Below are 461,373 nucleotides of genomic sequence, written 5' to 3' on the forward strand. Positions count from 1 at the left end.
CGCTTGCGCCGAAGGTAGTGCCAGGGTCACTTGGTGTGAGACTAGGAAGATGCACCTTCTATATAAAAAGCCAGATCTTAGGATCTGGCTTTTTTTATTTGTGGCCATAAAATTCTTAATTCACTAATTCATGCTTAAATAAGGCTTTTCGGCCTTTTCTTTTGCCTTTACTATCATTTCATATACAATAGTAATATGAAGAAAAATATCCTTAAAACTCAACTAGTTACCCTGTTTATCTTAACATTATTTTCATTTGTTTCTTTTTACTTTGGAAATGATCTACCGGATAACTACTTTACGATTACATCTAATAATTCAGGAAATATTCTTAGCTATTATTTTTTCTCATTGGTTAAGTTTGGCTCTTACTTTAGTGGGCCTTGGATTTTGATTCCTTTCTTCGTTTTTGCTCTATGCCATACATTTATATATGACAGAAGAGAGTATATGGTGGATATCCTCAATTTTTTCCCATTACTTTTCTTTGCTGGAAGTATTTCATTTTTTCTATTTCAAGATGCTCTTGGAATTGGACTACAGTATATTTTCAAAAATTCATTTACTTCGCTTTGGTTAGGTATTTATAGCGGTGTCGCTTTTGGATTATTTCTTTTGGGTACTTTTAGAGGTGGATTTAAAGAGAGTATTATTAAAGTATTTAATTTTACTAAAGCCGCTCCTAAGAAAGTGGTTCAGGCCAAACAAGCTCTCATTGCTCCATTTGAGAAAAAGAAACCTGTTGCGCAAATTGAGCATGATAATAGTCTACGAAAAAGAATGGATAGCATTCTAAAAGACGATAATAAAGATAAGGATGAGACTAAGAAAGAGGGATCTTTATTTGCTTCTCTCAATAAAATTAAACCACAAAATATCTTAAAGTCTAAGACTGTTGTTGAAGAGAAAACTGACAATATTGAACAAGATGATGAGGATATTGAAGAAGCAGTAATTAAGCCACAAATTATGAGACCTTCATTTGATGAATCAAATACAGTCGTTCGTACAGCTCCTGATGTTGAAGAAGAAGATCCTAGTGAGGATGTTGATAGTAATACTCCTAGAGAGCCGCAAGTTAAGAAGATTCTTGTAACTGCTCCGCTTAATCGTATGGCAGATACTTCTAGTGATAACCAATATTTTAATATTGTTGATACTGCTACAGAGGCTACGATTGAGAAGGTTTCGAATGAGCCTGATAAGGCATATTTTGAGCAAATTATTACACTTCTTGAATCTAAGCTTACTGAGTTTAAGATTGAGGGTGAAATTGTTAACGTTTTAAAAGGTCCTGTTGTTGATACTTTTGAATTTAGACCAGGGGCCGGTGTTAAGGTTTCTAAGATTGCAGGATTAGCTGATGATTTATCCTTAGCACTCTATGGAGCACCTATTCGTGTTGTTCCTGCAATGATGGGGAAAGATACTGTCGGTGTTGAAGTCCCAAGAAATCCTCGTGATATCATATATTTAGATGAAGTTTTAAGTTCTAAAGAGTTCCAAAATGCTAAATATTCTCTGCCTATTGCGATGGGGAAGAATGCTTTTGGTGAATCTTTTGTTATCGATTTAGCTACTTGTCCACACATGCTTGTAGCAGGTGCTACAGGTGCAGGTAAGTCGGTATTTATTAATTCACTTCTTGTATCACTTCTAGTTAAGAAGTCTCCTAAGAAGATGAAATTAATTCTTATTGACCCTAAACAACTTGAAATGGCGCTATATGCTAAACTTCCACACTTATTAATGCCTGTTGTAACTGATGCAAAAACTGCTTCAATTGCACTTTTATGGGCATGTCAGGAAATGGATCGTCGTTACGGAATTCTTGCTGAATTTGGTGTTAGAAATATTTCTGGATTCAATGAAAAACTCAAGAGAGCAACTCCAGAAATGCTTGCTAAGATTCACCATCACTATGAAGATACAACAGCCGAAGATTACGAATTACCATATATCGTTATTATTGTAGACGAGTTTGCTGACCTGGTACTTACTAAGGCCGGTAAAGAAATTGAAAATAATATCGCACGTATTGCAGCTAAAGCACGTGCCGCAGGAATTCACTTAGTTCTAGCAACTCAAAGACCTTCTGTTGATGTTATTACTGGTGTTATCAAGTCTAACTTCCCAACTCGTGTTGCCTTTAGAGTATCTTCAAGAACTGACTCAAGTACTATTCTTGATAAAATTGGGGCTGAGAGACTTCTTGGGAAAGGGGATATGCTTTACAAACACGGTATTAATACTCAGCGTGTTCACTCTTCATATGTAGATGAAGTAGAAATCGAAGCCTTAACTCAAAAACTTGAAGCGCTTGAATCAGGATTCGATGAAAAAGCAATGGAATTTCTTGAGAATGGTGGTGAAGTTGAAACAGATGAATACTCTTATGGTTCACATATCACACCTGCATCTTCATCAAGTTCAGGTGATTCTCTTTATGATGAAGCTGTTAAAGTCGTAATGGAATCTCGCTCGGCGTCAGCTTCTATGCTGCAAAGAAGATTGAGAATTGGTTACAATAGAGCAGCAAATCTTATTGAAGAACTTGAAAAGCGCGGGGTAGTAGGACCTGCTCAGGGTGCTAAGCCGCGTCGCGTTCTTGTTGATGGAAGTTCACCAACTCTATAATTCAAAAGGCCCTTTCTTTCGGTAAGTTAGGGCCAATAATTCCTCTAAAAATATTACAAAAAAATATTGAATCCATAGTGTCATCGTGTTAAAAATGCACCATCGCAATATCGCGAAATAAACTACTGCTCGAAGGTTGGTCCGTTCGGTTCGAGTTAGTGTAATTAACCAACTTAGGAGTTCGTATGTCAGAATTAAACATTAATGATCTTTTAAAAGCAGGTGCACACTTTGGTCACCAGACTCACAAGTGGAACCCAAAAATGAAGCCATATGTATTTGGTGAGAGAAACGGTATCTACATTGTTGACCTTGCTAAAACAATTCCATTAGCAAAAAAAGCTTATGACTTCCTTAAGAAAACTTCTTCTGAAGGTAAGCCAATTCTTTTCGTAGCTACAAAAAGACAAGCTTCAGAAACTGTTAAGAATGCTGCTGCATCTTGTGGTGCATACTACGTAACTAACAGATGGCTAGGTGGGATGCTTACAAACTACAAAACAATCAACCTTTCAATCGATAAACTAAGAAAAGTTGAAAAGATGAAAGAAACAGGTGACTTCGAGTTACTAACTAAGAAAGAAAGAATCAAAGTTGGTAAAGAAGTTGAAAAGCTAGAGAAAAACCTTGGTGGTATCAAGGATATGAGAAAGCTTCCAGGTGCTCTTGTTGTTGTTGATCCAAACAATGAAAGAATTGCTGTAAAAGAAGCTAACAAGCTAGGTATTCCTGTTGTTGCAATCGTTGATACTAACTGTGATCCAGAAGGTGTTGACTACGTTGTTCCAGGTAACGACGATGCAATCAAATCGATCACTCTATTCTCTGATTACTTTGCAGGTGCAATTGCATCAAATGCTGGTAAATCTAAGTCTGCTGGTAACCAAGTTACTGATAAGGCACTAGAAGAAGAAATTCTTTCTAAGTATGAGAACGACATCGATTTAGCTGGTGAAGAAGAATAATTAATAAATAATTAGCGAGGTAAAAAATGGCTATTACGGCAAGTGCTGTTAAGGAATTAAGAGAAAAAACTGGTGCAGGAATGATGGACTGTAAAAAAGCTCTATCAGAGACTAACGGTGATGTGGAAGCGGCAATCGATTTCCTAAGAACTAAAGGTCTTGCAACTGCTGCTAAGAAAGCAAGCCGTGTTGCTGCTGAAGGTACTGTAGTATCTCTAGTAGAAGGGAACGCAGGTGTTATTCTTGAAGTTAACTGTGAAACTGACTTTGTTGCTAAAGGTGATGATTTCCAAGGTTTCGCTAATACAGTTGCTGCATGGACTCTTTCAAATAAGCCAGCTTCTATTGAAGAACTTAAAGAAGCTAAGAACTCTGAATCAACTGAACTTACTATGAAATGTGGTGAGAAAATCGACCTAAGAAGATTTGCTGCAGTTGAAACTACAGGTGTTCTTGGATCGTATAACCACGGTGGAAAAATCGGTGTTCTAGTTGATCTAGCTACTGATAAAGCTGATGCTCCAGAAGTTGCGGAACTTGCAAAAGATATCGCAATGCACGTTGCAGCTGCTGCACCTTCTTTCTTAACTGCTGATGATATCGATGAAGATTACAAAAAGCGTGAAGAAGAAGTTTACCGTGCTCAACTTAAAGAAGAAGGTAAACCTGAAAACATGATCGATCAGATCGTTAAAGGTAAACTTGGTAAGCTAGCAAAAGAAGTATGTCTTCTTGAGCAAGTTTTCATCAAGAACCCAGACTTTACTATCAAGAAGCTTGTTGCTGATGTAGCTGGTAAAGTTGGTGGTGACATTACTGTAACTGCTTTCCACAAAATCAATCTTGGAGAAGGGATTGAGAAGAAAGAAGACAACTTAGCGGAAGAAGTTGCTAAGATGACTCAACAGTAAAATTAATTACTAAATACGAGAAAGGGCTTTTTTAAGCCCTTTTTTTTTGCAATTACAGTGTAGTGTTATTGGGGATTTATGAAATATAAAAGAATTTTATTAAAACTTTCTGGTGAGGCCTTAGCTGGTGAAGCTGGTTATGGTGTAACTCACGATGTTCTTAACCAAATTTCAGAAGAGGTTAAAGAGCTAGTCGCAATGGGTGTTGAAGTTGCGATCGTTGTTGGTGGTGGTAATATTCACCGTGGTGTAGCAGGTGCTACAAGAGGTATGGACCGTACTTCTTCAGATCATATGGGTATGTTGGCGACTGTCATAAATGCGCTTGCTATGCAGGATTCTCTTGAGCAAAAAGGTGTATTTACGAGAGTAATGTCGGCTATTAATATGCAAGAAGTTTGTGAACCTTATATCAGACGTCGCGCAGAGAGACACCTTGAGAAGAAACGTGTTGTTATCTTTGCAGCAGGTACTGGTAATCCTTACTTCACAACAGATACAGCGGCAGCTTTAAGAGCAAATGAAATTGACGCACAGGTAATTTTTAAAGCAACAAAAGTTGACGGAATCTATGATAAAGATCCAATGAAATATGATGACGCAGTTAAGTTTGATCAATTAAAATATATCGACGTATTAAATAAAGGAATTAAAGTAATGGATTCTGCAGCTATCTCACTTTGTATGGATAATGAGATGGAAATTGTGGTATTTAATATGTTTGAAAAAGGTAATATTGCTAAGGCCGTAGCTGGTGAAAGCATTGGAACTAAAGTTATTAAATAATTTATAAGAGGTATATTATGATTAATGAAATTAAATCATCATTAGAAACTGGTATGTCAAAATCAATTGATTCTTTAAAGCATCAATTAACAAAAATCAGAACTGGTCGTGCATCAGCTTCTGTTTTAGATGGTATAACTGTTGATTACTATGGTTCTCCAACTCCTGTTAATCAAGTTGGACAAATTTCAACTCCAGAAGCAAGACTTCTTCAGATTCAACCATTTGATAAAACACTTATCAGTGAAATTGAAAAATCAATTATCAATGCTAACTTAGGTCTAAACCCATCAAACGATGGTAATCTAATTAGAATTGCTTTCCCTGCACTAACTGAGCAAACAAGAAAAGAGCAGGTAAAAGAAATTAAAAAAATTGGTGAAGATAGTAAGATTGCAATTCGTAACGTACGTCGTGATGGAAATGAACTTGTGAAAAAAGCTGAGAAAGCAAAAGAGATTTCTGAAGATGATTCTAAGAAATTTCAAACTGAAATTCAGACTGTAACTGATAAGTATACTAAACAAGTTGATGAAATCATTGCTGCTAAAGAGAAAGAGCTTCTTACTCTTTAATCTTTATTTGAATTAATGATGAACTTTCAAACTTCTAAATTAAAACATGTTGCAATTATAATGGATGGCAATGGGCGCTGGGCACAGAACCGCGCCCATCGTCGTGTATGGGGACATGTGCGTGGAAGTTCTGTTGTTAGTGATGTCGTAGAAAAAGCTGACGACATGGGGATTAAGGCCCTAACACTTTATGCATTCTCTACTGAGAATTGGGGCCGCCCACCTTCTGAAATTAGAACTCTTTTTCTTCTTTTAAAGAAGTTCCTTATTAAAGAAAGAACGAGAGTTTTAAAAAATAATATTAAATTTAATATTATTGGTGATATTTCAAAACTTCCTAAAGATACAATTGAAATTATTAATCGACTAAAAGAAGAGTCGAAAGATAATACAGGATTAAAATTAACTTTTGCTTTTGGCTATGGTGGACGTGCAGAAATTATAAGTGCGGTAAATAAGCTAATTGCTGAAGATATTGAAGTGACTGAGGAGAATATCTCTCAAGCTCTTCATGCCCCTGAGTTAGGTGATGTCGACCTAATGATTAGAACTGGGGGAGATCAAAGAATCTCAAACTTTCTATTATGGCAGATTGCATATGGTGAGCTGTATTTTACAGAAACAATGTGGCCAAATTTCACAAGTAAAGAATTTGAAAATATTATTTATGAAGTTGAAAAACGTGAAAGACGTTTTGGACAAGTTTCTGAGACTGAATCGCTTGCTGCTTCTAAAAATAAGATTAGAAAGAATATTAGATTAATAAATTAAACGGATTTAAAATGACAAATACTCAAAAAAGAGTCCTATCTGCCATTGTAATGATAGGTATCGTCGCATTAGCATATTCTATTGGAGTCATTGGTATTGAAGCATTACTTATCGTTGTAAGTGCTGCTTGCTTTTATGAATTTGCTAAAAACTTTCTGTCCCTTAAAGTTACAGGGATTTTCACACTGATTAATTTTGTTTTCTTACTTGGAATCCAATTCTGGGCGATGAACAATCCTCATGTTTTTGAAGGTTTTTTAATTCCTTCTATTGGCTGTCTTTTAAATCTTGTTCTAATTGGTTACTTGTTCGTTTCTCCAATGGAGTCGATGAATTTTGTTAATTTACTTAAACGAGTTACTATCTTGAGTATGGTGATGTTTTTGATCCCATTTCTTAATCTTCATTCACTTCTTAATCGAAGCAACTGGCAAGCTCTTGTTATTATTCTATTAGTTTTTAACTTTGGGATGGATACGGGCGCATGGTTCTTTGGTAAGAACTTCGGAAAAACGAAATTGTGGGCGGCCGTAAGCCCTAATAAAACTGTTGAGGGCCTAATTGGAGGTGCTGCAACATCAGGATTATTAGGAACTTTAGTTTGGTATTATTTAATAGGCGATTTTGCGGTAAAATATATACTGATCTTTTTTATTTTAGGTATTTTGAGTCAGGTCGGGGATTTGATTCAGTCTAAATTGAAAAGACAAATAGGTGTAAAGGATAGCTCGAATTTAATTCCTGGACACGGAGGAGTTTACGATCGAATCGATAGTCTTCTTTTTGTCATTCCGTTTTACACACTATTGTTGAGTTATAAAATTTTATAAGGGTTAGTATGTTAGAGAAAATAGTTATATTTATTTTATTTTTAGGGCCACTAGTATTTTTTCATGAATTAGGACACTTCTTATTTGCCAGACTTTTTGGAGTAAGAGTTGAAGTTTTTTCAATTGGCTTTGGTCCAAAATTATTTAGATGGAAAAAAGGTGATACAGAGTACGCAATCTCACTAATTCCACTTGGTGGTTACGTTAAGATGTTTGGGGATGACCCATTCAATAAAGATGGTATCTCTGAAGAAGAAAAGAAGTTCTCTTTTATTCATAAGAAGAAATGGCAAAGATTTTGGATCGTATTCGGTGGTCCACTTGCTAACTTCATCCTTGCTTTCTTTATTTTCTTTGCCCTTTTCCTGACAGGAGAAAAAGTTCCAGAAATTAAAATTGGAAATGTAGCGAAAGAAACTCGCTTTTATAAATTAGGTTTTAGAAGTGGTGATATTGTAAATAAAGTAAACGAGCATCTAGTTACTTCTCCTAGCGATATCGTTCTGGAGAGTGATGGGCATATTAGCTCACTAACAGTTGTTCGCCTTGGGAAGAAAGAAGTTGTGAAGGTTGATATGAAACCTGAGCAATTTTTTGAAGAGATGGTTAATTATCCACCTTTCTTACTTCTTCCAATTGTTAAATCAGCAGATGGAAATCTGTTTATTGTTTCAAAAGGGAAGGGGCCAAATATTGATTACAGCCTAGAGGAATTAGCAGTTGAGGGTGGTCACTTAGATATTTATCCGATTAAGTCTATTGATAATGAAACTAGTCAGCCAATTTTCGATAAAGATGCTAAACCTGTTACTCACTTAGATGTAACAAATGGTCTTAAGCATGCCCTATTTACTAATAACTATTTCCCAATGGACTTAGTTGTTAAAAGTGTTCAAATGAAGTCTCCTGCAGATAAGGCAGGTCTTTTGGCCGGTGATATTATCACTACGGTCAATGGAAAAGAGGTTAATTCATTTGATGAACTTAGAGGTGAGATTCAGGAAAACGAAGGTCAAGCTTCACTGAAAGTTATCAGAAAAGGTGAGATTAAAGAATTTAATATCACACCTGATGTTAGAACTGAAAATGGAGTGACTGTTAAGCTAATCGGTGTTTACAGCAACGGTATTTATGCTGCCGGGAAGTATGTTACAACTGAACCGATGAATTTCTTTAAGGCAATTCCAAGAAGCTTTTATCGTACTTGGGATGGAGTTGTTAAAACATTTGAAGGCTTTAAAAAGCTAATCACGGCAGAGGTTTCTCTAAAGAATATTGGTGGGCCACTTACAATTGGAAAAGTTGCTTCTGATTCTTTTAATACTTCAATCTCTTATTTTTTCCAGTTGATGGCGCTGATCTCTATCAACCTTGGTGTTATTAATCTTTTCCCAATTCCAGTATTAGATGGTGGGCATATTGTTTTTCTTATTTTAGAAGCGATTAACGGTGGACCACTTTCAAGAAGAAAGTTAGAAATTGCTCAGCAATTTGGACTCTCGATCTTATTACTATTAATGATTGGTGCATTATTTAACGATTTTACGCGATTCTTCTAATGATTTACTTATTTATAGATACATCACATCTTCTGCACTTTGGAATTCTTGATGAGAACTTCTCTTGGATAGAAGATGTTGTTGTTGAAACTAAGAAGACCTCTGAGGTTCTTCATGAAAATATTCACGCTCTACTTTCAAAGAACGGTTTTGATATAAGTCATATTAAAGGTCTTATCTCAATTGCTGGCCCAGGATCTTATACTGGAATGAGGGTCGGGGAAGGCCTTGCTCAAATTTTTGAGTTAGATGATATTGAAGTTTACTCTTTTTACAGTTCAGATATTCCAAGTATTCTTGGAGAGGATTCAACTCATTGGATGTTCCCTGCTTTTAAAAAAGAGTATTATATTCGTACAAATGACAATGAAAAGCTTCTTACACAAGAAGAATTTGAAGCGTTTTGCTCCGGTATTGTGGATAAGTCGCTTTTATATACTCATGGAGAAAATGAGCTTTCTGATCGCTGCGAAGGGGATACAAGAGAGGTTCTTCGTAAGAATCCTGCCTCAATCTTTGCTAAAGTTGTAAGTGAGAAAATGAGACAGAGGCCATACTATTTTCGACCTCTTCACGTCGAATTTAAAAAGTCTTAGTATGACATGTCAGTTGAATATTGATAAATTATTAAAGTGAAAATATTTTATCTATCAAAGTCCACAATCAACTTTATTATAGTAGTAGCATTTCTATTATTACTATTATTCGGCTTTTATTTATTCTTATTTTTCTTTGTTATTGTAGGATTATTTCTTTTCTTATTTAGAAGAAAATTGAGCTCATTCAAAGAAGACCAAGTTACAACTCGTGGCTCTATCTATGCGCCTGTAACAGGAAAGGTTATTGGTATTGATAAAATTTCTAATGAAGTTTCAGAGTTATCAATAAGAATGGGACTATTGAGTGGATATGGGATATATTTACCAATTTCAGCGAGAGTAAATAACGTGATCTTCAAAGATAAAGACTTTGGAACAAAAGTTACGTTAGAAGACTCTAATGAGAGAAAGATTAGATTGTATTTTATAAATTCATTTTTTAAACGTGACCCAGAGTTAATTGTACTACCGGGAGACCTAGGAAGAAGGCAAGTTGATATTGGCTTTTATCCATTTGGTGCTACCGTCAAGATGCAAGTTGAAAACTCTGAACTCCTCGTGGCCGTTAATGAAAAGGTTAGGGGTGGAGAAACGATAGTAGGTCGCTACTTAGAAGAATAAAAGGAATTCAAATGACTAGATATGACGGACAACCACATAAACTAACTTTTTTCTTACCTAATATATTTACTGCTTTAAATATGGGCTGCGGTTTCGCATCAATTATCATGGCCATGAAGGGAATGTTTTATCCTGCATGTATGATTCTACTATTAGGTGCAATTTTTGATAGTGTTGATGGGAGAGTTGCACGTTTGACTGGTACTCAGTCTCAATTTGGTGAACAATTTGATTCAATTAGTGATGTCATCTCTTTTGGGATGGCGCCGGCTTTAATTATCTATTTTAAGTTCTTTCAAAACTTAGGTCGTCCGGGAATGGTGATTTCATTCTTATATCTACTTTGTGGTGCTCTAAGACTTGCAAGATTTAATGCTAATATTAATAAGGTTCCATCTAATTATTTCCAAGGTCTTCCAATTCCAGGAGGAGCACTTGCGATTATTGGATTTATAATGGTAACGCTGGAGTTTAACTTTGGTGAGTATCAAAGTTATTACGCTGCTGCATATGTAATTTTCTATTCCCTACTAATGATCTCAAATATTCCGTTTAATTCGTTTAAAAACTCGGATTACGTAAGAAAAAATCGCCGCAAGGTCCTTGCATTAATTCTTCTCATTCTAGTATTAATCCTTATTTACGAGCAACTAATGATTTTTGTGCTGATTACTGCCTATGTTGTTGGATGTTTAGTGTATAATATTTTTAATAAGGATACTAAAGTTGAACTATTCGACTGGGAAGAAAAAGATGAAGAAAGCGAGTCTTAAAAAACTCTTAATTTGTACATTATTAATTGTTAGTGGGAAGAGTTTCTCTGTTGATTTTAATCAACCTCTACCTGGTGAGCTAGACTCATCAACTTCTCCTTATGAAAATGATAACGGTACAAGTGAAGAAGAAGATAAGAACTCATTTCCAAATATTTTTGGTTCAACACCTCAGCAGTATACTGAAGAAGAGCTAAAAAATGCAGTAATGAACTCGCAAGATAAAGAGTGGCTAAAAACAGCTACTGATGAAGGTTCAATTCTGATAGACCCAAGTCCGAATTCATATGTTGAGTATAAAACAGAAGACTTATTAAGAGATATGTATCAGAAAGCTGATACTCAAATTGGCTTTACGTATATCTACGATACTTTTGACTACGCTGATAGCACGGGAACTTTTGAGTCGACTTTCCAAAGTGATGACTCAGCGGCTGACTCTGTTCAAGCAGGTTACTTAACATTTAACTATAGAAAATATTTTCAACGAAATATTGTCTCTACTTTCTTTCAAGGAAATCTTGGAGTTTCATTCAACTCTGGAAAAGGAAAGTTTGGAGACGGCTCTCTTTCTCGTACAACGTTTAACCTATGGCTATTTCCAATTGATTTAAACCTTGGGGCAAAATTAAATTTTGGAAAGAAAGTATCAATAACAGCACAAGGTGGAGCTGTGGTTGCTCCAATATGGCAAAACAGAGATGACCGTGAGCAAGGCGATGATGATAAAGATATTCGCCAAGTAGGTTATGGTTATAATGCTTCTGCTTCAATTGATTTTTCAATTTATAATATCTTCCCAAACTTTGGAATGGATCTTAAAAAGTTCAGTGATGTTAGTGATATGAGCATTAGCCTCATGGCCAAAACCATGGATATTTCAGGATTTAAAAGAGAAGACTTTAGCGTAAGTGGAATGTCTTTTGGGATAGGTTTCAACTTTGAGTATCTATAAAGTTACTTTTTCATACGATGGAACTAATTACTTTGGTTGGCAAAAACAAATTGGCCAACAAAGTATTCAAGGTGAGATCGAAAGAGTTTTAAAGCAAATTTCAAAATCGGATGAGTTACAAGTTGTAGGTTGCGGAAGAACAGATACAGGTGTTCACGCTGTCTATCAAGTTACTCGTATAACTCTTGCTATTGATATTGATCCAAAAGCTTTAATGCGTGCATTAAATAGCCAGTTACCAGAGGAAATTAGAGTTATTGACTCCGAGTTTGCCCCTGAAGATTTTCAACCAGTATTCAATTCAAAGAGTAAGACATATCGCTATGTATTTTCTCTTAAAAGAGAATCAAATCCGTTTTTGAAAAACTATGTGACCTATCTAGGAAAGCAACTGAGCCTCGATAAGTTAAATGAAGCTTGCCAGCTTTTTATTGGTGAGCATAACTTCGAAGGCTTTTCCACAAAAGGTACTCCCGTAAAGTCGACAGTTAGAAGAGTGACTAGTTGCGCAATAAAAGAGAGTCAAATGAGCTATGGTCCAGGCTTACAAGAAGATGTCCTGATCTTAGAAATCACAGGTAATGGGTTTCTAAAGCAGATGGTTCGTCTGATCGTTTCAAGTATTTGGTCGTACGCTCAAGGCAAGATTTCAAAAGAAGTTATTGTGAAACAATTGACTGAGCCAAGTACTGAAAAGGTCGCTCCGACCGCACCTCCACAGGGCCTATTTTTGGTTAAGGTTGAGTATTAGGCCAATTGAAACCCCTTATATTCATTGACTTTTTGCCATATTCTAGCTAATTTCGGCTATTCATAATGTTAATATTGTCGCATAGCGAAGTGAGGATTTATTCATGACTTATAAAGTAGAACAAGTTAATGACTGCACAAAAAAATTATCTTTTTCATTCGAAAACTTAGATCTAACTGAACAAATTACTGTTGCTCTTAAAGAGAAACAAAAATCAGTTTCAATCAAAGGTTTCAGAAAAGGTAAAGCGCCAATCGCTATGGTTGAGAAACTATACCGTCCACAGGTTGAAGGTGATGCTCTAAATCGTTTCGTTCAAAAGGAATTATTTGAAGCAATTAATAAAGAAGATCTTAAAGTAGTTGGATACCCTAACTTTGAAAATATGGATTACAAAGATGGAAAGTCTGTATCATTTGATGCAGTAGTTGAAATCTTCCCAACTGTTGAGCTTAAAGATTACTCAAAGCTTTCTTTCACAAAAGATGCTGTTGAAGTAACTGAAGAAGATGTTGAAAAAGTACGTAAGAACTACCTAGCTCCAAGAGCAGAAATGGTAGAAGCTGCTGAAGGTACAGCACTAGCTAATGGACTATTCGCAGTTATGAACTTCGAAGGTGAAAAAGCTGATGGTGAAAAACCAGAAAATATGAAAGGTGAAGAGTACCTTCTAGAGATCGGTTCTGGACAATTTATTCCAGGTTTCGAAGATCAAATGGTTGGTATGAAAGCAGGTGAAAAGAAAACTTTAGAAGTTACTTTTCCATCTGAGTACCACGTAGAAGAGCTTAAAGAAGCAAATGTTAAGTTCCACGTTGAACTTCTAGAAATTAAAGAAAGAAAACTTCCAGATTTTACTGACGAAGTAGCTAAAGAATTAGGATTTGAATCAGTTGAAGATTTCAAAGTAAAAACAAAAGAAAACCTAACTAAGCAAAATGAAAGACAAGCAGCTGAAAAGTTAAACCAAGAAATTCTTGAAAAACTAATCTCTGAAAATAGCTTTGATGTTCCAACTACTATGGTTGCTCAACAAAAAGAACACCTAAAGAATGACCTTGCTAACAACCTTAAGCAACAAGGTTTCACTGAAGATATGCTAGGTGAGTACTTTGAGAAGTGGGCAGGTGACTTAGATGAAAAAGCTCTTTTCCAAGTTAAGTCTGGTCTAATCCTTGATCACCTTGCAAGCAAGTTCGAAGTTGAATCAACAGATGCTGACTTTGATGCAAAAATCGAAGAAAGTGCAAGCCTTTCAGGTCTAACTGCTGACCAAGTAAAAGAATTCTACACAAGAGATGAGCGTATGAAAGCAAACCTTATGTATGCTATCCGTGAAGAAAAAACTTTTGCAAAACTCCACTCAGAATTAAAAATTAAATAATACCTTTGGGCCCGCTTTTAGCGGGCTTTTTAGTTCCGTCTTCAAATTTTTATAAATTCTAATATAATTAATTATATTTATTATAGGAGAGTTTATGAAATATCTTAGTTTCTTATTTGTTTTATCTACCTTAGTAAGTTGTGCTCAACTTGATTACAATATTCCAACTTCTCGTATGGATGGACCTGAGACAACAGGTGGACTAGGACAATTTGATGTCGCAATAGGGGTCGCTAGTGGTTATGATGTTGATCTAGCAGAAGGCTATGATTTTATAATTAGCGGAACAACAACTGATGAGTCTGTAAGTGGACCTGAGCCATTACTTACCTTCAAAGGGAATGTTGGACTCTTGCCAAGACTAGATATTGGCCTACAAACTTATCCTGATACTTCTGACCTATTAAAAGTAAAATATCAATTTATTGGTGGAGATAGAAAGACAGTTGGTTTAAAGATGTCTGTGCAAGGAGAGTTTGGTTTTGGTTATCATGAAGATGGATCTTTAAATACTGATTCAACGGTATATACAACAGATCTAAAGGCCAAGTCTCTAGGAGCTTCGTTAAATATTGGTTACCGTGTGAATCCATCGATGCTATTTTACTTAAATACAGTATTTATGGAATATAAAGTTGATGGAGTTCTTAAAGATGGTGCGACGGTTTCTTATGATGGACAACAGTCTCCAGAAGTTATCTTAGTTCTCCCTGGAGTACGATTTGATTTCGATAGTGCGTATGTTCAAGTGGAGACAGGCTATTCATTTTTAAACTCTTCTTATGAAGATAGAAATTCTGATGATTTCACATATGGTCTAAGTTTAGGTTATACGTTTTAAATAAAGAAAAAGCCGCTGAGAGCGGCTTTTTTTATTCTTGAATTTCATTCATTTCATATATTACGTCGTATTTCTTACCAGTAAAATCTGTCTTCACAATATTTTCACCTTCACAGAAAAAATTTGATGCAGATGCCTTGTATCTTTTCTTTGTATTTGCATCCATTGCATTTAAAGCTAGGTCTACTTTACGACATTCCTTATTTCCTACAATTACTTTTGATACACTTTCAATGTCCATATAGCTTGAACAATAGTAATCAAGGTGAGGAGCGTCTTTTTCAGAAGTTGTGCTGTTAAATCTAATACTATCTAAGTTAGATACACCTCTCATAAGAGTGCGACCAAACTTACTAATATCTTCATTTTTATCGTGGAACTGTTTATAGTCACCTTCAATAACATTAGAATAGAATTTTCCAGTAGCATAACCAGCTTTAATAAACTTTTTACCACTTTTGATTTGCTCTTGTTTTGCAACTCTTAGCATTTCAAAACATTTGTTAAAACTATATCTTTCAGCTTCTTTTACAGAGCCACTTCCTCCACCGCTTAAGATAGACGCCAGTCCATTTCTTAAGTTATTTGACTGAGATGGTGATAGGTTTAAATTCGCAGTTAGGTTATCAAATAGATCTGCTTGGGCCGTAGCGCTTGTCAGTAAAATAGCTGTAAGTAGTAGTCGTTTCATAGGTATTCCTCTTCTCATTTAAAGTGTGATCACAGGAATATTAACGAAAAATGCTGCTCAAATGGTCAAATTTGGAAAATTTACTAGGGGTGTATAGATAATACTCAAGCCCCTAAGGGCTTGAAATTATTAATTATTTTTGGATTTGTGCCTTCATTAGGCGCTCGATTTGTACTCTGTGATCACAGACGATCCAGTCATTTCCAGCACCTCTGCCCATTGGAGCATACTTGTCTTGGTCTATACGGCCTTGATCTAGAAGTTCGTCTTCAACATGAACTCTAACGACTTCACCTGTTACAAATGTTCCAGTTCCTGGCACATCACCGTAGCTTAAAGTATCTCTGAGTTTACATTCAAAATGGATTGGAGATTCTTTCATTCTCTTTGGTGTAACAACTTCAGAATCTAGCTCTGTCAGCTTTGCGAAATCAAATTCAGATTCACCATGAGGTAGTTCAGTTGAACATAGATTTACTTTTTCATAATTATGTTGAGTTACAAAATTTACGACAAATTCTTTTTGACGAAGAATATTCTTAAGAGTGTCTTTTTGTTCACCATCACTTGAACGAATCATTGGAGTGAAGCCTATGATCATTGGATTTGCACTAACTACAGTAAAGAATGAGAAAGGTGCAATATTACTTGATCCATCTTCATTTACAGTTGAAACAACTGCAATCGGTCTTGGAACGACTGATCCTATTAGTAGTTTGTAGTTATCTTTAAAGTCTTGGTTTGTTGTATCAAAAATTGCCATAATTACATCCAGCTTTTCCAGTAGTCTTTGTTTTCATTCTCTTCAAACCATTTTGTTGGTTTTAAGGGATAGCGAGTATCAACCATAACAGCATACTCATCAGTATATAGTTTATCTTCACCAGCTTGAAAGGCCTTTGGGTGTGGCCCATGGTGAACACCTTGAGGGTGGAATGTTAAAGCACCTGCATCGATATTATCGCGAGAGAAGAAGTTTCCTTGGTGATAGAAAAGTACTTCGTCGAAATCAATATTTGAATGATAGAAAGGAACTTTTAAAACTTTATGTTTCTTATCTTCAAGAGGTCTTTCAACAAATGAGCAAACAACAAAGTTCTTTGCTACGAACGTTGTATGTCCCGATGGAGGAACATGGTAGCGATGACTCATAATAGGGCAGATATCATAAATAGAAATCTTCCATGGGTAGACAGATCCCTTCCATCCTTTTGCAGTAAGTGGGTTAAATGGATAGGTGATTGTTGTAATCTCTCCAAGCCTTTTTACTCTAACTTTATATTCCGGCCAATCTTGATCAGAGCCCAGAGCTGCTTCTGGAGTGAACTTTGCTGTTTGGTCATAGAGAGCGTTAGGGCCTAGAAGTCCACGAGATGGTTCTTCAAATTCAGATCGAGATTCAACTTGAAAGAACTTGGCAGCTTGGGAGATTTTAATTGTATATGTTGTACCACGAGGGATGACAATATAGTCACCTTTAACAAATGGAACATAACCATAGATTGTTTCAAAAGTACCGCTACCTTCGTGAACAAAGTAGAGCTCATCAAAGTCGGCATTTCTTAAGAAATAATCAAGTGACTTTGTTAAATGGCCAAGACTTAGTTCACAATCATTATTTGTTAGGATTGCACGAAAATCATCTTGTAGGTCTTTATGACTAAAAAGTGAAGGAAGATTTTTTGGTTTTAAATCACCCGAAATATCAGTCCAGTTAACTGGAGGTTGAGTATGATAGAGTTGACTTACACGACCAAAGAAACCATTACGTCCGTGTTCTTCTTCGTATAAACCTTCTGGAATATCAACATGAGCTTGCTTTGTGTATACACCACTTGCTTTAAAGCTTTCCATTTTATTATCCGTTGCCATTACTTAGTACCTCTTTTTGGTCCTATCTTATTAGTTAGCTTTCCAATTCCTTCAACTTCAAGAGTGATTTCATCTCCTGGTTTTAGCCAGCGATCGATCTCTAGACCACAACCAGTACCAACTGTTCCTGAACCGAAAAGATCCCCTGATAATACCCATTCATCTTGAGAGACGTGAGCTATCATTTGTGCCCAAGTATAGTGAGAATCACCAGAAAAACCTTCTGACCATTTTTCACCATTTACAGTTGCAGTCATTTTAAGATTTGGTTCTTTAAAATCAAACTCATCAAATGTTGTAATAACTGGTCCAATTACTGAACAGAAGTCTTTTCCTTTTGCAGGGCCTAGACGTACGGCCATTTCTTTCTTTTGAATATCACGAGCTGAAATATCATTTAGAATTGTGAATCCAAAAATGTGATCTTTTGCATCTTCTTCGCGAATATTGATACCATCTTTAGCAATGACCATTCCTAGCTCTAATTCGTAATCAAGAATGTTAGTGTAATGTGGCCATAAGACTTCTTGGTTGTGTCCAATAAATCCATGAGTCGGTCCTTTATAGTATGCAGGAATTTCATACCATGCTTCAGGAATTGCCTCGTTTCTTTTTTTGAATCCAGCCGCTACATGTTTTTCATGTGCATAGAAGTCGCGATAGTTAGGGATTTTATCTATTGGTGTTTTTAAATTAATTTCATCAGACTTAAATGCAATTGGAGTCCCATCTTTAAGAGTTAGATCTCCAACTTTTTCTAAGAATAAATATAGTCCGTAACATTCACCAAGAAAGTCGATAGGATCATCTTTTGTTTGAAGAATTTGTAAAAGGGAAGGAGGGCAAGTATGATTTGCTCTTTGCCAAAAGTTAAAATATCCTTCTCTTTCATAGTCACATGCCCAAACATTATTTGGATCGATGACTAGTCCATTATCTAATAAAATACCTAGTCTTGGTTCTGGACGATGAGTTCCATGATTTACATATTGGCAGATTTTCATGCTAAATCCTTTCTGAATCTTTTATTATATGCAGGAAGAATACGATCGAAAGCTTCATAGAAGTGATACATTTCATCCTTTGTTCCTATACTAATACGTACATATTCAGGCATTTCATTTGCAACTAGCTTTCTAATGATAACGCCTTCGTTTAAAAGTTCCTCAAACATGAAGTCACTGGCTTCACTACTTCCTGTTTTAAATGTAACAAAGTTTGTTACAGATTTAATTGGATTGAAGTCTCTATTAGTTAAGTATTCCATTAGTTCGTCATAACGCTTTCGATTATTTCTAAGCGTACGTTCAAGATGTGGACGATCTTCGAGAGCTCCAACGGCACCAAGTTGTCCGATAAGATTTGGCTCAAATGGAAGTTTTACTTTTGTTAAGTATCCAATAAGTTCCGGATGTCCAAAGCCATATCCAACTCGAATACCAGATAGGCCATAAGCTTTAGAAAAAGTTCTAAGAGTTAGAACATTATCATAGCGATAGTTCATAGAATCTGGATAATCATCTTGTTCTTGGGCAAATTCAAAATATGCTTCATCTAGAATAACAAGAACGTGAGAAGGAACGTACTTCATAAGGTAGTCGAACTCTTCTTTTGTAATATATGTACCTGTTGGATTATTTGGATTTGCAATATAGATAACTTTTGTCTTCTCAGTAATGTTATCTGCAAGAGCTTTTACATCAAAGCGATAATCTTTAGTAAGAGGAACTTTGTTAAGCTTTGCTCCAACACTTCGAGCTAGAATATAGAAACCAATGAACGTGTTGTCACAAGTTAAGACCTCATCTTCAGGCTTAAGAAATGCACGAGCAATATATGCCATGATTCCTTCAGATCCATTTCCTAAGATAATATTCTCAAGTTTAAGATCATACATTTCAGCTAGCTTAGACTTTAGTGCATAAGCATGCATATCTGGATAGCGATGTAGATCCCAAAGACCACGAGTCATTTCACGAATTGCAAAAGGTGATGGCCCTAGTGGGTTTTCATTCGAAGCTAGTTTTGAAACTTTTGTCAGTCCCTTTTCTCTAACAACTTCATCAATTGGTTTACCGGCCTGGTATACTTGTAGCTTTTTTAAGTACTCTGGTACGAGATCTTTATGATGCATCACTCTTCCTGTTTCATATTTTAGTTAAATTAAATTTGAGAAATTCTATCGTTTTTATGGCCGATTGAATAGTTTTGGTCGTTGCATCATGTATATAGGGCCGAGATGAATTAGACTTACTGTATTATGAGTAATTATCACTTTGGACAATTTACAACTGAACACCTCGAGCTTATTCAAGAGGGACTTAACTTATTTAATACTGGTCATTACTGGATGTGTCATGAGGTTGTCGAAGACCTGTGGATGGATGCAATGGGAGACAATGCGCGTTATGTGTATTGGGTTGTTATTCAACTGGCCACTGCACTATATCATCATGAGGATGACAATCTTAATGGAGCAAGTGGGATGGTCAATAAGGCCAAAGGTAAAATTGACTTCATTGAAAAAAATCATGTGGAGTCGGATATAATGGATAGATACTTAGACTGGCAAAATTTAAAAAGTATTGTGAAGGCCATTCCGCAAAAGCCTACTTTAAATGACTTTTCAAAGTTAAAAACTTTTAAATTTCCAGTTCAAAATTAAATGGAGTAGTAATGATTGGAAAGCTTCCATATTTCTTTTTTCGTTCAATGAATATCTTAAAGGCAGATAAGAAAATTATTTTAATTGCACTTTGTCCGGTTCTAATTGGTTTCATCCTTTATTACTCTTTGGGACATTATGCCTTTAGCGAAGTTTCCGCTTGGGGGCATGGATATATAAATGAAAAGTACCCTGAGCAGGGTTGGGTGAGCACTGTATTTTCAGGAGTTCTCATTATTCTTTTAGGAGTAATTATTAACTGGACGTTCTTTATCGTTGTCTCAGTCATTGCTTCACCTTTTAATGATATGCTCAGTTCAAGAGTTGAGATGATTTATAAGCTTCAAAAAGAGAGCACTGATACTTTTACGCAAACGATGAAACGACTACCAAGTATTCTTATGAATGAACTAAAGAAGATTGGTGTTATTGTCGTTTTATCAATTATCAATATTGGTATAGGCTTCTTTTTTCCTCCAATCACATTTGTATTAGGGGGATTAATTCTCGCTATTTCATTTATTGATTATTCATGGTCAAGAAATAACCTAACTTTTGCAGAATGTGTTGGTGATATTAAGTCAGGCTTTCTACCTTATTTACTAGGTGGAGTTGGTTTTATGATTCTTATATCAATACCTTTACTAAACTTATTCTTTCTTCCTTTAGCTGTTGTGTTCTTCACAGTTATCTATTGTGAACTAAGAGTTAAGGAGATAGCTTCAAGTGAAGAAGTTCCTACTAAGGGTTAAGGGAGATGAAGCAGAAATAGCTTCAATCCTGCCTGTTGTAAATGCCATTATTAATGAGCACGAGGACAATCAAGTTGCAATTGTTTACACAGATGCAACTCAAATTGATGACTTCTGGTTACCTGAAAGGTGTTGGGCCTACTCAATTTCAAAGAAAGAAACTGAATCAATGTTTGCAGCACATAAGTTTGCAGCAAATTTACATGAAGTTTTTAATACTGATTACTATATTGATTATGTGAATGATATGTACTCTGCTGTCCTTGGCCTGGCCTTTAGGGCCAATGTAAAGATTGGTTTACAAGGTGGACCAAAGAGCTTTTTTTATCAAGTATCACTACCTGAATATAGCGGTGAATATTTAGATGAAAAGAAAATGAGCGCATTAAAGGCGGTAGAAGGAAACTTTAAGAATGCTAATATCGACCACGCTTTCACACATCAGAGAATTTCAAATATATTTATCTGTTATCCACATAAGTATGATGTTGAATTTGTTGAAAGAATGAATTTTCTTGCTGAATGTTTACCAACTTTAAAGCTTCATGGTTATATTCCAAGTGAATCAGTGGAAGGTTATGATGGGGTTAAGGTAAGTAAAAGAATTAGTTTATTTAGTGAATCACCAAATATACTTCGTCGTCGAATTGATGAATTTGATGCAGTTATAACCAAATCACTAGCAACAGCGCAAATGAGTCGTAATCGAGGACAATTGGCCTTACTCGTTGGAGACGAAGAGCTTACAATACCTGAATGGAAGCACATGCCGGAGACAATTGGTCGCCTATGTTTTAGTGGTTCTACATTACTCTCTTATGGTATCAGTGAGTTAATTCAGCTTAAAACTTTTCCGGATTTAGAAGACTATATAGTTAATTATCAGTCACTTAGACTTGTTCCATAGACGTAAAAATGCCTTATTTGCGAGGCCGCTCGATTGTTGCTAAAATAAATCTATGGTGGCCGCAAAAGATCTTACATTTGCACCTTTTGAAATCGTTTCAGTAGAAGTGGAAGATATAAAGTCGTTGGCCCGAATCTATGTGGATTGTTTTTGGGAAAATTACAAAGGCATTCTGTCTAAAGACTATCTCTATTCATTAAAGTATTCTGATATACAACAAAATTGGGAAAGAAAAATTCCTCGTCGTCCAACAGAAGGGGGAACATTTGTTTTCCATGCTCCTGATGGAGATGTTGTTGGCTTTATTGATTACGGACCTGCTCGTGAGCATGAACATGGTATCCCTGGTGAAATCTATGATTTTTATATTTTAAAGAAATATCAAAAAGCAGGAATGGGGCAAAAGCTATTTGATGCTGTCTTAAAAGATTTTAAAAATCGTGGCTACGATTGTTTCTATTTGTGTACTTTTAAAAACAATCCCTCAAAAGGTTTCTTTATAAAAAATGGTGGCAAGGTTTTAAAGGAGTCTCCATTTGAGTTTAATGGAGAGATTTACCAAGAAGAATATTTTTACTTTGATCTATAAAAAAAGGCCCTCGTCGAGGGCCTTCTTATTATGCTTTGAATTGTTCGATTTGTTCTTTAAGTGAATTTAGCTTCTCTTCAAACTCACTTGCTTTTTGTCTTACCTCAACAACAACTTCTTCTGGTGCATTGGCCATGAATTTATCGTTATTAAGTTTCTTACCAATTTTTTCAAATTCTTTTTGAGTCTTATCAAAGTCTTTTTCAAGACGTTTGATTTGAGCATCAAGATCAATGACTCCATCAAGTTTTAAAAAGATATCAGTGTGAGTCGTTGCCTTCATAATGCACTTTTTAGGATTATCACTAGACTTAGCTGCTATTGTTACATCTTTTGCACGAGCAAGATCTTGCATTCCTGCCATATTGTCGGCAAAGTACGAAGATGCTTCTTCATCATCAGTTAAAAGTGCAACTTCAACTTCATCTTTAGGTTTGATATTGACTGATTGTCTTAGGAAGCGAATTCCTGAAACAACTTCAATAAACTTATTCATCTTAACTTGTTCACTAGGGTAGTTAAGAGCTGCATCGTATTCAGGATATTCAGCTGAGATTAGTAGATCTTCACTATCTTCTTTTAAATAACCCCAAAGCTCTTCTGTAATGAAAGGAGTAATTGGGTGTAGAAGAGCAGTAATTTTTCTAAAACAGTATTTAAGAACAGTCGCTCTTTGAACTTTGGCAGCTTCGTCTTCACCGTTAAGTGTGTTTTTTGAAAGTTCGATAAACCAAGAACAGAATTTGTCGTATACGAATGAGTACACTTCAGAACAAGCGTCATCGTAGCGGAAAGCATCGAGAGACTCATTAACAATTTTAGACGTATCGTTAAGCTCTGATAGAATCCATTTTTCTTGATCATCAAGATTTGTAGGAAGATCTTTTTCAGCAAGCTCTAAGAATGGTGAGATGAAACGGAAAGCATTCCAAATCTTATTAATGAAGTTTCTGTAACCAGCGATTCTTTCAGGGTCTAGGTTGATAGCACGGTTATAACCTGAACCAGCAGCTAGAGTAAAACGGAATGCGTCTGCGCCATATTGCTCTACCATCTCTAGAGGATCAATACCGTTACCAAGAGACTTACTCATCTTACGACCGAGCTTATCTCTTACGATTGCGTGAATATAAACCTTATCGAATGGAACTTGGTTAGAGAATTTAGTTCCCATCATCATCATTCTAGCAACCCAGAAGAAGATAATATCGAAACCTGTAATTAGAACAGAAGTCGGGTAGAACTTATCAAATCCTCTCTGCTCCATTCTTTCCTTATTTGGCCAACCTAGTGTCGACATTGGCCATAGTCCCGATGAGAACCAAGTATCAAGAACGTCAGGGTCTTGAGTGTATTCTTTTGCACTACACTTTGGACATGATTCTGGCTCTAGAGCTTCATCGGCCCATTGGTGCTCACAAGTTGTACAAGTAAATACTGGAATTCTGTGTCCCCATAGAAGTTGACGAGATACACACCAGTTCTTTGGTTCACGTAACCACGAGAAGTAAGTATTCTCCCATCCCTTCGGATAGAAACGAGTTGTATCATCTTCTACTTTTGCAACGGCTTCTGCCGCCATATCTGTAACGTTTACGAACCATTGTTTAGAGATCATTGGCTCAATAACAACACCAGATCTTTCACCGTGACCAACTTGGTGCACATGTTTTTCTTCTTTTACAAATAGTTCTAGTTCTTTTAATTTTTCAATAACACCCTTACGAGCTTTCTTACAAGGAAGTCCTTGCCACTCAAGACCGTGCTCATTAAGAGTACCGTCTAGGTTTAGGATATTAATGATTTCAAGATTGTGTCTCTTTCCAATTTCAAAGTCATTGAAGTCGTGCCCTGGAGTAACTTTAAGACAACCTGTTCCTTTTTCAATATCAACGTGCTCGTCACCAACGATTGGTACTTCACGGTTACATAGTGGAACGATTGCTTTCTTACCTATAAGGTGAGCAAATCTTTCATCATTTGGATTAACAGCAACGGCCGTATCTCCAAGTAGTGTTTCAGGTCTTGTTGTTGCAACTTCTAATTTAATATCACTATCTTTAACAGAGTAGAGGATGTGATAGAAGGCACCGTTAACTTCTTTGTGATCAACTTCTGCATCAGAAATAGCTGATTGAAGTTTTGGGTCCCAGTTAACAATATAGTCTGATTGATAAATTAGACCTTCATTATAAAGAGTTACGAAAGCGCGTCGTACGGCTTCGTTCGCTTCTGGATCCATTGTAAACATTGAGTAATCCCAGTCACAACTTGCACCCATAACTCTTTGTTGGTTAGCGATAACGCCACCGTATTGCTCTTTCCACTCCCAGATCTTCTTTAAGAAGTCTTCACGAGAGTAGTCGTGCTTAGTTTTCTTTTCTTCATTCCAAATTAGCTCCTCAACTTTTGATTGAGTTGCAATACCTGCGTGATCCATACCTGGAAGGAAAAGAGTCTCATAACCTTTCATTCTTTTAAAACGAATTAGGGCATCTTGAGTAGTGATATCAAGAGCGTGACCTGCGTGAAGAATTCCTGTGACGTTTGGAGGTGGCATGATGACGCAAAAAGACTCACCAGTCTTTCCTGCTTTAGGAGCAAAGTATTTCTCATTTTCCCATTTTTGGTACCACTTCTTCTCTACATCATTTGAGCTATATGTCTTAGGTAGCTCATCGAAATTTCTTGTCACAATTTCTTCCTTTTTTCGATTTAACTAATTGAAATTATATATCATAGGATACACGTTATTTCTTTTAAAAATAGATGGGTAAATAGTTGAAATCCCCAAAAAGTACACGTCAACTTTAAGCTTATTCCCAGTTTTCGACTGGCTCAGGAAGCTCTTACGGAGCCTTGTAATCCGGGTCTTTGTCGGGCGCGTTATTGAAGAGAAGTTGATCAACTTGTCTTCTGGCCTTAATGAGATCAATGTCATTTATTGAAATATAAGAGATATCATTTTCTTTCTTATGTGAAGAGGCAGTTATGCTTAAGTTACGATTTAGTGAGTTTAAGATTTCTAGGTTTGTGTCTAGTAAAGTTGCGTTACGAAGTGAGCTAGGTTTTCTTAAAGTATCTATCCAGTATTGAAGATAACTAATACGATTCATAAACTCTTTTAGTTCAGGAGAGATCTTTACATCACGATTTTTTATATAGTTGTTGTATTCTCTTAAATTTCTATTTGTTAATAACTCACCAATATCTTTTAAAATTTTATTTGAAATATATTTTGAAAATGGAAGTGTTGTTTCTATCGACTTTATATTTTGATCGATTTCGTTATAAAGTTTTTGAGAAATATTGATATGCTCATACTTCTTGCTAAGTCTCGTATTCAATATTGAATTTAAAATGATTAATTCGATAAAATCATTATCAATAGGTGAAGTAAGATTTTTACTAAATTCGACAATATATTCTTGATTGATTTTGCTATTGATATAAAGCTCTACTACTAAGTCTTTAAGTACTGGGCTTAGACTAGGTGAAAACTTAAGTTCTTGCTCAGTAGGAGCAGTGGCAAAAATAGTAAATGTGAACAAAAGGATGATTAGGTATTTCATAGTTTCGACTTTATCTCTTTATCAATACTAAATTTACCTTCCTTATTTCTTAGAAGATAAATTTTGTCTTTGTATGGGACGAGGATCGATTTATTATGTAGAACGATATTTGAAACATAATTCAAGTCTGTTCTTTGTCTTAATTTTTTATCTTCTAAATTGTAAGAAACGATTTCTCTTTGGTTAAAGAGATTCGAATTTTCGCTTTTTAAAGTTAGGATAAAGAATAACTCATTTTGCTGAATATTGAGATTGTATCCTGGTCCACTTTGAAGATTGATAAGGGGAGAGCGTTTCGTAAAATCAACTCGACCTTTTTCAATCTCAACGAGATCAATATATGGATTTTCGCCAAGAGATGATTCTAGAATGAAGACTTTCGAATCAGAGCTTTCTAAGCTTATAATTTTATCTGTTTTATCATATTGATGAAGGAGGTATTTCTTTTTAGAGCGATTATTGTAAATATTTATATTACTCTTAAGTTCTCGGTCCTTATCTGTGTAATAAATAAGACTATCATCAAAAATTTCTACTTCACTTAGGTGTAGAATATCCTTTGTCACTAGGGGGATCGAAAAACGATCAAGATTATTCTTTAGATTTACAATTTCTATAAAGAGACTTCCTTCATCCTCTCTAGTGTACGAAATATAATTACTCTTAGAGTGAAATTTAGGAAAGCTCCCTTTTCCAACAAAGTCGAGCTGATTCTTTTTAATATTATAAAAATAAATTTCGGCTTCTGTAATATAAGAGAAATCTTTAAAGTGGTTTTCTTTAACACTTATAATATAAAGTTCTTCGTTTGCTTTGATAACATCAAACTCGCTATCAGTTTTTTTCTCCAAAACGGTATTTGCGCGATTCTTTGCGGAGTATGCGATAGCATTCTTTCCCTTTAGATAGAATGTAATACCGTTCAAGTCATCATACTTTAAGTTATGAACATTTTGTCTTGTTGTTAGCTCTAGTAGAGCTGTTTTAGAAAGAACACTCGTTGCTAATAAAGAAGAAATTATAAGCTTATTTATTTTAGTAAAGGCCATATAACTCCCAATTCTTTAAAGGACTTAAAGTAGAGTAGCGTGATAGTGCGGTAAAAGCATTTGCCCATAAAACAGATCGTGGTGAGCTAATGTCATCGAGTGCACTTCTAAAGCTTAGGTAGGTATTGTTATTAATTTCTTTATAACCATCAATAATAAATGGCATAGGTGTACAAATACCAATTTTTCTAAGTTGGTAATGAGAAGGATAGATATCTTCAGCACACCCTTGGCCGTGGATAATTCCATTCTTCTTATTATCTAAAAAGAATTTTAATGACGTTAGTGAATTAATCTCTTGTTCTTTAATATTTAGAACAGAGAGAATTCGTGAATGAATGTCAGCATCAGAAGAGTTGTACTTCGTTTTAAAGTAATCGAATGAGAGTGATCCTTCACTCCATATCTCTAGTGCTTTACGGTTATCAATCATTACATTGTACTTACAACTCTGAGAACGGCATGCTAATTCTTGAGGAACAACCCAGCAACCAGCTTTATATTTTAAGCGAAGAGGATTAAATTGTTTTTTCGACACTTGCTCGCACTTTATTCTACTCGTGACAATTTTCGTTTGAAAAAGAGCATTGGCAACAACCATGTTTAAAGCATTGTAATTCTCTTTTGAATTACCTGGAATGAAAGGTAAGCATTTCTTCCCATCGTTAGAATTGTAACAAATACTAAGTGGCCACTTTTCTTCTTCTCCTGACTCTAGATAAAGTCCATAGATCTTTTCATAAGATGGGAAAACACAGTCTTTACTCTTTAGGTCGTTGGTCGCGAAATGTTTGATAACTCGCGCACCATTGATGATGGCGTAGTTTCCAATATTCCTTGGGCAATCATTGTAATTATTTTTTAGACGCGAAATTTTTAAAGTTTCAGAAATTTCGTTACAACTAGGCATAGGATAGAGAACTGTGCCTGTCGCTGGACCTTGAGTCATGCATCGGCTAGGTTCATTTCTTAAGAGCGAGATACACTTCAAATAATCTAGTTCTTCCATTTTATCTTCAGGTGTTGTTTTACCCAAAATATTTCGACATCGAACTTCAATATGATCTGGCGATTTTTGTTTATTAATAATTAAAGACCAAAAGTCTTGCTTGGAATAATTTTTACAAAATAGTTCTTCACGACTTAGATTACTGCAAAAGTTTTTGAAGTATAAAATATCACGATCATTAATTTCATCAGTATATGTCTTAGATTGACGCCTTAGAGAATTGATATAACTTCTCTCAGAAATACTCAGTGAATTATCTCTCAATCTTTCACCAAGTTTACCTGCTAGCTCTATGGTGTAAGGAGCACTACAGATATGATCAATATTAATATTACTCTTTAGGTCTTTGTATTGATCGAGGCATTGCGTTTGATTACGAGGAAATTTTGGAGTCAACTTTGTGAATGTATCTTTTAAGAGACCTTTTTCAAAGAGGCGAGACTGCTTGAATGATAGGCGACAATTACTCTTGTAGTAATGAGCAAGAAAGGCATCAATAGGAACTAGGGCCGTTGATGTCGAACTATCTGATGTTATACTCGCTTCAACATTAAGAAGTGGTTGGTTGTTAATTCTAATAAGACGATTTTTTAGGAGTGTATATATTGAACACTTATTAACATGAAATAATTCTTTATAGTCTTGTTCACTATAGAGAAGGATTGCATTTAACTGTCTCTTAGATAACTCGATTTTTTCTTCATCTTTGAAATTTTGTCTAAACGAAACTTTATCGCTTGGCGGATTTAGAATCTTCTCGTTAATTTCACTCTGAAAAGTTTTTAACTTTTCTTCAAATGTTTCTAATAAACTAGTTTGATTTTCTTGAGTGTTTTGGGCGAGTATTTGATTTTGAAAAAAGCTAGGCCCAGCTAGAACTGAGCCTAGTATAATTGATTTAATCGATAGTTTTTGCAAGGATTGAAGCAACGTCTTCAATCTCAAGGTTTTCAGTACCTGTTTTTTCGCTAATTCCACCCTTAAAGTTTATCATACAGAAAGAGCAGGCCGTAGCTAATTTATCAACTTTCTTTTCACCTACATGCTCAAGGCGTCCAGCAGCTAAATCAGTACCAGCTTCAACTTCGTACCACATATTACCACCACCCATTCCGCAGCATAGGGCAGTATCTTCTTTCTTATCCATTTCTTTGATCTCAACACCTGCTGCCTTTAGGATTTCTCTTGGAGCATTGTATTCACCGTGGTGGCGACCAAGGTAACATGGATCATGGAAAGTAAGATTTTCTTCAACTTTCTTTTCTGGTTTTAGTTTCCCAGAACGTAGTAGGTCAGCAAGAAGTTCAGTGTGGTGAACTGTAGTAAAGTCACCATCATCAAATTTAGCGTATTCCTTACCAATCGTATGTAGACAGTGTGGACAGTGAGTTACAACTTTATCAAAGTCGTATTGTCTCATATTTGCAATATTTTCAATCGCAATTTCAAAGAATGAGTACTCATCACCAAAGCGTCTGATTGGGTCACCATTACATTTTTCAGTTTTCCCCATAACAGCAAATGAAACACCTGCTTTCTTTAGAAGCTTAACTGTATCTTGAACAACCTTTTGGTTAGAAGCATCGTATGAACCAGCACAACCAACATAGTAAAGGTAATCAACTTTTTTACCAGCTTCGATTACTGGAACATCAAGACCGTCTGCCCATTTGAAACGATCATCTTGAGAGATTCCCCAAGGGTTTCCGTTGATTTGTACTTTTTGAACTGCCGTTGCAGCGTCAGCTGGAATCTCTCCAAGTGTAAGAGTTTTGTATCTCTTTGCACCCATGATGATATCCACGTGCTCAATATTTGCTGGACACTCTTCCATACAAGCACCACAAGTAGTACATGAGTCTAGTTCAATTGATGAGTATATTGAGTTTTCCCAGAAGTCAGCGTCAGTTTCACCTTTTGCTGCCGTTTCAAAAGCAAGATCACGTGCTTTTGTAATAATCTTTTTAGGATCCAGAGGTCTTTCTGCAAGGTTAGCAGGACATACTTGCGTACAACGTCCACACTCAACACAAGCTAGAAGGTCTAGTTTATTTTTAAGACTAAGTTCTGAAATTTTCCCAAGTCCGAAAGTCTCAGCAGTTTCATCTTCAAAGTTCATTGGCTCAAGTACGGCACCACGTCTTGGCGGAGTAACTAGGGCAGCAAATGGAAGTACAAAGATGTGAGAGAATTTAGTTGTTCCACATGCAGCTACAAATAGCATTGTATTTGCCATGTGAACCATCCACATTGCACGATATGAATATGCCCAAACCTGTTCTGAAAGAGGAATCTTAGTAAAGATTGAAGCTAGCGCCCAACCAACTGGTGACCACGTTGCTTCTCCAACAGGCATACCTGTACCCATGATTCTTACACCTTCAATTAGGTATCCAAGAACAACAAGGCAGATAAGCATAGCGTACATAAATAATTCTTGCTTTGGTCTCGTTGCTTGAAGGTAAGAAGGTCTATCAATATATCTTCTTTTGTAAGCAAGGCCAATACCTGCAAGAACCATTAATCCGGCCATGTCGGCCAGGAAAGAGATTACGATATAAACAGGTCCTTTGTAGATTTTAAAAGGAGTGTCAGCGTGAATTGCAACAAGGTCTGTAGCAATCCATAGAATAACAAATCCCCAAAAGATTAGACCGTGGAAAAGAGCTACGTTTCTAAAACGTGGTACTTTACCAGTAAGAAGCATTGTTTTGAAGAATGATCCCCAGTTTAACTTCTCTGGTAAAAGGTCCTTTAGGCCCTTGATAGCATCAATACCTTTTTTTCCAGTGATAAATTGAATTTTTTGATACAGACCTTTGAACATAACAAAGACTGCTGCAAAAAATAGAATGTACATGACAACCTTAAACGAGAATGGAATATTCCAAAAAATTTCTCGCGTGGCGGCATCAAGAGTTTGATTCATTTCTTCCCTCGCTTACTTTTTAAACGTGAATATTAATTTTAATAATTTCAATCCTATATATATGATAATATATCATAAGAATCCCTATTTAATGAGTCGGAAATTATGATGTACGATAAAAAAAACTTAATATTTTTATTACTTCTCGGAATATTTTTTTCATGTTCAAGAGTTAATACTATTAACTTAAAAAAACATTCGTTTAATAACTATCCTCAAAACCTAATTTTTATTCAGATACCTGGCCTAAGTGAAGAGCATATGGGCTATTTGCACTTTAAGAACTTAAATTATACAGCAAAGACTGAGCTCGAAAATTATGCGTGTTTCGGTAAAATGTGGTCGTATAATATGATGACGATTACTCCAAGTGTTGAGGATCAATTACTAGCACAGATTAACGGTTACGGTTTGGCTAACCAAACATGTGAAAAATATCAAAGAAAGTCTCTTTGGGATGTATTTGTAAACTCGGGCTATAGTAACTCTGTTATCTATCGCGGTGAATCTCCTAACTTAGCTGCTATTAATAAGTGTAATGCTAATTTTTACCAAAATACTCGATTATTTATCTCAGGTGGAAAGGCCGTAAAAGAAAGCAAGGCATTTCACTTTCAAAAGTCGAGTGATTATAAAGTTGGTGAAATTTATAGTGATCAATCATGTCGTGGACAAAAGTGTTTTTCGAATACGATGAATCTATTTGAGCATGTCTTTGATTCAATGAATGATTCTAATCGTAGGTTTGTTAATATCGTAGACTACGACCTTTATAAAATTTTGAAAAAGCAGGATGCAAAAGAATTTGCAAAGTATATGTCTTACCTTAATAATTTCCTGACCCAAGTAAGAAAGAAAGTAAGCTCGACAAACGATTACTTAATCGTTGTAAGTTCTGTTTCACCTAAGGCCATCGATTGGCGTAAAGTTAATAGTAAGTGGAAATCAATTTCAATAGCTTCTAATAAAGATTCTCAACTGATGGCCCCAGTTTGGGCAGATGGTGCACTTGCGGAAAATTTTTGTGGAATTTACTTAGAGTCTGATTTGAACAGCCGCTTCTTCTGGAGATCAGAAGAAACGACTCTGCCATTTTAGTGAAGGCTAAGAATACTTGAAACTTCTTCTTTTGTGATTAGATAGGCTGTTTTGCAGTAATCACATTTTGTTTCAATTGAAGCATCGTTGTGGAATACATCTGCAAATCCACTTGAGCGAACGACGCCTGCTACACCTGTAACCATGCGGTCGCGAGAGCAGTTACATTTGAATTTAATTTCTGTCGACTTTAAGAAATCAAAATCAAGTCCTTCAAATGCTTTTTGAATTTCGCTTTCTTCATTTAGAGCTTGTTTGAAAATATTATGAAAGCTTGTTTCATTTTGTTTGATATAGTCTTTCAGGCTCAACGACTCGACAATCTCTTCTTTATCTACATTGACTTCAGGAAGCTTCGTTACAAGCATTACCTGGTCACTATCATCGCTAATGATAATTTTTGATTTCATTTGATATGATTTATCAAAAAAGTCATTCATAATTTCTTTAATTGAGCGGTTCTCAACATTGATAATACTCGAATAAGGAGTCTTGCTATATGGAAATTGCTTTACTGTTCTAAGCTTTCCTGTAATTTTTTCTGGTATTGTTGGGAGCTCTTCTGGGAAGATTAGTGTTCTAAAAAAACCAGACTGATTCATTTCTAACTTGTAGCGAAAGTAAGGAGAGTCTGAATCAATAAAGATTCCCATATTTTCTTGAGGCTTTAGAAAATTAATTAGAGGTAGTATTGAAAGTGTGCAATCTCTAAAAAATCCAAAACCTTGATTATTGACACTGTGAATAAGTGCAAGATCATGAATAACTTTTTGACCTTCTAGAAAAGAAATTGCGAAGGTTTTCTCTTTATTAATGAAGTTGAATAGACGGCTTTCTTTAATCACAGTAAAATTCTCCTTGTAGGCGCTTTATATATCGTTTTTTGCATAAAGTGTCATTTAAAAAGGGTAATGTTGCGTGTTAAATCTTTATTTATATAAAAATCATTTTGATGAGTTATTTGAAGAAAATGAAAATATAAAAAACTGGCAGATAGTCTGTCCGTCTCCCCAGCGTTCAGATTTATATCGTGATTATATTATTCGCAAAGGCCATGCTAGAAATACTGAGACAATTACAGTTGCAAAGTTCTTATCTGATCACCTGAATTTAGATGATGAGCAAAAAAAGCTATCTAAGTCTGAACTTATGGTAGACCTTTGGACTTTTTGGAAGTCTTCGGTAAATGATGATTATGAAAAGTTTCATTTTTGTTTTGAGCTCTTTACTGAAGTACGTTCATTTGATCTAAGTGGTTCATTAATTGAAGAATTAAGTCAGCTGGCCACTCTTGAAAAAGACTGTATCGCTGGACTGATGAGATTTCACACTTATTTAGAAACATATAATATTGTTGATGAACAAAAGTCTTACCAATTAGTTAGTGAAAGTTTTAGACCACAAGAAGACGTTGGTTATATTTTTATTGGCTTTGATCACTTAAATGCAAATCAAATTGATATGCTCAAAGGGATGGGAGAGAAGGCCAGTGTTTATATTCCTTTTGAAAAATCTATTTTCAACCAATGTGATAATAAAATCTTTTGGCCTAACTGGGTAGAGTTAGAGCAGATAAAAGAAGCACATGAGATCGAAAGCATATCTTGTGATTATATTTCTATTCCTTCTGGAAGAAGTGCTGAGTATTTAAGTGATCTAATTTCTGGTGAAAAACAAATTTTAAGTTTTTCGAATGGACTTGACCTGACTCAAGTAAACTCGATTCTACTCGCACAAAAAAGGTTTAAGACAGACTTTGCACTATTCTTTACAAGTGTTGATCAGTTAATTTCTAAAGTACAAGAACAGTTAAACTTGAATAAAGGTCATTTAAGTGCAGATGATTTAATTTTATTCTTAGATAAGCTTGCTCTTACTAATATGAACGAGAAGAGCTTTATGCTTTTAAAAACTATTTTAGCATTTAAGAAAGAAGTTATAAGCTTTAGTGAGAAAGCTACGGTAAACGAAAATATTTATAATTCTGATTTAAAACTATTGAAAGAAGTCCTAGGTCTTAACCTCCCAAGAACATCAGTCGTTAACATTTCGATGAAAGATACTGGTGTGATTGGAACAAGAGATAACTTATTCACTAGTGAACGTGCAGATAATCAATATCTATATATTTCGAAGGACGATTTGGGAGCACTAAGCTCTTCTCAAAGGTTCTCAAATGATGTTCTCGTTATTTTTAGTGCATTTGGTCCATTACAAAGTAAAAACTTAGATATTATTATTTTAAGAAACCAACTTCGACGCTTTATTCTGGGAGGCGGAAACCTAATTTTAGAAGAAGGGCTAACGCATGGGAGCTCAATTGCTGAAAATCTTTTTGAAGGTGTTGAATTAAATCCAACCCATGCCCAAGCAAGTGAACGTAAAAGCTTTGGAACTATTTATAGTCAAAAAGCAGCTATACCTGAAAAATTATCACCATCATTTATTCAAACATATATTGATTGTCCGAAGAAGTGGCATTTAAAATACGCTCAAGGTGTCGACCTCGATGTTTCTTCTTCTGCCTTTATTGATCGACGTTATATTGGGACAATTAATCACAGTGTGATTGAATCTTACCTTGAGCTTCATAATCAGTATGATCGCGGAATTCTAAAAGAGCTTATTGCAAATACCTTTAAGCGATTTATCGATGAGAAGTCTCTACTACCTGAAAAGATCGATATTGAAAGCCTGAAACTTTCAGTAGAATCCTACTGTAGTGGCATTATTTATAAACTTCTTGAAATTAAGAATGAATCAAGTGTTGAATTCTTTTTCGAAAGAGATATTTCAAAAGTTAATGAAAAATATAAAGGGTCTATCGACTTAATTATCAAAGATGGTGATGATTATTATATTTACGATTTTAAAACATCTGGCGGGGCCGTTCCTACTAAAACTGATATAAATGATTTTCGAAAAATTCAACTTCTTGCTTATTATGAAGCATGGGGTGTCGAGCATAATCTAAAAGGTGGTGGCTACCTTTGCCTTGAAAACTTGAAAGATTCAATCTTTGTTGGTGAAGAAAAGTTTTTTAATGAATTTCACTCTAGAACAAATAAAATAGAAAGTTATAAAAAAGAAGAGTTTAATGAGTTTATGAATGAAACGATGGTTTCAATGAGAAGTGCACAGTCGTGGCCGGCAGCACCACTAAACTCAGGAATATGTACCTTCTGTGTTGCAAATCCAATTTGTGCAAAGGGTGGGGATAAGTAATGGCCATTCAACTTAATTCAGAACAAGAAAAAGCAGTAATGCATAATGGTGGAGTCCTACTAAATGCTGGAGCTGGTTCAGGTAAGACTAGAGTTATCATTGAGCACTTAGCTTACTTAATCGAAAAAAAGTACGATGCTCTTTTTGAGTCTGCACATCCTGATATTCTAGGGCAATTAAAGTCATATCTTTCTAAAATTGTAGTAATGACATTTACGAAGGAAGCTGCTGGAGAGTTACAATCTCGTATGTTTGATCGCTTTTCAAAAGTCGAAGATGTTACAAAGAAGAAAATTATTGATGAGGCCCTTGAATCACTTGGTATTTCTACGATTCACAGTTTTTGCCTTAAGTTGATTAAACGAGGTTATATTTTTGGTGCTCCAGCGAACCTCGATATTGTTGATCGTTTCAAAATTAATGTGAAAATTGAAGAGTTAACAAAGCAATGGTTCTCTCGAAATCTGAATAATCAGAAAATAGAAATATTTTTAAAGAATATTGACGCTCTAATTAGCTCGATGCAATTCGTGTTTGCAAGTCCTGAGCTTAGGTTTGAGTGGTCAAGTATTGATGTTAATGACGTCTCTTTTGATGAAGGCGAATACTTCGATAATATATTGAGCTTACTTGGCTGTAATGAAGTCTTTAATAATCATTACTCTAGTAATACTTACTCCGATGAACATAGTAAAAAAGCATGGTGGAAGCACTTAAGCGCATCAGAGTCTTTTTTCTTATCAAAGAATTATAGTTGGAATAATATAAAACGTTTTTGTGAGATTTATAAATCAAATAAACCGCGAAAGGCCAAAGGAATCCCTTTGGAAGTTGGAGAGCTAATTGATCAATGTAACTCTCTACTAAAGTTTTATGATAAAGAATCTGAAAACTATGATGCCTTTTTTGAGAATGAAGGGATATATCTAGAATGGTTAACTTTATACAAAGAACTGTTTAATTATATAGAAGAGTATTACTACAATTATCCAGGAATCGACTTCTCTGATATTGAATACCTAACTCTAAAGTCGTTAGAAGAAAGTGAAGAATCACGTAGGCTTTGTCAGGAGAATTTCGATTATATTATTGTCGATGAATATCAAGATACTTCTCCTGGGCAGTATCAAATTATTAAGCATGTTATCGGTGAGAATTTCAATCGATTAATGTGCGTAGGTGATCGCAAGCAAGCAATCTATGGATTTAGAGGTGGTGAAATTGCGGTATTTAATCAAACTGAAAAGGTAATTCCTCAAAACCTTTACATGTCCAATAATTATCGCTCAGAGGAAGCTGTTGTAAATTTTAACAACCAATTCTTTGAAACAATATTTGGATTAGGCGAAAAATATCAAGGGCACGATCAGTATAGTGTAAAAGTTGATTACCAAAACTTTCCAGATGTTAAAGAATCCGGTCTTGGTATCGTTAAAGGTCATAAAGTTAATCTCGAAATCGAGTTAGAGAAAAAATCTTCAACAACTTATGACAATATCGAAGCAGGTGCTATTTGTGATCTAATTAAAAAGAAGCAAGATACAAATCCCGATGAAGAGATTTGTATTCTTTATCGAACACTTGCACCTTCAAAGCAATTAATTTCAAACTTGATGGCAAGTTCTATTCCATTTGTTGCCCAAGTAAAGATTCCTTACGGGGAAGATCCTCTCGTTATTATATTTAAGGCCTTTGTTAACTTCTTAATTGAAGGAGTTAAGGAAGGGGCCGACGAAAAGAGACTTCATGCAATTGCTCGATACTACAACTTTATAATTGAAGGAGTATGTAGCCATTACTATGACTCATATCAAAGTGTTGATGTAACAAGTCTTATGAAAATGAAAGATACTTATATTAATAGTAATATTGAGTATGCCTTCTGGTCGTTTGTATTTGATTTAGGCTTATCAAGTTCTGCCTATAAGAATAATTCTGAAAAAATAAATGGAATTATTGGTGGTGCTAAAGGTGATATTGATCAAATTTATAAAATCCTAAAATCTTTAGAGAAGGACTCGTATAGTGCTAGCTTCTCTTATCTTTCACAACCAAAAGTTAGAATTATGACGACTCACGCTTCAAAGGGGCTTGAATTTGATACGATAATTCTTGGTGGTATTCATACTAACGGCCGTACAGTTGTGGATAAGTCTAAGTTTGGTGCGCTTCCAGGAGCTTTATCTTGGAGTGCAGATATAAATAGTAAAAAATTAAACTCATCTCCAAATCTAATTCTAGAGAAGCTAATAAAAAAACAAAAAGAATTCTCTGAGTCAAAGAGACTTTTCTATGTGGCCTGTACAAGGGCCGTGGAAAACATCGAATACTTTGATATAAGTATCAATGGCGAAGATGTAAAACATTCTGACAATAGCTGGATTGTGCCGCTTCGAAATTATCAAATGAAGTCAGTAGAGATTGAAAGTTTTGATCTTAAATACGAATTGGAAGAAGCAATACGTCCACCTATATATTTTCTCGATCCATTAGGAGTTAAGAATATTGATAACTCTGTAGACATTGGTCTCATCTCTGAACTTTCAGTTACAAAACTATCTGAGTTGGCTTTATGTTCAAGAAAATTCTATTTAAACCAAGTCTTAAAACTTGAGGATGATTTAAAAGAATTCTCAAAAGAAAAAGAAATCGCACTGCCTCACGTTCAAGGTGTTTCTGATGTTGATCGTGGTAACCGTCTTCACTTCTTAGTTGAAAATCTTATTAAAGGTAGAGATTTAAAATTTAATAATACAGAAGAGGTCGAAATTGTCGGATGGGTAGGGGATACAATTAAAAAGTCTTCACATGACAAAATTTTAAGTGAGCATCAAATAAAATTTTCTTTTTTTGGTCAAATGATTACAGGGATTATCGATGGATTGCTTTATCAAAATGGTCAGGTAGTAGAAATTTGGGACTTCAAGTCAGGACTCATTGATGATGATAAGCTGCGCTCATATTTCTTTCAATTAAAAACCTATGCTTATGGTCTACTATTAGTTGGCGAACAAGTTACTGAAAAAATTAAGTTAAAGGTTCTAGCTCTTGATCAAAAACGTGTCATTGAAGAAGAAATTTCAATGGCCGAGCTTGAAGCAAACCTATTTGAAACGTGGAGAACTCTTACTGATTTAGTCGGGAAAAGAATAACTCACTGTTCATCATGTACGTATGGAAATTTATGCCACCAATAAGCGACTTAAATTGTAGTTAACATCTTATGTTAAAATAATCTCTGTAAATCCAACTATTTGAAAGGCAGGACGCTAAAATGATTAGGATGATCTTTGTATTATTTTTAACTTTTATGACGATTAAGACTTTCGCCGCAGAAAGTGATCTCTACAATTTTTCATGGCTTGATAAAGATAAAGAAATTTATGTACTTCAAAACCGTAAGTTTAAAAAACAACAACGCTTCTATGTAAGTGGTGGCTTTGGTAAAACACTATCTGGTGCGTTTGTTGATTCAACTTCTATGCAGTTAAGAGGTGGTTACTTTTTTACTGAAGAACTTGGTGCTGAATTTATCTATGCTTCTAATTCAGGTGAAGAGAATGATACAGCAGCTTCTGTTAGAAACAGTAATGGTGGTGGAAGTGGTTCAATTCCATTTAGAAGAATTGTAAACGACTATATTGGTGTTATGGCAACATGGGCGCCTTTTTATTCAAAAATTAATACATTCAATTCAATTCTCTATGTTGACTGGATCTTTGGTCTAGGTTTAGCAAAACTTAATGAAACAAATAATGGCCCTGAAGTTAGAGCAGGTTCTCCAAACCCTGGTTTAACAATAGATGAGTCACACACTGGTCTTATGTGGGATGTTTCAACTAAATTTTATATTAATCAATCTTGGAGTATTAGAGCAGATATTAACGGAATTCTTTATCAAGCTGCACCAGCAAGAGAGTCTGGTTCTGAGAGTGATCAATTATATTCAAATATTGATCTAACTTTCTCTGTTCAGTTTGACTTATAAAGGAAGCTATTGTGTTTAAGAAAGCGCTTATAACATTTCTAATATTGAGTCAGGCATACGCACTTGAGTCAATTTGGACTGATTTAACAAAATCAAAAAATCGTATATCTCGCTATCCGAATATTATTAAAGAGCTTATAGATAAAGAGATGTACCATACGGCCGTTCCTTATGTGAAAGAGTATTTAGTTACGTATAAGGGAAGGACGAATAAGAATTTTGAATATCTATTTGAACAAGTTGTTTCAAAGGTAGGAGATAGACAATTTATTCTGTTGCCTGAGAATTATCTTCAAAATATTGATTCTCCAACTCTTAAATATTTACTCGCTAAAAAGCAGTTAAAGAGAAGAAAGTATAAAGAAGCTCTTCAAACCTTAAATGGAACTATTCCGGCATCACATCCTGTAAAGCCATTTGCACTTCACTTAGAAGGTGTTGCATTTACTATGCTTAGAAGTTTTAAGGCCGCAGTTGGATCATTTGAGAACTGTGTTGATCAGTCGACAAGTAGTAGTGACGAAGTACGTGCAAGACAATTACAAATTAATCAGGACTACTGTCTTGCTGGTATTGCAAGAGTGAAGTATGAACAAAAGAAATTAGATGAGTCTGAACTTGCTTTTATTGATGTAGATAAAAGATCTTATATTTGGCCTGAGCTACTAATCGAAGAGGCTTGGAATAGTTATTACAAAGGTGACTATAATAGAACACTTGGGAAACTTGTGACATATAAGGCACCGGTTCTAAATTATATAGTTAATCCAGAAGTTAATGTTCTAAAAGCACTTAGTTATTTTAAGCTATGCTTATATGATGATATGTCTAATATTATTGATGATCACTATAAAGAATTCGATAAATCAAAACAAGTAATCGATCAAATGCTTGCTAAGAAGCATTCTTTAGAATGGTATTTTAAATTCATTAATAGCTATGTTGATGGAAAAAAATACTATGATCCACTAACAAATAAGCTACTTGAGAATGTAAGAAAAGACCCAGCTTTTTTACAACTGTATCAAAGTTATAAAGATGGCCTTCGTGAAATTAAGACAATAAAAACAGTTAGAAATAGAAGATTAAGAAAGATTTTAGCTATTAATTTAAAAGACTCTTTATTTCTTCAACAAAAACTAATTGGATCTTATGTTAAGAAGGTTTTTAAGCTTAATTCTGCACAATTAGAAAAGTCATTTATTGGTTTAAGTTATTTAAGACTTGAAGCACTGAATGCAAGAAAAGCACGTTTATATAGTGGTATTACAGATACCGGAGCAAGAGGTGATATTAAGTACCTGAAAAGAAACTCGAAGCAATACTTTTGGTCATTCAATGGTGAGTTTTGGGCCGATGAGTTAGGTGACTATGTATTCGCTCTTCGATCGGAGTGTCAAAAATGATTAAGGTTTTATTATTTGCAACTCTTATAAGTTTTAACTCTTTTGGTATTAAGCTTAATACTAAAAGAGATCGTATTGTTTCAGTAATCGATATGGAGCTTAAAGAGCTTGTGCGTATGAAACGATACACAAAGAACGATACAATGCTTGATTTGCGTATGGCCGAGCTTAATTTAGAGAAAGGGCGAATCATTCGTGAACAAGAAAATGAAAATTTCTTTAACTTAGATATAAAAGACAAGAAGCGTATTGATCGAAAGAAGTTTTTTGCTGAATCTAGCGCATACTATGATAGAGCTCAAAAAATTGGATTGTCGATACTTAATAAGAAACCAAACGCTAAGGCACGCTCTCATATCTATTATATCCTTGCTTATAATGAATTAGAAAATGTTCAAATGGATAGAGCAAAGTCTCTTTTCGTAAAATCTGTAAAATCAGCGCCAAAAAATGATTTAATCGGAGTTAAGTCTCGTCTTGCACTAGGTGATATCTATTATCGAGAAGGTGACTTCAGTAAATCTAAGAGGTATTACGATACTGTAATTTTTAAGATTAAAGATGATAAGTGGTACACTAAGTATCTTTACAATCTTGCTTGGTCTAACTTTAGAGTTGGAAATAAGAATACTGCAATTAAGCAAATGAAGGAAGTTCATAGTCTGTCGAAAAGTCCTAAATATATCGACAAAAAGGATATGGCCGGACGTGATGTTGGTTACTTCTATGCTGATAAAGGCGATACTAAGAAGGCCCTACAATTCTACCAAAATGAAAAGGGAACACCTGAAAAGAATTTTTTCGATATGGGAATGTTTCTTCTTGATAAACAGAAATATTCTCAAGCTGCGGGAATGTTCAGATCTGCATTTAATGGAAAGAGCGAAGAGTACAAAGCTAAGGCACTTGTTCAACTATTACAAATCTATGATAAGTACAACAATAATAAGAATTTTCTTGTTTATGCGCGAACAATTACTAAAACAAAGCTTAATCCAGAGCAAAAGAAAGAGGCGCTGTTTTATGTAACAAAACGTGCTGCACATCTTCAAAAAGAATTAGGATTGTCTCATAATAAGAAGCGTCCAAAAATTATGAAGTTTAAAGGACGTATTGCTGCTGAATTATACTTTATTTCACAAGAAGTTGATCCTAGCTTAGGAGAGAGAGCTCTGTTCTATGCTGGTGAGTCTTACTATGCAGCTTCTGAATATGATCAAGCACTCTTTATGTACGATAAGGTTATCTCTTCTGATAAAACTGATAATGTATACTTTAAGAGATCATTAGCAGGTATGATTGTCGTACTAAATGACAAAAGAACTTCAGCTGGAATTAGAAAAAAATATTTTGAGAAAGTATTCTCAACGTATATCAAGCATGAAGATTCAAAGCCTAAGAAGAATAAAGCTGTTGAGAAGCTATTCTCTTACTATGTCGATGAAGAGAAAGATGCTAAAAAAGCACAAAATCTGTTTTTTGTTTATGCTAAAGAGAATCCAAGAGCAATTTCAAAAAATGAGGCAATGATTGGACGTATTGTCGATCTTCATAAATCACAAAAGAATAAGTCTGAGTTAATGAGTTTTGTTGGCGAACTTAAGTCTACTGGAATACCGCTAAGAAGAGGGTTTATCACTCATTTGAATAAAATTATTCTTGTCGCTCAATTTTCGGATATTCAAAAGGCAAATCAAAAAGGTGATAAGGTTACGGCCTTGAAGGGTTACCTGTTCATCTATAAAGATAAAGAAAGTACGCCTGAAGCTAAAAGGAATGCAGCATACAATATTGCTGTTCTTTTCTATGAGTCAGGTAATATTGATTTAATGACTAAGTGGCTTGATCGTGCAATTGAAGAAATGCTAATTTCTGAAATTACGAAATTTTATGAATCGTTCAATAGTATTATTAGTGAGTTGTTCCTAAGACAAAGAGTCGATCATGGAATGGCCCTTACTCAAAAGCTACTGTCAAAAACCTGTTCTTTAAATGATAAGAGTAAAGAAGGTTTATTAAAGAACTATATAGTAATGGGGCTTGCAACCAATAAAGATAGTGCTGCAGTGAGCTTTGTGGATTCACAATCTAAGTGTCGTTTTAAAAATACAACACTATTATCTTCTTACGAACAAATATTTGATTACTATATCGACACTAAACTGCTGGATAAGGCGGATGCCATTTATCGTCAACGTCTAAGTGCCTACACGACAAACCTATACAAAAAGTCTGAGTACGTAGGGAAGCTGTCAAAGTTATCAAGAACGCAAAAGAACACTTCACGTTATGCAGGTGAGTTATCTTATATTTATAATAAAGTTAAGAAGAAGAAAGATCTAGCAATCGAAACTATTGATGAAGTTGCTCTTATGGAAGTTGATAAGCTTGAGAATGACGTGAATAACTTCAATTCAATTGGACTAAGCTTTCCTGAAAATACATTTAATAATACGATGAAGCTCAAGTTTAATCGTCTAGATCGTATTCAGGGAAAAGTTGCTCGTATCGTAGCGATGGGCTCAGGAGAGGCAATGGTTAAGAGTTATTCACTTTTAGTTAATTCGTTTGATCGCTTCTCTACAGATGTCGGTTCATTCTCTCCTGAGGGCAAGTCTCCAGAATATATAAAGTCGTTTAAGGCGAGTATGGCCAATGTTTCGGCCAATCTTGCAACTAAATCAAGACAGCTTAAAAGAGAGCTAGATAATTTAATCAATAAGAATGACGTCTTAACAGTTAACTTTGGAACACTATCTAGACAAGGCTTAGGGCTACCTTCGATGTCTGGAGCCGTTCTAATGGATAAGAGGGGGAATCGTTAATGAAGTACTTAGCTATTCTTTCAATGCTATTTATGGTGTCTTGTGCATCTTCTAAAAAAGGTTCAACTCAACAGTTAGAAGATGGTGAGCAAATTGAAAATCTTACGAATGCAGACTTTAAACCAAAGAGTCAGATTCGTTATAATGCAGAAGCTGATTATCATCTCATTAATGATCTGGTTGATGACGTTCTAGAAGATGAGTCACTTGATAAGGTTGATTTAAATAAACTTGAAGAAATCGATTCAAAGAAGACTGGGCTTGTTGGCCTGTGCTACATGGGGAATACGAAGGAAGGTCTATCTCAGCTGGATGCAATGTACGAAAAGTATAAAGCCAATCCTTCATATTGGAATCAGCAGGGGATTTGCTCATACAAGTCTGGAAATAAGAGGCTTGCAAAAGTTTACTTTAACAAGGCCGTAGCACTTGATGATAAATATATACCAGCGATCAATAATATCGGCGTTGTCTATATTGATGAAGATAAAGATGCAAAGGCAATTGCGGCTTTTAAGCAAGTACTTATTCTGAAGAAGAATAATAAAACAGCAATGTTTAATCTTGCAAATATCTATATCAGATATGGCCTATACTCAAAATCAACTTCACTGTTGAAGCGACTTTATTCTGTTAATAAGAATGATCGTGATGTTATTAACTCATTAGTTTATTCATATCTTTTTGATGCTAAGCCAAAATATGCTTATACAATTCTTAAAGAAATGAATTCTGATTATATTGATATCCCAAGTCTAAAGATCGCTCTTTACTATTCTTTAAAACAACTAAAGAGTGATCACGCTGTGACAATACAAAGTGACTTAGACACTACCGATATGAATGCTAAAGACAAGGCCTTCTATCAGCAAGTTAGGAAGATGTAATGATGAAAGTTTTATTATCAACGATGTTACTTTTATTTACGACACAAACATTTGCACAAAAGTCTGTAAAAGAAAAAGTAGTTTATAAGTATAAGAAGTTTGAACAGTTTAATCTTGAAGAGATTAGCGTTGATGGTGAGCTTGGGGCACCAGGAGAGATTACGGTCTCAAATCGTTATCTGCGTCAGTTCAAAAATAAATTACCTTCAAAACCAAACTTTCATTTAGAAATGATGAAAGGTTTGGATCGTATACGCTAGGAGTAGAAGTGGATCAAGGAAGATCATTTTATTTAAAGGGTAAAAAAGATATTCGTCTACCTCAAAAGAATCGTATCATCTTAGGAGCAAGTGACTCTTGTGATGTTCGTATGAGAGGTGCCGGTATTGATGATATCCATTGTCTTATCGAATTTTCTGACAAAGTCTCGATCTATAGTATGTCTTCTTCTAAACCGGTATTAGTTAATGGCCAGGAAGTTGTTACGATGGAACTAAAGGGTGGTGAATCAATTACAATTGGTAATTACTCATTTACTTTTGATTCGTCATCAAAACTTCCTCCTCAACAACTAATTCACCCACAGGAAGTTGTTAAGAACTTACCAAAGCAACCTAAGTTTAATGATGAGCGCATACGTAAGGATGAAGAGTATCAGGTAAATTACCCTTTAAGTATTGATGATAACGTAAAGTTTTCAGAATATATCTTTGAAGAGCCAGATGAAATTTATCCAATCTTTAAATATAGTATTGATAAGGAAGCGGCCGAAGTTATTATCTTATTTAATGGGAAGATTGTTTCTCTTGATTATATTCCACATAAAGATGGAAAGTTTTATTTAGTTGGTGCTAACGCTCGTGGAAATGATATAGAGTTTCCATATCTAGGTAAGAAAGACAAGGTCGAACTTTTAGATATTAGAAAGAATGATGTCGCAGTTGGGAAGATTCCTGGTTTTGAACATCGTACTTTTCTAAATAATAAAAACGCGAAGAGCTCATTACGTCGTGATGATATTCACATTTTCGAAAAAGATAACTTAAAGGTTTTTATTAGGGGTACTGAAGCTCCTCCAATTGTAAAAACGGCACCTATATTTAGGCGTGATAAAGAACTAAGAAAATATCTCATCTTCTGTTTATTATTCTTTATTGTTTTTGCAGCAGGAATGATGAACTTTAAAGTCGATAAAGAAATTGAAAAAGAGAAAGTTCCAGAACGTATTGCCAAGATTCTTTACCGTCCAAAACAGCTTCGTGTAACAAAGAAGAAGAATGTTGTTAAGAATGAAGTAAAAAAAGAAGTTGAAAAGAAGGCGCCAATTAAGGAAGCGGTTTCAAACGTTGAAAAACCTCAAAAAGTAACGAAGAGTAAAGGTGATCCTAAGCAAAAGTCGACATCAACTCCAAAGAAAGGAACTCCTCGTAAAGGAAAACCAAATAATAAGGCAGTTGTAAGAGAGACTAAGAAGAAAGCTTCTAAACCAGCTCGTACAACGAATAAGCAAACAACTGTTAAAAAACTTGCTACAAATAGAAAGAGTCGTGGAAAAGTAGATGTATACAAGTCGACATCATTTACTTCTTCAATGAACTCCCTAATGGCCAAAGGTGGTGCGCTAAATTCATTTAAGGCCGGTACTGGTTCAAGTGAAAGTTTTGCAGATGATAATTCTGCACTATCAACTGGAGACTCTGCTCAAATTCAAAAAGCTGATGTAAAGGCCGAAGTTGGATCTTTAAGTAGTAAGACGAGTGGTAAACTTTCATCTTCATTTGGTACAGATGGACTTGTTCAAAAGAAACAAGTTTATATAGCAGGTGTTCCTTACCGTGAAGTTATTTTAGGATCAATGGATCGTAATGACATTATGAGAATTCTGATGGAGAACGTTCCTCAGTTTAGATACTGTTACCAAAAAGAGCTTGATGTTCAACAAAAAGGTATCTCAGGTGTACTTGGTATGGAGTTTGTCATCGGTGCATCAGGTAACGTAACAAAAGCAAGTGTCGCTAAAGCGGATAAAGGCGTTCCTATAAGTGTTAAGAATTGTGTTGTTAATCATTTGAAAACAATACAATTCCCACGCCCAAAAGGTGGGGCCGAAGTTGGTGTTCACGTACCACTTAATTTAAATTCAAGCGCTTACTAAATTCATCACAAATCACTAACGCCCCTTGTTGTAAAATAAGGGGCATAATTTCAATAATTTAATGAATCCATTGTCATTATCACCAGTAAATGTTCAATCATTGTGTTGTGAATGCTACTATCTGATGGGAAAACATACCGAAAAAACACGAGGTTTCTAATGAAGATTGTTAAACTTTTATTAATGTTATTAACACTTTCTGTATTTGCTAATGATAAAGGCCTAGAGATTGCCAAAAAAATGGATCAGGCAAACAAAGGCTATATTGGTGATACATCAACGATGGAGCTTGTTTTAGTTGATTCAAGTGGTGTTGAAATTGTCCGCGAAATGCTTGGTGCTTCTGGCGAATTCAATGGTGTTGATAAGAGCTTAATGGAATTTAAAAAACCATTAGACGTTAAAGGAACGAAACTACTTACTTGGACTTGGAAAGATGAAAGAGATGATGACCAATGGTTATACCTTCCATCTTTAAAAAGAGTTAAGAAGATTAACTCTCGATCTAAAGGTAGCTCTTTCATGGGTTCTGAATTCTCATTTGAAGATATCGGTGGTCAAACAATTGAAAAGTACAATTACAAGTATCTTAAAGACGAAAAAGTTGGTGGTCAAAAGGTATGGGTTGTTGAAAGAGTGGCAAAGGCCAAAAGTTCTTATTCAAAAGTCGTACTTTACGTCTCTCAAAAGTACCTAGCTCCTGTTAAGTCGGAATACTATAACAAAAGAAATGAACATATTAAGACTTCTTCTATGGAAGATTTTAAATCTTACACTGTTGGTAAGAGAAAGATGTGGCGTGCAAATAAAATTGTTATGTTAAATCTGAACAACAAAAAACAGTCGATATTCAAATGGAAGAATAGAGTTATTGGTAAGGCGGTTAATGAAGGTGATCTTACTAAGAGGAAGTTAAAGTAAATTGAAAACGCTAATATACGGATTAATTACAGGTGCACTAACTCTATCAAGCTTACACACATTAGCTGATGGAAGAGGTGAAGTTTCGTTAAACTTTAGAGGCTATGTCGAAGATGCTACAACTCTTTTAGGAGAAGACCAGCCTAATGAATTGGCTTTCGTTAAAGTTGCCCTTGAAGACAGGGGTGATTGGAGTGGCTGGGAATATAATCTATCTCTAATTGGCCGTGCAGACGAAAAGTATCAAGATAATAGCTACGTTGATTTTAATGAGTTTAATATTGGACGTAGTTTTGGAAACTGGCAGGCTTCTGTTGGGCAGCATATGTTTATGTGGTCGCGACTTGAGGCATACCATGTTGTTGATGTCATCAACTCTCGTATTAATGATGGAAATATTGAGCGTTTTGAAAAGTTAGGTGAAACTTCTGTTGTATTAAGTCATTATACTAGTATTGGAACAATGAAGTTTATCTATATGCCTTATTTTAAGGAAGCATTCTATCCAGATTCTAAAATGCGAATCTTTGACGGGCTTAGTCCGCAAAAGCAAAATATTGTAAAAGGTAATACGATTACAAATTCCGATGAAGATAATCAGTTTGATCAATTTGCTGTTTACTATGCTCATCAGTTTGGTGATTTAGATTTAACAGTATTCGCTATTGATCATATTGATCGTACAAGACCTATCTTTGCAGCAGCTTCTGTACCTGATCTTCTTGCTGGTAATATTAACGCTTACTATCTTGATGTCGTTGACTATGGTACTGCTGCTACTTACTTTTGGGGTGAGCAGACTTTTAAGTTTGAGTATCTCTACTCTGATTTTAACGTCGATGATTCGGTTTCTATTCTTGATTATACTGGTGGGCAAAGAGAAATCTTTAATTATCAATTAGCATCTATTGGCCATGAGTATACATATAATTACGATAACAATTGGAGTTCAGGTTTTTATACTGAATATCAACGTGTTCTAGGTGTAGGAAAAGATAAGAGAAGCCAAGCTCAAATTTTCCAGAATGATCTTTTCATTGGTCATCGTCTTGCTCTTAACGACGCATACTCTAATGAATTTATGTTGGGTCTTTATATTGATCTTGAAAGAGCAGGGGAGACACTTTACTACCTAAGCTATGAGCGCCGTCTAAATAATGCATGGAAGATGAAGTTGAACTTTCGTGGTGTAACTATTGGTGATGATGCAAAAGCTGACAATCGTGGACTCTATGTTCTTGATGGGGATGACGAGTTCGGAGTTACGTTAACAAGATTTTTCTAGTTTGAATAAAAAAAGGCTCCGAATGGAGCTTTTTTTATTCTACTCTTGTCCTAAAACAACGAATTTATACTGTTGAAACCCTGCCTCAGCAGCAGTGTGCATAAGCTTCTTAACATAATTATACTTAAGAGATTTATCGATTACTAAATTAACAATACCAGAGAATTTCTTAGCATTTGGAGTTGATTTAGCAATGTTTTCAATCTCTGTTCTTTTCGCAACTAGCTCGTTATATAGAGGGAGAATAAGTCGTCCGCCTTGTGAGTAGAGTTGCCCTTTATATGTCTCTGTATTATGAACTTCTTTGTCATCAACCCAAATGATTTTAGGAGATACCTGAACCACAACACCTTGCTCATTAATTGACTTCGATACCGAGTTCGGAATAGTAATATCTTTTGGGATATTTAAGATCACGCCAGTAGTGTCATAACTTCTAATTAAGAAAACTAGCAGGATAACAAGAATATCAAGAAGGGAAGTGATATCAATATCAAATGGTTCCTTCTTTCTTCTGATTCCTCTATTTCTAATTGAACGATTTCTCATAATAAACCTGATTCTTTATTTCTACGATTGTGTATCGCCAAAAATAATATTGTTAAATAGCTCAAGAACTTTTACATCCTGACCATCTCTCTTTGTCCAAACCTCTGGATCTGTTTTCTTGATATCACGAACAGCATCCATAATCTTAATGAGCTCTTCATAAGAGATATTTGCATTTGGAATAAAGATAACTTCTTTCTCATCCACATATTGCTTCTTAAGATCAATTAACTTTTCTCTTAACTTAAATAGGTCGTATTCACCATCAGCTGTTTTTCCTGCTGAGAATATTCTCCTCTCATTTGGTCCTGAGTGAAGGCTGATATTACTCGCATTGATTTTAAGCGTAAGATCAAGTCTTTCTTTTTGTTGTTTTGGTGGAGTAGAGTTTGAGATAATTGGAACATCAGATCCAATTTCATAAATTCTAACGAAGTTTGCTGACATTAAAAGAAAGAAGATAAAGATGAAGACCGAATCTAAAATTGGAATTAGATTCAGTCTCTCAACTTTCTTATTCTTATATTTTCGACTCGGTTTTCTATACATAACTACTTACTTTCTTCTGTATTTAAAATATCCATTAACTTAACTGAATACTCATCAATCTCATTGATGATCTTCTCTGACTTAGAACTTAAGAATGCATGAATGATCATAATCGTGATGGCCACAAGTAGACCTAGGAAAGTCGTGTTCATCGCTTGTGAAATACCTTTTGCAAGTAGTTCTGCTTTTTGAGTTGGATCAGCAGCAGCAACGGCAGCAAATGAAGCGATTAGACCTTGGATCGTACCTAGTAGACCAAATAGTGTTGAGATATTTGCAATTAGTTGTAGGTAGTTAAGTCTTAGTTCTACTTTTGGAATAATTTCAAGAGCAGTTGCATCGATTGCATTTTGAATTTGCTCTGGCTTAGCAGAAGCTCTTTCGAGACCACTTCTTAAAACCTTAGGTAGAGCAGCACTTGATCCAGAACATACACGTGAAGCACCTTCAACATCATTTGCCATAATATAGCGACGAAGTTCATTCATAAATGAAGCTCCATCAACATCAAATTTAAAGCTTAACTTAAAGAATCTTTCTAATCCAATAGCTAGACCTACTGCCCAGATAAAGAGAATGATCCACATGAAGATCCCACCGTTTTGAAAAAAAGCAGCGATCGTGTTTACCGATGATACAGCTGTGCCTTCCATTTATAGCTCCTTAAAATTATGTACTAACTTAAGAATATTTTAACTCATATTCGCGTCAAGCACTTGATTTTAAAGACTTGGAATAAACTGCCGATTCTTATTCGTAATTCTTTAGTAATTTTGAGGGAAAACTTGTCGCTCAATTCCCTCTATGAACGTATGAATAATTTTAATATGCATTTCTTGAATACGATCAGAAAGATCAGCTTCAATAACGATAGGGAAGTCCACAAGCTCCTTCATCTTTCCACCGCCTTTTCCAAGAAGACCGACTACTTTCATCCCTTTTTCATGAGCTGATTTTACGGCCTCAAGACAATTTGGTGAATTACCTGAAGTTGAGATGGCAAGAAGGACATCTCCTTTGTGTCCATGGGCCTCAACATATTTTGAAAAGATATATTCAAAACCGTAGTCATTGGCCACACATGTGATATGAGAAGAATCTGCGATAGCAATAGCTGGCATTGCTGGGCGGTCTTTACGAAAGCGACCTGTTAGTTCTTCTGCGAAGTGCATAGCATCGCACATTGAACCACCATTTCCACAGCTAATAACACGCCCTCCATTTTTTATGGCCACAACCATTTCATTGATCGCTTTCTCCATAGTGGTGAAGTTTTCTTCGTTCGCGATAAATTTCGTTAGAGTTTCTTGTGCGTGATTAAATGCGTGGGAAATATAATTAGACATAAATTCCTTCTCAAAAAAGAAAAGCCTCTATCGTAGAGGCTTTTATTACATAAGTTCTTCTAAAGACTTCTTAATTTCTTCTTTTGTTTGAACACCAACTAGAGTCTTAGTTGCTTGACCGTCTTTAAAGAAGATCATTGTTGGGATCCCTCTAATTCCGTATTGTTGAGCAAGCTCTCCGTTGTCATCAACGTTTACTTTTAAGATTGTTGCAGTTTCACCAATTTCTGATGCTACTTCGTCAAGTACTGGTCCAAGTGTTTTACAAGGTCCACACCATTCTGCCCAGAAATCAACTAGAACAGGCTTAGCGCTTTTTAGTACATCAGATTCAAAATTTGTTACGTCAGTTTTACCAACAGTACTCATATAATTATCCTCCAGAGCGTATGTGCTCTCTTTAGTCTCAGTATAAAGTTATATATTAAAATCCTATTTTTGGCTATTAATCAAAGTCTATTGACCGATAGACAAATTAACCATTTCTTTACTTAATATCCATTGTTTGGACTAGGTGCAAAAAATGCCTTGTTTTCTAATAAAATTCATAGGATAAGATAGTTGTATGGATAGAAAGTACCTCTTAAAATCGGCCATTAAAGTCGCTCGTTATTCACGCATCCTTGCTAAGGCAATTGACCTTTTTATTGTCGTCGTCTTATCACTATTTTTGTATCCGATTGGTATCCTTTTATCGATAGTCTATTTAACATTTGCTGATTCAATTCAAAATGGACAGTCAGTAGGGAAGAAATTTATTGGCTTTAGAGTTATCTCTTTAGTTGATGGAACGCCTTGCTCTCTAAAACAAAGTTTCATTAGAAATCTACCTTTTATTATTCCACTCGTTTTTGCCATCATTCCTGTGGCCGGTTGGTTTATGGCAGTTATCGTTGGTCTACCTATTGTTGGGATTGAATTATACCTTCTTTATAAGCTTGATTCTGGACATAGGCTAGGTGATGTTATGGCAGATACAACTGTCATGGCCAATGACGACACAATGCTTGCTATCAAAAAGCGCAAAACTAATTGGTTTGAAGATCAAGGCACGCAGGCTTAAGCAAAGACAGTATTGATAATTTCTTCTAAATTACTTTTATCAACTTCGTCAAAGCTTGCAAGTGAATCACTATCAACATCAAGAACTGCAATTAACTTTTCATTTTCGAAAACTGGTACAACTATTTCGGACTGACTCTTTGGGTCACAAGTAATGTGGTTTGCAATAGAGTGAACATCTTCAACAATTTGTGTTTCCAGTGTATGGGCGGCCGTTCCGCAAACACCTTTACCAAAAGGGATTCGAAGACAGCCAAGAGTTCCTTGATATGGACCGACAACAAGTTCTTTTTCTTTAACAGGGTCAACCATATAGAACCCGCACCAGTAATAATGAGGGAATGCTTGTTTTAAAACACAAGAAATGGTGGCCATTTTGGCAATAGTGCTGCTTTCTCCTTCACAAATAGCAAAGATATCTCTTTTTACTCTTTGATAAGTTTCGGTTTTTTGCGCATTGTCCATAACCAATTCTCCACATTAATCATTAACAGATTCAACATAATTGGCTAGATTTATAGCATAAATTGGAGATTATATGTCAAAGAAAAGATTAATCGTCGTCGACGTCAGTAACTTTATATTCCGTGCATTTTTTGCAATTCGCTCAATGAACGCCCCAGACGGTACACCTGTAAACGCAACATATGGTGTACTTTCAATGTTATTAAAAATTATGGCAAATTATAGGCCAACACATATGCTTCTTGCTCGTGATACATCGGGCGGATCTTTTAGAAATGAACTTTACGATCAGTACAAGGCCAATCGTTCAGAACCACCTGAAGAACTTGTTCCACAATTTGCTCTTATTAAAGAACTTATCGATAAGATGGGGCTTTTAAATGTTGCGAATGAAACATATGAAGCCGACGACATTATCGGCTCAACTGTTGTTCAATGGAAAAATGACTTTGATGAAATCTTAATTGCTTCAGGTGATAAGGACCTTATGCAATTTGTCGGCGACAATATCAAGATGCTCGATACGATGAAAGACGTTATCTACGATGAGAAGGGTGTCTTTGAAAAGATGGGCGTTCGTCCAGATCAAATCGTTGATTACTTATCAATGGTTGGAGATACATCGGATAATATTCCTGGAATGCGTGGGATTGGTGCAAAGGGAGCAGCAAAACTACTTGCAGAGCACGGAACACTTGAGAAGTGTTTTGAAGTGTCAGATACGTTTAAAGGTAAAAAATTAATTACAGCTTTTACTGAGCACGTTGAAGATGCAAAGCTTTCAAAAGAGTTAATTAAAATCGTTACTGATATAGATTTAGAATGTAAATCAGAAGATTCTGAAGTTAAATTTTATCCATCAGAAGAACTTCTAACTTTCCTAAAAGATCTTGGTATGAATTCAATGATCAAGAGAATGGAAGACCTTAAGTATCAACTTTCAATTGCTGATGGCGAGGAAGGGGAAGAAGAAATCGCATCTCCTTTCGAACATAAAGTGGTTACTCTTGATGAGTTAAAAGTACTTATAAAGGATCAAACTGCACTTGCTGTACAAACAGAATTTGATAGCGATGATATTCATGCACGAAACTTAATCGCAATAAGTGTTTCTTTCGATGATAACAACTCATATTTCTTAGAAGTAAATGAAGCTAATGAAAAAGAAGTTATCGAACTCATTTGGGGTGATGATAAAAGAGAAGTATATAGCGAACATTCAAAGAGAGATTATTCACATATTCTACGTCGCGGCCTAGTGTTTAAGGCCCACAACTTTGATATTACTCAGGCTCACTATAACGTAAGTCCTAGTATGAGACATAATATTGAAGTGATCGCTTCAAATGTAAACGTTAAAGTATCTGAGCTAGATAAGAAAACGCCATTTATTACTTCACTTGAAAATAATGAAGCTAAGGCTTCTTATACAGGACTTCGCTCAATTGCTATTTTTAGATTAGCTTCTCAGTTAAAAGAAGAGCTTAAAGAAAAAGAATTAGTAAGCGTTTACGAAGATATTGATAATAAACTTATCCCAATCTTAGCTGAAATGGAATTTGAGGGCGTGCACTTAAATAAAGAATATCTTTATGAAATGGCCGAAGAACTTCAAGTGTCTTTAGAGAAGATTCAAAAGAAAGTTGATTCTTATTCAATGAATGACACAATCAATTTAAATTCACCAAAACAAGTTGGAGAGTTTTTATTTAATGAATTATCGTTTCCTGTTGTTAAGAAAACAAAGACAGGATATTCAACAGACTCTTCAGTACTAGAAGAACTTGATGCTAAAAATATCAATGAAGTCCCTGGACTTATCCTTCAGTATCGTGAGCTAGGAAAAATTCTTTCTACATATGTGAAGGCACTTCCTGAAATTGTTAATAAGAAAACTGGAAAAGTTCACACTAGCTTTAACCAGCACGTTGCTCAAACGGGACGTCTTTCAAGCGTGAATCCAAACCTACAAAATATTCCAATTCGTTCAGAAACGGGACGTCTTGTTAGAAAGGCATTCATTGCTACACCTGGTAATTTACTTCTTGCAGCCGACTATTCTCAAGTAGAACTTAGAATTCTTGCTCACTATAGTGAAGATCCAACAATGATTAAGGCCTTTAACGAAGACAAGGATATTCACGCGCAAACAGCAAGTGAAATTAACGGCGTTGCACTTTCTGATGTAACAAGTGATGAACGCTCAAAAGCTAAGGCCGTTAACTTTGGTCTAATGTATGGGCAGTCTTCATTTGGTTTAGCGTCGGCCCTCAAGATTTCAAGAAAGGACGCAAAAGCATATATTGAAAAATATTTTGAAAGATTCTCAAAAATTAAAGGCTTCTTAGATGGCCTAAAAGAAGACGCAGAGAAAACTGGTTATTCAATCACAATGTATGGCAGAAAGAGATTCCTTCCTGATATTCATTCTAATAATCGTACGATAAAAGCAAATGCTGAGAGAATGGCGATTAACTCACCAATTCAAGGGACAGCTGCTGATATCATTAAATGTGCAATGATTAATATCGATGCGGAAATGAAAAAACGTGGCCTAAAGTCAAAGATGATTCTCCAGGTACACGATGAGCTTATTTTTGACGTACTTGAATCTGAGCTTGAAGAGATGAAGACACTCGTAAAAGAAGGAATGGAGAATGTTGTAGAACTTAAGGTTCCACTAAAAGTTGACCCGGCCTTTGGCGTAAACTGGTACGATCTAAAGTAAGTTAAAATAATTGCGCAGTATATATTTCCTCTCCACAGTAGATAAGCTCTGGGGAGGAAAATGTATCTGCATATCCTCTTTTGAAAAATATAATTGCATCATGCTTATTCGGACATAAATCTTTGTAAAGTAATTTTTTGATTTCAGTAGAACGACTTGAGACTAGATCGTAGGGAGAGTTGTAGTTGATAGTAATATATTCTTCTGTATAGAGATAAGTAATAAATTCATCGAGAGGTAATTTCTTATCTGCATGAAGATAAGTTGTTATATTGTTAAAAATAAATGTAGAATTCACGGAGTCTGAAAAACACTCATCGCAAATCTCTTCTCGAAGAATATCAGAGTTTTGGCCATCTAGACATCCGATAGAATCACATTCTAAGTGTAACTCCTTTATAAAATCCGAAGTCCATACAATGTTAATGTTTAAGGCATAAGTACTTATGCTTGAAACTAGAATTGATAATATTAATATTACTTTTCGCATGATGAAAATAACCTCGCAAAATTTTGCTCAACCCTAACGGTTAATTCATTTTTACATTCTCTAACTTTAAACTTGTAACCATTAACGACACGCTTTGAAGCAGTAATTGTGAAATTTTGGTCTAATACTTTTTCAACCGCCATTTTTTCATCCTGGTTACTTAAGCAATGATTACCATTTAGTAGACTTGATCGGCAGCTCTTAGGTATCTCACCAAAACGTTGATATGTAGTCTTTAGCTTATCTAAATCAAGCTCCCATCTACGAGGGATATTATCAAAGTCGGTCAGACCCTTGTATAAACTATATATTGCTCTTGCAACATAGAAGAAAGGGCCAAGCTTTGAATTAAAATAAGTCAGTGTATTTGATATCCCTTCAAAATTGATTCGACAAGCAGCACATGCAGCTCGACGACTAGGATCTTTTGAAGAAATATCTGAACCACTGTTGGCGATAATATCTCCGCCACTTCGATCAAAACAGGCGCCTACAGATATTCCTCTGAAATGATATAGGTTAGTAGGACTCTTTGTACTACCTGTAATTGATAGAGCACAAGGAACTCCGATAAGTGGGCCAAACTCAGTTATTAGTTCAACATTAACTTTTGTTTTTTCATAATCTTTATTAAATTCAATTTGCCCATCTTTAATCATCTTATTAAATGATGTTACATATCCTGGCGTTAAACTTACTCGCGTATACAGAACACCTGGAGTAAACCAACTCATAAGACCTTGGCCAATATCTGAAACAAATTGAGTCATAACTTGTTTCGTTTTAAAATATGGATCATATACCTTACACGAAACTCGATCAGCATAAGGGTTAAATAAATCTGCAGAAGCTTGAGAGAATTTTGCTTTCCAGAACAGATCTCCATAGTAACTAGCACGAGAAGTTTCAATAATATTGATAATTGATTTTCTTAAACAATGACTTATTGATCGACAGATAATATCGCCATTTTCATAAGTAATAAAATCTTGTGAAAGAGCATCACTTTCATAGTGCTTTTCAGGGAATGTCTCAAAAGTTTTTACTGCACGTGTCTTGTCGATATACCACTGGTGAAAACCTTCATATTCTATATCAAATTCATTATTCCAAATATTTTTTTGATCAAGACTTTTGCAAAAGGCACGTGTTTCATCCATAAGGGACTTGTAATAATCGATAACTTCATCATAAGGTTTTTTTGAAAAGATAAGATCGAGATTGTCGATAAGATCTGTACCTTTAAGGCCTTCAATATGCTTCTTTGTGAAACTAAAGACATCATCTGAAATGACTGAGGCTTCTGCGCATAAGTAGTAAAGATCATTCTTGATCGTATTTCCATCGAGGTTACGAAAGTAAAATGCAAGTTGGTCTTGAACTTCTTCGGCCCTTAAACGATTCCTTACTAATGTAAAGAAAGTTAATGAGTCAATTAGTTTGTTTTTTACATAGTTCTTAGTTTGAGCTTGATTTTTAAATATATGCTCGATCCATTTGTCAGCATCGTCATATGATCCAATATCGAGAATATCTTTATTAACGCTAGCAAAAGGATCTTTGAGAAGATCGTTTTGTACTCCCTCTGAAATCGGGGCGAGGATATCGAGTTCAAGTGCATCTTTTTCAAAATTCTTACGAGAAAATTCTCTAAATGAGTTTTCTGCGAGTCTCTTATTATTACAAGCGGGAATCATATCACTCTTACATCCACTCGGTGAGAAGAGAATATAGTCTTGTGTATTTGAATTTCTGATGATTTGTTCGTATTTAGAATTCTCAACTTTCAAGTTCTTCATTGCCCATGCAAAATAGAGCTTCATTGAATTCCAGTAGTCAAAGCCAATATCTTTTTCCCAATATTTTTCTTTGATTCCTTTTATATCAAATTGATAGCCAGATACTTGAAGATTATCAATTTGATCGATATCCTCAAGGCGACAATCAGTTACCCTTTCGTCTATGTCTAGCAGCTCTTGTGCGATTCGATTTAAGTCTTGAACCGAGGGTTTTTGACCAAAGAGATTGGCCTGTAGAGGACCGAATTTCTTTATTCTAATACACTTAAAAGTTTCATTATCATTGATATATTTTTTCTGAATATAGTTATTATCTTCAAAACTGTCATAGAGACGATGTTTTAACTTATGCGAGTTTGTCCATAGTACGTCCATATAATTATTAAGTTTCGGACACTCTAGTTTTCCATAGCACTCTTTCAATATTCGTTGATACTTAACTGGGATGTTATTTTCACTATCTAAGTAGGGGAGTAGAGGGAGTTCTTGATGAATAAGTTTTTGATGGATTTCATAGATAAGTCGAGTGACTTTATTTCGATAGTCTCTAATAAGCTCTTTTACAACTACCGTCTTATCCTGTCCCGTTCGATTTGCAAGTCGATAAGCAGCTTTTGCAGGAATAGTATTATTTAAAAAGATAAATATTGAAGTTGTTGGTTTTTTTGAATCAATTGCACAAGAGGCACGGTTGTTTAAGTCTATTGTTGTTAACGGTGTGATTAAATTATTTAATTCTTGATGTTGCCAATCATGCCATTTAATTTTTGCATGGGCCGTAAACGTAATTAAAAATAGAAATAAAAAACCTCTCATCATAGAGAGGTTTTATAATTTTGAATTAATCTTAACAATTAAAGAAAAGCTTAAGTTTTTTAGCTTCCGCTATTTCCATTACAGTTGCTTGATTTACCAATGATTGTTGTATAGAAAAGAATCATTGCTTCATCAGCAGGAGTGAAGCCACGGCGTGTATTACCATCTGTGTCAAGTAGGCCATACATATAACGGTTAATAGCAATATAAACAGACTTAGGTACTTTAATACGTTGAGTACACTTACCGTTGTAGTATCTAACATTAACTCCCCAGTATTCTCCGTTAATTTGTCCACCGTATCCTCCAGTGTAGATATTAACTCCACTTCCAGCTTGTTGATTCATGCCTTCGCCAATATTGAATCCAACTTCAAAACCAGCAAATTTGTTTTCAGTAGAAAAAAGAGTACATTCTCCTTTTCGACACGAAACTTTAATGTCTTGTTCTATTCTTAGTAGGATTTCTTCATTTGAAAATTTCTCAAATTCAAATTGGTCCTCTCCACTCCCAAACATATCGTCAACATCATTTGCGAAAGTCGTGCTTGTAAACATTAATAATAAAATCATCAGTAATTTTCTCATTGTTTCCCCTTTGCTAAATATAGCGACTAAAAATCAATATCCCCAAAATCATCATCACTGTCATCGTCCGTTGGGTCCTTCCCTGGAGGAGTACAAGTAAAATATGGTGCTTTGTATTCGTTTGTTGTCTTGTTATCTTGAACATTACTTATTTTTTGGTATTCAAGGACTTCTGAAAGCAGCTCTCCAGTCTTTTCATCTTTCGTTATCTTGAATTTTAATTTCAGTCTTAGCTTGTGATCTTTCATTAAGACACATGATCCCTCGATACAGTAGTCTGAAAAGTATGGTGGCCAAACTGGGTCATCGAATACACGGCTAATTGAATTAACAGTATTCATTACACCTAAGTGGCTATTCCCAGTAAATTTAATCGTATCAAATACTGGATAAGTCGGTAGTGTCTTTAAAACTTCAACTTTTGCAAATGGTGAAATTTCACCAATTGTTCGTCCTTCTCTATTAATAGAAGGTATTGTTGTCGGTCTCAAAGTTAGGCGTGATTTAATACGGCCCTTGAACATCATAAAATTATATTCTTGATCATCGAGGATTACTTCTAGTTCATAATTCTTTCCAATCTCAAAATAATTAGAAGTAATTTGCGTACCAATTCCGTTTATTAGGCCTGTCCAGTTTGCTGGTGCGATACCTCCATCAAACCAAGAAGTTACATAGTGTTTTTTACCATTGCCAGCTAGCTGAGTAAGAACAAATTCTGCGGCTACTGGTTGCGTATAATTACAAGGTGCCGTACATAGCTTCCCTGGTTCGCATTTTTTCTCACAAGTATTTCTTACAAATAACGGTACTCCGAAGTAGGCACTGTTTTTAGCATCTGCTGAAGTTGTTAAGTATAGTTGTCCCAGTTGAATATCGTTTACAGGCCACTTTGTTGGAAACTTTGGCTCTTCCGGTGTAACTGTTTTATTTACCGTTAATAATCCTTCTGGTGATTGATTTACTCTTAATTTAAAGTCATTAATATATTTTAGTTCAGTTGATCGTCCTGTTGCATCTCCTGAAACATAGACACCAATTGAAGCTAATATATCTTGAAGCTCAAATTCATTTTCTGTGTAAAAATCTTTTGTTAAACAAGCTTCGTTAATAATAGGTTTAATAATATAGGCAGAGTCAGTTTTTGGTTTGAAGAAACAGTAGTAACCTTGAAACCTAGCTGAGTTTTCATCAATTCTTGTTACTTTACAACCTGATTGTGATTTTGGGAAATCGATACCTGTTGCTGATACGTCATTCACTTCAAACTCTAAACAGCGATTCATAATTCGACGACGACCTAATAATCGTTGTTCTCTTTCATCTTTGGTTGTTCCATATGTATTTTCAAGATTTTCAATTCGGCAAAAATCTTTTGAACCATATGTAACACTATCGTTAATACTGTATGTTAGAAATTTATCTGTTAGAACGTAATTTTCTATACCAACTGTAATCATTGTATAGTGATTGTTTGTTGCCGCCGTCATACAGTTGGAAGCTAGTATGTTTGGCATATCATCTTTTTTTACCCCAGCCTCATCATAGATATACAGACCTTTACTGAGTGGAGAAATCGAAATGTTAATATTCTTTGGTGCCGATGCAATTAAGCAGGCAAGAGTATTAAATGTTAAAAATAATAGTATTAAGCCCCTGTAAATCATTTTTCCCCCGCACATCTCTTCACTTAGTAAAGGCAGGGTGGAAAACCACCCTGCAGTATTTAAAAATTGAGATTAGTATCCGTAGTCGTGATCGTGACCTTGGATGTTAGTGATAGCTGTATCAGTACAGATGTTTGCAGCTTGCATTTTCCATCTTCTGAATTTATCAACTGTTTTGTTTGCATATCTTGCATTCTCTTCGAATTCGTAACGAACAACACAACCTCTTAGGTCAGCTGCTGCATAACGCTTGAAGAATTCAACAACAGAGTTTGAAGATAGGTCGATTTGAGCAGAAGGGTTTCCTGATCCACCGTAAACTTGAACGAAGTCACCATCTTTGTCTTTACAGAAAATTCCTGATTTAACAGCAAGTTGAGCTGCTGATTGGTAACTTTCTTCTGACCAGATAACGTCATCTTCGTTTAGATCCCAGTCACCGTTAGTGTTAGAACCTGCGATGTCTGTTACTGTAACTTTTCTTTCGAATTTGTACAGTGGGTTGTCGATGCTACCAAATGACTCTGGCATACCTACTACATAGTCATCTCTGATTTCTTCAGGTACGATGAAATCAAATCTGTCTTCTGAAGACTCTGCTAGGTAGTCTGGTCTTTGACCGTAGTCAATTTGTGTTGCACGGAAACAGATATCAACAAAGTACTTCGCACCATACATTTCTGAACCTAGGTTGAATGATAGTTCTTTAAGTCTCTTGTTGAATTGCTCGTTGTAAGAAAGTAGGCTGTGGTAGTCATACTCACCAGCTGTTTTCTCAAGCGAGAAGCTGTGGTGAGAACGATCTCCGTGATCAGTCCATTTTGTGATTTTACCACGTACTGTATCTAGAGTATTTTCATTTCTTCCATCTAGATCACCAGCACATACGCAATCACAATTTGTTCCATCTGGTCCACAGTCTTGGCCACCGCCATTTGAGCCACCGTAACCGCCGTTACCACCTTCAGCGATAAGTCCTTCTAGGAAAGGATAACCACCATGGCCACCTCTTGATCCTGGATCACATGATCTTAAAGTTTTTGGGTTGTAGCAGAAAACACCTCTGTGCTTTTTGTGCTTTAAACCAGCGTTACATGGATAGATTGATGCTCCCGAAGAATAAACATCAAAGTCGAATTGAACTCTCGCCGCTTGCGTCGAGAAGGCTCCCATAAAAAGAGCCGAAGCTAGTAGTAATTTTTTCATTACCCTCTCCTTTTTAGTTAGGTTGTTAGACAAAAAATATTGATGACAAATTTGTAACAACCGATTTTTTGAAAGTCGAGAGGGGTCAAGGGTGGAAAGCCTGAATTTGTACTTAATTAACCGGCTTTTAAGAAAAGGTTAACTGATTTAATCATTTTCTTTCGATTCTGTGATTTGATAACCGAATTGTTTTACAATATCTTTCGGCGTAAGAATTCCAATGATTCTTTTTTCGTCAAGTCTCGAAACGACCGGTAGACGGGAGATTTGGAACCTTTTAAGTCTGTGAAGGGCAATGTATAAACTTTGATCTGGATATATTTTTATAATCTTTTTTTCGCAACAGTGTTCAATTTTTACATCACCGTTACCTTTAGCAAGTTGTACTTTAAGTTCTGAAGTCGACATCATTCCTAGAAGTCTTCCATTTTTTAAGACAGGAAAACCTTGAAGGTCTGGATTATATTTTTGAATATCTTTTAGTGTTTCACTTACTGTTAAAGTAGCACCGTATGTAACGATATCTTTTATCATTGCATCTTCTACATGTAACTGATCAAGCACTTCAAGGTCATCTCGTGTTGGTAAGTGTATACCATCTTGTGCTGAGATTTGTTCGTAGATAGATTCATTTTGTGTCGGTTTTGAAGAGAGCATATAGGCAATAATATTTGCAATCATTAGTGGCAAAATAATATTGTAGTCTCTTGTTAATTCAAACACGATTAAGATAGAAGTAAACGGAGCGCGAATAACTGTAACAAAGAAAGCTCCCATTCCTACTAGTGCATATGCACCCGTGTTCGTTGTAATCTCTGGAAAGAAAACACTTGCTAGTGAACCAATTAAACTTCCTAATGTTGCTCCCATTAAAAGTGTTGGCATGAAAAGACCACCTGAAATTCCTGCCGAATAACAAAGGGAAGTCGCAAGAAACTTCAAACAAAACATTAGAAATAAAACTTTTGGATCGAGTATTAGTGAAAGCAATGTATCTTCTAAAGTTCCATGTCCACTTCCAATGACACTTGAATGTACCTGAGTCATTAGTGCAATAATGAGAAAAACAATCATCATATAAGTAAGCTTATGACTCTTCATATGTTTTCGATTGAATTCTCTAAATGCTAAAACCGACTTCATCCAAAGAGGGCCAATAAAAGCACAGCTAATTCCAATTAATAAATAGAAAAGTAGTTCACGATGGTCGTGCATCTTATAGTAAAGCTGCTCAAACATATGATGTTGGCCAGTTAGCATCTGTCCAGTGATTGAGGCTACAACTGAAGAAATAACAATTGAACCAAGAACTTTTGCGTTGAGGTCACCAACAACTTCTTCTAATGTAAAAACCACTGCTGATATCGGAGTTGCAAATGCTGCTGCAATACCACCAGCTGCACCAACTGCAACAAGGGCCTTCACTCTCTTTTTAGAGATATGAAATGAGTAGCCAAGCCATGAGGCAACACCTGAGGCGATAGTAACTGTTGGACCTTCTCTTCCTAGAGAGACACCAGAGCCAAGAGCAAGCAGAGTTGTTACTGCTTTTGCAAATGTATCTTTTAAACTGATTCTTCCGTGATCAACGACTAAGGCCGCACGAACTTTTGGGATTCCCGAACCTTCAGAGAATGGAAATCTACGAGTCGTTAGCCAACCAGAAATAAAAAGGGCGATTCCACCAAGAATTACGGATTGCCATGTAAATGTAGTATCTGTTTTAAGGATATGTTGAATCCAGTGAACACCTTTTTGAAGACCAACGGCGATAAGAGCTGATGAAACACCTGTAATGAGCGTAAGGACAAAAAATGTTCTCTCTTCTGCAGTCTCATTTTGCAGGAATTTACCTAAAAGTTTTTCATTAAACTTTAGTTTCATATGCTGTTTATCGGAGCGACTCCTTATAAAGATAAGTTAACTGACTAATTTTTCGCAATATCTCACAATTTTAACCTTACGGAAAGAGAAATTCTGCCTTGCGCCAATATAAATGTGAAAAAATATGATTTTTTCTAGGTGGCAGACCTTGACATGTATCCGTTCACTCCCAATTTATGTATAAACAAACGTGAAATAAATAAAAAATGTATTTAACTGGAGGATTTATGCAAGTTAAACCATTACAAGATAGAGTTCTAATCAAAAGAATTGAAAACGAAACAAAGACAGCTGGTGGTATCTACATTCCAGATAACAACTCAGAAAAACCAAGTGAAGGTGAAGTTATTGCTGTTGGGCCAGGATACCGTCTAGACAATGGTTCTGTTGCAGAACTTGCTGTTAAAGAAGGTGATAAGGTTCTTTTTGGTAAATACGCTGGAAGTGAAGTAAAGCTTGATGGTGTTGAGTATCTAATCATGAAAGAATCAGATATTTTAGGAATTTTAGTTTAATCAAATTGATTAATATACAGGAGATAAAAAGATGGCAAAAGAATTAAAGTATTCAGAAGAAGCTAGAGGACTAATCCTTGAAGGTGTTAATCAACTTGCAAATGCAGTTAGAGTAACTCTTGGACCAAAGGGGAGAAACGTAGTAATCCAAAAATCATTTGGTGCTCCACACATCACAAAAGATGGTGTTTCTGTTGCAAAAGAAATCGAATTAGAAAATAACTTTCAAAATATGGGCGCTCAAATGGTTAAAGAAGTTGCTCAAAAGACTAACGAAGACGCAGGTGATGGTACAACTACTGCAACTGTTCTTGCTCAAGCAATCTATACGGAAGGTGCTAAGCTTGTAACTGCTGGTCACAATCCAATGGATCTTAAAAGAGGAATCGATACTGCTGTTGAGAAAATCGTTTCTGAATTAAGAGCTGTTGCAAAAGAAATCAAGACTAACGAAGAAATTGAACAAGTTGGTACAATCTCAGCTAACAATGACAATGAAATCGGAAAACTTCTAGCGGAAGCGATGGATAAAGTTGGTAAAGATGGTGTTATTACTATTGAAGAGTCAAAAACAGCTGAAACAACGTTAGATGTTGTAGAAGGTATGCAATTTGACCGCGGTTACCTATCTCCATACTTTGTAACTAACTCAGAGAAAATGGAAGTTTCTTTTGATAATGCAAATATCCTAATCACTGATAAGAAAGTTTCTAACATGAAGGAACTTCTTCCAATCCTTGAAAAAGCTGTTCAGACTTCAAGACCACTTTTAATCATCGCTGAAGATGTTGAAGGTGAGGCAATTACAACTCTTGTTGTTAATAAGCTAAGAGGAACTCTGAATGTTGCAGCTGTAAAAGCTCCAGGATTCGGTGATAGAAGAAAAGAAATGCTTAAAGATATCGCAGCACTTACTGGTGGTACTGTAATTTCTGAAGAACTAGGAATGAGCCTTGAGACAGCTGCTCTTGAGCACTTAGGTTCGGCTAAGAAAATTTCAATTGATAAAGAAAATACAACTATCGTAGATGGTGCTGGTGATGTAGCTGCTGTTGAAGCACGTGTTAACCAAATTAAAGCACAAATTGCAGAAACAACTTCTGACTATGACAGAGAGAAACTACAAGAAAGACTTGCTAAGCTTTCTGGTGGTGTTGCAGTTGTAAACGTTGGTGCTCCAACTGAAACTGAAATGAAAGAAAAGAAAGACCGTGTTGAAGATGCACTAAACGCAACAAGAGCTGCTGTTGAAGAAGGTATTGTTGTTGGTGGTGGTTCTGCTCTTGTTAAAGCTGCTCAAGTTCTTGCAGATCTTAAAGCAAATAGAGAAGAAGAAATGCACGGAATTAAAATCGTTCAAAGAGCTGTTGAAGCTCCTCTTAGACAAATTGCTACAAACGCAGGACTTGAAGGTTCTGTTGTTGTTAACGAAGTTAAGAAGAACGAAGATGCAAAATATGGTTTCAACGCTCGTGATGAGAGATATGAAGACCTAATCGCTGCTGGTATTATTGATCCAGTTAAGGTTACTCGCTCAGCACTTCAAAATGCTGCTTCAGTTGCAGGACTTATGCTTACAACTGAAACAATGATTGCTGATATTCCTAAGGAAGACGGTCCAGCGATGCCTCCAATGGGTGGAATGGGCGGAATGCCTGGTATGATGTAACCCGCAGCATCTTAGCGAAGCTAAGATTTGATGCGGGGTAGGCGCCCATCTTTTGGAATGCCTATCTCACCGATTTGCCCCAGCGCGAGGGGACTCACTTAAGTAAAAATAAGCCTGCTTTTATGCAGGCTTTTTTTATATTACTACTTGCTTCTTTGAGAGTGACTAGTTAAAAGCCAACTCTTCAAGGCGCCTATTTTCAAACCCATCCCATTTAAGGACTCTAGTTTTCAATGCTTTATACCGCTTATCTTAAGTAAATAAAGAATTTTCATTGGATTCCGATATAATATTTATTACGAAAGAGTTCACTTTAAGGGGAAAGTTCATGGAGTATTCAAGTATAAAAGCACTTGTTGTTGATGATCTCGATTATATTAGAAAATCAGTTAAAAGTATTTTGAATGATATTGGAGTAGAGAATATTAATGAAGCTGTTGATGGTATTTCGGCACTTCGAAAAGTAATCGAAGCCCATGAAAGTGGCTCTCCCTATCAAATAGTTTTTTGTGATGTGCATATGCCAAACTGTGATGGACTTGATTTTCTCTTTCAACTTAGAGCTGATGAAAGGATGGCCGACTTGCCTGTCGTTATGGTTAGTTCTGAAAATTCTATTGCAATCATTAGAAGAACAATTGAATTAGGTGCAAATAATTACTTACTCAAACCTTTTTCCGCAACAGTATTAGAAGATAAAATGAAATCTGTTTTAAATATAGAAGCGGCCGTTTAGGCCGCTATGATTTATTCTTACTGATCTTGTTTTCTTAATTCGTAACTGATGTCACTAAAGTTGCGATTCACACAACTTACGAAAGAGTAGCTAACGCCTCTTCCAATATTCATACAGTGGCTCAGAAACATTCCTAATTCACTTTCAATTCTTCTGAAATTATTGTTTACACAACTTTCAAATGAGAAGCTTAAGTCATCACCAAAGTTGCTGCAATATTGTAAGAATAGATTTGGTACTTCGAATTCTGCTCGTCTAAAGTTTGAATTAATACAACTTGTGAATGAATAGCTTACTTTGTCTCCAAAATTAGAACAGTGTGATGGAAAATATGCTTCTTGTTCACTTGATGCACTAACATTTAGAATAGTAAAAAATAAAAATACAATCGTAACTAAAGCTGATTTCATAATTCCTCCCTAAGTTATATGAATAATATTATTTTATGCAGCTTTTTAAAGGATGTGCAACCAAAGTGTCTAACGCAATTAGCCTTATACTTTTTAGGGACAACTCGTTATAATTTTTTAAGTTAATAAAGTGAGGAAATATGTTTAATAAAGCACAAGAAGTTGAGGAGCAGAAACCTGCTTTTCTTTCAGGTCAATGGTTTAAAGATGAAGCGCTATCATGGATTAAAATTATTTTAATCGTATTTGGTTTCAGATCTACTTTTGTTGACCACTACCACATTCCAACAGGATCACTACTTCCGACAAATGCTATCGGTGATTCAATTGTTGTTAATAAGATGTCTTACGGGTTTAAAGTTCCATTTACGGAGTTCTTTAATCCTATTTATATCGGTGGGCAATCGCTCCCTGAACGTGGTGATATTGTTGTTTTCGAATATCCAATTAATCCTTCTATCCTTTTTGTTAAAAGAACAATTGGCTTACCTGGGGATACGATTGAAGTATATGAAAATGAATTATTTATTAACGGTAAGAAAGTTGAAAAGACTGCGATCGAAGGTGAAAAAGATCAAGAGCTAAGAGGTCTTTACGATAAAGAGCCTTCTCTTAATCCTGAAGATATGAAGTTCTATTATCAACAAATTGGCGAGAAGAAGTTTACGGTTGGTGAAAACCCAACATTCTTTAGGCATCTAAATCAAGAAAAGGTTACTGTTCCAGATGGACACGTATTCGTCATGGGTGATAACAGAGATTATTCAAGTGACTCACGTGTTTGGGGATTTGTTCCTGTAAAGAATATTCGCGGTAAGGCATTCATGGTTTGGATGTCGCTAGTGTACCCTTGGTCAGATAAACCTTTCCACTTTAGACCAAGTCGAATCGGTACATCTCTTTAAATTTTCCTGACAATAAATTTGCTATGGGGCCACAAAGGAAAGTACTCTGGTACTAGTTCCTTTTTGGTCCTATGTTAAGTGCTTGTTTTTGTAGGACCATTGATTTCTCTATAGTGCGGCCTGTGGGGCATTTTGCACACTTCAATTGTAAAGTTTTTGTAAGTTATTGAATCTATTATTTGTCAATTTTGGCACGCTACCTGCTTATATATAAGTATCCAGAGGCCAGGGGGCCTCCCCAAGATTAGGACGATTTTGGGAATTAGCAATAGGACGTTGCTATGGAAACTGAGAGTTACACTTATGAATGTAAGGTCGCTTTCAGGAAAAATGGGCCTAGAGGAAAGGGCAACAGAATTGTAAAAAGCACGAAGCTTAATCAAACCACCTCTAGGCCCCTTTTAAAAGTTGTTGTTTATTTAGAGTGTCCACGGAAGGACACGAAGAAAACATGGAAGTTATAGATAAGCTTTGGAGACATCCCTCTCTCCCTATGATTTGACCCAAAGCTTATAGAGGCCGAGAGTAACGTGTGTGGTTTTAAGAAAGGAGTGCTCTCGGCCTTTCTACGTTTTAGGGCAATTTTTTCCACAATCTTATTCATCTTTAATTAACGTTTGCAATGAACCGATGGGCTCATTGTGAGAAAGTCAAACTATGTCATCTATTTACAATTTGAACGAGCCTTAGGAGAAGAGTTTCTTTATATGTCTCGTGTGTTTTCAGAATTTGGAATGAAACTAGTTCCAATGAAACTTGATGACTTTAAGTCGATTAGAATGAAGGAGCATCAATTTGTTATTTGTTGTATCCGAGATATTCGTGCACTTTTTAATTATAATAAATTATTAAAGAGATATATGAACTTCATGCTTAGACAGGGAAGTATCACACTATTTGAGTATAGTTCATTTGCTATAACTCATGATGATGCCATCTTAAAAACAAAAAAAGTTTTTCAAGAAAGACTACCTGTTAGTATGTTTCGTATGGCCGATCGTGCGGGACAAGAAATGTTCAGCAAACTTGTGACAAATTCTTCTCGCTGGCCAGGTGGAAGAAGAGCAAAGTTACCTGAGTATTAAAAGGGATTGAGAGAGAATGAGAGTTTCAAAGGAAGTAAGTCGCTTACTTATTATTCTTAGACAAGATGCTGCTAGACTTGCAGATAAAATCATTCACCGCGAAAGAGAGTATTTGCAAATCTTATCGATGAAGCGAACACGCGAACACTTCAATGCCATTTTTAGATCTAATTTTAAAACGATAACAGTTGCGCAGTTAATGCTTTTATCTGAAGAGCTGATTATCAATCTTGAAGATTTCTATAATACCGTGGATGACCTCCATTGGTACCTCGCGCATACAGAAGATATGCCCGCAACTATTGAAGATAAAGTCCATGCTATGGTAAAAATGGTGAAAAACAAGTATGAACAACTAAATCTTTATTTAAATGCGGAGCTTGAGACTCATGAAGAAAGCGCAATTGCTTAAATTCATTATTTTACTATCTTGTTTATTTCAAGACACCTTTGCACGCCAAAGCATATCTGGTTCTCGTTATGAGTTACTAACAGGTCAAAGAGTTCAAGATAAAGCCTCAAATATCTGGGATAAGAAGTTTGCTCAGCACGACTATATTTATGGGAAGTCTCCTGCAAATTTTTTAGCAAAAAATTATCAGCATATACCTCGAGGAGCTACTGTTCTAGATATTGGGATGGGTGAAGGAAGAAATGCGGTCTTTCTTGCTACAAAGGGATATAAAGTAACAGGTGTTGATATCAGCTCAGTGGCAATTGATAAATCACTAAGGCTTGCAAGACAAGCTGGTGTTCGTATCAAGACTATTCATAAATCTGTTGATGATTTAAAAATCGCCGCAGGATCTTTAGATGCGATAATTTGCTTCTATTATGTTGACCGTGAAGTATCTAATAAACTTAAAAAGTGGCTAAAGCCTGGTGGGGTAATTATTTATGAAGGGTATACAACTGCACATAAGAAGAAATATAAAGAGCAGAGTGTCGATTCATATTTCTTAAAACCTGCAGAACTATTAACGATGTTTAATGATTTTAAAATTCTAAAATATGAAGAGCCACAACAAAGCTCCGAGCTAACTCAATCAATAATTGCTAAAAAGCCTGAATAAAAGGCATCTCTTTCCCGCAACTATCTAAAATAATTAAATATGGCACAATGGAGAGAGTGAAGTACTTCATCTTAGTTGCCACATTCTTGAGTGGAATTGTTTGTTATGCAAATATTCTCGAATTCAATAAAGACCTAGGCTATTTTTCTGGGAGAGTCTCGCATATTGAACCAAGCGCAAGACTCGTACGCTTCAAAGTCGATTTTGATAATATCAAATATATTAATAAATTAGATGAACTCGATCTCTGGGGTCTTCATCAAGAATCCTCTAAGTGTAAGGCCATTGTGATGGGCCGAACTAGTCACTACTTGTTGGTACGAGTACCAAAATATGACGAGTGCAATCGTAACTCTGCCTTTTCGACGGGGCGTTATTATAATTTTTATTCACAGGATCTTGTTAATAATGTTGCGATGGGTAATGAGTTAATTGAAATTCTTGCGAAGAAAAAATTGGCCCTTGAGTCAAAAATTAGTCGCAATAAAAAAGACCTAATTACTTATACGCAAAGAGTCGAAACGATCAATGCTCGCTATGATTTATTGAGACAAAAACTTGAGAAAGAATGGCGTGATGAGCTGCGTCGACTCGAAGATGACCATCAACAGCTTGTTCGTAACACTGAAGGTATTCAAACACGATTGAATGAAGTCGATTATAAATTACAACAATATCGCATTGAGTCTAAAAATCTTAAAGAAGACCGCTGGTCTTTAGATCCGAGGAATTACATCACAAAATAATTATCTCTTTTGTAAATAATTTTAGCATCTAGACAGACGAACGCGTACATCCTAATGTGCATTCTAGCCATTTGGTGTAAAATTTTATATTGTGACTCGCTAAATATAAAAAGGATAAGTTTATGAAAAAAGGAATCTTTTTACTTCTTTTAAGTACACTTCTATTGTCAGTAGTAGGGTGTAATAAAAGTGGTGGAGCTAAAAAATCAAACAACACTTTTTACTACAATCTAAGTGGTACTCCTACAACACTGAACCCGTTATCATCAACTGATGCTTACTCGTCAAATGTTCAAGGTTATGTTTTAGAAGGTCTTCTTAACAAAAATATTGATACAAATGAGTGGGAACCAGGTCTTGCTGAATCATGGTCAATTGAAAATGATGGTTATGATTTTGTTTTCAAAATTAGAGAAGGTGTAAAGTGGCATGATGGAAAGCCATTTACTGTTGAAGATGTAAAATTCTCTTTTGATGCAGTAACTCATCCAGAAAACAAGTATAAGACAGCTCACATGAAGTCTTACTTTGCTAACTTTAAAGAAGCTGTAATTGAAGGTCCAAGAACAATTCGTTTTAAGGCCAACAAAAAGTACTTTGGTAACCTAATGTCTATTGCTAGTGGTGGATACCTTGCAATCGTTCCAAAGCATATTTATGAAAACCCAACTGAAGAAGAAGAAAAAGAACTTAATAAAACTCTTATTGGTACAGGTCCTTATATCTTCAAAGAGCTTAGAAGAGGTAAAGGTATCTCTCTAGTTCAAAATAAAGACTGGTGGGGATACAAGACAGATAATTATAAGAATGATTACTCATATGGTGAAATCTTCATGAGATTTATTAATGAGTCTTCTGTTGCTATTCAGAGACTTGAAAAAGGTGACTTAGACTTTAACTCACTTTCACCAGAAGAATACGAACAAAAAACTAATGGCCCAAGATGGGGTAAAGAAGTTTTAAAGGTAAAAACAGAAAACAAATCAGTTAAAGGTTACGGTTTTGTTGGTTGGAACTTTAAGAGCCCAATCTTTAAATCAAAAGAAGTTCGTAAAGCAATGAACTATCTTATGAACCGTGAAGAGATGAATAAGAAATTCCGTTTCGGATATTCTGTTCTTGCAACTGGTCCTCTATACGTTCAATCTGAATATGCAAACAAAGACGTTAAAGCGATTCCTTTTAATGTTGAAGAAGCAATTAAGATCCTAAAGAATGATGGATGGAAAGATTCAGACGGTGATGCTGTTCTTGATAAAACAATTGATGGTAAGAAGACTAAGCTTGCTTTTACAATCTTAAACCCATCTAAAACTTTCTCAAAATACTTAACTATGTATCAACAAGATGCAAAGAAAGCTGGTGTTGCGATTGAAGTAAAATACATTGAGTGGAACTCTTTCATTAAAGCTCTTGATGAGAGAAACTTTGATGCTGTAACTCTTGCGTGGTCTGGTGGATCACTAGATTGGGATCCAAAACAAATTTGGCACTCAGATTCAGCAGCTAACAATGGTTCTAACTTCATTTCTTACTCAAATAAAGAAGTTGATAAGCTAATTGATCAAGCTCAACTGACTCTTGATAAAGAAGCAAGAAAGACAATGCTTAAAAAAGTATACAAGCTAATTGCTGAAGACTACCCATATATCTTCCTATTTAACGACCGTTATACTTTCTACGGACATACTGAGCGTATGCAAAAAGAGAAAGATACTTATATTTACGGAGTTGGTTACGGAAGTAAGTGGTCGATTAAACCAGCTAAATAAGTAGGAGAGACGACTTGTTTAATTATATCCTTAGAAGATTAATGATTATGATCCCGACGTTGATCGGGGTCAGTATCCTTATGTTTGTGATGGTAAACCTTGCACCAGGTTCTCCAATCGAGCAGAAGCTTCAGCAAATGAGATTTGGTGGAGTTGGTCAAACGACAACTGATACTAGTTCAAATAATGGTGCTGTATCTCAAGAAGTTGTTGAGGCCCTTAAGAAACAATATGGTTTTGATAAGCCACTATACGTTCGTTATGGTATTTGGCTAAAGAATCTAGCTACTCTAGATTTTGGTGAGTCATTTACATACGAAGAGCCAGTAATGGACGTTGTAATGAGTAAGCTACCGGTTTCAATTCAGTTTGGATTGGTCTCATTCATACTATCGTATTTGGTGTGTATCCCGCTTGGAGTTCTAAAGGCAGTTAAAAGTGGATCTCGATTTGATGTCGTGTCTTCGTTTGTTTTATCTGGCCTTTATTCAATTCCATCTTTCATGCTAGGTATCTTACTTCTTGTTTACTTTGCAGGGGATACATTTGTTGACTGGTTCCCAATTGGAGACCTTGTTTCGGATTACTATGATGACTTAAGTATCTTTGGGCAAATCCAAGATAGAGTTTGGCACTTTGTACTTCCTCTTATCGCATATATGGTAGGACAGTTTACAGTACTAACTCTTCTTATGAGAAACTCGATGATTGATGTCATCTCACAAGATTATATCCGTACAGCAAGAGCGAAAGGTTTAGCGGATAGAAAAGTTTACTATAAGCACGCTTTAAGAAATGCTCTGATTCCAATTGTTACTGGATTCGGACACTTCCTATCTCTATTTTTTGCTGGATCTCTTCTTATTGAAAGAATCTTTAACCTAGATGGTATTGGTCTACTTGGTTACCAATCACTTCTAGAAAGAGATTATAACGTAATTATGGGACTGTTCTTTATTCAAACTGTCCTTATGTTCTTAGGTAACCTAATCAGTGACGTACTATACACTGTTGTTGATCCAAGGATTGATTTCTCATGATTGAAAAATTTATTGAAAATGAACTTACACTTAAAAGATGGAGACGTTTTAAGAAAAGAAAGTCTGCAGTAGTTTCTATTGTACTTCTTCTCTTCTCTGTACTTTTAACACTTTCGGCACCGTTGATTGCTAATAGTAAGCCAATCTATATGACGTACCAAGGAAAGTCTTACTTTCCTGTATTTAAAGACTATCATCCAAAGGAATTTGGAATTACGAACGTTTATGTTACGAATTACAGAACTTTAGATATGGATAGCGTTGTATGGCCGCTTGTACAGTGGGACCCATATGAATCAAATCGTGATGTATATGAATATCCAGCTGCACCTAGTGAGACAAATATCATGGGAACAGATGATAGAGGTCGTGATGTATTCACGCGTCTACTATACGGATACAAGTATTCAATTGCTTATGCTTTCTTAGTATGGCTTCTTTCAACTATCATGGGTGTTTTCTTTGGTGGTGTGATGGGCTACTTTGGTGGGAAAGTGGATTTCTTCGGTCAACGTGTTGTTGAAATCTTTAGTACGGTTCCAGTATTCTTATTACTACTTACGATGATTTCGATCTTTAAGCCTACACTAACGCTTCTAATTTTCATCTCATCAATCTTTGGATGGATGGGAGTAAGTTACTATGCTCGTGGTGAGTTCTTAAAGAATAGAAAGCAAGAATTCGTAGAAGCTGCACGTGGTATGGGAGCATCAACTTCTCGTATTATCGTTAAGCATATTCTTCCAAACTCTCTAGGTCCGATTATTACTTTCGCACCTTTCTCAATTGCTGCAGGTATCTCTGGTCTTGCTTCACTTGATTACCTGGGGTTTGGTCTTGCAATTCCTACACCTTCTTGGGGAGAGCTTCTTAACCAAGCTCACCAGAACTTTAGAATTGCATGGTGGCTAGCTGTTTACCCTTCAGCTGCACTATTTACTAGTTTATTCTTACTCGTACTTATTGGAGACGGAGTAAGAGACGCACTAGATCCAAAAATGAAATAATGAGGTTGGCGTGAGAATATTCATCTTAGTATTCTCCGCCATTCTTTTCTTTAATTCTCACGCACAAAATTTTCGAGTCCTTTCAACTCTTCCAAGCTTTACTGAGTCAATGTTTTATCTAGATGCTGGAAAACTGTTAGTTGGAGTCTCTGACTATTGTAATTTTCCAGAAGAAGCCAAGCGTTTGCCACGCTATGGGTCTTCATTTGAAATTAATCTTGAGAAGGTTGTAGAAGACAAAATCACGTCTGTTCTGCTTGCTGAAGTTCAAGGCGGACGAGTCAAAAATAATTTAGAAAAATTAGGCGTTGATGTCATCATTACACCATATAAGAAACTTGATGATGCGGTAGGGATGCTTAAAGTTTTTAACGAAAAGTTTAAGCTTAACAAAGATAAGAAAATCGAAGCGTTTTCTAATGAACTGAAATCTCTTTTAAAACCTATATCTAAAGGTAAGAGAGTTCTGATGATTATCGATGAAAAGTTTAAGGATGGTAAACTACATGAGGTTAGGGCCATCGGTATTGATAATTATTATCATGAGATATTAACAAAACTAGGTGCAAAAAATATTGTAGCGGAATCAGGTTACCCTTTAAGGAGTCTTGAGAGCTTACTGACTTCTAATTTCGATTTAATTCTAAGAATATCAGATCGTAAAATAAAGTCAGAACAAGATTGGAAGAATTCTTATTTTAAAGATAAAATTTATCTATACGAAAAAGATTATGCGGTTGTTTTGGGACCTAGGACATTATCGTTAGTTAAAGATTTAAGGGAGATTTTGAAGTGATTAATTGTGAAAAATTATCAATTCAAGATAGGCTATCAGTGAATAGCTTCTCATTTGAATCAGGCCATTGTGGAGTTATCGGCCCAAATGGTGCAGGGAAATCGAGCTTTCTAAAGGCAATTGCTAATCTTATTGATTTCAATGGAAAATGTCTTGTTGAGGGGGATGTTGCGTATTGTGGTGATAGTGCTTCAATCCAAACTGATATGGATGCGCAAGAAGTTATGTCTTATGCTAGGGGTAGCAAGGCGCAAGACTTAGCTTATCTTAAAAAATTAATTAAACACTTTAACTTTGAAAATCTTCTAACTAGAAGAGTGTCAACATTAAGCGGTGGAGAAAGGCAAAGACTTAATCTGATTTGTGCCTTTTATTATGACTGTAAGTTTACTTTACTAGATGAGCCCACAAATTACTTAGATCCAATTTACGTTGAAAGGCTGAGTTGTTTTCTTCAAGAGTATAAAAAAAGCTGCTTTGTTGTTTCCCATGACTTTAACTTCATTATAAATATTTGTGATCGTCTTGTGGCGTTTGAAGACTCTCAAATGAGTTTTGATTCGACTGTAGATGAAGCCGTGTCGACAAAGATTTTTGATAAGATATTTCATAAGAATTTTAACTATCACGTGATTGATAATAAGAGGTATATTCTGTGAAAAAAACAATCCTCTTATATATTGCGGTTATTTTAGCGGTAACACTTACTCCTTTCATAGGCCGAGAAGGAATTATTGACTTAAACGAGCAGGGACTTTATATCCTAGAGAACTTGAGATTCCCTAGGGTTTACTTAGCATTTTTAGTTGGTGGAATACTTTCTGTAATAGGGAGTACAACACAGGTAATTTTTAGAAACCCACTTGCTACTCCATATACTCTTGGCTTTTCGAGTGTGGCCGCCCTTGGGCTTGCTATTGCGGAGCTTGGATTTAATTCTTTTTCTTTAGGGGCTTATATTGCTCTTTCATCAATCTTTCTTCTAATCTTATTATTTCTCTATTTGAATAAGTTCTCGTCTCAAAGAGTATTATTATTTGGAGTTTGTCTTTCTATCTTTTCATCAAGTGCTATAGTCTTTGTTCAAAGTATACTTGGAAATGAAAGCATTGCTAGGCTAATCCGCTGGATGATGGGAAGTCTTTCAATTGTAGGGTTTGAGGGTCTTTTATATACAGCACCATTATATATTTTAGGTTTAATTTTCTTTGTTATTCATAAGAGAAGTTTAACTCTAATTTCTATTGGAGAAGATTTTGCACAAACGAGGGGAGTGCCAACTCGTAAGGTAAATGCAACACTAATACTTGTTTCAAATATACTAATTGCAGTTGTCGTATGGCAATGTGGCCCGATTGGTTTTGTTGGCTTGATTATTCCACATATTACAAGGCGACTTGTAAGTGCTAACTATGAAAGAAGCTTAATGCCTACTTTTATCTTAGGGGGGGGCTTCTTAGTACTATGTGATTTTATTTCAAGAATAGTTTTGGCAAATAGTATTATACCAATTGGTGCAATTACGGCGTGTGTTGGAGCACCTGTTCTGGCACTCCAACTATTTAAACGAAGCGAATCTTAATTTCTTTTTATTTCTTCAAGTTTTACGATAGCCTTTTTAAGTGCAGAACCTCTTCGGTAAAGAACTTCTACGTTATCGCCAACTTTATATTCATAAAGAGTATTAAAGATATCATCGAAATCATTTATTTCTTTTCCATCAATCTTTAAAATAACATCTCCTAGAATAATACTTCTTGTACGTGGATCTTGTTCTAGACCTCTTAATCCCGCTTTTGCAGATGGCCCATCTGGTCGAACACTTTGAATCGGAAGTCCCTTTTCAACATCAATACCGTAGAAGTATGAGAGCTCTCTTTTTTCTGCAATGGCTATACCAAGACCTGGCCTTTTCACAATTCCGTATTTAATTATTTGTGGCACTACTTTACTTACAATATTTATAGGAATAGCAAAACCAACACCTGCCGAAGAGCCAGAGTTTGAAAAGATCATTGTATTGACACCAATTACATTTCCTGAGGAATCAAATAGCGGTCCTCCTGAATTTCCAGGGTTAATTGAAGAATCTGTTTGTAACATTCCTCTAATTTCAACTCCACCAATGCCTTGAATTCCTCGATTTTTAGCCGAGATAATCCCTGTTGTTACCGTTGCATCAAGTCCAAACGGCGAACCAATAGCAATGGCCTTTTGACCAACCCTAACTTTATCAGAGTCACCTCGATTTAGTGGCTTAATATCTCTTGGGATTTCTAATAACTTTAAGACAGCAATATCTTTTGCTGGCTCTGTTCCGATGAGTTTTGCTTTATATTCTTTTTTATTGTTATTAAATCTTACTAAGAAGTTATCACCACCTTCGACTACGTGAAAGTTTGTAATGATGTGTCCTTTATCATCCCAAACCCATCCTGAACCTTCACCTTTAACGACTTGTTTATTTGTCATCGAAAAGAAGAAGCCACTTCTTGCTCTCATGCGACCTAGGGTCGAAATATTTACGACTGAATTCACTGAACGATCGAACACTGAAATAGTATTACGTTCACTTTCTAATATCGCCTTATTTTCATCAAACAAAGCCTTTGAATTTAGGGATGTTAGTAGAATAAGAATTAAAAAGAATGGCCTTAAATTGCTTTTCATAATATTCCTCATTATCTCTTTTTGACGCTCATCTCATTATACATATATAATCATAGTATAAAAAATTTTGTAACACAGAAATGTCAAATTTCTGTAAGAATTCTGAGGTCACTCGTGGATATTAATTATTTTAATCGTTATACAAATCAAATGGAAGTGGAGAAAGTTTACGGGGATACTGCTATTAATTTCCTCTATGGAAATCCTCTTGGAAAGCTAATCTCTGGTGCAATTACTTCATCAATTGTCTCGTGTATGTATGGCGAAATTCAAAATATGAACTTTACTAAGAATAAGGTTCCAAAATTTGTAAAAGATTATCAAATAAATATGGATGATTTCCTTCCAACTGAAGGACGTTCAAAAGATGACCCTTATGGCAGCTTCAATGAATTTTTTATTCGTAGGTTTAAAGAAGGAAAGAGGCCATTCTTAGATGAAGCTGATTCGATGTCTGCGTTTGCTGAAGCAAGATACTTTGGATATGAATCAATTAATAACCAAGTTAAGATACCGGTTAAGGGCAAATTTTTAAATTCAACGGAGTTATTACAGAATTCTAAGTGGGAAAGTGTTTTCGAAGATGGACCACTTCTTCTCGCTCGATTATGTCCTGTTGATTATCACCGTTTTCACTATCCTCTAGATGGTGAAGTTATTGATTACTACAAGATTGGTGGTGGATATCATTCAGTAAACCCACTTGCTCTACGTAAGAAAAATGATATTTTTTCTACAAATATCCGTGAAGTAACAGTTATGCAAACTAAAGAGTTTGGCAAAATTGCTTACGTTGAAGTTGGTGCAACGATGGTTGGTCGTATTGTACAATCAAGTGATTTAACAACATTTAAAAGAGGCGATGAGAAAGGTTATTTCTTATTCGGTGGCTCTACTGTCATTGTTATTGGTGAGAAAGGTAAGTGGTCACCAACATCAGATATCCTAAATAATACAAAGAACGGAATTGAAACTTATATTCATTTAGCAGATAAAGTTGCACAAACTGGAAAGTGATCTGATGGGTAAATCCCCTCAGAGCTTTCTTTATGAAGGTGAATTCCTTCGCACTTTAAAGTATCTTTTGAGTGAAGAATCCAGTCAATTCGAGAACCATCTTCACGAAATCCTTTGAAGCTATGATGACTCTCACACTCTTCATGCCCCAGGTCTAGCCATGGATCAGTAAGATTGAGGTCACTTTCATCTAGTACTTTCCTAACTTTTTCAAAAGGTGACTCATTAAAGTCTCCAGTTAAAATAATAGGATAGTCAGCTCTTACTTTTTCAATTTCACTAATTAGGACTTTGATTTGTTCCTTTCGTGTATCAGATTCAAGGTGATCTAAATGAGCATTCACAAAGAAGTAGTGTTTTCCATTTTCCTTGGCCTTAAGAATCGCCCATGTACAAAGTCTTGGAAATGCACTTCCAAATGATTTCGACGCAGCAATATAAGGTGTTTCAGAAAGCCAAATGTCTCCTGAATTTATTAATTCAAAGATATCCGGTCGATAATAAAGAGAAGGATACATTCTATCTTCAATCCACTCACGATTTGAATCAATGATCTCAAGTCCATCTAAGAGCTCTTGGAAATCTCTTAATTGGGGCTCCCAGCCTTCTTGGGTTCCAATAACATCTGGTCGATAGGCATTCAGTGCGTTTGCAAGGATAACACGTCTCCCATCCCATGAATGAACTCCATCGGCAGGGTTATTAAATCGAATATTTGAAGAAATTACAGTGAAATTAAACATATTCCATTAATGAAAACATATTTTTCATCAATAGAAAAATAGAAAACTCCGCAATCGACACAAGTAGTTAAAAACTGACTTTTTTATTAAAAATGGGCCAGTTAAGGAGGTCTTATGGTTCAACAAGAGCAATTAATTAAAGAAATTAAAAAACGTTATCCAAAGCATACATACAAGCAGTTGGGAGAGATGTTTCAGATGCAAACGACACGTCTATTTAGATTAATGAATGGCGCAGAAATGAGAACTAGTGAGTATTTTAAGATAAAGGAAAAGCTAGAGATTAATTCTTCGGAACTTAGTTCATTAATTCAATTCTTAGAAAAGCATTCATTCAGCTTAAGTCGTAACGATTGTAATGAAATTGTGAGTAACTTAGAAGAAAAGTTTTTTATTAGAAAGTTAACAGGGTTATAGGGAGAGAATATGTCACGTTTATTAATGGTAGAAAGAGCAATTTTAGAAGTTTGTGGTAAGTCTCAAAAAACAATATTTCAAATCTCTAATGAAACAGGAATGAGTTTATCTTTAGTGGGGAGCTTGTGTGTTCGCTTAAATAAGAAGGGCATACTAAAGAGGCAAGATAGTACATATTCGCTTAATAAAGATGCCCAAGGTTTAATGATTGCAAATGCAGTAGAGAATGTCAGAAAAGAAGTAAATGAAGTGGCCAGTTCAATTGTAGAAAATTATTTTAGTCAGAAAGAAAATCGATCATTAAAACTTCAAAAAGTTTATGTAAACAAAACAGAAGAGCTTATTCTTAATTCAATGCTTGATCAGTTAAATAGTTTTGTTGAGGAGCTTCAGCGTAATTACAAAAAAAGTTCAAATAATATTGTGAAAAAACAAAAGGTTTTACTTTGGGGACATGGTAATTATTCAGACATAATTAATAGCTCTTTAAACTTAGCGAAGTAATATTAATAATGTCTAAAATTAGCCAACGTAGCCAAAATCATTAAGCATTTTGGCCACAAGTTCTTTTAATTGATATTTTAAAATCTTATTTTCAGGAGACAGTGTAGAACATTCGATATAGCCAATCATTGTTTTAAAATCTGTCTCTCTTTCATTTTCCTTTAGCCATGAATCAAATGTGAGGATGGCCTCAATCCAAGCACGAACAGAGTATTGAGTTTTATCAATAAGACTAAATAAGAGTTCACCATTTTCTTTCTGACTTGGTGAAGATTTCAGATGCTTTTGTAGGTAACTAAAGATTATTTTTATCTCATCTTCAGAATGTATATTCTCTAACAGAAGATTAAGCCTTTCATCAGAAAGGAAGGCCACTGGATATTGTGCTCTGAGTCTTCTAAAATACTTTTCAATCATAGTGCCTAACATGGTGTGCAAACGAGTTATTTTGTTCTAAACTAGCAAAGTTAATTATATCTAATTTAGCAAGGGTTTTTCATGTTTGAAACTATTAAAAATATATGGCCACTAATCCATCGCCATCGCGCCAGAGTTATCGGAAGTATGATCTTCGGTATTGGTATGGCCTTAATTAAGGGTGGTCAAATGGCGCTAATTAATCCTCTTTTCACAAAGGGACTTTCGCCAGAATCGACACTTGAAGAGATTCTAGGAATTGTAGGATTAGCTTGTTTACTTGCACTTATTAATTTACCTGTTCGCTTCTTTCATTTCTATTGGATGCAATTTGCAATGAACGATGCTGTATGTGAAATCAGAACAAAGATTTATTCAAAGATTCAAGATATTCCAATTTCATTTTATACGACGACTAAGCAAGGTGACGTTATTTCAACAATCTTAAATGATACGATGATTTACTCGCAGGGGATAAGTGGTCTTCTTACATTATTAAGAGAGCCGATCACATTATTTGTTTTATTAGGATATGCCTTCTATCTTGATTGGCAACTAACACTTGTTACATTTGCACTTCTTCCTATTATGCTTTTAATTTTTGGTTTCTTTGGAAAGAGAGTAAAGGCACACCAATCAGATGTTCAGTCGAGACTTTCTGATATGACTCATGTCATTGGCGAAGGTGTTGGTGGACAAAAAATTATCAAGGCTTTTAATCTTCAAGACTATACGAGAGACTTCTTTAAAGGATATCAGAATAGCTTTTTTGAATTTCAAATGAAATCAGAAGTAATGAGACAAATTTCACACCCTTTAGTTGAATTTATGACAACTCTAATCCTTTCTTCAGTTATCGTTTTTGCTCAGGTGAAGATTACTGGAAATGCAATGACAACAGGTGAGTTCATTACTTTTATTGCAATTATGGCAATGATCCAAGATCCGATTAGAAAGACAAATGAAGCAAATTTAAAAATTAGCCAGGCGCAAGCTGCGGAAAAGCGTATTTTTAAATTTTTAAAAGTTGAAAATGAAAAAGATGACGGTAAAAATGAGCACTCTGAATTAAGTGATAAAATTTCTTTTGCAAATTTAGACTTCTCTTACGGTGATCATCAGGTCATTAATAATTTGAGCTTTGATATTAATAAAGGTGAAAAGGTTGCTTTAGTTGGGCTTTCAGGCTCTGGTAAGTCGACTCTTATTAATGTTCTTCTTGGACTTTATCCTGTTAAAAAAGGAAGTTATAAAATCGATGGTATTGATTCAAGTGATTTCAAATTAAAATCACTACGCCATTATTTCGGCTTAGTTTCGCAAGATATCTTTCTGTTTAATACAACGATAAGAGAAAATTTAACTCTAGGTAAGGAAGTCAATGAAGCTCAAATTCAAGAAGCATTAAAAGTGGCCCATGCGATAGAGTATATTAAAGAGCTTCCAGAAGGGCTAGAAACAGTTATCGGTGATCGTGGGGTAAGACTATCTGGTGGACAAGCACAACGTTTAACAATCGCTCGTGCTTATCTTCAGGATAATGATGTCTTCTTATTTGATGAAGCGACTTCTGCTCTTGATAATGAATCAGAGAAAGTAGTTCAACAGTCGTTAAATGAGCTTGCAAAAAATAAGACAGTTATTGCTGTTGCACACAGACTTTCAACTATTCAGAACTATGACAAAATCATTGTATTAAAAGATGGAAGAATGATTGAGCAAGGCCGTCATGATGAACTAATGAACCTTGATGGCGAATATAAAAAGTTATATGAACTGAGTATGAAGTCTTAACTTCATACTCAGTAGGTATTGATTAGAATGGTAGTCGTTTTCCGGCCCTAAATGGATAAATCCATTCTGGTTCTTCTTCATTTAAATGTTGTCCATTTAAAACAATCTTATACTTTTCAACAAAGTCCTTTGTGAACCTTTCAATTGAATAGTTTTCGATTACATGATTTCTAATAAAGTCTCGATCGAATTCTTCTGCACCATTTTTAAAGTATTGAATAATCTCTTCATGGCTATAAAAAGTTCTTCCAGTTCCTTTTACGATTAGATCAGGAAGTGAACCGAAGCTAGAACCAAATACAGGTATACCTTGAGTCATTGCTTCAATAATAGCAATTCCAAAAGGCTCATGCCATCTAACTGGAAATAGTAAGGCGTCGCATTTTTGCATGATCGACAACTTATTATCACCCCCAACCATACCATGGTTGTGGATAAGAGGATGGATTCCAAGTATTGAGTTTCCACCACAGATGTGTAGATGCTTATTTGTTTTTAGAGCTATTTTTAAGGATTGCTTTAAATTTTTTACTCGCCATGATGCTTTTGCAAGAAAGAGAAGGTGTTCTATTTCTGTTATCTTATTACTTGTGTAATTGATAGGGTATTCTCTCATGTCGACAGCGTTATTTACATAAGATGTACTATTATGATTTCTTGCATGTGACTTCGAGCAAAATACCGTATTACGATCATGCTTTTCACCAGGGAAGCCATTCCCTTGGACATTTAATACGTATGGTACATCGATTCTAATTTTCTCAGGAAATGAGACGTGTACAATATCGATATTATCGGGAACAAGTTTTTGCCAATCTTCGCCTTTGTTCCATACAATATGCTTGATTCCGTGCTTTGTTACTTCACTCTCTTTTGGTCCAATAAACGTTACTTGATGTCCTTGTCTAACTAGTTCAAGCATGTGCCAAAAAACGGCCCTTTCAATTCCACCATATTTCTTTACTGGAAGAACTTTATGGTGATGGATACATACATGCATTTCTGCTCCTTATAGTATTGGCCTAAGCCATTTTTTAGTTATTTCTAGGTCCTGAGCTTTTACTTTTGAGTAATGCTCAATTTGGTCCTGGGCAATGTTTAGAATATTAAAATATTTAGCACAAGGGTTAAAGAAGATGTAGCCAGAAACTGAACTAGCAGGATACATCGCAAAGTTCTCTGTTAAGTATGCGCCAGTATTTTCTTGTACATTCATAAAATCCCACAGCTTCGCTTTTTCTGTATGGTCAGGGCATGCAGGGTAGCCAGCTGCTGGTCGAATACCAATATATTTTTCTTTAATAAGTTCATCTAAAGAAAATTCACGCTCTTCTTCGATTCCACACATCTGACGTGCTCTTTCGTGAATTAACTCTGCATATGCTTCAGCAAGACGATCTCCTACGGCCTTAACCATAATTGAAGTATAATCATCACCACTTTCTTCAAAAGTTTTAGCATACTTCTCAACTTGATCTCCCATTGTGACAACAAATGATCCAATATAATCCTGCTTTTCACCCTTTGGTAGGATGTAGTCGGCCAGAGATAGATAAGGGCGATCTTTTTGTGTCTTTTCTTTTTGTTGCCTTAGGAAATTGAAAGTACCAAATTCATTCATATTTTCATCGAGTAGGATAACATCTTCATCTTTTGAATAAGCTGGCCAAAATCCTAGGACTGATTTTGGAGAAAAGCGATTGTTCTCAATAATATCGTCTAGGATATTTTGAGCTTCGTTATAGAGTTTTTTGGCTTCTTCTCCATAATCTTTATGCGATAAGATATGAGGATAGAGACCTTTTAGTTCCCATGTCCAAAAGAAAGGTGACCAGTCGATATATTTTGCAATTTCAGCAACACTAATATCATCAAACTTCTTAGCTCCAATGAATGGAGGTGTGAATTCGACAAATGTTTGTCTTGGGTCAACTCTTAAGTGATCACGGGCCGCTTCTAATGAAACCGTAGCTTGGCCACTATCTTTCTTATTTTCAAAATATTCTTTTGTTCTTTTTTGTGACTCTTTAAGATCTTTTAAAAAATCATCTCTTAGATTAGTACTTAAAAGGCTATTACAAATTCCAACTGTTTGAGAGGCATCCCCAACGTGAACGACAGGACTTGTACACTCAGGTGCAATTTTTACTGCAGTATGAGTTTTAGAAGTCGTGGCACCGCCTATTAAAACAGGTACTTCAAGACCTTGACGATTGAACTCTGCTACGTTGTGAATCATCTCATCAAGTGAAGGCGTGATAAGGCCACTTAGTCCAATGAATTTGGCTTCGTGTTCTTTGGCAGCTTTAATAATATCTTCACAGCTAACCATAACCCCAAGATCAACAACGTTATAGCCATTGCAAGCGAGAACAACACCAACAATATTCTTTCCGATATCGTGAACATCACCTTTAACTGTTGCAATAACAAATGTATTCTTTTTACTTTTTCCGTCAGCATCCTTTTCCATAAATGGCTCAAGGTATGCAACAGCCTGTTTCATAACACGTGCACTTTTAACAACCTGTGGAAGAAACATTTTACCTGCACCAAACAGATCACCTACAACTCTCATCCCATCCATTAGAGGGCCTTCGATGACATTTATGGGAGCACCTAGCTCTTGTCTTGCTTGTTCGACATCTTCTTCAATGAATTTACCGATACCTTTTACAAGTGCGTGGGTGATACGCTCTCCAAGATTTCCTTCACGCCAAGTTAAATCGTCTTCTTTTGCCTTTGATTTTACACCTTTAAATTTTTCAGCATATTCGATTAAGTCATCAGTTGCTCTTTCAGAACGGTTGAAAAGGACATCTTCAATTTTCTTCATTAGCTCAGGTTCAACGTTCTCGTAAACTTCGAGCATTCCCGCGTTTACAATTCCCATATCTAGGCCTGCTTTAATCGCATGGTAGAGGAATGAGCTATGCATAGCCTCGCGTACAATATTATTTCCACGGAATGAGAAAGATATATTTGAAATACCACCACTAGTTAAAGCGCCTGGACATTTTTCTTTTATTTCTCTTACCGCTTCGATGAAGTTTATCGCGTAGTCATTATGTTCTTCAATTCCTGTTCCAACTGTTAGTACATTTGGGTCAAAGATAATATCTGTGGCCGGGAATCCTACTTCTTCAGTTAGAATTTTAAAGGCGCGTTGGCATATCGAAACTTTTTCTTCTTTAGATGCAGCTTGTCCCTTTTCATCAAATGCCATGACAACAACGGCCGCTCCATATTGAAGGATCTTTTTCGCATGTTCTTTAAAAACTTCTTCACCTTCTTTTAATGAGATTGAGTTAACAATCCCTTTTCCTTGAATACACTTAAGCCCTTCTTCGATGACCTCCCACTTAGATGAGTCGATCATAATAGGAACCTTACAAATATCTGGCTCAGATGCAATTAGGTTTAAAAATTTAACTATACAAGCTTTAGAGTCGAGGAGACCTTCGTCAAAATTCACATCGATGATATTTGCTCCATTCTCAACCTGCTGTCGGGCAATATCTAAAGCTGCTTCAAAGTTTTCTTCACGGATAAGGCGTGCAAATCTTGGTGAGCCTGTCACGTTTGTACGTTCTCCAACCATGATGAATGGACGCTCTCCTGTATAATCAAGATTTAACGGTTCAAGCCCTGAAAGTCTTTGCGTTTTAGGGAGATCGTGTTTTTCGCGAGGATTGATATCTTTTAGATGATTGTAAATAGCGTTGATATGATCAGGAGTTGTTCCACAACAACCTCCAACAATATTAACGAGCCCCGATTCTGCAAACTCTTCAAGAAGAGCAGCTGTCTCATTTGGCTTTTCATCATAACCTGTATCACTTAACGGATTAGGAAGTCCTGCATTAGGGTAACAAGATATCAAGCAGTTTGAAACTCTTGATAACTCTTCAATATATGGGCGCATCTCTTGTGCTCCAAGTGCACAATTGATACCAACACTAAATGGCCTAGCATGTTCAACTGAGTTCCAAAAAGCTTCAACAGTTTGACCTGATAGAGTTCTTCCTGATGCATCTGTAATAGTTACAGAGAGCATAATTGGAGTATCAAGGTTGTTATCATCTAAATACTTTTTCATTGCAAAAATTGCAGCTTTTAAATTTAGTGTATCAAATGAAGTTTCAGCCAAAAGAAGATCGGCTCCGCCGTCAATTAGTCCTTTTGTTTGCTCATAGTAATTATCGACAAGTTCATCAAATGTAATACCTCTAAAAGCAGGATTATTCACATCAGGTGAAATCGAAGCTGTTTTATTTGTTGGACCTAGAGCACCTGCAACATAACATTTGCGCTCCGGATTTTCTTTCATGAATTCAAGACAAGCCGCTTTGGCAATCTTGGCCGCTTCCACATTTAGTTCATATGCAATTTCACTTAAGTGATAATCGTCTTGAGCTATTCTCGTTGCCGAGAAAGTATTTGTTTCAATAATATCTGAACCAGCAGCAAGGTATTTTGTATGAATCTCTTTAATAACTTCTGGTTTAGTAAGATTTAATAAGTCGTTATTTCCTTTCAAGTCTATCTTAGTATCTTGAAAGCGATTTCCTCGAAAATCTTCTTCTGTTAGATGGTATTGTTGGACCATTGTTCCCATAGCACCATCTAGAAAAAGAATTCTATTCTTTAGTGTTGATTCTAATTCACTACGAATATCTTTCATTAATATATACCTTTTAAAACTTCTGAAACATTTGCACTATCATTCATTACATAGAAGTGAACTGAAGGAACATTTGCATTTAGTAATTCTTCCGTTTGTTTTCTTGCCCATTTAATTCCGATTTCTTTAATATGTTCTGAATTTTCTGTCGCTTCATTTACGAACTCATCTGGGAAGTCTACATAGAAGTGCCTCGGTACATTTGAAAGCTGTCCCATGCTCTTAATGACTTTAATTCCTGGAACAATTGGACACGTGATTCCAGCTTCACGACATTTATCAACAAATTCAAAATACTTCGTATTATCAAAGAACATCTGTGTAACGATATAATCAGCACCAGCATCAACTTTCTCTTTTAGGTACTTTATGTCTGTCGCTAGATTTGGAGCCTCGAAGTGTTTTTCTGGATAGCCTGCAACACCAACAGAAAAGTCTAGAGGTAAGCTATTTGAAATATCATCAAGATAGATACCTTTTTTTACGTTATCAATTTGCTCAACAAGGTCTTTTGCATAGAAATTTCTTTGGCGAGAAAGATCGTATTTTTTATTATAGTTAAGGGCGTCTCCACGTAAGGCCAAAACATTATGAATACCGAGGTAGTTAAGTTCGATTAGAGCATCCTCAGTCTCCTCTTTGGTAAAACCTTGAGTTAAAAGGTGAGTAACTGTATCGATTTTAAATCGATTTTGAATAACTCCACAGATCCCAACTGTTCCCGGTCGTTTCTTGTAGATCTTTCTCTCAACTGAGCCATCATTTTTTTCGTTATAATATGCTCCTGCTGAGTGTGCTGTTACGTCAATCCATGACGGATTAAATGGCAAGAGCTCCTTAACGATATCCGTTACAGCTGAAATATTTTTTCCTCTTGGTGGAGGTACAATTTCAAAACTAAAAAGTGGGCTCGTCGCCTTGTCGATGTGCTCGATAACTTTCATTCGTGTATTTCCCTATGTGTAAATTAGACACCTTATTTTAATCATTTATGAGCAATAAGAAAAGGCGAGGGCCCCTTTTTCTGGGGCCTTAGGTTAATTCGAATGAATCAGGTAAATGGAATATTTAGATAACTTTAGAGGTTAAATGGGGGGAGCTAGAAAGCATCATGTTTGCTTCTAACTTGAAGGATTTTTAACCTATGGCCGAATATATTTGGACTTTTTTCACAAATGAAATGAGTGATCTATTCCACAATGAAATATATTGCCTAAATTCAGGTGCTTATGAGTTTCACGATGGGCCAAAAACTGTTATCATATTTATTAGAGGATGATTTGATGAATCAGGATCAGATTTACCATTTAGAAAGTGAGTTTATTAGAGTTTCAGTTACGAAGCAGGGAGCTGGGCTATTATCAATATTTGATCTTGAATCATATGTTGAATATCTATGGCAAGGTCATCCAACTCTAAACCCTTGGAAGCCACAAATAATTTTTCCAATTGTAGGAAAACTTAAGGATGACCAGTATTGGTTAGGTCGAAAATACTATCACATGCAAAAGGATGGCTTTCTTAAAGACCTTCAATTCGAAGTCAAAAATCATCGTAAAGATCGAATTACCTTCGTTCATACGAATAGCCCCGATACAGAGCTTATATTTCCATTTCGCTACAGTATTGAAGTTACTTATATGGTTTATGGGCCAAAACTTACAGTTTCTTTTGTTATTAAAAACCTTGATAAAAAAGAAATGTTCTTCTCTTTAGGCTTTGCTCCAACTTTCAATGTTCCTTTAGGACCAGAAGGGCATGATGATTGCTTTATTGAGTTTTCAACTCAAGAAGAGCGTGGAGCGTATTTTCTTGAAAATGATTTAGTTAACTTTCATGATGCGGATAATAAAAAAGTTGTTCAAGATTGTCGTGTTTTCTTCACTCAAGAAAATTTTAGAGGTGGAGAAATGGTATTTAAGGATATTAAGTCAAAGAGTATCGCTCTTAAGAATATTTTAAATGAGAAGTCGGTTAATATAGATCTAGGGAATATTCCATATTTATCAATTTGGACATATCCAGGTGCGAACTTTGTTAGGATTGCGCCAGCCTTTGGAGTTACTGATGCTCTAGATTCAAATAATGACTTTTATACGAAAGAGGGACTAATCGATTTAGAGCAAGAAAAGACCTTTAAGCACGAGTTCGTCTTTCACATAAGATAGTCATATCCACTAGGACCAATAATGTATCGAAATGAATTAGAAGAAATAAAGAGCAGTATTCATACTAAACTCGACACAATGGTGTGGGGTGATATGTCTATTGAAAGAAAGGCCGATAAGAGTATTGTAACTGAATTTGATATTTTTGTGTCTGATCAAGTGAAAAAGGTTTTTCATGAATCAAATTTTGATTTTAATTTCTTTTCAGAAGAGGACCAAGAGAGCTTTGAGTTTCCTGTCATTGTTCTAGACCCAATTGATGGTACTCGAGAATTTGCCAAGGGGTACGGTGAATGTGCTGTATCTTTAGCTATTTTATATTCTGCTGATATTCACGATGATCGAAACTTTGGTTGGATTTATAATCCTTTTACTGGATTTGAGATTACAAGTGATGTGAAATATCCACTTGGAAGTCGCCATGCTCATGCTGAGGCGGTAAATATTATGATCTCCCGTTCAGAGTGGGAGAAGGGTGCTAATAAATTAGATTTTAAGCATAACTTCAGGATAACTCCACTAGGTTCAATTGCATTTAAATTAGGTCTTCTCGCAGCAGGTGCAGCAGAATGTGTAATCTCATTTCGAGATAAGAATATTTGGGATATTGCTGCTGGAGTAATTATTTGTCACTCTAGAGGAATCTACTCAGATGAGATTGATGATCTTTCAACAAAGAAGTTAAAAGGACCATTCATCTTCTGTCGAGATGAGTTAAAAGAAGCTGTTCATAAAGAAGTGAATCGTTTAAAAAATTCTTAGTTAAATAACTCTTCAAAATCTTTCATTGTGAGTTTTCCGCTGAATAGTTCTTCATCATCTTCAGGAAGAAGTTCTTTGAATAGCTCACGTTTGATATCTTGTAATTTTAAGACTTTCTCTTCAACTGAACCTTTAATAATAGGTCTAAATACGTTTAGAGTATTTTTCTGACCAATACGATAAGCTCTGTCGATCGCTTGAGATTCAACAGCTGGGTTCCACCAAGGATCCATAATGAAGACATAGCTTGCTGCTGTTAAGTTAAGACCAACACCCCCGGCCTTTAGAGAAATAAGGAAAAGCTTTGTTTTCCCACTTTGGAATTCATCTACTGCTGCTTGTCTCTTCTTAACATTCAGAGAACCATCAATTCGAGAATACTTCCAACATTGGCTATCAAAAGCAGAACCAATGATATCAAGATAAGTCGTAAATTGTGAGAAGACGATAACTTGGTGACCTTCTTCAACGATTTGTTCTAAACTTTCAATTAGGTAGTCAACTTTTGTTGAAGTAAGACTTCTAATATCCTTTGTCGTTTTATTGCTATGATTTTGCCACAGACAACTTTGACGTAATTCAAGAAGCCCTTTGAGAATTTCTCCATACTTCTTGTTCTTAGGAGCATTATTAATATTATCTTTAATTGATTGTAATTTGTTTTTGTAAAACTCGTCTTCGCCTTCATCAAAACTAAGGAGAACATTATTCTCTATTTTAGGAGGAAGGTCTGTGAGAACTTGATTCTTCGTACGCCTAAGGATAAATGGGGCGGCAGTTTTTCTCGCGTATACTCTTGATTTAGGAGTAGAGCTAGATCTTAAGAATCTTAGATCTCCCCAGATACCAGGTATACTAAGATCAATAATATTAAAGAATTCAGCAAGATCGTTTTCAACAGGTGTACCCGTTAGGCAGATTCTAAAGTCTGCATTGATTTTTCTTGCAGATGACGCTCCAAGTGAGCGCATATTTTTAAGGTGCTGAACTTCATCCAGAACGAGTACATCATAATGTGATTCTTCAAATTCAGCTTCAAGTTCTCTTTTTAAGATTCCATATGAAGTTAGGATTACTTTCGCTTTGCTATCTTCAGGTAATTCTCTGTCTGCACCGTGGAAGATATGAACATCGATATCCGAGAATTTTTTAAATTCATTTTCCCAGTTAAGTAGTAGGGAAACTGGACAAACAATTAAAACTTTATCGATCTTATCGTAGATACTCTCAATAAAGGCGATTGTTTGAATTGTCTTACCAAGACCCATGTCATCTGCAAGACAGGCCCCAAGCTTATTTTCATGAAGGAACTTAAGCCAATTGTAACCAGTCTTTTGGTATGCCCTAAGAGTTGAACCTAGATGTTCAGAGATAGGGTAGTCTGGAATACCTTCTAGATTTTGAAGTCTTTCACAAAGCGCAATTTCTTCTTCTGTAAGCGCTCCTTCTAGACCAATTTTCTTAAGTTCAAATAATTCAAAAATTCTGGCACGAGAAAAAGGTAAGATAAATTTTTTAAATTTTCCATCTTGTATCTCTTCTTTTGCTTCAAATTTTGTATATTTTTGTACAAATTTTAAAAGATCTTTTTGCTCATTGTTTAGTAAGATGACACCATCTTTAGTAATGGCAATACTATTGTCCAAATCGACGTTCTTGAGGACTTCTTGGTCGACGTCATTTATTTCTAGTTCTAAATCAAACCAACCTGAGCGCCCAATTTGCTTTCTTTCAAAGCGTATTCGCGAGTTCCAGTTTTTGATTTCATTATTATTATAGAAAATTTCAACACCGTAAGGTTTTGTTACCGTAAATAACTTAGAAAGACCTTGAGTGATTTGCGACATTGATACCTGAAAGATAACTTCATTAGTATCTCTGTAAAGGTAAGAGTAGCGGAAAAAGTGATCTCCAAACTCTGTTACCATGACTTTAAATAAAAGGCGTTGAAGCTTATTATCATATTTATAAAGCTTATGATTTTCGTGATCAAAGCTCAGCGTATAGTCTTTACTAACAACTTCTGAAATAAGGCGAATCCACGAAGACTTTTTCGATTTTCCTGATAGTGACTTTTTATAACTATCAACACCTGTTTCAAAGTAGTGTTGAACTTCTCTTAGGAAGTGATAGGCTTCAATCTTCTTTCTAAAAAGATCAAGATAGCCACCTTCAAAAGTGAGAGAGGCCATAAATTGTGGAGGCCTAGTCCTCTTATCTTCCTTATTGAAAAATTCAATTGAGAAGTTGTTGTAACCCTTTCTTTGAGAGTTGTTTATATAAATTCTTAAGTCAGGAGACTCAATACTTGAAATATCGAATTGGTTTCCTTCAACTTCAAATGCGATATATTTTTCTAGCCTTTCTGAATAAGCCAGATTTAAGGCATCATCGATTTTATATGATGTTAAGTTTGATCTTAGAGTCGAAAAGAACTCTTTTAGTTCACTTGGTAGCGAATATAAATGACCAGTATCCCAATTAAATAAATATATACTTTCAAAAATACTAATATTTCGATGAGTTTTTCCCTCATCATCGAGTAAGGCAAAACGAATACTCGATTTTAAGTCATCCTGAAAATCTACACGTTGCTCTTTATTTGGAGCAATATTGAAAACAAGTTTCCCCGAAAGATTTTCAGGGATAGGGAATTCAATAGTTTTCTTAGATGTTAAAGAATAGTTTAGTGTAGAGTATGTCGGGCCATGAGGCGCATTTTCTAGCTCGTGTGGTCCACTAAGAATTGTTCCATACTCAAGAGGGTAAACACCATATCCTCCAATTGGTGGAAGGTGTGTACTTGTATCTGACTGATCGTTTGTTGTCGCAATATAGTACATAAAGAGCGCAGCTGTATGGTGACAGTGCTTTTCTTTTGTCCACTCTAAACAGTCACATGAAGTTGAGAGTGGAGACTCGTCAGTTCCCTCAAGTCTTTTCTTGTAAACAACTTTAGACTCATAAGGACGGTCTTCTTTGATAATACCTGTTGTAATTAGGTAACCATCAAGACTTCCTTTCTTAAATGAAAGAGAGACCTTCCCAAGGCTGAGAACTTTTCTGGCCTTTGAAATTGCCAGAGTTGAAAAATATTTTTTTGCTAGGTCGAGTCCAGGTTCTTGTGTCATATATTACTTTTATGTCTAAAAGCCTTATTATAACGCAAAATTAAGGAATGTAATAGTTTTAGTTAGCTCAAGTAATAAGGCCCCTTAATAGGGGCCTGAATTACTTAGTTATTTTCGATATATGACTTAAGAAGTTTTGCTCGAGAAGGATGTCTTAGCTTGCGAAGTGCTTTTGCTTCGATCTGTCTAATACGTTCACGAGTTACGAAGAAGTCTTGTCCAACCTCTTCTAGAGTGTGGTCAGATTTCTCACCAATACCAAATCTCATTCTTAGAACTTTTTCTTCTCTTGGAGTAAGAGTTGAAAGTACTGAACGAGTTTGCTCAGATAATGTAATGCTCATTACAGCATCTGCAGGTGAAATAATTTTCTTATCTTCAATGAAGTCTCCTAGAGAAGAATCCTCTTCCTCACCAATTGGTGTTTCAAGAGAGATTGGCTCTTTAGAGATCTTTTGAACTTTCTTAACCTTATCAACTGGCATTTCCATCTTCTCAGCAATTTCTTCTGGAGTTGGCTCACGCCCAAGTTCTTGGATAAGTTGTCTTTGAGTTCTAACCATCTTGTTGATTGTTTCAATCATGTGAACTGGGATACGGATTGTTCTTGCTTGGTCAGCAATGGCACGAGTAATGGCCTGACGAATCCACCAAGTTGCATAAGTTGAGAACTTATAACCACGACGGTACTCAAATTTATCAACAGCTTTCATAAGACCGATGTTACCTTCCTGAATTAGATCAAGGAATTGTAGACCACGGTTTGTATATTTCTTAGCAATAGAAACAACAAGTCTTAAGTTTGCTTCAACTAGTTGAGCCTTCGCGCGGTCAGCTCTTTCTTCACCATTAGTGATAATCTTGTAAACTGTTTCGATATCATCAAAGCTCATTCCAGCTTCTTGTGATAGTCTTCTTAGTTTTCTTAGAATATCTTCTTGGTTACGAACTAGTTGCTCTACCTTTGCATCAGTTGTGTAAAGCTCTTTAGCGAATGCACGTTTGAATGCATCGTCTTCCATAATCTTTTCATGAAGATCACGGTAAGCTTCAATTGTTTCTACTTCTAGGAATTTAAAGATACGATCTTGTTGCTCGTAAAGATCTTTAAATTGTAGGTAGTACTTCTTAACTGGCTCAACGAAGCTATTGATGATCTTTCTGTTGAAAGTAAGATCCGCAAGCTCTGTTGCAATAGAGTCCATTTTTGTTTTTTCAGTTTTTGAAAATTTATCAAGAGTTCCATCATCTTCGTTTAGTGAAGAGTCATAGATTTCTTTAAGCTCATCACATACATTGATGATTGTTTTCTTAACCTTATCAATGTCTTTTTGTGTTGATTCATCATCAAGACCACGTACAAGCTCTCTTACGAACTCAGTTGGGTTTTCTAGTTCATTGATACGATCTTTTAGGTTAATGATTTCTGCAATCGCGTGAGACGATTTAAGTGAAGAAAGAATAATTTCTCTTTCACCTTCTTCGATTTCTTTTGCAATTACAACTTCGCCTTCTCTTGTAAGAAGGGCAACAGAACCCATTCTCTTTAAATATAATTTTACAGGATCAGTTGAGGCACTTCTAAGTTCAGCTCTCTCTTCTTTTGAAAGCGTCTCTTCAATAATTTCTGTACCGTCAAGCTTGATTCCTTCATCTTCCTCTTCAACTTCATGATCAGTTACTTCAATCTCTGATTCGCTGATAGCTAGCATAATGAGGTCAAGTTCTTCAGGAGCAATTAAACTTGCTGGAATAGCATCGTTAATTTCTTCTGGAGTTAGAGAGTCTTGATCCTTACCGCGAGCGATAAGTTTTTCGAAACCCTTTGATTTTAAAAATTGTGCAGCACTTGACATGTTTGGTTTCTCCAGTCTTTTACTTTTTTAAAGCGTGAAGCTTTCTTCGGATTTTAAAAATCTTTTCATTCAACTTAGTTTCTTCTTCTTGAGTTGTAATATTACTTCTCTCAGAATCTAAGCGACCAATTTCTTCTTCTAGACTAACTCTTTCAAGTTTTGTTTTAAGGTCTTTAATAATTTTAAACGCTCCCTCTTTTTCTAGTTTGATTCCTTTGTATTTCTTTATGCCCTCATCGATTATTTCATGTAGGCCGAATTTGGAAGAACTCGAAAGCGCAAAGTTTTTAAATTCCCTCTCATCTATTTCAAAGATTAAATTTTTCAGATTTAAAATATATTCTTTTACCCTATCTGAGTGCATAAAATCAAGCAGATCGGTCATTTCATCATACTCAAGACAATCCGGATGTTCAACGATAGCAAGCAGTAAAGTCTTCTCCGTTTTTGAGATTGGAGCTTCAACTTCATCCATTATTGGCATCACACTTGCATCACTTTCGATGAAACTTGCCATATAGTCTTCGTCAAACTCAGCTGGAACCATTTCCATTGGTGGATTCTCTTCAATGGCCGGCTTAAAGGCTGGAGATTTCTCATTTTTTAAGAAATCTTCATAATTCTCGATAATACTGTCTTTACTTGATTCAAGATTAAGTTTTTTGGCCCAGCTAACAAGTCTTTCGATAGCGTTCAGGTCTTTACCTAGTGGAGATACAAGATCAAATGCCTGTTTTAGAAGAGCTAGTTTTTCATCGAGAATTTCAATCTTACGATCTGGTAGTAATTTTGAAAATTCATAGTCAATAAATGGAACAGCGTTATCAATTCTGTCTTGATAGGCAATGATACCTTCCTTTTCAAGGAAGTCGTCCGGATCTTTATGGGGATTTAGATCGACAAACTTAGGGATAATACCTGTTTCAAGAAACTGGCGATTGGCCCTCTGTGAAGCCTTAAAACCAGCTTCATCATTATCAAGCGAAAGATAAATATTCTTTGTCATGGACTTAAGCGTACGAAGAGAGTTATCGCCAAGGGCCGTCCCCATGATTGCGACACTATTTTCAAAACCCTTCTTGTAGTTTGCAATTTGGTCCATATTTCCTTCAACTATAATCACGCTATCGCGCTTTCTAATGAATGATTTTGCAAGATGGAGGCCATAGAGTAGGTTTCTCTTGTTAAAGATGAACGACTCTATAGAATTCATGTACTTAGCGTGTTGATATTCATGAATTCGTCGGCTAGTGAAGCCGATAACTTTACCGTAATGGTCCCAAATCGGAAACATTATGCGTTCACGAAAAGTATCATAATGGGACTTGTTGTCGGCATTATATTTAACGATACCAATTTTCAGGGCCGTCTGTAGAATCTCTCCACGGTCTTTGGCCGGAAGAGAACATATATAGTCGTAGATGCTATTTTTTTTAGGAGCAAATCCTAGTTGATAGAGATCTGCAATTTCATTGCTTAAATGACGATTCTTTAAAAAGTCTAAATACTGCTCAGGCTTGAGGTTTCGCCCTGACTGAAAGTAGATAGTTGATGCAACTTTAAGAATTTTTTCAGCATAAATGAACTCTTTCGACTTTTCTTTAGTATTTGTATAAGAGTCGAAATCGATACCAAACTTATCGCAGATATCTTTCATGGCCTCGATGAATTCGAGGTTTTGAAGATTCATAACGAAGTCGAAGTGACTGTGACCTGCTCCACATGAGAAGCATTTATAGATCTTCTTGTCGTTAACAACAGACATCGAAGGATTTGTGTCGTCGTGAAATGGACAGACCCCATAAAGATTGTTGCCCTTGCGAACTAAGTGCACACCATAGCGCTCGATTAAATCAGAAATCGGGATCTCATTGACGATCTTTTCGCGCAGTCTTTGTAATGACATGTGTGTGCTAACCTAGCTTATTAATTTGCTTTTTTGGATTTTAGAACAAAAGCCTTAATATTTACACCTTGCTCGATAAATATTTTCTCAAACTTTGTTTTAAATTGGCAAAGTAGGTGATCTGGAGCATCGTTCCATAGATCTTTTGTCTCGAGTTCAAGCTCAAATAGGTCCTGTTTCTCGATAACTTCCTTCATCCACTCCGCATAACCATCGTGATCAGTCTTCACAAAGAAATATCCACCTGGCTTAATAACTTTGTATGCTCTCTCAAGGAAAGGAAGCTGAAATAGCCTCTTCTTGTGATGACGCGCCTTTGGCCATGGATCAGGGAAGAAGTAGAATACTTTATCTAATTCATTCTCTGCAAAAAGGTGTTCGATTCTTTCACCCTTAGCTCTTAAGTATTTAAAATTACGATATGGAAGTGACTTTAACTTCTTAGCTAAGGCGTAGCTTCTCTTAAAACGATAATCTAAACCAACAAAGTTTTGGTCTCTATAAGCATCACAGTATTGAAGCATAAAGTGGCCGTATCCAGTTCCGATCTCAAGGCATAACTCGCCATCTTGCGTGAACACTTCTTTGTTCCAATTACCACGGTGAACTTCAGCTTCTTCATCTCTTAGAACAAATTCACTAAATTCCTCTAACTTATCATGGTAAGGGTTGCGGTGCTTGTACTGAAAGTCCTTAGCAAATGACTTGTCTTGGTCTTGTTTGTACGCAAATGGATCGTTTGTCGCTTCTTGAGCGTCTGATTTTACTGGCAACTTATACTCCTAAATGATTATTGCACCTAGTTATCAAATTGAAGGCGCTCAGGCAAGGCTTTAAAACCTTTCTACAAGGTTTTGAAGAGGTATTCATAAATAAATATTAGGGATAATTAAGTATTAATTAACTCAAAAGCTATGGAAACTGTAGTATGAAGTTTATTTTGCAACTATTTCTAATTTTTCATCTCTCTCAAGTGGCCCATGCCTTCGATGCAATGAGCAGAGGGCCAGCTTCTATTGATCCTACTCCCACTTATAAGGAACATGAAGTTAGTATTATTCAAGGACATTATCGACATCTGTATTTTCGCTATTTTCTAGAGGAGATATTAACACTTTCTCGAAGTGACTTCGGTGATTTTAAAGTTAAGAGCCTTGAGTGCGGAAATGAGAAAGAATGTGTGGAGTCGGGAGCTTATAAGAAAGGTGATATTATTTATTCTCCTTCTGAAAATTGGGATTTAGCAGATTTTAAAAAAATAGAGGCCCCGATCTTATCTGGTTTGATGGGACTTCGCTTGCCGGTTTATGAGTATAAAGATCGCATGAAATTTGAAGCGATAAAATCCCCTGAAGAGTATAAGAAAAAGCGTGTATCATTTAATAAGAATTGGCGCGATTATAAAATATTAGAAAAATCTAAGTTTAAACTAATTGCAGTTGAGACATTTGATGACATCTACGGTGCACTAACTGATAGTCGAGCAGACTATACTCTTAGGGGAGTTTCTGAAGCATTTATTGAAGTGCTCAACCAAAAAGAGAACCTTCTCATCGATACAAAAAACTTTATCTACTATCGTTATCCAGTTTATCTCTATGTGAGAAAAACTAATAAGAGACTCTATCGAGCTTTGATTTTAGGAATGAAAAAAATGGAAAGCCAATCCTATAATAACTTTACTAGAAGTTTTGTCGGACAAAACCTTGTCTTGGACGAAAGAGAGAGTTGTAAGATCTATAATGTGAATACAGAAGTCGTCCAGGTTTTAAAGCAATGTGAGCTAAAGGGTCTAATTGAAGCTGTTGCCAACTTCAATCGAAATTAACCTTTTAACATTTGCTCAATAAGACGAGCTGCTTTCTTTGCTTCTTGTGGATTTTCTAAACGCTTTTGAATGAGCTTTTGAAGTTGTTCAACTTCTTGCTTCATCTTCTTATTGCCTTGAGGGGCAGTAGGTGCTGCGTTTTCACGTGAGTCAGCACCCTTAAATAAGTGAGTATATTTTTTAACACCCATGAGAATTCCTAAGCAACTGCTTCAGCTGCACCTTTTTTCATTGTAGAAACTCTTTTCATGTGTTCCTCAATTACTTCATATAACTCTAGTTTTGTTGAATACGGATCCATACCATCAGGCATTGTCGAATAAATTACTTCGTTGTTGATTTCTGCAAAGATAAACCAGTTGTTACCTAGTTTTTGAAAAAGAACTTCTGTACCTTTGTGTTGAATTGTCATAAATCATCCTCCTGAAATAGTTTTTGCAATCCTTGCTAAAACAATGACACTAACTTTATCGTCGCTTTAATTTTTTCTTTTAAAAAAAAGTGAGCACTATTTATGAACGGAATTTTTTGCCGATGGCCTCTAGAGAAATGCCGAAAGGCTAGTAACGATAGGTTAATCCAACATTATATCCAAAAGTTCCTTCTAGGTCTGTTGAGATTTTATTGTCTGGCCATAATTGAGAATTTGTAAATTGACCATCTGACTCAAGTGTTGATGGAAGTCGAATGTCGATAACAGGGCCATGATAAAGGTAAAATGTGGAAGAATCGAAGATTCTTTTATGGGATAAATTTATTGAAAGTCTTGCATTAAAAAATAGACCACTAAATAGTTTCTCTTCTGCAATTCCATTTGTTTCATCATCTTGATTAACAAATCGTCTTTGGTAATTGAGTCCAACTTGTAGCATTGATTCGATTTCAAAATACTGTCTCTTGTGAAACGTATATGAAACAACTGGCCCAAACGAGTAGTGAATATTACTCTCTGTTGTGAAGATATCGCCATTAAGTCGATACTCCGCTTGCCCTGTCGTAACACCTCCGAAAAAGCCGTAGTAGAGGCGGTTCCCATCATCAAATGTTGCTGGGCTTAGGTACTTCACATTTAAGCTTCCTTCAAAACCTGTACTTTCTTGCTGAACTTCAGAGTTGTAGGCATAACGAGAAGAGACACCTTTTTTAAAGATGAGATCAAATTGGGCGCGATGAAGAGGGCGCCCCTTTAATGGATATTCATCAGGAAGAGGTTCTGCAATAACATAATCAGTTGGATCATTTTTAACATAAATAGTGTTGCCGAGATCTTCTGATTCATTATTTAAAATCAGCTTAATAAAGTCCTTTCTAATATAGGCTTTTCTTCCATCTCTCGTAAGAGTTACGTAGTAGTCCTCTTCGTTCAAGTAGTTTGGATGCAAGTAAACTTTGGTACCTTTTCTCAATTTCATTAGGATGTGGCCATCTTCATTTGGCTTGCTGACAACAGGGGCTTCATGGACGCGAATGATTCCATTTGTTGCAAAGACAGAAGTTGTCAAAAGTATAATGAAGACTAGCTTTTTGATCATATTGAAACCTCAAATTCCTTGCCAATATTAAAGCTAATAGCTGTCGCAGAATTATCATTAGTAAGGTTTGCAGCTGGTAGTACGACACTTGAATCAAATGCATAATTTTGCATTTTAAGGTCTAAGCTTACAAAGTATTTTGCATAATTGTAATTTACATTGATACCAAATGAATCGATTGTGTAATCTACTTTAGAATTATCAATTGTTGCTGAAGTGTAGAGTGATCGTTGGGCACTAAGGCCGGCGCCAATAAACGACTTTTCATTTATGTGATAACGATATTCTGTTCGTAGTCCTATTGAAAAAGATGTGAGTTGGACTTCTTGGCCACTATTTTGTGCTAGGTATTCAGCAATAAGAAAGACAGGGATATTTGTAAACGTTTCAACTCCAGCTTCTAAAGCAAGAGTGGTGCTTGATAGTGAAATATTATCAAGAAAGAAGTTTGGTGTGGAGCTCCCTAATCCTGCTCTTATCTGTGTATAAGTATGTATTTGCTTCTTATCGTATTCGATTGCTTTGAATTTATCTTGTTTAAAAGGAGTAAATTTCTCATTGTTGAAAGTTAAAATTGTTTCTAAATGATCTAGGTTCGTACTTAAGGTAACGTACTTCACATTATCTTCATTTCCATCACTTGGAAGGATAAAGAAATAGCGTGAACCCGGTGATACTTCTTTAGTTCTAATGATTGTATTCTCTTTTATGCGATAGTAACTTTTTCCATCAAGTGACTCAATTAATGAATTTGCCAAAATAACACTTCGAAAAGTCTTCGCCTTTAAATTATTCTTTATGTATTTAAAGCGTGGTTTCGCCTTTGTTTTAACAGCTTCCTCTTTCAGATTAATTCTTCGTAAGTCTTCAAACAGCTTGTCAGAAGAGCTTTGGGCCACACATGTTTGTTGAATAAGCAGACAAGTGATGATGAATTTAATTAGTCGAGACATTCAAGGGCCTTTTGAAATGCAATGAAGTTACTTTCGTACTTAAAATCCTTCTTTGTTATTTGATCAAATGAAACCCATTTGTAGCCTTGATGTTCTTGTGGGGAAATGATGACTTCTTTCTGATTGGTTTTTGCAAGAAAGCAATACTCCGTCACATCCTTGTTCCAGCGATCATGAAATTCAAATTTTTGATCTAGTTGAATTATTTCTGCAGCACTAATTGAAGTCTCTTCAAGTAGCTCACGTTTGGCAGCTGTAAAAATATCTTCTTCAGGCTCAACAGATCCTGTTACATTTTGCCAACCAAAGCCACGATCTTCCTTCATCTCAAGAAGAAGAATGGCCTTTAAATCATTGTGCATAGTGACAATCTGAACCTTTTTATGACGCGTATTCATAGGTTTATTATAGCAAAAAAATTTAATTTCAATGCCTTGGGCAAATTTGGAGGTTAATTTCTTTAATTTGTCTTACATTCCGTTCATTTTGCGGCGCAAATTTTTGTCGATTCCCGTGGTTTTTGGTAGATTATTGCGATGGATTTAATGCGAATTATCAATACATTGACTTTGGCCCTGCCGGGCTTTCTATTAGCGATCTCTTTTCACGAGTTTGGACATGGTTGGATGGCCAAGAGATATGGTGATGATACGGCCGAAAGAATTGGGCGCTTAACTTTAAATCCTATTCCACATGTGGACTTAGTTGGAACAGTAATTTTCCCAATGGTAGGAATTATGCTTGGTGGAGTTCCATTCGGTTGGGCCAAGCCAGTACCTGTGGATGTTCGTCGATTTAAAAATATGAAATCAGGGATCTTCTGGGTAAGCTTTGCAGGCCCTGGAGCGAACTTAATACTTATGGTTTTATCTGCGCTATTCTTTGGAATGGTTTACGCTTATGTTCCAGCGACATTCTCATTAAAGACGCAATTTATGGATATGCTTCAGTACTCGGTATTTATTAATATCTTACTGGCGGTCTTTAACTTAATTCCATTTCCTCCACTTGATGGATCGAAAATGGTTGCAGCTTACTTAGATTACAACTCAGCACGAAAATATGAAGAACTTCAAAGATTTAGTTTTATTTTTATTCTAATTCTTTGGTTTACACCTATCTTTGGTTACATGATCAGACCGGTTATGCAGCTAGGGATGGTATTAATGAATACTTTTGCAGGTATTCTCTCTTAATTAAGTTAATTGAGGGATTTGAGGGAATTAACACATGTTAGACACAACGATTAAGGTTAAAACGGATACATTTGATGGTCCACTTTCACTGCTTTTGCTTCTTATTCAAAAAGAGCAAATGTCGATTAAAGAGCTAGACCTTACTAGAATTACTAAGCAGTACTTAGATTATCTAGCAAATATGAAAGAGCTTAACTTTGATATTGCAGGAGATTACTTATTCTTAGCTGCGACGTTAGTCCTTCTTAAATCAAAGAATGCAGTTACTGAAGAGGAGCAGGCTAAACTTCAAAGTCAGCTTGGTTCGGAGAGCTCGTTAAATATCACTTCTCATGCGGAGCTTGTTCGTCGCCTTGAAGAGCTTGCCCTTTACCAAAAGATGGGTCAAAAGCTTCTTGATCTTCCTCAAACGGGAAAAGATATTTTCGTAAAACCAAAGGTAAATCGTAAGGAGATTGTTAACTCAATCCTTACTCCAATGGAGCTTGAGAAGCTAACTGATACGATGATTGATTTTATTTTCCGTCAAAATCGCAAATATACAGTTATCAAGCGTGACCGTTTATCGATTAAAGAAAAATTAGAATTCTTAAAGACATATCTACAAGTGGGACAAAAAACAAATCTAGATGAACTACTTGAAAATGATAGCAATAGCCGAATGGCAACGACGACTGGTGAAGATACTGCAAAAATGTCTGCAGACGGTAAGAACACAATTGATAACGTTGTAATTACATTCATCTCACTATTAGAACTTGCTAGACTTAAGCGTGTACAGGTTTTCCAAAATGAAAGCTTTGGGCAAGTTTACGTTGATGTTGTGAAGACTCTTGATGACTTCGATGTTACTCAAGCCGATGGGTTCGATGATGAGAATGAGTCAAAAGATAAGATTGAAACACAAGAATTAGAAAATATGGAACAAGTAGCGCAATAAGCGCTATTAGAGAGAGCACACAAATGGAAGAGAACACAACAGTTACTGAAGCAAATCTAGAGTTTCTATCAACAGAAGAAGAGATGGTTGAAGAGTTAGAGATGGCCCTAATGCCATCAGATGAAGACCTAGAGTTTCCAGAAGAATACTTAAAGCTAGAGTCTGACTTTGCTGATGAAAAACTTCAAGAAGATAAGCTTTGGAAAGCCAGAACAGGACTTAATGAAGAAACAATTTGTGGTGCAATTGAAACAATTGTATTCATGAGCGATAAGCCGGTTCCATTAATGAAAATCAAATCACTTATTGATGAAGATATTCCTCTACGTGTTGTTCACGAAGCAATTACTCGTCTTCAAGATGAATATGAGTTAAAGCACCACGGAATTCGTCTGCAAGAAGTTGCAAATGGATACCAATTTAGAACAAAGGCTACTTTCTCTAAGTATGTGCAAGACCTATTTAAAATCAATGAATTAGTACTTTCTCCAACAGCTCTTGAAGTACTAGCAATCATTGCCTATAAGCAGCCAGTTTCAAAAATTGAAGTTGAAAAGATCCGCGGTGTTGATAGTTCACACATTGTACGTGGTTTAATGGATAAGAGACTCGTTCGCGTAACTGGACGTTCTGAAGAAGTTGGACGCCCTGTTCTTTACGGGACAACTTCTGAATTTTTAGAGGTATTCAACTTAGCAAATATTGATCAACTACCACCAGAGCATGAGCTTGCTGAAATTGCTACTCAAGGTGTTGGTAAAATCGAAGATATTAAAACACTTGTTAACGCCGACCTTGCGTCACGATTTGATCAAGATGAAATTGAAGAACTTGATAATATCGCAATGTCAATTAAGGCAATTGATTCTGAAACAGCATTTACAAAGTCTCTTAAGGTTCAAGAGAGAAGACGTAAGTCAGGTAGAACTGAAGAAGGTGAAGAAGCTGCACCAATTCTTACTGCATTTGATCTTCTTGAGCAGCACCTTGATAACTCACTTGTTACAGGAGCAAATAAGGAATCGGCTGAATCGGAAGTATTTACGGCCATTACTTGTCCAGAAGTTATCGCAGACTTAACTAAAGGCCCATTCAATATCCCTGAAGAAGAGGAAGATGACTTTGAAATGATCGATCTTGATTCAGGTGAAGTTATTAAAGATATCTCTGTTGAAGAAGCGTTAGAAGAAGTTGCTGAAGCAATTTTATCTTCTGGAAGTGAAGAAGGTCTTGATGAAGAAGATCTTATTAATGATGAAGCCGATATTGAAGTAGCGGCCGAGCAGGTTGAAGAAATTGCTATTATTGATGAAACAAAAACGGATGAAGAAGCCGATCAATTAGCACAAGCTCTTGATGATGCGTTTGCAAAGTTATTTGGTGGTGACTCTGCTGTGCCACAAGATGAGATGGAAGTTGATCTGGATGATAGTATCAATGAAACAACTCAAAATTTAATTAATGGAGCAAAGGATCTTGATCTTGACCTCGATTTTTTAAATAACAAGGACTTAGGGGATTCTGAGTCATATATTGATTAAGAAATAATTACTTAAATACTTGTAAAAGCTTACGTTTAGTTCTATTTAGACGTAAGCTTTTTCTTTTAGCTTTTAACCGCCGAGATGGCAGATAGGAGAGTCAAAATGTCTAAATTAGTACGTTTACAAAAATTTATTGCAGATTGTGGAATCACTTCACGTCGTAAGGCCGAAGACCTAATCGTTCAAGGACGTGTAAAGGTTAATGGTATTGCTATTCGTGAACTTGGTTCTAAGGTTGATCCAACGATTGACGCTGTTGAAGTAGATGGTAAAGCAGCAGATCTTGGTTCTGTTGAAAAAATCTATATGATTATGAATAAACCTCGTGGGGTTATGACTACAGTTAATGATCCTGAAGGAAGAGAAACTGTTGTTGATCTATGTAAAGAAATCAGTGAAAGAATCTATCCTGTAGGTCGTCTAGATTACCTTTCAGAAGGTCTTCTATTAATGACTAATGATGGTGACTTTGCAAATCTTGTTATTCACCCAAGTTCAGAAATTACTAAGGTATACGAAGTAAAAGTATTTGGTGCAATCAATGAATTCCTACTTAAAAAGCTAAGAGCGGGTGTTTATATTGATGGTGTAATGACAAAGCCACAAGCTGTTCGCGTAATTAAGCAACTAGAAACAAAAACATGGCTTGAGTTTAGAATCAATGAAGGTAAAAACCGTGAAATTCGTCGTATGTGTGAAGGTGCAGGTCTAACTGTTGATAAACTAAAGCGTGTTGCTATTGGTGGCTTAACTGTAGAGGGGATTGCTCCTGGTTCATACCGTCTAGTAAATAGAAGAAACTTATTGAATGCTATTGGTATTGATATGGCAGGAAATAAGATGCAAGATGCTGTTGAGTATATTTCAAGCAAGAAGTCTGTAAACTTAAAGAAGAAAGGTCATCAAGGTTGTACAGCGGCCGATGATAAAGCTTTTGTTAAGTTTAGAAGAGAGACTTACTTTAAATCAATTAAAGAGATTGCTGAAACTAAGAAAGCAAAAGAAAAAGAGATTAGAAGACAAGCTTGGGAAGAAAAAGAAGCAGCTTTCAAGAAGAGACAAGATAAGAAGAAAGCTCGTGTTGCTAAGAAAGAAAATGAACAGAAACATGTTCACGTAGAATTTGTTAAATAGAAAAAGCCGCTTTAAGCGGCTTTTTTTTATCTTTTTAGTCGGTAAATTAGTCTAACTCTTGGATATCTTCGATTCGATCAATTCGATCATCAATTCTTAAGTCCTCATCTGTTCCTCTAATATAGCGGTTCAGGTACTCAAGTTGATTATAGATTTCTTGGTAATTATTAGTTCCGATTCTTAGGTCGACAAGAGTCTCAGAATCATCAGCTATATAAACATCAAGATAAAGATATTTTTCAATATTATCAACAGGTAGAAGCTCTACTAGAAGTTGCATAATATATTGCTCGTTATTTATATTTCTAAGTTTTGAAGTGAATTTATCGACCTTTTCATTATAAGGCATATCACTATGGATGATATCGTAGAAGAACTTAGCAAGTTTCTTTGTTTTTCTTTGGTATTCATCTTCTGGTACTTCATACGGACGCATTCTAGAGTCTTTGTCATGGCCTGATGTGCGAATAACTCTTTTTCCTCTTAAGTGTTCAGCTAAGCGGTAGTGAAAATCTTCAAAGGAGATTTTGTTAAGATAAGAGAAGGCATCCTTCTTTAAAATCATTGTAAGTTTCGAATTAAAATTTACGTAACGCTTCTCTTTAGGGATTCGTGCGATGACGTCATCTCTTACTATCTCAGGAAGTATTCCACTAAGAATTCTTAAGTATCTTTTTTGCTCTAATCTTCTAAACTCGTTATCAACTCGATTAAAGTTCATTCCTACGTTTAAGAACTTGTGATCACTATGAGATGAAGTTAATCCAAAATATGAAAGGATTTCTTTTTCTTTTGTATCAAAAATTTCAATAGAGATTTTTGATTCTTTCGTCTTTGTGTAGTTAGGGTAGTAGAAGGCGACAGTTGAGCCATCAAGTTTTTCGAAATTAAAACGGTTATTAACGTAGTGGCTCTTTGCTCCAAGCTTTAGAATATCTAAGTTAAGCTGAATCCCTGAGGATTTAGATTTGTATCTATTGTGTCCTTTAAAAACACGCTCTACTCTTGGAGAGTTCTGACCATTATCAATCTTAGCAATTCGATCAACATCCTCTAGGTTAACAACGTAGTACTTATCTAAAAGATCAGAATTAAGTGATTCAGCAAGAAGCTTGGCTTCTTTAAATTTAAAGACATTGTTGAATAATTTATCATAAATCTTTCTAACCTCTTCATCTTTAAGGTTAAAAACATAGTCCGCAAGAATAATATTACCCTTAGTGCGAGAAGCATCTAGTTTAAACCAATCAAGCTTATACTTGTAATCGACGTCTTGACCCAAAATTTCAAAGCTAATAAGTTCTATCCCAAAACGGCTTCTAAAGCTTATTCCAGAAGTTTTCTTCTTTTGAGCAATGATTTTTACACGAACTTTCTTATCATCAAGCTTGTATACCTGAATTAAGAAGTCTCCTGCCATCGTATAAAACCCAGTAAGACCTGTATTCATAAGTGGGATTGCATTGTTGTAACTAAAGCCTGTCGTAATGGCCATTGAAGCAGGTATTGAAATAAAGTCACCTGGATTTAATTCATCAACATATTTAGAGCGAATTGGGATCTTAGCGACATTAAATGGAAGGGCCTTCATTGCATCTGTTTTCTTTGCAAATTGTCTTGAAATGATTACTTCATTATTTCGATCGGCCTTTAAGAAAAATGGCGTTTGAAGCTCTGGGAAGAAGGCATTCTTTGTATCGTGCTGAATTCTAAAATTAAATTGATCACGGCGAGTATAGTTTCCTTGAATATAGGATTTTTCTACTTCGTATTCGTACTTTCCTCTTAGAGAAAGGCCATCTGCGATATTGATTTTAAAAATATCAACATCAAAGCTGACTTTTAAACTGTTAAAAGCATCGATTAGCTTTCTATTGATATTTTCTTTCGAGAGGTGATCTCTTAGAAAGTACTTGAACTTCAAATAAGTACTTGGAGTACTATCTTGAGTTGTGGTTTCTACCACATTCTTGTCGTTAATAGGCGCCTGCTCGGCCGCAAAGCTGAGTGACGTAATCAGGATAATTATCAGTGTTTTGAACCTATTCATGTCTATGATTAATATCATAATAAATAGTTGGAAAATCGTTGAATGTAATAGTTATAAGTGTGAACAAAGTCTAAGCATATTTTATCGACTGATAGCTCATTGTAAGGAGAAAGTTAACTCAGTTAACTTTTAAGTGGCTAAATTGGCAAACACAGGAAATTATAGGCATTTTCTACAATAAATTCCCTTTGGGGAAATAATAAACTTTGACACAAATTGGCATAAATTTAAATTAGTAAAAGCCGATAACTAACTAGATATATTAAGTTTAAATAAGAGATCAAAACTTTTTTTATTTGCTGGGAAAAATAAGGTCGCTATTTGCGCTATTTACCTGGTGATATATTAGTTGAAGATTATTGAGTAGGAGAATGAGTATATGGAAGATCTTAAGAAGTTTTCTTTTTTAATTGTAGATGACATGAGCACAATGAGAAAGATCGTAAAAAAGTTATTACGTGATTTAGGGGCCGATCGTTTTGTTGAGGCAGTTGATGGAAAAGATGCTCTTAAAAAAATTGTAGAGAATAAAGGTGGACCAAATGAGATATCTTTTATCATCTCTGACTGGAGTATGCCGAATGCTACTGGACTGGATCTGCTAAAAACAATTAGAGGCAGTGAGAACTTCAAAGAGATGCCATTCGTAATGGTTACAGCAGAGCAAGACGTTGCACAAATTCAAGAGGCAATTGCTAGTGATGTAGATGGTTATGTTATTAAACCATTCGATCAAGCATCATTTAAGAAGAGGTTGGCCCTGGCCATGAAGAAAAGGTTTCCACAAGGTTAATAGGAGGCTTTCATGGGTATGGTAGAGAGAATTACTAAATCTCACTTCTCTGTTTTGGCCTTCTCAGGTGATATCGATCTAGATTGCGTTAAGTCTTTATCGATGATCTTTGATGCGATTCTAGAGGACGAGAAGGATAAGCTAATTATTCTAGATTTTAAGAGTGTCGAATTTGTATCACCAAAAATTTATAATGAAATATTTAGGCTTTTTAAATCTGCAGAAGATAAATCAATTCTGATTTATACAATTAATGCGCGATCAAAATTAATTAGAGAACTTAAAAGTGATTATGCAGATGAACGTTTTAATTTCACAGATTCGATATCGAAAAGACTACAAGAGCTAAATCTTAAAAAGAAGAGAATTGAGCTTGATGTAAACTTTGTTAACCCATTTATTCAAGCAGCAATTGATACATTTGGGGTTCAGGCAAATTTAAAAGTATTACCGGGAAAAGTATCAAAAGCAAAAGATTTTGAAAGTTATGAGATTGGTTTAATTGGATCAATTGATGTTCAAAATGAGCAGTTTAATGGCAGGCTTTTAATTTGTTTTCCAGATATTGTTTTTATCAATATTTATAACCAAATATTCGGAGAAGATTACACTGAGCTTAATGAAGATGTGAAAGATGCAATTGCAGAATTTACAAATATTACATTAGGGCAGGCAAAGGCTACTTTAAATCAAAATAGAGGGATTGTTATTGACCGTGCAATTCCATCAGTTTTATTAAGAGAGAACTTTTCAGAAATTGAGCTAGGCAAATATGAGTCATTAATGATTCCACTAGCAACGAAACTGGGCTCTTTTTATATCTACATCCTATTGGGGGCAAACGAATAATTAGGTAGTTGGAAAAAACTGAACATGATCTTTGTCATGTAATTAAGATTGTTTATAGAAATTTATAGTAAGCCACTAAAAACACTAATTAAATAAAAATTTTGTCCGAATAATGAAGAGATATTAACACAAAAGACAAGATGTGATTATGGATGAGTTTGAATTAGAATTAAAGATGGATTTCCTTGAAGAGGCTGTTCAGCTTCTTGAAGATTGTGAAGAGTCTTTCCTAGAGCTAGAATCGGGTGTCGATAATACAGATGAGCATATCGATAAAATCTTTCGCCTTGCTCACAACCTTAAGGGTACATCAAGGGCCGTTGAGTTTAGTGATGTAGCTGAGTTTACGCATGAGATGGAAGAGCTGATCTTAAAAGTTAAGAAAGGCGAAGTCGATATTTGTGCTGATGTTATTGATGTATTCTTAAAATGTTCAGATCATTTAAATAATATGATCTCAACTCTAAGAGATGATATTGAAGCAAAGTTTAATTCTGATGAGATCATCCAACTTATTAAAGATGTTTCAAGTGCTGATGTTGAGCATAATGACCTGAGAATTTCAAATATTCCTGATGAAGCTGAATTTGAAGCGAGTGCGCAAGAAGAAGATGAAGATACTTATCATCAAGAAGTAGAAGAGGACTTTGAAGACGAAGAACTACAAGGAATTCTTGATAACGAGGAACCTGTAAGCTTTGATGAAGAAGTTGTTGCGGATGCACGTCCGAGTCAATCAGATATGAGTGACCTTGATCGTCTATTATATGGTGAATCTTTTGATACAACAGAAGAAGTAAAGCCTGTTGAAGCACCTGCTTCAAGTACACCAAATGATCTAGATACTTTAATGAGCGAAACAGCTCCTAAAGATCCTGTCGTTGATAATGTTGTAAGTCTAGATTCTGCAGCGAAGAAGGAAGAGAAGAAACCATCTTCAGCTCCTGCTGCGAAAGTTCAGGCGGCAGCTCCAAAAAAGGCCGCAAAACCAGAAGAGACAATTCGTATTGGTATTAGTCGTGTAGAAAAACTTAACAACTATGTTGGAGAACTTGTAATTCTACAAACTGTTTTAAGTGAATGTAACGATCTTGTTGCTGATGAGCACGTAAGAAAAAGTGTTAGTCACTTATCAAAAATTACAAAAGAAATTCAAGATATTTCAATGAAAATGAGAATGGTACCACTTAAAACAACATTCTCTAAATTACAACGTATTGTAAGAGATACATCAAAGGCATTAGGTAAGAAAGTTAATCTTACTATTGTTGGTGAAGAGACGGAAGTTGATAAGAATATTCTAGAGCAACTTTCAGATCCATTAGTTCACATCGTTAGAAATGCAGTCGACCACGGGCTTGAAAAGAGTGTTGAAGATAGAAAAGCCGTTGGTAAGTCTGATGCTGGTGAAATTCAAATCAAAGCTTATCATGAAGGTAATAGTCTTGTGATTGAAGTTGTTGATGATGGAAAAGGGATTGACCCAGAGATTATTAAAAGTAAAGCAATTGAGAAAGGCGTTATTAAAAATGCAGATAAACTAAGTGATCAAGATGCGATTAACTTAATTTTTGCACCAGGTTTTTCAACTAAAGAAGCTGTAAGTGAAATTTCTGGACGTGGTGTAGGGATGGATGTTGTTAAAAAGAATATCCAAGATATCTCAGGGGCCGTTGAAGTTAAGTCTGAGGTCGGATCTGGTTCTGCCTTTAGAATTAAGCTTCCATTAACAATGGCTATTATTGAAGGGATGGTTACACGAGTTAGTGAAGAAAACTATGTTGTTCCATTGAACTTAATTCATGAGACTGTCTCTGTTACAGAAGAAAACTATAAGAAAGTTAATAATGTTGGAGGATGTATTGTGCTTAGAGGACAAGTACTGCCAGCATTTAGACTTAGTACACTTCTGAAACATAATGTGAAAGAGCCTTCAGTAAATGAGATTGCACTAGTTGTAAGAACTGAAGATATGGATTTTGCAATTGTTGTTGATGATGTTTTAAGACGTCAGCAAGTCGTTATTAAGAGTCTTGGAAATGATATCAAGAATACACAAGGTTTTATGGGAAGCTCTATTCTTGGTAATGGGCGTCCTGCTTTAATCTTAGACTTGAAAGAACTTGTTGTGAATAAAGTAAGTAAAACAAAAGGTCAGAGACCAGTAAGTAACGCAGCTTAATATTATAACTTGAAGTGTGGGGAAAATATGGAAAATGAAACAACTGATGTAACAAAAAGGTACTTAGAATTTAAACTTGGGGATGAACACTATGCAATCCCACTTCTACAAGTAAGAGAACTTATCTCTGTTCCTGAAACAACAAATGTACCATTTAGTCCTAGTTACTATGTCGGAATTATGAACTTACGTGGACAAGTAATTTCAATTATTGATCTACGCACGAGGCTGGGTGTTAAACCTGCTGAATCTAATGAAGAAGCCGTGATCATTGTTGAGTTTGGTCAGCTATGCTTAGGTATTGTTGTTGATAATATTTGCAAGGTTCTATCTGTTGATGAAGAACAGATTCAAGAAGTTGCTTCTGTAGAAACAAAGAAACGTGACCGCTTAAACAAGGTATATCGTCATAACGAATCTTTAATTCAATTAGTTGATCTTGAATCAATTTTGAATATCGATGAAATTAATGGCCTAGCTAAGAAAGCTGCATAATTGGGGATGGTGTAGATACACCGGGAGAAAGTAATGAAACAAACAAAACTGTCAATGAACAAAAAAACGATTCTGAGTTTTCTTGGTATCTTTGCAATGTTTGGAATTGGATTAGCTATCTCAATTTATTCTTACTATGGACTCGTTGAAAGCTTAAAGAATACTGTTCAAAATGACTTGAAAATGAAAGATTCGATGAGAACTTTTGCAGCAAATCTTGGAGAACAAATTTCACATGAGAAAGAGTTTATAATTTCACAAGATCCCGCTGGAGTTAAGCGTTTTCTTGAGCTAGCTAAAATAAACGAAGAAACTTATACCAATATGAAAAAAATAGATGTTGATTATTCTAATGAAATCATTTGGGATGAGCTTTATAAAGAGTTTAAAGAACACTCTAAGAATTTTGGTAATACTCGCAGTACTTTAAAGATTGAAGGTGACTCAAAGAGTGGTCTTAGAGGTGAGCTTAGAAGCTTCGCTCATGATATTGAAAAAAAGATTAAGAAATACGATTTAAATCCAAGTTTCATGATTTCTCTTCTTAATCTTCGTCGCCACGAAAAAGATTTCCTTTTAAGAAGAACAAAGAGTTATGTAGATAAAGCGAAAACTGAAAGTGAGAAAATTAAGAAGGAGCTAATTGCTCGAAAGTATAAGCAATATATTTATAGTGATGTGATTAAGTCTGTTAATGACTACATTCGTACATTTGATAAATTATATTCAAATCAACTACTTTTAGAGAAATATAGTGCTATCGCTGTAAAAGGTACAAAGAATATTTTCGAAATCATTCAAAAAAATATTGAGTTGATTGATAGAAAAACTACTGAAAGAATTGAAGAAAGTACTGTCTTAGAGGATAAAATCAGCTTTTTTATTCCAATTCTTTTTGCTGTGATTGCAGCCTTTGCGTATGGATTTCAGTATAATTTCTCAAAATCAATTAAGAAAATTATTGTACTTAGTGAGAGACTACGTGACTCGTCACAAGTTACTGAAAAGTCTTCAACTAATATGAGTATGGCATCAGCAAAAGTTTCTTCTTCAGTAACTCAACAAGCAAGTGCTATTCAAGAGACTGTTGCTACTCTTAATGAGATTACGGCCATGGTTAATAAAAGTGTTGAGAATGCAAAAGTTTCAAGCCAAAAGGCTGATGAATCACAACGTGTTGCTCTAGAAGGTAAGAAGGCCGTTAATGATATGGTTGAAGCTATTGGACAAATTAACGGTAATAACGAAGATATTATGAAAGAGATGAATCGTAATAATGAAGAGATTGTAAAGATCGTCGATGTTATTAATGAGATCTCTGAAAAAACAAAAGTAATCAACGATATCGTATTCCAGACAAAGCTATTATCTTTTAACGCTTCTGTAGAGGCAGCTCGAGCAGGCGAGCATGGGAAAGGTTTTGCTGTTGTTGCTGAAGAAGTTGGAAATCTTGCTCAGATGAGTGGTAACGCTGCTCTTGAAATTGAAGAACTACTTGGTGGCTCAATTAAGAAAGTACAATCAATTGTTGATGAAACACAAGTGAACGTTAAAAGACTTATTTCAGAAGCTCAAACAAGTATTACTAAAGGTGTTGATGTTTCTGAAAATTGTGGAAAAATTCTAGATAGTGTTGTTGATAATGTTGATGCCGTTACAAAAATGATGACGGAGATTTCAACAGCATCTCAAGAGCAAGCTGAGGGGATAAATAATATCTCAGATGCGATGAATGAACTTGATGAAGTAACTCATACTAACTCAAGTATTGCACAGGAAACTTCTGGTTTTGCAGAAAGCTTGTCTGAACAAACTTCAATCCTAAATGGAATTGTTGAAGAGTTAGAAAGTGAAGTATTAGGAAAAATTCAAAATTTATCGGCAGATAGAGATAGACTTGTTGACTCAATTTCAAGCGCGCCAGTAGAAACTTATTCTGCACCAGAGCACAAAGTGGTTGAAGATTTTCCTGTCTTCGACTCGACTCCAGCACCACAAGTTGTTAAGGATAAGCCAGCAAAGTTCGTTGCAAAGAGTGCACCAGTCGTCGAGGATATGGGGTTTGATGACCCTGTTTTAGAAGTAGACTCTGATGAGTATCCAAGCGAAGACGACGCAAGATTTGATAAAGCAGTATAAGATCAATAAGGAAATTGGGAAGAGATTGAATGAGTAATCTTGCTAGAAGTTATATTGAAATAGCGCAAATGATGTCACAAGAGACAGGGACTCATTTTACATCACAAAATGATGCAATGGTGAAGTCTCGCATTGACAAAAGAATTGTAGAGCTTCGTTTAAATAATGCTGAAGAATATCTCTCTCTTATTAAGACTCCTGGTAGTCAAGAAAAGAGTGAGCTAGTTTCACTACTAACGACACACTACACATTCTTTATGCGTGAAAAGAATCAATTCGAATTCATTGTAAAATCTCTTCCTAAGATAGTTGAGCGCATCAAAAATAGTGGCCGAAATAGCCTTAAAATATGGTGTGCAGCCTGTAGCAAAGGTGATGAAGTATATAGCCTTGCAATGATTTTAAAAAAGCATTTAAGAGAAATAGATCCAAGTTTTAAATTTGAAATTTTGGCCACAGACATTTGCGAAAAATCAGTGAAGCATGCACAAAAAGGTGTTTATTACTGGAAAGAGCTACAAAAAGTTCCTAAAGAGTACTTGGAAGGAAATTGGTATCGAGGTAGTGGTGATATTACTCCCTTTGTAAAAGTAAGTGATGAGCTTAAAAAATTTTGCAAATTTAAGGTTCATAATTTAATAGATGAAAATAGTGCGGAGTATCGCGATAAGTATGACATTATTCTATGTCGAAATGTCTTTATTTATTTCAATGAAAACCAAATCGATAAAGTTATAAAGAAGTTTTCTAATTGTGTGACAAATAAGGGATATCTTTTTATTGGTATCTCAGAAACACTTAGGAAGCACGAGGGATTCCAAAGTCTTGGGCAGTCAATTTATTTCAAAACAAATCATGAAACTAAAAGAAGTGTTCGAGTTAGGCAAGAGCAAGTTAAGAAAATTCTAATTGTAGATGATTCTAGTACGGTTAGGAAGCTAATTAGAAAATGTCTAACAGGTGTTCCTGGCTACGAAGTTGTAGGTGAAGCAGTTGATGGTGCAGATGGTTTAGAGAAAATCAAAGAGCTTAAACCAAATGTTATTACTCTTGATATCAATATGCCAAAAATGAGTGGTCATGATGTTTTAAAGAACCTTCCAAAAGATCAGTCGCTTCAGGCGATTATGATTAGTTCTGTAAGTAAGAGTGATGGGGATATCGTTATGCGCTGTCTAGAAGATGGTGCTTTTGATTATCTTAAAAAGCCTTCATTTGATGATATCTTTAAGTTTAAAAAGGCCCTTTTAGAAAAAATTGATCTTGCTTATAGCAGTATTGTTAAATCTAAAAGTCAAAAGTTAACTAGCTGGGTAGGAACTAATAATTTTGATTTCTCAGGTAGTCAGTTGATCACAATTGGTGCTTCAACTGGGGGAACTGAGGCGATCAAACAGTTGCTTATGCGTTTCCCTAAGGAATTTCCACCTGTCTTAATTGTACAGCATATTCCACCAGTCTTTTCTACGGCATTTGCAAATCGTTTAAATGAGCTTTGTCCATTTGACGTTGTTGAGGCTACTGATGGTGAAGAAGTTAAAAATAACACCGTCTACATCGCTCCTGGTGGAATTCATATGGGAGTTGTTGGAAAAAGTAAATTAATGATCAAGTTAGATAGTGAAACACCGATATATTCTGGACACCGTCCGAGCGTTGATTATTTGTTCGAAAACTTAGCTAAGCTAAAAGGACATAAGGTTACAGCTGCTCTTTTAACAGGAATGGGTGCTGACGGTGCGAAAGGTTTATTGAAATTGAAAGAGTGCGATACTTTTACAATTACACAAGACGAGGAAACTTCAGTTGTATATGGAATGCCTAAGAAAGCATTTGATTTAGGTGCTTCTTGTATTTCCTTACCACTGGATAAAATTACTGAGCAAATTCTGACGAGGGTTGCGAAGAATTAAAATAGAATTTTGGGGAGAGATTGAGGGGTTATGAAAGGACAATGGACAATTAAGAAACAGCTTATTGCACTATCAGCTACTATGCTTGCCATACAGCTAGTTATTGCATTTGTGGGATATCAATCATTAACATCAGTGAAGTCACATCTTTATACAGTATTTTCTAAGAGACTTCCTAGTATTAACAGTCTAGTACAAGCCGACCGTGACTTTCAGCAGATGTTGGTTGCGGAAAGAACGCTACTTCTAGAGGGACTAACTGAAAAACAGAAGAAAGCATTAGCTGATGACTACTTTACTAATAAGCAGCAAGTTGTTGATCGCTTCAAAAAGTATACTGTTCTAGGTGATTCACCTAAGGAAATTGAAATTTCGAAAAAATTTAACGAGGGGCTAGAAGCATTTGAAAGAACTGCAGCAGAAAAGTTTCCTCTTAATAAAGATGGTGAGTTTAAGAGATTTAATAAGTCACAATTGATTTCTAATTCTCTTGGGCCAGTTAACTCTACATTTGAGAATGCAAGAGATAGTTTAGATCAATTACAAGAGCTTATTTTAGGAATGGGAGATGCTGAATTTAAGGACGCAGATGAGACTTATTCTAATTCGATCTTCTTAATGTCTATTATCTCAGTTATTAGCTTATTCGGTTCTGTTGGTATTTGTATTTTTATGGCAAGAAGAATCGATGGACGTATCAATAATATCGTTGAGTCAATTTCTCATGAGGGGCAAAATTTAGAGAAAGTATCTAATACTTTTAAAAATAAGTCAGTTGCACTTAGCTCTATTTCTGAGCAACTTTCAGCAGCAGCAACAGAGACATCGAGCTCTCTACATGAGATTTCTCAAATGATTAAGAGCAATACTGATGGATCTAATAATGTAGCTTCTCTGATTCAAAAAAGTCAGGAGCTTGTTACTGATGGTGTAAAGTCTCTAGGAGATTTAGGACGTGGTGTTAAGGATGTTGATAGTAGTACGACTGCACTAGCAAATACTGTTGAAAAGAGTAATAGCGAATTAAATGAAATTATCTCTGTATTTGAAGAAATTAACGCTAAAACGCAAGTGATTAACGATATTGTTTTTCAAACAAAGCTACTTTCTTTCAATGCGTCTGTTGAAGCAGCAAGAGCAGGAGAGAACGGTAAAGGTTTTTCTGTTGTAGCAGAAGAAGTAGGGAATCTTGCTAAAATGAGTGGTGACTCTGCTGATGAAATTTCTAAACTACTTGTTAATAGCTTAAAAAGAGTAACTGAGATTGTTGATGATTCAAGTAAGCATGTAAATGAATCATTAAATATGAGTCGAGACAAAATTAACAAAAGTGTTGAGATTAGTAATCAATGTCAGGAAGTATTTACTCAAGTACTAAGAAATTTTGATGAGGTTTCAGCTAACTCTAATGAAGTGGCAAATGCTTCAAAAGAGCAGTTAATTGGGGTCGAAGAAGTTAGTAGAGCAATGCAGGAAATTTCAAGTTCTGCAAGTTTAACAAATCAGTCGGCACATGATCTTAAGGCTGCATCGACAGAATTAAGCCAAGCTGTTATCCACATTGGTGAAGATATTACTGATTTAAGAGGATTAATTGTTGCTCAAATCAGGTCAGCAGCAAGAGCAGTTAATAATGTTGTAAACTTTCATAAAAAATCAGAAAATTCTGAGACAAAGAAAGCTGCATAATAACTGTCATTCATATCAAATAAAATAAAGGGCACTTTCACAGTGCCCTTTTTTTTTACTATATTTTATCTAGGTTTTATGAACTCCCTAATTTATAATTCTTTTAAAGAAGGGATGTTTATATGTTGTTTTTTAGAAAGTATATCTTAGCATTTACTGGTTTATTCTTGTGCTTATTTCTTATTGTTCATCTCGGTGGAAACTTAATTTTACTATTGCCTAAATTTCACGCTCAATCTCTTTATAATTTGTATTCACATACATTGGCAGAAAATCTTCTTATCAAAGTCGTCTCAATTTTTCTCTATTTGGCTATTTTGATTCATACATATATGGCGGTACGAGTAACGATAAAAAATTCACGCTCACAAGGAGTCGATTACGCCTTTAAAGATAATAGTGAAGTGACGACTTGGACTTCCCAAAATATGGGGCTTCTTGGATTCATTATATTAATATTTATTGTTGTTCACATGGGAAATTTTTGGGCACGAGTGAAGTTAGGCTTTGGACAGAGCATTCCGATAGATTCTAGTGGCCATAAAGATATCTATTTAATTACAACTCAATTATTTAAGAATCCATTCTATGTTATTTTTTATTCTCTACTTATGATTCCTCTTGGCGCCCATATAAATCATGGCCTATCGAGTGCGTTCAAAACACTAGGATTCTATCGATTAAAACATATACAAGTTCTAGATAAGTGTAGTCGATTTTTTTCATTAATTATCACTTTCGGCTTCGCAATTATTCCTATTGTTATTTTTATTAGGGAGAAACTGTAATGTTAGATGCAAAAATTCCTAATGGAGAATTAAAATCAAAATGGTCTACTTATCAAGCAGAAAGTAAGTTACTTAATCCTGCAAATCGAAAGAAAGTTTCAATTATTGTTGTTGGATCTGGTCTTGCAGGTGCTGGTGCGGCCGCTACGCTTGGTGAGCTTGGCTACAATGTAGATTGCTTTTGTTATCAAGATTCTGCACGTCGTGCTCACTCTGTTGCTGCCCAAGGTGGAGTTAATGCAGCTAAAAATTATCAGCATGATGGTGATAGTGTTTGGCGAATGTTTTATGATACTTTAAAAGGTGGTGATTTTCGCTCACGTGAAGCAAATGTATATCGTCTTGCAGAGCTTTCGGCTCCTCTTATTGATCACTTTACACAGCAAGGTGTTCCATTTGCTAGAGAATACGGTGGTGTACTAACTAATCGAAGCTTTGGTGGTGTACAAGTTCAACGCACTTTCTATGCAAGAGGACAGACTGGTCAGCAACTACTTCTTGCTGCCTATTCTCAACTTTCAAAAATGGTAAAGCAAGGTAATGTTAAGATGCATCCTCGTACTGAAATGCTTGATCTCGTTATTATCGATGGAAAAGCAAAGGGTGTTATCACACGTAATTTAGAAACTGGAGAACTAAAGAAATTCATGGCAAATGCTGTCGTATTAGCAACTGGTGGTTATTCTCGCGTTTTCAGATTATCTACTTTGGCAATTGGTTGTAATGGTTCAGCCATTTGGGCGGCCCATAAGAAAGGTGCTTTTTTTGCAGCACCTAGCTTTACACAGATTCACCCAACTGCACTTCCTCAATCGAGCGAATTACAATCAAAACTTACTCTTATGTCTGAGTCATTGAGAAATGATGGGAGAATTTGGGTTCCTAAGAAAGCTGGAGATAGTCGAAAGGCCAATGAGATCCCTGAAGAGGATAGAGACTATTATCTTGAGAGAAAATATCCTAGTTTTGGAAACTTGGCCCCTCGTGATATTTCTTCTCGTTCAGCAAAAGAGCAAATCGATTCAGGTCATGGTGTCGGTGTACTTAAGAATGCTGTCTATTTAGATTTTAAACATGCAATTGAAAGGCTGGGAATTGAGGTGATAAAAGACCGCTATGGGAACCTTTTTCAAATGTATGAAAAGATAACTGGAATTAATGCTTATCAAGAACCAATGATGATTTCACCTGCTGCCCACTTCTCAATGGGAGGGCTTTGGGTTGATTATGAATTGATGACAACGGTACCTGGCCTTTACGCAATAGGTGAATGTAATTATTCAGATCATGGTGCTAATCGCTTAGGTGCAAATTCTCTTTTACAGGCAAGTATTGATGGTTATTTCATTTTACCAAATACAATTAATAACTATCTTGCCGATGAAATGAAATATGATCAACCAGATATATCTCATGACGAATTTTCTAAATGTCTTGAAGAAGTTGAAGCACGTATAAAGATGCTTCTTAAAATCGATGGTTTGAAAACAGTTGATCATTACCATCGAGAACTCGGTAAAATTATGTGGCAAGAGTGTGCTATGAGTCGCAATAAGGCCGGTCTTGAAAAAGCAATTTCTGAAATAAAAGAATTAAAATCTGAATTTTGGAAAAATGTTAAAGTTACTGGTTCTAATAATGAGTTAAATCCCGAATTAGAAAAGGCGCTTCGTTTAGCTGACTTTATTGAGCTAGGTGAACTTATGTGTCTTGATGCTCTTCAAAGAGAAGAGTCGTGTGGTGCTCATTTTCGAGAAGAGTACCAGAGTCCTGAAGGTGAAGCAGTTCGTAATGATGATGAGTACAGTTATGTGTCTGCTTGGGAGTACTCTAGTGGTGAGTATCAATTACATCGCGAAGAACTCAATTTTGAATATATTAAACCAACAATCAGATCATACAAGTAGGTAGCAATGAGAGTAACTTTTAAGATTTGGCGACAAGATAATTCAAAAGTTGATGGTCAATTTGTCGAATACGAACTTGAAAATATTAGTAGAGATATGTCCTTTCTCGAAGCACTTGATATGCTTAATGAAAGTCTTGTTTTAAAAGGCGAGAAGGTCATTGCTTACGATTATGATTGTCGAGAAGGCATATGTGGCCAATGTGGTGTTTTTATCAATGGAAGAGCTCATGGGCCACATGCTAATACAACAACATGTCAGCTTCATATGAGAAGCTTTAGTGATAATCAAGTAATAACTGTCGAGCCTTGGCGTGCGAAATCATTCCCAATAATTAAAGATCTTGTTGTTGACAGAAGTGCTCTAGATCGAATTGTTGAGAGTGGAGGGTATATAACAGCTAAGACAGGAACAGCTCCTGAGGCTAACTCAATACTTATTGGAAAAGAGGTTGCTGATTTATCAATGGATTCTGCTGCATGTATTGGGTGTGGTGCATGTATTGCAACTTGTAAAAATGCTTCGGCAGCTTTATTTACTTCTGCAAAATTGACCCACTTAAATCTTTTACCGCAGGGAAAAGTTGAAGAAGGAAGAAGAACTTTGTCCATGACAAAACAGATGGAGTTAGAGGATTTTGGTCATTGCTCATTTACTGGGGCATGTGAGATAGAATGTCCTGAAGGGATTTCTATTTCTAATATTGCCAGAATGAATTTCAGTTTATTAAAGGCAAAGCTTTTAAAATAATCCCAGAAACTTCCACCATGCTCCTCCTATAATCAACCATATCAGAATGTTTACAATTGATATGAGAAATCCCATTTTCCACCAGTCTGATAAATCAACATAACCTGAACCAAAGAATACTGGGGCCGGTCCTGAGCCATAGTGAGTTAATGAACCAAAGAGGTTTGAAAAAAAGCCAAGAGTGATGGCCATGAGATATGGTGGGACTCCAACCTGTACGCCCACTCCTATGAATACTGCTGCCATTGCTGTTACATGTGCTGTAGCAGATGCAAAGAAGTAATGAGAGTAAAAATAGATGCCTGCTAGAATTGGAAATGCAATTGTCCATGCAAGAGTTGAGACTTCGTTTGCAACATACTTACTAAACCATGGGACAAAGCCAAACTTATTTAAAAAATCTGCCATCATAACTAGAACGCCAAACCATATAAGTGTGTCCCATGCACCTTTTTCTGACTTAATATCATCCCACGTTAAAACACCTGTAATAAGAAGAATAGATAGTCCTCCAAAAGCAGTTGTTGTAGCGTTTATATTTAAGGTACTTCCAAAAATCCAAAAGACGATAAGAAAGATGAAAGTTGCAATCATTGTCCACTCTTGTACTTTCATCTTACCCATTTCTTCAAGTTTCATTTTGGCAATTTCTTGTGCACCAGGTGTTTCTTTAATTGAAGGAGGGTAAACTTTGTAGATGACATAAGGGACAGCGATTAAAGATATTATGCCGGGTAAAATAGCAGCCAACGCCCATCCTCCCCATGTGATTTTAACGCCATTATCTGCAGCAAATTGTTGTATTAATGGATTTGCCGCCATTGAAGTAATAAACATTGCTGAAGTAACCATACATACTTGAAAGCAGCTCAAGGTAAGAAAGTGACCAATCTTTCTATTTGTAGGATCGTTAGGTTTTGAGTCATAGCTGAGGCTTAAAGACTTCATAATAGGAAAAATAATACCTCCACCGCGTGCGGTGTTTGAGGGAGTTGCTGGAGCGAGAATGAGATCACTTATTGCAAGTCCATAAGCAAGTCCAAGTGTTCTTCTCCCAAGTAAGAAGACAAAGTAATAAGCGATACGTGCGCCAAGTCCTGTTTTTACGAACCCATTTGCAATGAAGAAGGCGATAACAATTAGCCATATTGTACTATTAGAAAATCCAGATAAGGCTTCAGCTTTAATTTTCAATGTTTGAGTAAAAAGACTTATAGCAAGTCCTACCATACACATTGAGCCCATTGGCATTGCCTTAATAATAATACCTAAGATGGTGCTTAAAAAGATAGCAAAGAGATACCACGCTTTAGGCTCTAATCCATCTGGGATTTGTTGATGCCAAATAAATACTCCTAACGCAAGAACACAGATAAGTCTGATTAATCGAACTTCAGATTTCATATTATTTATCCCTTTTAAATAAATTGATTTTAATATTGTTGAAGGAGAAGTTGCAATTTAAGAAAAAATTTAAGAAGATGCGTACATGGAAATTACATCATATCATGCACACTTATATTACGATGAATCAACTTACGAGAAGGCCCTAGAGGTTATCGAGCAGGTTAAGAAATTAAGTTATGTTGAAGTAGGAAGAGCACATCAAAAAGAAGTAGGGCCTCACCCTCGCTGGAGTTGTCAGTTCTTATTTTCTCCAGAAAAGTTAAATGACATGATTCCTTGGTTACTTGAAAATAGAAGTGGGCTTACCGTTTTTACTCATGCAAATACTGGAGATGATTATCTAGATCATACTCAAAATACGCTATGGATGGGTGAGATCTTAGATCTGAAACTATCTATGTTTAAACCAATAAAATAAGATTGTTTTTGAAATTCAATTTATCGAAATTTCGATTAATTTTATCGTTAGTGTCAAAGATTAATAGAACACACACAAAGTATTTCCCCTAAATAGGATATAATTGTTTAGCATTTAAACCATCGCAAGGGGGAGAGAATGACCGATGTACTGCTGGGAGAGGTCGATGGCCTCGTGGAAGAACATCAAAAAGTGAGTAGGGCCTTTAAGGAATTAATTGTCCTGTCTCAAGAAGTCGATAGAGTTTGTAAAAACCATATCGATGTGCCAAAGGATATCACCAACTTTTTGATTAAATTCTGGGTAACTCTCGAGGCCCTTACTCAAAAAGAGGAAAAATATATCTTTCCTTCATTAATAAAAGACATTGATAGACGAGCTTATGAAAAGGCGAATGAAGCATTGAGAACTCACTCTAAATTAAAGAGTGAACTGAAAGTTCTGGTGGATTATGTTTTACAATACAAAGTTAATGAGAATTCATGTGAGCTTTGGAAAGAGCTTGTTAATCGTACTACCGAAGTTGTTAGAACACTTGAGGAGCATTTAAATTACGAAGGTGAGATATTTGCACAGATGATAAATTCTTACCAAATTTATGATGGGCATAGTGTTGATATAGTTTCTCCATCAGATTTAAAACTTAAAATTAGCTAAATAGTAGAAGTTGATTTAGGTCATAAAACAACAAAGCTGACGTAGATCATATTGCGCCATGCGTAGGTTGCTATACTTATTTGAAGTATAGATATTACTGCAGGGGTAAAGTAAGTGAGTAAAGTTTCAAATTTTAAAGATCAGGTGGCTAAGCTTGTTTCTTTTCATCAACAAATTCGTACAGAGTTTAAAAGTCTAATTATTTTATCTCAGGCTGTAGGAGAATCATCAAAAGGTAAGCATGGTGCCCCAAGCGGTATCTCTGAATTTCTTTTGAGGTTTTGGATTACACTTGAAGCGGATATGCAAAATGAAGAGCGATATATTTTTCCTTTAATACTTAGGGAAAATTGCAGCGATGCATATGAGTATATTAAAGAAATGACTAATGAGCATTTGGAACAAGAAGAAGAACTTAGAGGTCTAATTCAAATGGTGCAAAATTATGAACTACAAGAAGAGAGTTGCCCAGAATGGGAGAATCTTTATCTAAAAGTAAGACAGGCCGTTGATAATCTATGCCGACATATGAACTATGAAAATGAAGTTATGTATTCATTTGTTTCGCAATATGAAAATAGAAATGGAGCTGCAGTTTAAAAAAGTACAACACCAAATTCTTGAAGGATCAATTTCACTGTCGGTGAAATTGATTTCTTTGATGGCATAACGGCCCAAATCGGAATCGACTGATTCGTGTACTCACTAAGCAAAGGCAATAACGTCTTATTTCTAATATGATCTAAAACATAAACACCAGGTAGTTTACAAATACCAAGACCTTGAAGAGCTGCGTTCATTTGTGCTCGTCCATTGGAGCTCTTAAAATTTCCTCTTACTTTAATACTTTCTTTTTGATCTTCATTATAGAATTGCCAGGTATCATTATTTCCAATGAGACAATTGTGAGAGCTAAGGTCTTTTGGTTTTTTGGGATGTCCAAACTTATTTAGATAATTTGGTGATGCGCAGACAAATTCTTTACGATCAGCAATTTGAATAGCAAAACCTTTCTTTGGCTTTTTAGCTGTTACACGAATAGCAAGATCAAACTCATGAGAAGTTATATCAATTAGCTCAGTAGAGAACTCAAGTTCTGCTTCGATTCCCGGATGTTTCATCATGATATTTGAAATCATTGGAGCAATGATATCTTCTCCATATGCTCCGGCCAAAGAGATTCTTATTTTATCTTTAGTGGATTCATAGCTCTCTTTAGATTGTTTAGTAAATCTTTCTATTTCTTGGATATGAATTGCACATATTTCAAAGTAGTTTTTACCGAAGTCTGTGAAGTCAATGAAGCGCGTATTTCTTTTTAGAAGTGGTTGACCAAGTTTGTCTTCTAGTTCCTTCACTGCTTTACTTAAATGTGAACGAGAGACATTAAGGGCATCTGCTGCTTTCGTAAATGATCGAAATTGTGCAACTTTTATAAAACTATAAATATGACTTAAATCCTTTATTGTTTCCATATGTAAACAATGTGTCGAATGATGTCACAATTGTCAACAATTTGGTTTCACTATATAATGATGCATCAAGATAAAAGAATATTTTTCTGGAGGTATATATGAAAGTAAAAGCTGCTGTTGCTTGGGGCCCAAATGAGCCACTTAAAATTGAAGAAGTTGATTTAGAAGGACCAAAGAAGGGAGAGGTTCTTGTAAAGATGCATGCTACAGGTGTTTGTCATACTGATGCATTCACTCTTTCTGGAGCAGATCCAGAAGGTCTATTTCCTGTAATTCTTGGTCACGAAGGTGGTGGAGTTGTTGTTGAAGTAGGTGAAGGTGTAACTAGTGTTGAAGTTGGTGATCACGTTATTCCTCTATACACTGCTGAGTGTGGTGTTTGTAAAATGTGTAAATCAGGAAAAACAAATCTTTGTTCTTCTGTTCGTGAGACACAAGGTAGAGGTCTTATGCCAGATGGAACAAGCCGTTTCTCTAAAGATGGAAAAATGATTCATCACTATATGGGAACTTCTACTTTTGCTGAATACACAGTTGTTGCTGAAGTATCTCTTGCAAAAGTTAGTAAAGAAGCTCCTCTAGATAAAATCTGTCTTCTTGGTTGTGGTGTAACAACTGGAATCGGTGCAGTTTTCAATACTGCTAAAGTTGAAGAAGGTGCAACAATTGCAGTATTCGGACTTGGTGGAATTGGGCTATCGGTACTACAAGGTGCAAAGATGGCAAAAGCTGGAAGAATTATTGCTATTGATATTAATGATGATAAGAAAGAAATGGCAATGAAGTTTGGTGCAACTGACTTTGTTAACCCTAAAAATTATGACAAGCCAATTCAAGATGTTATCGTTGAACTTACTGACGGTGGTGTTGATTACTCGTTTGAGTGCGTTGGTAATGTTAACTTAATGAGAGCAGCTCTAGAGTGTTGTCACAAAGGTTGGGGTGAATCAATTATTATTGGTGTAGCAGGTGCAGGTCAAGAAATCAGTACTCGTCCATTCCAACTAGTAACTGGACGTGTTTGGCGTGGTAGTGCCTTTGGTGGTGTAAAGGGGAGAACAGAACTTCCAGGTTATGTTGATCGTTATATGTCAGGCGAAATTAATCTTGATGATCTTGTAACTTTCAAATTACCATTAGAAAAAATCAATGAAGCTTTCGATCTAATGCACGAAGGTAAGGCAATTAGAACTGTTATTGATTTTAATGCTGAAGGTTAATTCATGAGCTTTGAAAAATTAAAAAGTCATAAATCATTTGAAGGGGAGACAGCATTCTGTCTCCACTCTTCAAAAGTTACAAAGACAGATATGAAGTTTTCATACTTCAAGCCTAATACTGATAAAATTGAAAATATAATCATTTGGTTATCTGGCCTTACATGTACGGAAGAGAATTTCATAACAAAAGCAGGTGCTCAATTTCACCTTGCTAAGACAAATACAATGATCGTTTGTCCTGATACTTCTCCAAGAGGACTTGAGCTTCCTGGTGAGCATGATAGTTATGATTTTGGTTCAGGTGCTGGATTTTACTTAAATGCGACTACAGATGGTTATAAAGACCATTATAAGATGTATGATTATATCGTTAATGAGTTTGTTCCATTACTAAAGGATGCCTTTGGAAATGCAAAGCTTTCGATTACTGGTCACTCAATGGGTGGGCACGGAGCACTTGTTATCGGCTTAAATAATCCAGAATTATTTCATGCTATCTCTGCGTTCTCTCCAATCGTAAATCCAACGCAAGTACCTTGGGGGCAAAAAGCCTTTACTGGGTATTTAGGCAATGATGAGAATTTATGGAAGCAGTACGATGCTTGTGAGTTGATCAAGAGTGGCAGGACTCATGCAAAGAAAATATTGATTGAGCAAGGGCTTGCTGATGAATTCTTTGAAGAACAATTAAAGACAAAGAATTTTGAAGATATTTGTGCAGAGTTTAATCAAGAGCTAACGGTAAATTATCGCCAAGGATATGATCATAGCTACTATTTCATCGCCTCATTTATCGAGGATCATCTCAAACACTTAATTTCTTAATTTATAATTAAAGACAAGGGCCTCACGGGCCCTTTTTTATTTACTTTAGTTATGAATTTGATGGAATTGTCGATATAATTAATGCCATGGAAAAAATGAAACTCACATTTTATGGCGCTACATCAACGGTAACTGGATCAAAAACTTTTCTACATATAAATGGTAAGAATATTCTCATCGATAGTGGAATGTTTCAGGGAGGAAAAGATTTAAGTGATTTAAATCAAAAACTTCCAGATTTTGATATTTCAAAAATTGATGCAATCTTTCTTACTCACGCTCACTATGACCACTCTGGCTACTTACCTGTATTAGTTAAGAATGGCTTTAAGGGTAAAATATATTGTACTGAAGTAACAAAGAAGATTGTCGAAATAATCTTAAGAGATTCTGCAAATATTCAAGAGTACGATTTTAAAGAAAGGAAAATTAAAGAAGTTCTCTATGGCCTTGATGATGTAGATGAAACAATGACATATTTTAAAGTTGTAGAACAAGGTCAATGGTACGGAGACGACTTTCGTTATATTTTTGAAGAAGCAGGTCATATTTTAGGTGCTTCTAGTATTATCTTTGATAATGGAGAGTCCAAAATCTGTTTTTCAGGAGACGTTGGCCGTAAGGATGATCTTATTCACATGGCACCTCATAAAGAAACAGAATCAGACTATCTTGTGATTGAATCAACTTATGGAGATCGCCTTCATAAGAAAGAAGATACTCAATTAGTACTTAAAAAACATATTAAGAGAATAATATCTACTCAAGGTGTACTTCTTATTCCTGCTTTTGCGGTTGCACGAACTCAAGTTATTATCTACTCACTATTTGAACTTTTCGAGAAGTATCCGGATATAGATATTCCAATTTATCTGGATACTCCAATGGGAGTTCGTGTAACAAGGCTATATATGCAAATGGCCGAAAAGTTAAAAGTTGATTCTGAGCGATTTATCTCTGCAATGAAAAAAGTACGATTTGTTGAATATAGTAGTGATACAAAGAAACTAGCTCGCGCTAAGAAGCCATTTATTCTAATAAGTTCCTCAGGAATGATAAGTGGTGGGAAGATTCTTAAGTATATGGATATGTATGCAAAACATGAGAATAATACAGTTCTAATAACTGGCTTTCAAGGTGAGGGGACGATCGGTCGAAAGTTAGTTGATAATGAAAAAGAAATCTATCTTCTTGGGCATACGATGAATGTCAGGGCCCATGTCGAAAAATTAGAGTCAATGTCGGCCCATGCTGATCGTGACGAATTGATTGATTATATTAAAAAATCAGGTTCAAACTTAAAAAAGGTTTTCGTTAATCACGGAGAAGAGCCAGTCGTCATTAACTTTGTAAAGACGATAAAAGAGAGCTTGGGTGTAGAGGCGATCAATGTTGAAGATGGCATTGATTATATTTTGGGGGAATAATGAAAATTGTTGTTACTGGTGGACCTGGTGGAGGAAAGACTACTGCACTAGATCTATTTAAAAGAGAGTTAGTTGAAAATATAGTTGTTGTTCCCGAAGCTGCTACTTCAGTTTTTCAAAGTGGTGTAGCAAGAGATAAAAGAGCTGAAGTTGTAAAAGATATTCAAAAAATGATCTACGATTATCAAATAAACTTAGAGTCAATCTATGAAAAACAAAACCCAGGTAAAATTCTTCTTTGTGACCGAGGAACATTAGATGGTATGGCATATTGGCCAGATGGTTGTGGGTCTTTTTTCGATAAGATTAATTCTACTTATGAACAGGAACTGAATCGTTATGATGCAGTCATATTTTTTGAAACTGGTGCCAACTCCGGAGGTGATATTACGAGTAATAATATCTACCGAAGTGAGACAAACAGACAGGCAATTGAATTAGATCGTAAGTTAAAAGAGATATGGTCAGTTCATCCTAATTTTTACTTTGTTGATAGTAAGAAATCATTTATGGATAAAATTATCAGTGGTGTAGAAATCTTAAAAACAGTAGTCAAATAATGAAAAGCAGCAAGAAGAGTAAGAAAACAAAAAAGCTTAAATATATTATTCAAAAAGTTAATAAGACTTTTGAAGAATTTGATAAGAAAAAATTTAAGAGAAGTTTAGAAGCTGCAGGGGTTTCTGAAAAAGCAAGCCAAGAGATTGTTAAAGAAATTGCTGAAGAACTTGATCCATTTTCAACTTCAACTGCAATTCATCAAAAGACTTACCGTGCTCTGAAGAGAAGATCTAAACTCGATGCTGCAAATTACAATATTAAGAGGGCCATCTATAAATTAGGCCCAACTGGATATCCATTTGAAATTCTTTGTGCTGAAATGTTAAGGGCCAAGGGGTATAAAACTCAAGTTTCAGTAGTTAAGAAAGGAAAATTTGTTAAGCATGAAGTTGATGTCGTTGCTTCAAGGGCCGACGGAGATATATACTGTGAGTGTAAGTTTCATAATCGAAAGTATTATAAAAATGATGTGAAAATACCTCTTTATGTTTATGCTCGTTATCTCGATATTAAAGAAGCTAATCCACACTTAAATTTTCAATATGCTTTAATTTCAAATACACAGTTTTCAGAAGATGCAATTAAGTATGCTAAGGGTGTCGACTTAATGTTATTTTCGATGAATTATCCAAAAAAGAATACATTCTGTGATTTGATTCAACGCTATCGAATCTATCCAATTACAGTTTTATCGACTCTAAGAGCGAGAGAGAAAAAGAGGCTTCTTGATAAAGGTATTGTGGTTATCAAGCATGTTAATAGAGCTTGCTTAAAAGCACTTGATCTTAGCGATAGTGAAGTTCGAAAAGTTTTAAATGAAATAAAAGTCTTGATGAGCAAGAGCTAACTACCTTATTTATGTTAGTTAACTGATAGGTTTGGACGTGATTTCAATGTGTTACCTTAAGTAATTATTACAGCAAAACCTATATTTTCTAATTATCGTTCATAAAAATGGCATAATCCTGCTATGCGTAATTTTGGAGGAAGATAATTATGAAAAGAGTAATGTCTACAGTTCTGTCGTCTCTTTTATTGGCCACTTCGGTAACTGCCACAGCTGGTGATTTTGAGAATTATGTTAAAACCCTAAAGTATAGCAAGCTTGATTCAAAGCTTGGTGGCAATATTAAAGAGGTTGTTACTCGCAATAAGCTTCCGCTTACACGTCCTGAATTTTGTCCATTAAATAATACGCGCTCTTATGAAGAAGCATTAAGTAGTTTAAAGGCCATTGTAACAGTTTTCAAAGATGACTGCTTTGATGGTAATGAATCATTAATCGAACAAGTCCTTAACAGTTCAAATGAACTTGAAGAGGAATTAAATAAGTTAAAAGAAGAGCAGGGAAAAGAAACAGTTGATGTTATTCCTTCTGCAGATGAAGTAGATATTAATGGTATCCCTTTAATGCAGGTTATGAATGGAGTAAACACGCTCTTTTCAAATAATAAGTGTTCAAGTCTTGATAGAACTCCATTTCTTCAGCGCTCGGCAGATGTTATCCAAACATTTTCGCAATTTGGTTTATACTCACCATCTGGTGTAACAGTTGCCTACGGTGGATTAGCTGTTGCTTCAATTTTACGATTTATTAACAATATTTTTAATGACCGTTTTCAGTTTGAAAATGAAGAAGATATCAATACTTTTGTAAAGCTTAACTGTGCATACTACGACGTTAGAAACCAAGTAAAGGCCCTTGAGGTTTTCGATATCGATACGGACAGACATTATACTGATAAAGAGATATCTAAAGCATTAGTTGCGCAGGTAAAGAAAGAGTTAGAATCTCTTACGAAGGCAAAAGAAAGTGTAGAAGCTGAGTTTGAGAAAATTAAAGAAGCTGAAGTTGCAAAAGTTGATGCTGATGTTGAAAAACTAATAGTAGGTCTTTATGAGAAAATGAAAACACCTCTTTCTGATAAGCCTGGTAAATCTGCAACATACCAACAAGCTGAGATCCTAGGAGAATTAGCTTACTCAAAACCGTTGCTAGAAGAATACTTAAATGAATATATCGCAGAATCACAAGGAGCGGATCGTTTCTTAAATATGCTTTTCAAACAAAAACTAAGCAAACTTGATAATGCAATGGAGCTTATGGAGATGAGTGTTAAGGATTTTAATCAGCTATTCCTTGCAGATATGGCCAGCTCATTCAATAGAGTTCTAAATAATATTCAAGCTAAGAGAAAGAAGGCCCGTGACAACTTTGATGACACATATTTAATCTCACTAGGTGAAGAGAGTATCTCTGTAAAAGAATATAAAGAGCTTCTTAAAAGTGATGATCTAAAAAAGAGAGAGAAGGCGATTGCCGATGCTTATGGTGCTATTTCTGAAGTTGATAATCGCCTAGCTGCCATTATTGCAAAGAAAGAGTATTCTTCTGTAGATTCAAAAGATGGTGATTTAAGAGAAATTATTAAGTCTCTTGATATCGTTCGTAACCATGTTTATGGAAAGTATGGACGCGAGTTCTTAGATAAAATGAGAAGCCTTTCTGAAGAGCAAAATAAAAACTTTAATCAAAAGTATAAAGATCTTGAAAAGAATTATGAGATCACTAAGTCTGGTAATTCAGCAAAACTTGGCGAAGATGCTCAACTTAACGCATGTGTTGATGTGCAAACGACAAGAGAGATTTGGGTATATGCTCAAAAACTTTCAGAGCTAGGTTATGACTTCATCGCAACTAATAATGATATCTTTGGTGATGCAGACAATGCTGATAGAAAGAGAATTAAATCTCATAATGATTCAGCGATCCTTGCTCGTCGTATTATCACAGCAAGAAATTATCTAAAGAAGATCGCAATGCAAAGAGAGCTTGGACGTGAAGATGTTGAAGTTGAAGGTCAGAAGTATTCTCTTGCAGAAGCCGAAGGTGTTGTTCGTAATATTGAATTTTATGGAAAAAAGCTTTCGCTAGAAGAAGCACAAGATTACCTTGATAATAAATTTGGTCAAAAAGGTTTACGAGGCGATCGTCTTGGACAGATTATGATGGAAATCATCAATAATCGAGATAAAACGGTTGGACTTCAAAAATTCTATAAAGTTAACAAGTGCTCAAATCTTTCAACAATTTCTAGATAATTAAAAGCCAGCTTAAAGCTGGCTTTTTTAATGTGTATTTTATTTATGTTCTCTTGTTTAAGTGTTCACGCATGCTATAAGTCACAAGTATTTTTAAAACTTTAATCAGGAGATAATTGATGAAATCAATGATCATAGCTCTAATTTCACTAGTATCACTAAATGTTATGGCAAAGACTGTAACAAAGAATCTAACTAATGAAGAAACTCAAGTTGCAGTTAAACTTGCTAATCAATATAAAGTTGAGCTTCAAGTAAGTGGACCTTGTACTAAAGTTGAATTTAATATTATTGATAGTATTAAAGGATACAATCCGGCCGTATGGAGCCTAAATGCAGGCCATATGACTTACCTTCTAGAAGATAGTGAAGCGACTAGCTTAGTGTATCTTTTTGATCGTGTCGAAGTTCCTACAGTAATGATCAACTCATTTACGCAAATTTCAAAAGCGACAATTACTGGTTCTTCTTGTGGGTTTAATCCATACAAGTGGACTATTTCATTTGATGATTTAGAGTAGGGGCTTGTTTTTAAGTTGGCGAGACTTGGCCAACTTCGGCTTATAAACAGGATGTTTTGTATGCAACCATGAGCAGGAGCGATTGGTTGCCCTGCCTTCGTTGGCATACGTCGCATCCTGCTCCTAAACTCGAATCAAATTCAAGTTCTATACCCAAGCAACAATAATAAAAAAGCCCAGGATAAACCTGGGCTTTTTTATTATGGTGGCCCGGGCGAGACTTGAACTCGCACAGTATTGCTACCGGCGGATTTTGAATCCGCTGTGTCTACCATTCCACCACCGGGCCATTGAGAATAGATTAAGTCTATTCATTTCAAGGAAATCAGTCAATTGTTAAAAATTCTGCGCATTGTTGACGCATGGTGCGTTTTTTGTTTTGGAAAATATAAATGATTTCTGTATAAGAGCGCTTTTGCGGACCTATGTATTTTCCAGTTTTGGTGAGAGCCTGTTTCTTTAGTTAATTTTTTTTCACTTTGCTTAACTGAACTTAGGTACTTCTTTCTTTGTTATATGTCGAAAGACTCTTTGAAGAAACTCTACAAAGGAAGAATATATGAAAGTTGGATTTCTCGTTTTAATTTTATGTGTTATCTCATTTTTTGTAGGAAGAGGCACATCTTTTATGGGAAGCGCTCTTAGCACTAATACACTACTCCATGATAATCCAATGATGAAGTCGAAGGATAAGAAGTTATCAAAGCTTGATAATGGGGCCCTTGTGTCTAAGGAAACTTTCGATTATTGGAAATTACCGCAGGAAAGTTCAAAGCGTGGTTCATATGATAAATTAACTACTTTAAACTTAGGACGCGGTCTCTATACAATTGGAAGCGATAGTATTGTAAACTCACATTTTATCATTGGTAACGATGGCGTAATCGTCTACGATACAGGCGATAACGAACACGATGCAAGCATCTTTTATAAAGAGTTAAGAAAAGTTACTCAGTATCCTGTTAGAGCAATCATATACTCACATGAACATTATAGTCTTGGTGCAAAGTACTTTGTTGAAGAAGAAAAACGTAGAGGTAATAGAAATATTAAGATAATTGGTCATCCAAATACAAATAAAGTTATGGCGATGACAGGAGGAGTTGAAGCTCTACACTCTGAAGTTAGTGGTGTTTTAATGGCCAGAACAGTTGAGCAATTTAATCTATACCTTCCAGATAAAGGTGATGATGCACGTTTTAAAAATACTGTAATACCTAATAATGATGGCTTTGTTCCTGTAAATACTCCTGTTCGTAATGGACAACGTCTAACAATTGTTGGTGTTGATATGACTTTCTATACTAAAGATATCGGTACAGATACCTCGAATCAAGTTCTCGTCCATATTCCATCTAAAAAGGCGGTACTGAATAATATTATGTGGGGCTGGTTTCCGAATATTTATAGTCTAAGAGGAGGTAAGTATCGTAACCCAGAAGATTGGAAAAGGTCAGTTGAGTTTATAAAAAAACTTAAACCAGAAATCCTTATGAGTACACATTCTACTAGTCTAAGGGGACGAGAAAAAATAGCACAACGACTTCAAAGTTATCAAGATGGCCTCTCGTTTGTGTTAGATCAAACCTTAAAAGGTATCTCTCTTGGAATGGGTCCTGATGAACTAAGATACTTTGTGAAAATTCCTGATTATTTAAAAAGTGAACCTACATTGATTGAAAATTATGGAACAGTTTCATCAATGCCTCCTCGTATTTATACAGCTATTTTTGGACATTTTGATCGTGATGCAACAAATCTTTATAAGCTTCATCCTGATGATGAAGCGAAGCGAATTGTTCTTGCGATGGGGGGGGAGACACGAGTTAAGTCGCTAGCTGATTATGCATATCGAGACGGAGATTATCAGTGGTCATGTCAGTTAGCTAATTACCTTGTTCGAATTAATAATAGTAATGATAATAATCAAATCAAAGCAAATTGTTTAAAACAAATTGGCTATCGAAGCCTTGCTACAACTGCTCGTAGTTGGGCCTTGAGTCAAGCAAGAAAAGCAGAAGGTAAGGTTGCCATTATTAAAAATGCACCAGCAACATTTGTACAAGTAAGAAATAATGCAAGTGCGTTTGTTAATAATTATCGCATTAGAATTAATCCCGGACGATCTCAAGGGACTGATAAGTTCATTGCAGTGAATCTCGGTTATGATGAAAAGTATGGCCTACATATAAGAAATGCCGTTGTTGATTTTGTTACTGATAGGAAGATGATTGAGAAGATGAAGGATATTGAAGTGCACATGAACAAAGATACGTTTACAAAGATTTATAATAATTTAGGAACTGTTGATGACTTTATCGCTAGTGCAGATATTGGAATTGAAAAAGGAACGAGAGAAGAAGTTATCGAAGCCTTTTCAAATTTCGATATTATCTATGATTGGGAAAATGATCCGGCCCTGAATGTGCTAAAAGAACGTACGCTGGCCAGTGAAGAAGAATGATTATTAAAAAACTAACCCTTTCGTATTAACGAGAGGGTTTTTCTACAATTATATTGGTAAATATCTTCCGGAATATATTGATGTATTTTCGTGTTATCAATAATACATGAATACATAACGAAATCGATGAAATAACTCGGGAACGGCCAGATCTTTCTGATCGCTTTTGAAAGAACTTCTAATGTGAAAACTGGAAATGGAATATCCCTTGTACCTGTAATCTTCTTTGCCTCTTGGAGTGATATCGTTTCACTTGGAGCAACATTGTAGACACCTGTTGGAATTTTATCTAATGCTTGAAATAAAATATTTGCCATATCGTATTCATGGATAAATTGCATCATAGGATTAAAATCAATTGGCACAGGAGTCATATTAGAAGTTAGGTATCTTGAAATCGTATTATCAATTTGAGGTCCTATAATATTACAAGGGCGAAGGACAACCGTTTCGATATTTTCTCTGTTTTTCCACATCCAATTTGTACATAGTGCATCGATTTCAGTTACATCACGAAGCTCAGGGTGCTTAATACTAACTTTTAGTGGATAGTCTTCATTTATAAATACAGGATTGTCTGGTTGTGCCCCGTAAACGTGATAGGTAGAAAGCATGATAAACTTTTTAATCAAATACTTTTCCGCGAGCTCCAATACTTTACTGGTATTAACAAGACTGAAACTTAGGCGTTCCTCGGCACTTCCTCCGGGAGGAGTAATCCTTCCTATTTGATAGATCGATTCAAATCTATTTTCACGAAAGAGCTTTTCAAAATTTCGTCGTGTATATCGCATACGATGAAATGTATAATTATCGAAATCAACTTCGTTTTTCATCTTTCGAGAATCAATTCCAATGATTCTTGCATCAGGCATACGCTTTGCTAGAATTCCACATAGAATATTTGCTAGCCCTCCTGAAGCACCAATGATTAAGATAGAGCGTTTATTATTCATCGCCGTTATCCTCATTCATTTTTTTAGAAAATGCCCAAGGTCTACGTGTCTTCCTACCTTCAGTAAGCATTGATTGAATGACTCTTTCTATTTCTCGAATATGTGGATTAATTAAGCTATCCTCACTATCTGCATCAATATCTTCTGGTAATTCTATTGGTTTACCTACATGAATATCAATAGGTGATGGGAGTGGGAAGTAATTTGCACTTATAGGCAGTGCTGGAAGCTTCAAGATTTTAGCAACTGCGCTTGCTTGGTAAACATAAGGAAATATCTCTTCGGCTCCAACAACTGCAACGGGGAGTATTTTTACACCACTCTTTAGTGCCATTCTAAAAAATCCCGGCGTGAACTCTTGAACTTTATAATAGTTAGTTGTGCTCTTCGAGACGCCTCTTACACCTTCTGGAAAGATAAGAAGAGATTCTCCTCGTTTCAGAAGATTAAGGCAATTATCACGATCACCTAAAACGGCACCACATTCAGAAGACCATTTGTTAATAAACGGAAGAGCTGTAAAAAAGCGTTCAACCATTGGCCTTAAAACTCTAGGTGGTTCATTTTCAAAAGCGAAGGCACAGCCAATCATGAGGCCATCAATGGCGATTTGACCTGAGTGATTGGATATAACCATGTACTGTTCATTTTTGATATTCTCTTTACCAAATAAACGCACCTTAAAGTAGTGGCGATAAATTGTATAAAGAATTTCAAAACTCTTCTTGGCTTTTGGAACACTTAGGCCCCAAGGGTCTTCTGTCTCCCCATAAATCTTTAAAAGACTTTGATAAGTACTTTCGAGAGTGCTCTTTTCTTCACTGGTTAGTAAGTCCTTATAACTTGAAAATTTACTTTCAAGAACCTGTTCAAAAGAGTTGAATTTTTTTGCTAAAAAATCTAATGAAATCATACTTATCTTTTTGTAAAATAGGGGACGATCTATTATTTATTCTATCTGAAAGAGTGAATTATGCAAAAAGAGGAATGGAAAACCAAGCTTAAGAAAATAGTTGATGAGTGCTCTCAAGAACTATCCAAGGCAACTGTTATTGGTAAGAAGATGCTTACTGCGTCTCATACAAATACTCTGTTAAATGAGAAGTATCAGGAGTTGGGACAACTAGCTGCAAAGCATCTTAGTTCGGGAATACTTGAGTGGGAAAACCCTAAAGTTGATGAACTCTTAAAAGAAATTAAAGATTATGAAAATCAACTTCATTTGATGGAAAAAGACGTATCAAATATTAAATCAAAATGTTCTAAAGAGTAGCTTAGTCTCTTTGGTTATTCTCTAGCTCATTTTGTAATAAAAGGTAATTGATAATGGCATTTTCTAATTGCGGAACCCCTTGTCCTTTTAGGGCCGAAATAAAGTGAATTTGAGTTACCCACTTATGTTCTTTAAAGATAGCAGGCTTTAGCTTGTTAAGTGCCGCTCTTTCTTTTTGAGTCTTAAGCTTATCAAGTTTATTAAATAGAAGAAATGCTTCATGACCAAATGGGCTTAGGTAATCTCTAAAGACTAAGTCAGCTTTTTGATTTGGGTGACGAGCATCTTGAAGATTAAGCATTAGGTTTTGTTCACCACAGTTCTTAAAAAATTCATCCATTAGATTTGCCCAATGAGCATGAATTTCTTTTGAAACCTTAGCATGTCCGTAACCAGGAAGGTCAAATAGATAGAAAGGTGGAAGATTATCGACAACTTTACCTTCTTTCTCTAATTGAAATGAGAAGATATTTACTTGGCGTGTACGTCCTGGTGTCTTTGAAGTAACAGCAGTACTTTTTCCAAATAAAGAGTTAATTGTTGAAGATTTACCCGCATTTGAGCGGCCAATGAAACTTACACCAATCGGTTTTTCTGCATTTAACCATTCAATTAGTTGGTTCACATCTGTCATTCCGTATTTGAATTGAGTTGTACCTTTGGCGATTTTATATTCCATTTTTCTTCACTTCCGTTTATCTACGATTTTGCTTAAATTCTAAGGAGTTATATATGCTAGAAGTACCAAAGTTAGATAAACTTGTAAAAGACACATTTTGTGTTCATGGAAATTCTATAGAAATTACACCTTTATTTGGCTCAAAACGTCGAATTTTATTGAATCGAACATCCTATCATATTGAATTAACAGGAAAGGAGTTTATTGTTGATTCTCTAGAAATCTCACTACCTATTATTTCGATAGAGGATGAAGCTGGCTTTAAGCTATCAATTGTGAAAACAAATGTAGGTGATACCTTTTGTTTGTCAGGAATTAATGGAGCAACCTTTAGAATTAACGGCTCATTTTCATCTCACGCTTATCTGAGAAAGGGCGATGAAATCATCCTTGGGCGAAATCGAATTCGCTGCTTAAGAGAGGAGCGCAAAGAGAAGCTCAGTTTTGATTATCAAATCCATCCAAAGCTTAATGTCTTAATTGAAGGAGAGACTGGAACTGGAAAGAGCTATTTAGCAAAAAAGATACATGAGCAAAGTGGCGTGCTTGGTAATTTTGTTCATCTTAACTTAAGTTCTTACTCTCATAATATTTTGGAGTCAGAATTATTTGGTCATAAGAAAGGATCTTTTACAGGTGCCTTAAGTGATAAGGATGGTGCTCTAAAAATGGCCAATGGTGGAACATTATTCTTAGATGAAATCGATTCTATTTCAAAAGAAGTTCAAGCAAAGCTTTTGCTCTTTCTCGATGATGGACTTTTTTATCCAGTTGGATCAAATCAAGCGCAATATATAAAAACTAGAGTTATCGTGGCCTCAGGTCGCTCCCTCTTAAAACTAGTAGAGGAAGGGAAAATGCGCTCTGATTTTTATTTTCGTATATCATCTGAAGAAGTGATAAAATTAGATTCTTTGCGTGAGAATGATCAACGTTTAAATGAGTTACTTTGTTCTTATGAAAATCGATATGGCATTACCATTCACCCTAAACTTAAGAAGTTTTATCATTGTTACTCATGGCCTGGAAATATTAGGCAATTAAATGCACATTTAAAAAAGAAGCACCTAAAGGGGAAGTCAAATCTTCTAACTTATTGTGAAATGGATGATAATCTTATGGATCACAATCAGATAATAGATCGTTCTATTGAAAATAATGAATTCTATTCATATCGAGATATGAAGCATCGTTACTTTTTAAAAGTTTTTAATCATTGTGACCAAAATGTTGCAACTACTGCAAGTTTACTTGGAGTTTCAAATCAAACAGTGAGAACGGTCTTATCCATTTAAAATTGAGTCGATATAGACCTTTTCAACGTGACCGTCGATTTTTAGATCTTCAATTAGTTTATTAACTTCATAACGAACTTTTTCTTTGATAATTTTCTTCCCTTCTGGCTCAAGAGGAAAGTTAGGCACAACAGCTTGAAGTGATTCATTGAGGCGGTCGCGTATTAAAATCTCATTTTCTGGTTTATAGAAATACTGGGCCGTGTATCGATTATTTGTTTCTAATAGCACATCGATAAGAAGAGACTTCATGCCATTTCTATTTTTTATGTAAATTGGAATATCAACATTTCTTAAAAAGATCGTTCTTTTATTGGCCAGACGATAACGAGATCGACCCCATTTAGCTTTTTCTAGATCTTCTTCACTAGCAATTTTTCTTTCTTGTTTTGGAGAAGTCTTATCTGAAATCTCCTGGATATTTTGATAAACAGAAATACCAGTTAGTGAAAAAACAGTTAGGGTACATGTTATTCCCACGGCCTTGGCCGGAGAGACTGCTGCAAGTTTTAGGGCAACATTCTTTGACCAAAAACTTTTCGCTGCGTTGTAGGCCATGAGAGGAATATCACCAGACATTTTAAAATTCTTAAAAGCAGCTCCAACACTTGCTAAACTTTGCTTTTTGGCCAGCATGAATGTGACTAATGCAGCTAGCTTAATTCTAAACCATTTCTTTGCCGGCCCAGTAAGGAACTCTGGCAAGGCAATGATCTTCTGGATGAGTCCAGCGATTGTCTTTAGAAAGTTGTGATAAGAATTCTTAATCTTATTTGGAGTAATTCCAGTAAAGAAGTTGGCAAGATTTGTTAGCAAACCATTTAAATATTTTTCAATTTTTAGCCATTTATTCATCATTACAGAATATCCCCAAATCTATCTCTATAGCACTTATCGGCAAGTCCCTAAAATACCTGAGTGGCAACAGTTAATTCTTGAGTAAATTAATATGCTAGGAAGTTTTTTCTGGATGTGGGGGAAGCTGAATGGATTCTTAAGAAATCTCAATAATTACGCCGTAGAGAAGAGGTGATGGGGAGAATATTTTAAGGAGAAGACATGCTTAGAGCATTAACATTATTTTCACTTTTGACCATTGTTTCATGCGGACCGATCTCAATGGATCGACAATTTCTTGATGTTATGGGAGAGGAAGATGAAGGATTCTCACTATTTAGCCCAGGTAAGGCGTTTGATACTGTTGGGGGAGACCCTAGCTATGTGCAGTACTCTAAAGATGAAATGATGAAAAGAACACCATCAAGTGAAGAAGATTACCCTTCATGGTCTCAAGAAAAACGATTGAAAATGGAGCTACAGGGTAAGCTCGATAGTATGCGTCCAGAGGATCGTGAAGCATTCCGTCGAAAAGAGAGGATGTTTGATAATGACTCTCAAAAACTATACTACCTAACATTAACAAGAGCAGAGCAGCAAGAATATGGAAGAACCCTCGTTCGATATGAGAAGCAGAGGAAATTTGAGGCCAGAAAGCCTGCATCAATTTTTCGCTATTCTCCAAGAGCTCAGGCTCACCGCGAAATTGCAATGGGGATGGACAAGAAGAATGTAATTGATCGCTGGGGAAACCCACATCGTGTTGACACAGCAGGTAACCCACAGCTTGAAAATGAGCGTTGGACCTTCTTTGAAAACGGTGAGCGTAAATTTGTCTACTTTAGCCAAGGAAAGGTTGAAGGCTGGTCTCTCGAGTAGGGAAAGCAATCTTCAGGGGAGTATAATAAATATTTAATATTATTACTTCTAGCGGTTGATATCGCTGTATATTTGAGTTAAAAAAGTCATTCATTGGGAGAGGAAATGGCCAAAAATATATATTCAATGACTGGCTTTGGTAAGGCCGAAGCGGGAAGTGAAAGCCTTCAAGTTACAGTTGAAATCAAGACAGTAAATCATCGCTTTAAAGATATTCGATTTAAGATGTCATCACTTTTTAATAGTGTTGAACTTGAAATGAGAAATCTCATTGCGCAAAATTTTAAACGTGGAAGCTTTGATATAAACGTAAGCTATAAAAGGCTTGAAGCGAAATCTCGTTTTGATGATATTGATACTGAAAAAGTGAACGCATTTATAACTTCGATGAAACATCTAGCAGACAAGAATGATGTTCAACTCGATATAAAACCAACTGATTTTTTACGTAATGAATTTATGAAAGAAGTCGATGAGTCTTCTATTGATGAGATGAATGTTTTTGCCATCGATGCCCTTAAGGGAGCGATTGAGAACTTAAAAGAATCACGTAAGATTGAAGGTCAAAAAATGGTCGATGTTATTAAAAAACATCAGCAATCTTATGAAGAGTTTTTTAAAGTAGTTAATGATAAGTCAGATGATTTTCAAGCGGCCGTAAAGGAAAGACTTGAGAAGAGATTTGAAGAATATAAAACGGCGATGCCTGTTGATGAACCTCGCTTTATGCAAGAAGTAATCTTCTACTTAGAGAAAATGGATATTCACGAAGAAATTAATCGTATTAATGCCCACCTATCTAAGTTAAATGACCTGCTAACAAAAGGCGGGGAAGTTGGACGCCAAATTGATTTTCTTATTCAAGAGCTTAACCGCGAAACTAATACAACGGGATCGAAGTCAACACTACAGGAGATCTCTGAAGCCGTTGTTCAAATGAAGGTTCAGCTAGAAAAGATTCGAGAGCAAGGTTTAAACCTCGAGTAGTATTATGAGTGAAGGTAAAATTATAGTTATTGTTGCACCATCTGGATCAGGAAAATCAACTCTGATTAAGAGGATTAAAAATGAATTCCATGATCTCCTGGAGTCGGTTTCTTTTACGACAAGAAAGGCCCGTGAAGGTGAGGAGCATGGTAAGCACTATAACTTTATATCAGAAGAAGAGTTTCTTGCTATGAAGAAGCAAGATGCATTTTTAGAATGGGCAAAAGTTCATGGTAATTACTATGGAACTTCTAAAGACTTTGTCGAGAACGAAATTGCTCAAGGGCATAATCTTCTTTTTGATCTAGATGTTCAAGGAACTGACTCATTCAAGGAATATTTTGGTGATCGTGCACGTGTGATATTTATTGCTCCACCAAGTGTTGAAGCATTGGAGCAGAGACTTCGTGGCCGTGGCACGGAGACAGATGAAAGTTTAAATATTCGTCTTGATAATGCAAAACGCGAATTACTTAGAAAGAATGATTACGATTATCTTGTGGTTAATGATGACCTTGAGACTGCATATATTGAATTAAAAGATATTTTTGAAGGAATCTTAAGAAAGTAATGTACCAGCAACTCGATTTCGCCCATGAGCGCGAATTAAATATTGATGAACTTTGTCGACGTGTCGAAACTTATTATCCAGACGCGAATTTCACTCTTTTAAGAAAAGCTTATCTCTTTGCAGAAAAGTCCCATGAGGGACAGATGCGAAGTTCTGGAGAGAAGTATATCATTCACCCGCTGAATGTTGCTGCTACTCTTGTTAAGCTTCATATGGATCTTGATACGATTATCGCAGGCCTTCTTCATGATGTTGTTGAAGACTGTAGTGTTACTCCTGAAGAGATTGAAAAAGAATTTACGACTGAGATCGCGCAAATTGTTGTAGGTCTAACTAAGATCTCTAAAATGAAATTTAAGTCAAAGGAACAATCGCAAGCGGAAAACTTCCGTAAGATGGTTGTTGCCATGGCACAAGACCTGCGAGTTATTATTGTTAAGCTTGCAGATCGTATGCACAATATGAAAACGCTTCAGTATGTTCGTGAAGAAAAACAAAAGCGAATTGCTGAAGAAACTCTTGATATCTACGTACCACTAGCTTCTAGGCTCGGTATCAACTCGGTAAAGATTGAACTAGAAGACATCTGTCTTCGCTACCTTCACCCTGATGTTTATTATCGTTTGGCCGAAAAAGTTGCGATGAAGAAGAGTGATCGCGAAACTTATATTGGTGACACAATTGGTGTCGTAACAGAGAAGCTTTTTGAATACTCAGTAAAAGCCGATATTACAGGACGCTCAAAACACTTCTATTCAATTTATAAAAAGATGGTTTCACGCGGTGTGGATTTTGAACAAATTCACGATATCTTAGCATTTAGAATCATCGTTAATAATATTACTGAATGTTATAAGGCCCTTGGAGTTATTCACTCGGCATTTACACCGATCCCAGGACGCTTCAAAGATTATATTGCAATCCCAAAGGTTAACAACTACCAGTCTCTTCACACGACGGTCGTTGGACCTAAGGCAGAGAGAATTGAAATTCAAATTCGTACTCAAGAGATGCATGAAGTTGCGGAACGAGGGATTGCTGCTCACTGGAAGTATAAAGAAGGGATGTCATCAGGTAAGACTAAACTTGATTGGGTACAAGAACTTCTTGAATATAATAAGGACACAGATAATAGTTCTGAATTCATGTCTCATGTTAAGAATGATCTTGATGTAGGCGGTGTCTTTGTTTTCACACCAAATGGTGATGTATTTGAACTTCAAGATAATTCGACTCCACTAGATTTTGCATACCGTGTCCACACTGATATTGGACACCGTTGTGTGGGAGCGAAAGTTAATGGAAGAATGGTACCATTAAAGTACGTTCTTCGTTCAGGTGATACAATTGAGATTCTTACATCAAAGACTCAAACTCCTAATAAAGATTGGTTAAATATTGTTAAGTCTTCTAAGGCAAAGGCAAAGATTAAGTCTTGGCTGCTTAAGGCCGAAAGAGAGCGCAATATTGAAGTTGGTAAGGAAACTCTTGATAAGGCATTCAAGGTTCTTGGTACGACTCTAAAAGCAGTTTTAAAACGTAATGATCTTGATTATGCGAAAGAAAATCTGACTAACGTTAAAACTTATAGTGAAATCTACAATAATGTCGGCGCTGGGAAATTACATGTTGATAAAGTTATCGAATGTATTCCAGGTCTAAAAGATGAAAAAGTTGATGATGCAAAGAAGAAAGAAATCTCTTCACTTACTTCAACTATTTCTCGTACTGCTAAAAAGCGTGCTCACAAAGATAATGCCGTTATCGTTGATGGAATGGACGACCTCATGGTTCGTATGGCCCGTTGTTGTAACCCTATTCCAGGGGACCCAATTATTGGTTATATCACTCGAGGACGTGGAATTACGATTCACCGTTCAGACTGTACACGTTACGATGTAGGTGATGTCGGGAGACAAATTGCCGTTGAATGGAATGAGAACTTCACGTTTAAGCACCCTGTAAATATTCATGTTCTAACACATGATAGGCCAGGTATTCTTTCAATGATTTCTAAGGAAATTGGAAACCTTGGCGTAAATATTCGCTCGGCCATGGCCAAGTCAACTCAAGATCGAAAAGGTAGCCTTATTTTTGAAGTAGAGGTTAAGGATTATTCTGAACTACTTAAAACAATTTCGGGACTTGAAGCACTAGACTCCGTGATCTCTGTTACAAGAGGTTAAGCATAAAAAAAGGCAGGTCTTACGACCTGCTTTTTTATTTCTTATTTAAAGTATCCAATTAGAGTCTCGACTCCTTGGCCAGATCCACCTTCTTGAACAAGTGAAGGTCTAAATCCACTCGTCCATCCAAAGATATCAAAGTGTGCCCACTTAGTGTCACCAATAAATTTTTCTAGGAAGAGAGCTGCTCCAATAGATCCACCTTGAACAGTCGACATATTGTTCATGTCTGCAAAGTGCGACTTAAAACCTTTATAGTAAGGTCTATAAAGAGGCATACGCCAAGAAAGGTCTCCATTGTTTTGAGAAGCCTTTAGTAGTTTATCAGCTAGTTCATCATCGTTTGCAAACATACTCGTTACATGATCACCCATTGATACTTTTGCGGCCCCAGTTAAAGTTGCAAAATCAATTAATACTTCTGGCTTTTCTTTTTGAGTAATCGCAATATCCATTGCATCGGCAAGAGCAAGCCTTCCTTCCGCATCAGTATTACCAATTTCGACCTTTAGGCCATTTCGAGAAGTATAGATATCTCCTGGACGAGTAGCATTTTCATTAATCGAGTTCTCTGCAAGTGCGAGATAAAGGTCTACTTTTTTCTTCACACCTGAGTTCTCTAGCCACGTAGCAAATCCCATAACCGTTGCAGAACCACCCATGTCTTTTTTCATTTTACCCATACCTGCGCCACCTTTTAGATTTAGGCCACCGCAGTCAAATGTGATTCCTTTTCCAACGATTGCTGTAGGCTTGCCTTTTGCTCCCGCTGGACGGTATTGCATATGAACAATTCTTGGTGGAGTCGCAGAAGCTTGTCCAACGCTTAAGATTAGTCCGCATTTTTCTTTCTCTAATTTCTTCTCATCATAAATCGTAACTTTCATCGTTTTTGATTTTGCAAAGTGCTTCTTAACCGCGTCTGCGTAAGTTACTGGGTTTAACATATTTGCAGGAAGATTAACTAAGTGCCTTGCTGTATTAATCGATTGCGCCATTGAAAGGGCCGTATCTACTGTAGACTTCGCTACTTTCTTTGCGTCATCAAAGAATGAAATAGCACCAAGGTTTAGTTCTTCTTTAAAACGGTAAAGCGCAAGTTCAAGTCCAACGATTGCACCAGTAATCATATCTTTATCAAGTCCGTAGAAATTGATTTCAACTTTCTTAGAGCGCTCTTTAGTAATCTGACCAACAAGAGAGCCTAGTGCTTCTCTTGCAATAGAGTAGTTACTATCTGTAATAAGGTTATAGTGTTGCTCACCCTCTTTAGCTTCTTCGATAACTTTGAAGATAATAGGTCCTTCACTACCAAGGATACTAACTTCTTTTTCTTCGCCAATTCTTCCGATAATCCACTCCGGGATATGCTCAGAATGCGTAATATTACTTTCTTCTAGTGCACTTGCAGTTAGTAAGTAAACTCTCGTTACAGTTGAACGAAGTGATTTTGGGCCACTTTTCTTAGTTGCCATGATTGATGGAACGATATTCATTATTCCTCCTATTTAAATTTTAATCCTCACTGGCCAGGGCCAAGTAAGTAAGTGTTCTGAAGTATTTAAATACTTCTTTGTAGATAATTTTGAGACTTCTAAGTGAATCAAGTGGTGACTTGACTCCCCAGAAATAGAACTTGTATTGATCACTATCGCGACGACGATATTCGATAATCGATTTGATTCTTAGAATATGGTAATCATGTGAAACAATCAGAACAGTATCAATATTACTCTTCTTACGAAGAGCTTGTAGAGTTTCTAAAACATTCTCATAAGTATTCTTTGCATTGTAATCGATATCAAGAAAATCGTGATTAATCTCATCTGTAATTTGATGACTTTGAATTAAAGTACTAACACTATTTTTTGTGTGCACTCCTGAAATTAGAATATTTTCTTGATTGTATTCTTTTGCTAAGCGAATCGCTTCTTGAATACGACCTCTATCCCCAGTAAAGACAACGATGATATCTGGTCTTTTCTTATAGAAAGTTTCTTTTGTTTTAAGGTTTTCGTTTTGAGAGTAGAGGATGAGGATGTAAGAGAGAAGTGAGTAACCTAAGATAAAAATAATAAACTTGGAGAAAAGCTCGAGGGCCTTTCTCCAAGATCTAGTTTGTTTTGTCTCAAATACATACTTCTTATCAAACATAAAAAAGTGTTAATTATCCTTTAGCTGCAATAACTTCAATTTCAACAACAGCTCCCTTTGGAAGTGCTGGAACTTGAACGCAGCTTCTTGCTGGATATGGAGCTGTAAAATAAGCTTCATATGCAGCATTGACCTCACCAAAGTTAGCAAGGTCAGTAACGAAAATTGAAGTTTTAATAATGTGCTCACGAGTTAAGTTTTGTGACTCAAGTAGCCCATCAATATTCTTCATGATCTGATTTAGTTGAGGAACAAATCCTTCTTTTAGTTCACTAGTCGCTGGATCAATTCCGATTTGACCAGAAAAGAAGTATGTCCCGTTATATTCAACACCTTGTGAGTAAGTTCCTACTGCACTTGGCGCTTTATCAGTTGAAATAATATTCTTTTGAAACGTCATCTTTAACTCCTCTTAAATATCGTTTCTGTTAACTTTTTCTTCTAGAGCTCTTAATGCCGTTAGACGACAAGAATCTACGATCTCTTTTATAGAAGCAGTTCTTTGAATGATATTAACTGTCTTATTCATTGGTACAAGGATTGGTCCAATAGCAGATGCTTCTGTTAATTGAGCAAGAAGCTTGTACGAAATGTTTGCAGAGTTTAGTTCAGGGAAGATTAAAATATCTGCAGACTTATCAAGTTCACTGAAGTTGAAAAGATTTTTCATAATACCGTGGTTAACTGCAACGTCTGCTTGCATTTCACCTTCGATCTTTAGTTCTGGATATTTTTCTTTTGCCATTTTTGTAGCAAGTTTCATCTTCTTAGCATCCGGAAGCTTTGAGTCTCCAAAGTTAGAGTAGCTTAAGAAAGCAATTCTTGGATCTCTCTTCATTAGTGACTTGTAAAGTTCAGCAGTTGAGTTTGCAATCTCTACTAAATCTTCTGCAGTTGGGTCCGGTTGAACTGTTGTATCTGCTAGGAAAAGAACACGGTCTTTAAATACTAGGATGAAAACACCTGCCGCTTTTGTTCCTGGCTTCGATCCAATAACTTTTAGAATTGGAGAAAGACAGTCGCTATAGTTTAGAGATGGGCCAGCGATAAATGTATCGGCAAGACCTTTTTTAACCATCATTGAACCGTAGAAGTTTTCTTGAATCATTAAGTCTTCAGCAGCATTAAGTGAAACACCTTCTCTTTGCTTAGCTTCACAGTATTCTTTGTAGAATTCTTTAAAGTTATCAGCTTTTCTTGGACGGATGATTTCAACTTTTCCATCTAAGAACTCTTCAAGACCAAGAGACTTAATTTTTGCCTTGATATCATCTGGGTGACCAAGAAGAATTGGCTCAATAGCATTTCCATCAAGAAGTGTTTTAACTACGTTAAGGATACGAGTATTAATACCTTCAGCAAATACCATTCTAACTTTTTCACCAGTGCGCTTAATATGAGCTGCTAGACGATCACGAACAGTTTTCATGAAAGCACCACTTGCCGAAAGACGGCTAGCTAGGTGTTCAGAGTACTCGTGAAGATCAGCAATCTCTCTTCTTGCAACACCTGTATCCATTGCAGCTTTAGCAACAGCTGGAGCAACTCTCGTAAGTACACGAGTATCAAAAGGCTTAGGGATAATATAATTTTTTCCGTATTTGAAATCTTCACCTTGGTAAGCAAGTTTAACTTCATCAGGAACATCTTCTTTTGCAAGTTCTGCAAGAGCGTAAACTGCAGCAAGCTTCATTTCTTCATTAATCTTACGAGCACGTACATCTAGTGCTCCTCTAAAGATTGAAGGGAAACCAAGAACGTTATTAACTTGGTTAGGGAAGTCAGAGCGTCCTGTAGCCATAATTGCATCATCACGAACTTCTTCAACTTCACTTGGAAGAATTTCTGGATCAGGGTTTGCCATTGCAAAGATGATTGGACTTTTTGCCATTGTTTTAACCATTTCTTTCGTTAAAACACCTTTTGCTGAACAACCAATGAAGACATCGGCATCAACCATTGCATCCCCTAGAGTTCTTGCATCAGTTTCATTTGCAAATTCTTCTTTGTATTCGTTCATTCCACTTTCACGGCCTTTATAAATTACACCGCGAGAGTCTGTCATAAGTAGGTTTTCTGGCTTAACACCAAGGTGAAAGAAAAGCTTAGCACATGCCATTGATGCAGCACCAGCTCCAGAGAATACTACTTTTACTTTATCAATTTTTTTCTTAGATAATTCTAGCGCGTTGATAAAACCAGCTGCTGCGATAATTGCAGTACCATGTTGATCATCGTGAAATACTGGAATATCCATTTTTTCGATTAGTTGTTTTTCAATTTCAAAACACTCTGGTGCCTTGATATCTTCAAGGTTAACACCACCAAAAGTAGGCTCAAGTGCCTTAACAACATTTACCATTCCTTCAACAGTTGATTCTTCAACTTCAATATCGAAAACATCGATATCAGCGAAACGCTTGAAAAGAATACCTTTCCCTTCCATTACTGGCTTACCAGCAGCGGCACCGATATTTCCTAGACCAAGAACTGCTGTTCCGTTTGATACAACAGCAACTAGGTTTCCTTTTGCTGTGTACTTGTAAACATCATCAGGGTTCTTAGCAATTTCAAGACATGGATGAGCAACACCTGGAGAGTATGCTTTTGTTAAATCAGATGCTGTTAAACATGGTTTTGTTGCAACAACTTCGATTTTTCCAGGGCGACCCATTGAGTGGTAATTAAGTGCTTTTTCAATTTTTTGAGCGTCAGCGTTTGACTTATCCGTGACTTTTTTATTGTCAGTCATATGTAATCCTTTGAACTTAAAATCCTACGATATTAAGCACAAAGGATACACTTTTTGGCCCTTATCCGACTAGCTTTTTATCCCTAATTAGGTGATAAATGAGCAGAGTTAGACTAGTTGCAATAATACCAATATAAAGCTCATCAATATTAGAATAAAAGCCTGGCTTTGGTATATGACGCCACGTGCCCGTTGTTACGACACCTATCAAGCAAGCCGTTACAAACTGGTTATCACTAATTTGCTTAGGAAATAGGTAGCCATATATGACCGGCAGCAGTAGACATGATGCGGAAAAGGATCCCAAGGTCTTCCAAACAGATTTTATGTTACCTTGAAAGTATTCAGACATAATCACTGTTAAAACGGCAACAAAAATAACACCAAAGTGGTGAACCCAAACACGCCCCTTGTACTTCTTTGGAGCGAGGTCATAAGCTAGGTTTGTTCCAGCAATGAATAGATATGAATCAAGTGTTGATAATATTGTTGCAAGAATTCCTGCTAGCATAAATCCTTTTAATCCATCTGGAAGAATTTGAATTGCATAAGTTAGGTAAGCATGTGAGCTCTGTGCATCCGGAATGGCGGCTTTTGCATACATCGCTCCAAACGTTGTACAAATATCAAAACAGAACCAAATGACAGTAGAGATCAAGATTCCTTTTTTTGAAACTTCACCACTCGTGGCCGAAAAACATCGCTGATAAAAGTTTGGATCAACTAAAGTTGATAGAGCAATAAAACCCCAGACAAAAGTTGTCGCAAGTGAGTTCTTTCCAGTTAGTGACCAATAAGATTCAGGAAGATTTGCTTTTAGGTAAGGGAGTCCCCCAAATTCAAAAAATGAAAAACCAAGTACAAAAGCTACTGCAAGGCACATGACAAAGAACTGAATTAAGTCAGAGAAGACAACTGATCTCAATCCTCCCCACATCGAGTAGAGAACAACAAAACCAACCCCTAGGGAAGTGTTTAGTAATAGAGTTCCACCAAAGATTAGTTGAAGAAAAATCCCTAAACTTATTCCATAAGCAATTGGGAGTACATTAAAGAAATTAAAGATTGCTGTGAGCTTTGCAGAGCGTGGCCCAAACATCTTTCCAACTAAATCTGGTAAAGTAACAGCACGGTAAGGCTCAATTTTCTTGATTAGAAAAAATGCAAAAATAATATAGGCTACATACCAGAAAACACCCTGAGTGATGAAATTGTAGATACCTTGATTAAAGGCGATTTCAGTAACACCAAAAATTCCACCATACCAAGTTGCAACAAGTGTTGCGACAAAAAGTGGCAAAGTAAGTCTTCTTCCCATAATTAGTAAATCAAGGAAGGTCTCTTTTTCGGTGGATTTTTTCATGCGATATTGGCCGTAAATCACACTCGCTAATGTTAAACCTAAAATGGCAAAAAATATAAATAAGTCTAAAGATGATAGACTTTGAAATAAATCAATACTGCTCTTCATATAGTCTCCGATTATGAAGTATGATATAGTATAGAAATTATAAATCAACCTTCAGGAACTCTTGTTATGACAATAACTCAACTGGAATATGTATTAGCAGTCGATAAACACCGTCACTTCAGAAAAGCATCTGAAGAGTGTCATGTTTCTCAACCAACATTGAGTATGCAAATTCAAAAGTTAGAAGATAGCTTAGGATTTGTTATTTTTGATCGCTCTAAGAATCCTATTGTTCCAACGATTGAAGGTGAAACTTTTATTGCACAAGCAAGAGTTGTTAATAAAGAATTTAAAAAATTAAAAGATATTGCAAGTGATCCAATCGTAGGTATAGAAGGTGAATTCAAGCTTGGAGTTATTCCAACTCTCGCACCGTACCTCGTACCACTTTTTTTAAGTCGCTTTGTTAAAGAATTTCCAAAAGTCGACCTTATCATTGAAGAGAGAACAACTGAAGAGATCATCGAAAAACTTGATCGCGATGAATTGGATGCAGGACTTCTTGTCACTCCACTTCACAATAATCAGCTAATTGAAAGAGTGTTATTCTATGAACCACTCTATGGATTTATAGCAAAAGATCACGAGTTATTTCACAAGAGCCAGCTCGAATTCTCAGATCTCGACAAAGATGGCCTATGGCTTTTACAAGAAGGGCACTGTCTTCGTGGCCAGGTCCTAAATCTTTGTCAGAAAGTAAAAGGCTTTCAACACTTTGAAAGTGGTTCTCTTGAAACAATTAAGAACCTTGTGGCCAAAGATAGCGGTTATACAATCATTCCACACCTGGATATGTTAGATCTAACAGGGACTCGTAAGAAAATGATCCGCTCATTCACTCCACCTGTTCCAACTCGCGAAGTTTCAATAGTTTATGGCCGTATTTTCTACAAAGAGAAGGTTATTGATGCACTTGAAGGACTAATCCTAAAAGTTATTCCTAAAGAGCTAAAAAGCTATAAGAATGCAGATGTTTCAATAATTCCTATTGATTAGGTGACATTTTAGCACCGCTATTTCTTGTCATTTTTAATTCATTTCTTACATTTGCTTAACTTTAAGCATTATTGACCTATAAAAAAGACACCTAGGTTCTTAAATCATGTTTATTTTCTTATAAATTACTCAATCAACAAGTTCACAAAAGGACTTGAAGAATTCCATAAGGAAGATTGGAGGAGAGGGTAATGTCAGTAAGAAGTTCCATGTTTTTATTAGTAGTTGTTTCCACATTCTTAACAGTTTCATGTGGCCAAGGTGTTCCTGCTTCATCAAACGCAGATGTTTCGACAGGCTCAATCATCGTTGGTGATGTTAACTGGCAAGAAGTAATTGCTTTTGATGAATCATCAGAAGTTAGAAAGAATTCAAAAGCGGTAGCTGACATTCAATTTTCAAATACTGGCCGTTGTACTGGTTTCTTAATCTCAGACAATATTTTAATGACAAACCATCACTGCATCACTAGTGCTGCTGATGTTGTAGGAATGAAAGTTTTTATGAAACACGAAAAAGGTGTTTCAAAGTCTAACCAAGGTGAAATCAAATGTAGTGAATTTATCGGTAATGATGAGGAACTAGATTTTGCACTTGTTAAGTGTGAGGGAACTCCTGGACAGACATATGGTAAGGTTGAATTAGATACAACTGAGCCAGTAGAAGGTGATAGTGTTTATGTTATCCACCAAAATTGTGATTACTACACAGACTATGATTGTGACTGGACGAAGAAGGTTTCTGAAGGGAAAGTTGTTGGCCTAAGAGGAGATGTTCTATATGATGCGGATACATTGGGAGGATCTTCAGGTTCACCAGTATTTAGCGCAGACTCTGACAAGGTATATGCAATCCACCACGCTGGTTACGGCGGATGGGGAGGACGCGGAGTTTACAATGGTGCAGTATCAATGAGTCGAATTGTTCCTTTCATCTTAGAAAACTTCCCAAGTGTTTTAGCACAAGATCAAGATGATAGTGATTCTTCTGATACACCAAGCTCTGATAATAATACTGCTGAAACGGCAACTGAGTTAGGATCAAGTTTCTCTCAAAATGTTGAAATCGATAGCGAAGAAGATGTTGATTTTTACAAAGCAGAAATGAAGGCCGGTGAAGTATTAGACTTTAAAATCTTTTTCTCTCATAGTGAAGGTGATCTAGACTTTGAAGTTTTAAAGAAAATGGGATCAAGTTATAAAGTTGTATCTCGTAAAGAATCTTCAAGTGACAATGAAGCAGTAAGGCTAAAAGTTAACTCTTCAAATACTTACTATATCAAAGTTTACGGTTATAAAGGGGCCAAGGCTCAATACAAAGTAGAATTTAAAAAATAAATAATAAGGCCTCCAATCGGAGGCCTTTCTTATAGCTTCATTTTCAAAAAATTTAAAATACGATGTTCATACCAATAATATTTTTCAGAGGGAGATTTTATAAACCCTACGTGACCACCATTTTTTGGTACTTCGAGGTATAAATTACTTTTCCTTTGGGCCAATTCATATGGATAACTTTCTTCCGATAAGAATGGGTCATCATAGGCGTTAAGAATATAAAATGGGACACGAATTTTTTCCAAGTGACTAATTGGTGAAGCTTCTTCTCTATAGTGATTACCGTCACGATAGCCATAGATAGGCGCCGTAACATACTCATCAAAATCATCAATATGTTTAATACTTTTCACCTTATCTAGATCAACAGGAAGTTCCATAACCTTGGCTTTCTCGATCACTTTCTTTCTCATGGAATAAACAAAAACATGACGATAGATATGACGTGAAATTTCAGTTTTTAATTTCACTGAGCATCCATTTAAGTCCATTGGTGAAGAAAGAATAAAGCCGCGATAAATCTTATGATTAACAACCTCGGGGTGTCTTCCTAGATAATTTGCAGTAATTGCACCACCTAGACTAATTCCCATTAAAGAGACATGCTCATATTCGTCAGAAACATTATCGACGAGAAATTTTAAGTCGTGATAGTCTTGAGCATTGTAAAACTTTTTAGTTCGATTTAGTGCTCCACCGCACGAGCGCATATCCCAGGAAATGACATCATAACCATGAGAATTGAATTTTTTCATCATGTCCACAATATAGCGGTCTCGACCATTTCCTTCTAAACCGTGGGAGATGATGATGAGATGTTTGTTTTCAAGTGGAGAATTTGTTGTTGATCTATAGTAGCGTAGAAAGTCTCCATCTGGAGTTGTCAGTGTTCGCTTCTCAAATTTATGTCTAGGGGTTCTTCTTATAAAGAATGGGATGATCGTTTGTAAGTGACCATTTTGTAGAGACTGATGACAAGTGTATCTTGATTCGATGACAGGCATTACGCTTCCTCCATCTCAATATTATAACGCAAAATGTGGAAATAAAAAAAGGAGGTCAATGACCTCCTTTCTTATGAATTTATCTAAAAATTAGTTTAGAAAATTAATTAAAGTAGTTCTTTAGGAACACCTTTCGGAATAGCGCTTAGAAGCTTCTTCGTATACTCATCTTGTGGGTTACGATAAACCTCGTGTGCTGGTCCGTACTCAACAATCTTACCTTTGTTCATAACACCGATTTCATCCGAGATGTACTTAACTACAGATAAGTCGTGTGAAATGAAGATATAAGTTAGACCTAGTTCATCTTGAAGATCTTGAAGTAGGTTAAGTACTTGCGCTTGAACCGATACATCTAGTGCAGATACTGACTCGTCACAGATGATAAACTCTGGCTTAAGAGATAGGGCACGTGCAATACAGATACGTTGACGTTGACCACCAGAGAACTCATGTGGGTAACGATTAAGGTGATCACCTCTAAGTCCTACTTTTTCAAGAAGATCAGCTGCTACAGCATATCTTTCTTTCTTTGATCCACCAATTCCGTGAATTACCATTGGTTCTGTTACGATATCACCAATAGTCATACGTGGGTTTAGAGAAGAGTATGGATCTTGGAAAATGATTTGCATTCTCTCACGCATCTCTCTCATTTCTTTTTTATTTAAATTAGTAACGTTAATTCCGTCATAAATAACTTCACCAGCAGTTGGCTCAAGTAGTCTTAGGATTGTACGACCAAGAGTTGTCTTACCACATCCAGATTCACCAACTAGACCAAGAGTACGACCTTTTCTAACTTGAATCGTTACATCGTCAACGGCCTTAAACCAGTCAACAGTACGACCAAAAATACCACCTTTAATAGGGAAGTGCTTGTTGAAGTTTTTAACTTCTAGAAGAACTGGATTATCTGTTTCGTTAATTGCTCTTGGTTTTTTCATTTCAAGGCTTGAAACATCAATATCTTCTTTTGCATTTAAGAAGTCATCTACAGTTAAAAGTCTAACTGGGTTTTCATCTAGACTTGGACGACAAGCTAGAAGTCCCTTTGTATATGGGTGTTGTGGATTTTCAAAAAGTGCTTTTGTTGTATTTTGCTCAACTAGGTCACCTCTAAACATAACCGCAACTTCATCAGCGATATCAGCAATTACTGCTAAATCGTGAGTGATGAATAGCATACTCATGTTGTGTCTTCTTTGAAGATCAAACATTAGTTCAAGAACTTGCTTTTGGATTGTAACGTCAAGAGCAGTTGTCGGCTCGTCACAAATTAGAAGTTCAGGCTCACATGCCATTGCCATCGCAATCATTACACGCTGCTTTTGACCACCTGACATTTGGTGTGGATATTTATCTACTGATTCTTTAGGAGAAGGAATACCTACTTCTTCATATAATTCGATTGTTCTCTTACGAGCTTCCTCTTTAGTCATTCCTTGGTGAAGCATAAGAACTTCATCAATTTGATTACCTGTTGTGAATACAGGGTTTAGAGAAGTCATTGGCTCTTGAAAGATCATTGCAATCTTATTACCACGAAGTTGTCTCATTCTTTCATTAGAAGCCTTAGTTAAGTCTTCACCATTAAAAAGAATTTCACCTTCACTGATTCTTCCAGGAGGGTTAGGAATAAGTCCCATAATTGCTAAAGATGTTACTGACTTACCTGAACCAGATTCACCAACAAGCCCAACAGTTTTTCCTCTTGGAATACTTAGGTTTAAGCTTTTTACGGCCTTAACTCTTTCATCTTCTGTTTGAAATTCAACTGTAAGGTTTTTAATTTCCAGCATATTCTCTGCCATAGCATCTCACTTTTTAAACAATATTGATCAATTCTTGATTATAATAAAATCTTTTTGAAATCTTAATAGTAACTTAAATTTGTACCACTAACGACACATTATTTCACGACTTAATTCATCAAAAAATCTCGACAATTTACATGATTTCAGTAGCTTAGTATTCTACATACTTACGAATTTGCTCTGTAAGGCCTTGTTGCGTTGTGACAATCTGCTCGCTATAAGCTTTTAAATCATCATTATTTAGACTTTCTACTTGAAAAGGCTGACCGTAAGCAACGTAGATACGCCCAAAAGGTTTAGGAATTTTTGTTTTATCCCAGCTCTTACTGATGCAAAAGCGGCGAGTGGAAATAGATTGAATGCAAAGTACAGGTGTTTCACATTCATGACTTACAACGAGGATGCCTTTTTTTGGGACATAGCTTGGCCCGCGCGGTCCATCGACTGTAATAGCAGAATTAAGTCTGCTCTCATTTATTTGTTCGATCATAGATTGTAGTGCTTTTGCTCCTCCACGTGATGAACTTCCACGAGTTGGACTAAATCCTAATTTTGCAATTGTGTCTGCAGCTAGGCTTCCATCTTTTGATTGAGATGCCATTGTAATAAGTCCCGTATCAAGTTCTGTTAAAACTGAAGTCGGGTAATGCTCATGCCATACGGCCAGGGCGTAATTTCCATGATTTCCCATTTGTTTTGCCAGATCTAAGTTCTCAGGATTTAAAACAACAATTTTTGATGTGAACTTAACAAATCTTAGGTACCAAGAAACTAATGTAGGAACTAATTTTAATAATATAGACATTTAATCATTATCTCAAAATTAAGATTCTTCGTAAATTAAGCAATTTAAAAAAAATCGGTGTTTATAAATTAGTCAATAATCTCTCAAAAAGTACATATAATGGGCAATGATGAAGATCAGCTGACTAAATTTTTACCTACGAATTACCATCTTTTAACTTAATTAAGATGAGCGTCATCCATGAATCGACTATGATCAAATTAGAAAGAGTTCTCGACCAATTAGCTCGGGAGCTACTTGTTCTACGCTGACCATGAAGGAGGTGTTATGGCAGGTTTACGAGAAATCAAGAAACAGAGAACGAGAGAAATGATTCTAAAAAACTCAATGGAATTATTTACTCAAAAAGGGGTCGATGAAGTAGGAATGCGAGAATTGGCCCAAGTGTGTGGATTGGGGATTGGAACTTACTATAATTACTTTAAGTCGAAAGAGGATGTCATCTTCAGTCTATTTAGAGAAAATTTAAATTCTGCAATTACGAACAAGCCTTTCCGCGTTGAAGAGAATGAATCAAACGCTGATAATCTTGCAAATAATTACAAGGCGATTTTTCAAGAATTAATGATTCACAAAAATATCGCTGATGAATTTTTATCTCTTGCGTACAATACAAAGAATATGGCCGATAATGACTCAGTCGCCGCTAGGTTGACCCCACAGATTGTTGATCTTTATTGGGGATGGGTACAACCGTTGTTTAGAAGTGCTGGAATTATTATTCGCACAGAAGAGGAAGAAGGCTTTAGAAGAATGCTGTGGCATCACTTCTTATCTAGCTTTCATGCCTATACATCTTCATTTGGAGCTGAAGAGAGTATTGATTACATTCGCTTCACTTCTCGCCATCTATTAGGTGGCCTAAATTCAAATTAATAGTAAGGGAGTTACGGCTCCCTTTTTACTTTAATTAAGTCTCCTCGTTCTAGAAGCTCTCCGAAAAGTAGGATATGCCCTTTAAAAAAATATTCTCAATCATATTCTTTATCATTCTCTTACTGTCATGCCTTGATGAGGGAGTGGATTCTCCGCTAAGAGCTCCGGCAAGTATCTATCAGTATAAGGTTATCTCCTATACTTCTAGTGCAATTGAGTGTCGTGGCCATACCGATGAGAAGGATATTGAAGGAACTCTCTTAGAGACAGTTCCTCTCGGTCCACAAGGTCAGGCACCTACAAATATTTGTGGAGAAGAGTTAGGCTCTTTAAATAGTGATAAGATACGCCTTTACTAGACTTCAATGAACCAATTCTAAATTGGCACCCCTATTGCAACATAATATTTCAAATAAAAGAAATTGAACGGAGTTTCAGCCTTCTACTGACTTTATTGCTGAACAAACTTTGTACAACTGTTTAAGGAATATTATGCGAGACCTAATCTTTAAGAGTTTACTGACTACTTTATTAACAGGGGTAACTTTTGCTTATAGTGGGCAAATCCTAAAGCTTAATAAAGACAGCGTTCCAAAAGAATTTACAAAAACTCTTGAAGTATTTATCGCACAAGTTGATGAAAAGATTCCTACATCAGTAAGAGAAGCTATTGGTGAGAAAATTGAAATTACTTTCTCTGATTTTAAAGAGAATAAAAATATTAGAAGTTTTCCAAAGGATCGTTGTAACGAATCAGTTCCAGTAAAATACGGAAGTGTAAGCTACTTTGATCGCGATGAAATCAATATCTCTTCACTCTTTATAAAAGAGATTATTAACGGTGACGAGAGTGTTGAGCAGTTTAACTGTGGTCATAAGAATTATGTAAGAAAAGCACAAGCTACAATCTTGCATGAATTGGCCCACCTTTATGATCTTAAAAAAGTTAGAACAAAAGAACATAAGAAAAAAGCAAAAATTTGTCGTGATGAAAAAGAAGATCGTAATCATGTAAGTGATGAGTGTCGAGCAATTCTATCCCAAGATACGAATAGAAACTCTATTAGTGGCCTATTTTCATTTTACAAACTTGCAAACTGGAAAAAAGGATTCTTTTCTAAGAAAACGAAAAACTTATCGTCTAAAAGATCTGTCGACGCTTATGAATTTGAAAATTTAAAAGAGCATAACGCTGTAAATTTTGAATTTTTCCTAATGGATAAAGAGTACAAGTGTAGAAGACCGTCTTATTACAAGTTCTATAGTGAGCTATTAAATCATATTCCGTTTCCTAATTACGATTGCAAGATCTTTTCTGAAATCGTTTTAGATGACTTAAAAGTTACTAGAGATATCGATCCAAGTCGTGTTTACCGAATCGATTATTTACTTGCTTCAAAAGGTGACTCAATGATCTCAGGATTTGGTCACTCAATGTATCGTATTGTTCTTTGTGCACCTTTCAGAAAGAAGGTTGATGAGAAGTGTTTAAAAGACAAGCTTTATCATGTTGTTCTTTCTTACCGTGCCAATGTTACAGATATCAAAAGTGACATGTTAAAAGGTGTTCTTGGTGGATACGACTCAGTTCTATTCATGCTTTCTTTCCCTGAGGTTATTAATGAGTATAACGGAGGAGAGTTAAGGGATCTTATTAGCCAACCAATCTATTTATCTGAAGAACAAAAAACAGACTTCATCAATAAAGTGTTAGAGGTTTATTGGGAATATGAAGGTGACTATAAGTTTATCACTAATAACTGTGCTTCAGAGTCTAATGAGCTTTTTCAATCAGCTCTACCAAATAATGAATTTGCCTATGAGAGAGTAATCCTTCCTTATTCTCTGCTAGATAAATTTACTGAAAGTGAATTCTCTAAAGAAGAGGATTTAGAAGATACACAAAAAGCCCAGAAGCAAGGAATGTTCTTCCCAAGTGATATTGAACTTTTAAAAGAAGTTAAAACATCTTTATTTGGAGTTGAAGAATCAGACTACACTGTTAGAAGACGTCGTGTAGGTGGTGGCCGTGATAATAAATACAAAGAAGTAAAAAGAGAAAAATTTATTAAAGATATTTTAGAGGAATTTGATGTTGATCGTCTGTTTTCTAAATTTGAAGAATTAAATGAACTTAGCGAAACAGTTGATGTGGAAAGAAAACTTAATGATCTTTCAATCCTAACAGGTGCAATCTTTAAAATTAAACAATCTTCAATTGATGAAGAGGTTGGGAACTTCCTGGATAAGAATATGGAAGAAGAAACACCGCTTGGTCTAAGAATTAAAGAGTGGAATGAAATGAGAAAGTCTAGCCGTGTAAAGGCCAATGACTCAAGCTACGGAATTCCATTAGTCTTAAGAGACTCTGACTTTGATAGACATAATGTGAAAAGCGCTGAGTTAGAGAAGATCGAAAATCAACTACTAGAAGACGTAAAAAGTAACTATGAAAAAGAAGTTCAAGATTTAGCACGATTACTAGATCTAATTAGAAATATTCGTGATCAAGCAAGAATTATTTCAATGAAAGCATATAAATAACAAACAAAAACAAAAAACAAAAAACAAAAAAAGAGGAGAAAACTATGAAAAAACTTACTACAGCGACACTTATGACACTTATGGCACTTCAAGCAAATGCTATTGAAGTAAGAGATGCATCTCTTGGAGCATCTTCAAAGGTTTCTGAAGCTATTTATGATGCAGGAAAAAGCGCTACAGATAAAACGGTTGAAGTGGCTGACTTTACTGGTGAGCACCTAAAGGCATTTATTTCTAAGAACTTAGAGTCATCTTATAAAGCTTCTGAAAAACTAGCTAAAGAAATCGTAAAGCTATCTGAAGTATCTAAGCCAGCTTTTCGTTTTACAGCTGACGGCCTAGCAATGGTATTTGAAATCTCTGGTAAAGGGACAAAACAAACTTTAAAAGTGTCTAAGAAAATCTATATCTTCCTTGAGCCAACTCTTGAAGCAACAGGTGAATTTTTAACTGAACTTCTAGAGCTTGCATTTGAAGGAACATCAGAAGCATCAGAGCTAATTACTGACATTAATGAATTCCTTTCAAGAGTTCTTGAGAAGCCAATTGATATCACTAAGATGACTCTTGAAGAGATCTTTGAGCTAATCGGAAAAGCAAGTGAAAAGTCTACTCAAGCATCAGAGTTCCTTTTAGGTGCAGAAAACTTTGAAAAAGGTATTGAGTACTCAGGAAAAGGAATTTCTTTAACTTCAAATGGTATTGGAGCTGCGTTCTATCTTGTATCACAGGCAACTACTGGAATTTCTCAACTATTTGACTTCAATAGAAAAGAAAGAGAGCAAATTGAGCAAATGGTAGAAAGAGGTGACGTTGAAGGTCTTGCTGGGCTACGTGATCTAATTAGACACAATATCAATGAAGAAATTGTAAACGGTGAGGATCTTAATAAGCTTCTTGATGATAATGCGATCGATACTTATATCAAGCTTAGACTAACAGTTCCTAATCTTGAGAATAAGCTAGAGGAAATCTACGGACGTCAAATTGTAAAATAATAACTTTTTTAAAAAGGATTAATAATGAAAAGAACAACTTCAGCTATTTTACTTACTCTATTATCACTTAATACAGTAGGTGCCGATATTAGAGATGCTGCATTTGATGCCTCTTCAAAGGTTTCAGAAGCAATCTATGATGCGGGCAAGAGTTCAACGAGACAAACGGTAAAAGTCGCAGACTTTACTCGAGAGAAGCTGGAAGCCTTAATTTCAAAAGGGCTCCAATCTTCGTACCGTGCTTCAGAAAAAGTAGCTGAAGAAATTATTAATCTTTCAGAATTTTCTAAGCCAGCATTCCGTCTAACTGCAGACGGAATTGCTATGGTTTTTGAAGTATCTGGTAAAGCGACTAAGTCTTCAATTGAGGTAACAAGAAAGATCTATGTTTATTTAGAGCCAAGTTCTGATAAAACTGAAGAATTCTTAACTAAGATCATTGATCTTGCATTTGAGGGAACATCAGAAGCATCTGAATTGTTAACTGATATTAATGAGTTCTTATCAAGAGTTCTGGAAAAACCTCTTGATATTTCAACGATGGCAACTGAAGAAATTGCAGATCTTCTTTCAAAGGCCACAAGAATGACTCATCTTGAAAAATTAATTGAGTTAGCTCTAGATGGAACAACTAAAGGTAGTGAGTTATTGACAGATATTAATGATTTTCTATCCAGAGTTCTAGAGAAGCCTATCGATATTTCTGTTATGACTTTAGAAGAAGTATTTAAGCTAATTGAGAAGGCAAGTGTTGAGTCGTCAAAGTTAACTGAACTTCTAATTGGCGCTGATAATCTTGAGAAAGGTACTGAGTACACAGGAAAGGGAATCACTTTAACATCAGAGGGTGTTGGAGCTGCATTCTATCTTGTTTCTCAAGCAACAACTGGAATCTCTCATCTTTTTGACTTTAATAGAAAAGAGAGAGCTCAAGTTGAAGCGATGATGGAGAGAGGTGATATTGAAGGGATTGAGGGATTACGAGATCTAATTCGCTACAATATCAATCAACAGTTAGAAAATGGAGAGGACTTAAACCGTCTTTTAAATGATAACTTAATAGATACTTATATTAAGATGAAATTAACAGTACCAGAGCTAGATCAAAAGCTAGAGTCATTATACGGATTAAAATAAGAAAAAAGCCTAGGATTTCCTAGGCTTTTTTATAGTTTAAATTCTCTGTGAAAGTATTTGAAAGTTAGTCCATCGTATTGATTGAAACAACCATAGACCTTGCCATCTACAATAGCAGGAGTCGATGCTAGATCATCTCCAGCAAAGTCATAAAGCCTTCTTTTTGGCCACAGTGACTTTATCTTATTAAGTTCACTTATTTCATAAAAGTAGAGGTTTTGAATATTTTTTGAAATTAAAAAACCATTATGGATAACTGCTTTAGGCATATGAAGAGCTTCTCTGTTTTGACGAATTGAAAGAACATTATCTTGATTCATATTTTCGTCTAGAATAACAAGACCCTCAAAAGCTCTCTTCTTTGTCGAAAAGTTATAAGTCACATTATCAAGCATAACAAAGATTCGTTTGCCGTCATTATCAATACCAGTGGCAGTCGAAACTTGGCTCGAATCGTGGGGTAGGTCGAAGTTGTGAGCTGATTCTACATTATATGAAGATAGGTCGATCTTCATTAGTCCAAGTGAGCCATGAGCGATAAAAAGTTTATCATTCATTATTGTCATATCTTGTGCTGATTGATGTTTTTGTATAATTGGTAAGTGGGTTGAAGGGAAGCTTGTTACAAATTCGTAATTATTGAGATTATGTACAAATACATAATCTGGTGTCAGGATATAGAGCTTACCTTTATATTCTTTTACTGAACGTATTTCATACTTTGAAAAAATCAATCTAATTTGTTCTTCTTCAAATTTATAGAGAAATGGCCCTTTGAAAATGTAATAATTTGATCCTGATTTATAGTGGCCAGTATCACCTTTTTTAGATGCACAGAATGAATCAAGATTTCCCTCCGATGCAAATGCAATCAAAGATATAATTACGACTAGTAGTACTTGTTTCATCTTTTCCCCTAAATTTATTTAATATAATAATTATCGAGTTGTATTTCTTGTTCGTCAAAAAAACCTGACAAATCTTGATGAAGCGTGTTAGAAAGTCTCATGCTAGATAGAATCTTCATTGAAATTTCAAATATTTGCAACTTGCAGTGCACGTTCTGTCCTGTTGTAGAAAGAGATAAGAAGGTCATGACGCCAGAAGATTTTGAAAAAGTCTTAATCCAGGCAAAGCCTCTTGCAAAGCAAGTGTGTCTGCATCTAATGGGAGAGCCACTGGCACATCCTAACTTCGTGAAGATTATGGAGATATGTGAGCGTAATGAGGTCCCAGTTCAAATTACAACTAATGGGGTGGTCATTGCATCTCGAAAAGAAATTCTTCTTAAAAGCAAAGTTTTAAGACAGATTAATTTTTCGATTCAAAGTTATAAAGACAATTTCCCAAATCGCGACTTCAATACTTACCTAAGACCAATTTTAGATTTTTCAAAAGAGTTAAATGAAACTTCACCTGAAACATATGTAAATTATCGTCTTTGGAATCTAGGCCGTAATGAACAAATTATGAAAGAAAATGAAGAGGTGTTTCAGACTCTAGAGAGATTCTACGATATTGAAATTAATCGTCGTACTCAAGTTGAGTCGATTAAGAGTAAAAGAATTTGGAATAAGGTTTATCTTCACTTTGACTCACATTTTGATTGGCCTGATTGGAATCTTCCAAACCAAGGAACACAAGGGCGCTGTCATGCCCTAAAAACACATATTGGAATTCATGCCGATGGAACTGTTGTTCCTTGCTGTCTGGATAAAGAAAGTCAAATTCCATTAGGAAATGCAATTGATCAAGACTTAAAAGCAATCCTTAGCTCTCCACGAGCAGTCGCAATGAGGCAGGGGTTTGATAATAATAAGCGTGTTGAAGAGTTCTGTCAGCACTGTACATATATCAATCGATTTCAAAAATAATTAATTAATAATACTTTTCAATTTTTGTAAGTTAGAAACCATCGCTTTACGGTTTTTAATTGGAAAGTTCTTTAGTTTAAGAGAGATCTTTTCTTGAACTTCACTCCACACATCACTGTAAAGTTGTTGGCCCTTAGGGCTTAAGCTTAGAATCGTTTGTCTGGCATCTTCACTAGACTTACTTTTTATTACGAGTTCTTCATCTACTAAAATATTAATAGTTTTAGTCATTGCAGGCTGGCTTATTCCGTGGTGATCAGCTAGTTCTCCAACTGTACTTAGCCCTCGGCCAATATTGGAGAGCGCCCTAAATTGAGGATAGGAAATATGTGGGGACGCCGCTTCTCTGAGTTCACTTCTAATAGAGCGAATAATAAATGGCATGACATCTAAAAGTATTCTTGAAAATTCTAAGTCTTTCACGTCTTTAGTATAAACCAAGGATGTACCGATCGTAAATTAATGCAGCAGCTGGAGAGCTGCTGCGGAAGGTTTTTTAATTATTGCTCAACTTCCAGATCAGAATCGTCTGAAAGCTCAGTATCTAAAGTAGTATCTGTAGTAGCTGAAGCATCTACACAATCACCAGTTGCTGCACAATCTGTTGCTGGCGCTGATTCTTCAATAACTGCTGCTTCATCTGAAGCAACTGAATCTGACCAATCTTCATTTGCGTAAGAAACAAAAGCTGATGATAGTAGAACTAGAAGTAGTAATTTTTTCATAATTAATCCTCATATGGTTTTAGTTATATAACTTGGTTATATATATTTGTTATATATTATTCCTTTCCAAAATTCCGTACAATAAAAAAATACAGTTTTTGTGTAAAACTTTTGTCGTTATAATAAAATCTGTCAGTTAAGATCAGATATAGGGGGGAAGTAATATGTGGAAACCACCAAAAATTGAAACAAAAAGGCTTGTGCTTAGAGAAATTAGGTTAAGCGATAAGGATTCTATTTTTGAATATGGAAAGAAGCCTCATATTTCGAAGTATACCCTATGGGAGCCTCATGAGTCAGTTGAAGATAGTGTCGACTTTATTGAAAAGTACGCATTTTCAAACTATGAGCAGGGGATACCAGAACCATTTGCTATTACTTTAAAAGAGAATGACAAGCTTATTGGTTGTGTCGGCTGCTTTTGGGTCTCGACAAAGAATAAATGTATGGAATTGGCCTATGTTTTAAACGATGACTTTTGGGGGAAGGGGATTATCGTTGAAGCCGCCCAGGAAGTGATAAATTATTGTTTTGAGAACTTTGATATTGAACGTATTCAGTGTCGTTGTAAGGCCGAAAATCTTCAAAGTGAAAGAGTCATGCAAAAGCTTGGGCTTAAGTATGAAGGACTACTTAGAAATGAAATTTATCATCGTGGTAAGCATTGGGATATGAAGTATTATTCAATTTTGCGATCAGAAATAGAATGATGTTTCTAGAGTTGCAAAAGTGTGATTAGTGGCACCTTTAAACTGAGGGCCATGCCAGTTCGCTTTCAATGTTACTCTCATACTTCTAAAAAATAGATTAAAACCAGCATCTGCTTTGTAGTAAATATCTTCCATGTCTTCGTCTGAAATAACGTAGACTGATTCAACCTTTTTTGAACCTTGTAGAACAGCATCGAAAAAGTTTGCGACATAAGAGCCGTTAGCAAATAATTCAAAAAAGCCAAGCCTCATTCCAAATTTAAGACCAATTTCGACATCTCGCTTAAGCCCACCGTAATGCCCTTGCAGCCAAGGAGATAATTCAAATATTGGACCTCGATTGATCTTAATAATTTTAAATTCTCCATTAAAAAAGTATTGATTACTTATTTGATTCTGCCAGCCATTAACTTGCGAAGAAGGTGTCATTTTATGAAATATATTTTGTAAAATACCTGCTTTAGCAGATGGGCCTTGTTGTCCTGTCCATAGATCCGCACGAAGATAGTAATCGCTATTAACGTGAGAGATTCCAAGAATTCCGTAGAGTAGGCCAGTATAAGGATGGTCTCCTTCTACTACAGTGGTACTTAAAGTTGCTTCTGGTGTATAGATTTTATGAGCAACTCCAAAGCGCAACTTTGTTAATGAGCCTTGAGAGTAGAGCCTTCGCTGATACATCAGTTCAAGACCATTAGAGTAATACCTATCAGTTTCAAATGGAGCATCATTATCGATTTTTATTGAAAATTCGTTAAGAAGCCTACTTTGCGCGAAAGCTGATAAGGTAAGAGTGAATAGGGTGACTATGAAGAACCACTTCATTAAACGATTGTATCATTTTAGGAAAAATCCATATCGAGATGGCCAACTTTGCTTGTTTAATTAAGTTAAATTCTATTATTTCAGTTAGTTATGAAGATAATGGCGATTAAAGGTATTCTTGTATTGTTTACAATAAATAAGATTGTCGACTTTTATGGTGCTATAAGCATTTCACTATGAATAGAATCGATTTGAAAGACAAAGTCATTGTTATTACAGGCTCTACTGGAGGCCTGGGTGCAGCTCTAAGTGTTGAACTAGCTGAACGTGGCGCAAAGCTTGCGTTGATGGATATTGATAGTGAAAAACTTAGAAAGCAGGCTAGTGAACTAGGAGGCTTAGCTCTAAGTATCGATGTAACTAGTTATGAATCTCTTGAACTGGCCATGGCAAAGGTCTTTGATTATTTTGGAAAAATAGATATCGTCGTAGCAAATGCTGGTATCACAAAAATGGCGCCAATGATCTCTTCAAGCGAAAAAGACTTTTCACAGGTGATTGATATTAATCTAAATGGTCCATGGCGCACATTCAAAGCAGCTCTTCCATATATTACACAAAGCAAGGGTTATATGGCCGCAATCTGTTCGATGGCCTCTTTCGTTCATTGTCCTTTACAAGCATCTTATGCTGCAAGCAAGGCAGGACTTCATGCTGTTTGTAATAGTGTTCGCATGGAAGTTCGACATCTTGGTATCGATATTGGAAGCTTTCATCCGACATTCTTTCCATCGCCATTAATGGATGGTGTGACAAGTGACCCTGTCGGAAATAAGCTTTGGGGTGGAAATAAAGAAGGTCCTTGGAAGATGATCTCCATTGAAGAGGTCGTCTCTGAAATTATCTCTGGAATTGAACAAAGGGTCGAGCAAGTCGTAATTCCAAAACGTAAAACTCTTGTTGCTAAGGCCAGTGGTTTCTTTAGACGCTATATCGAACGTCGTGGCTTTAAAGGGAATGAGATTGAAGAAGCAATTTCTCTTTCTCAAAATAAATAATTCTATAAACTCTTAGTGAGAATTCGGGGCCATCTGATATTCATCGCCATTATTTAATAAGTGGACTACTTCAGTAAAGTCGTGTGCAGACGCAATTACTTCTTCCGTGTCATTGGCAAGTTCATGGTCATAAAGGTAGTGATCAATACTATCTTGAAGCTTTTGATATAACGGTAATAACTTCGTTTCAATCTCAACAGCAAATCTTGATGATGTTTCATGTTTAACAAGTTCCTTTATACTTTTGTATATTGATTCTTGTTTATGAAAGAAGCCAAGAACTACTCTTGAAAAATAGATTACAAATGACATGAATAAGATACAGTTAACAATATCATTAACGACTAGTGAAAGTAGGCATGCAGATATTGTAAGGCTGTAGATATATTTAATTCTTGTATTTGCTGCAAGAACGATTGTGAATAGGTAACTACTTAGTAGTAGTGGAAGCGCCGTAGCCGAACTTGAGTTTAGATAATACTTCAGTGTAAATAGTAGTTGAGCATTAAAGAGATAAATATAGCTTATCTTTTGAATCGAGAAGTGATTCTTCGTCTTATAAAGGTGAAAGGCAAAAATCAAAAAGTTAATAACAATGGCCAAGCCTGAATAAGAAATATTTGCAACTGGATTAAAAAGATCTACAGCAAAGAATGCGTAAAAGGCAGTCATTGATAGAATGACGATAATCGATGATCTTTTAAAGTTGTTAAAAATTGGAATATTAAAAATATCAACTTGATGATCGAGTAAGTGATCAACATCATCGAACTCCTTCATTAAGAAGTCTTCAATACGATTACTATTTTTTCTCAAACTATTCTTAATCTTATCTTTATCGTCTAAGCCTGAAGAAATCATCGCAAGCATATTATTGATTGGATTGAGTAAGTTGTGAGTGAAGTAACTCTTTAGATTTAATATATTCTTATGAAGTTCTTTTTTATGCCAAATCTGATTCGCATTATTCTTAAAAGTAATCGATTGAATAGAGCTTACTGTCGTAATGAAAAGATGCAAGAATGTGACGAGAACAAGGCTTTGATCTTTAAGGAAGTAATTATTCGAGGCCATGATAATAAAGTGTAGAAGACAGTACTTAATATTTGTATGTTGTAAGTGAAACGCTAAAACAATAATTCCAGCAATATAACAAAGTGAACTTGTGGCAGAATAATCTGCAAGGCGAGGGTAAATTGACCAAATGAGACTTTCCACTACAACTGAGAAAAATATCACAAATGAAATATTTTTTTTAAAGAGTTTCTTATAGAAAACGATCGCCATAATTGAATCAAAGACAATCATATAATTCATCGTCGTTAGAAGATGCGGTTCAATATTATAGAAATAAAAGATCACGTATAAGACAATCATCAGAAGAACTGCAAGAAAGTGCATCTCGAAGAATTCTCGATATTTCTGATCTAAATGGTAGTAATCATTCACCAAAACTTTGTCCTGTGCAAACATAATTAACTAATTAGTTTTTATAACCTCTTAAAAGTATATTCATTATACAATACTTTATATTTGAAAAAAGTACATATTTAGTCCAGTATTGGTTAACGAGATTTTAGCTATTTATAGAATTAATGTGATTTTATTATCTTAAGTAGGCAAAAAAAAAGCCGCTTATTGAAGCGGCCATCATTTTATTTCATAACTTTTAGGAACTCGATCATAAACTCCTTATAGACGGAGTTACTGGCCTTTAGTGCCGCTTGATACGCTTTCTTAGCGTCAACTTTTTGAAGCATGTGTAAGTGGGCCTCTAGTTCTTCTTTTGATAAGCTTTCGTATGACATATCGAGGGCCAGTTTTATATTTCTTCCCTGTGCATCCAAAATTGCATCAGTTTGCTTTTGAGCGTTAGCAACGACTTCGTTTATATTCATTGTAGGATTTCTTTCTTGTTCAGTATGTACCATCATTGCCTGAATTAAACTCTTAGACGAAGCTGTTGATTGCTCTAGAAGTGCAGCTTCTTCAATAATACTGTTCACAATCTCTTTTTTATCCTCAGGAAGTGAGTATTCCTTACCATTTGTTATAAGATCTACAATCTTGTCCTGTGTTTGCTGAGCATTTTCTTGTAATTTTTTAGAGGTCTCACTATCTTGAATCTCAGCAATTGCCTCAAGTTCATCTAGGTCTAAGTTTTCATATGACTTTTCAAGCTTCTCTTGAAATGGAAAGTTTCTTACTAGCTCAAGAAGCTTCTCTTTTTTCTGTGGAGATTTCTCATTAAATTTTTTATTTTTAAAAGCATTTTCAAATGTTTCATTTAACTTTGCTTTAGATAGATCTTTTAAAATTTTTTTGATGACTATTTTCTTTTCACTCAAAAGCTCTGGACTATCATCTATCTTCTTCGCGGACCCACTCTCTGCTAGAGGACTACTGGCCAAGTTCGTCGACTTTTGCTGTTTTTCTTTTTCGACTTTTTGAGTAGGAGTTTTTACTGCTACATCTTCTTGTGTTTTATCAGAACTTGCGACAAAAAAATAAATCGCTATAACTAGTGCCGGTAAAATCCAAATAAGTTTCTTCATATATCCCCAATAATTAAAATCAGAACTCATATCATTTGTTCTATTATGCTAATAGGTTTGCTAATTATTTTACGAGACTATTTTTATTTAGGCGTATTGTAAACGAAGTGTGTAAAAACTAAGATAAATCCCACCTTATAGTGTAGTAGATGGTTAAGTGAAATGGTTGAAAGTGTTTGAGAGAAGAAAGGCGTAGAAAATAAAAAAGCCAGACTAGGTCTGGCTTCTTTATAAAACTGGTACTCCCAAGGGGATTCGAACCCCTGTTACCGCCGTGAAAAGGCGGTGTCCTAGACCGGGCTAGACGATGGGAGCGCTAACTTAATTCCCGGATTTGGAAACCAAAAAACATTAAAATGGTGATCTCTCTGCGACTCGAACGCAGGACCCTCTCCTTAAAAGGGAGATGCTCTAACCAACTGAGCTAAGAGACCATCTGTGTTTTGGTGAGATTGAATATAAGTAATCTTGGTTCAGAAGTCAACAGGGAATTTAAAAAAAATAAAAAAAAAGTGTAATTTTTTTAAGAAGTTAATTTTATTTACCCTTAGTATTTTTTATCGCCCACCTTGTCATCAAAGGCCTTATGAGCTAATTTAGCCCACTATTACTAGTGTTTTAAGAGGTAGGCTTCAGTGACAACAGAAGTAGATTCAACAAATAATGAATTAGAAAATTTTGATGGAAAAAAAGTAGCGTTTCATACTTTGGGCTGTCGTTTAAATTTTTCTGAGACAGGAACAATTTCTCAAGGCTTTGTTGAGCGTGGGTATAAGGTTGTTGAGTTTGGTGAGCAAGCTGATGTTACTTTTATTAACACATGTACTGTAACAGATAGTGCAGATTCAACTTGTCGAAACTTAATTCGTAAGGCACACCGTTCTTCTCCAGATGGAAAGATTGTTGTGGCAGGCTGTTACGCTCAAATGGATGCGCCAAGAATTGCAAAGATGACTGGTGTTGATCTCGTTTTAGGAACAAGTGAAAAATATAAAGTCTTTGATTACTTAAGCGAAGATGAAACAGATACAATCCACATCGATAAGTCTAAAGACTTCTTTGGTGCTGCAACTTCTAAAGAGGAAGGACACACTAGAGCTTTCTTAAAGATTCAAGATGGATGTAATTACGTTTGTTCATTCTGTATTATTCCTTTTGCTCGAGGACGCTCAAAGGCGGTTTCAATTGCACAAGCAATGGAAGAGGCGAGGGCTGTTGTTGCTCAAGGTTTTAAAGAGATCGTTCTTACTGGTGTAAATATTGGTGAGTACGAAACTACTTCAGGTGAAAAACTTTTAGATCTATTAAAAGAGTTAAATGCTCTGGAAGGTTTAGAGAGAATTCGTCTTGGTAGTGTTGAGCCGAATACGATTACAGATGAGCTTCTTGATTATATGCACGCTAATCCAAAGTTTCTTGATCACTTCCACGTACCTATGCAAAGTGGGAATGATGAAATTCTTTCGGGAATGAAGCGTAAGTATACTGTAGAAGATTATAAGACGATCATTAATAAAATTATCACGCGTTTTCCAAACGCTGGAATTGGAGCAGATGTAATCTGTGGTTTCCCTGGAGAGACTGATGAGCAATTCCAAGATACTTTTAACCTTTTAAAAGAGTTACCAATCACTCACTTCCATGTGTTTCCATATTCTAAAAGAAAGAATACAGTTGCTGCACGTATGGAAGACCATATTCAGCACCCAGTAAAAAAGAGTCGTGTAAAGACTCTTATGATGCTTGGAGATGCTAAGTTAAATATGTTCTCGGAAGACTATATCGGAGAGACATCTCAAGTTCTTTTTGAAAAGAAAGACAAACAAGGCCTATGGGAAGGTTATACTTCAAACTTTATTCGCGTTAAGGTTGCACATGATGGTGATTTAAAGAATCAAATTCATCAAGTTCGCTTAATTGAGTTTAAAGAAAATAAGGTTTTTGCTGAGTTATGCTAGATGCTGCGGCGCTCACGATCTTTTTGACAATTAATTAACAATTAAAAACGTTTTCCTAACACAACTTGAACACTCAGGTGGATGAATTTTTATATTCTAGTTTTGTCAGTAGGAAACAAGGTTGGCAAGCCTTAGAATTTTTTGTTCTGCTTTTAAAAAAACTCCACTTGCCGATTTTAATTTCTCAAGTCCCTCTCTGAATCTGAAGAAGTGTCTTACTGGCGAAAATCTTTGTGCTACTGCGTACATCTCTCTCTCCCGCTGTAGCACAAGGGCTTTATAAATTATAAATCCATCGCGCTTATTAGAAGATGCGATTGAGCATATACCACACACAATCTATGAGTAGCTTTGAATTAGGCACTCGCCTCAATGATGGTTTTCTGCGACGGCCATCTCAAAAAAAACCGACACAAGATGGATATAGGCCCCGAGGTAACTCAGGGCCGAAGTTCTAATTTAAATTTAGAAGTATTCTTTTAGAAATTTGATTTCAGATCTTTCTGGACCAAAAGCAATGATTCCTACAGGGATTTGAATCGCTTCTTCGATAAGAGCAATATAGTCTTTAACTTCTTGTGATAGCTCACCTTTGAAGTCATCGTTAAAGCCGGGTACTTCTTTTAGGATTGGCTTAACCTTTGCAAGATCAATTCCCGGATAAGCACAATCGATCGTACGACCTTCGTACTCATATCCTGTACAAACTTTTAGAGGTCCCATCTCACTTAGAACATCTAATTTTGTTAAAGCGATAGAAGTTAGGTTAGAGCATTTAACAGAGTATTTTAGAAGAGGGAGGTCAAGCCATCCACATCTTCTCTTACGACCTGTTGTCGCTCCAAACTCGCCACCTTTTGTTTGAATATCATCTCCCATTTGATCAAATAATTCAGTAGGGAATGGGCCTTCTCCAACTCTTGTTGTGTAGGCTTTTGTAATTCCTAAAACTTCTTCGACTGTTCCACCAGGAAGACCTGCTCCTGAGTAAATACCTGCATAAGCAGTAGAAGAAGATGTTACGAATGGGTATGAACCAAAGTCGATATCAAGTAGAACACCTTGTGCACCTTCAAAAAGAATTTTCTTTCCAGCGCGTTTTGCCTCATCAAGGAAGCTGAAAGTGTCACAAACAAATGGTTCAATTTCTTTTGCAAGAGTCATTAGTCTTTCAACTTCTTCCTCTACACTTGGAAATTCACATTCATATAATTTAGTGAATAATGTTTCTTTTTCTAAAAGGTTTGCTTTCAATTTCTCTGTAAGGACTTCTTTGTTAAAAAGATCTTTTACTTTGATACCCTTGCGTGAAATTTTATCTTCGTATGCAGGACCAATTCCTTTTCCTGTCGTTCCAATTTTGACAGGGCCCTTTGCTTCACGTTGACCGTCAAGAAGGCGGTTGTAGTAAGTGATAACAGAAGTGTTAGAAGATATCTTTAGTTTTTCAGGAGAAACAGTTAGACCAGAATTTTTTACATTTTCTATTTCTTTAGAAAATGCTTCTGGATCAAGTACAACACCGTGACCAATAACTGATACACAGTGATCGTGTAAAATACCTGAAGGGATTAGGTGAAGAACAACTTTTTTTGTTCCAACGATGATCGTATGACCTGCGTTGTTTCCTCCTTGGTAGCGAACAACAACATCGCATTTTAGTCCAAGTAGGTCAGTGATTTTTCCTTTACCTTCGTCTCCCCATTGAGAACCAATAATCGCAAGTGATTTCATAATTAAGCTTTAACCTCGTGTAGTAAATTATCGTTTAAAAAGAATTCTTTCAGTTGATTTACGGCCATCTCTCCAACTCTTAATTGAGCTTCATCAGTTGAAGCTCCTAGGTGTGGAGTTAGAACAAGATTAGGAATCTTACGAAGAGGTGAGTCTTCTTCAAGTGGCTCAGTTGCGAAAACATCAAAGCCTGCTGCTTTAAATTTCTTTTCCATAAGAGCAACAGCTAAGTCTTGCTCATTAACAATTCCACCACGAGATGCATTTACTAGAATTGCATGTGGTTTCATTTTATTAAATAGATCCTTGTTTACCATTCCTCTTGTTGCATCCATTAAAGGAGTGTGAAGTGTAATAATGTCACAAGTCTCAAAAATTTCTTCGACAGTATTTGCTTTAGTAACATAATCAAGATCACTCGATTCACAGAATGGATCAAAGAACTTAACTTGTGGCTCAAATCCTTGAAGACGTTTTGCAACGATCTTTCCAATTTGACCAAAACCAACGATACCAACTTTCTTATTTGCTAGTTCATTACCTGTGTACTTAGACTTGTCCCATCCGCCGTTTTTCATTGTTGCGTCTGCGGCAGCTGTATGTCTTAGAACTGTCATCATAAGTGCGATAGCATGTTCAGCTGCTGAGTTATTATTAGCGCCTGGAGTGTTTGAAACTTTAACTCCACGCTCACCACATTTAACTTTATCGATATTATCTGTTCCCGCACCTGCACGGATTACATATTTAAGATTTGGAGCAAGTTCAAGATATTCTTCTCCAATCGTAGTTGATGATCTAATAACAAGAGCATTTGCTTTTGGTAGTAGTTCTTTGATCTCGTCTTGAGATAATTTTGGTTTTGGGTGAACTTCTAATTCGCTGATAGCTTGTAGAGATGCAAAAACTTCTGCATCCATTCCATCACAAACGACGATAAATGGTTTCACTCAGGCCTCCATGGATTTTTTAAGTTTTTCTTGTATTGCGATTATAGAACGCAACTTGCTACATGTAACCCTTAATATTAGAAACTTTTTGTAAGTTGCTATTTAGTTTTTCGTTAACCATAATTATCATGATGCAAAAATTTAAAAAATTATTAGTATTACTTATATTCACGCAATTGTTTGTATCAGCATCTCTTGCTTCCTATATTCCTGAGGGCTACTTCGTTGGTCATGAGGATATGATTAGGAATTATCAGATAACTCAGGAATATTCTAAGGGTGATTTTGAGGCGTATATCATGGCCCAAAATCCTAGTGCTTCTGAGCAAGAAGCCACTCTCATTACTGATCGAGTCATTGAGGTCGCAGAGCTATTTGGGGTTGATGCAAAGCTATTTCTGGCATTGATCCGTATGGAGTCTAATTTTGTACGAGATGCTATTTCTCCAACAGGAGCAGTAGGGTTAACACAGTTTACATCCATTGGAGCGCAAGAAGTTTCCGATCAACTTGGTCAAAGAGGTCCTGATTACGCAAATCTACAAAATACACTTAATTTAAATAATACTCTTTCTGACGAAATTCCTGAATGGACACACTTGTGGCTTCGAGAGAGAACATGGGCAGAGCAGAAGCTCCTATTTTTACATGATCTTGATCTATCCCTAGTTTATGGCGCTATCCTTTTAAAGGTTTATTTGGCCAAGAATTACCAAGATGATCTCATGACAAATTATTATGAGGCGTTGGTTGATTACAATGGTGAGCCTGGAGAGAGAAAATTTTGGTATGCCCGCACAATCTTAAAGTTTTACGATGAAATCTAAACTTATTCGTGCTAAAAATTCTTTATGAAAAATATTCAAGTAATTAAAGCCGATATTACAACTTTAGATGTTGATGCCATTGTTAACGCAGCCAATAGTGAATTAAAAGCTGGTGGTGGAGTTGATGGTGCAATCCATGCAGCCTGTGGTCAGGAATTAGCTGATGAACTTAAGGAAGTGGGTGGATGTCCTGTCGGAGAAGCAAGACTGACTAAGGCATATAATATCCCTGCTGAATTTATCATTCACGCCGTTGGCCCAAAATGGGAAGGTGGAGGAAATGGTGAATCTGATTTACTTGAGAAATGCTATATCTACGCACTTTCACTTGCTCTAGAAAACGAATGTAAGTCTGTTGCCTTTCCATGTATCTCAACGGGAATCTTTGGCTATCCAAAAATTGAAGCTGCCATTACTGCAACTTCGGCCGTAAAAAGTTTTGATGCTATTGAAGAATTTGATGATGTAATCTTCTGCTGCTTCGACGATGAAAGCTACGAGATCTATAAAACAATTCTGTAGCCTCTACAAAAGAGTGATCTCTTAATAATACTTGAGTTTATTTACTCTTCTTCATTTTAGAATTTCTGTGAACGACTGATATGATACTTATCAAGAGGCACAATCATGAAGAAACGAAAAGTGTTCACTTATTTATTCCCACTATTGGCCATTGTTATTCTTGTGGCCTGTCTAGGTCGAGGCCACAATCTTAGAAAAATAAGAAGTGAGATGATTTCAGATCAATCTTTAAATGTAGGTACAAGGGCGCCGGCCAGTACATTTGTTGAAGGTGAGGAGGAAGTTGTTATTGGAAACTTCTTTGATATCACTCAAAAAAATTCTCTCGATGATACAGTCGGATTTATTCAAGAAGGGAATTGGTTTCAGGACACCCTAAAAGGATATCAGGGAAGTATAAGTCGCTACACCAATGATCCTGGCGCTAGGGCCATCTATGTCACAGATCTTTTGGGCGATTCGACCTATTGTATTTGGTACTACAGAGTGCCATCAATGAATGCTACAGATAATGCAATTATAGATATCTTTGATGGTGTTGAAGAAATTGGATTGGCCAACTTTAGTCTAAGACTTCAAAGTAGTGAAAAGGGACTTTATCCATTGGGTGAGTTCTCGTTTACTTCAGGACAGGAGAGTCGTGTGATTCTTTCAAAAGGTGCTGAGGATCCACTACTTCTAAGGGCCGATGAAGTAGTTTTCAAAAAGCTTGGTGATTATGAAGACTGTCAGGGAATAATTTATAAAGACCTCGATGAGAGTGCAACGATTATGGCCAAGGCTGTTGATCAGAAAACTTTTAAAGGAACCGATGGCTACCGTGAATACGGCGATTGGGTAAATAGTAAGCTTAAAGGTGCTGATGGAAATATTGTTCGAATGAGTGAAGATGAATATGCTTATTCAACTTATAACTTCATGCCTAGTAGAACAAATTATTGCTTACAAGTTTATCGACCTACGATTGTAGGGGCCCTATCAAATGTTAAAGTGAGTATCTTTCAAGAAGATGTGGAAATCTTTTCGACTTTTGTTAGTTATAATATGCAAAGTAGCAAGAGTGGTTGGGTAAACCTAGGAAAGCACGAGGTTGAGGCAGATAAAGTTGTTACGGTAATTTTTGAAAGAGACCCTCTCGACATCGGCTTATTACTAAGTGATGCCGTGAGGTTTATTCAATTATCTAAAGATCAAAGTTGTGATTAAACAAGTAAGTGGTAAGTAATAAAAGCACCACCATAAGCAAGAACTGTCATATACCCAAACATTAGGAAGACATGTCCCCAACCATCTGTTTCTCTTCGAACAATCCCAAGTGTTGAGATACATTGCATTGCAAAGGCAAAGAAGATTAGAAGAGACCAGGCCACGGCCGTATTAAATACTGGCTTATTTGTTTCTGGGTCAATCTCAGCTCTTAGTCTTTCTCTTAGAGTTGTTGATTCTTCATCGACATCACCTAGAGCATAAATTGTTCCAAGTGTTGATACGAATAGCTCACGTGCACCCATGGCAACAGTGATTCCAACTCCCATCTTCCAGTTGTATCCAAGTGGCTTAATAACTGGTTCAATTAATTTTCCAAATTGGCCAATAGTTGAGTACTCAAGAGAAATTGCAGCGGACTCTGCCTCTGACTTTCCAACAAGCAGCTCTTCAGCTGGTTTTGGGAAAGTCGAAAGAAACCAAATTACCATTGAAAGACCTAAGATGATTGTTCCGGCCTTCTTTAAAAATACTCTTCCTTTGAAGATCATCGCCTTAAAAGCGGGCTTAAAAGTAGGCATCTGATATAGAGGTAATTCAATAATGAATGATGTCGTACTACCTTTATAAAGAGTTAGTCTAAAGATTTTTGCAATAATAAGTGCAACAATACTTCCTAGGAAATAAAGGAAGAAAAATGCTAAGGCTTGAGAATTGAAAATTCCAAATACAGTTTTTTCAGGAACAAAAGTTCCAATAAGAAGAATATAAACTGGCAGTCTTGCCGAGCATGTAATGAGTGGAATCGTCATTAATGTTGCAAGTCTTTCTTTTTTATCTGAAATCGTTCTTGTTGCCATAATCGCTGGAACAGAACAAGCAAATCCCGAAAGATATGGTAGGAACGCTTTTCCATTTAAGCCAAAATATGACATGGCCTTATCTGTAATGATTGAAGCACGTGAAATATATCCACTTTGCTCAAGAAGACTTAGAAGGAAGAAGAGAATCATAATTTGTGGAAGGAAGATTACAACTCCACCAACACCTGCAATGATTCCGTCAACAATAAAACTATTTAGCATACCTTGCGGAAGTATAGCTGCAACGTATTCTCCGAATGCACCAACACCACCATCAATGAGATCCATTGCCGGACCTGCCCAAGTATAAATTGAATGGAAGATTAAGTAGAAAATTGCCAAGAAGATAACACCACCTAAGAAAGGGTGAAGAACAAAGTGGTCAATTTTATTTGAAAGTTGAATCAGGCTCTTATTTTTTCCAATCGCATATGATGCTTTTAGGTCTCTTGCTTTTCTTTGATACTTTTCAATCTGAGAAAGAGCAGAAACTTCATTTTGAAGCTCAACAAATTGATCTTCTTCAAAGCTCACATTAAATGGATTGTATTCCGTTGATTCATTTGAAAGTTTTATTTTATTAGTTGGAAGGAGAATTTCACTTGAAGAGTTTTCTCTTAAGAAGTTTTCAAGTGTTGCTCCACTGTCTCTCATTGTAGAGAACTTAATATAAGGAACACCAATGTGTTCGCCAATTTTATCAAAATCGTAATTCTTTGTTACATCAAGATCATACTTATTGAAGATGATTTTAATCTTGCCTCCAAAGAGTTCTTTAACAGCAAGTGCAAGAGATAGAGAAGAGTCCAGGCGAGCACAATCAACAACACAAACAATATCGTGAAATTCTGTAACTTGATTATTTCTTCCGATTAAAGTGGAAACTGTTACTGCTTCATCAATTGAAGATGGAACAAGTGAATAAATCCCTGGAAGGTCAACTACTGCTAACTTTTCTTCATGACGAGCATTAGAAATAAGACCCGCTGTTGCCGTATCAACAGTAATTCCATTGTAGTTTGCAACCTTACGATTCGCTCCAGAAAGGATATTGAAAATCGCCGACTTCCCTGAGTTTGCAGGGCCAATAAGTAAAATTTTTCTCATTAATTTAATTCCTCAACATTGATGAGACTAGCTTCGCTTAAACGAAGGGCAACTGTTTCACCATCTGTTAATCTAAGAGTAAGAGGAGAGCCTAAGAATGAAGGAGCGACAACTTGAATTGCATCACCTGGAAGAATCCCAAGTCCTGTCATAATTGTCTTATGTTTAAGTCCTTTATCAAATGATAGGATCTTAACATTTACGCCTTTTTTAACCTTCGATAAAACCATATTTAACTCCATTCGTCTCAATGGGCTTACTATAGTTTCATTAGTCAAACTTGTCTAGGAACACTTTACTGATATGAACCATGTTTACACAGTGAGTTAGTCGCGATAGAAGGCGTCGGTAAAGTGTGCAATGAGTGAATCGAGAACGTGTTCACCAAGAGTAAGCTGTCGATACTTCACTCCAGTGAGGTCGAAGATGCGACGAGAGATACGATTTGACTCAGTACCTGAATGTTTATCTTGTAAGTATACGATTTCTTTAATCTTTGAAGAAGCAAGAAGCTTGGCACACTCATGACAAGGAAATAGTGTCACGTAACATCTAGCGCCATATAATTTGTGATTTGAGTGAAGAATTGCATTGGCCTCGGCGTGAACAACGTATCCATACTTTTGTTGCTCGAGAGGGAGAGTTCTCTCTTTTCCCCAAGGAAGTTTTGTTTCATCAATTCCCGCAACAAAGCCGTTGTAACCAAAAGTTATTTGATGGTTATTATCATCAACAAAAACACATCCTACTTTTGTGGCCGGATCCTTACTCTTGAAACTTGCCATAATAGCCTGAAGCATAAAGTATTCGTCCCAATTTACGGCACTCTTTGTATTGATGTGATTAATCGACTTTTCCAACTCTGTTTTCATGGCAGCAAGATTAGTTAATTATCCTTCACTTGGCAACTACTGGAAGCTTGTTAAGTCAGATAGGGTGGTGCAAAATATTGGAATGACAAGAGAACACAGGAAGAATTTTTTACTATCCTCTATTAAGATGGCCGTTGCAACTTTATCAAGTCGTGTATTGGGTTTTGCTAGAGAAATTTTAATGGCCAAACTTTTTGGTGCTTCGGGGCTTACTGATGCCTATCAAATTGCTTTTCGTATTCCGAATATGTTGCGTGACTTATTTGCAGAAGGTTCTTTCTCATCTGCCTTTGTCCCAATATTTACTTCGGCCAAAAAAGATGGCGATGAACACGCTCGCAAGCTCCTATGGTCAATGGCCATTGTCTTACTAGCTATCACTTCGATTGTTTGTTTACTGATTTTTATCTTTGCTCCACAAATCATTCAAGTATTAACAAATGAGCTTTTTACTTCTGATGTAAATCGATTTGAATTATCTGTATTGTTAACAAGAATGATGTCACCTTTCTTAGCATTCGTTTCTGTGGCCGCGCTTTTTATGGGAGTTCTTAACACTTATAAAATGTTCTTTGCTCCTGCGATGGCACCAGCTGTTTTTAATATCATTATGATCATTGCGATGGTGACATTACCAAAGTACTTAGAAGCAAAGAATCTTCATCCGATTATTTCTTTAGGAATAGGGGTTCTTGTTGGTGGATTTTTTCAGATGCTTATTCAAGTACCGATGCTATTTTCAAAAGGACTTGTAAAGGTTGATGGTATTGATCTTTTTTCAAGTGATGTAAAAGAAATTTTAAAACGAATGAGTATTGGAACAATAGGCGTTGCTGCAACTCAGATCAATCTTTTGGTTTCAACTTTCTTAGCTACAGGTACAGTTGTTGGAGCTGTTTCTTGGCTGCAATATGCATTTCGATTATTTCAATTCCCTGTAGGAATTTTAGGTGTTTCGATTGGAAATTCCAATCTCGTTTACTTCTCTGAACTTTGGAGGGGAGGCAAGGAAGAAGAAGCAAAGGCAGCACTTCAAACAAGTTATATAACAAGTCTTTTTGTTCTTATGCCAGCAATGGCCTTAATGTTTGCACTTGCCCAGGACTGCGTTGCAATTTCTTTTCAGCGTGGAGCCTTCGGTCTTGATGATACTAAGATGGTAACAGAAGCACTTTATGCTTATTTATTTGGACTTCCATTTTATGGACTCTATAAGGTGTTTTCTCCGAGTTTTTACACATTAGATAAACCAAAGATTCCTGTAATTATCTCTTCGATTGCTGTCGGAATTAATATTGTCTTCTGTTTTTCACTTGTTGGTACATACGGTTTTAAAATTCTTGCTATGGGGACATCTGTATCGATGATTTTTATCATCCTTGTTCAGTCGATTCTATTATTTAAATTACTAGATTTAAGGCTTAATTTCTTCTTCCCGCTAAGATTTTTTAAAATTGGTTTAAGCTCACTATTGGCCTTTTATGCTACACAATATGTACGTGGCCACTTCCCAAATAATATTTTTTCGACTCTTGATAATCTCGCGGCCTTCGTTACTGCAGCGTGTGCAGGTGCTATTGCTTATGTTATTGTGCTAAGTGTCTTAGGGGATTATGTTTTAATTCAGCGCTTCTTAAATAAGATAATCCGCCGAAATTAGAATGGAAGTAATCATAAATTCTCTTGCTTGATGAGAGGCAAGTCGTTAAACTTAAAGAGATTACACATTTGGAGCAGTAAATGAGAACTAGTTTTGAAACACTCGAAAATTTAGCGAGTCATACAATTAATACACTTAAGGAAAAGGGTGTTATTGAATTCGATATTGCAAATCGTGAGAAGCTTATTGAATCAATGGCCACTGAATTTGGTGTATGTCTAGCAACTGATGAAGATATTCGCGATCAGGCTATCGAAGAAGTTGAAGAGAAGATGGGTGTAGATAATATGCCTGAAGACGTAACAGAGTCTGAAATGTTCAACCATGCTCGTAAAGAAATTATTAAGTCATTTAGTGGTGAAAATATTGGTGGTCTTTACTTAGTAGAGTCACTACATAATATTGCAAATCGTATGACTGCATTTTTAATTGATTGTGAATTCATTGATGATGTTTTTGGAACTGATGAAGAAATTCACAACTTCCTAGTACAGAATATTAGAACATTTAAGACTAGATAATAAAAAAGCTCCTTAAGGAGCTTTTTTTATTTCTTTTTAATATTGTGTAGCGACTGTTCGAAAAACGGACCTTCAAGCAAACCATTTAGAACCGAACTCTCACTTTCTAAAATGACAATACCATCATCAGTTTTTAGTAGAGCAGCATCGTAGTAGACACGAAGCTCATGTCCTTTTGTGGCCGTTCCTTCAACTCTTAGAGTTTCTATTCCTTGCTCATATAATTTCTCGAAAGATTTAGGCTCGTGGATAATTGTTGTATCTTTATCAAAGACGAGTTCATTATTAATAGCGAGCTCTTCAAATGCCGATTGTAAATCTGAATAGTTTTTATTAGTGAAGCTAAAGCGCGATTGCCACTCGTAGCGAGTATCAGTTCTTTCAAATATTTTTAATTCAGATTCATCTGTCGTTAGAGTCCACCAAGGGGGAATTGGAATTTCAAGCCCGTGAAAAGGGAAGCTGATAGCATTCTTTAAGGCGACTTTTTTTTCACCTTTAATAACAAATGCTGCATAAGTAGCAAAAATTAAAATGCAAATGAGGATGATCCACCAAAAAATATTACTCATAATCCGCAATTTATCCCTAATTTTTGGCTTCGTAAACGTAATATTAATCAGTTAAATCAATACTTTATAGAAAAAGTCGATAGTTTACTCAAGTTTCATTCATAAAGTGTCGTTAAGTAGTTGAGGATTGTTAAAGTTTTTATGGAGAAAACTATGAAGTTAAGACTTATTGGCACGAAAAGCATCTTATTGGCGATGATGATGCTAAATACATATGCTGAGATCGACATCAGTGATTGTATCTATTTAAGAGACAATGGCTATGAAGATGATGCTCAGGCATGTGTGACAAGAGCATCTCGTGGAAGCTCTGGAAGTAATGACTTCTGTGTCGATTGTTTACCTAAACTTCCTGAAAGAAATGAGTGGGCCGAAGTTGCAAAAGTTGCAATTCCTTCACTTGCAGCAATGGGGAGTGTTTTTTTCGCCACTAAACACCAAGCTGATTCTCAAGAGTCATGGGCAAATGCTTATGAAAATGGAATTAAATCATGCCACGGTCAAATCGATGGCTATTTAGATTATAACCTTGAAAGGGGTGCAAACCCAATTCTTCCAAAAGAGCAAACTTCAATGCTTAATTCTTGTAACGGTTACGGCTACGGTATGTACGCTGGTGGACTTGGTCTTACTGGTGGAACTTTTGGTGGAGTTGGTAACGGTTGGCTAGGTCAAGGTTACACTTCAGGATTCCTAGGTGGAATGGGTGGACCAAACTTTGGTGGAAATATCTATGGCAATGCCGGTTGGGGCATGGGTAACGGCATGGGTAATGGAATGGGGATGGGCAATGGCTTTGGTGGAAACTACCAAGCGAATGTTTATATGAACCCATTAGGTTCTCTTGCAGGTTCGGCACTTGCTGGACTTCTAACAGGTGGTAATGCTGGATTTGGTGTAAATATCAACGGCGGAATGGGCATGGGTGGACACCCAGGAATGTACCCAGGAAATATCTATGGTGGAATGTACCCTGGATTCGGAATGAACACGGGATTCGGAATGGGTATGGGTGGATACCCATACGGAACAGGTTTTGGAACTGGCTTTGGTGCTAATTTTGGCATGGGAATGGGCAATGGTTTTGGAATGGGCAATGGTTTCGGAATGGGCAACGGTTTCGGACTTAATACTGGTTTAAATTTTGGACTAAATATTGGTAGCACTGGTGCGTTCCCAGGAATGAATACTGGCGCAGGTTGGGGGATGTACCCTGGATCTGGCTGGGGAATGTATCCTGGAACAGGTATTAATGCTGGTTTCAACCTTGGTTGGGGTGTTAATGGCGTAGGTAATGGTAACTGGGGTAATGGTGGAGTTTATCCAACATATCCAGGTCCTGGAAACGGTGGAGTTATCTCTGGCGGTTGGGGCGTCAATGGCGGTGGAAACGGCAATTGGGGTGTTAACGGCGGTTGGGCCAATGGTGGCGGAAACCCTGCATGTATGTGTATTTCAGCACCATGTGCTTGTGGAAATACTTTTCCTGGTGGAAATGGAAATATTAATGGCGGATGGGGAGTCAACGGAGGTTGGGGAACTGGCGCTAATAATGGTTGGGGTGTTAACGGAAACGCTGGTTGGGGAGTCAACGGTGGAAACGGTTGGGGCCTAAATGGTAATGCTAACGGAGGTTGGGGTGCCAACGGAAACTGGGGAGCAAATGGAAACTATAATAATGGTTATCAAGCACAACAGTTCCAGAGCTACATCAACGGACTTCAAGGACAAGCTGTTGCTCAAGGTAATTATCAAAACCAAGCGAACGTAATGTATGCTAACCAAGCTCTGTATCAGAACTTACAAAATGCTCAACAAAATATTTATGCAAATTCGTATAATGGTTATTACAACTCTGGTACTAACTTTGGATCAATGGCCGGAGGGGCCCTTAATGGTCAATTTAGTGTCGGAATTGGTGGAAGTGCGGGAATGAATTGGAATTAAAAAATAATTTCAAGAGAGATGAGAGATAAAAAGAAAGCCTCCTGTATGGGAGGCTTTTTTATAAAAAAAAATAGCGCCAGTGGCGAACCGAGAAACCTAAAGGTTTCTCTCTCGAATACTATGTGCACCGAATAGGGGCGCACAAATAAAAAAAGAGGCTATCAGCCTCTTTTGTTATTTGTTATGCATAAGTATTTTAATTGAACCTCTGAAGAGGACTTCGATTTTATTAGCATCGAGACTCTTTTCAACAAGCCCTGGCCCAAAAGTTGGGTGAGCAAGTATGTCACCAACTTCAAATTTGTGACGAATATTATATGCAATAGGTTCACCTTCTAATTTTTGAAGCGCGTTTTCCCAAACATTAATAATTTTATCTTCAGTTGAAATTCTTTTTTTCGCAGGAGCTTTGCGACGAGTAGCACTTGGAGATGCTACCTTTTTTGGCTTGTATGCATGAGTTGCTTTACAAGTATTACACAGAACTTTGTATGGAGTATCTGCGTCTTTCATTGCTACAATTAAATGAGCAAGATCTAACTTACATTTGCTACAATATGTTACAATTTCCTTACCAACACCTAGTTTTGACATATTCTCTCTTCCTTTTGCTTAATTAGGTCAATTTAATGGCGAATAGGATTAAAGTAAAGAGAATAAAAGGTAATATGTAGATAATTATAATGAAGAAAAATACTTTAGCACTGCTGGAAAAAGCAAAACATTTACCGACAAAATCTGGATGCTATTTAATGAAGCGAAAGCGCGCTGGCATCGAAGAAATTCTTTATATTGGAAAGGCGAAAAACCTTCGTAGTCGAGTGTCTAGCTATTTTAATAGTTCTGAAAAATCACCAAAGACTCAAATTCTTGTCTCTCATATTCAAGACTTCGACTTTATAATGACTAAGACAGATGCAGAAGCATATATCTTAGAAAATAACCTTATTAAAAAGCATATTCCTAAGTATAACATCCAACTTAAAGACGATAAAAGTTATCCTTATATTCAAGTCGATATGAATGAAAAATTTCCTCGACTTGTTTATACGAGAAGACCAAAGAGAAAGAAGAAGATTAAATTATTCGGCCCTTTTACAACGGGAAGTAACATCTTAAAAATTTCTAGAATTCTAACAAAGTCTTTTACTTTACGAGACTGTTCGATTGAAGAAATGAGAAAGAGGAAGCGCCCGTGTCTTATTTATCAAATGAAGCAATGTTCGGCTCCTTGTGTGGATTATATTTCTGAAAAAGATTATTTTAATGATCTTAACTACGTTATCAATTTCTTTGAAGGCCAAAGTCGTAATGTCTTAAAAATTTTAGAAGAGAGGATGTTTGAAGCTGCTGAAAGTGAGCACTTTGAAAGGGCCGCTGAAATACGAGATAGTATCGAAGAGTTAAAACAATTCTCATTAAGTTATGAAAAGCAAAATGTGGAACTTACCACTGAAAAAGACTTTGATATTGTTGCCTACCATGTTGGTGAATTAGAAATTGATATTTCAATTTATATGATGAGATCTGGAATCCTTCTTGGTCATAAAAACTATCACTTTGGAAAAGGTGATAGTGAGAATGAAAATCACGAGCTTTTTCAAACCTTCTTATTTCAATACTATTCAAATACAAAAGAGAAGCTACCAAGTCGTATTTATATTGATGAGAAAAAAGCTGATCTTTCAATGATTAGTGAAGCATTTAACGAAGTACTCGATCAAGAAGTCGAAGTCCAAAAGCCAATTGGGAAGATGAAAACTCTTTATGAGTTAACTCTTGATCATGCAAGAGAGCATCAACGCTTTAGAGTTAAAAATCTTGATGGACCATGGATTGGTTTAAATAAATTAAAAGAACTTTTAAATCTAAAAGAAACTCCTAAAATTCTTGAGTGTTTCGACGTTGCCATTTGGCAAGGAAAGTCTCCAACAGCATCGCAAATTGTTTTTCGTGATGGAAAACCGGATAAGACTCAATATCGCTATTATCACTTAGAAGAAAGGCCAGAGGGCAATAACGATTTTGCCATGATGAGGGAAGTTTTAGCGAGAAGACTTAAGAAAGGAAAGCTTCCAGATGTCTTCATTGTTGATGGTGGGAAGGGACAAGTTTCAAGTTTTCTTGCAGTTCTAGAAGATTTTGAACTTGATATTCCTGTCGTGGGAATTGCTAAAATTAAAACGAGCAAACAAGACTCTTTTAGAGATAAGGAAGTTTCAAGTTCAGACGAACGTCTTATTATTCCTAATCGAATTAATCCTTATATCTTAAAAAAGACACCGTCTCTAATGAGAATTGTTGTGCAAATGAGGGATGAGGCCCACAGGTTTTCGAGAAAGCTTCATCATAAGAAGGAGAGAGATCGTATTTTTACTTCGTGGTTTGATGATATTGAAGGAGTTGGTGAAAAGACTCTTAAAACAATTCATGAAAATATGGATTTAAATCTTAAAGAACTTTCGCAATTAAGTGTGATTGAAATAAGTCACAAGTTGGATATAAAAGAAGGGCTTGCTGAGAGAATCCATGCCAAGCTTATGGCCGAATTCCCTCAGAAATAACTGTCTAGTTAAGGTGGTGGATTTTTTTACGATTGCCGTGCCCGCAATCAGTACATCTCGAATTCTCGTGTATGTACAAGTTTTTATAATCCGATAGGTGTGTGTGAACCATTTTAGAGCCACAAACAGGACAATCATTTAAAACCTTATGTACTTGATCGGCATCACCAAATAACTCTTCAAAGTTTTCAAATTGGAAATCTGGATCGAATGACATTGTAGCAACTCCTTTAAATATTAATTACCACTGGGGATTTGAGATTGTGCAGAGTGTCCCAAGCAGTGGATGTAGTTGATTTATCGGCGGCTTAACAATGTTCTGAAATTTATGCTTTTTTTTTTAAAGACTTAGGGATATTTTACCCATAGGAAATAAAGTAATGGCGCAATTTTTAACCAAATTAACTAAAGATTTTAATAATATTTTAAAAGTCTCACGTGATGAGAAGCCGAATTACTGTGCCAAGTTATTTGAAAACACTCTTTGGTATCCTAAGTTAAAAGAGAGCAAACTTACTGCTAGCAAGGCTTCTTCGGATGAACCTAGGGCCACACAAGTTGATTCTAAGCCGATTGTGGCCGCAGCTCAGCAAGAAGTTGCCAGAGCTGAAGAAACAGTCACAGCTCCAAAAATAGAAGTTCCTGTGGCACCTCAAAAGAGAAAGATTGATATTGCTGCCGCTTCAAATCCTAGTGAATCGACTCACACTCTGAAAGTTAATGATGATATAAATAAATTCCTTTCACAATATAATACATCTTGGAATCTTGAAACAATTCCTGGCTATCAGGATTATCAAGGCGAGGTAGATATTATCTTTTTTGGCCTTGATGAAATTGAAGAAGGGGAGCTCCCTGATTTTCTACCTTTATCAATGATTGAATCAGATCAAGATATTATGGGACGTATGATTAAGGCCATGAAGATCTCAAGTGGCCGCTTTATTCGTGTACCATTTATTAAAAAAGATGCCCGCGAGTTCCTCTTTACATGTTGTGCTCACTTTAAACCAAGATTACTCATTAGCCTTGGGGCTGCCGCAACAAATCTATGTTTAAATAAACGTGTTCGTCTTGCAAATGTTCACGGAGACTTCCATTCAGTTCAAATAGAAGTTGATGGAAATGCTCAGTTAATTGATGTCATGCCTTTATTTCATCCTAAATTACTAGAGGTAAATGAGTCCATGAAGAAAACGGCGTGGACAGATATGCAAAAAGCGATAAAATTTCTCTCAAGTTGAGTAGCTTAGTAAAATCATATATCATTTTATTAGATAAGTTGCTGGGCAAGGATGCCGCACAAATCAGGACGATCTTCGTTGAGAAATTTATTTATCTCTTTCATAATACTTTCTTCATTGAATTCTCTGGCGAGAATTAGCCCATTAGATAATTTACGATCAGGACACACGATAAAAGTTAGAGTAGCAAAAGACCTTGATAACGTTATGCTTGAAGGTGTTGATCTGACACGAAAAGTTGTTGCAACAAGGAATCGTAAAAGTTTTAAGGGCTTTAAGAAAATAAAAGTAAATTGCCAAAATTTACAATCTGCCAAGTCTGTTAAACCTCAGTACTTGGCCTCTCTTACATCGCAAACAGGACTAATCAGTTTTGATCGCAAGCAATTCATGGGGCAGATGCATATTGTAACGAGTGCCGATGGAAATTCTTGTGACGTTGTTAATGAGATGGATCTTGATGACTATATTGCAACACTTCTTGCTAAAGAGATGAATGCTTCTTGGCCAATTGAGGCCCTTAAAGCTCAAGCCGTTGCTGCTCGTACATACGCTCTTCATCACATGATGATTTCTGGACTTAAAAATGACACTCTTTATGATTTAGAGAACTCTGAAAAGCATCAGGTTAATGGAACATTTAATGATGTGACAGCAAGTACACTTGAAGCTGCAAAAGATACAGCAGGTCTTGTTTTAACAAATGGTGAAGGTAACCTTGTTCCTGCTTTTTTTCATGCAAGTTGTGGGGGAACAACATTAATCCCTTCTGATGTTTGGAGAAATGATGTTCACGGTTATTCAACTGTGAAGTGTGATTACTGTCAGAAAAAGAAGAATTGGGATTCTAAAATTACAAAGCTTCGATTTAAAAAATTTTTAAACTGGGCAATGAAAAAAAATTACATTGAACAACAAAGTTTAAAAAAGAAATTATTCTTGTATCCAGATAAAAGAGATGAAAAAAATCTTTACGTACAAAATGGTGTAAAGAAGATCAAAATCAAAAAGAGTTTATTCCGTCGCTACTTTGGCCGTGTTGAATTTCCTTCAAATCATTTCTATATGGTAGATGTTGGTGGAGCTGGTCTTCACTTTGTTGGAAAGGGCAATGGTCACGGTGTTGGTTTATGTCAGGTTGGTTCTTTAGGGCTTGCTCAAAAAGGAAAGGGCCATCGTGAAATTCTGGCCCATTATTTTCCGAAATTAAATATCTTAAAACTTTATTAGTTTTTAAATCATTAAGGACATGGTGTTGAGAAAGTCACATTCATCATAACAGGTCCTAGTGTTCCTTGCATTGGCTGAGAGTACTGGAAAGGTGCTGCCGTAATTTGAAAGTGAGCAGCATCTATTGTTGCCGCTGGACAATTCGCTCCTGTTCCTAAACTCATTCCTGTACTTAGCTGTATTCCTTGAAGTCCACGATCATCACCAATGATTGGGAACCTATAATTTTGATATGTAAAGTAACGTGAGCAAAGTGAGAGGCGAACATTGTATCCTACAACAGAGTTTCCATTAAGAACCTTTGTCATAATAAGAATATCACCGAAGCTATTTACTCCAACGTGATGTTGGTTTGATTCATTAGGAAGCATTCCTTCTTGTAAAGGACCATAAACAGAGTCATTATTATAAGAATATCCAGATTGAATATTAGCTACAATCGTTGCGCGTCTTTGACCAATCTTAAGGTAGTTTCCATAGCTATCCATGTTGAATCGATCATTACCATATTGCTGACAACTAAAAGCTTGAGCATTTACGAGACTATCGAATAAGGCTTGTCCTTGTGAGTCCATTCCTGTTGAGCCTGTATTTGAACCACTTCCACCTGTACCCCAGCCAGAGTAGTAGCCACCACTACCCTTAGAGTCTTGTCCACAGCTTGTTACAAGCATCGAAGCAATTGTCACAACCATTAATAACTTAAACTTTTTCATAATATCCTCAAATATTAGTTTTCACGCTATTGTCTGTATCGGTGAAAATTTAGGATTTCTTTAGAGATTGATAAAATTAATTAAGAATTTTTTTAAATTACCCGAAATAGTAAGTAATTATGACAGCTTATGAACAAGTAAAAGAATCAACATTTAAGATTATTACAGGCTCCTTTAAAGACTTTAAAAAGGATGATCAGGCGAAGTTTCGTTTAAAGATGGGACTAATTTTTGCAGTCATACCTTTTATCTCAATTTTTGTGGGATTCATTCTTAATTGGATTCTTTTAAAATCAACAATCATTTATATTACAGCTTATCGAAAGGATATTGATTATATCATCGATTCTCTTATTTATGACTATCTACAAATTGGATTAATGGAAGCCTTACCATGGATGATTATTTCAATTGCCTTCTTATTGGTAGCAGGAATTGTTCTTGCTCAACTGATGCTGAGACCATTTGATGAGATTGCACAATACTGTTTGGACTTTCTTGGAGCTGAAGAAAAAGTTACGAATTTCGATGGAGAGTTTAAATCTGAGTTAAGATTGTTATCAAGTTTTAGTGATTGGTTCTTTACCACCACTTCGACGCTGCGAATGAGTGGAAAATTAACTCAAATTGAAGTTCCTTCTAAATACAAGAGGATACATAAACCGGTCTTTGAAACCATGTTTTTTGTCCATAAGAGTATTTATGTGGCCATTACTTGTATTTTGACAGGGATGATTATTCTAATTATCAATTACGCTCTCTTTGATGCTGTGATTTCTGTAGTTAACGAAATCTTTACCAATGGTAAATTTGCTAAAGATTACTTTAGTAACATGGCCTTAATTCAGGACGACATTGTTGGTATTACAATAATTATTAATATTGTTTCTTATGGCTTTTTCATGGCCTATCTTTATAACAAAGTTGCAACGCCAGCATTTGGTATTTTTGCGACGATGCGATCTTTCATTAGTGGACGATATACATCAAGAGTTCACCTTATCGGATACAAGTACGTTCGTCATCAGACGCGTGCCATCAACAAGTATTTGGACTATATGGAAAAAGAGTACTCAGTAAAAGATGATTGAGTATTTAACTTTGTTCAAGTAAAATCATAATAATAATTTGATGTGAAATTTGTTCATAATAACAAAAGGGATAGTAATGAAAAAAGCATTAGGCATTGTAATGTCATTAGTTTTACTTACGAGTTGTGTAGGTAAAGATGAAATCAAAAAAGCATTAAAAGATGATCCAACGATTTTAGCAGAAGCAATTAAAGCTAACCCTGCTGAAGTTATGGAAGCTCTTCAAGTTGCAGCTCAAAACGCAAAAGAAGCAATGGCGAAGAAAAGAGAAGAAGAGGAAAACAAAAAACTTCACGAGTTTATTGAAAACCCTCTTAAGCCAGAAATTAGATCAGATGAATCAGTTAGAGGTACTAAAGGTGGAATCATTACTCTAGTTGAATACTCTGACTTTCAGTGTCCTTACTGTACAAGAGGGTTTGATAATGTTGTTAAGCCAATGCTTGATAAGTACAAAGGTAAGGTTCAATTTGTTTACAAACACCTTCCACTTTCTTTCCACTCAGAAGCTAGAATTGCAGCGGCTTATTATGAAGCTGTAAGACTTCAATCAGAAGAGAAAGCATTTAAATTTCACGACATTCTTTTTACTCAAGAAGGTCAACAAAAACTTAGAAACCTAAAAGAAAAATACCTAAAGAAAACAGCGAAAGACTTAGGTGTTAATATGACTAAACTTGCTAAGGATGTTAAGTCAGATGCAGTTGAAAAAAGAATTGCTCAAGACGAAGCTGAAGCTAGAAAGTTTGATATTCAAGGGACTCCAGGTTTCGTAATTAATGGTGTACCAGTAAAAGGTGCTTACCCATTATCACACTTCGAAATGATTCTAGGTCTACTAAAAGAAAAAGGTAAACTAGATATCTAATCAGTGATCAAATTCAATTAAAATATGAAGGCCCACCATCGAGTGGGCCTTTTTATTTTTCCATGTTATAATATGATCATTGGAGGTTATTATGGTGAACTTCTTTGATCATAATCAGGTAAAAGTTAATAAAGAATTCTTTCGTGAAACGGCAAGACAAATTGATTATTCAATTGAAGATTTTCTTCATGATGATGTACCTCATTCTTTAGTTGAACAAAATGTTTTAAATACTGCATATATAAATCATCTAACATCTTTGTTAAAAATTAATTCAATTTTTGATTTGGCCCAAGAAGTTTTAGAGCTTGAAAGAAGCTTAGAGAAGCTTTCTCATCGTCTTCCTATTGATATAAAGATTCCAACAATGGAAACTTTTTATCATCAACTCGGACCTGTTTTTATACAACTTTTTGTCGAAGTAAGAGACCTTGAAGATCATAAAGAACTTGAAGGAGAGTGGCTAAAAGCAGTGAGAATCGCACTAGAGGAAGAGATAGTAGTTTGGCAAGAAAAAAACTTAAAATAAGTGTAAAAATAAAAAAAATCTTTAAAAGTTAAAAAAAACGCTAAAAAGCCTTGTCAAAGCGTGTTTCAAACTTCATCCTACTTTTACAACAACTAAATAACTAACTATTTGGAGTTAAAATGAACAGAAAAGAACTTGTAGAAGCAATCTTAAAAAACAAAGAATTAAGCCACCTAACTAAGAAAGATGCAGATGCATTCGTATCAACTACTCTTGAAACAATCAAGAAAGCAGTTAAGAAAGGTGACGATGTTTCACTAATCGGTTTTGGTACTTTCACAAAAGTAAGAAGAGCAGCTAGAACTGGTATCAACCCAGCTACTGGTGAAAAAATCAAAATCAAAGCTAAGACACTTCCAAAATTCAAGCCAGGTAAAGCTTGGAAGGAAATGTTCTAATTTTTGTTTGAAATTAGTTTCATAATAAGAAGCCTCCCTTAGGGAGGCTTTCTTATTTCTAGAGGCATATTTTGCCTATCACACCCTGTCAGCGTCAAAAAAACGTCGACATTTTGACACCACCACTTTTTTACATTTCTCATAAAGTCTTAAAATTGCAAAATTAATGGGCAGAATCTTCCGGAACATACTTTACTATCTTGTAGAAAATGGCCGCTAGATGTATAATTTTTGACGAGGCACAGTTTTTAAAGGAATTTTTTTCTGTGTGAAGTAAAGGATTTATAGATTATGGCAGATGGAAGTGCTGACAATTCATATCAAGGAAGTGGAAAGAACCCTCTACTAACAGTAGCTCTACTACTGAATATCGTATTAATGGGTGTTATCGCTTACTTTCAATACCAAACTCATTTAAAGATTTCACAGCAATCGTCTGTGGAAGATATTGTTAAGGCCCAAATGGCCGAACAATCTCAAGATAAAGATGTTGTAACTACTGGTGAAGCACAAGAAGAGGAAGGAAAGTTATTTCCACTTGATAGCTTTACGGCCAACCTTGCACAAGGCGATGGGCCACAACGATACATTAGATTAAATGCTGTTCTTAAACTATCGCTTAATGCGAAAGAAGAGGAATACAAAGCAAGAAAGCCTCAAATTAGGGATTCAATCATTAGTATTTTGAACTCTAAGAGGCCAAATGATCTTCTTAAAGTACAAGGTAAGGAATACCTTAAAGAAGAGATCAAATCAGCTATTAACTCTTATTTAGTTGATGGAAAAGTTTTAGATGTTTACTACGTTGGTTTCCAGATCAACTAGTTAATATAAAGTTTTAAGTTTAATTTTTGGCAGGATGCCAAGATCATCAAATCCTAGGAGGGGAACGATGGCACAGGTTTTAAGTCAAGACGAAGTCGACGCTCTATTAAACGCTGTTAACGATGGTGACGCAGATGATTTTCTAGGTGAAGGTGGAGATTTCGATGATGAAGCTGAAGACGAAAATATTCAGCCCTATGACTTAACTAATCAAGACCGAGTCATTCGTGGGCGAATGCCTATTCTTGAAATCATCTACGAAAGATTCATTCGTTCATTTCGTGTATCACTTTCAAACTCTCTAAGAAAGATCTCGACTATTTCGATGATCTCAACAGATCTTTTAAAGTTTGGTGAGTTTGTAAACACACTTCCGATTCCTTCGTGTATGTGTATCATGAAATTTAATGAGCTAAGAGGTCCGGCACTATTAGTATTCGAATCAAAGCTTGCTTATGCAATCATCGATTCTTACTTTGGTGGAACAGATCGTCCTTTCACAAAAATTGAAGGAAAAGAATTTACAGCGATTGAACTATCTTTCATGAGAAAGGTTATGGATATGGCCATTGCTGACCTTGAGGAAGCATGGGCACAAGTTCACCGTATTGATGCACAATACGTAAGAACTGAAATTAACCCACAATTCGTTGGTGTTGTTCCTCCATCAGATGTAATTATCGCAACAACTTTAGAAGTTGAATTCGAATCTGCTTCAGGAACAATTATGATCGTGGTTCCATACTCAACTATTGAGCCGATCAAGCAAAAACTTTCTTCAAATTACCAAACTGATAATGATATGGCCGATAGTATTTGGACAAGTGCTATGAATGAGCACATCAAAGATACTAAAGCCGAAATCGTTGTAAAACTTGGTGAAGCAGAGATGACTGTAGGAGACCTACTTACTCTTCAAACTGGAGATATTATCCCTTTAAATCAAGAAGCTTCAAGCGAAGTAAAGGGAGCAATACAAGGTGTTGAGAAGTTAAGGTGTTTAATTGGTACATATAAAGGAAACAGAGCGGTGCAAGTTACACATGTTGATAAGACACCTAAAGTTTCTATGGATATTGATGTCGAATAATTAAGGGAGATATAGATGAGTGATCAAACAGAACTAAATAACCAAACACAAGGGCTTGAAAATTTCAATACTATGGAAGTTGAAAAACTTGCAGATGAAATCAGAGCTGGTGATGATGCAATCAATAAACTTAAGGTTCAAAACCTAGATTTTATCTTAGATATTCCTCTAAAGGTAACAGTTGAACTAGGTAGAACAGAAGTAATTATTAAAGACCTTCTTCAACTAGGACAAGGTTCGGTACTAGAACTTGATAAATTAGCTGGTGAGCCTCTAGAAATCCTAGTTAATGGAAAGTTAGTAGCAAAAGGTGAAGTTGTTGTTGTAAACGAAAAATTTGGTATTCGTTTAACAGATATCATTTCACCAATCGAGAGAATTGAAAATCTAAAGTAGTAGAAAAACGTAGGAACTAATTATGGCCAGACAACTTAAATTATTATTTTTAGCACTTTCACTTATTACGACGAATGCATTTGCTAGAGTTGAAGTAGGGAAGGTTAAGTTAACTAAAAATGGTTCAACAGGAGTTGTTACTGTTGGATTAAAAGGGAAGTTTGATACTACTCCTGAGTTAACAATTAAGGATGATATTATTCAAATTGCTCTTCAAGATGCAATCGTATGGCCAAAGATTGAGAAACAAGTATCTGTTAATGAAAAATTTGATACGAAGCTTCTAGCTTATCAATTTACTAAAGATGTTGCTCGAGTTCGTGCAATTCTCCCGTACGATATCAAGGGTAATGAAGATAAGGTAAGTTTAGAAGTAAGTGATAATGAAATTAAAATGTACTTTCCAATCACAACAAATAAAAAAGAAGTTGCAGTGACTAAAGCAGCTCCAGTTAAGAAAGCTCCTGTAAAGCAAAAGAGTGCAGAAGCTTATGATGAAAGCTACCTTGCAAAACTACTTAAAGATAAAGAAGAAGTATCAAAAAATAATAATAAGAATAACGTAAAGCTTGAAAAGACTAGTGAGTCTTTACTTGCTCTTGCCAAAGAGAAGAATGAGCAGATTGAAGATACTGTTAGCAATCTTTCTTCAGGTGTTGAAAAAGGTGGATTTCAGATGTCGACTTATATTTTTAAATTTATCGGCTTTTTTGCTCTATTTGCTGCAGGGATTTTCTTTTTAATGAACTTCTTTAGAAAGGGAATGTTAAAGAAGGGTGGATTAGGACTTTTCTCAAATGCAAAAATGGTTGAAGTTTTATCGACAACTTATCTTGCACCGAAAAGAAGCCTTCTTGTTGTTAGAGTACAAAAGCAAGTCTTTCTAATGGCACAATCTGAAAAAGGGATGGATTTCTTAACTGAAATTAAAGATACAACTGAGTTCTTTAAAGAAGGTGAGAAAGCGTTAACTGGATCTAACTTTGATACTAATTTAGATACTGCTAATTCAGGTTCTAAGGAATTTAAATTAAAAGAAGTTGCTATGAATATGAAAGAGGCGAGTAACTCGACGACTTCATCACAACAAGATATTTTAAATAGCCTTGCAGGGCAAGCAACTCAAGAAGAGAAAGTTAGCTTAACTGCTCAAATTAAGAAAAAAGTAAAAGACATGAAGTCTTTACAATAATTTTATTAAAAATAATTCAATAGGAAGTTGGATGAAGAATTTTTTAAGAGCATTATTAATATTTAGTATTGGGGGATGGCTAAGTACGATCTTTGCTCAACAATCAACTAACCTGGGACTTCCAGGTCTTTCTGTTAATTTCGGACAGGGTGTTGATCTCGTTGATACTATCGAACTAACTATTCTTTTTACAGTACTAACTCTTGCACCGGCGGTTTTAATTCTTTGTACATGTTTTACAAGAATTATCGTTGTTCTATCATTCATGAGACAAGCAATTGGTACGCAAAGTATGCCACCAAATCAACTTTTAATCGGTTTTGCACTCTTTCTTTCTGTATTTGTTATGCAGCCAACGGGAGAAGAGATTTATGCAACAGCTGTAAAACCTTATATGGATAAGAAAATTACGACAACTCTAGCAGTCGATCGCATTGAAGGTTCTTTGAGAAAGTTTATGAACAAGCAAGTTCGTAAAGCTGATATAGGTCTTTTCTACGATGTAACTAGTCGTCAGGCACCTCAGTCAATTGATGATGTTCCAATTCATTTTTTAATTCCTGCTTTTATTATTTCAGAGTTAAAGACAGCATTTCAAATTGGATTCTTACTATATATTCCATTTCTTATTTTAGATATGGTTGTGGCTTCAGTTTTAATGGCCATGGGGATGATGATGCTTCCTCCGGTAGTTATTTCTCTGCCTTTTAAATTATTACTATTTGTTCTTGTGGACGGTTGGCAACTTGTTACTGGATCACTTTTACGTTCATTTAATTAGGAGTAGTCATGGACTTTTTTTCTGACATCGCAAGACAAGCAATCACAATTGGACTAATGATTTCAGCACCAATGTTAGCAGGTGCACTTATTATGGGTATCTTAGTTTCAATTTTCCAAGCGGTTACTCAAATCAATGAGCAAACACTTTCATTTATCCCTAAGATCTTAGTTATTGTTGGAGCTCTTGTTCTAACTGCTCCGTGGATGACGGATCAGTTAACAACTTTTACAAAAGATTTAATTATTTCAATTCCTAGTCTTGTTACTGGAAGGTAGGCGAAATTAGATGACAATTCAAATTACTGACATTGTCCCAATCATTGCGTTCTGGTTAATTTTTACCAGATTGCTGGCCATTAATTTTCAATTACCTATTTATGATAACTTACCAATCCCAATGATTGTTAAGATCTTATCGACACTAGTCATGAGCTTTTGCTTCTACCCATATATCCAAGGAGAAGTAATCAAAGACATCATGTATGTAGGCAAGGACCAGTTCTGGGCGCTAACTATTATTTACACACTTATTGGATTGGTAATCGGATATTTGGTAAAATCAATTATGGGTATCTTCCTGTCAGCAGGTAGTATTATTACCCAGCAAATTGGATTTGCGGCCATTCGCTACTTCGATCCATCTTCGGGTCAGCAAGTAGGTCCTTTCGAAAGGCTAATACAATGGACTGTTCTCGTTATGGTTGTTTCTTCAGGTGCTTTACTACCAATGTTTAAAGGGATTTTTGAATCTTTTTATACAATTCATATTTATGATTTTGGTGTATTTGCGAAGTCACACATCTTCTATATCGAAGCATTCAAATCAATTTTTATTGCTGCAATTATGCTGGCAACACCATTAATTTTTACAAATATGCTCATCAGTACGGTTCTAGGAATTATTGCTCGTACTGTTCCACAAATGAATATCATTATGGTTAGCTTTGTCGTCAATATTGGACTAGGTCTACTAGTATTTACGGCAACAAGCGATGAGTTCTTTCAAGTAGCATTTAGAATGTATACTGAAAGACTTGGCGAGTGGTTTAACTTTATACTTTAAAGGGGTAAGTCGTGGCCGAAGATACAGATCAGGAAAAAACGGAAGATCCTTCCCAGCATCGAATTGACGAATCGAGAAGAAAGGGTGAGGTCGCATCCTCAAAAGAACTAACAAGTGTGTTAGTGCTGGCCGCCTGTATCATGACATTAGGTCTTTCACTTCTTTTTATATATCAAGAAATGGAAGAGTTCATTAGATGGATTATGCACCTTGATCCGGCAACGGCATTTACAGAAAAATCTCTTAAGACTATTGCAAATAAAACGGCTACAACAGCTCTTATTTGTGCAGCACCTGTTTGTATTGTTTCACTATGTGCTGGTATTATTGCAAACGTTGCTCAAATTGGTTTCATCTATGCGCCAGAAGTTCTTGAGTTTAAACCCGAAAGAATTGATCCAATCAAGGGAACTAAGAATTTGTTTTCAATGAAGGCAGTTGTTGAGGCAATTAAAGGTGTCTTCAAATTCATAATCGTTCTTGGAATTGTTTACTTATATATGAAAGACGATATTACTCAATTTGTAGGATTTCTACATGTTGATTTCTTTCAGGCTTTTGTTATTGGTAAAGATATTCTAATTAAATTAGGTTTCTCAATTCTTGCAGGACTTGTTGTTGTTGCTGTAGGGGACTTTGCTTATCAAAAATATGCTCATAAGAAAAAACTTATGATGACAAAAGAAGAAGCCAAGCGTGAGTCTAAAGAGCAAGACGGTTCTCCTGAAGTTAAACAAAGAATTCGCCAAATCCAAAGAGAACAAGCGCAAAAAAGAATGCTTGCCGATATTCAAACAGCAGATGTTATTGTGACAAACCCAACTCATATTTCGATTGTTATCAAATATGATCAAGAGACTATGATCGCTCCAGGAATTGTTGGAAAGGGTGCTGATCACTTGGCCTTAAGAATTAGAGAAATTGCTAAAGAACATAATATTCCAATCGTAGAAAATGTTCCTTTAGCAAGAGCACTATATAAGTCAGTTAAAGTAGGGGAAGGAGTCCCTCGTACCTTATATAAAGCAGTAGCTGAAGTTTTAGCATTTGTTTATAAACTTAAGAAAAAGCAAAAAGCTATAAGTTAATTAGAATTTAGGAATATATCATGGATGATATCTTTAAAAGATTAAAAGTTTTAACAGAGAATTCAGATCTCGCGGTAGCAATAGGTATTCTAGCAGTTCTTGCTGTTATGATTATTCCTGTTCCTCCAGTCGTTCTCGATTTACTTTTAGCAATTACTTTATCATTCTCAATTATTATTTTATTAGTTTCTGTTTATACTAAGAAACCTCTAGATTTTTCTACTTTCCCAGCAGTTCTTCTTGTAACAACTCTTTTTAGACTTTCATTAAACGTTGCTTCAACTCGTAACATTCTTCTTCGTTCAGGAAGTGAGGGAACAAGTGCTGCCGGTGAAATTATTAGAAGCTTCGGTGAATTCGTTGTTGAAGGTAACTTTGTTGTAGGTATTATCGTTTTTATCATTCTTGTTATTATTAACTTCATGGTAATCACTAAAGGTGCTGGAAGGGTTGCTGAAGTTGGTGCGCGTTTCACTTTAGATGCGATGCCTGGTAAGCAGATGGCCATTGATGCTGACTTAAATGCTGGTCTAATTAACGATGAGGATGCAAAAAGAAGACGTGCTGAAGTTGCTGAAGAAGCTGACTTTTACGGGTCGATGGATGGTGCTTCTAAATTCGTACGAGGGGATGCCATTGCTGGTATTCTAATTACTGCTATTAATGTTATCGGTGGTATTATTGTTGGTGTTGGCCAATATAATATGAACTTTAGCCAAGCAGCTGAAACATACACTCTACTTACTGTCGGGGATGGTCTTGTTTCTCAAATTCCTGCTCTAATTATTTCAACTGCAGCCGGTATTATTGCTACAAGAAATACAAGTGAAGATAATCTTGGTGCTCAAATGAGTAAGCAATTTAAGCTTCACCCGAAAGCAGTTCTAATCGCAGGTTGTGTTCTTTTAATTTTTGCTATGATTCCAGGACTTCCAAAATTACCTTTTATCACAGTTGGACTGGCGCTACTTTATGTTTCAAATAAAATGGAAAATCAAATTACTCAAGAGAAGATTGCTGCTGAGACAGTTGTGGAAGATGAGAAGAAATCGACACCAGAATCACTTGAAGATCTACTTAATCTTGAACTTGTTGAACTTGAAGTTGGTTATGGACTAGTAAATCTTGTCGATTCATCTCAAAATGGTGATCTTCTTGAGCGTATTACTTATATGAGAAAACAATTTGCACTAGATTGGGGTGTAATTATCCCTTCTGTACGAATTAAGGACAATCTTGAGCTTGCTCCAGGTGGATATTCTTTAAAAATTAAAGGTGTTGAAGTTGCTCAAGGTGAACTTGTACCTGACCACTACCTTGCAATGGATCCAGGAAGTGTTATTGAACCAATTGATGGAATTGAAACAATTGAGCCAGTATTTGGTCTACCAGCTGTGTGGATTACTGAAGATCAGAAAGATGATGCTGGATTCAATGGTTATACTGTAGTGGATCTGTCAACTGTTCTGGCAACTCACTTAACTGAGATCCTGAGAACGAACCTACATGAATTATTTGGTCGTCAAGAACTTGTACGAGTTATGGATAATTTCAAAGAACACTATCCAAAAATTGTTTCTGATCTTGTTCCTGAGATTCTACCTCTTGGTGCCGTATTAAAGGTTTTACAGAATCTTTTAAGGGAAAATGTTTCCATCAGAGACCTTCGTACGATATTAGAATCGCTTTCTGAGCATGGGGTTAGAATTAAGGATACAGATCTTCTGACTGAAAATGTCAGACAATCGTTATACCGCACTATCACTGAGTCTATAAAGTCTGCCAATGGTGATTTGCCGATATTTACGTTAGATCGTAAAATAGAAGAACAGGTTGCTGGCAATCTCATACAAACAGAAAATGGTCAACAAGTTTCTTTAGACCCAAGAATTACCCAATCGATTTTGGCCAGTTTAAATGAGAAAATAGAGGAGGCCACAAACATGGGAGAAAAGATGGTTGTTCTTTGCTCACCAGTTATTCGTGGACACTTTAAGAAATTGACAGAAAAATTCATACCAAACTTGATTGTAGTAAGTCATAATGAATTAAGTCCGGATGTGAATATTAGGTCACTTGGAACGGTGAGGTTATAGGATGTACGTAAGAAAATTTGAAGCAGATTCTTTAGATGAGGCGTTAGCGAATATTAAGGCCGAACTGGGACCTGATGCAATTATTCTTAAAACGCAGACTAATAAAGGGATCAAAGGTGCTTTCAAAAAGAAAAAAATTGAAATTACTGCTGCGATCTCTGAAAAGAACTACACTAAGAAAGCTAAGGTTGATAACGTACTAACATCTGATCAAAAAAATTCTTTTTATAAAAACAACTCATCTTATATCGCAAATATGATTAATTCACATGACCAAAATACTAGTTCTCAAGCACAATCAAATTCAATTAATGGATATGGAAATTTAGGTCTTAACAGAAAGGTGAGTGCTGTTGAAGAGAACTCTTCACAATCAAATTCAGGTTTAGATGATTTCTTAAACTCAATTGATAGAGAAGAAGTAAAAAAAGCTGCCGCAAATACTGAATCTGAATATTTTAATGATTTCTTAAATGGAGATTTCTCTTTAGAAGAGGAAATTCAGGAAGAAGAAGTTATTGAAAGACCTCAAGTTCAAGCAAGGCCAATTCAGTCTCAACAACTACATGAGTCTCGTGTAAGTAATGATGAGGTTAGTGACTTAATTGAAAATCAAAGAAATAAAATCGATGATCTAGAAAAGAAAATTTTCGAATTAACACAAAGTGTGCAGGGGATGACTAAGCCTCAAGCTCTTGGTGTAAAAGAGATGGTAACAATTTTTAGAAGTTTAGACATCGAAGAAAGATATATTCAAAAAGTTGTTCGTAAAGCAAACTTTGAATTATCAGATGAAGAGAAAGAAAATCCAGATACTGTTTTTGAATTTGCTCTTAAAGAAATGATGGGAGAAGTGAGAACTGCGCTACCTCTATTTTCTTCTGTTGATAATGAGCAGTCTAAAACGGTTACAGTACTTATTTCAGATGCTTCTTGTGGGCAAAGCTCAATGTTAACAAAGCTTTCAGCTCTTAAGCAAGATTCGGTAATTATCAGAAATAAAGCAAATACAGGATTTAAAGATAATACTTCTTTCTCTGAAAAGTTCTTTAATGTTGAATCAAATATCTGTGAATCAATTTCTGAAATCGTTGCACAAACAAGAAAATCAATAGAAACAAAGAAAAATGTTTTTATCGACTACAAGGCGACAAATCAAGAAATCAATGAAATCAAGAAGTTCGTGGATGGTCTAAGACGCTCATTTGAAAATGTGGAAGTTTTAATCTGTCTATCGGGAATCAATACAGAGTTGTATAATAGAAAAGTGCTAAATCGTTATGCAAATATTGCAAATGGTTTAGTGGTAACACACTTAGATCAGTGCTTAAATTATGGATCACTCTTTAATCTGGCCATTGACTTTAGTTCGTTACCTTACAAGTTTTTTGGAACGGGTGAGATTGTTCCTGATGACCTAGAAGCTGCTACTGCCGAAAGGATTTTGGCCGGTATTTTTAAACTGTAGCTTTTTTTGTTATTAGATTAAATTTTTAAGTTTTGTTTAGGAGACAGGATGTCCAGAAACGATCTTTCAACATGGTTGTTGTCGCACCGTAGTGACGATAACTGCGAATTGAATGTTAAAAGCCCTCTTAATTACCTTAATGAAGAATGTGAAATTATTGCAGTTGGTTCAGGTAAAGGCGGTGTAGGTAAGACTACAACTGCTTTAATGATCGCAAATGAATTAAGTGCAAAAGGAAAGAAAGTTCTTTTAATCGATTGTGATTATAATCTTTCAAACACGGCCGTAAAATTAGGTCTTCCTTTGAACGATAACTTCTACTCACTTCTTTCTCTTGAAAAATCATTTGATGAGTGTCTATACAAACTTGGAAATATTCATCTACTAAGTGGTTGTAATGGAAACAGTGATCTGTTTGATACTAGTTTTGAGCACGATAAATTCATTATTGATATTATCGCTGCCCATAGAAGTGAATATGATCATGTAATCCTTGATTGCCCGGCTGGAGTGAACAAGGAGACGATCAATCTACAAGCTTATGCTGATTATCGTTTTATGGTTGTTAATCCTGACCGTTCATCTATCACTGATACTTATGCATTAATTAAAATCCTAAACCAAAAATACCAAATTAAAAATAATCACCTAATTGTAAATAGAGTTGACTCAAATCAACAGTATAGAAAAGTAGTGAAGTCACTAGTGGATACTGTTGCAAGCTTTATGCAAGCAAACTTAAGAGTATTGGGTGGTGTAAAGAATTTAGAAATTCCATCTGACAAATTTGATCACGCTCTTTTGAAAACGGAAAAGAATTCCCTTTCGAAATATTACACTAACATCATTAATAAATTTACCGACGAGGACAGTACTAGTCGAGTCGCGCCTGTATTACTGAAGGGATTCAGTCATTCAGGTAGTAACCCACAGCAACTAGCTTAATCAAGGAGTGAGAGAGATGTCATCGTTGGCCAGAAAATTAAAGAATTTAAAAGACTATAGATCAACTGTAGATCCAAAAGTAAAAGATGAAATCGTAGTGGAATACGCTCCACTTATTAAGTATATTGCACAAAAAATTGCCTCACGCCTACCATCAAATATTGAGCTAGATGATCTAATCTCATGTGGTGTTATTGGTCTTATGGATGCGATCGAAAAATTTGATCCTTCACGTGATAATAAGTTTAAAACTTATGCTGAATTTAGAATTAGAGGAGCTATCTTAGATGAGCTTCGTTCTCAAGACTGGGTACCACGTTCAGTAAGAGAAAAGGCTAAACTAATTGACCGCGCATATTCTAAACTTGAATCAGAGCTTGGACGTCCAGCTACTGATGATGAAATGTGTAAAGAGCTTGAGTGTTCTAAAGAAGAATTTCACTCAATGCTTAATAAAGCAAAATCTGTTTCTATCCTAAATATTGATGACTCTGCTACGTTTAATCGTAATGATAAGCGTGCAATGGCAGGTCTTAATGAAGACAGTAAGGCAATGAATCCATTTACTGCTGTTTCAAATAAAAACTTCAGAGATAAAATTAAAGAGGGAATCGAGCAGCTTCCTGAAAAACAAAGACTTGTTCTTTCACTTTACTACTATGAAGATTTAAACCTTAAGGAAATTGGTCAGGTACTAGATGTTACTGAATCACGTGTTTCTCAACTTCATACTCAAGCAGTAATGAAGCTTAAAGCTAAGCTACAAACGATGTTTGAAGGTTATGAAGAACTAGTAAGCTAATCACAATTTTATTCTAAAAAAACATACTTATTTACTCAGGCCCTTTTCATTAAAGGGCCTTTGTTTGCCTATAAAATAAATTAATTAACCCTTTAAAATTCACTCAAAAAATTGCATAATGGATGTAGAAATTTCTTACGTTCACAGGATGTGAAGGACCGTTAACATATGGAAGTGATTTTCCCATTCCGACATTTAGGAGACCTATAATGAAGCTTCGTTTCAGTAAGCCGTTGTTTATCTATTTCTCTGTTTCTCTTGTTCTAACGACAGCTCTTGTTTCATTTGGAGTTTGGTCCTTTTGGAAGAATGGCCCGGCCAACTTTGACCGAATGACGATGGTATATGAATCGACATCTAAATTTGATGAAGTTAAAAATTCAAATACACTTCAAGATATAAAAGAATTGGTAAGAGTTGATCGTTCAAAAGAGGCGACTTCAGAGTTTGATCAATTTGAAAATTCAATTAAAAGTTTAAATGAAATCGTAACTATTGCTGAATATGAAACACTAAGTGGTAACTTAAGTGAACTAAGAAAGAAGCTTGATGATATTACGACTTCTGCAAATAAATCGACACTGATTAATGTTTTAAGAACAAAAATGATTGGCTTCCAAAATTTTGTTGTACATAATCAGTGGAGAACACTAACAAGAGTTTCAAATAAAATTAAAACTAAAATTTCTGTAGGTACGACAAAAAGCTCCAACTTTTATAGTTATGGAAATTTAAAGCGTTTACACGAATCAATCGTTGCAGATGTAGACTATATGGAAAAGGTTACAATGAAGTCTGTTCTTTCTGATGAAGATAAGAACTTAATTGTTGTTCGCCTTGGAACACTTAGAACTGAATTAAATCTATTAGAAAAATCATTAAATACACTACGTGACTTCGATAGCATTTGGAAAACAACGAATGAAAGTTATCTTGCATGGAGTGAGAAGTTTGGGCCAAAGCTTACATATCAAAAAATTGAACTTAACCAAACTTCTAAAACAACTCTTTATGGATTAATTGCTATTGTTGGGATTCTTATTGCAATGTTTGCTGGTGGAATCTTTATGTACTTTTATTCTGAAAAAAGAGCGAAGAAATTATTAGAAATTACTTCTCTTGATTTAATTAAAGATGGTGTTATCCCAGTTAAAGCAAGTCTGAAAGGTGATTGGACACATCCATTTAAAGAAGAAATTGAAAAATATCGCGGTTATATTCACAAGAGAATGAGTTTTGGATCGATCTTTCAAGATGCTATGCCATTTTCATCTCTACTTCTGGATTCAAATCTAAATGCTGTTTGGGCAAACTCGCTATTCTATGAGCACTGGAGTATCGATAGCGCTAAAAAAGATATGAGTATCACATGGGATTATCTAAGTACTTTTACAAATCTTGGTGAGAATGATCCTGTTATTAGTGCAGTAAGAGATGGTATTGCTGGAATTTATCAAATTCAGGTAAAAACAGAAAACTCTAGCGAAGCTGCACCTTTTGAAATGTACGTTTCACCTGTTGAATATGCTGATCAAAAAAGAATTATGGTTATCTTCTATCCATTGAGAAGTTTAGAGGAAACTCTATCAAATCAAATGAAGTCGGTAGTGTCTCCTGTTTGGAAGTCTCTAGATGCTCTAGTTGAAGATAAGTTTAATGGAGAACTAAGAGAAAAATTACAGCAAGACTTCTCTGCTGCTGGAATTGATAACGTTTATGAGAAATTCACAAAAGTTAACGATCACTTCTTAATGCAAAAAGCTTCATTTTTAAAAGAGATTGAACTTTTAGAAAATAATCTTTTTGAACAATATAAAATTATTGATGATGTAAGAATTATTTTTGAAGGTCAAAAAGATCTTCAAAAAGATGCGATCAATAAATTCAAAATTGCTAAAGACAAAATCGTCTCTGTTGTTGAGATGAGAGCAAAGTTTGAGGAAATGAATCGTTATATGATTGAGATGACGAATCGTTTATTTGATGAGGAAATAGAATTAGCAACTCGCTCAAGTGAGATTGTAGAGATTATTAATGAGAATAAAGCAGCTTATGCAGGACTTGTGAGATCTCGTGATCAATTTAAATCTCTTAAGTCACAAGTTGAATTATTTAGAGCAAGAAGTTCTCAAATTATCGATCAAATTCAACGTGGGGTTGCAAGTGAAACAACTGTTGGAAAGTTTGCAGGAGAACTAAGAGAGTTCAATTCAACTCTTGGAAGTTTCTCTAAAGTATCGACTCAGCTTGATGTTGGTCTTTCTAAAGTACAAATCATTATGGACAGTAAAGAAGTTCCAGATGTTGGAGTTATAAAAGATACGTTTAAGGCAATCAGAAATGAGATTAATGAAGTTGCAACTCAAACGCAGCACCTTTCACGTTTTGCTCAAGAAGAAGATGAGCAATTAATTTCTTCACTTCGTGGGCTTTATGGAAGTTTTCAGAATCTTCGCACTCAAAACGGCGAGATTGAACACACTGTCGCTGACAATAATCCAATTATTTAGAAATAAAAAAGGCTCCGTAGGGAGCCTTTTTTAATGCATATCAAAGTGATCAAGAAACATATTTAAATTCAAATCTTCAGGTTTTCCTGAGTTATCGATGACTGTGTCAGCAAGTTTTGCTTTTTCTTCAATATCGATTTGTTTTGCTAGAATTTTACAGGCCAAATCTTTTTCAATTCCGTCACGGGCCATAAGGCGCTCTACCTGCTTTGCTCTTGGGCAATAAACAACGGCCTTATGATCAATAAAAGAATCAAGATTCTTCTCATATAGGAGAGGCACGTCGTAAATGACAACTTTTGGTGAACCAAGATCTTTGAACGCTTTTAAGAAAGCTTCTGGAAGTTGGCGATAAATTAAACTTTCAATATCATTTTGAATTTGAATATCTTGAAAAAAGTACTCACGAAGAAGTTTGAAATTGATTGAATTGTCTTCTTCTACAACACGTGAATAGTACTTCTTCAAATGATCGATTGATTCTTTTGTTTTATAAACTTCTTTTACAAGAGCATCTGCATCGATAATAGGGAATCCTTTATCACGTAGTATTTTTGACACCGTCGATTTTCCGGTAGAAATACCTCCTGTTAGTCCAACAACTGGACAAGGCATTTGGTATAGACGTTTATCTTTCTTCAAAGTGATAAATTCTTTTTTAAGTTTAATTGGTGATGCTTTCATAATTAGTTACTTTTTTCTTTTTCTTTTACGCGAGACCAAAGGGTTTCAAGTTCGTCCTGAGAGCTTTCACGAATAACAATGCCTTCTTCTTTAGCAATGTCTTCAAGTTGATTGAATCTTCTTTTAAATTTTAAGTTTGCTTCTCGCAGTGTGATCTCTGGATCAAGATCGAGATGTCTTGCAAGCTGTGCAACTGAAAATAAAAGATCTCCCATTTCTTCTTGAACTCTTTCTTTATTAAGCTCACGTCCTGGAGTGATTTCTTCTTTTAGCTCCTGCCACTCCTCTTCGACTTTATACATTACTTGTGTGTAATCTTCCCAGTCAAAGTTTATTTTATTTGTTTTCTTTCCAATTTTTGCAGCACTTGTAAGGGCCGGAAAAGAGAGAAGTTCATTACAAATTTCATATTTTTTAAGGCTTTCTTCGTTTGCTTTTTCAGCTTTCTTTATTTCTTCCCAGCGTTGTTTAATTTCGGCAACGTCTTTTGCCTTATTATCTGTAAAAACATGAGGGTGTCGTCTTACCATTTTATCTGCGATTGTTTTGGCCACAGAGTTGAGATCAAATTTTGATTTCTCACTTGCTAATTGAGAGTGAAGGACTACTTGTAAAAGAACATCACCTAATTCATCTTCCATCTTACGATAGTCACCGTCTTCCACTGCATGCATGAACTCATAAGATTCTTCCATCAAATATTTTAGAAGTGACTTGTGAGTCTGCTCTAGATCCCATGGACAACCGTCTTTAGGATCTCTTAACTTTGCAACAACTTCTCTTAATCTTTCCATTTCGCTTAGTGACATAACTTCGCCTTGGTAATATAATCTATGTAACCTAAGACAGAATAATACACCCTTAAAAAGAGATTGGAAATAATGGCCCATAGCGCAACTATTCAAGTAAACAAATCAAGACTTATTGTTAACTTAGCTGACAATTCTAGAGCTGATTGGGGACTTAAGGCTTGCGAAAATATGTTAAAGGATTCGCTTATTGTCTTAAGTAATTTCCTTTATTCAAAGAACACTTGTTTAGACAAGAAAGTTCACGAGGAGATTGAAGTTGATCTTCACTTTTGTGGCGACTCTCGTATGAAACAGATCAATCGCGAACATCGCGGTAAAGATAAAACAACAGATGTTCTTTCGTTTCCAATGTATGAAAGTCTTCGTCCAGACAGTACGGATTTCGTTCTTCCTGGCCCAGTAATGCTTGGAGATATCATTATTAGTCGAAATGTTGCCGCAAAACAGGCTCGCGAATTTGATATCGAGTTAGAGCAAGAAGTTATTCACTTATTTTGTCACGGACTTCTTCATTTGTTAGGATATGACCATGAAATCTCACAAGAGGAAGAAGAAATTATGGAAGCTCTTGAAAAAGAGATTCTAATGAAAATTAAAAAATCTAGGCAAAAAAAATAGGAATTAAAAATGGAAGAAAGTATTCGCATTGCCCTTGGTGAAAAAAAATCACTAATGGTAAGTTATGATGAGAAGCTTGCAAGTCTAAGGAGGTCACTTTGATGTTGACCAAAAGTCAGCACGCATAGGTGAAATTCAAGATATGGAGGCCATGCCTGGCTTCTGGGACGACAATCAAAATGCTGCCAAAGTACAAAAGGAAAAAAACCTTTTAGAAGATGTCGTTAATACTTATACAAAATTAAAAGATCTATATGATGAATTTGAAATTTTAAATGAATACGCTGCTGAAGGTGATGAAGAATCTGCTACAGGTGCGATTGAGATTTCAGATGAATTCGTCGAAGCTTTCAATAAAGCGGAATTAAAAGTTCTACTTTCTGATGATGCTGACCCAAATAATGCGATTGTTAGTATAAATGCTGGTGCCGGTGGTACCGAATCTTGCGATTGGGCAAGTATGCTATTTAGAATGGTAAAGAGATGGGCCGAACATAAAAAGTTTAAGGTTCAACTTCTTGATGTTCAAGATGGTGATAGTGCAGGGATCAAATCAGCAACGATGTTAATTGAAGGCAATTACGCTTACGGAAATCTTAAATCTGAAACAGGGGTGCATCGTCTTGTGCGTATTTCACCATTTGATTCAGCTAATCGTAGACATACTTCTTTTGCTTCAATTTTTGTTTCACCAGAAGTCGATGACGATATTGAAATTGAAGTTTTAGATAAAGATATTCGTATTGATGTTTATCGCTCTGGTGGTGCTGGTGGACAGTCAGTAAATACAACTGATTCGGCCGTTAGAATTACGCACTTTCCAACTGGTCTTGTTGTAACTTGTCAAAATGAAAGGTCACAGCTGCAAAATAAAATTCAGGCCATGAAAGTTCTTAAGTCTCGTTTATATGAGTTAGAGCTAGAAAAGCAAAGAGCAGCGGCCGCTGAAGAAGAAGCTAATAAGAAAGAGATTGGATGGGGGGCACAGATTCGCTCTTACGTTCTACATCCTTATAAAATGGTTAAAGATCACAGAACTAACTATGAATCATCACAAGCTGAAAAAGTTTTAGATGGTGATATCGATGGTTTTATGGATGCATATTTAAGATGGTCAGTTGATGGGATGAAGGAAGAGTAATTTGAGTTTTTTCTATCTATTTAAAGATTTTCAATTACTTTTTTTTCGTGATCGATCGTCACGTTATTTTATTACGGCCACAATTATAGGCCTTATGTTTTCTCTTGCCGTTATTCTTTGTAGTTTGGCCCTGATGGATGGCTTTGGGGTAACTCTTAAGAAATCCCTTAATGCTGGAAGTGGTGAGATTATTCTTACGGCAACAAATGGATTCTTTGAGTTAAATGAAAATGAACAAAAGGATCTTGATAACTTTCCAATTCAAACTAAAATTCCAATGCTTCGTACACAATCATTTGTAAATAAAGATGAGAAGGGAAAGGCCGTCTTTGTCGTTGGTGTTAATGAAAAGATTAATCAACTCGATAATGGTCTAGTTGAGCCTGGCGAAAATGAAGTTATAATTGGTGATCTTCTTGCACAAGATTTAAAGGTTAAAGTGGGAGATACTTTAAAGTTCAGTTTTTCGGCCGGTAAATTAGGTGAGCGATATCTTCCAACAAATGCGGTTTTAAAAGTAAAAGATATTAAAACTTTTAAAATTCACGAATATCGAAATCGTTTTGTTTATGTGAACTTAAAAAAGATTCAAACTCTTTTGGGAGTTAAGGATCGTATTAACTTAATGAGCCTAAGGCTCAAACCTGAGTATCGAAGTCTTTCGAAGATCAATGAAGTTGTAGCTGATATGAAAAGTGTCTTCTACTATGAATATACTATCGCACCTTATTGGAGCGATTTTGCAACTTTCTTAAAGGCCGTTGAATTTGAAAAATATATGATTTCGATTGTTTTCTCAATTGTTGTTATCTTAGCTATCTTTAACTGTTTAGCTTTTATCATATTTTCAAAAGAGAGAAGGTCACAAGAAATCTTTTTACTATATGCTATTGGACTTTCTCCTAAGAAATTTAGAACACTTTGGATGGTTCAGAATATCGGGATTTGGCTTATTGCATTTTTAGGCTCTCTCGTTTGCGTAGAGATTTTTGATTATCTTCTATCAACTCTTGATATTTTCTCTCTTCCAACAGATGTTTATCACCTAAATCGAATTGAGCTATTCTTATCCCTAAGAGATATTTTTATTGTTGGATTAATTTCATTTATCTTTATTATATTCTTAACTTTTGTAGTTCTTAAGAGATTAGATTCAAAATCAATGGCCCAAGGCCTTAGAGAGGAGTTTTCGTAAATGGCAGTTTTAAATGTATCGAATGTTTACAAAGACTTTGGAAATTCTCATATCCTAAAAGGGGTTGATCTTGAACTTTCACAAGGTGAACAATGTGTAATTAAGGGATCATCGGGGTGTGGTAAATCAACTCTTTTGTATCTTATTGGGGGACTTGAGAATATTACTTCAGGTCAAATTACAGTTGATAACTTGAATATTGGTCAAATGAATGATGCGAAGTTAGCAAATTATCGTAATTCCAAAATAGGATTTGTTTTCCAATTTCATTTTTTACTTTCATCTCTAACATGTCTTGAAAATATTCTTCTTCCGGCCCGCTTAGGTGGACATGACGTGTCAAAGGTGAAGAAGTATATTCTCTCTCTGGCCAAGACTTTAGGTGTATCTGAGTGCCTTAAGCGCTACCCATATGAGATCTCTGGTGGGCAGCAGCAGCGTATCAATCTTATACGTGCTCTATCACTGCGTCCAAAGCTTTTACTGTGCGATGAGCCGACAGGTAATCTCGACTCTAAGAATTCAAAAATTGTTGCTGATCTTATCTTCGAATTATCAAGAGAGCTTGGAACAACTCTTCTTGTTGTAACGCATGACGAGGAAATGTCTCGTAAGTTTAGTCGTGTTCATACGATGATCGATGGAATCCTGCATTAATACATCACTTTTTTGTGCAGGATGTTCGTTTTTCTTTTTGTAACTTTGTAAGATTATTGATATTTTTTTACTCAAGTATTTTTTGTCTGCACACACATGACAGGATCGTGAGATCACGGAGACTAGATGATTAACTCTTGGAAGAGTTTTATATATATAATTGTTTTTTCAATTACCTTAAGTATTCAAGCAAGTGAAATTGGACCACGTGTTCGTCTGTTTAAAATCTCAAGTGTTGAAGTTCAAGGTTTAAAGAAGGTAGAGAAAGAAGCTGTTCTTGATAAGCTACGTTCTCGCGCTGGCCTTACTCTTACAAATGAAATTCTATTTGATGACATTAAAACAATTTATAACCTCAAGTACTTTGAGTCCGTAGAGGCTCATCAGGATGGCAATAAGCTAATCTTTCAAGTTGTTGAAAAGCCTATTATTGCTAAGATCGTTTTTAGTGGAAATGATGAAGTCGATAAAGACGACTTAAGTGAAAACTTAAAGACAAGAGAATACTCAATCCTAGACATTAACTCTATTCAAGCTGATGTTCGCCAAATGGAGAAGACCTACGAAGAAAAGGGCTTCTACCTGGCCAATGTTTCGTATGAAATTAGACATGTCGACAAAGAGAATGTTCACTTAGTTTATAAAATCAGTGAGTACGATAAGGTTCGAGTTAAGAAAGTGACTTTCTTAGGTCTAACTGCTTTTGCAGAAGAAGAAGTTAAGTCAATTATGGAGACAAGAGAGGAGAGTCTATTTTCATTCCTTTCTGGTTCAGGAAACTTTAAAGAACTAAATTTTAAAACAGATATTGAAAGAATTAAGTATTTCTATTCGACTAAAGGTTATCTTCAGGTCAACGTTGCTGTCCCTGAAGTAACAGTTTCAGAAGATAAGAAATGGGTATTCATTACTGTTAAGATTAAAGAAGGTCCTAAATTTGATGTTCGTGATGTTTACTTCCAAGGTGAGCTTCTTTTTACTGAAGATGAACTTAGAGAAAAAACAAAACTTAAGGCCGGAGAAGTTTATTCAGAAGAGCTTTTAAGACGTGATATTCAAACTCTTACTGAGTCATACCAAGACCTTGGTTATGCCTTTGCCAACGTTATCAGAAATATCCAACTAGTACCTGGTGAAAATAGAGTTGATATTCAGTACTCATTTGAAAAAGGGAAGCTTGCGAAGTTTGGTCGCATCTCAGTAACTGGAAATACTAAAACTCGTGATAAAGTAATTCGTCGTGAGCTTAAAATTCATGAAGGTGGGAAGTATTCTGGTTCAGGTCTTCGTGAGTCAAAAGAAAATGTTAATCGTCTTGGTTTCTTTGAACCAGGTAGCGTTATCTTCAATACTGTTTCATCTCCGGGACAAGACGATATTCTTGATGTTGAGATTAGTGTTAAAGAAAAGAGTACAGGACAAATTTCTCTTGGTGCTGGTTACTCAACGGCAACAGGTGGTTTCTTTCAAGCTTCTATTTCTCAAAACAACTTTAGAGGTTTAGGACAACAATTATCGTTTTCAACAAATATTGCAAAAGAGCAACAAAACTTCTCTCTATCATTTACTGAACCATACTTTATGGATTCGAAATGGACTCTGGGTGGAGAGGTGTTTAGAACAGTTGATACTCAACTTGATTCATACGATTATAAGAAACATGGTTTTGCGGCCCGTATTGGTTATCCTATCTTCGAATACACAAGGCTATATACAACATATAAGCTTGAAGAAACTGAGCTTACAGATATTAAAGATCCAACAGTCGATGAGAACGAAGATGGTGTGACTTCTTCAGTTCGTCTTGCTGTTGTAAAGGATAAGAGAAATAACCGTTTTGAGCCTACTGATGGTTACTACTGGAACCTTGCTACTGAGTATGCAGGACTTGGTGGTGATAAAGAATGGTGGAAGAATGAAATTGATGTACGTTATTTCTATCCGGTATGGAAAGAGCTAGTTTTTAGAAGTCGATTCTACACTGGGAAAATTGAAGATAAAGGTGTTCCTGTACCAAGAAATGAGAAATTCTCATTAGGTGGTGCGAGAAACTTACGTGGTTATGACATCGAAGATATTGGTCCAAAAGAGACTGTTACTTATGATGATGATAATGACCCAGGAACTCCTAATGTTACTGAAACATTTAATACAGGTGCCCCGTTCACTGTGTTTACAACACTGGAGCTTGAGCACCCACTTGCCAAAGAAGCAGGCCTTAAATTTGTTACTTTCTTTGATGCAGGTACGGCCAAAAGGCTAGAAGATATCGATAAGATATATATGGATTATGGTTTTGGTTTCCGTTGGTTCTCACCAATTGGTGTTCTAAGATTTGAGTGGGGTATTCCTATTAACCCTGACCCAGATATGAATGCGGGAACAAAATTCCACTTTGATATTGGACAATTATTTTAATTCGTAAGGAGACGATATGAAAAATTTATTAGTAATTGGATTACTTTTCTCTTCATTAACAGCATCTGCAATGAATATCGGTCGTGTTGATGTTCAAAAAGTTCTTTTAACAGTTAAAGAGTCTAAAAAGATTAAGGATAAACTGCAAAAAGAAATCGATAAGAAGCAAGCTGAGCTTAAGAAAGAAGAAGAAGCTCTAGTAAAAGAAAAAGAGAAGTTTGAAAAACAAGCTCTTGTTATGAATGAAAAAACTAAGCAACAAAAAGGTCAAGAACTACAGAAGAAGTTCTTTGGTTTCCAACAGAAAATGCAACAGTACCAAGGTGAGCTTGCAAAAATGGAACAAAGTGCAAAAGGACCAATTTTAAATAAAATTAAAACTGTTGTTGAAGAAGTATCAAAGAAGAAAGGTCTTGATTGGACTTATGAGACTTCGACAACTCCAATTCTTTACATCAATAAAGTTACTGACATTACTGAAGATGTAATTAAAGCTTACGATAACAAACATAAGTAAATTGCTAATAAAAATAGACTCATGAAGGGAATACGAAGGTATTCCCTTTTGTCGTTTTAAAGGAGGGGATAAAATGTCCATTCTGATTAAAAATATTATCGAAAACGATAGCGATATGAGTTTTCTATCTGGAAATCTTGAGTACTCTGTTTCTGGGATTTCATCGATAGAAGAAATTATTGAAGAAAAAATTCTCTTCATTGGTGCTAAAAAATTTCTAGCTAAATATAGAGATGCTGGCGCTGGAGATAATTTAGCACTAATTATTGATACAAATCTTTTTGAATCGCTTGATGACTCTGAAAAGAAAGAACTAGAAAATAATTCGATAGTGTTACTTACTTCTTCAAATATACCTATCTCAATTACGAAAGCATCTAAATTATTTTTCGACGAAAAACTTGGGAGCTTAAATTACGATCTTGATGGCCGTAAAAGTAGCTTGGCCTCAATTCACCCTTCAGTAAAAATTGCTGAAAATGTTTTTGTTGGAGAGGGTGTCGAAATCGCAGCTGATTGTATAATCATGCCTGGCTGTGTGATTTTACCAAATGTTAAAATTGCCGAAAATTGTACAATTTATCCAAACGTGACAATTTATCCTCAAACTGTCATTGGAAAAAATTGTCGAATTCACTCTGGTACGACTATAGGTAGTGATGGATTCGGTTATAACTTTCATCAAGGTGTTCATCATAAGATTTGGCACTTTGGTGGAGTTGAAATTGGTGATGATGTTGAAATTGGTTCAAATACTTCAATTGACCAAGGAACATTCTCTCCAACACGTATCGGTAGTGGCGTAAAAATTGATAATCTTGTTCAAGTTGCTCACAATGTTAAGGTTGGAAACGGAGTTATTCTCTGCGGACAGGCCGGACTTGGTGGAAGTACAAAGATTGGAGATTATGCCGTTCTTGGAGGAAAAGCAGCTGTTGCAGACAACTTAGAAGTTGGTACGGCCGCTCAACTTGCAGGAGGATCGGTTGCTATTGGAAACGTGAAGCCGAAGGAAATCGTTGGTGGATACCCAGCAAGACCTATGCGTGAATTTTTACGAGGAATTGCTTTTTTACGAAAGAATATTTAACGGAAGGTAATGTATGCAATTAAACAAAGAACAAGTAATGCAAATTCTCCCTCATCGCGAGCCATTCTTATTTGTTGATGAAATCACAAGTGTAGAAGCAGTAGGTGAGGTAAACGAATTAAAAGATCTAGTTGGAGCAGTTGTAAAAGGACATTATACAACTCGTGAAGATCATCCTATTTTTGCAGGACACTTTCCTGGAAATCCAATTCTTCCAGGTGTTGTTCAAGTAGAAATGATGGCACAATTTACTTCATTTCAATTAAAGCTTTATTACAAAAATTTAGAAGAAGGTGAATTTGAAGTTGCGCTATTATCAATTGAAGGCGCAAAATTTAGAAAACCAGTTCATCCTGGAATGAAATTAGATATTGAAACTGTATGTACAAAAATGCGTACTGGTTTCTTACAAAATGATTGCAAAATCTATCACGAAGGCGACTTAGTAAGCCAGTGTCAGGTTCTTGCATCTTTTAAAGTAAAAGAAAATTAAGAAGGAGCCTCCATGAGCGAGAGATTTCACCCAACTGCAATTATTCACGAGTCAGCTGAAATTGGAGAGGGAACAACTGTTGGTGCGTATTGCATTATTGGTCCAAATGTAAAAATTGGAACTAATTGTGATATTCGCAATCACGTAATCATTAATGGTCATACAACAATTGGTAATAATAATAAGATTTATCAATTTTGTTCAATTGGTGAAGAGCCACAAGATCTAACATACAAAGAAGAGCATGCTACTTCTGTTGAAATTGGAAATGATAACGTTTTACGTGAGTACGTTTCAATTCACAGAGGGACAATGAAAGATCGTGAGAAAACGACTCTTGGAAGTAATTGTCTACTGATGGCCAAAGTTCACCTAGGTCACGATGTTGTTGTTGGTGATCGTGTTATTATGGCAAACTCAACAAACCTTGCAGGTCACGTGAAGGTTGGTAATAAAGTTATCATCGGTGGTGGTACAAATATTTCTCAATTTGTAAAAGTTGCTGAAGGTGCATATATCGGTGGTGCTTCAGCTATTGATAAAGATATTCCACTATATTGTACTGCTTACGGTAACCGTGCAAAGCTACGTGGGATCAATATTATTGGTCTTCGTCGTGCAGGTGTTGAAAGAAATGCTATTTCTGAAATTGTTGATTTCTTCCGTGATATGGAAGCTTCAACATACTCACCACGTACTTTCGTTGAGACTGAAGAGCTAATGAAGCCATATGCAAATAATGAAATCATCGAGCGCATTAAAGAGCATATTGTAACGACAAAAATGGGTATTGCTCCGTTTTTAAGCTAATAGGAATAAATTATGTCTAAAGTAAAAGTTGCTTCAATTGGTTATGGACACTTAGGCCAATGGCATGCTCAAAAAGCATACAACTTAGATAATTGTGAATTGATTGCAATTGTTGAACCATTTGCCGCTAACCAAGAAAAAGCAAATGAAAAATATCCTGACATCAAAGTTGTATCTGATATCAAAGAAGTTATTGGAGAAATTGATGCTGCAGTTATTGCTACACCAACAAGCTTTCATTTTGAAATTGCTAAATTCTTATTACAAGAAGGTAAGCATGTTTTTTGTGAAAAGCCGGTTACGGTAACGGTTGAAGAAGCAAAAGACTTGAAGATTATTGCTTCTGAAAAGGGTGTTAAGTTACAGGTTGGACATAGTGAAAGATGCCATCAAGTTTGGGAGCGTCTTGAAGAGTTTAAAGACATTACTGCAAACTCTAGTGTTGCTACAATTGTAAGAAATTCTCCATTTAAGGGAAGGGCCGCAGATGTTGGAGTTGTTGAAGATCTAATGATTCACGACCTTGACTTGGCCCTTATGCTATTTGGAAAACCTAAATCGATTAGAGCATATGGAATGAAAGTTCTCACTGATAAGTTTGATCACGTTAAAGCTCTACTTAGCTATAGTGATCGTCTTGTTACAATTGAAAATTCAAGAAATGATGTAAAGACTGAAAGAAGCGTTCAGATTAACTCTGCTAAGGGAATCCTTAGAGTTGATCTTTTAAATAATAAGGCATCTTATTCGACTGATATTAAAGCTGGAGAAGAGCAAGTAATTAATGAATTTGATTACGAAAAAAGAGATCACTTACTAATTGAACAAGAACGTTTCTATAATTCAATTTTAAATAATACGAAAGAATTTGTAACGATTGATGATGGAATTGCTGCAATGGAGTTAATTGCTGCAGTTAATGAATCACTCGAGAAAAACATTGAGGTTGAACTTAATTGAAAAGCTGCTTAATTATTGCCGGTGAAAAATCTGGTGAAGAACATGCAATGACATTCCTTGAGACTCTAACAAAGGGAGCTCCTGATACTCAATTCTTTGGAGTAGGGGGAGAGCTTATGAAAGAGCAAGGAGTCGAACTTCTTTACGATTTAAAAGATTTTTCCACTTGGGGAATTACAGAAGCAGTTAAAAAGGTTCCATTTTACTACGGTGCTTATAATCACATCATTGATGAAGTTAAAAAGCGTGGAACTAAAGTTGCTATCTTAATTGATTTTCAGACATTTAATCTTAAGTTGGCCATGAAGCTTGAAAAGCTAGGTGTCAAAGTTCTCTACTATGTTGCGCCTCAAGCATGGGTATGGAAAGAGTGGCGAACAAAATATCTTCAAGCTTCTGTTGATACTCTATTCTGTATTTTACCATTTGAAAAAAAGTGGTTTATGGATCGTGGAGTAAGTAAGGCCATAACAATTGAACATCCACTACTTAAGAAGACAAAGCCTCTGTTGGAAAATTTTCAAAGAACCAATGTCGATTTTAAGAATGGAGAGTTTAATATTTTACTTCTGCCTGGAAGTCGTCGCTTTGAAATTGAATTCATGTTGCCTCAATTTATTAAGGCATGCCAAAAACTTAGAGAGAGTTATAAATTTAAGCTTTCAATCGTTAAAGCAAGCTCTGTTGATGAAGAGCTATTTTCTCGTTTTGAAAATGAATTTGATAAGATTTATGAAGATCGTGAATTAGATGAGGCGCTCAAAGCAGCAGACTTTTCTTTCGCAACTAGTGGAACAGTAAACCTATCTTTGGCCCTTTATGGGGTACCAAGCGTGATCGCATACGATCTTAATCTGCTCAATATGTTTATTGCAGAAAATATTGTTAAGTATAAAGGCTTCGTTTCTATTCCTAATTTAATTTTAGGTCATGAAGTTTATCCTGAGCTACTCGGCGAAGGCTTCAGTGAATATAATCTTGTTCGCAAGGCCAAAGACTTATTCGATGATGAAAAACGCTATGAATTTGTTTTAAGTGAACTGAAAAAGCTAAGAGATTTAACTGAAGGTGAGGATATAGAGGTTTCTCAATATCTTCTCGAAAAAATTAAAAGTGCTTATTTATAATGAGGAATCATGAATAATATTAATATAAAACTCATTAACTTTTTTTCCGTTGCTCTTACTCCTGTTAGTTTTTTGTGGGAGTGGATTTATCGTTTACGTCGTTTTGCTTTCAAGATGGGAATTTTAAAATCATCATCTTTTGAAGTACCAATTATTAGTATCGGAAATCTATCGCTAGGTGGAACAGGAAAAACACCTTTTACGCTTTGGATTGGTAATTATTTGAATGATATTTTAAATAAAAAGACGATGGTTCTAACGAGAGGCTATAAGGGCGAATTAGAGAACTCAAGTGGAATCATTAAAACGGGAAAGAAAATCAGTGAAAACCCTTTTGTTTTTGGTGATGAGGCACTTGTTTTAAGTCGCAATCTAAAGAATGCTAGTGTTGTTGTTGGTGCAGACCGAAGTGATAATTTAAGACGATATTATGAAGAAGAAAAAGCAGATGTTGTTCTTCTTGATGATGGGTTTCAACATTTAAAAATTAACCGCAATTTGAATATCGTTCTTTTCGACTCTCTACTTCCAATGTCGAAGTATCATTGTCCTCCTAGGGGATACTTAAGAGAGGGCGTAAGTGCTCTAAGAGAAGCGGATATTGTTCTATTTGGTAGGGCAGATCTAGTAACTGAAGAAAAACTTGAAAGGTTAGAAAGTTATATTCTTAAAAACTGTAAACCGAATACGCCGAGCGGTTTTTTTAAGTATGCTCCAAGTGCAATTAAGAACCTCTTACATGAAGAAGATTATGCTTTGACTGACTTAAAAGGAAAAAGTGTCATTTGTGTATCGGGACTTGCATCACCTGAGGCGTTCTTAAAGTTAGTTAAGCAACTTGATGCAAATATAGTTGACGATTTTAATTTTCCTGATCACCACCTTTATAAAGTTAGTGAGTTAGAAGGCTTAGTGGAACTAGCACAAGAAAAGGATGCCATCATTCTTACAACAGAGAAAGATATTGTTAAAATGAAGAGGTGTTCTAGTAGTGAGAGAATTCACTACCTACAAATTGGTATCGAGTTTATAAAAGGTGAACAATTTGTAAAAGATAAAATCAACTCGGTTGTTAGAGGTTAGAGTGAGAAATATTTTTTCTTTAAGTCTTTTGGCTTTATTACTTTTTGGTTGTGCTGGTGCACTTATGAAAAGTGATAGCGATGATATGGATCTAGTGGAAATTTTCTCTGATGAAGAAAGTAAGACTTTAGAGAAGTTTAAAACGACTGAAGTCGAAGAGCCTGCTCCGACACCGACTCCCTTTTCTTCTTCAATTGAAGAGAAGGAGATTGAGAAAGTTGCAAAGAAAAAAGAAAAAGTTGTTAAAGCTAAGCCTGTTGTTAAAGCGGCTCCAAAGGTAAAAACTAATCCTCAAGAAAAAGAAGATTACCCAAAAGCATTTTTAAAATTTGATAAAGAATCAAAGAAATATTGGGATTCATATAAGCCGATCTTCTTTGTTGGTGAAGAATTCAAATATGAGATTACTTGGTCAATCTTTAAGGCGGGGATCGCAACGATTACAACACAACCGATGGCACTGATCGGAGAAAAAGAAGTTCTTCATGTAAATGCTCTTTTAGAATCTGCTGAATATTTTGAAGGTATCTATAAGCTTAAAGATACTCTTGATGTTTATGTCGATGCGGACCATGGAAAATTCTCTTCTTTAAAGTATGAAATGAAGCAGCGTGAATCAGGACAGGTTGTGGATGATCTTCAACTATTTGATCATGACGAACTGAAGACCTACTTTTTTTATAATCGTCTGAAGAAAGGGAAAACAAAGAAGATTAAGAAAGTAGACTCTCTACCACGATACTTTACTGATTCTTTTTCCGCTCTTTATTTTATTCGCGGTATTCCAATGAAGATTGGAACAAGCTTTGATTTTCCAATTATTACAAGAGGTAAGGCGTGGCTTTTAAAAGCGACTGTCGATGAAATAGAAGATATCACTATAATGGGAAAAGCTTATCAAGCTTATAAGATAACTGCCCAAACACAATTTCCTGGGGTTCTAAAGAAATCAGGCGATATAAATTTTTGGATTTCAACTGATGAAACTAGGACTGTACTTAAGTTCTCTGCAAAGGTTAAAATTGGAACTGTAAAAGGAGAGCTTATCTCTCATAAAGCGGGAAAGGATACTGGTAAGTAAAGTTAATGGTAAATATTTTTAGAAAACAACAAAATATTCTTTATGTTTCTCCAACCTATAGTTCAGGTTCGAAGGAGCGCATGCTCTTAAGAGATAGTATTTTGTTAAAAGAAATTGGCCATAATATCTTCATTTACTGCTTAAAAGACTCGTTCTTGCATAGAGAGTGTAAAAAGGCCGGGATCGATTGTATTTTCCATACAGGTACAACTAAGTTAAGAGTTTGGAATTGGTATAAGCTTTCAAAACTTAGAGGAATAATAAAGCGTTACGATATTAATATCGTTCACTGCTATCAATTAAATTTCTTATGGCCGCTGGCCTCGTTCTTAAGAAAGAGAAATTTAACAGCACTCTTTTTCACGATTAATTTTGAAGTGAGTAAATTCTATAAACAGTTTTGGTATCGTCGCCTGATAGGAAGAATTGATCTGATCTTTATTCCTTTTAGAGAGATGATTGATTCAATTAATACTCATATGGATGTGCCTGTACGTAAGATTTATTCTTCTGGCCTTGGTGTTGATAAGATTAACTTTGAGAAAAAATATACTTTTGATGAGGAAAACTTAATTCACCTTTCTTGTTGGGTTAATGATCACGAAGTTGAGTTAAATGATCTCTCAGTTTGCTTAGAGGCTTTATGGGCCTTGAATTTAGACAATGAGCTACCTAAGAGATTTAAGCTGCATATCTTCTCAAATCGAAAGTGGGAGAGAAATATCCTTTATAATCCGATAAAGGATAGAATTGCAGAGTATAAACTTGAAAATTACGTTGAATTTCATGAGCACGATAATATTTATGAAGTACGCTCTGATATCTGGATTTCGTACACGTCAAAATCTCCAATTGAAGACTACGCACTTCTGGCAATCCTTAAAGGAATTCCTACTGCTGTTCCGCGCAATGCTACAACGGAGGAACTTCATCGAATCTACCACGGCTCTCTTGCGACTTACCGTCAAGGTGATTCACGTGAGTTGAGGACTAGAGTTAAAGATATCGTCCAAAATAATACTAAGTATAAGGAATCATGTCTTAAGTCCCGTGATGAGCTATGGAATGAGCACGGTATTGATGGTTATAAATATAACCTATTTAAACTGTACGAAAAGCACCTGAACAAACGCCTAAGGTTCTATAATTAATAAGTTTTTATTGTTGACGTAGGGCCCCAAAAAACTTAAGATGCGCAAAATCAAAAAATTGTAAGTTGTCTTCAGTAGAAGAGATTTACACTAAGGGTTTCCCTTAGAATCAAAAAATATAAGGAATATTGATTGGACACAGTTAATAATCCTTCCATGAGGTAAATTATGACAGATTTAAACAATCTAAAACAATCTTGGATGCAAGGTTACGAAGTTGTTCTTGGTGAAGACATCGAGACAAGAGATGAAACAGAGTTTTCGAAACTACTAGATTCGACAGAAACTCCAACATTTACAGAAGGTGAAGTTTTCAAAGGTAAAATTGTTAACATCTCACCAGATTACGTACTTGTTGACATTGGATACAAGCAAGAAGGTCTTGTTCCAAAAAGAGAATTCACTAACTACGATGGTTCTCTAAAAGTTGCACTTGGTGACGAAATTGAAGTTTATCTTGATAAACTAGAGTCTCACCTAGGTAACCTAGTTCTTTCAATGGACAAAGCTCAAATCCTTAAAGCTTGGGATAAAATTTCTGAAGCATGTGAAGACGGTACTCCAGTTACTGGTACAGTTGTAGCAAAAGTTAAGGGTGGTCTATCTGTTGATATCGGTGTTAAGGCTTTCTTACCTGGTTCACAAATTGATGTTAGACCAACTAGAAACCTTGATAAATTCATCGGTAAAAAGATGGAATTCAAAGTTATCAAGTTTAACAAGAAACGTGGAAACATCGTTCTTTCAAGAAGAGCAATTCTTGCTGAAGAAAGAGGTAAACTACGTGGTGAAGTTCTTTCTCAAATTGAAGAAGGAATGGTTGTTAAAGGTATCGTTAAAAACATCACTGATTACGGTGCATTCATCGATCTAGGTGGAATTGACGGTCTTCTACACATCACTGATATGTCATGGGGACGTGTTAAGCACCCATCAAATATCCTTACTCTTGGTGACGAAATCGAAGTTAAGATCCTTAAGTTTGATAAAGAAAAAGAAAGAGTTTCTCTTGGTCTTAAGCAAGTTCAAGAAAACCCTTGGGAAGCTGCTCAAGATAAGTATGTTGCAGGAACAAAAGTTAAAGGTGAAATCGTATCTGTTAAAGATTACGGTATCTTCATCGAGCTTGATGACGGAATCGAAGGTCTAATCCACGTTTCTGAAATGTCTTGGACAAACTCTATCAAGAACCCAACTAAGCACTTCACTGTAGGTGAAATCGTTGAAGCACAGGTTCTAGAAGTAGACGTAGAAAACAAGAGAATTTCTCTTGGTATCAAGCAACTTCAAGAAAACCCATGGGATGCTCTAGAAGCTAAGTTCCCTGTAGGTTCAAAAGTTACTGGTAAAGTTAAATCAATCGTTGAATTTGGTATCTTCGTTGACCTTGGTGAAGAAGTAGATGCTCTAATTCACGTATCTGATTTCTCTTGGACTAAGAAAAATATCAACCTAAACGATGATTACAAAGTTGGTGATGAGATTGAAGCTGCTGTAGTTTCAGTTGATAAAGAAAACCAAAAATTCTGTCTAGGTGTTAAGCAACTTAAAGAAGATCCTTGGAAGAAAATTGAAACAAGACTTCCAGTTGGTACAATCGTTGAAGCTCAAATCGTTAGAGTAACTGATTTTGGTGCTTTCGTTGAACTTGAAACTGGTATCGAAGGTCTAGTTCACATTTCTGAACTATCTGAAGATAGAGTTGAGAAGCCAGAAGACGTAGTTAAGAAAGGTGACGTAGTTAAAGCTATGGTTATCTCTCTAGATAAAGATGCGAAGAAAATCGCTCTTTCTATGAAGTCTGCTCTAAACTCTGATACTCAGGGAATGCAACAAGAAGTAGTTAAGTCTGCAACTCTTGGTGATGTTCTTAAAGGTTTCAACCTTGGAAATGACGAGTAATCTACTACTTAAATAGTTGATTATACGAGGCCACCCCTAGGGTGGCCTTTTTTATGCCCGCGAACGCATGCCCAGGATGGAATTTATATTTATTCTTTCTTCAAACTCAGTTCTCCGTTAAAATATATTTATGCACAAAATCACAAAAAATAACTCTGGCTTTACCTTGCTTGAGATTGTTATGGCAGCAGGCCTTTTAGCAATTATAGCACTTGGATTCGCTCGTTTCATGAAGACTCAAATGAAGTCGACAAAGACTGCAATTAATCAAACAGAGCTAAATAACTACGCTAATGCAATTAAGGCCTATATGGCAAAGCCTGGGATCTGTAAAAGGTCTCTAGGAAAGCTTGGGGTGATAGAGAATGATCTCATTCTTGAAGAGATAGTTAGAGCTGATGGTAAGGCAAAGTACACGATAGGAGATAAGGTTAACGGAACGAATTTCGTTCTTTCTTCAATGTATATTTCGAACTTCTATGTGAACAAGGTAGAAGGACAAGACTTTCACCGTGCGGAATTAAAATTAAATTTAGAACTTAATCGTATGAATAATAACGCTTATGGTGGGAAGACGATTATTAAGCGATTTGAGGTTGATCTATTTGTGAATGATTCAAATCGAGTAGAGGACTGCGGGGTTCTGGGTGGAATATATTTACCAAAGATACCTTTTATGAATACTTCTTCGAGTTCCTCAACTGCAGAAACAAGTAGTGGTTCAGATTCAAACCCTAGTGAGAGTGAATCTAGTCAAGAGTCAGTAAATAACGATCTTTCGAAAAAGACTGATTACGATAAGGTCTTTGAGGAATCAATTAACGAAGCGGCCCAGAAAACTGGTCAATCACTGTCACAAGAAGATATTAGTAAGGCCGTAAAAAATAATCCTGAACTTCAAAAGGCAATGGAATCTTTAAAATCTCTTCAAGAGAATACAAAGAAGATGGAAGCTCTTCTCAATGAAGAACTTTGATCTTAATTTATTGATGAACCTTTCCATCTGGAAGACAAATTGAGCACCCTCCATCTTCTTCATCGATATGAGAGGCAATTTCTTCATCCAGCATTTCCTTAAGCTTTTCAACTGTTTCACTTGAGGCACCGAGAGATTCAATAAGAGTTTGCGAGACTGAAGGGATAACTAGCTTAATATCAAGGCCCATTTCTTCCAGCTCTTCAGATTTTTGATAAGCACGATCTGCGTCTTCCATTGAAAACTCATATAAGGTAGAATTGGATAGGTTATCAATAATTTTAATGCGGCTAGACATGTGGACTCCCATTACTCTTATTGATTAAATGTAACATACGAAGGCTTAATCGTGAAAATTAAAAAACTATTCTTTTTATCTAATAACCAAATGATGATAACTGCTATCGAGGCCTTAGGTAGGGAAGTCGGTGGAGATTTCTTCACGCTATCTAATGAAGAAGAGGCCTTTCATTTTATCAGAGATATTGTGCCTGAAGTCATCCTCGTGGATCTTTCGACAATCACGGCCGATACAATTGGAAAAATCGAATCAGAGTTTTGCCAAAATATCCCTGTTGTTCAACTTGTGACGAAGGGTGAAGAGGGTGCTCAGCGTGTTATAGAGGCACCGTTAGATATTGCAAATTTACTTTCTAACCTCGATCGTATTTGTGGAGATTTTAATGGAGAGGGATGAGTTTTATATGTATCTTGGCCTTGCCATTATAATTCTCGTAATCATAGGAACATACTATTGGCGATTTCATTCTTAAAAAATATATTCAAAGGAAAAACTATGTCTAAGATTCGTTGTGCTCACATTCTTGTTGATCAAGAATATGAAGCGAAAGATTTATTAAAAAAGCTTGAAGATGGAAAAACTTTTGAAGAACTTGCAAAAGATTTTTCTAATTGTCCTTCTGGGCAACAAGGTGGAGACCTTGGAGAGTTTGGAAAAGGGATGATGGTGGCACCATTTGAAAAAGCTGCGTTTGCACTAGAAGTTGGAGAGCTCTCTCCAATCGTTCGCACGCAATTTGGTTACCACCTAATTAAGAGAATCTCTTAAGACTTCTACTTCTGTTCTGGGCACTTGCTGTCCAGAACTAGTATTTGCCCTTCCTTATCATTTAATACTAAACAAGAACTTTTCTCATCGTTGATATTCTTAATGATTTCATTGTGAATGGCCATGCAATGTCCATATCCTGGAAGAGTGAAAATATCGTGTCCACGTGTGCTATATAGGTTTAGGCCATTGATAAAACCCTGACAGTCGAGAATGACCTTATCGTAGTTCTTATTTTTGATTGAGAACATGAAGTCCATATCTGTTTTAAAATAAGCTTCAACGTCGATTGTTTTAACTGCTGAAAAGGCAGACCAAGATAGCATAGATAGTAGTGTTGCGAGTATGATTTTGTTCATACTCGCTCATCGGAATAGTAAAATTTAAATTTAATTTTTTACTTAGACTTCGTCTAGTTCGTCTAGAAGGGGATCGTGAGGTCCGAGCTCAAACTTTTGTAACCCTAATGGATTATAAATAAAGTCAGGTACTCTAACTTGATAGTAGATCCCTTTTTCGTGATTACTTGTTTTAATGACGTTTGTTTTTGAAACCACAATTGAGTGTGCGGCCCCTGCATCATATGGAATAAAGAGATCGTAATTATTCTGCTTTTCTAAAAAGAAGTTAACGATGTATTCACGAAGGTTATCAATTTCATCAGTATTAAAACTAGAGATCACAAAGCTATTAGGATGCTTTCTCTTGATGATAGTTTCAGTAATCTTATCATTTAACTTATCTTTCTTATTGAAGACAATGAAGCGCTCTTTATCAGCAAGTCCAAGTTCACTTAGTACATTATTTGTAACTTCAAGATGCTTTTCGTAATTAGGATCACTAATATCACAAGCGATTATTAGAAGGTCCGCTTCTAGGGCAGATTCAAGAGTTGTCTTGAAACCATCAATAAGAGTGTTTGGAAGGTTTGATAAGAAACCTACCGTATCAATAAGGATCATCGGCGGCTTTGTATCTGGGTTTAACATCCTAAATGTCGAATCAAGGGTCGCAAATAGCTTATCTTCTTCTAAGACGTTTACGCGGCAAAGACGATTCATAAGAGACGACTTCCCAGCATTTGTATAACCAACAAGGGCCGTTGTGATGGCCTTTTTTGAGCGTTTCTTCTTTTGCTCAATACGAGATTTTTCAACCTCTTTAAGCTCTTTCTTATAGAACTCGATACGCTCGCGAATGATACGACGGTCAAGCTCGATCTGCTGTTCACCCTCTCCACCACGGACACCAATACCACCTTTTTGACGGCCAAGGTGAGACCAGAAACCGGCCAGGCGAGGAAGGATATATTGCAGACGTGAGATTTCAATTTGAATACGTGCTTCTTTTGTACGGGCGTGCTCAGAGAAGATCTCAAGAATAATATGGCAACGGTCAACAACCGACATTCCTGTTAGCTTCTTGATATTTCTAATTTGTGAAGATGTAAGCTCGCAGTCAAAAACAAGAAGAGTCGAGCCTTCAGCTTTTGCATCCATTGCGATTTCTTCAAGCTTTCCTGTTCCTAAGATTGTTCCAGGATCAACAGTCTTCTTATTTTGAATATACTGTTCACCTGTTTCAATATCTAATGTTCGCATTAGTTCTCTAAGCTCTCCAAGTGAACGGAGAGTGTCTTTTTCTGTCGCATGTTCTTTAAACTTTGGACAAACTAAAGAAACAAGAGAGGCCTTTGCCTCACGTGAAATAAAAAATTCATTATCAAGCATAAGTAATTTCCACTAATCTGTTATCGATAAGGCGAGTAGGTTTACTTCCTACAAAGTATGCACCAGCGATAACAACTTCTTTTGTATTTGATTCAACATCTTCTAAATTTGTACTATCAAGTACTTCAAGATAATCCCAATTTGAGTCTTTTAAAGTTTCCTCAAGGATTTCGTTAAGCTGAGCCTGTGCTTCAACCCATGTCGTTCTTGCTAGAAGATTTTCTAGTTCATTTAATTTATTTGGAAGAATAAGAGCAAATTCTTTTTCTTCACTTGTCAGGTAGCCATTTCGTGATGAAAGGGCAAGGCCACTTTCTTCGCGTTTAATTGGCACTGTTTTAATTTCAAGTTCAAGATTTAAGTCATGGGCCATTTTCCTAATGACACAAACTTGTTGATAATCTTTCTGACCAAAGAAAGCTTGGCTTGGTTTAATTAGTGTGAAGAGTTGATAAACAACAGTTGTCACACCACTAAAGTGCGTCGGACGACTTTGTCCACATAGCTTTTGCGTAATACCATCAACTGATACCGTCGTGTTAAAGCCTGCTGGATAAACTTCACTATTATCTTTTGGTAGGAAAACCAATATATCAGCGGCACGATTACCTGCCGTTTCCTTGATTAGGTCAAGGTCTTGTTCTGGTGTTCGAGGGTAGCTATCCAGATCTTCATTTTCTCCAAATTGCTTTGGGTTTACAAAGATTGTGACAACAACTTTATCACAGGTTTCAAGAGCGTTTGTTAGAAGGCTCATGTGACCTGCGTGTAGATTTCCCATTGTTGCAACAAGGCCAAGAGAGTCGTGTGAGACTTCTTTCATTGCTGCAATTAAATCTGATCGCGTTTGAATTAACTTCAAGCTTTAATCCTTTTAAATATTTCTTTTGCTAACTCGATTTTTGATAGCTCACCAGTAAAGGCAATTACGCCATCGTTAAGGATTGTGTAGTAAGCTTCATTATTACCAAAGCCCTTTCGTGAACTCTTACAAAGGCCACTGTCGACATGAGTTCCGATTAAGAGTTTCGTTGGCTTACGATTATATTTTGATTCTAAGACTTCTTTAGAAAGATCTGTTTCAGCAGCAAATCCGACAATAATTTGATTCTCTAACTTATTGGCAACAACATGAGCAAGAACATCTTGGGCCTTTTCAAATTCTAAACTAGAAGATAGGGCTTCTTTCTTTAGTTTACCTTCTGCTGTCTTAAATTTTAGATCACTAATGGCGGCCGTTGAAATATAAGTATCAAATTGATTTTCAAGCGCAAGAACTGCTTCATACATTTCATCCGTTGTGCGAACTGAAATGATTTTTACTCCTGGAAGGCTTTTTAAAAATTGAAATTCTGGACATGAGTTTTGTCCTAGTAGAATTGTCGTTTGATATCCTAAGCGAAGAGATTCTTTTGCAATTTCATAACCTGTTTTACCAGATGATGGATTTGTTACAAAACGTACAGGATCAATTGGAGCAACAGTTGCTCCCGCTGTAATAACAACTCGTTTTGATGATTCATTTATTGATGGGTTGATAGCATCAAAATTGGCCAGGACCTCTTCAACTGCTGGAATTTTTCCCGCACCGACATCACCACATGCGAGTTCACCAGAAGCTGGTGGGTAGATAAAGATATTACTTTGCTTTTTCAGCCTCTCAAGTAGGTCAATATTTTCTTGAGTGATTGGATTCGTCCACATTGACGTATTCATGGCAGGATAAATAATCGTTTGAAATTTATCCCATCCTGCTAAAAAAATTGATGTTAGTAGATCATCGGCCTTACCCATGGCAAGATTGGCTATTGTATTAGCACTGGCCGGATAGATATGAAGTGAGTCTGCCCACTTTGCTAGCTCAATATGAAGAACAGATTTTGTTTCGACACTTCCACTAAAGTCAGATTGCGCGCTATAGACTTGGGCGGCACCAAGGTAAGTATAGAGGTCAGCATGAACAAATTTCGTTGCTCCACTTGTTAAAATAACCTTTACCTCGTGACCTTTCTTTACCAGCCCTCTTACAAACTCAATTGATTTATAAGCGGAAACTGAGCCACATACACCTACTAATATTTTCATATATTTAACTTTCTGGTTGTTAATACTATGTGTCTATCTTATATATGTTTTTAAGGATTTAGGCCATTGAATTTGAAATATCTGAAGGTATTCGGAAGGCCTGTGTAATAAGTAACAAAGGTAAGTTTATGAAATTTGGTAAGTTCTCAATCATCTCACAACGTGACGTACAAGCACTGGGAGATACACTAGAACTAATCTACATAAATTACGATCATATCGTGTCAATGAAGCCAATTAATATCGTTATTGAAGGTGATGTTAAGGAAGGTTATTGGCTACGACTTTCTAATGGCAAGAAGTATCGCGCTATCGAAATTCCAGCAAATTTTAAAAAGAACTTTGTAGGTTAAAGTAGACTAAAGAGAGCATGATGAATTAGTTCGCTCTGGATTTCACCACAATCTTTTAATTTATGAGAATCACCACCAGTTAAAATGACTCTGTGTTGATTATATTTTTTCACTTGGGAAATAATCATCTCAAGATAGGCCATGTAGGCATGTGAGATGGCCTGTTCTGTATTAGTCATATCATTTATATCGACTTCACTAAGTAGGGGAAGATTCGCTGAAAATTCTGGGTATGATTTTAAGTAATTTGCCAGTCCTAAAAAGATCGGGCCACCAAGATGTTTTCCATGATCAATTTCATCGAATGTGATGAAGCTTCCTGTATCGACGAGTAGAAGTTTTTCGTTCGGAAAATTCTTTTGTAGGTAATGGGAAATTACCTTGCGATCAATACCTAGCTTATTTGGATCGTAAGTCGTTTTAAAATCCCTAATAAGATCATTCGCATTCTCTGCTCTTTCAGGCAGTAAGTCTGTTATTTCTTTTGAGACATTAGAATAGATAATTGGAGCACTCTCTTCAAATTTAAAACTAAAATCTGAGATATTTAATTTTTTAACATCTCTTAGAATGCTATCTTTAAAAACACCTATTTTTAAGAAAGTGTTTCCACTATCAATGGTGTAGGTCTGCATCATCTGAATTATCCGCTTTTTTACTTTTAAGAATATATTCACTAATGAGTTTTAGTTTTTGTTCGTAGAAGTTAGCAATTGGCTTACAAAAATTTGGATACTTTCCAGGTCCCATCTTCAAGAGATCATTAATCACAAGAACTTGCCCATCTGTATTCTTTCCGGCTCCAATTCCAATTGTTGGAATTGAAAGCTCTCTTGTAATAATTGTCGCAATCTCATCAGTGACACATTCAAGAACAATTGAAAAACAACCAGCTTCTTCTAAAAGTTTTGCTTCGGCAAGTAGTCTTGCTTTATCCGAATCATCCTTACCGTGAGTATAGTAACCACCTTGCTCATGAACGCTTTGAGGCGTTAGACCAATATGGCCCATAACAGGAATCCCTGATTGAGTAAGTCTTTTGATGATATCTAATTGGTGAGGGTAGGCACCTTCAAGCTTAAGTGCTTCAGCTTGAGTTTCTTGAAATAGCTTTGTGGCATTTTCAAGGGCCTTATCAAAAGTTGTATATGAACCAAAAGGCATATCAACAATAACAAATTTATTTGGAGCACCTCTTCTTACTGCTGCACCAAAAATGGACATTTCTGTTAGGCTAACTTGAACAGTCGTATCATAACCAAGAACAACATTACCAAGGCTGTCGCCCACAAGAATCATATCAAGCTCAGTTTCATTTAACATTTGAGCTGTTTGATAATCGTAACAAGTAAGAACTTGTAGTGACTTTCCTGTTGCAGAAAGTTTTGATTTTCTAATTTTGCGAGTTGTTAGCTTCTTCATTCCCGTGAACCAATTTCTTTCCAAAGCTATTATAAACCTTGGTGATTTCTAAGTTATTCCACTCACTTATAACCTGAGAGAGCTGCTTTTGGAAATCAGTATGAAGAATTTCACGGGCAAAAGAGCCATTTTCGATATTTTCATAGATTTTATTGAGCTTGTTCTGATACTCATCATCAAAAATCAGTGACTTGGCCATTTCTCCACCCATAAAGGCATTTGGAGAGATGAGCTTCATAAACTCGGTTGGGCCAAATTTTATCATGGCGTCAGCTATGAGTTTAACCTCATGCCAACATTCGATATAAGCAATCTCTGGAGTGTGACCTTTTGCAATCAGGGTTTCAAATGACAGCCTTGCAGCTTGGGGAATGACTGAGCATAGGATTGATTGCTCAGAAAAGAGATCACAAATAGTTTCTTCTTCGAAGCTTGCGACAATTGGGCCAACACTAATGCCTAAATCTTTTGATAGCTTTAGAAGTTTCTCATCTTCACAATTAACAACAGCAGTTAAGGGCGCATTTGTTTCGTAACCAAAGCGTAGTTCACTTGCAATAGCTTTAGGCGCCAAGAGAAAGTGCTCATGTGAAGGAAGCTTTGATCGTAGGTCTTGATACATAACACTATAGCCATGACCGTAAACTAATCTTTGCTTAAAATTCGTATCAGAGAATTGAAGAGAAGTTAAGATTTCTTCATGTGTATCATCTGGTGTTAGGATGATGATAAATTCATAATTAGCAATTTTCGAATTATTGATATCAATTGTTGGAAACCCCATCTTATTTGCAAGGGCGATTGAACTGCTACCTTGGCGCAAGCCTATAGTGACTGGTCGAGCAGAATCTCTTAGGTTAAGTGACCATGATTTTGCTTGAGAGCCAAAGCCAATAATTAAAATATCATTAGAAATATTATCGCTACTATTTTTCATCATAAAAATTAGATATCATGGATTGAAACAATAAGGGAAGTTATGGCACAGGAAGTAATCTATTTTTCTAAAAAAGGCTTAACAGCACGTGATGCATTAATTAATGAGGGAAATCTCTGGGGGAATTCTTTTTTTACAACAATACTTGTTAAAGAGGGAAAGGCGATTTTTTGGGATCAGCATCGTGAAAGATTAGAGAAGTCTTTTCAATATTGTTGGCCTAATGATTTTAGTAAATCTTTAATTGATGAAGTCCAATTGGCCACAGCTAAAATTCTTGATGAGTTTACTTCTATTGCTCATGCTTATCTAAGGATTACATTCTATCGTGAACTATCTGGAGAAATTCAATATTGGATTTGGGCGGTAGAAAAATCGCAATTAACGAGTGCCTTAAAGATTATGTCTCGTTGCTATTATCCTGATCGAAACTTTCCCGACTTTTTAAAGCGCAGTAATTACCAATTTCAATTTCAATTGAGAAAAGAGTGTTTGGCCCAAGGTTATGATGACGTTCTCTTGCTTGATTCTGAATCATATATATTAGAGCTACCTACAGCTAATATTATTTTTAAGAGAGGGGATGAGTATATTACTCCCATTGCTGAGTTTGGTGTTCTTGATGGAATTTCCCTTGAGAGAATTAAGTTTATGCTAGAGAAATTAGGGCGTCCGCTAAAAGAGATGCGCGTTCATGCAGCAGAACTACATGAATTTGAAAGTTGTTTTTCTACAAGTTCATTTAATGGCATAAGGCATATTTCAAGTATAGATGAAGTAGCTTATAATGAAGATACACAAATTAAGAAGTTAGTTAACGAGTTTTACGGAGAAATTTGGTGACAAAAGTGTTGAAGGTTAAATGCCCTGAATGCTCAAAAGAGTTTAATTATTATTCAAGTGAATTTCGTCCATTTTGTAGTGAGAAATGTAAAATGGTTGATTTGGGAATGTGGCTTACTGAAAATTATACAGTCGCAAGTAATGAGCCATTATCTGAAAGTGATTTAGAGGCCGTAATTAGAAAGAGACAGGATGAAGAAGATTACTAAGAGTGAACTTATTGCCATTGAAGGTGAGTTGATTAGAATTGCTCGTGGAGCTGGAAGAATTTTAAAACCTTATCAAAAAGATCTTTCAAATTTATCGATTAGTTATAAAGATGCTCAAGGCGCAGTCTCAGCAGCAGATCATGCTTCTGAGGGATATATTATAGATCAGCTCTATAAACTACATTCAGATATTCCTGTATTGGCCGAAGAAGACTTCTATCATAAGTACCAAGGTGATTATAAGCATCTTAAGGAATATCAAGATAGCGACTACCTTTGGGTTATTGACCCCCTTGATGGTACAAATAATTTTGTCCACGGCCTGGAACATTACTGTGTTTGTCTTTCGCTAACTTATAAACTTCAACCGGTCGTTGGGGTAATTTATATCCCTGAAAAAGGTGAGTTTTATTGTGCTACAAAAGGCAATGGAGCATATCTTATGAAGGGCAAAGAAAAGACTCAACTAAAAAAAACGCGCTCAAGAGATCGTGGTTTTCTATTAGCAACAGGCTTTGCCACAGAGAAGGGAAAGCCATTTAATGATGAGTTCAAAAAATTTAAAAAAGTCATGGTTAATATCTCTGCTGTTCGCAGACTTGGCTCAGCGGCCATCGATCTTTGTTATGTGGCCCGTGGAATCTTTGATGGCTTTTGGGAGAAGGGGCTGGCCCCATGGGACGTAGCCGCTGGAAAAATAATTTGTTCAGAAGCTGGTGCAAAAGTAACAGAGTATAATGGTCATGATCATAATATCTTCTCAGAGACAATTATTGTGGGCAGAAATCCCCTTTATGAGAAACTAAATGAAATGGTTTCTGATTAAAAAGCTCGGCCAAACACCTACTTTATAGGTTCATTTTTGCTATTTTTTCATATCTTTTAAATAGCGCTGATTATGTTAAAATAATCAAAGGTTTATATATTAAAAGGATTAAAAAGTGACGAATTCTATCACGAGATTATCAAGAGAAATGATGTACGTTAGTGACAACGTTTTTTATATTTTATTCTCTATTCTTATACTTTTAATTTGTATCATCGTCGTTTATTGGTTTTATACAAGAAAACGTATGCAGGAGTTACAACATCAAATTCCAGCAAATGTTCTAAAGAGCTATCTAGACTCAGTTATTCAAAACTCGAATGCTCTTAAGTCATCTCTTTTTAGAGGCGGTGGATTAGATACAGGAGAGGGGATTCCTTCTGTAGTTCCTGGAGGAAGTCTTCCAACAGGTAATGTTGATGGTGCACAGCTTGCAAGTAAGAATGCAGAAATTGCTGCACTTAATGGACAAATTGCAAATAAGGATTCTCTAATTAGAGACCTTGAAGCACAACTTAATGTTGTAGAGCAATCGGGTTCTAATTCTGATTCAGCTCAAATTATAACAAATCTAAATTCTGAAATTGCACAGTTAAAAGCACAAGTTGAAACTTTAAAAACTGCTAGTGCCACGGCCGGTGATAGTAGTGCTGAAGTATCAGCTCTAGCTTCTGAAAGAGATGAGCTTCAAGCTAGACTTAAAGAATATGAAATGATTGAAGGTGATCTTGCTGACCTTAGAAAGTTTAAGCAAGAAAATGAACAACTTAAAGCGCAATTAGCGGATTCTGGAGCAGCTCCAGTAATGCAAGAGCCTACTGAACCTTCTGAACCTTCTGAACCTTCAGAGCCTGAGATTGACTTAACTCCAGAAGCCGAACCTGAGGTTGATCTTTCTCCTGAACCAGATGAATTTACTTCTCCTGAGGAAGAGCCAGTCGAAGCACCAGAGCCAGTTGAAATTCCTGAACCTGAGACGCTGATGGAAGAAGCTCCTGAGGTTTTCGAAGAATCTTTTGATGAACCGACAATGGATGCAGCTCCTGAACCAATTGAAGAAGCAGAGGCACCTGCTCCTGCGCCAGTGGCCGATGTTGCTGCTGAGAAAGCGCCTGATAATGAATCAGCTGAGCAAAAATCTGCAGAAGAACTTTTAAGTGAATTTGAGAAAATGCTAGGTTAGAATTAATTACTAAAATCTTATAAGTTTATTTGGACAAGGATGTCTTTTGAAAAAACTACTTCTTATTGCAACATTAATTGTTAGTTTTAACTCGTACTCTGCTGTTAATCACAAGGCACATCAAGCTGTCTTAACGCAGAAGCTAGAAAGACAATTCAAGTACAATCTAAAGTCTGCTGAAATGGATAAGCTTAAACAGCAAGTATTAAAGCTTAAAGGAAAGTCAGTAGCGGCACTTATCAATGTAATGAAGAACGAAAAGTATCCGGAGAAAAATCGTTGGATGGCCACTTTCTTACTTGGTAGAGTTATGGGAAAGAAATCAGCTCCATTTATTTCTAAGTTTGCGAAGCATCCTAACTGGGTTATGAGAATGGCCGCTCTAAAATCATTATTAGCTTTAAATCAAACAGATTATAAGGATGTTTATAAGCAATCTCTAAAAGACAATTCTCTAATTGTTCGCTATCAAGCACTAGAGAATGTTAAGAAGTTAAACCTTACAGACCTCGCTCCAAATATTTGGGCCATGCTATATGATAAGAGAAACTATCATATCAATGAAAAACTCAAGTCAACAAAGAGGGCCCATATTGTAAAAGAAATTATTACTACAATAGGTGATCTTAAGTTCGAAAAAGCTAAGAAACCTCTTCTATCAATGATTCAAAAAGAAAAATATTCTGATATTCACAGTGAAATCTCTGATACATTAGAGAAGATTACTGGTAGAAAAGCGCCAAACGGTAACTTAAAAGAGAAGAAACGTTTCTGGTCTAAAATTTCTCAAGCGGCAGTAGTTATCCGCTAGTATTCAAAATGATTAATCTGAAATGATGGGTGATGAAACTTAAAGGCATGTCCTTTAGGTTTTATCACAACGATCTCTTTCTCTTCGATATGAGTTTTCTTCTGAGCATCTAAAACACCAATGAATTGCTTTAATTCAATTTGAGAAGGTGTATTAGGAATTGAAGTGAAAATGATATTGAGTTGTTCACCATAATTCTTTGAAAAGAAGTAATGGCTTAAGCTATCTTTAATTAGATTTTTATTCTTAGACTTTAAAATTCTTTCCTCTAGTGTGCCATCAACGAGATGGTTAATGGCCTCGAGGATTTGAGCAGAACTTTCTTGTTGCTCGTCATAGAGACAGATGACTGCGCCAACTTTTTCATTTATTAATGTGAAGAGTTCGTGCTTTAGTGCCATTTTATTGTGCTTTACTTACCTTATCTAGGATTCCGTTAACAAAGCTTTTAGATTCTTCTTTCCCATAGCTCTTTACAAGGTTGATGTACTCATTGATTGCAGCATTATTTGGAGTATCTTCAAACTTAATCTCATAAGTTCCAAGGCAAATAATTGCTCTTTCAATTGCATCTACTGAATCAAAGCTTCTTTTTAGAATATAAGCTGATGCTGTTTCTTTGATTTCAGGAAAGTTCTTGATAACACCTGTAATTAGTTTATTACCAAAGCTTTGTACGCTTGGGTTGATATCATTATCATGGTGCTCTTCGTCTTCTTTCATGTATGATTCTTCAAACATTTCAATATCGGCCTTAAGCTTTCCAATATCATCTTTATATTCTTCAAGTTCTGTTTTGAAGTCTTTTAAAAATAATTTGTAGATAAATTTAAAAGCAAAACGACGTGCTGCTGACTTATTGTTGAATGCTTGGTTTTTCACTAGTTGAATCCTTATTTAATAAAAACTTTTCTTTTAAATTTCCAAATTGACCGATGCTCTTTTGTAAACTTTCGATGAAACCATCGATGTCTTTAAAGTTCCAATAGAATGAAGCATATCTAACGTAGGCAACAGGGTCTAGCTCGTAAAGCTTTTCCATAACAACTTCACCAACAATTTTCGCAGGAACTTCGATATTGTTCATTTGCGATAGAGTCATCTCAACATCATCAATTAATCGGTTGATTTGTGCCGTAGTTAAAGGTCTTTTTTGACAGGCCTTATTGATCCCTTTCGAAATTTTTTCGCGGTTATATGGCTCTCGTCTTTTGTCATTCTTTACAAGTGCCGGAACTTGAAGCTGAAGCTTCTCATAAGTCGTATAACGAAAGTCACAATTTAGACATGCCCTGCGACGACGAACAGCAAGTCCATCTGACAGATGTCTGGAATCAATAACTTTTGTGTTAGGTGTTTGGCAACTTGGGCAATACATATCTATTTTTAGCATAATATGAATGCATTGCATATTCCCATTTTTACGGTGTGAATATTTATTGAAGAGAAGAGAGCTTTCTGAAATTATCCTCAAGGTCTTCCATTACTTCGTTTCCATCATGGTAGAGAAGAACCGTGAAAAAGTCTTGTTGTTCTCCTGTGCGCTGTGTAATTTTATATGGAGCAACAGCTTCTTGTTTGTACATGTGGGACTTATCCCACTTAATCTGAGGAAAGGATTCAAAGACTAACTGCGCAAATGAAATGCGACTTGTATCTGAAGGGTCCATCTTGTAATCATATGGCTTACCTATATTACTTAGGGCCAGAACAATTCCTTGAGTTGTTTCATGATAAGATAATTTTCTTTTTCGAATTACAGCAAGGTCGTCTTGATTATAGATCGATTCGATACTTTTTAGTTTGATGCCTTCTCTTGTTGTTGTAATAAAGTTGAGGTTCTTAGATTGAATCTCATTACGATACTTAATAATTAGAGGATGCTTAGATAATCCAAGCTTAACGATTTCATCCCAAGAACCAATCCAGATTCCAACATTATCCCAAAAGCGATCGACGACAGCGTTATTAAAGCTATTCTTATTATGAGTAAAAATAATGTCCATTGGTTTAAGTTGATAAACTAAATGGTCTTTTTCTGTTTTTCCTAAATAGGTAACTTGACCACCTGTTAAATTTTCAAATTTGATAGCTTTATTAAAGTAGCCTACATAATAAGTCTTATCTTTAAGCGCCATCGATGAGATTGTATTTTGAAGTGAAGAAGTAATTTCATTCCATCTTTTCTTTTTATTATAGCTCTTAATCAATTCATTATAGACAAGCGTCTCTTCAATAAGTGGATTGATATAATAAGAAATTCTTGTTTTATTTTTAACTTCTTCAAATATTTTTATATCACGATAAATTGCGGCCATCTTTGCTAGTCTCCTATGAGAAGGGGACTTAACAAGCTTGTTGACAAGGTTGTTGTGATAATTTTCAAGCTCTTTTTGAAGAGTAATATCTTTTTCACTTTTTATTGCTTCACGAATTTTATTCTTTAATAGTAAGTGATTTTCATAGATTGCAATATTTGCGATAAAACCAATTTTTATGGCCTTTATAATTTCGGCACCTTTTATGTCATAAGGATTAATGATTGCGTAGTCGATATCTCTTTCTTGTCTTTTAAGCTTTCGTTTTCCCTCAAAATATATTTCTCGTCTTTGTTCAACTAGTGTCGTTTGATTAGTTCGTATTTCAAAACGTGTTGTTGGATCTGTTACCCACGAAATATTTTTTAAAAAAGTATTTAGCTCAGAAGTTATTTTTTGATTCGAATCAAAATATGGTGAAATAAATTTTAGAGAACTCTGATTATTTTTCTTTTGTGCTTTTGCAAAGTCCATTCGCCACACAAGATTTTTTTCAACGGCTTCCTGAAGTTCATAGATAACTTCTTTGCTGATCTTGAACTTAGATGGATTGTAGTCTGGTGTTGTTGAAGCGATATAGCGAGATACTGCAGCAGAGTACTGATCATAGGCCATTTCTATTTGATCGACAGTAGAAGCACAAGACGATAACAAAGTTGAAACTAAAATGACTGAAATAAATTTCGAATGAAAATTCCTCACAATATCCCCACAAACTAAATCTCATTTAGTTATCGGCTAATTTAAGAAATTTTATTAATATTAGAGGATAGTAGGCTACTATCCTCTATAAGGTATTGAAATTAGTAGACAGGAAATTCTTTGCAAAGCTTTTCAACTTGCGACTTGATGTCCTTAAGAGCGGCTTCATTCTCAGCATTTTTTAGGGCCTCGACAATCCAAGTTCCTATTTGCTTCATCTGCTCTTCACCCATTCCACGAGTTGTAAGTGCAGGTGTTCCGAGACGAATCCCACTCGTTACAAATGGAGATCTTGTATCCCCTGGAATCATATTCTTATTACAAGTAATTCCTGCTTCTTCTAAAGCCTTTTCCGCAACTTTACCTGTAACGCCTGCTGGATCAGTTTTCATAAGGATTAGATGATTATCTGTACCACCTGAAACAATTTCCATTCCTAGCTCAATTAGCTGTTTAGCTAATGCTTGAGCGTTTGTAATAACTTGCTTTTGATATTCCTTATATTGTGGATCAAGAGCTTCTTTAAAAGATACCGCTTTCGCAGCAATAACGTGCTCAAGAGGTCCACCTTGAATTCCCGGGAAAACGTTGAAGTTTATCTTCTTTGCAAGTTCTTCATCGTTTGTCAGGATAATACCACCACGTGGTCCACGTAATGTTTTATGTGTAGTAGACGTTACAATATGCGCGTGAGGAAATGGTGAAGGGTGAAGGCCTGCAGCAACAAGGCCAGCGATATGGGCCATATCAACCATTAAGTAAGCACCAACTTCATCAGCTATTTCTCTGAACTTAGCGAAGTCAATTGTTCTTGGATATGCAGATGCACCAGCTACGATTACCTTTGGTTGGTGTTCTTTAGCAGCTCTTCTTACATCATCGTAATCAATCATTTCTGTTTCAGGATTTAATCCATAAAACTTCACATCAAAATATTTTCCAGAGAAGTTTACCGGTGAACCGTGAGTTAGGTGGCCACCTTCTGATAGATCCATCCCAAGAATTTTGTCTCCCGGAGCAATGATTGAAAAGTATGCGGCCATATTTGCGCTTGAACCTGAGTGAGGTTGTACGTTTGCAAATTTACATCCAAACAATTCACATAGACGATTAATTGCAAGCTGTTCAACTGAGTCAACAACTTCGCACCCACCGTAGTAGCGCTTGTTAGGTAAACCTTCGGCATACTTATTTGTAAGTACTGAACCTTGTGCTTCCATTACTGCAAGTGAAGTATAGTTTTCAGAAGCAATTAATTCTAATCCTTCTTCTTGTCTCGCTAGTTCTTTTTTTGTTAACGAGAAAATTTCCTCATCCATTTTTTCTAGGCTATTGGCGTTTTTATGAAACATTCTTTATCCTTCAATTTTCTTCAGTACTAATGAAGAGTTAGTCGACCCAAAACCAAATGAGTTATTAAGGGCGTATTTAATATCTTTCTTAACTGCCTTATTAGCAGTGTAGTTAAGATCACATTTAGGGTCTTGATTGTCGATGTTAATCGTTGGGGGAATAATCCCGTGGTGAAGAGCTAGAGCTGTAAAGACAGTCTCAACACCACCAGCAGCACCTAAAAGGTGACCAGTCATTGACTTAGTTGAAGATACATTTATTTTCTTTGCATGCTCTTCTCCTAGTACTCTTTTAATTGCACCAGTTTCTGCAACATCTCCAAGTGGAGTTGATGTTCCGTGAGCATTTACGTAATCAATATCTTCTGGAGAAATACCTGCATCTTCGATAGCTTTTTTCATACAACCGTAAGCACCATCACCTTCTGGATGTGGAGCTGTAATATGGTGAGCATCTGAAGTTGCACCGTGACCTACGATTTCTGCATAGATCTTAGCTCCTCTCTTAACTGCACTTTCATATTCTTCAAGAATTAGAACTCCAGCACCTTCACCCATTACAAAACCATCACGATCAATATCAAATGGACGAGAAGCTTTAGTAGGCTCATCAACGCGCTTTGAAAATGCTTTCATATTGATGAATCCACCCATACCTAGGTTACAGATAACAGCTTCAGCTCCACCTGTAATCATGAGGTCATGACGGCCAGAACGAATCTCTTCTACCGCATTTGAAATAGCGTGGCACGAAGATGCACATGCAGATGAAACAGTGTAGTTAACACCCATGAATCCATGTCTAATACTTAAAACACCAGTTGCCATATTTGGAATAATCGCCGGGATGAAAAAAGGTGAGATACGACGTGGCCCACGCTCGACAAATGTCCTTGCTGTTTCTTCTGTAATTGGGAAACCACCAATACCAACTCCAAGGATTGCACCAACTTTGTACTTATCGAAATCCTCTAGGTTTGCACCTGAGTCTTTTAGGGCCTCTTCAGTTGCGTGAAGAGCAAAGTGAATGAAGCGGTCATATTTTTTCGCTTCACGAGCTTCCATGATATTTTCATCTAATTCGAAGTTTTTAACTTCTCCAGCAATTTTGATTGCTAGATCTGGAATAGGGAAGCTTTCAGCTTCTGAGATTCCTGATCTTCCTTCGATTAGTCCATTCCAAACATCTTGTGTGTTGTGACCTAATCCACAAATTGTTCCAAGGCCTGTGATAACAACACGTTTATTACTTCTGTTACTCATATATATTCCTTTATCTTCCTTTATTTATTCTTCAATTCTACTAAGTTTTTTTCCTAGTATTTGATAATTTTGCAGGCATTTTGACAAGGCATAGAGGGTCTTAATTTTTACGCTTTTCAAGCATTACTGTTTAATTTTTAACGTAATTTCAGGAGGTTGAACACTTTATTCATTTTTATCGTTAATAAGTTAATATTTTTAAAGGCTTATACGATAAGACTGCCATGAAAAAGATTAACCTATTAATTTTATCAATTTTATCTATTTACACTTATGGCCAAAAAGTATCCGTTGAGTTTGCCAACGATATGTACTTTGATAGCTGTAATGCTCCTGCCGAGCTGCCTGTTGTTATTTGCGAAGATGGGGATTCTCAAGTCGTACTTCAGCGAAATCAAAAAGGGCACTTATTTGGAATTTATCGAAACGGTAGTATCAAGGAAACTGAAATATTTCCTGTCAGAACAATTAGCGATGGAAAAAATGTTATTTTTCATAATGCTAATAGTGAGCAGTTTGTTTCTCAAAGAGCAGTTGAAGAGTTTGACACTCCAGCAGGTCGTCTAAAAGATATGGATGATGCGCAAAAGTCGATCTTCTCGCTTATTCGAAGTATTCATCCTTCTCATAAGGAAATTAGAGACAGTTTACAAAACTTCTTAGAAGGTGTTGAAAACGATATCGAACGCCAGAATGAAAAGGTTACTCAAGCCTACACAAAAATGTGGGTGCAGGATAATAGTAATAAGAATCATCAATGTGAAATGGCCACTAAGTGTACGATAAAAAAGTGTGGCGATAATCACTACATTATCTTTGATCCAAGCCGTAACGTTTACATGCCAATCAATTACTCTCGCGATAATCGAGGTAATGCTCAATTTACAAAGAATGATAGTTATATCAAATATGCTCGTACTCTTGGTGGAGCAATTATTGAAAGAAATGCTGAGTACGAGAAGTCTCGCCTTACGGCCCAAAGAAAAGCGCCTGAAGTTATGGGAAATAACTCATCAGCTTTCTTTAGTATGCAAGACGCAGGCTTTAGTGACTATTTGAAAACAGTTCTTCCACATTGTACTAAAGAGGTTCAGGGCGATATTATTGCACTTGGGAGGCAGTCGGTTCGCGAAAGAGATAATTTAGACTTCGTTCATCTCGTTGATGTTGTAAACGGAAATATCAATAGTCAGTATATTAATCGCCAATTCCTGCCAAAGAATAGTTGCCGCGATGGTGATAGCTACTATGCTTCTGATTCTTATGAAAAAGTTAAGGAGTATCGTCCTCGTGCAAGTGGTGTAATTTCTCTTCAAAAAGCAAACGAGCTATTTAAAAAGGCACGTGCGATGAAGGGGATGGCCTGGAAATATGTTCAAGACGGTTGTTATGCTCGTTCAGAGTTAATGGTAAATATGTTTGAAGAAGAAGGTGTTGTTGCAGATAAGGCATGGGCATCTGGTAAGCTTAAGATACCAAATCAACAATATCCTTTCTGGAGTTATCATACAGCACCTGTTGTGTACGTTGATAATGGAAGAGGTGGGGTATCTAAAATGATTATCGATCCTTCGATTGCTTCAAAACCAATTGAAGTGAACGAATGGTTAAAAACTATGGGAGCAGATGCTTCTAAAGTTGACCATGTTGGATTTCCTCCAAGTTTAGATGCAATAAGTGTTGGCCGAACAGCATTTGGAATTGCGAGTAGAGATTCTTATCACCCTCAAACTGCTTCGAATATGATGAGTCGTGAAGCTAGGGCAATAGCGGCAAAGACTTTACTAGCAACTTATGAGAAGAGAACTCTTTAGGAATAGATAAAATGAAAAAAATAATTCTTTGTACACTACTTAGCTTTCTGTCAGTTCATGCTGCGACTATAGCGACGTCACAATACCAAGTCGCTACTTTCCAAATGGAAAAGAACGAAATTACTGTTAGTTTTGTTGAGAGTGCTCCTTTCTATCAAGCGAAAAAGAAAGATGCGAATTGTTTTCAAAAGGCAATTGAAGACAAGGAGAAAGTTGAAATTAAGTACGATTACAAAACTTTTCAAATACAAAGCTGTAAAAATTTATAAAAAGAAAGCCTGCTTTAAGCAGGCTTTTTTTATCTAAGAATTATTTTTTTGATTATTGCTTAGACTCTAGGTACTTAACTACGTCTTGAACAGACTTAAGTCCTTCTGCATCTTCTTCTGGAATTTGAATATCAAATTCATCTTCCATCTTCATCATAAGTTCAACGATGTCTAGTGAGTCTAGGTTTAGATCGTCTACGAATGAAGTTGTTGCATTGATTTTTGCGATATCGATTTTTGTTTGATCCGCTACTAGTTGAATTACTTTTTGTTCCATATTTGTCTCCTAATAAATATATTAAGTTATAAACTCAATTTCTCTCTCTTATATAAAAATTTAATTTTAGTATATTAATATTTTTCTAGATATAAAGTCCACCGTCAATTTTAATAACTTCACCAGTAATATATCCTGACGCTTGGCTAAGTAGGAAGCAAACTAGGTTTGATACATCTTCCGTTGACCCAAAGCGTGAAGTTGGAATTGAAGCTATATAAGCTTCTTTCGCCTTTTCTTCAAGAGCATCAGTCATATCCGTTTCAATAAATCCTGGACAGATAGCGTTACAACGAATGTTGCGACTAGCTAATTCTTTGGCAATTGATTTTGTTGCACCAATAAGCCCTGCTTTAGAAGCTGCATAAGCTGTTTGAGAAACGTTACCCATTAAACCAACAACTGAGCTCATATTAACAATTGAAACATTTTCAGCTTTTAAGAATCCACGTGAACAGATACTTGTTAGCATGATAGCACCTTTAAGGTTTGTATCGATAACTGCGTCTAGGTCAGCCTTTCTCGTTCTAAGCAGAAGAGTGTCTTTTGAAACACCCGCATTATTTACAAGACCTTCAACTGGACCAAATTCCTTAACAAAGTCATTTACTGCCGTCTTCATTTGCTCTTCATTATTTAGATCGAACATTAGGCCAGTTACATTTGAAGCACCAAGCGCTTTAAGTTGCGACTCAACTTCTTTAGCAACATCTTCTTTTCCTTCACGGTAGTTGAAGATAACGTGTGCGCCTTGAGAAGCAAGTGATTTAGCGATATCTAGTCCGATACCACGGCTTGCTCCCGTTATTAAAACTTTCTTGTTCTTTAAATCGTTATAAGTTGCAATCATATTTGCTCCTAAGAGTTTAGTGCTTCTCTTAATTCATCAAAGGCACCATCTTTGTCTAAAGAGATAACTTTGATATTACGGTTAATTTTTCTTGCTAGTCCCATTAGAACTCGTCCTGGTCCAACCTCAACACAAAGAGTGTCATCATCTAGGCTTGCAAAACTTTGAGTCCAAAGAACTGAACCATCAATTTGCTTGATCAGGTTCTCTTTTACAACTTCACCGTCTGTACCAATTTGATACTTTTTGGCGTCAATATTGGCAATATAAGGAATTGTCGTTTTATTAAAAGTTACGTCATTAAAAAATACTGCCATATTTTCTCTAGCTGGTTTCATAAGACTAGAGTGGAATGGAGCACTTACTTTCAGCTCAACTGTTTTATGTGGTTCAGAGAAGTTTTCTGAAATCCATGCAACGGCCTTGTCACATGCGTCTGCATGTCCCGAAATAACGATTTGTCCTGGCTCATTAAAGTTTGCAGGCATTACTTCATTGCCTTCAGTTGAAACTTCTTTACATGCTTTTTCAACGATATCTGCAGGAACTCTCATTACTGCATACATTTTTCCCATTCCCGCAGGAACAGCTTCTTGCATATATTTTCCACGATTGTGAACAGCTCTTAGTGCATCTTCAAAGCTTAGAGCACCAGCTGCAACAAGTGCAGGGTATTCACCAACTGAGTGTCCAAGTACACATGAAACTTCAACACCTGCTGCATCTAAGATCTCTTTAGCTTTTTGAAATAGGCCAATTGAGTAAGTCAGAATTGCTGGTTGAGTGTTTTGTGTAAGAGTTAGCTCTTCTTCAGGGCCTTCAAGCATAATCTTTGAAAGGTTGTATCCAAGAGCTCCATTTGCTTCTTCAAGTAATTCAAATGATGGGTGTCCTTCAAGACTTTTTCCCATTCCTACGTATTGTGATCCCTGACCAGGGAAAATTAAAACAACTTTTTTCATAATATAAAACCTTAATTAATATCTTAGTAGAGTTGCTCCACTAGTTAAACCTGCACCAAACGCATCTAGTAATAGTAGCTGACCACGTTTGATTCTTCCATCAACAATTGCTTCGTGCATTGCGATTGGAACAGTTGCCGCCGATGTATTTGCGTACTTATCAATATTAACAATTACTTTCTCTGGGTTGATTCCTAGAAGTTTTCCTGTTGTTTCGATGATTCTTACGTTTGCTTGGTGAGGGATTAACCAATCAACTTCTTCTAAGTCTTTACCTGCTTTTTCTAAAACTTTTTTAGCATTTTCGGCAAGAGTTCTCGTTGCTACACGGAACATTTCTTTACCTTTCATTTGCATAAAGTGAGTTCTCTCGTTTAGGTGTTGAGATGTAATTGGATCAACTGCTCCACCAACTGGTTGGTCAAAGAATTCTTTACCTGCACCATCTGCACCTAATTCAAGTGAAAGGATATCTGAGTCATCACCATCTTCGTTTGCACCAACAATGGCAACACCACAACCATCTCCAAAAAGAATACAAGTGTTACGATCTTCCCAGTTCACTTCTCTAGATAACATTTCCGAACCAACAACAAGGGCATTCTTAATTGCACCCATGCGAATCAGTCCTGTCACCATATTTAAACCGTAAACAAATCCAGAACATGCTGCTGCAATATCAATGGCCGCACACTTATTTGTGATTCCTAGCTTTTGTTGAAGAATACAAGCTGTATTTGGAAGTTTATAATCTGGAGTAACCGATGCGAAGATAATCATATCAATATCATTTGGCTCAAGGTTTGCCGCTTTAAGTGCATCTTGAGTTGCATGGTAGGCCATATCACTTGGCCACTCGCCACCTTCTGTTGAGCAAATATGACGCTGACGGATTCCCGTTCTTTCATAAATCCATTCGTCACTTGTTTCAACCATACTTTCTAGGTCGACATTTGTTCTAACTTCTTTTGGAGCGTAGATTCCAGTTCCTTTAATCTTTACTTTAATATCCATTTAAATTCCTAATCTTGGTAATAAAAAATTGCGCCTATTTTATTGAGTATAACAATGATGGGGAAGGGCAGGGGCGTTATTATTTGACACTGTGTGTTTTTTGGTCAAATTTACAATAAAAGGCCACGTTTGTGGCCTTGTGTTCATTTTAAAAGTTTTGAAGCTTCTTTAAGCCTTTGTAGACGGCGTGAAGCCAATCCTGTCTTTAAGAATTGAACAAGATCTGCTTTCTCATCCTCTGTTAATTGTAGTGGACGTCTAATATCGTCATCGCTTATTAACTGATATCGCAATTTATTGTTAACAAAATTTTCATCTTTTACGATTTTTTCTTCGTAATGACCTTGAGTTACCTCTGTGACAATATAGTTTTTAATAGCAGGGCGCGTGTGATTATAGTGATCAACAACCTCTTCTAGAGTCTCATAAACACCGTTGTGCATATAGGGTGCAGATAGATGAATATTTCTTAGCGGTGGTGTTCTGAAATTATATTGGTCTGCCTTATTGCCAGTGACTTCGAAGCGACCTTTATCGTTCAAGGTAGCATCTGAACTGATTGGCCCAATTTGTGGAAGCCCAATTGATTTATAATCCCAGTCCGTTAAGTGTTGGCCACTGTGGCAGTTGATACAAGCGCCTTTATCTAAGAAAACTTTTAGACCTCTTTTTTCGGATTCATTTAGTGCTCCTTGATTTCCATTTAAGTATTCATCGTAGGGAGTATCAACAAGGTTAAAGTTTCTAGTGATAAAAGCTGCTAGTGCATTAGCAACATGTGAAATATCAATTTTATTTGCTTCAAAATCTTTTGGGTAAGCGCGTTTGAAAAGATTTTGGTACATCGCGCTTTTAGATCCATTTAGAAGGCGCTTAACTAGAGCATCCCACTTTGCTAAGTCTCCTTCTTTAGAGGCGATTTCATTATCCTTTCCTAACATCTCTTCAACAGAGAGGAGAGGGAAGATAACTTGAGCTGCCAGGGCGTTGCGAATTTTCTTATTTAGTTCAGGCTTGTTATTAAGCTCCACACTTGGAGTTTTAAATTCACCCTTGTTCCAGTCAACGTGAACTCGTCCATCCCAAAACATATCTGTAATTTCGTCGTAGCCAAGATTGATTAAGGCCGGAGCATGGCGCTTAATAATATGGCCTTTGCCGTCTTGAACGCGACTTTTTCCAAGTCCGGCACCACCAGTTCCAATTGAGAATGGAATATTGTCTCCTGTACCAAGCATTGGATGATGACAGTGCATGCATGTGATGTCTTTATTTCCACTTAGGCGAACCTCTGCAAATAGGCGCGATCCTAGAATTACTTCATTCTGATTTTGTAGTTGGGATTCTGGTAGGGAAGTTAAGTTGTGTTTTTTGATGAGCTTAGAAAGTGCTTCATCTAATGGGGATAGGGCAAATGTATTAAATACGAATGCAATTGTTAAAAGTAGTCTCATGGTCTCTCTCTCAGTTTGTGTAGTTTAGTTATACTAAAAGAAAGTTTGATGGGTCAAACTGATTTTTATTAGATTCCAGCAGACTTTGAAAACGCAAAAAGCCCACTCGTAGAGTGGGCTTTCCTATATGAGAAATAATGAATTATCTTATTCTTCTACTTCTTCTCTGTCTGCTTTTGTAGCGAATACTTTCTTACCTTTCCAGTAACCAGATGGAGAAATACATCCCTTCTTAGTTAACTCACCAGTTGTTGAATCAGCTACAACTACATTATTCGCGTAAAGCTTGTGTGTTTGACCAGCTCTTCTTAGGCCTTTTCTTGAAACACTTGTCTTCTTCTTAGGTACTGCCATTTTCTACTCCGTTATATTCAACTTCAATTTTTAAAAATCTTTACGAATGAGCTTACTTAAATACCTTACTCACTCCATTATTACAAGCCTAAAAGTTAGGCCTTATTAATTCTTATGTTCGCAACTGCCTGTATTTAGGTCGACTCCACAAGTTTGACATAGACCCTTGCAGTCTGCGTCATGAACTGGGTAGTGATTTATGGCCAAAAAGCAGTTTTCTGCTACGGCTTCTCTTAAATCTGCCTTACCTCTTTCGTGGAAAAACATATCTGCAGTTTCATCAGAGATGTAAATCTCATCAACTTCTTCATACTCAGGATCGTCTTCATATCTCTTATTAATAAAAGCACAAGTGAACTCTGTTTCAAACTCTTGAGGAGTATCAATAAGACAACGTACACAAGTTGCTGTATAGGCTCCTGAAGCTTTTCCTTTAACGATTAGGTGCTCGCCAAAAGTATAGTCGCGAGCATTTTTAAGTTGAAGTTCAACATTTAAGTGCTCGAAGCCCTCAGGCTTAACTTCAGGTTCGAAGTCCTTTGTAATACCGTCTAGGATTGATTTTACCCACGCATTATTTTTATCAGTAAGATGATAAGTTTCAAACTCGTCACCTACGCGTGAGATGAGAATCGTTGAATCTTTTAAGAATGTATTATCTTTATTTACGATTTGCATTTTTTCCTCTGTGATTTGAGTTCTCTGTTTATATTGCGAGGGGCCAAAAGGCAAGAAAATTAGGACATTATGAACTTAATCGTGTAGTTTTTTACTTATGAGAATCTTTCTAACGGGCTTTTCTGGAGCCGGCAAAACAACATTTGGTGAGAAGCTATCTAAGGATGATAAATTTCAAGTATTTGACTTAGATGAAGAAATTTTTAATCGTATGGGAACTGGCTATGACTCGCTTGCGGAGTATATTCAGGACATTGGCATTGAAGAATTTCGTAAAGACGAAATCGATATGATTAAGCTACTTCATCAAAATATGAAAGATGATTATCTTGTTTCACTTGGGGCCGGAGCATTAGATGAGCAAGTTGTAGTTGATTTCATTTCAGAAATTGGCGGAAAGCTTGTTTATATTCAAAGTACATTTGAAGAATGCTGGGAAAGGCTTAAAAAGGATAATAATCGTCCATTGGCCAAAAATGGTATCGATTTTATGAAAGATCTCTATGAAAAGCGAACTCCAAGCTATGAAAAAAGTGATCTATTTCTTACGCAGGCACAAATTCAAGAAATAAATACAGTAGAAGAGCTCTTAAAATTGCTATAACCCTTCTATTTTGATACGATTTTAGACGATGTTATGTCCTTAGAAGGAGTTTTTGCGCCATGACAATGATTAGTCCAAAAGTAGCCATTCTTTCTTCGATGATTGAAGATTGTAAGGGATTTTCTAAAATCTTTAAAAATATCAATATTCTTATTGATTCATTTGATGACGCAGATTCATTTCTAATCTCTCATATTCAAAGACAATATGACTTAGTATTAGTACGCGCTCAAGATGTGGACTATGAAGGCCAATCTCTTTTTGATCGTCCTGAGCTAAAGAAAGTTCAAAGAGCATTCATTGTTGCTTCAAACTCTGACTTGAAGTCAGTTGCTAAAATTGAAAGTCTTGGATCGATCTTCACTGAATTAGATCTTCTAGTGCAAGTGCGTGGAGTTCTTGATCAATATAATCGCAAAACATCTTTAATTAGACAGGTTAATCAGCTTGAAACTTTCCATGATAAATATCGTCACAAACAAGAAGCTTTAGTTGCAAGTCTTGAGAGTGAAAGAACGAAGACTCTTTATGGAAAAGATTTCTTTGAAGTTTGCGACATAATTAATTTCAATAAAGATGAGAGTGACTTTAAATCTCTAATTGCAAATGTATTTGAGCCACAAGAATTTGTAACAAGTGTTACAGTTTTTGATCTTAATAGTAATACGAATAAGTTATGTGCCGTTAAATATGATGGGATGAAGAATATCAATGTTCCTGATATCTGGTTAGGTCATATTAAGCTTAGAGGGGTTAATGAGAACGGAATGAATATGGTAAAGAATATAGTTTCTAGCCTTGTTCATAATCCTGTTGTAACTCTTGCAATGTCTGCAAATGGTGTGGATATTACAACTGTTGTAGCTCTTGAAGTTGATCGTGATTACTTATTTAATTTTAACTGGCAGGTTGTAGAGTCTCTACTAAGTGGAGTATATGCTCAAATAGTGAATGCAAATACTCACTCAGCTGCGGTGGCAAGTGCTCAAGGACCTTTTGAGTTACTTGGTCAAATCTCTCAAACTACTCACGGAAGAAATCTTATTGCTGTAGACACTTCTGAAATATCAGATCTACTGGAATTAAGATCGGACTTTGATTTTGATTGGGAAACTTTTTGGCGCGATATGAAGATCAATCTATCGCAGATAACTAATTTATCAAATATTTATAATATCTCTTTTGAATCAATTGTTTTAGATGTTGAAAATGATTTCTTCGAAGAAAGTTTTGCAGCGGCAAAAGATCTTTGCAAAAATATTCGCTTAGCAAAGTATTTTTCAGGGAAGGATAAGAGTTTAATTCTTTCAATGTCATTAAATGTATTTGAAGTACCATATTCTCAGTATTCAATGGTAACAACAGCAAGAAAGTTGAAAGCTAAGAGATCGTTTCAAGAAAGCACAATATGAGAATAAAAAGTTGCATGGAGATTAACGTCTCAACTCTTGCAAATAATTACCAACTACTAAAAGAAATTTGTCCAAATAATGAAGCCCTTTTTATGGTTAAGGCAAACGCCTACGGCCATGGAATGGTTCCAATTGTTAAGTTTGCGTACTTTGAACTAGGGATTAAAGAATTTGGCTGTGCCAGTATTGGTGAAGCCTTAAGACTGCGTGAAGAAATTCCTAATGGAGAGTTTGAAGTATATGTTTTCTCAGATGTGAATCTAGATCTTCAAGAGGCAGCAGATATCTATTTAAATAATCGAATCATTCCAGTTCTATCAAACGAATCAAACTTGAAATACTTTTTAGAGCAAGAAGACTTTAGATATTTTCCTCTGTGTTTAAAATTTAATACGGGAATGAATCGACTTGGATTGAGGCTTGATCGAATTGATGAAGTCGTTAAACTAATTAAAGCTTCAGGTAGAAAGAGTATCTATCATTTGATGTCGCACTTTTCGAGCTCTAGTTTATCGATGGATAAAAATAAGAGAAATCTTGCACAAAAAGAAAATTGGCGTGAGCTAAAATCGCAATTGCTTGCATCAGGGATAGAAATTGATAAGTCATCACTTGCAAATTCTGGAGCAATTGAACAGAAAGTAGGCTTGGAGGAAACACACGTAAGGCCAGGACTTATGATGTATGGACCAACTTCACTTCTTCCTCAGTATAGTCACCTGAGCTGTTGGCAAGGAAAGTTAATTTCTAGACTTGAGACAACTTTTATCAACAGTTTTAAAGTAGATCGCGGGACTCCAATTGGTTATGGAGCAACTCCATGTCCAACAGATGGTGTTGTTGGGATATTTGCACTTGGCTATGGGGATGGCTTTTCGACTCGTTATCAAAATGTTCACTTAAGACACGGTAAAGAAATTGGCCAGATTGTCGGGCGAGTGAATATGGATATGGGACAAATTTTGTTTAATAACCAAGATCTTGAAATTAAAAATGGAGAGAGATTTGTGGTTTGGGATCAAAGTGGTGAGAACTTCTCTAACATATGCCTCGAGTCTAAGACAATTCCTTATGAAGTGTTCATTCACTTAACAGAAAGAATTCCCAAAATTTATCGACAGTAAGTAGCAGTTTCATTTTTTTTCCCGTAAAATTTCAGTAATGAATTATTTACTTAGAAGTTTTGTCATCTTTAATGAAAACTTAGGTCGCATCATTATTAAAAATGTTGCGGGCCTTGGAACGATAATGAATTTTATCGTTAACTTTTTCTATTGGGCCAGTCGAAAGCCTTATCGTTTCAAATTATTTTTTGAGCAGATGGACTTTATTGGCAATAAAAGTTTATTCATTATTTTCTTGGCCGGATCATTTACGGGAATGGTTATGGCCTACCAAACTTATTTTGGTTTCAAGTTAATTAATGTTGATTCACTAGTTGGGCCAGTTGTTGCAATTACACTAGCTAAAGAATTAGCTCCGGTATTAACTGGTTTGATTGTTGCAGGACGTGCTGGAGCAGCTATGGCAGCGCAGATTGGAACAATGAAGGTTACAGAACAAATTGATGCACTTGAAGTTATGGGTATTAGTAGTGTTCAATTTCTTGCTGTACCAAGAATTGTTGCCGGAACATTATCTCTACCATTACTTTCAATTTTCTTTCTCTTAGTAGGAAATATTGGATCTTATATTGTTGGTACTGTTGCCCTAAAAATTGATGATGCGATTTATCTCTCAAAGCTTGGACAGTTCATGTATGTCTCAGATATTTTCCAAGGAATAATCAAAGCTATCGTATTTGGATTTGTTATTTCTGTTATTGGAACATATTTTGGTTTCTCTGTTACAAAAGGTGCCCAAGGGGTAGGTAAGGGAACAAACTTAGCTGTTGTTTGGGGAATGATCTCGGTACTCGTTCTTGACTATTTCTTAACGAGCTTTTTAGTGCAGGTGATGTAGAATGTTACACTTTGAAGATTCGTCAGTAAAAATATTTAATTTAACTAAGACTTTTGGAAAACATACTGTCTTAAATGATCTTAGTTTTGATATTCAAAGAGGAAGTATTACAACAATCCTGGGGTTCTCAGGAGCGGGGAAGTCGACTCTTTTAAAACATATTCTAGGGCTTCATCATCCAACTTCTGGAAAAATTGAAGTGTTAGGCAAAGATCTTTCTCTTTTAGAAGAAGATGAACTTAGAAAGTTTCGTCAAAACTACGGAATGCTTTTTCAATATGCTGCCTTATTTGACTCTAAAACAACTTTTGAAAACGTTTCTTTTCCATTAGAAGAGTTCACTAAAATGACTCCAAAAGAAATAGAAGAGAAGGTGTTTGGTCTACTAAAGTCAGTAGGTCTCCAAGAAATTTCATTTGATAAATTACCAAGTGAACTTTCTGGGGGGATGAGAAAGAGGGTTGGTCTTGCAAGAGCGCTGGCCTTAAGTCCACAGGTTATGCTCTATGATGAGCCAACTACTGGTCTTGACCCAATTACGACTAAAATGGTCAACGACTTAATTGTCGATACGAGCCATAAACATAAAGATATAGGATTAACGTCAATTATTATTTCTCACGATGTTAAAGCGACGTTGGAAATTTCCGACTACGTTGCCTTCCTTAATCGTGGTAATATTGTTGAGTACTTACCAGCGAAAGAATTTAGAAATTCAAAGCACCCTTTGGTGCAAGAGTTTATAAATCTCTAAGTACTAAGCCTAGGGAAGAGGGTTAAAATGAATGAATTTAAAGTTGGGCTAATGGCCCTAACTGCCATGATAGCAGTTGTTGTTATGTCACTTATTGTGACTTCAAACCAATCTGGTTTTGGAGCATATAATGAGTACTATACAACAGTAAGTGATGCGTCTGGTATTTTTCCAAAAACACCAATTAAGGTTGCAGGTATCAATGCCGGCCGAATTAAAGAAATTCGTCTAATTGGAAATAAAGCAGAAATTACTTTCGAAGTTCTAGCAAGAGTAGGAATCACAAAAGGTTCAAAACTGAAGATTCGCTCTGTTGGTTTCCTTGGTGATAAGTATCTTGAAATTTATATCGGAAACTCTGAGGTTATTCTTCCTGATGGTTCAGAAATTATTGCAGAAGAGAAAGCGGGGATAGAGACGCTTTTAAAAGATGCAACAGATGTTATGCAAGATGTGAAAACACTTGTCGGAAGTATCAAAGAATCATTTGTTCCAGAAGGTGGCGAGCCTGCAATGAAAAAGATCATTCGCGACGTTCAGCTTACTCTAGAAAATACTCGTGAAATGACTGCAAAATTGAATGATATTGTTGGTCGCAATAACGAGAAGATTCAAAATATTGTGAATAATCTTGAAGCATTTTCTGATCAAATTGCCTTTCAAACAGATGCAAATGAGCCTGAGAGTACAGTTGCTGATGTAAAAGAAATTTTAAAGAAAACAGATCGTATGATGGCCGACCTACAAGGCCTTGTAAGAGATATTAAAGATGGTAAGGGGACAGTTGGTAAGCTACTTGTAGAAGAAGAGATTGCTGATGAGGTTAAAACGACTTTAGCTAGTGTTCAAAAAGTTATTGGGCGTGTTGATAGTATTCGTACTCAATTTTCTGTTTATACAGGGGCCAATACGGGAACAGGACAAACTGATACGACAGCTGAACTTAGAATCTTTCCTTCTCCTGGACGTTTCTACTTACTTGGTGTGACAACAACTGAGTTTGGACCAGAAAGAAGAAAGATTACAGAGACGACTGTTGGTGGAACCACAACTGTTGTTGATGAGAAGAAAAGAAAATATAACGATATTCTTTTAAACCTTCAGCTTGGACGTCGCATTGATAACTGGACCTTCCGTGGTGGTTTAATTGAATCATATGGTGGATTCGCTGTGGATTATAATTTTGACGATATTGGTCTGGTATCTTCATTAGAAGTTTTTGATTATAGAGAAGATGTAGGGCCAAATATTCGCGTTGGGCTAGATTTACAACTTTGGAACGTACTTTATGGTAAAATCGAAGGTGAAGATTTAATTAATGACCCACATGCAGTTTATAGTCTTGGTCTAAAATTTAATGATGAAGACTTAAAAGGATTCATAGGAATTTTTCTATAGGATGTAGTAAATAGATGATGATGGACAATAGAAATTGGCTAATTCGCACAAAATCAAATAAGATTCTTGGCCCACTTTCGAAACAAAAAGTTATCGAATTTGTTCAAGATGGGACACTTACAGAGGAAGATGAAATCTGTAGTGGTAATGGTTATTGGTTTTGGATTAAAGAGGACGATTTATTAAATCGTTATTTATTTGGCGAAGAAGAGCAAAGTTTCAATCCTGTATCAGAGGCAAAAACAAAGGTTGCCTCTAGCGTATCTAAGCTTGTAAAGACTACTGGTATAGTCGAAAAAATTAAAGACTCTGAAGAACTTCCTGCTACACCAAGTTCTACTGAAGCTGAAACGACGGCTTCTGGATCAATCTCAATAAATACAACAGAAGATGGTGAAGAAATCGTTTTACCAGAAGATGGTGATCTCGATTTTCCTGAACCAATTGATTATAGCAATAATACTCTTCCACAACATGATGCTCCAGTTGTTACAAACGCAAGTCCGCTAAAGGATATGGATGCTGGTGTTAGTATGGCCGAAGTTGCTGAGGCCATGAATGTAGAAGAGGAAGAAATTGTATTACCAAGTGATGATGACCTAGACTTTCCAGATCTGGGAAGTACACAGTCAACGCTTTCTCTCGTCTCTGAAGAGCAAACGGACACATCAAGCAGTGAGAGCCAAATTGATCTTCTTGTTGCTGAAGCAGAAGCTGAGAAAGAGAAAATTGTCGCTGAAGCAGATTCTAATTTAGACGAGATTGCTGAAGATGCGAGACTTGCTCTTGAGGAAGAAAAGCTAGCTGGGCTTCCGGCATCGGCGCCAAATTTAGATGAGGAAGAAGAAATAAAGCCTATGAAGGCCGTTGAAATGCCTCGTCCAAAAAGAAAGAAGACGAAGAAAAAATCGACGAAATCAAAAAAGAAAAAGAGAAAGAGTGACTATAGCTTTGTCTATGTGGCCATTGGAGTTCTCATAATTCTTTTATTTTTTATTTCTAAGTTTTATTCAAAGTTAGTGGGAAAGGATCTCTTTTCTGAGCTTCATTTTAAAATGCCTACTACAACAGTATTAGCGCAAGAGTTTCAAGCAGATAAAAAAAAAAGATATTTTTAAACTTTGTTAATATTTCTTATAATTTATCGTTAAGTGGAGTTGAGTACAAGCCTGAGTTTGTAAAATCAGCACCTCCAAATTGTTCAAATATTTCACAATTTGAATTTAATTTAATCTATGCATTTACAACTTCTGGCCAGTCCTCAAACCAGTGGATTGAGTTTCAGGCAAAATGTCAGGAGCTATTTTATTCAGATCTTATTGTTCAAAATAAAAAAGAGAGTCGTTCATTAAAAGCACTCGAGGAAATCGAAGAAGCTTTAAAGATGAAGTTTGATAGCAAAAATATTGGACATCAGAAGTTTTTGAAAAAGTTAGAAAGAGAAAACTTTCATCAATTGATGTTAGAAATTGTTATCGCTTCTTCTTTAAATAAAGCAGAATGGTTAACTGGTGTAATCATTGACCTTTTAAAAAGAAATATCGAATTATATCCAGTTTGGATTAATGAAAATATTCCGCGTGAAGCAAGAGCAAGGTATGAGGGAGCACTCATACGTATTTTTGATATTATTAATAACTCAAGTATTGATGAAGTTTATAAACTAATGCTTTTTAAAAAATTCACTCATATCTCTTCTGGAGATAGTCGATTAAAACTATCACAGCTTCTAAACCAAACATTTGGCTCGACTCTTGAGTTTGATCTCTCTAGTTATAAATTTGGAATCAAGCTCGCTCCATTTTGGGTTCAGGAATTAGAAGACTTTAAGTTGAAGCAAAGACTTGTCGAGCGCTATTTTAATACTCCTGCGATTCAAGGTTTTGATGACTATGGAAATATTTTGTTTGAATATAATATTCCAAATATAGGAAAAAAGAGGGAGGAGTTAATTGAGAAGGTTGCTTCATCTTATCAGTCATATAATTTTGAAAAAATGATGTCATTGATTGTTGGACTTAGAAATCCTGTCTTTAAGCGAGAATTAGTTAAGAAAGATAAGTTTTTTGAAAGACCTATTTTTAGTATTGAAAGAACTTATCTGGCAGAGAAGTTAAATGAAAAAAATAGTAGCTGGATTGCATTTCATTTACTATATCTAGGGCAAAGAGACGAAAATATTATTAAGAACATAATGGTCGACCTATGAAGAATATATTTATTTATCCAACTGATACAGTTTGGGGTATTGGTGGGAATCCATTTGAAATAGAAACATATGAACTGATCGCAAAGATTAAGGGGACTTCTGTAAACAAACCTCTGAGTATCTTAACAAATGATGTACAACAGCTTATTTCAATCTCTAGAGGCTCAGAGAGTTTGGATGAGTTATTTGATGACCTCTTTAAGTTTCAGATAACAGTAGGGTTACCAAAAGCTAGCTTGTCACTTAATTTCCCTACAGGTCCATTTGATGAAACAAGCTTTATCTGTTTTCGCGTAATTCAAAATGAGATTATTGATGAATGTATTAGGGACTTCCCAGGTTTCATTACTTCTACAAGTCTAAACTTAACAGGTGAAGATCCTATTAGTGATACTGAAGAAGCTAACTTATTTTGGCAAAAGCATTGCCCTGAAACGAACTTTATCAGTTCCGAGTTTTTAACTCCAAGTGGGAAGTCTTCAACAATTGTCTTTATATCTGGCTTGAGTGCAAAAATAATACGAGAAGGTGAGGATATTAAAAATATTCTCGAAACATTAGATAAGCATGGAATTAATTACTGATTATTCACAACCTGAATTTTATCGTTTTTCTCGTGATTCAATTGAGCTTGCTGACTCGGTTGTAAAATACCTTTTGGCAAAAACGATTAATCCAGAAACAATTGCTGACTTATGTTGTGGTTGTGGAGTTATATCCCTTGAAATAATTCAAAAGCTATCAAATAAAGTATCATTAAACACGACTTCTCTTGATCTCTACGAGCTTCAAGAAGAATACCTCGAACATATTGAAAATAATATTGATCAACTTCGTAAGTACTTACCAAGTATTAAATTTAAAACTCAAATTTGTAATATACTAGATGACTCGAACTTAGCTACTAATTCTTACGATCTCATTGTTATGAATCCTCCTTACTTTAATCAGGCCAGCGGACGATCTGCTTTGAATGAAAGAACTAGGAAATGTCGCGAATATAAAGATGGCCAATTTGAAGCATTATTAAAAAAAGGCGCAGAGTTATTAGCGCCAAAAGGATATTTCTTCTTTGTTTGCCGTGAAGATAAAGATACAAAAAATGTCATCAGTAATATTTCAAAAAATTATTCAATTGAAAGGTTAGATCAGACAAATGCCTTTTCAATATTTTTACTTTTTCGTTCTTAATTGAAAGAATAAGGACTTTAGAGATTCTTTCAAGTCATTATCACTAATATCTCTAAATTCATTTTCTGCTGCTTGCATAATTGCTTTGTATTCAGGAGACTGAGGGTGAAGTCTATTTTCAACTTCTTGTTTTACCTTCTCTTTTTGAACAACAGAAGATTTCTTTTTTGTGAAGTATTGATTATCTACTTGGAAAAAGACCTTTGAAATATGACCTTTTGTTTGTGGCAGTACATTACCAATAGACTTGATAATTTCTGTTTCCATATACTTAAGTTGTTGAGCATAAACTGGGTGAGACGTTAAAATAGTCAGTGACTTATGCTTAAGTTTCAATGGAATTGTAAATTGTGAAAGTCTAGGCCCAACAATTCTATCCCATGAATTTGAAAGATCGAGGAAGTCAAAAAGATCGACACTTCCAAGGCCTTTTTGCTTGGGAGCATAGTTCTTATAGCGCGCCAGCTGGCCGTCAGTATCAATATCTTTAAGAATATCTTTCAGGTTTTTCACAGCATGCATCATATATTAAATAGGCTCTCACAGTCAAAGTAATAGACGATTCCATTAATCCTAGGCATATTAGTAATATGAAGTTTCTTATACTTATAAGCATCGTTTTATTAAGTTCTTGTGCGGGGTATCGTTTTAGTGATTCAAGTAATCCTTTTGAGGCCCAGGGCGTGCACAGTGTAACAGTTTTTGTTGTTAAGAATCACACCGGGATTACTGGCCTATCTCAAATTTATACAGATCAAATAGTTGAGACATTATCTTCATTTAGTAACTTAAGAGTTCGTTCTGGAAAGAATTATCGAAGTGATGCAATACTATTGGCCGAAATTACAAGTAAGAAAATTGCTGGTAAGGAAGTTAGGGAACAAGGTGATACTCTGATGAGTGATGATCAGAAAAATCAACTTGGTGGAAATAGAAATGCATTCTATCTTTCGACTGAAGGTGCATATGATTTTGATATTGAAGTAAGTGTTTTTAAAAAACCAAACTTTGAAGAAATTAAATTCTACGAATCATTTTACAAGTTAGATCATTCTCAATTTCCTCGTAGTATTTTCTCTAAGAAATTTACGATTAACAGTTCTTTTATTATTGAAAATACTGTTGGTGGCATTGATACATCTGCACCTCTTAGAAGTGTAAAGAATAGAGGTACATTCAAGAAATCTCTAGTAGATGATGCAAAAGAGTTCGGAGAAGACTTTAGAGAGGTACTTCTATATGCCTTCTAAAAAGCAAAGCTTCGAATTAAATGGTATTGAAAAGATCGTTTCTGTTCTAGAAGCATTTGATGGTGTTTATCATCTGAGTGTTCCAGATGAGTTTACTTCAAAAATTATTTGCGATAGCTTGGCCAAAAAAGCGAAGAAGCTTTGGCCTCATGAATTTAGTCTCGACTTTATTGAACAAGAACTTCTTGCTGGTGGTGGTTTGTTTGGTCCATCAGGGCCATTCATTGTAATTGATGCTCAAGATATTAAATCAAATGCATTTGATACATTTAATAATAATCGTCATTTAATTAATGAATCAATTATCTTTATAACGAAGGGAAGGCTACCTAAGGGATTTCCTAAAGATGACTTAACGGCACTTTCTTTAAGTGCTCCTAAGCCATGGCATTTTGGCCAATACCTTGATGTTTTTGCAAAATATTTTGGTTTTCAGATCTCTGCTCAGATTAAAAACTTTATTGAAAAGTCTGTGCCTGAAAATGCTAGTGATTATTTCAACTGCTGCCATATTCTTTCTCACCATGTTGACGAGAGTGAGATGATATCTCTCGATAAGGCCAAGACTCTTATTAAGATTAAGAAATTGGATTTTTTTGATCAGGCAGATTTATTCAATCAATCAAATCTTAAAAGGTTTTATTTGAACCTTCTTCTTATTGAAGACGATTTTGGAATATATCTCGATTTTTTCCGCTCATTCCAGGGGCATGTAAATAAGGTTATTGATCCTTCATATTTGGCTGCGAAAAAAACACCTAGTAAATACGATAGGGGAATTCAGCTTGCTTCTCGTAAATGGGATTTCCAAGAATTAGTTAAATTTCAACAGAAAATGATTGATTTTGAAATCATGGCAAAGTCAAAGGACTTTTGGTTGAGAGACAGTCTACGAAGAGAATACTTAAGTCTATAGGATTAATTTCAAATAAGTAGAAACACAAAAAGCGGAGAAATATCTCCGCTTCTTATATATTCAAACTTTCGAAAAAGATTAAAGTTTGTTGATTTGACCAGCAAGTCTAGATGTTTTTCTACCAGCAGCGTTACCTTTGATAACTCCGTGCTTAGAAAGACGTGAAAGAAGCTTTTGTGCTTTAACTAGTAGAGATGATGCCTCTTCTTTGTTACCTGCTTCAATAGCATTTCTTACGTTCTTTACAGCTGACTTAACAGCAGTTTTTCTTGCAGTATTTCTTTCGTTTCTAACAATTGATTGTCTAGATCTTTTCTTTGCAGATTTGTGGTTTGCCACAATCGACTCCTACGTTTAACTTGTTCAACATCTAATTAATAAGCCCCTTTTTATAATCTGCCAAGGGCCTTTTTGCAAGTGAAAAGTTAAAATTACACGATAAGTCACTATATTTTGTTGTTTTTGTTGGTTGGGCCATAGGACCAAATAAGGCCCTATTAACCAGTAATTTAATGGACGATCCCTTTTAAATTAGGTACTTTCAATGCCAATACAAAGGAGACACAATGATTAAACAAATTGCCGTTATTGGAGCAGGGCAAATGGGGCGTGGAATTGCTCAAGTTGCTGCTATGAATGACTATAAAGTTTTTATGTACGATATCAGTGCCGAGGGTCTTGAGTTCGGTCACAACTTTATCAAAAAGCAATTAGACAAAGGTGTTTCAAAGGGGAAGTGGGAGCAGTCTTACGTTGAGGCGACTCTTGCAAATCTTACGACAACTTCTGATATGGCCGACCTTAAGGATTGTGATCTATTCATTGAAGCTGCAACTGAAAACAAAGAAATCAAATTTAAAATCTTTAAACAATTAGATGAAATTGCAAAACCTGAAGCGATTCTTGCTTCGAATACTTCTTCAATTTCAATTACTGAAATTGCTGCTGCAACTTCTCGCCCAGCGAAAGTAGCAGGAATGCACTTTATGAATCCAGTTCCTGTAATGAAGCTTGTTGAAACAATCACAGGGCTTGAAACAAGTTCTGAAACAATCAACGCTGTGGAAGAAGCTGCTCAGAAAATGGGGAAGACTGTTGTACGCGCAGACGACGTAGCAGGCTTTGCTGTAAATAGAATTCTTATGCCAATGATTAACGAAGCTTTCTATACACTTTATGAAGGTGTTGCTGAAGCTAAAGGTATTGACGATGCAATGAAGCTTGGATGTAACCAGCCAATGGGTCCATTAGAACTTGCTGACTTCATCGGTCTTGATACTTGTCTTGCAATAATGGAAGTTCTTCACGATGGTCTAGGTGATACAAAGTATCGTCCATGTCCACTTCTGAAAAAATATGTAACTGCTGGGCGCTTCGGACGTAAAGTAGGAAAGGGTGTTTATGAGTACTAATTTTGAAACAATCTCATTTGAAAAAATGGGTGATATCGGAGTTTTAAAAGTAAACCGTGAGAAGAAGTACAATGCTCTTAACTCACAAGTTCTTCATGAACTAAAAGATTTCCTATCTTCACTAAGTGAAAATCATGACCTTAAAGGGATGATTTTTACAGGTGCTGGAGAGAAAGCATTTATTGCTGGTGCCGATATCGCAGAGATGAGTGATATGAGTGTTGATGAAGGACATGACTTCTCAACTCTTGGACAAGATGTAACGCTACTTTTTGAAAGTCTTAATATTCCAGTTATCGCATGTGTAAATGGTTTTGCACTTGGTGGTGGTTGCGAAATGGCAATGGCATGTGACTTTATCTATGCAACAAATACTGCAGTATTTGGTCAGCCAGAAGTTAAGCTAGGTCTAGTTCCAGGCTTTGGTGGAACACAAAGATTGTCTAAGCTTATTGGTCGCAATCGCGCCAAAGAAATCATCTATACTGGACGCAATGTAGATATTAATGAAGCAAAAGAAATTGGCCTTGTTGTTCGTTCATTTGAAACTCAACAAGAAATGCTTGATGAAGCAATGAAGACACTTGAGTCTATTGCAAAGAACTCACCAAATGCTGTAGCTATTTCAAAAATGCTTATGAATGAAGGAAACGACCTTACTGTTGAAGAAGGTCTAGATATTGAAGCTCGCCACTTTGGTGATATCTTCTCTTCTTACGATATGAAAGAAGGGACAGCTGCTTTTGTTGAAAAAAGAAAACCTGTATTTAAAGGGGAATAATAAATGATGTTAAGTGACTACCAAGAACTTAGAGACCTAGTTTCTAAATTTGCAGACAGTGAAGTTGCGCCACTTGCGGCTTCTATTGATAAGAATGAAAAAATTCCAACTGAGCTTGTTGCTAAGCTAGGTGAAAACGGATTCCTAGGTTCATATGTTCCAGAAGAGTACGGTGGAGCAGGTATGGATTACGTTTCATACTCGATTATCGTGGAAGAGATTTCACGTGCTTGTGCTTCAACAGGGGTACTAATCTCAGCTCACACATCTTTATGTGTTTATCCAATCTTAAACTTTGGTAATGAAGAACAAAAGAAAAAGTATCTTCCAAAGCTTGCTACAGGTGAGCATATTGGTTGTTTCTGTCTATCTGAACCAAATGCAGGAACTGATGCTGGTTCATTAACAACTTATGCAGAAGATAAAGGTGACTACTACGAGATTAGTGGAACTAAGAACTTCATTACAAATGGTAAAGAAGCGAATATCGCTGTTGTTTTTGCAAAAACTTCTAAGACTGATAACTATAAAGGAATCTCTGCATTCATCGTTGAATGTGACTCAGAAGGTTTCGAAGTTATGAAATGTGAAGATAAGCTTGGGATCAAAGGATCTTCAACAGCTCAAATCGCATTTGATAAAGTTAGAGTTCCAAAAGAAAATTTACTAGGCGAGTATGAAAAAGGTTTCAAAATTGCGATGAATACACTTGATGGTGGACGTATCGGTATTGCTGCTCAGGCTCTTGGGATTGGTGAAGCTGCATTCCGTTATGCTAAGCACTACTCAAATGAAAGAGTTCAGTTTGGTAAGCCACTTCACGCTCTTCAAGCGATTCAATTTAAACTTGCTGATATGAGTACAAAACTTGCTGCGTCTCGTCTTCTAATTTGGGAGGCTTCTCGTAGAAAGGATAATGGTGAAGAGTATTCACTACAATCTGCACAGGCAAAGCTATTTGCAGCTGAATCGGCAATGTGGATTACAACTCAAGCGATTCAAGTTTGTGGTGGTAATGGTTATACAAAAGAGTATCCGGTTGAGAGATTCTTCCGTGACGCTAAAATTACAGAAATTTATGAAGGGACTTCAGAGATTCAAAGAGTGGTTATCGCTGCTAATGAGCTTAAGAGCTTAAAGTAGATAGTTGTTCAATTGAAAGAGAAGTGATACGGTTTTAACTTGTTATGTTAAAGAAAATCTTGGAGAAAGTAGGCATGGCCAAAAAAACTACTAAGAAGAAAACAGCTAAGAAAGCTGCGAAAAAAGTTGCGAAAAAAACGACTAAGAAAACAACTAAAAAAGCAGCACCTAAGACAGCTAAGAAAACAGCTAAGAAAGCTGCGAAAAAAGTTGCGAAGAAAACAACTAAAGCAGCAGCTAAGAAAGTTACAAAAAAGACGGCCAAAAAAGCTGCCAAGAAAGTAACAAAGAAAGCGGCTAAAAAAGTAACAAAAAAAGTGGCCAAAAAAGCTGAAAAGAAAGTCGCTAAAAAAGTTGCAAAGAAAACTACAAAAGTAGCAGCAAAGAAAGTTGAGAAAAAGACTACTAAAGCTGCAGCTAAAAAAGTAGCAAAGAAAACAACTAAGGTAGCAGCTAAGAAGACAACTAAGAAGGCTGCAGCTGAGAAAAAAACAACTGCAAAGAAAGCAACAACAAAGCCAACAAAAGCGAAAGCAAAGAAGGAAGAGGTTGTTGAAGAAGTTGTAGAAGTTGAAGAAGAAATCGTTGAGGTACAACCAGAGCTTTTTGATGAAGATGAAATCGAAGAAGAAGAGCTTGAGGTTGCTGGTGAAGACGAGATTTTAGAAGAAGAGGACGAGGAAGAAGAAGTAATTAAAAAGACTCCACTTCCGGCAACTGAAGAAGAAAAAGTTGAAGAAGTATTCAGACTTGCTGAAACTTTAGACTACTTCCTAGGTGATACAGATGAGTGTTTAGCAAAAGGATGTGATAATCCTGCGACTACAGCTGGTTTCTGTCGTCTTCACTATATTGGATATTGGAAAGAAATTAAGAATAAGATCTCAATTCTTGAAGAAGGAATGCTTCAGAAATATGTAAAAGAGATTATTGGTAAGTACCCAATAAAAGTTATTGATGAAGTTCTAAAAGATCTTAATGATGATAAGGCATTCGTAGATGTTCTTCGTGAGATGGATATTGAAGCGGATGAGAGCTTTGACGAAGTTGATGATATTGATGCAGAAGACGATCAGGATATCGCTTTTGAAACTAAGTCATCTGTTAAAGCTATTATGGATGAGGAATAGCGTCATTGTTTGCCCAAAGGCAAACTATTGGACGCTATGCCAGCTCCCCAATCTTTAGCTAGAAAACTAATTCAACAAGCCGGGTTCAAGCCCGGCTTTGTTGTCTCAGGAGCAATGGGAAAGATGTCGCAAAATAAAAGCGACACTTTAGCGAAGCTAAAGTTAGCGAATAATCTTTCTCATATAACCAAAAGCGACACTTTAGCGAAGCTAAAGTTAGCAAAACTCTCGCAATGAAAAGCGACACTTTCACGAAGTGAAAGTTAGCAAAAAAATTTACTTAAAAAATCAGAATTACTTAGAAACCTACTCACCCTTAAATAAACTTAAAAGATAAGTGTTAATATCACCAACATCTAGTGTGGCATCATCATTTGAAGATTCAGAATAGTCCATTCCAGTAGTCGCAAATTTTTCATTAAGATCATCTGCAGAGTAACCAATCGATCCTAGATCAACTCCCATCTCTTTGTACTTTTCACGATTCTCTTCCGAAAGGATAGAGTTTTTCATCTCCATTGCTAGAGCACGCGTGTTTCGTTGAGTATCTTCGTTTTCGTCTCCACTACGAATTTCCAGGTATGAAGAAACGATATTATTAAAGTGTACGAGCTTAGAGAAATTCTCGGCTTTTTTCTGCGTTTTTTCTGCTAGTGCCGCTATGGTTTCAAGATCTTCAATTTCGCTAAATTCATCACCCTTTGTTGTATGTTTTTTGATTTCATCACTTAGAGATTGAAGAATAGCATCTTTCTTGGCCTCATAACGTTTTGCAATTTGATCCTTTACACCTTGAACAGTTGCAAGATTCTTAGCTTCGTCCTCAGTGTAACCTTCTTCAATAAGAAGTTTTGCAACTTCCTCTGGATTATCTTCGATATCTTTTAGTCTTTGTAGTGTAACTTCTTCTTGTACCTTTAGCTCTCCAAGAAGAGAGTACTGTTCTTCTCTATTTGATGAAAGAAAGTTTTTACATGCCTCTGCATCAACGATCTTGCCATCTTTATAACATTCTTCCATTGCTGCAATCTCTTCTTTTTGTCCTTTTGCAACAGCGTCCATTGCTTCACCAGAAGAAATCGTTGTAAGAGCATCAATACTCTCGTCTGACTTTTCTCGTGAATCATACATTTTTACATTTGATAAGCTATCTGTGCCTTGAAGTTTTTCAAACTTCTTTGCGATACCATCTGTTGTTGTAATACTTTGTCTTGCTAACTCAATATACTGAATGACGTTACAGGCTCTTGGGTATGAGTAGCGAACAAGAGAATCACACTTATCAACTTTTTCGTCACTATCTTTACCTGAAACATGTTTTGCACAAGTATTTATGATATCTGCACGAACGATCTTTTTCTCGCCTTGTGTGTTATTCGGGTCGGAGTTGAAAACTTTGAATTCTCCACCGGCAGCCCCTGCGTAGCAAACAGCGTTGATATTACCAATACATGCTTCCCAGTTACTTGCAGATTTTAGAACTTGTTTTTGTTCACCGGTATTTGGATCTGTTCTTATGATAGTTTCATTTAGGCCAACGAGGTTTTCATTTTTTACTTTTTCTCTTACCGATTCATCTTCAGAAATGAGAGGGTAACCATAGTTCTTTGATTCAATACAGTAGCTCGTTGCTGCTGAGATAATATTTTTACCAAGTTGCGTTTTATATAATTCAAAGAATGTTTTTTGACTTGCGATTTTATCGTATTGGCCAGTTTTACTATCAAATTCTCCGTAAAGGGCCTTTTCAAGCTTTTCGATAAGAAATTGTTTTAAGGTTTCAAGTCCTTTTGATGTTCCTTTGGCCGTATCCATTGTTGTACGATAGCGCCCGGATCCATCTTTTCCACTCTGCTTCTCAACTAGTTTGTTGATTTGCTTAAGTGTTCCTTCATCGGCTTGAATTTTTCCCCATAGACAATTTCCAACTTCAACACCATTAAATGATGATTTCTCTGATTCCTGACGATAGCATTCGGAATACATATCCTTGACACCAGGAACACTCATGGCACTTTCAAACATCGGGTTCTGACTTGTTAGAACTTGAAGATAACGTGCTTCTTGATTGTCATTGCTATTTTTTGCAACGGCACTAAAGCTTAAGCTCGTTAGAATGAATAGGGTTTTTAACCTCATAACCATATTATACTACTCGGTTATTTGGGCAGATAACTTTAATTCAATTTGATTTAATTTGATGTGATTTTAGTAGTTTAGGAGATTAAAAAAGAGAGGTGAGTTGCAAAGAAATTGAGGACTTAGCCGTCCTCTCCAATAGCTTCTACTGGGCATGCCTCAAGAGCAGACATACACTCTTCAAGTTCAGCATCATTTGAAGGCTGAAGTTTAACGAAGGCATGCCCTTCGTCGTCATTCATTTCAAAGAAGCGAGGGGCCTCCATCACGCAAGCATCACAGGCGATGCATTGGTCATCAACATAGAACTTTCCATCTACATTTTGATCAAATTTTGCGCTTTTGTCGGCCATCTCACTTCTCCAAATTATTTAAAATTACTGTGGTAATTGTGCGTATTTATTTTGCTTAAAAGTATATTCTTTTCCTAACTTATCTAGCAGAGTTTTTAGAGTTTGTTGAGCACTAATATTAGTAAGTGCGTTCACATCATAACCCTTTGAATCTGTTGATTTTGCAGGAGTTGTAGCAACAATTGTTGTTTGTGTAGCATCTTCAAAAGTAAAAAGACCCGAGTCTTTTGTGAAAACTTCAGCAACTTGTTTCTCATCAAGTTCACCTGTTGGTCCAGCACCTTCAAGTTTATTGATATTGATTTCTTTAATACCAAGTCCGTACTTCTCTTCAAGTGACTTAAGTGCTTTTGAGTTTGAAGCTGCTTTTTGTACTTCTTTAATTGCTGTTGCCATTAGAGGAGCAACATCTTTTTCTTTTTGAAGAATTTCTTTTGCAATATCTCTTTGGTGATCTTCAATTTTTGCAACTACCGCTTCTTTACGATCTTGAGCGTAAATGATGTGGTAACCATATGAAGTCTTAACTGGCTGAGAGATTTCACCCTTCTTAAGAGCAAATGTTGCTTTTTCAAATTCTGGAACCATTTGTCCACGCTTAACCCAGTTAAGGTCTCCACCGTTCGTTTTACCTTGTGGCTCTTGAGTATATTTCTTAGCAAGGGTTACAAAGTTCTTAGTGTTAACTTCTTTTCTGATCTTGTTTGCTTCTTTTAGTGCTTCTGCTTCATTTCCATTTTCAGTAGAAATTAAAATATGTCTTGTTCTAACTTGCTCAGGTTGACTAAGTAGAGGCAGCTTGTCTTTAAATAAAGATTCTACTTTAGCCTTATTAGCTTCTTCTTTTAGAAAAGCTGTAATATCTGAAGATGAGATTGTTACAAGCTTTCTTACGTTTGCACTTTTGATTGTAATAATCTTTGCATTTCTCTTGTCATTGTAAAGTTCATTTAATTCTTTAGTAAGAGCTTTTGAAACAGGAACATGCTGAACAATGTTTTGTAGTTTCGTCAGTGCAATTCTTTCTTTTTGTTCTTCTTCATAATTTTCTGGAGTGAACTTGTTATATGAAAGAAGAGTTTTATATTTATTGATATCGAACTGCTTATTTGTTTGGAAGTATGAAGTGTTTTTAATTTCATTAATTACTTCATCTTTTGAAACAAGAATTCCAAGATCTTCAGAAAGAACAACTCTTAGTTTTTGGAAAACTAAATTTCTGATCGCGTTGTCATAAACTTTATATTGGCTCATTTGTTGAGAAGTAAGAGGTTGGCCTCCACCAATAAACTTTGAGTAAAAATCAGATTGTCTTTGTACTTCCATGTTAAAGTCGCGAACCTTAATATCGTGACCAGCAACACTACCAATTGAATCAGGTGTTCCCGTATTGAAAAATGGGCCTGAAACCATGAATGAAATAACGATAATTCCGATGAAAAGAGTCAGGAATATCTGCGATGATTTTTTCTGAAAATTAGATGACATTTTACCACTCCATGTAATTTTAATTTTCGTTATTATCACTTAAATATGCTACTCCGTAAAGAATATTGGCAGTTTAAATAATCCTGTGTACTCTTTTAATATAAAAAAAAATAGCAACTTAGGATTAGAATGAAGCTAATTGCATCGGAAGGATCTCGAACCAAATTAATCATAAACCTAGTTGTTCTATCACTTGCATTTTACGGCGTGTCAAAGCGTAAGGCACCTTACAAAGAAGCCTCAATTTTTGAAAATGTTATGATGGACACGTTGGCACCTCTTCAAAGAGGCATTTCAAATGCATACAAGAATGTAGCTTCGTTCTTTGAAGACTATATGCTTAATGTTAATGCGTCGAAAGAAAATGTTACTTTGAAAGAACAAATTGGTTCGTTAAAGCAGGAAGTATTTGCGTTAAAGCAATTAGAACAAGAAAACCAACGCCTGCGTCAAATCTTAAATTTTGGTAAAAAAATTAAACATGAAATGATTTCTGCTCAAGTTGTGGCATGGGACTCTTCAAGTGACTTTAGAGTTATTCGTATTGATAAAGGTTTCAAGGATGGTATTAAGTTGCAATCTACAGTTGTAACTTCAGATGGAATCGTTGGCTACGTTTATCGTTTAACAGATCACTTTGCCGACATTCTAACAATACTTGATCCAAGTAACCGCGTTGATGTTATCGTAAATCGCACACGTTCATACGGTATTCTTGAAGGTTATTCTGGATGGCGTACTGTGATGAAGTATGTGGTACGTACAGATCCTGTTCGTTTGAATGATCTTGTTATTACTTCAGGACTTGGAAATATTTATCCTCGAGGAATCCCTGTTGGGATTATCACAAAGATTGAACGAGAGAGTTATGGGATTACTCAACACCTAGAAGTAACTCCAACTGTCGACTTTTCAAAACTTGAAGAAGTCGCTGTTCTTGTTCCTTCAGAGGACCAAGACAAGAAACGTGTGGAGTGGGAAGCTCTAGAGAATAATGCTCAACAAGGAGATGGGAGATGATTAAGTCTTCAGATATCCCAATTCGATTATTAATAACTGTATTAATCCTAATTGTACTAGAAGTTTTGGCCAGTGCTTTCTTACCACTATTTGGCCTTAACAAATACATGATTCCATTTAATGTTCTTCTTGTTCTTTATATTGGTTTCAAATTGGAAACTCCGTATCTTGCAATTATCATTTTAATTCTTCAATTAACTCATTCACTTTTTTCAATTGAAGGGTGGGAGTACGGAACAATTTCGGGAATCTTAATTTGTATTGTGATTGGATACCTAAGAGATCTTCTACACTTTACAAGTAGCTTTATCACGATGCTGACAGTTTTTCTCTTTCAGGTTCTGTGGTTTTTTATCAGTTCATCACTACTATATTTAAAGTTTGATAGCTTTGATTATATTGTGCAGAAATTTTGGCGCTTTATTCCTGAGAGTATTATTTTATCTTTATTAGCTCCTATCTTCTTTTCATTACTTGATAAAGTTTGGAGAACGAAGAGTGAAGGCCTTATGGGGAATAATGTCTAATGTTTGCTGAAGAAGAAGTAGTTCGGTCTCATAAGACTAGGGCCGACATTCTATTTACTTTAATTACACTCGCGTTTGCGATTATTTTAATACGTTTATGGTACCTTCAGATTTACCAAGGTGATCTACTGTATCAATATTCAATTCAAAACCGCTTAAGAAAAGAAACAGTTAAGGCACCAAGAGGAATGATCTTTTCACGTAATAATCAACTCATGGTTGATAACGTACCTCGTTTTGACTTAGTTATTATTCCACAATACTTAGACAATAAGAAAGAGACGATTAAGAAGCTTGCTAAAATTCTTGAAATGACTGAGAAGGAGATCTACTCAACTCTTAAGAAATTTCGTGGGCAAGCACGCTATCGTCCTGTTCGTATCAAGAAAAATATTTCTAATAAAGAAGTGGCCATCATTGAAACAGAAAATGAGAAGCTTCCAGGTGTTCAAGTTGAAACATTTATTTCTCGCGAGTATCGAGATAAGGAAGTTGGTTCTCACTTGCTAGGTTATATTGGAGAGATTTCTCAAAACCAACTACCTCGTTATCGCAAAAGAGATAATATTGATTACAAGCTTGGAGACTTTATTGGTCAAGCAGGTGTTGAAGAAAGATTTGATCAGGACCTTCGAGGAGAAGATGGTTATCAAATTATGGAAGTAGACGCTAGAGGGCGTATGCGCCGTTCTATTGGAACTAGTAATATTCTTGCGGGCATTGAAAATAAGAAAGCAACACCAGGAAACAACCTAAGATTAACAATTGATCGTGATATGCAAAAAACTGCTTATAAATCCTTAGAGGGGAAAGTTGGTGGTGTTGTTGCTGTTGATGTTAGAAATGGTGAAGTACTAACGATGGTATCTCGTCCTTCATTTGATCCTGGGCAGTTTTCTAAGGGGCTAACTTCAGAGTATTGGAACTCTCTTATTAATAATCCTGACCGCCCACTTCGAGATCGTACAATCCAAGATCACTATGCTCCAGGTTCTACATTTAAAGTTTTTACAGCGATTGCTGCTTTAGAAGAAGGCATCATTAAAGCTAAAGATGAAATTATGTGTGGCCCACGCTTCCGCCTAGGTCGTCGTACTTATAATGACTGGAAAAGATCAGGACACGGAATAACTGATTTATACAAATCTCTAAGAAGATCTGTTGATGTTTATTATTATAAGATCGCAGTTGAATTGGATATTGATGTACTTGCAAGATATTCGAGAATGTTTGGACTTGGTGAGAAGACAGGTATCGCACTTCCAAGAGAAACGACAGGTCTAATTCCTACTCGTGAGTGGAAAGAAAAACGCTTTGGAGAAAAGTGGCAAGATGGTGAAACGGTAAGTTGTGTTATTGGACAGTCTTATGTTTTAACAACTCCACTTCAACTTGCTGTTTCTTATGCTGCTATTGCAAATGGTGGGAAGGTTTATAAGCCTCAAATCGTTAGAGAAGTTTTTAATAATAAAGGTGATATCATTAAAAGCTATAAAGAAGATCTAGTTCAAACAGCAAAGGTGAGTGAACAAACTCTGATTGATGTAAGACAGGGTCTTTATGAAGTGGCCAACCACCCAAGAGGTACTGGTTGGTGGGTTAGAGGTACTGGTGTAAAGATGGCCGGAAAGTCTGGTACGTCTCAGGTTATCTCGATGAGTACAACTGAGCTATTTCAAAAATGTTCTGAGAAACCATATAACCAGAGACACCACGGGTTATTTGTGGCTTTTGCTCCATATGAAAATCCTCGTGTTGCAGTTGCAGCTGTTGTTGAACACGGTTGTTCTGGATCAGGTGCTGCAGGACCTATTGTTCGAGATGTTCTAACGACGTATATGAAAAAGTATATGCCAGATCTTCATAAGATTTATGCCAAAGAAGATCGCAAGATCATGTCAGACTTTTTCGCCGATAGAAGAAAAAAGCGTGAAGAAGCGGAAAGACTTAGGGCCGAAAAAGAAAAGAAGAATGAAGATTCTGATGGTGATGACGAAGGTCAAACTGAAGATTAAAAAAGTGAGAACTTAATGGATTTATCAAATATTAAAGAATTTTTTAAAAGATATGACTTCTCATTCTTTCTTTTGAGTTCAGTTATCTTTTTCTTCGGAATTCTTAATCTATATTCAGCAACACATGCGTCTGCCTCTACTGCACATGCTAATTTATTTAAAGTACAAATTGGATGGTATGCTCTTTCGATTGTAATTGCTTTCGTTATTAGTTTTATTAACCCACAAAACCTTTATCGTTTCGCATGGCCTATTTATCTATTCAATATTGTTCTACTAATATTGGTTATTGTTCTTGGTCATAAAGGAATGGGGGCAAGACGTTGGCTAATGATTGGGCCAATTAGATTCCAACCTTCAGAGTTAATGAAAATATCTGTTATTTTCGTACTCGCTAGATACTTTAGAAATTATGCTCCTGATAGTGAACTTGGACTCAAGGATTTAATTAAGCCTGCTATCTTGGCATTTATCCCGACGATCTTAATTGTAGTTCAACCGGACTTAGGAACAGGACTTCTTATTCTTCTAATTTTCTTTACGATGGTTTTCTTTAGAAAACTTAAGTGGAAGACACTTTTAATTCTCGCTCTTGTTGGTCTTGTCAGTGGTGGAGTGATGTATCAATTCGGTTTAAAGGAATATCAAAGAAATCGTATTAAAACCTTTATTAATCCAACTGCGGATGCAAAAGGGACTGGCTATAATGCTATTCAATCAAAGATTGCTATTGGGTCTGGAAAAATATTCGGGAAGGGACTTAGAAAGTCCTCACAGGCTTCCCTGAACTACTTACCTGAAAACCATACTGACTTTGTATTTTCTATTTATAATGAAGAACATGGCTTCTTTGGAGCAATCTTATTAATTGGGTTATATCTTTTCTTGTTTTTTAGATTTGTGTGGCTCTCTGTCAACGTCAGTAGAATCTTTGAGTCCGTCACCATTATCGGGGTCATGAGTATATTCTTCTGGCACACCTTTATTAATATGGGAATGGTCATGGGGTTATTACCTGTTGTTGGTCTGCCTCTTCCTTTAATGTCTTATGGTGGTTCTTCACTTTTGACATTTGGGGTTTGTATTGGAGTAGCGACTTCTATTTCAAATACAAGACGCTTCTTTTAGAGGAGCGGGATTTTGGCATCGATAATGCATCTATATTAGTAAAACAACTTAATATGGAGCAAATATGCTAAAAAAGATGATCAATTTTTTAACACTTGTCTTAATACTATCCGCGCCACAGGCCTTTGGTGCTGGTTTCGATAGTGAGTTCGAGTTATTTGATCGCCTTAAAGAAGATATGTGGAATCTAGGTCTAGATTTCGAATATGTGCATACAACTGATATGAAAATTCCGAATACTGATGTCATCGATGGGGGAGCTCAAGAGAGCGAAGATCAAATTATCGTGAAATCAGTACCTTATGAGTTAATTCACCGTTTTGAGAGAACATTTTAAGATTTGATTAAAATAGTACTAATATTTGACTATGTCTTTTTTATCTCGCTACAATAATCGTGTTAGTGAGGTATGCAATGAAGCACGTATCTGCAATTGGAAGTTTACTGAAGAAGATCTATCGTATCTACAGTAATCACATTCTTAGTTATCTACAAGACAAAGGCTTTACAGACTTAAGGCCAAGCTTTCTTGAAATTCTAGTTTATATTTGTGAAAACGAAGGACCAACTATCAAGGAGATTGGATCTTCTTGTGGCCTAAAAAAACAAACAATGACAAGCCATCTAAATGAATTACAAAAGCGTGGCTATATCGTTCGTAAATCTTCAGAAGTTGATAAGCGTGAACAACGCGTTTACTTAACTGAATATGGTGAGAAGTTTAAGTTCTCTCTCTTTGATGTTCTTGAATTAATTGAAGGTAATTATTCGAGAAGAATTGGAGAGGTTGAGCTTGAAAGAATTCAGTCTACTCTTGAGAATATGCACAACAAATTAAGTAATGTTGAAAGGCAAACTCTAGAGTCGAGAATTCAACTCAACCTATCTCTCGATTTTTAAGAAGTTTAGGCTACTTTAACTACAACTGAACCTTGAGTTGCCGGCCAAAATTTATAGCCGCCGGAAACGTTATTTACGTTAAAGAAACCTTTCTTTACTAGCTTTTCGCATGCTTGTATTGATTTAAGTCCATCCTCACTAATCACTAGGATAGGTGTTGTCTTATTTGTAATCTCAACATAGCGGTGATCGAGTTCTTCATACGGAATATGAATAGCACCTTCAAGCTTTACAGGTTTTTCATAATCCTTAGGTGTGATATCTAAAATAATATAATCCATATCCTTATCTTCGTAGACATCAAAGGCTTTGCGAGGAGAAAGGTCATTATATGGAAGTCCCATTAAGATCATATTATCATCGATGAATTCACCATTTTTTACGCGAATTAAATGATTTCTTTGAAGTGAAACAGAGAAGTCGACCTTTTCGTCAATCTTAGCAAGGTTGCGTTCAATATTAGTTAGTCTAGTATTGATAAAATCTAGCATTTGAAAATATTTTAAATCCACGAAAATCCTCCTCGTTCCAATTTCTTATCGGCCAAATAAAAAGTGGAATGAAGGAATGTACCCTTATTTAGAAGAGAGGGTAAAAATTTCCGTAATAGATATTCCCAGTAATAACCGTTGTTAAGAAGCATGAAGTGAAGAGAATTGCACCTTCATAAATACCATAACCAAGTTCAACACTAAGGTTTGAATCGTCAGTATCATCCTTCTTAATCTGTAGATCATCTTGAATTGAGAAGACCCAAATAAGGCCTTTACGAATAATTGGAATGATAATAATAGAGAGTAGGATTTTTAAAATAACTTGAATCGTGTACCACTTAATATCTTGAAGAGAGTGATCAAGTGATGATGAAATAATCGTACAAAGCCCTAAAATAAATCCCATGTATGAGATGGCAACCGCCAAGCTTTTTTGCACAAGTAGTCGATTAAAAGAGAGCTTTGAAATAATCTGAAATGTCTTTGAACAGAATCCAATGAGAACCACAGCGAAGAGCCATAGAAAAAGCGTCATAATAAGAGAACTATTTGAAACCTTAATAACAGTTTTTAAAATATAGGCCAAAGAAATTGAGTGAGAAAAACATATAATAGCGTAAGCATAGTTTTTACGACGTAAAATTTCATCAGCATACTCAAAGTTATAAAGAACAATACTTTCTAAAATATACAGTGAAGCTAGGTAGAGTGCGATTACCATTATCGACTCTAAAAATAATTGTCCAAGTGCAAAGTACATTCCATCTGAAACATTTATTACAATATTCGAATAAATTATTCCGATTCCAATAATTCTCCCAAATAGGTGAATTGTATCAGTGGAGTTTTTTGATGGAGAGAATTTCTTTAGAATTTGATGTTTAATTGATGGAAAGAGAATTAAATGAGCTTGCTTATAAATATAAATAATAAAGCAAATAATTAGTGCAAAAATAATTCGAATAATTAATTTATCGTATAACTCATTCATTCTTTTGTTCCCACTTAGGTAAACTTGTATATTTCTTAAGTATGTCTTTTAGTGTTGTTTTATTTTCACTTTTTTTCTTGAACGCATAGTGTGCCGTAGTCACTGTTCCGTTTGTCCCAAATTCATTGTTTAGGCCATAGAAAGGAGAGCTTGCCTTTTCTAAGACAATCATTCTGCGATAGAAGTCATATGTTGGAGTGAATTCACCCCAGTGAAAGATTTGAGGAAAGTTTTTGTAGGTGCGGTGAAAGCGCCATACTTTTTGTCCTGAATCAGATGTTCTCCATGTTCCATAAGCAGGGGAGCCGATATAGATTGAACCCGGAGGCATTGGGACTGTTGAGCTTTCATCATTTTCATATCTTCTAAATAAAGACATCCCAATATTATTTTGATTCTCCAAGAAGAACTCTCGAGAAATCCTGACGTTAATTCTTTGGGGTGCTTTGAAGGCATGAATGATTTGGTATCGATGGTGATAAGTCTTAATCAGAGCACCAGTAGAAAATTCTCTTTCAAGAATAACTGAAATTGGTGAGCCCTTAAATATGTTTGCATACGCATTCGCATTAGGAACAAATATTGTTCTCTTCTCAGACGGAGAAAAACTCTTCGATATACCGAGATAAAGCAAAATTAATAGCACATAAAGTGAAAACTTATTCATATCTATTTATTATAGACGGGCCCCATGAGGCTAGTCCAAAGATTCAAAGATTAATTTGAAGAAATAATTTTATTAATTTCTGCTAAATTCTCTTTGCTTAGTTTGTCCATGTCACAATGAAGTCTATTAATTGCGTGAGACTTCGAAAATTTATGGAATAGATCAGTTGCTTCGTTAATATCGAAGTATTCAGTCATTCCACCCATCTTTGAATTCCTTACAACTTTCATCGTGTATTGCCCCTTATCCTTTGGTCTATCTGCTGCATAATACTTAGATAAACGTCCAGTTGAAGATGAGCGAATAACTTCCAGATTGATAGACTCTAGATAGGCTTGAACCTTCTCAAGAGTTGCCAATTGTGAAGAGTTGAAAGATTCAAAAATCTTTTCAGGCGTTTGATTGTTAACAATGGCCTTTGCGTAAGGATTATTTGAGTGTCTTAGAATCTTCATAAGGTGATAATCGTCGTGCTCAATATATTTTTCAATATCTGCCGGGATTAAATATTCATATGGAGAAGTTTTAAAATAACGTTGTAAAAGTTTTTCAAGGCAAACTGCACGGTAGTGGAAGTAAACCATGATGAACATGTGGTAGCGACTTAGTAGGAAGTCATCAAAAGTAATAACTGCTCTTTCTGAAATACCAAGTGTAGCTTGGCCATCAATAATTGCAGGCTCAAGATTATCAAGAAGCCAGTCAAGATCGTAAGAACCATAACTAACTCCGCAGAAGTAACTATCTCTTAGAAGATAGTCCATGCGGTCACAGTCAAGTTCACTTGAAACTAATTGATGGAGAAGAGGGAAGTAGCTAATTCCATCGATTTTAAAATAATCGTGATCACTAGTTTCACCGCGAATCAAGTCAGCAATATACTTTCTTTCAACTCCAAAGACTCTTTCAACTTCTTTTAAGCTATGAGCAAGGGAGCTATCTGCGATAGCTTTGATTGTATAATCTTCGTGAGTCGCTTGACGCTCACTATTTTTATCGCGATCAAGAAGATACTCTTGAGGTATTTTAAGATCAGTAAGCTTTGGCATTACGACTTCTGTCGAGTGACTTAAGGGCGCGTGGCCAATGTCATGCAGAAGGCAGGCAAGCTTGAAAGTTTCTTTAATCCTTAAGTGTTCTTTTGTGATGATTTGATTTTTGAAGAGACGGTCAAATGCCATTTCTCCAACTTTCATTACACCGATCGAGTGGATGAGGCGAGTATGAGTGGCACCTGGGAAAATATATTCAGAAAATCCAAGTTGCTTAATATTGCGAAGACGTTGGAAAAAGTCCGCGCGAATGATTGGCTCTTCTTCTTTAAGAATATGAATTGATCCGTGGACCGGGTCTCTTACTTCCATTAAAAATTCCTCAAAAATTAATTAATCTTATCTTTATTCGCAATCAGCCAATTAATGATATCTTGAGATTCGAACATCGGCTTATCATCGATATAGAGACATGGTACAGTTCTTCGTCCTGTAGTATTAATATGCCTTTCTAGGGCCGATGTGTCATTCATTATATCGCAATAAGTTAACTTAATCCCTAATTGATCAATAACATCCATAACGCGATGGCAAAATGGGCAGCCTGTATAGTAAAAAAATTCTAGTTTCATAATTTCGTTCCAAATAGAAAAAGCGGCAAAAGCCGCTTTTCTTATATTTATATTCGATATCAATAGATTTTAGTAAAAATCGTCCTCGTCTTCTTCCTCAGATGAGTCAAGGCCAAGTGCATATCTCTCATCTTCGTCAAGTTCTTCAGTAGAGATTTCTTCTTCTGGTGAGTCAAATGCATCGTTGTATCCCCAGCCAAAGCTAAGGTCATCTTTCTCATCTTGCTCATCATCAGGATTATACTCTTCTTGTAGGTTTGGTCCTGGCTCGTTGTAATCTTCCGCAGCTTCAAGTCCTACACTATCTTCAGTCTCTTCGATCGTTTCAAGCTTTGACTGTTCTGCCACTGCAAGCTTATCTTCTAATTCATATTCTTTTAGAGAGTCTGCTAATTGAGAATCAAGAGCATCTTTGTGCTTCTCTTTGTATTTTGCAATTGCTTCTTCGCGAGAAAGACCTTTGTTATCGGCAGATTTTTTTACAGTTTTCTTAGCGACTGTTTTGGCCGTTTTTGGAGCGGCTTTCTTTGTCGTTTTCTTTGCAGCTTTTTTTGCAACTTTCTTTGTTGCTTTCTTTGCAACTTTTTTTGCAACTTTTTTTGCAACTTTCTTTGCTGTTTTTTTGGCTACTTTCTTTGCTGCTTTTTTGGCTACTTTCTTTGCTGCTTTCTTTGTCGCTTTTTTAGCCGCTTTTTTTGCAACTTTCTTTGTTGCCTTCTTTGCAGTTTTTTTAGCTACTTTTTTTGCAACTTTCTTCGTTGCCTTCTTTGCAGTTTTTTTAGCTACTTTTTTTGCAACTTTCTTCGTTGCTTTCTTTGCAGTTTTTTTGGCTACTTTTTTTGCAGCTTTCTTAGTTGTTTTTTTAGTTACTTTCTTTGCCGCTTTCTTTGTTGCTTTTTTTGCAACTTTCTTCGTTGCTTTCTTTGCAGTTTTTTTGGCTACTTTTTTAGTTGCTTTCTTTGCAGTCTTTTTGGCTACTTTCTTCTTTGCCATATATACCTCGCGAAAAAGTTATAAATCGTCCTTAGTATATAAAAGAAATTAAAAATTTCGCAAGTTCTTTTTTATTTATAATGGCCCATTTAGGGCCATTTTAAAGGGGACTTGGTTAATTTAAGTAAAGTGATTAGAAGTATAAATTCGAACCAAATTCTTGCAGTTCAGTTCTTGGCAATGGGTTAGAAATGACATCTCCCGTGGCCTTAACATCTTCAGGGCTTCTTGGAGTTTCACCTTCTGGCGAGAAGCCTGCTTGAAACTCCATGTAATTTGATTCATTCTTCGCGTAACCTGACGCAGTATCTGTAATCGATGTTAGGCTAATAAGCTTTGTTGAATAGGCGTTACGGCGATGATTCTTATTTTTACTGGTGAATGGATTTACTGAACGTCCATTATTTTCCCCGCCATAATCTTTCCCAGGAGCATATGCCGTCCTTAGGGAGTTATTATTTAGTGACGGTGAAGGAGGGTTCGCTTCATTGTTCTGGCGGTAAGTCGTAATGTAGTAGAGGTTAGACTGTGTTTGTTGAGCCTTAGTGTTAATATACGTCTTTACGGCCCCTAATAGTGGGATCGTTTCACAGTTGTCTGGCTTTGCTTCTTCATCCTTTCCTAGAATGAAGTAAGTGAAGCGTGAGGCAATACTTTGTTTTTGGCACTGCGGAATCGGGAGGGCAACAGTAGTCGTTGTTGGGTCGCCATCAACATCTGGATCAAAGATTGCCTTTGAGGCTTCAATATAGGCCGTAGGATCTTGAGCACTAGTATTTCTTACTTTCGTTGCATAGAAATCCAGGGCCTTGCGATAAACGATAACAGCATCACTTAGAGTATCAATATAATCAGTTAGAACACCAGTCAGGGCCTCCCTGTCCTTATAAAGTAAAGTAGAGTGGAAGAGTGGTGCAAAGTAACCAATAGTTTTAGCCGCTGGATCAATATAGCGCACTGATGGAAAGTGATCGGCCGTCATATCTGTTTCTAAGCTGTTAACTGTTGGAACTAAGTAATTGAGAACATCATAATTTGTCGGAGCACGAACATTTTGAAAAGCTTCGATAAGATTTTGTGCTGTCACCCCGGCCTGATTTACCGTGTAGTTCGGAATATTTGCCCTTAAATCAACAAATTGCTTTGTTGTGAAAAGCCCTGCTTTCTCGCCAGTGATATTACTTGGGTTAGGATTGTAGGCAAGGGTTGGAAGGTCTGATTCCGAAGTCGTTTGCGAATTCAAATTATAGATCATATTCGGTATCGTAAATTTCACATCAACATTTGATGGAATCCCACCAATTGCAGCAGTTGTGTCAGCAGCATCTAGAAAAAAGTCTGAGGTTGCCGGTAGTGGTAGGCCCTGAATCTTTACACCATCAGTAGGGTCATCTGTCGTTCTTGGGTCACCAGTTGTTGTAAAGCCCATAATGAAGTTAGCACTTCTTGAACCAGAGGCATTTGCAATACGGGCTGAATTTGAACTCGATTCAGCATAATCTTTTCCAACTGTTGGTGAAACGAGGGCCGGCCCAATACGGCCACCAAAAGGCTTTGCTGCCGCATATGCTGCCATATCGATAAAGCCATTATTTTCTAGGAACGAAAATGGATTAAGTAAACCAAGGTACTTAGCTTTGGCCTTAACAGCATAATATGTCACAACTTTTGGATTCTTATAGAAGCCTAGAATATAGCCAGGTACAGGTAGTGAAGTCTTTGTCGATGCACATGACGCTTCTGCAGCTGTTCCGCTTGAATCAGGAACTGCAATCGTTGAAATACCTTCAGTTGTAGGAGCAAAAGTTGTAAAGAACGTCGTGAAATTCATAATCATCGGTACAAGATCAAGATAGCGCTTTGATGAAGCAACTAGTTCACCGCCGTTATAACTGGCATCTTGTGGGATTAGGAAACTAGATAAAGATTGTGGTGAAGGTGTGAACGTCTTTGGAGCTAATTCATAAAGCACTAAAGACTTTGCAAATGCACCGTCGAATGTTGTTTTAAAAATTCCACCACCAAGAGTTTTTGCCGCGGCCATATAGGCTTTCAGTGGTCGATCGTTAATTGGAATTCCTGTCGATTGATTCTCCATAAATAGTTGCTCAGGGTTAACGCAACCAGTGGCAGAACCACCACCACAAATTCCTTGTGTAATAGGTGGGCGGTTTACGATCATCTCAAGATTTCTAATTCTAAGAGCAAGCTCCATTGATTCAATCCACGCACCTGTTCGATCTGCTGCTGCAATAGGAACATCATTTTGTGAAACACCGGCAGCAAAAGCGTAATTCTTTGCGGCCGAAAAGTTATAAGTTGAACGAACCATACAGTTCTTTGCTTTTAAATTAACAAAGGCATCCATTGTTCTTTCAAATTCTTCACTAACATCTGGAATCCCTGCGACGTGAAAGCGAGGAAGACCAGGGATTTGATAAATTGTACAAAGGTTTTCGTTATTACCAGAGCCAAAGTGAAGACAAATAGAGGGAACGTTGTAATGGTCACCCTTAACACCACTACTAAAGTCAGATCCACTTTCATCAAAGCGCTTCAAGGCAAAGTTCATTGTTGTTGTTGAGTTAGCATGAGTGTTCTCATTCGCAAGTTGGCCAAGAACGTAGTACTTAAACATCCACTCTTTATAAGTATTTCTCATCTCCCAATTAAGGTGAGCAATATTTGTTAGTTGTCTAGCTTGAGAAGCGGCTCCCGACCAGGCAGCAGTATCAACTGCATTTTGCAGATTGATCTTGGCCTTTACGAAGAGTCCAACATTCACCACGAATGCGATGAATGAAAAGATTGCCACAAGTGTAACTCCAAAGAAGATACTAATTTGGCCTTTCGTGTTCTTAACTAATTTTTTCGAATGTGAATGTTGTGGTTGTGTCATAATGCCTTATTTTTCCGGTAACTTAATGCTACCGAAAGTGGCATTTATGCGTCAATTGATATGAACACTTTCTATTTCTAGTTAGTTGCACCGAGTTAAGTTGGCATTGAACTTGTAATAGAAATAGGTACCAAGGATATGGTGCCTAATCCCTGGAGTAGAACGTTTGTGCAGGCAAGGCTAACCACCTTAACCATGGCCTTTCGGTCATCTTTAAGTACTTGTTTTTGTGAGTACTTATCTCTACCAGGCTTATGGTCTTGTTCGAATCACGGATGAATAAGAACAGGGCCTGGTACCTTTTTTACCTGCTTAATTCTCAGCGACTAAATTGGTAAAATTAAGGAGTCGAAGTATGTTTACTTTGTCGATGCTTAGGAGGGCGATAATTGAAGACATTGAATTCATTTAATCCATTAGAGACGCGTACTTACAAATTTAAGAAAGCGCATATTGAATTCTTCTGTCCTCTTTGTCGCACTCAAAGGGCAGTTGTCACAAACCCTCACATGAATGCAAAAAACTACCTTCAGGTATTCATGCTTACAGTTGCAACAACTGGTGTACTTTATCCATTTATTAGCTTTGCAGGAATCTTTTCTTTCTTTCTATTCTGGGCAGGCTTTGAAGCAGCGCTTAGACTAAACTTCAAAAAAGAAATTCCATGTCCTCACTGTGGCTTTGATGCTGCTTGGTACAAGAAGGATGTGCGTATCGCGAAATCAAAAGTAAAAGAGTTTTGGCAGACTAGAGGTGGCCATGCTCAAATTGCTCCAGAGAATGTTGAGCAAGCTTTTGCAGACATGTATTAAAAAAATTTAGAACCTTCAATTTTTAATGAATATCATTTCAAGCTCTTGACGCAAGTTGTCCTTTTTTTTGTATTTGCATAGCTATTTATGACTTCTCGATAGGGGAAAGTCGTATTATTGTAGTAATGTATTCAGGTAATACTCAACCTTGCGGTTATAGCTGAATTCTTAAGTATTGTTTCAGCTATACGCGAAGAAAATTGGAGGAACAAATGAGTGTAAACAAGGTTATTTTAGTAGGACGTTTAGGACAAGATCCAGAACTTAAGTACACACCATCTGGGATGGCTGTATGTAACTTCTCACTAGCAACAGGTGAGTCTTGGACAGATAAGAACGGACAAAAACAAGAAAGAACTGAATGGCACAGAGTTGTTGTTTGGGGAAAACTTGCTGAATTATGTGGTCAATACCTAGCAAAAGGTCGTCAAGCTTACTTAGAAGGTCAACTTCAAACAAGATCTTGGGAAGACAAAGACGGTAACAAGAGATACACAACAGAAATCAATGCTAGAACAATTCAATTCCTTGGTGGAGCAGCTCCATCTGCTGGTCAAGGTGCTTCAATGGGTCAGTCTAATAACAACAACTCATTTAACCAAGAAATGCCTCAGCACGATGATATGAACCAAGGTTACGATATTTCATCGAACGCTTCATTCACAGCTGATGATATCCCATTCTAGAGATTAATTTAAATTTCTATATATGACTAAGGCCTGCTTTTGCGGGCCTTATTTATTTCTAAATACCTGAATTTTAAAGTAAACATAGAACGACTAAAGAAATCTTAACTTCGTGGCGATAAGTGAGTTGATGAGTCAGTTAAGATTTTTAACATTTCTAGTTGTTCTTGCTTCATGTGGTTCTTTTGAGCAGCATGGGGGCCTTCTTCCTCTAAGCAAAGTTGAAAGTAATGAGATGCTTTTAACTGAAAGTGAGGAAGCTGAGTATCGTTACCTTGCAGACCTTTATGGGATCTCTGAAGAGAAACTTGATATCAAGGGGGACACTCCTAAGCGAGTTGTGCAAACAGAGAAAGACTGGCAACTTGAAGATATTAATCTTAATGAAATTGAAAATAGCTCATTTGTTATTAGCGACTACGAAGTAAGCTTTGTTGAAGATAAGTTTAAAAATGAAGCTCAACTAGTTGCAGAGGCCAAGGCCGCTGAAGCTGCTAAAAAAAGAAAGTCACGTGGAATTGCTTCTGTTCCAGAGGTAAGCTTAGTTCACAAGAAGAGAAGGCCAGCTTCACTCTTTGCTATGGCAAAGAAATCAACACCTGAATCAATTCGTTACTATATTGCTAAAAAAGGCGCTGATGTAAATGAGAAGAATAAGAGAGGTGATACTCCTCTTCACATTGCTATCAAGAATAAGCGCTTCGATAATGTCCGTGCTTTATTAGGAATGAAGGCCGATCCAAATATTCCAGATGCGAACGGGAAGACTGTTGCCCAATATGCACAAGAGTTAGGAATAGAATCAATTTTAAAATTAATGAAGAAGAAATAAAAAAAGCTCCCGAAGGGAGCTTTTTTATTTTGTATATTCTTAGAATTTCTTTGAAATTATTTTGCAGCAGGAGCTGTTTCTTCAGTCGCTGGAGCAGTTTGTGCTGGAGCTGTTGTATCAGAGTTAAGTGGAGCTGCGATTGGCGCTGCACTATCAAGTAGTGATTTAGACTCTTTACCAGATTGAATCTTAGCAAGAAGAATACAGTTACCTAGGAAAAGAACAGTAAGTACAACTGTAATTTTACTTAGGATATTTCCTTGTTGGCTACCTGTGAATACGGCTTCTGAAGCACCACCTAGAAGACCTGCTTCCGCACCCTTACCAAATTGTAGAAGAACTACGATGATTAGAAGTACTGAAACAACACCGTGAAAAATCATTAAACCAGTAACCATAATTTATTTCCTTTCAATATAAATAGATAAATTAACAACAATTTATATCAACACATCGAGGCCATGACAAGTACTGTCTATGACCTGATGAGTTAAAAAATTATGATTTGATAATTATTTAGTTTGGACAACCAGTGAAAATTTGCTTTTCTAGATTGAAAAGATAGCAGTCACGTTTCTTGTAAGCGTTTTTAAAGAATAGTGGTGCTGCATTTGAAACGGCCTTTCTTACTTTATAGATTTCAGGCCAAGTAAGGGAAACAGGCATCTTTGTGTGAAGATAAATATTTCCGTTGTACGGTTTAGCGACGCGATCCCAAGCTTCTTGAGAAGGCTTATCATTGTCATCTCTATTTAAGAACCAAAGATTATCGAATTCACCTTTAAAGTCCTTAAAAAGCTGTGCAAATACTTCACCTTTATACGTGAACATATTGTCGAATTGAGTAAGCTCCGCTGTTTCTGAAATATTATATGAACCACTCATAAGTTTTGTCTTAGAGAAATCACTCTCATCATAATCAAAGATCATGTACTTGTGGTGATTAAGGGCCCAGTGACGAGGAGATGGTGCATGAGAGTAGTACTTAATTCTTACTGGTGCGACCTTATTCTTATTACCTGGAAGCTTCTTCCAATTGTAAACAAAGTAAGGAGTCATCTCTTTTGATTTTGTGCTTGTTTTATATTCTTGATTGTCGGCAACGATCTTAACATCAACACCTCGCTTAACAGCGTCCAAAAGTGCATCTGCTACATCTTTAATTACAAGGTGATTAACATTAACCAGAATATTCTTTTGAGATTCATTGATTAGCTTAATCATAGCATCGCGAACTAACCAAGTTTTCTGACCAGCTACTTTCCTAGGAGACATTCCCAAGTAGCGTCCTGTCTTATAGCTTTTTGAGCTCGGTGCGTACTCTTTGTATGTGAAGTTCATTGAACTTGAAACGAATGAAGGATTCTCTTCTTCATTTGGAATATTCTTTAGATCTAGAAGATCAAGTGAAGCTAGGTTTTCTTCACTAACTTGTGAAGTGTAGATATCTTTTCCTGAATTCCAAAGAAACTTAAATTCTCGATTTAAAGTTTTAATTGTAGTACGACCTTCTTCAGAAGAGTCATTGTTGAAAATAAAGTTTTCAGAGTAACGAGATTTTGCACCACCTGAAAGGTTAGCACTAGAGTTGAATGCCCATTTATCATCAACGATTGAAAATTTCTCGTGCATTTTTTTGTAAGCGAATTTAACACCGCATCCGGCATCTTCAATTGATTTGGCATAATCAATTACGCGAGAACTACTTTTTAAATTTGGGTGAAGAACAACTTTTACATCGACACCCGAAAGGCATGCAACTTCAAGGTTCTTTGTTACTGTTGAGTCTGACCAGCTGTATACCGTTAGCCAAACTTTCTCTTTTGCGCCTTCGATTGCTGTATAAATTTGATTAAATGCTTCTTCACCTTGGTGTGGTGAGAAGAGGGCCCAGAAGCTTGTCCCAGCGAAGATATTACTTGCAATTAATGTCGTAAATAGCAGTTTTTTCATTGAGTCTCCCTACAGATTTGAGCATGGTGTATCCCACGCGATGCAAAATGAGAAGGTTATAAGAAATAATTTCAATAAAAAAGATGGTCACAAAGTGATATCAGTAACTTAAATAGATAATTTTTTTGACCTTCGGTAATCCCTTCTTTACCATTTTTATATGGGAAGAATTAAGAGACTTTGGCCATGGCTGGCCTGTGCTGCAGCGGTATTTTCGATCTCTGGAAATAGCTTTGCGAGTAGTTTAAAAATTACAACATTCAATCTACGTTGGTACGGACTGGGGGGAGAAATCTCTGGTCAAAGAACTGACGAATATCGTGATCCTTTTATCAAAGAATTTTTAAGCACGAAGTATATCAATACAGATATTTTTCTTTTTCAAGAAGTTATCGACACTGAACGATTGGGACAATTAATGGATGGCCTAGGTCACCACTGTGTTTCTTATCGTCATGAACAATTTAATCACCAGCACTTAATGATTTGCTTAAAGAAGTCACTTGATATCGTTCCTGAAAAAGGTGATGACGATTTTACTTACTCTTTATTAGAAAATCGTCCGTTTTTAAGACCTGCTCTTTATGGAAAGGTTATCGATCGTTATTCAAAACAGCCGCTTATTCACTTAGTTGGTCTTCATTTAAAAGCTGGCCCAGATGGAATTAGTGAACGCTTAGAGCAAGTTAATAACTTAAATAAGAGAGTACTAGAATACCGTGAAGCTAATTTGCCTGTAGTCATTGCAGGTGATCTTAATACTTATAGAAATACTCGCTATGAAGATAAAGAATCTGACTTAGTCGTTTTAGGTGAAGCATTTAATACAATTAATGTGACAAGAAGAACGAGTGACTATGATTATACTTATCGTAATGGTGGCTCAGGAAATGTTTTTGATCATTTCTATGTCTCAAATACAGTTGAAACAAAGTACGTTGAAATTTGGCGTGCTTGTAGTGGAAGTAGTCGAAACACAAAGAGACTTGAGAATCTTTCATGGTATCAGCGATTTATCTCAGATCACTGCCCAGTTTCATTAAGAGTTGATATTCAGTAGAAAGCTTAATTGTTAGTAAATTTTAACATTCGAATTTAACTTTAATTAGGCCTAACTGTTCATTTTTTTATGCTACTTTTTGTGGCATGAAAGCTTTAATTATTTTATCACTTACTGTTTTAACGTTTGTTTCTGCGCATTTCACGTATGCACAGGATGTGAAACCAAACGTTGTTTTATTAACCTCACTTGAAACACCAAAGGTTTGGTATCGTCCAAAAGGTTGGAAGATTGACCCCAAACTTGAAAAAATCTTCAAGAAGCACTTTAAAAAATCAGGCTACAATATTGTCATAAAGCATAGTGTGGATTTTCACGAGCTTCGCCGACAACTTCATAATCCAAATAATATCGCTGTTTTTTGGGCGTCTCATGCTGCAGGAACAAGTCAGAATACGACAGGTTCAAATAATATGGGAGCTGTCCTAAGTATTAACGGAAAGGATGTTAAGGATCTATTTAAGTCAGTCCATCCTAATATTCGCTACCTTGGTCTCGTTGGTTGTGATGCTCAGGGAATCTTAGATGAAATTTCACGTGAAGGACATTACCGTTATAATCCAAACCTAAAGACTCATTCTTTTACAGAGAAAATCGATGCTAGAAAAGGACTTAGAACTTCACTAAAGGCATCGGTTGGACAACTCGGATATACAAAAAGAAGACTATTCTTCTTAAAAAAGAAGTCTCTTATTTTCCGTCACGATTTTTATGGAAGAGAGGATTTATTAAAAGTTAATCAATACTTTCATTGCGCAAAAGAGAATGGGTATCTTGTTAAAGGTGTTCGTACATTAACTCAAGATTCGATGGAAGTTGCTATTACGAACCCTCAAGGTATTCTTAAAATTCTTCCGGCAGGAAAAGCTGGAGATCGCCAAGAATTTCAATTCTATCTACCATACCACCCAGAGTTTGCTCGTCGTGATATGAAAATTAATGTGGATAGTCTCATTTATTTTGGAGAAGAAAGAAAATATTTAGGTGAGTTTGATTTTTCAACAGAATGGGGAACAGACTGGCGTGTCTTTGCTAAGCCCGACGGAACGGTCTTAGGAGTTACTAAAAATCTATACTTACCAAGGGGAAGTTTGCCATCATTCGATGATGTTCAAACCTACAAGGAACTAAGTTGTAACGATACTGAAGAAATGAAAGTTCACGTCTTTTAATTAAGCGTGCAGACCCATGTAGCTGTCCGCTTGTAGGGCAGCTCCACCAACAAGGCCTCCGTCAATGTCTTTGCATGATAGGAGGTCTTCTACATTTGAAGGCTTAACTGATCCACCATAGAGAATCGATGTTTTATTTCCATCAATTGATAGATTATCATTTATATACTGACGTATATAGGCATGAGTTTCTTGTGCTTGCTCTGGAGTTGCTGTTACTCCTGTTCCTATTGCCCAAACTGGCTCGTAAGCAATAATAACGTTTACACTGTCAATATCAGCAAGACCTTTACTTAACTGCTCTGCTAAAACCTCTTCGACTTTTCCGGCTTCTCTTTGCTCAAGTGTTTCACCAATGCAGAAAATAACTGTTAGGTCGTTGGCCAGAGCAATCTTTGCTTTTGCATTTAAAGTTGCATCGTCCTCATTGTAGATAGAGCGACGTTCAGAGTGTCCAATGATAACAAAATGTGCACCGATATCTTTTAGTGATGCAGGTGAGATCTCTCCCGTAAATGCACCGCTATTTTCTGTTGCACAATTTTGAGCACCAATTTTAAAATCATCAGTATTTTGCAGACAAATAGGGATGTGGATTGCTTGTGGAGCAATCCATGCTTCATGACGAAGTTTCGCGCTGTCGATAGCATCAAAGAAGGCGATAACGTCTTCAGTATTCTGATTCATCTTCCAGTTTCCTACGATATACTTCGTTCTCTCAGTCATATTTACATCCCTTATTATTACTTATTTATTCAACACCAAATTTTAGAGCACTAATACCTGGAAGGCTACCTTTCTCGATAAACTCAAGAGAAGCGCCACCGCCAGTCGATACATGACTCATTTTATTCGCAAGACCAGACTTATTAACTGCACTTACTGAATCACCTCCACCAACAAGAGTGTAGGCATTTGACTCGCTTAAAACTTCAGCAATAGCAAAAGTACCTTTTGCATAATCTTCATTCTCAAAAATACCCATTGGTCCATTCCAAAGGATTGTCTTTGCTTCACGAAGAATAGAGCTGTACTTTGCAATTGTTTGCTCACCGATATCTAAACCCATCTTTCCATCAGGGATACCAACTTTATCAACTGCTTCCGGCTTTCCACCAAACTCACTTGAAACGATATGGTCAATCGGAAGAATGATTTTATGTGCCGTACTTTGAGAAAAAATCTTTTTAGCAAGGCTTACATCTTCGTCACTGCAAAGTGAAGTTCCAACCTCATTTCCTTTTGCTTTTAGGAAAGGGTAGGCCATAGCTCCACCAATAATAAGATTAGAAACACTTGAAAGAAGTCTTTCAATGATTTTAATCTTGTCACTAACTTTTGCACCACCAACGACTGCAACAAATGGTGTCTCAGGTCTTTGCGTAATTTTTGAAAGAGCTTCGATTTCTTTCTTCATAAGAAGTCCTGCATAGGCCTTGTTTTTGAAGAAAGCATTAATTTCATAAGTTGAAGCGTGTTTTCTATGAGCAGCTCCAAATGCATCGTTAACATAAATGTCAGCATACTCAGAAAGTTTACGTGCAAACTCACGATCGTTTTCAGTTTCTTCTTTGTGGAAACGAAGGTTTTCAAGAAGAATGATCTTATTTGAGTTTAAAGTTAGAAGAGTTTTAATTCCGCGATCAAGACATGACTCAGTTAACGTTACTTCTTCACCCAGTTTATCTGCAAGGTAAGTTGCAACAGGCTCAAGAGAGAAGTCTGAGTTTACTTGTCCTTTAGGACGTCCAAGGTGAGACATCATAATTAACTTAGATGCTCCTTTGTCTAGGATTAGCTTGATTGTTTCAAGAGCATTATCAATTCTTGTTGTATCAGTAATCTCTTTAGTTTCTTTATCTAGAGGAACATTGAAATCAAAACGAACAAGAACTTTCTTGTCTTTGATTTTTGAATCATCAATGCTGTCAATAAATTGTAATGCCATAGTTTTTCCTAATTTTTTTTATTAAAGTTGGCTACCGATGAAACCTGCAAGGTCGATAACACGGTTAGAGAAACCTGCTTCGTTATCATACCAAGTAACAACTTTTACACTCTTTCCATCAATTACTTTTGTTAGATCAGCGTCTACACATGAAGACTCTCTCATACCCATGTAATCAACAGATACTAGTGGTTGTTTTTCAAAACCAAGAATACCTTTTAGAGTTGTTTCACTTGCTTCTTTTAGAGCTGCGTTTACTTCTTCTTCAGTAACTTCTGTTTCAACATTTACAGTTAGGTCAACAAGAGAAACGTTTGGAGTTGGAACGCGAATTGCGAAACCATCTAGCTTTCCTTTAAGTTCAGGAATAACTAGACCAACAGCTTTTGCTGCACCTGTTGTTGTTGGAACCATTGATACTGCTGCTGCACGAGCACGACGAAGGTCTGAGTGTGAAGCATCTAGAAGACACTGGTCACCAGTGTAAGAGTGAACAGTAGTCATGTGACCGTTGATTACACCAAACTTATCGTTTAGTACTTTTGCAACTGGTGAAAGACAGTTAGTTGTACAAGATGCATTTGAAACAACTGTGTGTTTTTGAGCATCATAAGTGTTTTCGTTGATTCCCATTACAATTGTGTTATCAACGTCTTTACCTGGACAACATAGAATAACTTTTTTAACAGTTCCTGTTACGTGCTTCATTAGTGATTTTTGATCTTTGAAAACACCTGTTGCATCGATTACGATATCAACTTTATCTTGTGTCCAAGGAATTTCACTTGGGTCTCTATACTTGTGAAAAGAAATCTCTTTTCCGTTAATGTGCATTTTGTGTGATTCATCTACACTTACTTCACCATTGAAACGACCAAATACTGAATCGTATTTGATAAGGTGAACGTAGTCGTGGATATCACCTGGTGAGTTAACAGCAACGACTTCTAAGTTTTCAATGTTGCGGTTAAAAATTTCTCTAAGAACTGTACGACCAATACGGCCCATACCATTAATACCAACGCGGATCTTTCCAGACATACCTGACTCCTGTGCTTAATTATTAAAAAAAATACCACTGTAATATGCCACAATCGAGAGAGATTGCCTACCGAAAGCACATATTTCTAGGAGGATGCGACGTTTTTGCTCACTGCCCAAAAAATAGCTGAACAGGCTATAATTTTACTAATGCAAACAAGTTCAAAAATGCCATCAAATATTATTCACTACAAATCCAAAGCGGATTATGAAAGTGGTGTTAAAAGCGAGGCCCCTGTCCCTGAAAAGCTTGTCAAAAACGCAACGAAAGTTGTGGAGAAAACTGCCAAGGTTGCCGAAGCCGCTGCTAAGGCTTCAATCTCAACAGATGCTCTTGCAATTGCTCAAGCCGGAAAGAAGTTGGCCGTAGATGCTGTGACAACAGTTGCAAAGTCTGCTGTTAATACACCTGAAGAAGCTAGTGAAGTAAAAGAAGTTAGTCCAATTAAGGAGTTACTTCCAATAAATAAGCCTGCAATTTTCTTTTTAGAGGGACTTCATCTTTCAACACTAAGTTCTAAAGGTGGACTTGAGGATATCGCCAAGTCATTTAGTGATGGCGAGTTTGTCAGTTGGAGTGATGAAGATAAGGTTTTGGAAGAAGTTTTAAGAAGGCCAAAGGATCAGCCAATTATTCTCGTAGGTCATTCTTTAGGAGGGGACGCTGTTGTTAACCTCGCTAATCGCTTAAATAGTGCGGAAGCAGGATTTCGAAGTGTGGATTTGCTCGTGACACTCGATTCAGTTGGCTTTGATAATGATATCATTCCAAAGAACGTCAAAAAGAATCTTAATTTCATGCTAGATCGATCTTTTATTTTCAATGATGGCCCTAATGTCGCTCGTGATTTTAAGACGACTGATGTGATTAATATCCTACGTCCTGAGGGGCATACAAAAATTGATGAAGCCCCAGATGTGCATCGCGAAATTTTTGAAGAAATCACCCAAATTTTAGACCAAAACTATCTGGCCAAGAGAAAGCAACAACTTGCGGGCCTCTATCGCGCCTTCTATGAGATGAATCAGCAAAATAACTCATAATCCTTTCTAGTCTTTATCTTCTGATTATGCTATGAAGTGTCATGATTCAGACTCTTTTGTTATTATGTATTGCTTTGGCCAGCTCTTGCTTTGCAATTGTTGGGGGGGAAGCTGTTAATAAAGGAGAGTATCAGAGTGTCGTTGCTCTCGTTAGACTTGGCCGTCCATTTTGTACTGGAGTGGCATTAACGCCTACTCATGTCCTTACTGCCGCTCATTGTCTTGAGAATAAAAATTACAAATCAATTCGTATCTATACTGGAGCAGGAAAAATTATGACTGCGGCTTCTTCAAAAGAGAACCTTGATGCTCAGTATAGTGTGGCCGCAGTGGAGCTTCATCCGAGCTTGAAATTCAAATATCCAAATGGACCTCTAGCAGACTTGGCCAGCTTGAAAACAGTTGATCTTGCTATCTTAACAACTGATGCTCCTCTTCGAGTGAAGAAATTCTACTCTCTTTTAACTGATCCCAAAGAGATTCTAGATAAGATCGCTCCTGGAAAGCTTACGACAGCGGTTGGATTTGGTTATACTGGCGAAATCGGCTTTATGCCAATGGACTCTGCCCATGCTCATATTATTTACGGTCAAAAGAGAAAGGCCATAATTCCAATTTTTGAAGTCTTCTTTAACGAGATTGATATGAGAAACAAGCAAACAGATACTTGTTATATTGATAGTGGTGGACCTGTCTTTGTTGATGTTAACGGAGAACTAAAAATTGCTGCCATTGTATCTGCTTCATTTGGCTTTTGTGCGGAAGGCAAATACGCAACACTTTACTCTCTTGCATACCACTCTGTTTGTTGGATTAAGAAGGTTACAGGTATCTCTGATGAGCATAGTGGCTTCCACTGTGGGCGAAATATAAAAATAGCTCAAGAATGTTACGGAATTAAGAATGAGGAAGATCTTCGTAGTTGCGCAGATAAGTACTCTGATGAAATCCTTCGAAGCTATCCTTAGCTGAATATTCAGTAACTTAGAAGATCGATTCATTTTGTTAACCATTTATAAAGATTTTTGTGAATTATATCTCGCGGGCCGCGTGTTATAATCACGCGATGGAAAAATCAAATCTCTCTAATATAAAGAAGCTCTACGAGCACAAGAAAAAAGTTTGTCATGATACTGAAATCAAACCTGAGGTAATTGAGGATTTCGTTGAAGAGGCCCTCAATATAATTTTGCCAGGTTCTGTGCGAATGCAATTTCTAAATTATGAAGACTTTGAATTGTATTTCAATCGCCACATCATTAATACAGATCAAATTTTTAATCATTTGAAACTTGATGCGCATGTCAGAGAAAAGTTAATAGCGTCGTATAGCGAAGAATTAGTGACGTTGGCAAAGAAAATAGAAATTGATGCTATTGCGCTCTTAGAAGGTGATCCTGCTGCACAAAATATCTGTGAGGTTGTTCTATGCTACCCAGGACTTTTTGCAATTGCCTCTCATCGTCTGGCCCATTTTTTCTATGAAAAATCTTTAACAATCTTTCCTCGAATGATTGCAGAATATGCACATAATAAAACAGGTATTGATATCCATCCAGGTGCACAAATTGGAGATTCATTCTTTATCGATCATGGAACTGGTGTCGTTATAGGGGAGACCGCAGTTATTGGTAATCGAGTAAAGATTTATCAAGGGGTAACATTAGGTGCTCTCTCAGTGAGTAAGGACTTACAAAATACAAAACGCCATCCCACTATTGAAGATGATTGTGTGATCTATGCTCACGCAACAATCTTGGGAGGAACGACTGTTATCGGTGAGGGATCAACAATTGGTGGTAACGTTTGGCTAACACAAAGTGTGAAGAAGAAGTCTATTGTTTATCATAAAAGCGAAGTTCACTTAGATGTGAAGGATCGACAATTCAATATAGAGGAGCTTACATATGAAATTTAATAATATTTTGGAATCTGTTGGAAATACACCACTTGTAAAAATAAATCGTCTCTTTCCTGAGGCAAATAAGAAAAATATAACTATTTATGCAAAGCTTGAGCGCGCAAACCCTGGTGGTTCAATTAAAGATCGAATCGCAAAGAGAATGATTGAAGACGCGCAAAAGAAGGGCCTTGTCAAAGAAGGAACGGTAATTGTTGAGCCTACTTCTGGTAACACTGGAGTTGGTCTTGCAATGGCATGTGCTGTTCTTGGTTACCGCTTAATCATTACAATGCCAGAGAGTATGAGTTTAGAGAGAAGGCGTCTTATGGCACTTTTTGGTGCAGAGCTAGTTTTAACTCCGAAAGAAAAAGGTATGAAGGGAGCGATTGAAAAGGCCCAAGAAATTTGTGAGCAAGAAGCAAATTCATGGATGCCAATGCAATTTGATAATCCATCAAATGTTGATGTACACAGAGATACAACGGCCAAGGAGATTCTCGCTGATATTGATGGAAGTATCGACTACCTTATTACTGGAGTAGGTACTGGTGGACATATTACTGGTGTATCAGAGGTCTTAAAAGAGAAGTTTAATAACCTGAAGGTTGTGGCGGTTGAACCTGCGGATTCTCCTGTTCTCTCTGGAGGTGAGCCTGGGCCGCATCCAATACAGGGAATAGGTGCTGGTTTTGTACCTAGTGTTTTAAATCGAGAACTTCTTGATGAAGTTGTGACAATTAGTAAAGATGAAGCCTTTGAATTTGCAAGAAGTGCTGCCCGTCTTGAAGGCATCCTTCTAGGAATTTCAAGTGGTGCTTCACTAGCTGCAATTGAAAAGAAAATTAGTGAAATGCCAGAAGGCTCAACAGTATTAACATTCTGTTATGATACTGGTGAGCGCTACTTATCGACTGAAGGATTATTTTAATTTAAAGAATAGATTTTCGGCGTTGCTATTAGCAACGTCGATTAATTCTTGAGGATCAATTCCTTTATGAGTTGCAATAAAATCTGCAACACATGGAAGATAGAACGGAGCATTCTCTCTTCCTCTAAATGGAACAGGAGTAAGATACGGAGAGTCCGTTTCTAGTAGCATTTGCTCGACTGGAACAATATCTAAAACATCACGAACGTTAGTAGCATTCTTAAATGTAACAATTCCATTAAATCCAATATGAAAGCCTTCACTAAGGCAAAACGAAGCAAGCTCAATTCCTGAAGTAAAAGAGTGGATAACTCCTTTTCTTTTTAGTGTAGTTGAGAAGTTTTTTAAAATGGCCTTAGTATCTTCATCTGCTTCACGTGTGTGAATAACAACTGGCAGGTCACTATCACAAGCAATTTGCAGTTGCCTTTCAAAAGATTCTTTTTGAATGCTCGGATCTGAAAACTCATAGTAGTAATCTAGACCAATTTCTCCAACTGCTACAATCTTAGGGTTTGCTAAGTTGTCTTGAATTTCTTGATAAGTTTCTTCTGTAATGTGTTTGGCCTCGTGAGGATGAATTCCTTGAGTACCATAGACGATATCATTGGCCGTAAGCTCTCTAACTTTTTTAAGATTGTCTGGAGATACTGCAATTGTCACAACTTTATTAACACCATATTCCTGGCATTTGTTAAGTGTATCAATTAATTCTTGGCCTTTGAGATAGTCGAGATGACAGTGGGTCTCTATTGGACCCACTGTATATTTAGGAATAATTCTTTCTTTTTTTTTACTCATTAGTTCTTAGCTTTATTTTCTTTAAGAAGGTGATCCATAATCGCTGTGTAATCACTTAGTGGCCTAACACCTTCAATTTTTACACCATTAATTAGCTGAGTTGGTGTTGATTGTACATTAAAAGAATTTGCCTGAGTGATCATATCCACGACTGCCTGCTTTGTTTCAGGCTTTGCCATACACTCAGTAACTCCAAATTCCTTACCTTTATTGCTAATCCATTCAGCAGTAAGGTTTGCTTGGTTTTCAAAAATTGCATCATGTACTGATTTAAACTTTTGAGGTCCTACACAACTTGCAAGATAAGCAGCTTCACAAGCTAGTTGATGAAGTGGTCCACTCATTCCCGCATTACAATTGTGATCTAGTGGGTAAAAGAAATATTGGATATTAATTTTCCCTTCATACTTTTTTTCAATCGTTGGAAGAACTAAGTTAAGTGCGTTACAGGCCGGACATTGAAAGTCTGAAAAAACAGACATCTGGATTGGTGCATCTTTAAAGTCCTCTGAAGAAGAAGCTAGACGGTAAGGTGATGCTTTTTCTGGAGTACCTAAATTATTTAGGTTCTTAAACATTGCAACAATTTGTGCGCTTCTAGCAGTTGAATTTTCAACCTTTGAATTTGTAAACGCATAACCAATTGAACCACTAATAAGCATACAGACAGCAGCAGTTGCAAAGAATTTAATATCAAAGTCACGAGCTGCCTTATATTGAAACATCAAAGCTAATGCTAACCAAGAAGCAACGTAGTAAAGAGTACAGAATGGACAAAGTGTACCAAGCATTACAATTGAGTAAATAAATAGTACTAAACATCCAATACCGTTTAGAAGAAGGAGAAGAAATAAGCTTCCTTCTGCATGCTTACTATTTACCATATAAAAAAGCATAACCATGGCACCCATAACAATTCCGAAGATTGAAATAGGAACACCTGCAATATTTGAAAGAGGTGAAAGTGTTGCAGCATCACATGTTAAGAAAGAGTTGATGTTACAGGCCGAAGCCGAACCAAATCCTACCGGAAACTTAATTTGGTAGTAGTGGTTTGTTAGATAAATTGAAAGAATAAACATCGACAGACCTGCGATGAAGAATAAAACTTTCTTGTTAAAATTTAGGCGATTTAAAAAACTATCAGTCATATTTTAATTCCTTTTTAAAATATTATAATTTCTCTTGGTTGTTTGGTTTCTTCTAAAGCTATTATAGTTGAGATTTGCGAATGTGCATATATTGGTAGATATGACATAGGCCTGTGGAAAATGTTCAGCAATTTGCTTCTTCACCTCCATCTCTAAGCTGAATGTTAATCTGCCTTCTACCATGTCAAAAGCTTGGGAGTTAGGAAAATTTTGTTTAAATTCTTCGCTAACCTCATAATTTACAGCACTTATATGAGGTCCAATGAGAATAATTTGAGGCTCTATTGCCTTAACTTCTTTATTTAGAATGATTTCTTGTGCAACTCCACGCCATCCAGCATGAAGATTGGCCACGCCAAACTTTCCTATAATGGCAATTGGTAGACAGTCAGCAGTTTTAATGGCCAATGGTTGGCTCAGTTCAAGTTTAGAGACAATCCCATCGGCCTCAATACTATTTGTGGTAGGTGTTTTAACTACAATATCCGAATGGATTTGCTTTACTTCATCAAATTCAAAGTCTGGACGATCATCGTAGGTCTCAAAGAGAAAATCACCAATTTTTTTTTGATAAAGTAGCTGTGCCATTTCTACTCCGAGTCTGATTCAAGAAAGTTTAGAACCTCTTGAAATACTGGTGGGGGAGGCTCTTCAAAGTAGAGCTTCTGTTTCGTAATTGGATGAACAAATCCAAGAATTTTTGCATGTAAAAATGGATGCTCGTAATCTTTGATAATGGCCTTAAGTCGATTATCAATTCTTAGAAGGTCATTCTTTGGAACACCGTAAAGTGGATCCATTAGAATGGGAGCATTTAGTAGCTGACTTAAGTGAACACGAATTTGATGTGTTCTTCCCGTTTCAAGCTTTAGTTCAACATGGCTTAGATTTTGGTAATATTTTAGTACTTTAAAATTTGTAATAGAGTTCTTTCCACCTCGTACATCAACGGCCATCTTTAAGCGATTATTTGGATGACGTCCTATAGTGGATTCAAGTCTTCCTTCTGGTGGAATTTTAGTACTGACGCTTATGCATTGATAGTAGCGGTCAATATCGTGGGCCTGAAATAATTTTACAAGTTCTTCATGGCATTTCTGGTTTTTTGCAATCACCATAACACCACTTGTTCCTTTATCAAGTCGATGAACAATTCCTGGACGTTTTTCATCTCCAACACCTTGAATGTCTTTACAGTGATGAAGAATAGCGTTTACAAGTGTTCCAGTATAATTACCAGGGGCTGGATGGGTAACCATGCCAACTGGTTTTACAACAATGGCAAGATGCTCATCTTCAAAGAGAATTTTTAAAGGAATATTTTCTGCTTTTGCTGTAGCCTCTCTTGGAGGAGGTATATCAATAGTAACTTCAGTACCTACTGGAGGCATTTTTTTTAATTCGATTTTATTATCAGAAGTAATGGAGCCTTTTTTAAAAAGCTCCTTAAGAAAACTACGAGACTGTTCAAGCTTACTCGCAAGAACTTGATCGAGCCTAGTAAACTCATCATGGTCTTCTTGGGTGATCGTAATAACAAACTTAGAATTTTGATCACTCATGACAGCTTAGTTGCCTTCTTTTAAAGCTTTAACTCTTTGTAGATAAGAGTTTGCAACTAAATCTGGATTAAGTTTTAGTACTTTCGCATATTGATAAACAAATCCTCTAACGTAAACGATAGCAGGCATCTTATCAACTTCTTCATTTTCAATATACTGTAGGAAAGTTTTCGATATTTTTGTCATATCAGACATACGACTTACATCTACTTTCTTGTATTCACGAACTTTCTTTAAGAATTCACCAGTATACTCACTACATTGCTCAATTTCTTTTTCAAATTCAGCATTTTGCTCGTATTCAAGTCCGTAGCGTTTTTTGGCAACGAGACGATTCATTTGATTCGTTACTTTTATTGTATTTTCATCAGCAGGCTTTGACGTTGGAATATAATTTGTATCATCTTCGATTACAATTCCACGAGCTTGATTGTATTTCTTTCTTTTCGTTGGATTGCTTAAAATATTGTAAGCTTCCTCGATAAGTTCAAGTACTTTATGTGCCTCTTCTTCTGATAGGAGAGAGTAAATGGCCAGACTATCTCCACTATAGGCTGCTCTTGCGGCCGCATATGCTTTTTGAATATCGTCTGCCGAAGCATTAGGTGCTACTTCTAATACTTCATAATAGTTCTTCTCTTTACTCATTTATTCCTCATTAATATATTAAACAATTTTCTTCGTTAGATTTAAGATTCTGTTGATTACGTGCTCAAAATTCTTTACTAGTGCAGAATTAGGAAACTCAAGAATAAGAGGTCTCTTCTTCTTCACACTTTGCCAAACTGTTGCATCGTACTCAAGAAAGCCAACGTAATCTAAGTTAATGCCAAAGTATTTCTTAGAAATAATTCTCATGGCAAAACCAATATCGATATCAGCTTGAGTTCGGGCCTGGTTAATAACTAGTTTCGGAGTAATTGCTTCAATTTCTCTTTTTAGTTTTAGACCTTGAGCTTCATTTATTTGCATGGCCTTTTCAATAATTTCAGATGGAGTGCGGTTTTCACCGACTTTTCCATTAAGAACTTTATCAATAAGTGGTCCAAGCTCTAGGAAGTCATCAACTGATTGCAGCTTGCGATGATATATTGACTTGATAAAACGATAAGTGTTTTCAATTGATGTTGGCTCTGGAAGAGTTACTAAGATTCCTTGGTCAGCTCCTAGGAAGAAGTCCAAAGTATTATTAGTTGTTCCCGCACCAAGATCCAGAAGTATATAGTCGGCATCAAGTTCACGAAGATCATTTAAAACTTTTGATTTATGAGCGGCTTTTAAATTGGCCATTCCTAGATTATCTTGAGCACCACTAATTAAACTTAAATTCTTAAGTGGAGTAGGAGTAATAAGATCAGAAAGTTTTGTATTTGGTTTTGTGAAATAATCACTTAAAGTTTTTGATGGAACATTTACGCCAAGACATGTGTGAAGGTTAGCACCTCCAAGATCCATATCAATGGCAATTACCTTCATTCCCATAAGGGCAAGGCAAATTGACAAGTTTGACGTAACAAGACTTTTACCTACGCCACCTTTTCCGCCACCAATGGCCCAGATTTTCTTGCCATTATTTGATGCACCTAGATATTGACCAGCATCTGCTAAATGTGAATTTGTACTATTATTCAAAATACGTCCTTGTATTACTTGCTTAACTTTCCATCATTATAGCCAAAATTAAAAAGCCTCGAAAAGGTCTTTATTTTATTTTTCTAAAATTATATATTGTTGTAATGGAAAGTATTTATAGATTCCCAAGTAAGTTTGAGCCGCACTTATTACGAAAGTTAGTTCATATTTTTGCAGGATTGGGAATTGCCTCAATTTATCTAATTTCAAATCTAGATTCATATAGGTTTTCAATTATTGTTCTTAGTGCAAGTGCCGTGTTTACTCTAATTGAAATTCTTCGATTGAAATTTGATGGAATTAATCAAGTATTCGTTAACTCTTGCCGAGGAATCTTAAGAGATACTGAGGTTAATGGATTTACAGGAACTCCTCTTTTTCTTTTGGGGATCGGGCTTTCATTCTTTCTCTTTGATGAACAAATTGCACTTTTAGCAACTCTGATTCTTTCATTAGCTGATCCGGCATCTTCATTTGTTGGAATTCGTTATGGGAAGAGAAAGGTTATGCAGGATCGTACTTTTGAAGGGTCTTATGCGTGTTTCCTGACAACATTTTTGATTGTTGCATTCTATGGCCTATTGTATTTTCCACTGAGTCTGAAAATTGTAATCTTTGCTTTTTTTACTGCAATTGCGACAGCTTTTGTTGAATTGTTATCAACTAAGATTGATGATAATTTTACACTTTCATTCTTTAGCGCATGCGCGATGGCCTTAATCAATATATTAGTGGCCCTTGTTTAATTGGCCTGCTTAAGCTGTAGCTTTTCACTAACAAACTCTTCAAAAGCTTGGGCCACGATTGGGTCCTCGTGATAGATGTGCTCATCAGTAATCAAAGAATTTAAAATCTTGATTTTATCATTGATATTATTTTGTTCTAAGAGAAGCTGTCTAATTTGACGACTCTTGATGATAAAGGTTGCCACGTAGTTAATAATTTGATCTGGCTTGTTAAGTGTTTCGATAAAATAGTCGCGATCCTGATCGTTGGGAATATTTGTTTCTAACCAGTTATAAAGGATGCTTTCAAGACGATAAAATTCATCAATATTACTCATCACACATTCATCATCCTTTAAAATAGTCACATTATACATTGGATATGGATTTGATTGAGTAGGGTAATTGACTTGGCATTTGCCAATACAGCGAACGAGTACTTTCAAAGTGTTCCCATCGACTCTCTCAATCATAAGAGGCTGTCCCATTCCAAAAACTTCACATGGATAAGCAAAGTATGTTTCGAAATCTTTTTCCATTGCCAATGAAATACCAACGGGATTTCCTGCACAAGTAGCTTCTTCAAAAATATCTTGAAAAATGTCATCAACGACATATAAAGGAAGAGATGTTCCCGGGAAAAATACTATATTGGGAAGAGTGATAACAGGAATTTCAATTCGTTCTGGAAAGTTTAAAGTCATGCTTTATCATAGCTTTTATAGGCTCTTGAAGCTTATTAAACCTTATTAATATTGGTAAATCTTCTTTGCTCATGCTGTAAAGTACGATAGCATATACTAATGATTCTAAAGCAAATTCCACATTTAGTTACCACTGTTTGGGGTGGTGAAAAGTTAAAAAAATATAAAGACCCTGAGGGGATATTTGAAGGTCCATTGGGCGAAACATGGGAAGTTTCAACTTTAGAAAATGGCCTATCTCTTTGTGAGAATGGCCAAAGCCTTGAAGAAGTTCTTGAAGGAAAAGTATTAACTTATTTAATTAAATTTATCGATACAAGCCAAAATTTATCGATACAAGTTCACCCTGATAATGAGTACGCTCATATTCATGAAGATGCGCTTGGAAAAGATGAATGTTGGTATATTTTAGACGCCGAAGAAGATGCAGGGATTTATCTTGGTCTTAAAGAAGGTGTCACAAAAGAAAGACTACAAGAGGCCATCGAAAGTGGAGAAAATGTAAATGATCTCCTCAATTTCATAAATGTTCAAAAAGGTGATTTCTTTAATATTCCTGCTGGATCAATCCATGCCATTGGTGAAGGAGTAACTCTTGTCGAAGTTCAACAGAACTCGGGCGTTACTTATCGTGTTTGGGATTGGAACCGTATGGGTCTTGATGGTAAGCCTCGAGAACTTCATGTGAAGAAGGCCATGGATGTTATTAATTTTAATCCAAACGCTAATGTCGCGGAATATTTTCAATATAAGAATCTTGAAAAGAGTGGACTACTAACAAGCAATAACTATTTTAATGCTAGAGTGAAAGTTCTAGGAGCAGGAGATGAGAGTGTTCTGTCGTTAAATGGTATTAGTTCAATTGTCGTTTTAGAAGGTACTTGTGAAATTGATGATACTGAAATTAAAGAGTATGGGTCTGCGGTAGTTAAGGATATTGAGTCCGCTATCTTGAAGGCAACAACGGACTCTAAGGTTTTAGTTGTAAAACAAGTTTAGATATTATTACAGCTCAGTGGGTAAGTTACTTCGTGCCCATTCTTTGTACGAATAGAAATATAAGTATTCATCTCATTTGAGTTCGTTACATCATCAAAATGAATTTGATATTTCTGACCAGCAAGTTGGTAGTGCTTTGTTACAGAATTTCCAACTTTGTGAGTGCGTCCGATTAGGGCCTGTGCAGGAGTACGACCTTCTACTTGAATCTGATTTCCCTTTAGATTGAATTCAATATTCTTGCGCATAGTAGAACACTTAAAGTTGACTGCCGCGTGAGCAGAGGCCGTAAAGGCTAGTGAAAGTGTAATTAGGCTAAGTAGTTTCATATTCCCTCCAAGATTTAGACAATCTATTAAGAGCAGGAATGATGCCAAGTAATTATTTGTGATATCAGTATGTTAGGTATTCTAGGAAGGTAAAATGATTTTGCAACTGTCTAAAACTTATTCAAAATCCTTAAGGTAATACTCTGCTAAGTCCTCGTCAGATACCTCTTCATTCAAATCTTGCTTTCTAAGTTCTAGAGGAATATTGCTCGAGTCATCATCAGCTTTTTCGTTAAAGCCAAAAGGGCAATGAAGACAGCCACTTTCACAGCAGTAGCCACGACGTAAGTGGAATTCTTTTGTAAAAACAGTATTACCGTCTTCATTAATATAGAAATCTTTTTTGGAATCGTCGTGAGAGTTTGTCATAGGCTCTAAAAAAGTAAGGCCCCTAATTCAGGGGGCCTAAAGTGTGTGTGGTGTTTTGCAAAACGGTCACTCTTATATCTAATAAAATTTATTACATCAAGGAAATTTTCAAATTTGATCACTATAATGCAACACGCATTTAGATTCCGTATTGTAAGTAGCTAAAAATTAAAATACAATAAAATCTAGACTAAATTTATTAATAGTAACAAATGGAGCTGTCCTGTGACTAAACCTTGGCTTAAGCACTACCAAAATGGTGTTGCTGAAGAAATTAATCCTGAATTATATCCTTCAATTCCAGCATTATTAGATGAGAGTTTTACTAAATTTGCTAATAAGCCATCTTTCCATTGCATGGGAAAGACTCTAACTTATAAAGAGATTGATCATCTTTCAAAGAAATTTGCTTCTTATCTTCAAAATGATCTTGGGCTTAAAAAAGGTGACCGTGTCGCTATTATGATGCCTAATATTCTTCAATACCCTGTTGCTCTTTTTGGTATTCTTCGTGCAGGTATGGTTTGTGTAAACGTAAACCCTCTTTATACTGCTAGAGAACTTGAGCACCAATTAACGGATTCACAATCAAAAGTAATTATCATTTTTGAAAACTCAGCTTCTGTTCTTGCTGAAGTTGTAAAGAATACGCCAATTGAGCACGTACTTGTGACTCAAATTGGTGATATGCTTAAATTTCCAAAGTCACTACTTGTAAACTTTGTTATTAAGCATGTTAAGAAGATGGTTCCTTCATGGGATCTTCCTGGCGCTAAGTCATTTCTTGAGGCACTTGATAAAGGTGATGAGTCAAAATTTAAAAAGCCAGAAATTAATAGTTCTGATCTTGCTTTCCTACAGTATACAGGTGGGACAACAGGTGTTTCTAAAGGTGCAGAACTTATCCACCGTAACATCGTTGCAAACCTACTGCAGGCAGGCGAGTGGATTTCACCAGTTGTAAAAGAAGGTGAAGAAATTATCATTACTCCTCTTCCGCTTTATCATATCTTCTCACTTACAGCGAACTGTTTTACGTTCTCTAAAATTGGAGCACTAAACGTTCTAATTACTAACCCTAGAGATATTCCAGGATTTGTAAAAGAACTGAAGAAGTGGAAATTTACAGCATTTACTGGTGTAAACACGCTATTTAACGGTCTTTTAAATAATGAAGACTTTAAATCAGTTGATTTTTCAAAGCTAAAATTAACTCTTGGTGGTGGAATGGCCGTACAACGTGCTGTTGCTGAAAGATGGAAAGAGGTAACAAAAACTCCATTAATTGAAGCCTATGGATTAACTGAAACATCTCCAGCTGCTTGTATCAACCCAATGGATCTTAAAGACTACAATGGAATGATTGGTATCCCTGTTTCATCAACTGATGTATGTATCAAAGATGATGATGGAAATACTCTGAACGCTGGTGAGGTAGGTGAGATCTGTATTAAAGGTCCACAAGTTATGAAGGGTTACTGGGGGCGTCCTGAAGAGACGGCAAAAGTAATGACTCCTGATGGTTATTTTAAATCAGGTGATATTGGTGTGATGGATGAAGAAGGTTTCTTCAAAATTGTTGACCGTAAGAAAGATATGATTCTTGTTTCAGGATTTAATGTTTATCCAAATGAAATTGAAGAAATTGTAGTTACTCATCCTAAAGTTTTTGAATGTGCTGCAGTTGGTGTACCACATGAAAAATCAGGTGAGATCGTAAAACTATTTGTCGTAAAAAATGATCAGTCTCTAACTGAAGATGAGCTTCTAGCATTCTGTAAAGAAAATCTAACTGCTTATAAGAGACCAAAGATTATTGAATTTAGAACTGAGCTTCCTAAGTCAAATGTTGGGAAGATTCTAAGAAAAGATCTAAGAGGACAATAACCTCATTAAAATAAAAAGGGAGCTAATCAGCTCCCTTTTTTATAACTTTAAACTTTTTAATTGTCTGATTGTATCTTGATTATAAGTATTAATTCTCAACGTCGAATAAGCAGCTTCCTTCACAACAGCATCAACAAATTCTGGCTTTGTCGCTCCTGTTAATGCATCCGTCATATCAGTTGGATATTTTACTTTTTTAAATACTTCAGGATTGATTCCAATAAGTAGGTGTAGGCGATTGATATCATCGACAGTCATTGGTTTGTGAAACTTTTTAGTTAATCCTGCCTTAGATTTCAGCTTTAGAAATTCATACTTCGTGTTGTAATAGAGTGTAAAGATCACAGGTAGACATGCACTATTACATCCTGTTGTCGTATTTACTTCTCTAATAAATCCAAGCTTTTTACCATTTTTATCATAAGCTATTTGAATCGTAGTATTTATGGGATTCTCACTAATCGTATCAGTAATACTGGTCTTCTTCAGGTCTTCTACACTTGGGAAGATCTCTTTGTGAAAACTAATATTATTTGCAAAAGAAAAGGAGAATGATAAAAAGAAAAGAAAAAATATCTTAAACATAGGCTCCTCGATGAGATTTTTGTTATTAGCGTTAATTCTTTTTCATTCTATGACTTTTGCCCAAAAAGTGCAACGTGACGTTAAGGCCTCAACAGGCCTCGATGAGGGACAATTCGTCATTGTTCCAGGTCCTTCTTATATGCCAAGCACTAAACTAGGACTCGATCTTATTGGGATGTATCTCTTTGATGCAAATAGCGGAAAGTATAAGAATAGTACAAAGACTGTGCCACCTTCTATTATAGGTGCTTATGGAAAGATTACGACAAATGGAACCGCAATGGGGGCCATTGGAACGAAGCTTCATCTCGGTGAAGATAAGTGGCGTATCACAGGTGGTTATCTTGAAGGAAATATATTAAGTCAGATGTTTCAAGCTGAACTTGAGCGATTCCTTGATACATCTAATAAGATTCGTGCTGTTATTGTTAATGTTAACTATCGAGTGTGGGGTGATCTCTTTATTGGTGGTGGGATCATCTGGAATGAGGTTATTTTTAAGGCCGATATAAATCCTGAGAATTATGCAACAAATACAGGTCTTAAATTTAATTTATTCTATGATACGAGAGATAATACATTTTCTCCAACTAAAGGCTTTTACTTAAATACACGAACGAATTTCTATCGAGAAAATCTTGGAGGAGATGATAATATCACTACGCTAGAGGCAACTTTCTCGCATTATATTTCTCTGGCAGAAAATACGAATCATTTGTTTTCATGGCTATTTGATTCAAGCTTTAATCTAGGTGACACAAATCCTAATTATAATTATAACTATGGTTCACGAGGACCGCGAGGTTACACTGGAAAAGTGTATGAAGGTGCTAATATGATACGCTTTGAAGGTGAGTATAAGCACTACTTCCAATCGATTATGGATGGAAAGTTTGGTCTAGCTGGATTTGCCGGAGTTGGTTTTACATTTGGAGGAGAGTCAAGAGTTGGAAACCAGATTCCATCAGACTTATTTGAAGCCGATCCACTTACACATATTGGGACAGGAATTCGTTACAAAATTCTACCTAAGCAAAATCTCAACTCGAGAGTCGACATCGCCTATGGCCGAGAAAAAGAATTTACGATGTATTTTGCCTTAAATGAGGCGATCTGATCGAATCACATGAAGTAGACACTATGTTCATTTTTTAGACACCATGTAATACTGTAAGTAGCCAAAATCATTGATCTTTTGTCCCTGTTAGTTGGCACTGTGATTGCACTATATAGGGCATGAAACTAAAAAAGCTAATCTCATTCATTATTATTTCTCTTTGTTCATTCCAAATGGCGTTTGCTCAGACGATCGAAAATGCTCGATCTGTTGCAAGTGTTTATGACCTAGAGGAAGTTCTTTCAGAGCTTAGTGAAATTAAAAAGAATCTTCGTGGAAATGTTTCAAGTGATCTTTCTGAAGAAGAGCTTGGTCAAATTGCACAAGGCTTTCAAGCACAAAGTGCTCAAGAATCAGAAGGTGAAGCTGAGTTTCAAACTGAATTTATTACTTTTCTTGATTCAATCAAGAAGAATTCTTGTGGTGTAAAAGATTATCAAGATGAGCAAAGAGCACAAGAAGCAAAGAAAACTTCTCGTGGAGAAAACCTTTTTTCAAGCATTGCTTCTGTTCTTGCTGAAGTTGAAGTTGATGCAAAACTAAATCGTACTCAAAATAGAAAAATCGATACTTACTCTAAGCAAGCATTAAATTACTTCACAAGAGCTAAGTCATTTAAGACAAAGATCGAAGACATTATTAATAACACAAATGAAGCTTATGCTGATAAAGAGCAGCTTCTACTTGCTTATAATGATTCAGTTGTTAAGGGCCTATATGATATTAAGGTTATCCTTTCTCCTTTTAGAAATGTGTCTGAAATCAAAATGGATCAAATTCTTCCAAAGTTAACGACTGACTTTATTGAAGAAGAAACTGAGCTTTATAATTTTCTTGTTCACGGTGAAATGAAAGATAAGATTTTCTTCACTGTAAATATTGATGGAAGTGATGTTGAACTAAAGCTTAATTCATTTTTAAATTCTAAAAGAGATGTTGTAACAGTCAATGAATCTCCAAGTGCAAAGAGTTATCTACGTGCTTTAAGAATTCTAACGATTCAAATGATGGCAACTCAAATTAAAAACTACGACCTAATGATCGAATCTGAAGAAGATAAGATCGTGATTCCTAAGAGCTGTCGTAGTGAAGTTAATGGTTCATGGCCACAACTTTTAGAACTAAAAGTTGATGAATCAGTTGCAAAAACTTACCTAGATAACCTTATTAATAACTCTGGCCTTTCATATGATGAATCTAACCTTGAGCTTATGAGCGTTAGAGAGGCTGAGCAACTTAATCCTTTAGCTGAAACAATGGTTGCTTCAACTACTGTTGAAAATTTTCTAAGAGCGGCAAAGGGAAAAGAAGCTACAAACTTCTATCAAAAATATTTGAAAGCAGGTTTTGATGAAGTTAATGCATACAATAAGTTTGTTGATATGAAGATGGGTGAGATCGCTCAAGCCTATAAGAAAAATATCTACTCTTATAAAAGAGGTACAAGAACGCAAACTTCTAAGCAAGTAACAACAAAAGATATTGGCCTTATCAATGATATTATTGGTGTTGTTCCAGAATCGAAGACTATTGAAGTTGATATTTACGAAGGTGACCAGAAGTATGTTGAAAATATTTATCCTTCAGCAATTAATGCTTCACCATACCTGGCTTCTAAAATGGCACAAGCTAGAACTGAGAATTTAGAAGATATTATTAGTGATTCAATTAAAAATGAATTAAAGAACAATAAAGTTGTAATTGAGTTTCCTTCTCTCTATTCTCAAGAGTCATACCGTAACTGGGGACTAAATACTCTTTATCATAAAGCTCTTGAGCTTCAAGATTCACAAGAGTTTAAGGTTGGTTCTCGTCACAATACAATGCTTTTTGGTTTTTGTTACAGAAATCCAGCTCAGATTTGTAAGGGACTTTCAAGAAAAGATAATGTTCTAAAGAGAGTTGTAAGCTATATTGACTCTTTAAAGATTGATGGAAAATTCATTCCTGTTGCACGCCTTGATCAATCAAAAGTTAAAGAGAGTTATGTTACTCTTGCTAAAGTGTTTGATTACCTAAGAACTGGTCCAAAAGTATTTTCTGAGCTTGTAACAAATGAATATGATTACTTACTTGACCAAATGCAGGCCCTTAATCCTCTTGCAAAGGTACGATTAGGATACTTAGTTGCTCGTGAAGAGCTGCAAAATATCAGAGATGGGCAGGTTAAGACATATAAGAAAACTTCTCGTGGAATGAGAGTAGATTATAGCTATAAATGTTTTAATAATAATATGAAGGCTTATCTTGAAAACCTTGAAGAGGCAGCTGAAATTCTTAAAGTAAACCGTAGCATCAAACCTAACTTTCTAACGAATGAGTTAAAGAAAGATGAATATGCGAGACTTTGGAACACAATCTTTGATGAGTTCAATAAAGACACGACTCAGATCATGACTGCTGAACTTAACTCTGGAAAAAAAGCATTTGAGTTAATTGACTCTTTATCAAATAAAGTAACTCTAGATCGTAATCAAATTGAAGATGCTGCCAATGAGACAATTGATGGCCGTCTTCTATATCAAACAACTGAGGATATCAACGAGCGCTTACAAGAAGAAGATGTAGAGAAAGTAGCATTCTTTAAAGAAATCTTAGCTGCTAAGTCACACAAAGAAAGATCAGCAATTTTTGATTCTCGTCCAGATAGTATTGATATCTTCGATGACTATGAATTAGTACATAACTTTCTAAAGTTAAATATGGATCTTAAGACTCCTGTATACAAAGAAATCTTAAAAAGATCTGCACTTAAGCGTCAGCAAGATACTTATAAGAAGCTTAATAAATTCTGTCAGATCGATGAAGATGATATCGATAGTTTAAAAGAAAACTTTTATGCAACAGTTAAGATCCAAGATCAACTAAATCAACTACTAGGTATCCCAGCTGTACCTAAAGAGTTAATGGATAGAATGGATGACTGGAATAGCGACGAGAAGTGGGCAATGTTTAATGGTGTATTTGGCTTCCTTTTAGGTATGGGTGCCGTACTTGCTGCAGGTTCATGTACACTTGTAACTGGTGGCCTATGCGGTCTTGCTATTGCAAGTGCTGGTGCAGTTGGATTTGGTATGCAAGCAAATGCCATTCGCTTAGAAACAAAAGTAAAATTTCGTGCCGATAGAAGTGAGGAATACGTAGGTGAGATGGCCGAGCTTGGTTACACAGATTCAAACTCAACTGAAAACGTAGCAAAAGGATGGATGGCCGTAGCATTTGAAGTCATTGGAACGATTTCAATGATCTCAATTCTTACTAGAAGTGTTTCAGTTGGTTCTAAGATCTTTAAAGAATCTCTAAAAGCAATTGTTAAGAATCGCTCTCAACTTGGTATTAAAGAAGCCTTAAAGCAGTCTGGTAAAGATGCTTCGGTTATCGTAAATGAGTCTGAGGTTGAATTTGCAAAGCTAGTTCTTGGTCTTAAGAAATATAGTGATGTATTTAAGAAAATGCTTTCATCAAAGTCGATGGATGATATTGCTCAAAATCTAAGAAATCTTGATCTTGATGAAGAATTTGTCGAGAAAACTCTTAAAAAAATGGACCGTATTGAAGCTAATTACACTGCTGGGAAGCTTTCTCAAGCAAGCTATAACAAAGCAATTAAGAATATTGTTACAAGTGTTGAAGAAGCAATTACTCGTTCACATGGTGGAATCTACCGTTATACTAGTGATGTTGCTGTTAATTTAAATTACTCTCAAGTAGATGAAGCACTTGGAAGTACAGTTTCAAAGCTATTTAATGGAAGTCCATTAGAGCTTAGACACTATATGGGAAGTTATGTGAAGAGACTTAACTCTACAACTTTCAGTAACTCTTCTAAGGCAGCTCGCTCTAAGCTAAGAGTGAGAAAAGCAGACCAAGGTCACTACATGAGAGGGACAAATTGGATCGTTCGCGCTTGGAATGAAAACACTGCAAACCTTGCTAAGAATCGTCGCCAATTCTTAAAGATTTATGATGAATTACAAAGACTTCCTGAAGCAGAGCTTGCTGATTATATTGCAAAGAATGCTGATACTCTAACTGAGATTTTTGTAAAGATTCCTCTTAGAAAGAGAGACTTTCCATACATGCTAATTCAAGGTGCTCCTCACACTGGTGGATTCTTTGGAAAAAGACTACCTGTGATTTCAGCAGTAGGAGAGGGTGTTCTTATGAGAAAGATCTTTACTGCTCGTGCAAGACTTATTTCAGAAGTTGCTCGTCGCTCAGCACGTGAAACTTTAGGAATGAAGAAAGTTCTTATGGCCGAAACAGTAGGAGATATTTACCGTGGACTTGAAGTTTCAGTTCTTGAAGCTCTTCCTAAGATGAGTAAGAAGGAAGTTACTGAAGTTGAAACGATGATTGCTACTGTTAAAGAAAAGGCTATCTCTGGAATCGTTAGAAACCTAGAGAATGACCGCGCAGCTGTTAAATTCATGAATAAGTATAATGTAAGCTTTGATGGATTAACTCCAGAACAAACATTTAGTGAACTTAATAGAATTCTTTATTCTCCAAATGGAACAGTTGAGAACACTCTTTCACGCTATCTATGGGCAAGTGCAGATGTTGAAGGACTATTTAAGTCTCCAGAGTTTTCAGGATTAGCCTATAAAGTTATGAGAGATACAATGAAAGAAGAAAATATTGGAAGCTTACAACGCTACCTAAATGCTCTCAAAGTTCTAAAGATAAAGGACAATGGATCACTTGGTAGCGTCGAAATTTTTTAATTATTTAGAAAAACACTTAGTATCAGGATCTCTTAAATATTCAATTAATGCCAGCTTCTTTTGACGAGTTGCTGGTGTTCTCGCTTCATCAGCTTCTCTTTGAAGTACATCAAAGAATGCATCCATCGTACCTTTTTTAGTCTCTTTCATTTCATCAGAAGTTGCTTTAAGAAGACGAGTTAACTCCGTCATTTCTGCATCGCTGAATCCACTTGATAGAAACGAATAGAACTTATGTCCATTTGTATTGCTAAATAGGTCAACCTTTCCACCACTAACTGAAACATCTCTAATTGCAGAGATTAGATCTTTCTGCACTGGTGAGCCTACTTTTTCGGCAGTTAAGAAATATAGTAATGATTCTTCATCCGTTGCATTTAGCATTGGTGTACGGCTTGACCATTTTTGTGTCTTTACGGCAGAGTTTATCTGACGAGACATTTTTACTGGTGAGCTATAACGAGACATCACTTTAAAAATTCTTTGAGAATAATCATCTTTCATTTCAGATAAAACAAAGTTGAAACCAGCATCAGATAAATTTTTGTTCACACAAGGTGCACATGAAAGGATACCACTTTTGTTATACCCATAACGTTGTGATAGGTAGACAAAGTTATTGATAGCATTTTTGATTTCCTCTGGAGACGCGGAATCTTTTGTAAATACTTCTTCCATTCTCTGAAAACGGGCCTTGTCCTGCGATCCCGAAACCATCATCTTAAGGGTATTCATACTAAAGTCTTCTTTCTTTCCAGTGTGAGAAAGATCCTTCATTGCCAATTCAATATTATTCGCAACAACAGACCTCACTTCTTGGTCTGCGATTCCACTCTTAATCAAAAGCTCATCTAGGCCGTGACCTGCTGACTTAAATACACTGAATACCGAACCAAATGACAACTGGCTCGTAAGCATTAGGAATACTATTTTTGATGATAATTTCATTCAAACCCTCTTCTGATAATTTCTTAACTAAAATATCGGCTAATTTTGATCAAATATTTAGTAAGATGCTATGTGTCGGTGGGGAGAATCCTCAAAATACGAAGGAAATCAGGATGTTATGAAGATGAACAATCCTTGAATTAAGAGAATCGCTTGGGTACAATGACGCCTCACTTTGGGGAACGTATTATGGTAAACTTATTTAAGGTATTAGTTTTATCTACTTTTTTACTGCCAAATTTGGCCGTAGCAAGTATCGATGGAGCAACAGAATCTGAAATTGAAACCTGTCGTCGTCTAAGAACTTTCCTCGCTGGTGGCGTTGGTGAAGTTGAGTGCCAAACTGAATATCAAATCTATTCTAAATTCGTTGGAAATTATAATCGTCAAAGAGTTAAGAAAGAGTCCAAGCAAGTTCGCATTGGCGCTTTTAATTTATTTAAGCCAGGTGCAACTCAAACTGAATACAAAGATCACGAGTTAGTGGCAGAGATAATTAATCATTGGGATGTTGTCGCTGCTGTTGAGTTAACTTCAAATAATGGCCTTAGTAAAAGACACAATGATGCAATTGTTGAGTATTATACAAATCGTCTTGCTGAGCTTGAAACAACTAACGCAGATGTAAATGCACTAACAACAAGAAATGAACTTGCTCTAATTCGCGAGCAATACGATTTTCCTGGATATATTCTTCTTTTAAAAGAGCTTCAGAAACTTGATTCTTCTTGGTCACTTGTTCTATCTGGTAAACAAGAGGGAAGTGAGAATGCTACAGTAAAGGAGCTAACAGGTTACTACTATAGAAGTAGTGTTGTTGACCTAAAGAAGACGGATTACTGCAGCGATCGTTACGGCCGTAATGGTAAATTTGGTTGTCTTCCAGTTTTAGATGAAAAGACATTTGGACGTGATGTTGATGGTCTTTTTTCACGTAGGCCTTTTATCTCGACATTTGAATCAGGGGAGTTTGATTTCACTCTTCTTTCAACTCACGTCATTCACAATGCTCCATCAGATGAAGCACTTCAAAAGAAGATTTTGAATAATGTTTTTGGTGTTGATGACTATAAAGATATTGGTCCAGGTGTAACACAACTTAAATACGCTCGTTTTGCGGAAGTAAGACTAATGGCAGAATTTGTTGATTACCTAAGAAAGTCTTACTATGAGCAAGACTATATTATTTTAGGTGACTTTAATTTAGAAAGTTCAAATAATTACTGGGAAACCTTCTTCAAGGATTTCAATAATCTTGAAATTAGAATTGAGGGAGCAACTTCAATGGCCGTTGGTAAGAGTCTTTCTGATGGGACGATCACTCATGGGACAAAGAGTAACTATGACCACTTTCTATTTGATCCTAAAGAAACGACAAATTGCCAAGGTGATGGAGCTGCTAAAATCTTTAACTTCATTGAAGGTGATTTTTCTCGTCTAATTAATAGAAGATACCTAATTCGCTCAAATGCAATGTACTACTCAACAACAAGAGAAAAAGATATGTACCGTCTAAAAGCAGGCGGACGTGAAAAAGTTGAATCACTTGTTAGTAATTATGTACGTTCAATTGAAAATAAAATGACAGTTAAAAGCGGTCAGCTTGTTAAAAGATTTGATATCGAAGAAAGCAAGCAAGAGTTCTACGATCGCGTGATCGATTCTCAGTTATTTGATAAGACTTATTACAGCTATCTAAAAGAGGTAATAAGTGATCACTTACCAATCTACATGAATTGCTCAAATCAATACGACAACGACTAAATTTATCAGTGCTTAGGCATTGGTCGAATTTGGGGAACAACGAAATAGAAAGCCTCCGTATGGAGGCTTTTTTTATTATCTAAGTATTTAAAAATACATTGTTTTGGGCCGTATTTATCCTAAACGGCCTATGAAATATGTTCACAATAGAAGATATTTAGCCTTATTCGTTCTAAGATCAATTTATTAATCAACTTAATGAAAGGTTTTACTATGAGCAAAGCTAAAGAACTTATTTGTATGACAGCGCTACTAATGGGGCTGACTTCTTGTCAAAATGACAGTGCAACTATTGAGAAAGTAGTCGAGGCAAGTAGTAGTAATATCATTATCGGAAATGATGATCGAAGATCAACGATCGATAATTTAAATAAAACTTTCTATCGAAAAGTTGGCCAGTTAAGATCTGATCTGAAGCTTGGAAACTCTGGAATTAAAAAAACTGCAACATGTAGCGCGACACTTATAAAGAATAAATTTGTTATTACAGCAGCTCACTGTGTATACCTCTCTGATACAAGTAACTTACTTAAGAATACATACTTTTATCCAGGGATCGATGATGTCGATAATTTTGATAGCGGACGTTATCCAGTTGTTCGTGTCTATCATCCTGAACTTTATGATAATGAGAGTTTTTCTTCTTCTGAAGATATTGCAATACTTGAGCTTGGTGCTGGCAGTGATGGACAACACGCAGGGCAAAGAGTTGGAACACATGGCTACTGGGGAACAGAATCATTCCCAAATGGTGAAACACTAACAATCGGCTATCCTGGAGATAAGCCGAGTGCAAAACAATTTTATGAAACAGGTTGTGATATCACTAATAGTAAATATAACCATCTTTCTTTAAATGTAGAATGTGATGTTTTTAAAGGACAAAGTGGTTCTCCAATTTTTGTCTACAACTCACAATACGATAATTTCTTTATTCATGGGGTAATCACTAGTGAGAGTCCTAGAATGAACTTTGGAAGTTTCCTATCTAAAGAAAGACAAAAAATCATTAATACAATTTTTGATGGAAGCTTTTCGACGAGTAATGAATTTGAAGAAAAGTGGATAACAAAGAAAATTGAACAGGATCTGCTAGTTCGCATCCTTGTTAAAAATACTTGTAAGAGTAATGAGGCGAGAGTCGCTTTAAATTATAAGAATATTGAAAATGAGTGGAATACAGTAGGCTTCTACACTGTTGGTGCAGGTGAAACAAAAGAGCTTGCAGTAAGTCCAAACGGAGTTTTCTACTTAGCTGCTAAGAACAGAAGCTGGAAGTCAATTATCAGCGGTTCTTACTCATTTGATTTACCAAATAGTGGAGTCCAGAAATTTAATAAGTATTCAACTCAAAAGTATGGGGACTACGTTGTAACAGTACCGTGTTACTAATATCGAGTGACTTAAAGAACAAAGAAGTATGCCTTAGCACTAATAGCTATTGGCCTCAATAAAAAATACTTTTAATAGCATTTCATGTACCCTACAATAAATTAAGTTTTAATTTACTTAAGGGTTTATTTTGAGAAATCTTCTTTCTTTATGCTTACTTGTCTTAATTTTATCGTCATGCACAGAGAGTGACATCGTTGTAGGTGTAGATGTTAATCCTCTGGAGAGCCTCTCTGTTGAAGAAGCATTCTATGCTCAGGCCATAGGTACTTGTACAAATAATACTCGCCAGCATAGGGCCTTGATGTTTACTGGAATTCTTTCAAGAGAAATCGCGGGAGAGCGCTACGTGGCCGAGGTAAAGATTATTCTTGATCGGAATGCAAAGACCTATGACATGATCTATTCGGAATATCCATTTCCCGCCAATATAGATCAAACAAACTTTACAACTAGTTTATCAAGTACATATGAAGTTGTGGAAAATACTATTGCTTTAAATAACTTTGCTATTATTAAAGCAACTGTAGAAAATGATAAAATTTCTCCTCTTATGGAAATCACAAATGACATTCGAAGTATTATTGATACTAGAGCTATTGTAGGACGTGCGAAGTTCTATTCAGATGATGATATTGTTAATGAGTGCTTGTAGTCAGGACGATTACATTACTAGTATAAAAAAAGCCTCCGATTCGGAGGCTTTTTATTTGAGTCTATTTTAATTCTACCTTAGGGAAAAGTGCTTCCGGCGGTTGAGGCGTATAAGTCGCCTTACCAAACTCCATTAACTCAGATCCATTTACGCTTGAACCAATATATTCAAGAGCAGTCTTTGTACAGTTTGGTAGGAAAGCCTGTAGCATATAAGATGCTGCGGCCATTCCGTAGAAACAGTTATAAGCGATTGGAGCAAATGCTGCTTCATCAGCCTTGTGCTTCCAAGGCTCTTTGTCGTTAACGTAAACGTTGAGGCTAACGATTAGATCCCAAATAGCATCAATTGCTTTATTGTGCTCACGCTTTTCCATGAACTCTTTAGCACGTTCAAAATATGGAAGAGCATCGATCTCTTGAGTTACACCTTCAGCGTTATAAACTTTATCTGGGAAGCTCTTAAGGCCTAGCTTGATAACTCTCATTAGAAGGTTACCGTAGTCATTTGCAAGTTCACTATTGTGTTTATCTACTAACTCTTGCTCAGAGAATTTTCCATCTCCTGAAGAAGAAATATTCTTTAGCATATAGTAACGGAAAGTATCCGTTGGATATTTTTCAAGCATCTCAAATGGATCAACAACATTTCCAAGAGACTTACTCATTTTCTTTCCGTCTTCAGCAAGTACCATTCCGTGAACGTAAACTTGTTTTGGAAGAGGAAGATCAGAAGCCTTTAGCATACATGGCCAGATTACAGAGTGGAACCAAAGAATATCTTTTCCAATTACGTGCATATCTGCTGGCCAAAACTTTTCTCTCTGGTCTGTAGTAAGAGCAGAGTAGTAGTTAATTAAGGCATCAAACCAAGTATACATAACAAATTTGTCATGACCTGGAACTGGAACACCCCAGCCTTGGCTTGGACGAGAGATGGCAAGGTCTCTTAGATCGTCATTTTCAAGGCGAGAGAGGATTTCTTTGTAGCGTGCAGTTGGCACGATAAAGTCTGGATTTGCTTTTAGGTGATCGATAATCCAGTTTTGGTATTCACTTAGCTTAAAGAAGAAACCTTCTTCTTCTTTTAGTTCAAGTGGCTTGTGGTGTTCTGGACAATTGCCATCTGGCGCTTGTGCTTCTGTATAAAAAGACTCACATGAAAGACAGTAATTACCAGAGTAGTGACCGTGGTAAATCAGTCCTTTGCTTTCCAGGTTCTTCCATAGTTCAACACATGTATCAGCATGGCGCTTTTCAGTTGTTCTAATGAAATCATCGTATTGGATATTTGCTTTAGCACATAGCTCTTTGAAGATCTCAACATTGGCATTTACGAACTCAAGTGTATCAAGTCCAGCGGCTTTTGCTGATTCAATTAGTTTTTGTCCGTTCTCATCAGTTCCTGTTAGGTAGTGAACTTCTTTTCCAAGAAGTTTATACCAACGAGCGTATGAGTCAGTTACGATCTTCTCATAGGCATGGCCAATATGTGGACGCCCATTAGGGTAGTCAATTGCAGTCGTCGTATAAAATGTATTTTTCATAATTATCCTTTTACAACAATATTACAAATTCTACCTGGTACGTAGATTTCTTTTACAATAGTTCCTGTTAGGAATTTCGCAACTTTCTCATCAGCTTTGGCTTGAGCTAGAAAGTCTTCTTTTGAAATATCTGCTGGAACATCAATTGTTGATCTCGTCTTACCATTTACTTGGATGGCCATTGTGATGAGGTCATCTTTTGCAAGCTCAGCATCAAATACTGGCCAAGCTGCAAGTGAACAAGAAGTCGTCTCACCTAGGTTTGCCCACATCTCTTCAGCAGCGTGTGGTGCAAATGGAGAAAGAAGTCTTGTGAAGGCCTTAGCTGTCTCAACAGAAACCTTGCCAAGCTTGATAACTTCATTATTCATTACCATCATTGCTGAGATAGCTGTGTTAAAACGTAGGTTCTCAACATCTTCAGTAACTTTCTTAATTGTCTTATGTAGGTGCTTTAGAACGTCTTGGTTTGTTTCTTGACCTTCGTAAGTATTTTCTGGGTTACCGTAGAAAGTGAAAGACTTTCTTAGGAAGTTAAATACTCCTTTTACACCTTTCGTTTGCCATGGCTTAACTTTTTCAAGTGGCCCCATAAACATTTCATAAAGTCTTAAAGCATCGGCACCGTATTCAGCGATAATATCATCTGGGTTTACTGTGTTTCCTTTTGACTTACTCATCTTCTCACCGTGCTCATCTAGGATAAGACCTTGGTTGAAAAGTTTTTGGAATGGCTCTTTTGTTGAAACAAGTCCTAGATCAAAAAGAACCTTGTGCCAGAAACGAGCATAAAGTAAGTGTAGAACAGCGTGCTCAACACCACCAACATATAAATCTACTGGCATCCAGTATTCTTCTAATTGTTTATCCCATGCAACTTCAGAGTTTTGTGGATCGATGAAGCGTAGGTAGTACCAACAAGAACCTGCCCACTGAGGCATCGTGTTTGTTTCACGTCTTGCTTTCTTGCCTGTCTTTGGATCAGTTAGGTATAACCAGTCATCAATACGTGCAAGTGGAGATTCACCAGTTCCAGATGGCTCATATTTTTCAACTTCTGGAAGACCAACTGGAAGCTCATCTTCATCAAGGCATCTTACTGTTCCATCTTCAAATTTAAGAATTGGGAATGGTTCACCCCAGTATCTTTGGCGAGAGAATAACCAGTCACGAAGTTTGTAGTTAATTTCTTTTTTTCCAATTCCTTCAGCTTCAAGGTGAGCGATTGCTTTTGCGATACCGTCTGCCTTATTAAGCCCATCAAGGAAACCTGAATTAATATGAGTTCCGTCACCTGTGAATGCAGCTTCATTTACATCGCCACCTTCAAGTACAGGAGTAATTTCTAGGTCGTACTTCTTAGCAAATTCCCAGTCTCTTTCATCGTGAGCAGGAACGGCCATGATCGCACCAGTTCCGTACGAGATTAGTACATAGTCTGCAATCCAAACTGGAATCTCTTTTCCATTAAGTGGGTTGATTGCATAGGCTCCAGTGAATACACCAGATTTATTTTTGTTTAAGTCTGTTCGATCAAGATCTGACTTAAGAGATGCTTCTTTAATATAAGCTTCTACTTCAGCTTTCTTCTCATCTGTCGTAATTTGAGCAACTAGGTCGTGTTCAGGAGCTAGAACCATATATGTTGCACCAAATAGAGTATCTGGACGAGTTGTGAAAACATCAATTTTCGAATCAACACCTTTTACAGAAAAAGAAACTTGGGCACCTTCAGAGCGTCCAATCCAATTTCTTTGTAGCTCTTTAAGAGACTCTGGCCAATCAAGATCATCAAGGTCTTCTAAAAGACGATCAGCGTATTCAGTGATTTTTAACATCCACTGCTTCATTGGCTTTCTGATTACAGGGTGTCCACCAACTTCAGATTTACCATCGATTACTTCTTCGTTAGCTAAAACTGTTTTTAGCTCTGGACACCAGTTAACAGAGATCTCGTCTTCAAATGCTAAACCTTTATTGTAAAGTTGAGTGAAGATCCATTGAGTCCATTTATAGTAGTCAATACTTGATGTTGCGATCTCACGATCCCAGTCATAAGAAAATCCACAGGCCTTTAGTTGTCTTGTGAAATTTCCAATATTTTCTTTTGTGATCACACTTGGGTGTGTTCCAGTTTTGATTGCATAGTTTTCTGCAGGAAGCCCAAAAGAATCCCATCCCATTGGATGAAGAACATTATGTCCGTTCATTCTCTTGAAACGTGCAAGAATATCTGTTGCTGTATAACCTTCAACGTGACCTACGTGAAGTCCTGCTCCAGAAGGGTATGGAAACATGTCCAATACATAGTATTTAGGTTTTGATTTGTCTGTTGAGTCTGTTCTAAAAGTTTTGTTGTCGTCCCAAAACTTCTGCCATTTTGGTTCAATTTCACCAAAGTTGTACTGCATTAAAAGCTCCTGAATTTACTAGTAAAATATCAGGCCGAATTATAAACCCTATAATGTAGATCGTCTATTATGTGTGTCGCGTTAACTTGGGGATGCCCCGCTAAAGGAATTGCCAAAATAAGTCAGTGGATTTATACTTAAGCCATTAAAAGTAGATTAATTTTTTGAATGGAGAAACGATGTATCGTTTAGTGCTTTTTTCCCTAACGCTAGTAGGGCTAGTTCTTGTTATGAACCTATCGGGTTACCAGAGTGTTGAAGTCAACAATGAGAAATATAACTTTGAAAATGCAAAGAAAGCGCACGCTGCTCACTTAGTTGAAGTTGCGGAACTTGCTAAGAAGCACGCAGAAGTAACAGCACCTCCAAAAGTTAGTGATGAAGTTATCGAAGAGAAGACTCTTATTCCTCTAGATACTCCACAACTTGTTAGAGCAGATAAACTTTATAAGCAATGTATTGCATGTCACGCTAAAGATGGTTCAGGGAAAGCTGCAAATAAGGCACCAAGAATCGGTGGTCAAATGGAATGGTATATTGAGAAGCAACTTCTTGATATGAAATCAGGGGCCCGTGTTAACCAACAGATGTTAACGATTGTTAAAAAACTATCGACTGAAGATATTGCAGACCTAGCGGCTTACTTATCTAAGGTGCCATGGGGCGGAGTTAAAAACTAAAATTGAATATCGATAAGAAGCCGCTTTTAAGCGGCTTTTTTTTTGGGAGCAACCATGAGAATATTTTCACTTTTACTACTTTTGACGATTACTGCTTGTGCATCTAAACCAAAGCTTTATCCGAACTCAGCCTATCAAAGATACGGAAAGGTCCAAGCCGATCGCGATATTGAAATTTGCATGGCCAAGGCCGACGAGTTTCTTGAGAGTGATCGTGGAAGACAAATGGTTCGTGAAGGTGGAAAAGGTGCTGCGTGGGGTGCTATTGTAGGCGCTGTGGCAAGTGCAGTCTTTGGTGGTAATGCTGGTAAAGGTGCTGCTCAGGGGGCCGCAATTGGTGGTGCTAGTGGAGCCGCTTCAGCGGGGCTTAGTGAAGATCAGATCAAGCAACGTTTCGTAAACCGTTGTCTTGCGGAGAAAGGCTACGAAGTAATTGGGTGGAGATAAATGACTTTATATCGTTATAAAAATATTGAACCGACAATTGGAGAGGGATGCTTTATTGCAGACTCTGCTGATGTTATTGGTAAAGTTTTCTTGGGAAAGAATGTTTCTCTTTGGTTTAAAGTTGTGGCCCGTGGGGATGTGAACGAGATTCATATTGGCGACAATTGTAATATTCAAGATTTAACAATGCTTCATGTAGAAGATAATATTCCCCTAATCATTAAAGAAAACGTTAGTGTTGGTCATAGTGTGACTCTTCATGCTTGTACAGTCGAAGAAGGCTGCTTAATTGGTATGGGGGCGACCGTCTTAGATGGAGCAGTTATTGGGAAAAACTCAATTGTAGCTGCCGGAAGTGTTGTTCCTCCTGGTAAGGTATATCCTCCTGAGAGCTTTATTATCGGAACGCCTGCTGTGGTTAAAAGGAAGCTTACTCCACAAGAAGTAGAGCAGTATAGTAACCACTATAAATCGTACTTAATAACAAAAGATGAGTATTTAAACGAAGTCGAAGTTATTTGCTAAGCTTTAATAGATTGAAGACTTTATCAACAAGGTCATCTCTTGAGAAAGGCTTAACAAGAACATTTGTTACTCCTGAATTGATTACACTCACCATTGATCGGTTATCTAAGAATCCTGAAATAAGAAGGTATTTCATCTTCTGATACTTCATCGACTTACTTGCTATATCAATGAAGTAAGTTCCATCTTTATCAGGTAATTTGTAATCAATAATAACTAGATCGAAATCTTCATTTCTTAGTTTTAATAAAGCAACACTTACAGAGTCGGCCGTGACAATATTTCTAAAAGCACCAGTTTGCTCCAGAAACGTTTTTATTAAAAAGCAAATCTTATCTTCATCATCTACGATGAGAATAGAAGGTTTTTTAGGTGTAAGTGAATTCTTAGAAGGGGACATGGCCATTAGTCCTGCTCCTCATTTTTAATACCAAGCATATTTAATATATCTTCTCTATTAAAAGGCTTCTCAATAAAGCCTTTAATCTCTTTATGATTATCAAATTTTGATTTATCCGCTACTCCTGACATTACGAAAGTAGGGGTATTGAGGCCATTTTTTATGATATCTTTGGCAAACTCAACACCATTCATATTTGGCATATCATAATCAGTGATTATGGCATCAACATCAGTACCTTCTAAGATTCTTTTTGCTTCAATAGCACTTGATGCAAAGATCAAAGTAATAGGTCCTTTTGCAAATAAGTTCGTAAAAAGATTTAAGATCTTTGGTTCATTATCAATGATTAAAACTTTTTGGAAGCTATGGTTTACACTAAGTTCACTATCCGTAAAAGTTGTCGTTTCCATTTTCGGAAGAGTGATTTGAAACTCACATCCAGTTTTTGTATCAATTAATTCAAGTGATCCCGAATATGAATCAATGATTTTAGAAGAAATTGAAAGTCCAAGACCTGTTCCTTCTCCTACCTCTTTCGTGGTAAAGAATGAATCAAATATCTTTCCTCGATTTTCTTCAGGAATACCTCTTCCATTATCTTTAACTGTAATGATGTAGCAGACATCATTGCTGGAGATTGAAAGTGAAATTTTTGGATCTTTAGTATTTGCCTCACCCAGAGCGTGAATTGCGTTGGTAACTAAATTGATAATAACCTGTTCTATCTCGATAGGATTAACTTTAACGATCGAAGATGTGTTTACATTAAAATCAAGAGATATCTGATTCTGCTCTAATGGTAGTTTCAGTAGGGTAAGAGACTTATTGATAATATCTTCAAGGGTAATAAACTTCTTATCACTCTCTCTATTATGAAGAAAGCTCTTTAAGCCTTTGACGATTTTAGTGATACGATCAATTGACTCACGAGTATCACTAATACTTTCGTGGATAATATCATTTTCTTTTAATTCTTCTCCGGCCAAAAGAACACTAATTAATTCAATATTTCCTGAAGCAATAGTAAGTGGATTTGAAATCTCATGGGAAATCGTTGCTGTAATTTCCCCAATTGTACTTAACTTATCAGCTTGAATAATTTGATTGTGAATTTGCTTCAGCTCTTCAATTTGATAACGATACTTCGTATAGAGATTTTTCTCGATACTGATGTCGTTAAAACAAATTACTTTCTCGTTGTTGTCACTTTCAATTGCTTTGATAATAACGTGATAGAAGGTTTGATCTTCTAAGAAAATCTCTACTTCTGGCCCTACCTTTACATCATTCATATCTTCAAGAAAATCTTCAATATCAAAGCCGGTAAATAGGGTGCTAAGCTTTGGCGATTTTTTTAAAACTCTTGGCGACTTTTTGAAGAATGAAGCAAAGAAGTGATTATAATAAACTATCTCATTGTCATTATTTATGACACAGATTGGTTCAAAAATGGAGTCGTATAATTCGTATTTTGCCATCAGTTACATCTTTGTTTACTTCATCTGTTTAATGAATTGAAAGTACTGTGCTTCAATTGCATCAAATTCGAGTTCTTCACCTTCATCACTTTTCATAACAGGTGCCTTGTTATCAACGACATCACTTGTTTTAATAAGCATCATTTTTACATCGTCTGAAGATTCTTCGTAATATGGAGCATAGAAGCTTTCAACTTTTATTCCCGGTTTTATAAAGCCATGAACCATGTTAATTTGTTCAATAACTGCCTGTGGACAATGAGAGTAGGTGATTGAACCAGTCAGCTCTGAAAGCATATTAATCCATTCACGAATTCCACATGAGTTAATCATCTCAACAGCATCGAAGTTGATATGAAGATTTTTATCTTTAACTCCAAGGATTGGTGTTAGATCAGCATCTTCATCAATTCTTCCAATTAAATTTAAAATCGTTTCATCATTTTCGGCCTTAATTTCGACCTTTAAGTTACTCATATTTTAATCCTTTAAATTATAAAAACTTATTGATGGTATTCTTTTACTAATATCTTTATACCGTTTATTTTTTTCAATATAGATGTAGAAGCTAGTGCTATCTTGATTTCCAACAATGTGAAGTTGATCACAATTTTGAAGCATCAGATAAAGTCCAAGCCCTGCTCCACGTCCTTCCTGCCTCGGTGTCTTCTCTACAGCTGCTCGGTAGAGAGAATTTATAATTGAGGATTTTCCCACATTAGTATAACTCCTGTAGTGGAGGATCGTTTTATGTTCATCTTGAGAAATTTCAATTTCTCCATGTTTTTGGCTGTTTACTCGATGAAAAATATCATTTGTGTAAAATTCATTTGTAATCAATTTTAATTTATTTTCAAAGCTATCGTGATAATCTTTTAAGTCAATACCATCGAGTAATTGATGGCACTTCTGATCAAATTCATTTTCAAGAGTTATTTCTATTTTGTTTGTTTTTTTTGAATTGATTCTACTATCAAGATTGTTTTGTTTCTGCCTTGTTAGATAGGCAATAACGCTCTCAACCTCATCTTGTATGCAAGGGGAGGCTCCAATGAGGTGATTTGTTCTGTTGTCTTTAAGGTACTTTAAGTTCACAAGTATATCGTAGCGACTCAAAAAGATATCACTTGAATCAGCTAACTGATCACTGATTTTAAGATCAAGACTCGAGGATTGAATTTTCATTTTTTCAATCTCTTTAAATTGTTCGTTTGCAATCTTAAATTCTATACCCATAAGTACATCACTTTATTTCCTGGCAGATGAGTGTAAGATCATCATCAAATGAATCACTTCCTCTGTGGTCGTATACAACAGAAACTATTGTATCACGAATTTCAGTGGCCGTGTGCTCTCCATATGTCATTAAGATCTTTAGTAATTTTCTTAGGCCCCATTGTTTGCCTTCACTATTTTCTGCCTCTGTTATTCCATCTGTCATATAAACAAGCAGATCACCTTGTTCTAGAATGATCGTTTCATAGTCGTAGCTAGAGTCTGCACTTTCTCCAAGTCTTGGCCCTTTAGCATCAAGTAGGGGAATGATATCTGCTTTAGTAATCTCAGGCTTTTTAGGAACCTTAAGCACTTCTAAGTGACTTGCATTAGTATATGAGTATTCCTTAGTCATTGTGTTATAGACCGATACAAAGGCAGTAAGAAGTATTTTATTATTTGAAAGATTAATAACCTTATTTAGATGTGAAGTAATTAAAGCTGGCGAGATTTGACTCGAATCTTCTGTCAGTCTTATTTTAATACTATTAAATGCAGAATTGATTGCTGAAGTTAGAAGGGCCGCTGGCAGGCCGTGACCTGTTGCATCTGCTATGATGGTAATAATATATTCATTAAATTCGAAGTGTCCCCACCAATCTCCACCACACTCAGAAGCTGGAGCAGCATAAGAGCTTAGGCGAACATTTGGTGTATCAATATCTTTTGGCGGAAAGAACTCTTCTTGCACCATTTTAGCAACTTTCACTTCTTCATCTAAGCGTGCTTTCTCTTTCATTTTTTCAATATATTCTAGAATCTCACGACTCATTTGATTAAATGAGTCTCCAAGTGTCCCGAGCTCATCACTAGTGTTGATCTCTACTGTTGATTCAAAATCTCCCTGACCAATACTGATGGCCCTTTGGTAAAGCTTTTCTATCGGCTTTGAGATTGTTTTTGATAGAAGGATAATAATTATAGTCGACAGAGCAATAATAAAGACTGCAAAGAATATAGCTCGCTGAATAAGAAACTTTGTTACCGATAGTGCATCCGACTCTGAAATTGTTGAAACAACAGAAAGTGCAAATGCCTTTGTTTGTGCTATGGAAACAAGGTAGTCGTCATTATTGAAAGTTAACTTTTTTACAATGTTATTTCCCTTAAGTTCATTCTTATCATAATTATGAAGTCCAATAAGGTCATTTCCAAGAACAAGTGCTCCATCTTTAAAGACAAGCGTATTATATGTTCGATTTTGTGAGAGTAGGTTATTTAAAATATTGGCCTTGATAACAATTGAAGTAAGACCTTTATTTATCTTTTTAGTTAGAATAACAAAAACATCTTCTTTGTATTTGAAAGAAGTAAGTGAGTTATCTCTTGTGCTCTTAGGAATCACTAACTTGAAATCATTTTCATTTTGTTCAAAATCTTTATTGATTATGAATTGGTTCTTTTCAATGAAGGCGAGAATATACTTACTTTCTGCTACGGCCTTTGCTCTAAGTTTATTGTTCTTTATAAGAGATAAATTTTGGAGATCATTCTCAATTTTATTAAGAGTATAGTTCATCTCCTTAGCAACACTTGTAACATTGAATAGTGAGTTCTCATATAAGTAGGCTTTCTTATCCTTTTCAAAAAGGTGAGTGGCATACTTAGTTAGAAAAGCGATAACAATTATTAGCAGCGCTGTATTAAGCGATATTAATTTAAGCTTGATCGGAAATGTCGGTCTTTTGCCCATTATTTACCTATGTAGAAGTCTATTGAATATTTAGATACAATGATATTAACGATTTGCGTCATGCGCAAGAATGAGAAAAGAGTACCAGGAACAATTTTGGGGCGACTAAATTCATTAGTTGATACATTTCTAATCTTGATGTGCCTTTGTGTTGCGGCCTTTGCCGGCAACCAAGTTTTTAACACATCATATATTCCACCAATCATGGGTGGGGAGCGCATTACTTTAGGCCAAGTCTTCGAATTACAAAATGATGTGAGAAGAAGAAGTTTTGATAATTTCTCTTGGCATGATCTTGGTTCAAACGAAGCACTTTTCCATAATGATCGTATTTTCACAGATAGAGATTCTACTGCTCAGTTGGAATTTAGCTCTGGTAACCGCATTAAAGTCTCCGAAGAGAGTCTATTTAAAATCACACAAGAAACAGATGGAATTAATCTTAATATCGAACAAGGTGTTATCTTTGCTACTCTTAATAATGCAAGTGAGGCCTTTGTTGTTAAAGTAGGTGATCAGGTCTATGAGATCACTTCAAATGATTCGAAGATTAAGATTTCAAATACAAATGGTAATAAAGAGTTGTCTGTTCTTGATGGTAAGGCAAGCGTAAGACTAGGCGATCGTGAAGAAACCATTGAAAAGGGTGTAAGAGTACTGCTTACTGATGAGAGCTATACTATTAAGCAGAGCTGGCCAAGCGAATTTTCTCCCGTTGATGGTGATGTGTTCTATGTTAATGAAAAAAATAAAATTACATTTAAGTTTAATGAAAAAGTAGAAAAGTTATACATTTCAAACTCTCGTGAAGCTTTTGAAAACGGAGAAGCACATACTGTTAATGGACTCGAACTTAAGTTAGAGAATTTAGCTCAAGGCAGTTACTATTGGCAGGTAAGTGATGAAAGTAATGTTTCAACGGAAAAGTCATTTGAAGTTATCTATGAAGTTGTCCCTGAGTTTGAAAACCTCGATGAGATTCAAAACACCGTTTTAGTGAATAAAGAGAAGCTCATTTATACTCAAGCATTTGAAAATATCGAATTAATGATTAATGGAAAAGTTTGGGACGATTTTGATTACGATGAAGGTGAATTGAAAATCTCTTTTTCGGAGGTCGGTGAGTATGAACTTTCTTATCGAAACAAAAGTGAGACGCATCCGTATGCGCTCTTTTCTAAACCTGTTTTAATTAAGGCCGTTGCAAAGCCTGGAGATATTGTTTTAAAGAGACCATTTAATGGCGAAGAATATTATTTCTATAATGATGGTACTGTTAAATTTTCTTGGGAAACTCAAGATCTCTTTAGTGGGGTTAGTACTTATCTAGTTTTAAATGGCAAAAGACAACTGGTTGCTGGGAGTTCTTTTTCTACTAGTGTTAATGAAAGTGGAGAATATTTTTGGTCATTGGAGTATGTCCTAAATAATGAAGTGATTGCTCGTTCAAAAGAAAATAAATATATTGTTACTTTTGATAATGACAACAGTGCTCTTGAACAAGGACGTAAGATAGTTGTTAAAAAGCCAGGTGATGTTATTGATTTAACATGGCAGCAACAGGGGAGTGATGAGTTCATTGTTGAGATCTCTCGCGATCGTAATTTTAGTGCTATTAAAGAATCTATAAAGACCACTGAAAGTAATACTAAGCTACTTATTAAGGAACTTGGTGTTCACTATTGGCGTGTTAAGAATGAGGAAAATAAATTTGTTCCTCCCGTTAAAATAATTATTGTACCTCCGCCGCCACCAAAAGCGCCTCGTATTGATAAGGTCGAAAAGAGAGTTCAAGTTATTAGGCAGTCACTACCAATTGCCATCGTAAATTTACTAATTGATCAGGCATTTGCTCAAGAGAAGATTGAACTTAAGTGGGAGCCTGTAAGTGATGTTAAAGAGTATCGTATACAAATTCTTGATGGTGAAAAAATTATCGTTGATGAGAAAGTTAAGAATAATCGTTATGAGTGGGATGACTATCTAACAGGTAACTTTCAGTGGAGAGTTTCTGCAATTGATTATTGGAACCAGGAAAGTCCATTTTCTGCGCTTGAGGATTTAATCATTACAAAAAAGTTTGGTGGAGCAAAGGGGATTGATCTTGTTACTCCAAGACACGGCCTTGTTATTAATGAAGGTGATATTGTTGAGATGAAGTTTGACCAAGTTCGTGGAGATAAATTCTTTATCGAAATTTCAAAAGATAAGTATTTCACAAATATTAAGGAAATACCTCTTGGAAATAAAACAACTTATACTTTTAGAAATAAATTAGCAGAAAGCTTTTATTGGCGCGTTAAGGCCATTGAAAAGAAGGACGTAATCTATTCTAAAAAAAGAAGAGTTGATGTTTTAAGTAAAAAAATTGCCAAAGTAGAAAACAGTAGAAAAAAGATTTTTACTCCAGGTAATAAGAAAGAAAAAAATTGGTATGTAGGCTACGCTCCTGAAAAAACAAATTATGAAGCCATTAGTAATGGAAAGAAAATTGTCGTTGATGATATGAACTTGATCTCATTTTATGCTGGCCTTAAGAAAGATTTTAAGGTCGCTGTAACTGATTTTGAATTACGTCATTCGAGTGGTGTTGTTTTTGATGATCTTGCATTTAATCAAACGCGCTTAAAAGTTAGCAGTCACATGCCCTTAAAGAAGCTCCCTCGCTTCAAATATGGTGCGGCAGTTGCTTTTGATTATCGAAGTACCCTTGCTTATGAGGGAAGTGAAGTTGTTTCAAATGCTGAGTTTACTTTCAATATTGGTATAAGCGGTATTTATGAATTTGAAAAAATTAAGATAAAAGCAGAGTATTTCATCCTTGGTTTTTCTGGCCTTAATGCAGAGGCACTCTATCAGATTAATAATAAATATCAGGTTGGTTTCCAATATCAGACCCTTGAAAAAGATGACCCAAGTATCACGCTTGATAAGATGGCCTTCAAACTTCAGTATAGTTTTTGAAAATATATTTTATGGACTGACCAGTATATGGGCCAGATTTTTGGCCCAATAATCTTAATATTCCCTTCTAAGTTATTGATAATGAATAAAAGTAAGGCCATTTTCGGGGCATGCCGATGGGCGATTTATAATTAGAGCAGGTTTAAACTTGAACTTGTGAGGGCATTTTGAAAAGAGAAAGTAAAAGGCCACATTCACATTTATATTCGGTAAAGCTATTTGCTTTTCTCGTTGGGGTTATGTTGGTTGCTTCATCTTGTGTTCCACAAGATGAAGTTGAGGATTTAGTAAATGTACCGGGAGCAGATCTACCAACGCTTCCAAATCTTGATGTAGCTTGTTACCAAGATGTGTATGCACCTAAAGAAGAAGATATTACGAGAAATATAGATATTCTGGTTATCCCAGATACTTCTGCTTCAATTATTTCTGAAAGAGCGCAAATTGCAGAAGGATTTAATGCCTTCTTAGATGTTCTTCCATCGGCCGCTGATGTAAATATCGCAGTTATGTTGGGGCATGGGTCTGGATCGACACACTTTGGTAAGCTTTATACAAAGTCGACGGAGCCGACAATTCTTTCAAATCGTTCATTAACAATTGAAGAGATTAAAACACACTTAAGAACAAAAATGGAGAACCCAGCTGGAGACTATCGAACTGATGGTGGGGAGGCCGGACTTGCATCTCTTAATCGTGCACTAGAAGACGATTACTATAGCTCTATTCAAGGACAAGGCTTCTTTAGAGAAGATGCAGCTCTTGTGGTTGTATTTGTCGCTGATGAGCAAGATATTTGTGCGATTTATCCGGAAGGTGTAACACCTGTTCCTGACCCTCAAGGTGGTGAGGATCGTTCACGTCTTACTGAATGTTTTGATGGTGAAACACAAATCGTAACTCCTAAGAGTGTTCTAGATAAATTAAAGGCCCGTTATACAGATCGTCCACTTGTTACAGGTGGTGTTATTTATAACAATCTAAGTACTATTCCATTTGGTGGAGAAAACGAAATTGGATATGGTTATAAAGAGTTTGTTGAATTTGGTGGTGGATTCACTGTCGACATGGCAACTGGTGAATACGGAGATGGGTTATCTAAACTAGGTACACTAGCAATGTCACGTATTGATCCTGTTAATTCATTTAACCTAGAAGTAACGAATATTGATACGAATACGATTCGAACTTTTGTTGATGGAAAAGAAGTACAGTATTCATACGATACTGAACTGAATATTGTTTCACTCAATGAGGAGCGAGGTCCATTTTCAATTGCAGCTGTTCAATACTGTGAAAAGCCTTCAGTTACAAAACAGGTTATTCAAATTGTAGCAGGTGGTTCACACTCTTGTGCTCTTATTGCAAATGGTGAAGTAAAGTGTTGGGGAGATAACTCTAAAGGTCAGTTAGGACAAGGTGATACTGTTAATCGTGGTGATGATGAGGGAATTGATTCGATTCCGGCCATTGATTTAAACGGAGAGCTTGCACTACAAGTCATTGCAGGAAATCTTCACACGTGTATTCTAACTGAATCTAATAAAGTTAAGTGTTTTGGTGACAATACTTATGGACAATTAGGGATGGCATCAACTGATACTTTAGGTGATGACGAACAATTATCAGAATACGGTTATACTGAAATTGGCGGAATTGTAAGAAAGCTTTATGGTGGTACTTATCATAACTGTGCTCTTCTAACGACAGGTGATGTTCGTTGTTGGGGACAAAACTATTATGGTCAGCTTGGTACTGGTGATACTGAAATAATTGGAGATGATGAAACTCCAGCTCAGGGTAATCTTGTTGCTTTAGGGGCAAAGGCCATTCAAATGGATATTTCTTCGATGAGTTTCCATGCCTGTGCAATTTTATCTGGTGGTACTCTTAAGTGTTGGGGACGTGGGACTCACGGACAGCTTGGCCTAGGAAATACTGACAATGTGAATTCTCCAAGCTTGGCCACTCCAACGCCGAAAGGAGTAATTGCAGTTACAACTGGCGGTATCCATACTTGTGCACTTCTTTCTGATTCGACAGTATATTGTTTTGGGAATAATTCTCAAGGTCAGCTAGGAGATGGAACAAGTGAAGCAATGGGTGATAATGAAACTTTAGATAATCATACTGCTCTAGACTTAGGTTTTGAAGTTGCCTCAGTTGTTGCTTCAAACACTGCAACATGTGCTCTCTCTAAAGCTGGAGATGCAAAGTGTTGGGGTAACGGAACTTCTGGTAAGTTAGGTCAAGTTGGCACGGCCAAGATTACAGGTGATCTTGCAAACCTTCCAGCAATTGAACTTGGAAAGAGCGTTTCACAAGTTTCAGGTGGACTTAATCATCATTGTTTCTTAACAACTGATGAAGGTCTTGTGAAATGTATTGGTAATGGTAGTAAGGGACAACTTGGTAATGGAAATACAGATTCTATCGGTGATGATGAGTCGCCTGTATTAGCAAACTTCCTTGCTCTTTTTAATATTTAAGAAATTAATTCCAAATAATAAAATCATAAGAACGATGGCACCGAGTATACTTTCATTATTCGGTGTCATATCTTCTCTCACAGCGCAGCCAGGATCAATTCCAGATTGAAGAGTTTCAAAACCGTTTGCTCCAAGGGTTACTATCGTTGGGTTAGGTGAGTAAGAACCACCAACTCCTGTAATGACTCCATCAACTTCATCAAGACGAATGATCCCGTCTCCGCCATTTCCACCGGCCCTTCCTAAAACTCCACCTGCGGCTCCACCTGTACCTCCTGAGGCATCGAGAGCAGCATTGAGTTCGATATTACCAACTGCTTGTAAGAAGATAACTCCACCGGCGCCGCCACCTGAGCCACCAGAGTCTCCGTTGGCAGAAGTTGTGCCCGGCTGTCCAGCTCCACCATTGGCCAGAATAGGAGCGTTGATATACATATCTCCACCTGCGGCGATATGAATAACTCCACCTCCGCTTCCTCCTGGAGTTGCACCAGTTTCAGTCGCACCACCTTGCTCGCAGCCACCTCCGCCATTTCCGCCACCGGCACCACCAAGCATTTGTGCTTCAAGATTTAAAGCTGAGTCATATGTTACAGATGTGGAACCAGGGGCACTTAGAGTGTCCGATCCATCAACTGGTCCTGAAGAAACACCTGAGCCACCATTTCCACCAAGGGTTGCATGGGAGCCACCGGCACCACCACTACCGCCAATATCTGAAAAGCTTGATCCACCACAGGCTGCATCCGTTGCACTCGATCCTTCCGATCCTGGAAATGCTACTGGACTTAATCCTGGACCATAGCCTCCAGCAAGACCTTCTGCTACTGAGATTGTGTGAGCAATTGTAACGTCACCTTGAACTTTAATGATTAGTGGATTATTTCCAGTGATTGTAAGAGCACCAGTTGTCGTTAAGTCAGTACAATTATAAGTCCCACTTGGGATTAATCCTGTCCAGTTGCACGAAAGATCACTACCGTCGCCAGTGTCAACAGCGGCAAAAGTAGTTGATGATAATAGTAGGAATATGGGTAGGATAAATCTCTTCACTGAAGAAATTTTAACATATCTTAACTATGTCTTTAACTAGGTATAAATGGCTAGAAATTGCCTTGAAAGAAGTTAAAGCGAACCGCCTCAATATCCTTTCTTCCTTGATTATATGAGAAGAAACTTTGTTTCAAAACTTGAGAGCGTACTTCAATCTGTTTTGCAGCTTCGTTGAAGATGAACTCAAGTTGAACTTCTTCATTTGTGGCCTTTAAATAGACCTCATTTCTTTCGATTTGATAGCCACCAATCTTTCTGATGACACTTGCAATCTTTTCAATATTCTCTTCAGGAGTTGCCCCTAGCATTTTAAAAGGCATGATATAACTTGAAGATGCTTTCTTCTCTTTAGAAGAAAGACAGTTGTCGATGGATGGACAAGTAAAATTATCTAGACTCGAAGACTCTTGAATTAGAAATTCCTTTGAGCATGATGCTGTTGTTAAAAGAACAGCAATAATCACTGATAGTCTAGCGAGTCTTTTCATTAAATTAGTCCTTCTCTTTTAATTTTCACTAAAACATACGGCTGAACTATTAGGTATTGGAATTCAGTGTTCTCTTCTTCCCACATTGTGATTTGTTCATCTGTTGGACGAAACATCTGTTCATCAGCAAGCCATTTCTTAATATATTCAACTTCGTCACGCGCCATTGTAAATCCTACGGCCGCAAGCTCAAGTTCATCAGTTATCATGAATAATGCTTCTCTTTCATGGTGAGGCTTTAGTAAGTCCCACTTTGCATCATCAATATCATTAGCTAATCTGTCTAATAGGTTCTCATTGTTATTTTCATCGTTCATATTAATTTCCTATTAAATTGCTTTCATCATTTTCTTATCATTATTAATTTGAGCAATTAACTTTTCATCAGTGTCGATGTAGTTAGAAGTGTGAACTTTTTTTGCTGCTTCAATTAATTCTTTAGAAGGATCTTCTTTGTCGATTTCGTTCTTAAGAAGAGAGTAATATTCTCTTTCTAGTTTATTCTTTTTTTCTTCTTTCTTACGGTAGTATGGAGTTAGGATAAAGAGGAAAGCAAGAACGGCAATCATCGACCAAACAATATGATAAATTTTCAAAAATACACCTCATGATTTAGTTTCGTTATAAATATACTATGTTAAAATTGCTCTGTGAATGATTTAAAGAAACTTGTTATTCTTGCCCAAAGCGGTGATGCACAGGCTTATCACGTCTTTTTGGAAACCGTATCGCAAACAATAAAACGCATTGTTTCTTTTAAGGTTTTTAACGAGTCACATCGCGACGATATATGTCAGGAAATCTTAATAAGTATTCATCATTCACTACCGACATACTCGCCAGATCGACCGATAATGCCTTGGATTAATTGTATTATTGAACGTCGAATAATCGATTACATTCGTAAATACACGAAATTAGAAGAAAGAGAAGAAATATTTGATGAGGCCGTCACAAAAGAGGCTAATGCATCGAATAATACAATAGAAAGAGTTGCGCTCGAGCAGCAGCTAGAGCTGTTGATTGAAAAGTGTCTAACTGACGAATTGAGTAAACCGCTTCTCATGGCAAAACTTGAAGGGTTAAAAACGAAGGAAATCTCACAAGAGCTCGGAATTAGCGAGGCTGCGACACGAACGAGAATTTCTCGTGCTATGGCAAAGCTAAAAAAAGCGGTTAGGATTAATAATGGAAAATGAAAAGTTAATAAATTCATTAGTAAGTGACTTGAGGCCAGTAAAGAGATTGGCATCGCCAAGTCTTAGGACATTCTTTTGGCTTATTCCACAAGTCGCGATTAGTTTAATTGCAATTTCGATTAGTTCACCAATTGACTTTAAGTATATGCAAAATGCACAATTTATTATCCAAGTAATTGTTGCCCTAATTGCACTTGCCATTGGTTCTTACTTTGGTTTTGCTAATACTGTGCCTGGTCTATTAAGTGAGAAGAAAGCAAAGCTTATTTTCGTGCCATTTATTATTTTATTCGCTCTTATTATCTTTAATCTTTTATTTCCTATTGGCCTTGATTCGGCCCATGAGCATCGAGCAAATTGTTATCAAGAATTGAGTGTTCTCATGATTATTGGATTTGCTCATAATTACTATATGCTTAAGAAAGGCTTTATCGCTTTTAATAATGCAACTGTAGCGACAAGCTTATTAACAAGTGGGATGATCCCATTAGTAATTCTTTACTTTGGTTGTTCATTTTCGACAAAGCATCTAGTTATTTCTCATTATCTACCAATCTTGGTTATTACAACTTTAGGTATGATAATTTTTAAATTTACAAAAAAATAAAGTAGAATGTAACAATTTTAATTTTATATTCGAATAATTGAGTAAGAAGGAATTTAGCTTCTTAAAAAAAATAAAGGAGAATATTATGAATTCTAAAAAGTCACTATTAATGGGTGCCGCTGTTGCTGGTCTAATGATTTCATGTACGGGAACAGAAACTAAGATGCCAGAAACGGCTGCTAATGAAGTTATGTGTTACGGAGTAAACTCTTGTAAAGGTCAAGGGGCTTGCCACGGTAAAGTTGATGCTTGTAATGGAAAAAACGGATGTCAAGCAGAGCTTAAGTGTGGTGGACAAAACTCTTGTAAAGGTAAAGGCCTAATTAAACTTACAAAAGATGAGTGTGAAGCTAAAGGCGGAAAAGTAGCTGCAAGGTAAGAAATGCAAAAGTACGGTGTTGGATTAAGACATACACATTTTCCATATTTGGAAAGTGAACACTCGAAGTCACAAGAAGGTGTCGAGTGGTTTGAGGCTCTTCTCGAAAATTATATGGGAACTTACGGGCGACCATTTAAAATGCTTGAGAAGATTAGGGCCGATTATCCAATAGCGTTTCACGGAGTCTCTTTATCAATTGCCTCTAGTGAAGAATTAAATTTAGCTTATATGAAAAAGGCAAAAGAGCTATATGATAACTTCGATCCTTTCGTGACGAGTGATCATATGTGTTGGACAGGGCATGCCCATTCAAATTTACACAATCTTTTGCCTTTTGCGTATACTAAGGAAAATCTTGAATTCATTGCTGATAAGGTAATGAGAGTTCAAGACTTTTACGCAAGAGAGATGGCCTTTGAAAATCTATCGGCCTATTTTACTTTAAATAAATCGACAATGAGTGAAGCCCAGTTCTTAAATGAATTGGCCAATAAAAGCGGCTGTAAAATTCTTTTAGACTTTAATAATGTCTACGTAAATGCAGTAAACCAAAAATTTGATGCAGCTGAATTTTTTGAAACAATTGAGACCAAGAATGTTTCTCAAATACATCTTGCTGGTTACTCTGACTTAGGTACACATCTTTTTGATACTCATTCTCATCCCGTTCACGCCGAGGTGTGGCAATTGTTTAAAAAGTATTGCCATAAATTTGATGTTCCAATTCTTCTAGAATGGGATGAAGACATTCCTGAATTCCCAGTTTTAGAAAGAGAAGTCTTAAAAGCAAAAGAGATTTTTGAAGGGGCCTTATTATGAATCATCATGATTTTCAAAATAAGTTCCTGAAGGGGGTTCTTTCGAAAGATATATCTCACGATATTATGAATGAAATGATTCCTATTGGTGAATTATCAAATGAACAAGTGATGGAAGTTTATCAAAATGACTATCGTGCACGCTTACAAGAAGTTATTGGTGATAATTTTGAAACATGTTGGTTTGTCATAGGCGATGATGACTTTCTCGATATTTCACTGGCCTATGTTGAGTCTAGGCCATCTGAATTTACAAATCTACTTCATTATGGAGATGACTTTCCTGAGTTTATTTCTTCACGTGTAAAAGAAGTTTCTTTTATTAGAGAACTCGCAGAGTTTGAAAAAAGATTTTGGAATTTATTTCATCAAAGAGACAATTCAAAATCATTTAATCCTCAAGAGTTTGGAGAAGGAATTTTTGAAATTCCTTTTATTTTAAAAGATACTTTCTCTCTTTTTTCTAGTGAAGTTCAGTTATCTGAGCTTTGGCAAATGAGAAAAGGTGATAGTGACAAGAGTTTTCATGACATTCAAAATAATGAATTAACAATTCTCTATAAGAGAGATGAGAAAATGCAGATTCAAGTGATCTCAGAGGGGATCTTTGAACTCATTACAAACTTAAAGAATCATCAAACAATCCTTGAAGCTGTCGAAGAAATTGAGGAGGATAAATTAAGTGATCCAACTTTGTGGTCAGTTTTCTTCAATCTTCTTGGTTATATTGCCGAGATCAAAGGCAAATAAATCGTTGGCTATTTTAAGACAGTCTTCTGTGACTGGTGACTCGATGACGATATCTTCTTGAGTGATTGGATGCTTAAAACATAATTTATAAGAATGAAGAAAGATTCGGTAGAACTTATAATCTTTCCTAAATTGATTGTTAATCGACGAATGGCCATATTTCGCATCACCAACTAAATTGTGCATACGACGAGAAAAGTGTTTTCTGATTTGATGTTGGCGACCTGTGAAGATTTCAATGTCAACAAGACTGTACTCTTCATTTGTAGCGAGTCTTTTAAATGCTGTCTTCGCATCTTGAATACCCTTGTCTGTTTTAATTGGAAAGTCGTACACGCCTTCTTCTTCCGCTACGCCCTTAACCATTGCAACATAGTGCTTTGATACATTGTCACTATTCCATTGTTCCTTCATGAGCTTTGTTGCTTCCTTTGACTTTGCAAAAAGAACAACTCCTGAAACTGGTTTATCAAGCCTGTGAATAGGAAAGAGATAAATATCTGTTTGTTTCTTTAGCGATCTTAGAAGACTTCTTCGATCAGAGCTTCTGGCCTTAAAAGGGTGGACTAAAAGATCACTTGGCTTTGTGGCCGCTATATAGTGATCATCTTCAAATAGGACTTGGATTTTATTCTTCACGAGTAAATATATATCAGATTTGATCGAGGTAAGTATATGAAATTTTAGGAAGTCTTACTCTTTTACTAAGGTACTTCTTATAAGTTACCGATATGTGAGATGTGAGAATATTAAGAGAGAAACTATTTTTTATTTTATTTATATGTGTGGGCCTTTCGCTGCCTTCCATGGCATCTGAATCGGGTGTTCTCTATCGCAATGGGGCGACTACGATTTCGTATGACCGCAGCAAAGATCAATTTATCTTTAGAGATGAAAAATCAGTTTCAGAGTATTCAAGATTTCGCTACAACGATTTAATTCTCGAAAAATTTCATCGTATTCCTATCGAGGATCACGGTGAAGTCGAAAGAAGATTAAAAATGGTAAAGAAAACGTACCATCTTTCAGCTCCTGCTCCTGAAGAAATTTTACAGGAGAGTCTGGCCGTTGCTTCAAAAATTAATGAGGCAGATGATTATGGCTGTGGGGATTCGAGAATTAATATCGGAGATGACCAAGTTGCTTATACGGCAGAGATTGAAATAGAAAAGCTTGATGTTAAGAAAGAAGGCTTCTTTGGCCTTGGAGAACTTGAGGGTGCCGAGTTTGAATTAAATACTTCAAATGATAATCCATTACATGGTGGATTAATGGCCCTTGGGATAACTAACTTCAATGAGCGTGATGGTATTGAAGGAGATGATCGAGGTCTGACTTTTGGTGCAAAAATTTCTGCTAAGTTAAAATTTGAAAATGGTGAGGTCCTATTTAGCTATAACTCGAGGGCCTATACTAAACTTGTTGAAAAATCTTGTGGCGTCGCTGAAATCCATGGACGTTTATACGAGAGGTTCTGCTATCAAAACGACGACGGTACATGGAATCAAGAAGGATTAAATAGAGACGATATTGACCTTAGTGTTTATCGATTAATAGGTGATGATAAAAAGAGCTTTGTCCAACTTGGAGCAGGTTTAACAATCCTTGACGACAATGGGCTTGCGATGAATACTCAAAGAGCTTGGCATAAAATGTCTAAGTCTGCGGGAACGGTTCAGTATAAGAACTACGGTCATATGGATCAAGTGGTATCACCGAAAGCACATTTTAAGGTTGGAAAGATCTATGATTATAAAAATGAAGAGGGGACGATTTCAACAACCTCTCAAATCTATACTGGAGGACAGCTTTCTCATATTAGTGGAAACGAAAATTATGTCGGCTTAGGTGGCGAGTTTAAAGTTAACTTTAAGCCACAAGATAGTAACGGTAAATTTCCAGCAGTAGAAACTCGTTTCTACTATGACGGCCAATATACACAAGAAGGTGAATTAAATCATTACTATGGTGTTGAAGCTAAAACAAATGTCTATACAACGAAAAAGTCTGTTATCTATATTAAAGCGGGTATGGGAATTGAAGATGATCAGTATACTCGCCAATACGAGAATTATGGAAAGTCTTTTCTTAATCGTAATTTAGATATTCAGCACTACTTAGGAATTGGTATAGAAAAAAGGTTCTAAGCAAAGCAAAGAACCTTTTGTATTTATTATGGTGATTATTTTTCTTGATAGATATGAACATCTCTTTGAGGAAATGGAATCGTAATCCCTTCTTTATCAAACTCTAGTTTTACATTCTCATGCATATCAAACATAACTTGCCAGTAGTCCGCAGACTTTACCCATGGCCTAACAGCAAAGTTAACTGAACTATCTGCAAGAGCAGCAACTGCAACGACAGCTTCAGGTTCATCAAGTACCATTGGATGCTCTTTTGTAAGTCTCATTAGAACTTCCTTGGCCTTCTTGATATCGTCTCCGTACCCAATTCCAAAAGTCATATCAACGCGTCTAATTCCTTCAGCTGAGTAGTTTACAATACTTCCAGATGAAAGTGATCCGTTTGGTAGAATGACAGTTTTATTATCTGCAGTATTTAAGATTGTGCAAAATAGTCCAATCTCTTTTACCTTACCAATAAACCCTTGAGCTTCGATTACATTTCCAACTCTAAATGGCTTAAAGAATAGAATAAGTACACCACCAGCAAGGTTACCAAGAGCTCCTTGTAGAGACATACCAAAAGCAAGACCTGCAGCACCAAGCATTGTAATGAAACTCGTTGTCTTAACTCCCACCATTCCAATGATAGTGATGAATAGTCCAATTTTTAGAGCAATACTTACGATTGAAGTGATAAAACCTCTTAGAGATAATTCAACTTCTTTCTTTTGTAGCGCTTTATCAACTAATCTATCGATGAAATTGATAACTTTAAGTCCGATAATTAGGACGACAATTACTTTGATAAATTGAATTCCATACTCAGCAGCATGATTCATTAATTTTTCAATATTGGCTTCATTTAATAATTCTTTCATTTATTCTCCTAAAAATTCGCCAAAAGACTAATTGTTGTTTTGTAATCGTGTTGATCTCTTCCTTCAACTGGCTCGTTTTCGTATTCCCAAATAACACCAGCTTTTAAAGAAAAAGTACTATTAATTAACATACGAATAGATGGCTCCATATTAATAATGTAATTTTCACTATTCTTTAGACTCGGAATATATTCTAGCCAGTAACGAGCATTCACACCTTTTCGAAGTTCCTTACTAATTTCATAATAAGCACGCAGTTTTTGTTCGTGGCTATCTGGCTCATTTTGAACAAAATTTTCTCTTGTATAACGATAACCAAGTTCAGCAAACATTTTATAATCATCTTGATCGTAGAACTTATACTTAAAACCTATTTCCATGTTATTTCTGGCCCAAAAACCTTTAAAGCGATCCGACTCAAATAAGTCGCCAAGATAGATATCTACTTTTTTTGAAAGTACGTGATCAAGTCTTAGTAGGGCACTCCATTTTTCATCATCAACAACTTCGTCGGACTCACCATAAGAGTATGTCCCATTAAAAGTCAGGGTATTGGTATCCCATTTATAAGAGTTACGTGATGCAAAGTCATATGTCTTTTTGTTAGTATTTCCACCAGAAGCAATAAATGTTACTTCATCTTCTGATTTAAATTGTGCATGAGTAAATTGGCCTACGATAAGGGCCAAAAATAGTAATTTCTTCATAACAAAATCCTTTTTAAAAAAACTATTCTATGTTCATTGTTAATAATAATTATCCTAAATTCTGTCTATTTATCTTAACTACGATTAACTTTTTTGTACAATTCAACCTTTAGCAAAATAATGCCAATAATCATTGGTTTGAGATAATGCTTATTTGAAACTAGTAATTATTTGGCCAACAATTACAGAAGCTTAAAGACTGATAAAAAAACTAGATTAATAATAGTGGGATTATCGGCAAAATGGAGTAAATGTTTGTAGGAAGTGTTTTTCTCAATTAAAATTAATTAATTGCGAAATTGGAGCTGTAATGGAGTTAATCGAACCTTTTTTAAACGCTTTACTTGAAGTGTTTAAAAAGCAACTAAATATCCCTCTTCTGGCAGGAGAGGTCCATCCAAATTATGAATTCAAGGATGTTGTTGATATTGTAGGACTTATTGGAATTAGTAGTGAAAAGATTAACGGAGAGTTAGCACTATGTTTTAATAAGGATAGTTTTTTAACTATTTATAACACAATGTTTTCTGAAAACCAGACAGAGCTAAATGAGGATATTTCAGATTCAGCTGCTGAATTTGTTAATATGGTTTTAGGTCAGGCCAAAGCTGACATTAATAAAATAACAGGACTTACTGTTGAAAGAACAACACCGGAAGTAATCATAGGGGAGAGTATTAAGAATGATCGAATAACAGGACCAAGAACTGTTACGATTCCATTTGAGCTTCCTGTTGGTATGAATAAACAAGTATTTTATATGAGCCTAACAATCGAAGAGTAATTAATGCAAAAAAAAATATTTCTAATTTCCTTTCTATCTATTTTTCTATTTATTTCATGTAACAAAAATGTAGCGCCTAAAGCTGATTTAAAATATTGGAATGATACTGCGGTAACAAATAAGATTAAAACTTATTTGAAAGATATTTCTGATGAAAAATCTAAAAACTTTATTCCTGTTAGTGAAAGAATTGCTGTTTTTGATAATGATGGAACACTTTGGGGCGAGTACCCGATGTATGTTCAATTTATTGCGTTGTTAGACTTCTATAAAGACATCATTGTTGGAAAGTATGATCGACCAAATGCCTTAGTTGATGAAGTCCTTAAGCAGTTTCCTAATGTTGAAGATAAGGGCAAGCTTTATCAGGCCCTACTTGATATGCAAGCTGGTGTTACTAATGACGAGTATATGGAATACATGGCAAAGTGGTTAGAGACTAAGAAGCACCCAAAGTTAAATAAGAAATACACAGAGCTGATCTACGCTCCAAGTGTTGAGCTAATGAGAACGCTTGAAGATTTTGGTTTTAAAGTTTTTATCGTAACAGGTGGGGGAACACACTTTGTTAGGGTTCTAAATAATATTGTATACGACCTTCCTTCATATCAAATTGTTGGAACAAAGTTTGGTAAGAAGTTTTCTGAAAATGGAAAAGTCGAATTTCAAAATGAGGCAAAGCTTGCTTTTTTAAATGACAAAGAAAATAAGCCTGTCGGTATTCTAGAACATATTGGAAAAGTTCCTGTATTTGTTTTAGGGAATTCAGATGGGGACTTTGCAATGGGGAAGTATGCTACTTTAAATTCAAAATATAAATCATTTGTTGGTATTATTCATCACGATGATAGTGCACGTGAGTTTGCCTATGATAGAAAATCACACGTTGGTAAACTTGATAAGGTTCTAACTGAAGGTGATAAATACTTTGTAAATCTAATTAGTATGAAAAAAGATTTTAAGCAGATTTATTTTTCTGAATCAGATAAAGGCCATCGCGAATAGGGAGCATGGTCTTATAAAGATCATCTCTCGATTCAATATAGTTATTAAATTCAATGAGCGCATTGGTTGTCTTATCCTCAGGGTCAACAATATCAGAAGCGACCTTGCCATTCCAAAGAACGTTGTCCACAACAATCATACCATTTTCACTGAGTAGTTCTAAAGAGAGTTCTAAGTAGTTCTTATAACTTCCTTTGTCGGCATCAATGAAAATTAAATCAAAGCTTTGTCCTGCTAACTCTTTTAGAACTAAGTTAGCATCACCGAAGCGAGCTTCGATTTTCTTACCTACTTCGCTACGATCCCAGTAAGACTTTGCAAAAGTATTGATTTTTTTATTCTTATCAATGGTAATCACTTTTCCATCAACAGGAATATTCTCTGCCATGGCCAAGGCCGAATAGCCTGTGAAAGTACCGATCTCTAAAATATTCTTGTAATTATTTGAGCGAATAAAGAAGCCCAGAAGGGAAGCGACCAGTTCTCCCGAAATCATGCGTCCAAGTGGATGATTATCTTTTGTATAATCACCCAGCTCAACGCAAAGATCACTTGGGATATTTGATTTATTTAAACAATATTTTTCAATCTCTTTTAAATTTTCCACTGAAACTCGATAAGTTTATTTCCGCTTATTTCATCGCAAACGCTAGTTAATTCTTTCGATAAGAATAGCATAGAAATATATGCATTGTATTTAATGATATATTTAAATCCAGGAGAAATATAACGATCGAGTTGTTCTTTTAGCACCATGCACTCTGGTGTATTTGTCATATATGATGTTTCAAAATCTAATCTCTTAAATCCTTTTTGTCTTGAAAAGTCTGCACTATAAAAGCATTGACCATCATTTGACTCAACATCAAGAATAATTCTTCTCGTCGAATCGGAAATACCTAGTTTCGTAAATGAAATATCAAGTCCCGCTATCTCATTTGGTGCAGCGACTTTATCGCGAAAGCTCTTGCACGCAAAAGTTGTAAATTCAGTGACAAATTTCATATCCGTGGCACTTGGAATGATATCGTTTGAGGCGTAAGTGTTTGAAATAAATAGAATTGTAAGCAGGAGTGTCTTCATTTATGAGGTCCTTTATCACTTTTGTTTGATGAGTAAAACATTAATTCTCCTTTTCATACTCCTGTCTTGGCAAAGAGTAAAGTTAGTATGAAAATTTGACGGGCCAATCTTAAAAAAAGTAAATAACCCGATGTTTTTACTAAAGTTTTAAGAAATCTCTCCGATAAGCCCAGTCCTATGGAGCAGTTTTTAAATAATTTTCTATTGGCATCTTCAATCTTACTTCTTTTAAGTATTGTGCTTAGTAAGTCTTCAAGCCGTTTTGGTTTGCCTGTTCTAGTACTATTTCTCTTCATAGGAATGATGGCCGGTTCTGACGGAATTGGTGGAATCAATTTTAGCAATTATGAGTTAACTCACTCTCTAAGTTTAGTGGCCTTATGCTTGATTATTTTTAATGGAGGTTTTGAAACTCCATTTAGTAAAGTTAAGAGGGACTTTGGGAGAGGTGTTGTTCTTTCTTCAATTGGTGTCATGCTCACAACATTTCTTGTGGGTGGTTTCACACATCTTGTAACGGACTTAGGTTTACTTGAATCACTACTCATTGGTGCCATTTTATCGGCAACAGATGCGGCAGCGGTCTTTGCTGCTTTTAAAGATCCAACTGCACAAGTTGGTGATGTTAAAAATATTCTCCGTTTTGAATCGGGAAGTAACGACCCAATGGCCTACTTTCTTGTTTCAGTCATCATTGGATTTATTGAACAAGGAATGGGGGACGTTAAAACAACAGCAATCATGTTTATTTCAAATCCAATTATTGGTCTAATTGGTGGTTGGGTAACTGCTCGCTCATTCATCTTAATCAATAATGTGGTTAAACTAGATTTTAACGGACTGTATCCACCTCTAACAATGGCCATGTTATTTCTTGGCTACTCTTTGACAACGAAGTTAGGTGGAAATGGATTCTTAGCTGTTTATGTATTTGGAATGATGATTGGTAATAGAAAGATTCTACACAAGAACCTACTATCACTATTCTTTGATGGAGTTACTTGGCTTTCTCAGATTGGACTCTTTATTATGCTAGGGCTACTTGTATTTCCAAGTCGTCTTCTTTCAATCGCTCCAGCTGGACTTTTCATTGCTTGCTTCCTGACATTTGCAGCAAGGCCAATAACTGTTTTCCTATGTTTAGTTAAGAGTCGTTTTAACTTAAATGAAAAGCTCTTTGTCTCTTGGGCAGGGCTCAAAGGTGCAACACCAATTGTTTTTGCAAGTTTTGCAGCTACACATATCGGAGAAAAAGCACACGTCTTATTTGATATTGTATTCTTCGTTGTAATTGTTTCAGCTCTAATGCAAGGTTCATCTTTAAAGTTTGTAGCAAAGAAATTAGGTCTTATTGTTGAGCAAGAAGATGAAACAAACTTTCCTGTGGATCTGGAACTACTGGAGCAAACAAAGCATGGTATTGTTCAACTAGAAATTAGACAAACAGATTATGCGGTTGAGCACAGGGTTGTCGATCTACGACTTCCGACAGGGGCAATCGTTCTCTTTATTAAAAGACATGGTGCATTTATTATTCCAGATGGTGCAACAGTTTTTGAAAAAGGGGATAAAATTCTTTTAGTGACTAAACTAAAAGAGGATCTAGAAGCGGCTCAAGAGTGTTTCGTAAAAAAAAAGATTGAAGATTTAGATGAAGAGGATGATGATACACAGGAGTTACATGCGGCCTAAAATTAATTAGGTCACTAACTAAAGGATATTTGTGGAAGCTCGTGATCTTACACAAGGATCTGTCATCAAGTCTTTGTTTAAATTATCGATACCAATTGTAATGGCCAATTTTCTACAAACGGCCTATCAACTTACTGATACATTTTGGGTTGGGCGTTTAGGAACAAACGCTATCGCAGCACTCTCTCTTTCTTTTCCTGTTATCTTTCTTTTAATTTCAATGGGCGCAGGCTTTGCCGTTTCTGGTACAATTCTTGTTTCTCAGTATACTGGTCAAAAAAATACTAAGATGGTTTCAAAAGTATGTCTTCATACTTTATTTATTATTCTTATTACTTCGGCTTTATTAGCAGGTGTTGCCTACGCAGTTATTCCTTATGTCATTCGCGCGATGACACCGACCGTGGATATTCAAGATATAACAATATCGTATTTAAGAATCTCATTTATTGGTTTGATTTTTAGTTATCTCTACATGATGTTTCAATCTCTATATCGAGGAGTTGGAGATGTTAAGACACCATTTTATATTGTTCTATTCTCTGTCATATTAAACTTCATCATTGATCCAATCCTAATCATGGGATATGGGCCTATTAAAGCTTATGGTGTAGATGGAGCAGCGTATGCGACTATTTGTACCCAAGGTTTATCAGCAGTTATTGGACTTTATTTACTAGCAAAAGGTAAGGGGGGAATAAAAATTGATTTCACAAAAATCTCTTTTGATCTTTCTTTGGCCAAAAGAATTATATATCTTGGCTTTCCTGCTTCGACAGAACAGTCCTCAAGGGCCATGGCCATGATGGTTATGACTTTTCTAATTGCAACTTTCGGTGATATTGCTCTTGCTGCTTACGGAATCGGAATTCGAGTTTTAACTTTAATGATTATTCCTAGTCTTGGTTTTGCGATGGCGACCTCAACTCTCGTAGGTCAAAATATAGGTGCGGGAAAAATTGAAAGAACGAAAGTTGTTACGAGTCAAGCGCTATGGGTAATATTCATTGCTTTATCAATTGCTGGAATAGGCTTTTTCATATTTGCTGAACAAACACTTCAGATTTTTGTACCGAATGAAATTGAAGTTATAAATGAAGGGGCGAAGTTTATTCGTATCATCGCTCTCACATTCGGTCTAATAGGTGTTCAGCAGGTTGCTTCTGGTGCCATGAGAGGGGGAGGAAGTCCGATGATCTCGATGATGGTGGCCATCGTTTCTTTATGGGTCATTCGTTTTCCAATTGCTTATGTTCTTTCAAAGCATACAAGTCTTGGCCAAACAGGAATCTACTTGTCATTTGTTGTAGGTAATATTCTTGGTGCTTCCATTGCGATTTTTATTATTAAACAGAATCGGTGGATTAAGAATCTAACGGATCCAATTACTGAAGAAGAGCGAAAGGTAATAGAAGAGACCATTGTTGAAGATGGTGTAATTTCTTGAATTCACTGGAATATAAAGAATAATTGTTAAGTAAGTAACCTAGTCCTCCGATAAGGTATTGAGAGATTTCTTTGAGAGGGGGGAGACGGTGAGAAAGGTTTACTTGATGCTTTGTATGCTGGCCGTACAGGCTTATGCTGATGCCGTTGTTGTTAATACTTACGAGAAAATTTCAACCTCAAACTATGTCGAAGAAGTCACTAATCAAGTTAATAATGTCGTCGATGAAGCAATTGAAGATATGGAAATGGACCCTGTTTCAAATCCTGAAAGTGCCGTCACTTGTAATCCAAATACAGCTATAGATAATCACGCTCCTGAGGCAAAGAGAGTTCTTGAAGAAGGACTTAAGTTAGCAGAAGCTGCCGCAAGAGGAGAGGATTGCCAATTCTATCAAAGATTTATCGATCAAGGTGTTCCTATCGAGGCACTTAAGCAGTCACTTCTTTATTATAAAGAGAATAAGAATAAGTTTAAGAATAAAAATTACATAACTATTGCTGACTACTCTCAGAATTCTAAAAGGAAACGCTTTTTTCTACTTGATATGAAAACTGGTGATGTGAAAAGTTATAAGGTTTCTCATGGTAGTGGAAAAGTTAAAGGAGTTACTTACGCTGATGCAACAATTGCTGATAGTGGTAGAGTGACTAGGGCATCAAATCATGTTGGAAGGTTAGTTCGCTGTCGTGTTCCTGCAAGGGCGAAACCTCAACATGACCAATGGGCGATGACGAGACCAGGCTTTTTTAAGACAGGTGAATTCTATATGTCTAGTAGTCACGACGAAAGAGTAAAAGGTGAGAGAGGATGGCCAACTTTCAAAGCATCTGGAAGAAATTATAACGGTATGCGATTAGATGGTCTTTCAAAAGGTGTAAATGATAAGGCCCGATCGCAAGGTGTTGTGATGCATGAGGCTTATTATAACCGCGGTAATATTATGGGAAGAAGCTTTGGTTGTCCTGCATTCGTACCAGGTGAGGGGCGAGAGATCATGGAGAAAATCAGTAACGGCTCCCTCTATTATTCATATGTTCCTAATGAAGGATGCCGTAGTGATTATAACAAGGCCCTGGGCGATGTTAAGGGTTGGGAAAGAATGTGTACAGGACGTGATTAGCCCTTATTAACATCAAGTGGATTGGAAAATTCAATTGTACGAATTGGAAATGGAATTGAGATACCATTTTGATCGTAGTACTTTTTAATATTAATAACAGCTTGGTGTCGTGCTTTGTAAAAGGCCACTCCTGTCTTGTAGTGAATCCAAACTCTTGCCGTAAGATTAATTGAACTGGCCCCAAATTCTTCAAAGAACACTTCGACTGGAACATTTTCAAGTCTTCCTTCGATTGCCTCTAGTGCTTCTCTAGTAACTTTTTCTACTTTCTCTAAATCATCATGATAAGAGACACCAACGGAGATATCTACTCGACGTTGTGGGGTACTTGTGTAGTTGATAAAAGGTTTTGTGAACATATCTTTATTTGGAATAAAGACTTCAAGACCTTGATATGTTGTAATCCCCGTCGTTCTTAATTCAATATTTGTAACCTGACCAACGATCTTATCAATTTCGATAATATCTCCAATTTGATAAGGCTCACGAAAAGCAATCAGAACACCTGAAACGAAGTTTGCAGCAATTTCTTGGAAGGCAAAACCTAAGGCCAAACCAATTACCCCGGCCCCTGCAAGAATTGATGTAACGGTTTTTTCAAGACCGATAATTTCTAGTGCTGTAAATATTCCGACGACGATAACGATGACATTTGTCGTTGTTCCAAGAATCTCGTTAACTGATTTTTTATAAGAAACTTTTTGGAGAACTTTCTTAACTAAGTTTCGAAGAGTTTTTCCAAGATAGAAGAAAACAAATAGAGCGACGATAGCAACGATCAAATTAGGAATATTCTTAATAAATGCTTCGTACCAAAAAGTTAACTTTCCAGAAATAAGTGTAAAAACTCTATTTATATCAAACAATGTAAACTCCATTTAAATTATTTCCCTAAATTTTATCGTATTTAAAAGAAATAAAAAAGGAGCTTATTTGATTGAAATCTTTGCAAGCTTTTCTTTATAAAGATTTGAAATGACTTTAGGAACCTTAAATGGAATTGTTTCGATTATAAGCTTCTTAAAAAATTCAATATAACTTGCCCTGCGATACCATGTTAAGCTTGAAAGGTTTTGAGTCATTGGCCCGTAGCCTTCATTGATTAACTCTTTAATACACTTTGAATTATCGAGTCTGTTGTATTTACTTAAGTCGAGAGAGAGGATGATATCAGCATCTTGAATTTGCTCCCTTGTTCTAAGGTCTATTGCAATATCCATAGCATTACTTATGATCGCAAATGTATCATCTGGTTCCTGATATTTTTGTACACCATTCAAATCCACCGCAACGATAATACCCGCGCCCATATCTTCTAGAGGGGAAACCGGAACGTTCTCTGTGATACCTCCATCAACAAGAGTTCTGCCATCGATTACTTGAGGAATAAATGCACCGGGAACACAGACAGAAGCACAGAGCGCATCCGCAAGATTACCCTTATAGAAAACAACTTGCTCTCCAGTTGAGATGTCTGTTGTACAAATTGCTAAGGGAATCCTTGCATCTTCAATATTCACATCTCCTAAATCTTTGATGATCATTTCTCGTATGGACTTCGTACTAAAAAATCCTTTTTTTGGTATTGTTAAGCTTATTGTATCTTTATAATTGAGCTTATTGGCCAATGCTAAGAAGTCATCGTAGTTCTTACCAAATGCGTAATAGGAAGCGATTATTGCACCGACACTTGTTCCTGATAAGTAGGAAATAGGAATTTTTTGTTCCTCAAAAGCTTTTAAGACGCCTATATGTGCGATACCTTTTGCAGCACCACCACCAAGAGCAAGACCAATTTTAGTATTTAGAAAGTTCCATCTCATATTCTAATCTTATAGGAATATGAGGGACATCTCCACATAAAATTGTAATACCTCTCTCTTGAAGAAAAGCGGCTTTTTTATCGAGAGAGTGGGAGTATTTAAGGGCGAAAATATTTTTTCTTAAATATTTGTTTAGAAGCTTTCTTGGTGATTTAAGGCCTAGTTTATTGGCATGTTCGATATAGAAGGGAGTCAGAAATGAGCTGCGCCCAAGTGATTCAAGAACATGCTTTAGCATACAATTGTAATTTCCATATTTGCTTTTATCAGAGATCTCATTCTCGATATATTCAACCATTCCTAAGTAATCTTCATTTTTTAGTTGTTTGGATAGCTCGGAGCGAAGCTCTTTAATATCGACTGATTCAATATCACTATATTTTAAACGAGGAGCATGTAGCTTTGTTTCAATTTTTGGGGCCTTACTCATTTCGATAAAATCAAGGCAAAGAATTGGAATACCAGCAGTTCTGTATTTATCTAAACTTAGATTTAAGCTCTTTGCATAGATACGCGAGATCTTTTCTGCAAATATTAAGCTATTAGATATTTTCCTGCTTTCTGAATTTGAGATTTTTGAATAGATTTCACGACGTTGGCGATTGCTAGAGATGGCCGCATCGAGATGCTCTTCAAAACATTCCATGGCCATTGAGTCTTGGGCCAAGTTTAGGAAAACAAGAATGAAAAGAAGCGCTTTCATGCTCTAGTACTACCACTTGGCCAAATTTGAGTAAAGTGAGCATAGAAGTTTTTCAGGGAGCAACGGGTCGAGACTTTGGTGGTGAAATTGTTATAATTAGTCTGTAAAATCAGGAGCTTACCATGCAATATATCAAGCAAGAAGAATGTTACTTAATTAAATTATATAAGGATGAAGATCTTTTCACATCTCTAGAGGAATTCGCTGCTGCAGAAGAGCTGGGGGCGGGGATGTTAAAAGGCATTGGTGCTCTGAAAGACGTTGAGCTAGGCTTCTACCATCTTGATACTAAAACATATGATCGAAAAGAATTCAGTGGTGATTATGAATTATTAAGTCTTGATGGGAACTTGTCTCATTTGGATGGAAAACCATTCTTTCATATTCATACGGTTTTAGGTGATGAAGATTTTTCTTGTAAAGGTGGACATCTGTTTCGTGCCACTGTTGCGGTTACTACAGAAATCTATTTCTTTCCAATCATGCAAAAAATTGAAAGAAAGATGGATGAAGAAATCGGCTTAAACTTATTATCATTACCACAAGCTTTTTCTCGATGTGGAATTAAAGGATAGAATATGAAATTTAATCGCCCATTTTTTATTAAGATTCACCTATACTTATCGGCTCTCGCTTCGCCGCTACTTTTGATGATGGCCTTTACAGGTGTTTCTTACTTATTAGGTTTTAAAGGAAGTGAAGTTGTTGAACCTATAAAAGTTGTACAACTTTCAAAATCTGAACTTACGAAAGAAAATATTTCAGTTCAATTAAATGAAATCGATGAAAGCTATGACTTTGCCTATGTTAAACAAGTTGGAGATGGTGCAATCACTAGACCAACAACTCGTGACTACTATAAATTCCAAATAAAAGAAGATGGAACACATATCTCTCATGTTAAACCAAATCTTCTAAAAAGATTGATTGAACTACACAAAGGTCATGGCCCACAATTTCTTCGTTATATTGAAAAGATTATTGGGATTTTTTTACTGCTAATTATTTTGAGTGGATTGTACTTAGCTTATACAATGAAAAAGGAAAGAAAGATCGTAGGGATTTTATTTCTTATTGGACTAAGTGTTTACCTTTTTATGTAGAGGTTATTTAATCCATCTTGTGAAGCGCTCGTGATTGCTTAATCTCTTATTTTCTTTTTGGATTTTAAGCTTCACGCGCTCTTGTAAACTCAAATTTTCATAAATTGGAGCTTCTATAACCTTTGTATTGTCTCCAAACTCTAAAGTCTCAAGATCAATATACATAAGCTTACTTTTAGTTATAAAGAAATAGTTAAGTTGCCATTCAAAGTGATAGCCGTATGGAGCGGTCAGTTCATTTAGGCGAATTTGAATTTCGGAAACTTTTTTGGCCAAATCCTCATCAATTTTTTCTTCAACAAGCCTTGCAAGTTTTCCGTTAGGAATGTCATAGAGAATGAGTGAATCGGTTTCTTTTATTAGGGTAGGAAGTTCAGGAAATTCCTCATTAAATCTTCTCATCAATGGAAGAGCTTCAGGTTCGATTTCATTTTTTAAGAGCACCATATAATTCTCTTTTTCATATTTCATGAAAAAGAAAAACTTACTTCTTTTGTCGATATAAAGTGTAATACCATCAAAGCCCAGCTCTGATTTAATAAGCTCTTTTGTATCCAAAACAATGACCTCTCTTTATGAGAGTATATCATAGTTTATTAGTTAGTGGGCCTTCTTCGATTTACGTGTTGAAAGACCAAATAGTAAGTATCCTGGGCATACACCAAAAGCACCTGTTGTAAGCGGGATTAAGCCAATTAGCCCCCAGTAAGTTTTTGGACCTACAAATACGAGAGATAAAAGTATTAGTCCTGCAATAATTCGGATACCTCTATCAGTATTATTCTCATTCATTTTCATCGCTAAACTCCTTGTTAACTCCTATGGATTCTATCTCTATAGTCTGAGCTTAGAATGAATTAATGTTAAAGAATTTTAAGAGTTATGCTCTAAGCCAACCGGTTAAAGAAAGCCTTGGCTTAAATGCTGGGAGAACTTCGTGTGGAAGGTCTTCAGAAAGAAAAATTAAGATTCTTCCAAGCATTGGATTAATGCGAGCAACTTCTTGATCTTGATCGTCGTGATGGTAGATAACGACTTCACCACCATCACCATCATTCATATCACTTAGATAAAGAATAACACTTAAGCGCCTTAGGCCTCTTCCACGGTGTTGATCCACATGCTTGCGATAAAATGCACCTTCATCATAACAAGCAAAGTGGCCTTCATATGAGCGAATACCTAGGTAGAAAATAGGATTAAGTAAATCTTTAAGATCATCGAGAAATTTTAAATATTCTTGTAGTGCCGGTGGATGGTCGGCCATGTCTCCCTCAATCCAAGAAGTGAGGTCTCCACGAATCTTTTCATCTAGGCGCTTTGTTAGCTGTCGTCCAACTTTGGCTTCTTGAAAGTCTCCAATGTGAAAACGTGTCTGGGCCTCGTCCTTTAAAGAACGAGCTAGTTCATTTGAAATAAGCGTATCACTCACGTAGTATCGTTTCTCAGTTAAGGATTCGACCAGCGTTTCAAGCTCTTGCATTAAAATGTTCTCACTAGGCCTAGGGCCTTAAAAGGTGACAGGAAGGATTGGTCACCAAAATAATGGATAAAATCATTTAATCCTAAAGGCTATCTAAGTCAATTTAATTGTTATAACATAAATAGAAATAGGATAAATCATGATCAAGGCACTTTCACATTTAGTCATTACCTCTAAGAATGTTACGAATATTTCGAACTTTTTCACTGATGTCTTCGGTGTTGAAGCGCATTTTGCTAATGAAGACTTTGCTGATTTTGTTCTACCTGACAAAAGCCGTGTGGCCTTTTTTCGACCAGTAGGTAAAGCTTCTAAGTTCTTTGAATTAGTTGAGAATCCGGCCCAGGTCTCATATGGTGTCACTGTTGAGGATGTTGATGACTTCTACCATAAACTTATGGCTCAAAAGGCTAAGTATGAATTTGAAGTGAGTGGTAAACCAAAAGATCATCCGTGGGGAGAAAAGAGCTTTCTTTTGATTGATCCAGATGGAAATCGTTGGGAAATAACGCAGTCACCCAGTGATGATGGTCATCTCGTAAATATCTCATAATTAGATGAAATCTATATTTTTAATATAATTGATAACTGAACGGCCTCGCGGTAAATAAAGCCTGTGTTTATGTGGAGGTCGTTATGAAATCAGTTGTTGTTCTTTTATCAGTTATTCTTTTAAGCTCGGTCATGGCCTGTCCAGAGTTGAATAATGTTGATCTTGCATCAAGCTATGATCGTGATGAATACACTGAAGTTTATTCTGAGAGACTGCCAAAATTATCAAGAGAGGAATTTGCTAAGTATACAGAATTAGCAGATTTCGAATATGAGTACTGTGCAGACGCCCTAGAGCTTAGAAGAGTAGAGGCGACACAAACTGGCACTGTGTACACAATCGTAGTAACTGTTGAAGATAGCTGCGATGGTGGTAATTCTTATGGAAATATTTTCGATGAGTCTGGAAGTAAGATTCTAGGTAGCATCGGCGATTCGTATATTGCTTGTTTCTAATTTAGAAATAATTCAGCTTGCTTTGGGTATCTTTATCACAAAGCAAGTTGTTTTCTTATTTGGTTCTAAGAATAATTCCCCTTGATGCTTCTCTAAAATCCCTTTTGAAATCGATAGTCCTAATCCCGTTCCTTTCCCAACTTCTTTAGATGTATAGAATGGCTCAAAAATCTTATTTCGAAGATCAAGATTGATTCCGGGGCCAGAATCCATTACATAAACTAAAACGGAATCTTCTGTATTTTTTACGGAGATATCAATCCAAGCAGATTCACTTCCTTCAACGGCATCATAAGCGTTATTTAAAAGATTAATGAAGACTTGAGATAATTGGACTCTATCTACATTTACTTTTATGTTAAAGGCATCGTCGTCGAGATCAAATTTAAGTATAACCCCATGGGCCCTAAACTTCTCTGAACAAATGGCCGTCGCATCAATAATAATATCTCTAAGGGGAATAACTTCTTTTTTTATCTCACCGCTCTCTCGAGAAACAACTTTCAAGCTAGAGATAATGCGAGTAATTCGATCAATTGTATCTAGGATACGATTGATATGAATATCATACGCCTCTTTATTCATCTCACCGATACTTAGAAGTCGCTTGATCTGATAAATTGAGCCGTAAATAACTGTTAAAGGATTATTAATTTCGTGAGCGATTCCACCGGCCATTTCACCAATTGCACTTAGACGAGAACTATAGATAAGATTTTCTTTAGTGCTATTAAGCTTATCCATTGTTTCCTGTAAGGCAATTGACTTATTCACTTCACTTCGATAAGTGCGATCCACAAGACTAAGAAGTCTGTAGAAGAGTAGACTTAACATAATCATAGTCAGAGAATGAATTATGATAAGAGAAGTTTCTGGCTCATCAAGAAGTAAGTAACTTGAAGTAACATAGCTAATAATAGCTAAGAGAGTTATAAGTCCACTATAGATATGTTTACCAGTAACTTCAAAGAAAATATTATTGCTGGCAACGATCATAATGAGGTAGAGATACCAGAACGGTGAAAATGGCCCATCAACGATATAGATTGCAAAAGGACATAGGACACAAATTGCAAAAACTTGTCTGAAGATTTCAATATATAGAGAGTTCTTAACTCGAATACTTATTTGAGAAATTGTGAGATTGAAAATAAGGAAAGCGAAGATTCCAAAGAAGCTATTTAGTCTTTGTGAGATTTGATATTCGTAAACACCCACACAAATTGCAAAGAGCATTGCAAACGGTCCAAGAGTATAATCCATAATTCTCAAGATATCTTTAATACTCTCTGTAGGTCTTTTCGGATTTATTCTTAAATTCATTCTTTTCCTAACTAATTGAAGTCATTATAGATTTACCGCATTAATAAACTGAGTTCAATAATATTTAGATGAATTTGAAGTAATGTAAGGGTAGAGATTCGTACTTTTTCTTGTGAAAGTAACAAGTTAGCACAGAAGTTATGTTAAAATCTGTTCTTAATTTATTAAGAATATGAGGAAAGAAATGGATTTAAATCAGCATAATAAGCTATTGGTACAGCAAGTTAGAGAGAATTGGGAGCTTTTGGGCTATGAAACAAGAAATAAGTATCAATTCTTAGATGAGGCGCAAAACCCTATTGGCTATGCGGCAGAACAACAAAAGGGATTCCTTGGCTTTATCATGCGCCAGTTCCTGGGTCACTGGAGGACTTTTGATCTGCACTTCTTTGACCAAGCTCGTAATGAGTATATGATTGCTAAGCATCCATTTTGCTTCTTTTTTCAGCGTCTTGAAATACAGGATCTGAATGGGCAGTTGATTGGTTCTCTTCAGCAAAGATTTTCTTTAATAACAAAGAAATTTGATGTCTTGGATGCTCAGGGAAATGTCATTATGGAAATGCGCTCACCAATTTGGAAGCCATGGACTTATCCTTTCTATTCTCGAGGGCAAGAGGTTGCACTTGTGTTGAAAAAGTTTTCTGGACTATTTTCAGAGATGTTTACTGATCGAGACAACTTTGCCATTGATTTAAAGAGTCAGACACTAACGGAGCAGGAGAAGAAAATTATTCTCGCGACTTCGATTTTCATTGATCTCGTTTATTTTGAAAGAAAAGCAAAATAAAGAGAGTTCTTGTAAGAAAGAAATTGTTTACGGATAAAGTTGATAATTCTATTTTGTGAAAATGAATTGTCGACTTTGCCGTTATGCAATCTCTATTTCTATCCTTTGGTGGCGCTAGTGCGCCTTTCACACATTATTAGTTAATAATAAATTTCGATCTATTTTTTTAAAAAATTTAAGAGGTAATCATGAAAAAGATTATTTTATGCTTTGTTATATTAGGACAAAGTGATTTTACAAATACGAACTATATTAGAAGAGAGGATTCGTGCCATGAATGACTTTATTCAACAATTACATTCTCATCGTTCAATTAGAAAATTTTCTGATAAGGATATTTCACAAAGTGATTTAGAACTCATTCTAAGTGCAGCAGCAAGCGCATCAAGCTCTGGAAATATGCAATCCTTCTCAGTTGTTGTGACAAAAGATAGAGCAATGAAAGAGAAGATGTACCAGGCCCACTTTGAGCAAAGTATGTTAATGGATGCTCCAATTTTTTTAACATTCTGTGCTGATTTCTATCGTATGAGAAGGTGGCTTAAATTAAGTGAGGCGGCCAATAACTTTGATAATTACATGAGCTTTATGATTGCTTCTATTGATGCCATTCTCGCTAGTCAGAATGCGGCATTAGCAGCTGAAAGTCTTGGAATGGGACTCTGTTATATGGGGACAACGTTGGCCAGTGCTGGTGAAATTGGTGAGATCTTAGCGTTGCCTGAGAATGTCGTTCCTGTCGTAGGCTTTGCTCTAGGCTATCCAGATGAGGCACCTGATTTAAGAAAGAGGCTTCCACTTGAATCTCTCGTTCATTATGAGAAATATCATAAATATTCAGATGAAGAAGTGCTAGAAATATATCGAGAAAGAGAAGTCGAGGGGATGAAGCGTTATCGTGACAACCCACGATTAAATCAAATGATTAAAGATGTCGGAGCAAAGAATTTGGCCCAAGTCTATACACAGGCGAAATATACAGAAGAGTCCCATCTTAAATATAGTGAAGATTTAATTGCTTATCTTAAACGTCAAAATTTCTTTTGATATTGGCCACTAGGGTATGCGAAAATAAATAAAAAACGTGTACCCTAGGAGTATTGCTTGAAAAAGATATATATATTTATAATCGTCATTATCTTTGTCGTCTCTGCGATACTTTTAAGAGTTTTCTATTTTAAAAATAATTATGAATTAATCTCCCCTAAAAAGGGTGATGTTGTGGAGGCCATTTATGGCCTCGGACGAGTCGATACAGATAAAGAGTTTAATGTAAAAATTGGAGTCTTATCTCTTGTCGAAAAACTCTATGTAAAAGAAGGCCAAAAAGTTAAAGAAGGTGACCGCCTTGTTAGCTTCGACGGCCGTGTTCTATTTAAAGCACCTTTTGATGGTACGGTTACTCTCGTTGCAAATAAAGAAAAAGAAGTTGTACTTCCACAAGTGACAGTTCTTAGAATGCAAAATCTTAATGAAAAATTTATTGAAGTTTCATTAGAGCAAGAAGCTGCACTGAGAGTTATCCCAAATCAAAAAACGAGAATTATTTTTGAAAGCCAGTCCCAAAGAAAATATGAAGGCTATGTAAAAACAATATATCCAAGGGAAGGAGAGTTCATCACGCGCATCGAGGTGAAGGGGTTGGAGAAAAGTATTCTTCCAGGCATGACTGCGGACGTAGTAATAGAAGTTGGAAAGAAAAAAGGTGTTCTTCTAATACCTGTAAAGGCGATAAGTAACGGAAAGGTTCTTCGTATGCGAGATAAGAAGAGGGAAAAAGTCGAAGTTGTTACAGGAAATAATGATGGAATGTGGGTTGAGGTTATCTCTGGAGATATTAAGCTTTCCGATCTACTTTTTATCAAGAGGTAGTCATGCTGTTCTTGTCGATGAAGCAACTATTTTCTAAAAAGAAGCAAACTCTTCTTATTCTGTTAGGTATTAGTTTCGGTACGATGCTCTACGTTGCTATCTCAGGGATTCAACTAGGACTTAGGCAGTATATCATTAAGGCCCTTTTAAATAATACCGCTCATATCCTGATTTCAGGAAAAGAAGATCTTATTGATCGTCCTCTTGTTAATAAGTGGTTTTATGAAAATAAACAAGTTGATTGGATAACTCCTCCATATGGAAAGAGAAGTGAATCAAAATTAGAAAATTATCAAGGCTGGGCCGATCGTCTTTCTCATCATCCAGATGTCTATGACTTTAGCCCCCGCTTAACAATACAGGTTATGTTAAAGCGTGGTGATCTTACTCACAGTATGGGGCTCATTGGAACAAATGCCAGACGACAAATCAGAATTAGTGATATTCCTGATTACATGGTGGAAGGTGATTTTTCGTCACTTGCAAGTGGAGGAAATAAGATCATTCTTGGTGCCGCTGCTGCTGAAGAAATTGGAGCACGTGTTGGTCAGTATGTAGAGGTCATAGCGGGAAGCCTGACACATAAAAACTCATTTAAAATCGTAGGCCTCTTTTCTTTCGGAGATGATCGAGCAGATAAGTCCATAGCATTCTCTCACCTTGAAGATGTACAAAAACTTAATAAGACACCTGGGCGAGTCTCTGAAATAGCAGTTTCACTATTCGACATGAATAAGTCACAAGAGCTTGCTGATCAGTGGTCTCTATTAAGCCATGATAAAGTTGAAGACTGGAAAGAGTCTAATCCCATGTTTATGGAAATGATAATGATGCAAGATATAGTTCGCTACTTTATTACAATTGCCATTCTCATTGTAGCTGCCTTTGGGGTTTATAATGTTCTAACAATTATGATTAACCAAAAACGAAAGGAGATCGCTATTCTTCGCTCTATTGGCTATGGCCCCAAACGAATTCTTGAGCTTATTATGTATCAAGGTATATTCCTTGGTGTAAGTGGTGGAGTTGTTGGGCTAATCCTGGGATTCATCATTTGTCGAGCTGTCGAAAGTATTGAGTTAAATATAAATATTGGTGGCGATAATCACTTACTTATGGATTATACACCTTCAACGTATATCATTGCATTTGTTGCGGCCCTTGTTGCTTCGCTGGTTGCAAGCTTTCTTCCTGCTCTATCAGCAAGTCGAATGACTCCAATTGATATCATAAGGGGCGAGTAGTGATAAAAGCTGAAAGTATAGTTAAAGAGTTTGGTGATCCTCCACAACGTATTCTTCACAATATCTCCATGGAGATAAATAAGGGAGAGTTTGTTTCTATTTCAGGACGTTCTGGAAGTGGAAAATCAACCCTTCTTTATATTATTAGCTCCCTCGATGAACCAACATTTGGCCATATTTATATTGATGGAAAGAATGTTACTCATATGAGTGTTGATGAAATTCATGAGTTTCGAAATCGCCACATTGGTTTTATTTTTCAATTCCACTACTTGCTCCCAGAGTTGACGGCCTTAGAAAATATTCTATTACCTCCTCGAAATCTTGGTCTCTTAAAAAAGTATGAGCCTCGTGCAAATATGCTACTTGAAAAACTCAATATTCCACATACTCGTAATAAGCTTCCAGGGCAACTATCAGGTGGTGAACAGCAACGAGTTGCTATTGCTAGGGCCCTTATTATGGAGCCAAGTTATATCTTTGCGGATGAACCTACGGGGAATCTCGATACGGCAAATGCTGAGATTGTGATGAATATTTTAAAAGAAACTAATAAAGAGAAGGGAACGACAATTGCTCTGGTTACTCACGATCCTGATTATGCTGCTATGGCAGATCGAGAGATTTTCCTTGTTGATGGCCATGTTTCAGATACTTACACCGGTGACTAAGAATTATTCACCCATTAGAAATCTTACCCTATAGCTTATCTCGATCTATTTTTTTGATAAATTTAAGCTATGAAAACACTAAGCCCAAAACTAAAGAAAATTGTTCTAACGGGAGTTCTTTTACTCTCACAACTAAATCAAGCCGCGACATTTATTCAGGCCGAAGAGACTCCTTATAAGTATATTAAGGCAACGGAAATTGTTAATGACCGTTATATCTTCGAAGAATGTCATGGGAATAGAGAAGAGCTTAAATGCCGCAACCTCTTTTCTGATTACAGAACTTTTGCAAGAAGTGACATTAAGAAGATGGCCGACATGAATGGACGCCACGCTCTTTATGCCGCCGGTGCTGATGTCGCAATCTTAGCAGTTTCTGCTTACCTTGGTCTCATTATTGGTGCAAAGGCCACGGCCGCTTACTATATTGGAACAGGTGTGAGTCTTGATGGTGGTGTTGCCGCTGTTGGTGGGTTCTTCTTTGGTGTACCATCGGGAACGGCCGTGGGGACGACATTTGCAGCAGGCCTTGATGAGCTCGATCCATTTGTTCACAGAGATATGTCAATTGCACTTGAGCAAGTTATCGGCGTTGCTGATAGCGACGATCTTGACGATGTGGAAGCAAGGCAAATTGATGAAGGGATGATTGTTGAAATTGAAGATATTAATTTTGAACAATTAAAAAATAAAATTAAAACTCAGCTTGAAGATTTAGATTAATAAAAAAGGCCTCAAACGAGGCCTTTTCTTTTATCTCTATTCAGCATCAACTGCTGGGAAGTATTCCGTTTGTTCCCCAATCTTATGATTTGCAGGGAAGTCTTTTGCAAGCTCATCAATCGAGTAAACACTCTCTGGAAGATTTAAAGATACGCGAAGCTTCTCCATTGTCTCCGGCGCAAATGGCCTAAGCATTACTAAGATATTTCTTAGAATGTAGAAACAAGAATAAAGTGCGTCAGTTCTTTCTTTCTCATCAAAGCGGTCATCGTGAGGTTTGTGCGTATTAAATAGTCCGTTAATAATACGAGCATAGTTTTCAAGGGCACCAAGTGCCTTCGGGTATTCTCCCTTTTCCATGAATTTCGTATACTGTTGAACAATCTTAAGAGTTTCTTTTTCTGTCTTACCAATAAGCTCACCCTTAGGAACCACGCCACCAAATTGCTTGTGACAAGCAGAGATTGGTTTTTCAAATGAAGCGTTCATTGGCCCTGCTAGGAATGCATTCTTTGCTTTGAAAACTTCAAAATCAAAGTTTGATGCTTTCTCTGAAAGACTTAGAGTTGATAGGAAGTAGCGAACTTGGTCTGCTGTATATCCCATCTCATCAATTAGCTGATCACCTGTGTAGAAGTTTCCTTTTGACTTACTCATCTTCTCACCATTGATTTGTAGGTGGAAATTAGAGAAGACATCTGTTTGTTGAAATTCACCATTAACAGCTTGTCTCATTGGGTCTTCTTGAACACCAAACCACATCGCTCCCTGCATAAGAACATAGAAGAAAACGTTATCAGTTCCAAGGAATTGGAAAACCTTTGCTTCTGGATCAGTCCAAAATTCTTTATGAAGTTCTGGATCAAGTCCTTTCTTTTTAAGGGCAACTTTTGTAAATGAGATCGGTGCAATTAATGACTCTGGCCATACGTATAGAGTTTTACCTTCCATACCTGGCTCAATATCTGTCGGAACAGGAATTCCCCATGAAACATCACGAGTAATTGCTCTATGTGCCCAACCATCATTTAGCTCACACTCAATTCCTTTTTCTTCTAAAAGTTTTTTACCTGTTGCAAGATCCGCAAGATTTTCAAATTGCACAAGAACTTTTCTTCCTGGAGCATAACGGCTTTTATGAGTTGGAAGAGATTCTTTAATTTCTTTATATGCTGGCTCAGATTTATTTGTGAAAGTTACACATGGATAAACTGTACCAAATGCTTCTTGAAGAATAGGTTTTCTCCAAGTCTTCTGCTTTGTATTTAGCCACTCAATAAGTTGGTCAGTTACTTTCCACATATTTAGATACCAGTGATCAGTATCTCTAAGCTCTGGTGTCGCATCACTTACAGCTGAAACAGGATTCTTTAACTCATGTGGATCGTAGTTTTTGCCACAAACATCACACTCATCACTATATGCTTTAGTATTTGAGCAGTCTGGATTTGGACAATCACCCTGAACATAGCGATCAGGTAGGAACATATTAAGTTTTGGATCAAACCATTGCTGACTTGTTCTCTTATCTAGCATTCCATTAGCGTGCATTTTTCTAAGAAAATCCTGACAAAGTTCTTTGTGAGCTTCGTAATTTTCTTCTCTTGAAGTTCCAGTATAAGTATCTAGGCCAATCGAGTAGCGCTCCATTGTCTTAGATTGCTTTGCATGAACCTCACTAATGAACTCTTGTGTTGTTTTACCAAGTTTCTTTGCAGCAACTTCACTTGTTGATCCATGATCGTCAGTACCACAAACAAATAGTACGTTATCATCACCAATCAGTAGCCTCATCCAACGCGAGTAAATATCTGCTGGTACGTGGGCACCTGCTAGGTGACCAATGTGAACTGGCCCGTTTGCATATGGCATACCTGCTGTAATAACAGCTTTCTTTGGTCGACTTACACGAGATAGGATTGTTGGAATGTCCTGCTTTGGACGCATGTCTTTTTTGTTTTCTTTTACTTCATTATTCATAGGGAATAATTTAGCATTGCCCTGCGTTTTCGTCTATATAAAGGTACCTTCAAGATTGAGAAGGGCCTCTTTAGTTTGTGCTCCTGCAACGTATCCTGAAAGTTCGCCCGACTTGGCTATGACGCGGTGACAAGGAATCATTAAACAAATTGGATTTTTGGCATTGGCACTACCAACTGCTTGCACAGCGTTGGGGGAACCAACTTTATTTGCAATGTCTGAATAGGTTGTAACTTCGCCGTAGGGTATATCAAGAAGCTGGGCCCAAACTTGTTTTTGGAAGTCCGTTCCCTTGCTAATACTTAGAGGAATTGAAAACTTCTTACGACTACCTGCAAAGTATTCCTCCAGTTGATCGTGTGCCTCATTGAGATATTTTACAATCCTCTCGTCGTCTTCATAATGAGGGCCATCAAAATCTTGCTCTTGCCAACCCAGGTATGAGACACCGTTTTCATTAGCACAAATATAAATCGTGCCAAATTTTGAATGGAATTCAATTTGTCTATCAGTCATGCCGTGATTATAGCACTATCAAATCTTAAAAAGAACTTATGTTTATGTGATCTGTTTTGAAGTTTATTGCGTATATATAGTTAAGAGAGATAAACTTAACCAATTTTTAATTTCTGGAGGAATTATGAAAGTAATCAGTCGTTTATTTATTGCAATGTGTATCATGTTCTCTTTTGCCCATGGGGAAGAAATTAAATTAGGTCAAAGTGTGCCAGAATTTACAGCAAAGAATCATGAAGGCAAAAACTTTTCAATCGTATCACGCAAAGGAAAGTGGACTGTTCTTTACTTTTACCCAAAGGCGGGGACTCCTGGTTGTACTAAGCAGGCATGTGCCTTTCGCGACAGCATTAAATCAATTAGAAAATTAGGTGCTGAGGTTTATGGGATCAGTATGGACTCTGTAAAAGATCAAGCTGCTTTTCACGAAGAGCATGCTCTGCAATTCGATCTTCTTTCGGATGAAAAAGGTGAAGTGACAAAGAAGTTTGGTGCAAAGATGGCCGTATTTAATATTTCAAAAAGATGGACTTTTATTATTGATCCAAGTTTAAAGATTGTAGCAATTGATCGCGATGTTGATCCAATGTTAGATGCAGATCATGTATCGAAGAAATTAGCTGAACTGCAGAAAACGAAAAAGTAATCATTTATGAGTCAAGCGAGTAGTGCTTTATTATTTTTTCTCGTAAATCACGAAAGGAAATATCCTAATCGTAAATTGGCCGCTGCTATTGAGGCTGCATCAACACATGAAGACTACCTATCTATTTTAAAAACTTTTAACTTCAAAAAAGTTAAAGGAAAGGCCCTCAATGCTCTAATGCATTGGGGGAATAATCAATGGGAGTTTGAACTTCTCGATTATATTCCATCACCATATGAGGTTTTAAAGTTTCAAGCACAGGGGATTCGTCCTGTGACATTAATTGAGCAAGAAAACTTTAAACCGATACTCATGCGTGAAGATTGTTTAGAGTTTTTTCTACATGATCTTGAGCATGGCCATATGTTCTTTCACAATGAAGAATTAAAGAAAATGCAGATCAACTTTTTTAAAAAAGTTGAAGACTCTCTTGAGCGTGGAGAATGGAAACCCTATCTAAAATGTCGAGAATTTAAAGAAAAATTCTTCTACCTCATAAGCGACATGAATAGCCATATTGAGCACTATCGTCACTATCTCAACTCTATGCTTCCTCCGAAAGATATCAATAAATTCGAGTACTTATTTAATTAATTGACCTGTTGCGGTGATAGTTAAGAAAAATTAAGTTTGAGCTTCTATAGTCAAAATCTATCCTGATATAGACGAAATATATTATCTTTACACCTGTCTTTCATCGATACTGATTGCATCGAAAACATAGATTTTCAAAGGAGCTAAATATGAAAAGAAAACTTCCTTTGTTAATTGCTGCAGTAACACTTTTGAGTTGTGCATCGAACTCAAATGATAATATGAAACAGCAATTTGCAAGCGGTGAAGCCAAGCCAAATAACTTTTGGTGGCCTAGCCGAATCGATTTAACACCACTTAGGCAGCACTCTCTCGAGTCAAGTCCATTAGGTCCTAAGTTTAATTATGCAAAAGAATTTAAATCACTAAATCTTTCAGCAGTGAAAAAAGACATCAGAAAAACATTAACAACATCCCAAGATTGGTGGCCAGCAGATTACGGTCACTATGGGCCATTTTTTATTCGTATGGCATGGCACAGTGTTGGAACATATAGATCTCATGATGGTCGTGGAGGCGGCGGTGGTGGTCAACAACGTTTTGAACCACTTAATAGTTGGCCAGATAACGTTTCACTAGACAAGGCCAGGAGATTACTTTGGCCAGTTAAAAAGAAATATGGAAATAAAATTTCATGGGCAGACTTAATGGTTCTTGCTGGTAACGTATCACTTGAAGATATGGGATTTAAAACAATCGGCTTTGCCGGTGGCCGAACAGACGATTGGGAAGCTGATCTTGTTTACTGGGGACCAGAGACTCAGTGGCTTGCTGGTGACAAAAGATATAAAGGTGAGCGCGATCTTGAAAGACCACTTGCCGCAGTACAGATGGGACTAATTTATGTAAACCCTGAAGGGCCAAACGGAAATCCTGATCCATTACTTGCTGCTAAAGATATTCGTGAAACATTTGGAAGAATGGGAATGGATGATGAAGAAACAGTTGCTCTTATCGCTGGTGGACACACTTTTGGTAAGGCACACGGTGCTCATAAACCAGATGACTGTTTAGAAAAAGATCCTGCCGGAGCACCAATTGAAAATCAAGGTTTTGGTTGGAAGAACAAGTGTGGAAAGGGTCACTCAGAAGACACAATTACTTCTGGTCTTGAAGGTGCTTGGAATGCAACACCTACTCAATGGACAACTGGTTACTTAGATAATCTATGGGCATTTGAGTGGAAGCTTACGAAATCTCCAGCGGGTGCACATCAGTGGATTCCAACTGATGAAGGAGCAGCTGATATGGTTCCAGATGCTCACATAAAAGATAAGCGTCACGCACCAATCATGTTCACAACAGATATTGCACTTAAAGAAGATCCTGCATATGCAAAAATCTCTAAGAGCTTTTTAGATGATCCAAAGAAATTTGAATACGCATTTGCTAAAGCATGGTTCAAACTTACTCACCGTGATATGGGGCCACAAGCTCGCTATATTGGTAAGGAAGTTCCAAAAACTTCTTTTAAATGGCAAGATCCAACTCCGAAAGGAAAGAAGATCTCTAATGCAACAGCATCTGCAGTTAAGTCTGATATCTTAAAATCGGGTCTGTCTGTATCAGATCTTGTTAGAACTGCATGGGCTTCAGCTTCTACTTATCGTGGAACTGATATGCGTGGTGGTGCAAATGGTGCACGAATTCGTCTGGCCCCACAAAAAGATTGGGCAATTAATAAGGCTTCAAACGTTGATGCAGTGATTGCTAAGCTTTCAAAAATTAGTAAAAGACATGGAGTTTCTTTAGCTGACACAATTGTTCTTGGGGGAGCTGCTGCAATCGAGAAGGCTTCTGGTAACAAAGTTAAGGTTCCATTCTCTTCAGGGAGAGGGGACGCAACTCAGAGACAAACAGATGTAACATCTTTTGCTTTCTTAGAGCCAAAAGCAGATGCTTTCCGTAACTACTACACAGAAGAGTCTGGAAGAACTCCTATATATATGCTTATTGATAAAGCAAATATGTTAGGTCTAACAGTTCCTGAAATGACAGTTCTTATCGGTGGGATGCGCGCTCTTGATGCAAACGCAGATGGATCTAAAAATGGTGTTTTCACAAGTCGTCCTGGAAAACTTACAAATGACTTCTTTGTAAATCTTCTAACGATGGACAATAAGTGGGTTAAATCAAGTACTCCTGGACTATACAATGGTGTGGACAGAAAGTCTGGAAAGGTTAAGTACACTGCGACTCCTGTTGACTTAGTCTTTGGTTCTCATGCTGAGCTAAGAGCTGTCGCTGAAGTTTACGCTGCTAACGATGGTCAAAAGAAATTTATGCAAGACTTCGTTAAGGCTTGGACTAAAGTAATGCAAGCAGATCGTTTTGATTTAAAATACTAATTAGTAATATGCCTGACCGAGCTTTCTCGGTCAGGTTCTGATGATTCCTCTCTGGAATAGTAAAAATACCGATTATATATTGTTCAGAAAATCTCTCACAAAGTAATGTTAAGCATGGAGAGTCGTCATGTTAGAAACATCATTTGGTCATTTAGTTAAGTTAGATATTAGTCAAGTAAGTGAAGTGAACTTCCTTTCTTTTTCAAAGAGGGGCCGTGCTCATAAGCATCCGCAAAAAGAAGTTGTTTATATTACATCAGGAAGTGGAGCGATTCATATTGAGGGTGAAATTACTAAAGTAAGCAAAGGAGACCTCATCACTATTGATAGGTTGAAGTCTCACTATATGGTACCGACAGAAAATGAAGTTTTGGAGTTGATGCTATTTTATAGCTAGAGCCCGTAATACTTACTCATCCAGTAGATTAAAGTGATATCGTAGCCAGGGTTCTCGTCTCTAGCAGCACCTCTTTTTTCATAGCCTACAGTGTATGGTTCTCTTTGCCACATGAATGATCCACCAGGATGGCGATGCCTGATATCAAGTGGGTCTGCGGAAATAGACATGAAACCTTTTCCACCATACTCAGGGTATTGTACAAGTTCAATGTCTTCTAGTGGTGGTTTTACAACACTTACATTTCTTGGAGAACGTTCTAAGAAGCGTACAAGATTTTCTTGAATTCGTGTGATCTTCTCTTGCGAAACCGCATCAGGATTAAAAGAGTATTCAATTAAATTAAAGAAAGAGTTGTCGTGATTTCCTGTGCTGTACTTAATAACGTTATAGCTTCTAAGCATATCTGCACGGCGCTCTTGGTTCTTTTCAAGTCTAAAGTAATTGTAGAAGTGCATATTAAGTAAGTTGAATTTATAGTACTTATTAACATTATCTTTTGCTGTAATATTGTGAAAAATATAAGCAGTCTTACTTAATTCAGACATGCGGTTAAGTTCTTTTGTGTATTGTCCAGGAAACATATGTTGTCCAATCAATAACATATTAAGTTGCTGCTCAGGACTTCCAAACCAGACAGTTGGAGCAATTACTTTTGCAGGAGTGATACTAATTTCTCGATCTTCAGAAATTGTCCAATTATTACGAATTAGATAATCAAGCATCATGCGATAATATGAAGCAGCTTTTGTCTTAATCTCTTCGTCTTCAATAAGATCATAGACGATCGTAAGTCCAAAAATAATTCCTGTGTATTGATCTCTTGTAATACCTTTCTTCTCGTGATGGTTTACCCATTTTTCACCTTTGTAATCGACGATTTCATAATCAAGAGGGTCTCTATTGGCCATCAGAGCACGACCGGCCATGCTGTTAAGGGGTTGTGCAGATCTTGAAAGTAAACCAGTAAACCCATTTACTCCTAATAGATTTCCAATACCATCAAGATTGATTCTAATATTATTTAAGGCTTTTTCATTTTGAGAAACACTATAGCGAAAAGCTTGAGATGCAAGATAGGCACCATTCCAAATCGCAGCATCTGAAAAAGTTCCAAAACCAACGACATTTCCTTTTGTTCCAATACCATTTGGCCCATAAGCATCAAACCAAGAAATATAATCATTTTGATCATAAATTAAATTGAGAACAGTACCATTAATTAAATGTTTTTCTGCTATTTTGTCTTCGATATTTTCAATTGTGTCCTCTAGGTCTGAAAAGCTATAAAGTGGAGGAGTTTTTAGGCGCTCAGGAGTTGCTTGTCTAAAGCGCTCATTTAGCACGAATACTGTTTTTAATTGTTCACTACCTTGCGCCAATAATTTATCAAAGGATTTGTTGATTTTCTTTTTTAGAACTTTTTTTGTCGCAACAAGTACTCCGTTTAGAAGTACATTTGAAGCTTTAAGATCAAGTTTTAATTTCTTGTCGATAGTATCAATTGACTTAACTCTGATAACACTATTTTCATCTCTGTCATAATTGATAACGTATTTAAACTTTAGCTCTTTGATATTTAGCTTAATAAGCTTTGTCATGCGAAACCATTTTGTTTTGTATCTTAAACGAGCTCTTAGCTTTAATTTCCATTTATTAGAATCTGGAATACCAACAACAATTTTATTATCCGTAATTTCATAGAATTCTATTGGGAAGTCGAGAATATTTGTTTCAGCAATATTGGCACTCATAAGTTTTAAATTACTGCCAATTTCTTTGTTGTTAAAATTTTCTTTAACTTCTTTATTAATATTGAAAATAATGTCTTTTTTGAATCCATTGAATAATGATTTTAATTCATTATTTAGAGTGCTTTCGTGAGAAAAAGCGAATGAATAACTTTGCGCTAAGATGGCAAGGAATAAAACGTACTTCATACTACTATCCTATGTATTACAAGTTTAATTTATCCCTAAGTCAATTTAGAAATACTATAGTGATTCAATTTATTATTTGCAAATATGATAGATGAATTTTTAGGATGATTCTGTCAAAAGTAAGAAACTTAAGAAAAATTAAGTGATCTGACCAGTTGCCTGGTCAGAATGACATCACTTTCTAGTATTTGATTAGTGTTTTTGTATCCATGATAAACTCACCATCACGATCTGGTGAGTAAACTCTGGCCTTGCCATGAGTATAAATTTCAAGAACAATATCGACTTCGTTGTACTTGTCGATAACTTTATCTTCTACGCAAATTTTTTCAAAACACTCAACTGATTTACCTAGTTCTGAATATGGAAATGAGTATGTACCTGGCCCATGAGCAAGCTCTACCTCAACCATATCTTTTGATTGATCAAAGCTTACAACGTATCCAGACCAACCAAAGACATCCATAACCTTATCATCTTGGCATAGTGATTTATAACATTCACCTGCAAAGATAGGCATAGTGAGCATTAAGGTAAAAATAATTTTTTTCATTTAAACTTCCTTGTTTTATTCTTTTGAAAATGTATCAACAAATTTTTTGATTTCATCAACATGCTCAAGAATGTATTTCGCTTTAGTTAAGCCGAAACTCATTACCGTACCATACTTCTCAAGTTCGTTGCCTTCTTCATCAACTTTATAAATTTTGAATATTTTATTTCCTTTAAACTCTTCTACACCAACATTATGTGGAGGTAGGTCATAGCTCATATTAATCCCTTTATAAAATGTAGTTAATTATTCTTATTCTAACATTTAATTGTAAATTCATTAAACTATAAAAATTTAATATCATAAGTGATTATCCGAAAAGTAAAATATTGAAAAAACCATTTAAACTAATTTGATAACCAAGTTTATCACTAAGATATTTAAATATACTTAATTAAATCTATACCAAGGATTTTTTATGGAAAATAAGATCAAAGAAATTGAAAAAGTTTTAGAACTAAAAAATACAAGCTTATCTTACATAAGTTTAAAGAATCTATGTGAAAAGTATGGCGTAAATATTGAAACGCTTCCTCATACAATTAAAATTCTTCTTGAGAATATTGCAAGAAGAGTAGATGGAAAAGATGTTAAGCTCACTGATGTTGAAGCTCTCGTTAAATGGGGCAGTGGCTATGATAAAAAAGCCTCTCTTGCTTTTATGCCTGCAAGAGTTCTTATGCAAGACTTCACTGGGGTCCCGGCCGTTGTCGATTTGGCCGCAATGAGAAGTGCAATGGCCAGAGCAGGGGGAGATCCTAAAAAAGTAAATCCATATGTTGGAGTTGATTTAGTTATTGATCACTCTGTCCAAGTTGATAATTTCGGGCATGCTGATTCATATGAAAAGAACTTGGAGCTTGAATATGAGAGAAATGCAGAACGCTATGCTCTTTTAAACTGGGCCCAACAGGCATTTCAAGATTTTCGAGTGGTTCCTCCTGGTATGGGGATTTGCCATCAGGTAAACCTTGAGCACCTTGGTCATGTTGTTCAGAGTAAGAATGGATGGGCGATCCCTGATACTCTAGTGGGGACAGACTCACATACTCCAATGATTAATGGATTGGGTGTACTTGGTTGGGGTGTTGGTGGAATTGAGGCAGAAGCGGCAATGCTTGGACAACCAATGTTCTTACCTGCACCAATTGTTATCGGTATTCGTACAAAAGGGACATTGCCAGCTGGAGCAACTGCTACTGATTTAGTACTAACTCTTACTGAAATGCTTCGTAAACACGGTGTTGTTGGGAAGTTTGTTGAATTTTTCGGAGATGGCCTGAGTAGTTTAAGTATTGCAGATCGAGCCACTCTTTCAAATATGTCACCAGAATTCGGTGCAACTGCAACTTTATTCCCAGTGGATCAAGTGACTCTCGATTACTTAGTTATGACAGGTCGAGGTGATAAAGTAGAGTTGGTTGAAAAGTACACAAAAGAACAAGGGCTATTTAGAAATGATGGAGATAGAGAGCCTCAGTTTACTGAAGTTTTAGACTTAGATTTAAGTAGTGTTGTACCAAGTCTTGCCGGCCCTAAACTACCTCAGCAGAGAGTTAATCTTAATGATGCTCGTAAATCATTTGATGATAATTTTAAAGTTGAAAAAAATGAGGGAAAATTTATTAAACATGGTGATGTTGCAATTGCAGCGATAACTAGTTGTACAAATACTTCAAATCCTTCAGTCATGCTTGCCGCAGGGCTTGTTGCAAAGAAGGCAGTTGAAGCAGGTCTTAGTACAAAACCTTGGGTTAAAACTTCTCTTGCTCCTGGTTCTCGTGTTGTTACAAATTATTTAAAAAAGGCAGGGCTACTTCCATATTTAGAGAAACTTGGATTTAACTTAGTAGGGTATGGTTGTACTACATGTATTGGAAACTCTGGGCCTCTACCTGAAGAAGTTTCAAAAGATATTAATGAGAATGAGCTTGCGGTAGTTTCTGTTTTATCAGGTAATCGAAACTTTGAAGGACGAGTTCATAGTCAAATTAAAGCAAGTTACCTGGCCTCACCACCTCTTTGTGTAGCCTATGCTCTGACAGGAACTTTCCTTTGTGACTTATCAACTGAAGCAATAGGGCAAAATAAAGATGGAAAAGATATTTTTCTAAAAGATATTTGGCCTACAGCAAGTGAAATTCAAGACTTGATCGCTTCTTCAGTAAGTTCAGAGCAATATGAGTATGAATACGGACGAATATTTGCAGGTGATGATAAGTGGAAGAGTATGGCCGTACCAAAAGGTGATCTATTTGAATGGCAAACAAACTCGACATACGTTAGAGAGCCCGACTTCTTTGTAAATTTACCAAAAGATGTAGCACCTCTTAAGAATATCAATGAAGCAAGAGTCATGTGCTTACTTGGAGATTCTATAACGACAGACCATATCTCACCTGCTGGAACAATTGGAAAGGATTCTCCGGCCGGAAAGTATTTAATGGAGCAAGGTGTTTCACAAAAAGACTTTAATAGCTTTGGCTCACGCCGTGGTAATCACGAAGTAATGATTCGTGGAACTTTTGGAAATATTCGATTGAGAAATGATATGGCCCCAGGGACAGAAGGGCCATGGACAACACATCTACCAAGTCGTGAACAGATGAGTATCTATGATGCTTCTAAGCGCTATCAAGAAGATGATATTCCTTTAATTGTCATTGCAGGTAGTGCATATGGCTCGGGAAGTTCTCGAGACTGGGCAGCAAAAGGAACGACATTACTTGGGATAAAGGCCGTCTTAGCTGAAAGTTATGAAAGAATCCACCGCAGTAATCTCGTTTGTATGGGAGTTCTACCGCTGCAGTTTAAAGAAGGTCAAAGTGCTAAAACTTTAAAGATTACTGGTCTAGAAACATTTACGATTAAAGGTATTGAAGAAGGTATCAGTCCACGTAAAGAACTAAGCATAGAAATGAAGCGTGATGATGGAAGTATTGAAGTGTTTGATGTTATTTTAAGAGTCGATGCACAAGCTGAAGTTGACTACTATACTCATGGTGGAATTTTACAAATGGTTCTTAGGGAAATGCAGAGTAAATGATTTTTTAGAAAAACTAATTTTTACTAATTTGACTTAACTTGCTCTGCTATTAGGTGTTTACGTCTATCACGCTGGCCGTTTTGATTCTCTATTTCCGTGTTGTTATTCAATTTATAATGAAGAAACTCACAACAACATAGGAAGGATAATATGACGAACAAAACAGGTGTTTTAACATTCGGAGTGATTAGCTACTTAGTAGGCTTTTCTGCGCTTGTCGGTTGGATTGGTAGTATGCTGGGGCTAATTCCTTTTCAGTATGGAATTGTAAACTATACAACAGACTCTGTGGGAAGTGCCTTTGCAATTGCCATCGGGCTTACTAGTTTATTTGCGATCCAGCATACAGTAATGGCAAGGCAGACATTTAAAAGATTTATTAATCAATATATTCCAGCTGCGGCAGAGAGATCGCTCTATGTTCTGATGTCGGGTATAACACTTCATTGTGCTATTTTATTTTGGCCTAAAAATGGAGTTGTTCTGTGGAATATTGAAAACTCAATTGCCTCGACTCTCATTATGAGTATCGGTGTTGCTGGTTGGGCCTACCTTTTTGTTGCAAGCTTTGCTTTAAATCATTTTGAACTGTTTGGTCTTGAGCAAACTTATAACTATTATCAAGGCAAGCCGCTTCATCGTGTGCCTTTTCAAGAAAGTTGGATGTACAGTTTTGATCGCCACCCAATCATGACAGGTGCACTTATCGGTATGTGGTTTACTCCTCAAATGACAGTTGATCATCTTATGTTTAGCGGAATTTTCTCTGCCTATATTATCGCAGGCGTTTCAGTTGAAGAAAGGGATCTTGTTAGGCAATGGGGGACGCGATACATGGATTATCGAAGTCGTGTAAAAACAATTGTTCCTACTTTTGATATGATTGGGCCAAGTGATATCAAGGCCAGTGAGTCTAAACAAAATAAACAAAAGAAAGGTGAAGATGAAACGAAAAAAGCAGCATAGTAAATAGTGAAGGAGTCTTTGACTCCTTCATGTTTATTGAAAAAACTTCATGAATGCGAAAGCATTTGTGAATTTGGTCCTATTTGGTGATAATAAGAGCTATGCGCAGGAATCGTTTTCTCTATTCGACAATTATTTCGATAGGAATTCACGGACTATTGATATTTGGATCAGCTTCGACTTTGAAGCCAGAGTCTTTTAATACGCATTTTTCTACAAATACTGCCCAAGTAATTCAAGTTAGACGTTTGGTGAAGCTGAAGAAGATTACCCAATCACCTAAGAAGACAATTCAAAAGAAGGCCAGATCTAAGCAGGTTGCTAGGCCAATATCAACGAAGCCGCTAGAGCAGTCTCTAGAGAATTCGCCAGTGGTAAATAAAGTCGTTAACACGGGACAGGCCAATGAGAAGGCCAGGTATCTCAAGAGTATTAGAGATCAAATTCTTTCCCAAAAGCGCTATCCAAAAATTGCTAAGATGTTAAAAAAACAAGGAATTGTTGATATTTACTTTGAGGTTTCTTATCCAAGTAATCTTTCAAATATTCAAATTCAAAAGGGGAGTGGCCACGCAATTCTTGATAAATCTGCCCTTGAGACAATAGAGGCACTTGATGAGCTGCCTCAAATGCCAGACTTCCTAAAGTCTGAAATTTTGAAGGTAGCAATACCAATTAAATATGAGTTGTTGTAACACGACTAACGCACTGTAAAAACTAACTTCTTTACTAAAACCATTCCAAAAATCATGTCAAATATGATAGTTTGCCTACATGATAAAAAAGTTTGATGGCCAATACAAGCTAGTCTTTTTAGGCCTTCTCTCAAATTCACTTATCTTTGCGCAAGACGTAAATCGTTTGGAGTCGATATATATTACCGACGAGGCGCAAATCTATGAGGATGCTCAAAGCACTGCTTTAGGTCTTCAAGATGAAATTACTTCAGACGAGCTTGAAGAGGAAATTGCTCAAAGCATTGATGATGTTTTAAAAAATACCTCTGGTGCTACAACTAAAGGTGGACCACGTGCTATTGGTGAGACTCCGCAGGTTCGTGGCCTTGAGGCCAATAAGCTTTTTGTTAACATTGATGGCGTGAAGCAGACTTTTTATTTTTCGAATCATAATTACTCGCATCTTGCAGTTGATCCAGATAGCATAAAGAAAGTTGATATCTTTAAATCTAATACAGATTATTCTCAAGGAATTAGTCTTGGTGGCGGAATGTCTTTTGCTACGAAAGATGGGCGAGATTATTTAGAGGCCGGTGAGAAGTCTGGAAGTACTGTTAAATACTCATATGAAGAAGCTTCAAATATGAATGCTGAGTCATTGAAAACTTTTGGTTTAATGGATGGTGGTGATTACCTCATAAGCGCTAGCTATAAAGATTCAAATGATCTTAAGCTAAGTGATAAGACAACTCTTAAGAATTCAGCTTTTGAAAATTATAATATTTCTTCAAAGTTCACTTTTGATCTTGGTAAAGGTCAGAAGTTAAAGTTAAGTGGAGAGATTTATGACCTTGAAGATGAGTCGCCATTAAATGCAACTCTTGATCCACCAAGTGATTTAACAACTCTTCATGGCAAGACAAGAATCAAACGTGAATCCTTAGGATTAAATTACACAAATAACTCTTACGCAGGAAATCTCTATTATTCTGGCCAGCTTAATAAGCAAGAGCGCGATAGTGATAATCGCCAAGAAGAGCGTAATATTCAAACGCTTGGAGCACGCCTTAAAGATCATATTGAATTTAGAGAAAATCTTAAACTTGTTATTGGTACGGATGCAACGATTGATAAAGTAACTGGAAAAAGCTCTGTAGGTAGTGTTTCTGATTATCCAGATGGACAAATAACTGAAGCCGCTGCATTTGCTCAGCTTAATTATAAGGTAGGTGGACTAACTGTTGCACCTGGGATTCGCTTAAGTGATTATAAACTTGAATCGAAAGATTCTGGTTTTGATGATGTAAAAGATAATAACCTTTCGTCAAAAATTTTATTAAATTACGAGTACAAAGGTTTTAATTTCTTTTCTAACTTTTCTCAGGGCTTTAATTCGCCAGATGTTCAAGAAGTCTATGCAACAGGACTGCACCGCCCGGGAGATGGATTCTTTATTTCAGATAATTACTTTGTGACTAATTTAGACTTAAAGCCTGAAACATCAAATACAATTGAATTTGGAACTGAGTTTAAGAAACAACTTTTTTCTGATTTAGATCTTCTGACATTTAGGGCAAGTGGGTATGTATCAAAGGCCCACAATTATATTGATCAAGAAATTATCGACTATGCCATTTTTGATGGAAAAAATGGAACGACCCAATTTGTTAACCGAGATAAAGTGACTCTTTATGGTCAAGAGTTTGATCTTAAATATCTTTACGACCAATTTGAGCTTGCCGCAAGTTATTCACGAAGTGTTGGTTGGGATAATTCAAGAAGGATGTGGCTTTCTAATATGCCAGCAAATACTTATACTTTTGGATTTAACTATCACCTCGATCAATACGGTATAAAGCTTGGTTATGATGCGCTTATGGCAATGAGGCAAGATCGAGTGAATCCGGCATCACTTGAGAGAACAACGGCAACATCAGGTTATACACTTCACAATGTCTTTGCTTCAAAAGAGTTTGTTTCAGGAGTATTTGAAGGAGTGAAGCTTACGACAAGACTTGATAACTTAAGTGATAAATCATATCGTCGACATGGCTCATATATTAATGAAGTTGGACGAAATTTTAAAATGAGTATTCAATATAAAATAAAGCATTTTTAATAAACGGAGTTTCTAATGAAAACAATTTTAGCCTTTTTAATGGCAACATCAGTATTTGCAACAATCCCTCAAGGGACATATCTTCTTGATCGTATTGAGTGTACGACAGGGGAGACATTAAAGCTTGGTGGTGCCTTTATGAGATATAATGTGACACTTAAAGTTGAAGAAGAGAAAGCTGAAATGACAGCAGTTGCAAAAAGTGCGAAGTGGGCACCGTACTTACTAAATTGTACTCAAGTTAACTCGGGTGACTTTAAATATGTTGGCCCAGGTCAGTATCAAGGTGGACTTGAAATGACTAAAGTTAAATGTAACCTTGGTGTTTGGGAAGGTATTTTAAAGAAGCAACACTTTGGTGTTGAATCAAATGGATCAATCTTTGATTATGAATATAACGACGGAAAGCTTGTCCTAAGTGTTAAAGACACTTTCACAAACTACAAGACATGTCGTGAAGCCGGTGGTTCACCAATTTATCACTATAATAAACAGTAGTATTTTTTATAAAGGTTGTGTCATCTTAGATGGCACAACAAATTTATCAAAATCATCAGCACTTAAAAGCCCTAATTCAATTGCTGATTCCTTAAGAGTAAATCCTTTTTCATGTGCATTCTTTGCAACCTTGGCAGCGTTATCATAACCAATATGTTGGTTTAAAGCCGTCACAAGCATTAGAGAATTTCTTAGATGTTTCTCAATATTTTCATGGTTTGGTTCAATTCCAATTGCGCAATTATCATTAAAAGAATCCATTGAATCAGCAAGTAATGTAAGTGAATGGAGAAAGTTATGAATCATAACTGGTTTATAAACATTAAGCTCAAAGTTTCCTTGAGATCCAGCAAAGCCGATTGCAGCATCATTCCCTAGGACTTGTACGCATACCATTGTTAGCGCCTCACATTGTGTGGGGTTTACTTTTCCTGGCATGATAGATGAACCAGGCTCATTAGATGGAATTGAAATTTCTCCAATCCCACAGCGCGGACCACTGGCAAGCCACCTAATATCATTTGCAATTTTCATTAAAGCCGTTGCAAGTCTTCTCATGGCACCAGAACCTGCAACAATCGCATCATGTGCTGCAAGGGATGAAAATTTATTTGGTGCCGTCACAAATTTCTTACCTGATATTATAGTGATTTTTTGTGCTACAAGTTTAGCGTAATCAGGATGTGTATTTAATCCTGTTCCAACGGCCGTTCCACCTAGTGCAAGCTCTCTTAAATTTTCGATAGAATGAAGTATATCTTTCTTTGCTCCTTTAAGCTGAGCTGTGTAACCAGAAAACTCTTGTCCTAAAGTAAGTGGAGTTGCATCCATTAAGTGTGTTCTTCCAATTTTTACGATGTCTTGAAAATCTTCAGATTTAATTTCGAAGGTCTTAATTAAGCGATTGAGTGATGGAATTAATCGTTCTTCGATTTGCTCAATTGCTGCAATATGCATGGCCGTAGGGAAGGTGTCATTTGATGACTGTGACTTGTTGACATCATCATTGGGATGAATTGGAGATTTGGTACCCATGGTTCCTCCACTAATTTCAATTGCGCGATTTGAAATAACTTCATTGGTATTCATATTTGTCTGAGTGCCAGAGCCGGTTTGCCAAACAACCAGAGGGAAGTGTTCATCGAGTTTGCCTGCAATGACTTCATCCGCTGCCTGTATTATAAGAGTCGCTTTTTCTTTTGAAAGTTTACCGAGTTCTTGGTTCGCAAGAGCGGCACCTTTTTTAAGGATTCCAAATGCTCGTATCATTTCTCGTGTAAAGTGATCTTTACCAATTTTAAAGTTCTCTAATGAACGTTGAGTTTGTGCTCCCCAGTAGCGAGAAGACTCAACTTTTATTTCTCCATTACTATCTGTTTCAATTCTAAAGTCCATCACAATCCCTTCTGTTATTGTTAAGATTTTAGTACAGAAGCATGGCCGGCCATACCTTAAGAAAGGTTAAGTATGGAACTTTTATAACTCAAAAAGGTCTAATGTGAAGACAACAGGGATTTCTTCTCCCGTTTCATTTAGAACAACTTCAAATTCTTCAAGTAGTTTTAAAACTTTCTCTTTTAGCACTGGTAGATCTTTTCGTGATATACCAAGTAAGCTTGAATAGTGAAGATCATTTTCTCCGACATGATCGACTGACTCCATGGCCTTTTGGCGCCAGTTAACATGATGGCGTGGAAGCATGTCAGAGCCTTGGGGAAGATGGATTCTCGTACTGCCAATGGCAAGTTTTCCATGAGAATCTATCGTGACAAAATTTTTATCGATAAGAAAATCAAGTGCATCTTTAACGACTTTGATATTTAACTTTAAATGAGTCGCTATCTCTTGAGCCCCATTAAATGCAGGAAGTGCTGTTAAGATATGAATTGCAACATAGTACCAGCTTGAGTAGTACTTCATTTGATCTTCAGTAGTTAGTGTATTAGAGGCCTTTATTCGATTCGTAATTTCTTTACGTTTATTTTGTATGTCATTAATTTTTTCTAGAAAATATCTCTCAAGCTCTACACTACCTGCACGATCTTTTTGAACCATAAGAAGAAAATAGTCTTTCTCCTCATCTGTTAATTGGAGATAATTTGAGGTTTTAATTGCATGCTCTAAAGATAAGTGAGAGCGAAATGTGAGTACCTGATTGATAAAGGAGAGCTGGCAATTAAGCTCGTCGCTTAGAGACTTCCTCGTAAAGTTCTTAGACTTTGGGCCAAGACATTCTCTTAAGTATTCTCTGTAATCAGTAAAATCATAAATATTCATATGTTAGTATTTTATAACATAATTAGTAATAAAGTTATAACTTTTATATAGAGTCGTGTCATTTATTTAGATATAAAGCCTTCACAATAATAAATATCAATGGAGGCATAAATGAAAACAGTAACTTATCTATTAATTTCTTTAATTTCACTCTCTGTCGCTGCAACTAGCTCTTCAGATTTAAAGTCACGAGTTCTATTAGATCAGCAATTAATTGAGCAAGAATTTTCAATTAATTTGGACTCAACAACTCTTGAATGTTTCTCTGGGTCTGAGTTTGGACACTGTCTTGTTCAAGGCGATCTTAGGGCCCCTAACTCTAGTTGTGACTTTATGATTTCCGTAAGAGCGTCTTCTTACAATGTGTATACGCTTCAATGTGAAGAGTAATTGTCTATGACACAGACAATGAACGTAATTATTTCAAAAAGTCATGAGTATCACTTAGAAGGTGATAAATTTGGAGATATGATGAAAGGTCTATTTTTAGTAACATCTTTATTCTTAGTTCAATCTGCGTTAGCGGAGCAGGTAAAGTGTATACCGTCTTTAGAAGTTCCTAAGGAGATTAAGAAAGATTTTTATCAGAATTATAAAATTCAAACTCAACGACTTGGTGTCGGAAGCAGTGGTGGTGGTGACAATATTCGCCACTACTTTATTTCTGAAGCTAATGAAATTCTCAATGAGCTAAAAAAACATCCCAAATTGATTAAGGATCTTGTTTCTCTAAATAGCTTAAAGGAAGTCATTGATGTCAAATATATTAAAGTTACTTCAAAAAAGTTAATTGATAATACCGGCTCTATTGTTGATGCCTTTGCAAGTGAAGGTCAGATATCTTTAAATGAAGAAGTTTGGATTAACTATATCGAAAGAAACGATAATGTAAAATGGCTAGTTCTTCATGAGCTTCTTAGAGCAAGTGGAGTTAATGACGATAATTATATAATCTCTAATAAAATCATCGAGCGAGTGCCTGGAATTACTTTTAAAAGTTACTTAGCAAAATGTGGTGATTATAAATTCATATTGAATTCAAGTATTCCTGTTGCTGCTTACGCTGGTGAAAAATATATAAAAATAGATTCTGTTAGTATCCATGATGGGAAAGCAAATATTAGTGTTCACAATAAGAAGTTAACGATAAATGAAAAGTCGTGTGAAAAACAGGCCGTTGAAAACGGTTTAGTTGCACAAATTTTAATTGAGAAAGACAAAATTCAACGAAGCCACAATATTAATCTTGAGACAAATACTTTAACTTGTTTAAAGAAACAGATCTACGGATTTGAAGGTGCATTTACTGGAGTCTGTACAGTAGAAGGAGATTTGAAAGCTCCTAATTCGAATTCGACTTTCTCTTTAAGTGCTTCAATATCAGATGGAACCCCTAGTATTAACTACAATATTTCTGTTATTGATGGTGAAGGGATTGATCCTTTTTAGAATATTAAAACCTTTGCTTGAATCTCTCCATCTTTGTAGGTGAATTCAATTGATAAGTCATTTTGCTTAATTCTCATTTGATTAGTAGGATTCTCACAATAGGTATCTAGCCAAAAGTTCATTCTAAAAATTGACTTTGTCCCATGATAATTTGGCCTTTGCCAGTGACCATTATTTAAATTAAACCCATAAACAACTTCTTCATCTCCACAAGATAATTGCTTGTAGATAAGATTATCTAAACGTTCAACTTTTCCATTGTAGCTGTAACTTAAGTTTGAGCTTATAAAACTTTTTGCATTTGAAAATAGTCGTAGTGTAAGGGGAAGTTCATCGACCTTTATTTCAAATGATTGCCAATTCGAATCCCATTGATTTCTTACCTTAGTACCTAGTTGATCTAGGTAGCTATGACTAATAATCCCAATCTGGTGTCCTAATTCGTGGATTAGAATACTAATCATGGCAGGAATGTCATTAGCTATAATTTCTGACTCTTCAAGATTTATAAATATATGACTTTGTTGACTGAATCCCGTTTTAGCAATACGTGCCGTCATATCAACACTATTATGAAAGAATTCTCCAGCATATTCCTTACTAACAAAAATAAGAGGTCTTTTCATATAGATCTTATTAATAAATAACTGATTGATCTCTCTTAAAATTGCTTCTTCTAGGGCGTCGATTTGGCACTCGTATTTATTTGAGAGGCAATTAAAGATTGCTCTTTGAAGATTGTGGTAGGCAAAACTGAAGTTTTGTTCGATAAGTCCTGATCCATTTCCAACGATATCTCCAGAGCCTAGTGCATCCATGATAGGTTTTGATTTTTTATTAAAATTCTTCGTTAAGATATAACTTTGAGAAGGGCTTAGCCTTTCAAGTTCTTTTGAAAATATATAATTTGAAAATAGTATTACTGATAAAATTAAGTAACTTTTCATTATTTTTTCCTAGTGCTTAACGACTTCCCCAGTATGGGCAAAGAATTGAGTATTTAATTGGTAGAGATTATCTGCTTCATTTGTTGAAAATTTCTCATTGAAGTCTTTTATAAAATCAAATATAAATTTTTTTGCTTCAGATACATCGCTTTGTTTAACTTTCATTGTGACTGATGTAATTTGACGCTCTTCTACTGGTTGTTCTTCGATTGCTTCTAGAGCACGATTTATCATACCGTAGTGATGTCGCTTAATTGCTGAGCTAGGCACATCATTGGTTGTAATAAGACCTTCTTTTTGTACTATCAGGCGGCCATTCTCATTCCTACCAATTGTCTTGGTTTCAAGCATTGTCTCAATAGCGTACTTGATTTGATTGATTGTCGGTTTCTTCCTGAGCTTATGATAGATCCATTCTTCGTCTTCTATAAATGACGGCATTGATATAAGTTGCTTTATTGCCAAAAAATACCAGTCACTAATTGCATTAAACTCTTTGAGGCTAAGAGCGATTGCTTTTCCTCTTGGATTGATTATCGCAATTTTTTCTAGAATCTCTTTTGTATCTTTATTTTTCTTTTGTGCTTTTTCTAGCTGAACAAGAAGCATGAAATATTGCTTCTCTTTCATATTCATTCCCAAATCTTCACTAAGAGCATTAATCATTTCGAGGCTAGGGGATCTTTGTCCCTTAATTACCATTGTTAAGGAACTTGGCGATCGATAACCAAGTCGATTTGCCCATGTTTTAAGATTATTGGATGTATGAGAGTAGAGGCCATCTGGCATCCCTGCCTTAATGAGGAAGTCACAATAATTTTCAAAGTCGAAAATTGAAACTTTTGGATCTTCAATTTTATGTACTTCTTCCATCTTTGCCCTAATCAAAGAAAGGCCCTCTTAATAAGGGCCTTTAGGTTTTATTTAATTATTCACAAGCTTCAATTGTGTAGTTTTTAGTAAATAGTTTTCTACCCAGTTTATTATCATGTCTTCTACCGTGAAGTGTTTTGTGTACATCGATGTCGTATGAAAGTGGGTGAGTATATGAATAAGTTTCATATTCTAGACAGATATCACGTCCATCTCTTCTTCCTTGGAGTGACCATCTTACACATCTTTCTCTTTCTGTAACGATCTCTGCTCTTCCGTAGAAGCTAGTATATGCTGTACAGATACTATCTCTATCGCCACCACGGTGTTGCCACTCAACACATCTCTTAAGCATTTTCTTTGTTCTAATTGTGTCACCATCAATACAACCAAAGAATACTGAGATTGCTCCACCATTATCTAGGTTTAGTGCTGGCTCATTAAAAGTAACTTTCATAAAGTTGTCTTTGATTGTTTCCCATGAATCATTCTCATTAGGCATACCAGCGAATACTGATGTTGTTACGAATAGTGCGGCAATAAACGTGATTAGTTTTTTCATTTAATTCTCCCTATAGTTAGTTTGATTCAGTTGAATCATGTGATTTTGAATCTAAACTAAAAATATGTAGCAGATAAAAGTATGTAAATAAAATTTCACGATAAAGCAAACTATGTTTTCACAAGATGTGAATCTTGTTGTGCAAAGAGATAGTTGAATCTTGAGTCTAAGGAGTTAAGTTGTGGATTATTCAGGCAAGTTAAAATAGTAAAGATTTCGTTCTTTCTACATATGGAAATAAAATAAAGGCGTGATTTCTCACGCCCTATTCAATTACATTTTAGGTAAAGCTTTAGCTTCAAGTGATCCAAGGAAGGCCTTGATACTTTCTTTGTCTTCAGCAGAGATCTCTACACCTAATTGGTGCTTGGCCATAATAGTGATGGCCTCATCAAGAGTCTTTACGCTTCCATCGTGAAAATACGGAGCTGTCTTTGTGATATTTCTTAGAGTAGGTACCTTGAAGAAGAACTTATCATCTTCATTCTTAGTTACTTCAAAACGACCTTCATCTTTAGTCGGATACTCTTCAGCAAGTCCTAGTTTTTGGAACATTCCACCACCAACGTTGGCACCATCATGACATGTTGTACATCCAATCTCATTAAACTTTTTTAAACCAACTTTTTCTTGGTAGCTAAGAGCTGAGTGATCTCCATTTAAGTACTCATCATAGCGACTTGGTGTTAATAGTGTTTTTTCAAAAGCACCAATTGCAACACCAACATTATTAAAGTTGAAAGCTTCTTTATTTCCAAATGCTCTTTCAAAAAGCTCGCGGTACTCTTGTGTATCGATTTTTTTCATCGCATCTGATGCTTGTGCAAGACCATGCTCAACTGGATTTAAAATAGGGCCAAGTGCCTGCTCTTCAACATTTTTCGCTCTACCATCCCAAAACTGTAGGAAGTTTAAAGCTGCATTATAAACAGTAGGAGAGTTACGTCCACCAAGAGTTCCATCGTGACCTGGTGATGTTGGTAGGTTATCAACACCAAATTGATCTAGCTTGTGGCATGAATTACAAGAGATGGTGTCATTAATTGATAACTTCTTTTCAAAGTAAAGTGTCTTACCTAGATGAATAAGATCCTTATTTGATTTTGTATCAATTAGAGAAGCTGGTAGTGGAGCTAGAACTCCATCGATTTCAGTAAGTAATCCTTTATCATCAAATTGTTTAACCTCTTGCTTGTTACAGCTTACAGCAAGTACGAACATACCTAAAAGCATACACTTTTTCATGTCTTCTCCCTCTTTAAAAATATAGCGTTATCTACTTATTATATAAGATTTATTAAAATCTAAAATAGGAATTATTTCTCATTTAGATATTTAAGAACCTTGTTTTCAAGAGGTGCTTTTGTTAGTCCTGTTCTGCGAGCAAGTTCTGTTGCTTCTTGTTTAGTCATTCCTTCATACTGGTAGAGGTGAGTTAGATACCAAGCTGCTGCACGATTTCCGCTTGAGCAGTGAATATAGATCTTTTTGTCTTTATTAGCATCGATAAGTTTTGATATTTGATAAAGTGAGTTAGCATCAATTTCGCTCTTTTTATTAAAGAATGGGATTCGATGGTATTGAAGATTTAGCATTTTTGCCGTTGCCTCTTCGTTATACCCTTTAAATTCATCTTCTCCTCTTAGGTTTATTACCATTTCATAACCATCTTTTTTGATTTTACTAAGAGTCATTTTCGTCGGTTGCGGAGCAATTGCTAGATTTCCAACAACCTTGGCCTCTTCATAATTCATTACAAGTGGCTCGCTTGTCGAATTATTAGAAGTTGAGCAAGCTGTTAAGAAAATTGCCGTAATGATTATTGCAAGAAGTGATGTAATTGATTTCATATATTATTCCTTTTTTTATTTATAATTCACTAATCATACCTCCAAATTATTAAATGATATTTGACCTACATCAAATAATTCTTCAAGATAGTGGAATAGGATATTTTATATGCAAGAACTTATTCAATTTATACGACACAATATGGTTTTTATTATTATCTCTGCTTTTGTCTTGTGGCGAGTATATCGCTTTTTCAAGTCCAAAAAGGAGGTCGAAAAAATATTGAATTCTAATGATTATCAACTAGTTGATGTTCGTAGTGAAGGTGAGTTTCTCTCATTTTCAATTCCTAACTCAGTAAATATTCCAATTGATCGACTAGCCTCTGACTATGAAAAGCTTGATAAGAACAAGTCTGTCATTGTTTACTGCGCTTCAGGTGGAAGAAGTGCAATGGCCAAATTACACCTTCAAAGACTCGGCTTTAAGAATGTAGTCAATGCTGGTGGTGTACATGCATTATCCCGCATTCTACAGCGAAGATAATGGCCGAAAATCGATAATATTTACCCTAAAACACTATTGAAGTACCATATATTGGTACTATTGTGATAAGTATTTAAAATAGTTCTCGCTTGAACTACTTTCTCTTCATTAACTTAATAGCAAGGAGAATGAAATGAGAAATGACGTATTTGTTGCACTAAAAGAAGTAATGAAGGTTCGTAAGGTTAATTATAAGGATCTGGCGGCCCGAATCGATATGTCAGAGTCTGGCCTTAAGAAGCTTATGGCAAGTCAGGATTGTTCTATAAGTAAGTTAGATCAAATTTGTGATGTTATTAATATTGATCTAGGAGATCTCTTTGCCATTGCTCAGAATTCAAAAGAATCAACTTTAAAAATCAATGATAAACAAGAAGCTCTATTTTTAAAGAAACCAATTATCTATCACTTCTTTACTGAGCTGCTTTCTGTCGATGGCGATTGGAAGAAAATAGCCTCAAAACATCGACTCGATAAGAATGAATGTCTTTCAATGTTAAGAGATTTAGATAAGGTTAATCTTATTGAATTAGGAGAAAAGGATCGCGTAAAACTCCTGTTTAAATGGAGTGATATCAATATCTCTGCGAAGTTAGGTGCTCTAGTCAGCTTCAATATTGATCGTGCATTCTTCGAGTATGCTCAAGAACAATTTCAAATGGAACAAAAGACGTCACATTCTTCTAGGGGAAGTTTTTATCTAAAGAAGGAATCAGTATTAGACTATCTTAAGGCCCTGGATGATGTGCAATCGGAATTTGCTAAGAGGTCAAAGAGAGAAGAGCTGCTGTATGATAAAGAGAATCTTGAAAATATTACTTTCATGACTTATATGGCCACAGACTTTAGAGCAGCGGATTACGTATTCACTAAGTAAATAATTCAAGATCAAAGTTAACTAATGTTATTTAATTTCAAGGTTGCTATATCTCAATAAGTTTATAGAAATCTTTGAGGAGTGAGTATGAGTGGTTTTTTAAATACTATTGGCATAATTGCAATTATTTGCCTTGTTGTTCTGGGGATAGCTGTATTTTCTTCTTTTAAGTATTCAAAAGATGACGATGGTAAGGTTACACTTTCTCTTTTCTGGGGAGCAATTAAAGTTAATGAAAAAGAGCAAAAAGTGAATATCCTAGGGGACTTTATAGCGGTTGACGGTAAGGATGAAAAAGTTAAAGTTGCTGGTATTGTCGATGTTGATGGAAAAGATGAATTGGTAAATATTGATAATGGAAAGATACTTGTAGATGGTAAAGAGAGTGTTATAAAAGTAGAGAAGTCTCTCGTTGTTGAAGTAAAAGAAGATCATGTTATTATTCAAAATAATTTTAATTCTGATATTTTGAAAGTGATTACTTCTTTAAAGAAAAAAGATGATAAAAATTTAAAAGTCGAGGGGAGAGTTGTTGGTGAAGATGATCGCTATCTAATACTTGAGCCTAAGGATGCTTCAAAAATAAATATCAATGTAAAATTTGAGTCTTAATAAAAAAAAACGCCACTTACGTGGCGCCTTTCTTATATAGCATCTTTGAATCTTGAATCATCTGAACTTATTGAGTCAGAGTCAATCAGTTCCAAATTCTTTTTCTTAGAAAATGGCATTTTAATTACTGATGGAGTCACTTTTGACGCTGTCATAGTGCTTGCTCCAGTTTCATTTTCACCAAATACGATCATTTGAATATCTTGAACAATTCTTGAAAGATCGTTTGACTGTTCTTTCAGTTCTGCTGCTTTTGAAGATGATGTGTGGGCAACAGAAGTATTCTGTTGAGTAACCGCATCAAGTTGTTGAACAGCAGTTGTAATTTCGTTAACACCAGCAGATTGCTCTGTTGAAGAAGCTGCAATCTGTCTAACTGAACTATTTACTTCATTGAAGCTTTCTAGGATTTCACTTAGAACAGAATCACAAGTTTTGATTTCAACTAAACTTTCATCTACTGACTTCTTACCATGCTCGATAATGCCAGACATTTTAGACTTAGAGCTTTCAACTGTACGGTGTACTTGCCCAATACTTCTATCTAGTAGTTCTGTAATTTCTTGTGCTGCTGTACCACTCATTGCTGCAAGAGCACCAACTTCTTCGGCTACGACAGCAAAACCTTTTCCATGTTCCCCAGCTCTGGCCGCTTCAACCGAAGCGTTGAAAGATAGAAGCTTTGTTTGGAACACGATATCGTTGATAACTTTTGTTTTTTCTGAAATTTCATCAATCACTTTAGTGATATTTTGAATTTCAACATTGTTTTCTTCAACACTCTTGATCAGAACTTCGTTATTCTTATGAATATCTTCGATTTTATGCTTTACGCTACTTACATATCTTTTACCTTCTTGAGCCTTTTCCTGACTTTTTTCTGATAGGTCTGAAGTTGTATTAGCATTCTCTGAGTTTCTATCAACCATTGCAGAGATCTCTGTAATTGAAGCCGAAGTCTCTTGTAAGCTGGCCGCTTGTTGCTCTGTTGCTGATGAAAGATCAGATGAACTTTGAGCTAAGGCATTGGCAGAGTTAAGTACATTGTGTGCTCCAATTTTTAATCCCTCAGCAAGCTTAACAAGGCTATTAGAAATTGTTTTAGCAAAAGTCAGGGCAAGTAGTAGAATTGCAATCCCTGAAATTGTAATTAAAGTCATGATAACTTTTCTTACAGTATAGAGTGAAGATAAAGCTTCATCTTCATCCATTTCACTTAAAATATACCAGTTTAGACCATTTATGTTTAAAGGTTTATATGCACTAATTACATTTACATCTCTATAGTCTTTAAAGATTTCTGCACCAGACTTTCCTGCAATTGCATGATCTGCTCCAAGTGTATCAATCTTAGTTGCAAGCGCTGAAGTCTTCTTAGACTTCATATAATCGATAGCTTCTTTACTTAATCCAACTTCGTGCATTGTCTTAAAAAAGCTAGCTTCATCTTCTACTATTGTTCTAGAGATACTTCTCATAATCTTATCTTTACCGATTATATAAGTTTCTCCAGTATCACCTTGTCCTTGCTCTTTCCACTTTTCACCGCTTGTTAAGATTTGATTAATCTTTGCAACTGGAACTTGGAATACAAGTACTGCGCTAAGTTTGTTATTTTCAAAAATAGGTGCCGAAATAAATTGAGCAGGAGATTCATAACTTGGGTAATACTTTTTGATATCAGTAAAGAATACTTCATCTTTTGATGTCGCATTCATTGCTAAATTGTATGCTTCTGCTAATCCTGAGTCAGAGTAAGGACCAACTTTTAGATTTGTTGCGAAGTCAGCTTCTTTATATACTGAATAAACAACTTCACCCTTTCCCGCATCAATTAAGAAAATATCGTAGTAGCCAAACTTATTTAAGTAAGTACGAAATGCCTGGTGATATCTTTCGTGTGTTTTTGAATAGCTTGTTCCATCATTAAGAGAAATAAGTGCATCCTTTGAACCAAGAGGATTATTATTTGAACTGATGAAAGCATTTTGAAGAAGTAATTCATTTTTGCTCAGTTCTCTGATAATTTCACTAGTCTTATCAAACTCTTTTCCAATATTTGTTTTATTGTATTGTTGCCCAAACTCATTTGCATAAAAAGATGTTAATGAGGATTTTGCAGCATTAAAGTCTGTTCTCGTCTCTATTTCAAATGATTGAAATGAACTTTTGAACTTCCTAGCAGCATCAATCGTTGAAATATTTTGTGCCAATGCAGATGCCTGTCCGGCCATTGTTTTGTAAAGCTCTTCTAGTTGAAAACTTCTTCCCTCGCGGATCGAAACTAACATATTTTCTGCATTCTCATGTAGTGTCTTATCGACATTACTTAAGACAACAAAAGTAATTGTTAATGAAGGGATGAGCCCGGCCAATAAGAAACCGAGAACTAGTTTTTTATTAAGGGAAAATTTACTTATACTCATTAACTATCCTTTTTCATTACGCTAAAATAAAATTGTTAACTGAGTTATCGAAAACTTTCTAAATAACTTTATAGTAAATATTGATATTTTTTTTATAGATAAACTTTATTGAACACCTGGGAGTCTTTTGATAACAGTTAGTTAAAGATTTTTTGAATAAAATAGCTGATTTTAATTATAAAAAAACCCTAATTAAAAATTATTAAGATAGGCAATTATGTTACTCGTGATACGAGTTGGAGATAGAGGACAAACTATGGAAGCTTTAAGTTATTTGAAGAGTGTGATGGATTCGTATCATGAGTTATCGAACGATTGTTGGGGAGAGCTTCAACAAGCATTGCGAATAAAGTCTTTTAAAAAGGGGACTGTTTTAGTCGACTTTGGCGATATTCCAACAAAGTTTTATTTTGTCTACAAAGGGCTTGTTAGGGCCTATTCCATGGGACAAGATGAGGCGGCGAAGGAGATCAATAAGAACTTCTTTGATGAAGGCAGGTTTCCATCTGCTGTCGTTGCAACACTTGATAGGACTCCTTCTGAGATATGTATCGAAACACTTGAGGATTCAACTCTAGTTGAAATAGATCATTCTAAGTATCGTGAACTACTTGAGAAGTATGAAGACCTAAAGTGGTATCACATAAAATATTTAGAAAAACACTGGGTAAAGGAAAAAGAGCCCGTTGAGATATCTTTATTGGATGGGGAAGCAAAGGAGCGCTATCTTTCCTTTATCGCAGAAAATCCTCTATTGGCGAAACGAGTCCCTCTCTATCATTTGGCATCCAAGCTAGGTATTACACCAACCCAGTTGAGTCGAATCAGAAAAACAATTAATTGATTCTTCTCAACATATGTAAAGGAAATGTTACCTCTATTTTTATATATTAGGGGCATGACAAATTTAGCTTTAGTATTATTATCAATTCTTTCGGGATGTCTTATCCTTTTACAAAGTAGTCTTAATGGGCAACTTTCTAAGTATACGCATAATCCCTTCTTTTCATCGTTTGTGCTTTACTTCTTTAGTGCTGTTTTTATGATGTTCATATTTCTAAGTACACGTCTAAAAATACCAAGCCTAGAAGTTATAAAAGAGGTTCCTCTCTACCTTTGGGGAGCTGGAAGTATTCTGAGTATTGTGGGTCTAACTCTCGTTTATTGGTTAATGCCAATTTTAGGGGTTTCAAAAGTATTAAGTGGTATAATTACAGGACAAATTATTGCTGGAATGATTGTTTCTCATTTCGGTTTTTTTGACTTACCTGTAATTGAAATAAATCGTTACAAAATTCTTGGCGTAGCCTTCTTATTTATAGGTGTATATTTTATCAATTGGAGTGCAATTAATGAAACAGTTAAATAATGAAATTAAAGAGTTTCTTCTAAATAACACATTTAACAACATTGATATTTTAATCAGTGATAGAGAAATTTTAAAACTTGATGATGAGAGTTTAGAAAACAAACTTATTGTGAGAAAGCGTGGAGGTTATTGTTTTGAAAATAATCAATACTTCTACACAAAATTAAAAAAGAATGGCCTTGAGGTGAAAAGAGTTTTAGGTCGTGTTGTTTACGGTGATACACCTGATGATAAGCCGAGATCTCATCAGGCTACAGTCATAACACATGATGATAAGTTATACTTAGTGGATGTAGGATTTGGACCATATACACCTGGAGCAGTAATCCCTTTAACTGGTCAGGAAGTAGAAAGCTTCAATAAGCGAACTTATCGAGTTTCTAAAATTAATGATGTTGATTATCAATTAGAAATTAAAAAGGAGGATGGGTTCTTTTCCCTCTATCAATTTAACCTTGCTAATTATAACGATGCTGATTTTAAGGTCGCAAATTACTATACAAATACTCATGATGATTCAAAATTTACGACATCTCTCATCTTGTCTCAACAAGTCGAAAATGGAACAAGATTTATCAATAATCTCATCTATTCTGAAATCTATGAAAATGAACGTAAAAGTATTGATATAAACTCAGCAGAGGAGTTATATAAGCTAATTAGTGATTCATTTAACGTTAATTTTACAAAAGAAGAATGCTCTTATCTATTCGATATTGTGAGCAATTTTTAATAAGCTAGTATGCTTAAATTGTTTAGGTTGACGGGAAGCTTATAAAAAGAGACTAATGACTTAATAAATATAATAAAAGAGAAATAAACTATATGAGCAATAGCTTCACTAATTTAAAGATAGATAGCAGATTAAAAAGCAATCTCAAAGATTTAAAGTTTGAGAATATGACACCTATTCAGGAAAAGTCTTTACCAATCATTCTTGAAGGCAAGGATATAATTGCTCAAGCTAAAACAGGTAGCGGGAAAACTGTAGCATTTGGACTTGGTGTCTTAAATACTATTGATGTTAAACAAACAAGACCACAATGTTTAATTTTATGTCCAACAAGAGAATTAGCAGAACAAGTTGCAATGGAGCTAAGGAAACTCGCTCGAGCAATTTCTAACATGAAAGTATTAACAATAACTGGTGGAAGATCAGAGTATCAACAAGAGAAGTCTCTATCTCATGGTGCCCATATTGTGGTAGGCACACCGGGAAGAGTATTGAAGCTTTTAAAAAGAAAAATTCTCGTTCTTGATTTTGTTAAAAATTATGTTCTTGATGAAGCTGACCGTATGCTTGATATGGGCTTTTATGAAGATATCTCGAGAATTTCAGCATTTGTTCCAAAGCAAAGACAGACTTTACTTTTTTCGGCAACATTTCCTGAAGACATCGAAGATTTAAGTAAAAAACTTCAAAACGATGCTATTAGACTTAGTGTTGATGTTGTTCATGAAGAAACAAATATCAAAGAAGAGTTTATTCAACTGGGTTCCCATAAAGATAAAATGGATATGCTTTTTAGAGTTCTTGGAAAGTATCAGTCTAAGCGCTTTATCGTTTTTTGTAAGACAAAGAGAATAACTGATGTTGTTGCTGATGAGCTTTATAAAGCCGGTGTGGCCGTCGAGTCAATTCATGGTGATCTGGACCAAAATGAAAGAACCGCTGTTTTAACGATGTTTTCAAATAAAAGTCTTTCTGGAGTTGCTGCAACTGATGTCGCGGCCAGAGGGATTGACATTAAAGATCTTGATCTTGTTGTTAATTATGATCTCTCTAATGATCCTGAGGTTTATGTTCATCGCATAGGACGTACTGGACGAGCTGGAAATGAAGGAAGGGCCGTTAGTTTCTTTGTTGAACAAGAGATTGATAATTTAGAGAACATAAAAGAGTATCAGTCACGAGATTATGAAATTATTGATCCATCTAATTTTAGTGAAAGCACTGAGTACAATATTAGACCACTTATGGCGACAATCTATATTCATGCAGGGAAAAGAGATAAACTAAGACCTGGTGATATTGTTGGGGCAATCGTCGGTGAGTCTGGAATTGATTCGAAAGAAATTGGTGATATTTCGGTGACTAAGAATATGAGTTATGTTGCTGTAAAAGCTGAGCATATAAAGCATGTCGTTGAAAGTCTTCGAAATGGAAAAATTAAAAAAAGAAAATTTAAGTTAGGAATTCTATGATGAATAAAGAGCTGATGAAGATTTGGGTCGATGCTGATGCCTGTCCTAAAGTTATAAAAGAGGTTTTATTCAAAACATCTATTCGTCTACAAATTCCATTAGTTCTTGTCGCAAACTCTTATATGAATATTCCTCTTCATGAACTTATTACTTTTATAAAAGTTGATAGCGGTGCGGATGTTGCTGATATGTATATTGCTGACAACGCTAAAATTAATGATCTCGTTATTACAGCAGATATTCCTTTAGCTGCAGAGGTCGTAAAAAATGGAACTCTTGCTATAAATCCTAGAGGAGAGCTTTATGATGAAGAAAATGTCGGAGAACGTTTGTCTATGCGTGACTTCATGAAAGAGCTTAGAGATGGTGGTCTTATTACAGGGGGACCTGATGCATTTAGTACTAAGGATAAGGCAAATTTCGCGAACTCGTTAAATAAAATCCTTTCTAAGAAGGGGTTTAAGTAAATATAGTTTACAGAGGGGATTATAAAGGTTGACTTGTATCTCTATTCGGGAGATGAAGAGGGTTGATCTAGATACATTTTAAATATTCGCCTTTGCTAGTATTTGGATTAAGCAATGGCACTAGCGCTTTTTAAGCAAGGATATTTATTATGTCTTCAGTCAAATCTTTTGATTCTTTAAATCTATTACCTGAAATTCTTTCTGCATTAAAAAAGAAAGGTTATACAGTACCAACGCCGATTCAAGCAAATTCAATTCCACACCTATTAGATGGTGGAGATATCTTAGGGATTGCTCAAACGGGAACTGGAAAGACTGCTGCATTCTCTCTTCCTATTTTAAATAATTTAAAAATTAAAAAAATAAAAACAAAACCAGCTCGTATGAGGTGTCTAATCTTAACTCCGACAAGAGAGTTAGCATCGCAGATAGAAGAGAATATAAAAGAATACTCTAAAGGATTGGGGATTTCATCCGCAGTTATCTTTGGAGGTGTTAGTCCTAGGCCTCAAGTTCAGAAACTGTCACGTGGAATGGATATTATCGTTGCAACACCAGGAAGACTTCTAGATCTAATGGGTGATGGCCACGTTCGTTTTGAACAACTAGAAACTTTTGTTCTTGATGAAGCCGATCGTATGCTAGATATGGGCTTCATTAGAGACGTTAACAAGATCATTGCTAAACTCCCTGAAAAAAGACAAACTCTCTTATTTTCGGCCACAATGCCTCAGGATATTGTGAACCTTTCTAAGAAATTGCTTGTTAAGCCTAAGAAAGTTGAAGTGACACCTGAGTCGACAACAGTTGAAAAAATTGATCAAAAGATAAATCTTGTTCATAGAACAAATAAGCCGAAGCTTTTAAAGAATATTTTAGAGGATACTACAATTGAGCACGTGCTTGTTTTTACTAAAACTAAGCATGGCGCTAATCGTGTGGTTAAGCATCTGGATCAAGTTGGAATTACGGCCGCTGCAATACATGGCAATAAGTCTCAGGGGGCACGAGAGAAGGCCTTGGGTGGTTTTAGAAAGGGAACTGTTAGGGTGCTTGTTGCTACTGATATTGCTGCTCGTGGAATTGATGTTTCCCATATCACTCATGTTATTAATTATAATCTTCCTGATGATCCTAAGAGTTATGTACATCGTATTGGGAGAACTGCTCGTGCTGGAAGAGAAGGGATTGCTATCTCTTTTTGCGACGATACAGAAACAAAGCTATTAAACGATATTGAAAAAACGATTAACTACAAAATTCCTGTCGACACGAATCATGCTTTTCATGGAGTTGCGGGGCAACCTGACTCACAAGAGGCGCCTAGAGCTCCTAGGACGCCTAGGCTTAGAGCAAAATCTTCTAAAGATAATAACAATAAGCAAAGAAGCGCTAGGCGAAGAAGAGCAAAACAAAAGTCTAAATCATCGTCTCTTTAAGAACACTAAAAACGCGTTAAAAACTCAAAGTAAGTCGCACCATCTAGCATAAAAGTGGTGTAGACTTCTGTGTTTTGACCGATTTTCCCGCCAATTGGGGCAGTATTAATATCTGAGAAATCATAATTCTTATCACCGAATTCCTTAATAACAAAGACGAGTAAACCCGCACCTTGTGAAAGAAATTCTCCAAGTCCATTTTCTTTCGCTACAGCGTAAGCAACTTTAGAAAAGCCTGCATGACACCATTTATTTGAAATATCTCCTTGGTTATGTAAAGCACTACAAGGATCATCATTTTCGATAAAGTAGTCAGACTTAGAATTTGATAAGAAAAGGGCCGATTCACGACTTAGTCCTAGGACTTTAAAATCTTGGGGTCTTTCTTCATTATTCTTTATATATTTTTCAAAAAAGATTGAGGCAGCTCGAGTTGATTGTTCACTGTCTCCAATAACTATATCTTTGTACTTTTCAGAAAGCTCTACATACTCTCTGGCCATTCTAGAATATGAATCTTCTTGCGCCTGCATCATGTTTGGTTTGATGTTAAATCGCATATCACTAATATTTTCAGTGCTCGATAGGGCAGAGAGAGATAGTAAGATACTTAGTGGCATTATCAATTTCTTCATATGTCGTCCTCTTAAATTATTTTGATCATCTTAACTAATTAGTTAGTTTGATGGTGAAAATATGAAAAAATGAGTGTCTGTTCTAAGATTAGACAGACGTGATTTCATACGGTTATACTATGAATTGAGAGTTGGAGGTTATTGATATGAAAAAGATTTCCGAGCAATACAAGCGTGATTTGCTGGAGTCGATTCCAGTCGTCTCAGGAATGAAGCTTGAAATTAAGACTGTAGAAGATCAGAAAATCGTACTAAAAGCTCCTTTAAGTAAGAATATTAATTATGAAGGAACTGCATTTGGTGGAAGTATTAATACACTAGCAATTCTTTCTTGCTACCTCTTAACTCATCATACGATGAAAGTTCATAATATTGATTTCAAGTCTCTCGTTATCCAAAATAGTGAGATTGATTATCTTATGCCCGTAGATTCTGACTTTGAGGCCATTGCAGAAATTGATGAAGCTTCAGTAAATAGTTTCATACAATCACTTAAGCGACGCAAAGTCGGCCGCTTAAATGTTCATTCAAAGATTATGGTAGGAGACAGTGTTAGAGCGAGCTTTAAAGGACGCTTTGTTGCTACTTTATAATACGAATTCTTCTCTTATTAGAAAGAAGCGACCACGCCCATTGCATAAAGACCATAACCTTATTTCTAAAGTTGATTAAGAAGAAGATATGGACAAGACTCCACGCAAGCCATGCAATTGGACCTGCTAGCTTAACACCTTTCCATTCTAGTACAGCTTTGTATTTACCTACTGTTGCCATTGATCCTTTATCAAGGTATTTGAAGGCAAAGCGCTTATTTTTTAGTAGTTGCTTGGCAAGATGCTTTCCTTGTTGGGCCGCAACTGGTGCAAGAGAGGGAAGTGGGCTACCGTCTAATGACTGGAAGTTAGCTGCATCTCCTAAAATGAAAATTTCGGGAAAATCTTTTAAACTTAAGTCTTTTTCTACTTTTGCACGTCCCATTCTGTCTTGTTCAACACCAAGCTTTGAAATTAACTTTGTTGCGCGATTTCCTGCTGCCCATATGATATTCTTAGATTCAATTTTCTGGCTTTTAGTTTTTATATAATCGTCACCAATTTCTTCAACGACTTCATCTGTTAAAACAATCACACCTAGCTTTTCGAGATAGTTCTTGGCCTTTTCTGAAGTTGGATGGCTATAGCTTGAGAGAATATGTTGACCACCTTCAATTAGATATATCTTTGTTAGTTTTGGATCGAAGTCGTGATATTCGTTAACAAGAGTTTTATAGGCAACTTCTGCAAATGCCCCTGCAAGCTCTACTCCAGTTGGGCCACCACCAATAATAACAATGTTTAACTTCTTTTCTTCTTGATTAAGCTTTATCTCTTCTTTTTCAAATGAGTTAAGGACACGGTCACGAATACTAAGAGCATCAGTTAGAGTCTTTAAGCCAGGGGCACTCTTTTCCCAGTCATCATTGCCAAAGTAGAAAGGTTTTGATCCTGTTGCTACAGCTAGGTAGTCGTATTGATATTCATCACCACTTTTACATTCTATAACTTTTAGATCTTTATCAATTGAGACAACTTCCTGCATGTGTACTTTGATATTTTTAGCATGAGATAAGATTTCACGTATTGGCATTGATATATCTCCTGGAGATAGGGATGCAGATGCTACTTGGTAAAGAAGAGGGTGGAATAAATGATGATTTTTCTTGTCTAGTATCACGACTTCAAAAGAATCTTTATTAGCAAGACCTTTTGCCAGGGCAATTCCTGCAAAGCCAGCTCCAATAATGACCACTTTTATTTTCTTCATGATTTCCCCCTTGTTCTAGTACATTTTAAATTTAATTCAATTTTGCGCTTGAAACAATAAAGCTAATTTGAAATAATTTATTTCTAATATGGAAATAATAGAGAAGACTACATTTGATCGTTTATATGCCCTTCAGGTGGCAACTGTGGTTGCTAGAGAGGGAACATTTGCAAAAGCAGCTAAAGTTCTAGGAACATCAGCTTCAAATATAACTAAAGAGATTCAGAAATTAGAGAGTTATCTCGGAGTTGTACTATTTAAAAGAACAACTCGATCTTTTGTTCTTACCGAAGAGGGAATGCTCACTCTTGAGAAGTCTAAAAATCTTTTAGAGGAATTAAATAATCTAGAAGAGCAGTTACATGGAGTTGTTGACTCAGTTAAAGGTGTTATTCGTATTACTGCGCCAACGACAATCGGTCAAAGCTTCTTGGCGTCAATTTTTGCTGAATTTCAGCTTCATTATCCATATGTTGAAATTGATTTGATTTTGACAGATAGAGTACTTGACCCTGTTGAACATAATATCGATTTAAGTATTAGAACGGCATTTCAATTAAAAGATTCAAATCTTTATATGAAAAGAGTTACACAAATCGACCGTGTTATTTGTGCTTCCCCTTACTATATTGATCATTTTAAAAAGCCAACAAACCTTGAATCTTTAAGCAGGCATAACTGCTTGCTATATCTAAGAGGAGATAGCCCTTTTATTTGGAGCTTCAAGAAAGGTCAAAAGATTAGTCATATTCAAGTACAAGGCTCATATAAATCGAATAATTTAATGTCTCTCATAAAGGCTTGTGAGTTAGGAGTTGGGATTCTCAATGTACCTCGTTACTTAGTAGATGAACAAATACAAAGAGGTGAGTTAATTGAATTATTTAAGAGTTGGGAGCTTCCATCTCATAGTCTATTTTTCTTAACCTCTAGAAAACCTTCTAGTTCAAAGAAACTAGAAGTATTAGAAGAGTTTTTATCGGAGAGATTGACATAAAAAAGATAAGTGAAAAAATTGATCCATATATTATTCATGAGGAAGCGCAGGAATATAATGGATGTTCATATATATATGAAGGAAAGTACTATATTCAACGATCTTCCAAAGTAACACCTAAGAAAATTGGCCAATTTGTCACATTGTGGAAGAGAGACGAAAGTGGAAAAACAATACCATACCACTTAAATGACCCTCTCGATTATGTTTTGATTATTTGCGATACAGAAAGTGAACAGGGTTACTTCTTATTTCCAAAAGATGCTCTAGTGAAAAAAGGTATTCTCTCTAGTGAATATAAAGAAGGAAAGCGTGGATTTCGTCTTTACCCCAAATGGGATCAACCTACTAGTAAACAGGCTATCAGTTCACAAAAATGGCAACTCGATTATTTCTTTAATGGAACTTTTCAAGGGATTCGTTAGAAGCTAGTATAGCCAAATGAAAAGATTAATACTTGTTACTGTTTTATGGGCATTTTCATTTAGTCTAATAGGGCAATATATTGCTGGTAAGATGGATACCTATCTGGCCATATTTCTAAGACTCTTTTTCGCATTCTTAGTGTTTGTTCCATTTTTAAATTTTAGAAATATTTTTAGAGTAGAATCTCTTAAGACAATGCTCATTGGAATATTGCAAATCGGAGTAATGTACCTCTTTTATTACAATTCCTTTAAGTATCTATCAGTATCAGAAGTAGCACTCTTTACTATTTCAACACCTCTCATTATTTCAATTATTGGAAATATTATTGAGAGACGCTTTATCTTAAGACAGCTCTTCAGTGTTTTCTTAGTTGTTTTTGGTGCGGCCATCATAAAGTGGAGTGAGATCTCAAATGACTATATTATCGGCTTCTTACTTGTTCAGGGAGCAAATATCTGTTTTGGGCTAGGACAGGTTCTTTATCGCAAGATAATCTCTGAACAAAATCAGATGCAAAAATTTGCACTGTTCTTTTTAGGTGCCCTTATTCCAATCTCATTTGTTTTAATCTCTAGATCAACCTTCGCAAATCTTTCACAAATTACATCCTTGCAGTGGGGAGTCTTGTTGTGGTTAGGCTTTATTGCATCTGGTGTGTGTTACTATCTTTGGAATACTGGTTCTAAGCAAGTTTCATACGGAGAACTCGCTGTTATGAATAATGCAGTTATCCCTGCAGCTATACTTGTTAACGTCTTCTTCTGGGGAGCAAAGATTCAATGGACATCATTTCTACTCGGTGCTTTCATTATAATTTGTGGTATTTTGATTGAAAATAGGAGAACTCAAGATTGTTAATGTAAGAGTTGTGAATATTATTTAAGTTTTTTTGTCCTAAACTGAAATGCTAGAATACATGTATGAAAGCAAATAGTATTCGCACAGAAGTCATAGCAGGAATAACAACCTTCTTAACGATGAGTTATATTATTTTTGTCAATCCGCTCATCTTATCATCAGATGGCACGGGAATGTCTTTTTCTGCTGTTATGACAGGGACTATCCTGGCCAGTTTCGTTGCAACACTTCTTATGGGTCTCATCGCAAAGCTACCTTTTGCCCTTGCTCCTGGAATGGGGCTTAATGCTTTCTTTACTTATACATTAATTCTCGACCAAAAAATTCCCTGGGAGCAAGCCTTGGGCCTGGTCTTTTGGTCAGGTGTTGTCTTTGTTATCTTATCAGTGACGCCATTTAGAGAGAAGTTAGTTAAATCGATTCCAAAGAACTTAAGAATGGCAATGGCCGTTGGGATCGGAATCTTTCTTGCTTTTATTGGACTTAAGAATACCGGTATTATCATTGACCATCCTGTAACACTTGTTCAAACAGCACCGCTTTCAAGTGAGGGGACAGCTGTCATCCTTGGATTTGTTCTTATTATTGCCTTATTTAAGAAGAATATTCCTGGAAGTCTTCTGATAGGGATATTTTTTACTTGGACACTAGGAGCTCTCTTTGGAAAGTCGACTCTTCCTGAAAACTTCTTTGCAACTCCTGACTTTAGCTACTTTATGCAAGCAGATATCTTGGGGGCCTTAAAGATTGCTTATATCCCAAGTATTCTCACTCTTATGATGACTGATCTTTTTGATTCTTTGTCGACTTTTATTGGCGTCGCAGAGACGGCCAATCTTAAAAATGAAAAGGGTGAAATTAAGAATATGAAACAGGCCCTAACTGTTGATGCACTTGCGACTCTCTTTTCTGCATTCTTTGGAACTTCTACGACGACAACCTTTGTCGAAAGTTCCGCAGGAGTAAGCGTCGGTGGCCGCACAGGATTAACATCAGTTATTACAGCAATCTGCTTCCTTCCGTTTCTCTTTCTTGCTCCATTTGCACAGTCCATTCCAAGCTATGCAACGGCCCCTGTTCTTATCTTTGTTGGGATTCTCATGTTTAAGAATATCTCATCAATAAACTTTGAAAAATTTGAAGAAATGATTCCTGCATTCTTATGTATTGTTCTTATTCCACTAAGTTTCTCAATTACAACAGGGATAATGTGGGGATTGTTTGTACATACTATTTTATATATTGTAGCTGGTCGCATAAAGGACTTAAGTCTAACAGAGTGCTTACTTTCTATTGTTGCCTGTCTATATATAATTTTTCATTGATCTCTATCAAATATTTTTTAAGTTTTTATTGGTATAGTAGGATTAAGGAGTGAAAAATGAAAAAAATTATTATCTGTGATTCATGTGGTGCAATTAATCGAATTGATACGACAAAGCTTTCTGCCAGTGGAGCTGTATGTGGAAAATGTTCTAAAGACTTGGACACTAGAGCAAAGGTTCAAAGTATTACCTTTGATAAGCTAGAAAAAATTATTCAACACTCTGAGCTTCCTGTCTTTGTTGACGCTTACGCAGATTGGTGTGGCCCGTGTAAAATGTATGGACCAACTTTTACGGAGTTTGCTCAAAAGAATTGGCAGTCTGCAGAGTTTTATAAAATCGATACTGAAAAGAATCCAATGATCTCGGTTAAGTATGGTATTCGTGGCATTCCCACGACTCTAATCTTTAAAGAGGCGAAGTTAGCGCATTCACAAAGTGGTGTTTTACAAGTTGTGCACTTAGATCAAATGCTTTCTAATTTTTAAAATAACTAAACTATCTCCAAATGAGCTTAATGAATTTGTCTACTTCTAGTTCAAAATCAAGTCTAGTTTGACTTAAAGAATTAAGCTCCTTCGTATCTAATGTTGCAGGTAATTTAGATGTCTGATAAAGGCCTATGATATATGTATATGTCATGAGAAGATTCTGAGTGGTCTCTTTAATATCACGTTTAAAATGATTAGCAATATTCTTACTTAAATTTAATAAGTCATCTTGGTGGCCCTTTTTAAAAGGGTAGATAATTTCTTTTGTAATATTCTTCTCTAAAATTAGACTTGCTCTGGATAATAATTCTAAGAATTTTGTGTCCTTAGTAAAAGACTTAACAAGCTCTTTAAGGAATGAATCGATACTAGAGGTATTGATGAGTTCATTATTAATATGCTCGAACCACTTCTGATAAAAGTCATAGAGAATATCTAAGTAAACTTCTTCCTTCGTTTTATAGTAGAGGTAGTATGTACCCTTAGCTACTTGGGCCTTGGCCACGATCTGGTTCACGCTAGCAAGTTCAAAATCTGAACTTATAAATAAATCATAAGCACTTGTTTTTATTAATGTTTTCTTATCCATTCTTACCTCTTTTAAAATTTTACTTGATTACTGACCGGTGGTCAATTAAGCTGTGACCACTGGTCATTTTGTAGGAGTGATAAAATGAATTTGAAAAAGCTAAGTAGAGGACTGTTGTATTTTACATTCTTCTATAACTTATTTGGAACAATCTCTTTTGCTTTCCCTGCTGCCTTTAATAATGCTTCCGGGCTTCCTTTTCCACCCCATGCGGTCTATGCAGCATTTGGGGCCGGAAATATTTTTATCTGGTCTTTCGTTTATCTATTTTTGGCCCGTCAAAGAGAATTTAATCGTCCCTTACTATTAGTTGGTACCATAGGAAAGTTTAACCTTTTCGTTGCTTTGGTATTCGGTTGGTATGCAAAAGAAGTTGGAGGATCAACCCTGGCTCTCGGCTTGGTTGATGTGGCGATGGGAGTCGTTTGGATTAGTTACTTACTAAACTCAAAAAATCAAAAAAAGGAAATGATATGAATTTAATAAAGTATGCACAACAAAGATACTCTGCAAAATTATATGATGAAAGTAAAATGATACCAAAAGAGAAGGTCGATGAATTAAAGTCAGTCCTTCATCTTGCACCTTCATCAATTAATATTCAGCCTTGGAAGTTTACATTTGTTGAAGATAAAAAAGTAAAGTCTGATCTTGCTGATGCCTCACTTTTTAATGCTGATAAAATTAAACAAGCTAGTCTTCTAGTTGTGTTCAGCGTCCCCGAAGATCTTGAAACTTTTGAAGAAATGATATCTGGAGAAATGCCTGAACGTACACTCGCAATGTACCAAGGTGGCAAAGAACAAATGTCTCCTGAACAGCTTAATGCGTGGTTTACTCGTCAGCTATACATTGCTCTAGGGCAGGCCTTGACTGCGACAGCACAACTTGGTCTAGACTCGACGCCAATGGAGGGGATAGAGGCGGATAAGTATATGGAGATTCTAAAGATGAAAGACTTTAGGCCTGTGGTGGCCCTGGCCGTAGGCTATGCTGCTAGCGATGATTATAATCGTTTAGAAGTTATGCCTAAATCTCGTCGTGCTTTTGAAAAGGTTATTGAGTCGGTATAGGAGTGGTCTAAACGAAGCTCTTAGTTCCATATTTTGGTACTTTGAAATCAGTTGTTCTGCGCTATCTTAATATAGGGTATGGTTTATTCATCATCTAAATCTCATTAGGTGAATATTTGAAGGAGCGTATCATGTTTAACTATTTAGGAACTATCATTATTAAATAATTTCGAAGCCTCCTTAAGCGGAGGCTTTCTCATTTGTACATATTTTCAAACCCTTACAGTTCAACAATATTGTAAAAGTAACTGATTCCTTAGAAGTCATTTGAAGAAGCTCTTCCTTTCTATTAAATTCAGCGAGAATAAAGAAGGGAAATTCATGAAAATCATAATCTTAAGCCTATTATTATCTCTTGGTGTTAACGCTGAAATGGTGTCGATTAGACAGTATCAAACTCCAGTTAAGAACCAAAAAGACAGAAATACATGTGCATACTTTGCGGTTACGGCCATGCTTGAGGGTGCTATTAAGAAGAGATTTGATATGGAATTCGATATTTCAGAGCAATTTCAAATCTACTATGGGAAAGAGCACTTTGGAGAGTATCCAAATGCTGAGCATGGGTACACTTACGAGATTGCACGTAATTTTCGCAATCAATACTTCTTTATCGAAGAGGCCCAGCTTCCTTATCAGATGAGTTATTTTGAAAATAATGGCCCTTGCTCGCAATTCGATCCATTTGATGAAAGCGCGCCTTCATATTGCTTCTCACATGCTCCAGTCGATACTAGATCGCTTAAGAGAGTCAAGATGGATGGATTAGAAGTGAAAATGGTTACAAATTTATGGAGTTCTTGGAAATCCAAAACGGACTTATACGAAGATGAGATTAGAAGTGGGAATGGCCTTGTTGCAACAGTTCTCGTTTATTCTCCTCTTTGGGAAAATGCCCATGTTACACTTCCTGATGAAGTTTTTGCAAAGTGTGAGTCTGGTGAAGTTGCCTGCTATGGCCATGCGATTCACTTTACTGGCTATGACAAAGAAAAGAGAATCTTTCAATTCAAAAATAGTTGGTCAAGTGAGTGGGGTGATGAAGGCTATGGTTATATGTCTTATGACTATGTCATGAAACATGCAGTTGATCCCATCTCATTTAGATGGGACCGTTTTTTGGCCGACATCAGAAAATAATATCAAACGAGATATTTAAATTTTTGACTCTCTATTGAGTTAATACTTTCAAATGTTGTCTGTGCAATATTACTTAAGGCTTCGTGAGTTAGAAAAGCTTGATGAGAAGTAATTAGAACATTTGGAAAAGTCATTAACCTTGCTAGGTCATCATCTTGAAGTACGTCTTGAGAGTGATCGTCAAAGAATAAATTTTCCTCTTCTTCGTAAACATCAAGACCTGCAGCTAAAATCTTCTTTTCTTTCAAGGCTTTTATTAGGGCCTTTGTATCGACAAGCCCACCACGACTTGTGTTGATGAAGACGACACCATCTTGCATCTTCGAAATATTGGCATCATTAATGAGATGGTATGAGTTTTTATTAAGTGGGATATGAAGAGAGATGATCTTCGATTCTTTTAAAATCTCATCAAAGCCAACATACTCAACACCTAGATTCTCTAACTCAGAGTCTTTTGTTAAATCAAATGCCAGAACTCGACATCCAAAACCAAGGGCGATTTTACAAAAGGCCTTCCCAATCTTACCCGTACCAATAACTCCAATCGTTTTCTTATAAAGGTCAAAACCGACAAGTCCATCGAGATTAAAATTATTCTCTCTAACGCGATTATACGCCTTATGAGTTTTTCTATTTAAAGTTAGAATCATTGCCATCGTATGCTCTGCAATTGCTTGAGGGGAGTATTCTGGAACTCTTGTAACAGGGATTTTTTTTGATTTAGCGTATTCCAAATCGACGTTATTAAACCCTGCACATCTTAGTGTGATGAGCTTAATACCAAAATCACTTAGCTGGTCTAGAACTTCTTTACTCACTTTATCATTTGTAAAAACACATACGACATCGTGACCATTAGCAAGTGGAGCAGTTTCTTGATTAAGTTGCTCTTTGATAAAAGTAATATTGTGTCCACTCGCTTGATCTAATAAATATTTTTTTTCAAAATTGTGGGTACTAAAAACAATTATCTTCATACTTCCTCTCTTAGGCGGTAATAAATTATATGTAGTATATGATACAGATTTTGTTAATATTGTAACTTATAATCTTTAAATGGATTTTTAATGAAACAAATAATACTAACACTCTTATCTTTACAAGCATTTGCGCAAGTACCGGCGATTAGACCAAATAACTCTGTTATTATTGAAGATTTTTGTATTTGTAGCGAACAAAAAGATATTCGAGCATCAGCAGGTGAGAGTTGTACTCAAGTATGTCAGAATACTTCTTTTGATATAACAACAATGATTGCTAAAGCTAGCGTAGGAAAAGATATTTCTACCAACCCTGACTTAAGAGATCTTAACGGTTGGTGTTCTCATGATCTTGATAATGGAGCACTTAATCCAGCTTCATGCACATTAGTCGTAACTGATGAAGCAGGGGATCAGTATCGATTACTTCCAAAAACATATAATGGCACGAATTCATTTGAAGTTATTTTAAACGACCTTGCTACGAGCATAGGCTCTGAATATTCTTTTTATTTGGAAGAAAGTGGTAGTGGTGTTGAGTTCGCTAGAAGTAAAGAAGGATATATTTCTTTTTAATGTTCATGAACTTTAAATGGGAATTATAGGAACTTAGTTAATGAAAAAACAAGAATTTAAAATATGGGTGGATGCGGACTCTTGCTATTAACCCACGCGGAGAGCTCTATGATGAAGAGAATATTGGAGAGCGCCTTTCAATGAGAGATTTCATGCAAGAGCTGGCCGAGATGGAGTTGCTATTTCATTTTGTGATGACACAGAAAAGAACCTTTTAAAGGATATTGAGAAAACGATTAAGTATCAAATTCCTCAAGATAAGGATCACCCATTTCATGGTGTCGCAGGAGCTCCTACACAACCTCAAAATAATCGACGTCCAGAAAAGAAGAAGCAGGCTTCTTCAAGAAGTGGTGCGAAGTCTAAAGGCAACAAAACGAGTAAGTCGAATAATCAGCAAAGAAGTGCGAGACGCAGACGTGCTGCAAGTAAAGCGAAGTAGATTGAAATAGGTTAGTGGGATTGCTTCTTTTATGGCCCAATATGCTTCCATACAGAAAGCAGGGTTTTAAGTGTTTGCTTATGATTTAAGTCTTGGGCTTCATTTAAATATTTAACTGTTGCCAACTTTATATCCCTGATAGTTGAATTCTTATTAAGATATTTCATGTAAGCATTGAAAAAAACTTTAGTTGCAACTTCATATCCTACACCCTCAAATTCAACTGTTCCCTCAGACAAGAGATAAAAAGCATTCGTTACTATACCTGCATTATAATAAACATTAGGGCCATTAGGCTTGTATTCGTCAAAGTTACTTGCTTGATCATTTTGTTCTGGGTTTGAAATATCACGTAAGCAATTACCCTGACCAATATATGCTTCATGTCCTAACTGATAGCAATCTGCACTTGGATTATTTTTAAAGCAAACAAAAACCCCGATAATATCTGCAAATGCTTCATTGAGTGATCCCTGGTCACCTTCGGAAGCAAGTTCTATTGTATTTGCTAACAGCCCATGAGCAAATTCATGGGCAACGATTCCAATACTTGCAGACAAGTGAGTGTGATCTGAAATATCTGAACTCTGCCCGAATGTAATTATATTTTTATCTTTATCCCACCACTTTGCATTATCATTAAATGAGCCTTTTTTTAAAAGCACTGAAATTACTTCCGACCCTTTATTATTAAAGCTATTAAACCCTAAGTGCTCTTTTACGATTCTTATTGTTTTTATAGTATTAACATGAGTATCTACGAGAGCAGGGTTTGAGAATAAGCAATTTTGTGATTGTACAATTTTTCCTGGTACTCCCCAAAAATCATCAGAGAGGAAATACAATGGATCATTGTTTAGGTTGCCATTGCTGTGACCTGTAGTAGTTGTAACTTTATATTCTTTGGAGTGAAGGTATTGTTGAGCACTATAAATATTTTCAACAACGTCAAACACCTGAATCTGACCTCGAGAATCTTTACTATGACATGTGACCATACGGTGATCTTTAAACTGATTAGCAAAGTTATAAGGAAAAGCCTTAAGCGATATGAAAATAGTTACAAGAGCTAATAATTGATACATATGCTCTTATAAGGAATCTAAATATGAGTCGCAACTTATATAGTTATAATTTCAGTGTTTTGTAAAAACTACAGGAGTTCTTAATATAAATATTACAGTACCGAAAGCTTGACCTGCGGTGAGAGCGTAAGCTCTGATCGCTGAGTCTGCATAGGGTTGCGAAAGAATGGAACGAGTGTCAGCTTCGTGAGATTGCAGGGACGCGATACCGAGATGTAATTACAGTACTTTATGCTAAGTAAATAATTTTATTTATTAAGGAAAGCTGACGAAAAACCGATAATATTTATATGAGATTTTTCATTTTAACATTTTCATTTTTTTCAATATTAGTTTCTTGCTCTTCAACAAATAAGGAAGAGTATTCTTTGGTTTATGATCCATCAATAAAAGTTAAAGCCCCCCCCATGTTGAACAAGGAAAAAATAGATTTAGATGTAAATCTTGTTGAATATACTCTTAAAAATTCCTACTCAGGTTATTTTTTTAAAAATAAAAATAACGTAGAACTAGGAATTAAAAAATTAAAAGAATCTGTTGTAAATTTTGAATCGATTAAACCAGGAGATTTTTGTAATGTATTAGGGGAATCATTTTCTCATGTTCAAGATGAGCATTTGACTTTTCAGTTTGGCCCTATGAAATGTGCGAGAAATACATTCGTTGGAAATGTCGGTAAAAGAATCGATAGTGAAGAGAAGAGACTTTGGACGGTAAAAAAAGTTGTTGAAGGTAATAGTAACGTTCTCGTTATCACTATCTCTTGGTTTGCATCACACTCTTCAAATAAATGGGATGGGATGCTTAGAGAAATTAAGACGCATTTAGATCAGATCGATTTTGTTGTCGTTGACCTAAGAGGTAATAGTGGAGGAGATGATACTATTGGATATCAGTTAGCAAAATTATTAACTGGTGGCTCTCCGTTTTCAACACCATATGCAAATCAATACAAGGTCGTTACAAGAGCTGGTTTAGAAAGTCTAGCTAACTTATTTTCTTTCTTGGCACAGAGTGCAGAATCAAAGAAACAAAAAGATTTTTTTTTAGACTTCATAAAAAGAGATAAGCAAAAATATTCTGACTATAAAAAAGAGACCGCTATTGTAAATAAAGAAATACCTGAAGTTATTAGGGCCAAGGCATTAAAGCCAGTCGTGATTTTACAAGATCGTGCTTGTGCATCTTCATGTGAAAGTACAATAGACTTTTTTGAATATATTGATGATGTAACAAGAGTCGGTGAGAACACAGCTGGTCAGGTTCAATTCGGTAATCTTGGATTTGTCGTACTTCCTGAAAGTCGCATTCAGATAAATATACCTTCAACATTTAATAGCTATAGAGATAACAGATTTATAGAGTCTATAGGTATAAAGCCCGATGTTAATGTTCCAAAGGGTCAAGATGCATATGACTTTGCAATAACATATATGAAGAATAGACGTAAGTAATAGAATGTACGGTTAGTTATTAGAATTCCCACTATTTACGACTATTTCAATAATCTGATCATCAAAACCATCAGGTTCTTATGTATACTTTTTAGACACTTTTACTTTCTCCATAAAAATTCTTCAATAGGACTGTCTCTCGATCAAGATAATCTATAAAATTGATTCGTATTCACATTTTTACTTTGGCCGAGGAGACACTATGAACAAGATTATTATTGGTTTTTCACTATTTTTAACATTACCAAGCATTACAGCTCAAGCAACACCTGTGTTGACATTTGACTCACTAGTAAACCCTGCAAAAGTAAAGCTTGTAGAAGAAAAAGTAACGAACATTTTAACTACGTCATTAGAGCAATCTAAAGTCTTAAAAGAAAACAACGAATCTGATTATAGAGACCTTGTTGAGCATATTAATATGTCATTCAATGGAGAACTTAAGCTTCTTCTAAAAAATAAAATCAAAACTGTATACGAAAGAAGAAAGAATACTTACACAGCAGATGAATCACTAGAAAGTGATATTGCAGAATTCTTCCAGGAGATTAATGAAATTCATTCAGAAATGTCTGAACTTAGAACTAAGTCTGAAGGAGTTAATGGATGGGAAAAAGATGTCGAGAATAGAACTCACAAGAAAATTGCACAGCTTTGTAAATCTAAAACTTCAAACCTTTGCAATACCTTAGAGAGCCTAATCAGAGGTAGAACATTACATGCAGGTAATAAATGTATTTCGACTTCTCTTTCAAACTGTACTATTGATATTATTAAAGACATTGCTCGCTTAGAAGACAAACCAGTACGTGAGTACGATAAATCTAAATATATTCCACATAGAAGTATGTATCTTCTTCCGATTAGTTTCTTATCAGAAAATAGTTATATTGATTCTTTAAAAGAAATTCATAGAAATAAGACAGAGATTAAAGTGTCTCATAGTACTTTCTTCAATAACACTATTTCTTATTCAGCTGAGGAAGTAAGTTTCAAGCTTAGTCGTAATGGAGCTTCTAGAGTTATATTTGGAGGCCAATATAGTAAAGTAGAAGATTCATTAGGGTATTTTTATGAACTATACTCTCAAAAAGAAACAACACCGAATATGTCAGCTTCATATTAATCAAGAAAAAGTTATATAGAACTTAAAAACAGTGCTTTAGGGTACTGTTTTTTTGTTTTTACTCGAAAAGAATTTTTATCAAATTCATTAAGAAGAACCCTTTAAAGGGGAGACTAATGATTTTGCCATACTGGCATTTCTTATTTGAAATTTAGTGATATTGAAAATGTTAGTGGGATTGCTTAGTTGGTTACCCTCTCTCGCTCCCATCGTGGTCGCTCATCAGGGTTGCACGGCTTCAATTAGCATACTGCTTTTCTTGTAAGAAAATAGTCATTCAAAAAGTGTTCGTGGGATTGCTTAGTTGGTTACCCGAAAGCTCCCATCGTGGTCGCTTCTGGGTTGAATTGCGTCATCTGCTCCTGCAGATGGCCGCAAACAAAAAAAAAGCCGAGTGGGTTAACTCGGCTTTTAATATCTTAGTCTCCGAAGAGATTAAAACTTGAATGTTACGAAATGAAAATGGCGGGAGCGAAGGGACTCGAACCCTCGGCCTTCTGCGTGACAGGCAGACGTTATAACCAACTTAACTACGCCCCCGCATTTCGTAAGACTTAATATAGGGATTTCGGTTTCATTCGTCAATAGAAAAATTTAAAAAAAGTTCAATTTTTTTTAGCCTATCTATAAAATTTGTCTATGGTTGTGTGAAAAAGCCAGTAATAAAGGACGTTTCAGAATAATTCTGCTAAGATTGGTCAACGAAAAAAAGGTAAATTTTATGAGTTTTTTAACGTCACTTTGGAATTATATATTAGTATCGGCTCCGTTTTTAATGTTTGGGCTTCTTGCTGCAGGAGTTATTAAAGCTTTTATCTCTGTTGAGCGCATAAAGAAGGCAATGGGTGGTAAGGGATTAAAGGGAGCGGTAAAAGCCTCTGTCTTAGGTATTCCACTTCCTCTTTGTAGTTGCGCTGTTATTCCTACTGCGGCCACATTAAAAAAGCAGGGGGCTTCAAATTCGGCCACTTCTGCGTTTTTGATTGCAACACCTGAGTCTGGGGTTGATTCAATAGCCATGACTTATGGAATGATGGATATCCCAATGACGATCATCCGGCCAGTCGCTGCTTTTGTGTCGGCGTTTGTTGCTGGTGCTCTTCAATTAGTTTTTAAAACAGATAAAGATGTTGAACAGGTTAGTGGGGAAGTTAAGCCTAGTTGTTGTGGAAGTTCAAAAAAGAAAGATGAAAGTGTTATTGTAAAGCAAAGCTTTGCAAAGAAGGCGCAAGCTTCTGTTCACTTTGGATTTGTTGAGCTTGTTGATGATATGGCCATCTGGCTTGCCTTTGGTATTGTGGCCGGAGCATTCATTGACTTTGCACTTCCTGCTAATTTCTTTGATGGCCTTTCTGGTTGGGGTGGAAGAGGGGCAATTCTACTTGTAGGGATTCCTCTTTATATTTGTGCATCAGCGACGACACCTATTGCAGCTTCTCTTGTAATGAAGGGAATGAGTCCTGGTATGGCATTACTTTTTCTTTTAGTAGGTCCAGCGACGAATATCTCAAATATTTTAGTTATCGGGCAGTATATTGGAAAAAAAGGTGTTGTGATCAACCTTCTTTCAATTGCTCTTGTTGCGCTAGGTTTTTCTTTCTTAACGGACTACCTTTACAGTGCATTTTCATGGCCTCTTAACTTTAATGTTTCTCATCACAATCACGAGACATCAAGCTGGTGGGAAGTTTCATTAGCGGTAGTGTTTACACTTCTACTTCTTCGCTCACTACTATTTGTCGAGCTACCTAAGAGAGTAAAGAAATATTTTGAAGATAAAGGAAATTCAGGTAGCTGTTGCGGTTAACAGCTACCTGTTTGAATATAGAACTCTTTATTATTTGTGGCGTTTTTCGATATCGTCTTTTGACTTATAGATCATACTTCCAAGAGCATTGATAATTGCAGATGAGCGTTTTCCAAAAGCAACCCCTTGAACATTTGCCTCAAAATTTTCGATATCAAAGATCTCCATCTTTTCTGAGTCGTGCCAGTCTCGACTAAAGCGTCTTTCAAAGCTTGCTACTTCTTTCTTATCAAAGATCTGTGCACCAAATTCTCTAAATGAACCTTGGAGAGTATCTGGATTAATATTTGATGAACCACCTAGAACAGTGATTCCATCAATCGATGTAATCTTTCTATGGTTTTCTTGGTGATACTCTTTAGTTGAGCCGTCTGGAAAGTTTGCTGTAATACCATAAGTCTTACGTGCACGTACTTGAATTCCTGCATCAACAAGCTTTTTAACGAATAGGGTATTTGGGAGGCCGTTCATTCCAAAGTTTCCGTTGTGATCGATAACTAGCTTAATATCGAGAAGAGGGTTCTGTCTCTTGGCCTTTACAAGGGCATCGATTACATATGAGTCATATAGGAATAGCTGTTCCATAAAAATATTCTTTTCTGCCTTTGAGATCATATCAACGAGGATATTTCGAACATTCTTAATTGTTCCATCAACATCGGCTTCGGCAAGGCGAATAACGGAGTCACCTTTAATTTCATACTTTTCTTTCTTGATTCGCATATCTTCTAATATTTGATCTTTTTGAGAGAGGTAGGCACGGTTATCAAAACCTTGTTCTTTATAGTAGAAACCTACTAGCTCTTTTGGGTCTTCCGTAAGTGCCGCTTGAAGATCGCGGTAGTAAGAAGCTTGAACAAGTCCTGCTGCAGCACCTGTTACGTAGATAGCATCATCGTAGTAGTAACCACCACTATGGTCAGTCCAGTTTTTTGAACCAAAATATGCTTGTGCATTTTCAGTGTTTCCATCAACGACAATTACTTTAGAGTGATCAATTTTTGATTCAAAATATGTACTACCTGACTCAAAATATTTGATCGCTTCAGCAGTTTTTGGGATTAGTTTTGTAATTCCAAAAGGGATCCCTGGAGGGTGACGCTGAATATTTGCCTGAAGTAATGAGACACTTTTCTTTAAAACAGGGTCTTTTTCACGACGCTCTTTAATGTATTCAAAGATCGGCATCATCTCATCTAACATATTATAGTTAGTAGCATAGTCGTGTAGTAGGACAACTTTAAAATTAGGATTTTCTTTAAGCTTCTCTTTCGTTTGATCTAAAAGATACTCTGATAGAGTTGCTCCAAGAGTTCCTCCGAAGAGAAAAATATCGATAAAGATTGAGTCCTTAGAACTTGCAATCATATCACGAATCTTAATGTAAATCGGATCCTGTTGAAAAATGATATTTCCTGTAGGATCTTCAGGTGTTGGCATCTTAATATAATCAGAATCGAAGTCTAGAGTCCCACCTGCAAAGATAACTCTTTGATTCAGCCAATCGATACGCTCTAGCGAACGCTCGTTCTCCGAGACGATTTCTGTTTTATTTGAAGGAACAAAACCAAGCGCTGAAAGAGAGTAGTTATTAATATCACTAAATGTTTCTGAAAAATCAATTGTTGCAATTTCATTCTCTTTAATACTTCCGATTACATCTTTACTGCTTGCGATTTTCATTGCCTGTAGCTTTAATGTTGGAAAATAAGTTGAAATAGAATTTGATGTGATTCCTTTTCTCGTGATCTTTGTAAGAAGCTCTTGTGCAGCTTTTTTATCCTTATCCTTCGTTAGAGGATTATCAATAAAGTCTCTGAGTATAAATAGTTTATAGGCCAGGAAGTAGTAGAGAACCTTACCAAGCTCTTTTTCATTTGGAGAAACTTTTGTCCAGTAAGTAACAGGCATTGCTATTTTATTTGGCAAAACTTCGTCAATATTCTTTAAGAACTTTACTGCTTGTTTCTCTTTCGATTTATCGAGCTCTTTTATCGCATCAAAGAAAGTCGGAGCATGAGCATAGTCACGTTTTCCATAGACTGATTCGTAAGACTCTAGAAATAGCTTCTGTGAGTCGAGACGGTCTTTGATATTAAAGCTTGCTGCAAATGATTGCGTAGCAAGAGTTGAAAGTAGAGCTGTTGTTAATAATTTCTTTGTCGATTTCATTGTCGATCCTATTATTTAATAAATTTCTCTAGATTAAGTTTTTGTACAAGAAAGTCTGTATTTTCTTGTAGAAGAGTTTTTCTGATTGCATCTTTAACATGCATTCTTAAATCAAAATCTCTTGGGTTCGTTGTAATACGACTTTTACTCGTAAACTTTTTATCACTGTGGCTGTATACTAAAGTTTTTAGCTCACCGTTGAAGTTTGTACGGATTGTGCCATTAGAGTAGTCTCCTTGAAATTTGAATTTGGAAGTTCTAATGTCGTTCTTTTTATCAAATACACTAAAAAGTCTTTTGAAGAAGCTATCGTACTTCTTATCAAGGGAAACAATCTCGCCAAAGTGAAAGATCGTTTTAGTTTTCTTAGGAACCAAGCTATCAAGATTGTATTCATAGATTGTATCAACAGTAAGAACTTGTGGTTCTTCATTCTTTGCTTCAAATTCCTGCTCTGTGATATTCAAATATTTTGATTTAAATGAATCTATTTTTAAGTCTGTAGGGTAGTTGATACGATAATACTTACGAAGTCGTACATATCCCTTTATTCCATTCTTTTTTGGATTGGGAATAGGCTGAGATATCTTCCAGTCTGTATCAATTAGCTCTGATGTCAGTGTAATTGCCCCACCGATATATTGATAAATATCGTTAGAAATTGGGATTTGTGTATCTAGGACACGATGTGAGAAATTCTTATTATAAGTTTGGAAAGCTTCATAAAGTGATCCTTGAGTCTCAAGGTTTATAAGTTGATTTGTTTGTAACTCATCCTTATATGAAACAGAGTCTTTATTGTAAGGTGTAAACATAATATCGAACTCAAAATTAGAATCGATAAGCTTATGAACTTTAACTGTATAAACAAAAGTATTGAGGAATTCTTTTGTTAATTCAGGAAGTAGTTCCGATTTTAAAGTCGTCCCTTCCTTATTTCCTTTTTCGATAAGTCTTTTGAATCCAGCACTAAGGCCTTTTTCAATTGCTTCTTTACCGTTTTTTGTGAAGTATTTAGCGCCTTTGTCTGACCAGAAGTCTACAGACATCTTGTAGTCGACATTTCCATTGAAGTCTTCATAGATGACATACTCTTCAAAAGGGAATAGTTGTGGGAACTCTTTGTATTCGCCAGGAACTTTTTGAGACGCTGGAGCTCTTCGTTCATGGATTTTTTCTTTCGAATAGACGTTATCAAACTTAGATGTTGAAAAGAATTGATATGCAACAAATGCATTAACACTAAGTACGCACGCTAAAGCAATAAAACTTTGTTTCTTACCTTCACTCATAGTATGTCTCTCTCATTAGTATTTATCCTTCTTATCTTGTCGGATTTTAAATGCAAAAACTTTACTTCAAATTCGTAATCTCTTGAAAACACTTGATAGAAGTAAAGTCAGACTCTATCACTTGTAAAAATAGCGAGTTGTTTTTTATAAAATCTCTCTCGACATATTACCTTTATTTAAGTTTAGAAAAATCTAGTTGGGCGTTATCGTTATTTACAACCAAAAAAAACATGGAGGAAAAAAATGAAAAAGGTAATTCTAAGTCTACTTCTTGCAACAGGTCTTTCTTTTAATGCGTCTGCAGCAGTTGGTATGTTAACAGGTAACTGCTACATCGCTTATACAGGACTACTGGCAATGAAAGTAGGTGTTGGTTACTCAGTAAAAGCAATCTTCTCAGGTGACCAAAAAGATTGGGCAAAGGCCGCTAAGATTGGTCTTGCTGGATTAATTGTTCTTGATAATGAAGGACTAGCAGAGTTTGGTCCTGTGTATGGAACAATTAAAGGTGTGAGTGCAGATCAAATTGCTATCTACAACTCTGAAGTTGAAGAAGCAAATTTAATCCTTGAAGAAGTTGTTGCTCAAATGGATCGAGACACTTCTGTAGCAGAGACTAAAGAAATTTGGGCACGCTACGAATCATCACTATCTCCTGAAACATTAGATGTAATGCGTGCAATTGTTTCAGAATAATAAATAAAACCTTCTACAAAAAGAAAGGCCCTCTTTTTAAGAGGGCCTTTTTATTTTATAAATTTTCTTCGTAAACGAGCTTTTTTATATCCTTTACATTATCTACGTAAAGTTTCCCATATAGATGGTCGATCTCATGTTGAAAAACTGTTGCTAAAAAGTCTTGTGCTTCAAAAACGACTTCCTCTGCCTTTTCATTTAAATATGTCACACGAATATGATTTGGTCTTTCTACATATCCTCTCAGTCCAGGAACCGAAAGACACCCTTCCCAATATCCATCTTCTTGTTCTGTTAAGAACTCAATTCTTGGATTGAAAATAATGAGCTTTCCACTTGGTGTTGCATCTTCGTATCGTGAATCCTCAGGTACATCAATTATTGTAACTTTCTTAGAAACACCAATTTGGGGAGCAGCAATTCCTATTCCACCTACTGCTAGCATTGAATCATTCATATCTTCTAGAAGTTGCTTTGTCTCTTCACTAAGAATTTCTTCTTTAGTAAAATCTTGTGCTATTTCTCTTAGAACTGGATCTCCCATTGTTCTGATTCTTTGTACTGTCATAATTTTATTCCTTTAAATTTACTTTCACCCTCGATTCTATCATAATTTCGTAATGAAAATCTTATTTGTTTGTCTTGGAAATATATGTCGTTCACCGGCCGCTGATGGGGTACTTCTACATCGTATTCAGGAGCTGGCTTTAGAAGAACAGATTCAGGTTGATTCTGCAGGTACTAGTGCCTATCACGCAGGAGAAGGTGCCGATAGACGTATGCAGGAGCATGCCTTGAAAAGAGGATATAAGCTTCCAAGTATTTCAAGAGGTTTCACAAAAAGAGATTTTGAAGAGTTTGATCTTATCGTTGCTATGGATAAGTCTAATTATCGAAATATTTTAAAACTTGACCCTGAGGAAAATTATAAAAATAAGGTTAAATTATTTTGTAGTTTTTGTAGTGGTCCATATACTTCATATGAAGAAGTACCCGATCCATACTTTGGTGGTGCAAGAGGCTTTGAGGAAGTGATGGACCTCGTTGAAAATGGAGTAGAAGGAATTCTAAGTCAATATGGCAATAAAGAAAGATAATTATATTACTCCCAAAGGCTTTGCAAAGCTTGAAGAAGAGTTAAATTTTTTAATGAAAACTGAAAGACCAGAGATAACTGAAACAGTTAAATGGGCTGCTTCACTTGGAGATCGATCTGAAAATGCTGATTATCAGTATGGAAAGAAGAGGTTGCGTGAGATCGATCGTCGTATTCGCTTTCTAAATACAAGAATCAATGCCGCCTTAATTGTTGATCCTCTCTCTGTCACAACTGATAAGATTCAATTTGGTGCAACGGTTACCTTAGAAGATGAGAATGGAAAAGAGAAGAAATATTCAATTGTAGGCGTCGATGAAGTCGACACGACAAAAGGATATGTCAGTTGGAAGTCTCCAATTGCTAGGGCCATGATTGGAAAAGAAGAAGGTGATGAGGTTATTGTTCAGGCACCAGGGGATGATTTCGAGTACACTATTATAGAAATTAATTATATTGATATTGAGGTATAAGATGATTATTGAATGTCCTGTTTCACTTGGTGAGCTCGTTGATAAGATGACTATCTTAAAAATTAAGACAGAGCGTATAGAAGACAATGAGCGCGTATCTTTGGCACAGGCCGAATATGATGAATTAGCGAAAACTTTGGCCGAACTAAATTTAGAAGGAATAGAATCTTTTATGAGTGAGCTTAAAGAGATTAATGAGAGGCTCTGGGTAATTGAAGATGATATCCGTCTTAAGGAAAAAGAAGCAGACTTTGGTGAGGAGTTTATCTTTCTGGCACGTAGTGTCTATAAAACAAATGATTTAAGATTTAAGGTTAAAAATTCAATCAATATGAGTTACAATTCAGGCATAAAAGAAGTCAAATCATATAAATAAATAACAAAAGAGTATTTAATGTCGAAAATTCCAACGAATTTAAAGTACGAACTTTATGAAAAGTCAGTCCAAAATCACGAAGTTGATATTGAATTTATCAACAAAGAATATAAGAAGATTTTTGGCCGCTCTCCAAGATCTCTACGTGAAGACTTTGGTGGTACAGCTGCAATGGCCTGTGACTGGGTAAAAGAAGGGAAAGATCGTGAAGCTTGGGGTATTGATCTTGATGAAGAGCCACAGGCATATGGAATGGAAAATCACTACTCTCGTTTAACAGAAGAAGAAAAAACACGTATGCATTATATTAATGGAAACGTGCTTGATGATTATGAATTTAAAGCTGACGTTACGGTTGCTTTTAATTTTTCGTATTTCATCTTCAAAGAAAGAAATGTTCTTCTTAATTATTTTAAACAAGTAAAAAAGAATATGGGACCTGAAAGTATCTTTATGGTGGATATCTTTGGTGGTGAAGAATGTCGTCAAGAGCTAGAAGAAGAGACTGAGCACGATGATCACACTTACTACTGGGATTGTGATAGCTACAATCCATTAACAGAGGAAGTTCAGTACTATATTCACTTTAAAACACATAAAGATGGAAAAATGTATCGTAAGGCCTTCTCATATGATTGGAGACATTGGTCAATTGGCGAGATCAAAGACATCATGAAGGATGCTGGATTTGAAAATATCATTACTTTCTGGGAAGGTGAGGATGATGATGGTTCAGGTGATGGTATCTTCTATCGTTCAACTGTTGAAGAGAACTGTGAGTCTTGGGTGACTTATATCATGGCCTACTAACGTATTTTCAATGCCTTAGTTAGTGTAAATTCGACAGAATTTCTTAAAACCTAAATAAATTCACATTTTTAGTGCTACAAGCTACTGTTTTTAAAATCTAAATAGGACAGTAGCTTGTGAAAAAACTAGTTTCATACTTTGTAGGAAATAGCTTTCTAGTAAACTTATTAAGTATCATGATGGTGCTCTTTGGGATTATCTCCCTTGCCCATATGAAACGAGATCTAATTTCAAATTGGTCATCAAAGAGAATTCAAATCACTGCCACATTGACTGGTGCAGGTGCATCTCAAATTGAAAGGTTTTTAACTTACCCAATTGAGCGTGCAATTAAAGGTAGTGCTGGTATCGATAAAATTTGGTCAAACTCGCAACAAGGGTATATGCGTATCAATGTTGATGTGAAAGATGAGTTTGAGGAAATAGGTGATTTAGAGACTCGAATTAAAGATGCTATTGAAACAATCCGTGGAGATCTTCCATCTGAAACTAAAGATATTGTCGTTCGCCATATTAAGCAAACAGATTCTTGGTTTAATTATTATGCAATTTTAAATTTTGAACAAAGTAATGACTTACACCAGAACTGGTTATTGAAAATAGAAGAAGAGCTTGAAAGAGTCGATGGAGTATCAAGAGTCGATACATATGGATATACAAAAGATCTTTATATTAAACTTAATGTCGATAATATGGCCCGCTATAGAATAGCGCCATCAGATGTTTATAATAAGATTAAAGAAACTTTTAGAATATACCCTTTAGGAAGTATCCGTAAAGGAAGTGATTCTTATTCGATTGAAATTGAAAACTTAAACTACGATATTGAATCACTTAATAATCTTTTGATTCGTTCAAATAATTCAAGCCATACTTTGCGTCTAAGGGACTTAGCAACTCTTGAGTATCGCTTACCTAAAATTAAACGATCTAATTACATAAATGGGAAGCCAGGGATTAACTTTAATATCTTTAAAGATGTTGAAGCCGATTCAATTACACTAAAGGAAAAACTAGAAGAGAAGCTTAAAAAGATTAATGAGCAAGCTCCTGAAGGTGTGAATATCATAAGTGTTGAAGATGGTCCGGCATTCATTGAAAGACAAATTAATGCTCTACAATCAAATGCTCTAATGGGAATCGTTCTTGTTTTGATCACGCTTTGTTTATTTTTAGGTTTTAGAACTGCAATTATGACTTCTCTTGGGATGCCTCTTGCATACTTTTTTACATTTACAGTTCTTGAAACAATGGGGATTTCAATTGATCTAATCTCTGTTGTAGGGATGCTTCTTGTTATTGGGATCCTAGTTGATGATGCTATTATTATCTCTGAACAGTATATGCAAAATCTTGAAAACGGTGCCAGTTCAAAAGATGCGGCCGTAGGTGCTGTTCTTTCGACTTGGAAACCTATTTGTGGAACTGTTGCAACAACACTGATTGCCTTTGCCCCAATTCTTGTTGGGAAGGATTCAATGTCAAATATCTTAATGGCGATTCCTGTTGTGGTTTTCTCGGCGCTTCTTTTAAGTTTATTTGAAAGTTTCTTTATCCTTCCAAACCACTTAAAGCACTTTGTAACAAAAGCAAATGCACATCATGAGTCTAATTACTTCCAACGCTTTAAAAGAGGGTATCTTAAATTACTCGATGGAGCACTAAGGTGGCGCTATATTGTTTTAACAGGTTTCATTGTGGCTATGATTGGCTCAATAATCTTTGCGAGCAAGAATATTAACTTCAATTTCAATTTAAATATTTCTTCTGAAACAGTTGAATTTGTCGGTACTTTGAAAGAATCAAAAAATCTTGAAGACTCATATAAACAACTGACTTCTGTAGAAGAGGTTATGAGTAAGATTGACAAAAATAAGTACAATAACTACCAATTCTCAATTGGACAAAATTATACAAATGGTAAGAAGCAAGAGGGGCCACAGTATTTTAGTTATAGAGTTTCTTTTTCACAGCTTGATAATAATGTTGAGGCCAACAAGAAAGATGTACAAGACTTCCTTAAGGAACAACTTAAAGAGCTTGAGAAAACTGGTAAGTTTGAAAGGCTAGAGGTTAAGATTGCAAAGGGTGGAGATGATGAAAGTCGTGAAAACCTTGTCGAAGTAACAATTCAATCTCTTTCTCCATTTAATGTTGAAGAAGTGACAGAGTATACTAAAAAATCGATTGAGGATTTAAAAATTGAGGGAATTAAATCAGTTGATCTTGATGATTCGCTTTTTAAAGACGCTTGGATTTTTACACCTCATAAAAATGAGATTCAATCACGAGGACTTTCTCTTGCTCAAGTCTCAAGTCAATTAGTTCAGTTCATTAGTAAGAATGAAGTTTATGAGTATACAAGTGGTAATCGAAAGATTCGCTTTTTAACTTATGCAGCTGATGGCGATGATCTAAATTTCGAAGAACTAGGTAATCTTCCTGTCGTTCTGGCAAATGGTGAGATCATAAAGTCATCTGATATTGGAGTTTGGAAAAAAGAAAAGAAGCAATCGACAATTAGGCACTCAAATTTAATGAGAAAAGTTGTTGTTGATCTTCCGTTTGATAAAGAAATTATTAAAAAAGAAGTTCTAATTAAGAAGGTTGATCTACTAACTCAAAAGCTTTCAAAGAAGTATCCAGATTTAATGTTTAATGCACAGGATGCTGATGAGCAGTCGAGAAAGAATAAGAGTTCAATGGTTAAGAAATTTGCTTTTGCTCTTCTTGGTATCTTCTTTATTTTAGCGATTGTTTTAAGAAGTATTATGCAGCCGATCTTAATCTGTTCGGCCATTCCTTTTGGAGTGATAGGTGTTATCTGGGCATTCTACTTCCAAGGACTCGATATTAGTTTAATGGCGATTATTGGTATTATTGGTATGGCCGGAGTTGTTGTAAATGACAGCTTACTTCTTGTTGTTACAATTAATGAGAAAAGAAGTGATTGGTTTAGCTTTCATCGTCCAGAAATTTTAGAAGGGGCAGGAAGTCGTCTAAGAGCGATCATATTAACAAGTATTACAACACTTGGTGGTGTATTCCCAATGGCATATGCAATTGGTGGAGATGCCGGATTTACGAAAGGCCTTGCCATGAGTATGGGGTGGGGACTTCTATTTGCGACAGTTTTAACTCTTGTGGTTCTTCCATGTATGCTTCTTATCCAAAGAGACTTCATGGTTTTCTTTAAGCGCAAAATTTTAAGAATGAATAGAGTAGAAGAAGTTGAAGAAGATATTGATGATGTTGTGATCGTGACAAATAAATTAGAAGAAGAAAGTGTTATTCATTAGAATAACTCTTTCTCTGCTTCTTTCGCTTTTTGTTCTTCAATCTTTTTAATCATTGATTCACGTTTTAGAATACGTTCAATTCTATAGAGGATAGTTTTCTCTAGAATTCCATCCGAACGTACAAGGCGCCAACCTTGTAGAAAATCTTTTTCAATCATTTGGCGTCGGTAAATTGAAACCTTAGAAACCTCTTGTTTTCCGCGATATCCTTTAATGACATTGATAACTAATTTAAATTGGGCCGCTTTAACCATCTCTTTTGAGCCGAAGGCATCGGAGAAGTTAATTTGACTCGTGTTGTTGATCCAACGTGTTTTTACGACTCCAGCTTCTTGATTTTTTACTGAAATATCATACTGTTGCATGATCTCAAGAACAGCTTGCCATGTCTGGTTAAAATTCGACTTATAAGTTTTTGAAGGTATTTCTGATTCTTCAACTAATTGTTCAAATTGTTCATATGAACTACAACTAAATAGCAGGGAAAAAAGCACTATTATTTTTAACATTTTCATATAATTATAATAACATAGTCGTAGACTCGATCGAGATAGAAAAATTGACACTAAAGGAGATGGTAGTGGAGCATTTTGGTCAGATGAAGGAAGTTTTAAAACTTGAAGCTGATTCAATTCTAAGAGTAATAGATCTTTTAGATGAGAAGATGTGTAACAAACTGACTGGTGTCTTCGAATATCTGCATGCTCATAACGGCCAGATGGTTTTATGTGGCGTTGGTAAGTCAGGCCTTATTGGAGAGAAACTATCTTCTACATTTAGCTCTCTTGGCCTTCGCTCAATTTTTCTTCATCCAACTGAGGCCCTTCACGGAGACCTTGGGAGAGTCAGTGAAAACGATGCCATTATCTTTTTATCAAAATCTGGTACCACAAGTGAGATCTTAAAATTAATACCATTTCTAAGAATAAGAAAAGAGAACCGTATTGCTCTAGTAGGTGATTTAACAAAACAAATTGCACTTGAGTGTGGGATTTCTTTTGATTGCTCGGTAGAGCGCGAAGCCTGTATTAATGATCTTGCCCCAACTACTTCATCAACTGTTGCTCTGGCAATGGGAGATGCCATTGCTGTTGCCTATGAGAAATTTGTGGGTCTATCACGTGAAGGGTTTGCTATTAATCACCCTGGTGGGAAATTGGGTAAGTCTCTTACGATGAAAGTAAAAGATTTAATGTGGGTGGCGAAAGAGTGCCCAATCCTTAAACCATCAAATCTTTTAAAAGATGCCGTTCTTGAAATGACGAATAAACCTCTTGGGGCCCTTGCTGTTATTGAGAATAATAGCTTTAGTGGAATTCTTGTCGAAGGTGATATCAGACGCTCGATTGCTAAAAATGCTAATGCACTTGAAACGGCTCTTAGCGAGATTATGACGAAAGAGCCTAAGAAAGTTTCTTCTGATGACCTTGCTATCGATGCCCTAACATCAATGGAACAAAATAAGATTTATGTACTCCCTGTGATTGATGGAAATGAATTCAAGGGATTCATTCGAATGCATGATCTTCTTAAAGAAGGTTTTTAATTTTAAAGAGAAAAATCTTTTATTTCTTGTTTAAAATTTTCTGTACGAATTAACTCTCGACCATCTTGTTTGATGACGGCCGAGATTCCAGTATTGGTCGCTCTAATAATTGGAAGATTAAATTCCACAGCTCTCCACTTTGCCAAGAAGAGGTGCTGCTCTTGTTCTGAGTAAGGCCCATACCATGAATCGTTTGTCACATTGACGATGAAATCAATTTTTTCTCCACGCTTCTTCACTTCTTTAATGTACCTTCCAACATAGCGAGGAAATAGGACTTCATAACAGATGAGTGAGATAAAGTGTTTATCTTTAACTTCAAAATTTGTGTACTTAGTTCCACTCGCAAAGAATGAGATATTTGTTAAGTAAGGCGCCAGGTATTGGTTAAGTGGTCCAAAAGGTAGTCCTTCTCCAAAAGGAATGAGTACTTGCTTATGATAGACCTGATCAATAATTCCTTCACCTCGAGATAGTACTGTCGCATTATACGTATTCTCTAAGACACTTGGATTTGTTGAAGCAAGATCGTATGTTCCAAAGAAGTAACTAGCATTACTCTTAATAAAGAGATCCATTAGCTCGTCTGACAACTTTTTACTTTTTTCTGAGAAAACAAATCTAGGATAAGAAGTCTCCGGCCAAATAACCAAATCGATATCTTCAATTCCTTCGGCCAAGCTTAGTCCTTTATAGATATTAATAACTTCTGATGAGGCAAGCTTTATGCCCTGTTCAGATTTAAGCTTTAGGTCATTTCCAATATTTCCTTGAACAATTCGAATCTTAAGATCGTTACTTATATTAGACTTTATTGGGCCTACTCCAAAATTCATCAGTAAAAGTGCAAGGATGATACCACCTTGAACTCTTGGAAGCTTTTGTTTTTGGTAGAACATAAAAATAAGATGCCCAATGAATAAACTTAAGAAGCTATAGAAGGGAACTCCTAGGAGTCGTGCTGGTTTTAAGAATGGAGATATCTTAAGCCACGGATGGCCAAAAAGAGCTGGGAATTGTTGTGGCGTAAAATATTCAAGAATAACGAAGATTAGCGAATAAAGGATTCCTCCCGCTAATGTATCGATCTTCACATACTTCTTTAAAAAGAAAAAGATAATAAGAAAGAGATAGAATTGTGGCGCAATAATAACCGAAAAGAGCTGCCACAGGATAAAGTTAAATGGAAAAAATAGGTTTCCAAACTCGTTTAGTGTGAATGTTAACCAATAGTATCCTGCAAAATTATAACCCCAACAGAATAAGAAAATATTTATGAGGTTATACTTAAAACGAATTTCACTTTTAAGCCCGTAGAATAAAACGGCCGCACTAAAAAAGATTGTTGGAAAGATTGTGAACTTTCCTATGAATGGAAAATTTAATGCGTAAATGATACCTGCAAGAATATGAAGCACAGGTAGAAAGAATTTATTTTTCAGCAGGCTAGACATACTTTATTGTCGTATATGATTTAACATTTGCCAATACTAAGCTTATGAAATTACAATATTCTTATGGATAGAGAATTCTTAAACGACATACAAAAACATCAACATCTCTTCATGGAAGATAATATTGCACAGGATGTGCAACTTATAACATGTCCTAAGTGCGAAAGTGAAAATATTATTGAAGAACGCTGCCAAGATTGTGACTTCGATTTAACTTTTAATCCATTAGGAGAACCATTAGGGGAGAAGAGCTTCTATACTTTTCGTGAAAAGTATTGGCTGACACTTTCTCCTCTTGAAATGGAAAACCCTGCAATTTTCCAAGGTGATGTGAAGTTTAAGAAATTTATGATTAAAGTGCGTCGCCGTTATAATAATCTTCTTGATTACTTCTATAGTGAGCACTCAAAGACTGATAAGCTAAGAGCGCTTTATCTTCAAGAGTTAGTGGATATTGTTATTGAAATGATGAACTCTGGAGTGAGCGAGCAAGAAATTTGGCAACCATATACGCAAAAGGGTATCGAAGAGGTTTCTCTTTATGAGCGTATTAAGGAAGCAATATCTGAAACACGCGAGCTAAATAATAAGAGTCAAATTGAAAGTTTTCTTGATTATAAGATGATGGGATTTTTTAAGGTGTCTTATTTATTGTATGGAATGCTAGGAGTGATCTTTATTATGGGGACGACCCTTGCGCTTACGTCCTATTTTAGGGCCATCTAGGAATTAATTATTTTCTGATAATTACTTTTGGAGTGTTTGCTACTTCTCTTTTGCTTTCTTTGTAGTTAGCTAGTTGACCATTTGTCTTTGTGTTTAGCTTTTCAGCAAGTTCAACAGCTGCTGTAGCATCAACACGTCCTGAAGACTTAACCTTTCCATTAAAAGTGATCTCTTTCTTTGCAGTGATTGAGATGATCTTCTTAATTTGCTTTGCTGAAAGACCTGGGTATCCAGCTTTTAACATTGCTGCTACTCCAGAAACAAAAGCAGTAGCTTGTGAAGTTCCTGTTAGCAGACCGTTTCTTGAAGTCGGGATAGCAGAGTTGATCTTATATCCTGGTGCAGAAACGTCTACTGTTTGTGCTCCCCAGTTTGAAGAGTTAAGAATCTTCATCGACTGATCGTGAGCAGTTACAGTAATAATATTTGATAACTTGTAGCTTGCTGGGAAGTAAGCAGTATTCTTGTTATCGATATTTTCTTGCTCGTTTCCTGCTGCTGCAACTACGATGATTCCTTTTCTTTCTGCTTTCTTTAGAATTTCAAGTTCTTCTAAATCCGGCTCTGGTCCACCACCTGAGTAGTTAATGATATCAACACCAAGATCAACTGCGTAACGTAGAGCCTTGATTGTTGAGTTTAAGTTGTCCTTACCTGAAGCGTGACGGTTGTAGTACTTCAGTGAAAGAATCTTAACATTTGGAAATACTGACTTAATAATTCCCGAAACGTGAGTTCCGTGACGATTCTTATCGTAAGGAGTATTTACATTATCAGCACCTTTAGAGAAATCTAGTCCAAAATTAGAAATGCTAGCATCTCCTTTAGGTACGTAGATATTATCTTTAAGGAATGGGTGAGTTGGATCAATACCTGTATCAATAACAGCTACAACAACTTCTTTTTGTGTCTTTAATTTTTTAAGTGCACCTGGAAGATTAATTGATCCTTGTGCAAAGTTATTTTTGATACCCCAGCTTGAAAAGCGTGAGTGTAGTACGTCAGTATTTGATGTTTCCTGTTGGTATTCTTTTTTGAAAACACGTTGTCTTAGTTGATCAAATGATAATTTCTGACCTTCACCAGCTCCAAAAGCAAAAGAGCTAGCAATTAAAGTAGAAAGTAGTAGAAAAGATTTTAGTTTCAAAAAGTGCTCCTTAGTAACTCAAACTCACTGTTATAGAATGCACAGCTTGTGCCAACACTATGACAGGATTCTACCTACTTAAGTTGTTCACCTATAGCCCATATGGATACTTTATAGATAGGTGTCAAAATCTTATACACTATTTTAAAAGTGGTGGTAGAAAATAAGGCCAAAAAGCCACCGTGTTCATTACTCCACTAAGTTAAGTTGCCGTAATCATTGTACCAGAATTTGGCATGGGCCGTGCTTAATTATGAACAGAAGAAGAACTTACCATGGAGGGTAATTCAGTGAAAACTATTTGGACATTATCAATCAGTATTTTTGTGTTTGCATATGTCATGATCGTCGCGCCAATTAATAATACGAACTCAAGTACAATAAGTCCTAAAGTGGAAGAAGTACTTAAAACAAATGAACAGGTTAAGAAAGTGCTTAAGAGAGACATATCGAAGTATGTCTATATAAAGAAGGAGACCTTTAGTGTAGACGAGGGGATGGCCCTATAAAAAAAGCCTGCATAAGCAGGCTTTTTTACTAACATTTGGAATATGAAAAAAGCTATACGGCTCTTCGCATGTGTTGTTCTTCACGCTCTCTTTCTTCTGCGTGTGTGATACAAAGATCGGCCCATGGTTGATTTTCAAGCCTTTTCTTACCGATTGGCTCGTCACAATCTTCACAGTGCCCATAAGTACCTTCTTCAATTCGGTGAAGGGCCTCTTCGATTTGTCTTAGCTTAGTCATTGCTCGAGCACGCATATTAAATGTAACCTGTTGGTTAATTACTGCGTTTGCTACATCACCTTCATCAGGTAGATCATCTGTCGACATCTTAAGGTCTTCAGTACTTGTTAGAATACCACCGTTAAGAATCTCAGCTTTAGCGGCCAATAACTTCTTTTTAAAATATTCTAGTCTTTCAGCTTCCATTTAGTCCTCCTCCTTAACGAAGTAAAACAAGCAAAGTTTGTTGGTTAAACTATTACGCGACACTTAATTTTAACCCTGAATTTATTTAGTTCAAAAGTCTTCTTAAAAGTCGGCAATTGTTGCTTTTAATACATATTCAATAGTTGCCCTAAAACCTCAGCCTTTGCTTCGCTCTGAAGCTTCATGGGAACCTATTGTAGGCACTCTTCGTGTTTGGCGGGAAAATAATTAAGTTAATTTCTTTTTACCAGTAATATCGGTAAGTTCTGCCGATAATAAAAAAAGGACGCTGAACGCGTCCTTATTTTTTTCGCCTAAATTTATTGGCATTAAACTATGCTTATCGTTGTTCGAACTCTTCTTGAATCATTGGACGATTTAAATCGACAGCTCCTGTTGTTGAATTCACTAGGAAGTACTTATCAAAAGCCGTTGTCGCCATATCTGCAAGAGCGTAATTCGTCCCATTGGTTAGTATCGCTGTATCAAGAACACCTGCAAATGAAGTAGGGTTAATGAATACGTAATGATTCTTTACTAACATTGCTGAACCAGCATTATTCGTGCTGTGAATATCTGTTGGATTGTGTCCATCTTTATGTCCCACGTAGAGAACATTTTCGAAGCTAACATCAAATGTATTATTTCCTTTATTTGAGAAGAATGCATATGTATTGACTGGCGCAGGATCAGTGAACTTATTGCCAATAAACTCAAGATTCTTAAAGGCGAATGTTTCAGCCGCTGATGTTGAGTAAACAATACGGTCAACAAAGAGAGAACCTGTAGGTGAGCCAAATGTATTATTTTTCACACTAATATTTTCAAATACTGGCCCATCTCCGCTATTCTCTGTTGAATAAGTTCCTGCAACTAGTCCTGTTGCTGTACATCCGATACTACTTTCAATCGTATTATTATCAAATTGAATATTATGAAATTGCGCTCGATCATCACCAGAGTTATTGTAGCGACTAATTCTTCCCATGAGAATTCCAGCATCACCTGAAGCATCACAATCGAATTTCACCGTTGAGTTTGCAATTCTTAAGTTTCTGATACGCCCATGTTCAACGTGTGGAAAGATACCATTAAACATTTGATTGGCACCAGTGTAGTCATTGTAGAAATTTGAAATAGTGAAGCCATTTCCATCAAGAGAGCCATTGTATGAATTATTAAAGTCTGATAACTGAAGTGATTGTCCACCCATATCAATGTTATTCATTAGTTTAAAACTAAAATTACTTAGGAATAAATTATTCTTAATGAATGTTAAATCACTTGCATTTGAAATAAGGAATGGACTTTCCTCTAATCCTGTTACGATTGCACGACCGTTAGTTGCAAACTTCATAAAACGATTAAATGCTACGTTTAGTTTTGAGACTCCAGTTGCTGTAAAGTACTGACTTCCAGCAAAAGTCGAAGGAAGAGATTTATTGGCAAGATCATTGAAAGTAAGGCTTATTTCGCCCCCTGGTGTTCCATACTTTAAAGCACTTTGAGCAAGTGCTGTTGTACTATCACTATAGCCATTGTAAACAACATGATTTGCTGTGATTCTGTCTAGGACGTTTGATAGAGTAGAGTCATTGATAAATCCAATGAAGTCGATAATGTGAGAAGTACTCGTTCCCCATCTTGTATAATGGTGTCCATTAACTATAACGAATGTGTTGATGTCTGGCATTACTCCAATTAGAGATCCACTTGAATTTCCAGTAGCATAACCAAGGTTATTAAAAAGTAGTCCTGAATAATAATTATTATCAAAGTTTGCTGAAGAAAGATTTGTCGTTGATGAAAGTGTCCCTAGGGCACCACCAACACCTTCAAGTCCTGCTGATCCCGCAGCTGCTCCTGTGACTGAACTTGTTGCGATATGATTAAGTGCAAAATTTGCAGAAGTTCCATCGAGATTTAGTCTTCCAATTAAGCCTCCAGCGCTTCCATCAGCACTAACACTTACTCTTGTTGCTGAAGAATAAATTCCAAGTGTGTTACCAGGATTAGTAAAAGCAGCATGACCAATAAACCCACCTGCATTTTTTAATGTCGTATCAATACTTCCAGTTGTAATAGATGAGCGAATTTGAAAAGTTTCAGGATTAAATATCTTTCCAGCAATTCCGCCGGCACCTTGAATCGTACTATATGGAAGATCACTTGAAATTGATAAGTGAATATTATTTTCACCAAGCTCTAGACGGCCTAGATAGTTTGCGGCCGTTGACTGATGTTGTCCTAGAAGGCCACCAATAATCGCTGGTGCCGCTGAAGTATATGAGTTAGTAAAAACATAACTATTACTATAAGTACTAATATTAGTAAGATTTTCTGAGAAGCCGATTAGGCCACCAACTGATTGTTGTGGATTAGCTGCATCAACTTCGATATTAATATTTCCATTAACATCATAAATTTTAACTTCACGACTATTAGTTGCAGTATCAGTTGAGCCACTTGTTAGGGCACCAATAAGGGAGCCTACGTAAGCACTATCAGAACCAGGAAGTCCCGTACATTTTAAACTAAAGTTACTAAAAGTGATTCTTTCAACTTGTGCGAATACATTCTTTGTTGATGTTCCATCATAGTAAGACTGATTAAATAATCCACCGCACGAGTAACCAAAGCTTGAACCAGGTGGTGTTGTTGATGGATTCGAGTTTGTCATTGAACCTGAGATTATTAATTCATGAAGATTTGAAGAATCGCCTAAGTACTTTGCAAGTGCCGGCCCTGCTGTTAACGAATTAACATTGATATTTAAGTTACTAAGTCCTGACTCAGCGTTAGCAACCGTGCTTCCAATACTATTAAATAATGAGTCAGATGCTCCAATAATATGTGGAAGCTTCTTAAGACTTATAAGAATATCTCCCTCTAATTTTCCACTAAAGTCAGTAGCGCCCGTTGCTGGTGCTGAACCTGCAAAATCAATTGTTCTCGCAACAATATAATTCTCTGAAGGGTAGGAAGCGATATTATTAAATTGATCGGCCGTACAAATAATATTAAATCCTCTTGATCCAGCGCTATCAGCTGCAAATGGAGAGCTTGTTGCCGCTCCTGCAAACGCACAAGAATCAAAGCCTGCAAGTAGAGTAAGACCTGTCGCTGAATCTTCTGTTGCTAGTAGATACTCCTCTGAAGGAAGTCCTGCTGTTCTTGGAATCCTTTTAACTTGAGAGGCTCCAGAGCAAGCAGTATCATAGTAGGCTACAATTTCAACTGGATTATAAAAACCACTATCACTAGTAACAACGTTATAGTCGGCAGTTAGGTCATAGGTGAAAATATCTCCAGCATTTGGTGTTAAGCATTTTGATTCAAGAGTTAAGCTTGGATCGACGACTCCTTCAGCATTAATTGAAGGGTAGCGAATCTTAAGTGATTGAGCGTTACTTGGAGCTTCATCGCAGCTTTCTCTTTTTCCTTTCCCAAAAACTTGGACAACCCCGTGACAAGTTTCAACCTTGAACTGATTTCCTGTCGTACTGTCATGAACAACTGTATTAGTTAGTGATGCACAATTGGCCGTTGTCATTACTAGATTCATTGGAGTTTCAGTAGAGTCAACTTGAGTATTAATTTGAGAACAATACTTTGTTCCAACTAGATTCGTTGGAGTCGTTCCTTGGTGCCAACCGATGGCCTTTACATCGTAGTTTCCAAAAGGAAGCTCAATTTCGATTTCAGAAGGGGAGCTTGGATCAAGACCAATTTGAAAAACTTGTTTTGTATCGTTATTTCTTCCAAAGATAAGTACACCACCATCAAAGTTTGAGTTTAAGTCTCCAACTAAGAATTGTGATTTTGAAAAAGTAACTTTTGTGTTTGATGTTTTTACTCCACATGAAGTGAGAAGAAGTGAAACAAGAAATAATCCAAATATATGACGGTGCATACGGTCCCCAAATTCAATTTAATCCACAAAACTCATCGGTTAAGCAAATCTTAACCTTTAAAGAATTGGGGACAAAAACTTACGGGATTTCAGTTAGTTATGGTTTTAACCTCAATAGTGAATGCCATTTCTTAGTGCCATATTAATAATATGTGTAATTAAAAAGCTGACCATTGGCATTTAAGTCAAAATTTCCTGTACCTGCAGGAGAGCCTGTGATTGTAAGTGTACAAGTCGTATAGGGAGAACATGAAATGTCTCCTGAGATTGATAAGGTGTCTGGTGTTGAATAGATACTAAAAGTCACAATACCATCAGTGTTATTATTAAATGTAATTGTCGTGCTTCCACCTGTTGTAATATCAACATTTGATCCAGGTGCTGGTATGAAATCTGAATCCGGAATCATAACAATAGGGTTTGCCATTACGCTAAAGCGCTTCTCTGGAGAATAGATTAATCTACTTGAAGCGTCATCAAAATACGATCCAATCATTCTAAACTCAAAAGTATCTCCAAGATTAAAACTAGTAGTATTACCGTCGAGAACAACATCTCCTGACGTCGTATCAAATGATATAGGGCCTGAACCGATTGGATATCCACAGGCAACAAAAGTTGAATCATCTGTTCCAGCGACTTTGTACTCACAAGTATAGTTCATCGAGTTGCCAAGATAAGTATCGTTTCCAACATCATATGGGCCACCAACCTGTACTGTCGTTGCAGAGTTTCTTTCAAATGAATAACTCGAATTTGTAAGAGAAAGTTCAAATGGAGTAGGTGGCATAATATAAGTGAAGTAAGTGCCATCGTAGAAGTGACGATCGTTTCCTGCTAGGTCTTTTTCACCGATACTGTTCATGGTCATAAGTGTACCAACTGGCCCGGTAGAGCAGTCAGTTGTTCCACTATCTTTATCTTCATATCCTTCTATTCTAAGAGGTAAGTGGAATCCGCCTGTTAGCCTTACTGGAAGAACCATTCCAACAGAAGCATCAAGAACCATTTTAGCGTAGTCGACTCCATCGAGTAAATTTCCATTAACATTGCTATAGCAAGTATTCATCGATTCATTAAATCTTGATTGAGTATAGATTAGATCCTTATTAATTGGTCCTTCATAGTGAGGAATACCAAATTTAATAGATAGGTCAGTTGAATTAAATCTTATGTATTCACCAACATTACAAGCTGAAGTTTCACAAACAGACATATACTTGGCCGTTTGTAGGCCATCAATAAACTCAGCACAAGGGTGACCTATATCAACGACGTTGGCCGGTGCCACAGTATCGACTTGAGTTAGATTGAAAGTAAAAGTTGTCTGCTCTGGGATTGCTGCGTTTTTTACGACTGAACAATAAAGGCTTCCTTCCATCATCTCGCCTGCAGTTGAACCATGCCAACCAAGAATCATAATATTCCAATTTCCATTATCAAATTCGTGATCAAGTGTTGCTTGTGAAAGAGGAACAACATAGAGAAGAGGGGGTTTATCCGCTGGCCCACCAACTGCTAGCATGACCGCACCATTATCAAAGAGTCCTGCTACTTGAGAGAACGCACCTTGAAGCTTTACTTCGACGTTTGAGGACTTTCCTCCACATGAAGTAAGGATAATTGCGAATGATATTAGTAGCATATTGATAATTTTCATAATTCCCTCAGGCAGTTAACTAAATAAATTATCGTCTATAGCTATAATAAACTTTAATTTAGTGTGGACTAAATTTCTCGTGATTCTAGGTGTTTAGTAGGATTCTCATAAAGAGATCTGCCAATAATTAGCGTAAGAACTTCGATTTAATATGCGAGAGGATACTGAAAACGATAAGGGCCGAAAAACCACCAATGACACCTAAGAATAGGTTTTGCAGTATTTCATAGGTATAGAGGTCTAAGTGAAAGCTATGAGCAAAGATTCCACCAGCTACGAGAAACATTGCAATTGTCCCAACTATTCCAAGTCCTCTCATAATCCAAGGCATTGAACTGACACAAGCGTAGCCAAGTCTCTTATACTCTTTTCTTATAAGGTAGAGCCCAAGATCATCAATTTTAACTAAGACAGCGACAAGTCCATAGATAAGGACAGATGCTAAAAGCCCCACAATTACAAGAGTCATTAGCTGATTTACAAAAGGTCCACTAATGCTATTTTGTGCAATTACGATAATTTCAATTGAAAGAATTAAATCTGTGCGAATCGCTCCTGAAACTTTTTTCTCTTCACTAATTTCGGCCAGGATCTTCTTGCTATCTTGCTTGGTAATCTTTTCGACCACTTTGTGGGCGCCTTCATATGCTAAATAAATTCCACCAATTAGAAGAACGATTTTTAGAGCTGGAGGATAAAAATAGGTAAGGGCAACAACGCCTAAGATGCTGTAGACTTTATTTAAAAGTGAGCCTACAAAAATCTTCCAGACCATTGGAAGCTCCTGATCGGCGTTTACTCCGTGGATAACACCTGCATTAACTGCAAGATCATCACTCATTAGAGCACTGGTCTTCTTGATGGCAACTTTAGACATGATGGCCACGTCATCAAATGTTGTTGCAATATCATCGAGAAGAGACAGGAGACTAAACATACTTAACAAATGACTTCGGGCTTAAAACAAGCTCGCCCGAGCGCTCCTTTTCATGAATATACTTTCTTAACTCGTCTTGTGCTTTATTGATTGCTGAAGCTGGCTTTGGTTGATCATACTTCATAAGAAATTCTTCTCTTACACCAGCAGTAACTTCAGAAAGAAGATCATTGATTAATTCTTTAGACGACATTCTTAAAGCACAGGCCATAAGATCAAGACTAAATTGTAAAAAGAACTCACGCTTCATATCGATTGTCATATAGCGAAGGCGATCGATATCTTCTACTGACTCTGAGATATTGATAGCGAGTTGAGGGTTCTTTTCATGTATCTTAGCTAGTTGCTTTTGATAATCATCAGGATTTAGGCCATTGAATAGATTTGTATCAAGACCTTTTAATTTATTTTGTCTCTTTTTAACAAGAGAGCCAATTGAATCATATGTAATTGAGTTTAGCGTTTGTGTGAATTCAACTCCAATGCGTAGGAGGTGAGTTTGAAGTCCTTCTCCTGAAACACGGTAGCGATTAACTGAGGCAATCTTAGCTTCGTGTAGCTCAGGTAATTCCTGATCTGTAATTGAAGTAATAAAAATTGATTTTCCTATTTCGTACTTCGCTTTTCTTTTCGCATCGATAACAAATGCAAGACCTCTTAAAGAGATATCGAGAATAATATCATGTTGAGTTTCATCTTCACCCTCAACTTTGTATGAGATATTTTTGAAGTCTGGATATTTATAATTGAATCTCTCCACACTTCGTCGATCGCGCATACGAACTTCACTAGGAGTCTTGAACGAAAGACCACCATTTTCAAGTTTGAAAATATCTTTTTTGAAAATCATATCCCCAGCAGGATAGTGAAAAAAGACAGGTGAAAGAGGTGCTATTCGAGTATAAAAAGGAGCACTTTCTTTTGTGAGCCTGATAGAGCATTTTTCAATTGTAACTGAGCTGAAAGTTGCAGTGTACTCTTCGCGCATGTCTTCATTGTTTTGCCAAAATTTCAAAACTGCGCCTTCCTCATAAAGTTCAGTAAGCCTCTTGAGGATATATTCCTGATCGAATGATGACCATAGTTTCATAGTTAATTACTTCTTTAAGTTTTATTGTTTTTTATTTAAATCTCGCCAGCTACGCCCCTTACGGTTCGCTCTGTTCTTTTGCCAGTAATCTACTGCCTGACTGTGTTCTTTGTATGTTTTTGAAAAAACGTGTGTTCCATCATTTTTAGAAACAAAGTAAATATATTCGTGCTTCTTTGGGTTTAGGGCAGCTTTAAGTGCCTCTAGCCCAGGGTTTGCGATTGGCCCAACTGGAAGACCTGAAATCTTATAAGTATTATAAGGAGTTTTCTGTCTTAGGTGCTTTTTGCTGATATTTCCTTTATACGACTCCCAGATCCCGTAAATTGTCGTTGGATCTGATTGAAGACGCATTCTCTTTTTTAAACGATTGTGAAAAACACCAGAAATTGTTGGTCTTTCAAATTTTGCACCAGTTTCTTTTTCTACCATTGAAGCAAGAGTTACTAGTTGGTGCTTTGTTAGTCTTACTTTAGAAAAATCAAGTTCTTTCGTTTTATCTTTAAAGTTGTCATACATGCGGTGAATGATTGCACGTGCTTTCATCTTCTCGTGAAATTGATATGTATCAGGGTAAAGGTATCCTTCAACTCGATCAGCTGGAATTCCTAATGAGTGAACAAATTTCTTATCTTTTGCTTCTTTGATAAATTCATTTTCATCAACAATTTTCTCGTCAGCCAGAACTTTAGCAATTTGGAATAAGTTATATCCTTCTGGAATTGTCACACGAACAGTTAAACTCTTTCCGCTAATTAAAAGGTCTACGAGCTCATCCATAGTGATCCCTTTTGGGATGATGTAGCGTCCGGCCTTAAAGCTGGTTAGTTTACCCTCGAATTTCACATAGCGGTGAAAGAGGCGAGGAGAGTAGATAATTTTATCTTGGGCAAGACGGTAGTTGATTGTTCCAAAAGTGTCGCCACTATTAATTTGGAATTCAGTCTCTGGACCGTTGTATTGCCAATGATAAATGTTGTAATAAGTGTGGGCCACTAAAAGGCAGATCGATAATGCTGGTGCTAGCACCAAAAATACAAATAAGTTTTTCTTCATCATAATGATAATAGGATATCTTATTTTTATATTTTGTGAAATTAACTTCTTATGAAATCTTCTAAGATGATCACCGCACTAAGCTCATCAATTTTTGTTGGATCAAATTGAAAATTATACTCCGGAGAGTTAAGCATTCTCTCTTTTGCCGACTTAGTCGTAAGTGTTTCATCTTGTTGATAGAACTTTATACTAGGAAATTTCTCAACTAAAGCGTTAAAGATGGCCTTGTGCTCTTTTGTTTTCTCACTCTCATTGCCATCAACATAATAAGGTATTCCCATAACAATAACTTCTACCACTTGATCATCGATCACTTGTTCAAGTTCTGTATAGAAATGTGCAATTCCCTTATTAATGATACGTCCTGCGCCTATTGGGAAAGGCTCACGTCCTGGGCAGAAGAAGCCAAGGCCTATGACTTTTTCACCGTAGTCGATGGAAAGGATGTTGAGACCACGTAATTCTTCAAATTTTGGATAGCTAGAAAACTCATTCATATTAGGTAGTTATGCCCATTTTGGCGCCTCAAGTCAATCTCTAAAGTCAGCTTGACTAGGAAAGGGTGAAGGTTTATGATGAGTTTATCTAATTAAATCAATACCAACCAATTTAATCTTATAAAATCCATGCCATTAATGGATCATTAATAGAGGCAAATTCTAAACCAATCCAATTTTATATATTCAGATATTTCAGGAGTAGTACATTTTATGCATTTAAGTGAATTGAGAGAGATGGAAATCAAAGAGTTAAACAAGATTGCGGAAAAAGCAAAAATTGAAAACTCTGCGGGTATGAAAAAACATGAACTAATCTTTGCTATCCTAAAAGCACATGCAAAAGAGAAGCAGGACATTTTCGGAAACGGTGTTCTTGAAATTTTACCAGATGGTTTCGGTTTCTTAAGGTCTCCAGGCTATAACTACCTTCCTGGTGCCGATGATATTTATGTATCTCCAAGTCAGATTAGAAAATTCGCTCTTAAAAAGGGTGACTCTGTAGAAGGACAAATTCGTCCACCAAAAGACAACGAGAGATACTTTGCTCTTCTAAAGGTTAGCACAATCAATGACCAAACACCTGAAGCGCACAAAAAGACAGTACTATTCGATAACTTAACTCCACTATATCCACAAAAGAAAATCAACCTTGAGTTTAATCCAAGCAATTACTCAACTCGTATGATTGATATGTTCGTACCACAAGGTTTTGGTCAGCGTTGTCTAATCGTTGCACCTCCAAAAGCTGGTAAGACGCATTTACTACAAGAAGTTGCTAACGCAATTACTGAAAATCACCCAGATTCAGTTCTAATCGTTCTTCTAATCGATGAAAGACCGGAAGAAGTAACTGACATGAAGAGAAATGTTAACGCAGAAGTTGTTTCATCAACATTTGATGAGCCAGCAAACCGTCACGTTCAAGTAGCAGAGATGGTTCTTGAAAAAGCGAAGCGTTTAACTGAAGCAGGAAAAGATGTAATCATCCTTCTTGACTCAATTACTCGTCTTGCTCGTGCATATAACACTGTTGTTCCACCGTCTGGAAAGATCCTTTCTGGTGGGGTTGACTCAAATGCTCTACACAGACCAAAGAGATTCTTCGGTGCTGCTAGAAATATTGAAAATGGTGGATCACTTACAATTATCGCAACAGCTCTTGTTGATACAGGTTCAAGAATGGATGAAGTTATCTTTGAAGAATTCAAAGGTACAGGTAACTCTGAAATTCAACTTGATCGTAAGCTTCTTGAAAAGAGAATCTTCCCAGCACTTGATATCAATAAGTCATCGACTCGTAAGGAAGATCTACTTATGGATCAACTTGATCTTCAAAGAACATATGTACTTAGAAAGGTTCTACACCCAATGAGTACAATTGATGCAATGGAGTTCATGCTACAAAGAATTACGAAGACTAAAACTAATGCTGAATTCATGGATTCAATGAATAGCTAAGAAGCAGCTAAAAGGATTTTCAAATGAGCATGTTTGATAAGCTTGATTCAGTTGTACAGCGCTTTGAAGTACTAACTGAAAAAATGGCAGACCCAACATTATATGATAGGCAAGAGGAGTTCAAAAAGATTTCAGCTGAGCGCTCAAATCTTGAAGAAGTTGTTATTGCTTACAAGAAATATAAGCAGATCAAAGAAGATATTGCGGAAGCAAAAGAGATGCTTAAGGAAAATGATCCTGATATGAAGGAGATGGCAAAAGAAGTTCTTGATGAGAACGAGCCATTAATTCCTGAACTTGAAGATGAGTTAAAGATTCTTCTTCTGCCAAAAGACCCATTAGATGATAAGAACGTTATGGTTGAAATTCGTGCCGGTGCTGGTGGGGATGAGGCTTCGATCTTCTCTGGTGATGTTCTAAGAATGTATCAAAACTACGCTCGCTCAGTTGGATGGAAAGTTGAAATTGATTCTCTTTCTGAAAACGATGAGGGGATTAAAGAAGTTATCTTCTCAATCTCTGGTGAGAAAGTTTACTCAAAAATGAAATATGAGTCTGGAGTACACAGAGTTCAACGTGTTCCAAAGACTGAGTCTCAGGGACGTGTTCACACATCAACAATCACTGTTGCAGTTATGCCAGAGACTGAAGATCTTGAGTGGGAACTTGATATGAATGATGTTCGTGTTGAAGTTATGCGCGCATCTGGTTCAGGTGGACAGCACGTTAACACGACAGACTCTGCGGTTCGTATGACTCACATTCCAACAGGAATTGCAGTTTATAACCAGGATCAAAAGTCACAGTTAAAAAATAAAGAGAAGGCGAAGAAGATTCTTGCGGCTCGTATCTTTGATAAAATGCTTCAAGAAAAAAATGCTTCTGAAGCAGCTGAGAGAAAAGGTCTAATTGGTACTGGTGATCGTTCTGAGCGTATTAGAACTTATAACTATCCACAAGGTCGTTTAACTGACCACCGTATTGGCCTGACTCTTTACTCTCTCGATAAAATCGTAGAAGGTGATTTAGCTCCAGTTCTTGATGCTCTTATTGCTCATAACCAAGCTGAACTCTTAAAGGGCCAAGAAGAGTAGTAAATGAGTTTTACAACTCTCGGTGACTACATTAGCTCGTTCTTTAATGAGAATAAAAAATTCTTAGAGGCAAATTACCCTGGAATTACAATTTCTCGCTTAAAGGGGGAGCTAAAAGATTTCTGTCGCATCCTTGAATCTCAATTCGATGACATTTATATTTCTGAAAATAAAGGTGTCATCGAGCAATTCTTAAAAAAAGTCAGGCAGGGGATTCCCCTCGAATATATTAGTAATCGTGCATTCTTTTATCGTTCTTCATTTTACATAAATGAGAATGTTCTTATTCCACGTAGTGAAACTGAAATCATGGTGGAGTGGACTTCTGAATATATTAAAAAAAATAAGCTAAATGATATTTCAATTGCAGATATCGGCACGGGAAGTGGCGCTATTGCCTTAAGCTTAGCAGGTGAGATTGGTGAAATAGAAGCGCGTATTGTGGCCAGTGACATTAGTCCAAAGGCCCTTGAAGTTGCTCGTGCCAATAAATTCTTTCACCGTTACCGTTATCCAAAGACTGTGAAAATAGTCTTTGAAGAGTCTGATTTATTAACTAACCTCAATGAAAATTTTGATATCATCATTAGTAACCCTCCATATATAAAGGAGAGTGCTGACTTAAGTGAAGTGCATGGACAGGTTCATCGTTTTGAGCCACATCTGGCCCTTTACTTAAAAGATGAAGATTACGATAATTGGTTTAAAAATTTCTTCCAACAGGTGGAGGAAAAGCTGAAAGCAGGTGGACTGTTCATAATGGAAGGTAGTGAATTGCATTTAGAACACTTAAAAGATATTTTGAGTGAATATGAATTTACTAATCTCGAGTTGATTAAGGACTACACAGACCGCTACCGTTTTCTAAAAGGAATTAAAAATGGATAAGATTATAGTTAAAGGACCAGCTCGTCTTTCTGGTGAAGTTGAAATTTCTCCTGCAAAGAACGCGTACCTGCCAATTTTAGCAGCAATCCTTTTAACAGATAAGAAAGTAACACTAACGAATCTTCCAAAGCTTCGTGACATCAATACAATGCTTAAGCTTCTTGAAATGATGGGAGTTGAGTGTAATCGTGATGGTAAGAATGTGACTTTCGATGCATCAACTCTAAGTTCTCACGAAGCAACTTATGAGCTTGTTAAAACAATGCGTGCATCAATCTTTGTACTAGGGCCGCTTTTATCACGTCTTGGAAAAGCAAAGGTTTCTCTTCCTGGAGGGTGCGCAATTGGGACACGTCCAATTGATATCCACCTAGATAATCTAGAGAAGATGAATGTAAAAATCGAAATGAAGAATGGTTTTGTTTTTGCTGAAACTGATCATTTAAAAGGCGCACATGTGAAACTTAAGTTTCCATCAGTCGGTGCCACTGAGAATTTAATGATGGCCGGTGTCTTTGCTGATGGTCAGACTATTATTGAAAACGCAGCGATGGAGCCAGAAATTGACGATCTTGCAAACTTCCTAAATACATTAGGTGCAAAAGTTTCAGGTATCGGTACATCTCGCATTGTTGTTGATGGAATTAAAGAATTAAGTGGTGGAACGTACCAAGCAATTGGTGATCGTATTGAAGCTGCTACTTATATTATTGGTGGCCTTATGACAAAGTCAGAGGTTACGGTAAAGAACTTTAATCCTAAGCATCTTTTTAATGTTCTTGAAAACCTTCAAGGCATGGGAGCCAAGCTTGAGATCGGTGATGACTTCGTTAAGACATACCCATCATCACTAAAAGGTTCTAAAGTAATTACAGAGCCATTTCCTGGATTCCCAACTGATGTGCAGGCACAAATGGTAGCACTTCTAACAGTTGTAGAAGGGAACTCTCTTGTAACAGAAAATATTTTTGAAAATCGTTTCATGCACGTACCAGAACTAACTCGTCTTGGTGCAAGTATTGAACAACTTGGTAGCTCTGTCTTTATTGAAGGTGGTAAACCTCTAACAGCTGCACCAGTTATGTGTACAGACCTAAGAGCGTCTGCGGCCCTTGTTCTTGCTGCTCTTTGTGCATATGGTGAAACAAAAATTGATCGTGTCTACCACTTACAACGTGGTTATGAAGATCTACCTGAAAAGCTTAAGAAGCTTGGTGCAAGTGTCGAACTCGTAAACGAATAGGGAGAAGCGTAATGAGTGATTGTTTATTTTGCAAAATTCTAAATGGTGAGATTCCTTCAACGAAGGTATTTGAAAATGAAAATGTTTATGCATTTCAAGATATTCAACCGCTAGCAAAAGAGCACTACTTATTTATTCACCGCAATCACTCTAAGAATATTAATGAGATGAACCGCGATGATATGGCCCAAGTTTTTGATGCCATCAAAGAGTTCTCTCAATCAAATGAGCTTGAAAAGAATGGCTTCCGCGTAGTTTCAAATATCAACCAACATGGCTGTCAAAGTGTATTCCATACGCATTTTCACGTACTTGGCGGGGAACAGCTTAAGGGTTTTGGGTCTTAAGTCACTTTTTAGTATTCCAAATTAAAAAACAACTATTTCAAAATAGAAAAAATATCTCCTTTGGATTGATTTTCGCTATAACGGCAAAAATTAATTTTAAGGAGATTTTTTATGCGTTCATTTTTTCTGATTCCCATGATCCTACTTCTTTCATGTGGGAAATCTAACGAAAGAGCATTTTATGGCCAAAATCTTAATCCAAGCTTTAAAGGCCAGTCACTTACTGCAACACAAATTCAATGTGAATCAATAAAAACGAATATTACAGACATGGAAATTACGTGCCCTATGTCTTTTATCAATGAAGATAAACAATTTCTTTTCTCTATTGATATGGACGAGCAAGCTATCGATATGAAGAAGTATCCAGAGCTTGGCGAAGTAGAACTTGAAATTTCAATTAAAGAAATGATTCATGCAAGATTCTACCTTGTATCTAAATATGGAAAAAGACTAAGTGAAGATACTTTATATGACGGAAGTCGTACTCTTAAGTTTCAAGAGTTAAATCGTGGAGATTTTGCGGCCCATGAAATTTACTTAAAGATTAATAATTATTTTACGGGAGATCGTCCGAAAGTCGTATCACCAGAGGAAGATCTAAATTGTAATACAGGTATTTTTAATATTAATGATGTGAATCTTGCAGATCTTAAAGGTCAGTGTGAAAATTTAAAATTCATTCCTCTTGTAAAGGCCAAGGTTATTATTCCAAAAGTGGAGACTGTTTCGATCAATGGAAGGCTTTCAGCACTAACTACAGCAAATAGTCCAATAAAATTACCAAATCGAGATCTCGTAAATTTTAAATATGTATCAGTAAGTGATTTTGAAGAAGGTGAAGTCGATCCAAGTTTATTTTATCTTGAAAGTATTGACCAATATGGCCTTCACTACTTTTTAAATGATTCAAGTTACTGTGTAACTGTAGGAGTGATGGAAGTTTTTAAAGTTAATATCGACAAGAGCTTACATCGTTTGAACATTAGTCATTATGAAGGTCTTAATATCATAAAAGATAAATCTAGCTATAAAATAAGTCGTCAAAAAAAGTGTTATCCTGTTGAGCCTGTTTTAACTGGATTTGTAGTAGTTAAGGAATAGGGAGAGTTATGAAAGTATTAAGTTTAGTTATGTTATTTGTATTAGTTTCTTGTGGCTCAGGTAGTGACAAAAGTAAAGAAAGTGCTAATCAAGCAATGATCTCAAGCAAATCATTTCTACTTGAATGTAATAAGTTAGAGAGTTCTCTATTTAGCGATAGTGAGTGTAATAAGATCGGTATTACAAACCAAAAAATATTTCTATTTAATTTTGATTATTCTAACAATCAAAACATTTATGAAGATGGAGTAGAGAACTTCGTAAATCTTAAAATAAATCTAGGTGAAGATGTTATTGAAGGCCGTTTCATATTGATTTCAAAATATGGGAAGGTTTTATCAAATGAAGCTGTTTATAATCAAAACGAAGGAAAACTTTCGTTTTTTGAACTTGAAGAAGGAAATTTTCTTTCACATGAAGTCTATCTGCAGACAAAGTCCCTAATTCTTACTAATGGGGAAAATATTAAATATGATTTAGGAAAATCTTTAAAGTGTGTAACAGGAAAAGTGAATTTTGAAGAGTTTCAAAATTTAGTTCAACCTGACGGATGTGAAAACTTGAGGATGGAAAAAGTCTATACTGGTGCTCTTGTTCAAAAAGCTGAGTTTTATGAAGCTGAAGAAACAAGGTTAGTCACACGCGTAATGAAAAATGGAGTGATCTCTAAACCTAAGAAAGGGCAAGAATTTGTAAGTATTTCAGTTTTATCAAAATATGAGGTGAAGTTATTTAATCATTTCTCTAAAGAAGTGAAAGAATTTTCTGAAGTATATGAAATAGATGAAGAGTCAGGGACACTTTTTATTAAAAAGGAGAAACAGTGTTTAACAACTGGAATCTTGAAATATACAGATCGAGAAGTTAGAACTGGGAAATGGTTTGTCGTAGCAGATGAGATTGTGATGAAAGCTGCTTCGGGAAGTATTGAAGTTCAAGGTACTATTTTAGATGCAAAAGAAGATTATAAACGAAATGAATGTTTTGATCTAAATCCACAACCGATTGGATATATGTTAATTAAAGAATAAAAAAAGCCTCCGTAATGGAGGCTTTCTTTTTATATGCTGATTAAGCTTTAACAATTGTCATTTTTAGATTTTCATCATCAACCTTAAACTCATGCTCAAGTTCCCCTGTGCTAACAGTTAGAGAGTTAGCAAGAGTTTCTTTTGTGATGTAATCAGTATGAGTCGTGATTGCTTTTGCAAGAAGATCAGTAGCTGCAAAAGTTACTTCAATTCTATCTTCAACATTGAAACCAGAATCTTTTCTTGTTCTTTGGATTCTGTTTACAACCTCACGAGCAAGACCTTCAAGGATTAGCTCTTCTGAAAGGTTCGTGTCGATATCGATTGAGATATAACGATTTGATAGGGCCTGAGTACCTTCTTTTGCTTCACGGAAGATTAAGATATCTGAAGGCTCAAATGTTTCTCCAGCAAGTTCTAGGCTTCCTTTTTCTTCAAGCTCATTCAGCTCAGCTGCTCCAAGCTTTGAGATGATCCCCATAAACTTACCAAAATCTTTTCCTAGACGTTTTCCTAGAACAGGAGAATTTGGTTTAGCGTATAGTTTGATGTAGTGGTCTTCATCAGTAGTATACTCAACAGTTTTAACGTTAAGTTCTGACTGGATATATCCTTCAAGCTTCTTGATTTCATCAAGTAAAGCTTGGTCTTTGTGGATTACACTTAGACGAGCAAGTGGAGTCTTAACCTTGATTTGTACTTGATTACGCTTTTGACGTCCAAGAAGAATAATCTGTTGCATTCTATCAACTGCATCTTCAAGGATTGAATTTTTAAGTTCTTTATTAGCAACAGGGTAGTCACAAAGGTGAACTGAAAGATTCTTTTCACTTGAATCAAATTTCTTAAGTTCACTAAAGATATGCTCAGATAAGAATGGTGCAAATGGTGCCATTGCAATCGTAACTTCTTTTAGTGTTGTGAAAAGTGCAGTGTATGCTTGTTTCTTATCTGATGTTAGTCCTTCGCCCCAGAAACGTGATCGGTTAAGGCGAATATACCAATTTGTTAAATCTTCAATGAAGTGGAATAGGGCAGGAACAACGTTGTAAAGTTGGTACTGTGCCATTTCAGCTTCGATATTTTCTTTAAGAGTTTGTAGTTTTGAGATTACCCAATTGTCAGTAATATTGTCGCCACTTTCAGCATGCTCACTTAAATTCCATCCATCAATTGATGCATATGTTTGGAAGAATTTGAAAGAGTTTAGCCATGGTAGAAGGGCACGACGAACCATGTCCTTAACACCTGCATCTGTAAAGCGTTGTTCTTCACCTTTCACAAGTCCTGAGTTGATTAGGTATAGTCTTAGAGCGTCTGATCCGAATTCTTCCATAAGCTCATCTGGAGCAGTGAAGTTTCTTAGAGACTTACTCATTTTCTTTCCATCTTCAGCAAGAACTAAACCATTAACAATTACGTTCTTGAAAGCTGGCTTATCAAATAGGGCAGTTGAAAGGATTGTTAGTGTGTAGAACCAACCACGTGTCTGGTCTAGACCTTCAGCAATAAACTCTGCAGGGAATCCATTTTCAAACATTTCTTGGTTTTCAAATGGGTAGTGAAGTTGAGCGTAAGGCATTGATCCTGATTCGAACCAACAGTCGAATACATCAGGAATACGCTTATAAGTTCCTGCTTCACCTTCGATTGTAAATGTCACTTCATCTGTGTACTCACGGTGAAGATCAGTAAGTTCAACTCCTGAAAGCTCTTTAAGCTCTGCAATTGAGCCAAGGCATTTCATATTTCCTGTTTCATCGTTGATCCAAACTGGAAGAGGAGTTCCCCAAACACGTGTGCGAGAAACTGCCCAGTCGCGAGCGTTCTCTAGCCACTTACCAAAACGACCTGCTTTGATGTGACCAGGTACCCAGTGGATTTGCTCGTTATTTGCAACAAGCTTATCAACGATCTCTTCTACTTTTACATACCACTGTGGGATTGTACGATAGATTAGTGGAGTTCCTGAGCGGTAGCAGAATGGATAGCTGTGCACTAGGTTTCCGTGATCGTATAATTTTGTATTATCTTTTAGTTCTTTGATGATTTCTTTATCAGCATCTTTTACATAAAGACCTGCATAAGTTGAAACTTCTTTTGTAAATTGACCAGCATCATCGATAGGGCAAACTTCTGCCATCATGCCAGCTTCTTTACAAATTCTATTATCGTCTTCCCCGAATGCCGGTGCTTGGTGAACAATACCAGTACCACTGTCAGTTGTTACGTAGTCGTCATTTAAGATTTTGAAAGCACCTTCAGCTTTGAGATCAGCGAAGAAGTCAAAAAGTGGCTCATAAGTAAGACCTAGAAGTTCGCTTCCTTTGAATGATTCCCCAACAACTTCAAGGTTGCGCTTCTTTGCAAAAGCTTCAACTCTTGCTTCAGCGAAGATGATTGTTACACCACGGTCGTTATCTTTTACACGAACGTAATCAACATCTGGCCCAACACAAAGAGCAAGGTTCGATGGAAGCGTCCATGGAGTTGTCGTCCATGCGGCAACATAATCTGCACCTGCTTTAGCTGGATCATCTAATTTGAAAAGTACAGTTACGGCCGGATCTTGAACGTCACGGTAATCAAGACCTGCTTCAAAGTTTGATAGACCTGTTCCTAGACCAGTTGAGTAAGGAACAACTTTTGTTCCCTTGTAGACCATATTCTTATCCCAAAGAGATTTGAAAACCCACCAACATGATTCCATGAAAGTTGGATCCATTGTCTTATAGTCATTGTCAAAGTCTACCCAACGTCCAAGGCGTGTTACAGTTTTACGCCATTCAGTTGTGTAGCGATCAACAATTGAGCGACACTCTTGGTTGTAACCAGCAACACCAAGTTTCTCTAGTGCTTCGTGTGCAGTCATTTCTAATTTTTTATTAATTTCTTGCTCGATCGGTAGACCGTGAGTATCCCATCCAAATCTTCTTTGAACGTAGCGACCTTTCATTGTCCAATATCTTGGAACGATATCTTTTAGCGTTCCAGCAAGTAGGTGACCGTGGTGAGGAAGACCTGTGGCAAATGGAGGGCCATCGTAGAAAATATATGGCTCTTTCTCTTTTGTTTGTTCTAGTGATTTTTGGAAAATTTCATTCTCTTCCCAAAATTTTAAGACTTCATGTTCTGTGTTAACAAAAGAAAATTGTCCGTTATCCTGACTCATCGTATCAACCTTGTCTGTTATAGTTATGTGTAAATTAATATTTGGCCCAAAATTTAACATGAAACCCATGATTTTGACAGTTTAGATGGGCCTGAAAGTGGCAATTCTTACCGAAAAACTTGCAAATTCGCGGCACAGTTAGGGCCGGTGGCCGAAATTGTCGATAAAGTTCATGATGCTACGTATTTTATTTATTTTAACCATTACACTTTCAACTTTTGCTAGCTCATCAGAGTTAGAAACAAAGTTTAAGGACGACCGTAAGTCTCTAATCAAATGGGATGAGCTTAAGGCCCAGAAGTGGCTAGACTTTGATGAGTGGAAAGAGGAATTACGCTTTAAAGAAAGCTATCCACTTTGGCGTGATCTTGAAAAAATCTCAGGTATCGATGAAGAGATTGGCCGTGTGATCAAATGTGTGGGGGAGTGTACTCTCTTTCGAAAGCTTGGAAATAATAAAATTGGTTTTCGATCTCTGATAAAAGAAAATGATGATATTGAAACTGGTATCGATAGCTACCTTTGGCTTATGCTCTTTGATGGTACATTGATTCGTATAGCACCTGAAAGTTCAATCTCACTAAAAGAAATGAATATTTTAAAAGACGAAGTATTTTTCAATATTCGTATGAATGTAGGAAATGTTCTTTTGATTTCACGCTCAAAAGAAAAACTTAAAGAGTTGGACCAAAGAGATACTGATTCTGTTTTCTTTCCTCTTCCTATTAATAAAACCAATCCCGTCGTTTTTGATAAAGATGTTTCTATGAATGAGTATCTTTTTGAAGATGGACTACGTTATAAATCTCGTACTCGCTTTATTAATGAGGCGATAGAAAAGAACAATAAAAATGTCATAAGAAAGAGTCGATTCTTTATACAATCTCCATTGTATTCATTTGAAGCCTATTCTCCATCATTTGAAACTTATGTTTCAATTGGTGATGATAGCTACCTTAAATTCAGAGATGATGAACAGTTAGGATACAAAAATGACTTGGCCTCATCTCCAAAAGTAAACTTACGTGGTTATGAAAATGATAGTTTTGAAGAGTTAGAATATGGAAGTTGGTATAAATTTTCTTTCATTAATCGAAATGTTTTTGTCACGAAAGACTCTGAAGTTTTAAGTCAAAATGAATTATTTACGAAGCGAATTTACGGAATCTACTATACTCGTGAAATCTTTTTAGAACGCTACGGAAAGCCATTATTTGCTGAAGGTGATGAGGTTCAGTTAGCCAAAAATTATGGTTTGAGACTTTGGAAAAAAGAAGAATTAGAAAAGCGTCTAAAATTTCTATGGACTCATGTTAGAGAGGTTGAAACGACAAATCTTGCGATCGCTGATCGTTATCGAAAGTCTGTTTTAAATCGAGCAAACCGTCGTGATAAAGATGTCCTACGAAAAGATTTTTACACGAAGGCACAAGAAAGTTACTATAAAATCGGTGCGATGGAGAATTCGAGAAGTTATTTTCCAAAGCTTAATTCAGAAAAACAAGAACTATGGAAGAAGTTAAATGGTATCTACACTGAAATTTATCCTGGCCTCAGGGAGTCCACGTCGAAAGGAACTACTATCTTGGATGAAAGTTCCGATTCAAATTAAGCCTTCAGCTGTTGAAGAAATAACAACTAAAGAACATCCAAAAGATATTGTCGAAGAATTGGCCGAGCTAAAGGGAAGAGATATCTTTACGCAAGAATTTCCAAAAGATGGAAATGTCTTTGTTGTCGCTTCTGATACTCTCGTTGCTATAGGTGATAAAGTTTTAGGAAAACCTAATGATCGCGACCATGCAAGGCAGATGCTACTAGAGTTATCTGGTAAAGAGCACGATGTTTTTACAGCTGTATATATGGCCTATAGAGACAAGGAATATACTTTTTCAAGATGTTCAAAAGTAAAGTTCACAGATATTTCACCCGAAATTTTAGAACTTTATTTAGAAAGTGATGAGGCCCTTGATAAGGCGGGTTCGTACGGAATTCAAGGACAAGGTCTACTCTTTGTTGAACATATGAGTGGCTCGTATTCAAATGTTGTAGGTTTTCCTCTCGCTGACTTTATTGCTGAAATGAAAACTTTTCTTGATGAGCTTGGATTTGAGAGCAGCAATTGGAGAGAATTATTTCAATAAAAGACTATTTAAAAACACAATGCCTGAACTTCATTACTCTTTCGAATAGTGAAAGTGAATTAATAGTTGAACTTGAAGTTTGGGCAAAGCCTGGTGCAAAAGTTGAAAAGGTGAGTGTTGCGGAAACTGGGCAACTTATCGTTAGCACTCAGGCCCCTCCTGAAGATGGAAAGGCCAATGCTGGTATTGAAAAGTTAGTTGCAAAGAAATTCGGCGTAGCAAAAAATCAAGTTCAACTTACTCAAGGACTTCAGTCTAAGTTTAAAAAAATGGCCATAAGCTTCGTCTTTGCGCATAATAAAGATACTGAATATTACTTAGCTAAGATAAAAAAGGCCCTAAATTGAAATCAGTTTTAATGACTCTTTTATTCATACCGACTTTGACTGTCTATGCTCAAGCAGACAAAGGTGAGACTCAATCTGAAAAAGAGATGAGTAAAGTAATGTATGCGAAAATTGAAGAGGTGAAGAATATCCCTCCAAAAGATTACGTAACAAAGACTCAAATCATAAGAAAAGAAATTGATCATTATATTGATCTTAAAAAGGGTGTTTGCTCTGGGGATTACTCGACATTTGTTTTAGATCATAAGGATATCGAGGCCAGTCAGCATAAATTAACTAAAATAGAAAAAGATCTTTGCTACAGAGAGCTTAGAGGCTTTCAAGTTACTTATATCAATAACTTATTCATAGCCAAAAAGAATTACCTCAATCATTTACATGAAGAGAGACTGAAAAAACTGGAAGAGATACGCGAGGAAACACTACGTAGCTTAAAAGCTACGTACGACAAGCAGCTGATTTCTCCTAAGGGAAATCGCAAGAAAAGATAAATAAGAAAAAAGCTGTGGGCCTATTCTTATTCCGCGTCTTCTTGTGTTGCTGTTCTACCAAGAACTGCACGAGTTGGTCTTAAGCTTCTCACTTTTAATAGTGATTTTCTTGGCTTTAGTGAAGCTGACTTACGAATAGTCTTTAGCTTAATTTGACCAATTACGCTGTTGTTCGTGTTAGACGATAATTTTTCGTTAGATGTTTCTTGTGATGACATCTCCATCTCCTTATTAAACGATTAAAGGTTAAAAAATCACTTACCTTAATCGTAATAAGATTCAAGAGACTCCAGAACTTAAATCCGATTAGGTAAGTAGTTCATCTACTCGTAGAAAAACTACTCTCAATGGTCACTCCGTGACAAAGTTTAGTAACTTAAATATATACTCGGCACAAATTAGCAAAAAATTGAGCCTTTCGAAATATTTCCCTAATCATATCACGAGGTTAGAAATGGTGCAACACGGCTATCACTAAGGGATTTGGGCGTCAATGAAAATGCATTAACCACTTGTAATTACTGAATAGATAAGGCAAATTACTACTATATTAATTATAAGGATCGCCTGTGAATTGCAAAAAAATGTTGGCATTGCTGATATTGTTCATAAATCTAGTTTCTTGCTCAAGTATAAAGAAAGTGGCCACTAACCAGATGGGGGATATGATCTTTGAGACATCTGAGGCCGTTTTTACTGAAGATAACTGGGACTTATTTGAATCGACAATTGATAGCAATATTAAATTAGTTGAAAACCTCTACGCCGCTGATCGCGAAAATCCTGAATTCATTGTTACTCTCATAAAAGCATATAGCGGTAAGGCATTTGCCATCGATGAAACTTACTATCTTAAAGATCAACTTAAAGAACTATCAAATTCAAAATACCGAGTTAATGCTCTTTCAAATTACACACGTGCTCTAAATTATTCTGCGCTATTTTTTGAAGTACGAGGATTTAAAGATTTTGATTTCACTCGCTACATTTCTTCACCAGAAGATTTTAAAAAATTACTTGATGAAAACTTAAGTGATAACGCTACAAATATCGAAGGTGTTTTCTATACAGGACAAACGCTTGCTTCAATCATTAATCTACAAAGAGATAATATGAGGGCCGTCGCTTATCTTCCTCTTGCAAAGGTTATGTACGATTGGTCATGTGAAAAGAATGGAAATTTAGCGCAAGGTGCTTGTGATATTTTCAATGCTTCTTACGCTGCTTCAAGACCTCGTGGACTTGGTGGGGACCCTGTAACTGGTAAGCGCTTATTTGAAGAAGCTATTCAAAAATGGCCAAATAATATGTTAGTTAGACTTTCATTTATTCAGTTTTATGCGGTTCCAATGTTTGAAGAAAATATCTATCGTAATCAGAAATTAGAAATGAATAAATTTCACCGTGAGCAGATGGAGCCAACTTATTGGAGTGGTGGAAAAATTGAAACACCAAAGGTTGATTACAATAACCTTTTTAATTTAATTGCACGTAAGAGATTAAAAATAATTGAAGGCTTAGAAGAAGAGATCTTCTAATTGGAAAAATCATGTCAAAATTTAAAGCATTATTAATTCTACTATTAACGACGAATGTAATGGCCCTAACTTTAAAAGTTGGTGTTCTAACTCCTGAGGGAACGAACTGGGCAAAGAATCTTAAGAAAATGGCAAAGGCCATTAAGAAAGAAACAAATGGTGAAGTAAAAGTGAAGTTCTACTTCGGTGGATCTCAAGGAGATGAACCAGATGTTTTAAGAAAGATTCGCGTTGGACAACTTCACGGTGGAGTTTTTACTGCAAAGACACTTGGTGATATCAATGGTGATGTTCGTGTTGTCGAAATACCTTTTAACTTTTTTCATGATCGCAAGAAGGCCCTAAAGACACTTGATGATTTAACGCCATTTTTAAATAAGAAAATAAATGAAAGTAATTTCGTTAATCTTGGCTTCTTTGATATTGGGATGGTTTACTTTGTTTCAAAAACAAAGATTTCTTCTATTGATAGTCTAAAAGGTGTAAAAATCTGGTCTTGGGAAGGGGATCCTCTTGTTGAAACTATTCTTGGGGAGATGAAACTTGTTTCGGTACAGCTACCTCTTCCTGATGTTTTGTCTTCTCTTTCAACTGGAATCATTGAAGCAGCTTATGCACCACCTTTAGCGATTCTATCAATGCAGTGGAATACTAAAGTTAAATATCTTATTGATTTCCCTCTTACAATGTCTGTTGGAGCCTTCTTAGTAAATGATAAAGTCTTTAATAAGATCTCTCCTGCAAACCAAAAGAAGGTATTAGCAATTTCTAAGAAGTATATTGATCTTGTTAAGGCGACAAATGAAAAAGACAATCAAGATGCTCTTGATCTGATGAAGGCATCTGGTGTTGAATTTGTTAAATTTAGTGATGCCGATATTAAACGTGGATATGAAGTACGTGAGGCAACAATTAAAAAGTTAAAAGGAAAATTATTTTCTGAAGAAGCATATAATAGACTTGAAAAAAGTTTAAAAGCTCAAAAGAAGTAGAAAGAACTCATGATACGCAAGATAGAAGAAGTTACAGATCTCGTTGTAGGCTGGCTAGTTGTGGCCAATGTTGCTGTTATGCTAGGCTTAAGTGTTTTGGCCATTATCTTTCGTTGGTTTGATATTTCATTTTCTTGGGTTGATCCACTTGTTCGACATCTCGTATTTGCTCTGGCCTTCTTAGGTGCAACACTTGCCAGTGGAAAGTCGAGGCATATTGCAATTGAGATTTTACCAAAATTTTTAGAGAGTGAAGGTAAACACCGTTCTTTATTCATTCTAAATAAGATAACTCAAGTGTGTATTATTGTTGGAACGACTTGGCTTTTTGCTTCAGGTGTTCAGTTCTATAATGTCGAGAAACAATTTGGAAACTTAACTTCACTGGGATTGCACTCTTCTGTTTTAGTTGCAATCATTCCAATTGGCTTCGCCCTGATCTTCATTCGCACGATCTTGGCATTTTTAAATTTTAAGGAAGATTATGAGCCTCATAACAATTAGTATTGCCGCATTTATTTTGGCACTAATTGGAGTGCCACTCTTTGTAGTTCTTGGAAGTCTTGCCCTTGCAGCTTTCTTTCATAATGGAATTGAGCCGTCGGCCGTCTCTGTTGAAATTTACCGTCTCGCATCGGCTCCGACAATTCTAACGATACCTCTTTTTACTTTTGCTGGATACTTACTTGCTGAATCGAATGCACCAAAAAGACTATTTCGTTTCACGAATGCGCTACTTTCATGGATGCCTGGAGGAGTTGCTATTGTTGGACTCGTTCTTTGTGCTTTCTTTACTGCCTTTACTGGTGCTAGTGGGGTAACGATTGTTGCTTTAGGTGGATTAATTTATCCAATTCTTATGAATCGCGGTCACGATGATAAATTCACGATGGGATTTATTACGACTTCAGGTTCTTTAGGTCTTCTCTTTCCACCAAGCTTACCAATTATTCTCTATGGAATTGTAGCAGGAGTGGATATTGATCAGCTTTTTAAGGCCGGTATTGTTCCAGGAATGCTTCTCATCATTGGTTTAGCAATTTATTCAATCTTAAAGGCTCCGAAGAACCATAGTGAAAGAGGGAAGTTTGATTTGAAAGAGGCGCTTCTTTCTTTAAAGGGCGCAGCGTTTGAATTATTTTTGGCCCCTGCTGTACTTGTCGGAATTTACGGTGGGATTGTAACGGTTACAGAAGCAGCTGCCTTTACTGCGTTTTATATTTTAATGATCGAGTGCTTTGTTTATCGTGATCTAAGCTTTACAAAGGATGTACCTAAAATCGTTGTGGATTCAATGACAATGGTAGGTGCTATTTTAATTATTCTCTGTTGTGCTCTTGGCTTAACTAATTTCTTAGTAGATGAAGAGGTGCCTAATCAACTCTTTGGTGCTTTTAACCACATTCTTACGAACAAGTACGCTTTTCTTGCTTTCTTGAACATCTTCCTTTTAATTGTTGGAAGTTTAATGGATATATTTAGTGCGATAATTGTCGTCGTACCTCTCATCCTTCCATTAGCTCAAGAGTTTGATATTCATCCAATTCACTTGGCCATCGTCTTTTTAACAAATTTAGAGATCGGCTATATAACTCCTCCAGTGGGAATAAACCTCTTTATTAGTTCTATTCGATTTAAGAGACCGATTACTGAACTGTATCGCTCGGCCTTACCTTTTCTTCTTATTTTACTAATTTGTTTGGCCATTATTACCTATGTTCCTGCCCTGAGTCTTATCTGGGTAAAATAAAGAGGATGAATATTTTTAAATACTTACAAATTTTTGCCTTGGGTTTTACTGCCTCGGCCTTAGACGTGAAAAAGGGTGAGTGGGACTTTGAAGTCTATGAAGGACCACTGGACCCTCGATTAGTTATTGATTATCAAAACGATAAACAAGAGTTCCTTGATGAGGTTACAGGACGCACATACTTTAGTGTAATGCTTGAGCCTGCTATCTTTGATTTAACTCAAGAATTTGATCGCTATATCTATCCTAACTTTGCCTGTTCAAAGCATGAGATGACTGAAAATATTGAGTATATGCGCTACCTAGTGCGACTAACAAGTATTGCAAGTCTTTATGAGTTTTACCGTCAGTCAAGTATTGCTCTTTATCAGTTAGGTGATGAAAAGAGTTGCGCTCTTAGCTATGATGCAATTTTTAAATCATGTAAGCCGAAGTCTAAAGATATGAAACTCTTTACTAAAAGAGTATCTGACTACTTTCCCGATATCGTTGACTGGGGGAAGTATCCTATTAAGCTCCAAACGGATCGACGTTTTGATTTAGCAAATTACCATCCAACTTTAGTTAAGATTCTTAGCAGTCACTTTGGTGGTGATAGCAAGACTTCTATTATTAACAGCTGCCAATTCGTTAAGAGTGAAATTCAAAGCTTGTGTAGTGAGGAAGATAGCTATTTATCTGCGCTAAATGTTGAAGAGATTAAGAAAGAAATTTTAACGACGAGTGCCTATAAAATTATCAATGCTAGTGGAAAAGGTGAGTCTTGTTTTTCTCGTTATGAAGAGATGACAAAGGATCAAGTTTCTATCGATAAGAAGAGTGCTGAGATTATTCGTACCGCATTAAAGGGTGAGGATGACTTAAAAGTTTTCTGGTTTGGTTCTTTGCGAGAGTTTGATGAGAAGGGGATTACTTTAGTTGAAGAAAAGGTCGTTAAAGAAGAACCTAAAATTGTAGCAAAGGTTGAAGTTAAAGAGCCTAAGGTTATCAAAACTGTTGATATAAAAACAATTAAAATCATTAGAAAACCTAAGCCTGAACCAAAGAAGCCTGAGCCAGTTAAAGAGATTGTTTTTTCTGCGTTTGAAACGGCAGTCTTAAATTATGAGAAGTCTAAGAAACAAACTGAAGTAGCAATGCCTTCTTTTAAAGACGATTATAAATTCTCAAAGAAAACTCTTGAAAGATTCAACGGTTCATTAAGAAGCTATCAAACAAGAAAACAACTTTCTAAAATGAAGAGAGTTGATAACCTTGGAAGCCTTCAGGCCCCAATGAGTTTAACGTTTATTAAGTATCTAATCGATTATAACCTTCATCAAGGTCTTTATAATATGACAAGTATTCTAGGAAATGAATTCTTTGTTATTAACGATCTAGAGGGGAGAACTCGTCCAATTAAGATTGTTCTTGATAATAATGAAGAGACGAAGTTTAGATGGAAGATTTGGGTTACTCAAGCTGAATAAGAAAGGCCCGCTATAAGCGGGCCTTCTATTTTGTAGATGCTTAATACTTACGTGATAGCTTCTTAAGTCTCTTCTCGTATGCAGATTTAACTGATAGAGCTAGGAAGAAACCTGCGTTTTCACCATTCTCATCTTGACCAAATAGTGAGATGTTACCAACTCTCTTGTCACCAGCTTTGAATGATTTTGTCCATGCAAATCCGTAAAGGTTAAAGTTTTGTAGTGGTACCCAAATACCAAAAACTTTTGGACCAACATAGAATGCCATGTTTTTAACTTTTTCAACAGTAAATGCTACTGCTGGTAGAGCACCTGCTGCTACACCTGGGATCATACGTCCACCAGGAAGAGTCTTAGGGTCTAGTCTATTTACATCTGATGAGAAAA

Annotated in this window: 449 protein-coding genes, 4 tRNA genes and 2 pseudogenes (1 of these 455 only partly in view); 272 read left to right on the plus strand and 183 right to left on the minus strand. The window is 36.1% G+C overall.

The annotated features are described in order from the left end of the window. Window positions 1-195: 195 nt before the first annotated feature. The 15 genes from ABMA70_RS10470 to ABMA70_RS10540 all read left to right on the plus strand — a co-directional run bounded on the left by ABMA70_RS10470 (window position 196) and on the right by ABMA70_RS10540 (window position 14,958). Entirely contained in the window at window positions 196-2,637 is a 2,442-nt protein-coding gene (locus ABMA70_RS10470; RefSeq protein WP_103217578.1) for a DNA translocase FtsK, read from the plus strand. 185 nt (window positions 2,638-2,822) lie between these two features. Beyond that, complete coding sequence (rpsB, locus tag ABMA70_RS10475) at window positions 2,823-3,602, plus strand: 30S ribosomal protein S2 (RefSeq protein WP_103217579.1); 780 nt, start codon at window positions 2,823-2,825, stop codon at window positions 3,600-3,602. Window positions 3,603-3,628: 26 nt separating this feature from the next. Continuing rightward, window positions 3,629-4,513: a translation elongation factor Ts gene (gene tsf / locus ABMA70_RS10480; protein ID WP_103217580.1), complete on the plus strand. Its 885-nt coding sequence runs from the start codon at window positions 3,629-3,631 to the stop codon at window positions 4,511-4,513. A gap of 78 nt (window positions 4,514-4,591) precedes the next feature. Beyond that, window positions 4,592-5,299 (plus strand): UMP kinase, encoded by a 708-nt coding sequence (gene pyrH / locus ABMA70_RS10485; protein WP_021268728.1) that lies wholly within the window; start codon window positions 4,592-4,594, stop codon window positions 5,297-5,299. Between the two features lie 17 nt (window positions 5,300-5,316). Next, window positions 5,317-5,874: a ribosome recycling factor gene (gene frr / locus ABMA70_RS10490; RefSeq protein ID WP_103217581.1), complete on the plus strand. Its 558-nt coding sequence runs from the start codon at window positions 5,317-5,319 to the stop codon at window positions 5,872-5,874. Window positions 5,875-5,892: 18 nt separating this feature from the next. After that, window positions 5,893-6,645 carry a polyprenyl diphosphate synthase gene (gene uppS / locus ABMA70_RS10495; RefSeq protein WP_103217989.1) on the plus strand — a complete coding sequence of 251 codons (753 nt, stop codon included), beginning with the start codon at window positions 5,893-5,895 and terminating at the stop codon, window positions 6,643-6,645. A gap of 11 nt (window positions 6,646-6,656) precedes the next feature. After that, window positions 6,657-7,475 carry a phosphatidate cytidylyltransferase gene (locus ABMA70_RS10500; RefSeq protein WP_103217582.1) on the plus strand — a complete coding sequence of 273 codons (819 nt, stop codon included), beginning with the start codon at window positions 6,657-6,659 and terminating at the stop codon, window positions 7,473-7,475. Between the two features lie 8 nt (window positions 7,476-7,483). After that, a complete protein-coding gene (gene rseP, locus ABMA70_RS10505) occupies window positions 7,484-9,034 on the plus strand; it encodes an RIP metalloprotease RseP (RefSeq protein ID WP_103217583.1) in 1,551 nt (516 codons plus the stop codon). Next, complete coding sequence (locus ABMA70_RS10510; RefSeq protein ID WP_392993643.1) at window positions 9,034-9,630, plus strand: hypothetical protein; 597 nt, start codon at window positions 9,034-9,036, stop codon at window positions 9,628-9,630. The genes rseP and ABMA70_RS10510 overlap by 1 nt, the downstream gene beginning before the upstream one ends. 177 nt (window positions 9,631-9,807) lie before the next feature. Continuing rightward, window positions 9,808-10,254 (plus strand): hypothetical protein, encoded by a 447-nt coding sequence (locus ABMA70_RS10515; RefSeq protein WP_392993640.1) that lies wholly within the window; start codon window positions 9,808-9,810, stop codon window positions 10,252-10,254. Between the two features lie 11 nt (window positions 10,255-10,265). After that, window positions 10,266-11,027: a CDP-diacylglycerol--serine O-phosphatidyltransferase gene (gene pssA, locus ABMA70_RS10520; protein WP_103217586.1), complete on the plus strand. Its 762-nt coding sequence runs from the start codon at window positions 10,266-10,268 to the stop codon at window positions 11,025-11,027. Then, window positions 11,008-11,982, plus strand: a complete 975-nt coding sequence (locus tag ABMA70_RS10525; RefSeq protein WP_103217587.1) for a hypothetical protein — start codon at window positions 11,008-11,010, stop codon at window positions 11,980-11,982. Before pssA ends, ABMA70_RS10525 begins: the two co-directional genes overlap by 20 nt. Further along, window positions 11,969-12,733 carry a tRNA pseudouridine(38-40) synthase TruA gene (gene truA / locus ABMA70_RS10530; RefSeq protein ID WP_392993637.1) on the plus strand — a complete coding sequence of 255 codons (765 nt, stop codon included), beginning with the start codon at window positions 11,969-11,971 and terminating at the stop codon, window positions 12,731-12,733. The genes ABMA70_RS10525 and truA overlap by 14 nt, the downstream gene beginning before the upstream one ends. Window positions 12,734-12,836: 103 nt before the next feature. Next, a complete protein-coding gene (tig, locus tag ABMA70_RS10535) occupies window positions 12,837-14,117 on the plus strand; it encodes a trigger factor (protein WP_103217589.1) in 1,281 nt (426 codons plus the stop codon). Between the two features lie 94 nt (window positions 14,118-14,211). Next, the gene (locus ABMA70_RS10540) at window positions 14,212-14,958 is read left to right on the plus strand and encodes a hypothetical protein (RefSeq protein ID WP_392993632.1); all 747 of its coding nucleotides are present in this window, start codon (window positions 14,212-14,214) and stop codon (window positions 14,956-14,958) included. Window positions 14,959-14,989: 31 nt separating this feature from the next. Here ABMA70_RS10540 and ABMA70_RS10545 read toward each other — a convergent pair whose 3' ends face one another. The 5 genes from ABMA70_RS10545 to hisC all read right to left on the minus strand — a co-directional run bounded on the left by ABMA70_RS10545 (window position 14,990) and on the right by hisC (window position 19,655). Beyond that, window positions 14,990-15,649, minus strand: a complete 660-nt coding sequence (locus ABMA70_RS10545) for a hypothetical protein (protein ID WP_103217591.1) — start codon at window positions 15,647-15,649, stop codon at window positions 14,990-14,992. 133 nt (window positions 15,650-15,782) lie between these two features. Then, entirely contained in the window at window positions 15,783-16,412 is a 630-nt protein-coding gene (locus ABMA70_RS10550; RefSeq protein ID WP_392993628.1) for a flavin reductase family protein, read from the minus strand. A 2-nt stretch (window positions 16,413-16,414) separates the two neighbouring features. Continuing rightward, on the minus strand, window positions 16,415-17,521 hold the full coding sequence (locus ABMA70_RS10555; RefSeq protein WP_392993625.1) for a homogentisate 1,2-dioxygenase: 1,107 nt from the start codon (window positions 17,519-17,521) through the stop codon (window positions 16,415-16,417). Next, entirely contained in the window at window positions 17,521-18,525 is a 1,005-nt protein-coding gene (locus ABMA70_RS10560) for a fumarylacetoacetate hydrolase family protein (RefSeq protein WP_103217593.1), read from the minus strand. The genes ABMA70_RS10555 and ABMA70_RS10560 overlap by 1 nt, the downstream gene beginning before the upstream one ends. Continuing rightward, window positions 18,522-19,655, minus strand: a complete 1,134-nt coding sequence (gene hisC, locus ABMA70_RS10565; RefSeq protein ID WP_103217594.1) for a histidinol-phosphate transaminase — start codon at window positions 19,653-19,655, stop codon at window positions 18,522-18,524. Before hisC ends, ABMA70_RS10560 begins: the two co-directional genes overlap by 4 nt. A gap of 126 nt (window positions 19,656-19,781) precedes the next feature. On the opposite strand from hisC, the gene ABMA70_RS10570 reads away from it, so the two are divergent. The 4 genes from ABMA70_RS10570 to ABMA70_RS10585 are packed head-to-tail and all read left to right on the plus strand — an operon-like array spanning window position 19,782 to window position 22,434. Continuing rightward, window positions 19,782-20,186 carry a DUF309 domain-containing protein gene (locus tag ABMA70_RS10570; RefSeq protein ID WP_103217595.1) on the plus strand — a complete coding sequence of 135 codons (405 nt, stop codon included), beginning with the start codon at window positions 19,782-19,784 and terminating at the stop codon, window positions 20,184-20,186. Between the two features lie 11 nt (window positions 20,187-20,197). Then, window positions 20,198-20,938 carry an EI24 domain-containing protein gene (locus tag ABMA70_RS10575; RefSeq protein ID WP_103217596.1) on the plus strand — a complete coding sequence of 247 codons (741 nt, stop codon included), beginning with the start codon at window positions 20,198-20,200 and terminating at the stop codon, window positions 20,936-20,938. Further along, a complete protein-coding gene (locus ABMA70_RS10580; RefSeq protein WP_392993621.1) occupies window positions 20,913-21,845 on the plus strand; it encodes a hypothetical protein in 933 nt (310 codons plus the stop codon). The genes ABMA70_RS10575 and ABMA70_RS10580 overlap by 26 nt, the downstream gene beginning before the upstream one ends. Before the next feature lie 52 nt (window positions 21,846-21,897). Further along, the gene (locus tag ABMA70_RS10585; RefSeq protein ID WP_103217598.1) at window positions 21,898-22,434 is read left to right on the plus strand and encodes a GNAT family N-acetyltransferase; all 537 of its coding nucleotides are present in this window, start codon (window positions 21,898-21,900) and stop codon (window positions 22,432-22,434) included. 28 nt (window positions 22,435-22,462) lie between these two features. Here ABMA70_RS10585 and ABMA70_RS10590 read toward each other — a convergent pair whose 3' ends face one another. From ABMA70_RS10590 to ABMA70_RS10610, 5 genes are all read right to left on the minus strand, one after another. Beyond that, the gene (locus ABMA70_RS10590) at window positions 22,463-25,129 is read right to left on the minus strand and encodes a valine--tRNA ligase (RefSeq protein ID WP_392993618.1); all 2,667 of its coding nucleotides are present in this window, start codon (window positions 25,127-25,129) and stop codon (window positions 22,463-22,465) included. A 154-nt stretch (window positions 25,130-25,283) separates the two neighbouring features. Beyond that, complete coding sequence (locus tag ABMA70_RS10595) at window positions 25,284-26,006, minus strand: hypothetical protein (RefSeq protein ID WP_392993615.1); 723 nt, start codon at window positions 26,004-26,006, stop codon at window positions 25,284-25,286. Continuing rightward, window positions 26,003-27,055 carry a hypothetical protein gene (locus tag ABMA70_RS10600; protein WP_103217601.1) on the minus strand — a complete coding sequence of 351 codons (1,053 nt, stop codon included), beginning with the start codon at window positions 27,053-27,055 and terminating at the stop codon, window positions 26,003-26,005. Before ABMA70_RS10600 ends, ABMA70_RS10595 begins: the two co-directional genes overlap by 4 nt. Further along, window positions 27,042-29,003, minus strand: coding sequence for a hypothetical protein (locus ABMA70_RS10605; RefSeq protein ID WP_392993612.1), 1,962 nt, complete (start codon window positions 29,001-29,003; stop codon window positions 27,042-27,044). Before ABMA70_RS10605 ends, ABMA70_RS10600 begins: the two co-directional genes overlap by 14 nt. Further along, window positions 28,963-30,993 carry a heterodisulfide reductase-related iron-sulfur binding cluster gene (locus tag ABMA70_RS10610; protein WP_392993610.1) on the minus strand — a complete coding sequence of 677 codons (2,031 nt, stop codon included), beginning with the start codon at window positions 30,991-30,993 and terminating at the stop codon, window positions 28,963-28,965. The genes ABMA70_RS10605 and ABMA70_RS10610 overlap by 41 nt, the downstream gene beginning before the upstream one ends. A 261-nt stretch (window positions 30,994-31,254) precedes the next feature. Here ABMA70_RS10610 and ABMA70_RS10615 point away from each other — a divergent pair, with 261 nt between their 5' ends. Then, window positions 31,255-32,091, plus strand: coding sequence for a hypothetical protein (locus tag ABMA70_RS10615; RefSeq protein ID WP_146037826.1), 837 nt, complete (start codon window positions 31,255-31,257; stop codon window positions 32,089-32,091). Here ABMA70_RS10615 and ABMA70_RS10620 read toward each other — a convergent pair. Beyond that, window positions 32,088-32,936, minus strand: coding sequence for an Hsp33 family molecular chaperone HslO (locus ABMA70_RS10620; protein ID WP_392993608.1), 849 nt, complete (start codon window positions 32,934-32,936; stop codon window positions 32,088-32,090). The genes ABMA70_RS10615 and ABMA70_RS10620 overlap by 4 nt on opposite strands. A gap of 73 nt (window positions 32,937-33,009) precedes the next feature. Here ABMA70_RS10620 and ABMA70_RS10625 point away from each other — a divergent pair, with 73 nt between their 5' ends. The 10 genes from ABMA70_RS10625 (at window position 33,010) to ABMA70_RS10670 (ending at window position 48,783) form a co-directional block, all read left to right on the plus strand. Beyond that, a complete protein-coding gene (locus ABMA70_RS10625; protein ID WP_392993605.1) occupies window positions 33,010-35,316 on the plus strand; it encodes a PD-(D/E)XK nuclease family protein in 2,307 nt (768 codons plus the stop codon). Beyond that, on the plus strand, window positions 35,316-38,513 hold the full coding sequence (locus tag ABMA70_RS10630) for a UvrD-helicase domain-containing protein (RefSeq protein ID WP_103217607.1): 3,198 nt from the start codon (window positions 35,316-35,318) through the stop codon (window positions 38,511-38,513). The genes ABMA70_RS10625 and ABMA70_RS10630 overlap by 1 nt, the downstream gene beginning before the upstream one ends. A 77-nt stretch (window positions 38,514-38,590) precedes the next feature. Beyond that, on the plus strand, window positions 38,591-39,304 hold the full coding sequence (locus tag ABMA70_RS10635) for an outer membrane beta-barrel domain-containing protein (RefSeq protein WP_392993602.1): 714 nt from the start codon (window positions 38,591-38,593) through the stop codon (window positions 39,302-39,304). Window positions 39,305-39,315: 11 nt separating this feature from the next. After that, window positions 39,316-40,710 (plus strand): hypothetical protein, encoded by a 1,395-nt coding sequence (locus ABMA70_RS10640; protein ID WP_103217609.1) that lies wholly within the window; start codon window positions 39,316-39,318, stop codon window positions 40,708-40,710. Further along, the gene (locus tag ABMA70_RS10645) at window positions 40,707-43,535 is read left to right on the plus strand and encodes a tetratricopeptide repeat protein (RefSeq protein WP_392993599.1); all 2,829 of its coding nucleotides are present in this window, start codon (window positions 40,707-40,709) and stop codon (window positions 43,533-43,535) included. The genes ABMA70_RS10640 and ABMA70_RS10645 overlap by 4 nt, the downstream gene beginning before the upstream one ends. Beyond that, on the plus strand, window positions 43,535-44,422 hold the full coding sequence (locus ABMA70_RS10650; RefSeq protein ID WP_392993596.1) for a hypothetical protein: 888 nt from the start codon (window positions 43,535-43,537) through the stop codon (window positions 44,420-44,422). The genes ABMA70_RS10645 and ABMA70_RS10650 overlap by 1 nt, the downstream gene beginning before the upstream one ends. Further along, the gene (locus ABMA70_RS10655; protein ID WP_103217612.1) at window positions 44,422-44,682 is read left to right on the plus strand and encodes a hypothetical protein; all 261 of its coding nucleotides are present in this window, start codon (window positions 44,422-44,424) and stop codon (window positions 44,680-44,682) included. The genes ABMA70_RS10650 and ABMA70_RS10655 overlap by 1 nt, the downstream gene beginning before the upstream one ends. Before the next feature lie 8 nt (window positions 44,683-44,690). Next, the gene (locus tag ABMA70_RS10660; RefSeq protein ID WP_103217613.1) at window positions 44,691-46,577 is read left to right on the plus strand and encodes an AgmX/PglI C-terminal domain-containing protein; all 1,887 of its coding nucleotides are present in this window, start codon (window positions 44,691-44,693) and stop codon (window positions 46,575-46,577) included. Between the two features lie 159 nt (window positions 46,578-46,736). Further along, entirely contained in the window at window positions 46,737-47,498 is a 762-nt protein-coding gene (locus tag ABMA70_RS10665; protein WP_158246844.1) for an outer membrane lipoprotein-sorting protein, read from the plus strand. A 1-nt stretch (window position 47,499) separates the two neighbouring features. Continuing rightward, complete coding sequence (locus ABMA70_RS10670; RefSeq protein ID WP_392993591.1) at window positions 47,500-48,783, plus strand: hypothetical protein; 1,284 nt, start codon at window positions 47,500-47,502, stop codon at window positions 48,781-48,783. 39 nt (window positions 48,784-48,822) lie between these two features. Here ABMA70_RS10670 and ABMA70_RS10675 read toward each other — a convergent pair whose 3' ends face one another. From ABMA70_RS10675 to trxA, 5 genes are all read right to left on the minus strand, one after another. Beyond that, window positions 48,823-49,332 carry a biopolymer transporter ExbD gene (locus ABMA70_RS10675; protein WP_103217616.1) on the minus strand — a complete coding sequence of 170 codons (510 nt, stop codon included), beginning with the start codon at window positions 49,330-49,332 and terminating at the stop codon, window positions 48,823-48,825. A gap of 21 nt (window positions 49,333-49,353) precedes the next feature. Continuing rightward, window positions 49,354-49,881: a biopolymer transporter ExbD gene (locus tag ABMA70_RS10680; protein ID WP_103217617.1), complete on the minus strand. Its 528-nt coding sequence runs from the start codon at window positions 49,879-49,881 to the stop codon at window positions 49,354-49,356. A 2-nt stretch (window positions 49,882-49,883) separates the two neighbouring features. After that, on the minus strand, window positions 49,884-50,534 hold the full coding sequence (locus ABMA70_RS10685) for a MotA/TolQ/ExbB proton channel family protein (protein ID WP_103217618.1): 651 nt from the start codon (window positions 50,532-50,534) through the stop codon (window positions 49,884-49,886). Between the two features lie 111 nt (window positions 50,535-50,645). Continuing rightward, window positions 50,646-51,227, minus strand: coding sequence for a D-sedoheptulose 7-phosphate isomerase (gene gmhA, locus ABMA70_RS10690; RefSeq protein ID WP_103217619.1), 582 nt, complete (start codon window positions 51,225-51,227; stop codon window positions 50,646-50,648). A 45-nt stretch (window positions 51,228-51,272) separates the two neighbouring features. After that, window positions 51,273-51,596, minus strand: coding sequence for a thioredoxin (gene trxA, locus ABMA70_RS10695; RefSeq protein ID WP_103217620.1), 324 nt, complete (start codon window positions 51,594-51,596; stop codon window positions 51,273-51,275). 196 nt (window positions 51,597-51,792) lie between these two features. Between trxA and ABMA70_RS10700 the strand changes: the two genes are divergently transcribed. After that, window positions 51,793-52,290 (plus strand): RDD family protein, encoded by a 498-nt coding sequence (locus ABMA70_RS10700; protein ID WP_103217621.1) that lies wholly within the window; start codon window positions 51,793-51,795, stop codon window positions 52,288-52,290. On the opposite strand, the gene ABMA70_RS10705 is transcribed toward ABMA70_RS10700, so the two are convergent. Further along, window positions 52,287-52,754, minus strand: a complete 468-nt coding sequence (locus ABMA70_RS10705; protein ID WP_392993586.1) for a GAF domain-containing protein — start codon at window positions 52,752-52,754, stop codon at window positions 52,287-52,289. The two genes, ABMA70_RS10700 and ABMA70_RS10705, sit on opposite strands and share 4 nt — an antisense overlap. Before the next feature lie 73 nt (window positions 52,755-52,827). On the opposite strand from ABMA70_RS10705, the gene polA reads away from it, so the two are divergent. Further along, window positions 52,828-55,482 carry a DNA polymerase I gene (gene polA, locus ABMA70_RS10710; RefSeq protein WP_103217623.1) on the plus strand — a complete coding sequence of 885 codons (2,655 nt, stop codon included), beginning with the start codon at window positions 52,828-52,830 and terminating at the stop codon, window positions 55,480-55,482. 1 nt (window position 55,483) lies between these two features. On the opposite strand, the gene ABMA70_RS10715 is transcribed toward polA, so the two are convergent. The 6 genes from ABMA70_RS10715 to ABMA70_RS10740 form a co-directional block, all read right to left on the minus strand. Beyond that, complete coding sequence (locus tag ABMA70_RS10715) at window positions 55,484-55,972, minus strand: hypothetical protein (protein ID WP_392993583.1); 489 nt, start codon at window positions 55,970-55,972, stop codon at window positions 55,484-55,486. Then, a complete protein-coding gene (locus tag ABMA70_RS10720; RefSeq protein ID WP_392993580.1) occupies window positions 55,960-58,590 on the minus strand; it encodes a hypothetical protein in 2,631 nt (876 codons plus the stop codon). The genes ABMA70_RS10715 and ABMA70_RS10720 overlap by 13 nt, the downstream gene beginning before the upstream one ends. A 56-nt stretch (window positions 58,591-58,646) precedes the next feature. After that, window positions 58,647-59,174 (minus strand): hypothetical protein, encoded by a 528-nt coding sequence (locus ABMA70_RS10725; protein ID WP_103217626.1) that lies wholly within the window; start codon window positions 59,172-59,174, stop codon window positions 58,647-58,649. Window positions 59,175-59,200: 26 nt separating this feature from the next. Then, window positions 59,201-60,841 (minus strand): hypothetical protein, encoded by a 1,641-nt coding sequence (locus ABMA70_RS10730; protein ID WP_393022230.1) that lies wholly within the window; start codon window positions 60,839-60,841, stop codon window positions 59,201-59,203. 72 nt (window positions 60,842-60,913) lie between these two features. Further along, on the minus strand, window positions 60,914-62,047 hold the full coding sequence (locus ABMA70_RS10735) for a hypothetical protein (RefSeq protein ID WP_103217628.1): 1,134 nt from the start codon (window positions 62,045-62,047) through the stop codon (window positions 60,914-60,916). A 147-nt stretch (window positions 62,048-62,194) separates the two neighbouring features. Then, a complete protein-coding gene (locus tag ABMA70_RS10740) occupies window positions 62,195-63,931 on the minus strand; it encodes a chloride channel protein (RefSeq protein ID WP_103217629.1) in 1,737 nt (578 codons plus the stop codon). Between the two features lie 227 nt (window positions 63,932-64,158). Between ABMA70_RS10740 and groES the strand changes: the two genes are divergently transcribed. The 3 genes from groES to ABMA70_RS10755 all read left to right on the plus strand — a co-directional run bounded on the left by groES (window position 64,159) and on the right by ABMA70_RS10755 (window position 66,851). Then, a complete protein-coding gene (gene groES, locus ABMA70_RS10745) occupies window positions 64,159-64,446 on the plus strand; it encodes a co-chaperone GroES (protein ID WP_103217630.1) in 288 nt (95 codons plus the stop codon). Window positions 64,447-64,477: 31 nt separating this feature from the next. Then, window positions 64,478-66,115, plus strand: a complete 1,638-nt coding sequence (gene groL / locus ABMA70_RS10750; protein ID WP_103217631.1) for a chaperonin GroEL — start codon at window positions 64,478-64,480, stop codon at window positions 66,113-66,115. Between the two features lie 328 nt (window positions 66,116-66,443). After that, window positions 66,444-66,851, plus strand: coding sequence for a response regulator (locus ABMA70_RS10755; RefSeq protein WP_392993573.1), 408 nt, complete (start codon window positions 66,444-66,446; stop codon window positions 66,849-66,851). 17 nt (window positions 66,852-66,868) lie between these two features. Here ABMA70_RS10755 and ABMA70_RS10760 read toward each other — a convergent pair whose 3' ends face one another. Next, window positions 66,869-67,261: a hypothetical protein gene (locus tag ABMA70_RS10760; RefSeq protein WP_392993570.1), complete on the minus strand. Its 393-nt coding sequence runs from the start codon at window positions 67,259-67,261 to the stop codon at window positions 66,869-66,871. Window positions 67,262-67,401: 140 nt separating this feature from the next. Between ABMA70_RS10760 and lepB the strand changes: the two genes are divergently transcribed. From lepB to ABMA70_RS10815, 11 genes are all read left to right on the plus strand, one after another. Then, entirely contained in the window at window positions 67,402-68,166 is a 765-nt protein-coding gene (gene lepB, locus ABMA70_RS10765) for a signal peptidase I (protein WP_103217634.1), read from the plus strand. A 641-nt stretch (window positions 68,167-68,807) separates the two neighbouring features. Beyond that, a complete protein-coding gene (locus ABMA70_RS10770) occupies window positions 68,808-69,251 on the plus strand; it encodes a hypothetical protein (protein ID WP_103217636.1) in 444 nt (147 codons plus the stop codon). A gap of 16 nt (window positions 69,252-69,267) precedes the next feature. Continuing rightward, window positions 69,268-69,663: a hypothetical protein gene (locus ABMA70_RS10775; protein WP_103217637.1), complete on the plus strand. Its 396-nt coding sequence runs from the start codon at window positions 69,268-69,270 to the stop codon at window positions 69,661-69,663. Then, window positions 69,641-70,324 carry a bifunctional 2-polyprenyl-6-hydroxyphenol methylase/3-demethylubiquinol 3-O-methyltransferase UbiG gene (locus ABMA70_RS10780; protein WP_158246845.1) on the plus strand — a complete coding sequence of 228 codons (684 nt, stop codon included), beginning with the start codon at window positions 69,641-69,643 and terminating at the stop codon, window positions 70,322-70,324. The genes ABMA70_RS10775 and ABMA70_RS10780 overlap by 23 nt, the downstream gene beginning before the upstream one ends. A gap of 56 nt (window positions 70,325-70,380) precedes the next feature. Next, window positions 70,381-71,070 carry a hypothetical protein gene (locus tag ABMA70_RS10785; protein WP_103217639.1) on the plus strand — a complete coding sequence of 230 codons (690 nt, stop codon included), beginning with the start codon at window positions 70,381-70,383 and terminating at the stop codon, window positions 71,068-71,070. A 122-nt stretch (window positions 71,071-71,192) separates the two neighbouring features. Further along, a complete protein-coding gene (locus tag ABMA70_RS10790) occupies window positions 71,193-72,842 on the plus strand; it encodes an ABC transporter substrate-binding protein (RefSeq protein ID WP_103217640.1) in 1,650 nt (549 codons plus the stop codon). A gap of 14 nt (window positions 72,843-72,856) precedes the next feature. Then, a complete protein-coding gene (locus ABMA70_RS10795) occupies window positions 72,857-73,882 on the plus strand; it encodes an ABC transporter permease subunit (RefSeq protein ID WP_103217641.1) in 1,026 nt (341 codons plus the stop codon). Then, window positions 73,879-74,889, plus strand: coding sequence for an ABC transporter permease subunit (locus ABMA70_RS10800; RefSeq protein ID WP_103217642.1), 1,011 nt, complete (start codon window positions 73,879-73,881; stop codon window positions 74,887-74,889). The genes ABMA70_RS10795 and ABMA70_RS10800 overlap by 4 nt, the downstream gene beginning before the upstream one ends. Before the next feature lie 10 nt (window positions 74,890-74,899). Further along, a complete protein-coding gene (locus ABMA70_RS10805) occupies window positions 74,900-75,685 on the plus strand; it encodes an ABC transporter substrate-binding protein (protein ID WP_103217643.1) in 786 nt (261 codons plus the stop codon). Continuing rightward, on the plus strand, window positions 75,682-76,344 hold the full coding sequence (locus tag ABMA70_RS10810) for an ATP-binding cassette domain-containing protein (RefSeq protein WP_392993563.1): 663 nt from the start codon (window positions 75,682-75,684) through the stop codon (window positions 76,342-76,344). Before ABMA70_RS10805 ends, ABMA70_RS10810 begins: the two co-directional genes overlap by 4 nt. Continuing rightward, window positions 76,341-77,267, plus strand: a complete 927-nt coding sequence (locus ABMA70_RS10815; protein ID WP_392993560.1) for a FecCD family ABC transporter permease — start codon at window positions 76,341-76,343, stop codon at window positions 77,265-77,267. Before ABMA70_RS10810 ends, ABMA70_RS10815 begins: the two co-directional genes overlap by 4 nt. Here the strand turns inward: ABMA70_RS10815 and ABMA70_RS10820 are convergent. Then, window positions 77,264-78,355: a S1C family serine protease gene (locus tag ABMA70_RS10820; RefSeq protein WP_158246846.1), complete on the minus strand. Its 1,092-nt coding sequence runs from the start codon at window positions 78,353-78,355 to the stop codon at window positions 77,264-77,266. The genes ABMA70_RS10815 and ABMA70_RS10820 overlap by 4 nt on opposite strands. 114 nt (window positions 78,356-78,469) lie before the next feature. Here ABMA70_RS10820 and ABMA70_RS10825 point away from each other — a divergent pair, with 114 nt between their 5' ends. Next, a complete protein-coding gene (locus ABMA70_RS10825) occupies window positions 78,470-79,372 on the plus strand; it encodes a phosphatidylserine decarboxylase (RefSeq protein ID WP_393022233.1) in 903 nt (300 codons plus the stop codon). On the opposite strand, the gene ABMA70_RS10830 is transcribed toward ABMA70_RS10825, so the two are convergent. Continuing rightward, on the minus strand, window positions 79,336-80,115 hold the full coding sequence (locus ABMA70_RS10830; RefSeq protein ID WP_392993554.1) for an endonuclease/exonuclease/phosphatase family protein: 780 nt from the start codon (window positions 80,113-80,115) through the stop codon (window positions 79,336-79,338). The genes ABMA70_RS10825 and ABMA70_RS10830 overlap by 37 nt on opposite strands. Window positions 80,116-80,229: 114 nt before the next feature. Between ABMA70_RS10830 and ABMA70_RS10835 the strand changes: the two genes are divergently transcribed. Together ABMA70_RS10835 and ABMA70_RS10840 are read left to right on the plus strand one after the other, a co-directional pair. Next, window positions 80,230-80,532 (plus strand): hypothetical protein, encoded by a 303-nt coding sequence (locus ABMA70_RS10835; protein WP_103217648.1) that lies wholly within the window; start codon window positions 80,230-80,232, stop codon window positions 80,530-80,532. A gap of 9 nt (window positions 80,533-80,541) precedes the next feature. Further along, window positions 80,542-81,036 carry a hypothetical protein gene (locus ABMA70_RS10840; protein ID WP_103217649.1) on the plus strand — a complete coding sequence of 165 codons (495 nt, stop codon included), beginning with the start codon at window positions 80,542-80,544 and terminating at the stop codon, window positions 81,034-81,036. An 18-nt stretch (window positions 81,037-81,054) separates the two neighbouring features. Here ABMA70_RS10840 and ABMA70_RS10845 read toward each other — a convergent pair whose 3' ends face one another. After that, a complete protein-coding gene (locus tag ABMA70_RS10845) occupies window positions 81,055-81,453 on the minus strand; it encodes a hypothetical protein (protein ID WP_103217650.1) in 399 nt (132 codons plus the stop codon). A gap of 81 nt (window positions 81,454-81,534) precedes the next feature. Between ABMA70_RS10845 and ABMA70_RS10850 the strand changes: the two genes are divergently transcribed. Continuing rightward, entirely contained in the window at window positions 81,535-83,247 is a 1,713-nt protein-coding gene (locus ABMA70_RS10850; RefSeq protein ID WP_103217651.1) for an ABC transporter ATP-binding protein, read from the plus strand. A 22-nt stretch (window positions 83,248-83,269) separates the two neighbouring features. Here the strand turns inward: ABMA70_RS10850 and ABMA70_RS10855 are convergent, their stop codons facing one another. From ABMA70_RS10855 to ABMA70_RS10865, 3 genes are read right to left on the minus strand one after another with little or no spacing between them, the layout of a single operon-like run. After that, window positions 83,270-84,247 (minus strand): glycosyltransferase, encoded by a 978-nt coding sequence (locus ABMA70_RS10855; RefSeq protein ID WP_103217652.1) that lies wholly within the window; start codon window positions 84,245-84,247, stop codon window positions 83,270-83,272. A gap of 9 nt (window positions 84,248-84,256) precedes the next feature. Next, entirely contained in the window at window positions 84,257-87,931 is a 3,675-nt protein-coding gene (gene metH, locus ABMA70_RS10860; RefSeq protein WP_392993550.1) for a methionine synthase, read from the minus strand. Next, on the minus strand, window positions 87,931-88,875 hold the full coding sequence (locus tag ABMA70_RS10865) for a methylenetetrahydrofolate reductase (protein ID WP_103217654.1): 945 nt from the start codon (window positions 88,873-88,875) through the stop codon (window positions 87,931-87,933). Before ABMA70_RS10865 ends, metH begins: the two co-directional genes overlap by 1 nt. Window positions 88,876-89,075: 200 nt before the next feature. On the opposite strand from ABMA70_RS10865, the gene ABMA70_RS10870 reads away from it, so the two are divergent. From ABMA70_RS10870 to ABMA70_RS10880, 3 genes are read left to right on the plus strand one after another with little or no spacing between them, the layout of a single operon-like run. Then, window positions 89,076-89,210, plus strand: a complete 135-nt coding sequence (locus ABMA70_RS10870) for a hypothetical protein (RefSeq protein WP_255407613.1) — start codon at window positions 89,076-89,078, stop codon at window positions 89,208-89,210. 4 nt (window positions 89,211-89,214) lie between these two features. After that, window positions 89,215-90,099: a hypothetical protein gene (locus ABMA70_RS10875; RefSeq protein ID WP_158246847.1), complete on the plus strand. Its 885-nt coding sequence runs from the start codon at window positions 89,215-89,217 to the stop codon at window positions 90,097-90,099. 21 nt (window positions 90,100-90,120) lie between these two features. Continuing rightward, entirely contained in the window at window positions 90,121-90,861 is a 741-nt protein-coding gene (locus ABMA70_RS10880; RefSeq protein WP_103217656.1) for an inositol monophosphatase family protein, read from the plus strand. On the opposite strand, the gene ABMA70_RS10885 is transcribed toward ABMA70_RS10880, so the two are convergent. The 5 genes and pseudogenes from ABMA70_RS10885 to trmB form a co-directional block, all read right to left on the minus strand. Then, window positions 90,858-93,992: a DEAD/DEAH box helicase gene (locus ABMA70_RS10885; RefSeq protein WP_103217657.1), complete on the minus strand. Its 3,135-nt coding sequence runs from the start codon at window positions 93,990-93,992 to the stop codon at window positions 90,858-90,860. The genes ABMA70_RS10880 and ABMA70_RS10885 overlap by 4 nt on opposite strands. A gap of 104 nt (window positions 93,993-94,096) precedes the next feature. After that, window positions 94,097-95,533: an RNA polymerase sigma factor RpoD gene (gene rpoD, locus ABMA70_RS10890; RefSeq protein WP_233189712.1), complete on the minus strand. Its 1,437-nt coding sequence runs from the start codon at window positions 95,531-95,533 to the stop codon at window positions 94,097-94,099. Continuing rightward, window positions 95,507-95,848: pseudogene (locus tag ABMA70_RS10895) on the minus strand (RNA polymerase sigma factor region1.1 domain-containing protein); the annotation flags it as partial. The gene rpoD and the pseudogene ABMA70_RS10895, both read right to left, overlap by 27 nt. Window positions 95,849-95,867: 19 nt before the next feature. After that, complete coding sequence (gene dnaG, locus ABMA70_RS10900; protein WP_103217659.1) at window positions 95,868-97,754, minus strand: DNA primase; 1,887 nt, start codon at window positions 97,752-97,754, stop codon at window positions 95,868-95,870. 20 nt (window positions 97,755-97,774) lie between these two features. Continuing rightward, window positions 97,775-98,527 carry a tRNA (guanosine(46)-N7)-methyltransferase TrmB gene (gene trmB / locus ABMA70_RS10905; RefSeq protein ID WP_103217660.1) on the minus strand — a complete coding sequence of 251 codons (753 nt, stop codon included), beginning with the start codon at window positions 98,525-98,527 and terminating at the stop codon, window positions 97,775-97,777. Between the two features lie 155 nt (window positions 98,528-98,682). Between trmB and ABMA70_RS10910 the strand changes: the two genes are divergently transcribed. Continuing rightward, the gene (locus ABMA70_RS10910) at window positions 98,683-99,582 is read left to right on the plus strand and encodes a hypothetical protein (protein WP_392993544.1); all 900 of its coding nucleotides are present in this window, start codon (window positions 98,683-98,685) and stop codon (window positions 99,580-99,582) included. On the opposite strand, the gene ABMA70_RS10915 is transcribed toward ABMA70_RS10910, so the two are convergent. From ABMA70_RS10915 to ABMA70_RS10935, 5 genes are all read right to left on the minus strand, one after another. Then, window positions 99,579-99,773, minus strand: coding sequence for a hypothetical protein (locus tag ABMA70_RS10915; RefSeq protein WP_392993541.1), 195 nt, complete (start codon window positions 99,771-99,773; stop codon window positions 99,579-99,581). The two genes, ABMA70_RS10910 and ABMA70_RS10915, sit on opposite strands and share 4 nt — an antisense overlap. Before the next feature lie 8 nt (window positions 99,774-99,781). After that, entirely contained in the window at window positions 99,782-99,994 is a 213-nt protein-coding gene (locus ABMA70_RS10920; protein WP_103217663.1) for a hypothetical protein, read from the minus strand. 148 nt (window positions 99,995-100,142) lie between these two features. Further along, the gene (locus ABMA70_RS10925; RefSeq protein WP_392993538.1) at window positions 100,143-101,114 is read right to left on the minus strand and encodes a hypothetical protein; all 972 of its coding nucleotides are present in this window, start codon (window positions 101,112-101,114) and stop codon (window positions 100,143-100,145) included. Beyond that, on the minus strand, window positions 101,111-102,067 hold the full coding sequence (locus ABMA70_RS10930; protein ID WP_103217665.1) for a hypothetical protein: 957 nt from the start codon (window positions 102,065-102,067) through the stop codon (window positions 101,111-101,113). The genes ABMA70_RS10925 and ABMA70_RS10930 overlap by 4 nt, the downstream gene beginning before the upstream one ends. Further along, window positions 102,055-102,465 (minus strand): NUDIX domain-containing protein, encoded by a 411-nt coding sequence (locus ABMA70_RS10935; protein WP_392993535.1) that lies wholly within the window; start codon window positions 102,463-102,465, stop codon window positions 102,055-102,057. Before ABMA70_RS10935 ends, ABMA70_RS10930 begins: the two co-directional genes overlap by 13 nt. Before the next feature lie 138 nt (window positions 102,466-102,603). On the opposite strand from ABMA70_RS10935, the gene ABMA70_RS10940 reads away from it, so the two are divergent. The 4 genes from ABMA70_RS10940 to ABMA70_RS10955 all read left to right on the plus strand — a co-directional run bounded on the left by ABMA70_RS10940 (window position 102,604) and on the right by ABMA70_RS10955 (window position 106,881). Continuing rightward, complete coding sequence (locus ABMA70_RS10940) at window positions 102,604-103,263, plus strand: site-2 protease family protein (RefSeq protein WP_103217667.1); 660 nt, start codon at window positions 102,604-102,606, stop codon at window positions 103,261-103,263. 34 nt (window positions 103,264-103,297) lie between these two features. Next, the gene (locus tag ABMA70_RS10945; protein WP_103217668.1) at window positions 103,298-104,203 is read left to right on the plus strand and encodes a ScpA family protein; all 906 of its coding nucleotides are present in this window, start codon (window positions 103,298-103,300) and stop codon (window positions 104,201-104,203) included. Window positions 104,204-104,226: 23 nt separating this feature from the next. Beyond that, on the plus strand, window positions 104,227-105,744 hold the full coding sequence (gene scpB, locus ABMA70_RS10950) for an SMC-Scp complex subunit ScpB (protein WP_103217669.1): 1,518 nt from the start codon (window positions 104,227-104,229) through the stop codon (window positions 105,742-105,744). A 105-nt stretch (window positions 105,745-105,849) separates the two neighbouring features. Next, complete coding sequence (locus ABMA70_RS10955) at window positions 105,850-106,881, plus strand: pseudouridine synthase (RefSeq protein WP_103217670.1); 1,032 nt, start codon at window positions 105,850-105,852, stop codon at window positions 106,879-106,881. A 46-nt stretch (window positions 106,882-106,927) separates the two neighbouring features. On the opposite strand, the gene ABMA70_RS10960 is transcribed toward ABMA70_RS10955, so the two are convergent. Then, a complete protein-coding gene (locus ABMA70_RS10960) occupies window positions 106,928-108,931 on the minus strand; it encodes a hypothetical protein (RefSeq protein WP_392993531.1) in 2,004 nt (667 codons plus the stop codon). 379 nt (window positions 108,932-109,310) lie between these two features. Between ABMA70_RS10960 and ABMA70_RS10965 the strand changes: the two genes are divergently transcribed. The 10 genes from ABMA70_RS10965 to ABMA70_RS11010 all read left to right on the plus strand — a co-directional run bounded on the left by ABMA70_RS10965 (window position 109,311) and on the right by ABMA70_RS11010 (window position 122,436). Beyond that, complete coding sequence (locus tag ABMA70_RS10965) at window positions 109,311-109,724, plus strand: response regulator (protein ID WP_103217672.1); 414 nt, start codon at window positions 109,311-109,313, stop codon at window positions 109,722-109,724. A gap of 12 nt (window positions 109,725-109,736) precedes the next feature. Next, window positions 109,737-110,573 carry a chemotaxis protein CheX gene (locus ABMA70_RS10970; protein ID WP_103217673.1) on the plus strand — a complete coding sequence of 279 codons (837 nt, stop codon included), beginning with the start codon at window positions 109,737-109,739 and terminating at the stop codon, window positions 110,571-110,573. Between the two features lie 148 nt (window positions 110,574-110,721). Beyond that, window positions 110,722-112,755 carry a chemotaxis protein CheA gene (locus tag ABMA70_RS10975; protein WP_392993528.1) on the plus strand — a complete coding sequence of 678 codons (2,034 nt, stop codon included), beginning with the start codon at window positions 110,722-110,724 and terminating at the stop codon, window positions 112,753-112,755. A 27-nt stretch (window positions 112,756-112,782) separates the two neighbouring features. Continuing rightward, a complete protein-coding gene (locus ABMA70_RS10980; protein ID WP_103217675.1) occupies window positions 112,783-113,250 on the plus strand; it encodes a chemotaxis protein CheW in 468 nt (155 codons plus the stop codon). A 33-nt stretch (window positions 113,251-113,283) separates the two neighbouring features. Next, the gene (locus ABMA70_RS10985; RefSeq protein ID WP_392993525.1) at window positions 113,284-115,389 is read left to right on the plus strand and encodes a methyl-accepting chemotaxis protein; all 2,106 of its coding nucleotides are present in this window, start codon (window positions 113,284-113,286) and stop codon (window positions 115,387-115,389) included. A gap of 29 nt (window positions 115,390-115,418) precedes the next feature. Next, the gene (gene cheB, locus ABMA70_RS10990) at window positions 115,419-117,302 is read left to right on the plus strand and encodes a chemotaxis-specific protein-glutamate methyltransferase CheB (RefSeq protein ID WP_392993522.1); all 1,884 of its coding nucleotides are present in this window, start codon (window positions 115,419-115,421) and stop codon (window positions 117,300-117,302) included. A 30-nt stretch (window positions 117,303-117,332) separates the two neighbouring features. Further along, on the plus strand, window positions 117,333-118,991 hold the full coding sequence (locus ABMA70_RS10995) for a methyl-accepting chemotaxis protein (protein ID WP_392993519.1): 1,659 nt from the start codon (window positions 117,333-117,335) through the stop codon (window positions 118,989-118,991). Window positions 118,992-119,113: 122 nt separating this feature from the next. Further along, complete coding sequence (locus ABMA70_RS11000) at window positions 119,114-119,779, plus strand: succinate dehydrogenase cytochrome b subunit (protein WP_103217679.1); 666 nt, start codon at window positions 119,114-119,116, stop codon at window positions 119,777-119,779. Then, window positions 119,779-121,686: a fumarate reductase/succinate dehydrogenase flavoprotein subunit gene (locus tag ABMA70_RS11005; RefSeq protein WP_103217680.1), complete on the plus strand. Its 1,908-nt coding sequence runs from the start codon at window positions 119,779-119,781 to the stop codon at window positions 121,684-121,686. The genes ABMA70_RS11000 and ABMA70_RS11005 overlap by 1 nt, the downstream gene beginning before the upstream one ends. A 6-nt stretch (window positions 121,687-121,692) precedes the next feature. Then, window positions 121,693-122,436, plus strand: coding sequence for a succinate dehydrogenase/fumarate reductase iron-sulfur subunit (locus ABMA70_RS11010; RefSeq protein WP_103217681.1), 744 nt, complete (start codon window positions 121,693-121,695; stop codon window positions 122,434-122,436). Here ABMA70_RS11010 and ABMA70_RS11015 read toward each other — a convergent pair. Beyond that, window positions 122,428-123,840 (minus strand): anion permease, encoded by a 1,413-nt coding sequence (locus ABMA70_RS11015; protein WP_103217682.1) that lies wholly within the window; start codon window positions 123,838-123,840, stop codon window positions 122,428-122,430. The two genes, ABMA70_RS11010 and ABMA70_RS11015, sit on opposite strands and share 9 nt — an antisense overlap. An 85-nt stretch (window positions 123,841-123,925) precedes the next feature. Between ABMA70_RS11015 and ABMA70_RS11020 the strand changes: the two genes are divergently transcribed. From ABMA70_RS11020 to ABMA70_RS11030, 3 genes are all read left to right on the plus strand, one after another. Next, the gene (locus tag ABMA70_RS11020; protein WP_103217683.1) at window positions 123,926-124,261 is read left to right on the plus strand and encodes a DOPA 4,5-dioxygenase family protein; all 336 of its coding nucleotides are present in this window, start codon (window positions 123,926-123,928) and stop codon (window positions 124,259-124,261) included. Between the two features lie 138 nt (window positions 124,262-124,399). Beyond that, window positions 124,400-124,918: a hemerythrin domain-containing protein gene (locus ABMA70_RS11025; RefSeq protein WP_392993517.1), complete on the plus strand. Its 519-nt coding sequence runs from the start codon at window positions 124,400-124,402 to the stop codon at window positions 124,916-124,918. Window positions 124,919-125,032: 114 nt separating this feature from the next. Next, a complete protein-coding gene (locus ABMA70_RS11030) occupies window positions 125,033-125,518 on the plus strand; it encodes a hemerythrin domain-containing protein (RefSeq protein WP_103217685.1) in 486 nt (161 codons plus the stop codon). Here the strand turns inward: ABMA70_RS11030 and ABMA70_RS11035 are convergent. After that, a complete protein-coding gene (locus ABMA70_RS11035; protein ID WP_392993513.1) occupies window positions 125,515-126,393 on the minus strand; it encodes a LysR family transcriptional regulator in 879 nt (292 codons plus the stop codon). The two genes, ABMA70_RS11030 and ABMA70_RS11035, sit on opposite strands and share 4 nt — an antisense overlap. A 98-nt stretch (window positions 126,394-126,491) precedes the next feature. On the opposite strand from ABMA70_RS11035, the gene ABMA70_RS11040 reads away from it, so the two are divergent. The 7 genes from ABMA70_RS11040 to ABMA70_RS11070 all read left to right on the plus strand — a co-directional run bounded on the left by ABMA70_RS11040 (window position 126,492) and on the right by ABMA70_RS11070 (window position 134,049). After that, window positions 126,492-127,613, plus strand: a complete 1,122-nt coding sequence (locus tag ABMA70_RS11040; protein WP_103217687.1) for an S-(hydroxymethyl)glutathione dehydrogenase/class III alcohol dehydrogenase — start codon at window positions 126,492-126,494, stop codon at window positions 127,611-127,613. Between the two features lie 3 nt (window positions 127,614-127,616). Further along, complete coding sequence (gene fghA / locus ABMA70_RS11045) at window positions 127,617-128,438, plus strand: S-formylglutathione hydrolase (RefSeq protein WP_392993510.1); 822 nt, start codon at window positions 127,617-127,619, stop codon at window positions 128,436-128,438. Window positions 128,439-128,524: 86 nt separating this feature from the next. Then, window positions 128,525-129,865, plus strand: a complete 1,341-nt coding sequence (locus ABMA70_RS11050) for an MBL fold metallo-hydrolase (RefSeq protein WP_392993507.1) — start codon at window positions 128,525-128,527, stop codon at window positions 129,863-129,865. Further along, window positions 129,865-130,425, plus strand: a complete 561-nt coding sequence (locus tag ABMA70_RS11055; RefSeq protein WP_392993506.1) for an AAA family ATPase — start codon at window positions 129,865-129,867, stop codon at window positions 130,423-130,425. Before ABMA70_RS11050 ends, ABMA70_RS11055 begins: the two co-directional genes overlap by 1 nt. Next, complete coding sequence (locus tag ABMA70_RS11060; protein ID WP_392993503.1) at window positions 130,425-131,273, plus strand: restriction endonuclease; 849 nt, start codon at window positions 130,425-130,427, stop codon at window positions 131,271-131,273. Before ABMA70_RS11055 ends, ABMA70_RS11060 begins: the two co-directional genes overlap by 1 nt. Window positions 131,274-131,422: 149 nt before the next feature. Next, window positions 131,423-133,528, plus strand: a complete 2,106-nt coding sequence (locus ABMA70_RS11065) for a hypothetical protein (RefSeq protein ID WP_103217692.1) — start codon at window positions 131,423-131,425, stop codon at window positions 133,526-133,528. Between the two features lie 119 nt (window positions 133,529-133,647). Further along, on the plus strand, window positions 133,648-134,049 hold the full coding sequence (locus ABMA70_RS11070) for a hypothetical protein (RefSeq protein WP_103217693.1): 402 nt from the start codon (window positions 133,648-133,650) through the stop codon (window positions 134,047-134,049). Between the two features lie 203 nt (window positions 134,050-134,252). Here ABMA70_RS11070 and ABMA70_RS11075 read toward each other — a convergent pair. Continuing rightward, a tRNA-Leu gene (locus tag ABMA70_RS11075) sits at window positions 134,253-134,338 on the minus strand. A 270-nt stretch (window positions 134,339-134,608) separates the two neighbouring features. Here ABMA70_RS11075 and ABMA70_RS11080 point away from each other — a divergent pair. Beyond that, window positions 134,609-136,513 carry an alkyl sulfatase dimerization domain-containing protein gene (locus tag ABMA70_RS11080; protein ID WP_103217722.1) on the plus strand — a complete coding sequence of 635 codons (1,905 nt, stop codon included), beginning with the start codon at window positions 134,609-134,611 and terminating at the stop codon, window positions 136,511-136,513. 11 nt (window positions 136,514-136,524) lie between these two features. On the opposite strand, the gene ABMA70_RS11085 is transcribed toward ABMA70_RS11080, so the two are convergent. Both ABMA70_RS11085 and ABMA70_RS11090 read right to left on the minus strand, forming a co-directional pair. After that, window positions 136,525-137,469 carry an NAD-dependent epimerase/dehydratase family protein gene (locus ABMA70_RS11085; protein WP_158246850.1) on the minus strand — a complete coding sequence of 315 codons (945 nt, stop codon included), beginning with the start codon at window positions 137,467-137,469 and terminating at the stop codon, window positions 136,525-136,527. Next, entirely contained in the window at window positions 137,462-138,382 is a 921-nt protein-coding gene (locus ABMA70_RS11090) for a lysophospholipid acyltransferase family protein (protein WP_392993498.1), read from the minus strand. The genes ABMA70_RS11085 and ABMA70_RS11090 overlap by 8 nt, the downstream gene beginning before the upstream one ends. 60 nt (window positions 138,383-138,442) lie before the next feature. On the opposite strand from ABMA70_RS11090, the gene ABMA70_RS11095 reads away from it, so the two are divergent. After that, a complete protein-coding gene (locus tag ABMA70_RS11095; protein ID WP_103217725.1) occupies window positions 138,443-138,742 on the plus strand; it encodes a hypothetical protein in 300 nt (99 codons plus the stop codon). Window position 138,743: 1 nt separating this feature from the next. Here ABMA70_RS11095 and yihA read toward each other — a convergent pair whose 3' ends face one another. Next, window positions 138,744-139,421, minus strand: a complete 678-nt coding sequence (gene yihA / locus ABMA70_RS11100; protein ID WP_103217726.1) for a ribosome biogenesis GTP-binding protein YihA/YsxC — start codon at window positions 139,419-139,421, stop codon at window positions 138,744-138,746. A 53-nt stretch (window positions 139,422-139,474) separates the two neighbouring features. Between yihA and ABMA70_RS11105 the strand changes: the two genes are divergently transcribed. Beyond that, entirely contained in the window at window positions 139,475-140,716 is a 1,242-nt protein-coding gene (locus tag ABMA70_RS11105; RefSeq protein WP_103217727.1) for a sigma-54 dependent transcriptional regulator, read from the plus strand. Here the strand turns inward: ABMA70_RS11105 and ABMA70_RS11110 are convergent. Continuing rightward, window positions 140,705-141,574 carry a flagellar basal body-associated FliL family protein gene (locus tag ABMA70_RS11110; protein WP_103217728.1) on the minus strand — a complete coding sequence of 290 codons (870 nt, stop codon included), beginning with the start codon at window positions 141,572-141,574 and terminating at the stop codon, window positions 140,705-140,707. The genes ABMA70_RS11105 and ABMA70_RS11110 overlap by 12 nt on opposite strands. Window positions 141,575-141,775: 201 nt before the next feature. Here ABMA70_RS11110 and ABMA70_RS11115 point away from each other — a divergent pair, with 201 nt between their 5' ends. From ABMA70_RS11115 to ABMA70_RS11130, 4 genes are all read left to right on the plus strand, one after another. After that, entirely contained in the window at window positions 141,776-142,432 is a 657-nt protein-coding gene (locus ABMA70_RS11115; protein WP_103217729.1) for a hypothetical protein, read from the plus strand. A gap of 105 nt (window positions 142,433-142,537) precedes the next feature. Next, entirely contained in the window at window positions 142,538-143,419 is an 882-nt protein-coding gene (locus ABMA70_RS11120) for a YicC/YloC family endoribonuclease (RefSeq protein ID WP_103217730.1), read from the plus strand. Window positions 143,420-143,423: 4 nt separating this feature from the next. Then, window positions 143,424-143,990, plus strand: coding sequence for a guanylate kinase (gene gmk, locus ABMA70_RS11125; protein ID WP_103217731.1), 567 nt, complete (start codon window positions 143,424-143,426; stop codon window positions 143,988-143,990). After that, complete coding sequence (locus ABMA70_RS11130; protein WP_103217732.1) at window positions 143,990-146,176, plus strand: bifunctional (p)ppGpp synthetase/guanosine-3',5'-bis(diphosphate) 3'-pyrophosphohydrolase; 2,187 nt, start codon at window positions 143,990-143,992, stop codon at window positions 146,174-146,176. The genes gmk and ABMA70_RS11130 overlap by 1 nt, the downstream gene beginning before the upstream one ends. A gap of 41 nt (window positions 146,177-146,217) precedes the next feature. On the opposite strand, the gene ABMA70_RS11135 is transcribed toward ABMA70_RS11130, so the two are convergent. From ABMA70_RS11135 to ABMA70_RS11155, 5 genes are all read right to left on the minus strand, one after another. Further along, a complete protein-coding gene (locus ABMA70_RS11135) occupies window positions 146,218-147,672 on the minus strand; it encodes a leucyl aminopeptidase family protein (protein ID WP_392993491.1) in 1,455 nt (484 codons plus the stop codon). Between the two features lie 19 nt (window positions 147,673-147,691). Next, window positions 147,692-148,330 (minus strand): YdcF family protein, encoded by a 639-nt coding sequence (locus ABMA70_RS11140; protein ID WP_103217734.1) that lies wholly within the window; start codon window positions 148,328-148,330, stop codon window positions 147,692-147,694. Between the two features lie 13 nt (window positions 148,331-148,343). Further along, a complete protein-coding gene (locus ABMA70_RS11145) occupies window positions 148,344-148,730 on the minus strand; it encodes a Rid family detoxifying hydrolase (RefSeq protein ID WP_103217735.1) in 387 nt (128 codons plus the stop codon). Between the two features lie 12 nt (window positions 148,731-148,742). Then, window positions 148,743-151,082 (minus strand): NADP-dependent malic enzyme, encoded by a 2,340-nt coding sequence (locus ABMA70_RS11150; RefSeq protein ID WP_103217736.1) that lies wholly within the window; start codon window positions 151,080-151,082, stop codon window positions 148,743-148,745. Between the two features lie 61 nt (window positions 151,083-151,143). Next, window positions 151,144-152,553: a sodium:solute symporter gene (locus ABMA70_RS11155; RefSeq protein ID WP_103217737.1), complete on the minus strand. Its 1,410-nt coding sequence runs from the start codon at window positions 152,551-152,553 to the stop codon at window positions 151,144-151,146. A gap of 66 nt (window positions 152,554-152,619) precedes the next feature. Between ABMA70_RS11155 and ABMA70_RS11160 the strand changes: the two genes are divergently transcribed. Together ABMA70_RS11160 and ABMA70_RS11165 are read left to right on the plus strand one after the other, a co-directional pair. Then, a complete protein-coding gene (locus ABMA70_RS11160; RefSeq protein ID WP_103217738.1) occupies window positions 152,620-153,549 on the plus strand; it encodes a LysR substrate-binding domain-containing protein in 930 nt (309 codons plus the stop codon). A gap of 191 nt (window positions 153,550-153,740) precedes the next feature. Beyond that, window positions 153,741-154,886 carry a serine protease gene (locus tag ABMA70_RS11165; protein WP_103217739.1) on the plus strand — a complete coding sequence of 382 codons (1,146 nt, stop codon included), beginning with the start codon at window positions 153,741-153,743 and terminating at the stop codon, window positions 154,884-154,886. Window positions 154,887-154,915: 29 nt separating this feature from the next. On the opposite strand, the gene ABMA70_RS11170 is transcribed toward ABMA70_RS11165, so the two are convergent. From ABMA70_RS11170 to ABMA70_RS11180, 3 genes are all read right to left on the minus strand, one after another. Beyond that, a complete protein-coding gene (locus ABMA70_RS11170; protein ID WP_392993486.1) occupies window positions 154,916-155,890 on the minus strand; it encodes a YheT family hydrolase in 975 nt (324 codons plus the stop codon). A gap of 107 nt (window positions 155,891-155,997) precedes the next feature. Then, entirely contained in the window at window positions 155,998-157,704 is a 1,707-nt protein-coding gene (locus tag ABMA70_RS11175; protein ID WP_103217741.1) for an ABC transporter ATP-binding protein, read from the minus strand. A gap of 154 nt (window positions 157,705-157,858) precedes the next feature. Then, a complete protein-coding gene (locus ABMA70_RS11180) occupies window positions 157,859-158,512 on the minus strand; it encodes a lysophospholipid acyltransferase family protein (protein WP_103217742.1) in 654 nt (217 codons plus the stop codon). 267 nt (window positions 158,513-158,779) lie between these two features. Here ABMA70_RS11180 and ABMA70_RS11185 point away from each other — a divergent pair, with 267 nt between their 5' ends. The 5 genes from ABMA70_RS11185 (at window position 158,780) to ABMA70_RS11205 (ending at window position 164,067) form a co-directional block, all read left to right on the plus strand. Continuing rightward, window positions 158,780-159,388, plus strand: coding sequence for a TetR/AcrR family transcriptional regulator (locus ABMA70_RS11185; RefSeq protein ID WP_103217743.1), 609 nt, complete (start codon window positions 158,780-158,782; stop codon window positions 159,386-159,388). 74 nt (window positions 159,389-159,462) lie between these two features. Next, window positions 159,463-159,747, plus strand: a complete 285-nt coding sequence (locus ABMA70_RS11190; protein WP_392993482.1) for a hypothetical protein — start codon at window positions 159,463-159,465, stop codon at window positions 159,745-159,747. Window positions 159,748-159,880: 133 nt separating this feature from the next. Further along, window positions 159,881-161,932: a DUF4105 domain-containing protein gene (locus ABMA70_RS11195; RefSeq protein WP_392993480.1), complete on the plus strand. Its 2,052-nt coding sequence runs from the start codon at window positions 159,881-159,883 to the stop codon at window positions 161,930-161,932. A 44-nt stretch (window positions 161,933-161,976) separates the two neighbouring features. Beyond that, the gene (locus ABMA70_RS11200; protein WP_392993478.1) at window positions 161,977-162,930 is read left to right on the plus strand and encodes a hypothetical protein; all 954 of its coding nucleotides are present in this window, start codon (window positions 161,977-161,979) and stop codon (window positions 162,928-162,930) included. Between the two features lie 24 nt (window positions 162,931-162,954). Beyond that, window positions 162,955-164,067, plus strand: a complete 1,113-nt coding sequence (locus ABMA70_RS11205; protein WP_103217747.1) for a hypothetical protein — start codon at window positions 162,955-162,957, stop codon at window positions 164,065-164,067. A 29-nt stretch (window positions 164,068-164,096) separates the two neighbouring features. Here the strand turns inward: ABMA70_RS11205 and ABMA70_RS11210 are convergent, their stop codons facing one another. After that, window positions 164,097-164,975, minus strand: coding sequence for a hypothetical protein (locus tag ABMA70_RS11210; RefSeq protein ID WP_103217748.1), 879 nt, complete (start codon window positions 164,973-164,975; stop codon window positions 164,097-164,099). A gap of 99 nt (window positions 164,976-165,074) precedes the next feature. On the opposite strand from ABMA70_RS11210, the gene ABMA70_RS11215 reads away from it, so the two are divergent. Continuing rightward, the gene (locus ABMA70_RS11215) at window positions 165,075-165,941 is read left to right on the plus strand and encodes a radical SAM/SPASM domain-containing protein (RefSeq protein WP_103217749.1); all 867 of its coding nucleotides are present in this window, start codon (window positions 165,075-165,077) and stop codon (window positions 165,939-165,941) included. On the opposite strand, the gene ABMA70_RS11220 is transcribed toward ABMA70_RS11215, so the two are convergent. Then, complete coding sequence (locus ABMA70_RS11220) at window positions 165,942-166,364, minus strand: MarR family winged helix-turn-helix transcriptional regulator (protein WP_146037834.1); 423 nt, start codon at window positions 166,362-166,364, stop codon at window positions 165,942-165,944. A gap of 77 nt (window positions 166,365-166,441) precedes the next feature. Next, window positions 166,442-166,666 (minus strand): hypothetical protein, encoded by a 225-nt coding sequence (locus ABMA70_RS11225; protein WP_103217751.1) that lies wholly within the window; start codon window positions 166,664-166,666, stop codon window positions 166,442-166,444. A gap of 164 nt (window positions 166,667-166,830) precedes the next feature. Between ABMA70_RS11225 and ABMA70_RS11230 the strand changes: the two genes are divergently transcribed. Further along, window positions 166,831-167,376: a GNAT family N-acetyltransferase gene (locus ABMA70_RS11230; RefSeq protein ID WP_392993472.1), complete on the plus strand. Its 546-nt coding sequence runs from the start codon at window positions 166,831-166,833 to the stop codon at window positions 167,374-167,376. Here the strand turns inward: ABMA70_RS11230 and ABMA70_RS11235 are convergent. After that, window positions 167,362-168,201, minus strand: coding sequence for a lipid A-modifier LpxR family protein (locus ABMA70_RS11235; RefSeq protein WP_392993469.1), 840 nt, complete (start codon window positions 168,199-168,201; stop codon window positions 167,362-167,364). The two genes, ABMA70_RS11230 and ABMA70_RS11235, sit on opposite strands and share 15 nt — an antisense overlap. 176 nt (window positions 168,202-168,377) lie before the next feature. Here ABMA70_RS11235 and ABMA70_RS11240 point away from each other — a divergent pair, with 176 nt between their 5' ends. Then, on the plus strand, window positions 168,378-169,199 hold the full coding sequence (locus ABMA70_RS11240) for an SDR family NAD(P)-dependent oxidoreductase (RefSeq protein WP_392993467.1): 822 nt from the start codon (window positions 168,378-168,380) through the stop codon (window positions 169,197-169,199). Between the two features lie 12 nt (window positions 169,200-169,211). On the opposite strand, the gene ABMA70_RS11245 is transcribed toward ABMA70_RS11240, so the two are convergent. From ABMA70_RS11245 to ABMA70_RS11260, 4 genes are all read right to left on the minus strand, one after another. Then, window positions 169,212-170,648: a hypothetical protein gene (locus tag ABMA70_RS11245; RefSeq protein WP_146037835.1), complete on the minus strand. Its 1,437-nt coding sequence runs from the start codon at window positions 170,646-170,648 to the stop codon at window positions 169,212-169,214. Window positions 170,649-170,854: 206 nt separating this feature from the next. Further along, window positions 170,855-171,754: a hypothetical protein gene (locus tag ABMA70_RS11250; RefSeq protein ID WP_392993464.1), complete on the minus strand. Its 900-nt coding sequence runs from the start codon at window positions 171,752-171,754 to the stop codon at window positions 170,855-170,857. A 237-nt stretch (window positions 171,755-171,991) separates the two neighbouring features. Then, window positions 171,992-172,069: transfer RNA gene (locus ABMA70_RS11255), tRNA-Glu, on the minus strand. A gap of 42 nt (window positions 172,070-172,111) precedes the next feature. Beyond that, window positions 172,112-172,188, minus strand: a tRNA-Lys gene (locus ABMA70_RS11260). 201 nt (window positions 172,189-172,389) lie between these two features. Here ABMA70_RS11260 and mtaB point away from each other — a divergent pair. Further along, window positions 172,390-173,712 carry a tRNA (N(6)-L-threonylcarbamoyladenosine(37)-C(2))-methylthiotransferase MtaB gene (gene mtaB / locus ABMA70_RS11265; RefSeq protein ID WP_392993461.1) on the plus strand — a complete coding sequence of 441 codons (1,323 nt, stop codon included), beginning with the start codon at window positions 172,390-172,392 and terminating at the stop codon, window positions 173,710-173,712. A 105-nt stretch (window positions 173,713-173,817) separates the two neighbouring features. Here the strand turns inward: mtaB and ABMA70_RS11270 are convergent, their stop codons facing one another. The 3 genes from ABMA70_RS11270 to ABMA70_RS11280 all read right to left on the minus strand — a co-directional run bounded on the left by ABMA70_RS11270 (window position 173,818) and on the right by ABMA70_RS11280 (window position 176,396). Continuing rightward, window positions 173,818-173,961, minus strand: a complete 144-nt coding sequence (locus ABMA70_RS11270) for a hypothetical protein (protein ID WP_392993458.1) — start codon at window positions 173,959-173,961, stop codon at window positions 173,818-173,820. Between the two features lie 216 nt (window positions 173,962-174,177). After that, window positions 174,178-175,446: an adenylosuccinate synthase gene (locus ABMA70_RS11275; protein WP_103217758.1), complete on the minus strand. Its 1,269-nt coding sequence runs from the start codon at window positions 175,444-175,446 to the stop codon at window positions 174,178-174,180. 2 nt (window positions 175,447-175,448) lie between these two features. After that, window positions 175,449-176,396: a hydroxyacid dehydrogenase gene (locus ABMA70_RS11280; protein WP_392993455.1), complete on the minus strand. Its 948-nt coding sequence runs from the start codon at window positions 176,394-176,396 to the stop codon at window positions 175,449-175,451. 131 nt (window positions 176,397-176,527) lie between these two features. Here ABMA70_RS11280 and ABMA70_RS11285 point away from each other — a divergent pair, with 131 nt between their 5' ends. The 3 genes from ABMA70_RS11285 (at window position 176,528) to ABMA70_RS11295 (ending at window position 178,951) form a co-directional block, all read left to right on the plus strand. Further along, the gene (locus tag ABMA70_RS11285) at window positions 176,528-177,223 is read left to right on the plus strand and encodes a transglycosylase SLT domain-containing protein (RefSeq protein ID WP_393022237.1); all 696 of its coding nucleotides are present in this window, start codon (window positions 176,528-176,530) and stop codon (window positions 177,221-177,223) included. Window positions 177,224-177,247: 24 nt separating this feature from the next. Next, a complete protein-coding gene (locus ABMA70_RS11290) occupies window positions 177,248-177,745 on the plus strand; it encodes a macro domain-containing protein (RefSeq protein WP_103217761.1) in 498 nt (165 codons plus the stop codon). A gap of 105 nt (window positions 177,746-177,850) precedes the next feature. Further along, window positions 177,851-178,951, plus strand: a complete 1,101-nt coding sequence (locus ABMA70_RS11295) for a hypothetical protein (protein ID WP_392993450.1) — start codon at window positions 177,851-177,853, stop codon at window positions 178,949-178,951. Here the strand turns inward: ABMA70_RS11295 and feoB are convergent. The 3 genes from feoB to ABMA70_RS11310 form a co-directional block, all read right to left on the minus strand. After that, window positions 178,948-180,921 (minus strand): ferrous iron transport protein B, encoded by a 1,974-nt coding sequence (gene feoB, locus ABMA70_RS11300; protein ID WP_392993447.1) that lies wholly within the window; start codon window positions 180,919-180,921, stop codon window positions 178,948-178,950. The genes ABMA70_RS11295 and feoB overlap by 4 nt on opposite strands. After that, the gene (locus ABMA70_RS11305; protein ID WP_392993444.1) at window positions 180,921-181,151 is read right to left on the minus strand and encodes a ferrous iron transport protein A; all 231 of its coding nucleotides are present in this window, start codon (window positions 181,149-181,151) and stop codon (window positions 180,921-180,923) included. Before ABMA70_RS11305 ends, feoB begins: the two co-directional genes overlap by 1 nt. Before the next feature lie 96 nt (window positions 181,152-181,247). Next, window positions 181,248-181,793 (minus strand): dCMP deaminase family protein, encoded by a 546-nt coding sequence (locus ABMA70_RS11310; RefSeq protein WP_103217765.1) that lies wholly within the window; start codon window positions 181,791-181,793, stop codon window positions 181,248-181,250. Here ABMA70_RS11310 and murJ point away from each other — a divergent pair. Together murJ and ABMA70_RS11320 are read left to right on the plus strand one after the other, a co-directional pair. Continuing rightward, window positions 181,792-183,453: a murein biosynthesis integral membrane protein MurJ gene (gene murJ / locus ABMA70_RS11315; protein WP_392993441.1), complete on the plus strand. Its 1,662-nt coding sequence runs from the start codon at window positions 181,792-181,794 to the stop codon at window positions 183,451-183,453. The genes ABMA70_RS11310 and murJ overlap by 2 nt on opposite strands. Before the next feature lie 80 nt (window positions 183,454-183,533). Further along, window positions 183,534-183,974 carry a DUF507 family protein gene (locus ABMA70_RS11320; RefSeq protein ID WP_103217767.1) on the plus strand — a complete coding sequence of 147 codons (441 nt, stop codon included), beginning with the start codon at window positions 183,534-183,536 and terminating at the stop codon, window positions 183,972-183,974. 26 nt (window positions 183,975-184,000) lie between these two features. Here the strand turns inward: ABMA70_RS11320 and ABMA70_RS11325 are convergent, their stop codons facing one another. Continuing rightward, window positions 184,001-184,546 (minus strand): hypothetical protein, encoded by a 546-nt coding sequence (locus ABMA70_RS11325; protein WP_103217768.1) that lies wholly within the window; start codon window positions 184,544-184,546, stop codon window positions 184,001-184,003. 153 nt (window positions 184,547-184,699) lie between these two features. Between ABMA70_RS11325 and ABMA70_RS11330 the strand changes: the two genes are divergently transcribed. Then, window positions 184,700-186,493: a hypothetical protein gene (locus ABMA70_RS11330; protein WP_392993439.1), complete on the plus strand. Its 1,794-nt coding sequence runs from the start codon at window positions 184,700-184,702 to the stop codon at window positions 186,491-186,493. Window positions 186,494-186,667: 174 nt separating this feature from the next. Here ABMA70_RS11330 and ABMA70_RS11335 read toward each other — a convergent pair whose 3' ends face one another. Next, window positions 186,668-187,087, minus strand: a complete 420-nt coding sequence (locus ABMA70_RS11335; RefSeq protein WP_103217770.1) for a hypothetical protein — start codon at window positions 187,085-187,087, stop codon at window positions 186,668-186,670. 89 nt (window positions 187,088-187,176) lie between these two features. On the opposite strand from ABMA70_RS11335, the gene uvrC reads away from it, so the two are divergent. After that, window positions 187,177-189,057, plus strand: coding sequence for an excinuclease ABC subunit UvrC (gene uvrC / locus ABMA70_RS11340; protein WP_103217771.1), 1,881 nt, complete (start codon window positions 187,177-187,179; stop codon window positions 189,055-189,057). Window positions 189,058-189,061: 4 nt separating this feature from the next. On the opposite strand, the gene ABMA70_RS11345 is transcribed toward uvrC, so the two are convergent. Continuing rightward, complete coding sequence (locus ABMA70_RS11345; protein ID WP_021267851.1) at window positions 189,062-189,274, minus strand: hypothetical protein; 213 nt, start codon at window positions 189,272-189,274, stop codon at window positions 189,062-189,064. Between the two features lie 163 nt (window positions 189,275-189,437). On the opposite strand from ABMA70_RS11345, the gene ABMA70_RS11350 reads away from it, so the two are divergent. After that, the gene (locus ABMA70_RS11350) at window positions 189,438-190,301 is read left to right on the plus strand and encodes a hypothetical protein (protein ID WP_103217772.1); all 864 of its coding nucleotides are present in this window, start codon (window positions 189,438-189,440) and stop codon (window positions 190,299-190,301) included. A 78-nt stretch (window positions 190,302-190,379) separates the two neighbouring features. Then, window positions 190,380-191,531, plus strand: coding sequence for a SpoIID/LytB domain-containing protein (locus ABMA70_RS11355; RefSeq protein ID WP_158246853.1), 1,152 nt, complete (start codon window positions 190,380-190,382; stop codon window positions 191,529-191,531). Window positions 191,532-191,542: 11 nt separating this feature from the next. Here ABMA70_RS11355 and ABMA70_RS11360 read toward each other — a convergent pair whose 3' ends face one another. Beyond that, window positions 191,543-192,247, minus strand: a complete 705-nt coding sequence (locus tag ABMA70_RS11360; RefSeq protein ID WP_103217774.1) for a hypothetical protein — start codon at window positions 192,245-192,247, stop codon at window positions 191,543-191,545. A 119-nt stretch (window positions 192,248-192,366) separates the two neighbouring features. On the opposite strand from ABMA70_RS11360, the gene ABMA70_RS11365 reads away from it, so the two are divergent. The 17 genes from ABMA70_RS11365 to ABMA70_RS11445 all read left to right on the plus strand — a co-directional run bounded on the left by ABMA70_RS11365 (window position 192,367) and on the right by ABMA70_RS11445 (window position 209,391). After that, on the plus strand, window positions 192,367-193,338 hold the full coding sequence (locus tag ABMA70_RS11365) for a hypothetical protein (protein WP_103217775.1): 972 nt from the start codon (window positions 192,367-192,369) through the stop codon (window positions 193,336-193,338). Between the two features lie 76 nt (window positions 193,339-193,414). After that, complete coding sequence (locus ABMA70_RS11370; protein WP_103217776.1) at window positions 193,415-194,206, plus strand: thioredoxin domain-containing protein; 792 nt, start codon at window positions 193,415-193,417, stop codon at window positions 194,204-194,206. A gap of 91 nt (window positions 194,207-194,297) precedes the next feature. Further along, window positions 194,298-194,735, plus strand: coding sequence for a hypothetical protein (locus ABMA70_RS11375; protein ID WP_392993434.1), 438 nt, complete (start codon window positions 194,298-194,300; stop codon window positions 194,733-194,735). Between the two features lie 119 nt (window positions 194,736-194,854). Further along, entirely contained in the window at window positions 194,855-195,133 is a 279-nt protein-coding gene (locus tag ABMA70_RS11380) for an HU family DNA-binding protein (RefSeq protein WP_021268333.1), read from the plus strand. A 291-nt stretch (window positions 195,134-195,424) separates the two neighbouring features. Then, a complete protein-coding gene (fliL, locus tag ABMA70_RS11385; protein WP_103217778.1) occupies window positions 195,425-195,958 on the plus strand; it encodes a flagellar basal body-associated protein FliL in 534 nt (177 codons plus the stop codon). Between the two features lie 67 nt (window positions 195,959-196,025). After that, complete coding sequence (gene fliM / locus ABMA70_RS11390) at window positions 196,026-197,048, plus strand: flagellar motor switch protein FliM (RefSeq protein ID WP_392993431.1); 1,023 nt, start codon at window positions 196,026-196,028, stop codon at window positions 197,046-197,048. Window positions 197,049-197,063: 15 nt separating this feature from the next. Further along, entirely contained in the window at window positions 197,064-197,444 is a 381-nt protein-coding gene (fliN, locus tag ABMA70_RS11395) for a flagellar motor switch protein FliN (protein ID WP_021268549.1), read from the plus strand. Window positions 197,445-197,466: 22 nt separating this feature from the next. Beyond that, a complete protein-coding gene (locus ABMA70_RS11400; protein ID WP_103217780.1) occupies window positions 197,467-198,636 on the plus strand; it encodes a flagellar biosynthetic protein FliO in 1,170 nt (389 codons plus the stop codon). Window positions 198,637-198,667: 31 nt separating this feature from the next. Next, window positions 198,668-199,417: a flagellar type III secretion system pore protein FliP gene (gene fliP / locus ABMA70_RS11405; protein WP_103217781.1), complete on the plus strand. Its 750-nt coding sequence runs from the start codon at window positions 198,668-198,670 to the stop codon at window positions 199,415-199,417. A gap of 8 nt (window positions 199,418-199,425) precedes the next feature. Continuing rightward, window positions 199,426-199,695: a flagellar biosynthesis protein FliQ gene (gene fliQ / locus ABMA70_RS11410; RefSeq protein WP_021267947.1), complete on the plus strand. Its 270-nt coding sequence runs from the start codon at window positions 199,426-199,428 to the stop codon at window positions 199,693-199,695. Between the two features lie 10 nt (window positions 199,696-199,705). Continuing rightward, a complete protein-coding gene (locus ABMA70_RS11415) occupies window positions 199,706-200,482 on the plus strand; it encodes a flagellar biosynthetic protein FliR (protein ID WP_103217782.1) in 777 nt (258 codons plus the stop codon). An 11-nt stretch (window positions 200,483-200,493) separates the two neighbouring features. Further along, complete coding sequence (gene flhB, locus ABMA70_RS11420; RefSeq protein ID WP_392993426.1) at window positions 200,494-201,570, plus strand: flagellar biosynthesis protein FlhB; 1,077 nt, start codon at window positions 200,494-200,496, stop codon at window positions 201,568-201,570. A 20-nt stretch (window positions 201,571-201,590) separates the two neighbouring features. Beyond that, window positions 201,591-203,666 (plus strand): flagellar biosynthesis protein FlhA, encoded by a 2,076-nt coding sequence (gene flhA / locus ABMA70_RS11425; protein ID WP_392993423.1) that lies wholly within the window; start codon window positions 201,591-201,593, stop codon window positions 203,664-203,666. 1 nt (window position 203,667) lies between these two features. After that, window positions 203,668-205,134 (plus strand): hypothetical protein, encoded by a 1,467-nt coding sequence (locus tag ABMA70_RS11430; protein ID WP_103217785.1) that lies wholly within the window; start codon window positions 203,668-203,670, stop codon window positions 205,132-205,134. Window positions 205,135-205,182: 48 nt separating this feature from the next. Further along, window positions 205,183-206,079, plus strand: a complete 897-nt coding sequence (locus ABMA70_RS11435; protein WP_103217786.1) for an AAA family ATPase — start codon at window positions 205,183-205,185, stop codon at window positions 206,077-206,079. A 16-nt stretch (window positions 206,080-206,095) separates the two neighbouring features. After that, window positions 206,096-206,881, plus strand: coding sequence for a FliA/WhiG family RNA polymerase sigma factor (locus ABMA70_RS11440; protein WP_103217787.1), 786 nt, complete (start codon window positions 206,096-206,098; stop codon window positions 206,879-206,881). A 209-nt stretch (window positions 206,882-207,090) separates the two neighbouring features. Continuing rightward, entirely contained in the window at window positions 207,091-209,391 is a 2,301-nt protein-coding gene (locus tag ABMA70_RS11445) for a hypothetical protein (RefSeq protein WP_103217788.1), read from the plus strand. A gap of 30 nt (window positions 209,392-209,421) precedes the next feature. Here the strand turns inward: ABMA70_RS11445 and coaE are convergent, their stop codons facing one another. Continuing rightward, window positions 209,422-210,075 carry a dephospho-CoA kinase gene (gene coaE / locus ABMA70_RS11450; protein WP_103217789.1) on the minus strand — a complete coding sequence of 218 codons (654 nt, stop codon included), beginning with the start codon at window positions 210,073-210,075 and terminating at the stop codon, window positions 209,422-209,424. 2 nt (window positions 210,076-210,077) lie between these two features. Further along, window positions 210,078-210,884: a nucleoside triphosphate pyrophosphohydrolase gene (gene mazG / locus ABMA70_RS11455; protein WP_158246854.1), complete on the minus strand. Its 807-nt coding sequence runs from the start codon at window positions 210,882-210,884 to the stop codon at window positions 210,078-210,080. A 72-nt stretch (window positions 210,885-210,956) separates the two neighbouring features. On the opposite strand from mazG, the gene ybeY reads away from it, so the two are divergent. The 16 genes from ybeY (at window position 210,957) to ABMA70_RS11535 (ending at window position 228,106) form a co-directional block, all read left to right on the plus strand. Next, window positions 210,957-211,505: an rRNA maturation RNase YbeY gene (ybeY, locus tag ABMA70_RS11460; RefSeq protein ID WP_392993419.1), complete on the plus strand. Its 549-nt coding sequence runs from the start codon at window positions 210,957-210,959 to the stop codon at window positions 211,503-211,505. Window positions 211,506-211,532: 27 nt separating this feature from the next. After that, a protein-coding gene (prfB, locus tag ABMA70_RS11465; RefSeq protein ID WP_392993663.1) for a peptide chain release factor 2 occupies window positions 211,533-212,646 on the plus strand; the annotation gives its coding sequence in 2 pieces (ribosomal slippage) (window positions 211,533-211,604 and window positions 211,606-212,646; 1,113 coding nt in all). A gap of 1 nt (window position 212,647) precedes the next feature. Next, entirely contained in the window at window positions 212,648-213,841 is a 1,194-nt protein-coding gene (locus ABMA70_RS11470) for an FtsX-like permease family protein (RefSeq protein WP_103217792.1), read from the plus strand. Continuing rightward, on the plus strand, window positions 213,842-214,498 hold the full coding sequence (locus ABMA70_RS11475; RefSeq protein WP_103217793.1) for an ABC transporter ATP-binding protein: 657 nt from the start codon (window positions 213,842-213,844) through the stop codon (window positions 214,496-214,498). It abuts the gene before it with no gap. 126 nt (window positions 214,499-214,624) lie between these two features. Beyond that, the gene (gene bamA, locus ABMA70_RS11480; RefSeq protein ID WP_103217794.1) at window positions 214,625-216,916 is read left to right on the plus strand and encodes an outer membrane protein assembly factor BamA; all 2,292 of its coding nucleotides are present in this window, start codon (window positions 214,625-214,627) and stop codon (window positions 216,914-216,916) included. Between the two features lie 16 nt (window positions 216,917-216,932). Beyond that, the gene (locus ABMA70_RS11485; protein ID WP_103217795.1) at window positions 216,933-217,433 is read left to right on the plus strand and encodes an OmpH family outer membrane protein; all 501 of its coding nucleotides are present in this window, start codon (window positions 216,933-216,935) and stop codon (window positions 217,431-217,433) included. 73 nt (window positions 217,434-217,506) lie between these two features. Beyond that, window positions 217,507-218,523: a UDP-3-O-(3-hydroxymyristoyl)glucosamine N-acyltransferase gene (gene lpxD, locus ABMA70_RS11490; protein ID WP_103217796.1), complete on the plus strand. Its 1,017-nt coding sequence runs from the start codon at window positions 217,507-217,509 to the stop codon at window positions 218,521-218,523. 13 nt (window positions 218,524-218,536) lie between these two features. After that, on the plus strand, window positions 218,537-219,016 hold the full coding sequence (locus ABMA70_RS11495; protein ID WP_392993413.1) for a 3-hydroxyacyl-ACP dehydratase FabZ family protein: 480 nt from the start codon (window positions 218,537-218,539) through the stop codon (window positions 219,014-219,016). A 12-nt stretch (window positions 219,017-219,028) separates the two neighbouring features. Next, window positions 219,029-219,826: an acyl-ACP--UDP-N-acetylglucosamine O-acyltransferase gene (gene lpxA, locus ABMA70_RS11500; protein ID WP_103217798.1), complete on the plus strand. Its 798-nt coding sequence runs from the start codon at window positions 219,029-219,031 to the stop codon at window positions 219,824-219,826. A gap of 12 nt (window positions 219,827-219,838) precedes the next feature. After that, a complete protein-coding gene (locus ABMA70_RS11505) occupies window positions 219,839-220,786 on the plus strand; it encodes a Gfo/Idh/MocA family protein (RefSeq protein WP_392993409.1) in 948 nt (315 codons plus the stop codon). Continuing rightward, window positions 220,783-221,913 (plus strand): lipid-A-disaccharide synthase, encoded by a 1,131-nt coding sequence (gene lpxB / locus ABMA70_RS11510; RefSeq protein WP_103217800.1) that lies wholly within the window; start codon window positions 220,783-220,785, stop codon window positions 221,911-221,913. Before ABMA70_RS11505 ends, lpxB begins: the two co-directional genes overlap by 4 nt. 9 nt (window positions 221,914-221,922) lie before the next feature. After that, window positions 221,923-222,996, plus strand: coding sequence for a tetraacyldisaccharide 4'-kinase (gene lpxK, locus ABMA70_RS11515; protein WP_392993407.1), 1,074 nt, complete (start codon window positions 221,923-221,925; stop codon window positions 222,994-222,996). 1 nt (window position 222,997) lies between these two features. Beyond that, a complete protein-coding gene (locus ABMA70_RS11520) occupies window positions 222,998-224,077 on the plus strand; it encodes a DUF3108 domain-containing protein (RefSeq protein WP_392993404.1) in 1,080 nt (359 codons plus the stop codon). 5 nt (window positions 224,078-224,082) lie between these two features. Beyond that, window positions 224,083-225,228 carry a hypothetical protein gene (locus ABMA70_RS11525; protein WP_392993401.1) on the plus strand — a complete coding sequence of 382 codons (1,146 nt, stop codon included), beginning with the start codon at window positions 224,083-224,085 and terminating at the stop codon, window positions 225,226-225,228. 168 nt (window positions 225,229-225,396) lie between these two features. Continuing rightward, a complete protein-coding gene (locus ABMA70_RS11530) occupies window positions 225,397-227,130 on the plus strand; it encodes a 30S ribosomal protein S1 (protein ID WP_103217804.1) in 1,734 nt (577 codons plus the stop codon). 130 nt (window positions 227,131-227,260) lie between these two features. After that, window positions 227,261-228,106 carry a prepilin-type N-terminal cleavage/methylation domain-containing protein gene (locus ABMA70_RS11535; RefSeq protein ID WP_146037836.1) on the plus strand — a complete coding sequence of 282 codons (846 nt, stop codon included), beginning with the start codon at window positions 227,261-227,263 and terminating at the stop codon, window positions 228,104-228,106. Between the two features lie 7 nt (window positions 228,107-228,113). Here ABMA70_RS11535 and ABMA70_RS11540 read toward each other — a convergent pair whose 3' ends face one another. Continuing rightward, complete coding sequence (locus ABMA70_RS11540; protein WP_146037837.1) at window positions 228,114-228,404, minus strand: hypothetical protein; 291 nt, start codon at window positions 228,402-228,404, stop codon at window positions 228,114-228,116. A 51-nt stretch (window positions 228,405-228,455) separates the two neighbouring features. Between ABMA70_RS11540 and ABMA70_RS11545 the strand changes: the two genes are divergently transcribed. Together ABMA70_RS11545 and ABMA70_RS11550 are read left to right on the plus strand one after the other, a co-directional pair. Beyond that, complete coding sequence (locus tag ABMA70_RS11545; protein WP_103217807.1) at window positions 228,456-228,803, plus strand: hypothetical protein; 348 nt, start codon at window positions 228,456-228,458, stop codon at window positions 228,801-228,803. Window positions 228,804-228,902: 99 nt separating this feature from the next. Then, window positions 228,903-229,175, plus strand: a complete 273-nt coding sequence (locus ABMA70_RS11550; protein ID WP_103217808.1) for a peptidylprolyl isomerase — start codon at window positions 228,903-228,905, stop codon at window positions 229,173-229,175. Between the two features lie 5 nt (window positions 229,176-229,180). Here ABMA70_RS11550 and ABMA70_RS11555 read toward each other — a convergent pair whose 3' ends face one another. From ABMA70_RS11555 to coaBC, 4 genes are read right to left on the minus strand one after another with little or no spacing between them, the layout of a single operon-like run. Next, window positions 229,181-229,534, minus strand: coding sequence for a hypothetical protein (locus ABMA70_RS11555; protein WP_392993395.1), 354 nt, complete (start codon window positions 229,532-229,534; stop codon window positions 229,181-229,183). A 42-nt stretch (window positions 229,535-229,576) separates the two neighbouring features. Continuing rightward, entirely contained in the window at window positions 229,577-230,905 is a 1,329-nt protein-coding gene (gene hflX / locus ABMA70_RS11560; protein WP_103217810.1) for a GTPase HflX, read from the minus strand. Then, on the minus strand, window positions 230,898-231,767 hold the full coding sequence (gene panC, locus ABMA70_RS11565) for a pantoate--beta-alanine ligase (RefSeq protein ID WP_103217811.1): 870 nt from the start codon (window positions 231,765-231,767) through the stop codon (window positions 230,898-230,900). Before panC ends, hflX begins: the two co-directional genes overlap by 8 nt. Then, on the minus strand, window positions 231,764-232,990 hold the full coding sequence (gene coaBC, locus ABMA70_RS11570; RefSeq protein ID WP_392993392.1) for a bifunctional phosphopantothenoylcysteine decarboxylase/phosphopantothenate--cysteine ligase CoaBC: 1,227 nt from the start codon (window positions 232,988-232,990) through the stop codon (window positions 231,764-231,766). Before coaBC ends, panC begins: the two co-directional genes overlap by 4 nt. A gap of 128 nt (window positions 232,991-233,118) precedes the next feature. On the opposite strand from coaBC, the gene ABMA70_RS11575 reads away from it, so the two are divergent. Further along, window positions 233,119-233,343: a hypothetical protein gene (locus ABMA70_RS11575; protein ID WP_103217813.1), complete on the plus strand. Its 225-nt coding sequence runs from the start codon at window positions 233,119-233,121 to the stop codon at window positions 233,341-233,343. Here ABMA70_RS11575 and ABMA70_RS11580 read toward each other — a convergent pair. The 3 genes from ABMA70_RS11580 to ABMA70_RS11590 are packed head-to-tail and all read right to left on the minus strand — an operon-like array spanning window position 233,340 to window position 235,702. After that, window positions 233,340-233,981 carry a type III pantothenate kinase gene (locus ABMA70_RS11580; protein ID WP_392993389.1) on the minus strand — a complete coding sequence of 214 codons (642 nt, stop codon included), beginning with the start codon at window positions 233,979-233,981 and terminating at the stop codon, window positions 233,340-233,342. The genes ABMA70_RS11575 and ABMA70_RS11580 overlap by 4 nt on opposite strands. Beyond that, the gene (panB, locus tag ABMA70_RS11585) at window positions 233,959-234,789 is read right to left on the minus strand and encodes a 3-methyl-2-oxobutanoate hydroxymethyltransferase (protein ID WP_393022242.1); all 831 of its coding nucleotides are present in this window, start codon (window positions 234,787-234,789) and stop codon (window positions 233,959-233,961) included. Before panB ends, ABMA70_RS11580 begins: the two co-directional genes overlap by 23 nt. Further along, on the minus strand, window positions 234,737-235,702 hold the full coding sequence (locus ABMA70_RS11590; RefSeq protein WP_393022245.1) for a hypothetical protein: 966 nt from the start codon (window positions 235,700-235,702) through the stop codon (window positions 234,737-234,739). Before ABMA70_RS11590 ends, panB begins: the two co-directional genes overlap by 53 nt. A gap of 42 nt (window positions 235,703-235,744) precedes the next feature. Here ABMA70_RS11590 and ABMA70_RS11595 point away from each other — a divergent pair, with 42 nt between their 5' ends. The 5 genes from ABMA70_RS11595 to ABMA70_RS11615 all read left to right on the plus strand — a co-directional run bounded on the left by ABMA70_RS11595 (window position 235,745) and on the right by ABMA70_RS11615 (window position 239,574). Next, on the plus strand, window positions 235,745-236,545 hold the full coding sequence (locus ABMA70_RS11595; RefSeq protein ID WP_103217816.1) for an aminotransferase class IV: 801 nt from the start codon (window positions 235,745-235,747) through the stop codon (window positions 236,543-236,545). A 5-nt stretch (window positions 236,546-236,550) separates the two neighbouring features. After that, the gene (locus ABMA70_RS11600; RefSeq protein ID WP_199177538.1) at window positions 236,551-236,754 is read left to right on the plus strand and encodes a DNA gyrase inhibitor YacG; all 204 of its coding nucleotides are present in this window, start codon (window positions 236,551-236,553) and stop codon (window positions 236,752-236,754) included. Further along, window positions 236,738-237,580: an inositol monophosphatase family protein gene (locus ABMA70_RS11605; RefSeq protein WP_103217818.1), complete on the plus strand. Its 843-nt coding sequence runs from the start codon at window positions 236,738-236,740 to the stop codon at window positions 237,578-237,580. The genes ABMA70_RS11600 and ABMA70_RS11605 overlap by 17 nt, the downstream gene beginning before the upstream one ends. A 115-nt stretch (window positions 237,581-237,695) precedes the next feature. Continuing rightward, window positions 237,696-238,763: a hypothetical protein gene (locus tag ABMA70_RS11610; RefSeq protein WP_392993380.1), complete on the plus strand. Its 1,068-nt coding sequence runs from the start codon at window positions 237,696-237,698 to the stop codon at window positions 238,761-238,763. 46 nt (window positions 238,764-238,809) lie between these two features. Further along, window positions 238,810-239,574, plus strand: coding sequence for a HEAT repeat domain-containing protein (locus ABMA70_RS11615; protein WP_103217820.1), 765 nt, complete (start codon window positions 238,810-238,812; stop codon window positions 239,572-239,574). On the opposite strand, the gene ABMA70_RS11620 is transcribed toward ABMA70_RS11615, so the two are convergent. From ABMA70_RS11620 to fabF, 6 genes are all read right to left on the minus strand, one after another. Beyond that, on the minus strand, window positions 239,571-239,975 hold the full coding sequence (locus ABMA70_RS11620; RefSeq protein WP_103217821.1) for a hypothetical protein: 405 nt from the start codon (window positions 239,973-239,975) through the stop codon (window positions 239,571-239,573). The two genes, ABMA70_RS11615 and ABMA70_RS11620, sit on opposite strands and share 4 nt — an antisense overlap. A gap of 1 nt (window position 239,976) precedes the next feature. Next, window positions 239,977-240,456, minus strand: coding sequence for a transcription antitermination factor NusB (gene nusB, locus ABMA70_RS11625; protein ID WP_158246856.1), 480 nt, complete (start codon window positions 240,454-240,456; stop codon window positions 239,977-239,979). Next, the gene (gene nrdR / locus ABMA70_RS11630) at window positions 240,431-240,967 is read right to left on the minus strand and encodes a transcriptional regulator NrdR (RefSeq protein WP_021268241.1); all 537 of its coding nucleotides are present in this window, start codon (window positions 240,965-240,967) and stop codon (window positions 240,431-240,433) included. Before nrdR ends, nusB begins: the two co-directional genes overlap by 26 nt. Window positions 240,968-241,010: 43 nt before the next feature. Then, complete coding sequence (locus ABMA70_RS11635) at window positions 241,011-242,594, minus strand: YiiX/YebB-like N1pC/P60 family cysteine hydrolase (protein WP_103217823.1); 1,584 nt, start codon at window positions 242,592-242,594, stop codon at window positions 241,011-241,013. Between the two features lie 101 nt (window positions 242,595-242,695). Next, window positions 242,696-243,946, minus strand: a complete 1,251-nt coding sequence (glyA, locus tag ABMA70_RS11640; protein ID WP_103217824.1) for a serine hydroxymethyltransferase — start codon at window positions 243,944-243,946, stop codon at window positions 242,696-242,698. 3 nt (window positions 243,947-243,949) lie between these two features. Beyond that, window positions 243,950-245,209: a beta-ketoacyl-ACP synthase II gene (gene fabF / locus ABMA70_RS11645; protein ID WP_392993373.1), complete on the minus strand. Its 1,260-nt coding sequence runs from the start codon at window positions 245,207-245,209 to the stop codon at window positions 243,950-243,952. A gap of 224 nt (window positions 245,210-245,433) precedes the next feature. Here fabF and ABMA70_RS11650 point away from each other — a divergent pair, with 224 nt between their 5' ends. Then, on the plus strand, window positions 245,434-247,023 hold the full coding sequence (locus tag ABMA70_RS11650; RefSeq protein WP_392993371.1) for a protein-glutamine glutaminase family protein: 1,590 nt from the start codon (window positions 245,434-245,436) through the stop codon (window positions 247,021-247,023). 11 nt (window positions 247,024-247,034) lie between these two features. Next, window positions 247,035-247,292, plus strand: coding sequence for a hypothetical protein (locus ABMA70_RS11655; protein WP_103217827.1), 258 nt, complete (start codon window positions 247,035-247,037; stop codon window positions 247,290-247,292). 52 nt (window positions 247,293-247,344) lie between these two features. On the opposite strand, the gene acpP is transcribed toward ABMA70_RS11655, so the two are convergent. The 7 genes from acpP to ABMA70_RS11690 all read right to left on the minus strand — a co-directional run bounded on the left by acpP (window position 247,345) and on the right by ABMA70_RS11690 (window position 252,881). After that, the gene (gene acpP, locus ABMA70_RS11660) at window positions 247,345-247,569 is read right to left on the minus strand and encodes an acyl carrier protein (RefSeq protein WP_021268262.1); all 225 of its coding nucleotides are present in this window, start codon (window positions 247,567-247,569) and stop codon (window positions 247,345-247,347) included. A gap of 85 nt (window positions 247,570-247,654) precedes the next feature. Further along, complete coding sequence (gene fabG, locus ABMA70_RS11665) at window positions 247,655-248,419, minus strand: 3-oxoacyl-ACP reductase FabG (RefSeq protein ID WP_233189709.1); 765 nt, start codon at window positions 248,417-248,419, stop codon at window positions 247,655-247,657. 8 nt (window positions 248,420-248,427) lie between these two features. Then, complete coding sequence (gene fabD, locus ABMA70_RS11670; protein ID WP_392993367.1) at window positions 248,428-249,381, minus strand: ACP S-malonyltransferase; 954 nt, start codon at window positions 249,379-249,381, stop codon at window positions 248,428-248,430. A 15-nt stretch (window positions 249,382-249,396) separates the two neighbouring features. After that, window positions 249,397-250,395, minus strand: coding sequence for a beta-ketoacyl-ACP synthase III (locus ABMA70_RS11675; RefSeq protein WP_103217829.1), 999 nt, complete (start codon window positions 250,393-250,395; stop codon window positions 249,397-249,399). A gap of 143 nt (window positions 250,396-250,538) precedes the next feature. Then, window positions 250,539-251,849: a cytochrome-c peroxidase gene (locus ABMA70_RS11680; protein ID WP_392993364.1), complete on the minus strand. Its 1,311-nt coding sequence runs from the start codon at window positions 251,847-251,849 to the stop codon at window positions 250,539-250,541. A gap of 147 nt (window positions 251,850-251,996) precedes the next feature. Next, window positions 251,997-252,203 (minus strand): 50S ribosomal protein L32, encoded by a 207-nt coding sequence (gene rpmF, locus ABMA70_RS11685; RefSeq protein WP_103217831.1) that lies wholly within the window; start codon window positions 252,201-252,203, stop codon window positions 251,997-251,999. 105 nt (window positions 252,204-252,308) lie between these two features. Then, window positions 252,309-252,881, minus strand: a complete 573-nt coding sequence (locus ABMA70_RS11690; RefSeq protein ID WP_392993361.1) for a YceD family protein — start codon at window positions 252,879-252,881, stop codon at window positions 252,309-252,311. Between the two features lie 97 nt (window positions 252,882-252,978). Here ABMA70_RS11690 and ABMA70_RS11695 point away from each other — a divergent pair, with 97 nt between their 5' ends. The 10 genes from ABMA70_RS11695 (at window position 252,979) to ABMA70_RS11740 (ending at window position 262,411) form a co-directional block, all read left to right on the plus strand. Further along, entirely contained in the window at window positions 252,979-253,485 is a 507-nt protein-coding gene (locus tag ABMA70_RS11695; protein ID WP_103217833.1) for a shikimate kinase, read from the plus strand. Between the two features lie 59 nt (window positions 253,486-253,544). After that, window positions 253,545-254,897 (plus strand): hypothetical protein, encoded by a 1,353-nt coding sequence (locus ABMA70_RS11700; protein ID WP_103217834.1) that lies wholly within the window; start codon window positions 253,545-253,547, stop codon window positions 254,895-254,897. Next, window positions 254,894-256,021, plus strand: coding sequence for an alanine racemase (gene alr, locus ABMA70_RS11705; protein WP_103217835.1), 1,128 nt, complete (start codon window positions 254,894-254,896; stop codon window positions 256,019-256,021). Before ABMA70_RS11700 ends, alr begins: the two co-directional genes overlap by 4 nt. A 37-nt stretch (window positions 256,022-256,058) precedes the next feature. Then, a complete protein-coding gene (locus ABMA70_RS11710) occupies window positions 256,059-256,859 on the plus strand; it encodes an ABC transporter permease (RefSeq protein WP_103217836.1) in 801 nt (266 codons plus the stop codon). Window position 256,860: 1 nt separating this feature from the next. Then, a complete protein-coding gene (locus tag ABMA70_RS11715; RefSeq protein WP_103217837.1) occupies window positions 256,861-257,613 on the plus strand; it encodes an ABC transporter ATP-binding protein in 753 nt (250 codons plus the stop codon). A gap of 27 nt (window positions 257,614-257,640) precedes the next feature. After that, the gene (locus tag ABMA70_RS11720; RefSeq protein WP_103217838.1) at window positions 257,641-259,011 is read left to right on the plus strand and encodes an MlaD family protein; all 1,371 of its coding nucleotides are present in this window, start codon (window positions 257,641-257,643) and stop codon (window positions 259,009-259,011) included. A 14-nt stretch (window positions 259,012-259,025) separates the two neighbouring features. Further along, window positions 259,026-260,129: a hypothetical protein gene (locus ABMA70_RS11725; RefSeq protein WP_103217839.1), complete on the plus strand. Its 1,104-nt coding sequence runs from the start codon at window positions 259,026-259,028 to the stop codon at window positions 260,127-260,129. 266 nt (window positions 260,130-260,395) lie between these two features. Further along, entirely contained in the window at window positions 260,396-261,220 is an 825-nt protein-coding gene (locus ABMA70_RS11730; RefSeq protein WP_392993354.1) for a hypothetical protein, read from the plus strand. Next, entirely contained in the window at window positions 261,217-261,804 is a 588-nt protein-coding gene (locus ABMA70_RS11735; RefSeq protein WP_103217841.1) for an L-threonylcarbamoyladenylate synthase, read from the plus strand. The genes ABMA70_RS11730 and ABMA70_RS11735 overlap by 4 nt, the downstream gene beginning before the upstream one ends. Continuing rightward, on the plus strand, window positions 261,788-262,411 hold the full coding sequence (locus ABMA70_RS11740; protein WP_392993350.1) for a methyltransferase: 624 nt from the start codon (window positions 261,788-261,790) through the stop codon (window positions 262,409-262,411). Before ABMA70_RS11735 ends, ABMA70_RS11740 begins: the two co-directional genes overlap by 17 nt. Here ABMA70_RS11740 and ABMA70_RS11745 read toward each other — a convergent pair. After that, a complete protein-coding gene (locus tag ABMA70_RS11745) occupies window positions 262,394-262,924 on the minus strand; it encodes a DUF721 domain-containing protein (RefSeq protein WP_158246857.1) in 531 nt (176 codons plus the stop codon). The genes ABMA70_RS11740 and ABMA70_RS11745 overlap by 18 nt on opposite strands. Before the next feature lie 77 nt (window positions 262,925-263,001). On the opposite strand from ABMA70_RS11745, the gene ABMA70_RS11750 reads away from it, so the two are divergent. Then, a complete protein-coding gene (locus ABMA70_RS11750) occupies window positions 263,002-263,661 on the plus strand; it encodes a hypothetical protein (RefSeq protein WP_103217844.1) in 660 nt (219 codons plus the stop codon). Continuing rightward, window positions 263,609-264,577, plus strand: a complete 969-nt coding sequence (locus tag ABMA70_RS11755) for a hypothetical protein (RefSeq protein ID WP_393022248.1) — start codon at window positions 263,609-263,611, stop codon at window positions 264,575-264,577. The genes ABMA70_RS11750 and ABMA70_RS11755 overlap by 53 nt, the downstream gene beginning before the upstream one ends. A 78-nt stretch (window positions 264,578-264,655) precedes the next feature. Here ABMA70_RS11755 and rpsT read toward each other — a convergent pair whose 3' ends face one another. Continuing rightward, window positions 264,656-264,916 (minus strand): 30S ribosomal protein S20, encoded by a 261-nt coding sequence (gene rpsT, locus ABMA70_RS11760; RefSeq protein WP_103217846.1) that lies wholly within the window; start codon window positions 264,914-264,916, stop codon window positions 264,656-264,658. Window positions 264,917-265,143: 227 nt separating this feature from the next. On the opposite strand from rpsT, the gene ABMA70_RS11765 reads away from it, so the two are divergent. From ABMA70_RS11765 to ABMA70_RS11780, 4 genes are all read left to right on the plus strand, one after another. Further along, window positions 265,144-265,989 (plus strand): 3-hydroxybutyryl-CoA dehydrogenase, encoded by an 846-nt coding sequence (locus tag ABMA70_RS11765; protein WP_103217847.1) that lies wholly within the window; start codon window positions 265,144-265,146, stop codon window positions 265,987-265,989. Then, on the plus strand, window positions 265,979-266,770 hold the full coding sequence (locus ABMA70_RS11770; RefSeq protein WP_233189710.1) for an enoyl-CoA hydratase/isomerase family protein: 792 nt from the start codon (window positions 265,979-265,981) through the stop codon (window positions 266,768-266,770). Before ABMA70_RS11765 ends, ABMA70_RS11770 begins: the two co-directional genes overlap by 11 nt. A gap of 3 nt (window positions 266,771-266,773) precedes the next feature. After that, window positions 266,774-267,913, plus strand: a complete 1,140-nt coding sequence (locus ABMA70_RS11775) for an acyl-CoA dehydrogenase (RefSeq protein WP_103217849.1) — start codon at window positions 266,774-266,776, stop codon at window positions 267,911-267,913. A 74-nt stretch (window positions 267,914-267,987) separates the two neighbouring features. Then, complete coding sequence (locus tag ABMA70_RS11780; protein WP_392993341.1) at window positions 267,988-269,043, plus strand: hypothetical protein; 1,056 nt, start codon at window positions 267,988-267,990, stop codon at window positions 269,041-269,043. 306 nt (window positions 269,044-269,349) lie between these two features. On the opposite strand, the gene ABMA70_RS11785 is transcribed toward ABMA70_RS11780, so the two are convergent. From ABMA70_RS11785 to ABMA70_RS11795, 3 genes are all read right to left on the minus strand, one after another. Continuing rightward, window positions 269,350-271,182 carry a hypothetical protein gene (locus ABMA70_RS11785; RefSeq protein ID WP_393022250.1) on the minus strand — a complete coding sequence of 611 codons (1,833 nt, stop codon included), beginning with the start codon at window positions 271,180-271,182 and terminating at the stop codon, window positions 269,350-269,352. 122 nt (window positions 271,183-271,304) lie between these two features. Beyond that, on the minus strand, window positions 271,305-271,535 hold the full coding sequence (locus tag ABMA70_RS11790) for a ferredoxin (protein WP_021268351.1): 231 nt from the start codon (window positions 271,533-271,535) through the stop codon (window positions 271,305-271,307). Between the two features lie 24 nt (window positions 271,536-271,559). Further along, window positions 271,560-273,023, minus strand: coding sequence for a SurA N-terminal domain-containing protein (locus tag ABMA70_RS11795; protein ID WP_103217852.1), 1,464 nt, complete (start codon window positions 273,021-273,023; stop codon window positions 271,560-271,562). Between the two features lie 129 nt (window positions 273,024-273,152). Between ABMA70_RS11795 and mreC the strand changes: the two genes are divergently transcribed. The 6 genes from mreC (at window position 273,153) to ABMA70_RS11825 (ending at window position 278,613) form a co-directional block, all read left to right on the plus strand. Then, window positions 273,153-274,043: a rod shape-determining protein MreC gene (mreC, locus tag ABMA70_RS11800; RefSeq protein WP_103217853.1), complete on the plus strand. Its 891-nt coding sequence runs from the start codon at window positions 273,153-273,155 to the stop codon at window positions 274,041-274,043. Continuing rightward, a complete protein-coding gene (locus ABMA70_RS11805; protein WP_103217854.1) occupies window positions 274,040-274,570 on the plus strand; it encodes a hypothetical protein in 531 nt (176 codons plus the stop codon). Before mreC ends, ABMA70_RS11805 begins: the two co-directional genes overlap by 4 nt. Next, window positions 274,570-276,585 (plus strand): penicillin-binding protein 2, encoded by a 2,016-nt coding sequence (gene mrdA / locus ABMA70_RS11810; RefSeq protein WP_392993333.1) that lies wholly within the window; start codon window positions 274,570-274,572, stop codon window positions 276,583-276,585. Before ABMA70_RS11805 ends, mrdA begins: the two co-directional genes overlap by 1 nt. Before the next feature lie 15 nt (window positions 276,586-276,600). Continuing rightward, complete coding sequence (gene rodA, locus ABMA70_RS11815; protein ID WP_103217856.1) at window positions 276,601-277,713, plus strand: rod shape-determining protein RodA; 1,113 nt, start codon at window positions 276,601-276,603, stop codon at window positions 277,711-277,713. 64 nt (window positions 277,714-277,777) lie between these two features. Then, complete coding sequence (locus ABMA70_RS11820; RefSeq protein WP_392993331.1) at window positions 277,778-278,050, plus strand: hypothetical protein; 273 nt, start codon at window positions 277,778-277,780, stop codon at window positions 278,048-278,050. Window positions 278,051-278,127: 77 nt separating this feature from the next. Next, complete coding sequence (locus ABMA70_RS11825) at window positions 278,128-278,613, plus strand: MarR family winged helix-turn-helix transcriptional regulator (protein WP_103217858.1); 486 nt, start codon at window positions 278,128-278,130, stop codon at window positions 278,611-278,613. Between the two features lie 5 nt (window positions 278,614-278,618). Here the strand turns inward: ABMA70_RS11825 and ABMA70_RS11830 are convergent, their stop codons facing one another. From ABMA70_RS11830 to ABMA70_RS11860, 7 genes are all read right to left on the minus strand, one after another. After that, window positions 278,619-279,125 carry a rhodanese-like domain-containing protein gene (locus ABMA70_RS11830; protein ID WP_103217859.1) on the minus strand — a complete coding sequence of 169 codons (507 nt, stop codon included), beginning with the start codon at window positions 279,123-279,125 and terminating at the stop codon, window positions 278,619-278,621. A 67-nt stretch (window positions 279,126-279,192) separates the two neighbouring features. Further along, complete coding sequence (locus tag ABMA70_RS11835) at window positions 279,193-280,098, minus strand: hypothetical protein (protein ID WP_392993328.1); 906 nt, start codon at window positions 280,096-280,098, stop codon at window positions 279,193-279,195. Continuing rightward, the gene (locus tag ABMA70_RS11840) at window positions 280,091-280,765 is read right to left on the minus strand and encodes a hypothetical protein (RefSeq protein ID WP_103217861.1); all 675 of its coding nucleotides are present in this window, start codon (window positions 280,763-280,765) and stop codon (window positions 280,091-280,093) included. Before ABMA70_RS11840 ends, ABMA70_RS11835 begins: the two co-directional genes overlap by 8 nt. Before the next feature lie 50 nt (window positions 280,766-280,815). After that, window positions 280,816-282,129 (minus strand): HD domain-containing protein, encoded by a 1,314-nt coding sequence (locus ABMA70_RS11845; RefSeq protein WP_103217862.1) that lies wholly within the window; start codon window positions 282,127-282,129, stop codon window positions 280,816-280,818. A 17-nt stretch (window positions 282,130-282,146) separates the two neighbouring features. After that, window positions 282,147-282,389 carry a glutaredoxin gene (locus ABMA70_RS11850; RefSeq protein WP_103217863.1) on the minus strand — a complete coding sequence of 81 codons (243 nt, stop codon included), beginning with the start codon at window positions 282,387-282,389 and terminating at the stop codon, window positions 282,147-282,149. Window positions 282,390-282,458: 69 nt separating this feature from the next. Further along, a complete protein-coding gene (locus ABMA70_RS11855; RefSeq protein ID WP_392993323.1) occupies window positions 282,459-283,382 on the minus strand; it encodes a histone protein in 924 nt (307 codons plus the stop codon). A gap of 133 nt (window positions 283,383-283,515) precedes the next feature. Beyond that, entirely contained in the window at window positions 283,516-286,281 is a 2,766-nt protein-coding gene (locus ABMA70_RS11860; protein WP_103217865.1) for a Tad domain-containing protein, read from the minus strand. Between the two features lie 389 nt (window positions 286,282-286,670). Here ABMA70_RS11860 and ABMA70_RS11865 point away from each other — a divergent pair, with 389 nt between their 5' ends. The 3 genes from ABMA70_RS11865 (at window position 286,671) to ABMA70_RS11875 (ending at window position 288,611) form a co-directional block, all read left to right on the plus strand. Further along, a complete protein-coding gene (locus tag ABMA70_RS11865; protein ID WP_103217866.1) occupies window positions 286,671-287,093 on the plus strand; it encodes a hypothetical protein in 423 nt (140 codons plus the stop codon). 212 nt (window positions 287,094-287,305) lie between these two features. After that, window positions 287,306-287,779, plus strand: coding sequence for a single-stranded DNA-binding protein (locus tag ABMA70_RS11870; RefSeq protein ID WP_103217867.1), 474 nt, complete (start codon window positions 287,306-287,308; stop codon window positions 287,777-287,779). Between the two features lie 130 nt (window positions 287,780-287,909). Beyond that, on the plus strand, window positions 287,910-288,611 hold the full coding sequence (locus ABMA70_RS11875; RefSeq protein ID WP_392993320.1) for an ankyrin repeat domain-containing protein: 702 nt from the start codon (window positions 287,910-287,912) through the stop codon (window positions 288,609-288,611). 56 nt (window positions 288,612-288,667) lie between these two features. On the opposite strand, the gene secG is transcribed toward ABMA70_RS11875, so the two are convergent. Together secG and ABMA70_RS11885 are read right to left on the minus strand one after the other, a co-directional pair. Continuing rightward, the gene (secG, locus tag ABMA70_RS11880) at window positions 288,668-289,009 is read right to left on the minus strand and encodes a preprotein translocase subunit SecG (RefSeq protein ID WP_103217869.1); all 342 of its coding nucleotides are present in this window, start codon (window positions 289,007-289,009) and stop codon (window positions 288,668-288,670) included. Window positions 289,010-289,127: 118 nt separating this feature from the next. Beyond that, window positions 289,128-290,564: a phosphatidylserine/phosphatidylglycerophosphate/cardiolipin synthase family protein gene (locus ABMA70_RS11885; protein WP_392993317.1), complete on the minus strand. Its 1,437-nt coding sequence runs from the start codon at window positions 290,562-290,564 to the stop codon at window positions 289,128-289,130. Between the two features lie 160 nt (window positions 290,565-290,724). Here ABMA70_RS11885 and ABMA70_RS11890 point away from each other — a divergent pair, with 160 nt between their 5' ends. Further along, window positions 290,725-291,624 (plus strand): endonuclease/exonuclease/phosphatase family protein, encoded by a 900-nt coding sequence (locus ABMA70_RS11890; RefSeq protein ID WP_103217871.1) that lies wholly within the window; start codon window positions 290,725-290,727, stop codon window positions 291,622-291,624. Window positions 291,625-291,710: 86 nt separating this feature from the next. Continuing rightward, complete coding sequence (locus tag ABMA70_RS11895; protein ID WP_103217872.1) at window positions 291,711-292,796, plus strand: hypothetical protein; 1,086 nt, start codon at window positions 291,711-291,713, stop codon at window positions 292,794-292,796. Here ABMA70_RS11895 and tpiA read toward each other — a convergent pair whose 3' ends face one another. From tpiA to gap, 3 genes are read right to left on the minus strand one after another with little or no spacing between them, the layout of a single operon-like run. Then, complete coding sequence (tpiA, locus tag ABMA70_RS11900) at window positions 292,797-293,522, minus strand: triose-phosphate isomerase (protein WP_392993314.1); 726 nt, start codon at window positions 293,520-293,522, stop codon at window positions 292,797-292,799. A gap of 25 nt (window positions 293,523-293,547) precedes the next feature. Then, window positions 293,548-294,744 carry a phosphoglycerate kinase gene (locus tag ABMA70_RS11905; RefSeq protein WP_392993311.1) on the minus strand — a complete coding sequence of 399 codons (1,197 nt, stop codon included), beginning with the start codon at window positions 294,742-294,744 and terminating at the stop codon, window positions 293,548-293,550. Between the two features lie 21 nt (window positions 294,745-294,765). Beyond that, the gene (gene gap / locus ABMA70_RS11910; RefSeq protein WP_103217875.1) at window positions 294,766-295,785 is read right to left on the minus strand and encodes a type I glyceraldehyde-3-phosphate dehydrogenase; all 1,020 of its coding nucleotides are present in this window, start codon (window positions 295,783-295,785) and stop codon (window positions 294,766-294,768) included. A 150-nt stretch (window positions 295,786-295,935) separates the two neighbouring features. Here gap and ABMA70_RS11915 point away from each other — a divergent pair, with 150 nt between their 5' ends. From ABMA70_RS11915 to cysK, 4 genes are all read left to right on the plus strand, one after another. Beyond that, the gene (locus ABMA70_RS11915) at window positions 295,936-296,829 is read left to right on the plus strand and encodes a hypothetical protein (RefSeq protein WP_392993308.1); all 894 of its coding nucleotides are present in this window, start codon (window positions 295,936-295,938) and stop codon (window positions 296,827-296,829) included. 41 nt (window positions 296,830-296,870) lie between these two features. Further along, a complete protein-coding gene (locus ABMA70_RS11920) occupies window positions 296,871-297,797 on the plus strand; it encodes a S1 family peptidase (protein WP_392993305.1) in 927 nt (308 codons plus the stop codon). Window positions 297,798-297,895: 98 nt separating this feature from the next. Continuing rightward, window positions 297,896-298,747 carry a serine O-acetyltransferase EpsC gene (gene epsC, locus ABMA70_RS11925; protein WP_103217878.1) on the plus strand — a complete coding sequence of 284 codons (852 nt, stop codon included), beginning with the start codon at window positions 297,896-297,898 and terminating at the stop codon, window positions 298,745-298,747. Beyond that, window positions 298,737-299,660 carry a cysteine synthase A gene (cysK, locus tag ABMA70_RS11930; RefSeq protein WP_103217879.1) on the plus strand — a complete coding sequence of 308 codons (924 nt, stop codon included), beginning with the start codon at window positions 298,737-298,739 and terminating at the stop codon, window positions 299,658-299,660. The genes epsC and cysK overlap by 11 nt, the downstream gene beginning before the upstream one ends. Here the strand turns inward: cysK and ABMA70_RS11935 are convergent. Genes ABMA70_RS11935 through ABMA70_RS11960 form a run of 6 tightly spaced genes read right to left on the minus strand, consistent with a single transcriptional unit; the run spans window position 299,652 to window position 304,806 of the window. Beyond that, window positions 299,652-300,461, minus strand: a complete 810-nt coding sequence (locus tag ABMA70_RS11935) for a TatD family hydrolase (RefSeq protein WP_103217880.1) — start codon at window positions 300,459-300,461, stop codon at window positions 299,652-299,654. The two genes, cysK and ABMA70_RS11935, sit on opposite strands and share 9 nt — an antisense overlap. Further along, window positions 300,461-301,612 (minus strand): thioredoxin domain-containing protein, encoded by a 1,152-nt coding sequence (locus ABMA70_RS11940; RefSeq protein WP_392993300.1) that lies wholly within the window; start codon window positions 301,610-301,612, stop codon window positions 300,461-300,463. The genes ABMA70_RS11935 and ABMA70_RS11940 overlap by 1 nt, the downstream gene beginning before the upstream one ends. Before the next feature lie 3 nt (window positions 301,613-301,615). Continuing rightward, the gene (locus tag ABMA70_RS11945; RefSeq protein ID WP_392993297.1) at window positions 301,616-302,200 is read right to left on the minus strand and encodes a polyphenol oxidase family protein; all 585 of its coding nucleotides are present in this window, start codon (window positions 302,198-302,200) and stop codon (window positions 301,616-301,618) included. A 2-nt stretch (window positions 302,201-302,202) separates the two neighbouring features. Beyond that, complete coding sequence (locus ABMA70_RS11950; protein WP_103217883.1) at window positions 302,203-303,174, minus strand: RluA family pseudouridine synthase; 972 nt, start codon at window positions 303,172-303,174, stop codon at window positions 302,203-302,205. A 6-nt stretch (window positions 303,175-303,180) separates the two neighbouring features. Then, window positions 303,181-303,822, minus strand: coding sequence for a helix-turn-helix transcriptional regulator (locus tag ABMA70_RS11955; RefSeq protein WP_103217884.1), 642 nt, complete (start codon window positions 303,820-303,822; stop codon window positions 303,181-303,183). Between the two features lie 18 nt (window positions 303,823-303,840). Next, window positions 303,841-304,806 (minus strand): P-loop NTPase, encoded by a 966-nt coding sequence (locus ABMA70_RS11960; protein WP_158246858.1) that lies wholly within the window; start codon window positions 304,804-304,806, stop codon window positions 303,841-303,843. A gap of 104 nt (window positions 304,807-304,910) precedes the next feature. Here ABMA70_RS11960 and ABMA70_RS11965 point away from each other — a divergent pair, with 104 nt between their 5' ends. Beyond that, window positions 304,911-305,552 (plus strand): diacylglycerol/polyprenol kinase family protein, encoded by a 642-nt coding sequence (locus ABMA70_RS11965; RefSeq protein ID WP_103217886.1) that lies wholly within the window; start codon window positions 304,911-304,913, stop codon window positions 305,550-305,552. Here the strand turns inward: ABMA70_RS11965 and ABMA70_RS11970 are convergent. Next, window positions 305,549-306,235, minus strand: a complete 687-nt coding sequence (locus tag ABMA70_RS11970; protein ID WP_103217887.1) for an LON peptidase substrate-binding domain-containing protein — start codon at window positions 306,233-306,235, stop codon at window positions 305,549-305,551. The genes ABMA70_RS11965 and ABMA70_RS11970 overlap by 4 nt on opposite strands. A 99-nt stretch (window positions 306,236-306,334) precedes the next feature. On the opposite strand from ABMA70_RS11970, the gene ABMA70_RS11975 reads away from it, so the two are divergent. Then, the gene (locus ABMA70_RS11975) at window positions 306,335-307,234 is read left to right on the plus strand and encodes a type I phosphomannose isomerase catalytic subunit (RefSeq protein ID WP_392993293.1); all 900 of its coding nucleotides are present in this window, start codon (window positions 306,335-306,337) and stop codon (window positions 307,232-307,234) included. Here the strand turns inward: ABMA70_RS11975 and ABMA70_RS11980 are convergent. Next, window positions 307,231-307,563 carry a hypothetical protein gene (locus tag ABMA70_RS11980; protein ID WP_392993290.1) on the minus strand — a complete coding sequence of 111 codons (333 nt, stop codon included), beginning with the start codon at window positions 307,561-307,563 and terminating at the stop codon, window positions 307,231-307,233. The two genes, ABMA70_RS11975 and ABMA70_RS11980, sit on opposite strands and share 4 nt — an antisense overlap. 117 nt (window positions 307,564-307,680) lie before the next feature. Then, complete coding sequence (locus ABMA70_RS11985; protein ID WP_103217890.1) at window positions 307,681-307,932, minus strand: DUF5522 domain-containing protein; 252 nt, start codon at window positions 307,930-307,932, stop codon at window positions 307,681-307,683. 225 nt (window positions 307,933-308,157) lie between these two features. On the opposite strand from ABMA70_RS11985, the gene ABMA70_RS11990 reads away from it, so the two are divergent. Beyond that, window positions 308,158-309,819 carry a long-chain-fatty-acid--CoA ligase gene (locus ABMA70_RS11990; RefSeq protein WP_103217891.1) on the plus strand — a complete coding sequence of 554 codons (1,662 nt, stop codon included), beginning with the start codon at window positions 308,158-308,160 and terminating at the stop codon, window positions 309,817-309,819. Between the two features lie 39 nt (window positions 309,820-309,858). Here ABMA70_RS11990 and ABMA70_RS11995 read toward each other — a convergent pair whose 3' ends face one another. Next, window positions 309,859-310,404 carry a hypothetical protein gene (locus ABMA70_RS11995; protein WP_392993288.1) on the minus strand — a complete coding sequence of 182 codons (546 nt, stop codon included), beginning with the start codon at window positions 310,402-310,404 and terminating at the stop codon, window positions 309,859-309,861. A 10-nt stretch (window positions 310,405-310,414) separates the two neighbouring features. On the opposite strand from ABMA70_RS11995, the gene ABMA70_RS12000 reads away from it, so the two are divergent. Both ABMA70_RS12000 and ABMA70_RS12005 read left to right on the plus strand, forming a co-directional pair. Continuing rightward, window positions 310,415-311,521, plus strand: a complete 1,107-nt coding sequence (locus ABMA70_RS12000) for a BamA/TamA family outer membrane protein (RefSeq protein ID WP_393022253.1) — start codon at window positions 310,415-310,417, stop codon at window positions 311,519-311,521. A gap of 119 nt (window positions 311,522-311,640) precedes the next feature. Next, window positions 311,641-316,248, plus strand: a complete 4,608-nt coding sequence (locus ABMA70_RS12005; RefSeq protein WP_392993283.1) for a hypothetical protein — start codon at window positions 311,641-311,643, stop codon at window positions 316,246-316,248. Here ABMA70_RS12005 and ABMA70_RS12010 read toward each other — a convergent pair whose 3' ends face one another. Further along, window positions 316,249-317,196 (minus strand): hypothetical protein, encoded by a 948-nt coding sequence (locus ABMA70_RS12010; protein ID WP_103217895.1) that lies wholly within the window; start codon window positions 317,194-317,196, stop codon window positions 316,249-316,251. It abuts the gene before it with no gap. A 189-nt stretch (window positions 317,197-317,385) separates the two neighbouring features. Between ABMA70_RS12010 and ABMA70_RS12015 the strand changes: the two genes are divergently transcribed. The 3 genes from ABMA70_RS12015 (at window position 317,386) to ABMA70_RS12025 (ending at window position 321,007) form a co-directional block, all read left to right on the plus strand. Then, the gene (locus ABMA70_RS12015) at window positions 317,386-318,960 is read left to right on the plus strand and encodes a hypothetical protein (protein ID WP_392993280.1); all 1,575 of its coding nucleotides are present in this window, start codon (window positions 317,386-317,388) and stop codon (window positions 318,958-318,960) included. A 213-nt stretch (window positions 318,961-319,173) separates the two neighbouring features. Continuing rightward, window positions 319,174-320,352, plus strand: a complete 1,179-nt coding sequence (locus ABMA70_RS12020) for a trypsin-like serine peptidase (protein ID WP_392993277.1) — start codon at window positions 319,174-319,176, stop codon at window positions 320,350-320,352. Window positions 320,353-320,482: 130 nt separating this feature from the next. After that, window positions 320,483-321,007: a hypothetical protein gene (locus tag ABMA70_RS12025; RefSeq protein ID WP_103217898.1), complete on the plus strand. Its 525-nt coding sequence runs from the start codon at window positions 320,483-320,485 to the stop codon at window positions 321,005-321,007. A 61-nt stretch (window positions 321,008-321,068) separates the two neighbouring features. Here the strand turns inward: ABMA70_RS12025 and metG are convergent, their stop codons facing one another. Together metG and leuS are read right to left on the minus strand one after the other, a co-directional pair. Next, entirely contained in the window at window positions 321,069-322,553 is a 1,485-nt protein-coding gene (gene metG / locus ABMA70_RS12030) for a methionine--tRNA ligase (protein WP_103217899.1), read from the minus strand. Window positions 322,554-322,555: 2 nt separating this feature from the next. Then, entirely contained in the window at window positions 322,556-324,964 is a 2,409-nt protein-coding gene (gene leuS / locus ABMA70_RS12035) for a leucine--tRNA ligase (RefSeq protein WP_392993273.1), read from the minus strand. 179 nt (window positions 324,965-325,143) lie between these two features. On the opposite strand from leuS, the gene ABMA70_RS12040 reads away from it, so the two are divergent. From ABMA70_RS12040 to ABMA70_RS12050, 3 genes are read left to right on the plus strand one after another with little or no spacing between them, the layout of a single operon-like run. Continuing rightward, on the plus strand, window positions 325,144-325,644 hold the full coding sequence (locus ABMA70_RS12040) for a c-type cytochrome (protein WP_103217901.1): 501 nt from the start codon (window positions 325,144-325,146) through the stop codon (window positions 325,642-325,644). Window positions 325,645-325,698: 54 nt separating this feature from the next. Then, a complete protein-coding gene (locus tag ABMA70_RS12045) occupies window positions 325,699-326,091 on the plus strand; it encodes a cell envelope biogenesis protein OmpA (RefSeq protein WP_103217902.1) in 393 nt (130 codons plus the stop codon). Next, on the plus strand, window positions 326,092-326,616 hold the full coding sequence (locus ABMA70_RS12050) for a gamma carbonic anhydrase family protein (protein ID WP_103217903.1): 525 nt from the start codon (window positions 326,092-326,094) through the stop codon (window positions 326,614-326,616). Here the strand turns inward: ABMA70_RS12050 and ABMA70_RS12055 are convergent. From ABMA70_RS12055 to ABMA70_RS12075, 5 genes are read right to left on the minus strand one after another with little or no spacing between them, the layout of a single operon-like run. Next, on the minus strand, window positions 326,606-327,022 hold the full coding sequence (locus ABMA70_RS12055) for a response regulator (protein WP_103217904.1): 417 nt from the start codon (window positions 327,020-327,022) through the stop codon (window positions 326,606-326,608). The two genes, ABMA70_RS12050 and ABMA70_RS12055, sit on opposite strands and share 11 nt — an antisense overlap. After that, window positions 327,022-328,497, minus strand: a complete 1,476-nt coding sequence (locus ABMA70_RS12060; protein WP_392993269.1) for an ATP-binding protein — start codon at window positions 328,495-328,497, stop codon at window positions 327,022-327,024. The genes ABMA70_RS12055 and ABMA70_RS12060 overlap by 1 nt, the downstream gene beginning before the upstream one ends. Window positions 328,498-328,512: 15 nt before the next feature. Further along, complete coding sequence (locus tag ABMA70_RS12065) at window positions 328,513-328,974, minus strand: hypothetical protein (protein WP_103217906.1); 462 nt, start codon at window positions 328,972-328,974, stop codon at window positions 328,513-328,515. 3 nt (window positions 328,975-328,977) lie between these two features. Beyond that, on the minus strand, window positions 328,978-329,733 hold the full coding sequence (locus ABMA70_RS12070) for a hypothetical protein (RefSeq protein WP_392993266.1): 756 nt from the start codon (window positions 329,731-329,733) through the stop codon (window positions 328,978-328,980). A gap of 7 nt (window positions 329,734-329,740) precedes the next feature. Then, window positions 329,741-331,465, minus strand: a complete 1,725-nt coding sequence (locus ABMA70_RS12075; RefSeq protein WP_103217908.1) for a SpoIIE family protein phosphatase — start codon at window positions 331,463-331,465, stop codon at window positions 329,741-329,743. A 60-nt stretch (window positions 331,466-331,525) separates the two neighbouring features. Between ABMA70_RS12075 and ABMA70_RS12080 the strand changes: the two genes are divergently transcribed. Next, window positions 331,526-334,429 (plus strand): FecR domain-containing protein, encoded by a 2,904-nt coding sequence (locus tag ABMA70_RS12080; protein ID WP_392993263.1) that lies wholly within the window; start codon window positions 331,526-331,528, stop codon window positions 334,427-334,429. Window positions 334,430-334,596: 167 nt separating this feature from the next. Continuing rightward, window positions 334,597-336,918 carry an RCC1 domain-containing protein gene (locus ABMA70_RS12085; RefSeq protein ID WP_392993260.1) on the plus strand — a complete coding sequence of 774 codons (2,322 nt, stop codon included), beginning with the start codon at window positions 334,597-334,599 and terminating at the stop codon, window positions 336,916-336,918. Here the strand turns inward: ABMA70_RS12085 and ABMA70_RS12090 are convergent. From ABMA70_RS12090 to ABMA70_RS12105, 4 genes are read right to left on the minus strand one after another with little or no spacing between them, the layout of a single operon-like run. Further along, entirely contained in the window at window positions 336,886-337,971 is a 1,086-nt protein-coding gene (locus ABMA70_RS12090; RefSeq protein WP_392993257.1) for a hypothetical protein, read from the minus strand. The two genes, ABMA70_RS12085 and ABMA70_RS12090, sit on opposite strands and share 33 nt — an antisense overlap. A 50-nt stretch (window positions 337,972-338,021) precedes the next feature. After that, on the minus strand, window positions 338,022-338,459 hold the full coding sequence (locus ABMA70_RS12095; protein ID WP_392993254.1) for a DUF1499 domain-containing protein: 438 nt from the start codon (window positions 338,457-338,459) through the stop codon (window positions 338,022-338,024). After that, on the minus strand, window positions 338,459-338,776 hold the full coding sequence (locus ABMA70_RS12100) for a DUF2288 family protein (protein ID WP_103217913.1): 318 nt from the start codon (window positions 338,774-338,776) through the stop codon (window positions 338,459-338,461). Before ABMA70_RS12100 ends, ABMA70_RS12095 begins: the two co-directional genes overlap by 1 nt. Window positions 338,777-338,788: 12 nt before the next feature. Further along, on the minus strand, window positions 338,789-339,055 hold the full coding sequence (locus ABMA70_RS12105; RefSeq protein ID WP_103217914.1) for a hypothetical protein: 267 nt from the start codon (window positions 339,053-339,055) through the stop codon (window positions 338,789-338,791). 54 nt (window positions 339,056-339,109) lie between these two features. On the opposite strand from ABMA70_RS12105, the gene ABMA70_RS12110 reads away from it, so the two are divergent. The 5 genes from ABMA70_RS12110 to ABMA70_RS12130 all read left to right on the plus strand — a co-directional run bounded on the left by ABMA70_RS12110 (window position 339,110) and on the right by ABMA70_RS12130 (window position 342,215). Beyond that, on the plus strand, window positions 339,110-339,658 hold the full coding sequence (locus ABMA70_RS12110; RefSeq protein WP_392993251.1) for an RNA polymerase sigma factor: 549 nt from the start codon (window positions 339,110-339,112) through the stop codon (window positions 339,656-339,658). Further along, window positions 339,648-340,265: an NrsF family protein gene (locus ABMA70_RS12115; RefSeq protein WP_392993248.1), complete on the plus strand. Its 618-nt coding sequence runs from the start codon at window positions 339,648-339,650 to the stop codon at window positions 340,263-340,265. The genes ABMA70_RS12110 and ABMA70_RS12115 overlap by 11 nt, the downstream gene beginning before the upstream one ends. Before the next feature lie 85 nt (window positions 340,266-340,350). Next, window positions 340,351-340,644, plus strand: coding sequence for a hypothetical protein (locus ABMA70_RS12120; protein WP_392993245.1), 294 nt, complete (start codon window positions 340,351-340,353; stop codon window positions 340,642-340,644). A 3-nt stretch (window positions 340,645-340,647) separates the two neighbouring features. Next, window positions 340,648-341,466 (plus strand): DUF692 domain-containing protein, encoded by an 819-nt coding sequence (locus tag ABMA70_RS12125; RefSeq protein WP_392993243.1) that lies wholly within the window; start codon window positions 340,648-340,650, stop codon window positions 341,464-341,466. Continuing rightward, entirely contained in the window at window positions 341,463-342,215 is a 753-nt protein-coding gene (locus ABMA70_RS12130; RefSeq protein WP_392993240.1) for a DNA-binding domain-containing protein, read from the plus strand. The genes ABMA70_RS12125 and ABMA70_RS12130 overlap by 4 nt, the downstream gene beginning before the upstream one ends. Here ABMA70_RS12130 and ABMA70_RS12135 read toward each other — a convergent pair. Beyond that, the gene (locus tag ABMA70_RS12135; protein WP_392993238.1) at window positions 342,165-342,854 is read right to left on the minus strand and encodes an RluA family pseudouridine synthase; all 690 of its coding nucleotides are present in this window, start codon (window positions 342,852-342,854) and stop codon (window positions 342,165-342,167) included. The two genes, ABMA70_RS12130 and ABMA70_RS12135, sit on opposite strands and share 51 nt — an antisense overlap. A 167-nt stretch (window positions 342,855-343,021) precedes the next feature. On the opposite strand from ABMA70_RS12135, the gene ABMA70_RS12140 reads away from it, so the two are divergent. After that, window positions 343,022-344,362, plus strand: a complete 1,341-nt coding sequence (locus tag ABMA70_RS12140) for a hypothetical protein (protein ID WP_392993235.1) — start codon at window positions 343,022-343,024, stop codon at window positions 344,360-344,362. Window positions 344,363-344,397: 35 nt separating this feature from the next. On the opposite strand, the gene ABMA70_RS12145 is transcribed toward ABMA70_RS12140, so the two are convergent. Together ABMA70_RS12145 and ABMA70_RS12150 are read right to left on the minus strand one after the other, a co-directional pair. Beyond that, window positions 344,398-345,222 (minus strand): mechanosensitive ion channel family protein, encoded by an 825-nt coding sequence (locus ABMA70_RS12145; RefSeq protein WP_103217922.1) that lies wholly within the window; start codon window positions 345,220-345,222, stop codon window positions 344,398-344,400. Between the two features lie 8 nt (window positions 345,223-345,230). Beyond that, window positions 345,231-345,929, minus strand: coding sequence for a YdiY family protein (locus ABMA70_RS12150; protein WP_392993233.1), 699 nt, complete (start codon window positions 345,927-345,929; stop codon window positions 345,231-345,233). 310 nt (window positions 345,930-346,239) lie between these two features. Between ABMA70_RS12150 and ABMA70_RS12155 the strand changes: the two genes are divergently transcribed. Both ABMA70_RS12155 and ABMA70_RS12160 read left to right on the plus strand, forming a co-directional pair. After that, window positions 346,240-346,713: a chemotaxis protein CheX gene (locus ABMA70_RS12155; protein WP_103217924.1), complete on the plus strand. Its 474-nt coding sequence runs from the start codon at window positions 346,240-346,242 to the stop codon at window positions 346,711-346,713. 3 nt (window positions 346,714-346,716) lie between these two features. Beyond that, on the plus strand, window positions 346,717-347,718 hold the full coding sequence (locus tag ABMA70_RS12160; RefSeq protein ID WP_103217925.1) for an HAD family phosphatase: 1,002 nt from the start codon (window positions 346,717-346,719) through the stop codon (window positions 347,716-347,718). Here ABMA70_RS12160 and ABMA70_RS12165 read toward each other — a convergent pair. Continuing rightward, a complete protein-coding gene (locus ABMA70_RS12165; protein WP_103217926.1) occupies window positions 347,672-348,325 on the minus strand; it encodes an O-methyltransferase in 654 nt (217 codons plus the stop codon). The two genes, ABMA70_RS12160 and ABMA70_RS12165, sit on opposite strands and share 47 nt — an antisense overlap. Continuing rightward, complete coding sequence (locus tag ABMA70_RS12170; protein WP_392993229.1) at window positions 348,313-348,801, minus strand: hypothetical protein; 489 nt, start codon at window positions 348,799-348,801, stop codon at window positions 348,313-348,315. The genes ABMA70_RS12165 and ABMA70_RS12170 overlap by 13 nt, the downstream gene beginning before the upstream one ends. A gap of 177 nt (window positions 348,802-348,978) precedes the next feature. Here ABMA70_RS12170 and ABMA70_RS12175 point away from each other — a divergent pair, with 177 nt between their 5' ends. The 3 genes from ABMA70_RS12175 to ABMA70_RS12185 all read left to right on the plus strand — a co-directional run bounded on the left by ABMA70_RS12175 (window position 348,979) and on the right by ABMA70_RS12185 (window position 353,063). Beyond that, window positions 348,979-350,493, plus strand: a complete 1,515-nt coding sequence (locus tag ABMA70_RS12175) for a potassium/proton antiporter (protein ID WP_103217928.1) — start codon at window positions 348,979-348,981, stop codon at window positions 350,491-350,493. 31 nt (window positions 350,494-350,524) lie between these two features. Then, entirely contained in the window at window positions 350,525-351,940 is a 1,416-nt protein-coding gene (locus tag ABMA70_RS12180; RefSeq protein WP_103217929.1) for an MATE family efflux transporter, read from the plus strand. A gap of 88 nt (window positions 351,941-352,028) precedes the next feature. After that, a complete protein-coding gene (locus ABMA70_RS12185) occupies window positions 352,029-353,063 on the plus strand; it encodes a murein L,D-transpeptidase catalytic domain-containing protein (protein ID WP_103217930.1) in 1,035 nt (344 codons plus the stop codon). Here the strand turns inward: ABMA70_RS12185 and ABMA70_RS12190 are convergent. The 3 genes from ABMA70_RS12190 to ABMA70_RS12200 form a co-directional block, all read right to left on the minus strand. Beyond that, complete coding sequence (locus ABMA70_RS12190) at window positions 353,060-353,929, minus strand: mechanosensitive ion channel family protein (RefSeq protein ID WP_158246862.1); 870 nt, start codon at window positions 353,927-353,929, stop codon at window positions 353,060-353,062. The two genes, ABMA70_RS12185 and ABMA70_RS12190, sit on opposite strands and share 4 nt — an antisense overlap. Window positions 353,930-353,992: 63 nt before the next feature. Beyond that, window positions 353,993-354,886, minus strand: coding sequence for a patatin-like phospholipase family protein (locus ABMA70_RS12195; RefSeq protein WP_392993224.1), 894 nt, complete (start codon window positions 354,884-354,886; stop codon window positions 353,993-353,995). After that, complete coding sequence (locus ABMA70_RS12200; RefSeq protein ID WP_103217933.1) at window positions 354,861-355,589, minus strand: hypothetical protein; 729 nt, start codon at window positions 355,587-355,589, stop codon at window positions 354,861-354,863. The genes ABMA70_RS12195 and ABMA70_RS12200 overlap by 26 nt, the downstream gene beginning before the upstream one ends. A gap of 122 nt (window positions 355,590-355,711) precedes the next feature. On the opposite strand from ABMA70_RS12200, the gene ABMA70_RS12205 reads away from it, so the two are divergent. Beyond that, a complete protein-coding gene (locus ABMA70_RS12205) occupies window positions 355,712-356,164 on the plus strand; it encodes a PPC domain-containing DNA-binding protein (protein ID WP_103217934.1) in 453 nt (150 codons plus the stop codon). 3 nt (window positions 356,165-356,167) lie between these two features. Next, complete coding sequence (locus tag ABMA70_RS12210; RefSeq protein WP_103217935.1) at window positions 356,168-356,692, plus strand: PepSY domain-containing protein; 525 nt, start codon at window positions 356,168-356,170, stop codon at window positions 356,690-356,692. 3 nt (window positions 356,693-356,695) lie between these two features. On the opposite strand, the gene ABMA70_RS12215 is transcribed toward ABMA70_RS12210, so the two are convergent. The 3 genes from ABMA70_RS12215 to ABMA70_RS12225 form a co-directional block, all read right to left on the minus strand. Then, complete coding sequence (locus ABMA70_RS12215; protein WP_392993220.1) at window positions 356,696-357,250, minus strand: hypothetical protein; 555 nt, start codon at window positions 357,248-357,250, stop codon at window positions 356,696-356,698. Window positions 357,251-357,292: 42 nt separating this feature from the next. Further along, the gene (locus tag ABMA70_RS12220) at window positions 357,293-357,490 is read right to left on the minus strand and encodes a DUF2892 domain-containing protein (RefSeq protein WP_392993218.1); all 198 of its coding nucleotides are present in this window, start codon (window positions 357,488-357,490) and stop codon (window positions 357,293-357,295) included. Between the two features lie 82 nt (window positions 357,491-357,572). Continuing rightward, window positions 357,573-358,175, minus strand: coding sequence for a 2OG-Fe(II) oxygenase (locus tag ABMA70_RS12225; protein ID WP_103217938.1), 603 nt, complete (start codon window positions 358,173-358,175; stop codon window positions 357,573-357,575). A gap of 139 nt (window positions 358,176-358,314) precedes the next feature. Here ABMA70_RS12225 and ABMA70_RS12230 point away from each other — a divergent pair, with 139 nt between their 5' ends. Beyond that, a complete protein-coding gene (locus tag ABMA70_RS12230; protein WP_103217939.1) occupies window positions 358,315-358,728 on the plus strand; it encodes a VOC family protein in 414 nt (137 codons plus the stop codon). An 83-nt stretch (window positions 358,729-358,811) separates the two neighbouring features. Then, window positions 358,812-359,183, plus strand: coding sequence for a hypothetical protein (locus tag ABMA70_RS12235; RefSeq protein ID WP_392993215.1), 372 nt, complete (start codon window positions 358,812-358,814; stop codon window positions 359,181-359,183). 12 nt (window positions 359,184-359,195) lie between these two features. Here the strand turns inward: ABMA70_RS12235 and ABMA70_RS12240 are convergent, their stop codons facing one another. Further along, complete coding sequence (locus ABMA70_RS12240) at window positions 359,196-360,506, minus strand: sensor histidine kinase (RefSeq protein WP_103217941.1); 1,311 nt, start codon at window positions 360,504-360,506, stop codon at window positions 359,196-359,198. Window positions 360,507-360,690: 184 nt separating this feature from the next. On the opposite strand from ABMA70_RS12240, the gene ABMA70_RS12245 reads away from it, so the two are divergent. The 6 genes from ABMA70_RS12245 (at window position 360,691) to ABMA70_RS12270 (ending at window position 365,806) form a co-directional block, all read left to right on the plus strand. Then, window positions 360,691-361,296 carry a phospholipid scramblase-related protein gene (locus ABMA70_RS12245; RefSeq protein WP_158246863.1) on the plus strand — a complete coding sequence of 202 codons (606 nt, stop codon included), beginning with the start codon at window positions 360,691-360,693 and terminating at the stop codon, window positions 361,294-361,296. Between the two features lie 273 nt (window positions 361,297-361,569). Next, window positions 361,570-362,343, plus strand: coding sequence for a nitroreductase family protein (locus ABMA70_RS12250; RefSeq protein WP_392993212.1), 774 nt, complete (start codon window positions 361,570-361,572; stop codon window positions 362,341-362,343). Window positions 362,344-362,400: 57 nt separating this feature from the next. After that, on the plus strand, window positions 362,401-363,168 hold the full coding sequence (locus ABMA70_RS12255; protein WP_103217944.1) for an efflux RND transporter periplasmic adaptor subunit: 768 nt from the start codon (window positions 362,401-362,403) through the stop codon (window positions 363,166-363,168). Window positions 363,169-363,170: 2 nt separating this feature from the next. Continuing rightward, entirely contained in the window at window positions 363,171-364,412 is a 1,242-nt protein-coding gene (locus ABMA70_RS12260) for an ABC transporter permease (RefSeq protein ID WP_103217945.1), read from the plus strand. Continuing rightward, entirely contained in the window at window positions 364,412-365,083 is a 672-nt protein-coding gene (locus ABMA70_RS12265; RefSeq protein WP_199177540.1) for an ABC transporter ATP-binding protein, read from the plus strand. Before ABMA70_RS12260 ends, ABMA70_RS12265 begins: the two co-directional genes overlap by 1 nt. A gap of 69 nt (window positions 365,084-365,152) precedes the next feature. Continuing rightward, entirely contained in the window at window positions 365,153-365,806 is a 654-nt protein-coding gene (locus tag ABMA70_RS12270) for a hypothetical protein (RefSeq protein ID WP_103217946.1), read from the plus strand. Between the two features lie 36 nt (window positions 365,807-365,842). Here ABMA70_RS12270 and ABMA70_RS12275 read toward each other — a convergent pair whose 3' ends face one another. Continuing rightward, window positions 365,843-367,786 (minus strand): methionine--tRNA ligase, encoded by a 1,944-nt coding sequence (locus ABMA70_RS12275; protein WP_392993207.1) that lies wholly within the window; start codon window positions 367,784-367,786, stop codon window positions 365,843-365,845. 33 nt (window positions 367,787-367,819) lie between these two features. After that, window positions 367,820-368,302 carry a methylated-DNA--[protein]-cysteine S-methyltransferase gene (locus ABMA70_RS12280; RefSeq protein WP_392993205.1) on the minus strand — a complete coding sequence of 161 codons (483 nt, stop codon included), beginning with the start codon at window positions 368,300-368,302 and terminating at the stop codon, window positions 367,820-367,822. Between the two features lie 124 nt (window positions 368,303-368,426). Between ABMA70_RS12280 and ABMA70_RS12285 the strand changes: the two genes are divergently transcribed. From ABMA70_RS12285 to ABMA70_RS12300, 4 genes are all read left to right on the plus strand, one after another. Continuing rightward, window positions 368,427-368,948, plus strand: coding sequence for a peroxiredoxin (locus ABMA70_RS12285; RefSeq protein ID WP_103217949.1), 522 nt, complete (start codon window positions 368,427-368,429; stop codon window positions 368,946-368,948). Window positions 368,949-368,954: 6 nt separating this feature from the next. Further along, complete coding sequence (locus ABMA70_RS12290; protein ID WP_392993202.1) at window positions 368,955-369,542, plus strand: hypothetical protein; 588 nt, start codon at window positions 368,955-368,957, stop codon at window positions 369,540-369,542. Window positions 369,543-369,763: 221 nt separating this feature from the next. After that, on the plus strand, window positions 369,764-371,890 hold the full coding sequence (gene katG / locus ABMA70_RS12295; protein WP_368667184.1) for a catalase/peroxidase HPI: 2,127 nt from the start codon (window positions 369,764-369,766) through the stop codon (window positions 371,888-371,890). Between the two features lie 127 nt (window positions 371,891-372,017). Continuing rightward, window positions 372,018-372,287, plus strand: coding sequence for a cupin domain-containing protein (locus ABMA70_RS12300; RefSeq protein WP_392993199.1), 270 nt, complete (start codon window positions 372,018-372,020; stop codon window positions 372,285-372,287). Here the strand turns inward: ABMA70_RS12300 and ABMA70_RS12305 are convergent. From ABMA70_RS12305 to ABMA70_RS12315, 3 genes are all read right to left on the minus strand, one after another. Then, on the minus strand, window positions 372,284-374,227 hold the full coding sequence (locus ABMA70_RS12305; RefSeq protein ID WP_392993197.1) for a hypothetical protein: 1,944 nt from the start codon (window positions 374,225-374,227) through the stop codon (window positions 372,284-372,286). The genes ABMA70_RS12300 and ABMA70_RS12305 overlap by 4 nt on opposite strands. 181 nt (window positions 374,228-374,408) lie before the next feature. Next, window positions 374,409-374,780, minus strand: coding sequence for a hypothetical protein (locus tag ABMA70_RS12310; protein ID WP_392993194.1), 372 nt, complete (start codon window positions 374,778-374,780; stop codon window positions 374,409-374,411). A gap of 15 nt (window positions 374,781-374,795) precedes the next feature. Continuing rightward, the gene (locus ABMA70_RS12315) at window positions 374,796-374,999 is read right to left on the minus strand and encodes a hypothetical protein (protein WP_103217955.1); all 204 of its coding nucleotides are present in this window, start codon (window positions 374,997-374,999) and stop codon (window positions 374,796-374,798) included. Between the two features lie 199 nt (window positions 375,000-375,198). Between ABMA70_RS12315 and acnA the strand changes: the two genes are divergently transcribed. The 5 genes from acnA (at window position 375,199) to ABMA70_RS12340 (ending at window position 382,086) form a co-directional block, all read left to right on the plus strand. Beyond that, a complete protein-coding gene (gene acnA, locus ABMA70_RS12320; protein ID WP_392993190.1) occupies window positions 375,199-377,826 on the plus strand; it encodes an aconitate hydratase AcnA in 2,628 nt (875 codons plus the stop codon). 150 nt (window positions 377,827-377,976) lie between these two features. Then, entirely contained in the window at window positions 377,977-378,792 is an 816-nt protein-coding gene (locus tag ABMA70_RS12325) for a methyltransferase family protein (protein ID WP_392993187.1), read from the plus strand. A gap of 101 nt (window positions 378,793-378,893) precedes the next feature. Further along, on the plus strand, window positions 378,894-379,487 hold the full coding sequence (locus ABMA70_RS12330; RefSeq protein WP_392993185.1) for an energy transducer TonB: 594 nt from the start codon (window positions 378,894-378,896) through the stop codon (window positions 379,485-379,487). Between the two features lie 79 nt (window positions 379,488-379,566). Beyond that, complete coding sequence (locus ABMA70_RS12335) at window positions 379,567-381,588, plus strand: TonB-dependent receptor domain-containing protein (RefSeq protein WP_392993183.1); 2,022 nt, start codon at window positions 379,567-379,569, stop codon at window positions 381,586-381,588. Between the two features lie 15 nt (window positions 381,589-381,603). Further along, the gene (locus ABMA70_RS12340; protein ID WP_392993181.1) at window positions 381,604-382,086 is read left to right on the plus strand and encodes a hypothetical protein; all 483 of its coding nucleotides are present in this window, start codon (window positions 381,604-381,606) and stop codon (window positions 382,084-382,086) included. A gap of 6 nt (window positions 382,087-382,092) precedes the next feature. Here the strand turns inward: ABMA70_RS12340 and fumC are convergent, their stop codons facing one another. Beyond that, window positions 382,093-383,481: a class II fumarate hydratase gene (gene fumC, locus ABMA70_RS12345; protein ID WP_392993660.1), complete on the minus strand. Its 1,389-nt coding sequence runs from the start codon at window positions 383,479-383,481 to the stop codon at window positions 382,093-382,095. Window positions 383,482-383,562: 81 nt separating this feature from the next. After that, window positions 383,563-384,363: a TIGR02147 family protein gene (locus ABMA70_RS12350; RefSeq protein WP_392993179.1), complete on the minus strand. Its 801-nt coding sequence runs from the start codon at window positions 384,361-384,363 to the stop codon at window positions 383,563-383,565. A 111-nt stretch (window positions 384,364-384,474) separates the two neighbouring features. Here ABMA70_RS12350 and ABMA70_RS12355 point away from each other — a divergent pair, with 111 nt between their 5' ends. Beyond that, window positions 384,475-384,753, plus strand: coding sequence for a hypothetical protein (locus ABMA70_RS12355; protein WP_392993176.1), 279 nt, complete (start codon window positions 384,475-384,477; stop codon window positions 384,751-384,753). Window positions 384,754-384,759: 6 nt separating this feature from the next. After that, on the plus strand, window positions 384,760-385,812 hold the full coding sequence (locus tag ABMA70_RS12360) for a hypothetical protein (RefSeq protein ID WP_392993174.1): 1,053 nt from the start codon (window positions 384,760-384,762) through the stop codon (window positions 385,810-385,812). Here the strand turns inward: ABMA70_RS12360 and ABMA70_RS12365 are convergent. The 5 genes from ABMA70_RS12365 to ABMA70_RS12385 all read right to left on the minus strand — a co-directional run bounded on the left by ABMA70_RS12365 (window position 385,809) and on the right by ABMA70_RS12385 (window position 390,044). Further along, the gene (locus ABMA70_RS12365; RefSeq protein WP_392993171.1) at window positions 385,809-386,759 is read right to left on the minus strand and encodes a hypothetical protein; all 951 of its coding nucleotides are present in this window, start codon (window positions 386,757-386,759) and stop codon (window positions 385,809-385,811) included. The genes ABMA70_RS12360 and ABMA70_RS12365 overlap by 4 nt on opposite strands. A gap of 9 nt (window positions 386,760-386,768) precedes the next feature. Continuing rightward, window positions 386,769-387,647, minus strand: a complete 879-nt coding sequence (locus ABMA70_RS12370) for a DUF4423 domain-containing protein (protein WP_393022257.1) — start codon at window positions 387,645-387,647, stop codon at window positions 386,769-386,771. Window positions 387,648-387,687: 40 nt separating this feature from the next. Then, complete coding sequence (locus ABMA70_RS12375) at window positions 387,688-388,194, minus strand: hypothetical protein (protein ID WP_392993165.1); 507 nt, start codon at window positions 388,192-388,194, stop codon at window positions 387,688-387,690. 273 nt (window positions 388,195-388,467) lie between these two features. Then, window positions 388,468-389,439: a cytochrome c peroxidase gene (locus tag ABMA70_RS12380; RefSeq protein WP_392993163.1), complete on the minus strand. Its 972-nt coding sequence runs from the start codon at window positions 389,437-389,439 to the stop codon at window positions 388,468-388,470. A gap of 71 nt (window positions 389,440-389,510) precedes the next feature. Continuing rightward, the gene (locus ABMA70_RS12385) at window positions 389,511-390,044 is read right to left on the minus strand and encodes a beta-lactamase hydrolase domain-containing protein (protein WP_103217967.1); all 534 of its coding nucleotides are present in this window, start codon (window positions 390,042-390,044) and stop codon (window positions 389,511-389,513) included. A gap of 142 nt (window positions 390,045-390,186) precedes the next feature. Between ABMA70_RS12385 and ABMA70_RS12390 the strand changes: the two genes are divergently transcribed. The 3 genes from ABMA70_RS12390 to ABMA70_RS12400 all read left to right on the plus strand — a co-directional run bounded on the left by ABMA70_RS12390 (window position 390,187) and on the right by ABMA70_RS12400 (window position 392,020). After that, window positions 390,187-390,531, plus strand: coding sequence for a rhodanese-like domain-containing protein (locus ABMA70_RS12390; RefSeq protein ID WP_255407616.1), 345 nt, complete (start codon window positions 390,187-390,189; stop codon window positions 390,529-390,531). A gap of 133 nt (window positions 390,532-390,664) precedes the next feature. Further along, on the plus strand, window positions 390,665-391,408 hold the full coding sequence (locus ABMA70_RS12395) for a helix-turn-helix domain-containing protein (protein ID WP_392993159.1): 744 nt from the start codon (window positions 390,665-390,667) through the stop codon (window positions 391,406-391,408). An 87-nt stretch (window positions 391,409-391,495) separates the two neighbouring features. Further along, a complete protein-coding gene (locus ABMA70_RS12400; protein WP_392993156.1) occupies window positions 391,496-392,020 on the plus strand; it encodes a hypothetical protein in 525 nt (174 codons plus the stop codon). 32 nt (window positions 392,021-392,052) lie between these two features. Here ABMA70_RS12400 and ABMA70_RS12405 read toward each other — a convergent pair whose 3' ends face one another. Beyond that, entirely contained in the window at window positions 392,053-394,446 is a 2,394-nt protein-coding gene (locus ABMA70_RS12405) for a methyl-accepting chemotaxis protein (RefSeq protein ID WP_392993154.1), read from the minus strand. A gap of 256 nt (window positions 394,447-394,702) precedes the next feature. Here ABMA70_RS12405 and ABMA70_RS12410 point away from each other — a divergent pair, with 256 nt between their 5' ends. The 6 genes from ABMA70_RS12410 (at window position 394,703) to ABMA70_RS12435 (ending at window position 399,926) form a co-directional block, all read left to right on the plus strand. Beyond that, window positions 394,703-395,290: a Crp/Fnr family transcriptional regulator gene (locus tag ABMA70_RS12410; RefSeq protein ID WP_392993151.1), complete on the plus strand. Its 588-nt coding sequence runs from the start codon at window positions 394,703-394,705 to the stop codon at window positions 395,288-395,290. A gap of 54 nt (window positions 395,291-395,344) precedes the next feature. Further along, the gene (locus ABMA70_RS12415) at window positions 395,345-395,815 is read left to right on the plus strand and encodes a DMT family transporter (RefSeq protein WP_158246866.1); all 471 of its coding nucleotides are present in this window, start codon (window positions 395,345-395,347) and stop codon (window positions 395,813-395,815) included. Further along, complete coding sequence (locus tag ABMA70_RS12420) at window positions 395,799-396,548, plus strand: arylamine N-acetyltransferase (protein ID WP_392993147.1); 750 nt, start codon at window positions 395,799-395,801, stop codon at window positions 396,546-396,548. Before ABMA70_RS12415 ends, ABMA70_RS12420 begins: the two co-directional genes overlap by 17 nt. 92 nt (window positions 396,549-396,640) lie before the next feature. Continuing rightward, the gene (dbpA, locus tag ABMA70_RS12425; protein WP_392993144.1) at window positions 396,641-398,020 is read left to right on the plus strand and encodes an ATP-dependent RNA helicase DbpA; all 1,380 of its coding nucleotides are present in this window, start codon (window positions 396,641-396,643) and stop codon (window positions 398,018-398,020) included. Between the two features lie 14 nt (window positions 398,021-398,034). Beyond that, window positions 398,035-398,487, plus strand: coding sequence for a YaiI/YqxD family protein (locus tag ABMA70_RS12430; RefSeq protein ID WP_103217996.1), 453 nt, complete (start codon window positions 398,035-398,037; stop codon window positions 398,485-398,487). Between the two features lie 149 nt (window positions 398,488-398,636). Next, a complete protein-coding gene (locus tag ABMA70_RS12435; protein ID WP_392993141.1) occupies window positions 398,637-399,926 on the plus strand; it encodes a DEAD/DEAH box helicase in 1,290 nt (429 codons plus the stop codon). Between the two features lie 5 nt (window positions 399,927-399,931). On the opposite strand, the gene ABMA70_RS12440 is transcribed toward ABMA70_RS12435, so the two are convergent. Continuing rightward, window positions 399,932-400,561, minus strand: coding sequence for a hypothetical protein (locus ABMA70_RS12440; RefSeq protein ID WP_392993139.1), 630 nt, complete (start codon window positions 400,559-400,561; stop codon window positions 399,932-399,934). A 146-nt stretch (window positions 400,562-400,707) separates the two neighbouring features. Between ABMA70_RS12440 and ABMA70_RS12445 the strand changes: the two genes are divergently transcribed. Then, window positions 400,708-401,154, plus strand: coding sequence for a YiiD C-terminal domain-containing protein (locus ABMA70_RS12445; protein ID WP_392993137.1), 447 nt, complete (start codon window positions 400,708-400,710; stop codon window positions 401,152-401,154). Here ABMA70_RS12445 and ABMA70_RS12450 read toward each other — a convergent pair. After that, a complete protein-coding gene (locus tag ABMA70_RS12450; RefSeq protein WP_392993134.1) occupies window positions 401,144-402,364 on the minus strand; it encodes an NAD(P)/FAD-dependent oxidoreductase in 1,221 nt (406 codons plus the stop codon). The two genes, ABMA70_RS12445 and ABMA70_RS12450, sit on opposite strands and share 11 nt — an antisense overlap. A gap of 88 nt (window positions 402,365-402,452) precedes the next feature. Between ABMA70_RS12450 and ABMA70_RS12455 the strand changes: the two genes are divergently transcribed. The 5 genes from ABMA70_RS12455 to ABMA70_RS12475 all read left to right on the plus strand — a co-directional run bounded on the left by ABMA70_RS12455 (window position 402,453) and on the right by ABMA70_RS12475 (window position 406,461). After that, window positions 402,453-403,361 carry a LysR family transcriptional regulator gene (locus ABMA70_RS12455; protein ID WP_392993132.1) on the plus strand — a complete coding sequence of 303 codons (909 nt, stop codon included), beginning with the start codon at window positions 402,453-402,455 and terminating at the stop codon, window positions 403,359-403,361. 32 nt (window positions 403,362-403,393) lie between these two features. Beyond that, on the plus strand, window positions 403,394-403,786 hold the full coding sequence (locus tag ABMA70_RS12460) for a MepB family protein (protein WP_393022282.1): 393 nt from the start codon (window positions 403,394-403,396) through the stop codon (window positions 403,784-403,786). A 16-nt stretch (window positions 403,787-403,802) separates the two neighbouring features. Beyond that, window positions 403,803-404,648: an EamA family transporter gene (locus tag ABMA70_RS12465; protein ID WP_392993131.1), complete on the plus strand. Its 846-nt coding sequence runs from the start codon at window positions 403,803-403,805 to the stop codon at window positions 404,646-404,648. A 62-nt stretch (window positions 404,649-404,710) separates the two neighbouring features. After that, the gene (locus ABMA70_RS12470) at window positions 404,711-405,973 is read left to right on the plus strand and encodes an NCS2 family permease (protein ID WP_392993129.1); all 1,263 of its coding nucleotides are present in this window, start codon (window positions 404,711-404,713) and stop codon (window positions 405,971-405,973) included. Between the two features lie 56 nt (window positions 405,974-406,029). Further along, window positions 406,030-406,461, plus strand: a complete 432-nt coding sequence (locus tag ABMA70_RS12475; RefSeq protein ID WP_392858803.1) for a thioredoxin family protein — start codon at window positions 406,030-406,032, stop codon at window positions 406,459-406,461. Between the two features lie 10 nt (window positions 406,462-406,471). On the opposite strand, the gene ABMA70_RS12480 is transcribed toward ABMA70_RS12475, so the two are convergent. After that, entirely contained in the window at window positions 406,472-407,053 is a 582-nt protein-coding gene (locus ABMA70_RS12480; protein WP_392993128.1) for a TetR family transcriptional regulator, read from the minus strand. An 84-nt stretch (window positions 407,054-407,137) separates the two neighbouring features. On the opposite strand from ABMA70_RS12480, the gene ABMA70_RS12485 reads away from it, so the two are divergent. The 3 genes from ABMA70_RS12485 to ABMA70_RS12495 all read left to right on the plus strand — a co-directional run bounded on the left by ABMA70_RS12485 (window position 407,138) and on the right by ABMA70_RS12495 (window position 409,266). After that, window positions 407,138-407,530, plus strand: coding sequence for a hypothetical protein (locus ABMA70_RS12485; protein ID WP_392993127.1), 393 nt, complete (start codon window positions 407,138-407,140; stop codon window positions 407,528-407,530). Next, a complete protein-coding gene (locus ABMA70_RS12490; RefSeq protein WP_392993125.1) occupies window positions 407,527-408,126 on the plus strand; it encodes a nitroreductase family protein in 600 nt (199 codons plus the stop codon). Before ABMA70_RS12485 ends, ABMA70_RS12490 begins: the two co-directional genes overlap by 4 nt. A gap of 321 nt (window positions 408,127-408,447) precedes the next feature. Then, window positions 408,448-409,266 carry a C1 family peptidase gene (locus ABMA70_RS12495; RefSeq protein ID WP_392993123.1) on the plus strand — a complete coding sequence of 273 codons (819 nt, stop codon included), beginning with the start codon at window positions 408,448-408,450 and terminating at the stop codon, window positions 409,264-409,266. Window positions 409,267-409,268: 2 nt separating this feature from the next. On the opposite strand, the gene ABMA70_RS12500 is transcribed toward ABMA70_RS12495, so the two are convergent. Further along, window positions 409,269-410,246: a 2-hydroxyacid dehydrogenase gene (locus ABMA70_RS12500; RefSeq protein ID WP_392993120.1), complete on the minus strand. Its 978-nt coding sequence runs from the start codon at window positions 410,244-410,246 to the stop codon at window positions 409,269-409,271. A gap of 90 nt (window positions 410,247-410,336) precedes the next feature. Between ABMA70_RS12500 and ABMA70_RS12505 the strand changes: the two genes are divergently transcribed. Together ABMA70_RS12505 and ABMA70_RS12510 are read left to right on the plus strand one after the other, a co-directional pair. Further along, window positions 410,337-410,825 (plus strand): hypothetical protein, encoded by a 489-nt coding sequence (locus ABMA70_RS12505; protein WP_392993118.1) that lies wholly within the window; start codon window positions 410,337-410,339, stop codon window positions 410,823-410,825. Window positions 410,826-410,905: 80 nt separating this feature from the next. After that, window positions 410,906-410,999, plus strand: a pseudogene (locus tag ABMA70_RS12510) (DUF188 domain-containing protein); the annotation flags it as partial. A gap of 297 nt (window positions 411,000-411,296) precedes the next feature. Here ABMA70_RS12510 and ABMA70_RS12515 read toward each other — a convergent pair. Further along, window positions 411,297-412,352: a M4 family metallopeptidase gene (locus ABMA70_RS12515; RefSeq protein WP_392993115.1), complete on the minus strand. Its 1,056-nt coding sequence runs from the start codon at window positions 412,350-412,352 to the stop codon at window positions 411,297-411,299. A gap of 407 nt (window positions 412,353-412,759) precedes the next feature. Here ABMA70_RS12515 and ABMA70_RS12520 point away from each other — a divergent pair, with 407 nt between their 5' ends. Next, window positions 412,760-413,806, plus strand: coding sequence for a S41 family peptidase (locus ABMA70_RS12520; RefSeq protein WP_392993113.1), 1,047 nt, complete (start codon window positions 412,760-412,762; stop codon window positions 413,804-413,806). A gap of 202 nt (window positions 413,807-414,008) precedes the next feature. Then, window positions 414,009-414,932: a hypothetical protein gene (locus tag ABMA70_RS12525; protein WP_392993111.1), complete on the plus strand. Its 924-nt coding sequence runs from the start codon at window positions 414,009-414,011 to the stop codon at window positions 414,930-414,932. Between the two features lie 463 nt (window positions 414,933-415,395). On the opposite strand, the gene ABMA70_RS12530 is transcribed toward ABMA70_RS12525, so the two are convergent. Then, window positions 415,396-415,472: transfer RNA gene (locus ABMA70_RS12530), tRNA-Asp, on the minus strand. Window positions 415,473-415,653: 181 nt separating this feature from the next. Between ABMA70_RS12530 and ABMA70_RS12535 the strand changes: the two genes are divergently transcribed. Beyond that, window positions 415,654-416,739 (plus strand): SO_0444 family Cu/Zn efflux transporter, encoded by a 1,086-nt coding sequence (locus tag ABMA70_RS12535; protein ID WP_103219178.1) that lies wholly within the window; start codon window positions 415,654-415,656, stop codon window positions 416,737-416,739. A gap of 30 nt (window positions 416,740-416,769) precedes the next feature. Here ABMA70_RS12535 and ABMA70_RS12540 read toward each other — a convergent pair whose 3' ends face one another. Both ABMA70_RS12540 and ABMA70_RS12545 read right to left on the minus strand, forming a co-directional pair. Beyond that, a complete protein-coding gene (locus ABMA70_RS12540; protein WP_103219179.1) occupies window positions 416,770-418,911 on the minus strand; it encodes a phospholipase D-like domain-containing protein in 2,142 nt (713 codons plus the stop codon). Window positions 418,912-418,922: 11 nt separating this feature from the next. After that, the gene (locus ABMA70_RS12545) at window positions 418,923-420,203 is read right to left on the minus strand and encodes a hypothetical protein (RefSeq protein ID WP_392993109.1); all 1,281 of its coding nucleotides are present in this window, start codon (window positions 420,201-420,203) and stop codon (window positions 418,923-418,925) included. Window positions 420,204-420,446: 243 nt separating this feature from the next. Between ABMA70_RS12545 and ABMA70_RS12550 the strand changes: the two genes are divergently transcribed. Next, on the plus strand, window positions 420,447-420,899 hold the full coding sequence (locus tag ABMA70_RS12550; protein ID WP_103219181.1) for a hypothetical protein: 453 nt from the start codon (window positions 420,447-420,449) through the stop codon (window positions 420,897-420,899). A 55-nt stretch (window positions 420,900-420,954) separates the two neighbouring features. Here the strand turns inward: ABMA70_RS12550 and def are convergent, their stop codons facing one another. Then, the gene (gene def, locus ABMA70_RS12555; protein ID WP_103219182.1) at window positions 420,955-421,467 is read right to left on the minus strand and encodes a peptide deformylase; all 513 of its coding nucleotides are present in this window, start codon (window positions 421,465-421,467) and stop codon (window positions 420,955-420,957) included. Window positions 421,468-421,519: 52 nt separating this feature from the next. On the opposite strand from def, the gene ABMA70_RS12560 reads away from it, so the two are divergent. From ABMA70_RS12560 to ABMA70_RS12580, 5 genes are all read left to right on the plus strand, one after another. Continuing rightward, entirely contained in the window at window positions 421,520-421,996 is a 477-nt protein-coding gene (locus tag ABMA70_RS12560) for a low molecular weight protein-tyrosine-phosphatase (RefSeq protein WP_103219183.1), read from the plus strand. Continuing rightward, on the plus strand, window positions 421,977-422,468 hold the full coding sequence (greB, locus tag ABMA70_RS12565; RefSeq protein WP_103219184.1) for a transcription elongation factor GreB: 492 nt from the start codon (window positions 421,977-421,979) through the stop codon (window positions 422,466-422,468). Before ABMA70_RS12560 ends, greB begins: the two co-directional genes overlap by 20 nt. 1 nt (window position 422,469) lies before the next feature. After that, window positions 422,470-422,844, plus strand: a complete 375-nt coding sequence (locus tag ABMA70_RS12570) for a DUF6165 family protein (RefSeq protein ID WP_392993104.1) — start codon at window positions 422,470-422,472, stop codon at window positions 422,842-422,844. Window positions 422,845-422,862: 18 nt separating this feature from the next. Beyond that, window positions 422,863-423,654 (plus strand): hypothetical protein, encoded by a 792-nt coding sequence (locus ABMA70_RS12575; RefSeq protein WP_103219186.1) that lies wholly within the window; start codon window positions 422,863-422,865, stop codon window positions 423,652-423,654. A gap of 116 nt (window positions 423,655-423,770) precedes the next feature. After that, complete coding sequence (locus tag ABMA70_RS12580; RefSeq protein WP_392993100.1) at window positions 423,771-426,953, plus strand: efflux RND transporter permease subunit; 3,183 nt, start codon at window positions 423,771-423,773, stop codon at window positions 426,951-426,953. Here the strand turns inward: ABMA70_RS12580 and ABMA70_RS12585 are convergent. Beyond that, entirely contained in the window at window positions 426,950-427,462 is a 513-nt protein-coding gene (locus ABMA70_RS12585) for a hypothetical protein (RefSeq protein ID WP_103219188.1), read from the minus strand. The two genes, ABMA70_RS12580 and ABMA70_RS12585, sit on opposite strands and share 4 nt — an antisense overlap. A gap of 71 nt (window positions 427,463-427,533) precedes the next feature. Here ABMA70_RS12585 and ABMA70_RS12590 point away from each other — a divergent pair, with 71 nt between their 5' ends. Beyond that, window positions 427,534-428,499: an SIS domain-containing protein gene (locus ABMA70_RS12590; protein ID WP_392993097.1), complete on the plus strand. Its 966-nt coding sequence runs from the start codon at window positions 427,534-427,536 to the stop codon at window positions 428,497-428,499. 2 nt (window positions 428,500-428,501) lie between these two features. On the opposite strand, the gene lnt is transcribed toward ABMA70_RS12590, so the two are convergent. Further along, window positions 428,502-429,953, minus strand: coding sequence for an apolipoprotein N-acyltransferase (lnt, locus tag ABMA70_RS12595; RefSeq protein WP_103219190.1), 1,452 nt, complete (start codon window positions 429,951-429,953; stop codon window positions 428,502-428,504). 63 nt (window positions 429,954-430,016) lie between these two features. Here lnt and ABMA70_RS12600 point away from each other — a divergent pair, with 63 nt between their 5' ends. After that, the gene (locus ABMA70_RS12600; protein WP_146037921.1) at window positions 430,017-430,679 is read left to right on the plus strand and encodes a hypothetical protein; all 663 of its coding nucleotides are present in this window, start codon (window positions 430,017-430,019) and stop codon (window positions 430,677-430,679) included. A 7-nt stretch (window positions 430,680-430,686) separates the two neighbouring features. On the opposite strand, the gene ABMA70_RS12605 is transcribed toward ABMA70_RS12600, so the two are convergent. Further along, entirely contained in the window at window positions 430,687-431,826 is a 1,140-nt protein-coding gene (locus ABMA70_RS12605) for a S8 family serine peptidase (RefSeq protein ID WP_103219192.1), read from the minus strand. 290 nt (window positions 431,827-432,116) lie between these two features. Here ABMA70_RS12605 and ABMA70_RS12610 point away from each other — a divergent pair, with 290 nt between their 5' ends. Then, complete coding sequence (locus ABMA70_RS12610; RefSeq protein WP_392993094.1) at window positions 432,117-432,335, plus strand: hypothetical protein; 219 nt, start codon at window positions 432,117-432,119, stop codon at window positions 432,333-432,335. Window positions 432,336-432,387: 52 nt separating this feature from the next. Here the strand turns inward: ABMA70_RS12610 and ABMA70_RS12615 are convergent, their stop codons facing one another. From ABMA70_RS12615 to ruvX, 7 genes are all read right to left on the minus strand, one after another. After that, complete coding sequence (locus tag ABMA70_RS12615) at window positions 432,388-432,759, minus strand: TraR/DksA family transcriptional regulator (RefSeq protein ID WP_103219194.1); 372 nt, start codon at window positions 432,757-432,759, stop codon at window positions 432,388-432,390. Window positions 432,760-433,099: 340 nt separating this feature from the next. Then, window positions 433,100-436,672, minus strand: coding sequence for a hypothetical protein (locus ABMA70_RS12620; RefSeq protein WP_392993092.1), 3,573 nt, complete (start codon window positions 436,670-436,672; stop codon window positions 433,100-433,102). A gap of 142 nt (window positions 436,673-436,814) precedes the next feature. After that, window positions 436,815-438,332 (minus strand): hypothetical protein, encoded by a 1,518-nt coding sequence (locus tag ABMA70_RS12625; RefSeq protein WP_392993089.1) that lies wholly within the window; start codon window positions 438,330-438,332, stop codon window positions 436,815-436,817. Window positions 438,333-438,459: 127 nt separating this feature from the next. After that, a complete protein-coding gene (locus tag ABMA70_RS12630) occupies window positions 438,460-439,269 on the minus strand; it encodes a DUF808 family protein (RefSeq protein WP_392993087.1) in 810 nt (269 codons plus the stop codon). Continuing rightward, window positions 439,262-440,359: a FliG C-terminal domain-containing protein gene (locus tag ABMA70_RS12635; RefSeq protein ID WP_103219198.1), complete on the minus strand. Its 1,098-nt coding sequence runs from the start codon at window positions 440,357-440,359 to the stop codon at window positions 439,262-439,264. The genes ABMA70_RS12630 and ABMA70_RS12635 overlap by 8 nt, the downstream gene beginning before the upstream one ends. A gap of 21 nt (window positions 440,360-440,380) precedes the next feature. After that, entirely contained in the window at window positions 440,381-441,415 is a 1,035-nt protein-coding gene (gene mltG, locus ABMA70_RS12640; RefSeq protein ID WP_158246950.1) for an endolytic transglycosylase MltG, read from the minus strand. A gap of 41 nt (window positions 441,416-441,456) precedes the next feature. Next, window positions 441,457-441,915, minus strand: a complete 459-nt coding sequence (gene ruvX, locus ABMA70_RS12645) for a Holliday junction resolvase RuvX (RefSeq protein WP_103219200.1) — start codon at window positions 441,913-441,915, stop codon at window positions 441,457-441,459. A 213-nt stretch (window positions 441,916-442,128) separates the two neighbouring features. Between ruvX and rho the strand changes: the two genes are divergently transcribed. The 7 genes from rho (at window position 442,129) to ABMA70_RS12680 (ending at window position 449,083) form a co-directional block, all read left to right on the plus strand. After that, window positions 442,129-443,376 carry a transcription termination factor Rho gene (rho, locus tag ABMA70_RS12650; protein WP_103219201.1) on the plus strand — a complete coding sequence of 416 codons (1,248 nt, stop codon included), beginning with the start codon at window positions 442,129-442,131 and terminating at the stop codon, window positions 443,374-443,376. A 29-nt stretch (window positions 443,377-443,405) separates the two neighbouring features. Continuing rightward, on the plus strand, window positions 443,406-444,470 hold the full coding sequence (prfA, locus tag ABMA70_RS12655) for a peptide chain release factor 1 (protein ID WP_103219247.1): 1,065 nt from the start codon (window positions 443,406-443,408) through the stop codon (window positions 444,468-444,470). A gap of 3 nt (window positions 444,471-444,473) precedes the next feature. After that, window positions 444,474-445,358 (plus strand): HemK/PrmC family methyltransferase, encoded by an 885-nt coding sequence (locus ABMA70_RS12660; protein ID WP_103219202.1) that lies wholly within the window; start codon window positions 444,474-444,476, stop codon window positions 445,356-445,358. Continuing rightward, entirely contained in the window at window positions 445,351-446,601 is a 1,251-nt protein-coding gene (gene murA / locus ABMA70_RS12665; RefSeq protein WP_103219203.1) for a UDP-N-acetylglucosamine 1-carboxyvinyltransferase, read from the plus strand. The genes ABMA70_RS12660 and murA overlap by 8 nt, the downstream gene beginning before the upstream one ends. Window positions 446,602-446,612: 11 nt before the next feature. Next, window positions 446,613-446,948 (plus strand): HIT domain-containing protein, encoded by a 336-nt coding sequence (locus ABMA70_RS12670; protein ID WP_392993083.1) that lies wholly within the window; start codon window positions 446,613-446,615, stop codon window positions 446,946-446,948. Window positions 446,949-447,059: 111 nt separating this feature from the next. Then, window positions 447,060-448,052 (plus strand): hypothetical protein, encoded by a 993-nt coding sequence (locus ABMA70_RS12675; RefSeq protein ID WP_392993080.1) that lies wholly within the window; start codon window positions 447,060-447,062, stop codon window positions 448,050-448,052. An 8-nt stretch (window positions 448,053-448,060) separates the two neighbouring features. Beyond that, window positions 448,061-449,083 (plus strand): hypothetical protein, encoded by a 1,023-nt coding sequence (locus ABMA70_RS12680; protein WP_392993077.1) that lies wholly within the window; start codon window positions 448,061-448,063, stop codon window positions 449,081-449,083. A 40-nt stretch (window positions 449,084-449,123) separates the two neighbouring features. Here ABMA70_RS12680 and ileS read toward each other — a convergent pair whose 3' ends face one another. Continuing rightward, window positions 449,124-452,255 carry an isoleucine--tRNA ligase gene (ileS, locus tag ABMA70_RS12685; protein WP_103219248.1) on the minus strand — a complete coding sequence of 1,044 codons (3,132 nt, stop codon included), beginning with the start codon at window positions 452,253-452,255 and terminating at the stop codon, window positions 449,124-449,126. Window positions 452,256-452,427: 172 nt separating this feature from the next. Here ileS and ABMA70_RS12690 point away from each other — a divergent pair, with 172 nt between their 5' ends. The 4 genes from ABMA70_RS12690 to ABMA70_RS12705 are packed head-to-tail and all read left to right on the plus strand — an operon-like array spanning window position 452,428 to window position 455,237. Further along, a complete protein-coding gene (locus ABMA70_RS12690) occupies window positions 452,428-453,867 on the plus strand; it encodes a hypothetical protein (protein WP_392993074.1) in 1,440 nt (479 codons plus the stop codon). Further along, the gene (locus ABMA70_RS12695) at window positions 453,845-454,399 is read left to right on the plus strand and encodes a nucleoside triphosphate pyrophosphatase (protein WP_233189738.1); all 555 of its coding nucleotides are present in this window, start codon (window positions 453,845-453,847) and stop codon (window positions 454,397-454,399) included. The genes ABMA70_RS12690 and ABMA70_RS12695 overlap by 23 nt, the downstream gene beginning before the upstream one ends. Beyond that, window positions 454,378-454,746 (plus strand): DUF167 domain-containing protein, encoded by a 369-nt coding sequence (locus tag ABMA70_RS12700; protein WP_103219209.1) that lies wholly within the window; start codon window positions 454,378-454,380, stop codon window positions 454,744-454,746. Before ABMA70_RS12695 ends, ABMA70_RS12700 begins: the two co-directional genes overlap by 22 nt. Then, window positions 454,743-455,237: a hypothetical protein gene (locus ABMA70_RS12705; RefSeq protein WP_103219210.1), complete on the plus strand. Its 495-nt coding sequence runs from the start codon at window positions 454,743-454,745 to the stop codon at window positions 455,235-455,237. Before ABMA70_RS12700 ends, ABMA70_RS12705 begins: the two co-directional genes overlap by 4 nt. A gap of 26 nt (window positions 455,238-455,263) precedes the next feature. On the opposite strand, the gene ABMA70_RS12710 is transcribed toward ABMA70_RS12705, so the two are convergent. Next, on the minus strand, window positions 455,264-455,455 hold the full coding sequence (locus ABMA70_RS12710) for a hypothetical protein (RefSeq protein ID WP_103219211.1): 192 nt from the start codon (window positions 455,453-455,455) through the stop codon (window positions 455,264-455,266). 423 nt (window positions 455,456-455,878) lie between these two features. Between ABMA70_RS12710 and ABMA70_RS12715 the strand changes: the two genes are divergently transcribed. Genes ABMA70_RS12715 through ABMA70_RS12735 form a run of 5 tightly spaced genes read left to right on the plus strand, consistent with a single transcriptional unit; the run spans window position 455,879 to window position 460,986 of the window. Next, window positions 455,879-456,775, plus strand: coding sequence for a TRAP transporter TatT component family protein (locus tag ABMA70_RS12715; protein WP_392993069.1), 897 nt, complete (start codon window positions 455,879-455,881; stop codon window positions 456,773-456,775). Window positions 456,776-456,786: 11 nt separating this feature from the next. After that, window positions 456,787-457,767: a TRAP transporter substrate-binding protein DctP gene (gene dctP, locus ABMA70_RS12720; RefSeq protein ID WP_103219213.1), complete on the plus strand. Its 981-nt coding sequence runs from the start codon at window positions 456,787-456,789 to the stop codon at window positions 457,765-457,767. 9 nt (window positions 457,768-457,776) lie between these two features. Continuing rightward, a complete protein-coding gene (locus tag ABMA70_RS12725) occupies window positions 457,777-458,271 on the plus strand; it encodes a TRAP transporter small permease (RefSeq protein WP_103219214.1) in 495 nt (164 codons plus the stop codon). Further along, window positions 458,252-459,517, plus strand: a complete 1,266-nt coding sequence (locus ABMA70_RS12730) for a TRAP transporter large permease (protein ID WP_103219215.1) — start codon at window positions 458,252-458,254, stop codon at window positions 459,515-459,517. The genes ABMA70_RS12725 and ABMA70_RS12730 overlap by 20 nt, the downstream gene beginning before the upstream one ends. Before the next feature lie 5 nt (window positions 459,518-459,522). Continuing rightward, window positions 459,523-460,986 (plus strand): hypothetical protein, encoded by a 1,464-nt coding sequence (locus tag ABMA70_RS12735; protein WP_392993064.1) that lies wholly within the window; start codon window positions 459,523-459,525, stop codon window positions 460,984-460,986. Window positions 460,987-461,026: 40 nt separating this feature from the next. Here the strand turns inward: ABMA70_RS12735 and ABMA70_RS12740 are convergent, their stop codons facing one another. Next, window positions 461,027-461,373, minus strand: the 3' portion of a protein-coding gene (locus ABMA70_RS12740) for a hypothetical protein (RefSeq protein WP_103219217.1). 286 nt of this gene lie beyond the right edge of the window; the window shows 347 of its 633 coding nt (coding positions 287-633); the start codon falls outside the window, past its right edge — the gene reads right to left on this strand; it ends in the stop codon at window positions 461,027-461,029.

This window comes from Halobacteriovorax sp. XZX-3, assembly GCF_043196495.1.
In the GTDB taxonomy this organism is placed as follows: Bacteria; Bdellovibrionota; Bacteriovoracia; order Bacteriovoracales; family Bacteriovoracaceae; genus Halobacteriovorax_A.

Excerpts from the sequence above, each read along its gene's own strand:
- ABMA70_RS10730 (WP_393022230.1), bottom strand. The coding sequence starts at position 60,841 with ATGATTTACAGGGGCTTAATACTATTATTTTTAACATTTAATACTCTT.
- frr (WP_103217581.1), top strand. The coding sequence starts at position 5,317 with ATGATTAATGAAATTAAATCATCATTAGAAACTGGTATGTCAAAATCA.
- ABMA70_RS10925 (WP_392993538.1), bottom strand. The coding sequence starts at position 101,114 with ATGATCAAAAAGCTAGTCTTCATTATACTTTTGACAACTTCTGTCTTT.
- ABMA70_RS11350 (WP_103217772.1), top strand. The coding sequence starts at position 189,438 with ATGGCGCAATTTTTAACCAAATTAACTAAAGATTTTAATAATATTTTA.
- ABMA70_RS12080 (WP_392993263.1), top strand. The coding sequence starts at position 331,526 with ATGCGCAAGAATGAGAAAAGAGTACCAGGAACAATTTTGGGGCGACTA.
- secG (WP_103217869.1), bottom strand. The coding sequence starts at position 289,009 with ATGGTTACTGGTTTAATGATTTTTCACGGTGTTGTTTCAGTACTTCTA.
- ABMA70_RS11235 (WP_392993469.1), bottom strand. The coding sequence starts at position 168,201 with ATGAAGTGGTTCTTCATAGTCACCCTATTCACTCTTACCTTATCAGCT.
- mltG (WP_158246950.1), bottom strand. The coding sequence starts at position 441,415 with ATGAAGAAAAACTTATTTGTATTTTTGGTGCTAGCACCAGCATTATCG.
- ABMA70_RS10675 (WP_103217616.1), bottom strand. The coding sequence starts at position 49,332 with ATGAGAAATCGTTCAATTAGAAATAGAGGAATCAGAAGAAAGAAGGAA.
- ABMA70_RS10875 (WP_158246847.1), top strand. The coding sequence starts at position 89,215 with ATGAATCAGGATCAGATTTACCATTTAGAAAGTGAGTTTATTAGAGTT.
- hisC (WP_103217594.1), bottom strand. The coding sequence starts at position 19,655 with ATGCATCATAAAGATCTCGTACCAGAGTACTTAAAAAAGCTACAAGTA.
- ABMA70_RS11920 (WP_392993305.1), top strand. The coding sequence starts at position 296,871 with ATGATTCAGACTCTTTTGTTATTATGTATTGCTTTGGCCAGCTCTTGC.
- fghA (WP_392993510.1), top strand. The coding sequence starts at position 127,617 with ATGAGCTTTGAAAAATTAAAAAGTCATAAATCATTTGAAGGGGAGACA.
- ABMA70_RS12045 (WP_103217902.1), top strand. The coding sequence starts at position 325,699 with ATGAGAATATTTTCACTTTTACTACTTTTGACGATTACTGCTTGTGCA.
- rpmF (WP_103217831.1), bottom strand. The coding sequence starts at position 252,203 with ATGGCAGTACCTAAGAAGAAGACAAGTGTTTCAAGAAAAGGCCTAAGA.
- uppS (WP_103217989.1), top strand. The coding sequence starts at position 5,893 with ATGAACTTTCAAACTTCTAAATTAAAACATGTTGCAATTATAATGGAT.
- gmhA (WP_103217619.1), bottom strand. The coding sequence starts at position 51,227 with ATGTCTAATTATATTTCCCACGCATTTAATCACGCACAAGAAACTCTA.
- ABMA70_RS12195 (WP_392993224.1), bottom strand. The coding sequence starts at position 354,886 with ATGAGATGGAACTTTCTAAATACTAAAATTGGTCTTGCTCTTGGTGGT.
- ABMA70_RS11710 (WP_103217836.1), top strand. The coding sequence starts at position 256,059 with ATGAATTATTTACTTAGAAGTTTTGTCATCTTTAATGAAAACTTAGGT.
- ABMA70_RS12050 (WP_103217903.1), top strand. The coding sequence starts at position 326,092 with ATGACTTTATATCGTTATAAAAATATTGAACCGACAATTGGAGAGGGA.
- ABMA70_RS11170 (WP_392993486.1), bottom strand. The coding sequence starts at position 155,890 with ATGCCTGTCATCGAATCAAGATACACTTGTCATCAGTCTCTACAAAAT.
- ABMA70_RS11225 (WP_103217751.1), bottom strand. The coding sequence starts at position 166,666 with ATGAAAAAATTACTACTTCTAGTTCTACTATCATCAGCTTTTGTTTCT.
- ABMA70_RS10935 (WP_392993535.1), bottom strand. The coding sequence starts at position 102,465 with ATGAATACGCGTCATAAAAAGGTTCAGATTGTCACTATGCACAATGAT.
- gap (WP_103217875.1), bottom strand. The coding sequence starts at position 295,785 with ATGTCTGGAAAGATCCGCGTTGGTATTAATGGTATGGGCCGTATTGGT.
- ABMA70_RS10525 (WP_103217587.1), top strand. The coding sequence starts at position 11,008 with ATGAAGAAAGCGAGTCTTAAAAAACTCTTAATTTGTACATTATTAATT.
- ABMA70_RS12675 (WP_392993080.1), top strand. The coding sequence starts at position 447,060 with ATGCGTTCATTTTTTCTGATTCCCATGATCCTACTTCTTTCATGTGGG.
- ABMA70_RS11895 (WP_103217872.1), top strand. The coding sequence starts at position 291,711 with ATGAAAGCTTTAATTATTTTATCACTTACTGTTTTAACGTTTGTTTCT.
- ABMA70_RS10960 (WP_392993531.1), bottom strand. The coding sequence starts at position 108,931 with ATGAATAGGTTCAAAACACTGATAATTATCCTGATTACGTCACTCAGC.
- ABMA70_RS10995 (WP_392993519.1), top strand. The coding sequence starts at position 117,333 with ATGAAAGGACAATGGACAATTAAGAAACAGCTTATTGCACTATCAGCT.
- ABMA70_RS10735 (WP_103217628.1), bottom strand. The coding sequence starts at position 62,047 with ATGAAAAAATTACTACTAGCTTCGGCTCTTTTTATGGGAGCCTTCTCG.
- groL (WP_103217631.1), top strand. The coding sequence starts at position 64,478 with ATGGCAAAAGAATTAAAGTATTCAGAAGAAGCTAGAGGACTAATCCTT.
- scpB (WP_103217669.1), top strand. The coding sequence starts at position 104,227 with ATGGAAGAGAACACAACAGTTACTGAAGCAAATCTAGAGTTTCTATCA.
- ABMA70_RS11845 (WP_103217862.1), bottom strand. The coding sequence starts at position 282,129 with ATGGAAGTAAGAGACCCGGTCCACGGATCAATTCATATTCTTAAAGAA.
- tig (WP_103217589.1), top strand. The coding sequence starts at position 12,837 with ATGACTTATAAAGTAGAACAAGTTAATGACTGCACAAAAAAATTATCT.
- ABMA70_RS11290 (WP_103217761.1), top strand. The coding sequence starts at position 177,248 with ATGAAAAATATTCAAGTAATTAAAGCCGATATTACAACTTTAGATGTT.
- rpsB (WP_103217579.1), top strand. The coding sequence starts at position 2,823 with ATGTCAGAATTAAACATTAATGATCTTTTAAAAGCAGGTGCACACTTT.
- ABMA70_RS12240 (WP_103217941.1), bottom strand. The coding sequence starts at position 360,506 with ATGAATTTAAGAATAAATCCGAAAAGACCTACAGAGAGTATTAAAGAT.
- ABMA70_RS12275 (WP_392993207.1), bottom strand. The coding sequence starts at position 367,786 with ATGAATAATGAAGTAAAAGAAAACAAAAAAGACATGCGTCCAAAGCAG.
- ABMA70_RS11475 (WP_103217793.1), top strand. The coding sequence starts at position 213,842 with ATGGCAGTTTTAAATGTATCGAATGTTTACAAAGACTTTGGAAATTCT.
- ABMA70_RS12615 (WP_103219194.1), bottom strand. The coding sequence starts at position 432,759 with ATGGAAGCTGAAAGACTAGAATATTTTAAAAAGAAGTTATTGGCCGCT.
- ABMA70_RS12010 (WP_103217895.1), bottom strand. The coding sequence starts at position 317,196 with ATGAAATTATCATCAAAAATAGTATTCCTAATGCTTACGAGCCAGTTG.
- fumC (WP_392993660.1), bottom strand. The coding sequence starts at position 383,481 with ATGGACTTTAGAATTGAAACAGATAGTAATGGAGAAATAAAAGTTGAG.
- ybeY (WP_392993419.1), top strand. The coding sequence starts at position 210,957 with ATGGCCCATAGCGCAACTATTCAAGTAAACAAATCAAGACTTATTGTT.
- ABMA70_RS10550 (WP_392993628.1), bottom strand. The coding sequence starts at position 16,412 with ATGGCAATTTTTGATACAACAAACCAAGACTTTAAAGATAACTACAAA.
- feoB (WP_392993447.1), bottom strand. The coding sequence starts at position 180,921 with ATGAGAAAAATTTTACTTATTGGCCCTGCAAACTCAGGGAAGTCGGCG.
- ABMA70_RS12435 (WP_392993141.1), top strand. The coding sequence starts at position 398,637 with ATGTCTTCAGTCAAATCTTTTGATTCTTTAAATCTATTACCTGAAATT.
- ABMA70_RS11935 (WP_103217880.1), bottom strand. The coding sequence starts at position 300,461 with ATGAGTAAAAAAAAAGAAAGAATTATTCCTAAATATACAGTGGGTCCA.
- acpP (WP_021268262.1), bottom strand. The coding sequence starts at position 247,569 with ATGGAACAAAAAGTAATTCAACTAGTAGCGGATCAAACAAAAATCGAT.
- fabG (WP_233189709.1), bottom strand. The coding sequence starts at position 248,419 with ATGATTGCAACTTATAACGATTTAAAGAACAAGAAAGTTTTAATAACG.
- bamA (WP_103217794.1), top strand. The coding sequence starts at position 214,625 with ATGATTAACTCTTGGAAGAGTTTTATATATATAATTGTTTTTTCAATT.
- ABMA70_RS11085 (WP_158246850.1), bottom strand. The coding sequence starts at position 137,469 with ATGAATAATAAACGCTCTATCTTAATCATTGGTGCTTCAGGAGGGCTA.
- ABMA70_RS12395 (WP_392993159.1), top strand. The coding sequence starts at position 390,665 with ATGAGAAATGACGTATTTGTTGCACTAAAAGAAGTAATGAAGGTTCGT.
- acnA (WP_392993190.1), top strand. The coding sequence starts at position 375,199 with ATGGAAAATAAGATCAAAGAAATTGAAAAAGTTTTAGAACTAAAAAAT.
- ABMA70_RS11905 (WP_392993311.1), bottom strand. The coding sequence starts at position 294,744 with ATGGCATTACAATTTATTGACAGCATTGATGATTCAAAAATCAAAGAC.
- ABMA70_RS10595 (WP_392993615.1), bottom strand. The coding sequence starts at position 26,006 with ATGAAATACCTAATCATCCTTTTGTTCACATTTACTATTTTTGCCACT.
- ABMA70_RS11835 (WP_392993328.1), bottom strand. The coding sequence starts at position 280,098 with ATGAATGAGTTATACGATAAATTAATTATTCGAATTATTTTTGCACTA.
- ABMA70_RS11415 (WP_103217782.1), top strand. The coding sequence starts at position 199,706 with ATGACAATTCAAATTACTGACATTGTCCCAATCATTGCGTTCTGGTTA.
- ABMA70_RS12385 (WP_103217967.1), bottom strand. The coding sequence starts at position 390,044 with ATGAAATCAATTACATCACTTCTTGCAATAATCATTACGGCAATTTTC.
- ABMA70_RS10970 (WP_103217673.1), top strand. The coding sequence starts at position 109,737 with ATGGGTATGGTAGAGAGAATTACTAAATCTCACTTCTCTGTTTTGGCC.
- ABMA70_RS12390 (WP_255407616.1), top strand. The coding sequence starts at position 390,187 with ATGGTTTTTATTATTATCTCTGCTTTTGTCTTGTGGCGAGTATATCGC.
- ABMA70_RS12735 (WP_392993064.1), top strand. The coding sequence starts at position 459,523 with ATGAATATTTTTAAATACTTACAAATTTTTGCCTTGGGTTTTACTGCC.
- mreC (WP_103217853.1), top strand. The coding sequence starts at position 273,153 with ATGAAGCTAATTGCATCGGAAGGATCTCGAACCAAATTAATCATAAAC.
- ABMA70_RS11485 (WP_103217795.1), top strand. The coding sequence starts at position 216,933 with ATGAAAAATTTATTAGTAATTGGATTACTTTTCTCTTCATTAACAGCA.
- ABMA70_RS11275 (WP_103217758.1), bottom strand. The coding sequence starts at position 175,446 with ATGAAATCACTTGCGATTATTGGTTCTCAATGGGGAGACGAAGGTAAA.
- ABMA70_RS11750 (WP_103217844.1), top strand. The coding sequence starts at position 263,002 with ATGAAGTTTCTTATACTTATAAGCATCGTTTTATTAAGTTCTTGTGCG.
- ABMA70_RS11015 (WP_103217682.1), bottom strand. The coding sequence starts at position 123,840 with ATGAAATCTGAAGTTCGATTAATCAGACTTATCTGTGTTCTTGCGTTA.
- pssA (WP_103217586.1), top strand. The coding sequence starts at position 10,266 with ATGACTAGATATGACGGACAACCACATAAACTAACTTTTTTCTTACCT.
- ABMA70_RS10600 (WP_103217601.1), bottom strand. The coding sequence starts at position 27,055 with ATGGCCTTTACTAAAATAAATAAGCTTATAATTTCTTCTTTATTAGCA.
- ABMA70_RS10615 (WP_146037826.1), top strand. The coding sequence starts at position 31,255 with ATGGGCTATTTGCACTTTAAGAACTTAAATTATACAGCAAAGACTGAG.
- ABMA70_RS12475 (WP_392858803.1), top strand. The coding sequence starts at position 406,030 with ATGAAAAAAATTATTATCTGTGATTCATGTGGTGCAATTAATCGAATT.
- ABMA70_RS11115 (WP_103217729.1), top strand. The coding sequence starts at position 141,776 with ATGCTTAGAGCATTAACATTATTTTCACTTTTGACCATTGTTTCATGC.
- ABMA70_RS10955 (WP_103217670.1), top strand. The coding sequence starts at position 105,850 with ATGTCTAAATTAGTACGTTTACAAAAATTTATTGCAGATTGTGGAATC.
- ABMA70_RS11950 (WP_103217883.1), bottom strand. The coding sequence starts at position 303,174 with ATGAGTGATCAAAATTCTAAGTTTGTTATTACGATCACCCAAGAAGAC.
- ABMA70_RS11215 (WP_103217749.1), top strand. The coding sequence starts at position 165,075 with ATGCTAGATAGAATCTTCATTGAAATTTCAAATATTTGCAACTTGCAG.
- ABMA70_RS12520 (WP_392993113.1), top strand. The coding sequence starts at position 412,760 with ATGTTGAACAAGGAAAAAATAGATTTAGATGTAAATCTTGTTGAATAT.
- ABMA70_RS11375 (WP_392993434.1), top strand. The coding sequence starts at position 194,298 with ATGGTGAACTTCTTTGATCATAATCAGGTAAAAGTTAATAAAGAATTC.
- ABMA70_RS11775 (WP_103217849.1), top strand. The coding sequence starts at position 266,774 with ATGATGTTAAGTGACTACCAAGAACTTAGAGACCTAGTTTCTAAATTT.
- ABMA70_RS11575 (WP_103217813.1), top strand. The coding sequence starts at position 233,119 with ATGAAATTTGGTAAGTTCTCAATCATCTCACAACGTGACGTACAAGCA.
- ABMA70_RS11310 (WP_103217765.1), bottom strand. The coding sequence starts at position 181,793 with ATGAAAACAGAGTTGGAAAAGTCGATTAATCACATCAATACAAAGAGT.
- ABMA70_RS12505 (WP_392993118.1), top strand. The coding sequence starts at position 410,337 with ATGAAACAAATAATACTAACACTCTTATCTTTACAAGCATTTGCGCAA.
- alr (WP_103217835.1), top strand. The coding sequence starts at position 254,894 with ATGAGAATAAAAAGTTGCATGGAGATTAACGTCTCAACTCTTGCAAAT.
- ABMA70_RS12455 (WP_392993132.1), top strand. The coding sequence starts at position 402,453 with ATGGAAATAATAGAGAAGACTACATTTGATCGTTTATATGCCCTTCAG.
- ABMA70_RS12410 (WP_392993151.1), top strand. The coding sequence starts at position 394,703 with ATGGAAGCTTTAAGTTATTTGAAGAGTGTGATGGATTCGTATCATGAG.
- ABMA70_RS12470 (WP_392993129.1), top strand. The coding sequence starts at position 404,711 with ATGAAAGCAAATAGTATTCGCACAGAAGTCATAGCAGGAATAACAACC.
- ABMA70_RS11040 (WP_103217687.1), top strand. The coding sequence starts at position 126,492 with ATGAAAGTAAAAGCTGCTGTTGCTTGGGGCCCAAATGAGCCACTTAAA.
- ABMA70_RS11805 (WP_103217854.1), top strand. The coding sequence starts at position 274,040 with ATGATTAAGTCTTCAGATATCCCAATTCGATTATTAATAACTGTATTA.
- ABMA70_RS11230 (WP_392993472.1), top strand. The coding sequence starts at position 166,831 with ATGTGGAAACCACCAAAAATTGAAACAAAAAGGCTTGTGCTTAGAGAA.
- metG (WP_103217899.1), bottom strand. The coding sequence starts at position 322,553 with ATGAAAAATACATTTTATACGACGACTGCAATTGACTACCCTAATGGG.
- ABMA70_RS11825 (WP_103217858.1), top strand. The coding sequence starts at position 278,128 with ATGAAGCACGTATCTGCAATTGGAAGTTTACTGAAGAAGATCTATCGT.
- ABMA70_RS11365 (WP_103217775.1), top strand. The coding sequence starts at position 192,367 with ATGACAGCTTATGAACAAGTAAAAGAATCAACATTTAAGATTATTACA.
- epsC (WP_103217878.1), top strand. The coding sequence starts at position 297,896 with ATGGAAAAATCAAATCTCTCTAATATAAAGAAGCTCTACGAGCACAAG.
- ABMA70_RS10665 (WP_158246844.1), top strand. The coding sequence starts at position 46,737 with ATGAAGATTGTTAAACTTTTATTAATGTTATTAACACTTTCTGTATTT.
- rseP (WP_103217583.1), top strand. The coding sequence starts at position 7,484 with ATGTTAGAGAAAATAGTTATATTTATTTTATTTTTAGGGCCACTAGTA.
- ABMA70_RS12125 (WP_392993243.1), top strand. The coding sequence starts at position 340,648 with ATGCAAAAGTACGGTGTTGGATTAAGACATACACATTTTCCATATTTG.
- ABMA70_RS11780 (WP_392993341.1), top strand. The coding sequence starts at position 267,988 with ATGGCCAAAAAAACTACTAAGAAGAAAACAGCTAAGAAAGCTGCGAAA.
- ABMA70_RS12495 (WP_392993123.1), top strand. The coding sequence starts at position 408,448 with ATGAAAATCATAATCTTAAGCCTATTATTATCTCTTGGTGTTAACGCT.
- ABMA70_RS11590 (WP_393022245.1), bottom strand. The coding sequence starts at position 235,702 with ATGAAAAATAGTAGCGATAATATTTCTAATGATATTTTAATTATTGGC.
- hflX (WP_103217810.1), bottom strand. The coding sequence starts at position 230,905 with ATGCTTGATAATGAATTTTTTATTTCACGTGAGGCAAAGGCCTCTCTT.
- rho (WP_103219201.1), top strand. The coding sequence starts at position 442,129 with ATGCATTTAAGTGAATTGAGAGAGATGGAAATCAAAGAGTTAAACAAG.
- cysK (WP_103217879.1), top strand. The coding sequence starts at position 298,737 with ATGAAATTTAATAATATTTTGGAATCTGTTGGAAATACACCACTTGTA.
- ABMA70_RS11840 (WP_103217861.1), bottom strand. The coding sequence starts at position 280,765 with ATGAATAAGTTTTCACTTTATGTGCTATTAATTTTGCTTTATCTCGGT.
- ABMA70_RS11400 (WP_103217780.1), top strand. The coding sequence starts at position 197,467 with ATGGCCAGACAACTTAAATTATTATTTTTAGCACTTTCACTTATTACG.
- ABMA70_RS11105 (WP_103217727.1), top strand. The coding sequence starts at position 139,475 with ATGCTAGAAGTACCAAAGTTAGATAAACTTGTAAAAGACACATTTTGT.
- ABMA70_RS12130 (WP_392993240.1), top strand. The coding sequence starts at position 341,463 with ATGAATCATCATGATTTTCAAAATAAGTTCCTGAAGGGGGTTCTTTCG.
- ABMA70_RS11985 (WP_103217890.1), bottom strand. The coding sequence starts at position 307,932 with ATGACAAACTCTCACGACGATTCCAAAAAAGATTTCTATATTAATGAA.
- ABMA70_RS12620 (WP_392993092.1), bottom strand. The coding sequence starts at position 436,672 with ATGCACCGTCATATATTTGGATTATTTCTTGTTTCACTTCTTCTCACT.
- ABMA70_RS12560 (WP_103219183.1), top strand. The coding sequence starts at position 421,520 with ATGAAAATCTTATTTGTTTGTCTTGGAAATATATGTCGTTCACCGGCC.
- coaBC (WP_392993392.1), bottom strand. The coding sequence starts at position 232,990 with ATGAAAATATTAGTAGGTGTATGTGGCTCAGTTTCCGCTTATAAATCA.
- ABMA70_RS12680 (WP_392993077.1), top strand. The coding sequence starts at position 448,061 with ATGAAAGTATTAAGTTTAGTTATGTTATTTGTATTAGTTTCTTGTGGC.
- uvrC (WP_103217771.1), top strand. The coding sequence starts at position 187,177 with ATGAAGAAAAATACTTTAGCACTGCTGGAAAAAGCAAAACATTTACCG.
- ABMA70_RS12535 (WP_103219178.1), top strand. The coding sequence starts at position 415,654 with ATGAGTTTTTTAACGTCACTTTGGAATTATATATTAGTATCGGCTCCG.
- trxA (WP_103217620.1), bottom strand. The coding sequence starts at position 51,596 with ATGAGTACTGTTGGTAAAACTGACGTAACAAATTTTGAATCTGATGTA.
- ABMA70_RS10845 (WP_103217650.1), bottom strand. The coding sequence starts at position 81,453 with ATGATTGAAAAGTATTTTAGAAGACTCAGAGCACAATATCCAGTGGCC.
- ABMA70_RS12355 (WP_392993176.1), top strand. The coding sequence starts at position 384,475 with ATGAAAACAGTAACTTATCTATTAATTTCTTTAATTTCACTCTCTGTC.
- ABMA70_RS11580 (WP_392993389.1), bottom strand. The coding sequence starts at position 233,981 with ATGATGCAGACCTACACCATTGATAGTGGAAACACTTTCTTAAAAATA.
- ABMA70_RS10920 (WP_103217663.1), bottom strand. The coding sequence starts at position 99,994 with ATGACAATTCAACACAAAGGTACAGAAGTTCTTTTTCAAAAACTAGGT.
- ABMA70_RS10865 (WP_103217654.1), bottom strand. The coding sequence starts at position 88,875 with ATGAAAGTTATCGAGCACATCGACAAGGCGACGAGCCCACTTTTTAGT.
- ABMA70_RS11035 (WP_392993513.1), bottom strand. The coding sequence starts at position 126,393 with ATGGAAACAATAAAGGATTTAAGTCATATTTATAGTTTTATAAAAGTT.
- ABMA70_RS12600 (WP_146037921.1), top strand. The coding sequence starts at position 430,017 with ATGGATAGAGAATTCTTAAACGACATACAAAAACATCAACATCTCTTC.
- ABMA70_RS11940 (WP_392993300.1), bottom strand. The coding sequence starts at position 301,612 with ATGACTGATAGTTTTTTAAATCGCCTAAATTTTAACAAGAAAGTTTTA.
- ABMA70_RS11725 (WP_103217839.1), top strand. The coding sequence starts at position 259,026 with ATGATGATGGACAATAGAAATTGGCTAATTCGCACAAAATCAAATAAG.
- ABMA70_RS12145 (WP_103217922.1), bottom strand. The coding sequence starts at position 345,222 with ATGAAAGAATTATTAAATGAAGCCAATATTGAAAAATTAATGAATCAT.
- coaE (WP_103217789.1), bottom strand. The coding sequence starts at position 210,075 with ATGAAAGCATCACCAATTAAACTTAAAAAAGAATTTATCACTTTGAAG.
- ABMA70_RS11675 (WP_103217829.1), bottom strand. The coding sequence starts at position 250,395 with ATGGATATTAAAGTAAAGATTAAAGGAACTGGAATCTACGCTCCAAAA.
- ABMA70_RS12340 (WP_392993181.1), top strand. The coding sequence starts at position 381,604 with ATGAAAACAATTTTAGCCTTTTTAATGGCAACATCAGTATTTGCAACA.
- ABMA70_RS12730 (WP_103219215.1), top strand. The coding sequence starts at position 458,252 with ATGAGCCTCATAACAATTAGTATTGCCGCATTTATTTTGGCACTAATT.
- ABMA70_RS12205 (WP_103217934.1), top strand. The coding sequence starts at position 355,712 with ATGCAATATATCAAGCAAGAAGAATGTTACTTAATTAAATTATATAAG.
- tsf (WP_103217580.1), top strand. The coding sequence starts at position 3,629 with ATGGCTATTACGGCAAGTGCTGTTAAGGAATTAAGAGAAAAAACTGGT.
- ABMA70_RS11270 (WP_392993458.1), bottom strand. The coding sequence starts at position 173,961 with ATGTACGCAGTAGCACAAAGATTTTCGCCAGTAAGACACTTCTTCAGA.
- ABMA70_RS11330 (WP_392993439.1), top strand. The coding sequence starts at position 184,700 with ATGAAGTTAAGACTTATTGGCACGAAAAGCATCTTATTGGCGATGATG.
- ABMA70_RS10800 (WP_103217642.1), top strand. The coding sequence starts at position 73,879 with ATGATTGAAAAATTTATTGAAAATGAACTTACACTTAAAAGATGGAGA.
- tpiA (WP_392993314.1), bottom strand. The coding sequence starts at position 293,522 with ATGACTGAGAGAACGAAGTATATCGTAGGAAACTGGAAGATGAATCAG.
- ABMA70_RS11285 (WP_393022237.1), top strand. The coding sequence starts at position 176,528 with ATGCAAAAATTTAAAAAATTATTAGTATTACTTATATTCACGCAATTG.
- ABMA70_RS11695 (WP_103217833.1), top strand. The coding sequence starts at position 252,979 with ATGAGAATCTTTCTAACGGGCTTTTCTGGAGCCGGCAAAACAACATTT.
- ABMA70_RS11650 (WP_392993371.1), top strand. The coding sequence starts at position 245,434 with ATGAAAAAGATTAACCTATTAATTTTATCAATTTTATCTATTTACACT.
- mazG (WP_158246854.1), bottom strand. The coding sequence starts at position 210,884 with ATGTCACTAAGCGAAATGGAAAGATTAAGAGAAGTTGTTGCAAAGTTA.
- ABMA70_RS12020 (WP_392993277.1), top strand. The coding sequence starts at position 319,174 with ATGAGCAAAGCTAAAGAACTTATTTGTATGACAGCGCTACTAATGGGG.
- ABMA70_RS11305 (WP_392993444.1), bottom strand. The coding sequence starts at position 181,151 with ATGGTTTTATCGAAGGTTAAAAAAGGCGTAAATGTTAAGATCCTATCA.
- murJ (WP_392993441.1), top strand. The coding sequence starts at position 181,792 with ATGGCAGCAAGATTAGTTAATTATCCTTCACTTGGCAACTACTGGAAG.
- ABMA70_RS11120 (WP_103217730.1), top strand. The coding sequence starts at position 142,538 with ATGGCCAAAAATATATATTCAATGACTGGCTTTGGTAAGGCCGAAGCG.
- ABMA70_RS10910 (WP_392993544.1), top strand. The coding sequence starts at position 98,683 with ATGAAGTTTATTTTGCAACTATTTCTAATTTTTCATCTCTCTCAAGTG.
- ABMA70_RS12725 (WP_103219214.1), top strand. The coding sequence starts at position 457,777 with ATGATACGCAAGATAGAAGAAGTTACAGATCTCGTTGTAGGCTGGCTA.
- ABMA70_RS10680 (WP_103217617.1), bottom strand. The coding sequence starts at position 49,881 with ATGTATAGAAAACCGAGTCGAAAATATAAGAATAAGAAAGTTGAGAGA.
- ABMA70_RS12375 (WP_392993165.1), bottom strand. The coding sequence starts at position 388,194 with ATGAAAAAACTAATCACGTTTATTGCCGCACTATTCGTAACAACATCA.
- ABMA70_RS10980 (WP_103217675.1), top strand. The coding sequence starts at position 112,783 with ATGGAAAATGAAACAACTGATGTAACAAAAAGGTACTTAGAATTTAAA.
- ABMA70_RS12250 (WP_392993212.1), top strand. The coding sequence starts at position 361,570 with ATGAATGACTTTATTCAACAATTACATTCTCATCGTTCAATTAGAAAA.
- ABMA70_RS11870 (WP_103217867.1), top strand. The coding sequence starts at position 287,306 with ATGAGTGTAAACAAGGTTATTTTAGTAGGACGTTTAGGACAAGATCCA.
- ABMA70_RS12500 (WP_392993120.1), bottom strand. The coding sequence starts at position 410,246 with ATGAAGATAATTGTTTTTAGTACCCACAATTTTGAAAAAAAATATTTA.
- ABMA70_RS10945 (WP_103217668.1), top strand. The coding sequence starts at position 103,298 with ATGTTAGACACAACGATTAAGGTTAAAACGGATACATTTGATGGTCCA.
- ABMA70_RS11190 (WP_392993482.1), top strand. The coding sequence starts at position 159,463 with ATGCCCTTTAAAAAAATATTCTCAATCATATTCTTTATCATTCTCTTA.
- ABMA70_RS11720 (WP_103217838.1), top strand. The coding sequence starts at position 257,641 with ATGAATGAATTTAAAGTTGGGCTAATGGCCCTAACTGCCATGATAGCA.
- ABMA70_RS11945 (WP_392993297.1), bottom strand. The coding sequence starts at position 302,200 with ATGGCACAGCTACTTTATCAAAAAAAAATTGGTGATTTTCTCTTTGAG.
- ABMA70_RS10885 (WP_103217657.1), bottom strand. The coding sequence starts at position 93,992 with ATGACACAAGAACCTGGACTCGACCTAGCAAAAAAATATTTTTCAACT.
- ABMA70_RS12485 (WP_392993127.1), top strand. The coding sequence starts at position 407,138 with ATGAATTTGAAAAAGCTAAGTAGAGGACTGTTGTATTTTACATTCTTC.
- ABMA70_RS10760 (WP_392993570.1), bottom strand. The coding sequence starts at position 67,261 with ATGAAATCAGCTTTAGTTACGATTGTATTTTTATTTTTTACTATTCTA.
- ABMA70_RS11345 (WP_021267851.1), bottom strand. The coding sequence starts at position 189,274 with ATGTCATTCGATCCAGATTTCCAATTTGAAAACTTTGAAGAGTTATTT.
- ABMA70_RS11000 (WP_103217679.1), top strand. The coding sequence starts at position 119,114 with ATGTTGTTTTTTAGAAAGTATATCTTAGCATTTACTGGTTTATTCTTG.
- ABMA70_RS10650 (WP_392993596.1), top strand. The coding sequence starts at position 43,535 with ATGAAGTACTTAGCTATTCTTTCAATGCTATTTATGGTGTCTTGTGCA.
- ABMA70_RS11025 (WP_392993517.1), top strand. The coding sequence starts at position 124,400 with ATGACCGATGTACTGCTGGGAGAGGTCGATGGCCTCGTGGAAGAACAT.
- ABMA70_RS12175 (WP_103217928.1), top strand. The coding sequence starts at position 348,979 with ATGGAGCAGTTTTTAAATAATTTTCTATTGGCATCTTCAATCTTACTT.
- ABMA70_RS11435 (WP_103217786.1), top strand. The coding sequence starts at position 205,183 with ATGTCCAGAAACGATCTTTCAACATGGTTGTTGTCGCACCGTAGTGAC.
- ABMA70_RS12480 (WP_392993128.1), bottom strand. The coding sequence starts at position 407,053 with ATGGATAAGAAAACATTAATAAAAACAAGTGCTTATGATTTATTTATA.
- ABMA70_RS11700 (WP_103217834.1), top strand. The coding sequence starts at position 253,545 with ATGACAATGATTAGTCCAAAAGTAGCCATTCTTTCTTCGATGATTGAA.
- ABMA70_RS12065 (WP_103217906.1), bottom strand. The coding sequence starts at position 328,974 with ATGAGTAACTTAAAGGTCGAAATTAAGGCCGAAAATGATGAAACGATT.
- ABMA70_RS12360 (WP_392993174.1), top strand. The coding sequence starts at position 384,760 with ATGACACAGACAATGAACGTAATTATTTCAAAAAGTCATGAGTATCAC.
- ABMA70_RS12170 (WP_392993229.1), bottom strand. The coding sequence starts at position 348,801 with ATGAAGACACTCCTGCTTACAATTCTATTTATTTCAAACACTTACGCC.
- ABMA70_RS11855 (WP_392993323.1), bottom strand. The coding sequence starts at position 283,382 with ATGGCAAAGAAGAAAGTAGCCAAAAAGACTGCAAAGAAAGCAACTAAA.
- ABMA70_RS12270 (WP_103217946.1), top strand. The coding sequence starts at position 365,153 with ATGAAAACACTAAGCCCAAAACTAAAGAAAATTGTTCTAACGGGAGTT.
- ABMA70_RS11210 (WP_103217748.1), bottom strand. The coding sequence starts at position 164,975 with ATGAAACAAGTACTACTAGTCGTAATTATATCTTTGATTGCATTTGCA.
- ABMA70_RS12100 (WP_103217913.1), bottom strand. The coding sequence starts at position 338,776 with ATGAACGATGAAAATAACAATGAGAACCTATTAGACAGATTAGCTAAT.
- ABMA70_RS12305 (WP_392993197.1), bottom strand. The coding sequence starts at position 374,227 with ATGAAGTACGTTTTATTCCTTGCCATCTTAGCGCAAAGTTATTCATTC.
- ABMA70_RS11020 (WP_103217683.1), top strand. The coding sequence starts at position 123,926 with ATGGAAATTACATCATATCATGCACACTTATATTACGATGAATCAACT.
- ABMA70_RS12420 (WP_392993147.1), top strand. The coding sequence starts at position 395,799 with ATGAAACAGTTAAATAATGAAATTAAAGAGTTTCTTCTAAATAACACA.
- ABMA70_RS12415 (WP_158246866.1), top strand. The coding sequence starts at position 395,345 with ATGACAAATTTAGCTTTAGTATTATTATCAATTCTTTCGGGATGTCTT.
- ABMA70_RS11195 (WP_392993480.1), top strand. The coding sequence starts at position 159,881 with ATGCGAGACCTAATCTTTAAGAGTTTACTGACTACTTTATTAACAGGG.
- ABMA70_RS12540 (WP_103219179.1), bottom strand. The coding sequence starts at position 418,911 with ATGAAATCGACAAAGAAATTATTAACAACAGCTCTACTTTCAACTCTT.
- ABMA70_RS12635 (WP_103219198.1), bottom strand. The coding sequence starts at position 440,359 with ATGAAACTATGGTCATCATTCGATCAGGAATATATCCTCAAGAGGCTT.
- lepB (WP_103217634.1), top strand. The coding sequence starts at position 67,402 with ATGTTTAATAAAGCACAAGAAGTTGAGGAGCAGAAACCTGCTTTTCTT.
- ABMA70_RS11160 (WP_103217738.1), top strand. The coding sequence starts at position 152,620 with ATGACAATAACTCAACTGGAATATGTATTAGCAGTCGATAAACACCGT.
- ABMA70_RS11080 (WP_103217722.1), top strand. The coding sequence starts at position 134,609 with ATGAAAGTTGGATTTCTCGTTTTAATTTTATGTGTTATCTCATTTTTT.
- ABMA70_RS11185 (WP_103217743.1), top strand. The coding sequence starts at position 158,780 with ATGGCAGGTTTACGAGAAATCAAGAAACAGAGAACGAGAGAAATGATT.
- ABMA70_RS11820 (WP_392993331.1), top strand. The coding sequence starts at position 277,778 with ATGCTAAAAAAGATGATCAATTTTTTAACACTTGTCTTAATACTATCC.
- fliN (WP_021268549.1), top strand. The coding sequence starts at position 197,064 with ATGAGTGATCAAACAGAACTAAATAACCAAACACAAGGGCTTGAAAAT.
- prfA (WP_103219247.1), top strand. The coding sequence starts at position 443,406 with ATGTTTGATAAGCTTGATTCAGTTGTACAGCGCTTTGAAGTACTAACT.
- ABMA70_RS11915 (WP_392993308.1), top strand. The coding sequence starts at position 295,936 with ATGCAAACAAGTTCAAAAATGCCATCAAATATTATTCACTACAAATCC.
- ABMA70_RS11130 (WP_103217732.1), top strand. The coding sequence starts at position 143,990 with ATGTACCAGCAACTCGATTTCGCCCATGAGCGCGAATTAAATATTGAT.
- ABMA70_RS10610 (WP_392993610.1), bottom strand. The coding sequence starts at position 30,993 with ATGAATCAAACTCTTGATGCCGCCACGCGAGAAATTTTTTGGAATATT.
- ABMA70_RS10635 (WP_392993602.1), top strand. The coding sequence starts at position 38,591 with ATGATTAGGATGATCTTTGTATTATTTTTAACTTTTATGACGATTAAG.
- ABMA70_RS10655 (WP_103217612.1), top strand. The coding sequence starts at position 44,422 with ATGATGAAAGTTTTATTATCAACGATGTTACTTTTATTTACGACACAA.
- ABMA70_RS10775 (WP_103217637.1), top strand. The coding sequence starts at position 69,268 with ATGAGAGTTTCAAAGGAAGTAAGTCGCTTACTTATTATTCTTAGACAA.
- ABMA70_RS12095 (WP_392993254.1), bottom strand. The coding sequence starts at position 338,459 with ATGAAAAGACTCGCTAGACTATCAGTGATTATTGCTGTTCTTTTAACA.
- ABMA70_RS10940 (WP_103217667.1), top strand. The coding sequence starts at position 102,604 with ATGGATTTAATGCGAATTATCAATACATTGACTTTGGCCCTGCCGGGC.
- ABMA70_RS12000 (WP_393022253.1), top strand. The coding sequence starts at position 310,415 with ATGAGATTTTTGTTATTAGCGTTAATTCTTTTTCATTCTATGACTTTT.
- ABMA70_RS11250 (WP_392993464.1), bottom strand. The coding sequence starts at position 171,754 with ATGAAGAAACTTATTTGGATTTTACCGGCACTAGTTATAGCGATTTAT.
- ABMA70_RS11240 (WP_392993467.1), top strand. The coding sequence starts at position 168,378 with ATGAATAGAATCGATTTGAAAGACAAAGTCATTGTTATTACAGGCTCT.
- ABMA70_RS10840 (WP_103217649.1), top strand. The coding sequence starts at position 80,542 with ATGTCACGTTTATTAATGGTAGAAAGAGCAATTTTAGAAGTTTGTGGT.
- ABMA70_RS11165 (WP_103217739.1), top strand. The coding sequence starts at position 153,741 with ATGTCAGTAAGAAGTTCCATGTTTTTATTAGTAGTTGTTTCCACATTC.
- ABMA70_RS12380 (WP_392993163.1), bottom strand. The coding sequence starts at position 389,439 with ATGAAAAAGTGTATGCTTTTAGGTATGTTCGTACTTGCTGTAAGCTGT.
- ABMA70_RS12695 (WP_233189738.1), top strand. The coding sequence starts at position 453,845 with ATGAAAGTTCCGATTCAAATTAAGCCTTCAGCTGTTGAAGAAATAACA.
- ABMA70_RS11155 (WP_103217737.1), bottom strand. The coding sequence starts at position 152,553 with ATGAAGAGCAGTATTGATTTATTTCAAAGTCTATCATCTTTAGACTTA.
- ABMA70_RS10870 (WP_255407613.1), top strand. The coding sequence starts at position 89,076 with ATGGCCGAATATATTTGGACTTTTTTCACAAATGAAATGAGTGATCTA.
- ABMA70_RS11795 (WP_103217852.1), bottom strand. The coding sequence starts at position 273,023 with ATGTCATCTAATTTTCAGAAAAAATCATCGCAGATATTCCTGACTCTT.
- ABMA70_RS10965 (WP_103217672.1), top strand. The coding sequence starts at position 109,311 with ATGGAAGATCTTAAGAAGTTTTCTTTTTTAATTGTAGATGACATGAGC.
- murA (WP_103219203.1), top strand. The coding sequence starts at position 445,351 with ATGGATAAGATTATAGTTAAAGGACCAGCTCGTCTTTCTGGTGAAGTT.
- ABMA70_RS12440 (WP_392993139.1), bottom strand. The coding sequence starts at position 400,561 with ATGAAGAAATTGATAATGCCACTAAGTATCTTACTATCTCTCTCTGCC.
- ABMA70_RS11860 (WP_103217865.1), bottom strand. The coding sequence starts at position 286,281 with ATGACACAACCACAACATTCACATTCGAAAAAATTAGTTAAGAACACG.
- ABMA70_RS12060 (WP_392993269.1), bottom strand. The coding sequence starts at position 328,497 with ATGGCAAAATACGAATTATACGACTCCATTTTTGAACCAATCTGTGTC.
- dbpA (WP_392993144.1), top strand. The coding sequence starts at position 396,641 with ATGAGCAATAGCTTCACTAATTTAAAGATAGATAGCAGATTAAAAAGC.
- fabD (WP_392993367.1), bottom strand. The coding sequence starts at position 249,381 with ATGAAAAAAGTTGTTTTAATTTTCCCTGGTCAGGGATCACAATACGTA.
- ABMA70_RS11295 (WP_392993450.1), top strand. The coding sequence starts at position 177,851 with ATGAAGAAACGAAAAGTGTTCACTTATTTATTCCCACTATTGGCCATT.
- ABMA70_RS10720 (WP_392993580.1), bottom strand. The coding sequence starts at position 58,590 with ATGATGAGAGGTTTTTTATTTCTATTTTTAATTACGTTTACGGCCCAT.
- fliM (WP_392993431.1), top strand. The coding sequence starts at position 196,026 with ATGGCACAGGTTTTAAGTCAAGACGAAGTCGACGCTCTATTAAACGCT.
- dctP (WP_103219213.1), top strand. The coding sequence starts at position 456,787 with ATGTCAAAATTTAAAGCATTATTAATTCTACTATTAACGACGAATGTA.
- ABMA70_RS12280 (WP_392993205.1), bottom strand. The coding sequence starts at position 368,302 with ATGACTGATAGACAAATTGAATTCCATTCAAAATTTGGCACGATTTAT.
- ABMA70_RS11550 (WP_103217808.1), top strand. The coding sequence starts at position 228,903 with ATGTCTAAGATTCGTTGTGCTCACATTCTTGTTGATCAAGAATATGAA.
- ABMA70_RS11070 (WP_103217693.1), top strand. The coding sequence starts at position 133,648 with ATGAAATCAATGATCATAGCTCTAATTTCACTAGTATCACTAAATGTT.
- ABMA70_RS11620 (WP_103217821.1), bottom strand. The coding sequence starts at position 239,975 with ATGGCACTAAAGCACGAACTCTTCACATTAATAAATGAAAAAGTTGGC.
- ABMA70_RS11655 (WP_103217827.1), top strand. The coding sequence starts at position 247,035 with ATGAAAAAAATAATTCTTTGTACACTACTTAGCTTTCTGTCAGTTCAT.
- ABMA70_RS12155 (WP_103217924.1), top strand. The coding sequence starts at position 346,240 with ATGGAGTTAATCGAACCTTTTTTAAACGCTTTACTTGAAGTGTTTAAA.
- lnt (WP_103219190.1), bottom strand. The coding sequence starts at position 429,953 with ATGTCTAGCCTGCTGAAAAATAAATTCTTTCTACCTGTGCTTCATATT.
- ABMA70_RS11320 (WP_103217767.1), top strand. The coding sequence starts at position 183,534 with ATGAGAACTAGTTTTGAAACACTCGAAAATTTAGCGAGTCATACAATT.
- ABMA70_RS11005 (WP_103217680.1), top strand. The coding sequence starts at position 119,779 with ATGTTAGATGCAAAAATTCCTAATGGAGAATTAAAATCAAAATGGTCT.
- ABMA70_RS11200 (WP_392993478.1), top strand. The coding sequence starts at position 161,977 with ATGAAAAAACTTACTACAGCGACACTTATGACACTTATGGCACTTCAA.
- ABMA70_RS11890 (WP_103217871.1), top strand. The coding sequence starts at position 290,725 with ATGGGAAGAATTAAGAGACTTTGGCCATGGCTGGCCTGTGCTGCAGCG.
- ABMA70_RS12335 (WP_392993183.1), top strand. The coding sequence starts at position 379,567 with ATGATAAAAAAGTTTGATGGCCAATACAAGCTAGTCTTTTTAGGCCTT.
- ABMA70_RS11850 (WP_103217863.1), bottom strand. The coding sequence starts at position 282,389 with ATGAAACTAGAATTTTTTTACTATACAGGCTGCCCATTTTGCCATCGC.
- ABMA70_RS10705 (WP_392993586.1), bottom strand. The coding sequence starts at position 52,754 with ATGGACAATGCGCAAAAAACCGAAACTTATCAAAGAGTAAAAAGAGAT.
- ABMA70_RS12445 (WP_392993137.1), top strand. The coding sequence starts at position 400,708 with ATGAAAAAGATTTCCGAGCAATACAAGCGTGATTTGCTGGAGTCGATT.
- ABMA70_RS12230 (WP_103217939.1), top strand. The coding sequence starts at position 358,315 with ATGATCAAGGCACTTTCACATTTAGTCATTACCTCTAAGAATGTTACG.
- ruvX (WP_103219200.1), bottom strand. The coding sequence starts at position 441,915 with ATGAATGAGTTTTCTAGCTATCCAAAATTTGAAGAATTACGTGGTCTC.
- ABMA70_RS11715 (WP_103217837.1), top strand. The coding sequence starts at position 256,861 with ATGTTACACTTTGAAGATTCGTCAGTAAAAATATTTAATTTAACTAAG.
- ABMA70_RS11090 (WP_392993498.1), bottom strand. The coding sequence starts at position 138,382 with ATGATTTCATTAGATTTTTTAGCAAAAAAATTCAACTCTTTTGAACAG.
- ABMA70_RS11540 (WP_146037837.1), bottom strand. The coding sequence starts at position 228,404 with ATGTCTAGCCGCATTAAAATTATTGATAACCTATCCAATTCTACCTTA.
- ABMA70_RS10685 (WP_103217618.1), bottom strand. The coding sequence starts at position 50,534 with ATGGAAGGCACAGCTGTATCATCGGTAAACACGATCGCTGCTTTTTTT.
- lpxA (WP_103217798.1), top strand. The coding sequence starts at position 219,029 with ATGAGCGAGAGATTTCACCCAACTGCAATTATTCACGAGTCAGCTGAA.
- ABMA70_RS12625 (WP_392993089.1), bottom strand. The coding sequence starts at position 438,332 with ATGAAAATTATCAATATGCTACTAATATCATTCGCAATTATCCTTACT.
- ABMA70_RS11770 (WP_233189710.1), top strand. The coding sequence starts at position 265,979 with ATGAGTACTAATTTTGAAACAATCTCATTTGAAAAAATGGGTGATATC.
- ABMA70_RS12015 (WP_392993280.1), top strand. The coding sequence starts at position 317,386 with ATGGTAAACTTATTTAAGGTATTAGTTTTATCTACTTTTTTACTGCCA.
- ABMA70_RS12585 (WP_103219188.1), bottom strand. The coding sequence starts at position 427,462 with ATGTTAAAAATAATAGTGCTTTTTTCCCTGCTATTTAGTTGTAGTTCA.
- ABMA70_RS11495 (WP_392993413.1), top strand. The coding sequence starts at position 218,537 with ATGCAATTAAACAAAGAACAAGTAATGCAAATTCTCCCTCATCGCGAG.
- ABMA70_RS11555 (WP_392993395.1), bottom strand. The coding sequence starts at position 229,534 with ATGAACAAAATCATACTCGCAACACTACTATCTATGCTATCTTGGTCT.
- ABMA70_RS11535 (WP_146037836.1), top strand. The coding sequence starts at position 227,261 with ATGCACAAAATCACAAAAAATAACTCTGGCTTTACCTTGCTTGAGATT.
- fliL (WP_103217778.1), top strand. The coding sequence starts at position 195,425 with ATGGCAGATGGAAGTGCTGACAATTCATATCAAGGAAGTGGAAAGAAC.
- lpxK (WP_392993407.1), top strand. The coding sequence starts at position 221,923 with ATGAATAATATTAATATAAAACTCATTAACTTTTTTTCCGTTGCTCTT.
- ABMA70_RS11955 (WP_103217884.1), bottom strand. The coding sequence starts at position 303,822 with ATGAGTAAAGAGAAGAACTATTATGAAGTATTAGAAGTAGCACCTAAT.
- groES (WP_103217630.1), top strand. The coding sequence starts at position 64,159 with ATGCAAGTTAAACCATTACAAGATAGAGTTCTAATCAAAAGAATTGAA.
- polA (WP_103217623.1), top strand. The coding sequence starts at position 52,828 with ATGTCAAAGAAAAGATTAATCGTCGTCGACGTCAGTAACTTTATATTC.
- ABMA70_RS12005 (WP_392993283.1), top strand. The coding sequence starts at position 311,641 with ATGAAACTAAAAAAGCTAATCTCATTCATTATTATTTCTCTTTGTTCA.
- ABMA70_RS12070 (WP_392993266.1), bottom strand. The coding sequence starts at position 329,733 with ATGGGTATAGAATTTAAGATTGCAAACGAACAATTTAAAGAGATTGAA.
- fliP (WP_103217781.1), top strand. The coding sequence starts at position 198,668 with ATGAAGAATTTTTTAAGAGCATTATTAATATTTAGTATTGGGGGATGG.
- ABMA70_RS11995 (WP_392993288.1), bottom strand. The coding sequence starts at position 310,404 with ATGTTTAAGATATTTTTTCTTTTCTTTTTATCATTCTCCTTTTCTTTT.
- ABMA70_RS12400 (WP_392993156.1), top strand. The coding sequence starts at position 391,496 with ATGAGTGGTTTTTTAAATACTATTGGCATAATTGCAATTATTTGCCTT.
- ABMA70_RS11380 (WP_021268333.1), top strand. The coding sequence starts at position 194,855 with ATGAACAGAAAAGAACTTGTAGAAGCAATCTTAAAAAACAAAGAATTA.
- fabF (WP_392993373.1), bottom strand. The coding sequence starts at position 245,209 with ATGAGTAACAGAAGTAATAAACGTGTTGTTATCACAGGCCTTGGAACA.
- ABMA70_RS11735 (WP_103217841.1), top strand. The coding sequence starts at position 261,217 with ATGAAGAATATATTTATTTATCCAACTGATACAGTTTGGGGTATTGGT.
- ABMA70_RS10570 (WP_103217595.1), top strand. The coding sequence starts at position 19,782 with ATGAGTAATTATCACTTTGGACAATTTACAACTGAACACCTCGAGCTT.
- ABMA70_RS12325 (WP_392993187.1), top strand. The coding sequence starts at position 377,977 with ATGACGAACAAAACAGGTGTTTTAACATTCGGAGTGATTAGCTACTTA.
- ABMA70_RS11110 (WP_103217728.1), bottom strand. The coding sequence starts at position 141,574 with ATGATGAATAAATGGCTAAAAATTGAAAAATATTTAAATGGTTTGCTA.
- ABMA70_RS10555 (WP_392993625.1), bottom strand. The coding sequence starts at position 17,521 with ATGGCAACGGATAATAAAATGGAAAGCTTTAAAGCAAGTGGTGTATAC.
- ABMA70_RS12260 (WP_103217945.1), top strand. The coding sequence starts at position 363,171 with ATGCTGTTCTTGTCGATGAAGCAACTATTTTCTAAAAAGAAGCAAACT.
- ABMA70_RS12405 (WP_392993154.1), bottom strand. The coding sequence starts at position 394,446 with ATGAGTATAAGTAAATTTTCCCTTAATAAAAAACTAGTTCTCGGTTTC.
- ABMA70_RS11205 (WP_103217747.1), top strand. The coding sequence starts at position 162,955 with ATGAAAAGAACAACTTCAGCTATTTTACTTACTCTATTATCACTTAAT.
- ABMA70_RS11430 (WP_103217785.1), top strand. The coding sequence starts at position 203,668 with ATGTACGTAAGAAAATTTGAAGCAGATTCTTTAGATGAGGCGTTAGCG.
- ABMA70_RS10740 (WP_103217629.1), bottom strand. The coding sequence starts at position 63,931 with ATGAAACTAAAGTTTAATGAAAAACTTTTAGGTAAATTCCTGCAAAAT.
- pyrH (WP_021268728.1), top strand. The coding sequence starts at position 4,592 with ATGAAATATAAAAGAATTTTATTAAAACTTTCTGGTGAGGCCTTAGCT.
- ABMA70_RS10850 (WP_103217651.1), top strand. The coding sequence starts at position 81,535 with ATGTTTGAAACTATTAAAAATATATGGCCACTAATCCATCGCCATCGC.
- ABMA70_RS11980 (WP_392993290.1), bottom strand. The coding sequence starts at position 307,563 with ATGAAACTACTTAGCCTAATTACACTTTCACTAGCCTTTACGGCCTCT.
- mrdA (WP_392993333.1), top strand. The coding sequence starts at position 274,570 with ATGTTTGCTGAAGAAGAAGTAGTTCGGTCTCATAAGACTAGGGCCGAC.
- ABMA70_RS11680 (WP_392993364.1), bottom strand. The coding sequence starts at position 251,849 with ATGAGACTACTTTTAACAATTGCATTCGTATTTAATACATTTGCCCTA.
- ABMA70_RS12465 (WP_392993131.1), top strand. The coding sequence starts at position 403,803 with ATGAAAAGATTAATACTTGTTACTGTTTTATGGGCATTTTCATTTAGT.
- ABMA70_RS11050 (WP_392993507.1), top strand. The coding sequence starts at position 128,525 with ATGGAAAAAATGAAACTCACATTTTATGGCGCTACATCAACGGTAACT.
- ABMA70_RS12285 (WP_103217949.1), top strand. The coding sequence starts at position 368,427 with ATGAAAGTAATCAGTCGTTTATTTATTGCAATGTGTATCATGTTCTCT.
- ABMA70_RS11065 (WP_103217692.1), top strand. The coding sequence starts at position 131,423 with ATGAAAAGAGTAATGTCTACAGTTCTGTCGTCTCTTTTATTGGCCACT.
- ileS (WP_103219248.1), bottom strand. The coding sequence starts at position 452,255 with ATGAGTCAGGATAACGGACAATTTTCTTTTGTTAACACAGAACATGAA.
- ABMA70_RS10630 (WP_103217607.1), top strand. The coding sequence starts at position 35,316 with ATGGCCATTCAACTTAATTCAGAACAAGAAAAAGCAGTAATGCATAAT.
- katG (WP_368667184.1), top strand. The coding sequence starts at position 369,764 with ATGAAACAGCAATTTGCAAGCGGTGAAGCCAAGCCAAATAACTTTTGG.
- ABMA70_RS12660 (WP_103219202.1), top strand. The coding sequence starts at position 444,474 with ATGAGTTTTACAACTCTCGGTGACTACATTAGCTCGTTCTTTAATGAG.
- flhA (WP_392993423.1), top strand. The coding sequence starts at position 201,591 with ATGGATGATATCTTTAAAAGATTAAAAGTTTTAACAGAGAATTCAGAT.
- ABMA70_RS12365 (WP_392993171.1), bottom strand. The coding sequence starts at position 386,759 with ATGAAAAGTTACTTAATTTTATCAGTAATACTATTTTCAAATTATATA.
- ABMA70_RS10830 (WP_392993554.1), bottom strand. The coding sequence starts at position 80,115 with ATGTTTAATTTCACTGTAATTTCTTCAAATATTCGATTTAATAACCCT.
- ABMA70_RS10545 (WP_103217591.1), bottom strand. The coding sequence starts at position 15,649 with ATGAAACGACTACTACTTACAGCTATTTTACTGACAAGCGCTACGGCC.
- ABMA70_RS12245 (WP_158246863.1), top strand. The coding sequence starts at position 360,691 with ATGGATTTAAATCAGCATAATAAGCTATTGGTACAGCAAGTTAGAGAG.
- ABMA70_RS10790 (WP_103217640.1), top strand. The coding sequence starts at position 71,193 with ATGAAAAAAGGAATCTTTTTACTTCTTTTAAGTACACTTCTATTGTCA.
- def (WP_103219182.1), bottom strand. The coding sequence starts at position 421,467 with ATGACAGTACAAAGAATCAGAACAATGGGAGATCCAGTTCTAAGAGAA.
- ABMA70_RS11785 (WP_393022250.1), bottom strand. The coding sequence starts at position 271,182 with ATGAGGTTAAAAACCCTATTCATTCTAACGAGCTTAAGCTTTAGTGCC.
- ABMA70_RS12690 (WP_392993074.1), top strand. The coding sequence starts at position 452,428 with ATGATGCTACGTATTTTATTTATTTTAACCATTACACTTTCAACTTTT.
- ABMA70_RS12575 (WP_103219186.1), top strand. The coding sequence starts at position 422,863 with ATGTCGAAAATTCCAACGAATTTAAAGTACGAACTTTATGAAAAGTCA.
- dnaG (WP_103217659.1), bottom strand. The coding sequence starts at position 97,754 with ATGTCATTACAAAGACTGCGCGAAAAGATCGTCAATGAGATCCCGATT.
- ABMA70_RS12120 (WP_392993245.1), top strand. The coding sequence starts at position 340,351 with ATGAATTCTAAAAAGTCACTATTAATGGGTGCCGCTGTTGCTGGTCTA.
- ABMA70_RS12160 (WP_103217925.1), top strand. The coding sequence starts at position 346,717 with ATGCAAAAAAAAATATTTCTAATTTCCTTTCTATCTATTTTTCTATTT.
- ABMA70_RS12350 (WP_392993179.1), bottom strand. The coding sequence starts at position 384,363 with ATGAATATTTATGATTTTACTGATTACAGAGAATACTTAAGAGAATGT.
- ABMA70_RS10985 (WP_392993525.1), top strand. The coding sequence starts at position 113,284 with ATGAAACAAACAAAACTGTCAATGAACAAAAAAACGATTCTGAGTTTT.
- glyA (WP_103217824.1), bottom strand. The coding sequence starts at position 243,946 with ATGTTTCATAAAAACGCCAATAGCCTAGAAAAAATGGATGAGGAAATT.
- cheB (WP_392993522.1), top strand. The coding sequence starts at position 115,419 with ATGAGTAATCTTGCTAGAAGTTATATTGAAATAGCGCAAATGATGTCA.
- ABMA70_RS10645 (WP_392993599.1), top strand. The coding sequence starts at position 40,707 with ATGATTAAGGTTTTATTATTTGCAACTCTTATAAGTTTTAACTCTTTT.
- ABMA70_RS10470 (WP_103217578.1), top strand. The coding sequence starts at position 196 with ATGAAGAAAAATATCCTTAAAACTCAACTAGTTACCCTGTTTATCTTA.
- ABMA70_RS11595 (WP_103217816.1), top strand. The coding sequence starts at position 235,745 with ATGGCACAGGAAGTAATCTATTTTTCTAAAAAAGGCTTAACAGCACGT.
- ABMA70_RS11975 (WP_392993293.1), top strand. The coding sequence starts at position 306,335 with ATGATTCTAAAGCAAATTCCACATTTAGTTACCACTGTTTGGGGTGGT.
- ABMA70_RS10575 (WP_103217596.1), top strand. The coding sequence starts at position 20,198 with ATGATTGGAAAGCTTCCATATTTCTTTTTTCGTTCAATGAATATCTTA.
- ABMA70_RS12630 (WP_392993087.1), bottom strand. The coding sequence starts at position 439,269 with ATGTTTAGTCTCCTGTCTCTTCTCGATGATATTGCAACAACATTTGAT.
- ABMA70_RS12670 (WP_392993083.1), top strand. The coding sequence starts at position 446,613 with ATGAGTGATTGTTTATTTTGCAAAATTCTAAATGGTGAGATTCCTTCA.
- ABMA70_RS12115 (WP_392993248.1), top strand. The coding sequence starts at position 339,648 with ATGGAAAATGAAAAGTTAATAAATTCATTAGTAAGTGACTTGAGGCCA.
- ABMA70_RS10755 (WP_392993573.1), top strand. The coding sequence starts at position 66,444 with ATGGAGTATTCAAGTATAAAAGCACTTGTTGTTGATGATCTCGATTAT.
- ABMA70_RS11605 (WP_103217818.1), top strand. The coding sequence starts at position 236,738 with ATGAAGAAGATTACTAAGAGTGAACTTATTGCCATTGAAGGTGAGTTG.
- ABMA70_RS12040 (WP_103217901.1), top strand. The coding sequence starts at position 325,144 with ATGTATCGTTTAGTGCTTTTTTCCCTAACGCTAGTAGGGCTAGTTCTT.
- ABMA70_RS10915 (WP_392993541.1), bottom strand. The coding sequence starts at position 99,773 with ATGGGTGTTAAAAAATATACTCACTTATTTAAGGGTGCTGACTCACGT.
- ABMA70_RS10715 (WP_392993583.1), bottom strand. The coding sequence starts at position 55,972 with ATGCGAAAAGTAATATTAATATTATCAATTCTAGTTTCAAGCATAAGT.
- ABMA70_RS10510 (WP_392993643.1), top strand. The coding sequence starts at position 9,034 with ATGATTTACTTATTTATAGATACATCACATCTTCTGCACTTTGGAATT.
- ABMA70_RS11740 (WP_392993350.1), top strand. The coding sequence starts at position 261,788 with ATGGAATTAATTACTGATTATTCACAACCTGAATTTTATCGTTTTTCT.
- ABMA70_RS12330 (WP_392993185.1), top strand. The coding sequence starts at position 378,894 with ATGCGCAGGAATCGTTTTCTCTATTCGACAATTATTTCGATAGGAATT.
- ABMA70_RS11370 (WP_103217776.1), top strand. The coding sequence starts at position 193,415 with ATGAAAAAAGCATTAGGCATTGTAATGTCATTAGTTTTACTTACGAGT.
- ABMA70_RS12315 (WP_103217955.1), bottom strand. The coding sequence starts at position 374,999 with ATGAGCTATGACCTACCTCCACATAATGTTGGTGTAGAAGAGTTTAAA.
- ABMA70_RS11055 (WP_392993506.1), top strand. The coding sequence starts at position 129,865 with ATGAAAATTGTTGTTACTGGTGGACCTGGTGGAGGAAAGACTACTGCA.
- ABMA70_RS11790 (WP_021268351.1), bottom strand. The coding sequence starts at position 271,535 with ATGGCCGACAAAAGCGCAAAATTTGATCAAAATGTAGATGGAAAGTTC.
- ABMA70_RS12140 (WP_392993235.1), top strand. The coding sequence starts at position 343,022 with ATGGCATCTGAATCGGGTGTTCTCTATCGCAATGGGGCGACTACGATT.
- ABMA70_RS12055 (WP_103217904.1), bottom strand. The coding sequence starts at position 327,022 with ATGGCCATGTCCCCTTCTAAGAATTCACTTACACCTAAAAAACCTTCT.
- ABMA70_RS12490 (WP_392993125.1), top strand. The coding sequence starts at position 407,527 with ATGAATTTAATAAAGTATGCACAACAAAGATACTCTGCAAAATTATAT.
- ABMA70_RS12545 (WP_392993109.1), bottom strand. The coding sequence starts at position 420,203 with ATGAGTGAAGGTAAGAAACAAAGTTTTATTGCTTTAGCGTGCGTACTT.
- ABMA70_RS11180 (WP_103217742.1), bottom strand. The coding sequence starts at position 158,512 with ATGTCTATATTATTAAAATTAGTTCCTACATTAGTTTCTTGGTACCTA.
- ABMA70_RS10880 (WP_103217656.1), top strand. The coding sequence starts at position 90,121 with ATGTATCGAAATGAATTAGAAGAAATAAAGAGCAGTATTCATACTAAA.
- ABMA70_RS10930 (WP_103217665.1), bottom strand. The coding sequence starts at position 102,067 with ATGTCTCGACTAATTAAATTCATCATCACTTGTCTGCTTATTCAACAA.
- ABMA70_RS11175 (WP_103217741.1), bottom strand. The coding sequence starts at position 157,704 with ATGGCAGAGAATATGCTGGAAATTAAAAACCTTACAGTTGAATTTCAA.
- greB (WP_103219184.1), top strand. The coding sequence starts at position 421,977 with ATGGCAATAAAGAAAGATAATTATATTACTCCCAAAGGCTTTGCAAAG.
- ABMA70_RS12430 (WP_103217996.1), top strand. The coding sequence starts at position 398,035 with ATGAAGATTTGGGTCGATGCTGATGCCTGTCCTAAAGTTATAAAAGAG.
- ABMA70_RS10975 (WP_392993528.1), top strand. The coding sequence starts at position 110,722 with ATGGATGAGTTTGAATTAGAATTAAAGATGGATTTCCTTGAAGAGGCT.
- ABMA70_RS11885 (WP_392993317.1), bottom strand. The coding sequence starts at position 290,564 with ATGAAAAAACTGCTATTTACGACATTAATTGCAAGTAATATCTTCGCT.
- ABMA70_RS11445 (WP_103217788.1), top strand. The coding sequence starts at position 207,091 with ATGAAGCTTCGTTTCAGTAAGCCGTTGTTTATCTATTTCTCTGTTTCT.
- ABMA70_RS11325 (WP_103217768.1), bottom strand. The coding sequence starts at position 184,546 with ATGAGTAATATTTTTTGGTGGATCATCCTCATTTGCATTTTAATTTTT.
- nrdR (WP_021268241.1), bottom strand. The coding sequence starts at position 240,967 with ATGCTAAAAATAGATATGTATTGCCCAAGTTGCCAAACACCTAACACA.
- ABMA70_RS12450 (WP_392993134.1), bottom strand. The coding sequence starts at position 402,364 with ATGAAGAAAATAAAAGTGGTCATTATTGGAGCTGGCTTTGCAGGAATT.
- ABMA70_RS10585 (WP_103217598.1), top strand. The coding sequence starts at position 21,898 with ATGGTGGCCGCAAAAGATCTTACATTTGCACCTTTTGAAATCGTTTCA.
- rpoD (WP_233189712.1), bottom strand. The coding sequence starts at position 95,533 with ATGGGTTCTGTTGCCCTTCTTACAAGAGAAGGCGAAGTTGTAATTGCA.
- ABMA70_RS12290 (WP_392993202.1), top strand. The coding sequence starts at position 368,955 with ATGAGTCAAGCGAGTAGTGCTTTATTATTTTTTCTCGTAAATCACGAA.
- metH (WP_392993550.1), bottom strand. The coding sequence starts at position 87,931 with ATGAAAGATATTCGTAGTGAATTAGAATCAACACTAAAGAATAGAATT.
- ABMA70_RS10820 (WP_158246846.1), bottom strand. The coding sequence starts at position 78,355 with ATGAAAAGCAATTTAAGGCCATTCTTTTTAATTCTTATTCTACTAACA.
- ABMA70_RS12225 (WP_103217938.1), bottom strand. The coding sequence starts at position 358,175 with ATGCAAGAGCTTGAAACGCTGGTCGAATCCTTAACTGAGAAACGATAC.
- ABMA70_RS12220 (WP_392993218.1), bottom strand. The coding sequence starts at position 357,490 with ATGAAAATGAATGAGAATAATACTGATAGAGGTATCCGAATTATTGCA.
- ABMA70_RS10725 (WP_103217626.1), bottom strand. The coding sequence starts at position 59,174 with ATGAGAAAATTACTGATGATTTTATTATTAATGTTTACAAGCACGACT.
- leuS (WP_392993273.1), bottom strand. The coding sequence starts at position 324,964 with ATGCAGTACAACTTTGGTGAAATTGAACCAAAATGGCAGAAGTTTTGG.
- ABMA70_RS12310 (WP_392993194.1), bottom strand. The coding sequence starts at position 374,780 with ATGAAAAAAATTATTTTTACCTTAATGCTCACTATGCCTATCTTTGCA.
- ABMA70_RS11505 (WP_392993409.1), top strand. The coding sequence starts at position 219,839 with ATGTCTAAAGTAAAAGTTGCTTCAATTGGTTATGGACACTTAGGCCAA.
- ABMA70_RS10540 (WP_392993632.1), top strand. The coding sequence starts at position 14,212 with ATGAAATATCTTAGTTTCTTATTTGTTTTATCTACCTTAGTAAGTTGT.
- ABMA70_RS12515 (WP_392993115.1), bottom strand. The coding sequence starts at position 412,352 with ATGTATCAATTATTAGCTCTTGTAACTATTTTCATATCGCTTAAGGCT.
- ABMA70_RS11525 (WP_392993401.1), top strand. The coding sequence starts at position 224,083 with ATGGTAAATATTTTTAGAAAACAACAAAATATTCTTTATGTTTCTCCA.
- ABMA70_RS11335 (WP_103217770.1), bottom strand. The coding sequence starts at position 187,087 with ATGTCAAAACTAGGTGTTGGTAAGGAAATTGTAACATATTGTAGCAAA.
- ABMA70_RS11010 (WP_103217681.1), top strand. The coding sequence starts at position 121,693 with ATGAGAGTAACTTTTAAGATTTGGCGACAAGATAATTCAAAAGTTGAT.
- ABMA70_RS12525 (WP_392993111.1), top strand. The coding sequence starts at position 414,009 with ATGAACAAGATTATTATTGGTTTTTCACTATTTTTAACATTACCAAGC.
- ABMA70_RS11875 (WP_392993320.1), top strand. The coding sequence starts at position 287,910 with ATGAGTCAGTTAAGATTTTTAACATTTCTAGTTGTTCTTGCTTCATGT.
- ABMA70_RS12300 (WP_392993199.1), top strand. The coding sequence starts at position 372,018 with ATGTTAGAAACATCATTTGGTCATTTAGTTAAGTTAGATATTAGTCAA.
- ABMA70_RS10855 (WP_103217652.1), bottom strand. The coding sequence starts at position 84,247 with ATGCATGTATGTATCCATCACCATAAAGTTCTTCCAGTAAAGAAATAT.
- ABMA70_RS11145 (WP_103217735.1), bottom strand. The coding sequence starts at position 148,730 with ATGACGTTTCAAAAGAATATTATTTCAACTGATAAAGCGCCAAGTGCA.
- ABMA70_RS10780 (WP_158246845.1), top strand. The coding sequence starts at position 69,641 with ATGAAGAAAGCGCAATTGCTTAAATTCATTATTTTACTATCTTGTTTA.
- yihA (WP_103217726.1), bottom strand. The coding sequence starts at position 139,421 with ATGGAATATAAAATCGCCAAAGGTACAACTCAATTCAAATACGGAATG.
- ABMA70_RS10560 (WP_103217593.1), bottom strand. The coding sequence starts at position 18,525 with ATGAAAATCTGCCAATATGTAAATCATGGAACTCATCGTCCAGAACCA.
- ABMA70_RS11060 (WP_392993503.1), top strand. The coding sequence starts at position 130,425 with ATGAAAAGCAGCAAGAAGAGTAAGAAAACAAAAAAGCTTAAATATATT.
- ABMA70_RS11965 (WP_103217886.1), top strand. The coding sequence starts at position 304,911 with ATGGAAAGTATTTATAGATTCCCAAGTAAGTTTGAGCCGCACTTATTA.
- ABMA70_RS10700 (WP_103217621.1), top strand. The coding sequence starts at position 51,793 with ATGGATAGAAAGTACCTCTTAAAATCGGCCATTAAAGTCGCTCGTTAT.
- ABMA70_RS10500 (WP_103217582.1), top strand. The coding sequence starts at position 6,657 with ATGACAAATACTCAAAAAAGAGTCCTATCTGCCATTGTAATGATAGGT.
- ABMA70_RS11095 (WP_103217725.1), top strand. The coding sequence starts at position 138,443 with ATGCAAAAAGAGGAATGGAAAACCAAGCTTAAGAAAATAGTTGATGAG.
- ABMA70_RS12710 (WP_103219211.1), bottom strand. The coding sequence starts at position 455,455 with ATGTCATCACAAGAAACATCTAACGAAAAATTATCGTCTAACACGAAC.
- ABMA70_RS11440 (WP_103217787.1), top strand. The coding sequence starts at position 206,096 with ATGTCATCGTTGGCCAGAAAATTAAAGAATTTAAAAGACTATAGATCA.
- rodA (WP_103217856.1), top strand. The coding sequence starts at position 276,601 with ATGGATTTATCAAATATTAAAGAATTTTTTAAAAGATATGACTTCTCA.
- ABMA70_RS11530 (WP_103217804.1), top strand. The coding sequence starts at position 225,397 with ATGACAGATTTAAACAATCTAAAACAATCTTGGATGCAAGGTTACGAA.
- ABMA70_RS11755 (WP_393022248.1), top strand. The coding sequence starts at position 263,609 with ATGCAAAAGAGTTCGGAGAAGACTTTAGAGAGGTACTTCTATATGCCT.
- ABMA70_RS11970 (WP_103217887.1), bottom strand. The coding sequence starts at position 306,235 with ATGACTTTAAACTTTCCAGAACGAATTGAAATTCCTGTTATCACTCTT.
- ABMA70_RS12150 (WP_392993233.1), bottom strand. The coding sequence starts at position 345,929 with ATGAAGAAATTACTATTTTTGGCCCTTATCGTAGGCCAATTTACTCAT.
- ABMA70_RS11360 (WP_103217774.1), bottom strand. The coding sequence starts at position 192,247 with ATGAAAAAGTTTAAGTTATTAATGGTTGTGACAATTGCTTCGATGCTT.
- ABMA70_RS11730 (WP_392993354.1), top strand. The coding sequence starts at position 260,396 with ATGAAGTTTGATAGCAAAAATATTGGACATCAGAAGTTTTTGAAAAAG.
- ABMA70_RS11150 (WP_103217736.1), bottom strand. The coding sequence starts at position 151,082 with ATGACTGACAATAAAAAAGTCACGGATAAGTCAAACGCTGACGCTCAA.
- ABMA70_RS12235 (WP_392993215.1), top strand. The coding sequence starts at position 358,812 with ATGAAATCAGTTGTTGTTCTTTTATCAGTTATTCTTTTAAGCTCGGTC.
- gmk (WP_103217731.1), top strand. The coding sequence starts at position 143,424 with ATGAGTGAAGGTAAAATTATAGTTATTGTTGCACCATCTGGATCAGGA.
- ABMA70_RS12570 (WP_392993104.1), top strand. The coding sequence starts at position 422,470 with ATGATTATTGAATGTCCTGTTTCACTTGGTGAGCTCGTTGATAAGATG.
- ABMA70_RS12210 (WP_103217935.1), top strand. The coding sequence starts at position 356,168 with ATGAAATTTAATCGCCCATTTTTTATTAAGATTCACCTATACTTATCG.
- fliQ (WP_021267947.1), top strand. The coding sequence starts at position 199,426 with ATGGACTTTTTTTCTGACATCGCAAGACAAGCAATCACAATTGGACTA.
- ABMA70_RS10835 (WP_103217648.1), top strand. The coding sequence starts at position 80,230 with ATGGTTCAACAAGAGCAATTAATTAAAGAAATTAAAAAACGTTATCCA.
- ABMA70_RS11140 (WP_103217734.1), bottom strand. The coding sequence starts at position 148,330 with ATGTTTGATAAGAAGTATGTATTTGAGACAAAACAAACTAGATCTTGG.
- ABMA70_RS12550 (WP_103219181.1), top strand. The coding sequence starts at position 420,447 with ATGAAAAAGGTAATTCTAAGTCTACTTCTTGCAACAGGTCTTTCTTTT.
- ABMA70_RS11690 (WP_392993361.1), bottom strand. The coding sequence starts at position 252,881 with ATGCAAATCGTAAATAAAGATAATACATTCTTAAAAGATTCAACGATT.
- ABMA70_RS12200 (WP_103217933.1), bottom strand. The coding sequence starts at position 355,589 with ATGAAAGCGCTTCTTTTCATTCTTGTTTTCCTAAACTTGGCCCAAGAC.
- ABMA70_RS11135 (WP_392993491.1), bottom strand. The coding sequence starts at position 147,672 with ATGAATATCGTTCCATCAATCATGGCAACTAAGAAAAGTGGCCCAAAA.
- ABMA70_RS12075 (WP_103217908.1), bottom strand. The coding sequence starts at position 331,465 with ATGGGCAAAAGACCGACATTTCCGATCAAGCTTAAATTAATATCGCTT.
- ABMA70_RS11765 (WP_103217847.1), top strand. The coding sequence starts at position 265,144 with ATGATTAAACAAATTGCCGTTATTGGAGCAGGGCAAATGGGGCGTGGA.
- lpxD (WP_103217796.1), top strand. The coding sequence starts at position 217,507 with ATGTCCATTCTGATTAAAAATATTATCGAAAACGATAGCGATATGAGT.